We start from the raw sequence: 455,863 nt of genomic DNA on the forward strand, positions 1-455,863 counted from the left end.
GCGCGGACAAGGCGCCGACGGCGCATCCGTGGAGAAAGCCGCGGCGGGAAGAAGCACCAATTCGCGACATGCTGCGCCTCGCTGGTTTTTGCAAAGAGCTGTCGGACGCGCGCCGATAGCGGCCGCGCGAGCGATCAAATGATCTGCAGCGGAATTCACGGCGCGTCGTTCTCTCCCGGCGAGCGGGAAGAGGAGGATTGCGCGAGCCGATCAGCCCGAGCTCAAATAATCAAGTATTCGAACTATATGACGAAACGCCGTGGAGCAAGGCCACAGTTCGGGCAGGTCGCCGCTTTCCGCGCCAATCCGGCGCAGCGCCGATGCGCGTCATCGCCCACCGCGGCTATTCCGTCGTGAGGGCTGTTTCCACATCGCTCGGGTCGATGCGGCGCGACAGCCCGGCGGCGAGCTTGTCGTGATCGAGCTCGCCCTCCCACCAAGCGACGACGATGGCGGCGACGCCATTGCCGCAAATATTGGTGAGCGCGCGGCACTCGCTCATGAATTTATCGACGCCGATGACGATGGCCATGCCCGGCGCGAGGCGCGGATCGATGGAGGAGAGCGTCGCGCCGAGCGTGATGAAGCCCGCCCCGGTCACACCCGATGCGCCTTTCGAGGTCAGCATGGCGACAGTTAGAATGACGAATTGCTGCCCCGCCGTCAGATGCACGCCGAGCGCCTGAGCGATGAATAGGCTCGTCAGCGTCATATAGATATTGGTGCCGTCGAGATTGAAGGAATAGCCGGTCGGCACCACGAGGCCGACGACGGATTTCGAGCAGCCGAGGCGCTCCAGCTTCTCCATCAGCTGCGGCAGCGCGCTCTCCGAGGATGAGGTGCCGAGCACGATCAGCAATTCGTCGCGAATATAGGCGAGGAAGCGCAATATATCGAAGCCGACGATGCGGGCGACGAGGCCGAGCGCGACGACGACGAACAATATGGAGGTGAGATAGAAGGAGCCGACCAGCCATGCGAGGCTCATCAACGATTGCGAGCCATATTTGCCGACCGTGAAGCCCATGGCGCCGAAAGCGCCGATCGGCGCAGCCTTCATCACAATGGCGATAACGCCGAACATGGCGTGGCCGGCCTCGTCGATGAAGCCGCGCAGCGCCCTGCCCCGCTCGCCCAGCGCCATCAGCGCGAAGCCGAACAGGATGGAGAACAGCAGCACCTGTAGAATATCGCCCTTGGCGAAGGCGCCGATGACGCTGTCGGGAATAACGCCGAGCACGAATTCCACCGGCGTGCGCTGCGCGGCGGGCTCGAGATATTTGGCGACGGCGGCGGGGTCCGCCTTGCCGGAAAAGCCCTCGCCCGGCCGCAGCACATTGCCGACGAGGAGCCCGAGCGCCAGAGCGACGGTCGAGACCACCTCGAAATAAACGAGCGCCTTTATGCCGACGCGGCCGACCTTGGCGGCGCTCTCGAGATGCGCGATGCCGGAGACGATGGTGCAGAAGATGATCGGCGCGATCACCATTTTGATGAGATTGACGAAGCCCTTGCCCATCGCCTCCATCCAGGGGCTCTGGGCGATGTCGGGAAAATAGACGCCGAGCAGCGCGCCGAGCACAATCGCCGCGAGCACCTGGAGATAGAGGCTATGCGCGTTTTTGCGCGGCGCGGCCTCAGCCATTTCGACGGCTACGGTCAATTTCTGCCCCTTTTTCCAGCTCTTTCGGCATTCCTAGACCTGGAGCAGGAACCGGGCAATGGCAAGCAGGGGCGGTCGAGAGGGTGTGAAATGCCGAGTCTTTGCCATTGAACCCCACCCCGTCCGGCTAACGCCGGCCGACCCTCCCCGTAAAGGGGAGGGTAGACGCCCGCTTCACGCGCTCACCATGTCGAGCCGCATCAGCGTCCGCGCATCGAGCGTCAGCGTCAGCGCGCCGAAAATCTCTGTGAGCTGGGCGACGCTCGTCACGCTGACGATCGGCGCGGTGACGCCGGGCCGGGCCAGCAGCCAGGCGATGGCGACCTGCGCCGGCGTGGCGCGAAATTGCGCGGCGGCGCGGTCCAGCTCGCGTAGAATATCGAGGCTGCGCTCGTCGAGAATGCCCGCGACAACGGCGCCGCGCGCCGCGCCGACCGTATCCTCCATGGAGCGATATTTGCCGGTGAGGAAGCCCGCCTCCAGCGCCCGGAAGGGGATGACGCCAATGTCCCCCTCGAGGCACAGGCGGCGCAGATCGCCCTCGTAATAGGCGCGGGTGACGAGATTGTAGTGCGGCTGCAAGCAGGAAAAGAGCGGCAGCCCATGCGCTCGCGCGGCCGCCAGCGCCTCCGCGAGGCGCGGCGCCGAATAATTGGAGGCGCCGATGGCGCGCACCTTGCCGCTCTGAATGAGCGTCGCGAAGGCTTCCAGCGTCTCCTCGAAGGACGTCGCCGTATCGTCGAAATGCGCCTGATAGAGATCGATGCGATCGGTTCGCAGACGGCGCAGCGAGTCCTCGGCCGAGCGGATGATATGCGCGCGGGAGAGGCCCTTGCCCACATTGAGCATGGCGCCGCCGACCTTGGTGGCGATCAGCACGCGGTCGCGCTTGCCCGTCGCCTTCAGCCAATCGCCGATGATCGTCTCGGACTCGCCGCCGCTATGGCCGGGAACCCAAGTCGAATAGGTGTCCGCCGTGTCGAGCAGCGAGAAGCCGCGATCGACGAAAGCGTCCAGAATGGCGCAGGAGGCCGCCGCATCGGCCGTCCAGCCGAAGACGTGGCAGCCGAGCACGAGCGGCGCACAGGCGAGGCCCGAGCGACCGAGCCGACGATGCTCCATCGAAACGCTCCGCTTCCGGCTCGAATTAGCAGTTGCTGTAATCTTCCGGGGCGATGCGGACGTGCATGCCGTCGAGGCTCGAGTCGAATTTCATCTGGCAGGCGAGACGCGAATTGATCTCGCGGTTGGCGGCCTTGGCCAGCATGATGGCCTCGGCGGGCTCCATGGGGGGCATGGCGACGCCTTCGGGCAGATCGACATAGATTTGGCAGGTGGCGCAGGTGCAGCTGCCGCCGCATTCCGCGACCAGCTCCTCGACGCCGGATTTGCGGATCAGCTTCATCATCGTCGCGCGATCCTTGCCGGCGATCTCCGACAGCGTCCCGTCGCGCGTTTCGAGCGTGAATTTCGTCATCGTCACTGTCCGATGTTCAAGGAGAGCAAATCCACGCTCACGGGGTGGCGGCTCGCCACATTTCCATCACGCGCCATGCGGACCGTCGCGAGGCCCGCCGTCTGGGCGGCGTCCAGCTCCTCCTCATTCTCCGACAGCACGAGGACAGAACCGGCGGAGAGGCCCAGATTTTCGCAGAGGTCGCGATAGGAGCCGGGCTCGATCTTCTGGCCGAGGGTCGTGTCGAAAAAGCCCTCGAACAGGGCCGTCACCTGCTCGGAGGAGGAATGGCTCAGCAGCAGCTTCTGCGCCAATTCCGAATTGGACGAGTAGACGAAGAGGCGAAGCCCGGCCGCGGCCCAGGCCGAGAGGCAGCCGGCGACATCCGGATAGAGCTCCGCCGCGAGCGAGCCGGCCGCATAGGCCTCCTGCCAGATGAGGCCCTGAATGACCTTCAGCGGCGTCGCCTTGCGGCCCTGCTTCATCCAGCGCAGCAGCAGAGATTCCGCCTGAGTGGGATCGAGCTCATAGCCGCCCATGAGGCGGCCGGTCTCCTCCAGCGCCTCCTCCACCTCTTCGTCCTCGGCATGCTCGACGATATAGCCGCCGAGCCGCGTGGCGGCGAGCGGCAGCAGCGTGTCGTTCATGAAGGTCATGGGCAGGACCACGCCTTCGAGATCGATCAGGACGACGCGAATGGGCTCGCTCATCGCGCCGCCTCCCCCGCGCAGAATTGTCCGAATAACGCCATCGAAGCGCGCGCCTTTCCCGGTTGCTTGAGGAAAGACAGCATGATTTGTGCCGCGCCCTGCTCGAGGCTGTGGATTACCGCGCCGCAGCATGGCAAGAAGGGCGAGAGGGCGTAAGATCGCGCCGGCCCGGGGAAATGGGCGCATTCCACCCTCCCCTATAGGGGGAGGGTCGGACGGCGGAGCCGTCCGGGGTGGGGTGCGCCGCGAGACTCGGGGAGACACCCCACCCCGCGCCTTCGGCGCGACCCTCCCCCTCACAGGGGAGGGTGAGACCGCCCGCCGCTCCAGTTCTGGTCGTGCCCATGCGAAGCTCGAAAAAATCCGCCGCCCAAGCCTCTCTCGACGATCTCTTCGACGGCAAGGTGATCTCCATTCGCGGCGCGCGCGAGCACAATCTCAAAAACGTAGATCTCGTCATTCCGCGCGACAAATTCGTCGTCTTCACCGGCCTCTCGGGCTCGGGCAAATCCTCGCTCGCCTTCGACACGATTTATGCCGAGGGCCAGCGGCGCTACGTCGAGTCGCTCTCCGCCTATGCGCGGCAATTCCTCGAGATGATGCAGAAGCCGGACGTCGATCAGATCGACGGCCTCTCGCCCGCCATCTCCATCGAGCAGAAGACGACCTCGAAAAACCCGCGCTCCACCGTCGGCACGGTGACGGAGATTCACGATTACATGCGCCTGCTGTGGGCGCGCGCCGGCATTCCCTATTCGCCGGCGACCGGCCTGCCGATCGAGAGCCAGACCGTCTCGCAAATGGTCGATCGCGTGTTGGCGCTGCCGCAAGGCGCGCGGCTCTATCTGCTCGCGCCCGTCGTGCGCGGCCGCAAGGGCGAATATAAAAAAGAGATCGCGGACTATACCAAGCGCGGCTTTCAGCGTCTGAAGATCGACGGCGTCTATTACGAGATCGCCGACACGCCGCCGCTCGACAAGAAATTGAAGCACGATATCGACATTGTCGTCGATCGCATCGTGGTGCGCTCCGACATTGCCGCGCGCCTCGCCGATAGTTTCGAGACGGCGCTGGAATTGGCCAATGGCCTCGCCGTGGTGGAATTCGCCGACAGCAAGCGCGCGGACGGCGGCGACGCCCCTGCGGCGGCGACGCCCGCCGCCTACGCCTCCACGCATTATGCGGCGGATCACATCGTCTTCTCGTCGAAATTCGCCTGCCCCGTCTCCGGCTTCACCATTCCGGAGATCGAGCCGCGACTCTTCTCCTTCAACAATCCCTTCGGCGCCTGCCCGGTCTGCAGCGGCCTCGGCCAGGAGCAGGTGATCGATCCCGATCTCGTCGTTCCCGATCCCAAGCTCTCACTGCGCAAAGGCGCCATCGCGCCTTGGGCGAAATCATCCTCGCCCTATTATGGGCAAGCGCTGGAATCGCTCGGCCGTCACTATAAATTCCGCATGGACACGCCGTTCGAGAAGCTCGAGCAATCGGTGCGCGACGTGCTGCTGCATGGCTCCGGCAAGGAGGAGATCCGCTTCTCCTATGACGACGGCGCGCGCGCCTATGATGTGAAGAAGCCTTTCGAAGGCGTCGTCGCCAATCTGCAGCGCCGCTTCCTCGAGACGGACAGCGAATGGGCGCGCGAGGAAATCGGCCGCTATATGTCGGCCGAGCCTTGCAAGGCGTGCCTGGGCTATCGCCTGAAGCCGGAAGCGCTCGCCGTGAAGATCGACGGCTTTCATATCGGCGAAGTGTCGGACCTCTCCGTGCGCGCGGCGCTCGACTGGTTCCGCGCTCTGCCGGAGAAGCTCGACGCCAAGCGCAATGAGATCGCGCATCGCATATTGAAAGAGATACGCGATCGCTTGACCTTCCTCGTCGATGTCGGACTCGATTATCTCACGCTCTCGCGCGCCTCCGGCACTTTGTCCGGCGGCGAGAGCCAGCGCATTCGCCTCGCCTCGCAGATCGGCTCCGGCCTCACCGGCGTGCTCTATGTGCTGGACGAGCCCTCGATCGGCCTGCATCAGCGCGACAATGATCGTCTGCTCGACACGCTGCGCCGGCTGCGTGATCTCGGCAATAGCGTCATCGTCGTCGAGCATGACGAGGACGCCATTCTCTCCGCCGATTATGTGGTGGATGTCGGCCCGGGCGCCGGCGTGCATGGCGGCCATATCGTCTCCAAAGGCGCGCCGCAGGAGATCATGGACGACCCCAATTCGCTCACCGGCCAATATTTGACCGGCGCGAAGCAAGTGACCTTGCGCCATGCGCTGCGCAAGCCCGACCCCGGCCGCTGGCTGAAGATCAGCGGCGCGCGCGGAAACAATCTGAAAAATGTCGAGGCGAAGATTCCCTTGGGCCTCTTCACCGCCGTGACCGGCGTTTCCGGCGGCGGCAAATCCACGCTCGTCATCGAGACGCTGTATAAAGCAGTGGCGCGGCGCCTCAATGGCGCGCATGAGCATCCGGCGCCCTTCGACAAGATCGATGGGCTCGAGCATATCGACAAGATTATCGATATCGACCAATCGCCGATCGGCCGCACGCCGCGCTCGAACCCCGCGACCTACACGGGCGCCTTCACGCCGATCCGCGAATGGTTCGCCGGCCTTCCCGAGGCAAAAGCGCGCGGCTATGCGCCGGGGCGCTTCTCCTTCAATGTGAAAGGCGGCCGCTGCGAAGCCTGCCAGGGCGACGGCGTCATCAAGATCGAGATGCACTTCCTGCCCGACGTCTATGTCACTTGCGACGTCTGCAAGGGCAAGCGCTACGATCGCGAGACGCTGGAAGTGAAATATCGCGAGAAGTCCATCGCCGATGTGCTCGACATGACGGTCGAGGAAGCAGCCGTCTTATTCAAAGCCGTGCCGGCGATCCGCGACAAGATGGAGACGCTGAAGCGCGTCGGCCTCGATTACATTCGCGTCGGCCAGCAGGCGACGACGCTCTCCGGCGGCGAGGCGCAGCGTGTGAAGCTCGCCAAGGAATTGGCGCGCCGCTCCACGGGCCGCACGCTCTATATTCTCGACGAGCCGACGACGGGCCTGCATTTCCACGATGTCGCCAAGCTGCTCGAGGTGCTGCACGAGCTCGTCGATCAGGGCAATAGCGTCGTCGTCATCGAGCATAATCTCGAGGTCATCAAGACGGCCGATTGGATCATCGATCTCGGACCCGAGGGCGGCAATGGCGGCGGCGAGATCGTGGCGGCTGGTCCGCCCGCCGATATCGTCGCGGCGAAGCGCAGCCACACCGGCCGCTATCTCGACGAGGTGCTGAAGCGCCGTCCGCCGCGCGCGGAGAAAGCCAAAGCGACGAAAGAGGCGCCCGCGCCGAAACGCAAGCGCGCCGCGCAAGAGCAATAGGACCCGCCTTGCGAAGCTGAGGACTCACGTCCGATCGACGCCCTGGACAGCGAGCCTTCAGGCTCGCTCTTCCTCAGCGCTTCGCGTCGCGCGCAGCGAAATAAGAATCGATCTTCTCGCGCATCTCGCGCAAGAAGCGCTCCTCGCCGAAGCCGAGTGCGTGGGCGCGAATGCGCTCGGGCGAGAATTCCATGCGCTCGAAGCGCGCGATCGCCTCGCTCAGCGCTTCGATCGTCTGTGTATCGAAGAAGACGCCTGTCTCATTCTCGACAACGGTCTCGGTCGCCCCGCCGCGGCGGAAAGCGATCACCGGCCGTCCACTCGCCATCGCCTCGAGCGGCACGATGCCGAAATCTTCCTCACCCGGAAAGATCAGCGCGCGGCAGCGCGAATAATGCCGCATCAGAACGTCGAAAGGCTGCGGGCCGAGCACGGACACGGTCGGGCCGGCGCGCTTGGCGATCGCCTCCAGATTGGAGCCGCCGCCGATGACGACGAGCTTCTTGCCGCTCGCATTGAAGGCGTCGATGGCGAGATCCGGCCGCTTATAGCCGACAAGCTCGCCGACCATCAGATAGTAATCGCCGATCTCTTGCGGAGGCGCGATGGAGAAGGCGTCGGCGGCGACGGGCGGATGCACGATATCGGCGGAGCGGCGATAATAGCGCTCGACGCGATGCGCGACCGTCGTGGAATTGGCGATGAAATGATCGACGCGCGTCGCCGACAGCGCATCCCAATTGCGTAGATAATGGGCGAGCGGCGGCATCAATAGGCGCGTGAGCCGGCCGGATTCCTCGCGATATTCATGGTACATGTTCCACAAATAGCGCATGGGCGAATGGCAATAGCAGACATGCAGCGCCTCCGGCGGCGGGATGATCCCCTTAGCCGGACCGGACTCGCTCGAGATGACGAGATCATAGCCGCGCAGATCGAGCTGCTCGCAGGCGAGCGGCATGAGCGGCAGATATTGCCGGTAATATTTCGCCGCGCGCGGAAGCGACTGGATGAAGCTCGTCGTGATCGGGCGCGAGCGGATCGTCGGCGAGACAGCGGACGGATCGATGACATGGGCGAAGAGATCGGCCTGCGGATAGAGCCGGATCAGAGCTTCGACGACCTTCTCCCCGCCGCGCATGCCGACGAACCAATAGTGAACGATCGCCACGCGCATCTATGTTCTCACCTCGAGCTCGGACAGAAGCGCGGGAGCGCGCAAATGACGAAGCCGGGCATAGCCCGGCTTCGAGAATACGATCGAAGTGATTAACATCCCGTGAGGGATCGCGCGCTCAGCTCTTGAGCGGCGTCTCTGGAACACTGCGCGGACGCGCGCTGGCGCTGCGCGGAGCCGGCTCGGTCTTGCCCGAATCCTTGCCGCCGTCGCCGTCCTTCGCCTTGCGGCTTTTGCGCGGCTCGGCGCCGCTCTCCGCCGCCCGCTTCTTGCCGGCCTCGACGATATCGCGCTCGGGACGCGGCAGCACCGGTCCCTCTGGGAAGACGAAGCCCAGCGTCTTGGCGCCGCTGTCATCCGTCACCACCACCACGCGCACCGCGCCGCCATTCTTCAGCCGGCCGAAGAGAACCTCATCGGCGAGCGGCGTCTTGATATGCGTATGGATGACACGGCCCATCGGACGCGCGCCCATGGCCTGGTCATAGCCATGCTCGACGAGCCAGGACCGCGCCTCGTCGGAGAGCTCGATCGTGACATTGCGGTCGGCGAGCTGCGCCTCGAGCTGCAGGATGAATTTGTCGACGACGCGGGCGATCACCTCTTCCGGCAGATGGCCGAAATGGACGATCGAGTCGAGACGATTGCGGAACTCCGGGGCGAAGAGGTGATTGATCGCCTCATTGTCCTCGGCGCTATGCGTCTTGCCGCGCGTGAAGCCGATGGGCTTCTTGGCGAGATCGGCGGCGCCGGCGTTGGTCGTCATGATGAGGATCACGTTGCGGAAGTCGATCTGCTTGCCATTGTGATCCGTCAGCTTGCCGTGGTCCATCACCTGCAGAAGGATGTTGAACAGATCCGGATGCGCCTTCTCGATCTCGTCCAGCAGCAGCACGCAATGCGGATGCTGGTCGATGCCATCCGTCAGCAGGCCGCCCTGATCGAAGCCCACATAGCCGGGAGGCGCGCCGATGAGCCGGCTCACCGTATGGCGCTCCATATATTCCGACATGTCGAAGCGGATCAGCTCTATGCCCAGCGAGGTGGCGAGCTGGCGCGCCGCCTCCGTTTTGCCGACGCCGGTCGGGCCAGAGAACAGATAGCAGCCGATCGGCTTCTCGGGATCGCGCAGGCCGGCGCGGGCCAGCTTGATCGCCGAGGTGAGCGCCGTGACAGCCTTGTCCTGTCCATAGACGACGCGCTTCAAGGTCTCGTCGAGATGGGCAAGCACCTCGGCGTCGTCCTTGGAGACGGTCTTGGCGGGGATGCGCGCCATGGTCGAGATCGTGGTCTCGATCTCCTTGAGGCCGATCGTCTTCTTGCGCTTGGACTCCGGCACCAGCATTTGCGCGGCGCCGGTCTCGTCGATCACGTCGAGCGCCTTGTCCGGCAGCTTGCGGTCGTGAATGTAGCGTGCCGAAAGCTCCACCGCGGCCTTCAACGCCTCATTGGTGTAGCGGATCTTGTGGAACTCTTCGAAATAGGGCTTGAGGCCCTTGACGATCTCCACCGCATCCGGGATCGACGGCTCATTGACGTCGATCTTCTGGAAGCGCCGCACCAGAGCGCGGTCCTTCTCGAAATATTGGCGATATTCGCGATAGGTGGTCGAGCCGATGCAGCGCAGCGTGCCCTGGGCCAGCGCGGGCTTCAGCAGATTGGAGGCGTCCATCGCGCCGCCGGAGGTCGCGCCGGCGCCGATCACCGTATGGATCTCGTCGATGAAGAGGATCGCATTCTTATGCGCCTCAATCTCCTTGATGACCTGCTTCAACCGCTCCTCGAAATCGCCGCGATAGCGCGTGCCGGCGAGCAGCGTGCCCATGTCGAGCGCGAAGACCGTCGCGCCGGAGAGCACCTCGGGAACCTCGTTCTGAATGATCTTGCGAGCGAGACCTTCGGCGATGGCCGTCTTGCCGACGCCCGGATCGCCGACCAGCAGCGGATTGTTCTTCTGCCGGCGGCAGAGCACCTGCACGGTGCGCAGCACCTCGGACTCGCGGCCGATCAGCGGATCGATGCGGCCGTCGCGCGCCTTGCGGTTGAGGTTGACGCAATAGGCCTCGAGCGCGCCTTCCTTCTTGCGCTGCTCGCCCTCGCGCCCCTCGCGTCCCTCGCCCCGCTCCGCCTCGTCCTCGACGCCGCGCGGCGCGCGCGAGCCGTCCGAGAGGCCCGGCCGCTTGGCGATGCCGTGGCTGATGTAATTGACCGCGTCATAGCGCGTCATATCCTGCTCCTGCAGGAAATAGACGGCGTGGCTCTCGCGCTCGGCGAAGAGCGCGACCAGAACATTGGCGCCGCTCACATCCTCGCGACCGGAGGACTGCACGCTGATGATGGCGCGCTGCACGACGCGCTGGAAGCCGGCGGTCGGCTTGCAGTCGCCTGCCGATTCATTGACCAGATTGTCCAGCTCGTGATCGATGTATTCGCGCAAATTTTTGGCGAGCAGATCGAGATCGACCGAGCAGGCGCGCAGCACGGCCGCCGCGTCTTGGTCGTCTATGAGGCTGAGGAGCAGATGCTCCAAAGTCGCATATTCATGATGCCGCTCCCTCGCCGAGGCGAGCGCGCGGTCGAGTGACTGCTTCAGGTTGCGCGAGAATGTCGGCATCGATCGTCCGCCCTCACTTCTTTTCCATGATGCACTGAAGCGGATGCTGGTGCTTGCGCGCATAATCCATCACTTGCGTGACTTTCGTCTCCGCCACCTCATAGGTGTAGACGCCGCATTCGCCGACGCCGTGATTATGCACGTGCAGCATTATCCGAGTGGCTTCTTCCAGGCTCTTGTTGAAATATTTACGCAGAACGATGACCACGAACTCCTGGGTCGTGTAGTCGTCGTTGAGCAACAAGACGCGATACATGTTGGGCCGTCGCGTCTGCGTCCGCGTGCGGGTGATCAGCGCCGTTCCCGACCCCGGCCCACCGTCGCCGCCGCCTTTGCGAGGCTCTTTCCCGCCCGCGTGGGGAGGCGCGCCGTCAGCGTCCATGGCGGACGCAAACCGGCTGTCGAGCGTAAGATCATCATCGATCACGGTCACCTCGGCTTTCCTCATTCCCCTTTCCGATGTTTCGCCCGCGAAAGGCCCGGCTGACATCTGCGTAGCATTCTCTGTGCCGCGAGCCCCTGGTCGGCTTTCGCGGCGCGGTCGAAGCGGGGTAGCGCCGAGTTTTCTTTCTCGCGGGAGCATTGGCAAGACCCGAAAAGCTGAAATCGCCGAAAAAGTCCGAAGCGCGCCCCGGATGCGGCGCCTCGGGCGCGCCGCCTCCTTCAACAATACGCCTAGGACATAATGTGCCGCGGCGAGCGAACAAGTGAGCGCGCCGCGGCGGCGCATTCGGCGACCGACGCGGTTTCCAAAAGGCGCCGCCAATGTTTCGATTCCACCCCGCGGCGGCGCGCCGCATCCGTCTACTTATTGAAAACCATGAGCGTAAACGCGTCCTTTACTCCCGGCGCCTAATGTCGCCCCGCTCATACGCGAGGCGCGCGATTGAAAAGAGGCGCGAATGTCGATGCTCGATCGGTTTCGGCGGGACACGGCTGGTAGGCTCGTCGAAAAAGTTGCCTTGGGGTCGGCCGTGCTGGCGCTCGCCTGCGTGCTCGGGGCCAATCTGCTGTCGGCAAAGTTACAAAACGGCGAGCTGCCGCTCATCGCTTTTGTCCATAAGGAGGAGCGTGGCCGCGCGCAGCTCGCGGCGTCGCAGCCGAGCGTGGCGACTCAGGTCATGCATCGCATCGGCTTCGTCGGCGTCGATCACGCCGCCACCGGCTCGATCTCGCCCGCTCAAAAAGCCGTCGCGCCCGTCTCGCCCTGCGGGGCGGAGGCCAAATAAGGCGAAGCTTCAACGAAAACATCCGCAGCGGCGCGGCGCGGCGCCGCTCGCGATGGCCCGCGTCAAATTCATTGACATTCGGCGCGTTCGGCTTCAAGCATGGCGCGCGTCTTGCTCCCCGGATCGTCGAGCAGAACGCCAGCGGACATATCCGTCGATTTGCGACGGCCCCGCCTCTCGAGGACGACGCGCGCCCCCGCGGCATTCGCGCGCCCTTCCCTTGCCAGATGTCATGAAAGCCGCGACCAGGACCATTGATGAACTTCGACGAACTCGGCCTTTCCCAAAAGGTCCTCGCGGCCGTTGAGGCGTCCGGCTACACCCAGCCCACGCCCATTCAGGAACAGGCCATTCCCCCCGCGCTGCAGGGGCGCGACATTCTGGGCATCGCCCAGACGGGCACGGGCAAGACGGCGGCGTTCACGCTGCCCATGCTGTGCCGGCTCGAGCAAGGCCGCGCCCGCGCGCGAATGCCGCGCACGCTGATTCTCGAGCCGACGCGCGAGCTCGCCGCGCAGGTCGAGGCGAGCTTCGCCAAATATGGCGTAAATCATAAGCTCAATGTCTCGCTTCTGATCGGCGGCGTCTCCTTCGGAGATCAGGAAGCCAAGATCATGCGCGGCGCCGATGTGCTGATTGCGACGCCCGGCCGCCTGCTCGACTTCTTCGACCGCGGCAAGCTGCTGCTCACCAATATCGAGATCCTCGTCATCGACGAGGCCGACCGCATGCTCGACATGGGCTTCATCCCGGACATAGAGCGCGTCTGCAAGCTGGTGCCGTTCACGCGGCAGACATTATTCTTCTCCGCGACGATGCCGCCGGAGATCACGCGTCTCACCGAGGCTTTCTTGCACAATCCTGTGCGAGTCGAAGTGGCCCGCGCCTCGACGACCGCGGCGACGATCCGCCAGGCGCTCATCGCCACGCATGGCCATGCCGAGAAGCGCGAGACGCTGCGCCGAATCATCCGCGGCGCGGACAGCTTCAAGAACGCGATCATCTTCTGCAATCGCAAGCGCGACGTCGCAATACTGCATCGCTCGCTGGACAAGCACGGCTTCTCCGCCGGCGCCCTGCATGGCGACATGGACCAGCTCGCCCGCATGGCCTCGCTCGACGCCTTCAAGAATGGCGACGTCAATCTTCTCGTCTGCTCGGATGTCGCCGCGCGCGGCCTCGATATTCCCGACGTCAGCCATGTCTTCAATTTCGACGTGCCGACGCATAGCGAGGACTATGTCCATCGCATCGGCCGCACGGGCCGCGCCGGCCGTTCCGGCACGGCCTTCACCCTCGTCACCGATGACGACCGCAAATATCTCGATCAGATCGAGACGCTGATCGGCAATAAGATCGATTGGGAAGGCCCCGGCCTCGACGAGCTGCCGCCGCCGTCCGAGGCGCCGGCGCGCGAATCGCGCGGGCGTGGACGCAGCGCACGCAGCGGCGAGCGCGGAGGACGCCGTTCCACGGCGGAACGCGAGCCGCGCCGCGAGGCCCGGCAAGAGCGGGAGCCCAGACAAGAGCGCGAGCCCCGGCCAGAGCGGGAGCCGCGGCAAGAACGCGAGCCCCGGGCGGAACGCGAGCCGAGACAGGCGCGCGAGCCGAGGCAAGAGCGTGAGACACGCCCTGCTGCGCGACCCCGCCCCGAGCGGCCGCCGACCTATGGCGATCGCCGCGACCGCAGGCCGACGACGCGCCAGCATGAGGACGATGGGCCGCCGGTCATTGGCCTCGGCGACCATATTCCGTCCTTCCTGCTGCGCCCCGTGGTGCTGAAGCCGGCCAAGGTCGGCGACGAATAAAGCGTTTTCAGCAATTGGAAACGCGCCGAAGCGAAAGCGTAGAGGCGCCGCTCAGCCGATGAGCGCCTCCTCCACGAGATCGAGCATATGCTCGATGTCTGGATCGGCGTGAACGTCGCCGGACGGCTCTATGCGGACCATGGGGATTCCTCGCGAGCAATGGCGCAGGCAGCTGCGCCTCACACAGGCGATCTCGCCAGCGGCGATCCCTTTGCCGAAATCGATATCGAGCGCCTCGCTCAAGCGCTCATGCAGCGCGCTCCCGCGTCCATCGCGGTCGCAGACGTCGCCGACGCAGACGACGAAGCGTATCAGCGGCGGCTCGGTCATGTCGCTCCTCTCGCTCTGAACCCGGCCGACCGGCGGATGCAATCTTCATGTCGTCGTGGTGAATAAATCACAAGGACGAAGCGCGCCTCAGGCGCGATGATACGGGTGTCCGGAAAGAATGGTCGTCGCCCGATAGATCTGCTCGGCGACGAGGATTCGCACGATCTGATGCGGCAGCGTCATGCGCCCGAAGGAAAAGACGGCGCCGGCCTTGTCCCGCACGGCGGGCGCCAGCCCCTCAGAACCGCCGATCGCGAACCACAGCGATTTTACGCCTTTGTCTCTCTCGCTTTCGACCATGGCCGCGAAATCGACGCTGCTGGCCGGCTTTCCCCGCTCGTCGAAGACGACGAGCCGCGCGCCCGCCGGCAGGGCGGCGAGCAGGCTGTCGCCTTCCTGCGCCATGCGCTCGGCCGGATTGCGCGCCCGGCTCTCGTCGATTTCCAGGAGATCGAGCCCCGCGAGCCCGAGATTTCGCATCGCCGCGACGCGGGCGGCGTAACGTGCGTAGAGCTCGCGCTCCGGGCCGGCCTTTAGCCGACCGACACAGAGAATTCCGAGACGCATGTTCTCTTACGGACATTCGCGCTCGCGGCGAATGCCGTCCTGTCCCGTTTCGCCCTCAGGCGGTCAGACCGCGCGCAGCTCGCTCGGCCGCGCGCCGGCCCACATTTTCTCGAGGTTGTAGAACTGACGCACCTCAGGTCGGAAAATGTGGACGATGACGTCGCCCGCGTCGATCAGCACCCAGTCGCACTGCGGCAGCCCCTCGACGCGCGGAGCGACGAGACCGGCCTCCTTGCAGGCTTTGAGCACTCTGTCGGCGATGGCGCCGACGTGCGTGGTCGAACGGCCGGTCGCGATGACCATGTCATCGGCGATCGACGTCTTGCCGCGCAAATCGATGGAGATGACGTCCTCGGCCTTGGAGTCGTCGAGGCTGGTGAGGACTTTTTGGACGATGGAGCCGGTGATCTGGCCGATCGGCCCGGAAGCCGGCTGAGACGGCGCGCGCGCCGCCCCTGGGAGACTTGTCGTCAGCTTATGACCCTCATGCTTCGCGGCGCTGGCGCCGCGCGTGTCAACATGTGCCGTTTTGGCCCGGAATGCAACCGCGCAGATGCGAAAGCGCAGGGCGAAAACCGCGCTCGCGCCCGGCTCCATGATCTGGAGCGGCGAGATAAGGCCTTATTGCGCATAGAAAAAGGCGGAATAGGCGCCGCGGCGCGGCACAGCGCGGGCAGAAAAAAACCCGGCGAGAACGCCGGGTTTTGAGAGTGGGCCCCGGCCCATCGGGAGGTGGGAGGAACCTCAAAGCCGGAACGATTTTGGAGCCTATCCGATTCCTCGTCGTAGCGCCCGGCATAAAAGGTCGCATTTGTCCAGGCTCGGCCAGGAGAACCGGCCACACGGCCCCGTTCGAGCGCCGCCCGAGCGGGCGGGCCCGACCAGAGCGATTCGGCAGCGCCCACAAATTCAACCCCCTAAATTCTGCGACCGAAGCCGCTGCGGCGCGCCTGTGTTAAAAATATCACACAGATGAAGATTTTGCAGCGGCGGCCAGCCCGAGGCTCAGGGAATGAGCACGAGCGCGCCTGTCGTGCGCCGCGCCTCGAGGTCGGCATGGACGAGAGCAGCGTCCTCGAGCCGATAGAGCGCTGGCCGCTCGAGCCGCAGGACGCCCTTCTTGATCGCGCGCACCACTTGGCTCGTCATCTTCTCGAGGTCCTTGCGCCGCGCGATATGCGCGAAGAGCGAGGGACGCGTCGCGAAGAGCGAGCCCTTTTGCGACAGGAGATTTATGTCGAAAGCCTCGATCTTGCCCGAGGCGGAGCCATAGCTGACGAAAAGTCCGAAAGGCTTCAAGCAATCGAGCGAAGCCGGAAAAGTATCGCGGCCGACGCCGTCATAGACGACGTCGCAGAGCTTGCCGTTGGTGATCTCGCGCACGGCGGCGACAAAATCCGCGCTGCGATAGAGAATCGTATGCGCCGCCCCGGCTTCTTTGGCGATCTTCGCCTTCTCCTCGTCGCCGACGGTGGCGATCACATGCGCGCCGAGCGCGCTTCCCCATTGGCAGAGCAATTGGCCGACGCCGCCCGCGCCCGCATGGACGAGAATGCGGTCGCCCTCTTTCACCTTGAACGTGCGGCGCAGCAGATATTGCGCGGTGAGCCCTTTGAGCATCATCGAGGCGCCGGTCTCGAAGGAAAAGGATTTGGGCAGCCTCACCAGCGAGGCGGCGGGAATATTGCGCGCCTCCGCATAGCCGCCGAGCGGGCCGACATAGGCCACGCGCTCGCCGATTTCGACCTCGTCGACGCCCTCGCCGAGCGCGACCACCTCGCCGGCGCCCTCATAGCCCGGAATGAAGGGAAGATCGGCGGGATAGGCTCCGCTGCGCAGATAGACGTCGATATAATTGACGCCGATCGCCCTCTGGACGATCTGCGCCTCGCCAGGCCCCGGCGCAGGAAGCTCGACTTCCTCATAGCGCAGAACCTGCGGCCCGCCCGTCTCGTAAATGCGTATCGCCTTCACCATGATTTTCTCCGAATGACTTCGCGCCGCAAAATCCGCGTCGATTGCGACCATGGATTGACGCAGACGACAAAGCCAACAGATTTTCGGGCAGCGGCGGAAAGCCGCCGGTGGGCGGCTTCGCCTTCCCCTCCCCATGGTGTAGAAGGATTCCCGAAACGGAGACGCAGCACATGGCCGAGACATTGGCGGGCGCAAGCCCCGCGATCGACACGCAAATTCTCGTCGCCGGGGCCGGCTCCACGGGCATAGCCGCCGCCCTCGCCTTCGCCAACGCCGGCTGGCGCGTGACGCTCGCCGGGCGCTTCCCCCCGCCTCTGCCGGGCCGCACAATCGCGCTGTTCGAGGCCTCGGTGCGCTTTCTCGATTCGATCGGCGTGCTGGAGAAAGTCCGCGCCGCCGCCTGTCCGATCGAGACGATCCAAATGATCGACGACACGGACCAGCTTCTCCCCGTGCCCGATCTCATCATGCGGTCGGAGGAGATCGATCTTCCCGCCTTCGGCCTCAATGTCTCCAATGACGAGCTGACCGCCATTCTGCTCGATCATGCGCGCGCGGCGCAGAGCTTCGAGATCGTCGAGACCGACATCACCGACTATGAATTCGAGGAGGATGGCGCGACGGCGATCCTCGCGGACGGGCGCCGCATCGCCGCCGATTTCATCGTGGCTGCCGATGGGCGCGGCAGCAAGGCGCGCGCCGCCGCCGGCATAGACACGAAGGAATGGACCTATCCGCAAGTGGCGCTCACCGCTCTGCTGCGTCACGAGCTGCCGCACGACAATGTCTCGACCGAATTTCACACGCGCTCCGGCCCCTTCACTCTGGTGCCGCTGCCGCCGCGCGAGGGCGCGGAGCATCGCTCCAGCCTGGTCTGGCTGATGAGCCCGCGCGACGCCAAGCGCCGCCTCGCCAAGCCGCGCGACGAGCTGCAATACGAGATGGAGGATTATTCGCGCGAGAAGCTCGGCTCCATCACGATCGAGAGCGGCATCGGCGAGTTCCGCATGGGCGGGCTGCAAGTGTCGCGGCTGACGGCGCCGCGTCTCGCGCTGGTCGGCGAGACCTGCCATGTGTTTCCGCCGATCGGCGCGCAGGGCCTCAATCTCAGCCTGCGCGACGTCGCCGATCTCGAGGATTGCCTCGCCAGCGTCGATCTGCGCAATCCCAAGGAGCTCGCGCGCGCGCTGATGCGCTACGAGGTGCATCGGCGGGCCGATATCGGCTTCCGCACCCATGGCGTCGATCTGCTCAATCGCTCGCTGATCGTCCCCTATCTGCCGATCGACCTCCTTCGCGGCGCGGGCTTCATCGCCATGACGGCGCTCGGCCCGTTGCGCCGCGCCGTGATGCGCGAGGGCGTGGCGCCGCATCTCGCCCAGCCGCGGCTGATGCGCGACGAGGCGCCCAAGGAGCCCCGCATGCGCGGCAAGCGACCGCGCGGCCCGGAGGCGCTGGTCGACGCCGCCAAAGGCGCCTTCGCCCATTTGCGCGAGACGGCCTCACGCCTGGGCTGAGCGCGCGCGGGAGAAGGACTCACATGGACGGCGCGAATAGCGCCGGTATCGCGAGGCGGAACGCCGTCCCGTCGCCCGGCTGCGACTCGACCTCTATCTCCCAGCCGTGACGATCCGCGATGGATTTGCAGATCGCCAGCTCTATGCCAGTGCCGGCATATTCCACATCGCTCTCCGGGCGGCTGAAGGGCTCGAAAATTCGCTGCGCGAAGTCCTGCTCGAAGCCGACGCCCTTATCGACGATGGAGAGTCGAATGGCGCCCTGCTCCAGCGTCGCCGCGATCGTCACCTCGGCCGGCCGGCCGGGCTTTCGATATTTGACCGCATTGGCGACGATATTCTGCATCAGGCAGGCGAATTGCGCGCGGTCGCCGACGAAAGCGGCGGCGGGAATATCGACCTCGAGCCTGGTCGCGCCCGCTTCGATCGATTGCGCCAGCGCCGCGAGGGAAAATTGCACCTCCTCGCGCAGATCCAGCGCCTCCAATTGCTGATCGCCGTAGATAGTGCGCGCATAAATGAGCAGATCTCCGACGAGCTTGCGCCCGCGCACGGCCGCGCAGCGCATATGAGCGCTCGCCTGCGCGATCTCCTCGCAGCATCCCGCCGCCATGGCGGCATCGAGCCGCGTCGATTGCGCGGCGATCTCATTCAAGGGCTGCTGCAGATCGAGCGAGGCGACATAGGCGAATTGGCCGAGCCTCTCATTGGCGCGCTCCAGCTCCGCGACGCTGGCGGTGAGCGCGCGCTCCACCTCTCGCCGCCTGCTCATGTCGAGGATCGTGGCCGTCACCATCAGCTCGTGCGCGGTCGCCAGCGGCGCGAGCCCGATCTCGACCGGAAACTCGCCGCCGTCGCGACGCCGGGCCTTGATCTCACGGCCGACGCCCATCAAACGGCGGCTCGGATCGGCGTAAAAGAGCCGGCGGTAGGCGGCGTGGCGGCGTTGGACGACCGCCGGAGTCAGCAGATCGACAGAGCGGCCGATCAGCTCCTCGCGCGCGTAGCCGAACAAAAGCTCCGTCTCGCGATTGGCGTAGCGGACCAGCCCGTCGGAGCCGACGATGAGGATCGCCGCCGGCGAGGCCTCGACCATCACGCGATAGCGATCATATTCGACCGTCTCGGCGCTCATCCGCGTTCCCTCCGCGGCGTGATCTTCGCCCTCGCCCCCGAAAGCGGCGGATGTGATATGTGAACGACGGGGGGCGAAAAAAAGAGCCTGAGCGGCGACGATGAGGGAAGCGACGGTGACGCTCGACAAAGAGGAGCATCCGCTCGGCAGGCGCAAGATCGGCCTCGCGCTCAGCTCCGGCATGGCGCGCGGCTGGGCGCATATCGGCGCGGTGCGCGCGCTGACGCGCATGGGCGTCGTCTTCGATGTCGTCGCCGGAACCTCCGCGGGCGCGCTCGTCGGCGGCTGCTTCATCGCCGGCAAGCTCGACGAGCTGGAGGCCTGGGCCGCCTCGCTCGACAAGCGCAAGATCGTTTCCTATCTCGATCTCCAGCTCGGCTATGGCGGCCTCATCAAAGGCGATCGGCTGCTGATGGAGCTGCGCCGCGCGCTCGGGCCGCTGCGCGTCGAGACTCTGCCGACGCCTTTCGTCGCCGTCGCCACCGATCTGATCACCGGCCATGAGATCTGGCTGCAGAAGGGCGACCTCGCCGAGACGCTGCGCGCCTCCTTCTCGCTGCCGGGCCTGTTCCCGCCCATGGAGGTGGAGGGGCGCTGGCTCGCCGATGGCGCGCTGGTCGATCCTCTGCCGGTCGCCGCCTGCCGCGCGCTCGGCGCGGAGCTGGTGATCGCGGTCAATCTCAACACGGACATAATCGGGAAATCGCGCGACGCCGCGCGCATCCCTTCGACCATGGGCTTCGATCCGATCACGCTGCTCGAGCAAAAGCAGAAGCCATTCGTCGCCTCGCTCACCGAGTCGCTGACGCGCGGCGTCTTCCGCCGCGACCCCGACCGGCCGAGCATTTTCGGCGTGATGACGACCTCGCTCAGCATCATGCAGGACCGCTTGACGCGCTCGCGCCTCGCCGGCGATCCGCCCGACGTGCACATCACGCCGCGCGTCGGCCATATCGGTCTGCTCGAATTCGATCGCACGGAGGAAGCCGTACGCGAAGGCGAGGTAGCGGTGGAGAAACGACGCGAGGAGATTTCCGACGCGCTGCAGGTGATGGGGCTGATCTGATCGGGCCGATCCGACGGCGCCCCATCTTGCTCCACCGCGCGCGGCGGATTAAAAATCACGCGTCAGAAAAGGAGAGATCGGTGCGGTTGGCCCGATCCCCGCGCCAGCGGGTCCTGACCTTCGCTCGCCGCGATGTGTCCCATGGCCTTTAACGCCAGCGCAATCTCGCGCCGGCGGCCAATGAGGTCGTGGCATGCAACAGCAAATATCCGTCATCACGCTCGGCGTCTCCGATCTGGAGCGCTCACGTCGTTTCTATGTCGAGGGCTTCGGCTGGAAGCCGGTCTTCGAGAGCCCGCAAATCATCTTCTACCAGATGAACGGCTTTGTTCTCGGCGCATTCCTGAAAGACGCGCTCGAGGCGGACATGAGCCGCTCCGGACTCCATACGCCAGGAGCCTTCTCGCTCGCGCATAATGTCCCGAGCAAAGAGGATGTCGAGCCGGTCATGAAGCGTCTCATCGAGGCCGGCGGCGCGCTATTGCGGCCGGCCGGCCCGCCGCCGCACGGAGGCTTTCGCGGCTATGTCGCCGACCCCGACGACCATGCATGGGAGATCGCCTGGAATCCCTTGTGGCCGATCGACGCGAACGGCCATGTGACATTTGAAATGTGACGCTGCGATCAGAGAAGCGCCTGCGCTGGATCAGCTCGACGCCCGTCGGCGGATCGGCTCGCGCGGCGTTCGCCGTCTTCCTTCTCCCCGCTCGCGGGGAGAAGGGAAATTTTCAGCCGGAACCGCCTCACTCCTCGCGCGGCGCCGAGCGTCCGAAATCCGGCGCCGCCGTATCCTGCCCCTGCTCTATGATGCTGCGGCGGATGGCGCGCGTGCGCGTGAACAGCGCGAACAGCCCATCGCCGTCGCCGGTGCGGATCAGGCGGCGCAGCGCCGTCAAATCCTCGTCGAAACGGCCGAGCATCTCCAGCACGGCGTCCTTGTTGTTCAAGAAAATATCGCGCCACATGATCGGATCGGAGGCCGCGATGCGGGTGAAATCACGAAAGCCCGACGCCGAGAATTTGATCACCTCCGACTGCGTGACCTCCTCGAGATCGGCGGCCGTGCCGACGATGTTGTAAGCGATGAGATGCGGCAGATGGCTCGTCACCGCCAGCACCAGATCATGATGAGTCGCGCTCATCGTCTCGACATTGGCGCCGAGGCGCGTCCAAAAAGCCGAGAGCTTCCTCACCGCCTCGCCGTCGAAACCTTCTTGCGGCGTGAGAATGCACCAACGATTCTGAAACAGCGTCGCAAAGCCGGCGTCCGGCCCGGAATATTCCGTGCCGGCGATCGGATGCGCGGGAATGAAATGCGCGCTCGCGGGAACATGCGGCGCGACCTGCGCGACAATGGCGCCCTTCACCGAGCCGACGTCGGACAGAATGGCGCCCGGCGCAAGATGCGGCGCGATCGCGCGCGCGACCTCGCCGCAAGCGCCGACCGGCACGCAGAGAATAACGAGATCGGCGCCCGTGACGGCCTGCGCGAGATCGGCGGTCGTTTCATCGGCTATGCCGAGCTCGCGCACGCGCGCGCACACTTGTTCCGAGGCGTCGCTCGCGGCGATGCGAGTCGCGGCGCCATAGGCGCGAGCGCCGCGCGCGATCGACGAGCCGATGAGGCCGAGGCCGATCAGCGCGACCTTCTCGAAGATCGGCGCGCGCGCGTCAGCCATGCGCGGCCCGCGGCGCCGCGCGCCAAGATGCGGTGAATTCGCCGAGCGCCGCGACGACGAGACGATTGGCCTCCTCCGAGCCGATGGTCAGCCGCAGAAATTGCGGCATTCCATAAGCGCCGATCGCGCGCAGCACGAGGCCACGCGCGGTGAGGAAGCGATCGGCGTCCGCCGCCGTGCGCCCCGCCTCATCGGGAAAGCGAATGGCGATGAAATTGGCGACGCTCGGCAGAACCTCGAGCCCCAGCGCCTCGATCTCGCGCGTCAGAAACGGCAGCCAGCGCGCATTATGCGCGATCGCCGCCTCGAGATGCGCTTTGTCCTGCACGGCCTCTATGCCCGCCTCGATCGCCGCGCTGCTCACATTGAAAGGGCCGCGCAGACGGTTCAGCGCATCGACGATATGCGCCGAGCCATAGCCCCAGCCGAGACGCAGCCCCGCGAGGCCGTAGATTTTCGAGAAGGTGCGCGTCGTCACCACATTGTCGCGCGTCGAGGCGAGCTCCAGCGCCGCGGAGTAATCCTCGCACTGCGCATATTCCGCATAGGCCGCGTCGATGACGAGCACGACATGCGGCGGCAGCGCGTCGGCGAGCCGCAGTATTTCCGATTTCGGCAGATAGGTCCCAGTCGGATTATTGGGATTGGCGACGAAGACGATTTTCGTGCGCTCCGTCACCCTCTCCAAAATCGCGTCGACGCTCGCCTTGTAATTCGTCTCCGGCGCGATGACGGGAACGCCGCCCGCCGCGAGAATGACGATGCGATATTCGAGAAATCCATATTGCGTGTAGATTCCTTCGTCGCCCGGCTCGATGAAAGCGTGCGCGAGCAGAGCGAGAATATCGTCGGAGCCGGCGCCGCAGACGATGCGCTCGGGATCGAGCCCATGCGCCGCGCCGATCGCCTGCCGCAGCCGCGTCGCCGAGCCGTCGGGATAGGCGGCGATCTTGGGCGCCAGCGCGCGCAGCGCCTCCACGGCCTTGGGAGACGGCCCCAGCGGCGTCTCATTGGCGGAGAGCTTGAAGACGCGCGCGGCGCCGGGGGCGGCGCTCTTGCCGGGCACATAAGCGTCGATCGCCAGCACGCTTCGACGCACGACAGGTTTGGTCATCTCGTCAACTCCTCGGAGCAAAAACGCCGCTGCGGGCCGTATCCAATTCGAAGCGCGCCGCATGGCTGCCGACCGGCTCGGCGCTGGCGCGGCCGACGCCGGCGCGCGCCAGCTCTTCCGTAAATTGCGCGGCTTTCACATGGCCGGGCGCGGCGACGAGCAGCGACAGCTCGCCGCCATGCGGCGCGGTGGCGAGAATTTCGCCGGCGAGCGCGTCGATCGCCGCCGGAGCGGCCGCATGCCATTTCGGCAGCGTGAGCGCATAGAGGGCGATATCCTGCGAGGCGGCCTCGGCCAGGGGCTTGGCGACGATCAGCACCGGCAAGCCGGCCGGATGATTGGGCCGCTCGACGAAGGGCAGGCGCGCGATGATCTTGGGCGCATTCTCGCCGACGAGCCGCGTCCACCAGGCGCCCTCCTCCTGCGCGCCGGCGGAGCGCAGCATTCCGAGATCGCCCTTGGAGCCCGCCACCGCCGCGACCACGGCGCCGGCGCCGTGATGGGTGACGTAAGGCACGGTGAAGCCGAAGTGGAAGCGCGCGCTGTCACGCATGGCCGCGTCGCCGCCGGAATCATCGGCGTGGAGGGAATATTCCGCCTGCATATAGGTGAAGGTGGACACGATGATGCGCCAAATGCCCTCGACCGTATCGACCGGCAACAGGCCCGTATGCCGCGAGACCAGCGCGCGCATCATCCGCGCCTCGCGGTCGGGGCGAAAGGCGGAGGCGCCATTCGGCCCCTTCACCGCGATCAGCCGATCGATGATCTCGCCGCGCTGCATGAGCAGGCCATGCATCTCGCGATCGATGCGGTCGATCTCGTCGCGCAGATCCGCGAGCGTTTCGGTCTCGATCCTGGGCAAAGATTCGTCTCGCATCGGCGCGGGCTGGCTTCGAAAAGGGCGGAGGGCTGTCTTAGGCCAGCGCGGCGCGAGAGGCAATGCGAGGGGGCCGGGCTCCCGGGGATCTGAGGTCACGTTAGCAGGCAGAGGTGTTTCCAGCTTCATGGAGGCGCTTGTCGCGGCCATCCACACCCCGACGCCCAGGGAGTCGGAACATGAACAGAACAACACATCAGCAAATCCAACGAGCGCGCTCCTCGCCCGCGCTTGCCCAAACTCAGATTGGCGATAGGATGTGTACATGAAAACACAAAACGAAGCGCGAGCAAGCGAAACCTTCACTGTCCGCGTCGACGCCCCGACCAAGGCGCGGCTGGAGAAGCTCGCCGAGAGCACCGGCCGCAGCCGTTCTTTTCTCGCAGCGGAAGCGATCACTCAATTTCTCGACGCCAATGAATGGCAAGTCGAGGGAATTCGAGACGCGATACGCGCGATCGACGCGGGCGAAGCGATAGCGCACGAGGACGTGCGGAAATGGGTCGAATCATGGGACACGCCGGATGAAACGCCGGCTCCATGAAAATCGTCTGGTCGCGAAAAGCGCTCGGCGATTTGTCGGCGATCCGAGCCTATATCGCGCGCGATAATCCGGCCGCCGCCCGGCGGATGGTCCTGCATCTCGTCGAAACGCTCGAAACGACCCTTCCCGGCGCTCCACACATCGGACGTCCCGGCCGTATTTTCGGCACACGGGAATTCGTCGTCACAGGAACGCCCTACCTCGTTCCCTATCGCGTGCAGAACGAGACTATTCACCTATTGCGCCTCTATCACGGAGCGCGCCGCTGGCCGGACGCTTTGTGACGGGCGCCTCTACTGCTGCGCCGTCTGCTCCTCCAGCGCGACCGGGACCTGCGCTTCCGTGTACATCATGATCGGCGCCGGCGCCGGCTGGGCTTGCGCCTCGGCCGCCCCGACATGCTTGCCGGCGGGAATATCGATCGCCGCCAGCACGACCGGCTGCGCCTCGGCTTTCGCCACGGCGGGCGCCGCCGGCTCGCTCAGCTCATCCGTGGACGAGCGCCCGCTCGCCATCTGGCCGAGCAGCCCCTTGCGCTTTGCCTCGAAATAAAAGCCCTTGGCGTAGAGCTGAATGGCCCGCTGCGCGTCGCCGCCGGCGACGCGGAAGGCGTTGGCGAGATAGGCGCCGGCGTAGGCGAGATTGGTTTCCGCGTCCAGCAGGCCCTTGGCCGGACCGCTGTAGCCGACGCTGCGCGCCGTGTCGTAGCGGATCTGCATCAAGCCCCAATACGGCCCGTTCTTGGCGGCGGGATTGTAATTGCTCTCGCGGCGGACGGCGGTATGGATCAGCGATTCGGGGATGTCGTAAGTGCGAGCGCAGCGGGAAATGCTGTCTTCCAGCTTCTCGCGCTGCGAGAGCTTCGCCTTCGGCGGCGGCGGCTCTTCGACCGCCTTGGCGACGAATTGACGTTCGGGAGAAGAGGAATTGCAGCCCGCGAGCGCAAAGCCCAAGGCGGCGGTCGCCGCGCAAATCGCCAGTCTCATTCGTCCTCCCGAGCCGATTTGGTTAGCGCTTCTTAACCGAAGATCGAGCTTTCGCCAAATCGGCCCGAATCCGTACGGGCCTCGTGAGCGCCTCCGGCCCCGCGGACACGCTCTAGCCCGCCCCTTCCAGCAGCCGGCGGGCCGCCGCGCGGGCCTCGTCGGTGATGGCGGCGCCCGAGAGCATGCGGGCGATCTCCTCGCGCCGCTCCGCCTCTTCCAGCTCGGCGACGCGCGTCGCCACGCGGTCTTTCGCCTTGCCTTTCACGGCGCCTTTGGCGATGCGCAAATGCCGGCTGGCGCGCGCCGCCACTTGCGGCGCATGGGTGACGGTGAGCACTTGCGCGCGTTTCGCGAGCCGCGCCAAACGCTGACCGATGGCGTCCGCCACCGCGCCGCCGACGCCGGTGTCGATCTCGTCGAAGACGAGCGTCGGCGCCGAGCCGCGATCGGCGAGCACGACTTTCAGCGCCAGCATGAAGCGCGCGAGCTCGCCGCCGGAGGCGACCTTCACCAGCGGGCCGGGCCGCGAGCCCGGATTGGTCTGCACCCAGAACTCCACACGATCATAGCCGTCCGGCCCGCCGGTCGCAGGATCGCTGACGATCTCGGTGCGAAAGCGCGCGCCTTCCAGCTTCAGCGGCTTCAGCTCGCCCTCCACGAGAGCGTCGAGCGTCTCGGCCGCCGCGCGGCGCGCCGCCGAAAGGCTTTCCGCCGCCTTGGCGTAGGCGGCCTGCGCTTTGGCGACCGCCTCGCTCAGCGCGACGATGCGCGCCTCGCCGGCGTCCAGCGCGGCGAGATCGGCGGCGAAGCGCTCGGCGAGCGCCGGCAGCGCATCGACGCTGGTCTGATGCTTGCGCGCGGCGCCGCGCAGAGCGAATAGCCGCTCCTCTATGCGCTCCAATTCGCGCGGGTCGAAATCGGCGTCGCGGAGCGCCTGCTCCAGCGCCTGCTCGGCAAGGGAGAGCGCGTCCAGCGCCTGGGCGAGCGCCTTGGCCGGCGGCTCGATCAGCTGCGGCGCCTGGGTCGCGCGCCGCTCCAGCCGCCGGGCGGCGGAGGCGATCTCGCCGGCGGGCGAATGATCGCCGGAAAAAGCCTCGAGCGCGTCACGCAGATCGCCGGCCACTTTCTCGGAGCGCTGCATCGTCTGGCGCCGCTCGGCGAGCGCGGCCTCCTCGCCCGGCTGCGGCGCCAGCGCCTCCAGCTCCTCATTGGCGTGGCGCAGATAATCGGCGTCGGCGCGCGCCTTGGCGACGCGGGCCTCCTCCTCGGCCAGCTCGCGGCGCGCGCGCTGGAGGGCGCCATGCAGCTCCCGCACCTGCGCCGCCGCTTCGCCGAGCCCGCCATGGGCGTCGACGAGGGCGCGATGGGCGCTCGGGTCCACCAATGCGCGATCATCGTGCTGGCAATGGATCTCGACCAGCGAAGCGCCGATCACGCGCAGCGCCTGGGCGCTGGCCGGCTGGTCATTGACGAAGGCGCGGGTGCGGCCGTCGCCGGTCTGCACACGGCGCAAAACCAGCTCATCCTCGGCGTCGAGGCCGAACTCGCGCGCCGCGGCGAGGGCCGGATGGTCGCGCGGCAGATCGAAGGCCGCCGTCACCTGCCCCTGCTCCTCGCCGGCGCGCACCAGCGAGGCGTCGCCGCGCGCGCCCAGCGCCAGCAGGAAAGCGTCGAGAAGGATGGATTTGCCCGCGCCGGTCTCGCCGGTCAACGTGGTCAGGCCTGACGAGAACTCGAGATCGAGCCTGTCGATGAGGACGATATCGCGAATAGACAAACGGACGAGCATGCGCGCGCTCTACTCTTCCGGCCCCCTCGGCTCGCCCCTGCGAACGCTCAGCTGGAGCCGAGCGTCTTGCCGATCTTGGAGAGCCACGAGCCCTGATGTTCCTCGGGCGCGACGCCGCCCGTCGCGAGCAGCGAATGCGCATCCTTGTACCAGGACGAATCGGGGAAATTATGCCCCAGAATGGCCGCCGCCGTCTGCGCCTCATTGACGACGCCCATAGCGAAATAGGCCTCCGTCAACCGATACAGCGCCTCCTCGGCGTGGCGGGTCGTCTGATATTTGGCGAGCACGTCATGGAAGCGATTGACCGCGGCCGCGTAATTCTTGCGCGTCAGATAGAAGCGGCCGACCGTCATGTCCTTGGCGGCGAGCTGATCGCGCGCCACCTGGATCTTGTATTTGACGTCGGTCACATATTCCGACTTGGGGAACTTCTCGACGAGCTGGGTGAAGATGGCCAGGGCCTTCTCCGCGCTCTCCTGGTCCTGCATCACCGCAGGGACTTGATTATAATAAGACATTCCCGCGAGATAATACATATAGGGCGTGTCGGGAGAGGTCGGATAGAGGCCGATGTAGCGCTGCGCCGAGGCGACCGCATCGTCATAGGCGGGCTTCTGATATTGCGCGAAAGTCTGCATCAGCAGGCCTTTGCGCGCCCATTGCGAGAAGGGATATTGCTTCTCGAGCTCGCCGAACTTCTTGGCGGCGTTCTCGTAATCATGGGCGTCCATGCGGGCGAGGCCCTGATTATAGATATCCTCGGCCGGAATATCGGGCAGAATCTCGGTCTTGTATTTTTCGCCCGAGAAGAGGCCAAAGCCGCTCGTTATGCTGTCCATGATATCGGCGCGCGCCGGCGCCGCCGCGAGCAGCGTGCAGGCGAGAACCGCGACGCGATAGCGGGACGAGCGGAAAATCATCGGCATGTGATCGACCTCATCGGGCGTAGGCGGTTTACTTTCTGTAGACCAAATCTCCGGGACGCGCCACCCGGCCTGACCCACGAGAAAAACAAGCGCGCGGGCCGCGCTCACGAGACAGTTCGGCGGCGGCCGAGCCTCCCGCAATCGGGAACGCGGAATCGCTTCACCGCGACGGCCAGATGACGGGCGAGTTCGGGCGACATTATGGCGGGCATGGCGTTTCCCCAGACGGATGCGCGAAAGCCCCCCAGCGCTGCTTCGCCGCGCGGTCATGATCGCATTAATGCCTAGGTAACACCCGCCCCTCATGATGTGGGATAATTTCCCACGCAAGGGCGGAGCGCCACGATGGCCAAATTGGGAGCATGTGAGGGGCGCGCCGCCTTCTCCGAATGTCGAAGCGGCGCGACGGCGGTCGAATTCGCGTTCATCGCGCCGATTTTCATTTTGATCCTGGTCGTATGGATCGATCTCGGCATGACTTTGCTCGAGCAGAGCGTGCTGGACAGCGCGACATTGCGGGCGGCGCGCAGCGTCAAGATCGGCGCGACGACGACGTCGGCGGCCTTCAAGACGACGCTCTGCGCCTATCTCTATGGCGTCGTCCCCTGCGCTTCGATCAAATATACGGTCCAATCCGGGACGAGCTTCTCCGCCCTTTCGACAACCATCACGACCGACAGCGCCAATGCGCTGACCAATACGAGCTTTTCCATCGGCTCGGGCGGATCGGACGTGCTGGTGCAGGTCGGCTTCACGCGCACGCTGTTCGCGCCCTGGCTCTCCTCCCTCTTCGGCAAGAACGGCTATCTGCTGATTCTGTCGACGGTCGCCTTCCAGAACGAGCCCTATTCATGAGCCGCCCGCTTCGACAGGACGGCGGCGTCGCGCTCGTCGAATTCGCGCTGATCGCGCCAGTCGCTCTCATGCTCACTCTCGGCGCCTTCGAGGCGACGCGGCTCATTCGCGCGAGCTGGAAAGCGCGGCTGGCGGCGCAGACCTTGGCCGATCTCGTCTCCCAGCAGACGAACGTCTCCACGACGATCATGTCCAATCTCTGCTCGGGCGCGCAAATGGCGCTTTCGCCGCTGAAGAGCTCGGGCTTCAAAGCCGCGGTGACGAGCGTCGTCTATTCGAGCAGCGGCCGGGCGAAAGACTGGCAGGACACGAGCTGCGGCTCCGCCTCCGCGACGACCAATGCGCCGACGCTGGCGACGACCTACACGCCGACCTCCGGCGACAGCGCCATCGTGGTGCAGGCGACATACGCCTATGCGGCCCCCGTCTCCTACGTGCTGCCCTCGACATTCTCTTTCTCGGCGATCGCGGTCGCCAAGCCACGCAACGGATCGAAGGTGACTCATGATTGAGAAAAGATCGACATTCGCCCGCTTCCGCGCGGATCGTCGCGGCGCGGCGGTGCTCCTGTTCGCCGCCGTATTGCTGCCGCTCGCTCTGCTGATCGGAGCAGGCGTCAATCTGGCGAGCGCTTTCGCGATTCGCTCGCGATTGCAGAACGCCGTCGATCAGGCGGCCTTGGCCGGCGCGACCGCCTATGTCTCTTCCTCGACCAGCGCCGCCGCCGTCACCGCCGCCAAAGCCTATATGGCCGGCGCCGTTGCGCTTCTGCCCAGCGCCTCCGCCTCGATCAGCTATTCGGCGACGACATCGACGGCCAGCTCCAGCAGCTCGACCACCGCCTATATCGTCACGGTGACGGCCTCGGCCACGGCCAAAAGCCAGATGCTCGCGGCCATTATGGCGAATGCGCCGATATCGGTGACGGCCACGGCGAAAAATTTCGTCTACACGGCGAGCATCGCCCTATCGCAATTCAACTCCAGCGCCTTGGACGCCAACACGCTCTATTATTACATCGTGCCGAGCGACGGCTCGACGCCATCGACCTCCAGCCTCACCAAGCTGTTCAGCAACAGCGGCGGCTCCACCTCCGGCACGATCAAGGTGACGCTCACCGCCGGGCAGAAATTGGGACTGGCGCTCTACAATGTCACCGGCGGACGCGGCGGCTATGGCTCCAACGGCTATGGCGGCGCGCAGGGCTCGTCGCATTATTTCTATTCGCATTTGTCGCCCCCGAGCAAAACCGCCTATTCGAGCGTGACGAAGAATTGCAGCCTTCAGGTCGTCACCAGCCTATCGTCGCTGGTCAGCGGCTCCTGCCTCTCGTCATTGCCGACCTATGCGGCGCTCAATTGCGCCTCGGCCGCGGGCAAGACGCTCTATTACGCCTGGAACGACATGGGCGGAAACACCGACGACTATGACTATAATGACGCGGTCATGTCGGTGACATGCGCCGCCAATGATTCGACCGCCAAGGCGACCGGCGTCGTGCTGACCAATTGATGGAGCGCCGAAAAACCCGGAAGGCGAGCCGGCGACGGCTCCGCCGATCAGACGGAGGCCGCCACGCGCTCGCGTTGGCGCACGCGCTCCGGCACGAGGTCCCAGCGCGTCTTGAACAGAGTGTCGCAGAGGCCCGGCGTGCCGAAACCGTCGGAAAAGCTCACATTGCCACGCGTGTGGTGGAAGCCGTGGGCCGCGCTGGTGGTGAGATGATCGAGCGCGACATTGAGCCGTTTGCGCCAGCCCTTCGCCGCGGGATCGCGGAAGGCGAGGCCGAAATCATAGCCCGAATGCTCATAGAGGCCGCCGAGCGCGCCGAGGCTGGTCATCCCCAGATGAAAAGCGACGCTGGCGCCGCCGCCGCCGACGAGAACCAGCGGCAGCAGATAGGGCAGCACGATCTCGAAGAAGAAATCCGCGCCGGACTGATAGCAGGCGCTGATCGCCTTGCTGGCGCCGGTCTGGTGATGCAGCGCATGGCCGAGTCGATTCATCATCGCCGGATGATGCAGCAGATGGCGATGCGCGACATATTGCACGATGTCGTGGCCGATCAGCATGCCGATCATGGTCAGAACGAGCGCGGTCCAGGTCAGATGCGGCGCGCCGACGAAGCCGAGGCCGAAATATTCCACCGCCAGCATGGAAGGAAGGAGAATCGCCGTCTGATTGAACAAAACGCGCGGCAGCAGCTGGCGATAGCTCATGCGATCGAGATCGCGCACCTTGAAGCGCTTCAGCCGGCCGGTCGAATCACACCACTCGAACGCGAGACCGATCCCGTGGAACGCGACCATCTGCGCGGCCCAGGCGAGAAAGGAGAGAGGGATATATCCGAATGGCTCGAGCGACATAGACGGGCGGACTCCGATCGGGAGATCCGTTCGTCGCGCCGGCCGCAATCCCCGCGGCGAACGGAGGAGATTTTTTTGTCCTATAGCCGAGTTCATGGCGGAATTCTAGTGAGGCGGACCGAGGCGGAGATAAGCCCGCCCTCGCCATGCTGGACGCCAAATCTCGCCTCGAGCTATCACCGCTCCACTGAAACGCGCCGCCCTCGAGGAAGAGCCCTCCCGTGATCCCCTGGACCCTGCTCGATACTGCCCCCGTGCCCGGCGGCGCGGAGGAGCTGCGGCTCAAGCGGCGGGGCGCGGAATTCTCCATCATGCTCGGCAATAATGAGCTGATGAACAGCCGCCTCAGCGGCTCGGAGGAGGCGCTGGCCACGCTCGCTTGCGCGAAAATCGCAGGCCGGGCGCAGCCGCGCGCGCTCATCGGCGGGCTCGGCATGGGCTTCACCTTGCGCGCCGCGCTCGGCGCCCTCGGGGCGAAGGCGCAGATCACCGTCGCCGAACTCGTGCCCGCCGTCGTGGCCTGGGCGCGGGGTCCGATGGCGGAGGTTTTCGGCGACAGCCTGACCGATCCGCGCGTGCGCATAGAGGTGGAGGATGTCGGGCGGGCGATCCGCTCCGGCCGCGGCTTCTATGACGCCATTCTCCTGGATGTCGACAATGGCCCCGAAGGCCTCACGCGCGAAGCCAATGGCGGGCTCTATGGCGAGGGGGGACTGCGGGAGGCGCGCGCCGCGCTGCGTCCGGCCGGCGTGCTGGCCGTATGGTCCTGCGCGCCGGATCGGGCGTTTTCCGCGCGGCTGCGCAAGGCCGGCTTCCGCGTGGAGGAGGTGAAGGCGCGCGCCAATGGCAGAGGCGGCGGCGCGCGGCATGTGATCTGGCTCGCCACGCGCGTCGATTCGCGGACGCGAGGGGGCGATCCGTGACGCGCAAATCGACGGAGGCCGAGCCTTTTTTCTGGTGGGAAGGCGAAACTCTCGTGGTCAACATATTGGGACGGCCGGCCGCCAGTCGCGACGCCATCGGCAAGCCCAGAGGCCATCAGCTCGAGGTCAGCGTGACCACGGCGCCGCGCCGAGGCCGGGCGACCGATCACATGGTGCGCTTTCTCGCCGGCGAATTCGGCGTCGCTCCCTCGGCGATCGAGGTCGTGTTCGGACGCATGAACGTCAACAAGCAATTGCGGATCGCCGCGCCGCAGAAGCTTCCAGGCCCGTTCCGCCGAGCCTGAGCGAAGGCGTCGAAACCCTCCGCCCGAACAGGCCCCATGGCGGACGACGGCGAGGCGTGAAACGGGACTAATACATAATTCGATGGAGAATCGGACGGTTCTTCGGCGCGTCACGGCGCGGATTCAGGTGGGCGGTCTGGCCAATCCGCGCCGACTCTTCCCCAGTCGGCTTCCCAGCCCCTTTCCCTTCCGCAGATTCTCGTCTAACACACGGCCGACCGCCGGGCCGGGCCTCTCGCCCCGCTCGATCTCGTCTCTAGGGAGGGCGCGCTGGACCTTGGAAAGGCTGCAGCGCGGCCTTTTTTTGTGCGCGCCGGCGCCGCGACAGACGACAAGACGCGCGCTCTCCCCCATTCTGGGGAGCGTCCCGCGACGAAAGGATGACAGACGGACCGACATGCCGAAGCGAACAGACATCTCGACCATTCTGATCATCGGCGCCGGCCCCATCGTCATCGGCCAGGCCTGCGAATTCGACTATTCCGGCACTCAGGCCTGCAAGGCCCTGCGCGCCGAGGGCTATCGAATCGTCCTCGTCAATTCCAATCCCGCGACGATCATGACCGATCCCGACATGGCGGATCGGACCTATGTCGAGCCAATAACGCCCGAGATCGTCGCCAAGATCATCGAGAAGGAGCGCTACGCCATTCCCGGCGGCTTCGCGCTGCTGCCCACCATGGGCGGCCAGACGGCCTTGAATTGCGCGCTTTCGCTGAAGCGCATGGGCGTGCTGGAGAAATTCGACGTCGAGATGATCGGCGCCAACGCCCAGGCCATAGACAAGGCCGAGGATCGCGAATTGTTCCGCGAGGCCATGACCAAGATCGGCCTCGCCACGCCGCGCTCGCGCCTCGCCAACGCCACCGACGTCAAGACCTCCGACAAGGCCAAGCGCAACGCCGAGATCGCCGAGATCGAGGCCTCCGCCCTCTCCGCCGAGGAGAAGCAGAAGGCGATCGCCGATATTCGCCGCCGCTGGGAGACGGACGAGCCGGAGCGCAAGCGGCGCTACATTTCCAAGGGCCTGACCGAGGCGCTGGAGGCGCTGGAGGATATCGGCCTGCCGGCGATCATCCGCCCGTCATTCACGCTGGCCGGCACGGGCGGCGGCATCGCCTATAACAAGGCCGAGTTCATCGACATCATCGAGCGGGGCTTAGATGCCTCGCCGACCACCGAGGTGCTGATCGAAGAGAGCGTCATCGGCTGGAAAGAGTACGAGATGGAGGTCGTCCGCGACAAAGCGGACAATTGCATCATCGTCTGCTCGATCGAGAATATCGATCCGATGGGCGTGCATACGGGCGATTCGATCACCGTCGCCCCCGCCCTGACGTTGACCGACAAAGAATATCAGATCATGCGCGACGCCTCGCTCGCCGTGCTGCGCGAGATCGGCGTCGAGACCGGCGGCTCCAATGTGCAATTCGCCGTCGATCCCGCCACCGGCCGCATGATCGTCATCGAGATGAATCCGCGCGTGTCGCGCTCCTCGGCGCTGGCGTCGAAGGCGACGGGATTCCCCATCGCCAAGGTGGCCGCCAAGCTCGCCGTCGGCTACACGCTGGACGAGATCGCCAACGACATCACAGGCGGCGCGACGCCCGCCTCCTTCGAGCCGACGATCGATTATGTCGTCACCAAGATTCCGCGCTTCGCCTTCGAGAAATTCCCCGGCGCCGAGCCGATTCTGACGACGGCGATGAAATCCGTCGGCGAGGTCATGGCGATCGGACGCAATTTCGCCGAATCGCTGCAAAAGGCGCTGCGCTCGCTGGAGACCGGCCTCTCCGGCCTCGACGAGATCGAGATCGACGGAATGGGCCGCGGCGACGATATGAACGTCCTGCGCGCCGCGCTCGGCACGCCGACGCCGGATCGGCTGCTCGTCGTCGGCCAGGCGCTGCGGCTCGGCATGGATCCGCAGGAGATTCACGAGGCCTGCAAGATCGATCCCTGGTTCATCGCGCGGATTGAGGAGATCGTCGCGCTGGAGGCCAGAGTGCGCGCCTTCGGCCTGCCAAAGGACGCCGAGAATTTCCGCGCCTTGAAATTCGCCGGCTTCTCCGACGCGCGCCTCGCCACGCTCACCGGCGCCGGCGAGAAGGAGGTGCGCGCGGCGCGGCGGGCGCTCGGCGTGCGGCCGGTCTATAAGCGCATCGACACTTGCGCGGCGGAATTCGCCTCGCCCACCGCCTATATGTATTCGACCTATGAGACGCCTTTCCTCGGCGCGCCGGCCAATGAGGCGCGGCCGTCGAATCGGCGCAAGGTGGTCATTCTCGGCGGCGGGCCGAACCGCATCGGCCAGGGCATAGAGTTCGACTATTGTTGCTGCCACGCCTGCTTCGCGCTCGCCGACGCGGGCTATGAAACCATCATGATCAACTGCAATCCCGAGACTGTGTCGACGGATTACGACACCTCCGATCGTCTCTATTTCGAGCCGCTGACGGCCGAGGACGTGGAGGAGATTTTGGACGTCGAGCGCAGCAATGGGACATTGCACGGCGTCATCGTCCAATATGGCGGCCAAACGCCCTTGAAGCTCGCCCATGCGCTGAGCTCGGCGGGCCTGCCCATTCTCGGCACGCCGGTCGATTCGATCGACCTCGCCGAGGATCGCGACCGTTTCAAGCGGCTGCTCGACAAGCTCGGACTGAAGCAGCCGAAAAACGGCATCGCCTATTCGGTGGAGCAGTCGCGGCTCGTCGCCGGCGAGCTCGGCCTGCCTCTGGTGGTGCGGCCCTCCTATGTGCTGGGCGGACGCGCGATGGCCATCATCCGCGATCAGAACACGCTCGACGATTATCTGCTCGGCACGCTGCCGAGCCTCGTGCCTTCCGATGTGAAGGCGCGCTATCCCAATGACAAGACCGGGCAGATCAACACGGTTCTCGGCAAGAATCCGCTGCTCTTCGACCGCTATCTCACCGACGCCATAGAGGTGGACGTCGACTGTCTCGCCGATGGCGAGGAGGCGGCCATCGCCGGGGTGATGGAGCATATCGAGGAGGCGGGAATTCATTCCGGCGATTCGGCCTGCTCGCTGCCGCCGCGCTCGCTGTCGCCGGAGATGGTCGCCGAGCTCGAGCGGCAGACGATCCAGCTCGCCAAGGCGCTCGGCGTCATCGGGTTGATGAACGTCCAATACGCGCTGAAGGACGGCGAAATCTTCGTGCTCGAGGTCAATCCGCGCGCCTCGCGCACCGTGCCCTTCGTCGCCAAGGTGATCGGCGCGCCCATCGCCAAGATCGCGGCGCGGATCATGGCCGGGGAGAAGCTCTCGGCCTTCACTCTGCCCACCCGCGCGCCGAATCACGTCGGCGTGAAGGAATCGGTCTTCCCCTTCGCGCGGTTTCCCGGCGTCGACACCGTGCTCGGGCCGGAAATGCGCTCGACCGGCGAGGTGATCGGCCTCGACCGCAGCTTCGAGGCGGCCTTCGCCAAAAGCCAGCTCGGCGGCGGCACAAAGGTGCCGCGGCAGGGAACGGTCTTCGTCTCGGTGCGCGACGCCGACAAGCCGCGCGTCATACCGGCGGTCCAGCAGCTGGTGAGCCTCGGCTTCACCGTGGTGGCGACGGGAGGCACGGCGCGCTATCTGCAGGAGCAGGGCGTGCCGGCGCAAAAGCTCAACAAAGTGTCGGAAGGGCGCCCGCATATTGTGGACGCCATCAAGAACGGCTCGGTTCAGCTGGTGTTCAACACGACCGAAGGCGCTCAGGCGCTGGCGGATTCTCGTTCCTTGCGCCAAGCTGCGCTATTGCATAAAGTCCCCTATTATACGACTCTGGCCGGCGCGATCGCAGCAGTCCAGAGCATCAGGGCCTATGTATCGGGAGATCTCGAAGTCCGCGCCCTTCAGGACTATTTCGCGTCGAATGCGTGACCTCGCGCCGCGCGAATATAATTGAAGGCCGCCGCATCCGCGGCTCGTTCATGTCGAGGAAGTCCGACCGTCCGCCGCAGCTTTCGCTGGTCCGGGGGCGCCGGGAATTTTGTTGACCGGGTCAGGACCATCCAGGAGCGAAAGAGCAAGAGACATGGTGGACAAGGTGCCCATGACCGCCGCCGGCTACGCATCTCTCGACGAGGAGCTGCGTCAGCGCCAGCAGATCGAACGTCCGCGCATCATCCAGGCGATCGCCGAGGCGCGCGCCCATGGCGATCTCTCGGAAAACGCTGAATATCATGCCGCGAAAGAGGCCCAATCGCTGAACGAGGGCCGCATCGCCGAGCTCGAGGACAAGCTCTCCCGCGCCGAGGTCATAGACGTATCCAAGCTCACCGGCAATACGGTGAAATTCGGCGCGACGGTCACGGTCGTCGACGAGGACACCGAGGAAGAGAAGGCCTATCAGATCGTCGGCGAGCCCGAAGCCGATGTGAAGAGGGGCCGCGTCTCCATCGCCTCCCCCATCGCCCGCGCGCTGATCGGCAAGAAGGCCGGCGACACGGTCGAGGTGAAGACGCCGGGCGGCGGCAAGAGCTATGAGATTTTGAAGGTCGCTTTCGTCTGAGCGGCATGGGCGGCGAGGCCCCCTCCCCAGCCCTCCCCCGCTGCGCGGGAGAGGGAGCAGACTCGGGGACCCAAGCGGAATCTGAAAAAGCTCGCGTTATCCTTCTCCCACTTGTGGGAGAAGGCAGCCCTCGCGTCAGCGAGGGTCGGATGAGGGCGCCTCCCGCAGTCCAATATTCTGCCGATCGGTTTGGACACTCATCCGACCCGGCCATTAGCCCGGCGCTTGCGACGGGCGTCCTATCGGACACCCTATGGCCGGGCCACCTTCTCCCGCGCGCGGGAGAAGGGAGAGCCCAAACCGCCTGGGTCCTCTCCGACACCCGCGCCGGCCATGAGGTCCAGAGTCTCGGCATAGCGGACGCCCTCGGCCTCTCCCCCCGCCTCATTCGCCTCGCCCCGCGCGGCCTCATCGCCGCGCTCGCGCCCTTCGGCCCGATCGATCCGCGCGAAGCGAAGCTGCTCGCCCCGCCCTATCCCGATCTCGTCATCGCCTGCGGCAGGCGGACGATTCCCTATATGCGCCATGTGAAGCGCGCCTCCGGCGGCGCGGTCTTCACCGTCTATGTGAATCGCCCGGCCAGCGGGCTCGGGACGGCGGATGTCATCGTCGCGCCGCGCCATGACGGGCTCGTGGGAGAAAATGTCATCGCCCCGCTCGCGCCGGCGAATCGGCTGACGCCACAGCGCCTCGCCGAAGCGCGCGCCGCTCTCGACCCGCGCGTCGCGGCGCTGCCTGAGCCGAGAGTGGGGCTGCTGATCGGTGGGGATAGTCGGCATTTTCGGTTTTCGGAGAGGGATGCGGAGAGGCTTCTCGCCGACGTCGGCGCCATGCTGGACCAGGGGTGGAGCGTCGCGGCGACGGTCTCGCGGCGGACGCCGGCGCGGCTCGTCGAGGCTTTGCGCGAGCGGCTCGTGGGCCCTCATCCGACCCCGCTTCGCGGGGCCACCTTCTCCCACGAGTGGGAGAAGGAAGCGCGCGCCTTTCTTTGGGCGGGGGACGGCGAGAATCCCTATCTCTCCATTCTCGCCGGCTCGCAGGCGCTGCTGGTGACGGCCGATAGCGTCAATATGGTCGCCGAGGCGGCCACGACCGGCGCGCAGGTCCATGTCTTCGAGCCGGAGGGCGGCGCCGCCAAGATCGCCGCCTTTCTCGATGCGCTCAAGCAGCGCGGCGCTTTGCGCCGCTGGCGCGGCCGGCTCGAGCATTGGCGCTACGAGCCGCTGAACGAGACGCCGGCCATCGCCGAAGAGATCGCCCGCCGCTACGCCGCCTTCCGTGGGGCGGCCCCCGTATTGCTTCATGGCTCGTGCGCTTCGTAATAGATTCGCGAGTCGCCCGAAGATCACGAGCGGTTGCGGCGCAACGCATAATGGCTAGATTGCGCCCATCCGAACGCGCCGCGCCGTCCGCGCGGAGACATTCGCAAAGAGCCTCTTCATGTCCGCAGACGATAAAGGCCGCCTGCACGCCCGCGTCATCGTGCTGGGGTCCGGCCCCGCCGGCTATACGGCGGCGATCTACACCGCGCGCGCCATGCTCGAGCCCGTGGTCATCGCCGGCTTCGATCAGGGCGGCCAGCTCATGATCACCACAGATGTGGAGAATTACCCCGGCTTCGCCGAGCCGATCCAAGGCCCCTGGCTGATGGATCAGATGCGCGCCCAGGCCGAGCATGTCGGCGCCAAGCTCGTCTCCGACCATATCGTCGAGGCGCGGCTGGACAAGCGGCCCTTCGAGCTATTGGGCGATTCGGGAACGCTCTACACGGCGGACGCGCTCATCATCGCGACCGGCGCCAAGGCCAAATGGCTCGGCCTTCCGAGCGAGGAGGCGTTCAAGGGCTATGGCGTCTCCGCCTGCGCTACTTGCGACGGCTTTTTCTTCCGCGGCAAGAAGGTGCTGGTCGTCGGCGGCGGCAATACGGCGGTGGAGGAGGCGCTCTATCTCTCGCAGATCGCCGCCGAGGTGACGGTGGTGCATCGCCGCGACTCCTTCCGCGCCGAGCGTGTGCTGCAGGAGCGGCTCGCCGCGCGGCCGAATGTCAAAATCCTCTTCGATCACGCGATCGACGAGATCTTGGGCGGCAGCGCCCCGCCTTCGGTCACGCAGACGCGCGTGAAGAACGTCAAAACCGGCGCGACGCAGACGCTGGATGTGGACGGGGTCTTCATCGCCATCGGCCATCAGCCGGCCTCGGAGCTGTTCGTCGGCCAGCTGGAGCTGAAGCCCTCGGGCTATATCGCCGTGCAGCCGGGCACGACCAACACCAATATTCCGGGCGTGTTCGCGGCCGGCGATGTCGCGGACGAGACCTATCGCCAGGCGGTGACGGCCGCCGGCCTCGGCTGCATGGCGGCGCTGGATGTGGAGCGATATCTGCTGGAGACGCCAGCGCATGCGAGCGACGCGCTCGCCTCCGAGGAGCCTTTGTAACAGCAGCCGAGTCCCCACCCGCCCCTTCAGGGGGAGGGTCGCGCCGAAGGCGCGGGGTGGGGTCCCCGCGATAAAGATTCGGGATCACCCCACCCCGGCCTGCTCCGCAGGTCGACCCCTCGAAAGGGAGGGTGAGCAGGACGGCCGGCGATGCGCGACGAGGACAGGCTTCGACGATTTCGCCTCGGAACGGCGCGCCGCCTACGCGAGAACACGACAAGCGCAGAGCAGAGGCTCTGGCGCGAGCTGGATCGCGTGCCGCTGCTGCGCACGCATTTTCGGCGGCAGGCGCCGATCGGGCCTTACGTCGTCGATTTCGTCTGCTTGCGCGAGAGGCTCGTGATCGAAGTCGATGGCCCGTCACATACCGAAACCGCGGCGTCGCAGAGAGACACCGCACGGACGCTCTGGCTCGAACAGCAGGGCTATCGCGTTCTCCGTTTCTGGAACCAGGAAGTGTACGAGAATATCGACGGCGTTCTCGACACGATCCATGCGGCGCTGTACGGCTCTCTCGGCGCGCCGCCGGCCCCACCTTCGAGTGAAGAGCTCTGAGACTTCCGATGGTCATCTCCGAGATATCGCAGAACCCGCGCCCCCACCCTCCCCTTCAGGGGGAGGGTCGCGCCAAAGGCGCGGGGTGGGGTCCGCGCGATAGAGACTCGGGAGCACCCCACCCCGTCCTGCTTCGCAGGCCGACCCTCCCCCTGAAGGGGAGGGTGGAAAAACACCTCGTCTCCGCACGCACGAGAAACAGATAAATCGATGCCCGACCTTCTCCTCGAACTCTTCAGCGAAGAAATTCCCGCCCGCATGCAGCGTCAGGCGGCCGATGATCTGCAGCGGCTGGTCTGCGGCGCGCTCGCAGAAAAGGGGCTGACCTATGAGGGCGCGGCCGCCCATGCGACGCCGCGTCGGCTGGCGCTGCATATCGCCGGCCTGCCCGGCCGCCAGCCGGATACACGCGAGGAGAAGAAGGGGCCGCGCGTCGGCGCGCCCGAGGCCGCCATTCAGGGCTTTCTGAAGAGCGCCGGCCTCGCGTCGATCGACGAGGCCAGAATCGAGAAAGACGCCAAAAAGGGCGAGTTCTATGTCGCCGTCATCGAGCGCGCCGGGCGCGAGACGATCGAGGTGCTGGCGGATCTGCTGCCGGGTATTGTGAAGAGCTTCCCCTGGCCGAAATCCATGCGCTGGGGCAAAGCCTCGACGCGGCTCGATGCGCTGCGCTGGGTGCGGCCGCTGCAATCCATTCTCGCCACTTTCGGGACCGAGATGGAGACGCCGGATGTGGTGCGCTTCTCTGTCGATGGAATCGAGAGCGGCGATGTCTCCCACGGCCATCGCTTTCTGGCGCCGGCCCCCTTCGCAGTGAAGCGCTTCGACGATTACGTTCCCGCGCTGGAGAAGGCGAAGGTCGTGCTCGACGCCGCGCGCCGGCGCGACATCGTGCTGCATGATGCGCGCAATCTCGCTATGGCGCTGGGGCTGGAGCTGGTCGAGGACGCCGCGCTGCTCGAGGAGGTCGCCGGCCTCGTCGAATGGCCGGTCACGCTGATGGGCGCTTTCGACGAGAGCTTTCTCTCCATACCGCCGGAGGTCATTCGCGCGACCATTCGCGTCAATCAGAAATGCTTCGTGCTGAAGCGCCCGGACGGCGGCCTCGCCAATCGCTTCATCCTCGTCTCGAACATAGAGGCGAGCGATGGCGGCGAGACGATCATCGGCGGCAATCAGCGCGTCATCGCCGCGCGCCTGTCGGACGCCAAATTCTTCTATGAGACCGATCTGAAGACGCCGCTCGGCGAGCGTCTGCCCAAGCTCGACAATATCGTCTTCCATGAAAAGCTCGGCACGCAGGGCGAGCGCGTTAAGCGCATAGAGGCGCTGGCGCGCGAGCTGGCGCCCATCGTCGGCGCCGATGCGGACAAGGCCGCGCGGGCGGCGACGCTCGCCAAGGCCGACCTCGTCACCGAAATGGTCGGCGAGTTCCCCGAGCTTCAGGGACTCATGGGCCGCTATTACGCGGCGGCGCAGGGCGAGGACGCGGAGGTCGCCGCGGCGCTGGAGGAGCATTACAAGCCGCAGGGGCCGGCGGACCGTATTCCGACGAGCCCTGTTTCCATCGCCGTGGCGCTCGCCGACAAGCTCGACACGCTCGTCGGCTTTTGGGCGATCGACGAGAAGCCGACGGGCAGCAAAGACCCTTATGCGCTACGCCGCGCGGCGCTGGGCATCATCCGCCTCGCGCTCGAGAATGAGCTGCGGCTGCCGCTGCGCGAAGCCTTCGCCGCCGCGCAATGGCCGGTCTGGCTCGCGGCGCGCACGCCGCTGCGCGAGCTGGTGACGAGCGAGGTCAATCGCGTCGCCTCCGACCTCTCGCCCAATGGCGCAGCGGCCCTCTCGGTCGACGCCGAGGCGCATCTGCGCCGCGACATAGAGAAGCAGCTTCACGCCGTCGGCAGAGAGGCGGGCGCCGAGGCGCCCTCGCCTGCCGCCGAGATTTTCTTGCGCGAGACGCTGCCGCCTCTGCTGACCACCAATGCGGCCGATCTCCTCGCCTTCTTCATCGACCGACTGAAGGTCTACCTTCGCGATCGCGGCGCACGATATGACCTCATCGATGCGGCGCTCGGGGCCTCGGCCTCGGCGCAGTCTCGAGAAGGGAGCGCGCAAATGCCGGACGATCTGCTCACCATCACGCGCAAGGTGGAGGCTCTGGGGAAATTCCTCGACACCGACGACGGCAAGAATCTGCTCGCCGGCTTTCGCCGCGCCGCCAATATTCTCAAGATCGAGGAGAAAAAGGACGGCGCCGGGTCCTATGAGGAGCCGCATCATCCCAATCTGCGCATGGAGCAGCCCGAGCATAAGCTCGCCGCCGCCATCAAGCGCGCGCGGGAGGAGACATCGGAACGGCTCGACAAGGAGAATTTCGAGAGCGCCATGCAGGCGCTGTCAAAGCTACGCGAGCCGGTCGACAACTTCTTCGAGGCGGTGACGGTGAATTGCGACGATCCGAAAGTGCGCCTCAACCGTCTGCGCCTGCTCGCCGAGCTGCGCGAAGCCATGCTGCAAGTGGCGGATTTTTCGAAAGTGGCGTGAGGCGCGCGCCGATCGGGTGAAGGTTTCCTCATCCTGAGGAGCCTGCGCAGCAGGCGTCTCGAAGGACGAGGAAAGCTTCATACGCCGCCATCTGGAGCTCACCCTCGCGCTTCGAGACGGTCGCTGCGCGACCTCCTCAGCATGAGGGCGAGGGTGATTGCCCTTCCCCGACGCGCCTACGCCCCATTCCCCGTGAAAGTCCGCGGCGCGGGCGAGAGCACCTTTGCGGCGCCGCCGGAAATCTCCAGCACGGACAGGCCGCGCTCGTTCATGCCGTCGGCCTTGAAGCGGAACACGCCATCGGCGCCGTTGAAGCCCGATGGATTGACCAGCACATTCTCCGAATAGCGCTGCGAGCCCTGGCTGCGCGACAGAGCGATGGCCAGCGACACGGCGTCATAGGCGAGCGTCGCGATGCGGGCCGGATCGGTGTTGAACTTGGCGCGGTAGCGCTGCGCCAAGCTGTTGAAGCCGGCGTTCTCCGGCGCGACGAACCAGGCGCCTTGCAGCGCCGGAAGCTTCAGCACGCGCGCGTCGTTCCAAAGGCCGGTGCCGAGCACCTGAATGCGCTTGGTGTCGATATGCGCCGTCTGCAATTCCTGCGAGACAGCGGCCATGGCCTCGGCCTGCTCGGGGATGAACAGCGCGTCGATCTGCTCGGCCGCCTGGGCGATGCGCTGCACCGAGGCCTGCACGGCGCCGGGCTTGTAGCGCTCGATCGTCAGCACGCGCATTCCGTGATTGGCGGCGCTCTGCTGGAATTGCGCCAGCGCCACAGTGCCATAGTCGTTCTCGGGCACTAGCGCGGCGACCGATTTCTTGCCGCGCTGCGCGGCGAAATCGACGATGCGCTCGACATAGCCCTCCACCAGGAAGGACAGGAGATAGACGCCCTTGCCGGCGACGGAGGAGTCGGTCGAGAAGGCGATGATCGGCTTGCCCGCGCCGCGGGCGACGCGCGCCGCCTCCTTCACGCCGCTGGCGAAGACGGGGCCGATGACGATCTCCGCGCCCTCGTTTATGGCGTTTTGCGCGGCCTGGGCGGCGCCGGCGGGCGTGGAATGATCGTCCTTGACCAGAATGGTCACGTCATTGGCGCCGCTGTCGGCATAGGCGAGCTTGGCCGCGTTGAGCAGCGAGGCGCCCACCTGGCTCGGCCCGGAGGCCATGGAGAGCGGCACGATCAGCGCGATACGCGTCGCGCCGCTGCCGATCAGCTCGCCCTCATTGAGCTGGCCGACCTCCACCTTGCCGAGCGGCGCCGAGAGCCGCAGATCGGGAGCGCCGGGAACGCCCGGACCCGCCGTGGGATTGCAGGCGCCGAGAAAGGACGCCGCAGCCAAGGCGCAGAAGAGGCGCGCCGACGCCACAGCGCCGCCTCGCCGAAACCTGTTCCGCCTACCCATGACCAATGGAAGCCTCCCGCTCGAACGGCCCGATGAAATCGCCGTCTTATACGCGATTGCGGAAAGCGCACGGCAACCCCTAAATTGAAATAAAATGGAATTTTGCGGGGAAATTGCGGCCTTGAACGCGCTTTCCATGTTCTGTAAAAAGAACACGCGGACGATTCATCGAACATCCGCATCGGTGGAGAGGCGGGCCATGAGCGAAGGAAAAGTGACGACGCCGGCGGCTTATACCGCTTTCGGCTTGCGAGCGGAGGCGGAGAAGATCGCGCCCGGGCTGCATCTCGTCGCGACGCCGATCGGCAATCTGAAGGATATCTCCTTCCGCGCCTTGTCGACGCTGGCGGCGGCCGACGCCGTCGTGGCGGAAGACACGCGCGTCACCAAGACTTTGCTCGCCCATTATGGGATTTCGACGCCGCTCGTCGCCTATCACGAGCACAACGCCCATGTGATGCGGCCGCATCTCATCGCGCGGCTGGAGGCCGGGGCGGCGCTCGCGCTGGTCTCCGACGCCGGCACGCCGCTGGTCTCGGACCCGGGCTTCAAGCTCGTGGCCGAGTCGCTGGAGAAGGGAATCAAGGTCACATCGGTCCCCGGCCCTTCCGCCGTGCTGGCGGCGCTGGTCGTCGCCGGCCTGCCGACCGACCGTTTCTTTTTCGAGGGGTTTCTGCCGCATAAGGGCGGGCCGCGGCGGGCGCGGCTCGCCGAGCTGGCGCGCATTCCCGGCACTCTGGTGTTCTTCGAATCGCCCAAGCGCGTCGCCGAGACGCTGGAGGACGCCGCCGCCGTGCTCGGCCCGCGCGACGCCGCCATCGCCCGCGAGCTGACCAAATTCTACGAATCGGTGCGACGCGGCAGGCTCGACGAGCTCGCCGCCGCGCTGCGCGAGGAGGAGCCGCCGCGCGGCGAGATCGTGGTGCTGGTCGCCCCGCCCGGCGCGGACGCCGAGGCGACCAGCGAGGCCGATCTCGACGCCAAGCTCGAGGAGGCGCTCGCCGCCCATTCGCTGAAGGACGCCGCCAGCGTCGTCTCCGCCTCCACCGGCCGGCCGCGCCGCGAGGTCTATGCGCGGGCGATCAAGCTCGCCGCCGAGCGCGAGAGCGAGACGCGCGAGTGAACGAGACGGAAGAAAGGCGCGCGCGCCATCGCGGCGGGCTGCGCGCCGAGACGATCGCGGCGCTTTTCCTGAGAGCCAAATTCTACGCCATCCTCGACCGCCGCTATCGCATTCGCGGCGGCGAGATCGACATTGTGGCGCGACGTGGGCGGACCATCGCTTTCGTGGAAGTGAAGGCGCGCGCGAGCCTCGAGGAGGCGATGATCTCCATCACCGAGGAGAAGCGCCGGCGCATCTCCCGCGCGGCGTCGAAATGGCTGGCGTCCAATCCCTGGGCCGCGGATCATGTGCTGCGCGGCGATGCGGTCTATATCGCGCCGAAGCGCCTGCCGCTGCATGTGGAGGCGGCGGTGGAATTGGATTTGGGATGACGCAAGAGGCGAAGCGCTGAAACCGCGCCCCTTCTTCCACAAGTGGAAAAAGGTGTCGCGCGAAGCTATCCTCGCGCAGGTAAAACATCAGTCCCTCACCCTGAGGAGCCCGCGATGCGGGCGTCTCGAAGGGTCGCCGCCGCGTGGCTCTGGTTCGTCCTTCGAGGCTTTTTGCGCCGCAAAAAGCGCCTCAGGACGAGGGGGTTGTATTTGCCAGACCGAAGCGATCAGACGGACGCCGTCTCAGCTCGCCAAGCTCTGCGCCAGCTCTTCCGTATGCGCCTGGGTGCGGCGGGCCATATGGTCGATCTCGCGGGCGAGCGTGACGATCGACTCGGCGCCGGCGCCGGTCATGGCCATGGCGCTCGCCACTTGCGAGACATGCTGCGACATGGCCGAGGCGCTGTCGGCGGCCGAGCGCACGCTGCGGGTGATGTCCTTGGTGGCGGCGTCCTGCTCATGCACGGCGGAGGTGATGATCGCCGAAATATGCTCCACCTCGGCGATCTTGTTCTTGATCTTGTCGATCGAGGAGACGGAGAGATTGGTCGCCGCCTGAATCTCGGAAATCTGATCGGCGATCTCCTGCGTCGCCTTGCCGGTCTGGGTGGCGAGGCTCTTGACCTCCTGCGCCACCACGGCGAAGCCGCGGCCCGCCTCGCCGGCGCGCGCCGCCTCGATGGTGGCGTTGAGCGCCAGAAGATTGGTCTGCGCGGCGATGCGCGAGATGAGGCTCACCACATCGCCGACGCGATTGGCGGCGGCCGAGAGGCGCAGCATCTCGGCGCTGGAGCCATTGGTCTCCTGCACGGCCTGCCGCACGACTGTGGTCGATTCCACCGCCTGACGGCTGATCTCGCCGATCGCCTCCAGCAATTGCTCCGAGGCGGTGGCGACCGAGGCGACGTCGGCGGCCGCCTGCAGCGAGGCGGTGCGGGCGAAATCCGTATCCTCGCGGGCGCGACGTTCCTGCACGATCATTTCCTCCGATGCGCCGGCCATTTTCTTCGTCAGCTCGCCGAGCGCCGCGGTCGTCGCCGAAAGTTCGTGGGAATAATGCTCGACCTGATCGCGAATCACCGCCTCGCGGCGCAGCCGCTCCTCGCGATCGTCGCGGGCGCGGATCTCGGCCGCCATCTCATTATTGGCGCGCACTGCGTCGCGCAGCACGATCAAGGCCTTGGAGATCGCGCCGATCTCGTCGCCGCGCTCGGCGCCTTGCACCACAATGGTGGTGTCCCCGGCGGCGAGATCGGCCATTTGGCGGGCGATGGTCTTGATCGGCGAGGCGATGGTGCGGTGAATCGTGGGGATGGAGACGCCCACCACCAGAAAAGCGGCCGCCAGAGTGCCGAGCAGCAGCTCGAGCGACAGCGTCGCCGCCGCCTGATTGGCCGCAACCGCCAGCTGCGACGCCCGCGCCGCATTGGCCGGATCGGCCGCAGCCCCGGTCAAATCGCGGACATTGGCGACCGATACATAGGCGGTCGCGCCCATGAGCAGCAGCAGAGCCAGAAAAAGGAACTGCCTGAGGGCGAGGCCGGCGCCGATCGAGGTGAACCACATTGGGGGATGTATCCAGTTTGTTCCGGTCTTGACAGTTGTCCGTAGTTTTAGACCGATCTCCTTCAAGCGGAGTTAACGTCTATGTGGTCGGGCTGCCCGAAATAGAGGAAGCGCTTTCGCCCCGGGACGAAAAGCGTTACTTCCTCGGGTCCGGCCCGAGAGGCCGGCGCGGTGCGCCACGAAAGAGACATCGAGAGCATGATCGACGTCGCGGTCCAGATGGACCCCCTGGACAAAATCAATTTCGCCGGAGATTCCACCTTCGCGCTGATGCTCGAGGCGCAGAGGCGCGGCCATCGCCTGTGGCACTATACGCCCGACAAGCTGTCGCTCGGGGCCGGACGGCTGAGCGCGCCGGCGCGGGAGATCGCCGTCTATGACGATGCCGCGCGCTATTACGAGCTCGGCGAGGAGCGCGTGCTCGATCTCGCCGGCGTCGATGTCGTGCTGCTGCGCCAGGACCCGCCCTTCGACCTCGCCTATATTACCTCGACGCATTTTCTGGAGAAGATCCAGTCGCGCACGCTCGTCGTCAATGATCCGTCCGCCGTGCGCAACGCGCCGGAAAAAGTCTTCGTCATGGAATTCGCCGATCTGATGCCGCCGACGCTGCTGACACGCGACCGGGCGGCGATCGAGGCGTTCCGCGCCGAGCATGGCGAGATCGTCATGAAGCCGCTCTACGGCCATGGCGGCGCCAGCGTGTTCAAGGTGGAGCCGGTCGATCCCAATTTCGGCTCGCTCTTCGATCTCTTTTCCGTGACCTTCCGCGAGCCCTGGGTGGTGCAGCGGTTTCTGCCGGCCGTCAGCAAGGGCGACAAGCGCATATTGCTGGTCGACGGCGAGCCGCTCGGCGCGGTGAACCGCATTCCGGCGGAAAACGACATTCGCTCCAACATGGTGCGCGGCGGCGCGGCGGCCTCGACGGCGCTGACCGAGCGCGAGCGCGAGATTTGCGCGCGGCTCGGCCCGGCGCTCAGAGCGCGCGGCCTGCTGTTCGTCGGCATTGACGTCATCGACGGCAATCTCACCGAGATCAACGTCACCTCGCCCACCGGCCTGCGGGCGCTCGCCCGGCTCGGCGGCCCGGACCTCGCCGCGCCGATCTTCGACGCGATCGAGGCCAAGCTCGCGAAGCTGCGCGCGAATGGCTGACGCGCGCAAGGCCGCGCTACGCACGCGGGAAGAGCCTCCGAAACCCTTGCGGCAGCAGCCACCGAGCGCGAACGGCCTGCGCGCGACGCTCGGCGAGAAGATCGCCGCCGTGAGCAAAGGAGCCAAGCCCGGCGAGCCGCCGCGCGCGGCCGTGGTCGAGATTTTGCGCAATGTGCTGGCCGAGAGCCATGAGATCGCGCGCGCCTATCTCGAATCCGGCGGCAAGGGCCTCGTCTGCGCGCGCTACCTCTCCGATCTCGAAGATGAGATCATCGGCGCGATCTATGATTATGTCGTGCGCTTCGTCTATGCCGCCGACAATCCGACCTTCGGCGAGCGGCTGACCATCGTCGCCGTCGGCGGCTATGGGCGCGGCACTCTGGCGCCCGGCTCCGATATCGATCTTCTGTTCCTGCTTCCCTATAAGCAGACGCCCTGGGGCGAGAGCGTCGTCGAGGCGATCCTCTACATGCTCTGGGATCTGCGCCAGAAAGTCGGGCATTCGAGCCGCTCGGTCGCCGAATGCCTGCGCCAGGCGCGCGCCGACATCACCATACGCACGACAATATTGGAGGCGCGCTTCATCCTCGGCAGCTCGGAGCTCTTCCACGAGCTGCTCCATAGCTTCGATCACGAGATCATGCGCGTCGACGCGCGCGCCTTCGTCGCCGCCAAGCTCGCGGAGCGCGACCAGCGCGTCTCGCGCGCGGGCTCCTCGCGCTATCTCGTCGAGCCCAATGTCAAAGAGGGCAAGGGCGGCCTGCGCGATCTGCACACGCTGTTCTGGATCGCCAAATATGTCTATCGCGTGCGCGAGCCGGAGGAGCTCGTCGCCGCGGGCCTCTTCACGCGCAGCGAGCTGACGCTGTTCCAGCGCTGCGAGGAATTTTTGTGGCGCGTGCGCTGCCAGCTGCATTTTTCCACCGGACGCGCCGAGGAGCGCCTCTCCTTCGATCTGCAGCCCATGCTCGCCGCGAAATTCGGCTATCACGACCGCGCCGGCCTCTCGCGCACCGAGCGCTTCATGAAGCATTATTTCCTCGTCGCCAAAGACGTCGGCGATCTCACCGCCATCGTCTGCGCGGCGCTGGAGGCGCGCGAGGCCAAGCCGCCCGCCATGCTGGACCGCGTGCTCGGCCGGCTGCGGCGCCGCGCGCGCAAAATGCCGTCGGATGATTTCATCGTCGAGCATGATCGCGTCAATGTCTCCGCCGAGGATGTCTTCCGCCGCGATCCCGTCAATATCATCCGCCTGTTCTGGACCGCCGACCGCTATGGGCTCGCGATCCATCCGGACGCCGTGCGCGTCCTCACGCGCTCGCTGCGGCTGATCGATTCCGATCTGCGCGCGAGCAAAGAGGCGAACCGTCTGTTTCTCGAAATTCTGCTGTCGCACAATACGACGGAGACAGTGCTGCGGCGCATGAATGAAGTGGGCGTGCTCGGGCGTTTCATTCCCGAATTCGGCCGCATCGTCGCGATGATGCAATTCAACATGTATCATCACTATACGGTCGACGAGCATCTGCTGCGCGCAGTCGGCGCGCTGGCGGCGCTGGAATCGGGCCGCGGACCTCGCCAAGCCGCGCTCGCCACCGATATTCTGCCGACCATCTCCAATCGCAAGACGCTCTATCTCGGCCTGCTGCTGCACGATATCGCCAAGGGCCGCAAGGAGGATCATTCGCAGGCCGGCGCCGCCATAGCGCAATCGCTGTGTCCGCGGCTCGGCTTCGATCCCGGCGAGACGGATACGGTCGCCTGGCTGGTGCAGCATCATCTCCTGATGTCCAGCATAGCGCAGAGCCGCGATCTCTCCGATCGCCGCACGATCGAGAATTTCGCCGCCATCGTGCAGACGATGGAGCGGCTGAAAATGCTCCTCGTATTGACCATGTGCGACATACACGCCGTCGGCCCCGGCGTGCTCGACGCCTGGAAGGCGCAGCTGCTCAATGTGCTCTATTGGGAGACGGAAGTGGTGCTCGGCGGCGGCCATTCGGCGGCCGATCGCAAGAGCCGCGTCGCCCAAGCGAAAGAGGAGCTGCGCGCCGCGCTCGCCGATTGGAGCGAGAGCGATTTTGTCGCCTATTCGCAGCGGCACTATTCCGCCTATTGGCTGAAGGCCGATCTCTCCCGCAAGGTGCGCCATGCGCGCCTGCTCCGCGATTTGAAAGACGCCAAATCGCCGCTCGTCACCACTGTCGATCTCGACACCAAGAGCGGCGCGGTGGAGCTCACCGTCGTCGCGCAGGATCACCGGCGTCTGCTGTCGATCATCGCCGGCGCCTGCGCCGCGAGCGGCGCCAATATCGTCGATGCGCATATCTTCACCACGGCCGACGGGCTCGCGCTCGACACCATCTTCTTCTCGCGCGCCTTTCCGATGGACGACGACGAATTGCGCCGCGCGCGCCGCGTCGCCGATTTCATAGAAAAAGCGCTGCGCGGCGAGATCGCCATTTCCGAGGCGGTGGCCGCGCGCAGCGCGCAGCGCGACTCGACGACGGCCTTCGACATCGCGCCGGGCGTCGTCATCGACAATCGCTTCGCCAATATGGCGACCGTCATCGAGGTCTCCGGCCTCGACCGCGTCGGCCTGCTCTTCGATCTGACCAACGCCATCTCCAATCTCAATCTCAACATCGGCTCCGCTCATATCGTGACCTTCGGCGAGCGGGCCGTGGACGCCTTCTATGTGACCGATCTGACCGGCGGGAAAATCGTCTCGCCCTCGCGTCAGGCGGCGATAAAGCGCCAATTGCTGGATGTCTTCGCGCTCCGCGTGCGAAAGACCTCCGGCGGGGGCGCGGGCGCCGCCCCGACTTGATTTTGCGCGCTCCCGCACTGATATCGGGGGCGTTTCATCGCCAATGGAAGAGATCATGAGCGACGATAAGAAAAAGGACACGCAGGAAGAGGCTCGCGCCCGTCAGGCCGAGGACGCCGAGGCCTCCGCTCTGGCGCAGCCGGGCGCCGAATCCGACATCGCCGAGCCCGAGCCCTTCACCGAGCTCGAGAATCTCCACGCCGAGGTCGCGAGCTTGAAGGACAAGCTGCTGCGCACGCTCGCCGATATGGAGAATATGCGGCGGCGGGCCGATAAGGAGATCGCCGACGCCAAGATCTATGGCGTCACCAATTTCGCGCGCGAGATGCTGACCTTCGCCGATAATCTGCGCCGCGCGGTCGACAGCGTGCCGGCTCAGGCGCGCGAGGGCCTCGAGCAGAGCGTGGCCACCTTCATCGAAGGCGTCGAGCTCACCGAGCGCGATTTCGTCTCCCGCCTCGCCCGCTTCGGCGTCAAGAAGATCGAGGCGCAGGGCCAGCGTTTCGACCCCAATCAGCACGAGGCGCTGTTCGAGATACCGGACGAGAGCGTGCCGCATGGCACGGTCGCTCAGGTGGTCGAGCCCGGCTATACGATCGGCGAGCGCGTGCTGCGTCCCGCCAAGGTCGGAATCTCGCGCGGCGGGCCGAAGGGCTGACCCACGCTTTTTCGGACGACCGGGAGCGCGCGACGTGGATGACGCCGCGCGTCACAGCCAATCATTGCGGCGAAAGCGCCAATAGAGCGTCGCGCAGATCGCCGCCGTCGCGGCGAGAATGAAGAAATAGCCGTAGCGCCATTTCAGCTCCGGCATATGCTCGAAATTCATCCCGTAAATGCCGGCGATCGCCGTCGGCACGGCGAGGATTGCGGCCCAGGCCGCGAGGCGCCGCGTGATGTAGGTCTGCTGCATCTGGCCATTCATCAGGCTCGCCTCGAAGGCGAAGGCCAGCACCTCGCGCAATGTGGCGATCTGCTCGCGCACGCGCAGAATATGGTCGGTCACGTCGCGAAAATGCGGACGCATGGCGGCGTCGATCGCCATCACCTCCGTATGCTCCAGGCGTTGGCAGACGTCGACCAGCGGCGCGACCGCATTGCCGAGCCGCAACAGATCGCGGCGCAGCGCATAGAGCCGATCGACATGGGCCTTCTCTGGCGATTGCGCGAGAATATGGTCCTCGATCTCTTCGACTTCCGCATTGATCGTCGCCAGCACGGGAAAGTAATTGTCCACGATGAAATCGAGTATCGCGTAGACGATATAGTCCTCGCCCTCGGACAGGCCATGCGGCGCCGCCTCGCAACGCTCACGCACTTGCGCATAGGAGCTGGAGGCGCCGTGGCGGATCGACAGCACATAGCCCTTGCCGACGAAGAGATGCGTCTCGCCGAAGGCGATGCGGCCATTCTCCATCTGCGCCGTGCGCGCGACGATGAACAGACCGTCGCCATATTGCTCGAGCTTGGGATATTGATGCGCCTTGCCGGCGTCCTCTATCGCCAGATGATGCAGATCGAACTGCCGCTGCACGCGCGCCAGCAGGGCGAAGGACGGCTCATAGAGTCCGATCCACACGACATGGCCTGGACGCGCGGCGAAGGCGCCGGCCTCCTCTATCTCGATATCCTGGAGCCGGCGGCCATCCGCATAGACGGCGGCGGCGATCACGCCGGGCTCACGCCCGACGCTCGGGGCAGCGCTCGATGCACTCATGTTCGGGGCCTCGTCGGATGATAGACCGGCGACGATCTAAGCGCTGCCGCCGACGAAGGCAATCGGCCCTCCCCCGCCGATCGAGACCCGCGCTTCACAACAGCGCGCGAAAATCCTCCACGGTGATCGGCGCGACGACATTCTGCGCATCGTCCAAGATTTCGTAGAGAAGGCCCTTCCCATAGATGGTGAAGAACACGATCACGTCCTGATCGCCGCCGCCCTCCCGATGCGGGTCCTCCGTAGGCGGGCTGACCTTGTAGCTGCCCACCGGCCGCACTTCCTTTATCTCGTCATTGGCGTGATAGAGGCGATGCTCGCCTTGAATCACGAAGGTCTTGTTCACTGTCTTGTGACGATGCAGCAGGATTTTCTCATTGGCGGCGAATTTATACAAAACATGGACGATGCCGACGTCGTCGTCGATATTCAGCACGGAGAGCCAGAGGTGATCGATCCCTTCGAGGCGCTTCCAATCGGTGTTTTTGTCGTTGAAATTGTAATTCGTCATCGCGCTTTCCTCCCGGTCCGAGGCGACCTTGCGTAGCCTGGCGAAAGAGGCCGCGCCCCGCCATGGACGCCGTCCCTCGGCGCGCCGGGCGAATTGCCCGAGGCGCCGGCGCGCTCGAGCCCGCGCTTCCGCCATGCCGGCAGAAATTCTGCCTTACGAAAGTTTCATGCGGCCGCCACTGTGGCGTAAGCTCGCGAACACCATCTTCATCGTCGACAGGCGGACGCCCCGCCGCGCCACCGGCCGCAGCTCCCGAGTGAGAGCACGCCGATGGCAGATCGATGGAGAAGGTTTGATGACCTTGCCTATGCTGTTTCGTCGAGCTCTCGCCACCAGCCGCACGGCGCGCTGGCGTCGTCCAGAAGGACGCCCGTTCCGCCTCGCCCTGATGTCCGGCGCCGCGGCCCTCGCGCTCGGCGCGACGCTGCTGCCGGCGCAGACCTTCGCCTGGGGCCAGGCCCCCGCGACGCAGACCCAGACGCAGAGCCCCAGCCAGAGTGCGGCTCCGGCCATCGGACCGCAATCCTTTGCCGATGTCGTCGAGCGCGTGAAGCCCGCCGTGGTCGCGATCAAGACCAAGGCGCTGGAGGCCGGCGGCGGCCCCGAGGAAGGCTTTCCCGGCGCGCCGCCCGAGCTTTCGCCGGATGATCCGCTCTATCGCTTCTTCCGCCGTTTCGGCGAGCCTCCGGGAGGCGGACGCGGCCGGCAGAAGCATATGACGCAGGCGCAGGGCTCCGGCTTCGTCATCACCAATGACGGCTATGTCGTCACCAATAATCATGTCGTCGACAATGCGACGCAGGTGGAGGTGACTTTCGACGACGGCCGCACGCTGCCCGCCAAGATCATCGGAACCGACAAGCGCACCGATCTCGCGCTGCTGAAGATCAGCGACGGCAATAATCTGCCGCATGTCGATTGGGCGAGCTCCAGCCCGCGCGTCGGCGACTGGGTGATCGCCGTCGGCAATCCGTTCGGCCTCGGCGGCACGGTGACGGCGGGCATCGTCTCGGCGCGCGGCCGCGATATCGGCGCCGGCCCCTATGACGATTTTCTGCAGATCGATGCGCCGGTGAACCGCGGCAATTCGGGCGGCCCTTCCTTCGACGAGCGCGGGCAGGTCGTGGGCGTCAACACGGCGATCTATTCGCCCTCCGGCGGCTCGGTCGGCATCGGCTTCGCGATACCGTCCGAGGTCGCCAAGGACGTCATCGCCGCGCTGAAAGACAAAGGCCAGGTGGCGCGCGGCTGGATCGGCGTCTCCATTCAGCCGATCACGCCGGAGATCGCCGAGAGCCTGGGGCTCAAGACCAGCAAAGGCGCGCTGATCGCGCAGCCGCAGCGCGGCGGACCGGCCGAGGCGGCCGGGCTGAAGGCCGGCGATGTCGTCACCGCCGTCGACGGCCAGAAGGTGGACGGCCCGCGCGACCTCGCCCGCCGCATAGCGACGCTCGGCCCCGGCAAGAGCGCGGAGCTGACCTATCTGCGCAATGGCGCGGAGAAGAATGTGAAGCTGAAGCTCGGCAAGCTGCCGAGCGAGAAGGAGACCGCCGCCGCCGAATCCAATGACGACGGCGTCGAGCCCGGCGCGGCGCTGGCCGCCTATGGCATTGAGGTCGCCCCGGCGGCCGAGGTGCGCGGCGGCCGCGGCGGCGAGGGCCTCATCATCGTCGGCATAGACCCCAATGGCGCCGCCGCCCAGAAGGGCCTGCGCCAGGGCGATGTGATCGTCGAGGCCAATGGACAGACGCTCAAAGGGCGCGGCGATCTGCAGGCCGCCATCGACTCGGCCAAGAAGGAGGGCCGCAAATCCGTCCTGCTGCGCGTGAAATCCCCGGAGGGCGCCCGCTTCGTCGCCCTCTCGGTCAATCCGGCGTCGTGACGATCTCGCGTTTCCACCCACATCGAAAACGCGGAGCGAAGAGAGCTTCTTGCGCGATCGGCCCGTTTTGCCCGCCCCCCGTGTAGCGGGCCCGCGCAAAGGAGGCGGCGGGAGACGTTTCGTCTCCTCTCCCGCCGCGTCAGTCGCGGCAGGCCGGCGCGTATCGCCGGCCTGCCGTTTTTATTCGAGGCGCGCTATATGAGTGAAATGCGAATATTGGTCGTCGAGGACGATTCGGAAGCCGGCGCCTATCTCGTGAAGGCGTTTCGCGAGCAAGGCCATGTCGCCGATCATGCGGCGGACGGGCTCTCCGGCTATGCGGCCGCGGCGGAAGGCCATTACGACGTGCTCGTCATCGACCGCATGCTGCCCAAGCTGGACGGACTCTCGCTGATCTCGGGCCTGCGCGAGCAGAAGATCGACACTCCCGCCCTCATCCTCTCCGCGCTCGGCCAGGTGGACGATCGCGTGCGCGGCCTGCGCGCCGGCGGCGACGATTATGTGTCCAAGCCCTACGCTTTCTCCGAGCTGCTCGCCCGCGTCGAGGCGCTGGCGCGCCGCCGCGGCGGGCCGAAGCCGGAGGAGACCACCTATCGCGTCGGCGATCTCGAGCTCGATCGGCTCGCCCATAAGGTGGTGTCCGCCGGACAGGAGATCGTGCTGCAGCCTCGCGAGTTCCGCCTGCTCGAATATCTCATGAAGCACGCCGGCCAGGTGGTGACGCGCACCATGCTGCTCGAGAATGTCTGGGATTATCACTTCGATCCGCAGACCAATGTCATCGACGTCCACATCTCCAGACTGCGCTCCAAGATCGACAAGGGCCGCGAGACGCCGCTTTTGCACACGATCCGCGGCGCCGGATATATGATCCGTGAAGGCGCTCGTTAGACTCTTCCGCACGACGGCCTTCAAGCTGTCGCTCGCCTATCTGGTGCTCTTCGGCATCGGCGCCGCATTGGTGCTGACCCGCGTGCAGATCAATGTCGAGGACCTCTTCGACGAGCAGACCGCGCAGACGATCGACGCCGACATTCGCGGCCTCGCCGAGCAATATTCGGAAGGCGGCATTCGCCAGCTGGTGGAAGTGATCGAGCGCCGCGTGCGCACGCCCGGAGCCTCGCTCTATCTGGTGACGACCTTCTCCGGCGAGCTCGTCGTCGGCAATATCGCCGCTTTGCCGCCGGACCTGCCGGACGGCACCGAGCTGGTCGAGGCGCGCTATCAGCGGCGCGGCGAAACCGCCGCTCATCATCGCGCCATGATGCGGCTGTTCCAGCTCCCGGGCGGCTTTCGCCTGCTCGTCGGCCATGATCTGCAGGACAGAAAGCTGCTGCGCGGCATATTGCGCCGCGCGCTCGTCGCCTCGCTGTTCTGGCTCATCGCCATCGGCACGCTCGGCGGCCTCATCGTCGCGCGGCGCATTCTGGCGCGGCTCGACAAGCTCTCCGCCTCGGGCCGCCGCATCATGTCCGGCGATCTCGAGCAGCGCCTACCGCTGATGGGCGCGGACGACGAGTTGGACCGTCTCGCCGGAAATCTCAACGCCATGCTGGACCGCATCGGGCAGCTGATGGCGGGGCTACGCGAGGTCTCCGACAATATCGCGCATGATCTCAAAACGCCGCTGACGCGCTTGCGCAATCGCGCCGACGCCGCGCTGCGCGCCGATCTCAGCGCCGCGCAATATCGCGATGCGCTGACCGATATGATCGAGGAATCCGACTCGCTCATCCGCATCTTCGACGCGCTGCTGATGATCGCGCGCGCCGAGGCCGGCTATTGCAGCGATTTCTCCAGCGATTTCGACGCCGGCCGCGTCGCCGCCGACATCGCCGAAATGTACGAGCCCGTCGCCGAGGAGCATGGCGCGCGCATAGAGCTCGCTGCGGCCGACGGACTGACGCTGCGCGGCAATCGCGAGCTGCTCGGCCAGGCGCTGGTCAATCTCGTCGACAATGCGCTGAAATATGGCGCCACCGCGCCCGGCGCCGTCGTGCGCGTCGCGGCGCGGCGGGCGGGCGACAGCATAGAGATCGAGGTCTCCGATCGCGGCCCCGGCATAGCGGAGAAGGACCGCGACCGCGTGATCGGCCGTTTCGTGCGGCTCGAGAACTCGCGCTCGCGGCCGGGCTCCGGCCTCGGCCTGTCGCTCGCCGCCGCAGTGGCGCGCCTGCATGGCGGGACCTTGCGCATAGAGGACAATGCGCCGGGCCTACGCGTCGTGCTGGCGCTGCCGCGCGCGGCCCCGGCGACCCATGCGCCGAGCGCCGCGCCCTCTCCCGCCGTTCCGCTGGCGCCGCCGGCGGAGTGACTCCTCAGTCGAGTTCGAATCTGTCCTTGTAATCCTTGCGCAGCGCGGGGGCCTGATCCTCCTTGCGCAAATGGCAATTGCCGATGACGAGCGTTTCGATCTCCGTGCCCATGAAGCAGGCGAAGGCGTCCTCCGGCTTGCAGACGATCGGCTCGCCCCGCACATTGAAGCTGGTATTGACCAGCACGGGACAGCCCGTCAGCGCATGGAAGGCCGAGATCAGCGCGTGATAGCGCGGATTGGTCTCCTCATGCACCGTCTGCACGCGCGCCGAGCAATCGACATGCGTCACCGCCGGAATGACGCTGCGCGGCCGCTGCAAGCGCTCTATGCCGAACAGCGCCTCATCCTCCGCGCGCGTCGCGAGCCTGTGCTGCGTCGCGACATCGGCGACGAGCAGCATGTAGGGCGAATCCTCATCGAGATCGAACCAATCGGCGACATGCTCGCGTAGAACGGACGGCGCGAAAGGCCGGAAGGATTCGCGATATTTCACTTTGAGATTGAGCGTCCTCTGCATTTGCGGCGAGCGCGGATCGGCGAGAATGGAGCGCCCGCCGAGCGCGCGCGGGCCGAACTCCATGCGGCCCTGGAACCATCCCACCGCTCTGCCATCGGCGAGAGCGCGCGCCGTCGCTGCGATGGTCTCCTCATCCGAGAGCGTCGTGAAGCGCGCGCCGCAATCGGCGAGGCGGCGCTCTATATCGCTCTGCGAATAGGACGGCCCGAGATAGGCGCCCTGCATGGCGTCGCCCTCGCCGCACGCGGCGCGCGGACGTCCGTTGAAGTCATGATAGGCGAGCAGCGCGGCGCCGAGCGCGCCGCCGGCGTCTCCGGCCGCGGGCTGAATCCAAATGCGCTCGAAGCTCTTGTCGCGCAGCACTTTGCCATTGGCGACGCAATTGAGCGCGACGCCGCCGGCGAGGCAGAGATTGCGCGCGCCCGTCTCCGCCGCCAGCGCGCGCGTCAGGCGCAGCACGATCTCCTCCGTCACCGCCTGGATCGACGCGGCTATGTCCATATGACGCTGCGTCAGCTGCTCCTCCGGCGCGCGCGGCGGCCCGCCGAACAGGCGATGCAGCTTCTCGCTCGTCATGCGCAGCCCTGTGCAATAATCGAAATAGGATTGATCGAGACGGAATGTGCCGTCCTTCTTCAGATCGACGATGTGATCGAGAATGAGGCTCGCATATTTCGGCTCGCCATAGGGCGCGAGGCCCATCAGCTTATATTCGCCGCTATTGACCTTGAATCCCGTGTAATAGGTGAAGGCCGAGTAGAGCAGGCCGAGCGAATGCGGAAAGCGCAATTCGCGCTGCAGGGCGAGCGTCGCGCCCGCGCCGAAGGCGACCGATGTCGTCGCCCATTCGCCGACGCCGTCCATGGTCAGCACCACAGCCTCGTCGAAGGGCGATGGATAGAAGGCGCTCGCCGCATGGCTGAGATGATGCTCGGCGAAGAGGAGACGCGCGCGCCAATCGACATTGGGCGCGTGATGCTTCAGCTTTTGCACGAGCAGAGATTTTTGAAACAGCTTGTCGCGCAGCCACACCGGCAGAGCCGTCGCAAAGGACTGAAACCCGCGCGGCGCAAAGGACATATAGGTCTCGAGCAGGCGCTCGAACTTCACGAAAGGCTTGTCGTAGAAGGCGACGTGATCGATGTCCTTCGCCTCGACGCCAGCGGCGGCGAGGCAATAGTCGATGGCGTTGGCGGGGAAGCGCGCATCATGCTTGACGCGAGAGAAGCGCTCTTCCTGCGCGGCGGCGACGATGCGTCCATCCTCGATCAACGCGGCCGCGCTGTCGTGATAGAAGGCGGAAACGCCCAGAATTCGCACGAGCGATCAGAACAGCGTGTAGATGAAAGGAGCGACCGCCGTTCCCTGCAGCAGCATCAGCCCGCCGAGCAGCATCATCACGCCGAGCACCGGCGCCATCCAATATTTCTTGCGGCTCGCGACGAAATCCCACAGCTCGAGAACCATATCCATCGCATTCGTCTCCTGTCAGAAATTGCTTTTCCGGTCAGAATTGCTTGCGCATGTCGGAGGCGCCGTCCGCATCGCCGCGCCGCGTCCAATAGCTCTCCGCCGCATGGTCGAAGCGCAGCGCGAGCGGATCATGCCCGCGCAGCCGAAAGAGGATGGCGATCGGCGTCAGCACGCCGAAGAACATTACGGCCATGACGATCGGATTGACGATTTTGTGAAGCGTCGATCCGAAGGCGAGCCAGAGATCGTTGAGCGCTGCGAGCCGCTTCGGCGCGATGATGGCGAGCGCCGCGAAAACGGCGGCGGCGGCCAGCGCCCAAAGGTGCGGAGAGCCGTTTCGCCACATCGGCGCCAGCGCCAAAATGGTCAGCGCCGCGGCGATCACCAGTCCGAAGGAGCGATCGGAACCACGCTCGACCGGCCGATCCGAAGTGAGGGCTTCATGCGTCATCTTATGGCGCTATCCCCTGAAAAAAACCGTAGAAACGCGTCGTCACCGAAACTTTGCGAGGCTTAGGCGATGAAAAGTAGAGCGTCAATTACGGGGTATCCCCATCCGCGTCCGCAGATAGATGTAGAAGATTGAACGGCAAGACGTTTCGACAATCGCATGACTTTACGCTCTGGCCTCGCGGCGCGGGCGAGCCTGTGGATTACCTTCGAGCAACGGCCCGGCGCCGTGCGAATGAGCGGCCGCAGCGCGCTTTCGGCTTGCGCGCGACAAAAAAAAGGACCTTAATTCATGGGTTGTCGGAAAGGGGCCTGCAATGACCTCATCCCTTTATATCATCAATCCCGCTGCAGATTTTCCAACCTACTTCGGCGCAGAGATTCTCGTCGCGTCCGGCCGGCCTTCCGGCGTGATGATGGCCGATCTCTCATCGACGACCGTCGCTGCGATGGCGCCGCGCGACTTCGCGATCGAGATCGGCGACGAGGGCGTCGCGCCCGTGAATTTCGATCATGAGGCGGATTGGATTTGCGTCACCGGCAAAGTGAGCCAGCGTCGCCGCATGATCGCCATCGCCGACGAATTTCGTCGTCGCGGCAAGAAGGTCATCATCGGCGGGCCATACGCCAGCCTCAGCCCCGATCATCTCGCCGCGCATTGCGACGTGCTGGTGAGCGGGGAGATCGAGGAGATCGCCGAGGAGTTCTTCGCCGATCTGCGCCGCGGGCGTCCGCGTGATCGCTACATCGGCGACAAGCCTTCGCTGGCGACGAGCCCGATCCCACGTTGGGATCTCTATCCCAATCATCGCGCCATGCTCGGCGCCGTGCAGACCTCGCGCGGCTGTCCGTTCGAATGCGAATTCTGCGACGTCATCCAATATCTCGGCCGCAAGCAGCGCCATAAGCCGATCGCCAATGTGATCGCCGAACTCGACGCTCTATGGGCGCATGGCTTTCGCGCGACATTCTTGGCGGATGATAATTTCACCGCCTATCGCGCCCATTGCAAGGAGCTGCTGGAGGCGATGGCGCATTGGCGGCGCAATGGCCATGAGATGGATTTCGTCACGCAAATCTCTATCGACGCGACGCGCGACGCGGAGCTGATGGACATGCTGGTCGAGGCTGGCGTGCATCAAGTGTTCATCGGCATAGAGACGCCCAATCTCGACAGCCTGCGCGAGACCGGCAAGAAGCAGAATTTGAAGATCGATATTCCGAGCGAGGTGCAAAAGCTCATCGACCGCGGCATTTCGGTGATGGGCGGCATGATCGTCGGCTTCGATCACGACGGGCCGAATGTGTTTTCGCAACAATATGAATTCGCCATGTCGACGCCGATCCCTATCTTCAGCCTCGGCGCGCTGATGGCCTCGGAGGCGACGCCGCTCTTCGATCGCATCACGGCCGAGGGACGCCTGCTGCAAGGCACGGTGGAGACGCAGGCGGTGCCCTGGGGCTCCAATATTCGCCCGGTGACGATGAGCATGGACGAGCTGAATTCCGGCCTGCACAATCTCTGCAACGCGCTCTATTCGCCGGCGGCCTTCGGCGAGCGCATGCTGAATTTCATTCACAGCTTCGGCCGCGCGCGCGACACGAGCGGCGCGACGCTGCCGGAGTTCGAGAGCTTTCGCGAGGTTGAGCGACAGGCGATGGACATCGCCGGCGAGGTGCGCCGTCTCGGCGACGCCGAAGGGCGCATGTGGAACAAAGTCTGGGGCGCGGCGCTGCGCAAGCCGGCGACCGCGAAAATCGTCGGGCGCATCATGTTCCAATATGCGCAGGCGCGGCACATGTTCGACCGCGGCAATTATTGGGAGCCGCAGCTGGCCTATGCGCCGCCGCGGCGGGAGATGGCGGAGGCCGCGGCGGAGTGACTGCGGGGCCGCGTCTGTCGTCATTCGCGCGATTTCTCCGCGCTCCCTCTCCCCGCATTGCGGGGAGAGGGAGCGCGCCGAACCATTCAGCCGAAACCGTATGGCGCGCGAGCCTGAAGGCTCGCCTCGCGCAGCGTATCCTCAATGCAGCGACGTCCGCGCGCCTTGCGCCGAAATCGCGCGCGTCGTCGGCCGCACCGGAATGCGCAGCATCGCGATCGTGCCGATCCCGACATGCGAGCGAATGCGCAGCGCGCCGCCATGCAGCGCCATCAGCGAGCGCGCGATGGCGAGGCCGAGGCCGGAGCCTTTCATGCCATTCTCTATGACTGCGATCGGCTGCTCGAAGGGGCGGCCGAGCTTGGGGATGGCGGCCTTCTCTATGCCGCAGCCATCGTCCTCGACGAAAATGGCGACCGAGCGCGCGAGCCGACGCGCACGCACGCGCACGGCGCCGCCAGCCGAGGTGAATTTCAAACTGTTGGAGACGAGCACGCCGATCGACTTCACGATCGCGTCATGATCGCCATAGCAGCGCAGCCCGTCGCAGGCGTCGACGCTGATCTCGACGCGCTTCGTCTCGGCGCTGTGGCGGAAGCGCTCCACCGTCGCGCGCACGGCGCCGGAGACGTCGACCTCGCGCTGATCCAGCCGCACGCGGCCGGCCTCGAGACGCGACATGTCGAGAATATCGGTCAGCACATCGAGCAGATAGCGGCCGCCCTGATGGATATGGTTGCAATATTCGACATATTTGGTCGAGCCGAGCTGACCGAACACCTGCGCCTGCATCATCTCCGTAAAGCCGATGATGGCGTTGAGCGGCGTGCGCAGCTCATGGCTCATATTGGCGAGAAATTCGGATTTGGCCTGATAGGCGGCCTCGGCCTCGCCCTTCTGCAGATGATATTGCTCGGCCAGCGTCGCCAGCTGCTGCGCCTGCGCCTCCAGCGTCTGTCGCGATTTCAGCAGGTCGGCGACGCTCGCCGTCAGCCGGCGCTCGGAATCGATGAGCTTCTCCTGATTGCGCTTCAGCGCGGTGATATCGGCGCCGACCGAGACATAGCCGCCGTCCTTGGTGCGGCGCTCGCTGATCTGCAGCCAGCGGCCGTCCGCCAGCCGCGCCTCATAGGTGCGCTCGCTCGTCGTGGCGCCCTGGTCCGAGACGATCTGCGTCTCGGCCAGAGCGGCGGAAGCGCTCGCCATTATGCGCGCATAGCTCGCGCCCGGCGCGGCGGCCTCGGCGGCAAGACCATGCAGCGTCAAAAACTTCGAATTGCAGGCGACGAGCCGATTATGCGCGTCCCACAGCACGAAGGCTTCTGAGATCGTCTCTATGGCGTCGCGCAGCCGCATATCGGCCGTCGCCGCGCCTTCCACCAGCGCGCGCTGCTCGGAAATATCGACGGCGACGCCGACGAGACGCTTGCCGCCTTCTGGATCGTCGATCAATTCGGCGCAGGCGCGCAGCCATAGAAACTCGCCGCGCGCATTGCGGATGCGGAACTCATGATCCATGCCGCGCGAGCCGGAGGCGACGATCGTCTCGACAATGGCGACGAGATCGCCATCCTGCGGATGCAGCCGCATCTTCAGCTCGCCGAAGGAGAGCGAGCGCTGCTCCGGATCGAGGCCGAGCAGGCCGAACATGGAATCGGACCAATGGATGCGCCCGCGCGCAATGTCCCAATCCCACAGGCCGCAGCGGCCGGAGCCGAGCGCCGCGTCGACACGCCGGCGCAGGTCGATCTGCGCGCGCTCGGCGAGCGCGGCGCGGCGCGCCTCGCGGCGAAAGGCGAAGAGGCCGACAGCAGTGGCGGAAGCCGCAGCGGCGGACAGCGCCGCATAGAGGGCGAGGAGGCCGCGCCATTCGGCCAGCGCCGCGTCATAAGGGAGGATCGCCGCCAGCTGCCCGCCGCCCTGGCCCCCGCCCTGCCCTGGCGCCGGCGAAAGATTGCGCACAGTGGCGAGCGCCTTGCGCCCATCGGCGAGGGTGACGCGCATGACGCCGGCCTTCTCGCCGAATTCGGTCAGCAGCGGCTCGGCGCCGAGCAGGCCGGCGAGCGCGCCGGAGGCGACGAGCGGCGCCGTCGCGGCGACGATATGGCCAGACCCATCGGCGACGGCGACGCGGCGTCCGCGCGTCGCGGCATAGTCCGGCAGCGCAGCCGAGCCGGCGCGCAGCGTCGTCTCCACGTCGCGCGAGACCGCGCGCGCGAAAATCTCGAGCTCCTGCGCCGCCTCGGCCAGAGTGCGCTCATGCGCGGCCTCGGCCAGAAGGAGCAGCAAAGCGCCGAATGCTATGGCGCAGGTTCCGAGCGCGAGCGCCAGCTGGCGCGCGCTCGGCGTTTTTGCAATCAGCCGGCCGATGCTCGAGGAGGCCGTGGCGCTCCATGACGTATCGGCGCAAGTCGTTGTATTGGCCGCGCGCCCACGCGCCATTTTCGCTAATCCCCGCAGTTTGTCGAAGAGGGGGAAAAACGCGCCGCATCCCGCCCCGAATCAGCCCCATTCGAATCCGGCGGCGGGCTTTTGTCCAGACCTTAAAAGGACGTAAAGCCCCTCAGGCGAGCGCGCGCGTCGCTATGTCCGAGACATCGGCCGAGAGATCGGGCGTCGAAAGAATGCGACACAGCGTCGACTCGGCGAGCGCACGGCGGCGCCCCTCCAGCGAGCGCCAGGAGCGCAGCGCCGATAGCAGCCGCGCGGCGAGCTGCGGATTTTTGGGATCGAGCTCCAGCACCACACGCTCGAGCAGCACATAGCCGGAGCCGTCCAGCGCATGGAAGCGCGTCGGATTGCCGTTGGCGAAGGAGCCGACCACGGCGCGCACGCGATTGGGGTTGGTGAAAGAGAAATCCGCATGCTCCATCAGCCGGGCGATGCGGGCGGTCGTCTCCGCCTCCGGAATGGTCGATTGCAGCGAGAACCATTTGTCGAGGACGAGATGGTCCTTCTTGTAGCGCTCATAGAAGGCGGCGAAAGCCTCCTCCCGCGCCGCGCCCGGCACATGCGACAGGGTCGCCAGCGCCGAGATGCGGTCTGTCATATTGGTCGCCTCGGCGAATTGCCGCTCAGCCAGCAGACCGCCCGAGGCCGGATCGCCCGCCGCCAGAAGATCGAGCGCGACATTGCGCATGGCGCGCTGGCCGGCGCTGTCGGCGTCCGGCGAGAAGCCCTCCTGCGCGGCGAAGCGGGCGTGCGCCTCGGTGAGCGCCGCGCCCAAATGGCGGCCGAGATCGCGCTTCAGCCCGGAGCGCGCGGCGAAGATCACATCGGGATCGACGTCCTTGCCGATCTCGCGCGCAATGTCGATCTCGGAAGGCAGAGCCAGCGCCTGGGCGACGAGGCTGGGGTCGCCCTCTCCCGCCTCGACGAGGCGCTTCAGCGAGTCGAAAAAGGCGCGATCATCCGCCGGCGCGCCGCCGCGCGCGGCCTCTATGCGCGAGAAGATGGAGCGTAGCGCGAGGCTCTGCGCCGCCTGCCAGCGATTGAAGGAATCGCTGTCATGGGCGAGCAGACGCTCGAGGTCCTCCGCCGATTGCGGCGGCGCGAGGCGCACGGGCGCGGAGAAGCCGCGCAGCAGCGACACCACCGGGCGCGACGGCACATTCTCGAACACGATTTTGCGCGAGGGCGTCGAAAGCTCGACGACGCCGCGCGCGCATTCCTCCGCGCTGGCGCCGCTCTCGCCGGGCGAAGCGGCGAGCGTCAGCTCGTCGCCATTCTCGCCGATGAGGCCAAGCGCCAGCGGAATGACGAAGGGCTTTTTGTCGCTCTGCCCGGGCGTCGGCGGCGTCGATTGCTCGAGGCTGAGCGTCAGCGTTTTGGCATTGGCGTCATAGTCGCTCGCCACGGTCACGAGCGGCGTGCCGGCCTGCTCATACCAGAGCGAAAACTGCGTCAGATCGCGGCCCGAGGCCTCGGCGAAGCAGGAGAGGAAATCCTCGACCGTCGCGGCCGTCCCGTCGAAACGCGCGAAATAGAGGTCCATGCCGCGACGGAAATCGGCCTCGCCGATCAGCGTCTTCAGCATGCGGACGATCTCCGCGCCCTTCTCATAGACGGTCGCCGTGTAGAAATTATTGATCTCGTGATAGAGATTCGGCCGCACCGGATGGGCGAGCGGGCCGGCATCCTCGGGAAACTGCTGCAGCCGCAGGCCGCGCACGTCGGCGATGCGTTTTACCGCGCGCGAGCGCTGATCGGCCGAGAATTCCTGATCGCGATAGACGGTCAGGCCTTCCTTCAGGCACAGCTGGAACCAATCGCGGCAGGTGATGCGATTGCCGGTCCAATTGTGGAAATACTCATGGGCGATGACCGACTCTATGCCCGCATAGTCGGAGTCGGTCGCCGTCTCGGGCGAGGCCAGAACATATTTGTCGTTGAATATGTTGAGGCCCTTGTTCTCCATCGCGCCCATGTTGAAGTCGGAGACGGCGACGATATTGAACACATCGAGATCATATTCACGCCCGAAGGCCTGCTCGTCCCAGCGCATGGAGCGCACCAGCGAATCCATCGCATAGGAGGCGAAAGGCTCCTTGCCGCGCTCGACATAGATGGCGAGCGCGACGTCGCGGCCGGAGCCGGTGCGGTAGCTCTCTGAAATATGGCCGAGATCGCCGCCGACGAGGGCGAAGAGATAGCAGGGCTTGGGAAACGGATCGCGCCAGACCGCGAAATGTCTCCCGCCTTCGAGATCGCCGGAGGTGATCGGATTGCCATTGCCGAGCAGGACCGGAGCTTCGCTCTTCTCAGCCTCTATCCGCGTCGTGTAGACGCTGAGAACGTCCGGCCGGTCCAGAAAATAGGTGATGCGGCGGAAGCCCTCCGCCTCGCATTGCGTGCAATAGGCGGAGCCGGAGCGATAGAGCCCGCTCAATTGCGTGTTGGCGGAGGGATCGACCTCCGTCTCCAGCTCCAGCGTGAAAGGCCCCTCGGGCGGGGCGTGCAGCACGAAGGAATCGGGCGTCGCCTCATAGCCCTCGGGTGCGAGCGGCGCGCCGTCCAGCGCGGCGCGCCGCAAGACCAGCCCGTCGCCGTCGAGCGCGAGCGGCGCGCCCGCCCGGCCGGCGGGGTTACGCCTTATCGCGAGGCGCGCGACGACGCGCGTCTTGCTTCGATGCAGAGAAATATCGAGATCGACCGCGTCGATCAGATACGCGGGCGGGCGATAATCGGCGAGACGAACGGCCTGGGGGGGTGGGTTGCGCATGGGACCTCGATGCCCGTCACACCTACACGCGGCCGCGCGGCTTCGCAACGGAAACGGAACCGCCGCGGCCGATTCGCGTCACGCATTGCCGCGACGGCCGGCCTCGAACAGGAACCATATCCGCCTCTCGGCCTCGTCGATGTAATTTTCCAGTAGGCTCGCCGTGGCGACGTCGCCGCGCTCGTCGCAGAGGGAATGCGCCTCGCGCATGCGCGCCGCCAGCGCGCCATTGTCGTCGCGCAGCTCCGCCAGCATGTCCTGCGGATCGACATAATCGGCGTCATTGTCGAGGATGCGCTGCAGCCGGGCGATATGGCCGATCGAGCGCAAGCTGGTGCCGCCGACCTTGCGCACGCGCTCGGCGATTTCGTCCGTCGTCGCGAAAATCTGCGCGCCCTGCTCGTCGAGCAGCAGATGATAATCGCGAAAATGCGGGCCGGAGACGTGCCAGTGGAAATTCTTCGTCTTGAGATAAAGGGCGAAAACATCCGCCAGCACGGCGTTGAGCGCGCCGGTGAGATCGCGCGTCGCCTCGGGCGAGAAGCCGGTCGGAGTCTCGAGCGCGGCCTTTTGGCGGGAGCGAATTTCACGATTGGTCATGCGTCAAAACTCCTCGAGCGGAGGGCTGGATCGCTATGACCAGATATGCCGGCGCGCGCGCCTTCCCATGGCTGGGCGCGGATTTTTTGCAGAGCGCGGATTTTTTTTGCGCGCGCGCCTCAGCCGGCGGAGATGCTGGGAAGCTCCCGCGCGGGCTCGGCCGCAGCCGGCTCGGCCGCGGAGCGGCGCGTCGGCAGGCGGTGGATGGTCGCCGATTCATGGTCGTCGTCGCGGTCCATTCGCGACAGATCCTGACGCACCATCAGGACGAAGAGCGCGAAGGCGATGGCCGACATCGTTCCGATGGTCACGTCGAGGACGGAGAAGCGCCATAGCCGCGCCTCCACCACCTGCGGGCCGAGCCAGCAGGCGAAGAGGCTCCAGGCCGCGACCAGAATGCGGAACTCTGTCGCGCCCATGCCGCCATAGGACAGGCGATGCACGCCCGCCGTCGCCACGCGCAGATAAGTGTAGGAGCTCATCAGCAGATAGAGCGAGAGCACGAACAGCGCCGACGGAAGCGTGAAATAGGGTGAGACGCCGAGGCCGACCACGATCAGGCTCTGCGCGATCAGATCGCTCGAATGATCGAGCAGGAAGCCATAGCGCGGACGCTCGATCCCGCGGTAGCGGGCCAGAGTGCCGTCGAGCGAATCGCCGAACCAGTTCAGGAACAGGCCGGCCACCACCAGTGTGAGGAAACCGGCCGACCAATGGGTGAGCGCGAAGCCCGCCGCAGTCATCGCCGCGCCGACCAGTCCTGCCGCCGTCAGATGATCCGGCGTGGTCCAGGCGGGGAGTCGCGGGGCCAGCGCCTGCAGCACGCGCCGCTCGCCCCTCGCCAAAAGGCTCGTGTTCAATCGGTTCGCCAAGAAACCCCCTCGAAAACCAAGCCCGCTGTCGCGACTGCGACAATCTTGCCAGAATCACGACTCTTTTTTGCACTGCAATATCGGCGCCCGAGAGATTGCCCCGCGCCAAACCCCTCCGTCAACCGTTATTGCCACCCTTACGATTGAATTCGGAGAGGACAAGTCCGGCTGCGTCACTTCACCGCAGCGCCGACCGCCGCGCCCTGAATCGCCGGCTGCGTCAGCATGGAAACGAGCTGGAACGCCTTGGCGATCTCGGTCACAGGCGCATTGGACACATACAATATGTCCTTGTCCCGCATCGCGAATCGCCGCGCCGTGAACAAGGAGGCCGGATTGCGCATGTCGAGATGATAGGCGACCGGAATCAGCCGTTGCGAGGCCAGCAGCGGCGACACGGTCGGGTAATCGGCGATCACCGCCGTCGGCTCGTAACGCAGCACGAACAAGCCGCTCGGATCGGCGCGCTGATCGGCGAGGCCGCCGGCCTTGCCGATCGCCTCCTCCAGAGTGATTCCCCGCGCGTCGAAAGGCACCACGGCGTTCGCCCCCGTCGCGCCAGCCACAGTGAAGGTCTGCGGCGTGCGCTCCACCGTCAGCACATCGCCCGGACGCACGAAAATATTCTCGCGCGGATTGGCGAGCAGCGCCTGGATCGGCGCGCGCGCAGTGCGGTCGCCGCGCGTCAGGCTGATGAAGGTCTCATGCACCGGCGAGCGGAAGCCGCCGGCCTGGGCGATGACGTCCATCACGCGGTCGCCGCGCAAGGTCAGCGGCACGCGCGCGCCCTGCGTCACCTCGCCCGTCACCGTCGCCGTATTGCTGATGTTGCGCGACACATTGACCAGCGCCTGCGGCTCGATCGCCTTGCCGCGCAGCCGATCGATGATGACCGCCTCCACCTCCTGCTGGGTGCGGCCGGCGACCTGAATGCGCCCGGCGTAAGGAACGGTCACGGAGCCGTCGCGCCCGACCGTCTGGTCCGGAATCGCCGCCGAGCGCGAGCCCGGACTGGTTCGATCCGTCGCCGGCGAGGAGAACAGGCCGCCCGAGGCCGCCTCCCAAAGAGTGATCTGCAGCGTGTCGCCGACGCCGATCGGCTGCGAGGCCGGCGGACGATAGTCGCCGAAGGAGCCGCGCAGGCCGGGCGCGCCATGCTTGGCCAGCGCCGCCACTACCTGGCCGTCGATCTCGACGAGGGCGAAGGCCGTCTCCGGCTGCGATTCGCTCGGCACGCCCGCGGTCATCACCGCATCGCCCGAAGGGCCGCTGCCCGGAAGCAGGCTGCAGCCCGAAAGCGAAGCAGCCGCAAAAACCCCGAAAATACGAAGCGTCTTCAAAACCACGCCGCCCCCGACCAATGCTCCGAGCCGCTCCCGGAGCTTCGCCGCGCGCCCAAATGACCCCGTCTCTTTGGCGAAGACAAGGCCTCACGCGCCGCGCCGGCTCTTTATCGCGCAGCTGTGGCCCGTTCGCTACAGGGCATGGTTAACAAAATGCAGGCGCCTCGAGATCGGCTGTCTCAAAAGGAATTCGGATTTCGGGCGCGAATTCCGACCGATCGGAGGATTTTCGCTCGCGAGAGAGCGCTCAAGCGGCCGCGACGGCGGCGTCCGTGAAAATATCACCATATATATCGATGGTGCGCCGAAAGCCCTCGGCGATGCCGATGCGCGGACGCCATCCCAGCGTCTCCAGCCGCGTCGTGTCGGGGGCGGAACGCTGAACCACGCTCGGCAGATAGTCCGAGAGCGGAACGCTCAAGCGCAGCGACAGGCCGCGCTCCGGATAGAGACCCACCAAAGTCTCGGCGAGGCTGCGGACGGAAGTGACCGCCTCGCCATTGCCGACATTATAGGCATGGCCGGCCTCGCCATTCAGCAGCACCGCGAAGAAGGCGCGCGCGGCGTCGGCGAGATAGCAGAAGGCGCGCTCGGCCGATCCGTCGCTATTGAGGACGATGTCCCGCCCCGTCACAATGTCGCGCACGAAATCCGCGAAGACGCGGCCGTCGTCGAGCCGCATGCCCGGCCCATAAGTATGGAAGGGCCGCACGATGACGGCTTGCGTCCCATATTGCGCGCAATGGGCGACGCAGAGCGTCTCCCCCATGCGCTTCGACTCGGCGTAGCAGGCGCGCTGCGTCGCCGGATCGAGCCGGCCGAAGACCGTCTCCTCCACCGGCTGGGCCTGCGGCGGCAGCGCGCCATAGACCTCCGAGCTGGAGAAATAGAGGAAACGGGAGGCGTTCTTGCGCCGCGCCAGATCGAGCAGGCGCGAGGTCCCGATCACATTGGGCGCCGCCGTGCCGACCGGATCGACTCCATAATAGCGCGGGCTCGCCTGGCTGGCGGCGTGGACGATCATATCGACCGCGCCAGGCGGATCGAAGGGCTCGACCACATCGCCTTCGACGATCGTCAGAGCGCGATTGTCGAGATGCGCGCGAAAGCGGCGCTCGGCCTTTTCCCGCGAGCGGACCAGCGCCAGCACATTCGGGCTGATGTCGGGGCGGCTCTCGGCGAGGGCGAGCAGAGCGTCGACCATCATCGCCGGCAGAAAGCCATTGGCCCCAGTCACGAGAATGGTGCGCTCGGCGAGCTGCTCCCAGGGCAGATCGGCGGCGAGAATATCGGCGATATCCGCACCATAGAGCGGATGATTCAGCAGAAGCGCGCCATCGGGAGCCGCATTCATGCGCGCGCTCCGATCTTGCGGGCGCCGCGGCCGGCGATGAGCGCGCGCGCCTGCGCGGCGATGGCGGCGGGATCGAGCCCGGCGCGCCGGCGCAGCGTCTCCGTGTCGCCGACGAGGCTCGGAAACGCCTGCGGCGCGGTGAGATCGACGAAGGCCTCGCCCATCCCGCGCGCGAGAAGAGCCTCCATGACGCCGACCGACAGCGGATTGCCGCGATAGCCCTCGAAGACCGACACGACCGGCGCGCCGGTCAGCAGCGCGGCGAAAGCCTCCGTCGGGAACGGCTGGACGATCGGAACGCTGACGACAGCGGCCTCGACCCCCTCCCCCGCCAAAGCCTCCGCGGCGGCGAGACATTGCGTCACCGAGCCGCCGCTCGCCGCCAAGGTCACATCGCCGCCGTGACGGGCCGCGAAGGCCGCCGTCTGCGGCGAGAAGATCGGCGCGCCATAAGATGCGCCGCTCTCGCGGGCGATGCGGAAATAGGCGGGGCGCGGATCGTCGAGCAGCGCCGCGTAACAGCGATCGAGCTCGGCGGCATTGCCCGGATTGGCGACGACGAGATCGGGCAGCGCCGCCATGATCGTGGCGTCCTCGAGCGCGTGGTGAGACGGCCCCAGCGTCCCATAGGAGAAGCCGGCGCCGACGCCGATCAGCCGCACGGCGCGGCGCTGATAGCAGATGTCGTTGCGAATCTGCTCGAGGCAGCGCGCCGTCATGAAGGGCGCGATGGAATAGGCGAAAGGCCGGAAACCGCTGGCGGCCAGCGAGGCGGCGACCGAGACCATATTGGCCTCGGCGACGCCCATATTGACGAAGCGCTCGCCGAGCGCCTGCTCGAGCGGCTCAACAAAGGAGAAGCCGAGATCGCCGGTCAGAAACACGATTCTGGGATCGACGCTGGCGTCCGCCTCAATGAGCTCGATGATCCGCTTGCGCATCAGGCGAGCTCCAGATCCGCGGCGAGCGCCGGCTTGTAATGCGAGGCGACGGTGTTCTCTATACGAGCGACGCCCTTGCCCTTCACCGTATGGGCGAGGATGACGCGCGGACGCCCGCGCGAGGGCCGCTCGAGCGCCGCGACCAGCGCCGCCCAATCATGGCCGTCGAGCTCGATCGTCTCGAATCCGAAGCTGCGCCATTTGGCGCCGAAGGGCTCGAGGTCCATCACCTCGCGCGTCGGCGCCAGCGATTGAATGTGGTTGTAATCGACGATGGCAGTGAGCGAGGAGAGCTTGCGCGCGCCGGCGAAGAGCGCCGCCTCCCAGGTGGAGCCCTCGTCGCATTCGCCGTCGGAGAGAATGCAGAAGACGCGATGATCGCTTCCGCGCAGACGATGGCCGAGCGAAAAGCCCGTCGCCAGCGATAGGCCATGGCCGAGCGAGCCGCTGGTGGCGTCTATGGCGGGGACCGCCTCGGTGAGGCCGACATGTCCCCACAGCGCCGTGCCATTCTGCAGATAGGCGTCGAGCAGGCTCGGCGCGACGAGTCCATATTGCTCGAGCGCGGCGTAATAGGCCATGGCCGCATGGCCCTTGGAGAGAATGACGCGATCACGCTCCGTCGCGCGGGCGGTCGCCGGACGCAGATCGGAGACGGCGAGCACGGCGTCGAGGATTTCGACGACGCCGAGCGAGGAGCCGAGATGCGCGGAATTGGCGCTATAGGACATGGAAATGACGCGTCGCCGCGCTGCAGCGCAACGCGCGGCCGCCGCCGCGCCGTCCTGCGATAGGGGCGAATGTTTCCGGCCCCACGCCGAGCCTGCTCTCGCCATCGGTCATGTCCTCGCCATTTTCACGGCCACTATGCCTTTCGAAAGGTTAACGCTTGGCTTAAGGCCGGCGACTCTCGCTCGGGCTTGCGCGCCGACGCCGATATGCGACAATGGTAAAATCGTCCGAAGCGCAAACGATCGAGCGGAGACAACCGCGGAGTGCGTCGCACATGAAGATCGCCGATCATAAGGCCGGGCATTATCAGAGCTTTCTGGCTCCGGCCGAACAAAGGCTCGTGCGCGCGATCGTGATCGAGCTGCCGGAATCCGTGACGCCTCTGCAGCTGACCCGCATCGGATTGTTCGGCGCCTGCGTCGCCGCAGTGGCGCTCATCGGCTGCCGCTGGTCGGCGCTGTGGATGCCCTTGATTCCGCTCGGCGTCTTTCTCAACTGGTTCGGCGCGGCGCTGGACGGCCGGCTGGCGCTGCATCGCAAGACCGCCGATCCGCGGCTCGGCCTCGTCGAGCACACATTCGATCTCTTCTCGCAAATATTGCTGATCGTCGCCTTCGGCCTCTCGCCCTTCTTGTCGATCGAGTCGGCCTTCGTCGTCCTGATCTGCTATCTGCTCTTCTCGGCCTATACTTATATTCGCGCGATCGTCCGCCACGTTCAGCAAATGGCCTATATCGGCCTCGGCGCGACCGAATTCCGCCTGCTGATGGCGCTCTGGCCCTTCGCCGCCCACGCCATGGGAATAGACGAGACCAATGACGTCGGCGTGTCCCGGCTCGACGCAGCCATCATGATTTTGGCAGGCTTCGCCATTTGCGGGCTCGCGATCAAGGCGCTCTCCGACGCGCGCCGCGTCGCGATGGACGAGAGCGGCCGGGGCGTCTGAGCCCCGCCGCCCGCCGCGGCCATCTCCTCCAAAAAATCGGCTTTGGCTCGAAAGTCTTCGCGCGCCGGCGCGAACGTCGCTATGGACGCCTGCCGAGGAGAGAGGAAAATAGTTTCCGAGCATTTTCTGATTCGCGTCCCGTCGGCGTGCATGTTTTTCCCGCTGGCGAGACGATGCGGATAGAATTGTCTCGGCGGCCGAGACGGGAGAGACGGACCAAGATGAAACTCGATTCGAGAAGCTGGGCTTTGGTCGCGGGCTGCGCGCTCGTCGCGGCTGCAGGCGTGTTCGCTCTGAGCCAGGCCGGCTTTTTCTCGACGCCGGACCCCTCCTCGCTCTGGTCGTGGTCGCTCGACAATTGGGAGACGACGGCCGTCGGCGCCTCCGGTGAGCGCTTTCGCGTCGCCCATGAGCCGCTCGCCCTGGCGCGCAATCTGGCGCTGATCTCCGTCGCCTTCATCGGCGTCGTGCTGGGAACGCCGCGCGTGGTGGAGATCGTCACGCGCTCGGGGCGCGGCGGCGGCGCAGTCGCAGGAGGGGCGCCGGAGGATTTCGCCAAGACGCGGCGGCTGATCGACGGCGAGCTCGGCACGATTCTCACGCTGGTGCGCTCGCATCTCGACAGCAACAAGACCTATTCCGCGGCCCTTGTGAAAGGCCATAAGGAGCTCACCACGACGACGAGCCCGGATCAGATCCGCGCCGCAATCGTGCTGCTGATCGCCGAAAATCAGAAGATGCTGCGCGAGACCGAGGAGCATCAGCGCCGGCTGGAGGACTCGCAGCGGCAGATCACCGAATTGCGCGCCGAGCTGGCCGAGACGCAGGAGCTCAATGTCCGAGATTCGCTGACGCAAGTTTTCACGCGCCGCCATTTCGACGACACGCTGGCGCGCGAGGCGAAGATCGCGGCTTCGTCGGCGAGCTCCTTGAGCCTCATCATGGCCGATATCGATCATTTCAAGAAGATCAACGACGGTCACGGCCATCTCATCGGCGACGAGGTGCTGAAGAACTTCGCCAGGACGATGACCAAGCATGTCGAGGAGAAGGACACGGTCGCGCGCTATGGCGGCGAGGAATTCGCGATCATCATGCCCGCCGTCTCCTTCGCCGAGGCGAAAATGGCGGCCGAGCGCATTCGCACCGAATTCGAGAATAAGAAATGGGCGATCAAGGGCGGCGCGCCGATCGGCCGCATCACCGCCTCCTTCGGCGTCGCCCAGCTGGCCCCGCATGAGAACGCCGAGAGCCTGATCCAGCGCGCCGACGCCAAGCTCTATGTCTCCAAATCGCGCGGGCGCAATCTCGTCACTGTCGACGCCGATCTCTCGCCCCGTTGAATATTTCGACCAGACTGGTAGATTTATCCGGCGTGGCGCGCGAGGCGCTTTTTTCCACCGAAGGCGACGAGCATGGAGACGAGCCGTTCCGGCGCTCCGGCCGACAGCGCGGCGACGATCGCCGAGCTTTTCTATCTGAAGCCGACCGACACAAAGCCGGTCTCCTATACATTCGAGCCGCCGCCGGGCGCGGGCTGGCAGAGCGGCGAATATTTGCCGCAGCAGACCAAGATCGCCGATGCACGCCGCCACGCCGCGGACGCCGCCATCGATCGCGAAGGATTCCAGCTCCTCGAGGCGCCGACTCTGGTCGAGGATTTCTGGAGCGAGGCGCAATTGCGCGCGATCTATTATCCCGAGACCGAGGCGCTGCTGAAACGGGCGCTCGGCGCGCGCGACGTCCATATCTTCGACCATACGCTGCGCAGGCGCATGCGCCCCGGCCCAATGAGCTTTCGGCGCTCGGTCGACGGCTCGCCGCGTGAGCCCGTGGGCCGCGCCCATGTCGATCATACGCACCACTCCGCGCCCAAGCGCCTGCGCGAGATCATGGGGGATGCGGCCGAACGCTTCTCGCGCCCACGCTTCGCCATCATCAATGTGTGGCGGCCTTTGTTCGGCCCGGTGGAGGATGCGCCGCTCGCCGTCTGCGACGCGCGCAGCGTCGCGCCGGGCGATCTCGTCGCCTGCGATCTCGTCTTCCGCGACCGGCGCGGCGAGACCTACGCCCTCGCCTATTCGCCGCAGCAGCGCTGGTTCTATTATCCGCGCATGCGGCGCGGCGAGGTTCTGCTGCTCAAATGCTATGATTCCCGCGCCGATGTGGCGCGCTTTTCGCCTCACACGGCCTTCGACGATCCGGCGACGCCGCAGGGCGCCCGCCCGCGCGAGAGCATAGAGCTGCGCTGCTTCGTCGCTTTCGACGACTGACCCTCGCCGCGCATGCGGCCGAGCCTCGAGGACGAAAAATGAACGATATTCCCTATCGCGCCGCGCTCATCGTCGGCGCCGGCTCCGGCGTCGGCGCCTCGCTGGCGCAGCGCTTTTCCGCCGCCGGGCTGAAGGTGGGCGTCGTCGCCCGCGACGCGCAGCGGCTCGCTCCCATCGCGGCGGCGACCGGCGCCGAGGGCTTTTCCGCCGACGCCACCGATCCCGCTTCGGTCGAGGCGCTGTTCAAAGCGGCGGAGGGCAAGCTCGGCGAGATCGACGTCGTCGTCTACAATGCCGGCGCGCGCATCCGCGGATCGCTCGCCGAGCTCGATCCGGAGGCGGTGCGGCGCGCTTTCGACGTCAACGCTTTCGGCGGATTTCTCGTCGCGCGCGAGGCGGCCAAGCGCTTCGAGAAGCTCGGACGCGGCGCGCTCTTCTTCACCGGCGCGACCTCGAGCCTGAAGGCCTATGCGATCTCCGCCCCCTTCGCCATGGGCAAGTTCGCGCTGCGGGCGCTGGCGCAGAGCGCGGCGCGCGAATTGGGGCCGAAGGGCGTGCATGTCGCCCATGTCGTCATCGACGGCGTGATTCGCGACGCCGGCCGCGTCGATCCCGCCGACGCGACGCTCGAGCCCGCCGCCATCGCCGACGCCTATGTCGATCTCTTGCGCCAAAAGCGCAGCGCCTGGTCCTTCGAGGTCGAGCTTCGGCCCTGGTGCGAGAAATTTTGACAAAAGCTGAATCTGCAGCGCGACAAAATGTCGCAAAGTGGACCAAGGCGTGTTATCGTGAGCCGTCGACCCAGGGCGAGCGCCCGCTAGGCACGGCGCGCTCGTCCCCATAACGACGAATAAAACGGGGAAAGCGCTCATGAACACGATTACGGCTATCCTATCGATCGTCGCGACCTGCGCCGCCGTCACTGCCGCGATCACCGCTTTCGCGAATATGTGACCCGAGCAGTCGTTCGGAGGGCCTGCGAGCGTTCGTTTCTTGCGCAGCCCCGCCTCACTCAGGTCTCGCCGACGCAGATGCGCCGGCGAGGCGCACGGCCGTCGCGGATCACTGAAACGCATCATCCGTCGATGGAGGACGTCAGTGGCGGCTGCAGAAGCCGAGCGCCTCCCGACGCGCTTTCAGCGCATCCGGCATCCGCCATCGGCACGCCGGCACAGCAATCGCCCGCGCTTCGCGGTCGCGTAACCGCGACACGAGCAATTCCGCAAAAGTCAGTCGCGCCCGGCTCTCCATATCGGGAAAGCGATTATCGTCGAGACCGCCGTCGTCTCCGAGAAGAATATTCAGCTGCGCTTCGGCCGCTCCGGCGGCGCCGAGATCGATCAGCAGCGTGGCATAAGCAAAGCGCGCCCTCGGGTCATGCCGGAACTGCGCATATCCCGCCAGAAGCAGCACGGCCGCCAACGCGCCTGTGACCTTCGCCGGATGTTGTCGCACCGATCCGAAGGCCCGGCGCGACCAATTGGCCGCTTCGTCCCGAACAATGTCGGACCAGCTGCGAAAATCGCGCGCCTTTCCGTAGACGAGCGCCCCCTCCATCGCCGCGATCTTTCGCGTGACGGCGCCCTTCGGGTCCGCGATGGTCACGATCTTGAATCCGTCTTCCGGCATCGCATTCAAGATCGCGTTCAGCTGATCCTGCGTCGGCCGGAGCGACCGAGCGCAAGCGACGACGGCGACATAATTCGCAAGCCCGGGCGAAAGCTTCAGCCTCCGTCCGACGAGCCAGACGCTGGCGACGGGAAGATCGGCGAGCGTCGCTCGCAGACGCTCGAGCTCGGCGGCGCCGAGACCATGATCGATGAAATCATCGGTCGGCAGGACATTGGAACGCTCGGCTTCCGCCGCGCTCCGACGCTGGTCGGCCTCCTGCACCGTCTCGACATAGCGGAGGCCCGGCTCGATGTCGCGACGATCGAGGAAATAGGAGGCGAGAATGCGCGCCCCCGGCTCTCGCGCGTCGGGCGACAGCTCCATCGCACGTTCTATGTCCAGAACGCCGTCGTGGTCGCCATCGGCGAGACGCAGCCTTCCGCGCATGAACAACGACGGAGCATGATCCGGCTGGCGCGACAGAGCCGCCTCGACCAAAGGCCGCGCCTGTTCCCGCCCCTCGGCCTCCTCGATCAGCGCCGCATAGTCGAGCAATCCGCTCTCATCGAGCGCATCGACGCTGCCGCTATATTCGGAAACACGCTCCGCGAGCCTCTGATGACGCTCGCGCGCCTGCGACCATTGCTCCCTTATCGCGCTCGACCATTTCGAATTGGCCTCGGCGACGAGACGCTCGCGCAGCTCTCCGAGCAGGACCTCGCCTGCGGAGCGCTGAAGAAGCGCGGGCGGCCGCGGCGTCTCGCCGAGCGCTTGCAGCCGATCGGCGACGCAAGGATGAGTATCCGCCAGCGACGTCCGACGCGCGAGGACGCGCCGCATCGACGCCTCGATCTCGGCGGGCGAGATGCGCCGCAGCGCCAGCAGAGAGCGCGTGAAAGGATCGCTCGGCGGCTCGCTATCGGCCCTGGCCTCCCGGAACAAGGCGGGCCAAAATTCGTTCTGGAGATGGTCGTGGAACACGTCCGAAGCCAAAAGCGCATGCGCGCCCACGGCCGCTCCGACGACCGCCGCGCCGGCGCGGTCCGCGTCATATTCATTGGCGCGCGCCAGCACGAAACTATAGGCGTTGAAATAGGGCGCATACCAATTCAGAAAACGCGTGAAGACGCCGCTCATGAAATTGCCGCCGCCGGACAGCGCCTCGAGAATGCGCGGCCACGCTTGGCGAATGCGATAGATCCAATTTCGAAAACGCGTCTGCTTGCCAGAGAGATGACCGAGCTCGTGGCCCAGAACGAAATCGAGTTCTTCGGGGGTCACGGCTTCGAGGAACGGCAGGCCGATCACCAGATGATTGCGCGGGCGACCGAACACGCCGAAGCTCGGAACCTGCATCACCCCGACATTGAAACTGCCGACATCGACGACGACACGATGAATGGGCGACGCCATCAGCTTCGCGCGCGCTTCGTCTATTCGCGAGAAAAACCGCGGCGCGGATTCGCGCGTGATCTCGAAGCCCTGTGGCGGCTCGATCCGAACCAGCAGCGAGCGGCACAGCAGCCAGGCGATCACGGTCGGAAACAAGGCGAATTTGATTACCGGAAGGTGATTATGCGCGAAGGCGTCGTAGAACAGCAACAGGCCCGCGCCCGCCGAAAGCAGCAGGATCGAGGCGATGAAGGCGAAGCCGAGCGTCGCCAGCAGGAAGACGCGGATGCGATAGGCGCGCGGGTTGCGCTCGGCCAATCGCTCGCAAGCGAAGACGAGCTTCTCGAATTTGAGCAAATCATGCATGAAAAAACGCTTCGGAAAAATGGGTTGCCGCATGGGCGCGCGCGCCGGAATGGCCTCCGACATCGTCGCCCCGGCGCCGAGACTAGCCGAGCCTCGGCGATTTGCAACCTCGCTCTCCAGAGTGTTTTCGAACGAAGTGGAGAAGAGGTTCGCGTGAAGAGAACATGACTCTAGGGAATTTCTTCCACATCCACGAGCCAAGCCGCGGCGCTCGAATCGCTCGGCGCACGCCAGTCGCCGCGCGGCGATAGAGAGCCGCCGGAGCTGACCTTCGGCCCATTGGGCAGAGCCGAGCGCTTGAACTGGCTCGTCGCGAAGAAGCGCCGCGCGAAGACGCCGAGCCAATGCTTGATCTCCTCGACATCATAGGCGCGGCGTTCGTTAGCCGGAACATCGACGGGCCAGCGCCCGGCCGCGGCGTCGCTCCAGGCGTGAAAGGCGAGAAACGCCGTCTTCGACGGCGAGAAGCCGTAGCGCGTCGTGTAGAAGAGATTGAAGTCCTGCAGCGCATAAGGACCGACGACATCCTCCGTGCGCTGCACGCTCGCGCCCGGCACCAGCTCCGGCGAAATCTCCGTGCCGAGAATATCGCGCAGCACGGCGACCGTCTCGCCGCCGAAATGGGCGTCGCGCGCGCACCAGCGGATGAGGTGCTGGATCAGCGTCTTCGGCACCGAGGCGTTCACATTGTAATGCGACATTTGATCGCCGACGCCATAGGTGCACCAGCCGAGCGCGATCTCCGAGAGATCGCCGGTGCCGAGCACCAGCGCGTCATGTCGATTGGCGAGGCGGAACAGGAGAGAGGTGCGCGCGCCGGCCTGCACATTCTCGTAGGTCGTGTCATAGACGGGCTCGCCGTGGGCGGCGGGATGGCCGATGTCCTCGAGCATTTGCCGGCAGGCGGCCGTCACATCGATCTCCTGCGCGGAGACGCCGAGCGCGCGCATCAGCCGCCAGGCGTTGGCCTTGGTGCGATCGGTGGTGGCGAAGGCCGGCAGCGTATAGGCGAGAATATTCTCGCGCGGCAGGCCCAGCGCGTCGAAGGCGGTGACGGCGACCAGCAGCGCGTGAGTGGAATCGAGCCCGCCCGAGACGCCGATGACGAGGCGCTGAAAATTCGCCGCCGCGAGCCGCTGGCGCAGGCCGTGCGACTGAATATTGAAGGCCTCGAAGCACAATTCTGCGAGGCGCGCCTCGTCATCCGGCACGAAGGGAAAGCGCGCCACCTCGCGCAGCAGGCCGAGATTCTTGTCGCGCGGCGCGTGCAGCTCGAAGGCGATGCGGCGAAAGCTGGTCGCGCCCGCCTCTATGTCCGCGCAATCGCCGAAAGTGACCTGGCGCATGCGCTCGGCGGCGAGCGTCCCTAAGTCGATGTCGGCGAGAATCAGCTGCGGCTCATCGGCGAAACGCTTCGCTTTGGCGAGCAGCGCGCCATTCTCATAGATCATCGCCTCGCCGTCCCAAGCGAGATCGGTGGTCGACTCGCCCTGCCCCGCGGCCGAATAGAGATAGGCGGAAAGGCAGCGCGCCGAATGGGCAGAGCAGAGCGTCGCGCGATAATCGGATTTGCCGACGATCGCATTGCTGGCCGAGAGATTGAGCAGCACGGTCGCGCCGGCGAGCGCCGCCCGCGTCGAGGGCGGGATCGGAACCCAAACGTCCTCGCAAATTTCCGTATGGATCACGAGGCCGGGAAAATCGCTCGCCTCCAGCAGCACGTCGGAGCCGAAAGGCGCAGTCTGGCCGGCGATCTCCATGTCCTCGCCGGCGATAAAGGCGCCGGAAGCGAAATGGCGCTTCTCGTAGAACTCGCGATAATTGGGCAGATAGATTTTCGGCGTGACGGCGAGGATCTCGCCGCGCCGCAGGATCACCGCGCAATTATAGAGACGCCCGCGCCAGCGCAGCGGCGCGCCCACCGCGATCAGCGGCTGCAATGCCCGGCTCGCCTCCAGCAATCGCCCGATCGCCGCTTCCACGGCGTCCAGCAGCGCCGTCTGATGCAGGAGGTCGTCGATGGCGTAGGAGCTGAGCCCGAGCTCGGGGAAAAGAACCAGCGACGCGCCTTTCGCGTCCGCCTCGCGGGCCATGTCGATCGTGCGCGCGACATTGAAAGCGGGATCGGCGACGCGCGTGCGCGGGCCAGCCACGGCGACGCGAACGAAGCCATGCGAATGGAGCGAGAAGAAAGGATGCGTCATGCGCGCGATTATAGGGCCGCGGCGGCCATGACGTGAAGGCGCGGCGGCGCGCCTAATTCACTGAGATTAGTTTCGGTGAGATTATTTCGACCATGCGTCCAGCGCATCGGCGAAGACGCGCTCGCCGCCGGGGCCTTTCTCGAGCGAGATCGTCGCCGCACGGCCGTCCTCGAGCTGGAACGGCAGATCGAGCACCATGGGGGAGCGCAGCAGCACGACATTGCGCGCCTCGCGATTGCCGCGCAGCAGGCCGATGAGAAAGGCGTTGTCGGTGATCGGCACGGGAACGCCGGCGACCTGCTCGCCCGACTGCGCCTCCGGCCGGCGCATCTGAATCGGCCCGATCGCCTTTATGCGCTTCAGCTCATTGCCCGGTCCGAGATTGAAAGACAGATTCACCGTATGCGAGGCCGAGAGCGTCGGATCGAGATTCTTCTGAATGACGATCGTCGTCTTCAGCTTGGCGGTCGGGAAATCGATCTCGCCGCGGATCGCCGGCGAGACCGGCTGGCCCGGTCCGGCCGGCATGCTGTCCAGCCGCCAGACGACGGTGCCGGGGAATGTCTTGACCTTGGCGGCCTCCTCCGGCGCGGCGACCCAGAGCTCGGCCTTTTGCGCGACGGCGACCGGCTGGCTCCGCTGCTCCGAGGGCGCGCGCGACGGCGGCGGCGACGCGTCGCTCTCGCCGCCGATGCGATCGGCCAGCTTGCCGCCCTCGCCGCTCTCCACGGCGGAAGGCTCCGGCTGCAGCTTGGCGAGATCCTCCGGCCGCTCGCGGAATTGAAGCGCCAGAACGGCGACCAGCGCCACCACAGCGGCGAGCACGCCGCCGATGACGATGACGCGGCGCGAGACGCTGGTGGGCTCCGGCAGAGGCGGCAGCGGCGCGGGAGGCCGCTGCGGCTGCGTCGGCGCGTCCTCCAGCGGGGCGGGCTTTTCGGCCGGCGGCGCTTTCTCGGCGAGAGGCGCTTTGTCGACAGGGACAGGCTTTTCCGGCTTCGGCTCGGCGAAGGGCTCCGCCGCGACGGGCTCCGCGCTTTTGAGCGGCTCTTTCGTCTCCGGCTCGGGAGCGCGCTTCTCCTTGGGCGCCGGCGCGGCGACGGGCTCTCGCCCGGTCTGCTCGCGGACGACCTCGAGCTCGAGGCGCGCGATGGCCTCGTCCAAAGCGCGGCCTTCGGCCTCTATATCCTCCTCGGCGACGGGAGGCTGAATGCTGCGAAGCTGGTTGAACAGCGCCTTGCGGGCTCGTTCATAGACCGCTTGCCGCGATTCCGGCGCGGATTGCGGCAGAGCGGCGACCGCGCGGGCGAGCAGCGAATAATAGTCGGCCATGGGGCTTCTAAGACCACCTCGGGCGATTCTCGTCAATCCTCGAAAGGATTACGCACGAGAATCGTGTCATCGCGCTCGGGGCTTGTGGAGAGGAGCGCGACCGGAGCGCCGATCAATTCCTCGATGCGGCGCACATATTTGATGGCCTGCGCCGGGAGATCGGCCCAGGAGCGGGCGCCGCCCGTCGTTCCCTGCCATCCCTCGATCGTCTCATAGACGGGAACCACCCGCGCCTGCGCCGATTGCGAGGCCGGCAGGCGATCGATGCGGACGCCGTCCAAGAGATAATGGGTACACACTTCGATCGTCTCGAGACCGTCGAGAATATCGAGCTTGGTCAAAGCGATCCCGTCGATGCCGGAGGTCTTCACGGCCTGGCGCGTCAGCACGGCGTCGAACCAGCCGCAGCGCCGCCGGCGCCCGGTGTTGGTGCCGAACTCATGGCCGCGGTCGCCGATCAGCGTGCCGATCTCGTCGTGCAGCTCAGTGGGGAAAGGCCCGCCGCCGACGCGCGTCGTATAGGCTTTGGCGATGCCGAGCACATAGCCGATCGCCCCCGGTCCGAGGCCGGAGCCGCTGGCCGCCGAGGCGGAGACCGTGTTGGAGGAGGTCACATAAGGATAAGTGCCGTGGTCGACATCGAGCAGCACGCCCTGCGCGCCCTCGAACAAAATGCGCTTTCCGGCGCGGCGGAGATCCTCGAGCAGCTCCCACACCGCATCCATGTAAGGCAGCACCTGCGGCGCGACGGAGAGCAGCTCGTCGCGCACGCTCGCCGGCTCGATCTCCGGCAGACCGAGACCGCGGCGCAACGGATTGTGATGGGCGAGCAGGCGGGTGATCTTTTCGTCCAGCGTATCCGGCTCGGCGAGATCCATCAGGCGGACCGAGCGGCGGCCGACCTTGTCCTCATAGGCGGGGCCGATGCCGCGCTTGGTGGTGCCGATCTTCACGCCATTGCCGGACGCCTCCTCGCGATAGGCGTCGAGCTCGCGATGCAGCGAGAGGATGAGCGGGGCGTTCTCGGCGATCTTGAAATTCTCGGGGCCGATCTCGACGCCCTGCTCGCGCAGACGCTCGATCTCGCCGACGAGAAAATGCGGATCGACGACGACGCCATTGCCGATGACCGAGAGCTTGCCCGGCCGCACTATGCCGGATGGCAGCAGCGCGAGCTTATAGGTCACGCCATTGATGACGAGCGTATGGCCCGCATTGTGGCCGCCCTGGAAGCGCACCACCACATCTGCCTCGAGCGAGAGCCAATCGACGATCTTGCCCTTGCCTTCGTCGCCCCATTGGGCGCCGACCACGACTACATTCGCCATGGCGCTTCAGTCTGCTTTCTCGCGTGAGCCCAAGAAAAAACCCCGGCGGGTAACGCCGGGGCTCGTTACGGCAATCGTTTAGCGCAAATCGCGGAAAGGGTCAAAGGCGGCTCGCGCGTGGGGCCGGCCGGACGCAGAAAGCCTGAGCGCGAACGCCGGATCAGAAGCGGCCGCTCTCGCGCCCCGGCGGCTGTGGCTCTTCCCCTTTGATCGCCGTGCGAGTCATCAATCTCCCACTCTCTGGATCATAGGGGGTCACGCGATGCATAACGCCGGTATTGTCCCAGATCAGCAAATCGCCGACCTGCCACTGGTGCCGATAGACATAGCGAGGCCGCGTCGCCCATTCCATCAGCTCGCGCAGCAGCATGCGGCCTTCATCCGTGTCGGCGCCGTCCACATGCGAGGCGGTGCAGCCGAGCATGAGCGATTTGCGGCCCGATTTTTTGGTCCAGACCAGCGGATGGACCTTCGGCGCATGACTGCGCCAACGACGCAGCTCCTCATAGGAGGGCGTGGGATTGACCAGCCATTGCGCCGTCTCGACATTGTGGACCACATAAAGATCGCCGACAGATTTCTTCACCGAGTCCGGCATTTCCTCCCAGGCGACGCAGCTGTTGCAGAATTCCGTCTGCCCTCCCGTCGTGGACAGCCGCTTCGCATTGAGGACAGAGGCGGCGGTCGGCGCATCGTCGGTGGCGCCGTCTATATGCCAATGGAAGGAGCCCTTCAGATATTCGGCCGCGGCCGGGTTCGCCGCCTGGTCGAGCGTTATCCGCAACAGGCCGTCATCGCCCTGCGGCAAGAGCTCGCCGATCGTTCGGGTGAAGGCGCGCTGCTGCGCGTCGTCGAGATGGAGCCCCCGAAAGACGAGGATGCCGCGTCGCTCCAAAAGATCGCGAATCTCTGCCGCATGACGTCCGCTCATCAGAGCCGCGACATCGATCGCGACCTCGGAGCCGATATGCGGCGTAAGATCCAAAACCTCCAATTTCGCTTCGGCCGAGGGCGACCTCATGGGATGATTCTCCTGGCGGCTGCGAGCCAGAGGGTCGGATCGGCGAGCCTGCCCGGCTCGAGATAGGGCGCGGAGGCGAGCCGGCATCGGCCCCCTCCTCGTCCGAGGCGGGCGCTCGCCCTTCGCCTCACTGCGGCAGGATTAGCACCCATCTTAAAAACCGTCTAGATGGTTTGTTTTTGTGGCAGCCGCATTTCTGCGGGCTTTCTCACATAAAATCAGCAGGCTGCTACTCTCTCGGCCCGGACGGCGCCGGGGAGCCATCGGCATTTTCGGACAGCTCGTCCCAAGAGGCCTCGTCGAGCAGGCGCTCGAACAAGCGGTCGCGCTCCTCCTCGCTGAGCGGGCACATGCCCAGCAGGGCGCTCAACGCCAAGCCGCGCGCCGCCGCCCAGCGCAGCAGCGCCAAATCCGGATCTTTCGCCTCCGCCTTGATCGCCTCCAAAGATTCCGCATCATTCTCGCGCGTGATGGCGAGGAGGCTCGGATCCTGCCCGAGGGCGCCGAAAATGGCGAAAGCCACGGAACGCGGCTCGATCAGCGTTTGGCGCAGCGTCGCAATTTGCGCGGCGAGGCGGGGCGCGGCCTGCCCGGCGCCGTGCTCGGCCATATAGGCGCGCGAAAAATCCGCGAAATATTCGATCTGGTGCTCGAGCAGAGCCTTGAGCACGGCCTCCTTGGTGCGGAACTGATGCATCAGCCCGCCCTTGCTGACGCCGCTCTCACGGGCGATCGCGTCCAGCGTCAAGCGCCCCGGCCCGTCGCGCGCGATGATCGCCAGCGCGGCCTGGATGACCGCCCTGCGGGTTCGTTGCGACCTCGACGCATTATCCATGGCCCCTCGCGTGATCTGCGCCCGCGCCACAGAGTCGGCGCTCTCTCACATATAGCGCGCTACGCGATCCGATTGGACCGCAGAGCGCCAATATTGGAGCGGTTCCATTCGACCGAAAAGCGAAACATCACGGAAAACACTTACCGAAGGCCGCGAGCAGCCGTGGGTCGCCGCGCAGCCTGATCTCGAGTGTGACCAGCGCCCATAGCAGGCTCCGCTCCTTGCGCAGAAAGCGCAGCCAGCTCTGCGCATCGGCGCGGATCACGAGATCCGCCTTTCCGATCAGCCCCTCCCCGACCTCGAGCCGGCCATTGTCGATGCGCACGGTGAGGTCCTTGCGCTCCGCGCCGCTGAAGGCGAAGTGATAGACCGCCGAGAGGCCGGCCGCGCGCTTCTTCTGAAACCGCAGCGACAGGCCCCGCGCGAAGCTCGCTATGGAGGCGGCGCGCATGCCATTGGCGACGCGCTTCACCCTCTTGTGCGGAAAGCGGCGCTTCACATAATCCTCGGCGTCCGATAGCGGCGTCACATAGATTGTCTCCTTCTTCTTCTTCAGCGGATCGACGATGCTCTGCAGAAAACCGCTTCGATCGCCGCGATAAGCGCCGATCACATCCTCGCCCGCCGGACAGACCGCGAGACAATAGGCGGCCTTGTAATTCGGCCCATAGGCGAGGCTCTGCCACATGGAGACGCTCTCCGCATCCTCGACCTTCTCGCGATAGCCGGCGGCGCTTTTCGCATCGGCGATCGTCTCCACCCAATCCATGAAGCCGCCCATGAACTCGCGATAATTATGCGTGTAGCAGGCGGCAAAATCGAAGCCGCCGTCCGGCGCTATCGCGCCCGTCGGACAGACGGCGACGCAGAGCTTGCAGGAGAGACAGGGATTGTAATCGAGCGGGCGCGAATAGGAATCGAGCGCGACATCGACGACCACCGTCCCGAGCAGAATGAAATTGCCGAATTTCGGATGAATGACATTGCGATGCACGCCCATCTTGCCGAGCCCGGCGGCGACGGCGACGGGCTTATGCGAGACGACCCACATTTTGGCTGGCCAGCGCGCCGCCTCCATCGGAAATGCCATTGCAGGATAGGCGGCGCGCACGCCCATATCCTCGAGCATTCGCGTCAGCCGATGCGACACCGCATCGGTCTCGTCGCCGACGCGGTGAAACTCCACATTGGCCAGCGAGCGCGCCGGGCTGCGGATATTCTCGCGATTCATCCGCATCACGAAAGAGACGAGCGTTCGCGCATAGGGAAAGGCGGCGAGAATCTCCGCGCGCTCGAAAGCGATCGCCGGATCGTCGATGGAGACGAAGCCGACATCATCCGCGCCGGCGGAAAGCGCCATCTCGCGCAAGCGTCGCGCCTCGAACGGTTCTCGCGCCGGCGGCGAAGCGATCTCATGAGCCTGCATAGACATGTGCATATGCCCCTTTTTGCGCGTGAGCCGTGCGATGCGCGCGCCTCACGAAAACTGGACCGCGAGCCTTCAGGCACGCTCTCGTTCGCCAAAGATACGCGTCAATCGTCCTGAACCGCCGCGGCGAGCGCGCGCAACTCGCCGACGAGATGCGCCAATCTCTCGGCGCCGAATTTCTCTTCCGCCTTGGTTTGCGCCGCGCGCCAAAGCGGCAGCGCAATGGCGAGAATGGCGCGGCCCTGCTTGGTCAGCGTCACCTCGCGCGTGCGGCGATCCTCGCCGGCCTTCACGCGCAAGAGCCCCCGCTTTTCCATCACCGCCAGATTGCGCGCGAGCGCGCTGCGATCCAGAACGAAAACCTCCGCCAGCTTGCTGACTGTCCAACCTTCCGCCAGCGAGCAGGCGACGAGCAGCGAATATTGCGTCGGCTCGAGATCGAGCCCGGAAAGACTCTCCGCATAGAGCTTGCCGATAGCACGCGCCGCGCGTCGCACATTGGCGACCGCGCAGCTCGCGGCGCAGGCTCTGACTTCGGCCGGATCGGGCTCGTTCATAAGATAGATGCATATGCCCCTATCGTGCCGACGTCAAGCGCGAGCGTCCGCGCCATCGACGAGCGAAGGCTCAGAACGGCAATGGCGCGCGGTCCGGCTCCACCCAGGCCCGCCGGGCGGCGACGCTGAACAGAGTCTCGCGACTCCAATAGGACAAGAGCCAGTCTGGATGACCGAGCGGCGAGGCCATGAGCGATAGAAGCACCGCATGAAGCGGCGCATCCGGGGAGTGAGCGCGCAAATGTTCGGCGGCGGCCCGCATCGAAGCCAGCGTGATGGTGTGATGATAGCCGCTCGCATCCGTATTGGCCGTGTTCGTCGCCTCATTGTAGCGCGTTATGATTTCGCGGATTTCCAGGGGCGTCGCGAGGTCGGGCCGGTTCCGCAAAAGCCATAGCGCCGTCGCGAAATGCGCCGCATGGGTCCATTCCGCCTTCGGCAAGCTTCGATCGATCACTTTCGAAGCGAGCCGTTCGATCGCATCGTCCTCGGATAAAGCCATCGCATCTGGTCCTCTATGAGGAGCCGCCCGTCCATCGTCACGAGCGTCGCGACGAAATCACGTCACCACCGTCAGCTTGCGCGCGGCGCGCGTCACGCCCGTATAGAGCCAGCGCGCGCGATGCTCACGAAAGGCGAAGGACTCGTCGAACAGCGCGACATCGTCCCATTGCGAGCCCTGCGACTTGTGCACGGTGAGGCAATAGCCGAAGTCGAACTCATCCGAATCCTTGCGCTGCGCGTAAGGAATCTCGGCGTCGCCGCCTTCGAAGAATTGCGGCAGCACGCCGACGCGCTGGAATTTCCCCGCCGTCTCCTCCGGCTCGACCAGCAGCCGCACCTTGCCGCGCCGCACCGCGCCGGCGCTCTTCACCTTGAACAGCGCGCCATTGAGCAGGCCCTTCTTGCGATTATTGCGCAGGCAGACCAGCTTCTCGCCCGATTGCGGCAGCGAGCCCGTGAAGCCGCGCAATTGCCGCAGGCGATTATTATAGGCGCGGCGCGTGCGATTGAGGCCGACGAGCACCTGATCGGCATTGGTGATGAGCGCGGGATCGAGCGCGTCGCGCCGCACCACCTGCGTCTCGCCATAGACGCCGTAATCGAGCCGCCCGCCCTCGCGAATGATCATGGAGAGGCGCACGATCGGATTATCCGCCGCCTGGCGATGCACTTCCGTCAGCATCACATCCGGCTCGGCCTCGGTGAAATAGCCGCCCCCCTTCACCGGTGGCAATTGCGCCGGATCGCCCAGCACCAGCACTTTCTTGCCGAAGGAGAGAAGATCGCGGCCGAGCTCCTCATCGACCATGGAGCATTCGTCGATGATGATGAGCTTGGCTTTCGCCGCGTCGCTGTCCTCGTTCAGCTCGAAAGCCGGCTCCTCCGTCTCCGTATCGGTGGCGCGATAGATGAGGCTGTGAATGGTGCGCGCATCCTTGCAGCCCTTGGAGCGCATCACCAGCGCCGCCTTGCCGGTAAAAGCGCCGAAGGCGACATCGCCATCGACGCTCTCGGCGATATATTGCGCCAGCGTCGATTTGCCCGTGCCGGCATAGCCGAACAGACGAAACAGCTGCGCCTTTCCGTCCTTCAGCCATGCGGCGACGGCCGAGAGCGCGCGCTCTTGTTCGTTGGTCCAGACGGGCATGGGAAATTTTTCGACTCGATCGATTGTATCGCGGCCAGGATGGCGGAAGCGGCAGAGTGCGGCAAGTGTCAAAACAATTCACCGCGCCGAATGGACGCCCGCACCGCCCTTGACAAGCTGGTCCCGGGAAAATCAAATAGTTCAGGTTCAACAAAAATAGATTGAGAGCGGCCATGCGAAGTCTGTGGTGCGGAATAGCTATGCTTTTTGTGACTCCTCTACACGCCGACCCTGTCGATTTCGACGCGTTCTTCAACGAAGCAGCGAGCTGCCGTCAATCACAAGCTTTCACGACTCTCCATAAAAATATCGGAGATCGCTACGGCAATGACGCAGACTCCAAGAATACGAAAGTAAACCAGTCGGTTAGCGTAAAAATTCCTCCCGAGATAAGAGCCGGAATTGGCAAAGCGCGATCCGTCAACAAGGGAGAATATACGCAGGTCGTGGTGCCGCTGGACGGATTTTGGCGAGGACTCAAGTTGCAAGAGCTGGAGTTCGCAGTGGGAAATGAAAACGGCGTACAGCAATGGCGGATTCGATTCTCGGAACCGCGTTCCGCGGTGCTCCGCGTTTTCGGAACCGAAGTTTCGGCGGCAAACCGCGCTCTAAAGGCGGACCCGGATCGCGCTCCCTTTGGTCATTCCGCCAAAATTCCGAAGGGATCCAGCGGCGAAATCGTCTGTGACTTTTCGACCTGATCAATAACGGAGACGAACGAGAGATCGCCTATCTGGGCGTTCCCTTCACCAACTTCGCTATTTGTTCAGCTTCCCCTTCACGACCTTCGTCCCCGCCTTGCCCGCCATCGACCGCGGCGCGGGACGCGACAGCGGCCGCGCTTCGCCGCCGCCGAAATTATGCGGACCCATATCGGCGTCGGTCGGCTTGTGCGCGCGTGTGCCGGAGATCGCAGGCGCCTCCCCTCCCCTTCCGCGCGGACGCATCAGCGGATTGGCCTCGGCGAGAAGCTCGGCGCGTTGCAGGCGGGAAATCTCGTCGCGCAGCCTTGCCGCCTCCTCGAAGGCGAGATCGGCGGCGGCCGCCTTCATGCGCTTCTCGAGATCGGCGAGCGTCGCCTGCATATTGTGGCCCGGCGCCAGCTCGGAGAGGCCAGCGTCCACCGTCACATGATCCTGCTCGGCGAGCGAGCCGAGAATATCGGCGATGTCGCGCTTTATGCTCGCTGGCGTGATGCCATGCTCGGCATTATAGGCCTGCTGCTTGGCGCGGCGGCGGTCGGTCTCGTCCATGGCGCGCTGCATGGAGCCGGTGATGTGATCCGCATAGAGGATCACGCGTCCGTCGACATTGCGCGCAGCGCGGCCGATCGTCTGCACCAGCGAGGTCTCGGAGCGCAGGAAACCTTCCTTATCGGCGTCGAGAATAGCGACGAAGCCGCACTCTGGAATGTCCAATCCCTCGCGCAGAAGATTAATGCCGACCAGCACGTCGAAGGCGCCGAGCCTGAGATCGCGAATGATCTCGATACGCTCGATCGTGTCTATGTCCGAATGCATGTAGCGCACGCGCACGCCATTCTCATGCAGATATTCGGTCAAGTCCTCCGCCATGCGCTTGGTCAGCACGGTGACGAGCGAGCGATAGCCCGCGTCACTCACCGCCTTCACCTCGCCGAGAAGATCATCGACCTGCGAGCGCGCCGGACGTATCTCCACCGGCGGATCGATAAGGCCGGTCGGACGAATGACCTGCTCGACGAAGACGCCGCCCGTGCGCTCCATCTCCCAATTGCCCGGCGTCGCCGAGACGGCGACCGATTGCGGGCGCATCGCGTCCCATTCCTCGAAGCGCAGCGGACGATTGTCCATGCAGGACGGCAGGCGAAAGCCATATTCGGCGAGCGTCGCCTTGCGGCGAAAGTCGCCCTTATACATGGCGCCGATCTGCGGAATGCTCACATGGCTCTCGTCGGCGAAGACGATGGAATTGTCCGGCAGATATTCGAACAGAGTCGGCGGCGGCTCACCGGGCCTACGCCCGGTGAGATAGCGCGAATAATTCTCGATGCCGGCGCAAGAGCCGGTCGCCTCCATCATCTCGAGATCATAGCGCGTACGCTGCTCCAATCGCTGCGCCTCGACGAGACGTCCGGCGTTGTTCAGCTCGCCGAGCCGCCCGCGCAATTCGTCCTTGATCGCTTTGATCGATTGCAGCAGCGTCGGACGCGGCGTCACATAATGCGAATTGGCGTAGACCTTCACGAATTCCAGGTCCTGCGTCTTCTTGCCGGTGAGCGGATCGAACTCGCAGATCGACTCGACCTCATCGCCGAAGAAGGAGACGCGCCAGCCGCGGTCTTCATAATGGGCCGGGAAAATATCGACCGTATCGCCGCGCACGCGAAATGTGCCGCGCGTGAAATCGGAGCCGATACGGCGATATTGCAGAGCGACGAGATCAGTGACCAGCTGACGCTGCTCCAGCTTCTCGCCAATGCTGACGCCGAATGTCATCGCCGTATAGGTCTCGACCGAGCCTATGCCGTAGATGCAGGAGACAGAGGCGACGATGATGACGTCGTCGCGCTCGAGCAGCGCGCGCGTGGCGGCGTGGCGCATGCGGTCGATCTGCTCATTCACCGAGGATTCTTTCTCGATGTATGTGTCGGTGCGCGGCACATAGGCCTCGGGCTGATAATAATCGTAGTAGGACACGAAATATTCGACGGCGTTGTTGGGGAAGAAGCTTTTGAACTCGCCATAGAGCTGGGCCGCGAGCGTCTTATTGGGCGCCAGCACCAGCGCCGGCCGCTGCGTGCGCGCGATCACCTGCGCCATTGTGAATGTCTTGCCGGAGCCGGTGACGCCGAGCAGCACCTGATCGCGTTCATTCGCCTCTATGCCGGCGACCAGCTCCTCGATCGCCTGCGGCTGGTCGCCGCGCGGCTGATAATCGGAAACGAGATCGAATTTGACGCCGCCTTCGCTCTTTTGCGGCCGCTCCGGCCGATGCGGCGTCCAGGGCTTTTTCTCGCGCAGATTGGGATCGCCGAGCTTCAGCAGCTGCTCGAGACTCTCCATCGTCGCCGACACGCCGCCCGCGCCGCCGAGATCGAGCCGTTCGGCCAGCTCCCCATCGACCGAGCCGGCGTCATAGGCCGCCTGCGGCGCCTCCTCGAAGCCGGCCTGCCGCTCGGCGAGGCCGGGATTGAGCAGCGCCTGCAAATGCGGCGCGATCGGCGACACCTCGGGCTTGGCGGCCTTGGCGCGCGTCGGGCGAGCAGGGTTTTTCGGCTTTTTCGGAGCAGAGGCCATGGCCGCGAATATGGCCCCGGAATCACGAGGATGGAAGCGCGAAGAAACGCCCCGCGCCACCGCCGGCGCTACAGGCCGCCCAAAAGCTTGGCGAGCAGCCGGTCGAGAGTCTTCTGCTCGTCTTCCGTCAGCGCGGACAAGATCGTAGCTTCGGCCTTCACATGGCGGGGCAAGACCTCGTCGATCAGCGACCTCCCCTGCTCGGTCAGCCCCACCAACGCGGCGCGCCGATCCGTCGGATGCTTGACGCGCGCCACATGGCCGGCTTTTTCCAGCCGATCGATACGCGCCGTCATGCCGCCAGAGGAGATCATCGTCGCCTCATAGAGCGCCGTGGGCGTCAGCGCATAGGGCGGGCCGGCGCGGCGGAGCGTCGCCATTACGTCGAAATCCCCATTCTGCAAGCCGAAAGCGGCGAAGACGGGAGCGAGCCGGTCGCGAGAGATCCGCGACGCCAGCTCGAGCAGCCGACCCAGCGCCTCCATCGGAAAAGTGTCCAAATCGGGCCTTTCGCGGCTCCATTGCCGAGCGGCCAGCGCAGCGCGGTCCTGGTTCATTTTGTGAGTCCGTCCATATATCTTGACATAAAGATACTTATCATCGAGATATTATCCCCCGAATGAATTTGCCGCAAGCGCGCCTCGCCTCCCTTGAAATTGCGAGTGAACACATGACCGTCCCAGCCGATATCGCCGCCGCCGCCGCTTCCGAAACCCGCGCCCGAAACGAGGGGCATGGCTTCACCCTGATCGCGATCCTGTGCCTCGCGCTCAATCTCCGGCCGGTTATGGCCGGACTCGGGCCGATTCTCGACATTATCGAAAATTCCGCGGGGCTGTCTTCGGCGCAAGCCGGACTGCTCACGACCTTGCCGGTGTTTCTCATGGGCGTCGGCGCATTTGCAGGACGGCGTCTGACGCGGCTTCTCGGCGCGAAGACCGGCGTCGCGATCGGAATCGCGATCATTTCCCTCGCCTGCGCGAGCCGATCGGAATGGGCCGACGCCGCCGGAATGCTGATGACGGCGGCGGCGGCTGGCCTCGGCGTCGCCATCGTGCAAGCGCTTCTGCCCGGTTTCGTCAAAGGGCGCTTCGGAGCCGGCGCCGGCCGCGTCATGGCGCTCTACACGACCGGCATAATGGCCGGCGCGGCTTTGTCCGCCGCCACCGCCGCCGGGCTGGAGCGCGACTTCGGCCTGCCCGCCGCGCTGGCCGTCTGGGCGATCCCGGCTTTCGTCGCCGCGCTCGTCTGGCTGCTGCTCCCATTCCCCAGGAGAGGCGCCGGCGGCGGCGTGAGCCGAGCGACCGAGCCCCTGTGGCGTCACGGCCGCACCTGGACGCTGATGCTGTTTTTCGGCGTCGGCACCGGCGCCTTCACGCTGGTCCTCGCCTGGTTGCCGCCCTATTACACGAGCCTCGGCCAGAGCCGCGCCTATAGCGGCTATCTGCTCGCCGGCGTTACCCTCGCGGAAGTGGCCGCGAGCCTCGCTGTCTCCGCTTTCATTGCGCGCTTTCCCGATCGCCGCGGGCCGCTTTTCGTTGTGCTGACGAGCATAACGGCAGGCTTGATCGTCGTGGCCGTGGCGCCTCTGTCGCTCGCATGGCCGGCGGCGATTCTGCTAGGACTCGGCCTCGGCGCATTGTTTCCACTGTCCTTGATCGTCACGCTCGATCATGTCGACGATCCGTCCCGCGCCGGCGAGCTCGCAGCCTTCGTGCAGGGAGGCGGATATATCATCGCCAGCCTGACGCCTTTCGCCGCCGGCGCGATCCGAGACCGTTTCGCCGATCTCACCGGGGCTTGGGAAGCAATGGCGGTCGGCGTTTTTCTGACGATCGCCATCGCTATGCGCTTTTCTCCGCAAAGCCGCCTGAGCGATGATCGCGGCGCGACGCCCCGCTAGAGTGTTTTCGAGCGATGTGGGAACCGGTTCGCGTGAAGAAAATACGACCGAACAAGGAGATCCAGAGTCATTCCGGTTCAATCTGAACCGGAATGACTCTAGCGCTCACGCGGGCAATTCCACCGTCTCGCGTCGCTCGGCCTCGCCGCGCGGCGAGCCTTCCTCATCCGCCTGACGCTGGCGGCGCCACATGGCGGCATAGGCGCCGTTCTTCTCCAACAATTGCAGATGCGCGCCGCGCTCCACGATGCGGCCGTGATCGAGGAACAGAATTTCATCCGCATCCACCACGGTGGAGAGACGATGCGCGATCACGAGCGTCGTGCGGCCGCGCGAGACGCGCGCCAGCGCCTCTTGAATCTCATGCTCGGTGAAGCTGTCGAGCGCCGATGTCGCCTCGTCGAGAATGAGCAGCGGCGGGCCTTTCAAAATCGTGCGCGCTATGGCGACGCGCTGCTTCTCGCCGCCCGAGAGCTTCAGCCCGCGCTCGCCGACCTGGGCGTCATAGCCATCGGGAAGCGAGCGGATGAAGCTGTCGATCTGCGCGAGACGCGCCGCTTCGCGCACCTCCTCCATGCTCGCGTCCCAACGGCCATAGCGTATGTTGTAGGCGATGCTGTCGTTGAACAGCACCGTATCCTGCGGCACCATGCCGATCGCCTCGCGCAGCGAGCGCTGCGTGACCGCGGAAATATCCTGCCCATCTATGGTGATGCGGCCCGCCTGCGGCTCATAGAAGCGGAACATGAGCCGTGAGATCGTCGATTTTCCGGCGCCCGAGGGGCCGACGATGGCGATGGTCGCGCCGGGCTCCGCGGTGAAGCTCACGCCCTGCAGAATCGGCCGCTTGCTGTCATAGGCGAAGACCACATCGTCGAAGACGATGCGCCCTTCCCGCACATCGAGGTCCGCCGCGCCGGGACGATCGGCGATCTCCGGCTGCTGCGAGAGAATGGCGAACATTTTCTCGATATCGACGATCGCCTGCCGTGTTTCGCGATAGAGCGTGCCCATGAAATTCAGCGGCTGATAGAGCTGGATCATCATGGCGTTCACCAGCACGAAATCGCCGACGCTGTTGCGCCCGCTGCGCACGCCCTGCACGCACAGAATCATCATCACCGCGAGGCCGATCGTGTAGATCACCGCCTGGCCGGCGTTCAGCAGAGCGAGCGAGATGTACGAGCGTATGCTGGCGTTCTCGTAGATCGCCATGGATTTGTCATAGCGCTCGGCCTCGCGCCGCTCGGCGACGAAATATTTCACCGTCTCATAGTTCAGCAGGCTGTCGATCGCCTTCACATTGGCGTCGACGTCGCTCTCGTTCATCGAGCGGCGAATGGCGATGCGCCGATTGGTGGCGACGAGCGTGTAGAGCAGAAAAGCCACGATCGTCGCCATGGCGACCAGCGCATAATCCCAATCGAATTGCACAGTGAGCACGCCGACGACGAGCGCGAACTCGACGATGGTCGGGACCGCCGTCGACATGACGAGCCGGGTGAGCGTCTCTATGCCGTCGCGGCCGCGCTCCAGCACGCGCGTCAAGCCGCCGGTCTTGCGGCCGATGTGAAAACGCAGCGACAATTGATGCATATGCACGAAGACATGATTGGCGAGCCGCCGCACCGCATGCATGGCGACGGCCGCGAAAAGCGCGTCGCGCGCCTGCGTCAGCAGCGCATAGAGCGCGCGCAGCACGCCATAGAGAATGGTGAAGCCGACGGCGCCGCCGAGAATGCTCGGAACGGCGGCGTCCGCAGCGAGGCCATCCGCCGCCCATTTGAAGGCGAAAGGAACGGCCATATTCACCAATTTTCCGACGAGCAGCAGAGCGAGCGCGATCAGCACGCGTCGCTCGAGGTCGCGGCGGCCTTTCGGCCATATATAGGGCCACAGGTTGCGAATGGTCGCGACGATGGAATCGCGCCGAAGCGGCTGTTCCTGCGCCTCGACCGTCCCATGTAATGAAACTTGCGCCGAAACCTGTTCTTCTTCGCTATCGACCTGTCGCATCACCCTCTTCCGATCCTTCGCACGGAGGCGCCGCTATGACATCTGGCTTTCATATAAGGGGTTTGAAGAGCGAACGCACGAGCGCCACGCTCACGCCGGCGACATCCACCGGCCTTGACGCGGCCACACCGGCGGGCCATCAAGCAAAAATGAACGACATTCGAAAAATCGAACGTGTCTGCGTCTATTGCGGCTCCTCCACCGGCGATGATCCCGTCTACGCCCATGCCGCGGAAACGCTGGGCGCGGCGCTGGCGCACGAAGGCATGGAGCTCGTCTTCGGCGGCGGCTCCTGCGGCCTGATGGGCGCCGTCGCGAGAGCCACGCTGGCGCAGGGCGGCAAGGTCACTGGAATTATTCCGAGCTTTCTCGACGAGCGCGAAATCGCGCTCTCCTCCGTCACCGAGCTGGAAGTCGTGCCGGACATGCATACGCGCAAGCGTCTGATGTTCGAGAAGTCCGACGCTTTCGTGGCGCTGCCGGGCGGCATAGGCACGCTCGAGGAGCTGACCGAGCAATTGACCTGGATTCAGCTCGGCCGCCACAGCAAGCCGCTCGTCATCGCCGACATAGGCGGCTTCTGGAAGCCGCTGCTCTCGCTCTTCGCGCATATGCATAACGCCGGCTTCATCCGCCCTGGCTATGAGGTGCGCTATATGGTCGCCGAGCGCATAGAGGATGTGATCCCCATGCTGCGCGCGACGCGCGTCGCCAAGAGCGAAGGCGAAGAAACGGCGATAGAAAAGCATTTTTGATCGTAGCGCGCTCCCTTCTTCCACAAAGTGGGAGAAGGAAGAGCTGCTAGACCGCGCCAGACCTCACCAGCTTATAGACGATCGCGTCGACCAGCGCCTCGAAAGAAGCGTCGACGACATTGGGCGAGACGCCGACGGTGGACCATATCTCCCCCTTGGCGTCCGCGCATTCGACCAGCACGCGCGTCACCGCATCCGTGCCGCCCTGGAACACGCGCACGCGATAATCGACGAGCTTCACATCCTCGATGAAGGATTGATATTTGCCGAGATCCTTGCGCAGCGCGACATCGAGCGCATTGATCGGGCCATTGCCCTCGGCGGCGGAAATGGTCGAGCGCCCGTCGATGCGCAGCTTGACGATCGCCTCCGCGCCCGCCTCTTCCGCGCCGAGATTGGCGCCGAAGCGGCGATCCACGGCGACGCTGTAGCGCTCAATGTCGAAATAATGCGGAACATCGCCGAGCACGCGCTTGGCGAGCAGATAAAAAGAGGCGTCGGCGCCTTCATAGGCGTAGCCTTGCGCCTCCTTCTCCTTCACCTCGTCGAGCAGGCGCGTCAGGCGCGGATCGTCTTTCGACAAAGCGATCCCCAATCGCCCCAGCTCGGCGACGATATTGGACTTGCCCGCTTGATCCGACACCAGCACGCGGCGCTGATTGCCGACGCTCTCCGGCGGCACATGCTCGTAAGTGCGCGGATCGGTGAGCACGGCGGAAGCGTGAATGCCGGCCTTGGTGGCGAAGGCGCTTGCGCCGACGTAAGGCGCGTGACGATTGGGCGCGCGATTGAGCAATTCGTCGAGCGCATGGCTGGTGCGCGTCAAATGCGTCAGGCTCTCGCGCGTCACACCGATCTCGAAACGATCCGAGAATTCGCTTTTCAGCAGAAGATTGCCGATGATCGTCGTCAGATTGGCGTTGCCGCAGCGTTCGCCGAGCCCGTTGAGCGCGCCTTGGATCTGCCGCGCGCCGCCGCGCACTGCGGCGAGCGAGACTGCGACCGCCTGCCCCGTATCATCATGCGCGTGAATGCCGAGCTTGGCGCCCGGAATGACGCGCGCGACTTCGGCCACGATGCGCTCCACCTCATTGGGCTGCGAGCCGCCATTGGTGTCGCAGAGCACGATCCAGCGCGCGCCGGCCTCATGCGCGGCATTGGCGCAGGCCAGCGCATAATCGCGATTGTCCTTATAGCCGTCGAAGAAATGCTCGCAATCGACGAGAACTTCCTTGCCGCGCGCGACGGCGGCGGCGACGGATTGGCGAATGCCGTCGAGATTATCCTCGAGCGTGGAGCGCAGCGCGACGCGCACCTGATAATCCCAGGCCTTGGCGACAAAGGTCACGCAATCGCAATCGGCGTCCAGCAGGGCGGCGACGCCGGGATCATTGGAGGCGGAGCGGCCCTGTCGGCGCGTCATGCCGAAGGCGGCGAAATGCGCTCTCAAGGGCGGGCGCTTCGCGAAGAATTCCGTATCGAGCGGATTGGCGCCGGGATAGCCGCCCTCGATGTAATCGAGGCCGAGCTCGTCGAGCATTGCGGCGATCTGGCGCTTGTCGGCGAGCGAGAAATCGACGCCGGTCGTCTGCGCGCCATCGCGCAGCGTGGTGTCGAAGAGCGTCAGCCTCTCCCGTGTCATTGCGTTGCAGCCTTGCTCTCGAGTGTCTTCTTCATCGTGGTGTTGCCGAGCCATTCGCCGCGCAGCTCGCGCATGTTGCGTTGATGGGCGACATAGCCGCGCGCGGCGAAGAAATCGCGCGCTGCGTCGGAAGCGTCGACGCTGATCTCGCGCGTTCCACGCGCGGCCGCGAGCTTTTCCATCGCGTCGGCGAGCGCCGAGGCGACGCCGCGCCGAGCCGCGCGCGGATGCACATAGAGCATGTCGAAGAGCTTATTGTCGCGCAGCGCGGCGAAGCCAGCGATCTCGCCGTCGAGCGAGGCGACGAGTGTGAGCGCGCCGGCGAGCTTCTTGGCGAAAGCCTCTTCGTCATCGGCCGCGGCGGCCCAGGCGGAGAGCTGATCCTCGCCATAATCTTCGGCCGCCAGCGTCTCGACGCTCGCGCGAAACAATTGCGCGAGGCGCGGCGCATCGGTCGGCAAAAAGGGACGAAGCCCGGGAGCGGAAGCGGCGCGCGCCATGGCTAGATCAGCTCGAAGGCCGCGAGCACATGCCATGCGGCGATGGCTGCGAGCGCGAGAATGATGAGCTTGAACACGAGATAAGACGCCCAATGCCCCGGAAAGGGCAGAAATCTGCGCCAGTCGTTCTTAAGCATGGGCGTGGTCTCCTCTCACGAAAGACGGAATCTTCGTGCGCGTCTCCTTCTCCCACTCGGGGGAGAAGGTGGCCCTCGCGTCAGCGAGGGTCGGATGAGGGTCCGCGAACATAGCCAACGATTCCAGCCGCCGCAGCGAGCCCTCATCCGACCCGGCCAAAAGCCCGTCGCTTGCGACGGGCGTCCTCTCGGACGCCCTATGGCCGGGCCACCTTCTCCCCCAAAGCGGGAGAAGGAGTCGCGCGTCTTGATTATTGGATAATGCTCGAGCGCAGTGAAGCTTCATCGCTTCACCTCCCATGTCGTGGTGCCGTCCTTATTGTCCTTCAGCGCGACGCCCATCGCCGCGAGCTCGTCGCGAATGCGGTCGGACTCGGCCCAGTTTTTTGCCGCGCGGGCGGCGAGGCGACTCGAGATCAATGAGGAAACCTGCTCCGCATCGACCGCCTGTTTCGTCTCGCCTTCGACCCATTGCCGATAGGCGCAAATGTCTATGCCGAAGAGCTTCAACGCTCCGTCGAGCGCCGCGGCGTCCAGCTCATGCAGCGATGCGAGCGCGAGTGGCGTATTCAGATCATCGGCGAGCGCATTCAAAACCTCGCCCGCTGCCGCAGGCGCAGCGGAAACCGCGCCGATCTGCGCGCTCCATTTGCGCAGGCTCGCCTCCGCCTCCTCGAGCGCCTTCACGGTAAAATCGATCGGCTGGCGATAATGCGTGCGCAGCATGGCGAGGCGCAGCACCTCGCCGGGCCATTTCCGCCCGCCGAAATTCTCCGTGTGCAGCAGTTCGTTTATCGTCACGAAATTCCCCAGGCTCTTGGACATTTTCTCGCCCTCGACCTGCAGGAATCCATTGTGCATCCAGTAATTCGCCATCGCCTCGTGACCGAAGGCGCAGCGCGTCTGGGCGATCTCGTTCTCGTGATGCGGGAAGACGAGATCGATGCCGCCGCCGTGAATGTCGAACACCTCGCCCAAATGCTTCCACGACATGGCCGAGCATTCGAGATGCCAGCCGGGCCGGCCGCGCCCCCAGGGCGAGTCCCAGCCGGGCTCGCTCTCCTTTGACGGCTTCCACAGCACGAAATCCATGTCGCCGCGCTTATAGGGCGCGACATCGACGCGGGCGCCGGCGATCATCTCGTCGAGCGGACGACGCGACAAGCGGCCATATTCGGCCATGGACGGCACATCGAACAGCACATGACCATCCGCCGCATAGGCGTGGCCGGCGGCGATCATCTTCTCGATGAGCGCGATCATCTCGGCGATATGCTCTGTGGCGCGCGGCTGCACGCTCGGCTCGAGGCAGCCGAGCGCCTTCACATCCTCCTGGAAGATTTTATTGGTGCCCTCAGTCAGTTCGCGGATCGTGATTCCACGCTCGGCGGCGCGCGCGTTGATCTTGTCATCGACGTCGGTGATGTTGCGGACGTAAGTGACATGATCGGCGCCATAGAGATGGCGCAGCAGGCGAAACAGCACGTCGAAAACGATGATCGGCCGCGCATTGCCGATATGGGCGTAGTCATAGACCGTGGGGCCGCAGACATACATGCGCACATTCGCCGGATCGAGAGGACGGAACTCCTCCTTGGCGCGCGACAGCGTATTGTAGAGCTTCAGAACGGGAGCTTCGGACGACATGAATTTCCCTCGGCCTGCCGGCCCGGGGCGTCATTGCGTGTCATGAAGAGAGACGTGACGGCTCCGGCCAGCTTTTGCGCTAGCTGATAATGATCCGACAAAGGATGCAGGAGTGGAGCGTGCTCGTCATAGCGCTAACATGCGCGCTCCGGGGCCGTCCGTCAAGTCGCAGACTCCGCCCATTGGTCCCTGCCCCAGCCCCTCGCCAGAACGCGCCACGGCCGGGAGCGCGGGCTTGCCAGATACATCGTTACACGATATGAATTTGATCGTAGAACGATGCAATTGCGGACGCTCTCCCGCGTCGGCGATCGCGCCCGTTCGCATCCTGACGGCTCATCGCCGGCGGCCGCCCGTTATTCCCTCTCGAGGCGACCGGTCCGCGGAGAAAAGCGGGATGTGGCGCGCGCCGCCTTCGACCGCCCCGCAGGTCGAAGGCGGCGCGCCTGAAACGACCGAAGAAGGCCCGGACGCCCTCGCGATCGTCGCGAGCGACGTTTCGAGAGGCCCGCAATTGGAGGAAACGACAATGAAAATTCGCCTCGTCTTCACCCTCGTCCTCATTGCCGCAGCGGCCGGCGCCGGCCTCGCCCAGGCGACGCCCCATCGGGTCGGCGACCTCGGCTTCTCGCCGCGGCCGATCGAAAAAGTGAGCTGCGACAATCGCGGCGACGACAAGCAGGCGCACTGCATGGAGAGCTGCGACGAGGTCTGGATCAAGGCGTCGCAGGCCTATAATGGCAATATCGACAAAGCCAAGGTCGAGAAGAAGTCCTGCGAGGCCAAATGCGGCTGCTGAGCCGCTGAGCCGTCGTCGCCTCGGGGGAAGGCTTTCCTTGATCCCTTCGCCGGAATAAGTCACAACAGCGCGCGCTGCGGCCCTGCGCCGCGGCGCGAGTCCTTTTTCCGGAACAGGGTCAAATGGCGGAAATTTTGCGCGTCGGCGTCGCGGGCTTGGGCACGGTGGGCGCTTCGGTCGTGCGGCTGCTGCAGAGGCAGGCGCAAGCGCTGGCGGCGCGCACGGGGCGCGAGATCGTCGTCACGGCGGTTTCCGCCCGCGACAAGGGCAAGGACCGCGGCGTCGACCTCGCCGGCGCGACCTTCTATGACGATCCGATCGCCCTCGCCGCCTCCGACGGCATAGATCTTTTCGTCGAGCTGATCGGCGGGTCCGAAGGACCGGCGCGCGTCAGCGTCGAGACCGCGCTCGCCAAAGGCAAATCCGTCGTCACCGCCAATAAGGCGCTGCTCTCCGCCCATGGCTCGGCGCTGGCCGAGCTGGCCGAAAGCCGCCATGTCGCGCTCGCCTTCGAGGCTTCGGTGGCCGGCGGCATTCCGATCGTCAAGACGCTGCGCGAAGGCCTCGCCGGCAATTCGATCGAGCGCGTCTATGGCATTCTCAACGGCACCTGCAATTACATCCTCTCGCGCATGGAGGCGGAGCGCCTCTCCTTCGAGGAATGTCTGAAGGAGGCGCAGCGCTTGGGCTACGCCGAGGCGGACCCGACATTCGACATTGGCGGTTTCGACACGGCGCATAAGCTGTCGATTCTCGCCTCCCTCGCTTTCGGCGCGCGCATCGCGCCCGAGGCGGTCGAGATAGAAGGCATAGAGCGCGTCACCTTGGCCGATATTGACGCGGCCGGGGAGCTGGGCTTCCGCATCAAGCTGCTCGGCGTCGCCCAACGCACGGCCCAGGGCATAGAGCAGCGCGTGCATCCCACAATGGTGCGCAAGACCACCGCCATCGCCCAGGTGATGGGCGTCACCAACGCCGTCACCATAGACGCCGACGCCGTGCATGAGCTGACCTTGGTCGGTCCCGGCGCCGGCGGCGACGCCACCGCCTCCGCCGTCGTCGCCGATATCGCCGATATCGCCAAAGGCGTGCGCTCGGCTCCCTTCGGCCTGCCGAGCGCCTCGCTGCGCAAGCTCGAGCGCGCCCCGGCGGCGCTGCACGAGGGCGGCTATTACATCCGCCTCGCCGTGCCGGACGTGCCCGGCGCCTTCGCCGCCATCGCCACGGCCATGGCCGAGCGCAAAATCTCGCTCGAGAGCATCATGCAGCATGGCGCGCGCGCGGCGCGGCGCAGCGGCGGCGCCCAAGTCGGCGCGCAAGTCGGGGTGATTCTCATCACCCATGCGACGACGGAGCGTCTGGTGCGCGAGGCGCTCGACGCCATCTACGCCGACGGCGTCATCGCCGAGCCGGCGCAGGTCATCCGCATCGAGCGCGAATAGCGCATCGCCGGAGAAAAATGCATGGCGCGCCCCGCATCGGCCGCAGACAAGACCCTCGATCGCAATCTGACCCTCGAGCTCGTCCGTGTCACCGAAAGGGCGGCCGTGGCCGCGGCGCGCTGGCGCGGGCGCGGCGATGAGATGGCGGCTGACCAAGCCGCCGTCGACGCCATGCGCAGCGAGCTGGGTCGGCTGACGATTCGCGGCCGCATCGTCATCGGCGAGGGCGAGCGCGACTCGGCGCCCATGCTGTTCATCGGCGAGGAAGTGGGCGCCGGCGGCGGCCCGCGCGTCGATCTCGCCGTGGCGCCGCTCGAGGGCTCGACGCTCTGCGCCAAGGATATGGCGGGCGCGATCTCCATCGTCGCCATCGCCGCGGCCGGCTCGCTGCTCTATGCGCCGGATGTCTATATGGACAAGATCGCCATCGGCCCCGGCTATCCGCCGGGCGTCGTCGATCTCGACAATGAGCCGGGCGCCAATATCGCCGCCCTCGCCGCAGCCAAGGGCGTCGCGGCGCAGGACGTCACTATCTGCATTCTGGACCGGCCCCGCCATGCCGAGCTGATCGCGCGTTGCCGCGCGGCGGGCGCATGCGTGCGGCTCATCAGCGACGGCGATGTGGCGGGAATCATCTTCACCGCCCAGCCGGCGGAGACCGGCGTCGATATGTATCTCGGCGCTGGCGGCGCGCCGGAGGGCGTGCTGGCGGCCGGCGTGCTGCGCTGCGTCGGCGGCCAGATGCAGGGCCGCCTCGTGCTGGACAGCCCGGCCAAGACGGCGCGCGCGGCCGAAATGGGCGTGCGCGATCCGCGCAAGAAATATGAGCTGGAGGAGCTGGCCTCCGGCGATGTGGTGGTCTGCGCGACCGGCGTCACCGACGGGCCGCTGCTGTTCGGCGTGGTCTTCGGCAAGGATGCGATCGAGACAGAGACGCTGGTCTATCGCTCCTCCACCGGCACGGTGCGGCGCATCAGCGCCCAGCATCGCGTGAGCGGGAAATTCGAATCGGACTGAACGATCTTGTCCACGAAATTTGTTTTGCTCCCCGTATTCGCTCTCGTCGCTCTCGCTCTGGGGCTGCTGGTCGCTCTCGCGCTGTCGCGCATTCGCGCGCTGCGGGGCAAAGTGGTGAAGCCGGCGGATATAGCGCTCAATCGGAACTGGCCGGACCAAATCGCCCAGCTCGCCAATTCCTACGCCAGCCAATTCGAGCTGCCCGTGCTGTTCTACGCGCTGGTCGCGCTGACGCTGGTCACGGAGAAAGCGGACCTTTTATTCGTCGCGCTGGAATGGGCCTTTGTCGCGACGCGTTACGCGCACGCCTCTATTCACGTCACCAGCAATCATGTGCAGCGGCGATTTTTCGCCTTCGCGGCGGGCTTCGCGCTGCTCGCCCTCATGTGGGCGATCTTCGCCGCGCGGATCGTCTTTTCCTGACGATCCGCGGCCGCGAGCTCGAGGCCGAATGACATTCGCTGGCCGCATTATTCATGTTCGGCGGAACATGAATAATGCCTCGTCGCTATCGACTAGAGCGCTTTCCGATCGAACGGAATCGTTCGATCGATCAGAACCACGCGAGAATCTAGCGCTTTTCCTGCCGAAGTGGATGCCGGTTCGGCGTTGGAAAAGCGTCGATCAGGATCTTTCCGCGTTTCGATGAAACATGGAAAGATTCTTCTAGCCCCGACCGGCGGGAAAGGCGTTGCGCAGGCTCCGCTGGAGGGTGCGAACGGACACGCCCAGTTCCTCCGCCACCTCCTGTACCTGCGTCTTCTCCTGCCGTATGGCTTCGAAAGCGTCAGCGATCTGATCGGGGCTGAGCGATTTTGGCCGCCCGAGCGTGCAGCCGCGCGCCCGCGCAGCGGAGAGCCCCGCCCGCGTTCTTTCGCTGATGAGGGAACGCTCGAACTCGGCCAGCGCCGCCATCATATGGAACATCAGCCGGCCGCCCGATGAGGTCGTGTTGATGTTCTCGGTCAGGGACTGAAAATTAATCCCTCGCTTTCCGAGCTTATCCATCAACGCGACGAGACCTGGCAAAGACCGGCCGAGCCGATCCAGACGCCAGACGACCAAAGTGTCGCCGGACTTCAAATTCTGCATCGCTTTCTCCAGACCGGCGCGACTGAAATCAAGTCCTGATCGCCCATGATCCGTAAAAATTTCATCACATCCTACCTTTTCTAAGGCTTTGAGCTGCAGATCGAGTTTTTGCTCGTCTGTTGATACTCGCGCATAGCCGACGATCATTATTTGTTCTCGTGTCTCGATGCCAAAACGGCGCTGCAACGTCGTAAAGAATCGGTTTTTGTCTACCAAACTATCTCATTACGAGACAGAAAGGCTTGACAAAATCGGTCCTTTCTTGCCTGCGCCTTGAAATATGCGCTCGGTTAAAATAATCCTGTAATTACAATGCTAACATGCGCACGATGTCACAGGATTTTTACGCGCTAGTTATGGTCACAAAGGACCGTTTATGCCGCAGAATCGGGAGTTCGACGCTGCAGCCCTGCGCCGACGCGGGGATGAAAAAATGTCTTCTTTCCCTTCGAGCTTCGGCGGCGACGGGCTTGCAGTCCCGGACGAGCGCGCGGCCCACCGCGACCTCGAGGCCAGGGATATCCGCGTGTCTGACACTGTCACCGGAATGATGATCGCCGCAGTCTCCGGCGCGGTCGTCGGGTTTCTGACTGCCGGAGGGGTTGCTTGCGCGGCTCTGGTCTTCGTGTCGGCGATTGTCGGCGCCTATGCGGGCTGGCAGGCGCGAGGCGGCGAATGATGGCGGACCATTCCACACGCGCCTCCGGCGTGGCGCCTTTCGGACGGCGTGGCCTGCGCCGCGACGACGAGCCGGGCAGCCGGCGCCGATCCGGGGACGAGCAGAGCAAGTATCGACGCGTCAGACTGCGGACGCTCGGCGCGGAGCTGACGCTCGTCTATATCGCGGACTTTCAAGGCCTGGCGCCGCAGTTTCTGGTGCGGTTCGACGAAGACGGGCCATATCTTTCCGTCGGGGATCCAGTCGCGTTTTCACTGGCGTCGAAGGAAGAGCCGATCGGTCGTGAATCACCCCGCCGTCCTCGCGTCCTCTCCGACGCCGATTCCGAGCGGAACCGAATCCTGCTCATAGCCGGAGACGAAGACGCGATCGATCGCGCCGCCGCTCAGGCTCCGCAAAGTCGTGGACAAATTCCGCTCGACACAGCGGATATAGCCGTGGACATGCTCATCGGCTATTCGATCGAGGCCGTCGAACGGCGGCTCGTCCTGCGCACATTGCGCCGTTTCAACGGCGATTATCGACAGACCGCCTTCGCTCTGGGACTGTCCACGCAAGAATTGTCGGCAAAACTGCTGGCGCTGCTCTACGCGGACGCATCCTCGACCGCGGAATGACGCTGCGGAACGATCTTCGCCGCGCGGATCGTCTTTTCCTGACGATCCGCAGCGGCGAAGCGAAGCTCAGTATTTGCGGCCGGTCTCGAGCTGCGTCTTGGCGTCGAGCGGCTTCTTCGGCGGCGGGGTCAGGTCGGGCTGCGACTGAGCCGCGCAGGCGGCCAGCGAGAGAGCGAGCAGAATAGCGGCGAACGGACGAAGAGAGCGCATCTTTGGCTTCCGACGGTATGTGTGGAAAACGCCGTGGCTTTCGCGGCGCAGCATGACTTCAGCGAGGCTATTGAGGCCAGATTGTGGCCGTGAGCTCTACCATGGCGATTTTCTGAGACTTTTTGCTTTTCCATGCGCTATCTCACCTCTCGAGGCGCGCTGGCGCTGGCCTGCCGGCCCGCGAGGCCGTAAAGCAAAAGCGACATGACTCCCGCTGCACAAGTCTCCGCCGCCATTGAAATCCTCGCCGAGCTCGCCGAGCGCCGCCGTCCGGCCGCCGATGCGATCAAGGACTGGGGACTTTCGCACCGATTCGCCGGCTCCAAGGACCGCGCGTCCATATCGAGCCTCGTGTTCGACACGCTGCGCAAGCGCGCCTCGGCCGCTTTCCTGATGGGCGACGAATCGCCTCGCGCCGTCGTCATCGGCGCGCTGCGCGAATCGCACGGGCTTTCCGTCGATGAGATCGCGGCGCTGTTTTCCGGCGAGGGCCACGCCCCCGCCCCGCTCACGGCCGAGGAGCGCGAGCGCCTCGCCACAGCGACGCTCGAAGGCGCGCCGGCGCATATTCTCGGCGACTATCCCGAATGGCTGGCCGAGCGCTTCGCCGCCGCCTTCGGCGCGGCCGCCGCCGAGGAGGGCCGCGCTCTCGCCGCGCGCGCGCCGGTCGATCTGCGCGCCAATATTTTGAAGGCCTCGCGCGAGGACGCGCTGCGCCGTCTCGCGCATCTCTCGCCGGAGCCGACGCCTTTGTCGCCGCTCGGCCTGCGCATCGCGCCGCCGGCCAAGGGCCGCGGCCCGGCGCTGACGGCCGAGCCCGCCTATGTCAAAGGCCTGGTCGAGCCGCAGGACGAAGGCTCGCAGCTCGCCGCCCTGCTCTGCGCCGCCGAGCCGGGCGAGCAGGTTTTGGATCTCTGCGCCGGCGGCGGCGGCAAGACGCTGGCGCTGGCCGGGCAGATGCACAATCGCGGGCAGATCTACGCCTATGACGACGACGGCCGCCGCCTCACCCCCATCTATCCGCGGCTCGAGCGGGCCGGCGCGCGCAATGTGCAGGTCCGCGCCCCGCGCGGGAAGACGGATGTGCTCGCCGATCTCGAGGCGCGCTGCGGCCTCGTGCTGATCGACGCGCCCTGCACCGGAACCGGAACCTGGCGCCGCCATCCCGACGCCAAATGGCGCCTCGCCCCAGGCGCGATCGAGCAGCGCATCGCCGAGCAGCGGGAGCTGCTGGACAAGGCCCCGCGCTTCGTGAAGGCGGGCGGGCGCGTGGTCTATGTCACCTGCTCGCTGCTGATCGACGAGAATGAGGCGCAGATCGCGCGCTTTCTCGAGGGACATGCGGAATTTTCCGCCGTTCCGGCGGAGGAAGCGGCGGCCAAGGCCGGGCTGCCGGAGCTAGCGCAATTCGCCTCGCCGCATGGGGCGGGCATTCGCCTGACGCCGCACACGGCAGGGACGGATGGGTTCTATGTGTGCGTGCTGAAGCGCGGGTGAATAGCGAAATTTGTCAAAGCTCGTTATTGCGCTATCTTTGGCCGAAGAAACCTTTGTCCCCGAGCGAGCCCATTGGGAGCGACCCCATGAATGTGAGCCTCACCCCAGAGCTCGAGCAGCTGGTGCATCAGAAGGTGCAGACCGGCCGCTACACATCCGCGAGCGAAGTGGTGCGCGAAGCGCTGCGCCTGATGGAGGAGCGCGACCGGCTGGAGGCCTGGCGCAAGGATGAGATCCGCGCGCAGATCGCTGCGGGCCTCGAGTCGCTGCGGGCCGGAAAAGGCGAGGACGGCGAGGACGTGTTCGATCGGCTGGAAGCGGAGATCGACGCCGAGGAGCCGCGCGGCGCCGAGTGAGCCGCTTTCGCCTTTCGCCGGAAGCCCAGAGCGACCTCGACGCCATAAGGCGCTATCTGACTCGCCGAGGCGGGCCGACGCTCGCCCGGCATGTGCTGGGCGAAATTCGTCGCGCGCTGCGCGTCATCGCCGAGAGCCCGGGGATAGGGCACAAAAGAGAGGACCTCACCGACGAGAAGGTGAAGTTTTGGCCGGTCTTTTCCTATTTGATCGTCTATGAGCCGTCGATGCGTCCAATTGGAATCGTGCGCGTCATTCATGGGGCGCAGGACGCCGAGACGATGTTTTCGGAGAAACCTCCGCAAATGTGAGTGGTCCTCGGCGACAGTGCCTTCGCCTTTCGCAGGCCGGGTCCAACATCCCGGGCGCGCGCCGCGCTCTTGCGCATTGCCGACTGCGAGGGGTAGTCACTAGCTCTCGCGAGCCCCCACACACGAAAGACCAGCATGACCGCCACTGAGAGCTTCCACCACGACATCGCCGATCGCCACGACAAGCTGCTGATCGTCGATTTCGGCTCACAGGTGACGCAGCTCATCGCGCGGCGCGTGCGCGAGGCGGGCGTCTATTGCGAGATCGCGCCCTTCCAGAGCGCCGAGCGCGCCTTCGCCGAAATCCGCCCCAAGGCGGTGATCCTCTCCGGCGGCCCCTGCTCCGTCACCGAGGACGGCTCGCCGCGCGCGCCGCAGAGCATTTTCGACGCGAAAATCCCCGTGCTCGCCATTTGCTACGGCGAGCAATTGCTGGCCGCGCAATTGGGCGGCGCGGTGGAGGGCGGCCATCATCGCGAATTCGGCCGCGCCGAGATCGGCGTCGTCGAGGAGAGCCCGCTCTTTGCCGGCGTGTGGGAAAAGGGTTCCCGCTATCCCGTGTGGATGAGCCATGGCGACCGCGTCACCCGCCTGCCGGAAGGCTTTCGCGTTATCGCCGCCTCCGAGAACGCCCCCATGGGCGCGATCGCCGACGAAGCCCGCCGCTATTACGGCGTGCAATTCCATCTCGAAGTCGCGCATACGCCGGACGGCGCCAAGCTCATCTCCAATTTCGTCCATAATGTCGCCGGGCTGAAATCCGACTGGACCATGTCGGCCTTTCGCGGCGAGGCGATCGAAGCCGTGCGCCGCCAAGTGGGCGCCGGCCGCGTGCTCTGCGGGCTTTCGGGCGGCGTCGATTCCGCCGTCGCCGCCGTGCTGATCCATGAGGCGATCGGCGACGCGCTGACTTGCGTCTTCGTCGATCACGGCCTGCTGCGCGGCGGCGAGGCGGAGGAGGTCGTCACCCTCTTCCGCGATCACTACAACATCCCGCTCGTGCATGTGGAGGCGCAGGAGCTGTTCCTGCAAGCGCTGGAAGGCGTCGAGGACCCGGAGGTCAAGCGCAAGACGATCGGCCGCCTGTTCATCGAGACCTTCGAGGAAGAGGCGAAGAAGATCGCCGCCGACGGGCGCGGCGCGCCGCAATTTCTGGCGCAGGGCACGCTCTATCCAGATGTGATCGAGAGTGTGTCCTTCTCCGGCGGGCCTTCGGTTACGATCAAATCGCATCACAATGTCGGCGGCCTGCCCGAGCGCATGAACATGAAGCTGGTCGAGCCCTTGCGCGAATTGTTCAAGGACGAGGTGCGCGCGCTCGGCCGCGAGCTGGGCCTGCCGGAGGCTTTCGTCGGCCGCCACCCCTTCCCCGGCCCCGGCCTCGCGATCCGCTGCCCCGGCGGGATCAGCCGCGAGAAGCTGGAAATTCTGCGCAAGGCGGACGCCATCTATCTCGACGAGATCCGCAAGGCCGGGCTCTATGATGTGATCTGGCAGGCCTTCGCCGTGCTGCTGCCAGTGCGCACAGTGGGCGTGATGGGTGACGGCCGCAGCTACGACCATGTCTGCGCCCTGCGCGCGGTGACGAGCACCGACGGAATGACCGCGGATTTCTACCCCTTCGACATGAATTTTCTAGGCCGGGCGGCGACGCGCATCATCAATGAGGTGCGCGGGGTGAATCGCGTGGTGTACGACGTGACCAGCAAGCCGCCGGGGACGATCGAGTGGGAATGAATTAGGGTGGTTTCAGACCATCTCGCTCCGTGTCAAAAGTCGCACGAACTCTTTGACTGACAAGGATTATTTTTCCCACCCCGTATCGCTGCATGTCACCCCAACCCGGCCACTTTGTTGGTAGCGATGTTGGTATGGCGCAGGATGGTCGAGAAGCGGGCTTTCGCTACCAACAACTCCTCTTGTTGGTATCCGTTCGCCCCCGGACCGGATGCGGATTTATGGGCGATCTCACTGATAAAGAACTGAAAAATCTGAAGCCAAGGGCCAAGCTCTACAAGGTGACGGACCGCGACGGGATGCACGCGGCCGTCACGCCGACCGGGGTCATATCGTTCCGGTACCAGTACCGGGTGAACGGGCGGCAGGAGGTGTTGACCGTCGGCCGATATAGCGCCGAGGCGGCGCGCAAACTGACACGGGCGCCCGACGCGCTGGAATACGGAATGGAGGTGTCGCTTGCCGAGGCGAGGACGCTGCTGGCGCTCGCCCGGCGTCAGGTCGAGCGGGGCGAGTCGCCGTCGAAAGCCAAGGTGGAGAAGCGCACCGCGTCAGCCGAGGCGTTGACGTTCGGCGGCTGGGCGGAAGCCTACTTCAAGCACAAAGCCGACCCTAAGTCGGGGGCCGAGAAACTGGCCGACAGCACCTTGGCGATGCGCCGATCGGTCTATGATCGCGCCATTGCGGGAGAGTTGTCGAAGCTCAAGCTGGCGGAGGTGACGCCGCAGCGTCTCAAACGTCTGTGCGACGAGGTTAAGGAAAAGCGCGGGCCGGCCGTCGCCGTGCATGTCCGCGAGGTCGTGTTGCTGGTGTTCCGCCACGCCCAAGGATGCGGGCTGGACGTGAGCAACCCGGCCGAGTCGATCCGCACCAGCACTATCGCCACCTTCGAGCCGCGCGAGCGCGCCCTGTCTCCATCGGAGGTCCGCGCGGTCCTGGCGGCGTTGGATCATGTGACGGCGGCGCCTACGTTGCGCTCAGCGGTGAAGTTTGTCCTGCTGACCGGCGTCCGCAAGTCGGAGTTCATCGACGCCACATGGAAGGAAATCGACTTCGCCGCCGCGCGCTGGACGATCCCGGCCGAGCGCATGAAGGCAGGCAAGGCACATGTCGTCCCGCTGAGCGATCAGGCGCTCGACATTCTGACGGCGTTCCGCACCATGTTCGGCGTCAGCCGATACCTGCATCCCGGCCGATACGACGGCGATACGCCCATAAGCAACGCCACGCTCAACCGCGTGATCGACACGGTCGTGGAGCGTATCCGCGAGGATGACACGGACTTTCAGAGCTTCGGCGTTCACGACCTGCGCCGCACGTTTTCGACCGGCCTGAACCGCGCCAAGTTCGATGACCGCTGGATCGAAATGAGCTTGGCCCACGCGCCTCGGAACCGGATCGCGGCCGTCTACAACGTGAACCGCTACCTCGCCGAGCGGAAGATCATGCTTCAGTGCTGGGCTGATATGCTCGACGCTTGGGTGAAGGGCGAATCCGCCAAGGAGCTGATCGCCGAAGCGAAGCGACGTGCCGCCGAGGTCCACGACGACGAACTGGACGACGATCTCTGAACTACGTGCGGCTCGCGTCCATTCTGTCAGTCGTCGTCATTGGTGGCCGCCAGCCGGCGGGATCGGCGATCCAGCGGTCGATGTCGGACTCCTTCCAGCCGGCGCCGTTGGTGCTGATCTTGATCTGGGGTGGGAAAGTGCCCTCGGCGATCTTCCGGTAGATGGTGGACCGGGAAAGGCCAGTGCGTGAAAGAACGGTGTTCAGGCGGATGATACGATCTGATTGGCGCATGGCCGTGCTGCCTCCTCCTGGTCGGTTCTGACGATTACAGAGACCAGACAGAGCAACTATTTCTCGTTGTGCAATAATTATTTAGACATCGTAGTAGTTTGGCGTAGAAACGGCGGTAAATAGGATGGTTCTACAATCCGATTCCCCGGCCTCGTCCGAGGTGATACCGTGGGTGAAAGCCAGTTCGCGGCCAAGGCTGCGGCCTGATTCGATCCCGATACCGAGCCCGGCCTTGCGGCTGGTGAGCATTGCACGATCAACGTGTGAGCGCTGGCTCGGCGATGTAGGGTTGTTGTAGGTTTTGGGATTTTCGCGACATAATATTCGCCATAGATTTGTCCAAAGTTGACAGACGCTATAGTGCTTTGAACTAACCGAGGGCCAGATGCAGCACCGTAAATCACCGTTCCTAGCCGCCTGCCTCGTGGCAGTCTCTGCGTTGATGGCAGTTCCATCCGCGACAAGAGCAGCGGTGTCCGACGCAACGCAAAGCGTCTCCTTGGATCAGGCGACCGTCAGGCAACTGATCGACGGCGTCGCCATCAAGTTACGTGAAGATTACGTGTTTCCAGATAAGGGAGTGCAGGCGGCGGATGCGCTGGAGAAGTCGTTGGCGGAGAACGCCTATGCTGGCGTCACCGATCCGAGCAAGTTTGCGGTGCAACTGACCGAACAGCTCCGAGCGATGACCAAGGATAGCCATATGAGGGTTATCTTTGGCTCGCCGTTCCGCAACCAGCCCCTGCCTTCTGCCCCGCAGGATGCCGGCTTCGAGGTGAAACGGTTAGACGGCAATATCGGATACATCCACTTGGCGCGGTTCGTTCCGCCCGAGGTCTTCAACCCGGCCGCCGACGACGCCATGCGCCGCCTGTCGGATACCGCCGCGCTCATCATCGACATGCAGGACAATGGCGGCGGCCATCCGGCGTCTGTTGCCTACCTCGCCAGCTTCTTCCTCGATCCCGGCACGCGCGTTCATATCAATGATCTCATTTGGCGGAATCGCGGGACTTCGACTTTCAGAACGGAGTCGTTTTGGAGCTCACCGACGCCGGTGAGCTATCTCGGCAAGCCCGTTTATGTAATGGTTGGCCCCAAAACCTATTCGGCAGGCGAGGAGTTTGCCTACGACCTGCAAGTGCTCAAGCGCGTGACCGTGGTTGGTGAAAAGACACGCGGCGGCGCGAATCCGGGCGGTCTGAATGATCTCGGCTCCGACCTCTTTGTTGTTGTGCCGACAGGCAGGGCCGAAAATCCAATCACGCGCGGCAACTGGGGTGGCGTCGGCGTGCATCCTGACGTTCCGGCTACGCCGGAAGCCACTCAGGAGACCGCGATAGCTCTGGCGAAGGGGCAGCCAGTTACGCCGCTGGCAAGTCAGCAATAACTGGCCAATAAGGCTTAAGACCTACTGTCGCGGAAATCCTGAATTTCGGGCGCTGCAAAAGTCCGGTATAAAAATAGAGCAAATATTGGGAGTTTTGCGATGGCACCATTGGTAACAGAATGACGACAATCTACCTTGTAACGCATCCAGAAGTCATGATCGACCCGGCTATCCCCGTGCCTGACTGGCAGCTTTCGGAAAGAGGCTGGTCCCGCATCAAGTCGTTCTGCGCGCGTCCTGAACTTTCGACCGTGAGCGATGTGTTTACGAGCAGCGAGCGGAAGGCGACGGATTGCGCTGAAGCGCTGAAAGCAGAGCGGCGGCTTGAGTTTAAGATCGAGGCGCGCCTTGGTGAGAATGATCGTTCATCGACCGGATACGTAGAACCACCCCGCTTCTGGGAGATAGTGGCTCGCTTCTTTGACAGCCCGCACGAAAGCGTTCTTGGATGGGAGAGAGCGATTGATGCCCAGACGCGGATCAGGGAAGCCGTGGCGGATTGCGTCGCGAGCCGAGAGGGTGGAGGCGACATCTGCATTTTCTCTCACGGCGGGGTCGGCACGCTCCTTCTGTGCGATCTCATGGGCGAACCGATATCGAGGAAACGCGGACAACCTATATCGGGTGGTGGCTGCTACTTTGCATTCGAGGCGGAAAAAAGAACGTTGATTCACGGCTGGCAGGATATCGCGTCGTCTTAGCTTGTCGCGGAAACCCTAACTCCCGCAACAGACCAGCCATCTCTGAAAAACCAGAGCTTTCGTGTCGCATGTCTTTGTCACAGGTGGCGAAACGCCTGCAACATGATTTACGACAGGGCGAACGGCGTTGAACAGGATGGTCCTACAGTCCGATGCTCCGACCTCTGCCAAGGTCGAGACCGTGGGTAAAGGCCAATGCCCGACCGAGACTGCGGCCTGAGTCGAAGTCACCGCCGATTCCGAGGTCTCGCTTGCGGCCGGCGAGGATCGACTCGAGCTGCGGATCGCGTTCGAGGCTCTGCGCCATGTCACCCATCGCCGATCGCGTGGCCTTGTAGCCGGACATGTCCGCCGCCTGATACTGGCGCTGGCTGGTCTGGCCGAGCTCCCGCCAGCGTTCCACGAAGCGATCGGCGCGGCGCTGCGGATCGGTGCGCAGTTCGGTTTCGAGTTGTAGGGCGCGGATGGCGCGGGCGGTGCGCCCCGTGGCGGCTTCCGAGGCGAGTTCCGGGTTCTTCTTGTAGGCGGCTTCGGCATCGTGCGAGCCATAAGGCCGCACCTCCTCGAAGACCTTGCGGGCCTCCTGCAATTCCTTCACCTGCTCCGGGTTGGCCTTGCCGCCTCTCACCTGCATCTCGAAGATCGCATCCACGGCGCGGGCATGGCGGATGAGCGACTTGGTGCGGGCGCGGCGCAGCGCCATTTCCGGGTCTTCCGCTGCCTTCCTTTCCGGCGCTGCCCGTTCCGGCCCCTGTCCGCTATCGGCGGGCACGCGCAGGCCGTCGAACATGCCGCGCACCTTTTCAGGCACCTTGCGCACGATCTCGGCCACTTGGGCGCGGAAGGTGATGCCGCGCCGTTCGGCATAATCGCGCGCCGGCTTGAGCCGCTCGTAATCCGACGCCATATCCTTGGCCCGGTCGCGCGACAGGGCGCCGACAAGCCGATCCTGGCTGGCGAAGTCGTCATGGCCATAATGCAGCTCCATGCCGTCGCGGTGGCGCGACATGGCGACATAGGCGCCGTGGGCGTCCAGGCCCGGCGTGGCCAGAACATGGGTGCGGTCCACGGTCATGCCCTGCGCTTTGTGGATGGTTGCAGCATAGCCGTGGTCGATGCGGTCGTAATCCTTCAGGTCAAAGCGAACGGAACGACCGTCGTCGGTGCGCACGCTCATGCACTGCGTGCTGACCTCTTCGATGGCGCCGAGCGTGCCGTTCTTGACGCCGAGGCCGCGCTCGTTCTGAAGGAACATGACGCGATCTCCGCGCGCGAAGCTTCGCTCACCGCGTTCGACCACCAGGCGCACCTCGTCGCCGAGATTTCCGGCGTCCCGCATTCTGCCGCGCGCGGCCTCGTTCAAAGCGCGCACCTCGTCATTGGTATGGGTGAGGATGATACGGCTGCGGCCCGGCGACGCCTGACGGTCGCGATCCCAGCGGTCGATCAGATCGTCGCGCGCCTGTTCCCGTGTCGCAGCGGCATGGATCATGCCATGTTTGTCATAGGCATGGAGCGCATCGGCGGTTCGGCCGGTCGCCAGATCGCGCGTTGCGTCGCGCTGCCAGTCCTCCCGCTGGCGGCGCACCTCGCTGATCTCCGCTCCACCGTGACTTTGGTGGATAGACCGGAACGCCGCGCCGGCTTCGATGGATTGCAATTGTTGTGGATCGCCGACCAGCACCACCTTGGCGCCGGCCTCGGCGGCATGAGACAGCACGCGCTCCAACTGGCGCGTGCCGACCATGCCCGCCTCGTCGATCACCAGAACATCGCGCGCGGTGAGCACATCGCGGCCCTGTCCCCAACCGTGTTCCAGGCTGGCGATGGTGCGCGACGAGATGCCCGATCCGCTTTCGAGATTCTCGGCGGCGATGCCGGACAGCGCCACGCCTCGAACCTCGTAGCCCGCCGCTTCCCAAGCTTCGCGCGCCACACCCAGCATCGCGCTCTTCCCCGTTCCGGCATAACCAACGACGACGCCAAGATCGCGCCCGTCCGTGACATGCGCCAGCGCGTCGGCCTGCTCTCCCGAAAGGACGAGACCGCGTGCTTCCGCGCGCGCCAGCGCCGCTTCACGGTCCCTGTCACCGACCTCGTGGCGCTCCTTCGCAGCCATGAGGTCGGCAGCGCCGTGCAGGCGTTGCTCGGTCTCGATCATCTGGCGTGTGGTGAAGCGATCCTCGCCTCGTCCATCTTTGCCCAATTGGACGACATCGGGCGCCTCCTGTATCGCGCCCATCACCGCATTGAACTGGTCGCTCCCGTCGCTGTGCCGGTGGGCGAACATCGCCATGTCGCGCCGTGAGAAGGTCGATTGCTGATGCGTGATGGCGTCGAGCGCCAGGGCGGGATCGGCGATGATGCGCTCGCCGTTGCCACGCGCGATCTCGCGATGCATTTCCACGCGGTCGGAAGCCTCGATACCGGCGCCTTCGATGCGATGCGCGGGCGCGCCGATCTGGCTTTGCGGCTCCAGCACGATGCCCTGCGCTTCCAGGCTGCGATGGTCGATGCGGGCGTCGACGTCGAGTTCGGCCAGACGCTCGTTGGCAAGCTCTGCCCAACGCTCTCGCCAGCGTTCGAGCAACTCGGTGCGATTCCATTCCCGCACCTTCGGACCGAAGCCTTTCTCGTCGACCGAGCGCATGGTCAGCATGACATGCGCGTGAGGCTTCGGCATTCCGTCCTCGGCCATATCCCAATGCACATTGAGGTCGGCGATCATGCCCCGGTCTACGAATTCGGACCGCACGAAGTCGCGGGCGAGTTCGATGCCCTGGCGCTCCGTCATCTCGCGAGGAAGGGCGAATTCGACTTCGCGGGCGAGTTGCGCATCCTTCCTGACCTCGAGCGCCTCGACATCGTTCCAAAGTCGTTCGCGGTCCTTCCACGCCTCCGGCGCATTCTCCGGGAGCATCACCTCGGAATGGACGACGCCGCGCTTGGCCGAGAAATCATGACTGCGCCCGAGCCTGTCGTCGCGCAGCCGCGTGGCCGAGCGGTAGGCGGCGGACGCCACCGCGCTGGAGCCGCATTTGCGGCCGATGACCTTGACGTGAAGATGATAGATCGCCATCGCGATCCGAACATCATCACAGCGAAGCGCACGTCGGAACGACGTATAAGCGCGCCCTCCCTCGAAAAATTCTCGGGAGGGACCACGCCGTCCCCAACTGTCCCGGCAACCTTACATCATTTCGGTAGCCGCTCGGCTATCATCGTTCCATCGACAGCATGTGGAGGACATGATGCGCAAGCCACGGGACTTCGACGCGGAATTGAAGTCGCTCGAACACAAGGCGCGAGACCTCAGAAACCGCAAGGTGCAACAGCTTGGCGAGCTGGTCATTTCGACCGGAGCCGACGCACTCAGCGCCCACGAATTGGCGGGCGCTCTGATCATGCTGGCGGAAACCAAGGATGCCGGAAAGAGGGAGGCATGGGCGAAACGTGGGGCCGCGTACTTTCATGGCCGGTCGCGACGAACTGCATCGACGCCTGGCCGCGACAGTGGCGGCGCTTCGGCGCAACAGAGTGGCGCGCAACAGTCATCAGGCGGCGCAGGCGCGGCATGACATGCGCGCCTGGCAGGTCGAGCGCCGCAAGCGCACACGACATCTGATCGAACTCGGCGGCCTCGTCGTCAAAGCCGGAATCGTGGACCTGACCGGCGATGACCGCGCCATCATCTACGGCGCGCTGCTCTGGATGGCCGACAAGCTCCGAAGCGACGAGCGCGAGAAGGCGTTGGCGCTCTGGACTGTGAAAGGGAAAGAGGCGTTCGAGGACGGCCGAAGTGTTGGCATCGACACACATGCCTAGACTCCGAACCGTTCCCGCATTTCCCCGGCCTTCGCCCATTCGTCGCCGGGTATCCGGTCGATCAGTTCCTTCATCACTCGGACAAAGGTGGCCTTGAGCGCTTCGTCGGTCAGGGCCTTGGCGCGTTCCGTCGAAAGCAGCGGGCGCATGTCGGTGAAGAAGGTCGGATTGGCGAGTTTCTGGAACATGCGCTGTTGCGCCTCGGCCCTCGAAATCGCAATCTCCGCCTTTTCGAGGTAAAGGCGGAAACATTCGACGATCCGGGCGGTGTCTAGCCCCTCGAACACGGTGAGCGCGTGATCGAGGTCGAACAGATCGCGGCCCTTGTTGCGCTGAAGCAAGGCCCGCAGTTTGGTCGCCAGCATTTCCTCCCGCGAGAAGGTCGGGATCGCCGCCTCACTGGTGAACCACGGGTTTTCGACGCCGAACGGAATCTCGATGGGCGGATCGTAGGCTTCCCGCTCGCGCGTGTTGATTTCAACCTTTAGGTTGATACGAACGTCGGCGGGCTCGCCTTCTGCATCGACGCGGAAGCGAAGCTTCGGCGCGACGGGGCTTGGATCGGACTTTGCCTTGCCAAGCCACGGTTCCATGACAGCGCGAACGCCATCGAGGACTGGGCCGATCGGGCCGGCGCTCGTCCGCACGAGGTCGATGTCTTCCGAATAGCGCAGCGGCGCGGGGAAATGCAGCTTGTTGAGCGCCGTGCCGCCACGGAAGCGCAGTTCGCCGCGCAGGAACGGATCGGAGAAGATGGCGACAAGCGCGCGGCTGATGATGAGGTCTTGCTCGACCTGCCGCTGGCCGGCCCACGGTACGACGCGGCTCCAGGCGGTGATGTAGTCCTGCGGGATCATTCGTCGATCTCCGGCGGCCGGCGGACGATCACGCGCCAGCGTGCATCGCGTTCGGATGGAGGCGGCGACAAATCGGGATCGCCCACCTGTTTGGGATCGAGTTCGACCCACGGCAGCGGCCCGCGCGCCGACAGCGCCACGACCATCGGCTCCGCAATCTGCGGATGCCCCAGCCTTCCGAGCAGATGCCCAAGGCGTTGCACCACCGCCTTCTCGAAGGCACCCGACAGGGAGGCGAGCTTTTCCGGTTGCAGCCGTTCGGCAAGCTCGGAAAGCACCGTCGCAATATTGTCCAGGCCCGCGCCGGATTGCGGGTAGCGCGTCAGATCGAGCGCCGTGAGTTCCGGCGAGGACAGCTTCATATAGCCCGATTGCGTCTTGCGATCCTCGATCCCCGACGAAACCGCCCCCATGTCCTTGCGGTAGGAAAAGACGATCCGCGTCCGTCCGGCCTCAATGTCGGGCAGGAGTTTGTCCGTGACGACCTGAAACTCCATGACGGCCTGATGGGAGGCGCCGTGAGCCGCCGCCGCGGCCAGTAGCCCCACATAATAGGGCCGCTTTTCGTGCCGCATCAAGGCGTCGATGTACCATTCAGGCGGCGGCGCTCCCGTCGTGGAATGCTGGGGCGGCACGACCACGTAGAAGCCGCGCCGGGGCCGGATGAGATGGCCGCGCCGCTGCAATCGCTCGGCGGCGTCGAGGAATGCGCCCCGACTGATGCCGATCTCTTTCTGCGCTTCATCCGCAGAAAAGACCCCCCGGCCCTTGGCAAGCAGGCCGGAAGCGTAGGTGGACAAGGCTGATCGCTCGACTCGAATCATATCTTATTATCCGCTCTTAGCGCGGAGTTTTCAATATGATTGACCCAGAAAGCCATACGTGGAAATCCGCTTATAAGGCGGACTCTCCTATATGATGATCGTCCCTTGAGCTGACTCGCCTTCAAGAAACTCCGTGCAGAGTTACGCAAAAGTGCGCACCTATGTTGAGAGTTCAGCAGCTCTGAGGTATAGGAAAATTATGAAAACAGCCCGCCTCGGGAATGCCGGTCCGGCAAAAATCTCAGTGCTCCTAACGCCCGAGGAGTCTGCTCGCTTTGACGCGTTTTGTGAGCAGCGCGGTCATAAGAAGAGCACCCTGATTGCCCGCCTGATTCGCGAACACCTGGACCGGGAGCAATTCGCGGTACAGGCGGAAATGTTTGCCGGCGAACCGTCGTTGAGGAAAGGAAGATGAGCCGCCGGCAATCAAGCGCGCTGATCGCCGCTGGAAAACGGCGGTCTCCCAGTCTCCAGTCGGTGCGGCAGAAAATTGCTCGTATTCAGACTGGCGCAAAGCCGCGTGTGCTCGACCTGTTTGCGGGTTGTGGCGGACTCTCGCTCGGATTCCAGGCCGCTGGCTATGAAATAGCCGCTGCGATTGAGTTTGATGCTGATGCCGCCCGTTCACACGGCACCAATTTCCATCCGAAAGATGCCCGTCATGCCGAAGCACGGGATATTACGAAAACTCCGCCAAAAAAGCTGACGGAAGCACTGGCTCTCGGCAAACCGGAGACGGCCTTCGATATTGTCGTGGGAGGCCCACCTTGCCAAGCGTTTGCACGTGTCGGCCGATCCAAGCTGCGCGAAGTGGCCGACCATCCCGAAGCATTTCGCCACGACCCTCGGGCAAGACTCTATATTGAATATATCGAGTACGTGAAAGCCTGCGCGCCTCTGGCTGTTGTTCTTGAGAACGTGCCGGACATGCTGAACTTCGCCGGGCACAACATTGCGCATGAAATCTGCGAGGTGTTGTCGGGTATTGGTTATGCCTGCGGCTATACACTGTTGAATGCTGCGATGTATGGCGTTCCTCAAACGCGGGAGCGAGCCTTTCTGGTGGCAATTCACCGGGAGGTCACGGACACGGTCAGGCTACCAAAGCCGACGCACAAGATCATCCTGCCGCCCGGTTATGAAGGGACACGCGCGGTTGCGCTGAAACTGCTGGCTGACAGTGACACGCTTGGCCCTGACGGTTTCTGGAAACCGATCCCCGGAGCGGAAGCTGATGTGCCGCAAGCCATCACAGTGCGACAGGCGCTCGGAGATTTGCCTGTTATCAATGCTCCGATTGAATTGGAAAATGGTCGTTTGAAGCGCGGCGCAAGGCGCTTCGATATTCCCGTTCCTTACCGGCATACCGATGTCAGATCCGACTATGCCCGGCTAATGAGGGAGTGGCCCGGACTGTCCGCACCGGACACGCTCAAGGACCATGTGATCCGCTACTTGCCTCGGGACTACAAGCTATTCGCCCGCCTTTCGCCAGGGGACCAATATCCTGAAGCCTATCGGATGGCGATGCTCATGTTCGAGGAGAAGCTTACTCAGCATCGAGCTGCGGGCGACGCAATCGAGGAGGGGTCCGATGCCTGGTGGGCCCTGAAAGCCAATATCGTTCCTCCCTACGACCATACCAAATTCCCCAATAAATGGCGAAAAATGGAGCCTGACCGACCCGCCCGCACGTTGATGGCTCATCTCGGCAAAGACAGCTACAGCCACATTCACTACGACAGCGTGCAGGCGCGGACGATTTCGGTTCGGGAGGCTGCACGGCTTCAGTCATTCCCGGATGGCTTCGTGTTCTGTGGCACGATGAATCCCGCCTTCCGACAGATCGGCAATGCCGTCCCGCCGCTGCTGGCCAAGGCGATTGGTACTGAACTTCTTGCGCAAATCAGAACCGCTCTGGCAATCCCGGCCAGAAAGACCGCTGCGGCCGGGAGATGATGTATGGCAGGAGTTGACGCCGCTCCCGAGATCATTGTCGTCCGCTCTCTCGTGGAGTCGGACCTCGGATTGTTCGCGGCTCATCGTGCAGCAGCAACAAGCAAACAGCGTGCACTCAACGTCAATGCGAACATCGCACGCCGCCTTCTGTCCAAGGAAGCTTTCGATGCGGGTGGTGCGAACCTTAACTGCGTTTGCGCCTACGGCGATGTCGTAGTCCGTGAAGCGCGTCGGCTGGGCAAGAGTGGCAAGAATTGGCGGCTGGGTGGTCGCAAGATCGAAGGAAATGCCTTCGCAGAACTGGACTGCAAGGACCTGGCTCTGATCAGAACCACGGCGGGTAATGACGGAACGCAGCCTGTCACCATCGTCTTTATCTCCAAAGCGCGCGATCGCGTGGTGCATGCTGGACTGGCCGCTATCCTGGAAAGACAGCTTGACGGCAGCATGGCCGTTTTCGAGGAAGGCAATACCCAGTTCAATGACCTCGCCATACACTGCGCTGCGCTTCCCTGGGACGACCCGAGTCCTTCTGTGCCGCCGCCCCTATCCCCTGGATTTGGCCCAGGGGAATTGGAAGCCGGCCATTCTGAAAGGACCGGCTAATAAAATGGCTATGGGGGCCTCACAGCTTGCGCAGGAAATCGCCGCCGAGGTGCTCGCTTCCATCCGGGACGGCCGATGATGGCGGACTCCCTCACCAGCGAGCGGCGGAGCTGGAACATGTCGCGTATCAGAGGGCGCGACACAGAGCCGGAAGTGAAGCTCCGATCGCTGCTGCATCGCGCCGGCTATCGCTTCCGCCTTCACGGCAGGAAGCTACCTGGACGACCCGATATCGTGCTACCGAGGTACCGGACGACTATCTTCGTGCATGGATGCTTCTGGCACCGCCACGAAGGATGCAGCAACGCAACGACCCCATCGACGCGGCCGGAATTCTGGAAGGTCAAGTTCGAGCGGAATGTTGCTCGTGATCGCGCCAACGCCGAGCGCCTCTCAGACCTCGGCTGGCGGGTGATTGTCGTCTGGGAGTGCGATCTGAAGAAGGATCCTGGAGGGGTTCTTTCGTCGATCAACAGGTCTCTTTGCGGAGACCACTGATGGCCGAGGATCACCGTCTCCCACCAAGCGCCGCTTGTCTCTCCGCATCCATGCGGGACCTGGGCTATTCGCTGGAGACGGCGGTCGCCGACCTTATCGACAACAGCATTTCGGCAGAGGCCACAAAGGTCGATATCGTATCCGAGATCGCGGTGGCGTCGCCCTATCTCGTGATCGTCGACAACGGGCGGGGCATGTCGCACTCCGAGTTGATCGACGCGATGAAACACGGGAGCGCCAGCCCGAAGACGAAACGCGGGGCGCATGATCTTGGCCGGTTCGGACTCGGCCTGAAGACCGCATCATTCTCTCAGTGCCGGAGCCTCACCGTCATCAGCCTGAAGAAGGGCCAACTCAGCGGTGCAGAGTGGAATCTCGACCGCATCGACCGCGAGGACGACTGGATTCTGTCGATCCTCAACGAGCGGGACATCGCCGCCCTGCCGCATGTCGATCAGCTTGCGGATCACGGCACGGTGGTCATCTGGCGTGAACTCGATCGGCTGTTTGAAGATGAGAGCGGAGGCCGCCGCGATGAGATCGTCAACGAGAAGCTCGATGTTGTCGAACGGCACCTCGGGCTGGTGTTTCATCGCTTCCTGTCAGGTGAGGTGAAGGGCCGCAAACGCATCGCAATCACCCTCAACGGGCATGCCGTTCAAGCGTTCGACCCGCTCTGCCGGAAGAACACGGCGACCCGTCACCTCCCCGAGGACTACGTAATCGTCGACGGCGAGACGGTTACTTTGCAGCCGTACATCCTGCCCCATCACAGCAACCTCACGGCATCCGAGTACGACTTCTATCAGAGCCGCAGCGACTTCATCTCTAACCAGGGCGCCTACATCTACCGCAACGGGCGTCTGATGGCCTGGGGCGACTGGTTTGGCCTGATTCCCAAAGGCGAAGCGACCAAGCTGGCCCGCGTTCAGATCGACTTCCCGAACAGCCTCGATGAGTCATGGACCATCGACATCAAGAAGTCCCGAGCCCGCCCGCCGCTGGCTGTGCGCGAGCGTCTGAAGCAGATCATCGGCCGGGTGACCGGGGCGAGCACGAGGGTTCATCGCGGTCGTGGACAGAAGCTGTTCGATGAAGTCACCGCACCCATGTGGGAGCGCTACGCCGATCACGGCCGCATCCGCTATGCAGTCAACGCAGGTCATCCCCTTGTTGAGCGACTCCGGGCGCGGCTGGGCGCAGACGACACAAGCCTTCTGGGCCTTTTGATCGACGCCGTCGGGGCCTCCATCCCGGTCGAGATGATCTATTCGGACTACTCCCTCCATCCGCGGGAAGTGTCTCAGACCCCCGACGAAAAGGTTGTAGCGCTGGAGCGACTTCGCGCACTCAGGGAAGCATTCTCTGATAACACTACTATCGGGGCCGGGGGATTCCGCGAAATCGTGCGTTCGACGCACCTATTCGATTCCCACATGGACCTCGCCGAGAAATTCATCGCCGAGGAGTTTGTATGAGTGTCAGCCGAACCGATCAGGAAAAGAACTTCATCAGTTCCCTCATCTCCGGGCTAGCAAACCGCTCCGATCCTCCAACCCGCGCCGATGTCGAGAATACGGCGAAGCAATTGGCGGCCGTCTTCGGCTACGCAGGTGACCTCACCAACATTATCGAAGAGGCGCTGATCGCCATTGACACTCGCATGGGTGCAGGCGTTTCGCTGATCGACAACGAGGCTGATCACGATGACGAGTGGGTCTACAAGCGCGAGATCGCCTGGACCTATTCAGACGCCTACGAAGAGTTCCTAAAAAAAGAAAAGTGGCACCCGACCGTGGTGCGCTCACTCAGCGACGTCGGCACCAGGATTCTTGGCCATCTTCAGGATCCGACCAGCGAGGGTTCGTGGAACCGCCGCGGCTTGGTGATCGGGCACGTTCAATCCGGCAAGACCGCCAACTACACAGGCGTCATCGCGAAGGCGGCGGATGCCGGGTATAAGTTCATCATCGTCAGCGCAGGCATCCACAGCAACCTGCGCAGACAGACGCAGGAGCGGATCGACGAAGCCTTTATCGGCCGCTCCAGCGACCCTGGAAACCGGATCACCATCGGCGTGGGACTGGGTGGCAATTACCCCCACCCGGCGACGCTCACTAACATCAACGACGACTTCAATTCGACGACCGCCGCGAAGAGCGGATGGAAGATCAACGACTTCAGCAAGCCGATAATCATCGTCATCAAGAAAAATGTCCGCACGCTGGAATCTCTCTTCAAGTGGCTGAAGGAACTGAACGCTCAGGGTGACGGCCGCATCGGCGACGTTCCGATGCTCTTCATCGACGACGAAGCGGACAACGCTTCGATCAACACCAACAAGCCGGACATCAATCCGACCAGGACAAACGCCATGATCCGGCGTGTCCTCGGACTGTTCACGAAGTCCTGCTACGTCGGCTATACAGCAACCCCATTCGCAAACATCTTCATCAATCCGGATGTCTATGACGACGACGTCCGGGAGGAGCTGTTCCCGCGTCATTTCATCTACAGCCTTGATCCGCCGAACACATACTTCGGGCCCAACAAGGTGTTCCTTGATGACGTCAGCAGCGCGACCATCGTCGAGACTATCCGGGACTGCGAAAACTTCATCCCGATGGGCCACAAGAACGGCGATTCCATTCCGGAGCTTCCGCCCAGCCTCTATGGCGCTCTGAACGAGTTCATCGTCGCACGTGCAATCCGCAACCTGCGCGGCCAGACCGCCAAGCACTGCACGATGCTGATCAACGTCTCGCGCTTCGTTGTCACTCAGCGCGTCGTCCGCGACTTCATCAGCGAGCGGCAGAAGAAGATTTTCGCCGCAGTCAAAGCGAACTACGCGAAACCCCTGCCGGCTTCTGAGACCGATGAATATATGCGCGGCCTCAAGGCCGCGTATGACACCCAGTACGCGGCCTGCGGCTTCACCTGGGTCGAGGTCCGAAAGGAGCTTTTCAGCACCTTCGATCACCTCCGGCTCTATGTCGTGAACAGCAAGAGTGACGAGCAGCTCGACTACAAGAATTACGAGAAGGAAGGCGTCGGCCTCACAGCCATTGCCATCGGCGGCCTCAGCCTCTCTCGCGGTCTTACGCTCGACGGGCTGACCGTTAGCTACATGTACAGAAACACGCGGATGTACGACACGCTTCTCCAGATGGGCCGATGGTTCGGCTACCGGCCGAACTTCGAGGACGTCTGCCGGGTCCATCTCTCCCGCGACTCAATCAATTGGTACGGCCACATCTCGGAAGCGACGGAAGAGCTGCGCGAGCAGATCAAGCGGATGCGGCGAGCCAAGATGACCCCCGAGCAGTTCGGTCTCTATGTGCAGTCGCATCCCGACAGTCTGATGGTCACCGCGGCCAACAAGATGCGCATGGGTCAGAAGATCACGGTCAGTCAGAACCTGACCGGCAAGCTGATGGAGAGCTGGAAGGTCCCCACCGCGCGAGGTCCGAACGAGGACAATGAGAAGCTGATCTCGAAGTTCTGGAGCGACGGTTTCGGCAAGTCGGTCACGCCAACCACCAAAGGCTGGGTCGTCCATGACGTCGATCAGGAGATCATGCAGGACTTCATCGGCGCATTCAAAATCCACAAGGACTTCGCGCCGATCAAGGCGCTGATCATGAGCTATCTCGACCAGATCAAAGACGTGCATCCTGTCGCCGACGTCCTTCTGATCTCCGGCGACAAGGGCGGCGAAAGCGAGACAGATTTCACGCTAGGCGCCCAGGAACGTGTGGCGTCGACGAAGGGCGTGAAGGATGGCGGTTGGATTCTGAACAAGTATCGCGTCGCCAGTCGCGGAGACGAGAAACTTGGCCTGACGCCGACGCAGCTCGCAGCAGCGGTTGCCAATGCGGCGGCGGATGAGGCCAACGAGAGCAAGGACAAAGCGCCGTCCGACTACCACTATCGCGTGGTGCGCAAGAAGCCGCTGTTGATGATCCACGTCCTGGCACCCACCGGAAATCCGGACGTCACAGGCCGCATTCCGGCCTTCGGCGTCAGCTTCCCCGACGGGCTATTCGGCCGGACGGTTGAGATCGTCGCGAACAAGCTCTGGATCGAACAAATGTACGGCCCGATGGATGACGATCCGGATGAAGAGGAGGACTACGATGAGTAGCCGCCTCCCCTGGGATGAGATCGGAATACCAACGACAGACTACACCGTCCGCAAGGTCGCAGCGCCTGGCGTCACCCCCCTATTCTGGGGCCGGGATACGAGGGGGCGCTGCCTTCTCATCGTCGAACTCGAAGGCGATTTCGCGGAGGAGTTTCGACGCGGCGTCGTGGATCTTTACGGCATCAAAGTCGATCTCCGTGAGGGCGAATTACCCGGGCAGCAGCGTCTTGTCCTGACGCTTGATCGCAACGTTGATCAGGACCTATTTGCAGGCCTCTGCCAGACACTGATCAATGCCCTCGAACCCGCCACCGCGTCGCCGGAGGCTCTTGCCGTCAGTCTGACGCATATCCGCCGCTGGCGCGCGTTCCTCGCTGCGCGCAAATCGCGCCGGCTCTCCGACGAGGAGGTTCGCGGCCTCTGGGCCGAACTCCAGTATATGCGCGCGCTCTATGCCCGACGGCTGACATCGGCCGCGACCGTCGATGCCTGGACGGGCGACGACAAGATTCAGCAGGACTTCATCTTCGGCAACACCGCGGTCGAGGTGAAATCGCTCTTGGGTTGCGATCGGAACACGGTGCGGATTTCATCTGAAGATCAGCTCACGACCGTCCTCGACGACCTGTTTCTTGTGACGCACAAACTTACCGCCGCTGCCGACAATTCCGACGCACTTTCGCTGAACGCGCTGGTGGAGGTGATCGAAAGTGAACTTGGCGACGGCGATGCGCTAGAGCAATTTTCACAAAAGCTGGCGGACTTCGGCTATCTGCCGATCGCCGCCTACGATACGCCCGAATTTGTCGTAGCGGATCGTCAAACCTACCGTGTCGAGGGGGCGTTTCCGCGCCTAGTCCGGGCCGAGCTCCCCAATGGCGTGACGCGCGTCTCATATGAAATCGAACTCGAAGCGATCAAGGATTTCGAGACTGACGATGACGAGGTGCTGAAGGAGGGCTGAGTGGAACTGACGGCGGAGGAGTTCTTCCACGACTTCCGGCAGGAGATGCTCGCCGGTGCGGAGGCGAACAGCACCTTCCAACTCATTGCGTTCATGGAGGGGGTCGGCGACGAGCTGGTGGAGACCGGCTTCGTCGAAGGCTTTGAGTTCTGCCACTACCGCGCCCAGCGCGGCATGCGTGTCGATGGCTACTGGTTCGACGACGAGGGAGGCCTTGACCTTTTCGTGGCCGATTTCGAGTGTCGGCAGGAGCTTGCCTCGCTCACCCGCACCGACGTTGAGGCGGCCTTCAAACGTCTCACCTCCTTCTTTGAAGCCTCCCTCCGAAAGGATCTGGCCAAGGAGCTGGAAGTCACCTCGCCGGAATACGGCCTCGCCCGCCAGATAGCAGACCGAAAGGGGCAGCTCCGGCGGATCAATCTGATCCTCGTTTCGGAACGCACGCTCAGCGACCGGCTTCAGAGCATGCCCGATGGTGAAGTCTGCGGCGTGCCTGCCAGCTATCATATCTGGGACATCTCGAGGCTCTTCCGCCAGCGCAGCTCACGCAGCCACAAGGAGGCGCTCGATCTGGACTTCGAGGCGATGTTCAGTGCGGGCATCTCTTGTCTGCCGGCGCACCTGGGGTCAGACGCCTATCCGTCGTATCTCATCGTCATGCCGGCCGACGTTCTGGCGACGCTCTACGGAAAATTCGGCGCTCAGCTTCTTGAGCAGAATGTGCGCTGTTTTCTCCAGGCCAGGGGTAAGGTCAACCAGGGCATCCGGGCGACGATCATCGACGCGCCTTCGATGTTCTTCGCGTACAACAACGGCATCACTGCCACGGCGCAGAGCGTCGAGACGAAGAAGGGGCCGGAGGGCCTCGCCATCACCCGGATCGTTGATCTCCAGATCGTCAACGGCGGCCAGACGACGGCGTCTCTCTTCCACACGAAGCGGCGCGACAAGGCGAAGCTCAACGGTATTTTCGTGCAGATGAAGCTGTCGGTGATCGACACCGAGGAGAGCGACACGGTCGTCCCGCTCATCTCGGAATACGCCAACACCCAGAACCGGGTGAACGCGGCGGACTTCTTCTCCAACAGCCCGTTCCACGTGCGCATGCAGGACTTCTCGCGCCGTCTCTGGGCACCCGCGCAGCAGGGCGCGCAACGCGAGACGAAGTGGTTCTATGAACGTGCGCGCGGGCAATACGCCGACGCGCAGGCCAAGCTGACGCCGGCGGAGCAGCGACGCTTCAAGGCTGAAAATCCCAAGCCTCAGATGTTTACGAAGACCGACCTCGCGAAGTTCGAGAACGTCTGGGATGACCATCCGAAATGGGTGAACCTCGGCGCGCAGAAAAACTTCGCCCGCTACGCCGCGCGGATCGGGGCAGAGTGGAAAAAGTCGTCGGACGGATTCAACGAGTTCTACTTCAAGCGCATCGTTGCCCGCGCGCTCATCTTCCGAGCCTGCGAAAAGCTCGTCTCGGCTCAGCCTTGGTATAACGGCGGCTACCGCGCCAACATCGTCGCCTACACGCTGGCCGTCATAAGCGAGATCGTCCGTCGTCAGGGCAAGGCAGTCGACTGCGGCCGCGTCTGGAACGCTCAAGGCATCAACGGCACCTTTGAACAGGCGTTGGCTGATATCTCCAAGGCGGTGAACGAGGAAATCATCCGGCCGCCTGCGGGCATCTCCAACGTCTCCGAATGGTGCAAAAAGGACGCCTGCTGGGCGGGTCTACAGGGCAAGCTCGACAAATTCGAGCAGCTCCTGTCAGAGGAATTCATCGACGAGCTGTTGTCGGCTGAGGATCGCGCCTCGAAGTCTCAGAGCGCGAAGAAGACCCAGAAGATCGACAACGGCATCGAAGCCCAGCGGCGCGTTCTCGGGATTGCAGCGGATGAATGGGCCAAGGTTCACCAAGTGCTTTCAACCCGCAAACTGCTCTCGACTAAGGAGGCGGGAATCCTCGGCATCGCCATGCAGATGCCAGCGAAGATCCCGACCGAGAAGCAGTGCGCCGTGCTTATCGAGACGCTCGAGAAGGCGCGCCTTGAGGGAGTGTCGCTTTAAGAGCGCAACTCCGTCTCGTTTAGTCTGCATTTTCCCGACGCTCGTTTATGATGCGCGCATGTTTATGGCGGCAAGAACCGCCATATAGAATCCACGAATCCAGCGCCCTTACCTTGGTGGCATCGTGGTTGGTATGGGTTTGGAGCGTGGGTGGAAAGCTCAATAATTACAATGCGAACCAAAATCAGTTGACCATCGAGTGGGAGTGAGGGCTTCGACCGACGCTTCCGATCGATCGGGTTCCACAGGCGCCCGATGTTGAAGCCATATTGGATAACCACGACAGAGCCGATGTGCCTCGGTTACGGCGTCACCGCTCGGTCGGTCGACGACGCCGAGACGCAATTGAGGCGCGTGCTCGCAGACGATCATGCCATCACAAAGATTACACTGCTGCACGATATCCGATCGCTGGATCAGAACCACGTCGCGTGCAACATGGGAAACATGCTTCGCCGGGGCATCTGGTATCCGCTCGGATATGAAAATCCGATGGACTGACGCCGCGCCGCACGCCCTGCCCCATCACATCCCCGTGACCACCGGCTCCCCGGCCTTCTGCCAGCCGATGATGCCGCCGCCGAAATGCGTGCTCACGTCGCGGCGGCCGAAGAGGCGGGCCTGCTCCATGGCGTTCACCGAGCGCTTGCCGGAACGGCAATAGACCACGACCTTCTGGCCCTCGGCCGGAGCCGGAATCTTGCTCGGATCGAAGGCTGACAGCGGCACGAACAAAGCGCCGTCGATATGGCCCTGGGCGTATTCGTCCGCCTCGCGCACATCGACGAGAATGATCGATTTGTCGGCGATGCCGCTCTTCAGATCGTCGAGGCTGATCTCGCTATACCACTCGGCCATTTCGCTCTTCCCAAAATCTCTGCGCGGCCACGCGGGCTTTGGCCGCAGCCGCAAAGGCTCGGGCAGCGGCTTGAAGCGTCGCGCGGGCGCGTTAGGTGGCAAGCCCTCGGGGGCGTTGTTTCCGCCATTTGACACAGGAGCTCCACAAATGTCCAGGAATGCATCGCTCGCGCTCGCGGCCACTGTCGCGCTCGTCGTCGCGGCCTCGCCCGCCTTCGCCGAAGTGCAGATGTTCAAGGGCGATCTCTCCGGCGGCGCGGAAAATCCGCCGAGCGCGAGCAAGGGCGTCGGCTCCATCGCCGTCACGTTGGATCCCAAGACGCGGAAAATCAGCTGGAAGGGCTATTTTGTCGGCCTCGAGGGCCAGGAGCTGAAGGCGCATTTCCACGGTCCCGCCAAGGCCGGCGAGAAAGCCGCGCCGGTGCTGCCGGTCGAGGCCGTGGAGGAGACATTCCAGGGCTCGGCGACGCTCGACGCCAAGCAGGTCAAGCAGCTCGAGGACGGCCAATGGTATTTCAACATCCACTCGGCCAAGCATCCCGAGGGCGAGCTGCGCGGGCAGCTGAACCGCGTCCGGTGACGCCCTGCCCTATTGCGGATTCTCGAGGCTGAAGGTCTGCGCGCCTTCGTCATAGGCGAAAATCTCGCCATAGCGGCCCCAGGTGGTGACGCTACGCAGCGTCATCTCCGCATAGTCCTCGCTCATATAATCCTCGAGCTCCTCGCGGAAGCGGGTGGCCGGCGCGTAATGCGACGGCCGCTCGTCCAGCACGCGGCGGATGCGCTGCGCCAGCGGCACATAGGCGAGCAAATGGTCGCCGAACAGCTTCTTGCGCTGGTCGACGTCCATTTCCGCGAAGCGCTTGCCGGCCGTCGTGAGCTTTATGTCGCCTTCGGCGAGCTCGGCGAAACGCAAGAGCTGCAGCGTTTCGGCGACGGGGAAGAGATCGTCGATCTCGAGCTGCAGGCTGTCGGCGAGCGCAGGGAGATCGGCCTTGCCGTCATAGGGCGGCGCGGCGACCTCCTCGATCATGCCGGCGAGCGTGTTGGTGGAGACCGTCGGCAGCGCCATGCCGAGGCCGAGCCCGGGGAAAGTCCCCTCGCGCTTGGGCGGCTCGGCGCGGCGCGTCATCAGCGCGTAAATCTGGTCCACGAGCTGGCGGAACTCGGGATCGAGCCGATTGCGCGGATGCGCCAGCGTCACGCGAATTTCCGCGGCGATGCGGCCCGGATTGGAGGAGAGCACGACAATGCGGTCGCACATCAGCACCGCCTCCTCGATATTATGCGTCACCATCAATATCGATTTGATCGGCATGCGGCCTTCGACCCACAGATCGAGGAGATCGGTGCGCAAGGTCTCCGCGGTCAGTACGTCGAGCGCCGAGAAGGGCTCGTCCATCAAGAGAATATTGGGCGCGACGACGAGCGCGCGCGCAAAGCCGACGCGCTGGCGCATGCCGCCGGAAATCTCCTTGGGAAAAGCGTTCTCGAAGCCGTCGAGACCGATGATGTCGATCGCCTTCAGCGCGCGGCGGCGCGCGTCCGCCTCGCGCACGCCCTTGGCGCGCAGGCCCAGCTCCACATTGGCGAGCACGGAGAGCCAGGGAAACAGGGCGAAGCTCTGAAACACCATGGCGACGCCATCGACCGGGCCGGCCACCTTCTCGCCGCGATAGAGAACGTCGCCCCCCGTCGGCCGCGCCAGGCCGGAAACGATGCGCAGCAGCGAGGATTTGCCGCAGCCGGAACGCCCGAGCAGGCCGACGATCTCGCCATCGTCGAGCCGCAGCGAGATATCGTCGAGAACGAGCGGGCCTTTTTCGCCGGAAGAGCGGCCATAGGCCTGGAAGACATTGCGGAGCTCGAGCAGAGGCGCTTTCGTCGCGGACATGGCGGAACCCTTCAGGACAGGCGCAGGCGCCGTTCGACGAAGCCGAACAATTGGCGCCAGAAGAGACGGTTGAACAAAATGACGACGACGCTCATCAGCGAGACGCCGAGCACGATCTTCGGATAGTCGCCGGCCGCCGTCGCCGCGGCGATATAGGCGCCTATGCCCTGCGCCTCGATCGTGTCGTCGCCCCATTTCACATATTCGGCGACGATGGAGGCGTTCCAAGAGCCGCCCGAGGCGGTGAGCGCGCCGGTCACATAATAGGGGAAGATCGCCGGCAGAATGACATTCTTCCACCAGGTGAAGCCGCGAATGCGGAAATTCGCGGAGACCTCGCGCAGATCGTTCGGAAAGGCCGAGGCGCCGGCGATGACATTGAACAATATGTACCATTGCGTGCCGAAGATGATCAGCAGCGACAGCCATATGTCGGGATCGAGCCGGAAGGTGAGAATGCCGACCACCGCTATGGGGAAGAGCACATTCGCCGGAAAGGCCGCCAGAAATTGCGCCAGCGGCTGAATCTTCTCGGCGATGCGCGGACGCAGGCCCACCCAGACGCCGATCGGAACCCAGATCAGCGTGGCGAGCGCGATCAGCACGACGACACGGATCAACGTGTAGAAGGTCAGCAGCAGCGCATGGCGAAGCTCGTCCAGGCTGACGGCGCTGCGCACGAATTCGAACACGAGATAGAGCGAATAGAAGAACACCGCGCCGATCGCCGCGAACCAGACGATATCGAAGAGGACGGAGGCCCGCCGGCTCTGCGGCAGGCGCGGCGCCGCAAAGGGCAAGGCCATTTTCCAAAGCGAAGCGCGGCGCAGCAGCGAGGCCGGCCAGGAGGCCGCGACGCGCAGCCAGCGCGTGCGCACGAAGAGATCGCGCACCCAGCTCTCGGCTTCGTCCTGCGAGGCGGAGAGCTCGACGCGGAACTTGCCCGAGAAGGCGACGATGGGCCGAAACAGCAATTGGTCATAAGCGAGAATGATGAGCGCCACCGCGACCACCGCCGCCACGACGCAATCGATGCGCTTGCTCTCGATCGCGAGGGCGAGATAGGAGCCGACGCCCGGCAGACGCACATTCACGTCGCCGACGGTGATCGCCTCCGAGGCGACGACGAAGAACCAGCCGCCGGACATGGACATCATCATGTTCCAGATGAGGCCCGGCATGGCGAAGGGCGCCTCGAGCTGCCAGAATTTCTGCCAGGCTGTGAGACCGAAGCTCTTGGCCACCTCGTCGAGATCGCGCGGCACGGTGCGCAGCGACTGGTGGAAGGAGAAGGCCATGTTCCAGGCCTGACTGGTGAAGATGGCGAAAATCGCCGCGCCCTCCGCGCCCAAAGTCGAGCCGGGGAAGAGGCCGAGGAAGAAGGTCACGGTGAAGGAGAGAAAGCCGAGCACCGGCACCGACTGCAGCACATCGAGCAACGGCACGAGGATCATCTCGGCGCGCCGGCTCTTGGCGGCGAGAGTGGCGTAGACGAGCGTGAAGAGCAGCGAGAAGCCGATCGCCGCGAACATGCGCAGAGTGGTGCGCAGGCCGTAATAGGGCAGCGCCGAATAATCGAGCGACAATTGCGCCGTCTCGGGCGCCTCGAGCGGCAGCGCCATGCCGCTCCAGCCGAAAGCAGCGAGCGCGAAAACGCCGAGGACGAGCGCGAGGGCGACGATATCCCACAGATTGGGCAGAGTGCGGCGGCCGAGCGAGGTGAGCGCGACGAAATTATTGAGCATGAACGACCGGCTTTCGGCGAAGCGAGGCGCAGAGATGGCCGGCGGCTGGGGCTCCGGCGGGAGAGCATGTCGCACAGCCGGATATCGCCGTCACCTCCCGAAAGACGGGAATCGAGCGGCCCCTACGCTACGCGTCGCCGTCCAATGGCCAAGCCAGATGACAATTGCGTGTCGCCGCCGAGCGGGATCGCGGAAAAGCGGTTTCCGGCCGGCTCAGAAATGATTGGGAAATGAATTCCGAGCGCTCAGCGCGCCCCCATGGGCGCGGCGCGGGAGTCGCGGCGGGCCTCTCCCTTGGGCAGAGAGCCGGTCGGCGCGGGATCGATGCGCGCGCTGTCGAGCCGATCGAGCCTTTGCTCGAGCCGCTCCAGCCGCGAGGCGCCCGAATCGCGCGCCGTCTCCAGCGCGCGCAGCCGCGCCCCGGCGCGCAGCGCCTCCTCGTCATGGCGTAGCGATTCGATCAGCGCCCGCGTCGCCCGCGCCTCGTCCAGCAGGCGGGCGATCTCGCGACGCTGCTCGAGCCCGAAGGAGACTTCCGGCTTCCAGTCGAGCGCCTTGGCGAGAGTCTGGCCGTCTATGCTCTGCGCGGCCTGCAGCGCATTTTTGACGCCGGTGCGCGAGCCCAGAGAAAAGCCGGCCGCCGCGCCTGCGCCGATCGATACGGCGACGACGACGAGAAGCCGGGACATTCGGAGGCCATTGGGCCGCGAAGGGGGCGCTGCGCGGCGCGCTGCCATCGACATGAGAGACCTCCTGAGCGACGCCGAGGCGATGTCTCAGTGGTCCGAGTGTCCGCGCCCATGGTTAATGGCGCGTTAAGCGCGAATGGCCGCCGGCGCGAGACGCGTCCGACGGCCGGAACGATGCGTTTCGAAGAGCGCTTCGTCAGTGCGCGCGCTGCTTCATGGCGCGATGCGGAATGTCGCTATAGGGCGCGATGCCATGGCCGCCGACCGAGGAGCGCCACTGATTATTGTAGGAGCGGCCTTGGCTGGAGGAGGAGCGGCCTTGGCTGGAGGAGGAGCGGCCCTGGATCGCCGAACGGCCCTGCGAGCCGCTCTGGCCGGCGACGCGCGCCTTGCCGGGGGCCTTGCCATATTTGGAATATTTCTGAGACGACCAGCTTCCGCCCGCGGCGGAGGAGCGGCCTTTCGCCGCCTTGGAGGCGCGCGAGCCCGGATAGTCCTGATAACGAGCCTTGGCGATATCTGAGGCCGCGCCGGCGGCGAGCGCCGGAGCCGCCGAGGGCAAAGCAAGCGCCGGAGCCGTCATCGCCGGTAGAGAGATGGCCAGCAATCCGAGCGCGACCGCGCCCATTGTCAGATTCGTGAGGTTCATTTGCACACTCCCGTATCGCGAGCCCTGCGTGAGGTCCCGCGGCGGCCCCCCAGGGCGTCACAACGTGCGGGACGCGGGTCGGTTCCCTCGGCTCTCGCCGCGCCCCGCCGCGCTGGAGCCCACCCGAAGGGGCGGCGGAGCGCAAGATTGCAAGTGGAGGCGACGCTACCTATAGTCCGCGCCAATTCCGGCCGCGATCATCAGGTAAAGAGCCGGAGCCCCGCAAAGCCCAAGGGAAGCCCCAAATCATGCTGGAAGGCCTGCGCATCGCCTCGCAACATCGGATCGGCCGCATCATCCTCGGGCTCGTCATGGGCTTTATCGCGCTGAGCTTCGCGGTGTGGGGCATAGGCGACGTGTTCCGCGGCTTCACCTCCACGCGCCTCGCCAAGGTCGGCGCGGGCGAGATTTCGGTCGAAGCCTATCGCAGCGCCTATCAGAACGAGCTGCGCCGCCTGCAGCAGCGCGCCCGCCGCGCCATCACCAATGAGGAGGCCCGCCGCTTCGGCCTCGATCAGCAGGTGCTGCAGCGCATGATCACCGATCTCTCCCTCGACCAGAAGACGAAGGCGCTCGGCCTCGCCATCTCCGAGGACGAGACCTTGCGCCTCACCCGCGACGAGAATGTCTTCAAGGGGCCGACCGGCAAGTTCGACTCCGACCGCTTCAAGCAGCTCATTCGCGACGCCGGCTATACGGAGCGCAGCTTCCTCCTCGAGCAGAAGGGAAGCTATCTGCGCAAGGCGCTGACCGATTCCATCGTCTCCGGCCTGGAGCCGCCGCGCCTCGTGCTGGAGGCGCTGCATCGCTTCCGCAACGAGGTCCGCGAGATCGACTACTTCCTGCTCCCCGCCTCCGCCGTCGGCGAGATCGCCAAGCCGAGCGAGGAAGAGCTGAAGAAATATTTCGCCGATCGCGAGCAGAGCTTCCGCGCCCGCGAATATCGCAAGCTCGCGCTCCTCGCCGTGACGCCGGCCTCGCTCGCCAAGCCGCAGGAGGTCGCCGAGGCCGATGTCCGCAAGCTCTATGACGAGGTGAAGGCCAAGCGCTACGGCACGGCGGAGAAGCGCCATTTGCGCCAGATTCTCTTCGCCTCCAAAGACGAAGCCGAGAAGGCGCTGGAACGTCTGAAGGGCGGCCTCTCCTTCGACGCGCTGGCGGGCGAGCGCAAGCTTTCGCAAAAGGACATAGACCTCGGCCTGCTCGAGGCGCATGACCTCGGCGACAAGCAGATCGCCGAGAAAGTCTTCGCCCCGCGCGAGCCGGGCTTCGTCGGCCCCATTCAGACCGCCTTCGGCGCGGCGATCCTTCAGGTCGAGAAGATCATCCCCAGCGTTTTCACGCGCAGCTATGAGGAGGCCGCCGACGAGCTGCGCCGCGAGATCGCGCAGGAGCGCTCGGCGCCGTCCGTGCGCAAGCTGCATGACGCGATCGAGGATCAGCGCACCGGCGGCAAGACGCTGGCCGAGGCGGCCAAGGCCGCCGGCCTCGATGTCGCGACGATAGAGGCTGTGGATTCGACCGGCCTCGACCCCGCCGGCAAGAACGTTCCCGGCCTCTTCGGCTCCGAGGACATATTGAAGGCGGTGTTCGCCTCCGACGTCGGCGTCGACAATGACACTGTGCCGACGCGCGACGGCGGCTATGTCTGGTTCGAGATCGCCAAGGTGGAGCCGGCGCGCCAGCGCAGCTTCGACGAGGTGAAGGAAGCCGTCGAGACCGCTTTGCGCGGAGAGAAGCAGCAGAAGGCGCTGACCGAGCGCGCCGATGCGCTGACCGCGGAGCTGCGCGGCGGCAAGGCGATAGAGGATGTCGCCAAGGGCGCCGGCGCCGAGGTCCGGCATGTCAGCGATGTGAAGCGCGCGCCGCATCAGGAGCTGTCGACCGCGGCCATCGTCGCCATTTTCGACGTGGCGTCCAAGGGCGCCGGCTCCGCCGCCGTCGATGGCGGGCGCCTCGTCTTCGAGGTGAAGAGCGCGTCGACGCCGGCCTATGATCCCGCCTCCATCGAGGCGAAGGCGGCGGCGGACCAGCTGCGGCCGGCCTTCACCAATGATATTCTCGAGCAATATGTCGGCGCGCTCGAGAAGGTCTTCAACGTCTCGATCAACGAGCATGCGTTGCAGGCGGCGACCGGCGGAGCGGAACAGAACCAGTGAGCGCATTGTCCGAACCTTCGTTCGACGAATTCGCCGCCGCCCATGAGACCGGCCGCGCGTCGCTGGTGGCGACGCGGCTCGTCGCCGATCTGGAGACGCCGGTCGCGGCCTATCTGAAGCTGACGCGCGCGCGGACGGCCAATGTCTTCCTGCTCGAATCGGTGGAGGGCGGCGCCGCGCGCGGCCGCTACTCGATGATCGGGCTCGATCCAGACGTCGTGTTCCGCATCCATGGCGAGAAGGCCGAGATCAATCGCCGCGCGCTGCGTGACGCGAATGCTTTCGAGCCCTGCGCGAAACCGCCGCTCGATGCGCTACGCGAGCTGCTCGCCGAATCCGAGATCGACGAGGTCGCGCATCTGCCGCCCATGGCGGCGGGCGTGTTCGGCTATCTCGGCTATGACACTGTGCGGCTGATGGAGCGCCTCGCCCCGGCCAAGGACGATAAGATCGGCGTGCCCGACGCGATCTTGCTGCGGCCGACCGCCATGGTCGTCTTCGACAATGTGCGCGACGAGATCATCGTGGTGACGCCCGCCCGCCCGGCGGCCGGCGTTTCCGCCCAGGCCGCCTATGAGGCGGCGCTCGCGCGGCTCGATTTGGTGGTCGCGACCTTGGAGGCGCCGCTCGAGCAGCGCGAGGCGGAGGCCGATCCGCATCTTCTCGCCGAGGAGCCGGTCTCCAACACGGCGCCCGAGCGTTTCCTGGAAATGGTCGAGCGCGCCAAGGATTACATTCGCGCCGGCGACATCTTTCAGGTCGTGCTGTCGCAGCGCTTCACCGCGCCTTTCGCTCTGCCGGCCTTCGCGCTCTATCGCGCGCTGCGCCGCGTCAATCCGGCGCCCTTTCTGTGCTTTCTCAATTTCGGCGACTTCCAGATCGTCTGCTCATCGCCGGAGATTCTGGTGCGCGTCGCCGAGGGCAAGGTGACGATCCGCCCCATCGCCGGCACGCGCTGGCGCAGCGCCGTGAAGGCGGAGGACGAGCGCCTCGCCGCCGAGCTTCTCGCCGATGAGAAAGAGCGCGCCGAGCATTTGATGCTGCTCGATCTCGGACGCAATGACGTCGGCCGCGTCGCCGCGACGGGAAGCGTGCGGGTGACGGACAGCTTCACCATCGAGCGCTACAGCCATGTGATGCATATCGTCTCCAATGTGGAAGGCGCGCTCGATCCCGCGCGCGACTGCATAGACGCGCTCGCCGCCGGCTTTCCGGCCGGCACGGTCTCCGGCGCGCCCAAGGTGCGCGCCATGGAGATCATCGACGAATTGGAGACGGACAAGCGCGGCATTTATGGCGGCTGCATCGGCTATTTCGGCGCCGGCGGGCAGATGGACACTTGCATCGTGCTGCGCACGGCGATCGTGAAAGACGGAAAGATGCATGTGCAGGCGGGCGCCGGCGTCGTCTATGACAGCGATCCCGATTACGAGCATCGCGAGACGGTGAACAAATCCAAGGCGCTGTTCCGCGCCGCCGAGGAAGCCGTGCGCTTCGCAACGCGCGCGCGGCGCGGGCAGTAGAGCCGGAGCGAAAGAGGCGGCGCGTGACCGAGCATACGCTCTATGAGGAGGCGGACGACCCTCACCGGCCGATCCGCCTCGGCGACGCGGGCGCGGCCGGCCAATCGGCGCGCTGGGGCCATATGCTCACGCTGTTCATGCGCGTCATGGCGCTGTTCTGGCTGCTCCAAGGCGTGATGCAATGGGTCATCGTGCTCACCGCGAGCAAGCCCATATTCGACGAGACGCCGACCAACGCCGCGATCGCCGTCGTGTTCTTCGCCGTGCTCGATCTCGTCGCCGGCGTCGGCCTCTGGCTGGCGACGCCCTGGGGCGGCGTGCTGTGGCTGCTCATCGCCGGCGCGCAAATCTTCGTGACCTTGAGCGTGCCGGGGTTTTTCGCCGGCGGCTATTGGCTCATCGCCCTCGATCTCGCGCTCATCGGCCTCTATTTCTTCCTCACCTTCGAGGCCGGCCGCGATTATGAGGCCCAGCGCCTGCGCGAGAAGCGCCGCCGGCGGCGCGGTCCCGAGGCCGAGGCCGTCGACGGCCGCTTCAGCCGCCTGCAACGGCAGGCGCGCGCGCTTCTCGCCCGGCTCGGCCGGTGAGGCGCGCGGCCCACGCCGCGACACGGCTAATACAATTCTAACGATTTGATTCACCACCCATTTACCGCATCGACGGTAGTGGAAGTAAACGACGGATTCAGGCTGTTGTTTAAAGCGGTCTTCATTCGCGGCGGATAGGTTCTGGTCCATCGAGACACGGACCGGACTTTCGAATATCCGGCGCAAAAGACGAGACGGAGCTTGTTCATGAATACGGCGTCGAAGACCGAGGCGGCGCAGGTCCGCTCGGAGAAGATCAACGAAATTCGTCCGATCTATCTCGAATCCCTCACTCTGGTGGAGCGTCTGCACCGCCGGCTGCTCGATGTCATCAAAGACGAGTTCGACCGCCGCAATCGCGGCGACGTCAATTCCGTGCAGGCGCTCCTGCTCTACAATATCGGCGACAAGGAGCTCACCGCGAGCGAGCTGCGCACGCGCGGCTATTATCTCGGCTCCAACGTCTCCTACAATGTCAAGAAGCTCGTCGAGATGGGCTATCTCCACCACGCCCGCTCGCGCGTCGATCGTCGCTCCGTGCGCATCAGCCTCACGCCCAAGGGCAAGGAGGTTCATGATATCGTCGCAGCCCTCTACGAGAAGCATGCGACCACGGTGGAGCAGATCGGCGGCGTTTCCACCGCCGAGTTCCGCACCGTCAACACCGCCCTGACGCGCCTCGAGCGCTTCTGGACGGATCAGATTCGCTATCGCCTCTGACGCTTCCTCCTCCTAGACTTTCTCCGCTCCACTCGGGCGATCTTCGCTTCACGCGTCGATCGCCCTTTTTCTTGGCCGCATATCGCGGATTCCTGGCCGAATGTCGCGGATTTCTGCTATGAGGAACCGTCGCGGACGTCACGTCGATAGCGAGGCCTCTTCCATGCGCTGGTCGCTCACGCTCGGCTCGTTCAAGGGCACGGCCGTCCGCATTCACATCACTTTTCTGCTGCTGCTCGCCTGGATCGGCTTTTCCGCCTATCGCAGCGGCGGCGTGCAAGCAGCGCGCGACAGCGTGATCTTCATCACGCTCATTTTCGCCTGCGTCGTGCTGCATGAGTTCGGTCATATTCTGATGGCGCGGCGCTTCGGCATTCTCTCGACCGAGGTCACGCTGCTGCCGATCGGCGGCGTCGCCAATCTCGACCATATGCCGGAAAAACCCTCTCAGGAATTGCTCGTCGCGCTCGCGGGGCCTGCGGTGAACATCGTCATCGCCACGGTCCTATTCGTTGCGCTCGGCGCCTTCCAGCCGGAGACGCTGACGCAGCTCGACGATCCGCATCTCAATGTCCTCGCGCGTCTCGCCGCCGCAAATCTGTTTCTGGCGCTGTTCAACATGATCCCGGCCTTCCCCATGGACGGCGGCCGCGTGCTGCGCGCGGCGCTCGCAATGTGGCTGCCGCGCGGAAAGGCGACGCGCATCGCCGTCTCCATCGGCCAGGGCTTCGCCTTCGCGCTGGGCTTTTTGGGGCTGTTCGGCAACCCCATGCTCGTCTTCATCGCCATTTTCGTCTACATCGCCGCCAGCGGCGAGGCGCAGATGACCGTCGCGAGTGAGGCCGCGCGCGGCCTCACCGTCGCCGACGCGATGGAGACCCGCATCGCCGCTATTGCCTGGGGTGCCGACCTCGGCGAGGCGGTCGAGACTCTGCTCGCCACCTCGCAGGATCAGTTTCCGGTGGTCGCGGCGGACGGCCGCTTCATGGGTCTGCTCGACCGCTCGGACATAATCGAGGCGCTGAAGGCCGACGACCGCAGCGCGCCGATCGCCCCCCATGTGCAGCGCGACGCCCCCACCGTGAGCGCGGCCGCGCCGCTCGACGAGACGATCGAAAAATTCGCCGGCGCCTCGGCCATGGGCGTGCTGGGCGCCGATGGCGCGCTGGTCGGCCTGCTGACGCGCCAGAGCATCGGCGAGATCATGCTGATCGCCAATCTGCGGCCGGACTGGCGGCTGGGCCGGCGCGGCTAGAGGAGCCGGCTCCCCAGCCGAGCGGGCGCGAATGAATTGACTTGAGCGGCCGAAGAGCCGAAAAAATCGAGCCGCGGTGGGAGAGCAAGCCCACGCCGCCGAGAACCGGACCCAAGCGCGAATGACAAAAGTCACGCTCATCGACAATTACGACAGCTTCACCTTCAACCTCGTGCATTATTTCGGCTCGCTCGGGGCCGAGGTGACGGTCAAGCGAAACGATGCGGTCTCGGTCGCCGAAGTGCTCGCCGCCGGCCCGGAGGCCATCGTGCTCTCGCCCGGCCCCTGCACGCCCAAGGAGGCGGGCATCTGCCTCGATCTCATCGCGGCGGCCTGGGCGAAAATTCCGATCTTCGGCGTCTGCCTCGGCCATCAGTCCATCGGCCTGTCCTTCGGCGGCGATGTGATCCGCGCGCCTCTACCGGTGCACGGCAAGATGGCGACGATCCTCCACAAGGGCGAGACGATCTTCCGCGGCATAGAGGGGCCGTTCCAGGCGACGCGCTATCACTCGCTGATCGTCGCGCGCGAGACTTTGCCCTCCTGCCTGCGCGTCACCGCCGAGACGCCGGATGGGCTCATCATGGGCCTCTCGCATGAGAGCGCGCCCGTGCATGGCGTGCAATTCCATCCCGAGAGCATCACCTCGGAGCATGGGCACAAGATTTTGCGCAATTTCCTCGATCTCGCGCAGGAGTGGAACGCGACGCGACGCCCCGCCAAAGTCGCGTGAATCGCTGCGAGCCTGAAGGCTCGCGGTCCAGAGCCCGCCTTGGACCGCGAGCCTTCAGGCTCGCATCCTTCAACCGAGATCTTCGGCCGTGACCGACCTCAAGCCCTATCTCGCCGCCCTCGCCGCCGGCGCGACGCTCTCCCGCCAGGAGGCGCGCGCGGCGATCTCGACCGTGCTCGAAGGCGGCGCGACGCCGGCGCAGCTCGGCGCCTTTCTGATGGGCCTGCGCCAGCGCGGCGAGACGGTGGACGAAATCATCGGCGCGGCGGAGGCCATGCGCGCGGCGATGGCGCCGGTCGCGGGCGCGGAAGATGCGATCGACATTGTCGGGACCGGCGGCGACGGCGCCGGCACCTATAATGTCTCGACGCTCGCGGCGATCATTGTCGCCGGCTGCGGCGTGCGCGTCGCCAAGCATGGCGGAAGGGCCGCCTCCTCGCGCTCCGGCGCCAGCGATGTTCTGGCGGAACTCGGCGTCAAGGTCGGCGTCACGCCCGAGCATGCCGCAATTTGCCTCGCGGAAACAGGTATTTGCTTCATGGCGGCGGCGACGCATCACCGCGCCATGCGCCATGCCGCGCCAGTCCGCGGGGAACTCGGCCTGCGCACGATTTTCAACCTGCTCGGCCCGTTGTGCAATCCGGCGCGGGTGGAAAAGCAGCTGCTCGGCGTCTCCTCGCGCGCGCTGCTCGAGCCGCTGGCGCGCGTCTTGGCGGAGCTCGGCTCCAAGCGCGTCTGGCTCGTCCATGGCGAGGACGGGCTCGACGAATTGACGACGACCGCGCCCTCTCATGTCGTCGCGCTCGAGGACGGCGCCGTCCGAAGCTTCGCGGTGACGCCGGAGGAAGCAGGCTTGGCGCGGGCGGAGCCGCAGGCGCTCGTCGGCGGCGATCCCGCCCATAACGCCCGCGCGCTGCGGGCCGTGCTGGCGGGGGCGCGCGACGCCTATCGCGATATCGCCGTGCTCAACGCCGCGGCGGCGCTGACGGTGGCCGGGGCGGCGGCCGATCTTCGCGAAGGTGCAAATCTCGCTGCTGGGGCGCTGGACAGCGGCGCCGCGCAGGCGAAGCTCGAGGCGCTCATTCGCGTCTCCAATGCGTGAAGGCGCCGCGCCGCCCGAAAAGCCTGCCGCGCGGCCGCGCTGGCGGGAAATGCTTCGTGTCCCTCCTGTCTTCGTGGTAGAAAACCTTTCGAAAGGCGCGAAGGATCAAAAGCGGCATGACCGACATTCTGAGCAAGATCGAAGCCTATAAGCGGACCGAGATCAACGAGGCCAAGGTGCGCATGCCGCTGGCGACGCTCGAGCGCAATGTGCGCGACCACGATCCTCCGCGCGGCTTCGTCCATGCGATCGAGGCCAAGCTCGCGGAAGGGCGCATCGCGCTGATCGCGGAAATCAAGAAGGCGAGCCCGTCCAAAGGCGTGCTGCGCCATGATTTCGATCCGCCGGCGCTGGCGCGCGCCTATGAGGCCGGCGGCGCCGCCTGCCTCTCGGTGCTGACCGACGGCCCCTCCTTCCAGGGCAAGCTCGAGGATCTCGAGGCCGCGCGCAAGGCGGTAAATCTGCCGGCGATTCGCAAGGATTTCCTCTACGATCCCTATCAGGTGTTCGAGGCGCGCGCCCATGGCGCCGATTGCATTTTGATCATCATGGCCGCCGTCTCCGATGAGGAGGCCGCGCGCCTCAACACCACTGCGCATGATCTGCGCATGGATGTTCTCGTCGAAGTGCATAATGAGGAAGAGCTGGATCGCGCGCTGGCGCTGGAGACGCGGCTCATCGGCGTGAACAATCGCAATCTGCATACGTTCGACGTCACGCTGGAGACGACAGAGCGGCTCGTCGAGCGCATTCCCAAGGACAGGATCATCGTCGCGGAGAGCGGCATAACGAGCCATGAGGATTGTCTGCGGCTCGAGAAGGCCGGCGTCTTCACATTCCTCGTCGGCGAGAGCCTCATTCGCAAGGACGATGTGACGACAGCGACGCGCGAGCTGCTGCATGGCTCGGTCAAGGGCGATCACAGGCGGGCGCGCGCATAGATGCTGACGCATCTCTCGAACAAGGGCGAAGCGCATATCGTCGACGTCTCCGACAAGGCGGAGACGAAGCGCGTCGCCATCGCCCGCGGACAGATCGTGATGGACGCCGCGACGCTCGCTCTCGCGGTCGAGGGTCAGGCGAAGAAGGGCGACGTGTTCGGCGTCGCGCGCGTCGCCGGCATTATGGCGGCCAAGAAGACGCATGAGCTGATCCCGCTCTGCCATCCCCTGCCCGTCACCAAGATCGCGGTCGATCTCGAGCCGGACGCCAGCCTTCCCGGCGTGCGCGCGACGGCGGAAGTTTCGGTCACGGGCAAGACCGGCGTGGAAATGGAGGCGCTGACCGCGGTCGGCGTCGCTTTATTGACGATCTACGACATGCTGAAGGCCGTCGATCGCGGCATGCGCATCGAGGGAATCGAGCTGGTCGAGAAGCGCGGCGGACGCTCTGGCGAATGGCGCCGCGACGAAATGGACAAAAATGGCTGACGACAAATTGCTGTCCGTGGACGAGGCCCTCGCCCGCGTGCTCGCCGGCGTGACGCGGCTCTCGGGCGAGGAGGATGTTCCGCTCTTCAAAGCCCTCGGCCGCACTTTGGCGAAGGATCTCGTCTCGCGCCGCACGCAGCCGCCGGTCGCGGTCTCCGCCATGGACGGCTATGCGCTGCGCGCCGCCGATCTTTCAGCGCCCGGCGCGCGTCTGAAGCTCGTCGGCGAGAGCGCCGCGGGCCATGGCTATCACTTGGCCCTCGGCGCCGGCGAGACCGTGCGCATCTTCACCGGCGCGCCGGTTCCCGAGGGCGCGGATACGATCCTCCTGCAGGAGGACGCCACGATCGACGCCTCCGGCGTCGGCGCCGCCTCCCCGCCCCCGCCCGGCCGGCATATTCGCGAGCGCGGGCTCGATTTTCGCGAGGGCGATCCCGCCCTCTTCGCCGGAACGCGCATCGGCCCCAGCGAGCTGGCGCTCGCCGCCGCCATCAATCATCCGCTGCTTCCCGTCGCGCGACGCCCGCGCGTGGCGCTGATCGCCTCGGGCGACGAGCTGGTTCCGCCCGGCGCCGAGCCCGGCCCGGCGCAAATCATCGCCTGCAACGGCTATGCGGTGGCGGCCATCGCCGAAGCCGCTGGCGCCGAGGTGATCGATCTCGGCATTTTCCGCGACGACATCGCCGAGCTGGAAAAAGGCCTGGAGCAGGCGCGCGCGGCCAAGGCCGATATTGTGGTGACGCTGGGCGGCGCCTCGGTCGGCGATCACGATCTGCTGCGGCCGGCCCTCGCCCGCCAGGGCATGGCGCTCGATTTTTGGCGCATCGCCATGCGGCCGGGCAAGCCGCTGATCCATGGAACGCTGGGCGAAGCGCGCATTCTGGGCCTGCCGGGCAATCCGGTCGCGGCTTTCGTCTGCGCGCTGGTCTTCCTCGGCCCGCTCGTTCGCGCGCTGCAAGGCGATCCGCGAGCGGGGGCGGACGAGACGGAGGCCGCCGTCGCCGGCGCGCCGCTGAAGCCCAATAAGGGAAGGCGCGACTATATGCGCGCGACGCTGACGCGCGACGCCCAGGGGCGGCTCGTCGCCACGCCGCAGGCCTTGCAGGATTCCTCGCTGCTGACCGAGCTGGCGCGCTCGCAGGCGCTGCTCATCCGCGAGGCGGGCGATGGCGCTGTGGCGGCTGGCGGCGCGTGCCGGATTTTGAGGTTGCCGGGGGCGTTCGTCTCTTGGGACGCACGGACCTAAAATCCCCCTCATGCTGAGGAGGCGCCGCAGGCGCCGTCTCGAAGCGCGAGGGGCTCGAGAAGGCGGAACCGAATGGCTCCGCGTGCTTCGAGACGCCCGCTTCGTGGGCTCCTCAGCATGAGGGAGAGTCGGCCGCTATGTGAAGGGGCATCTACAGCCCAGTCTTTTACTGTCATTCACTCGGCACGGATATCGCGCAGGCGATAGTCGGTGGATGGCAGGCCGATTTTCCTGCTACAATCCAATCGCCATCGTCAGCAGCAATTGCGAGAAATTTCTTTTGGGAGCCGATTGGAGACCTCCGGTCGAGTTAGCGCAGCCAATCCCACGGGCGGTGAAAAAGAGCCCGTTTTATGTCGCTATGCTTCGTATGCAGATGTTGATCTGCTTCGGAGTAGCGATCGGAATGCCCGGGACCACTGCGTATACGAAGTGGCAAACATATCTTCTGCAAACACGCGGCCTTTCGGCCGAAGGGCATGTGATAGGAGTTTTAGATCACACCAAGCGACGTCAGGCATTACATTCGCTGTCTTATGAGTTTCAGATCGCGTCGGGCAAAATCGTCCAAGGTTGGGATGATGTCGGTCGGAATTATTTTGATCAATTGTCCACTGGATCGCTCGTCGAAATCATCTACGACCCGCAAAAGCCCGAGCGCTCGGCTATTCGTTATCCGGGAATGGAAAAAATTTTCGTCTTCTATCGTTCTTTCGAATTTACCCTTCCGATAGCCATCGGCGCTCTTGCCGTTTACGGCGCGACTGTCTGGCTGTGGCGACGTCAATATTCGCGAGAGGCGCGGCTACTGAGAAACGGCGAAGCGGTTCCTGCAATCGTTACAAACATTCGACGGCGGTCATTCAATGGCTCTTACTGGATTATTTTCGATTATCGCCTGCGAGACGACGGCCCCAATCATCCGGTAACGAAATATAGGATCGGCTCCCGCACAGCGTCTGAGCTGGAAGATTATGTTCGCTCGGCGACAGACCAACCTGTCGCACTGGTCGACCCCCTCGATCACAGCCGCAGCCAGTTGTATGTGCGGGGATATGGCATCGCGACGCTGATCTAAAATGTCTTGTTCGATTGCGAGCCTCGGGCTCGCATTCGTCGATCGGGCGCGCGCGGCCAGCCTTGCGGCAAAAATCGGACGCGCCGAGGTCAGCGCGCCCCGAAAAACCGGAACATGAGCGGAACATCGCCACCCATTCCCCCTTATCGCAATGTGTCGACATCGCGCCCACCGCGAGCGCGGCCGGGACGCGACCGTATGGGAATCGCCCGCCGGACGCGATATCCCGCCGCCGGCGCCGCCCTTCGGATTTTCTTCGCTTTTCCACTGCCTTTCGCGGTAAAAACAACATTCTCGAATCGAGCCCTGCCCGAGGAGCCCAAACCCGCATGACCGACACCGAAGACGGAGCCGCCACGCCGCCCGAATATGGCGCGGATTCCATCAAGGTCCTGCGCGGCCTCGACGCCGTCCGCAAGCGCCCGGGCATGTATATCGGCGACACCGATGACGGCACCGGCCTGCATCACATGGTCTATGAGGTCGTCGACAACGCCATCGACGAAGCGCTCGCCGGCCATGCGACTCTCGTCACCGTGACGCTGAACGCCGACGGCTCCTGCACCGTCACCGACAATGGCCGCGGCGTTCCGACCGGCATTCACAAGGAGGAAGGCGTCTCCGCGGCAGAGGTCATCATGACCCAGCTGCACGCCGGCGGTAAATTCGACCAGAACTCCTACAAGGTCTCGGGCGGCCTGCACGGCGTCGGCGTCTCGGTCGTCAATGCGCTGTCCGTGTGGCTGAAGCTGCGCGTCTGGCAGGAAGGGCGCGAGCATTTCATGGAATTCGCCAATGGCGATTCCGTCGCGCCGCTCGCCGTGGTCGGCGCCGCGCCGATCGAGGGCGGCAAGCCCAAGCGCGGAACGGAAGTCACCTTCCTGCCGTCGCTCGAGACATTCAAGACGGTCGTCGAGTTCGATTATGCGACCATAGAGCATCGCCTGCGCGAGCTCGCCTTTCTGAACTCGGGCGTGCATATCGTGCTCACCGACGCGCGCCATGCGGAGCAAAAGCGCGAGGACCTCTATTATGAGGGCGGGCTCGAGGCTTTCGTGCGCTATCTCGATCGCGCCAAATCGGCGCTGATCGGCGCGCCGATCCTCATCCACGGCCAGCGCGAGCACATCAATGTCGAAGTCGCGCTGTGGTGGAACGATTCCTATCACGAGAATATTCTGGCCTTCACCAACAACATCCCGCAGCGCGACGGCGGCACGCATCTGGCGGGCTTTCGCGCCGCGCTGACGCGGCAGATCACCGGCTATTCCGAGCGCTCCGGCCTCACCAAGCGCGAGAAGGTCGATCTGACCGGCGACGATTGCCGCGAGGGCCTCACCTGCGTCGTCTCCGTGAAGGTGCCGGACCCGAAATTCTCCTCGCAGACGAAGGACAAGCTGGTCTCGTCCGAGGTGCGTCCGGCGGTCGAGAATGTCGTCAATGAGCTGCTCGACCAATGGCTGGAGGAGCATCCGCAGGAGGCGAAGAGCGTCGTCTCCAAAGTCTGCGAGGCCGCCGCCGCGCGCGAGGCGGCGCGCAAGGCGCGCGAGCTGACGCGGCGCAAGGGCGCGCTCGATGTCGCCAACCTTCCCGGCAAGCTCGCCGATTGTCAGGAGCGCGATCCGGCGAAGGCCGAGCTCTTCATCGTCGAGGGCGATTCCGCCGGCGGCACGGCCAAGCAGGGCCGCAATCGTGAGTTTCAGGCCGTGCTGCCGCTACGCGGCAAGATTCTCAATGTGGAGCGCGCGCGCTTCGACAAAATGCTGTCGTCCGAGCAGATCGGCACGCTGATAACCGCGCTCGGCACCGGCATAGGCCGCGACGAGTTCAACGCCGACAAGCTGCGCTATCACAAGATCATCATCATGACCGACGCCGACGTCGACGGCGCCCATATTCGCACGCTGATCCTCACCTTCTTCTATCGGCAGATGCCCCAGCTGATCGATCGCGGCCATGTGTTCATCGCGCAGGCGCCGCTCTACAAGGTGACGAAGGGCAAATCGACGCAATATTTGAAGGACGAGCGCGCGCTCGAGGATTATCTCATCGACTCGCTGCTCGACGGCGCCGTGCTCCGCTGCGGCAATGGCGAGGAGCGCGCCGGCAAGGATTTGCGCGCCGCGCTCGAGGATGCGCGTTCGTTCCGCACCATCATGAGCAGCCTGCATTCGCGCTACGACCGCAATGTGGTGGAGCAGGCGACGATGGCGAATGCGCTGCAATCGCCGCCCGACGAAGCGAAAGCGACCGAGGTCGCCGAGCGCCTCAACGCCATAGCGGAGGAGACCGAGCGCGGCTGGACCGGCGAATTGCGCGAGGGCGGCTATGTCTTCCACCGCACTTTGCGCGGCGTCGCGCAAGCGGTGACGCTGGATGCGGCGCTGCTCGCCTCGAGCGAGGCGCGCAAGCTGCAGGAGCGCGCCGAGAGCCTGCGCGAAATTTTTGCCGGCCCGGCGGCGCTGGCGCGGCGCAGCGACGAGACCGCGCTCTCCGGCCCTCTGGCGCTCTATGACGCAATGGCGGCGCAGGGCCGCAAGGGCCTCACCATTCAGCGCTACAAAGGCCTCGGCGAGATGAACGCCGAGCAATTGTGGGAGACGACGCTCGACCGCGAGGTGCGCTCGCTCTTGCAGGTGAAGGTGAAAGAGGCGGCGGAGGCCGAGGATATTTTCGTGAAGCTGATGGGCGACATCGTCGAGCCGCGCCGTGAGTTCATCCAGGAGAATGCGCTGAACGTCGCGAATTTGGACGTGTGATGGCCGAAACGCCCTGCGTCAAAATCTGCAAGATCGACCAGCCGACCGGCTTTTGCATCGGCTGCGCGCGGACGATGGCCGAGATCGCCGGCTGGCGCGACGCTTCCGAGGCGGAGCGCGAGCGCATTCTCGCCGCCCTGCCGGCGCGACGCGCGCGCCTGCAGAAAGAGCACGCCTCGTCGCAGCCGAAGCGGTCATGAAGCGCCGACGGGGCCGGGGCGCCCACTTGCCAAGGGCGGAGCGTTCAGCCTATAGCTGATCCAATCGCCGGCGGACGGCCGCAGGAACGGGACCTGCGCGAAAAAGCGCTCGATCTTTTTGATTGTATTCCAGAAAACTTCTTCCCTCTCGCGACCTGCCGCCGCCAATTCATCCCTCGACCGAAAGGCGAGACATGACGAAAATTCTGCCGGTCATAATGTGCGGCGGGGCAGGCACGCGCGTATGGCCCGAATCGCGGGAGACGCTCCCGAAACAATTCATTCCGCTCGTCGGCGAGCTGTCGACCTTCCAGACGACCATTCAGACGCTGTCGGACGAGGCGTTCGACAAGCCCGTCATCATCTCCAACGCCGATTATCGCTTCCTCGTCACCGATCAGCTGCGCGCCATCGGCGCCTCGGCCGATGTCGTCCTCGAGCCCACCCGGCGTGATTCGGCCGCCGCGGTCGCCGTCGCCGCCGGCGTCGCCGCGCGCCGCTCGCCGCAGACCATCGTCGTCGTGCTCGCCGCCGATCATGTGGTGCGCGACCCCAAAGGCCTCGTCGCTCTGTGCAAGAAGGCGGCGGCCGCCGCCACGGACGGCTATATCGTCACGCTCGGCGTCAAGCCCGACAATCCGGCCACGGGCTATGGCTATATTCGCCCCGGCGAGCGCATCGCCGGCGACGTTTTCAACCTCGAGGCCTTCGTCGAGAAGCCCGATCGCGAGACCGCGCAGCGCTATATCGACGCCGGCTATTTGTGGAACAGCGGCAATTTCATCTTCCGCGCCGATGTGATGCAGGCGGAGATCGCGCAATTCGAGCCGGCGATCGCCGATGCGGCGGAGAAGGCGATCGACGCAGGCCGCAGCGATCTCGATTTTCTGGTGCTGGACGCCGAATCTTTCGCCCGCGCGCCCAAGACCTCCATCGATTACGCCGTGATGGAGAAGACGCGCAAGGCCGCGGTGATCGAGGCCGACATCGGCTGGTCGGACGTCGGCAATTGGCGCGCCGTGTGGGAGCTGACCGAGCGCGACGAACAGGGCAATTCGGTGCGCGGCAATGGCGTCGTGCGCGATTCGCGCAATGTGCATGTGCGCTCGGACGAGACGCTGACGACCGTCGTCGGCGTCGACGATGTCATTGTGGTGACGACGCCGGATGCGGTGCTGGTGCTGGGTCACGAGCATGGCGACAATGTCAAGCAGCTCGTCGATCAGCTGAAGCGCGAGAACCGCCGCGAGGCGGGCGAGCACAAGCGCATCTTCCGCCCCTGGGGCTTCTACCAGTCGGTCGATTCCGGCGATCGGCATCAGGTGAAGCGCATTGTGGTGAAGCCGGGCGCGCGCCTGTCGCTGCAGAAGCATTTTCACCGCGCCGAGCATTGGATCGTCGTCAAGGGCACGGCGGAGGTCGGCCGCGACGAGGAGACGCTGCTCGTGCATGAGAACGAGTCGGTCTATCTGCCGATCGGCTGCATTCATCGCCTGAGCAATCCGGGCAAGATCGACCTCGAGATCATCGAGGTGCAGACCGGCTCATACCTCGGCGAGGACGATATCGTGCGCCTCGCCGATTTGTATAGCCGCGCCTAGATCGTCTATAGACGGCCGCTCGGCCGATGATAAAAGCCGCGAAAGTGGATTTGAATTAAGAGGGGTGCATGACGAAACGCGCGCTGCTGACGGGCATTACCGGACAGGATGGGGCCTATCTCGCACAGCTTCTGCTCGGCAAAGGGTATGAAGTCTATGGCGTGATCCGCCGCTCCTCGCATCGCGGCGTCGAGGACCATCGCCTGCGCTGGCTCGGCGTCGCCAATGACGTGCAGCTGCTCGACGGCGATCTCGGCGATCTCTCCAGCCTGCTGCGCATCGTCCAGGAGGTGAAGCCCGACGAGGTCTACAATCTCGCCGCGCAATCCTTCGTCGCCTCCTCCTGGCGCCAGCCCATTCTCACCGCCAACATCACCGCCGTCGCCGTCGCCAATGTGCTCGAGGCGCTGCGGCTCGGCGCCCCCGGCGCGCGCTTCTATCAGGCCTCCTCCTCCGAGATGTACGGCCTCATTCAGGAGCCGATGCAGAGCGAGAAGACGCCCTTCTATCCGCGCTCGCCTTACGCCGTCGCCAAGCTCTACGGCCATTGGATCACGGTCAATTACCGCGAGAGCTTCGGCATGCACGCCTCCTCGGGCATTCTCTTCAACCATGAGAGCCCGCTGCGCGGCATAGAATTCGTCACCCGCAAGGTCACGGATAGCGTGGCGCGCATAAAGCTCGGCCTCGCCAAGGAGCTTCGCCTCGGCAACATAGACGCCAAGCGCGACTGGGGCCATGCGCGCGATTATGTGCGGGCCATGTGGCTGATGCTGCAGCAGGAGACGCCGGACGATTATGTGGTGGCGACGGGCGTCACCACCACAGTGCGCGACATGTGCCGCATCGCTTTCGCCCATGCCGGCCTCGACATGGAGGCGCATGTGGTGATCGATCCGAAATTCTACCGCCCGGCGGAGGTCGATATTCTGCTCGGCGACAGCTCCAAGGCGCGCAAGGCGCTGGGCTGGGCGCCCGAGACCTCGCTCGACCAGCTCATCCGCGAGATGGTGGACGCCGATCTCGAGCGGCTGAAGCAGGCGAAAGCCTGAGGGCGCACGTGACCGGGTCGAAAAGTGAGCAGCAAGACGGCGTGGCCTTGTCCTCGGACAGCCTCGCCGCTTTCATTTCTGTAAAAGGCGCGGAGCTGCAATCGCTGCGCACGCGCGATGGCGTGGATTATCTCTGGGCCGGCGAGCCGAGCTGGCCCAAGCATAGTCCGCTGCTGTTTCCGATCGTCGGCCGGCTGGCGCAGGACCGCTATGATTATCGCGGCCACAGCTATGCGATGACGAAGCACGGCTTCGCGCGCGACAGCCTGTTCTCCATCGTCGAGGCCTCTCCGCATTCGGCGCGTTTCGCGCTGCGCGCCAGCGACGCGACGCGCGCGGTTTTCCCTTTCGAGTTTCTGCTCGAGGTGGAATTCACCCTCGACGGTCCGCGTCTCGACATTCGCCACAGCGTGACCAATCTCGGCGACGCGGACATGCATTTTTCCATCGGCGCGCATCCGGCCTTTCGCTGGCCGCTCGGCGACGCCGCCAAGGCGAAGAGCCGCATAAATTTCGAGCGCCATGAGCCGGCGCCGATCCGCAAGCTCACCGGCGGGCTTCTCGGCCGCATGAAGGATTCGCCCGTCGAGGGGCGAACGCTGCCGCTGCGGGAGGAGCTGTTCGCCGATGACGCGATCATCTTCGACACTCTGGCGAGCAAAAGCCTCGTCTATTGCTGCGGCAGCGGACGATCCGTGCAAATCGCCTGGGAAGGCTTCCAGCATCTCGGCCTCTGGTCCAAGCCGGGCGCGGATTTCCTCTGCATAGAGCCGTGGCATGGCTATGATTCGCCGGTCGGCTTCGCCGGCCAGCTCGATGAGAAGCCCGGCATCGCGCATGCGCGCCCCGGCGAGACGCGCGATTTCACTCTGCGCATAGAGATAGACTGAGCATGGGCGTCGCCAAGCGCCATGCGATCAAGCTGCTGCGGCGCTCGCTCGGCCTTCCGACCGGCGATCTCGACATTGTCGGCCGGCTGGACGGCGCCGCCGATGGCGTCGTTCACGGCTGGGCCTATTGTCCCGCCCATTCGGGCCGGCGCGTGCTCGTCGATATTTTCGCCGATGGCGTCTTCGTCGCCCAACAATTGGCGGATCGGCCGCGCGACGATCTCGCCGCCCATGGTTTCGGCGACGGCCGCCACGGCTTCGACGTCAAAATTCCGTCCGCTCTCCTGCGCAGCGCCGAGACGCGAATTCGCGTCCTCGCCCTCGCCGAAACACCGCTCGAGCTGACCGCGACGGAAGAGCGCCCGCTCCTCGCGCGCCGCCTCGGCCGCGAGGATTATCTGCGCACGACTTTCGCAGGCGCCTTTCGCGCCGGAGTCCTCGCCGGCGACGACGCCGCGCGCGCCGAGCGCTCGCCTCTGCGCCGGACGGAGCTTCTGTTCGCGCCGACGCCCGTCCCCGCCCCGCCGCCCATTCTCGGCGAGACGCTCTGCGCCTATCTGGACCAAAATCGCTACAAATGGGACCTCGCCGATAAATTCGACGCGACGATCTCGATCGCCGATCGCGAGGCTTTTCTCGCGCATTATGTGGAATTCTACGGCCGCGCGCGCCGCCCTCTGCGCATACCGCTCTCCGCGCGCGACATAGACTTTCTCTGTGAGGGGCCGACGGCGCAGGATCGCCTCGCGCCGAGCCGGGCGATGCGCCTCTTCGCGCAGACGCCGCAGGATACGAGCGCGACCGCGCGGCTCGAGGCGATATTTCGCTGGGCCGCTTACGGCGCCGCCGCTTTCAATGTCGAGGATTGCCTCATCGCGCCGGCGCATGAGGCGCTGCTGCGCTCACATGAGGACACGGGCGCGCGCTTCCCGCTCTCTGTTTTCATGACGCGCTTTCTCGACGCGCATCCGATTCTGCGCGGCGCCGATCTCGCGCAGGAGAGCGAGCGGCGCGCGGCCTATTTCGCCGTGCTTCTCTTCGCCGCTCGCGCGCCGCATTATCTGCGCTTTATTCCGCCAGATTGGCTCGAGACGTTTTTGACGCCGCAGGCGGGCGCCGCGCCCTTCGATGAAGAGTCGCGACGCCTCTTCGGCGCCGGCGGCGTCGATATCGCGCATTGGCGCGCCGCGATCGAGACGCTGGGCTATGATTTCGGCGCGCGGAACTTTCGTTCGCGCACGCCCGCCGGCCATCGCGCGCATTCGGCGACGCTGCCGGCGCCGGGCGGCGAGAGCGTCGACATTCAGCTCATCGGCCCTTTCAGCCGACAGCTCGGCATAGCGGACAGCTGCCGCGCGCTCGCCGCCGCGCTCGAGCGCCTCGATTATTCGCTGCGGCTCTGCGACTTCACTCTCGATTATCCCAATCGCATTCGCGAAGACGCCGCGCCGCTGCCGACGACGCTGCGACGCGCGAAGATCAATATTCTCCATCTCAATCTCGAGGAGCTGCCGAGCGCCATCGCCTATCTGCCGGACATATGGTCCGAGGGCCGGCTCATCGGCTTTCCCTATCTCGAGATGGCGACGCCGCATCCGGCGCAAATGCTCGGCCTGACGCTCGTCGACGAGCTCTGGTCGGCCTCGGACTTCACAAAAGATACGCTGGCCGTCCATCGGCCGACTCGTACGGTCGGCACATCGGCGCGGCCCGTGCGCAAAAAGGGTCGCGCGGCGGCGCGCGCGCTCGCCTATGCAGACATTGCGCGCGCCGACGATTTCGTCTTTCTTACCTCCTGCGACGCGCTCTCCGGCGTCTATCGCAAGAATCCGCTCGGCGTGATGCGCGCCTTTCTCGCCGCCTTCCCGCATGAGCCGAAGGTCAAGCTCGTCATCAAGACGCATAGCGTCGATCGCGTGCGCGCGCCGCGCGAGATGGATGTGTGGCGCTCCATTCGCAATGTCGTCGCCGAATGCGAGCGCATCGCGCTCGTCGATCGCATTCTCGACGATGAGGAGCAGATGGCGCTGATCGAAGGCGCCGATTGCTATGTCTCGCTACATCGCGCCGAGGGCTTCGGCTATCATATGCTGGAGGCGATGGCGCTGGAGACGCCGGTGATCGCCACCGCCTATTCCGGCAATATGGAATTTTGCGACGATCGCACGGCGTTTCTCGCGCCCTATCGCCTCGTTCCGGTCGGTCCTGGCGAATATCCGCGCATGCGCGGCGATCAGCTCTGGGCGGAGCCCGATCACGCGGGAAGCGTCGCGGCGATGCGCGCCGTCTTCCATGACCGCGCGGCGCGCGAGGCCAAGGTCGCCGCGGCGCGCCTGCTCGCCGAGACGCGATTCTCGACCGACGCTTTCGCACAACGGCTCGACGCGCGCATAAAAGAGATCATGCGCCTCGGCGCGCTCCGCTGAACAGGCCGCGCGCGCTCTTCTCGAGCGCCATGCCGGCGAGCATGGCGACGACGAAGACGATGATCTGCGGATCGAGAAAGGCGAGATCGACAATCGCCGGTCCAGGGCAGACGCCGCCCAGCCCCCAGCCCACGCCGAATATGGCCGAGCCGAACAGCAGCGGCGCGTCTATGGCCTTGCTCGTCGGCAGGCGCATCTCATCGCCGAGCAGCGCGCGCGAGCGGGTGCGGGCGAAGCGAAAGGCGATCAGCCCGACACCTATGGCGCCGCCCATGACGAAGGCCAGCGACGGATCCCAAGCGCCGGCTATGTCGAGAAAGCCTTTCACCTTGCTCGGCAGATTCATGCCGGAGATGCAGAGGCCGAGGCCGAACAACAGGCCGATGGCGAAAGCGGTCATGGTCGATCTCGTCATGGCTCAACCCATTATGTGGCGCAGAATGAAAACAGTGAGCGCGCCGCTCGTCATGAAGGCGGCGGTCGCGGCGAGCGCGCGCGGCGACAGGCGCGACAGGCCGCAGACGCCATGCCCGCTGGTGCAGCCGCCGCCGAGACGCGCGCCGAAGCCGACGAGCAATCCGGCGAGGATGGTCGCGCCATAGCCTATGTCGAAGATCGGCGTTTGCACTGCGCCGAGAAGACGCAAAAACGCAGCAGAAGCGACGAGGCCGAGGACGAAGGCGAGGCGCCAGGCCGCATCGCCCTTTATGGGCTGCAGCAGGCCGGCGACAATGCCGCTGATCCCCGCTATGCGTCCGAGCAGCAGGATCATGAGGCCGGCGGCGAGCCCGATCGCAACGCCGCCCGCCGCCGCGCTCCACGGCGTGAAATTGGCCCAATCGATCTGCATCCTCGTCCCCCGTTCCCCGCCTCGGCTCAATAGCCGCGCGCCGATCCCGCCGCGGAGCGCGGATCATTGACGCCGGTCATCGCGCCCTCGCTGATCTCTATCGCCTCCGATGCGCCGAAGGGCGCGTGATCCTCTATCCTATGCCCCATCGCCTCGAGCCGGCGGCGCGTCTCCTCCGAGAGCGCGCCGGGCTCGGCCAGCACGACATCCGGCAGCCATTGGTGATGAAGGCGCGGCGCCGCCACCGCCTGCGCCAGCGACATGTGATGATCGATGACATTGAGCGCCGTCTGCAGCGTCACCGAGATGATGCGCGGCCCATTGGGGCTGCCGAGAACCAGCGCGACCTTGCCGTCCTTCATCACAATGGTCGGCGACATCGAGGAGAGCGGCCTCTTGCCCGGCGCTATGGCGTTGGCGCTTCCCTGCACGAGGCCGAAGCCATTGGCGGCGCCGAGCGCGGCGGAGAAATCATCCATCTCGTCATTGAGCAGCACGCCCGTCTCCGGCGCCATCACCTGCGCGCCGAAATAGCCGTTGAGCGTATAAGTGACGGAGACCGCGCCGCCCTCGCCGTCGACGATGGAATAATGCGTCGTCTGCAAACGCTCGCGCGGCGCGGCGCCTTGCGCGAGATCGACCGAGCGCGTCGCATGATCGGGAGAGATGCTCGCGCGCAGCTCCGCCGCATAAGATCGCGAGGTGAGACGCGCGACGGGATTGCTGACGAAATCGGGATCGCCGAGCGAACTGTTGCGATCGAAGAAGGCGCGCCGCTCCGCCTCGATGAGAAGATGCGAGGATTGCGGCGTGTGAAAGCCGAGCGCGGCGAGATCATAGCCTTCGAGAATATTCAATATTTCGCACAGCGCGACGCCGCCCGAGCTCGGCGGCGCAGCGGAATAGAAATCATAGCCGCGATAGACGCAATGAATCGGCGTGCGCTCCATGACCTCATAGATCGCGAAATCCTGTTCCGCGATCACGCCATTCTCGGCATGAGCGGCGCGCTCGATCGCCTGCGGAATGCGCCCCTCATAAAAAGCGCGCGGCCCCTGCGCCGCGATCTCGCGCAACAGACGCGCGAGATCGCTCTGAATCAGCCGATCGCCGATCTGCAGAGGCGAGCCGTCTGCGCGGGAGAAGATTTTCGCCGCCGCGGGACTGTACTTCAGCCGCGTCGCCGCGCGCAGCACGCGAATATCGGCCTCCTCGAGAACAAACCCCTGCTCGGCCAGCGCGATCGCCGGCGCGATGATTTTTTCATGCGGCAGGCGGCCGTATTTGGCGTGGGCGGTCTCGAGGCCCATCACCGTCCCCGGAACCGCCACGGCGCGATAGCCGTTGCGGCTCGCATCTTTGTCGACGGCGCCCTTTGCGTCGAGAAAGAGATCGGCGCCGGCGGCCGCGGGCGCGGTCTCGCGAAAATCGAGGAAGCGCGCGCCCTGCCCCGGCAGCTGCGCCAGCAGAAATCCGCCGCCGCCGAGATTGCCGCAGCAAGGATGCGCGACGGCCAGCGCATAGCCGACGGCGACAGCGGCGTCGATGGCGTTGCCGCCCGCCTTCAATATGTCGAGCCCTATGTCGCTGGCGAGATGATGCTCGCTCACCACCATTCCGCGCCGCCCAGTCGCGACCGGCTCGGCGGCGGCGACGAAGGCGAGAGCGGAAAAGCAGAGCGCAAGAATAGATCGCATTCGCGCGTCGCTCATTGTCCGCCGCCTATTCCCGCCGGCGGGCCGATGAGCACGAAGCCGCGGCTGCGTCCTTCATTGCCGGCGTCGATCGTGTTCATCGCGTCGAAAAGCTCTGCGGCCGCGATCCACACCGGCGGATATTTGTAGCGCGCGACATCGAGCAGCAGAAAGCGATCCGTCTTGGCGTCATAGGCGGCGAGCGGCGAGATATGCCCGCTGCGCGTCTGGCCGAGCGCGGCGCGCTGATAATTGACGACGACATGGCGCCGCTTGCGCGAGAGCTGCTCGATTGCGCTGGCGCGAAACGCCGCGAGCGAGCTCTGCACCGCATGCGTGACCTTCGCCTCGAGGCCGAAGCTGGCGACGAGGCCGCCGAACTCGTCCAGCGTCATGCCCCGGCGCAGAATGTTCTCCTGCTTCACCACCGCCTCGGTCTTCTCGCTGAACAGATTGTCCTGCGAGAAGCTCCCCTGCCCCTCGCCGCCGGCGGGCGCGGGAATGTCGAGCGCATTGAGCAGCATCGCCAGAGTGGCGACGCCGCAGAAGGAGCCGTTCTTCTGCGTGACGAATTCCGAGGAGAGCGGCCAATAGGCCTCGCGCGCCTCCGCCTCGAGAAACCATTCGCGCCCCTGCGCGCTGCGCAGATCGACGAGATTATCCGAAAGCGGCAGCCGCTCCGCCAGCGCCGGCGAGACTGCGGCGGCGATCGCGCAAAAGAGAAGCGCGAGAACAGCGGCCGAGCGCCGCCGCGAGATCGTTTCCGCGTGACCGCCCCGGCCGTCATTGCGAGCGAAGCGAAGCAAACCAGAGCCCTGGGGCGGCTCTGGATTGCTTCGTCGCTCCGCTCCTCGCAATGACGATCCCGCGGAATGCGAAGCATTCACACGGAAACCGTATGAGATCGACGTCTTCGTCATTTCGTCCTCGGAGAAACGGACCGTCGAGGTCGCGCCGACACAAGCTAGAGGCGCGACGAGCGCCATGCAATTTTTGACCCGCGAAGGCGGCTTTATTGCGCCTCGAGCGCGGCCAGAAGGCTCGCCTGATCCGGCGCCGCGGCGACGCGCACATTGGCGCAGCCGGCGGCGCGCAGCACGCGCGCGACATCTTCCGACAGAGCGAGATGCGTGACGCGCGCGCGAAGCGTGACCGGGACGCCGGCCGCATCCGCCAGAGCGAGGAAGATCGATGCGCTGCGCGCCGAATAATGCAGCGCGGCCTCCACCTCGCCGGCCGAAAGAGCGGCGCGGGCCTCTTGCCCGAGAGCGGCGACGGCGCGCGCCTCATAGGTCTCGACCACTGTCGCCACATGGCCGCGCGCGCACAAGAAACTTTCGAGATCGTCCTTGCGATCATGGCCGGCGAGATAGAGAAAACGCGCCGGCGCCGCAAAGCGCGCGCCGAGCAGAAGCGTCAGCGCCGCCACATCGGGCGCGCTCGCCTCCACCAGCGCGCCGCGCGCGGAAAGCGCCTGCGCCGTCTTGCCGCCGACGACGAAAAACGGCGCGCGCAAGGCCGCGAGCCCTTCGACGAATTGAATCGCGCGGGCGCTGGTCGCCAGAACCGCGTCGAAGCGCTCGGCCGGAATCGGCGCGCCCGTGGCGGCGATCTCCAGAACCGGCGCGATCAGCGGCGCAAAGCCCCGCCGCCGCAATTCTTCCGCCGTGCGCTCGGCGTCCTCTCTCGCCCGCGTGACGAGAACGCGCCTCATGTGAGACCCGCGACTCCATTGGGCAGGCGCAGCAAAATCTCATTGGCGGCGGCGTCGCCGATCAACGCCGCATCCATGGACGGCCCGCGCCGACGCGCCTCATAGACCTGCGAGCCATCCGCCCGCAGCGCCATGCCGTGGAATTCGATCTCCTCGCCTATGAGCTTGTCGCCGATGATCTTGGCATGGGCGGCGATCGGCGTGCGGCAGGAGCCGTCCAGCACGGTGAGAAAGGCGCGCTCGGCGGCGAGCGCGGCGGCGGTCGCCGGATCGAGAATAGCGGCCAGAGCCTCGCGGACGCTCACATCGCCGGCGCGCTTGGTGACGGCTATGGCGCCCTGTCCGGCGGCAGGAAGAAAATCCTCTATCGGCAGAATGGCGGTGGCGTGGCGCTCGAGGCCGAGCCGCTTGAGCCCGGCGAGCGCCAGCAGCGTGCCGTCCACCTCGCCGCTCTCCACCTTGCGCAGCCTGGTCTCGACATTGCCGCGCAGCAGCACGATGGAGACATCCGGCCGCAGCCGCTTCACCTGCGCGCCGCGCCGCAGCGAGGCCGTGCCCACCACCGCGCCCTTCGGCAGCGCGTCGAGCGTCGCGCCATTGCGGCCGATCCAGGCGTCGCGCACATCCTCGCGTGGGAGATAGCCGGCGATGGCGATCTGAGGCGGCAGATGCGTCGGCAAATCCTTGGAGGAATGCACGGCGAGATCGATGCGCCCCTCGATGAGGGCGACGTCCAGCTCCTTGGTGAACAGCCCTTTGCCGCCCGATTCCGAGAGCGGCCGGTCCTGGATCATGTCTCCCGTGGTGCGGATGACCTCGATCGGCAGCGTCTCCGCCTCGAGGCCGAGCGCCGCGGCCAGCAAGGCCCGCAGCTGCCGCGTCTGCGCCAGAGCGAGAGGGCTGCCGCGTGTGCCGATGCGCAATTGTGTGGTCGTCATAGCCTCGTCCGCCGTGGGAATTGTCGAGGCGGACTATAGGGAAAAGCGGGCGGGCTACAAGCGGGCGGGAGGGGGACGTGGGGCGTCATTGTGCCAGATCGGCCGTATTCCACCGCACTTCGTACGATACCAAACAGCAGAGCGAACAGGCTATTCTTCGCTACCCGGCTCGACAAATTCACTCGTCGTAGGCGTCACCGATGTTGAATCAATGTCAACCGGCACGCTTGCATCGAGCACGATCTCAGTATTATGCGTGTTGAATGAAATCGCTTATCTCGGAATTTTCCTTCGGCTTTGCGCTCTCTCATGAGTTCGTATTGGCGCTCGGCAGTCTTACGGCTGCACCAATATTTCCCTCTCTAATAGAGGAAGGGCGTGCGGGTGGCGGGTATGACGTGAAACTCGAGGCACCCGGAATTCCGCTCTTCCTTCAGTTTAAGCGCTCCGATTGCCTGACTCGGCGAAGCGCTCGCGAGATTCGTGCAGGCGCGCCGTTGGTGCCACCGTTCTATCGGATCGAAATCACTGGAAAGGCCGACTCCGAACAACATGAGATGTTGATAGAACTCGATCAAGCTCCCAACTTCGTCTTCTATGCAGCCCCGATGTTCCATCGTAAGGAAGAATTTGATACCGCCTTCCTCAAAGGCCTCGTCCGGCAACGGTCCTTTTTTGTCCGGCCTCGCATGATCGGAAGCTTCGCGGATGACAAAGCCCATCATCTTTCTTTCGACGGAAGTAGCGCCGTCATAATGTCCAAACCGAAGATGATCAAAGGATATGGAGCCGCCGAGTTGGAGGCACTGTTGAAAAAGCAACTGACCGATGACGCACAGCCGCTCAGGCAAACCATCGGCAAGGCAGTAGAGAAGGCCGAAGCCGCTCGTACTCGCTCCCGCAAGCGAGTCAGTGCCCGCGCTAAGGAAATGGGCGATGACGAAGCGGTTCCGACGGTCGAGGTTTCGCGCGAGAGTCCGAGTGAGCTCTTCCGTAAACGTCAGGAGAGCGCCATTCCACCTGCTACCGTGCCCCCCTCGAAGGCGCATTCGGAGCGTGAACCACTGCGACGACTCGCTGATATTGGATTGCGCGAGTTCAACGCACAGCTTTACGTCGTTCAATCGAAGCCAGAGCTTTAACCTTCTCTTCCAACTTTTCAAGACGGTCCAGCGAGCGAGCGAGTGACGCGACATTTCTCGCGGTTCCGACAAACGCATGATGGTGTTTGTCCGATGTGTGGCTCTCGGCGCTTCGGCTTCGCGCATACGATCACAGGGCAGGAAAAACGCACTTGCTGGTGATCGGGAACAAGAGCAGCACGTCGCCGGTCGGGCGCGGGACGCGGAATCCGACAGCGACGGGTCGCGGCTTGCGGCCCTCGGTCGCGGCCGCCTCGGCCTCATGCGACCACAAGAACGGATAGCGGATGACCGCGCCCGTCGCGAATTCGCGAAAGCTCATTGCTCGTCGGACTCGGCCTCATAGGCCGCGAGCGCCGCCTTGGCGTCGTCGAAAAGATCATCGGGCATGGTCTCGATCCGATGCGCTATTCGGCTATCGGCGCGCGTTCTGAGCCGCTGATAATCCTCATAGCTCAAGAGGACGAGGCGCGGCTTGTTGCGCTGCGTTATGGTGACCGGACGACGCAGCGCCTCGGCGATTATGTCGCCGGATTTGCGCGAGAGGTCGCTGGTCGAGAATGTGCCGAACTCGGACATTTCACCCTCCAACAATGCTGTAATATGCAGCAAATACAGCATTGCGGCACGCCCCCCCTCGTCATGCCTCCATGGCGATCGGGTGAAGGTTTCCTCATCCTGAGGAGCCGCGAAGCGGCGTCTCGAAGGACGAGGAAACCTTCGTGCGCGGCCATCTGGAACTCCCCCTCGTGCTTCGAGACGGCTCCTGCGGAGCCTCCTCAGCATGAGGGGGAGGACTATTGTCCTTCAGCCGATCTCCGTGCTCCTATCGTCATGGCAGCTCAACGCGGCCATGACGGAGACTCCGCCTTCCCCCTCCTTGACACACCTGAAAATATTCCTATGCCCCTCCCACTCCCGCCCACAAAGGGCGCGCTCCTCGGGTCGTGGGGTGCGGGCGGGGGGCGGCTCCATCCGGGATGGCGACCCCCGTCCATGGACAGGCAGCGCGTCGCCGGGCGGCGTTCTTCTCCCGTCCATAGGGAGAAAAAAGAACCGCTCCGTGATCCCAGGCCGTCGGACTCGATCGCGTCTTGATCGAGAAACCCCAGGATTCGCGGGTTCGACCAAGCCTCGGGATGTCGACGAGAACGACAACCGCGTTTCGGGACACTCTGGACCCGATCGAATTTTTTCGCGCAACGGCCGTAAGGGGCCGGAGCGTCCCGAAACGCCCTTTCCCACCCCCGCGCCGCACGGCGCCGGGGCGCGCTCGCGCGGGCGCATAAACACAGTCCCTCACCCTGAGGAGCCTGCGCAGCAGGCGTCTCGAAGGGTCGGCCACGGCGCGCGGAGCATCCTTCGAGGCTTTTTGCGTTCCGCAAAAAGCGCCTCAGGATGAGGGGATTGTTTTCCTAAATCACCAAAAGCTCTGCGGATCGACGTCCACAGCCACGCGCACGCCGCCGCGCTCCTTGGGCGCCGCCGCCAGCATGGCGCGCAGATAGGCCTGCAGATCGGCGCTCTTGGGCGCCTTCACCAGCAGGCGGAAACGATAGCGCCCGCGAATGAGCGAGATGGGCGCCTCGGCCGGGCCGAGCACCACGATCTCATCGGCCTCCGGCAGGCCGCCGGCCGGGGCGACGCGATAGCGATCGGTGGAGGGCAGCGAATGCCCCGCCCGCGCCAGAGCGCGCGCATGGGTCTCGGCGGCGCCGGCGTCCTTGGCCGAGACGATCAGCGCCGCGAGGCGTCCGAAGGGCGGCAGGCCGGCGCGCTCGCGCAATCGCGTCTCCTGCGCGTAGAACGCCTCCGCCTCGCCGGAGAGAATGGCGCGAATGACCGGATGGTCGGCCTGCCAGCTCTGAATCAGCGCGCTGCCCGGCTTGTCGCCGCGGCCGGCGCGGCCGGTCACTTGGTTCAGCAGCTGAAAAGTGCGCTCGGCGGCGCGGGGATCGCCGCTGCCGAGCCCGCTGTCGGCGTCCACCACGCCGACCAGAGTGAGAAAGGGGAAATTATGCCCCTTGGCCACCAATTGCGTGCCGATGACGATATCGAAAGCGCCGGCCGCGATCTCGGCGAGCTCGCGGCGCAAGCGCTCCTGCCCGCCTGGAAAATCCGAGGAGAGCACCAGAGTGCGGGCGTCCGGGAAGAGGATCGCCGCCTCCTCCGCCAGCCGTTCGACGCCCGGCCCGCAGGCGGTGAGCGAATCCTCCGCCTCGCATTCCGGGCATATGTGCGGGCGGCGCTCGACATGGCCGCAATGATGGCAGACCAGCGCGCGGCGAAAGCGATGCTCGACCAGCCAGGCGTCACAATTCTCGCAGCGGAAGCGATGGCCGCAGCTGCGGCACAGAGTGAGCGGCGCATAGCCGCGCCGATTGAGGAAGAAGAGAACCTGCTCGCCGCGCGCGATCGTCTCCTGCGCCTCCGCCACCAGCCGCGGCGCGAGCCAGCGTCCGCGCTCCGGCCCATTGGCGCGCATGTCGATCGCCTCTATCCGCGGCATGGGCCTCGCATTGGCGCGGGCGGTGAGGCGCAGATAGCCGTAGCGGCCGGTCTGCGCATTGACGCGCGTCTCGATGGAGGGCGTGGCCGAGGCGAGCACGATGGTCGCGCCCTCGAGCCTCGAGCGCACCACCGCCATGTCGCGGGCGTGATAGGCGACGCCATCCTCCTGCTTATAGGCGGCCTCATGCTCCTCATCGACGACGATGAGCCGCAAATTCGAGAAGGGCAGGAACAGCGCCGAGCGCGCGCCGGCGACGACCTTCACCTCGCCGAGCGCGACGCCGCGCCACAGCCGCGCGCGCTTGCGCTCGGAGACGCCGGAATGCCATTCGGCGGGCTTGGCCCCGAAACGCGCGGCAAAGCGCTCGAGGAATTGCGCGGTGAGCGCGATTTCCGGCATCAAGACCAGCGCCTGCCCGCCGGCGCGCAGAGCCGCCGCGACGGCCTCGAAATAGACCTCCGTCTTGCCGGCGCCGGTGACGCCCTCCAGCAGAAAGGGCCGATAGCCGCCCTGCTCCACAGCGCTCGTCAGCGCCTCGGCGCCCGCGAGCTGCTCGGCCTCCAGCGGCGCGCGCGCGAAATCGGGATCCAGCGCGCCGGCGACGGGCTCCGGCGGCAGAGCGACGGCCTCGAGCGCGCCGGCGTCGACCAGCGCATCGACGACACCATTGGAGCAGGCCGCCGCGCGGGCGAGCTCGCCCTTGGAGAAAGTGAGGCCGCCCTCCGCCGCCTCTATGACGCGCGCCCGCGCCGCCGTCATGCGCTCGGGCGGCGGACCGGCGAGCCGATAGCCGACGCGGGGCGTCTCCGGCGCCGCCTCCTCCACCGCGCGGGTGGCGAGGCGCAGCGCCATGCCGCGCGGCGCCAAGGTCCAGCGCGCCACCCAATCGACGAAGCTGCGCAACGTCTCGCCCAGCGGCGGCCGGTCATATTTGGCGATGACGGATTTGAGATTGCCCGGCCCGGCGGCGCCCGCCGGCGCGACCGACCAGACGACGCCGAAGGATTTGCGCGTCGCCAGCGGAACCTCGACGCAATCTCCCGGCGAAAGCCGCAGCGCCGGCGGCGCGTAATAGGAATAGGCCATATCGACGGCCACCGGCAGCAGGATCTCGACGATCTGCGCCCCTTCCCTCGTGTCCGCCTCGCCGCTCATGGGCGTTGTCTTAAAGTGTTTTCGAGCGAAGTGGGAATTGGTTCGCTTGAAGAAAACACGACCGAAGGACGAAGCTCCGATATTTTGGGCGGCGGGCGCTCAGCGGGCGGCGATCCGCTTCGCCGCGTCGCGGCGGGGCTGGGCGAATTTCGTCCGGCTCCGCTCGCTCACCGGCCTCTCGCTCGCCGGCTTGGCGCTCACGGGCTTGTCGCTCGCAGGCTTGTCGCTCGCGGGCTTGACGGCGGCCGGGGGCGCTCCCACATCCAGCTCGCTGGTGAAATAACGGGTCAATTCGGAGACGATCATCGACTTCACATCGGCGCCGAGCGCGGTGAGGACGACACGATAGCAAGCGCTCGGAGGACCATAGACCTCATGCGTCTTTTGATCGATCAGCTCGTCACGCCGCATGATCTCGACCAGCTTCTTCTCTTCCAGAGATTTGTCGATGACGGCAAAGAGGCGCGTTCGCGCATCGGCTCTGTCATAGTCGCATTTGACCGCATCGGCGCCGAGCCTGTCCATGCTCGCGGCGTCGAGCGGAAGAAGATGGATCAACCGCTCCACCTCGCGCGGCCCGAGGTTTCGCGCGCGGGCGATGAGATCGCCCATGGAGTTCTTTTTCGCGCCGAGATCGGGGTTGATCTCGAAAGCCTTTTGTCCGAGCGCAAGCTTGAAATCGCCGATCTCGACCGACTGAACCTTGGAGAGCAGCATCAGCGCCGAGTCGGGCCGCTCATAGACGAAGACCCCGGCTGCGGCGGTCGGCGCGCCGATCGCCGTCGCCAGGGTCACGCTCTTGATGAAATCAAAAAGGTTCTTGGCAAAATCGGTCATCGCAATGCTCCGTCCCAATGTCTCTTGCTCGTTTCGAACGCTGAGATATTGCGGGACGGGGCTCCGAGCTTCTGTGCTCGCGCGCACAAGCCGATGAACGAAGCGTTAAGAAATCTCCGGGGGCCGGCGGCCGAGAGCGCGCGAGGGCCGCGCGCGCAAAAGATCGATCTCCTTCGACAGCGGTCCGCCGCGATCGAAAGCGAGCTGCGCGAGCGGCGCGATGAGCGTGTGGCGCGCGCCTCCGCCGAATGCGAATTGCGTGACGCACATCACAGATTCGCCGGTCTCGAAAATAGAGGTGACGATGCAGTCGGGAGAGAGAGCGCCGGTGTGAACGAGGGATTGCGCCTTGCGCCGCAGAATGGGACGCATCCGCGCGCGGGCTGGAAGATAGAGCGACAGGTCGCGCCAGCCCCCCTGGGCGTCGCGCGAGACATGATCCATCTCGAAATCTCCTTTGGGCAAATCTCTCGTGATCCGAGCGTCGCCGATGACCGAATGGACGCCATCATAGATCAGCGCCCTGTCACCGTCCTGTCGGGAGAGCGTATCGTCAAAGGAATTTTTGGAATTTTCGGCTGAAAATCATGTTACGCGAAGGTTATGCGAGGTTCGTGTGAGCTTCGTGAAATATTCGCGTTACGTTATACGCGCTATTACGGAGACGGGCGGCGCGGCTGCTCGCGCGCCGCGCCCATCGACGGCCGCTCAGACGAGCATGGCCGCCGGATGCTCGATCAGCCGCTTGAACTCCGCGAGCAGCGTGGCGCCCAGCGCGCCATCGACGGCGCGATGATCGACGGAGAGGGTGACGCTCATGATCGTCGCCACGGCGGGCGCGCCATTTCTGGCGATGATGCGCTCCTCGCCGGCGCCGACGGCGAGAATCGTCGCATGCGGCGGATTGATCACGGCGGCGAAATTCTTGACGCCGAACATTCCGAGATTGGAGACGGCGGTCGCGCCGCCCTCATATTCATTGGGCTTCAATTTTCGTTCGCGCGCGCGCCGCGCCAAATCCTTCAGCTCGATCGCGATCTCGCGGAAATTCTTGGTCTCGGCGTTGCGCACGATGGGCGTCACCAGCCCGCCGGGGATGGAGACGGCGACGCCGACATCGGAAGATTTGTGCTTCAGCATCGCCGTCTGCGTGAAGGTGACATTGGCGTCGGGAACCTTCTGCAGCGCCAGCGCCATGGCCTTGACGATGATGTCGTTGACCGAGACCTTCCACTCGGGCTCGCCATTCGCGCCCTTGGGCGCGGCGCTGTTGTAATCCTCGCGCAGATGCAGCAGCGCGTCGATCTCGCAATCCGTCTGCAGCGCGAAATGCGGAATCGTGCGCACCGCCTCGACCATGCGCCGCGCGATCGCCTTGCGCATCGAATCATGAGGAACCTCGGTGAAGGAGCCGGGCGCGAAGAGCTGGCGCACCACGGCGTCCGACATTCCGACCGGCGCCTCGATCACCGGGGCGGAAGACGGCGCCGCCACGGGCCGCGCGCCGGAGCCGAGCGCCGATTTCACATCGCGCTCTATGATGCGGCCATGCGGGCCGGAGCCCTTCAGAGCGGAAAGATCGAGTCCGCCTTCCCTGGCCAGCCTGCGCGCCAAGGGGGAAGCGAAGATGCGTCCGTCGGCTCCGCCGGGGGCGAGCCGCTCGTCTCCAGAGAGAGCCATGAGGTCACCTATAGAGAACAGCCTTCGCCGCCGCGATCACATCGGCGACGGAAGGCAGAGCCAGCTTCTCGAGATTGGCGGCATAGGGCATGGGCACGTCCTTGCCGGTGACACGCAGAACGGGGGCGTCGAGATAATCGAAGGCCTCCTCCTGCACGCGGGCGGCGATCTCCGCGCCTATGCCGCATTGCGGCCAGCCCTCCTCCACCGCCACGCAGCGGCCGGTCTTCCTCACCGATTCGATGATGGCGGGAACATCCATCGGCCGCAGCGTGCGCAGATCGACGACCTCCGCCTCTATCCCCTCCTTGGCCAGCGCCTCGGCGGCCGAAAGACAATGGATGACGCCGATGGAGAAGGAAACGAGCGTCACATCCGTTCCCGGCCTCGCGATGCGCGCCTTGCCGATGGGAATGAGGAAATCCTCGAGCATGGGCGTGTCCCATTGCTTGCCGTAGAGAATCTCGTTCTCGAGGAAGACGACGGGATTGGGATCGCGAATGGCGCTCTTCAAGAGCCCCTTGGCGTCGGAGGCGTTGGAGGGTGCGACGACCTTCAGCCCCGGCACTTGCGAGAACCAGGCCGCGTAATCCTGGCTATGCTGCGCGGCGACACGGGCGGCGGCGCCATTGGGGCCGCGAAAGACGATGGGGCAATTGATCTGCCCGCCGGACATATAGAGCGTCTTGGCCGCGGAATTGACGATGTGGTCGATCGCCTGCATGGCGAAATTGAAGGTCATGAATTCGCAGATCGGCCGCAGCCCAGCGAAGGCGGCGCCGACGGCGAGGCCGGCGAAGCCATATTCGGTGATCGGCGTGTCGACGACGCGGCGCGGGCCGAATTCCTGCAGCAGGCCCTGCGTGACCTTATACGCCCCCTGATATTCCGCGACCTCCTCGCCGATGACGAAGACATTTTGGTCGCGGCGCATCTCCTCGGCCATGGCGTCGCGCAGAGCTTCGCGCATGGTCATGGGGAGGAGCGTCGTATCGGCCGGAATTTCGGGGACGGCGACTGCGGGCGAAGGAGCGGCGGGCTCGGCCGCAGTCGCGGCCGGCGCAGCGGGGACGGCGGCGGCGGCAGCCGCCTCCTGCGGAGCGGAGGCTGGAATATCCGGCGCCTTGGCGGGCGCAGGCGCGGCGTTCTCGGTGGGGGCGGCGGCCGGCGTCGAAGGCGGAGCCTCCGCGGGGCCGATCTCCTCGCCCTCCTCGGCGATGACGGCGATGGGCGTGTTGACGGCGACATTCTCGGCGCCGCCCGGCACGAGGATGCGGGCGAGCACGCCCTCGTCCACGGCCTCCACCTCCATCGTCGCCTTATCGGTCTCGATCTCGGCGATGACATCGCCGGCCTTGACCTTGTCGCCTTCGTTCTTGAGCCATTTGGCGAGCTTGCCCTGCTCCATCGTGGGCGACAGCGCGGGCATGAGGACATTCACGGTCATGGATTTATCCGCACAATAAAGAGGGCGCGCGCTCCCTTCTCCCACTTGTGGGAGAAGGTGGCCCGGCGAAGCCGGGTCGGATGAGGGCTATCGCTGCAACAACCGCCTCGGGCCGTAAGTCTCGAAGGAGCAGAAAAATCGCGGGCCCTCATCCGACCCTCGCTGACGCGAGGGCCACCTTCTCCCGCAAGCGGGAGAAGGAGAAGAGCGCGATGAGCCCGCCCTTCCCTCATAGAACCACATCCGTCCACAATTCGCTTGGATCTGGCTCTGGATCATTGGTCGCGAAATCCGCCGCCTCGGACACGATGCGGCGCACGGCGGCGTCGATCTGCTTCAACTCGTCCTCGCCGATCCCGCCGGCCAGCAGACGGGCGCGCACCTGCTCGATGGGATCATGCTCCTCGCGCACGCGCTGCACTTCTTCCTTGGAGCGATATTTGGCAGGATCGGACATGGAATGGCCGCGATAGCGATAGGTCTGCGCCTCGATGAGGAAAGGCCCCTTGCCGGCGCGGCACCAGTCGAGCGCCTCGCGCGCAGCGGCGGCGACGGCGCGCACATCCATGCCGTCGATCTGCCGGCCGGGAATGTTGAAAGCTGTGCCGCGCATGGAAAAATTCGCCTGCGCGGAAGAACGCTCCACCGACGTTCCCATAGCGTAGCGATTATTCTCGACGATGAAGACGATGGGCAGCTTCCAGAGCTCCGCCATATTGAAGCTCTCGTAGACCTGGCCCTGATTGGCGGCGCCGTCGCCGAAGAAGGTCAGCGAGACGGAGCCGTCGCCGCGATAGAGATCGGCGAAAGCGAGGCCGACGCCGAGCGGGGCCGGCGCGCCGACGATGCCATGGCCGCCATAAAAATTCTTCTCGCGCGAGAACATGTGCATGGAGCCGCCCTTCCCTTTGGAATAGCCGCCCCGCCGCCCGGTGAGCTCCGCCATCACCCGCCTCGGCTCCATGCCGCAGGCGAGCATATGGCCGTGGTCGCGATAGCCGGTGATGAATTGATCTGTGGATTTCGCCGACATTCGCGCGCCGACGACCACCGCCTCCTGGCCGATGTAGAGATGGCAGAAGCCGCCGATGAGGCCCATGCCATACATTTGGCCGGCCTTCTCCTCGAAGCGGCGGATCAGCAGCATCGCCCGATAGGCGGATAGCTCCTGCTCGCGCGTGAAGGCCAGAATGCCGCCCTCGGCCTGCGCGCCCTCGGCGGCGCTGGCTACATCGGCGATTTTCGCGTGTCTGTCCGCTGCCGGCATGGCCGCCCGTCCTCGTCGTCGTTTGACAATATCTGGGAGCGCGTGAGGCGAAGAGCGAGCCCTCGTCCCTCCCGCATCGCGGCGAGGGCTCCGCCTTCGGCAGAATAGCTCGAGCGCGCGCCGAAAACGAGCCGTCTCGCGGCGCTGTCCTCAGCGACGCGTCGGCGACGCAGGCGGCGTGAGGATTACAATGTCGTTGCGATGCGCGCGGCCGAGCACCAGGCGCGCCTCCTCGTCCAGAATATCGGCGTCGACGACATCGCCGCGCACCAGCGCCAGCTTACGCTCCCATTGGGAACGCTCGGCCTTCAGCCCGCCGAGCTCGGCGCGCAGCTCGGCGATGCGCTGCTCATATTCGACGCCGGTCTTGAGCCCGCGCTGGCCATTGACGCCGTGCCAGACGAAATAGCTCGCCACGAGCCCCGCCGCTCCGTAGAGCAGCAGGGGGATCACAAAGGAGCGCAGAACATGACGAGCGAACATGCCGCCACTTTGCGCGAACATTGTATAAGCGCCGTTAACGGCCTGGGTCTCGCCGAATCGGGCGGTCAGCGCCGCCCGCGCGCCACCCGCTCGATCTCCGCGCGCACGAGGCGCTCGACGAGATGCGGAAGATTGTCGTCGAGCCATTGCTTCAGCATGGGCCGTAGCATGTCCTGAGCATAGCGCTCGATGAGATCGGCCTCGCTGATGACGATGCTCGCCGCCAGCGCCTGGAAATGCGCGCCGATCGACATGGCCGCATCGGTCGAGACCAGCGGCGTCGGATCGTCATTGGCAGGCTCGAACGGGCTCGGCTCGATGCTCGCGATCATCTGCTCCTCGACCGGCTCATCCGCTATGTCCTGCACATAGGGCTCCTCGGCCGCCGCGACGACGGGCTCGTCGAGCGTTTCATCGACGACCTCCTCCGCCGTGTCCTCGGACCAGCGGCTCTGATCCGCCGATTCGGGAGCCGGCGCGGCTTCCTCTTCGGGAGCGGCGGACGGCCGCAGCCAGAAATCGGCGGGCTTGGCGGGCTCGACCGCGGGAACGGAGACGGGAGCCGGCGCGGCGACGACCGGCGCAGGGGCCGCGGGACGAGCGGCCACAGGCGCGCGCGCGGCGGGCGCAGGCGCGAGCGGCGCCTCCTCGCGCTGCGGCGGCTCGGCCGGGCGCTTCTCCTTGTCGCGCCTCGCGGCCGGCAAAGCGTCGTCGTCGGCGATGATGCGCCGGATCGATGCGAGGATCTCCTCCATCGACGGCTCGTGCGACCGGCGCTCGGCGTCGAGCGCCGGCGCGGTGATCGAAGCGTTCACTGCGCTCATGAGATGTGCTGCTTCCCGTCTCGCGGCGACGGCTCCGCAATATCATCGCCGCGCGCTATTCTTGTCCGCTCACTTCGAGCGTCGAGTCGCATCATCCGATGATTCCCCCCTTTGGTAAAACCACAGGGGTTGTGCGTAAGGGAGTTTGCACACGATTTTTTACGCAGCGCGGCCTTATCGCGCGGCGCTCAGCGCTCGGCGGGCGTGTCGACGCCGATCCACATGCCGCGCACCTGCTCGAAATGCGTCGTCGGATCATAAGCGACGACATCGAGCTTCAAGCTGTCGGCCGAGAGGCGCCCGATGGAGCCGAGCGCCGCGTAAGACGCGACGACGCGCTCGCGCTGCGCGATGATGAGCGAGACGCGCGCATTGAGCAGCGCATATTGCGCATTGAGCACATCGAGCGTGGTGCGCTGTCCGACCTGCGCCTCCTCGCGCACGCCGCGCAGAGCGATTTCCGCCGCCTTGACAGCAGCTTGACCGGAGAGAATCGAAGCGCGCGCAGTGTCGAGCTGCGCATAGCTGGAGACGACGCTGGCGCGCACGCTGTCGCGCTGCAGATCGGCGTTGAAGCGCGCCTGGCCCAATTGCTCCTTGGCTTGTCGAATCGATGCGTATTCGGAGCCGCCCTGATAGATCGGCACGTCGAGCCGTCCGCTCGCGCCGGCGGAGAATTGCCGAGTCGCGGGCGATCCCAGAAAGGAATCATATTGCTGCGATAGCTGCGCGGCGACCGAGAGAGTCGGCGCCAGCGCGCCTTCCGCCACCTTCACCGCAGAAGCGGCGACATCCACCTGATGCTGCGCGGCGACGACGCCCGGATGCTCGACGATGGCGACGGCGATCGCCTGATCGAGCGATTTCGGCAACAGCGATTCGACCGATTGCGCCGGCTGCAGATTTTTCGCCTCGGCGCCGATGATCTGGCGATAAGTGGCGACGCTGGTCTTCAATTGCCCCTGGGCGCCATAGAGCTCGGTGCGCGCCTGAGCGAGAGTCGATTCGGCCTGGGCGACATCGGTGCGCGTCACCTCGCCCACTGCGAATCGATCCCGCGTGCGCTCGAGCTGCTGCTCCAGCACGGCGACATTGTTCTTGCGCAGATCGAGCACCGCCGTGTCGCGCAGAACATTCATATAGGCGGTTGCGCCATTCTGCAGCGTCGCCTGCTCGGTGAGCCGCATCCCCTCGCGCGCGGCGTAGACGCCCGATTCGGCCTGACGCACGGAATTGCCGGTGCGGCCGCCGTCATAGAGAGTCTGCGACAGGCTCAGCGTGGCGCCGCGCGGATAGCCGACATATTCGTCATACATATAGGTGCGCTGGCCGGTCAGCTGGCTGCGGCCGGCCGGAATCTTGATGTTGGAGTTCTGCGGCCCGGCGCTCGCCGAAATGCTCGCTTTGGGACGCATTCCGGCGGCGGCCTTGGGCGCGTCCTCGTCCTTGGCGCGCACATTGGCGCGCTGCTGATTCATGTCTGGATTGCCGCGATAGGCGCGCGCCAGCGCCTCCTTCAGCGTCTCCGCGCCGGCGGCGGACGGAGCCGCGAGGCCGAGGGCCAAAAGCCAAAGCCCGAGCCAGGACGACGGACGCAATTCGACGATACGCATTCCACAAAGACCCGCTCTGGAACAAAGCGCGCCCGGCGCTCGACGAGAGCGCGGGGCGAGCCCTACGGCCTACTCACGGAACACGACGCTCGAAACAGGGTGAATCCAAGCCGAAACAACGAAGGCTTTGGACTGATCGCCCTCAGAACACGAAACCCGGCGCTTTTTCAAAGCCCTCCAGAACGGGAGCGGAAGCGTCGAACAAAGCGCGCGCGCCGGCCGGAGCGCCGCCGGAGCGGTCGAAGCGGGTGACGGCCCAGCCGGCGTCCGGCTCCGCCTTGGCGATGGCGAGCAGCCGGCCGTCAGGGGTGAGCTGCTCGAAGAGACGATCGAGCCCCTCCTCGACCGCGCCTTGCACGACGATGACGTCGAAGGGCGCGGCGGCGGGAACGCCGGCCGTGAGCGGGCCGGTCTCGACGCGCACATTGGTCGCGCCGATGAATTGCAGATAGGAGCGCGCCGTCGCCGTGAGGCGGGCGTCGTCCTCGAGGGCGACGATCTCGCGCGCCAGCGGCGACAGCAGCGCCGAGGAGTAGAAAGTGCCGCCGGCGATATCGAGCACGCGATCGGTCTCGCGAATGCCGGCGTCCTGCAGCAGGCGGGCGAGCACCAGCGGCGGCAGCAGCGCCCGGCCGGGACGGCCATTCTCGTCCTCGAGCGTCAGCGCGAGATCGGAATAGGCGAGCGGGGCGAGATCGTGCGGCAGGAAGAGCTCGCGCGGCACGGCGAGGAAGCGCCGCAGCAGCGGCAAATCCGTCACATCGAATGTGCGCAGCTGCCGCTCGACCATCGTCTGGCGCAGGGTCGCGGTCGCCGCGCCTTGTTGCGAATTCGTCTCTGCGTGGAGCTCAGCAGCTTCGGCCATCGACCTTCCGGCGTCGCGCCGGCCTCTCGCGGGGGGTCTCGACGACGGCCGCCGGTCCGCCGCGGGCGCCCCGCCTCATGAAAGACGCCAAAATTCCAAAGAAGGCGTTCGGACGGGCCGGCACCTCTCGCCGAACGCATTCGCTTCGCCGCGCTGCAAGAGCTCGGCCGTGCGCTTTATAGGTTCGCGCCGCGCCCATGTCCATGGCGGCCCGGCGCGTTCCCCCCTCAATTCCGCTCGAGCTCGCCGAGCAAAGCGCCGGCGGGATCGTCCTGGGCGAGGGCGCGCATCTGCGCCAGCGTGCGATTGTCCAGCACATTGGCGATGGCGTCGCGGGCTTCCAGCATCAGCAGCCGCACGGTGCAGCGGGCCTCGTCCTCGCAATCGTCGCAGCGGCGATAGACCGTGCGGCTGGCGCATTGGATCGGCGCCAGCGGCCCGTCCAGCACCCTTATGATGTTCCCGACGCGTATCTCCTGGGGCGCGCGCGCCAGCGTGTAGCCGCCGCCCTTCCCCTTCTTGGAATGGACGAAGCCGGCGTTGCGCAGCTCGCCGAGGATGGCGTCGAGAAATTTCTTGGGGATTTGATTCGCCGCGGCGATATCGGTGACGAGCGCCGTCCGCCCCGGCTCGAAGCCGGCCAGATAGACCATCGCCTTCAATCCGTATTTCGCTTTCTTCGTCAACATCGAGCGGCGTCTCCTCGCATCCGCCTCGCCGGCGTCAGGGGTTAATTTTTCTCCGGCGAACGGATTCTACAGCAAAATGGCGCCATTGCGCGCCCATTGTCCACTCGCGACCCACTCCCCGGCGCCCGCCGGCGCGCGGGGCCGAATGACATTTTTCTTCTACAGCCTATAAAATACATCGAAAAATCAGACCGAAAGCTCATTCGCCGGCGCGCCGACCGCCTCGCCGCCCTCGACGCGCGAATTCGGCGGCCAGGCCGAGGATGCGTAACGCTAGGGTCACAGCCGCGGCCGACCGGCTCGAGCGTCGCTTCTTACCTTGACATGTTATAGTATTTTTGTGGACTATAGGAAAATCATTCTCGAACGCCACGGACGAGCCAATGGACGCCATCGATCGGCACATTCTTTCGATTCTGCAGGAGGACGCCTCCCTCTCCATCGCCGACATAGCGGCGCAGGTCGGGCTGTCGCAAACGCCCTGCTGGAAGCGCATTCAGCGGCTGGAGGCGAGCGGCGTTCTGCAGGGCCGGGTCGCCCTGCTCTCGCCCGAGAAGCTCGGCCTCGGCCTCAGCGTCTATGTCTCCATCGTGGCCGGCGAGCATTCGGACGCCTGGCTCGACCGCTTCACCGGCGCCGTCGCGGCTATGCCGGAGGTGGTGGAGTTCTATCGCATGGCCGGCGACGTCGATTACATGCTGCGCGTGGTCGTGTCCGACATGGTCGCCTTCGACGAATTCTACAAGCGGCTGATCGCGGTCGCGCCTCTGCGCAATGTCGTGTCGCGCTTCGCCATGGAGCGGATCAAGGCGACGACCGCTCTGCCGCTGGAAACCGCCCCGCCCATCGCTTTTCCCCGCGCGCGCCGGGTGGCCGAAGAAGCCGTTGCAGGATAAGCTCTGCGACAAGCGCGTCAGCGACCAACACTATATTCGAGGAGCAACTCATGTCAGAGGCAGTATCGGCGCCGATTTACATCCCTTCGGAAAAACCGGGGCGCGGCCGCATTTATGATTCGATCACGCAGACCCTCGGCGATACTCCGCTGGTGCGTTTCGACCGTCTCGCCAAAGAGAAGGGCGTCAAAGCCAATCTTCTCGGCAAGCTCGAATTCTTCAATCCGCTCGCCAGCGTGAAAGACCGCATCGGCGTCAATCTCATCGACTCGCTGGAGAAGAGCGGCCGCATCGCGCCGGGCCGCAATCTGCTCATCGAGCCGACCTCCGGCAACACCGGCATAGCGCTCGCCTTCGTCGCCGCCGCGCGCGGCTACCGCCTCGTTCTGGTGATGCCGGAATCCATGTCGATCGAGCGTCGGCGCATTCTCGCCGTGCTCGGCGCCGAGCTGGTGCTGACGCCCGCCGCGCAGGGCATGAAGGGCGCCGTGGCCAAGGCCACCGAGCTCGCCGCCGAAAATCCCGACGCGGTCATTCCGCAGCAATTCGAGAATCCGGCCAATCCCGAGATCCACCGGATCACGACGGCCGAGGAAATCTGGAACGACACCAAAGGAGAGGTCGATTACTTCGTCTCCGGCGTCGGCACGGGCGGCACGATCACCGGCGTCGGCCAGGTGCTGAAGCCGCGCCGGCCCGGCCTCAAGGTCGTCGCCGTGGAGCCCGAGGATTCGGCGGTGCTCTCCGGCCGTCCGCCGGGACCGCATAAGATTCAGGGCATCGGCCCGGGCTTCGTGCCGCCGATCCTCGACCGCACGGTCATCGACGAGATCATCACCATCGGCAATCAGACGGCCTTCGACACAGCGCGCCAGCTCGCCAAATTCGAAGGCATTCCGGTCGGCATCTCGTCCGGCGCCGCCGTCGCGGCCGCGCTCGAAATCGCCGCGCGTCCGGAGGCCGAGGGCAAGAATATCGTGCTGATCATCCCCGACTTCGCGGAGCGCTATCTCTCGACCGCGCTGTTCGAAGGCGTCTGATCCCGGCGGGCGCGATCCGGACATCGGTTCGGGTCGCGCCGCTTCGAGGTCGAGGAGCTTCGAACATGCCGAACGCCGCTCGCAGTCGCGCGATCGCGTTTTTCGCCGCCTTATGCGCGATTCCGGTCATTCTTCACGCGGCGCTCGACGAGCCGAAAGGCGCGGCGCCCGGCGTGGCCGAAGACACGCTCCTCTTGCGTTACGAAAAAGTCGAATTCTTGAATATCCAGCAGTTGCACCCCGACACGACGGGACTTCCTCCGACGATCGACGCGTCGTCGATGATGGTCGAGTTTTATTTTTCGCGCGACGAGCTGTCGCGGATCGAGAAATTTTCGACCGATCACAAGCTGCGCCGAACGGATGTTACGATCGACGATATCGTCGTCGCCTCCGACCTGTTCAGCCCGTTCGCGGGATTGCGCGAAATCGTCGAGCAGGGCCACGCATATCTGGCCGTCGCCACAGGCTCCTTCGACCAGCAAAGGCTGATCGAAGGAAAGGCGCAGCTGCGAATTCGGGTTCGAAAGCCGTAATCCCGGCCGTTCACGTCACATGCGGCGGCGCCGCCTTGCCGCGTCGCTCCAAATGGCGACGACCGAAGCGGCCGCTCCAATAAGCGACGAAGACGATGAAGAAATAGATCAGCAGCATCCAGGGCCAGCGCTCGCTGGCGCTCTCCGCCTTGTCGGAGAATTTGATCCAGCCTTCGAAGAGATATTCGACGCCGAAGCCGAAGATGAAGGTGAGGATCAGCACGGTCTTCCACCAGGACAGGCGAAAAAAGCCGATCGTGAGCGCGACCATCAGGGCGACGACGCCGACGCCATTGATGAACTGCTGCAACAGGCCTTCGAAGAACAATGTGATCAGGCGAACGACCAAGACCATGCGGCGCCCCTCTGCGATCGACGAAACACGCGCATACTACACATTCGGCAGATGCTGCGCGAGCGCCTCCAGCACCGCCATGCGCACGGCGACGCCCATTTCCACCTGATCTCTGATGAGCGAGCGGGGGCCATCGGCCACGCTCGAGTCGATCTCGACGCCGCGATTCATCGGGCCTGGATGCATCACCAGCGCATCGGGCGCGGCATAGGCGAGCTTCTCCTCGTCGAGACCGAAGAAATGGAAATATTCGCGGCTGCTCGGCACGAAGGCGCCATTCATGCGCTCGCGTTGCAGCCTCAGCATCATCACTATGTCCGCGCCGGCGAGCCCCGTCCGCATGTCGTGGAACACTTCGACGCCGAGCCGCGACAGCGAATCGGGCGCGAGAGTGGAGGGGCCGACCGCGCGCAGCCGCGCGCCCAGCGCGCTCAGCAGAATGATGTTGGAACGCGCGACGCGCGAATGCAGCACATCGCCGCAGATCGCCACCGTCAGCCCCTCGATGCGGCCCTTGTGGCGGCGGATCGTCAGCGCGTCCAGCAGCGCCTGCGTCGGATGCTCATGGGCGCCGTCGCCAGCGTTGACCACGGCGCAATCGACCTTGCGCGCCAGCAGATGCACGGCGCCGGCGCGGGCGTGGCGCACCACCAGAATATCCGGCCGCATGGCGTTGAGCGTCATCGCCGTGTCGAGCAGCGTCTCGCCCTTCTTCTCCGAGGAATTGGCGACCGACATGTTCATGACGTCGGCGCCGAGCCTTTTGCCTGCGATCTCGAATGAAGCCTGCGTGCGGGTGGAAGATTCGTAGAAAAGATTGACCTGGGTGCGGCCGCGCAGAGTAGCGCGCTTCTTCTCCACCTGGCGGGAGACCTCGATCGCCTCCTCGGCCATGTCGAGCAGAGTGAGAATGTCGATGCGCGACAGCCCCTCTATGCCGAGCAGATGGCGGTGCGGAAAAGCGGGATGCGGTTTTTGCGGCATGCCGCCGTCTATAACAGTTTCCCACGCGCTGGCCAGCCTTCCCGCCGGACGCTCATGGTTGAGAAATCCTCGAGACGATCGCTCGAAAGCGACGGCGGAACCAAAGGGGATGAAAAAGAGTTCTCGTTTTTGCCCGTCTCAGAGACGCTCTTTCCCAGAATTCTTCGCGAAACAGGAGATCGCCATGCACATTCGGCTCGGCTCGCCGCTCCTCGCGGCGGCCCTCTCCCTCTGCGCCGCCACGGCCATGGCGGCGACCACCGTCGCCACGGACTTCTCCAACATGCGCTCCGGCCCCGGCGCGCGCTGGCCGGTCATCGCCCAAATCCCGGCCGGCGCCAAAATCCGGCTCGACAATTGCGGGCCGGGCTGGAAACACGATTGGTGCCAGATCCGCTACAAGGGCAAGCGCGGCTTCGTCGCCGCCAACACGCTCGAGCCGACGATGAAGAATGTCGTCGTCGCGCCGCTCGTCACCCGCGACACCACGGCCGTGCGCTCCGGCCCCGGCGGAAATTGGAAGGTGGTCGCCAAGATCCCGCCGGGCCAGAAGGTTGCGGCGTCCGCTTGCCAAAAGGGCTGGATGACCAGCTGGTGCAAAGTCACCTATGAGGGCAAGTCCGGCTATGTGGACCGCAATTATCTGAAGCGGAAGGGCGCGGTCTTCGCCCGCTAAAGAGATTTCCCCCCGCGACGAGACAGCCCGCGGCCGCGGGCTTTTTCTCGCGCTTATGCTCTCGCAAGACTATCTTAGACGATGCCCGCTCACGCGCCCTCGAGCCGATTGACATATGCTCAGTGCGAGCATATCTGTAGCGCGAAGAGTGGTTGGCGAGGGTTGCTCAATCCCGCCATGACACTTAAGCTACAAAATAAGCCTCCATCGGGCGGCGCCCGAAGGAGTTTTTGATCGACCGACTTATGCTCGAATTGAGCATAAGTGAGGATGGAGCAAGGTCCATGACCCTCACCTTCCCCGAGAAGAAGCGCCTCGATGCGCCCGCCATCGGCGCGCTCGTCGGAGCGGAGCAGCGCTTTCCGGTGCTGCCCATGCCCAATCTCGCCTGGAACAAGGAGGTCGAGACCGCGACCGCCCATCTCTATGAGCGGGTGGCGAAGGTCATGCCGGCGATCGAATGGGCCTTCCATGCGCCTTATGTGAAGGCGATCAACGAGCTGAAGCGGGAACGCAACGCCGTCATCCTCGCCCACAACTATCAGACGCCGGAGATCTATCACTGCGTCGCCGATTTCGTCGGCGACAGCCTGCAGCTCGCCAAGCTCGCCGCCTCCTCGGACGCCGAGATCATCGTGCAGGGAGGCGTGCATTTCATGGCCGAGACCTCCAAGATTCTGAGCCCCGAGAAAGTGGTGCTGATGCCCGATCTCGAGGCCGGCTGCTCGCTCGCCGCCTCCATCACCGCCGCCGACGTTCGCGCGCTGCGCGCCGAATATCCGGGCGTGCCGATCGTCGCCTATGTCAACACTTCCGCCGAAGTGAAGGCGGAGGTCGACATTTGCTGCACCTCCTCCAATGCGCTGAAGGTCGTCGAGAGCCTCGGCTCCGATCGCGTCATCATGCTGCCGGACCGCTATCTCGCGGAGAATGTCGCCGCGCAGACCAAGGTGAAGATCATCGCCTGGCGCGGCGCCTGCGAAGTGCATGAGCGCTTCACCGCGGAAGAGCTCGAGACCTATCGCGCCGATCATCCGGGCGTGAAGATCATCGCCCATCCCGAATGTCCGCGCGAGGTGGTGGAGATTTCCGATTTCGCCGGCTCGACCGCGGCGATGATCGATTATGTGCGCACGAAAAAGCCGGCGCGCGTGCTGCTCGTGACCGAATGCTCCATGGCCGACAATGTCGCCGCCGAGACGACGGGCACCGAGTTCATCCGCCCCTGCAATTTCTGCCCGCATATGAAGCGCATCACACTGCCGAAGATTCTCGACGCGCTGGTCCATATTCGCGAAGAGGTGACGGTCGATCCGCTGATCGCCGCGCGCGCGCGCGTCTCCGTGCAGCGGATGATCGATCTGGGTTGATGGACGCCCTTCTCCCGCTTGCGGGAGAGGGATACTTCAAGGAGCGCGGCCATGACGGCTCGATACGAGGCTTTGATCGCAGCGATCGACGCCGCCAACGCCGACGATCCGCGCAAGGTGACGATCGACGGCGCCGAGCGCGCTTTCGAGATCGTCTATGCCGAGCGCATGACGGCGCGCCTCTCCGCGCTCTATCCCGAGGCCTCGGAACTGCTGCAAATCGCGACGCGCGCGCAACATTTGCGCCGCTGGGACATTCCGCGCGAGAATTTTCCGCTCGGCCGCCACGGCTATAATGATTGGCGCAAGGAGTGCCGCGTGCATCACGCGCGCCTCGTCGGCGAGCTCATGCGCGCGCAGGGCTATGAGGAAGAAGAGATCGCTCACGTCGGCGCGATCATCCGCAAGGAGAAGCTGAAGAAGGACCGCGACTCCCAGGCGTTGGAGAATGTCGCGGCAATCGTCTTCCTCGAGCATTATTTCGACGATTTCCACGAGAAATACAAAGATTACGACGATGAGAAGATCGTCGACATCCTCGGCAAGACGCTGTGCAAAATGTCGCCCAAGGGCCATGGCGCGGCGCTCGCCCTGCCCTTGCCGGAGCGCACGCGCACGCTGGTGGCGGCGGCGATCGCCAAGGAGAGCGAGGCGCTCGCCAAGCTCGCAACCGTAGCGATCGACTAATGACCGCCGCGCCCCCTCCCCACTCCTCCCCCGCTTCGCGGGAGAGGGCGCAGATTCGGCGTGTCATCGAATTTTCGCGCAACGCGCCGCGCGCATGGGGCTCGCAGTGACGCAGTCTTCTCCCATCCTCATCGTCGGCGGCGGCCTCGCCGGCCTCTTCTGCGCATTGAAGCTCGCGCCGCGTCGCGTCGCTGTGCTGACGCCGGGCTCCATCGACGAAGGCGCGGCCTCCTTCTGGGCGCAGGGCGGCGTCGCGGCGGCGGTGCTCGACACGGATTCGCCAGAGCGCCACGCCGAGGACACGCTGAAGGCAGGCGCCGGCATCGTCGATGCAGAAGTCGCGCTCGGCATGGCGCGCGAAGCCCGCGCGCGCATCGAAGACCTGCTCTCCTATGGCGTGCCCTTCGATCGCGCCGACGGCAAATTCACGCCCTCGCGCGAGGCTGCCCATTCCGAGCGGCGCATCGTGCGCGTGAAGGGCGACACGGCCGGCCGCGCGATAATGGAGACGCTCGTCGCCGCCGTCCGCGCGACGCCCTCGATCGAATTATTGGAAGGCTTTTCCGCGCAGGAATTGCTGACCCATGACGGCCGCGTCATCGGCCTGCGCGCACGCGGCCGCGACGGCCTGCTGCGCGATTTTCTCTCGCCCGCCACAGTGATGGCGACGGGTGGAATCGGCCACCTCTATCGCGTCACCACCAATCCGAATGAGGCGCGCGGAATCGGCCTCGCAATGGCGGCGCGCGCCGGAGCGCTCGTCGCCGATGCGGAATTCGTGCAATTCCATCCGACCGCGATCGACATAGGCGTCGATCCGGCGCCTCTGGCGACGGAATCGCTGCGCGGCGAAGGCGCGATCATCGTCGATCGCTCTGGCCATCGCTTCATGGCCGAGATCGACCCCGCCGCCGAGCTCGCGCCGCGCGATATCGTCGCGCGTGGCGTCTTCGCTTCCATCGCGGCCGGAGGCGGCGCTTTTCTCGATGCGCGCGCCACGGTTGGCGCGGAGTTCCCCGCGCGCTTTCCAACCGTCTATGCGAGCTGCATGGCCGGCGGCGTCGATCCAGTGACGGCGCCGATCCCGATCGCGCCCGCCGCGCATTATCATATGGGCGGCGTCGCCACCGACGCGCGCGGGCGGACGTCGCTCGCCGGACTCTGGGCGGCCGGAGAAGTCGCCTCCACCGGCGTGCATGGAGCCAATCGCCTCGCCTCCAACTCCCTGCTCGAGGCGGTGGTGTTCGCGGCGCGCATCGCAAACGATATCGGCGAGCAGAATGTCGAGGCTGCGCACGCCCCTGCCCCGTCGCCGGACGCAACAGACGCGCCCGAGCAAGGGCTCGTCAACGAGCTGCGCGATGTGATGGCGCGCGATGTCGGCGTCATCCGAGATGCGATAGGGCTCACGCGCGCGGCGCGGGCGATTCTGCGCATAGAGGCGGAAACGCCTCACGCGCAATTGCGAAATATGGCGCTGACCGCGCTATTGGTGACGAGCGCGGCGCTGGCGCGGCGCGAGAGTCGCGGCGCGCATTTCCGCTCGGATTTTCCGCAGGCGGAGGACGCTCTCGCGCATCGCTCCTATATGACAATGGCGCAAGCGCGCGCCATCGCCGAGGAGGCGCTGCAATGACGGCCGCCCCCTGGACGCTCCCCGCTCCGCTCGTCGAAGATGTCGTGCGCGCCGCTCTCGCCGAGGATTTCGGCCGCGCCGGCGACATCACCACTCAGGCGACGATCCCCGAGACCGCCTGCGCCCGCGCTGTCATCGCCGCGCGCGAGGATGGAATCGTCGCGGGCCTCGGCGTAGCGGCTTGCGCCTTTCGCCTCGTCGATCCCGCCGTCACCTTCCGGCCCGCGATGCTGGATGGCGCGCGCGTCGGCAAGGGCGATGTGCTCGCCCATATCGAAGGCCCCGCCCGCGCCATTCTCTCGGCGGAACGCGTCGCTCTGAATTTTCTCGGCCGGCTCTGCGGCATCGCATCGCTCACGGCGCGCTACGCCGAAAAAATCGCGCATACGAAAGCCAGGGTCTGCGACACGCGCAAAACGACGCCGCTGCTGCGCGCTTTCGAGAAATATGCGGTGCGCTGCGGCGGCGGCGCCAATCACCGCTTCGGCCTCGACGATGCGCTGCTGATCAAAGACAATCACATCGCCGTCGCCGGCGGCGTGGGCCGGGCGCTGCGCGCCGCCAAAGCCTTCGCCAGCCATATGACGAAGATAGAGATAGAGGTCGATACGCTGGAGCAGCTCGAGGAGGTCCTCGCCGAAGGCGCGGATATCGTGCTGCTCGACAATATGGCGCCCGAGCTGCTGCGCGCCGCGGTCGCGCTGATCGGCGGACGCATGCTCGCCGAAGCTTCCGGCGGCGTCACGCTGGAGACGATCGCCGCTGTCGCGGAGACGGGCGTCGATCTCATCTCCGTCGGCGCGCTCACGCATTCAGCGAAAACGCTGGATCTCGGCCTCGACATAGAGATCGGCTGATCTTCGACACGAAGGGGATCACACCTCGCGTCTGAGGCGCGCAAGCGCGGCGCTGCGATTGATCATCACCTCCTCGAAGCGCGATGAGAGCAGAAAGGCGAGCTCCTGCTCGCGCGTCACCGTCACCGGGTCTTGCGCGCGCAAATCCTCGTCGACGCGGCCGGGATGGCACATCACGAGATGCCGCTCGCCCGGCGCGCGCAGATAGGTTTCGAATTGCGCGGCGTAATCGCTCTGCGGATCGAAATCGGAAAAACCGGCGAAGCCTTCGTTGAGCAGAAATCCGCGCGCCACCGCCTCGCGCCGATAGCCACGGCCGATGGCGCGCACCACCAGCGCCTTGCGCATGTCGGAGCCGCGAATCACGATGCGATGCATCCGATCGCCGGCGTCGCGCAGCCAGAGCTTCTCGCCCATGAGGCCGCGCTTCTCCAGCGCGTCGAACAGCGCCGTGCGCACGCCGGGCAGCGCATGAACATGCTGATGCCCGTCGAGATGGTCCGGCGCGCGGCCCATCACCGCATAGTAACGGTCGATCTGGCGGTCGATCTCGGCGCTGATCTCCTCCATCGGCAGCTTTCCGCGCATGGCGGCGCGGATCACCTCGCGCAGCGGCGGAAACACGCCTCCGGGCGCGAATTTCGGCATATTGGTGAGCGGACGCCCGAGCGTCAGATTGAAATGCACGCCAATGTCGGCGTCATGCCGGCGGCGCGCCAGCTCCCGCCCCATGGCCGGCCAGCGATCGACATTGGTGAGCGCGGAGACGGCCGTCAGCCTGCCGGCGTCCAGCGCCTCGAGAATGCCGAGGCTGACGCCCATAGAGAGGCCATAATCGTCCGCGCAGAGCGCGATCGAGCGTTGCGCCGCCATTCGTTGTTCCCTTCCCCGCCCCTCTGACGCGCTTGCGCATTTTCGCGCGCCCGCCTAGGTCTTGCCCGGTTCGAACCTATAAGGCGAGCGATGGACGATAAAGCCGAAAATCCGCCTCCGGAGATATCCGTAGCCATCCCTGTCTTCAATGAGGCGGCCAATCTTCGCCCGCTCATCGACAGGCTGAAGCCCGTGCTGGAGCGCTCCGCCGCCTCTTTCGAGATCGTCTTCGTCGACGACGGCTCCTCGGACGAAACGCTCGCGGGATTGCGCGAATTGCATAAAGAGGACGCCCGCGTGAAAGCGGTGTCCTTCAGCCGCAATTTCGGCAAGGAGATCGCCATAGCCGCCGCGCTGGACCATTCCCGCGGCGCGGCCGTGGTGCTAATGGACGCCGATCTGCAGCATCCGCCGGAGACGATCGCGCAATTCATCACCAAATGGCGCGAGGGATATAAAAACGTCTATGGCGTGCGCCGCGACCGCGCCGGCGAGCCGCTGCTGCGCACCCTCTTCGCCAATCTGTTCTACGGCCTGTTCGATCGTTTCGGCGAGACGCCGCTGCCGCGCGGCGCCGGCGATTTCCGCCTGCTCGACCGCCAGGCCATCGACGCGCTCTCGCGCATGCGCGAGCGGGCCCGCTTCTCCAAAGGGCTGTTCGCCTGGATCGGCTTCAAATCGATCGGCGTGCCATTCGAGGTGGAGGAGCGCGCCTCCGGCCGCTCCAAATTCAATTACGCCAAGCTCATCCGCTTCGCGCTCGACGGGCTCATGTCCTTCTCCTCCGTGCCGCTGAAGGTCTGGGCGGTGGTGGGGATCATCGTCTCCACCTTCGCGCTCGCCATGGCCGCTTATTATTTCTGGCGCACGGTGTTTTATGGCGTGGATGTCCCCGGCTACGCCTCGCTGATCGTCTCCATCGCCTTTCTCGGCGGAATGCAGCTGTTCTCGCTCGGCGTGCTCGGCGAGTATATCGCCCTCATTTTCGGCGAGGTGAAAGGACGCCCGCTCTATCTCGTCGCGGAGCGGGTGGGGGTGGAAGAACAATGACGATCCAGCACGCGCGCGCCACCTCCCTCTCGAGGGCCATTGAAAGCACACATCCTCGCCCCCGCGACGTCATGGCCGGGCTTGTCCCGGCCATCCACGCCAGGACGCCGAGGCGGCTTAAGAAGTTTGGCCTGACGCCGAAGCTCCGGCGGCGCCCGCCGTGGGATGAATCCGTCGATAGCGGGCGCTTTCCTTCGGTTTCTCAGCTGCTTGGCGTGGATGGCCGGGACGAGCCCGGCCATGACGGCCACAGCGTCTCGCAATGTGTGAATCTGTTAGCCCTCGAGGGGAGTGTGTATCGCGGGCGCCGCCGCCGATGATTCGCAATCTCCTCTCCGTCGGCGGCTTCACGCTGCTCTCGCGCATCACGGGCTTTCTGCGCGATGTGATGCTGTCCGGCATTCTCGGCGCCGGGCTCGCGGCGGATGCTTTCTTCGTCGCCTTCAAGCTGCCCAATCATTTCCGCGCCATTTTCGGCGAAGGCGCCTTCAACGCCGCTTACGTCCCCTGCTATTCCAAGGCGCTCGAGCAGCAGGGAAAAGACTCGGCGAAAGAATTTTCGAGCGAGGTGTTCACGCTTCTGCTCGCCTCGCAGATCGTGCTGCTCGTTCTGATCTACGCATTCATGCCGCAATTTGTGGCGCTGCTCGCGCCGGGCTTCGACGATCGGCCGGAGAAATTCGAGCTCACCGTTTCGCTGACGCGCATCACCTTTCCCTATCTGCTGTGCATGACTCTGGTGACGCTGCATCAGGGCACGCTCAACGCCAATGGCCGCTTCGCCGCGCCCGCCTTCGCGCCCAATCTGCTCAATCTCTCCATGATGGCGGCGCTCGCGGTCGCCTTTCTATTTCCGAGCGCGGCCTATGCCGCCGCCTGGGGCGTGACCATTTCGGGCGTCTTGCAGCTCGCGCTGCTGATGGCCAACGCGCGCATGATCGGCGTGATGGAGGGCCTCGCGCGGCCGCATTGGACGCGCGTGCGCGAATTCTTCCTGATGCTGGGGCCGGCGGTGATCGGCTCGGCGAGTGGGCAGATCGCCATTTTCGCCGATACGATCATCGCCTCTATGCTGCCCGATGGCGGCGTCTCCTCGATCACTTACGCCGATCGCATCTATCAGCTGCCCAATGGCGTCATCGGCCTCGCGGCCGGCACTGTGCTGCTGCCGGAGATGAGCCGCCGCATCGCCGCCGGCGACGAGGACGGCGCCCATGCCGCGCAAAATCGCGTGATGGCGCTGACCATCGCGCTGGCCGCGCCTTTCTTCATCGCTTTCGTGACGATCCCCGAGCTCATCATGAGCGGCGTCTTCCTGCGCGGCGCCTTCACCCATGCCGACGCCGCCGCGGCGGCGGATGTGCTCGCGGCCTATGGCGGCGGGCTGATGGCGCTGGTGCTGATCGCCTCGGCGCGCGCGAGCTTTCAGGCGCATGGCGACACCAAGACGCCCATGTATGTCGCGCTCGGCGCCGTCGTGGTGAATGTGGGGCTGAAGATCGCGCTCTATGAGCCGATGGGCGCGCCGGGCCTCGCGACGGCGACCTCCGTCGGCCTCTGGATCAATTTAGCGGCGCTGATCGGCCTCGCGCTGCATCGCGGGGCGATGCGCTTCGACGAGACGTTTTTGCGTGTTTCGATCGCGAGCCTTTGCGCCAGCTTACCGCTGCTGGCGACCGCGCTCTATGGCTATGGGCCGGCGATGGCGCTGGCTGGGCGCCTCGGTCCCTTACGCGACATCGCCGCGCTGCTGCTGCTCGGCGCGGCGGGAGCGCTCGTCTATGGAAGCGTTCTCGCCGTCTGCCTGCGCGCCTTCGGTCTGCGCCTGTCGCAGCTGCGACGCAGACAACGCTAACTCGCTTCTGTCCACCGGCTGGACGCTCGGACGAGAGCCGTCTCACAAAAACTGCGACAGCCCCGGCACCGAATCGGTAATTTCCTTCAGCTTCTCCTTGCCGACTAGCCCCTCGGCGTGAGCGAAGAACTCCTTGGCGAGCGCCTGGCTCTGATCCATGGAGAGGCCGACGCTGGAGAGCCGTCCGGCGAGCGCCATCAGATCGCCCTTGGAGCCGCCAACGAGGCCGCCGAGCCCGCCCAGCAAGCCGCCGAGCAGCCCGCCATCCGCAGCCGGAGCCGCCTCGGCCGCGGCGATCGCCTCCTCGGCGCCGGGCAGCTTGGCGATGAGATCGGCGGCCGGACCGTCCGGGAATTCCTTGCGGAAGAAGCCGAGCACATGGCCGGCGGCGAGGCGCGCCGTCTCGGGCTCGACGCCGAGCGCTGTGGAAATGCGGGCGATCAATTCTTCCATGCTCGGCTCCTATTTTTAAAAAGCTCAGTCTCGACAATTACGCGGCGATTGCGACGAATTCGCAGCCGGCCTCACTCGGCGTCGAGGCCGTAGAGCGAATGCAGCGTGCGGACGGCGAGTTCTGTATAAGCGGCGTCGATCAGCACGGAGAATTTGATCTCCGATGTGGTGATGGCGCGAATATTGACGCCCTTGTCGGCGAGCGCCTTGAAGGCGCGGGCGGCGACGCCGGCATGGCTGCGCATGCCGATGCCGATCGCCGAGACCTTCGCCACATCCTTGGCGCCGGTGAGCCCGGCATAGCCGATCGAGGGCTTGGCCTTCTCGAGAATGGAGAGGCAGCGCTCATATTCGGCGGCCGGCACGGTGAAGGTCATGTCGGTCATGGTCGCGTCGGAGGCGACCTGCACGATCATGTCGACATTGACGCCGGCCTCGGCCAGCGGCACGAAGACGGCGGCCGCCACGCCCGGCTTGTCGGCGACGCGGCGAAGCGTGATCTGCGCCTCGTCGCGCGAGAAGGCGATGCCTGTCACGACCTGGGCTTCCACTATATCCTCCTCTTTGCAGATCAGCGTGCCGCTGTTGGGACGGGCCGGATCGTCGAAGGACGAGCGGACGAAGGTGCGGACCCCATGCACCATGGCCACCTCGACCGAGCGCACCTGCAGCACCTTGGCGCCGAGCGAGGCCATCTCCAGCATCTCCTCGAAGGCGATGCGCTCCATGCGCCGCGCCTTGGGAACGACGCGCGGATCGGTGGTGTAAACGCCGTCGACATCCGTATAAATGTCGCAGCGATCCGCCTCTATGGCGGCGGCGACGGCGACGGCGCTGGTGTCCGAGCCGCCGCGGCCGAGCGTGGTGATGCGGCCGCTCGGCTGGTGAACTCCCTGGAAGCCCGCGATGACGGCGACCTCGCCCCGATCGAAGCCGGCGCGCAAAGCGGAGCCGTCGATAGATTGGATGCGCGCCGAGCCATGGGCGTCGCTGGTCAGGATCGGGATTTGCCAGCCGAGCCAGGAGCGCGCCGGAAGACCGAGATTCTGCAAGGCGATGGCGAGCAAGCCGGCAGTCACCTGCTCGCCCGAGGCGACGACGGAATCATATTCGCGCTGATCGTGCAGAGCGGCGGCGTCCTTGCACCAGGCGACCAGCTCATTGGTCTTGCCGGACATGGCCGAGACCACGACAGCGACCTTATATCCCGCCTCCACCTCGCGCTTCACATGGAGCGCGACATTGCGGATGCGCTCCACATTGGCGACCGAGGTGCCGCCGAATTTCATCACCAGACGAGCCATGACCGACCTAGATTGGAAACACGGGCCCGGCTCGGGCGAGCCGGATGGCCGCTCGCATCCGACCAAAAGCGGGCGTATATGTGACGCCCCCGCCGCCGGTGTCAACGCCGCGGCGGGGTTCCGCGTGCTTCGAGACGCCCGCTACGCGGGCTCCTCGGCATGAGGAGCGCCACTGGTGAAGGGAGCAATCCTCTCCCTCATGCTGAGGAGGCTCCGAAGGAGCCGTCTCGAAGCACGAGGGAGAGCTCCAGATCGCGAGAGCGGCCGCCGAGGCCGAACAAAAGAGGACAAGCGTGCCGCAGCATCATGACCGCCCCCATTCCGCCAGCATCGACCCGAAAGACGTCGACCGTTTCGACCGGCTCGGCGAGCTGTGGTGGGACGCCTCGGGCAAGATGGGCATTTTGCACGACATCAACCCGGTTCGCGTCGACTACATCCGCGACCACGCATGCCGCCATTTCCGCACGGATGGTGCGCCGCGCGACCGTCATGACGCGCAACCGCTCGAAGGGCTGCGGCTCGTCGATATCGGCTGCGGCGGCGGCATATTGAGCGAATCCCTGGCTGAGCTGGGCGCGAAGGTGACAGCCGTCGATCCCGCGCCCAATAATATAGAGGTGGCGCGCCGCCATGCGGAACGCTCCGGCCTCGACATCGCCTATCGCAACAGCACCGCCGAGGCGCTGGCCGCGGAAGGCGCGCGCTTCGATATCGTCGTCGCCATGGAGGTGCTGGAGCATGTCGAAGGACAGAGCGACTTCATCGCGACGCTCGCCTCGCTGGTCGAGCCCGGCGGAATGCTGTTTCTCGCCACGATAGACCGCACGCTGAAGAGCTATGCGCTGGCAATTCTCGGCGCCGAATATGTGCTGGGCTGGGTGCCGCGCGGCACGCACAACCACGACAAATTCGTCCGGCCCGACGAATTATCCGCCTGGCTGCGCCGCGCCGGACTGCGCGAGATCGACCGCTCCGGCATGAGCTTCCAGCCGCTGACGCGCAGCTGGCGCAAGAGCCACGACACCGATGTGAATTACATGATGGCGGCGAAAAAGGACGGCTGACGTTCCGCGTCCGAGCGAGCCTCGGCGCGGATGACGCGCCAGGCAAGCCTGACGACAGCTCCGCGCGGCAGACTATGTCCCGTTTGTTTCGGGAGCATAGCCGCATGAGTCTGCATATTTCTCCGCCGTCGCCGCCGGACCTCATCGACACGCTCGGCGTCTGGCGCGCGCGCTTTCCTCGTTTCGCTGAAATGATGGACGCCGGCGAATCACCGGTCAAAGCATTGCGCTATCTCGGCCTCGGCCTCTGGCAGGAGGGCGATGTGACCGGCGCCGTCGCCGCTCTGACGACGGCGGCCTCGCTGACGCCCGAGGACGCCCATCTCCTCGCCGATCTCGGCGCTGTGCTCTGGCTCGACGGCCGCAAGGCCGACGCGCTGCAATGCTTCATCGCCTCGCTCGAGCGCGATCCGAGCCGGGTGCAGGTCTGGCTCACCGTCGCCAGCCTCTGCAACGAGATCGGCGAGACCGCCACCGCCGAGCATTCCTATCTCGCAGCGCTCGATCTCGACCCCGCCTGCGCCGAGGCGGCGACAGGGCTCGGCCTCATCTGCCTCGAGAGCCGCCGCTATGACGAGGCCGTCACGCTGCTGCGCGGCGCGCTGGATCGCGGCGTCGCCACGCCCGGCCTCTACGCCTGCTACGGCCAGACGCTCTATCTGATCGGCGAGTTCGCCGCCGCGCGCGCCGCTCTGGAACAGGCCGCCGCCGCTCTACCGGAGGAAGCCGCGATCGTCCGCAAATATGCGCTCGCCGCTTGCGTGGAAACGGCTTTGGAAGCCTCGCCCGAAGAAGCCTTCGCCGCCTACCGGCGCGCCGCCGGGCTTCACGCGGAGGAGGATGCGCGCATCGGCCGCACCGTCTTCCGCGCTCTCTGCGGCTTCGGCCATAAGGAGGCGGCGATTCGCTTCGGCGAGGCGCTGCTGCGCGCGGCGCCTGAGGATCAGATCATCCCTTTCCATCTCGACGCGCTACGCGGGACGCCGCGCGAGCGCGCCTCGCCGGCCTATATCGCCGCCTGCTTCGATCTCTATGCGCCGGACTTCGACCGTCATCTCACAGAGACGCTCGGCTATCGGCTGCCGGAGACATTGCAGCCGCTGCTGGCGGAAACCGCACGCAGCTTTCCGCGCATTCTCGACCTCGGATGCGGCACCGGCCTCGCGGCGCCCATGCTCGCCGGCTTCGGCGCGCAGATCGTCGGCGTCGACCTCTCCCCGCGCATGCTGGAAAAAGCGCGCGAGCGCGGGCTCTATGCGCAGCTCGTGGAACAGGACGCGCAAGCGTTCCTGGCCGACTGCGACGAGCGCTTCGATCTCGTCGTCGCGCTGGATTTGCTGATCTATCTCGGCGATCTCTCGGCGCTGTTCGACGGCGTGGCGGCGCATCTTGCGCCGGGCGGCGTCTTCGCGTTCAGCTTCGAGACCGGCGCCGGCGCGGATTACACGCTCGACCCCGCAGGCCGCTTCGCGCATGATCCGGCCTATATCGAGACGCTCTCGCAGAAGGACTTCTCCCCGCTCGTCTCGCGGGCGACGACGATCCGCATAGAGGCCAACCAGCCGGTCGATGGCCGGCTGGTCCTGCTGCGGCGGCGCGAAACTCTATAATTCGTCGAGCGCCGCCTTCGCCTGCTTCAGCAGCGCGTCGGCGGCGACGATCTTGTCCTTCTCGGGATCATGGGCGATCGCGTCGAAATCCTTGGCGAGCGCGGCGCTGAAGGCCAGCGCCGCGATCTTCTCGCGGGGATCGCTGGACCATTTGATAGCGATCTGCGCATCGCGGCCGCCGATCGCCGCGGCCAGTTCCGGCGACAGCGCCGCAGCGGTGTCGCGCTCCGAGAAGCGAATGTCGAAGCCGGCGTCCTCGCCGTCGTATGTGCAGGGCAGATAGCCCTCGACGGCGAAGGGCGCGTAGTCGTGATCCAGCGCGACGCCGATCTTGGCGGCGTCGATCGCCTTTTGATGAGCGGCGCGGTCCGGCAATTTGCCGCGCTCGATATAGAGAATGTGCCGTCTGGCCATGGAAACATCCCGTTTCGCGCGCGTCTTTCGCGCGCCCGCGCCAAGCAGGAAACATTCCAGCGATCGGCTTTCATCTGCGACGCCGCCACTGGTTCGCCACAGGCTCGGACGATAGAATTCACGCTATGATTCGCCCTTCTGTCCTCCCCCTCCTTCTCGCCGCCGGCCTCGGCCTCACTGTCGCGGCGCCGGCGCTCGCCAAAGAAAAGCCGGCGGCCGAGGATGCGGCCGCCGAAACCAAGGCCGATAAGAAGAAACCCGCCAAGTCGGAGGCAAAAAAGCCGGAGGCGAAAAAGGCCGAGCCCGCCAAGCCGGGCGAAGCAAAAAAGCCGGACGCCGCCAAAAAGCCCGCGGACGCGAAAAAAGCCGCCGAGGCGAAGAAGCCTGCGGACGCGAAAAAGGCCGCGGCCGCGGATGATTCCGAGGAGCCTGACGCCAAGCCCGCCAAGGACAAGAACGGCAAGCCCGCCAAAGGCGGCAAGGACCAGGCGAGCAAGGACAAGGACGCCAAAGCCGGCAAGGACAAGCCGGCCGAGAAGGAGAAGGCCGGCGCCAAGACGCCGACCGCCATCGGCTCCTATGGCGATTGGAACGCCATGACCGCGCATGGGCAGGGCAAGGACAAGACCTGCTATGCGCTCGCCGAGCCGAAGGATCGCCAGCCGGCGAAGCTGCAGCGCGACAAGGCCTATGTCTTCATCTCGACGCGGCCGGCCGAAGGCGTTCGCAATGAGGTGGCGATCATTCTGGGCTTCGCGGCCAAGGACGGCGGCGCCGCCAGCGCCGACATAGACGGCGACAATTTCGAGCTCGTGACCAAAGGCGCCAACGCCTGGGTGAAGAATCCGGCGAAGGAGAAAGAATTCGTCGAGGCTCTGAAGAACGGCTCCAAGCTCATCGTCAAGGCGCCTTCGGCCAAGGGCAATGCCACGACCGATACTTACTCGCTGAAGGGCCTCTCGGACGCGCTCGGCCGCGTGCAGAAGGAATGCCCGTAGAGGCGCGGAACGTCCCCTCTCCCGCGCAGCGGGCTATCGGATTCGCGCATCGCGAGACACTGCCGCCGTCATGGCCGGGCTTGTCCCGGCCATCCACGCCAAGCAGCTGAGAAAACGAAGGAAAGCGCCCACCATCGACGATCTCACGTCGTGCGCCGCCGGAGCTTCTGCATCACGCCAAACTTCTAAGACGATTCGGCGCGTTGGCGTGGATGGCCGGGACAAGCCCGGCCATGACGTCGCGGCGGCGAAGGTCGGCGAGAATCGCGCGACTCACTTCACGCCGACGACCATCGAATCCGGCCCGAGCAAATGCTCGACGCGCGTCTCGAAGAAGCCGGCCTCGCGCATCCAGCCCTGACAATCCGCGCCGGTGTAATCGAAGCCGCCGGGCGTCTCGATCAGCATATTGAGGCTCATCAGCAGGCCGAAGGCGTTGGTCTTGCGCTCGTCGTCGATCAGCGCCTCATAGACGATGAGCGCCCCGCCCTTCGGCAGCGCCTCATAGGCCTTCGCCAGCAGCAGGCGCTTCTCCTCGAGATTCCAATCGTGGAGAATATGCCCCATGACGATGACGTCGACCTTGGGCAGCGCATCCTTGAAGAAATCGCCCGGATAGAAGCGCAGCCGATCCGATAGGCCGTTCTGCGCGACGAAATCGTCGAACACCGGCTGCGCCTGCGGCAGATCGAAACCGCCGCCGGAAAGATGCGGATGCGCGCGCGCGACCGTGACGGGAACCATGCCCTGCGCGCAGCCGACATCGACGAAGCTCGCATAATCCTTCCACGGGAATTTCGCGGCGATCGCCTGCGCCGGACCGGCGCTTATGCCGCTCATCGCGGTGAGGAAGCCGCGCAGCTTTTGCGGATCGGCGTAGAGCGCGCCGAAGAAATCCCCCTCGGCGGCGTTCTCGCTCTGCGCCGCGCCGGTGCGCAACGCATCGGTGAGGCGGTTCCAGCTCGAGAACAAACGCAGATTGGACATTTCCAATATTTGCCCGACATAGCTCGGCTTGGCGCGATCGAGAAAGAGGTCGGTCTCCGCCGTGTTGCGATAGAGGCCGTTTTCGCGCTCGAGCATTCCGAGCGCCACCAGCGCATCGAAGAAATCGCGCGCCGAACGCTGATGCAGGCCGAGGCGGGCGCGCAGCGTTTCGGCGTCGGCCGGGCCTTCCGCCAGAACGGTGAACAGGCCGAGCTCGACCGCCGAGAGCAAGACTTTCGAGTTCCAAAAGGCGAAGCCGAGACCGAGGATTTTTTCCGGTGAGAGCTGGCTCATCTTTGTCCTCACAAACGAATCTCGCCGCGCGCATCTAAAATAGCGGCTCGTCTTACCATTTCGCGCGACGGCGGTCGACCGCGCCCCTACTGTCCCGTTCGCGTGAACCATTCCTCTTCGCTGATGACCTCGACGCCGAGCTCCTTGGCCTTGGCCAGCTTGGAGCCCGCGCCCGGCCCCGCCACGACGAGATCGGTCTTTTTCGACACGGAGCCGGAGATTTTCGCGCCGAAACGTTCGGCCTGCGCCTTGGCCTCATCGCGCGTCAGCCGCTCCAGCGCGCCGGTGAAGACCACCGTCTTGCCGGCGACGGGCGAGGCGCTCTCGATCTGCGGCATGGGCTCTAGCGTCACATGCGCGAGAAGCGCTTCGATCTCGTCCTCATTGTGTTTCTCGGCGAAGAAGTCATAGAGCGCCTCGGCGACGACGCCGCCAATGCCTTCGATCGTTTCGATACGCTCGCGCGCTTCGCTTCCCGGCGCGGCCTCGCGCGCAGTATCGCGAAGGCTGGCGAAATCGGCGAAATGCCGCGCGAGGCGCTTGGCGTTGGTCTCGCCGACATGGCGAATGCCGAGCGCGAACAGAAAGCGATTGATCGGCACGCTGCGCCGCGCGTCGATCGCGACGAAGAGATTGCGCACCGAGGTCTCGCCATAGCCCTCGCGATTCTCGAGCTTGGTGAGGCTCGCTCGGTTTCGTTCGGCCAAAGTGAAGATTTCGGAGGCCGTGCGAATAAGGCCTTCCTCGAAGAAAGCCTCGATCTGCCTGTCGCCGAGCCCTTCTATGTCCATGGCGTTGCGCGAGGCGAAATGCTTCAGCCGCTCGATCGCCTGCGCCGGACAAACCAGCGAGCCGGTGCAGCGGCGCACGACATCTGCCTCGCCGGTCTTCTCATCGATCTCGCGCACCGCGGCCGAGCCACAGGCCGGGCAGACATGCGGAAACTCATAAGGCTTCGTCCCCTCCGGCCGCTTGTCGAGAACGACCTCCACGATCTGCGGAATGACGTCGCCGGCGCGCTGCACGACGACCGTGTCGCCGACGCGAATATCCTTGCGCGCGATCTCGTCCTCATTGTGCAGCGTGGCGTTGGAGACGACGACGCCGCCGACCGTCACCGGCTCCAGCCGCGCGATCGGCGTCAACGCGCCGGTGCGGCCGACATTTATGTCTATGCCGCGCACGATGGTCTTGGCCTGCTCGGCGGGAAATTTATGCGCCACCGCCCAGCGCGGCGCGCGCGAGACGAATCCGAGACGGATTTGCAGGCCAATGTCATCCACCTTGTAGACGACTCCGTCTATGTCATAGCCGAGCGTGGCGCGGCGCGCTTCTATGTCGCGGAAATGCGCGAGCATCTCCTCGGCGCTGACGCAAATTTTGGTGAGCGGATTGGTCGGCAGGCCGAAGCTCGCCAGCGCCTGCACCATGCCATATTGCGTGTCGGACGGCATGACGCTCACCTCGCCCCAACTATAGGCGAAGAAGCGCAAAGGCCGGCTCGCCGTCACTTTGGGATCGAGCTGGCGCAGCGAGCCCGCGGCGGAATTGCGCGGATTGGCGAAGAGCGGCTTATTCGCCGCCGCCTGCCGCTCATTGAGCGCGAAGAAATCCTCGCGCCGCATATAGACCTCGCCGCGCGCCTCCAGCACATCCGGCCAGCTCTCGCCATGCAGGCGCTGCGGAATTTCTTCGAGCGTGCGGATGTTGGCGGTGATGTCCTCGCCCTCATAGCCATCGCCGCGCGTCGCGGCATAGACGAGCGCGCCTTTCTCATAGCGCAGCGAGCAGGAGAGGCCGTCGATTTTCGGCTCGGCGGTAAAGAAGAGCGGCGCCTCGTCGGAAAAGCCCAGAAAGCGCCGCACGCGCGCGACGAATTCATGGACCTCCTCCTCCGCGAAGACGTTGCCGAGCGAGAGCATCGGCACGACATGTTTTATTTTCGCGAATTTCTCCGCCGGCGCCGAGCCGACCTTCTTGGTCAGCGAAACGTCGGACGAAAGCTCGGGAAAGGCTTTTTCCAAAGCCTCATAGCGCTGGCGCAGCGCGTCATAGTCGGCGTCGCTGACCGCGGGGGAGTCTTCCTGATAATAGCGGCGGTCATATTCGGCGAGCTCTTCCGCGAGCCGCGAATATTCGAGCTTCGCCCGCCGCGGCGAGAGATCTTCGATCGGCGTCAGCGGTCTTGGTCCGCGCTTGCGGGAAGGAGCGTCATCAGAGGCCATGACAACATCCGAGCATCAAAAACCAGCGCGCGCCCCTTCTCCCACTTGTGGGAGAAGGTGGCCCTCGCGTCAGCGAGGGTCGGATGAGGGCTCGCGCCGATCTCGCCGTTTACGATTATTTGCGCGATGACGCAAAGCGTATGGATATTCGAAAGGACCCTCATCCGACCCGACTTCGTCGGGCCACCTTCTCCCCGAGTGGGAGAAGGAGAGTCCCAGCCCTACGCCGCCTCGGGCGCCGCGCCCACCAGCCTTCGCGCCTCCATCGGGCTGATCGGGCGGCCGAAGGCATAGCCCTGCGCATAGGCGCAGCCGAGCTGATAGAGCTCGATAGCGTCCGATTCCGTCTCGGCGCCCTCGGCGACGACATCCATGCCGAGATCATGCGCCAGCGAGATGAGCGAGCGCAGAATCACCGCGCGCGAGCCCTTGCCGGTCTGGCGCGTGAAGGAGCGGCCGATCTTGATCGTGTCGAAGGGGAAGCTCTGCAGATAGGCGAGCGAGGAATAGCCGGAGCCGAAATCGCTCATCGCGAGGCCGGCGCCCAGCTCCTTGATGCGGCCCAGCATTTGCGCGGCATATTCGGGATTTTCCATCACCAGCCCCTCGCCGAGCGCGAGCTTGAGGCTGCCTTTGACGATGTCGTTGCGCATCAGCACGCTCTTCACATCGCGCAAGAGATCGTGCCGCAGCAATTGCCGCGAGCCGATATTGACGCAGGCGAAGATCGGCGGATCGACGGCGAGCGCGCGCTGCCAGGCGGCCAGCTCGCGGGCCGTGCGCTCCAGCGCCAAAAGGCCGAAATCGACGACGAGGCCGGTCTGCTCGGCGACCTGGCCGAACTCGCTCGGATCGAGCTGGCCGAGGCGCGGATGGTCCCAGCGCAGAAGCGCCTCGAAGCCGGCGATGGTGCGATCCTCGAGCCGCACCACGGGCTGGAAGAACACCTTGATCTCGCCGCGCTCCAGCGCGCGGCGCAGATCGGCCTCAAGGGTCAACCGATCGGAGCGTTGCGCGCGCATCGCCGGGCGGAACACCTCTATGCGATTGCCGCCGAGCTTTTTGGCGTGGCGCAGCGCGATCTCGGCGTCCTCCAGCATTTCGTGGCGGTCGGGATGCAATTCCTTGTCGAAGAGCGCCACGCCGATCGACACCGACAGCGAAATCTCGCGATCGGTGAAGCGCACCGGCGTCGCCAGCGTGCGCCGCACCGAATCGGCGAGCGTGATCACATGGTCGACGTCGGTCTCGGAGACGAGGATGATGGCGAAACGATCGCCGTCGAGCCGCGCCAGAGTGTCCTGCTGCTGCAAGAGCCGGGTCAGTCGATGGGCGATGGTGAGCAGGATCGAATCGCCGGTGGCGACGCCCACCTGCTCGTTGATCTGGCGGAAACGGTCGATATCGACGGCGAGCACGGTCGGACGCAGCCCAGCCTCAAGACCGGCGAAGACCAGCGCCACCTCCAGCCGGTCGAAAAACAGCTCGCGATTCGGCAGGCCGGTCAGATTGTCGTGGACGGCGTCATGCAGCAGCCGCTCACGGGCGTTGCGCTCGTCGGTGACGTCGATGAGCGTGCCGACGACGCGGATGACCTCGCCGTCCGGCCCGATGACCGGCCGCGCCCTCAGCCGGTAGCAGAAATAATGGCCGTCGGCGGCGCGCAGCCGGAATTCCTGATTAATGCGCCCGCGCCGCTGCTCGAGCAGCGCGTCCAGGCAGGCGCGATAGCGGTCGTGCTCGAAAGGATGCAGCAGAGCGAGCCAGGAGGAGGCCGCCCCCTCGAGCCCGCCACGGTCGAGGCCTAGCTGCTCCTCCACCTCCGGGCTCACATAGATGTAATCGGCCGGCACGTCCCAGTCGAAGACGATCTCATTGGCGCCGGTCAGCGCCAGCGCCTTGCGTTCCGTGTCGGAGATCGCGCCATGGGCGAGGCCGCCGCTGGCGAAGGCATTTTGCATAACGGTGAAGCCGATCAGCATGACGATCAGCACCAGGCCGCCGACCAGCGCCGGCGAGACCAGATCATTGGTCAGCCAGCCGGCCACGGTGAAGCCCGCCGCGCAGACCCAGAGCAGCAGCAGAAACCATGTCGGAATCAGCATGATGGCGCGGTCGAAGCCATGCGTCGCCAAATACAGGACCAGCACGAAGCCGACGGCCGAGACGGTTGCCAGCGAGATGCGGGCGACGCCCGCGGCCACTGGCGCGTCGAAAATGGCGAGGCCGACGAGATCGGCGAGAATCAGCAGCCAGAGCGCCGCCACATGCCAGGCGCGCACATGCCAGCGGTTGAGGTTGAGATAGGCGAAGAGAAACACCACCAAGGTCGCCGACAGCACCGTCTCGGCGCCGGCGCGCCAAATGCGGTCGGCGTTGGGATCGACGCCGAAAATCTTGGCCCAAAAGCCGAAATCGATGCAGACATAGGCCAGCACCGACCAGGCGAGCGCTGCCGCCGCCGGGAAGATCACCGCGCCTTTGACGACGAAGACGATGGTCAGGAACAGCGCCAGCAGGCCGGCGATGCCGATGACGATGCCCTTATAGAGGGTGAGGCTCGTCACCTTGTCCTTGTAGGAGTCCGGCTCCCACAGATAGAGCTGCGGCAGATTGGGCGTGCGCAGCTCGGCGACATAGGTGATCGTCGTGCCGGGATCGAGGGTCAGGCGAAAAACATCGGCGTCCCCGCTTTCCTCATGCTCCGGCGGGAACCCTTGGCTCGCGGTGATCGCCGAAATGCGCGTCGCGCCGAGATCCGGCCAGATCACTCCCGACCCCTGAAGGCGGAAATGCGGGGCGACGATCAGACGCTCCAGCTGCTCGTCCGTATCATTTGTGAGCGCAAAGACGATCCAGCTCGGGCGGGTGCCTGCTTCCTTGGCGCCCACTTCGATGCGTCGGATGATTCCATCGGAGCCGGGGGCGGTCGACACCTGCAGTCGGTCGCCCTCGGAGGAATATTTCTCGACCGCATGGGTGAGGTCGATGGCGGCGGCGTCCTGCGGCACGCGCACGGAATCGATGGCGAGCGCCCGCGACCCGCAAAGGACGAGAAACATTAGGGCGATCAGATATCTGGATAGCGGCACGAATCTCGTCTCTGGCGCGCAGGCCCAAAAAGTCCGATTGTCGCGGGGCGGACCGGTCGGCTTTCGGATTTCTTCTTGTCTGAATTTTGACTGGTACCGGCTAAGTCGTCGCTCTGCAAGCCGGTATGGTCTTTGCGTGTCGCGGGCGGCCGAGCGGCCGCGCTTGCGGAGGCCGGACGGGGCCAATATACGCTGAAACAGGAACAGGGCAGAAATTTAGAAGTTCTCTAGATTTGGGAGATGCGTCCGCGCAGAGCCCTCGTCTGGCGACTACAGCCTGTCGAAAACTAAGGAAACTGGATGCGTAGCGCTCTCGGCGGACCCCGCTTGCTGCTCCGCCGGCTTCGCGAGGTCATGGCGGAGCCGGTGAGCGCGCAGGCGCGGCTCGACAAGATCGTCGTGCTCATCGCGTCCAATATGGTGGCGGAAGTCTGCTCGGTCTATGTGCTGCGCGCCGATCAGCGGCTCGAGCTCTATGCGACCGAAGGCCTCAATCGCGAGGCGGTGCATCTCACCACAATGCACGCCGGCGAGGGCCTCGTCGGCCTCATCGCCAAAAGCGCCGAGCCTCTGAACCTCTCCGAGGCGCAAGAGCACCCCTCCTTCTCCTACAAGCCGGAGACGGGCGAGGAGATCTACCACTCCTTCCTCGGCGTGCCGATATTGCGCGGCGGCAACACGCTCGGCGTGCTCGTCGTGCAGAACCGCGTGCGGCGCATCTATTCCGAGGAGGAGATAGAGGCGCTGCAGACGACGGCGATGCTGGTCGCCGAGATGATCGCCTCGGGCGAGCTGCGCTCCATCGCCAAGACGCCGGAGAGCTTCGCGCTCGACCGCCCGGTGGCGGTGAAGGGCGCGCCCATGTGCGAGGGCGTCGGGCTCGGCTACGCCGTGCTGCACGAGCCCCGCGTCGTGGTGAAGCAGCTCATCGCCGAGGATATCGCCGCGGAGGTCCAGCGCGTCGATGCGGCGATAGAGGCGATGCGCCTCTCCATCGATGAATTGGTCGCCCATGGCGACCGCATGGGCGCCGGCGAGCATCGCGAGGTGCTGGAGGCGGTGCGCATCTTCGCCAATGACCGCGGCTGGGTGCGGCGCCTGCACGAGGCCGTGCTGAGCGGCCTGACGGCCGAGGCCGCGGTGGAGCGCGTGCAGAACGACGCCCGCGCCAAGCTGCAACGCCAGACCGACCCCTATCTGCGCGATCGGCTCCACGATCTCGACGATCTCGCCAATCGGCTGCTGCATCAGCTCACCGGGCAGAGCTATGTCGCCGAGCGCGAATCGATCCCCGAGAACGCCATTCTCATCGCCCGCAACATGGGGCCGGCCGCGCTGCTCGACTACGACCGCTCGCGGCTGCGCGGCCTCGTGCTCGAGGAAGGCGGCCCGGCGAGCCATGTCGGCATCGTCGCCCGCGCGCTCGGCATCGCCACGGTCGGCCTCGCCGCCAATGTGACCGATCTCGTCGAGGCGGGCGACGCCGTCATCGTGGACGGCGTGACCGGCGACGTCCACATCCGCCCGCCGCCGGATGTGCAGACCGCCTATGGCGAGAAGGCGCGGCTGCGCGCCCGCCGTATGGAGCAATACGCCAAGCTGCGCGACGTGCCCGCCGTCACCAAGGACGGCGTCGAGATCGCGCTGCATATGAATGCCGGGCTCATCGTCGACGTGCCGCATCTGCACGAGACCGGCGCGCGCTCCATCGGCCTGTTCCGCACCGAGCTGCAATTCATGCTGGCGCCACGCTTCCCGCGCATGAACGAGCAGTTCCTGCTCTATAAGGCGGTATTCGACGCCGTGCAGGACCGCCCCGTGACCTTCCGCACGCTCGACATCGGCAGCGATAAAATCCTGCCCTATATGGCGACGATCGAGGAGGAGAATCCCGCGCTCGGCTGGCGCGCCATCCGCATCGGCCTTGATCGGCCGGGCCTGTTGCGGATGCAGATCCGCGCCATGCTGAAAGCGGCCGGCGGACGCGACGTGCGCATCATGTTTCCGATGATCGCCAATGTCGCGGAATTCGAGGCGGCCAAAGCGATCGCGCATCGCGAGCTCGCGCATCTCCAGCGCCACGGCCATATGCCGCCGACCGATGTGCAGCTCGGCGCCATGGTCGAGGTGCCCTCGCTGCTGTGGGAGCTGGACAGCATCGCCGCGCGCGCCGATTTTCTGTCGGTCGGCTCCAATGATCTCGTGCAATATATGTATGCGGCCGATCGCGACAACACGCGCGTCTCCAAGCGCTACGACACGCTCTCCACCCCCGTGCTGCGCGCGTTGGAGCGCATCGCCGCCGCGGGCAAGCGCGCCGGCAAGACGGTGACGCTCTGCGGCGAGATGGGCGGCCGTCCGCTGGAGGCGCTGGCGCTGCTCGCGCTCGGCTATCGCTCGCTGTCCATGTCGCCGTCGTCGATCGGACCGGTGAAGGCGATGATTCTCGCCGTCAATCTCGACGAGGCGGAGGTTTTCCTGGCCTCGCTGCTCGCCAGGGAGGACGGCGCGCCGAGCCTGCGCGAGACTTTGCGCGAATTCGCCGCCGCACGCGATATTCCGGTTTGAGCATGCGCCAAAACGCGAAAGCTGGCCGGGAGAGGCGTTTCCACCTCCCCCTCGAGGGGGGAGGTCGAGCGCCGAAGGCGATCGGGAGGGGGTGTTTCCGCCGAGTCTTTCGCGGGGAACCCCACCCCGGATGGCTTCGCCATCCGACCCTCCCGAGGGTGAACGCGTCGATTTCGGCAATCGCCGCGAAAGACCGGGGCCGCTAGCGACGCTCGCGCCTCGCTCCACGCCATCCCCTACCCTCTCGCTCGGCAAGCCCCATGTTCGCCCAAGACAAGCTCGACCTCATTCTGCGTCGTCACGAGGAGATCGCCGACAGGCTCAGCTCGGGGCCGGACGCGGCGAGCTTCGTCGCGCTGTCTCGCGAGCTCGCCATGCTCGACGATGTCGTCGCCAAGATCAAAATCTATCGCGCGACGCAGGCCGAGATCGCCGGCGCGGGCGAGATGCTCGCCGATCCGGCGATCGATCCCGATATGCGCGCCTTCGTCGAAGGCGAGCTCGATGTCGCGCAGGAAGCGCTGACCAGCGCCGAGCAAGAGCTGAAGCTCGCTTTGCTGCCGAAAGACTCCGCCGACGAGAAGGGCGTCATTCTCGAGGTGCGCGCCGGAACCGGCGGCGACGAGGCCTCGCTCTTCGCCGGCGATCTCTTCCGCGCCTATCAGCGCTACGCCGCCGTCAAGGGCTGGAGCGTCGAGATTCTCTCCGCCAGCGACGGCGCGCTCGGCGGCTATAAGGAGATCGTGGCCGAGATCGCCGGCCGCGGCGTCTATGCGAAATTGAAGTTCGAATCCGGCGTGCATCGCGTGCAGCGCGTGCCGGCGACGGAGACGCAGGGGCGCATTCACACATCCGCAGCGACGGTCGCCGTGCTGCCGCAGGCGGAGGATGTCGATATCGCCATAGACGACAAGGATCTCAACATAGAGACGATGCGCTCGGGCGGCGCCGGCGGCCAGCATGTCAACAAGACCGAATCGGCGATCCGCATCACGCATATTCCATCCGGCATCGTCGTGATGATGCAGGAGGAGCGCTCGCAGCATCGCAACAAGGCCAAGGCGATGGAGGTGCTGCGCTCGCGCCTCTATGACGCCGAGCGCCACCGCCTCGACAGCGCGCGCTCCGCCGATCGCAAGGCGCAGGTCGGCTCGGGCGATCGTTCGGAGCGCATCCGCACCTATAATTTTCCGCAAGGCCGCGTCACCGACCATCGCATCAATCTCACACTCTACAAGCTCGATCGCGTGATGGAAGGCGAGATGGACGAGATTTTCGACGCGCTGACGACGGATCATCAGGCCAAGCTGCTCGCGCAGAGCGAGGAGTGAACCGCTCGGTGCGAAGGCGCACATCCATGGCGCTCGGCGCTTCGTAAGTTCGGGACGTTCACGAGACGCGTGAACGACACCGAGCCACGGAGCGCAAGATGACCAAAAAATTCCTCACCGCCGGCCTGCTGGCCGCCACCATCGCCGCCTCGAACTTCACCGCTTCCACCGCCCAGGCGGACCCCTATTGGCATCACGGTCATCACGGCCACTACTGGGGCGGCGTCGCCGCCGCGGGCGCGCTGACCGCTCTGACGCTCGGCGCCATCGCCGCCTCCGAGGCGCCCAGCAATTGCTACATCGCCCGCCGTCCGGTGACCGATGATTGGGGCAATGTCCTCTATTTTCGCCGCATGCGCGTCTGCGAGTGAGCCAGCGCGGATGAATGAGTCCGAAAAGGCGCGGCCCTTCGATCTCGAAGCGGCTGCGCCTATCGTTCGATCGGAGAGCGCTACCGCGCCCTCTCCCCCGCCCGCTCGTTCAAGCGGCGATAGAGCGTGCTGCGATGCACGCCGAGCACGCGAGCGGCCTTGCTGAAATTGCCGTCGCAGGCGTCGAGCGCCGCGCGCATCGCCGAAAGCTCGGCGTCGCGCAGCCTATGCTCCGCGAGCCGCGCCGAGGGCGGCTCGAAGCAGATGTCCTGCAGCTCCCAGGGACAATCGGTCGGCCGCGCGCGGCAGGCGCCGGGCGTGTTGGCGAGGCCGTAATAGCGCCTTCCGTCGGTCCCGATGATCTCCCCCATTTGCGGCCCGGATCGCAGCGGCTCGAACAGCTCCTCCAATCGCGCCACATCGAGCGCGCACCAATCGCGCTGCACGAAGGAGAGGCCGCGGCGATTGGCGGCGATGAGGCGCTTGTCGTCGTCGAAGGCGAGCAGCCCTTCGCGCGGCGCGCCGACGACGGCCGGGTCGGTGTGGAAGCGCAGCAAGGTGGCCGCCGCGAAAGCGCCGCCGCCGAAGAAGCGATGCTCGATCTGCTCCACGGCGAAGCGCACGAGCCCTAGCGCATGCACGCGATGCACGGCGGCGTGAGCGGCGAGCGCCAGCGCGCCGACGACGACGCCGCGCGGATCGACGATGGGCGCCGCCGCGCCGCTCAAAATATTATGGCTCTCGTAGAAATGCTCGCCGCCATGCACGGCCGTGGCCCGCCGCTCGGCCAGCGCCGCGCCTATGGCGTTGGTGCCGGCGGCGGCCTCGCTCCAATGCGCGCCGGGCTTGAGCGCGATTTGCGCCGCATAGCCGGCGAAGCCGATATCGCCTATGGCGTCGACCACCATGCCCTGCGCATCGGCGAGAATGACGATCGCGCCCGTCTCATGCGCCTCGGCGTTCAGCGCGTCGAGCTCGGGCCGACACAAGCGACGAAGCCGCTCGTGCCGCGCGAGAAACGTCTGCAGCTCGCTCCGCTCGAGCGGCGCGACGCGCGGCGGCCGGGCGGCGTCGAGGCCGAGCTCGGCGCAGCGCAGCCAGGAGCGCAGGATCGGCTGTTTCAGCTCGACTGTCGGCAGCTCGCCGCGGCCGAAGAATTTATCACGCGCCGCCTCCGTCAGGCTGGCGGAATAGAGGGGCATTTGAGACGCCTTTTCACGGCCGCCCGAACACGCGGCGGCGGCAGCCGAACCGTCGCCGGGCCGACCGCCGCTTTTTATTATGAGAGCACACTTACTTTGTGCACCGCACAAATTGTCGCAGGCCGATCCGCTATCCCTTCGATCAGAAAGAGAAAATCGTTCCGGCGACGAGCGCGTTGGTCCTCACCCCCTGCCCCAGCAGATTATGCGAGATCGAGCGCACGAACTCGCTCTGGAAGGTGACCCAATCGGTGAAGCGATATTTCACGAAGCCGATCGTCGAGGCGTTGGCGGAGACGAGCGCGCCATCGCCGAGCCGGCCCGGATAATCGGCGAGATTGGCGTCGAGATAGCTGACGCCATAGCTGCCGCCGAAAGTCAGGCGCTCGAAGATCGTATAGCCGGCCTGGGCGTAATAGCCGGAGGATTTGCGCCGCTCGCCATCATAGCCGACGCCATCGAAATAGAGCCCCGTCGTGCCGAGGCCGACGCCCTTATAGCCATAGCCGACCAGAGTCACAGGGCCGACGTCGAGCCGCCCGCCGGCGTCTATCGCCATGGACCGCACGCCCGCGCCGCGCGGCAGCAATATGGCGTCGCCGGATTCGACGCGATGCCGCTGGGTGAGGCCGGAGGTCCACAGCGTGAGCTTCATCCCCGGCGCGAGCTCGCCGATATATTTCACGCGCGCCTGAAAGCCCGGCTGGTCATGCCCGGTGATAACGCCCGAATAGGGAAGGACGCCGGCGGCCGACACATAGGAGCCGGCGTTGTCGAATTGCTGATAGGGCGAGAAGGCGCCGACCGAAACGGTGACGCCGTGGAAATCCGGCGTCGTATAGGTGAGCTGCGGAATCCAATCCGCATAGACATAGCCGAAGCCGATGCGGCCGAGGCTGGTGTTGGAGGGGCTGGCGTTGGCGGCGATGGTGCCGGCGCCGAACAGCGTGAAGTCGTTGAGAATGGCGTCCGCGGCGAAGAGGCCGAGATCGCGGCCGACCTTCAACGAGCCCAAGTCCGGCGAGCTGATTTCGCCGAACACTTGCCGCAGATCGACGCCCGGCGTGCCGAGCGCCACCGAGGCGCCGGAACTATTGCCATTGAGCAGGCCGACGCGAATATTATTGCCGCCGGCGTAGAGGCCGAGCGAGAAGGAGACCTTATAGCCCTCCTGCTCGGTCGAGAGATTGAGCGCCAAAGCGCTCGGCAGCAGGCCGGAGCGAATGGCGGAGGAGTTATTATAGAGGCTGCCGCCGCCGAGCCCGCCGGCGATGCTCGCCGTTCCCGCCTGCTTGAATTGCTCGGTCGCGAAAAAGGCGAGCTGCCCGGACAGACGCACGTCGACCGCGCCGACGCGCGCGCCGATCCCTTTGTCGAGGCGCGTGATGAAGCGATCCGAAGGCGTCGCGAGCGGCTGCGCAGCTTGGCTCGCCACAGCCGCGCGGGCCGGCGCGGCGGTCTCGGCCGCATGGCGCGCCTTGAGCTTGCGATATTCGCCCTTGGTGAGAATTCCCTTGGCCTTCAGCTGGTCGAGCAGCTGGTCGGTGGTGTCTGCGCGCGCCGGTCCGGCGAAAATAGAAATGAAGGCCAGTCCTGCCGCCATCACATTCGCCGCCTCGAGCCGCTGTGGACGCGGGGCGGCCACATCGCCGGTTCCTGTCATTGGCGTTTCCGTCTTTTTTTCGAAAAGTCCCGGCCGCCCTTCGAAGAGACGGCCGGGAAAGTTAGGGAGGATTGAGTGACCGCTCGTCATCGACCCAGCGGCGCGGGCCTCTTTCCCTGGGAAGGAAAGTGAGGTGACGGCGCGACCCAGCGACGCCGCTCGTGAGAGCAGCGCGACGAGATCTGACCGAAATTGCGGGAGAGCTGCGGCATGAGCGCCATTCGCGAAGGAAAGGCGCGTCAAAATGCGACAGACGGGCGATCGAAAGACTTTCGATCAGATTATTGTCGTCTCGATATCAAGCACAGCTCCCGATCTATGCTCGTCTCGAAAGAGGAGAGCGTCGTCATTGTCGGGATCATTAGGCGCCGTGCGTCGCACAATGGCAATTAGAACTGCCTGAAATCGCCTCGGAATTGTCACGCCATCGGCTGGTCGGCGGCAAAGACTGGCGCAGGCTGCGACAGTTCCCCGCGTTTCGCCGCAAAATGCGACAGCGCGACAATATGCGCAGCGCGGGGGACGCGGCACGATGTCGCGCACCCCGCGCTAAAACAATAGATTACGGAAACATATTGCGCCGCAGCGCAGGCCGGCTCAATGGCGGAAGTGACGCACGCCGGTCAGCACCATGGCGAGGCCGGCCTCATCGGCGGCGGCGATCACATCCTTGTCATTGACCGAGCCGCCCGGCTGAATCACCGCCGTCGCGCCGGCCGAGGCCGCCGCGAGCAGCCCGTCCGGGAAGGGGAAGAAGGCGTCGGACGCGACCACCGAGCCGACGGCGAAGCTCTCCCGCACGCCGGCCTCGCGCGCCGCCTCCTCCGCCTTGAAAGCCGCCGTGCGCGAAGAATCGACGCGCGACATCTGCCCCGCCCCGACGCCCACCGTCGCGAGATCGCGCGCATAGACGATGGCGTTGGACTTCACATGCTTGGCGACGCGAAAGGCGAATTTCAAATCCGCCAGCTCCCTCGAAGTCGGCGCGCGCTTCGTCACCACGGTGAGGGTGAGATCGTCGACGACGCTATTGTCGCGCGACTGCGCCAGAAAGCCGCCCGAGACGCTGCGGAAAGTGAGACCGCCCGCGCGCGGATCGGGCAGGCCGCCGGTGAGCAGCAGACGCAAATTCTTCTTCGCCGCAATAATGCCGATCGCCTCCTCATCCGCCTCCGGCGCGATGATGACCTCGGTGAAAATCTTCACGATCTCGCGCGCCGCCTCGGCGTCGAGCTTGCGATTGAGCGCGACGATGCCGCCAAAAGCCGAGACGGAATCGCAGCGCAGCGCCTTGCGATAGGCCTCGGCGAGGCTCGCGCCTTCGGCGACGCCGCAAGGATTGGAATGCTTGATGATCGCCACCGCCGCCGTGCGCGCGGGATCGAATTCCGCGACCAGCTCGAAGGCCGCGTCGGTGTCGTTGACATTGTTGTAGGAGAGCTGCTTGCCCTGCGCCTGCCTCGCCGTGGCGACGCCGAAGCGCTTCTCTCCCGTCAGATAGAATCCGGCGCTCTGATGCGGATTCTCGCCATAGCGCATGGGCTCGGACAAATGGCCGCCCATCGCGCGCCAGGGCGGGGTCGCCTCGCCGAGCGCGCCGGCCAGCCAATTGGAGATCGCCGCATCATAAGCCGCCGTGCGGGCATAGGCCTTTTGCGCGAGGCGCCGGCGCGTCGCCAGAGTGGCGGCGCCGCCATTGGCGGAAAGCTCGGCGAGAAACCCATCATAATCGGCCGGCTCGACCAGCACGGCGACATCGTCGTGATTCTTGGCGGCGGCGCGAATCATCGCCGGCCCGCCAATGTCGATATTCTCGACGCAGGTCTCGAAAGGCGCGCCTTTGGCCAGCGTCGCCTCGAAGGGGTAGAGATTGACGACGAGCAGATCGATCTGCGGAATGTCATGGGCGAGCATGGCCGCCTCATGCTCGGGATTCTCGCGGATCGCCAGCAGGCCGCCATGCACCTTTGGATGCAGCGTCTTCAGCCGCCCGTCCATCATCTCCGGAAAGCCGGTGACATCGGCGATATCGCGCACCGCAAGGCCCGCCTCGGCCAGCGCCTTGCGCGTGCCGCCGGTGGAGATCAGCTCGACGCCATGCGCGGCGAGAGCCTTCGCCAATTCGACGAGTCCGGTCTTGTCGGAGACGGACAGCAGAGCTCTCGTGATACGGCGCAGATCGACCGGCATTCAGGTCCCTCGTTATGGAGCGAAGATGTCGCGGGGAAAGGGTGTCGACCCGGCGCTTATCATAGATCGCCCGGGGGAGAAACCAAAGCGCGCCGACCGCGCCCTCTCGCAGGAGGCGCGCGCTTTCGCGCCCGGCGCCGAAATTCGGCGCGGGAGGATGGGAGGTCCGGGACGCAGCGGCTCCGTTCGGCCGCAGCGTTGAAAAAAGTCGCGCATCGAAGCCGGAAGCATCCCGGACCACGGCCGCCTTTTCTGTTCGCCGCCTGCGGGCTCAGGGTTGTTTTCCCCTTTCGGGTAGTCTATCCCCGCGCGAGCCTCGGAAATTCGGCCGACTTTCGCATGTGTTCCCACATGCCTCCGCACGAAGGAGAAGCCGTGCCGGCGGCGTGGCGTCGCTCGAGACGAGAGAGGGTCTGCCCCCGCCCTTGCGAACCGCGCCCCCGCCGACGCCGCCTACCCTTCAAGGCGACGCCCCACCGGCGGAGGCAGGAGGAAGATAGGAATTTAGTCCGCTAGCGTCAAGGGGCTTTCCTTCGCGCCCCCACGTGATAATCTAGTCAGAATGACTAGATCGGCCCGACCGACTCCACCAAAGCCGCCTCGCCCGCCGAGCCGTTGGGCGCTGCAGGACGCCAAGGCGCGCTTCAGCGAGCTGGTGCGGCGCGTTCGCAGCGAGGGGCCGCAGCACGTCACCATTCATGGACGCGACGAAGTGGTCGTCGTCGCCGCCGACGAGTTTCGCCGTCTCGAGGGCGAGCGAACCGGCGAGGCCCTGATCGCCGCTATGCAGTCCTCGCCCTACCGCGACATCGATATCGAGCCGAAGCGCGAGCAGGCGCCGGTGCGCGACGTCGAGCTGTGACGGGCTGGCTGCTCGACACGAATATTCTCTCGGAGCTGCGCCGCCCCAGACCCGAAGCGAAGGTCGTCGCCTTCATCGCCGCGCAGCCGCTCGATCTGCTCTATGTCAGCACCGTCACGCTCGCCGAAATTCGCTTTGGCATCGAGCTCGTCGAAGACGCGACACGACGCGCCGAGCTCGGCGACTGGCTGACGCACAGAGTGCGTCCGATGTTCGAGCGGCGCGTGCTGCCTGTGAGCGAGGATGTGATCCTCAAATGGCGGCTGCTCGTCGAGGACGGCCGCAAATCCAGACACACATTCTCGCAAGCGGACCTGTTCATCGCGGCGACGGCGCTGCATCACGGCTTGACAGTGGTGACGCGCGACGCCGCCGAATTCGCGCGGGCGCGGGCGCCCGTGCTCGACCCGTGGCGATGAGGCGGCCTTTTCGCGCCTGACTTTTGTAAAGTGCAAATTGTTGATTGGCCGGGGCTCGATGCAAGTGCCGAAAGTCTTGAGTCTTGCACAGCGATTACATCGGGTCGCGTTCACAGTAGCCGTCTGGTTTTGCCGCTCCCTCTGAAACCATATCGTTGAAAAGCGCACATGCTGCAACCCGAGCACGTTCGGACAAGTCACAAGCTCGCTCCATCGAACCACCTTTAATTTCCCTCTGAACCAATGTGTTAAGGTGGTTGATTCTCAGGCATGCATCCGCCCATGCGGACAATTTCTCGTCGTCAATCATCCTCGGAACCCGGCGGTGAGAGTTTGCGAAAGCCTCAAGTTTTGCACGATATTGGTTGGTCTCAAAAGAGCCTGACCCAACGCCCTGCAAAAAGCAGGGCCACGACCAATAGAAACGCCGCAATGCCTTTACGACCTTCCGCCTCGGCTTTGATACCGAAAACAGAAACCGAAATTCGTTCTCTGGGAGTCATAGGTCACCTTGTGTGTTGGTGACTCCCCATTAAGCACACGCTCAATCTGGGGACAAAAATGTATCTTTATCGTCCCCAAAAAGAGATTCCTCCATCGCGCGAACGAAAACGTCGTTGCCCTCGGCGGCGGCGACTCTGTCGAACATGGCAACAATCGGAGCGAAAACAGGCTTTGCATTTTTATACCGCTTCAGTAGGGTCTCTTCGCTGCCAGAAACTAGATACCGGTCGGCAATGCGTTTGACGGCCTTTCGCTCTGACAGCCCGTCGCGTCTCTTCAGCAATTCGACATGCATCACCAATGAAACGTCGTCGGCTCTCCGCGTGGCAGGCTTTCCACGTCCTCGCGGTGCGCCGATGAAGCCTGGGACATGAACGCGCGCCAGATGCCAGGCGAGGTTGGCCCAAGCGGACGCCATTCTGGGGCCGCCTTCAAATGCGTCGGCGGAATCGATTTCGTAGTGATCAAACAACGCCTTCAATTTCGTATCTATTATGAATGCCAGTTCTTCATCAGTTGGGGTAGTAAGTGTCGTAAATTTTGGCATGGGTTCGACCAAAATCCCCGTGTAAGGCTTCTTATCTGATTTGCGTGACGGCATGGCTAACCATCCAAAATTTCGGCGAAAGCAAAGGCCCGTAAACGACGCGCGGTGTTATAAAATCGCATAACCCGCCAATGTGGAACCGCCTCCTCCCGCCCCTTTCCCAAGGGCCGCCGTCATGGCCGCGCTTGTCGCGGCCATCCACGCCACGCCGCCGCGGCATGGATGAAGGATAAAACGCTCTACACGCGCCTGACGAGCGACCTCTCGCCAAGCGCATTGGCGGACTCGAATCCGCATCGGCCAATCGCCGATAAGGGGAAGCGGCGTGGCGTGGATGGCCGGGACGAGCCCGGCCAGGACGGCCTCCTGGAAAAATTAAGAGGATCGATGGGCGAAGCGGTCCGGTCTCACCCCTCCTCCACCCGCGAAAACGACCACCGCAAATGCGCGTCCTTCACGCCGCGGCCATCCACCACGATCTGCGCGCTTTTGCGCGCTGTGGCCGGGCCGGCGAAGAAGACGCTCTCCTCAACGCTCACATCGGCGTTGGCCTCGAAGACGAGATCGACGCCGAGGCTGCGCAGCAGCACCTTGCGCTTGCCGGCCGCGCTCGCCTGCACATTGGGATGCAGATGGAAGCGCAGCACGAAATTCTCGGCCCGCGCGCCATGGCGCAGCGCGATGAGCCTGTCGTCGCCGAGCAGCTGCGAGCCGTCATGCGCCAGCGCCAGCCTGCGCTCGTGCAATAGGCCGAGCTCGCGCGCATAGCCGTCGTGCGAAAGCTCGAGCTCATGGCTCGTGTCGGTGGAGCGGCGCGCCGCCTTCACTTGCACGGGGCCGGCGACGATGCGCTCCTCCGGCCGGCCGCGTCCCGGCCGCGCCTCTATGCGGCAGGAGGAGCGATCCTCGACGACGAGGGTGGAATGCGCCGCGGTCGAGCGCGCGACGCGGCGCAGCGCGTCGGAGCCGGTGGGCGGCGCGCCGCAATTGACGACGATGCGCTCGGCGCCGATCGAAAATTCGAAGGAGAGGCAGCCGGCGTGGGCCGCTGAGGAGAAGACCGGCGGCGGCGGCGCGCCGGCGTCGACGACGACCGCGGCCGCGCCCGCCTGCAGCCGCCGATAGCCCGAATGCGGGGCGTCGAGAATAGGCGCGCCCGAGGCGTCGGCATGGGCGAGGATCGTCGCCAGACGATCCGGCGGCGCCTGGCCCATTCCGTTGAACAAAGCCAGCGAGCCGTCGCCATGCTTCAGCACGCGCAGGAAGGAGATCATCGCGGCGATGGAGGCGGTGAGCCGTTCCGGCGGCCGGCGCCCGCGCGCGGCATAGGCTTGGCGCAGCGGCAATAGATCGAGCAGCAGATCCACCGGCGTCTCGGGATTGCGGCCGATATGGCCGCCGTCCGGCAGGATTTGGCGGAACAGCTCGGCGTCCAGCAGCGCGGTGGCGCGCATCTCGAATTTGCGGCCGGCGTCGGCGCAGACGCCGAAAGCGGCGAGCGCCACGGCGCAGAGCAGCCGGTCCGAGGCGCGCCGCTCCGAGCCCATGGCGCGCAGCAGAAAGCGAATGTTGCGCGCCAGCGCGCGCATGAAGCGCTCGTAGAAATCTTGATCGGCGCCCTCGAGCAGGATCGGCGATTGCGCCAGAAAGGACAGCGTGCGGCGCGCGACGATGCGCGGCTCATAGGCGGGATCGTCGATGAAATCGGTGCGCGTGCGCAAAAATTCGTCGACCAGCGCGCGGGCGTTGGCGCGCGCGAGGGCGCGATCGGCGGCGCGCAAATGCCGCAGCCAGGAGAAGCCGGCGAGCGAGCGCCGCCAAGCGACGGATGGCGGCGCGATGGAGAAGGGCGAACGCCCATTGGTCTCCACCACCTTGCCGTCGAAGGAAAAATAGCCGGCGTAGATTTCATCCGCGACGGTGGGATCGGCTGTGCGAATGTCCTGCGGCGCCACATAGAGCCGCTCCGGCGCGCGTACGCCCATGGCCTGCACGGCGTAATAAGGCCCGCGCACCGCGCGCGCGAATGAGGCGACGCCACGCGCGGCGGCATTCGCCAATCGCTGTCCAGAGCCTTTGGCCGTCTCGCTCAGAGCGTCCTCCTCGCGCTCCGCGATCTCGTGCGGAGCAAAGCGAATCATGATCGGGATGACACGAAACGCACAAGCGGAAAAGCGGCGGATGCGCGATCCTGCGCCTTCCGTCAGTCCCGCCGCACGAGCCGCGCGGCGAAGAAGCCATCGAGCCCGGCGAGGCGCGCGTCCTCATTCGGCCAATAGGATGGCAGCGTGCGCAAATCGCCGTCCGGCGTCACGAATTCCGCCGGAACGCGATCGGCGGCGGCGTCGATCGGCGCGCGGCGCATCTCGGGATGACGGCGCAGGAAGCTCGCGATTTGCGCCTCGCCCTCCTCCGGCTCCAGCGAGCAGGTGCAATAGACGAGGCGCCCGCCGGGCCGCAGCAGGGCGGCGGTGCGCTCCAAAATGCGCGATTGCAGCGCGACGAGGGAATCGAGATCGCCGGGCTTCTTGATCCAGGGCACGTCGGGATGACGGCGGATCGTCCCCGTCGCCGAGCAAGGCGCATCGAGCAGAATAGCGTCGAAGGGACGCGCGGCGGAATAAGAGGCGGCGTCGCCGACCGCTATGTCGGCGTGCAGGCGGACGCGCTGCAGATTGGCGGCGAGCAGCTTCAGCCGCTCGGCGGAGCGATCGAGCGCCGTCACCTGCGCGCGCGCGAGAGCGAGCTGCGCGGTCTTGCCGCCGGGCGCGGCGCACATGTCGAGCACGCGCTCGTCCGGCTCCACGGCGAGCAAGCGCGCCGGCAGAGCGGCGGCGGCGTCCTGCACCCACCATTCGCCCTCCGCATAAGCGTCGAGCTCGACGATCGGCGTGCGCGCGCGCAGCCGCACCGAGCCGGTCGGCAGAACGATTCCATCGAGACGCTGCGCCCAGCCTTCGGCGTCCGATTTCACCGTGAGGTCGATCGGCGGCTCTTGCATATGGATGGCGGCGATGGCGCGCGCCTGCGCCTCGCCATAGGATTTGATCCAGCGCTGCGCGAGCCAGGCGGGCGTGTCGAGATCGAGCGGATCGGCGCCGAGAAACTCCTCGCGGCGGCGGATGAGATTGCGCAGCACGCCATTCACCAGGCCGGCGAAGGGAGTGGTCTTCGGCTCGAGCCGGACCGCGCGCACGGCGAGATCGACGGCGGCGTGATCGGGAACGTCGAGAAAGAGGATTTGCGCCGCCGCGGCGACGAGCGGCCATTCGAGCCGCGCGGCCTGCTTGGGCAGGCCCTTCTCGAGCAGAAGCGCGAGCGCGTGGCGAATGGCGCCGAGACGGCGAACGCCGACATAGGCGATGGAGCGCGCGAGCCCGATGTCGCGCGGCTCCATTCCTGCGAGGCGGTACGGAACCGCCTGCGGAGAAAAACGTTCGTCCAGCCGGTGGCCGCCTTGCGCGACATCCGCGATCACATTGGCCGCGGCGATGCGCGCCTGCAGCCCCGGGACTTGAGCGGCCTCGGCCTCGCGCGCGGCGTCTGCCGGAAGGAAGCCGGCCCGCGCCTTGGCCTTGGCGGAGAAAGGTCTATTGTCGCGCATTCACACCTTCGACGGGGATCGAATCGTCGTTTATATCACATAAGGAGCTGACCCGAGGCGAGCGCCGATCGCGCGCCCGAGAACCAGCTCTTGTCGGGAGAGTTTCCCGGGACAATTTCCCGGGAGCGTCGCGTTCCGAGGAGGATGAATGGACGAAGCGGAGACACGCTCGGAACGAGCCGCGACCGAGCGGACCCTTCCGCCGGAAGCGCAACGCGCGCTGGCGGAAGCCGAGGAGCGCCGCGAGCGACAGAGGCGTGATCGCGTCTCGACGCAGCGCGAGCTCGGCGGCCGCGGAGGGCTCGATCCCGCTCGCTACGGCGATTGGGAGAGCAAAGGAATAGCCAGCGACTTCTGAACGCCCGGCCCGAGCCCATGCTCGAGACGGGCGCGACGAGCGCCGCCCACGGCGCTTTGAACAATTCGAGGACCCTTGATGTTGGAAAAGCTCGTGGCCTGGTGTCTGCGCCGGCCCTGGACGGTCGTCATCGTCACGCTCGCGCTCACCGTCGCCGGCGCCTATGTGACCGCCACGCGTTTCGCCATCGACACGGATACGGCGCATCTCTTCTCGCCCGAGGTTCCCTGGCGCGCCAATGAGACGCGCCTCTACAAAGCCTTTCCGCAGATCGACGACATCATCGTGGCGGTCGTCGACGCCAAGACCAGCGAGCAGGCGGAAAAAAGCGCCAATGAGCTGCGCGACGCGCTGACCGGCAAGCCGCTCATGTCCCGCGTCTGGCGCCCGGACGATAATAAATATTTTCGCGACAATGGCATTCTCTTCCTCGGCGTCGACGAGATTCGCCGCGACATGAATTCGCTCGTCGCGCAGCGCGAGTTTCTGCAGCCGCTGGCGGAAGACCCCAGCCTGCGCGGCCTGTCGGACGCTCTGCTGTTCGGCCTCAAGCAGGTGGCGACGAGCGAGCGCGGCCTCGCCTCCTTCGCCAAGGGGCTCGATAATTTCACCGACGCTTTCGACGCCGTGCTCGCCGGAAAGCCGGCCAAGGTCTCCTGGGAGAAGCTGCTTTCTGGCGGCCGCGAGCCGGAGGCGCCCTCGGTCGGCCCCAGCGCGGACCCGCGCCGCATCGTGCTCATCAAGCCGATCATCGACTATTCGGCGCTCGAGCCCGGCCATGAGGCGGTGCAGATCATTCGAGACACGGCGAAATCGCTCGGCCTCGTTCCCGACAAGGGCGTGACCGTGCGGCTGACCGGGCAAGTGCCGCTGGCGGATGAGGAATTCGCCACCGTCGCCGAGAACACCGGGCTGAATGTCTCGGCCACGCTGGCGGTGGTGACGCTCATTCTCTGGGCGGCGCTGCGCTCCAAGCGGCTCATCTTCGCCGTGCTGCTGACCATCATCGCCGGCCTCGCCATGACCTCGGGCCTCGGCATAGCGCTGATCGGCCGCTTCAACCTCATCTCGGTCGCCTTCGCGGTTCTGTTCATCGGCCTCGGCGTCGATTTCGGCATTCAGTTCGCGACGCGCTATCGCGAGGAGCGCCACAATGTCGACGATCTGCCGCAAGCTCTGCTGGCGGCGACGCGCGGCATAGGCTGGTCGCTGACGCTCGCCGCCGTCTCGCTGCTCGCCGGCTTCTTCTGCTTCCTGCCGACGGAGTTTCTCGGCGTGGCCGAGCTCGGCCTCATCGCCGGCCTCGGCATGATCATCGCCTATCTGGCGACGCTCACCTTCCTGCCGGCGCTGATCCGCATTCTCGGCCCCAAGGCGGAGACGGCGCCGGTGGAGACCGCCTCGCTGGCCGCCGTCGATCATTGGATCGCCCGCCATCGCGTGCTGGTGCTCGTCGCGACGGCGATCGTCGTGCTCGCCGGCGCGCCCTTCCTGCTACATCTGCGCTTCGACTCCAATCCGATGAATCTGCGCGATCAGACTGTCGAATCGGTCGCGACCTTCCTCGATCTCTCCAAAAACCCGCAGACGGCGCCCAATAAGATCGAGGCGCTCGCGCCCTCTCTGCCCGCCGCGCGCGAGCTGGCCAAAAAAATCGCGGCGCTGCCGGAGGTCGATCATGTGACGACGATCGACCAGCTGATTCCCGCCGATCAGGACGAGAAGCTGCCGCTGCTCGAAAACGCCGCCAATCAGCTGCGCAAGATTCTCGATCCGACGGTCAAGCCCGCGCCGAGCGACGAGGAGGTGAAGAAAGCCCTCGCCCGCGCCGCCAAGACGATCCGCAAGGCCGGCTCCGCGCCCAAGGCCCCGGCCGGCCTCATCCGCTTCGCCGATTCGCTGGATGCGCTGGTCAAGGCCAGCCCGGAGATTCGCAAGGAGGCGCAGACCGCCGCTCTCTCCGATCTCGAGCGCCTCTTCGGCGAGTTGCGCAGAGCGCTCGCCGCGCAGAAGATCACGCCCGACTCGCTGCCGGAGGATCTGCGCTCGGAATGGATCTCCGCCGATGGCGAGGTGCGCGTCGAGGTGACGCCCAAGGGCGACAGCAATGATCGCGAGGTGATGACGCGCTTCGCCGAAGCGGTGCAGACGCTCGCCCCGGACGCCGGCGGCCCGCCGGTGATCGTCGCCGAGGCCGGCAAGACGGTCGTCGACGCCTTTCTGCAGGCCGGCGTGCTGGCCTTCGTGGCCATATTCCTGATTCTCGTCGTCGCGCTGCGGCGGGCGAGCGACGTCGCGCTCACGCTCGGCCCGCTGGTGCTCGCGGGAATCATGAGCCTCGAGGCGGCCGATCTGCTCGGCTTATCGCTCAACTTCGCCAATATCATCGCGCTGCCGCTGATGTTCGGCGTCGGCGTCGCCTTCCACATCTATTACGTCATCGCCTGGCGCAAGGGCGTCTCGGACATGCTCGCCTCGAGCCTGACGCGCGCCATCTTCTTCAGCGCGCTCACCACGGGCACGGCCTTCGGCAGCCTGTTCCTGTCGAGCCATCCGGGCACGGCCAGCATGGGCGCGCTGCTCGCCATCTCGCTGTTCTTCACTTTGCTCGCCGCCTTCATCATCGTGCCGGCCTTCCTCGGCCCGCCGCGGATGGAGGAGGAGGCGGAGGCGATCGGCGATCCGCAGGAGGCCGCCCTCGGCGCGAGCGAAGCGACCGAGCGAACGGCTTCGCCTGTGCAGCCGCCGCGCGGCGTGTTAGGCTCGGAGCCATGATGAAGAAGGCGGCTTTTTCCCTGCTTCTCGCCCTCGTTTCCGCCGCTCCTGCGGCGGCGGCCCCCGCGGAGGCGGCGCCGGCCCCCGCCGCGCCGACCGAGCCGATCTATGGCGTATGGATGCGCGGCGGCCATCAGCAAAAGCTCGAATTCTTCGATTGCGACGGCAAGCTCTGCGCGCGCGGCGTGTTTCCGCCGCCCCCGCCCGGCCAGCAGCCGATGCTGATTCTGCGCCATGCGGCGCGGATCGAGGCCAATCGCTGGAAAGGCGATCTCTTCAATCCAGAGAACGGCAAAATCTATATCGGGATCATCACTTTGGACAGCCCGACCCAGCTCACGCTCACCGGCTGCCTGATCGCATTCTTGTGTCAGAGCGAAAGCTGGAACAAAATGCCCGGCGAGCCGACGCCTTCCCAAAAGACGCCGACGCCGCGGCGAAGAAATTAACAATCCGTAACTTGACCATAACGGCCTCGCCTCGCAGGGTCGAGCGGAGCCGCGGCGAAGGAATCGGTTTTCGGCGGCTCTTCCACGCGCCCTCGCGAGGCCATTTTTGCGGGGTCGAGTGGGATCGGCGCTCTCGATCGAGTCGCGCCGGTGGAAAATTCACGCGCCCGCTTTAACGGCGGCGCTCATTGGTCTAGGCCCTGTCACAGGGCCACGCGCCCGCCCGGGCGCAGATGCGGATAGAACGGAATTGTCCTTGTCTCCGAGACGACGACCACGGCCGCCCCTGTTCCTCGGTCGCGCCGCGGCGCTCGCCGCCGCGACGGCCCTCTCCGGCTGCGTGCTCGATTGGGAGAAGCCGGACGCCACGGTCGAGACCCCGCCCGCCTTCAAGGCCGCCAAGCCGGCCCGCTCGGCCGCGCCGATTCGCGCCGCCAAGGAATGGTCGCAGGGCTTCCGCTCGCCGGAGCTGACCCGCCTCGTCGAAAAGGCGCTCGAGCAAAATCTGGACATAGCCGCCGCGGTGGCGCGCATCCAGCAAGCCGACGCGACCGCGCGGATCAACAGCTCGCCGCTGTGGCCGTCGCTCACGATGAACGACATAGCGCGGCGCACCCAGACGCCGGCGACCATCACCAGCGCGACGAGCACCAGCGCCTCGACCAGCGCCACGACGACGACCGGCGCCGCCGGCTCGAGCGTGCTGCGCACGCGCCGCGCCAATTTCTTGCAGCTGCAGCTCGACGCCAGCTATGAGATCGACTTCTGGGGCAAGAATCAGGACGCCTCCAACGCCGCGCGGCTGCTCGCCGACGCCAGCCGCTTCGATCGCGACGTGGTCGAGATTTCCACCATCGCCTCGGTGGTGAACGCCTATTTTCAGGTGCTGACGGCGGAAGACCGGCTACGCATCGCCCACAACAACATCAAGATCGCCGAAACCGTGCTGAAGGCCATCAAGGCCCGGCTCGACGTCGGCACCGCCACGGCGCTCGACTTTTCGCAGCAGGATTCGGTCGTCGCGCAGCAGCGCGCCTCCGTGCCGCCGCTGGAGCAGACTTTGCGCCAGACGAAGAACACGCTGGCCGTGCTGCTCGGCGTCCCGCCGGAGAGCGCCGTCATCAAGGGCGGCTCGCTGACCCGGCTCAGCTTCCCGAAAGTCTCGCCCGGCCTGCCCTCCGAGCTGCTGCTGCGCCGCCCGGATATCGCAGAGGCCGAGGCCAAGCTCGAATCCGCCGAATTCTCGGTGCTGCAGGCGCGCGCCTCCTTCTTCCCGTCGATCAAGATCACCGGCTATTACGGCGTGCAGAGCATCGCGCTGCGCTCGCTGTTCCGCCCGGAGGCGATCGCCTGGCAGATCGCCGGCAATCTGACGCAGCCGGTCTTCGACGGCTATAATCTGCAGGGCCAATATCTGCTGCAGCAGGGCAAGTTCGCCGAGCTGGCGCAGGCTTACAAAAAACAAATTTTGACGGCCTTCTCGGACGTCGAGAATGCGCTCATCGCCATACAGGAGACCTCTCGCCAGCTGAAGCTGCAGGGCGAGGCGGCGGCCGCGGCGCGACGGGCCTATGAGGTGGCCGAAGCGCGGCTCCGTGAGGGAACGATCGATATCATCACCCTCTCGACCACGGAGACCACCTTGTTCCAGACCGAGGACGCGCTGGCCGTGGTTCGGCTCGCATATTTCCAGGCGGCCACCAGCCTCTATCAGGCGCTCGGCGGCGGCTGGTCCGGCGCGACGCGCGCGCTCGAGATCGCCGCCGAAGATGGCGCCTATGAGTCGGACAAGGGTCCCTGGCCGTGAAACCGCCGCTCTCCTGGCCGGCCGGCTGGCGCGCGAAGCGGCCGTCGCCGCTGGTCGCCCTGGGGGTCATCGCCGCGCTCGCGGCCGGCTATTACGTCGCCCGTCCCTGGATCTTCGGCGACGGGGCGCAAGAATCGGCCGCAGTGTCGGGCGGCAAGCGCGAGGGGCGCCGCCGCAGCCTGGATGGTCCCGTCTCCATAACGGCGACGCCGGTGCGGATCGCCGATGTGCCGGTGACGATCGACGCGGTCGGCACGGCGCAGGCGCTCAACACGGTCACTGTCCGCACGCAGGTCGATGGGCGGCTGATGAAGCTCGGCTTCGACGAGGGGCAGAGCGTCAAGAAGGGCGATATTGTCGCCCTCATCGATCCGACGCTCTATCAGGCCGCCTATGACCAGGCCGTCGCCAAAAAGGCGCAGGACGAAGCCAATCTCGCCAACGCCCGCGTCGATGTGACGCGCTATAAGAAGCTCGCGGCGAGCAATTTCGGCTCTCAGCAGCAATTTGCGACGCAGGAGTCGCTCGTCACCCAGCTCGAGGCGCAGATCCGCGCCGATCAAGGCGCGATCGACAACGCCAAGGCGACGCTGGATTACGCCACCATACGCTCGCCGATCGACGGCCGCACCGGCATAAGGCTCGTGGACGTCGGCAATATTCTGCACAGCTCGGACGCGACCGGCATCGTCGTCATCACCCAGCTGCAGCCGATCTATGTCGTCTTCACCGTGCCGCAGCAGTTTCTGCCCGCGGTGCAGAAGGCGCAGTCCCGCGCCCCGGCGCCGGCGGCCGCCCTCGGCCCGGACAATTCCAGCGTGCTGGACACGGGCGTGGTGACGGTGATCGACAATCAGATCGACCAGACCACCGGCACGGTGAAGATAAAGGCGACCTTCGAGAATAAGGGCCTCGCGCTGTGGCCGGGCCAGTTCGTCAACGTCCGGTTGACAGTCGATGTGCTACACGATGCGCGTGTGGTTCCGAGCTCGGCCATTCAACGCGGCCCCAATGGCGCCTTCGTCTATGCGCTGAACGAGGACGAGACCGTCTCGATGAAGGCGGTCTCCGTCGGACGGCAGGACGAGGTTCAGGCGGTGGTCGTCTCCGGCCTCGAGCCGGGCGAGAAGGTGGCGACGACCGGCTTCTCGCGGCTCGTCGACGGATCGCAGGTCAAGGTGATGGAGCCGACGGCCGATCGCGGCGCGGATGCTGCGAAGCGTCCGCGCAAGGAACAAAAGAGCGAGGCCGGCGGCGAGAAGCGCGGCGACGTCGGCGGCCCGCCGCAACAGAGGTGACGCTCCCGCGATGAGCGTGTCGACGCCCTTCATCGAACGGCCGGTGGCGACCTCGCTGCTGAGCTTCGCCGTGCTCTTGTTCGGCCTGCTCGGCTATGCGCGTCTGTCGATCTCGCCGCTGCCGCAGGTCGACTTCCCGACCATTCAGGTCACGACGCAATTGCCGGGCGCCAATCCCGACACGATGGCGGCGCTGGTGACGGCCTCGCTCGAGCGGCAGTTCGGGCAGATTCCGTCGCTGCAGACCATGTCGTCGCAGAGCTCCTTCGGCCTCTCGCAGATCACGCTGCAATTCGAGCTCGATCGCGACATAGACGCCGCCGCGCAGGATGTGCAATCGGCGATCAACGCCGCCGCCTCGACGCTGCCGCGCACGCTGCCCTATCCGCCCGTCTATTCGAAGGTCAATCCGGCCGACACGCCGGTGGTGACGCTCACCTTGCGCTCCAAGACCGCCAGCATGCGGCAGATGAGCGACGTCGCCGACACGCTGATCGCGCCGCGCCTCTCGGAAGTGCCGGGCGTCGGCCATGTGGCGGTGGAGGGCGGCGTGCGCCCGGCGGTGCGCATTCAGGCCGATCTCGCCCGGCTCGCCGCAAATCGCATGAGCATGGAGGATTTGCGCGCCGCCATCGCCGCCGCCAATGTCGCCGGCGCCAAGGGCTCGCTCGACGGGCTCCACCAATCCTACACGCTCGACGCCAATGACCAGCTGAAAGCGGCGCGGCAGTTCGAGACCGTCGTCGTCGCCTATCGCAATGGCGCGCCGATCATGCTGCGCGATGTGGCGACGGTGCTCGATGGGCTGGAGAACGCCAGGGTCGGCGGCTGGTATCGCGGCGAGCCGGCGATCATCCTCGACGTGCAGCGCCAGCCGGGCGCCAATATCATCAGCACGGTCGATCAGCTCCATAAGGAGCTGCCCAATGTCATGCGCGCGCTGCCCAAGGGCATGTCGCTCGAGGTGGTGAACGACCGCACCCAAACGATCCGCGCCTCGATCGAGGATGTGGAATTCACCCTGGTGCTGGCCACCGCGCTGGTGATTTTGGTGGTGCTGGTGTTTCTGCGCAGCTGGCGGGCGACGGTCATCGCCGGCGTCAGCCTGCCGCTCTCCATCATCGCCACTTTCGCGCTGATGTCGCTCGCCGGCTTCTCGCTCGACAATCTGTCGCTGATGGCGCTGACCATCGGCGCCGGCTTCGTCGTCGACGACGCCATCGTGATGATCGAGAACATCGTCCGCAACATAGAGCTCGGCAAGACGCCGCATCGCGCCGCGCTGGACGGCGCGCGGGAGATCGCCTTCACGGTGATCTCGCTCACCGTCTCGCTGATCGCCGTCTTCATCCCGCTTCTGTTCATGACCGGCCTCGTCGGCCGCATGTTCCGCGAGTTCGCGCTGACGCTCACCGCGCAGGTCGTCGTCTCGGCGATCATCTCGCTGACCTTGACGCCCATGCTCTGCGCCAAGCTGCTGAAGCCGGGCGCGGGCCACGCCTCCCATGCGCCGGAGAGCGGCTTTTCCGCCTGGCTCGACGAATTCTACGCCAAGACTCTCGCCATTGCGCTCGGCCGGCAAAAGCTGATGCTGGTCCTCACCTTCGGCACTCTGGCGCTCACCATCGCGCTCTACGCTTTCATCCCCAAGGGCTTCCTGCCGCGCCAGGACACGAGCCAGCTGAATGTCGTGCTGGAAGCCTCGCCCGATTCCTCCTTCGAGACGATGACGCGGCTGCAGGCCGAGGTCTCGAAAATCTTCGAGGCGGAGCCGGAGGCGACGGGGACCGCCTCGGTGCTCGGCGTCGGCCCGCTCAACGCCACCACCAATGTCGCCCATATGTCGGTGACGCTGCGCCCGCGCGATGTGCGCAGCGTCGGCGCGGACGAGATCGCCGAGCGGCTGAAGAAGGCGGCCGAGCGCATTCCCGGCGCGTCCGTCTACATAGAGCCGGTGCAGGACATACAGATCACGACGCGCGCCAGCCGCTCGCAATATCAATATACGCTCACCGCGCCCGATCAGGCCGAGCTGCAGGACTGGTCGCAGAAGCTGATCGACGCGATCCGCCGCGACGGCGTGTTCCGCAATGTCGCCGCCGAGACGCAGAACGGCGGGCTGCGCACCTTCCTGCACATAGACCGCGAGCTGATGGGGCGGCTCGGCGTCACCGCGCAAAATGTCGACGACACGCTGAACGACGCTTTCGGCCAGCGGCAAATCTCCACCATCTACGCCCAGTCTAACCAATATCGCGTGATATTGGAGGCGGCGCCGCAATATCAGCGCGACCCGACCGCGCTCGACAAGCTCTATGTCTCGCCCTCCAATGGCGGCCCGCAGACGCCGATCTCGACCTTCGTCTCGGTGGAGCAGACGACGGCGCCGCTCGCCGTCGCGCATCAGGAGCAGTTTCCGGCGGCGACGATCAGCTTCGACCTCGCTCCCGGCGCCGCGCTCGGCGATGCGGTGGAGGCGATCGCCCGCATAGAGCGTGAGATCGGCCTGCCCTCCTCCATCATCGGCATGTTCAGCGCCGATGCGGCGGAGTTCCGCAAATCGCTCGCCGGTCAGCCCTGGCTCATTCTGGCGGCGGCCATCGCCATCTATGTGGTGCTGGGCGTGCTCTATGAGAGCTATGCGCATCCCTTCACCGTGCTGACGACGCTGCCCTCGGCCGGCGTCGGCGCGCTGCTGGCGCTGATGGCGACCGGGCTCGACATGTCGCTGGTGGCGCTGATCGGCGTCGTGCTGCTGATGGGCATCGTCAAGAAGAACGCCATCATGATGATCGACTTCGCGCTGGAGGCGGAGAAGGCAGAGGCTCTGACGCCCTTCGACTCCATCGTGCGCGCCTGCCGGCTGCGCTTTCGGCCGATCATGATGACGACGCTGGCCGCGCTGCTCGGCGCGCTGCCGCTGGCGCTGGCGCATGGTCCGGGCAGCGAGCTGCGCATTCCGCTCGGCGTCTCGATCATCGGCGGGCTCATTCTGTCGCAGCTGCTGACGCTCTATACGACGCCGGTCATCTATCTCGCCGTCGATCGCCTGCGCGCGCGGCTGCGCGAATGGCTGCATGGATCGCCGGCGTCGCAGCCGCAGGCCGCCGCCCCGACAGCGCCGCCCTCCGAGCGCAAGGAGGCGGCGGAGTGATGGGGTTTCCCAGCGATTTCGCGCGATGCGAGCCTGAAGGCTCGCGGTCCAGGGCGCGCTTCGGACCGCGAGCCTTCAGGCTCGCCCACCCACGCGCCGATCGAGCCCCGACGCCATGAACATCTCCGAGCCTTTCATCCGCCGGCCGGTGGGCGCGAGCCTGCTCGCGGCGGCGCTGTTCATGGTCGGAGCCGTCGCCTATTTCTTCCTGCCCGTCGCCAGCCTGCCGGCGATCGACTTTCCGGCGATCGGCGTCATAGCGGCGCGGCCGGGCGCCGATCCGGCGACAATGGCGGCGTCCGTCGCCGCGCCGCTGGAGCGCCGCCTCGCCGGCATCTCCGGCGTCACCGAGCTCACCTCGGTCAGCTCGCTCGGCCAGACGCAGATCGTCGCGCAATTCGACATCGGCCGGAACATCGACGCCGCCGCGCGCGACGTGCAGGCGGCGATCAACGCCGCCGCCACGGATCTGCCCTCCGATCTGCCGCTCCTGCCGGTCTTCCGCAAGGCGAGCCAGGCGACGGTGCCCTCCATCGTCCTCGCTCTGACCTCGGAGACCTTGCCGACCAGCGCCATTTTCGACGCCGCCGATACGGTCATCGCCCAGCGCATCTCGCAAGTGCCCGGCGTCGCCGAGGTCCGCATCGCCGGCGCCGAGCAGCCGGCGATCCGCGTGCAGATGGATACGGCGCGCCTCGCCGCAATGGGCCTCGGCGTCGATGCGGTGGCGAACGCCATCGTCTCCGCCAATGTGCTCTCGCCGCTCGGCGCGCTGAATGGCGAGCAGCTCGGCCGCACCATCGGCGCCAGCGATCAGCTGGCGACGCCGCGCGACTTTCGCAATGTCGTCGTCTCGGCGAGCAATGGCGCCGTGGTCAAGCTCGGCGATATCGCCACTGTCGAGCGCGGCGTGCGCAATCGACTGGCGGCCGGCTGGTTCAACGGCAAGCCGGCGGTCATCATCATCGTGACGCGGCAGCCCAACGCCAATGTGATCGCCATGGTCGATCAGGTGAAGGCGCTGCTGCCCGAGCTGCGGACATGGATTCCGAGCGGCGTCGACGTCTCCATCCTCTCCGATCGGACGCAGACGATCCGCGCCAGCGTCTCGGAGATTCAGAACACGCTGCTCGTCTCCATCGCCCTCGTCATGGCGGTGGTGTTCGTCTTCCTGCGCCGGGCGACGCCGGTCTTCGCCGCGGCGGTGACAGTGCCGCTCTCCCTCGTCGGCTCCTGCGCGGCCATGTGGCTCGCCGGCTTCTCGATCAATAATCTGTCGCTGATGGCGCTCACCATCGCGGTCGGCTTCGTCATCGACGACGCCATCGTCATGATCGAGAACATAGAGACCAATGTCGAGCGCGGCATGGACCGGCTGGAGGCGGCGCTCACCGGCGCGAAGCAGATCGGCTTCACCGTCGTCTCGATCAGCCTGTCCTTGATCGCCGTGTTCATTCCGCTGCTGCTGATGGAAGGCATTTTCGGGCGGCTGCTGCGCGAATTCGCCTTCACACTCACCTTCGCCATCGTCATCTCGACCATCGTCTCGCTGACGGTGACGCCGACGATCTGCGCGCATCTGCCCTCGCCCAAGCGAGAGACGCCGTCCCGCTTCGACCGCCTGGTCGAGGGCGCTCTGGCGCGGCTCATCGGCCTCTATGCGCGCAGCTTGCGGCCGGTCGTCGACCATCCTTGGGCGACGCTCGGCGTGATCGTGCTGACGATCGGCTGGACCGTTCACCTCTACGCCTCGGTCCCCAAGGGCAATCTGCCGCAGGACGATATCGGCCTGCTCAACGGCACGACCGAAGCCTCGGCGGATATTTCCTTCGGCGATATGGTCGCGCTGCAGAAGAAGGCCGCCGCCATCGCCGCCGCCGACCCGGACGTCGTCAATGTCGGCTCCTTTATCGGCGGCTCCAATCAGAGCATGTCCGGCAATCAGGGCCGGCTGTTTCTGGCGCTGAAGCCCGCCACCGAACGCAAGGCGTCGAGCTTCGAGGTGCTGGCGCGCCTGCGCCAGGCGTTCGGCAAGATCGCCGGCCTCTCCGTCTATATGACGCCGTCGCAGGATTTGCGCTCCGGCGGGCGCCAGAGCAAAGCGCAATATCAGTTCACCATCACCGCCTCCACGGTCGACGATTTGGAAGAATGGACCCCCAAGCTGCTCGCGCGGCTGCAAAGGCTGCCCGATCTCGCCGACGTGACCACCGATCGGCAGCAGGGCGCGCTGAAGGCCAATGTCGTCATCGACCGCACCGCCGCCTCGCGCATGGGCGTGCCTATTCAGGCGATCGACGCGGCGCTCAACAGCTCCTTCGGCCAGCGTCAGGATTCGATCATCTACACGCAGCGCAATCAATATCGCGTCATCGTCGAGGCGCCGCTGTCGCGCCAGCGCGATCCGCGCGATCTCTCCGGCCTCTATGTCTCGGCCAGCGACGGAACCCAGGTTCCGCTCACCGCTGTCGCCCGCATAGAGCGCGGGACCATGCCGCTCGTCGTCAATCATCAGGGCGTGCTGCCGGCGGCGACCATCACCTTCAACATAGCGCCTGGCCATACGCTGGACGCGGCGGCGAAAGCCATTCTCACGGCGACCGAGGAAATGCAGCTCCCCAATGGGGTGCAGGCGGAATTCGCCGGCGACGCCAAGGATTTTCGCAAGCTCTCATCGGGGATGGCGTGGCTGATCCTGGCCGCGCTGCTCGCCGTCTACATCATCCTCGGCGTGCTCTATGAGAGCCTCGCCCATCCGGTGACGATCATCTCCACCCTGCCCTCGGCCGGGCTCGGCGCGCTGCTGGCGCTCGAGGCCTTCGACACGGAATTCACGATGATCGCCTTCATCGGCATTCTGCTGCTGATCGGCATAGTGAAGAAGAACGGCATCATGCTGGTCGACTTCGCCCTGCACGCCGAGCGCGACAAGGGCTATTCCGTGCGCGATGCGGCGCTGGAGGCGGCCGTGGAGCGCTTTCGGCCGATCTTGATGACGACGCTCGCCGCCATGCTCGGCGCCCTGCCGCTCGCCTTCGCCGGCGGAATCGGCGCGGAAATGCGGCGTCCGCTCGGCGTCACCATCGTCGGCGGGCTGCTGCTCAGCCAGATGCTGACGCTCTACACGACGCCGGTGATCTATCTATTGATGAGCAAGCTGGAGAGCCGGCGGCCGCGGCGGGCGCCCGAAACGCCGAGCCGCGAGGCTGCGATCCCAGAGCCGCAGACGGCAAAAGCGTCGTGAAGCGCGGTCGTCGCTCCACCGAAACATCGGACTTGCAGCGCGGCGGCGTCTGGTGTCCGATGGATCATCGCGACGTCCCCTTCTCCCCGCATGCGGGGAGAAGGAAGACTGCGAAGGTTGCGAGAAGCCCTTTTAAGATCAGTGCGTGAAGTCGCCCTGCGTCTCGAAGAACAGCCGCAGGACTGGATGCTCGCCACAATCCTCGACCGGAATGTGCCAGAATTTCGAGTCCATCTGCGGAAAGCGCGACATGGGAAGATGAATTTCCGTCAGTCGCGAATGATTGTCACGCCCCTCGATCATCGCCTCGCCGAGCAGATGCAGCAGATCTTCCAGTCGATCCGGCACTTCCGCGACAGTGAGCGTTGTCGTGTTCGAGAGAGGGCGGGCCTTATCGTAAACGAGCTCATAATCTGCTGGTTTCATAAATCCGACCCCACGATTGCCGGCCTAATGGCAAGCAAGACGCATACCGCAGGCGGAGCAGCTAGACCATGCTGCAGCGCATCCGCCCTGCGCCTTGCGCTCACTATAGACCCCTCAAGACGAAGGTCAAAAGGAGTGCGCGGCTTTCAGGGTCCAAAAAATCACAAAAGCGTGTCAATTTTGTAACCACCTCAACCCTCGGAATTATTTATGCGATTTCCCCAGCGGTCGGAGAAGATCAATTCCTCGAGCGGCAGGCGCTTGGCCCATTGCCGAATTTCGAGCTCCGGCTGCGCATAGGCCTTGGCGACGCGGCCGACGCAGAGATAGGCCACGATGGCGATTTCCGCAGGGATGTCGAAAATCGCACGTAAATCCTGCTCTCTCAATATGCTCACCCAGCCGACGCCGATTCCTTCCGCCCGCGCCGCCAGCCAGAAATTCTGCACCGCACAAGCGGTGGAGAGGAGATCGGCCTCCGGCTGCTGGGTGCGGCCGAGCCCGGTCTGGCCCTGCCGGGAGCGGTCGCAAGTGATGCAGATATTCAGCGGCGCTTTCAAAATCCCTTGCAGCTTCAAGCTTCGATATTGCGCGCGCCGCTCCGGCGGCAGCAACGCCTCCTCCGCCTCGGCGGCGCGCTCGAAGGCGGCATGCACCGCCTCTCGCAAGCCGCGGTCGCGGATGAGCAGGAAGTTCCAAGGCTGCATGAAGCCCACCGAGGGCGCGTGATGCGCGGCGTCCAGCAGGCGCATCACCTCCTCATGCGACAATTCATCGGGCAGGAATTCGTCGCGAACGTCGCGGCGCGTGTGAATGGCGCGATAGACGGCGGCGCGCTCCTCCTCCGAGAATGGCGCGCTGGCGACGAGCGACGGCTCTGGATCAAAGATCATTTTGTGCGCTCTCCAATGCGCGCTCCAGTCGTTCCCAGGCCGCGGGCGCAGCCGGCAGGCCGAAACGAAGCCGATCCGGCCGCTCGCCGAACCTACGCGTCAATATGCCGCGCCGGGCGAGATGGGCAAACCATCGATCCGCCGCCGCATGGCGAACGAGCCGAAAAAGCGACGTTCCGCTAATGATTTCGAAGCCTGCGGCGGCGAGCAGCCCGTCGAGCCGGACGGCCTCCTGCGCGAGCGCGACGCCGCGACCCGCGAGCCAGGGCGCATCGGCGAGCGCCGCCGCGCCGATCGCCAGCGCCGGGCCGGAGACGCTCCAGGGTCCGAGCGTCGCCCGCAACGGCTCGGCGAGCGCCGCGCCGCAGAGGGCGAAGCCGAGCCGGACGCCCGGCAATCCATAGGCCTTGCCGAAAGAACGCAAAAGCACGAGGCCATCCTCTCCCGCGTGCGGCGCGAGGCTCGCCTCGGCGGGAAGAAAATCGGCGAAAGCCTCATCGACGATGAGCAGCCCGCCCTTCGCCGCCATGGCCCGCGCCGTCTCGGCGAGACACGCGGCAGGCTCGAGGCGGCCGTCGGGATTATTGGGATTGACGACGACGCCGATCTCCGCCGCCGCGATCTCCTCCAGCGTTTCCACGCGCGCGACCTCGGCGCCGGCGGCGCGCCAGGCGGCCGCATGCTCCTCATAAGTGAGGCCGAGGACGGAGACCCGCGTCGCCGGCCTCGAGCGCGGCAGCCAATGCAAGCGCGGCAGGCTTTGAATGAAAGCCTGCGTCCCCGCCCCCGCGACGACCTGCGCCCCAGGCCCGGCGCGATAGGCGGCGGCGGCGATGCGCTCCAGCCCCGCCAGAGCGGCGACATCCGGCAGGCGGGTGAAGACTTCCGGCGCGAGCGGCGGAAACGGATAGGGATAGGGGCTGACGCCGGTCGAGAGATCGATCCAGGGCTCCGGCGCCTGCGGAAAATGCGCCCGCGCGAGATCGAGCCGGCCTCCATGCAGGATCGACGGCAGGATCGGCGGCGAAACGCTCATCGCGCCAGCTCCAACAGCGCGTCCACGTCCAAATGACGCTCGAAATGCTCGGCGAGACCGTCCAACGTCGCCTCGATCGACTGCTCATAGGAGAGGTCCGAGGCGCTCGCGCCATGATCGCGCAGGAAGGCGGCGCGCAGAGAATCATCGGCGAAAAAGCCATGCACATAGACGCCGGCGCAGCGACCATCCACTGAGGCCGCGCCGTCGCACCGCCCATCCTCGAAGCGCAGCAGCGGACGCGCGCAATCTGGCCCCTCGCTGCGGCCGGCATGCATCTCATAGCCGTAGAAGGGGATATTTTCGGCGATGGTCGCGCCTCTCACCTGCTTCAGCACTTTCTCGGTCTCGAAGACCGTCTCCATATCGAGGAGGCCGAGCCCCTCCACCGCGCCGGGCGGCCCCTCGAGCCCTTGCGGATCGGCGATGCGGCGGCCCATCATCTGATAGCCGCCGCAAATGCCGAAAACGCGCCCGCCGCGACGAATATGCGCGGCGAGGTCTATGTGCCAGCCGGCCTCGCGAAAGGCGGAAAGATCGGCGATCGTCGCCTTGGAGCCCGGCAGTATCACGAGCCGCGCCTCCGCCGGCAGCGGCTCGCCCGGCCGCACCAGAATGAAGCGCACGCCCTGCTCCGCCCGCAGCGGATCGAGATCGTCGAAATTGGCGATATTGGGCAGCAGCGGCGCGGCGATCGTCAGACCGCCCTCCCCGCTCGAGGCGCCGGCGCGCAGGCCGAAAGCGTCCTCCGCCGGCAGGCGCGCGGCGTCCGCGAAAAAGGGCGCGAGGCCGAGCGGCCGCCAACCGGTGCGCTCGGCGATGAAACGCATGCCTTCGTCGAAGAGCGAGGGATCGCCGCGGAATTTATTGACGATGAAGCCGCGGATCAGCGCTTCATCATCTGGATCGAGCACGGCCTTGCAGCCGACGAGCTGCGCGATGACGCCGCCGCGGTCTATATCGCCGACGAGCACGACCGGCGCATCGACGCGGCGCGCGAAGCCCATATTGGCGATGTCATTGGCGCGCAGATTGATCTCCGCCGCGCTGCCGGCGCCTTCGACCAGCACGATATCGCAGCTCGCGCGCAGGCGCTCATAGCTCTCCAGCACGGCGGACATGAGCCCCGCCTTCCATTGCTGATATTCGCGCGCGCGCGCCGAGCCGACGATTTTTCCGCGCAGCACGACTTGCGCGCCGGCGGCGCCCTGGGGCTTCAGCAGCACGGGATTCATATCGGCGGTCGGCGCGAGACGGGCGGCGCGCGCCTGCAACGCCTGGGCGCGGCCGATCTCGGCGCCGTCCGCCGTCACCGCGGCGTTGTTGGACATATTCTGCGGCTTGAAGGGCGCGACCCGCAAGCCGCGCCGCGTGAGCGCGCGCGCGAGGCCGGCGACGACCAGCGATTTGCCGACATCCGACCCCGTGCCTTGGAACATCAGAGTGACGCTCATCTAGGCCGCCTCGCAGAAGAGAAAATCGACGGCCGCCGCGACGTCATGAACGATGTGCGCCTCGCCGCCGCGCGGCGGCGTGACCATCACGACCGGCAGGCCGAGCATGCGCGCGGCTTCTATCTTCGCATAGGTCTCGCGGCCGCCGCTGTTCTTGGAGACGATGACATCGACCGCCGAGGCGCGCATCAGGGACAATTCGCTCTCGACTGTGAAAGGACCGCGCTCCAGGATCAATTGGCAGCGTGGCGGAAGGTCGTTCTCCTGCGGCTGATCGATCGTTCGGATCAGATAATAATGCTGCGGCGCACACAGAAAATCCGCGAGCCCCAGACGGCCGATGGTGAGAAAGACGCGCCGCGGCGCCTCGCCCAGCGCGGCCACGGCGCCGGCATTGTCCGCGACCTCGATCCAGCGATCCCCTTCCACGGAGCTCCAAGGCGCGCGCGTGTAGACCAGCAGCGGCAGGCCCAGCGCCGCGCAGGCCGCGCGCGCATTGGCGGAAATTCGCGCCGCAAAAGGATGGGTGGCGTCGATCACGCGCTCGATGCGCTCCTCGACGAGATAGCGCGTCAGCCCCTCGACGCCGCCGAAGCCGCCGATGCGGACCGGCAGCGGCGAGGCGAGCGGCGCGCTGGTGCGGCCCGCCAGCGAGACCACCGCGTCAAGGCGCGCGTCGCCGGCGAGACGGGCGGCGAGCGCGCGCGCCTCGCTGGTCCCGCCCAGAATGAGCGCCCGGATCGGCTCGGCCTTTTGCCGCAGCGCAGCGAGGGGCGCCGCGGCCGGCGTATTGGTCTGAGGCATGGCTTAGCCCTATACTCCCGCCCGTGATTATTCAAACGGAGGCTCGAGATGAAGCGGTCCTGGATGTGCGCGTCGATTTTTTCTGTCGTCGCGACCGCGGCGCTCGCCGATCCGATCGGCGAGTGGCGCGTCGCCGACGGCACCGCGCATATTCAGATCAGCCGCTGCGGGCAAGCGATCTGCGGCAAGATCGCCTGGCTCTCCGAGAAGGGCGTCGACGAGAACAATCCCGACCCCCGCCAGCGCAAGCGCTCGCTGCTCGGCCTGCCGATCCTGAATCTGAAGCTGACCGGCGACAATCAATGGACCGGCACAATCTACAACGCCAAGGACGGCCAGAGCTACGCCGCGAGCCTCGCGCTGCGCAGCGAGAAGGTGCTGCTCCTCGAGGGCTGCGTCAATGGCACCAATATCTGCGGCGGCGAGGAGTGGACGCGGGTGCGGTGAGCGGCTGGAGTGTTTTCGAGCGACGTGGGAACCGGTTCGCGTGAAGAAAACATGACATAAATAAAGGAATCGAGCGCTTTTCCGGTTCGATCTGAACCGGAAAAGCGCTCGGCGCCACTCTATTTTCCGCGCGCGAGATACTCCTCCTTCAGAATGCGTCGCAAAACCTTGCCGACATTGGTCTTGGGCAGGCTGTCGCGGAACTCGAAATGGCGCGGCGCCTTGTAATGCGTCAGCGTCTCGCGGCAGAAATCATGCAGCTCCTTGCCGGTGACGCTGGGATCGCGCGGCACGATGAAGGCGAGCGGCGCCTCGCCCGAATGCGGATCGGGAATGCCGATCACCGCCGCCTCGCTGACCTTGGGATGGCGCGTCAGCACATTCTCGACTTCATTGGGATAGACGTTGAAGCCGGAGACCAGGATCATCTCCTTGAGACGATCGACGATCTTCAATAGTCCGTCGGGCATCATCACAGCGACGTCGCCCGTGCGCAAGAAGCCGTCCTCCGTCGTCGCCGCGACCGTCTCTTCCGGCCTGTTCCAATAGCCGGCCATCACTTGCGGACCTTTGACGCAGAGCTCGCCGCGCTCGCCGAAAGGCGCGGGCTCGCCGGAAGGCAGGCGGATCGAAATTTGCGTCGAGGGATAGGGATAGCCGATGGCGCCGGAAAATTCGACGAGATCGGGGCGGTTGCAGGTGATGACCGGCGATGTCTCCGAAAGGCCATAGCCTTCGATGATGGGATGGCCGGTGATCTCCTTCCATTTGCGCGCGACGACGTCTTGCGTCGCCATGCCGCCGGAGATGCAGAAGATGAGATTGGAGAAATCGACGCGCGGAAAATCGCGATGATTGGCGAGCGCCGCATAGAGCGTGTTGACGCCGGAGATCATGGTGAAGCGCGATTTGCGCAGCGTCTTCACGAAGCCGGGGATATCGCGCGGATTGGCGATGAGCAGGCAGGAGCCGCCGATCTTCACGATCAGCAGGCAGCAGGCGGTGAGGCCGAAGATGTGATAGAGCGGCAGCGCCGTCACCATCACCTGATCGAGCGGCGTCGGCAGATAGGGGCAGAGCCAGGCGGCCGATTGCGTGACATTGGCCGCTATGTTGCGATGCCGCAGCATCGCGCCCTTGGCGACGCCGGTCGTGCCGCCCGTATATTGCAGAAAGGCGAGATCATCCGGGCCGACGTCGGCGTCGCGCAGCGGCGCCCGGGCGCCCGCGCGCAGCACGCGCGAAAAGGGCAGGCTCTGCGGCAGGCGATAGCGCCGCACCGCGCATTTCACATAGCGCGAGACGAAATTCACGATTGGGCCGCGCAGGCCGAGAAGATCGCCCGGAGCGATGACGACGGCTTTCTCGAGGTTCATCGACGGCCATGCGGCCTCGACCGTATGAGCGAAATTCTCCAGCACGAAGATCATGCGCGCGCCGGAATCGTCGATCTGATGCGCGAGCTCCTTGGGCGTGTAGAGCGGATTGACGTTGACGACGATCGCGCCCGTGAAAAGCACGCCGAAGATCAAGGGCGGATAGGCCATCACATTGGGCGCCATGATCGCGATGCGATCGCCCTTGGCGATTCCCTGCGATTGCAGCCAAGCCGCGATCGAGCGCGCGGCGTTGCCGAATTCGGCATAGGTGAGCTTGGCGCCGAAGCTCTCGAGAGCGGTGCGGCCGGAAAATTCGACGACGCTCTGGCGGAACATGTCCACGAGGGTCGAATAGCTCGCCGGGTCGATCTCGGCGGGCACGAAAGGCGGATAGGATGCGACCCAGGGGCGGGTGGCGTAAGGGTCCGACGCGAGAGTGGCGGCAGTCATTCGTGGCCTCCGGGCATGGGCGCGATCGACCGCGGCCCAGCGGTCCGCTCATTGGATTAGCGTTTGCTCGTGATAGCGACAACTCGGGATAGCGCCAATCCGCTCACGAAAATATAGCGCGCCGCGGGCGCGAGCGCAGCCCCGGGCGCGCGACGATCGTCGTCGCAGCGCAGCATCGCCGCGACTTTCGAAATTGGAAGCCTCAGGCGCCGACGGCTCCCGCGCGCATGCCGAGCAGCAGCGTGAGACCGAAGGCGAGCACGAGGAGAGCGGCGAGCAGCTCGCCCGCGCGCAGCAGCGTCTCCGCGCGCGACGATCTGCGCGCGGCGAGACGCGCGGCGAAATCCTTGGCGAAGACGGCCGTGGCCGCCAAGGCGCCGGTGGTGATCGCCGTGCCGGCGGACATCAGCAACGTCGCCCCGGCGCCCGCTATGAAGACGCCTTGTGACAGGGTGAAGACGAGCACGAGTATGGCGCCCGAGCAGGGACGAAGCCCCGCCGCGACGACCGTCCCTAGCGCGTCGCCCCAGCGAAAGCCGGCGCCGAGGCGGGCGGCGTCGATCGCATGCATATGGCCGCAGTCCGGCCCATGAACATGGGCGGGATCGTCGTCGATCGCCTCGCAGGCGAAGGCGCCGCGGCGCGCGACGGCGAGGACAGGCGCCGGCTCCCGCAGCGCGGCGAGCAGCGCGCGCCCTTTGACATAGGCGAGGCGCGCGCCCACGGCGGCGATGGCGGCGTAGCTCGCCGTCTCGATCCATGTCGCCGCCTCGGTCATGCGCTGCGCGGTGAAGCCGAAGACAATGGCCGCCACGCCGACGAGCGCTATGGCCACCACGCCCTGCAGCAGCGCCGCCAGAGCGGCGAGCGTCAGACCGCGCTTCAGCGCCGTTTCATTGGCGATCATATAGGAGGCGAGCACGGCCTTGCCATGACCCGGCCCGGCGGCGTGAAAAACGCCATAGGCAAAGCTCGCGGCCGCCAGAGTGAAGAAGGCGCCGTTGTCGGTCTTCAGCGCGCGCGCAGCGTTCTGCAGCTCCATATGGAATTTGCTCTGCCAGGCGAGCAGCAGCCCGGCGAGGCCGCTCGCCGCGCCGACCGGAGCTTCCGAAGGGCCGACGGCGAAAGGATGACGCGCCGCCTGCGCCAGCGCGGCGTCCTGCGACAGCGCGAGCGCGGCCAGCGCCAGAAGAAGCAGCGCGCGATCCCGCGGAGAAACCCTCACGGGCAGGCCACCACGATGCGCGCGGCGAGCTTCATGCCGAAATCGGCGCCGGGCGACATATTGGCGAAAAAGGCTTCGCTCAGCTTTTGCGTGTCGACGGCGAGCAGCGGCTTCGGCTCCACGACGCTGGTCGAGCAGCCCGCCGGAGCGCCGGCGAGAGTCACCGGATTTTGCTTCTCGAGATCGAAGGCGACAAAGTAGGTCGGATCATAGGTCTGGAAGGAGAAAGGCTTTTGCGCCGGCAGCGGCTTCTCCAGCGGCAGCGTGAAATGCATGGTGACGATGCGCTTGTCGTCGGCCTCGAGCCACACATCCTCCGGCGGGCCGAAGGCGGCCTTGGCGTTCTGATATTTCGCGAAGGTGAAATAATCGAATTCGGCGAGCGATTCGGCGTTGGTCTTGGCGAGCGGCGCGAGCTCCTCGCGGCTCGGCGGCTTGCCGTCCTTGCCGAGCCCTTGCAGCGCGAAGGCGGAATACATTTCGTCGAAGGTCCAGGCGTGGCGCACGCCCTTGATCTTACCGTCCGGCGTGAACACGATCTCGCTGCGCGTGGCGACCCAGACATGCGGATGCGCAGCGGCCGGGACGGCGGCGAGCGCCATGGCGAGGGTCAGCGAAGCGAATGTGAATCTTCTCGGCATAGGGGCTCTCGCCTCGATGGGGCCGCGGCGCTCGTCTCCGGTCCCGCGAATCGCTCCGGCTCCACGCGCGGACCCTCTAGTCGCGGAAGGCGGCGGAAACAGGGCCGGGCGCTCTGTTTCGACAGCTTTTTTGGCGCCCGCGAAGGCTCGCTTGCTGGCGTCGCGCGTCGTGACGTATAATGTCACGCCCGGCGCCGCAAGGACAAGCCGGGCGGGTCGCGCCGGGGGCGGCGGCGGCCGTCCCTCGCGGATGGGATACGGATTTTCACGGATGAGGAGGACGGGAGTCTTTCCGCCGACGCGCAAATCCGCAATATGACTCTTTCGGAAGCGCCTCGCGCGAGAGCTTTCGAGCGGCAACGCTTCATATGGGGAGCCGGCCTCGCGCCGCTCTCCGAGACGATGACGTCGCGCGGCCCTGCGCGAGCGGGGCGCCCCGCGAGGGCATCGCGCCGAGCGAGGAGAGAATACGTATGGCGGATGTAGTCGCCGGCGCCACGACAACCGGCCCCGCCTTCGGCGACGTGTCCCTCGCCGATCGTTTCGATCTTTCCAAGACGCATGTGCTCATCAACGGCACGCAGGCGATCGTGCGTCTTCTGCTGATGCAGAAGGAGATGGATCGTCGCGCCGGCCTGCGCACGGCGGGCCTCGTCTCCGGCTATCGCGGCTCGCCGCTCGGCGGCATGGACGCGCAGCTGCACAAGGCGAAGCCGCTCTTCGACAAGCACGACATTCTCTTCATGCCGGGCCTCAACGAGGATCTCGCCGCCACCGCCATATGGGGCGCGCAGCAGGCGGAGATGCGCGGCGACGGCAAATATGACGGCGTCTTCTCCGTCTGGTACGGCAAGGGTCCGGGCGTCGATCGCTCCGGCGACGCGCTGCGTCATGTCAATCTCGCCGGCTCCTCGCGCAATGGCGGCGTGCTGGCGCTGATGGGCGACGATCACACGGCGGAATCCTCCACCACGGCGCATCAATCCGAATTCGTCTTCGTCGATATGATGATGCCGATCCTCTCGCCGGCCGGCGTGCAGGAGATTCTCGATTACGGCCTCATGGGCTTCGCGCTGTCGCGCTACGCCGGCGTCTGGGTCGGCCTGAAGCTCATCAAGGACACGGTGGAGTCCACCGCCTCCATCGACGGCTCGCTCGATCGCGTGCGCCCGATCGCGCCGCTCGATTTTCTGCTGCCGCCGGGCGGCCTCAACATACGTCCGCGCGATCCGGTGCTGACGCAGGAAGCGCGCATGCAGGAGAGCAAGCGCGACGCCATGCTCGCCTTCATCCGCGCCAATCGCCTCAATCGCATCATCACCTCCGGCGGCCCCGCCGCCAAGATCGGCGTCATCACTGTCGGCAAATCCTATCTCGACGTGCGCCAGGCGATGGACGATCTCGGCATAGACGAGGTGAAGGCCAACGACTACGGCCTGCGCCTCTATAAGATCGCCTGCCCCTGGCCGCTGGAGCCGCAAGGCCTGCGCGAGTTCGTGCGCGGGCTCGATCTCGTCATCGTCGTCGAGGAGAAGCGCTCGCTGATCGAGGTGCAGCTGCGCGAGCAGCTCTATGGCTCCTCGCATCAGCCCATCTGCATCGGCAAGAAGGACGAGGTCGGCGAATGGCTCTTCCCGGTCAAAGGCTCGCTCGACGCCAATGATATCGCCATCGCCATCGGCCGGCGCCTGCTGAATTATGTCCGCTCCGATGATCTCGAAGGGCGCGTGCGCCGGCTCGAGCAAATGCAGGAGCGGCGCAAATCGCTGACCGACGTCGGCGTGCGCGTGCCGCATTTCTGCTCCGGCTGCCCGCATTCGACATCCACCCATGTGCCGGAGGGCATGCGCGCCTACACGGGCATCGGCTGCCATTATATGGCGCAATGGATGGACCGCTCGACCGAGGGCTACACGCATATGGGCGGCGAAGGCGCCAATTGGATCGGCGAGGCGCCCTTCTCGACGCGCAAGCATGTGTTCCAAAATCTCGGCGACGGCACTTACAATCATTCCGGCTCGCTGGCCATTCGCTTCGCCGTTGCGACGAAGACGAACATAACGTTCAAGATTCTCTTCAACGGCGTCGTCGCCATGACCGGCGGACAGGCGCATGAGGGCGATCTCACCGTCGAGGCCATAGCGCATCAGGTGGCGGCCGAAGGCGTCGCCAGAATCGCGCTCGTGTCCGACGAGCCGCATAAATACGCCTCCGATATCCAATGGCCGCCCGGCCTCGACATTTATCACCGCAACGTCATCAACAGCGTGCAGAGCGAGCTGGCCGCAACGGATGGCGTCACCGTTCTGATTTACGATCAGACCTGCGCCACGGAGAAGCGCCGCGGCCGCAAGCGCGGCGAATATCCAGACCCGGATGTGCGCGTCGTCATCAACGAGCTGGTCTGCGAAGGCTGCGGCGATTGCGGCCGCGCCTCCAATTGCGTGTCGGTGCAGCCGCTGGAGACGGAGTTCGGCCGCAAGCGCCGCATCGATCAGTCGAGCTGCAACAAGGATCTCTCCTGCCTCGAGGGCTTCTGCCCGAGCTTCGTCACCGTTCATGGCGCGCGCATGAAGAAAGCCGCGCCGACCAGCGAGACGCAATGTCCGCCGCCGCCGGAGCCCGCCGTTCCGCAGATCGGCGCGGCGCCTTATGGCGTGCTCGTCGCCGGCATAGGCGGGACGGGCGTCGTCACGGTGAGCGCCATTCTCGGCATGGCCGCGCATCTCGAGGGCAAGGGCGTCGGCGTCATCGATATGGCCGGCCTCGCGCAAAAAGGCGGCGCCGTCTATTGCCATGTGAAGATCGGCCGCACGCCCGACGAAGTTCACGCGATCCGCATCGCCGCGGGCGAGGCCGATCTCGTGCTCGGCTGCGATCTCGTCGTCGCCGGCGGCAAGCAGATTCTCGCGGCGATCGATCCCGCGCGCAGCCATGTCGTCGTCAACAGCGCCGAGGTGTTTCCCGGCGATATCGAGCGCGACCCCGATTTCGTGCTGCCGGCGCAGCTCATCGAGCGCGCAATACGCGAGGCCGCCGGCGAGCGCGTCGATTTCCTGAATGTGACGGAGCTGGCGCTGGCGCTGCTCGGCGATTCCATCGCCGCCAATATGTTCATGCTCGGCTACGCATGGCAGAAGGGATTGCTGCCGCTCTCCGAGGCCGCGCTCTTGCGCGCGATCGAGCTGAATGGCGAGGCGGTGGCGATGAATCATTCCGCTTTCGCCTGGGGCCGCCGCGCCGCGCATGATCTTCCGAGCGTGACGACCGTCGTCTCCTCATTGCGCGAGCGCAATCCCGCGCGGGATGTGTCACATTCATTGGAAGAGGCGATCGATCGCCGCGTCGCCTTCCTCACCGATTATCAGAACGCCGCTTACGCCGCCCGCTATCGCGCACGCGTCGACGCCGTCGCGCGCCTCGAGAAGGAGCGCGTTCCGGGAACGAAGGAGCTGACCGAGGCGGTGGCGCGCGGGCTGTTCAAGCTGATGTCGGCCAAGGACGAGTTCGAGGTGGCGCGGCTCTACACGGATGGCTCTTTCCAGCGCCAGCTCGCCGAAATCTTCGAGGGCGATCTGCGCATGGAGCTGCATCTCGCGCCCAATCTCGTCGCCTTCCAGCGCAAGAACGACATTGGCGGATCGCGCAAGATCACCTTCGGCCCGTGGATGTTCCATGTGCTGAAATGGCTGGCGCGCTTCAAGGGCCTGCGCGGCACCATCCTCGATCCCTTCCGTCCCGACAGCGACCGCATCGCCGAGCGCAAGATGCTCGCCGATTATCAATTGCTGCTGGACGATATTCTGCCGCGCCTGTCGCCGGCCAATCATGCGACAGCTGTGGCGCTGGCCCGCATACCGGAGAAGATTCGCGGCTTTGGCCATATACGCGCCCGCAGCGTGCTGGAGGCGCGCGCCGAAATCGCGCGGCTCTATGGCGAATATTACGCGATCAAGCCCGATCTGAAGATGGCGGCGGAGTGAGGGTGAAGAGACCGCAATGAACCCGCTCCACCCTCCCCTTCAGGGGGAGGGTCGGCCGGCGATAGCCCGGCGCTTGCGACGGGCGTTCTTCGCAGAACGCCCTATGGCCGGGACGGGGTGGGGTTCAATGGCAAAGACTCGGGGTTTCACCCCCTCCCGAGCGCCTTCGGCGCTTTCAGCAGAAGCGATCTCCCGCCTCGTCGATCGCCGCATAGAGCGCGTCGAGCTCGCTCGCCTCTATGCAATAGGGCGGCAGAATATAGATCGTGTTGCCGAGCGGTCGCAGCAGCAAGCCGCGCGAGATGAAGAATTCATAGAGCGCCGGCCCGATGGTCGCGAGATAGCCGGCGTCGCGGGCGCGCAGATCGAGCGCCGCTATCGTGCCGATGCGCCGCACATTGGTAAAACGCGCGTCATTCGCGAAGCGCAGCAGCCGCTCCTCCTGCATCGCCGCAAGACGCGCGATGCGGCCGCGCACATCCTCGCTCTCCCATATGTCGAGATTGGCCAGCGCCGCCGCGCAAGCGATGGGATTGGCGGTGAAGGAGCTCGAATGAAAGAAAGTGCGCGAGCGATCGGTGGAATAATGCGCCTCGAAAATCTCCGCCGAGCACATGGTCACGGCGAGCGGCAATGAGCCGCCGGTGATGCCCTTGGCGTAGCAGGCGATATCGGGAACGATTCCCGCCTGCTCGCAAGCGAAGAGCGTTCCGGTGCGGCCGAAGCCGGTCATCACCTCATCGGCGACGAAGAGCACGCCATGCGCGGCGCAGATGCGCCGCATCTCGCGCAGCGTATCGGCGCCATAGATGAGCATGCCGCCGGCGCCGAGCACGAGCGGCTCGACGACGAAAACGGCGGCGTCGGCGCCGCGGCAGGCCGCCTCCAGCGCGTCGAGCGTCTGCTGCTCGCATCCTGCGCTCGGAAACGGAATGCGCGTCACATCGAACAGCAGAGGCTCATAGGCCGCGTTGAAGACGGAGCGCGCGCCGGTGGACATGGCGCCGATCGTGTCGCCGTGATAGCCATGCTCGAGAGCGATGACGCGATTGCGCGCGACGCCGCGATTGCGGAAATAGCCGAGCGCCATTTTGATCGCGACCTCCACCGATGTGGAGCCGCTGTCGGAATAGAACACATAATCGAGCCCCGGCGCCGTCAGCGCGACGAGCCGATGCGCCAACGACTCGGCCGGCTCATGGGTGAAGCCGGCGAAGATGATCTGATCGAGCCGATCCGCCTGATCCTTGATCGCCTGCACGATCCTCGGATGGCGATGGCCATGGGTGATGACCCACCAGGAGGAAATGGCGTCGAGAATGCGGCGGCCATCCGCGCATTCGAGCCAAGCCCCCTCGCCGCGCGCGACGAGGATCGCGTCTTTCTGCAGCGCATGCTGTGTGAAAGGCCGCCAGACCGGCGATGTCATTACCGTCTCCTTTGGCTGTCGTCATTAGAATTCTGGCACCATAGCCTCGATTATATGCGTCCATCGCAAGAATAGCGAGAAAGAGATTATCGGAGACCGCCATGTCATTGGCCCCCTGATGATTTAAAATTGCCGCCATGAAGGATGTTCGACAGGGCCGGCCCACCCCCTGCGAACTGACCATCAAGGTAGCCGCCTTTGAGCGCGGCCAACCACCCCAGCTGTTTCTCAATACCTGTCGTTACTGGATCGCTGGTCATCTCGATCGTCGCACGTTTCAAGCGCACGCTGAGGCCGAAGCTCTCTGCGAGATCATTCGGATCGACCGCCTCCACCGTCTTCGGATCATCGATGTCGCGAAAGCGCACGAGAAACGGGATTTCGTTGTCGATCAGGTCGCCGCCGCCCGTCGAGGACAAGTTTTTCTGGAATGCCGGATCGGCGTCTTGCAGTTTTTCCCCGCGCAGCGCCACAAGCGCCGGCAGATAGGCTGTATGGTCCACTGAGCCGAGCCCGCCATTTTCGCCGCGCCCCGCGAGCAGCGCGAACAGTAGCCCGCGCGCGCCGAGATCGACGACGACCGCCTGGCCCGTCACCTTGTGATTGGTGCGTTTACCCTCGAAATGCGTTTCCCATGTCCGCACCTCGATGACGCTCGAACCTGTCTTCGCGCCTTCCGGCGTCTCGACGTCCAGCGTCAGGCGGTAGCGATACGCCGCGCCGGAACCCGGCTTGTCGCAGCCCGCGAGCGCCAACGCGCCGCCGAGCGACGCCGCAATGGAAAGGAACGAGCGCCGCGCCATCATGCCGCGCGCTCCTCGATGCGGCGCGCATTGTTGTTCGCCGCGACGTAGCCGGAGCGCCGAAGTTCGTCCGCGCGAGGAACGCAGCGACGAAGCAATCCAGGAGCCGCCTCATGGCTCTGGATTGAGTGGCTGCGCTCGCAATGACGAAGGGGCGTCATTGCGGAAGACTCGAATCGAGATCGGCGAGCCGGAAATGCGCGAGAAAAGCCTCGCGCAGCGTCCCGGCGTCGAGCTGCGCGACGAACGGCAGACGGCCGAGAGCGCGCGCGCCGGAGAATTTCGCGATTATTCGCTGCGTATCCTCATTCTCCTCGCCGATGAAGGCGACGCCGAGGATCGGAATGTCGCGCCGTCGCAGCGCCTCGAGCGACAATAGGCTGTGATTGATCGTTCCGAGCGTCGTGCGCGCGCAGAGCACGGCCGGAAGCCGCCAGCGCGCCAGCAGATCGATCGTCAGACACGCTTCCGTCAGCGGCGTCATCAGCCCGCCGGCCGTCTCGACGACGAGCGGCGCGCGATCCGGCGGCGAGAGACGCGCCGGATCGATCTCCACCCCGTCGAGGCGCGCGGAAAGATGCGGCGAGGCCGCCGTGCGGAGGCGATAGGCCTCGGGCAGAAGCCTCTCTTCGGAAAGCCCCGAGAGCCGCGCGACAGCCATTGTATCCGTCTCGCCCTCGAGGCCCGATTGCACGGGCTTCCAATAATAGGCTCCGAGCGCGCCGGCGAGCGCGGCGGCAAACACCGTCTTGCCGACATTGGTGTCGGTTCCCGCGACGACGAGGCGCGTCATGCCGGCAAATCCGCGAGCGCATGCGCCAGATCGTCGACCATAGTGGCGATCTGCGCCTCGCTCACATGCAGAGTGAGCGAGATGCGCAGACGCGCGGTTCCTTCCGCGACGGTCGGCGGGCGGATCGCGCGAATGTCATAGCCCAGCGCCTGCATCGCCGCGGCCAGCGCCAACGCGCGCGCATTGGAGCCGACGATGACGGGCGCGATCTGCGATTGCGGCGGCGCGAGCCCCGCCCCCTCCAATTTGCGCGCGGCGACCGCGACGCGCGAGCGCAATGCGACGCGGCGGCCTTCCGCCTGCTCCACGATCGGCAGCGCGGCGCGAACGCAAGCGGCGACGAGCGGCGACGGCGCCGTCGCGAAGATGAATTGCCGGCAGCGATTGATGAGGAATTCGCGCAGCGTCGCGGGCAGCAGCACGAGGCCGCCGGAGACGCCGAGCGCCTTGCCGCAAGTGTGCAGCGTGACGACGTTCTCGCGACCCTCGAGCGCGGCGGCGAGGCCGCGCCCGCCGGGGCCGTGGACGCCGGTCGCATGGGCCTCGTCGATGAGGAGAAAGCCGTCGTGACGCGCGGCGATCTCGGCGAGCGCGTCGAGCGGCGCAAAATCGCCGTCCATGCTGTAGAGGCTCTCGACGACGACCCAGGGCCGGCCCGTTCCGCCGCCGCGGCGCCATGCGACGATCTGATCCACGAAAGCGTCGGCGTCATTATGCGCGGCGGCGACGCTCTTCGCGCGCGAGAGCCGCATGCCCTCATGCGCGCTGGCGTGCACGAGCGCATCATGGACGATGAGATCGCCCTTTTGCGGCAAGGTCGAGAGCAGCGCCTCATTCGCCGTGAAGCCGGCGCCGAAAAAAAGCGCGCTCTCCGCATGGAAAAAGGCCGCAGCCTCGCGCTCCAGCGCCTGATGCTCCTCATGGTCGCCGCGCAGCAGCCGCGAGCCGCCGGCGCCGACGGGAACGCCGCGCGCCAGCGCCGCGGCGGCGGCGGCGCGCAGTTCCTGCGACTCGGCGAGCGCGAGAAAATCATTGGAGCTGAAGTCGAGCCCACGGCGCGGCGCGAGCGCGCGCAAGCGATCCTGCGCCGAGAGGCTCGCGAGGTCCGCGGCGTAGAAGTCGAGCATTGCGCCCGCGCGATCTGTCGTCACTCGATCCTTCCCGGCTCGCCCGGATGGCCATGCGACTTTCGTCGCGCCGGGGAGGCGGTTAAATAGCCGGGCGGCGACGGGACGGCAAGAAAGCCCGGCGCCCCGCTTTTCATCCGATCGAAACTTGAAAAACCTTCCCGCCAACGCGATCTGAGCAGAAAGAGGATTCCCATGTCCATCGACGACAGCCGAGCCGAGGCCGATCCGCCGTCGCGGATCGCATGGCCGCCTTTGCTGCTCCTCGCGGCGATCGCCGGCGGGGCGCTGCTCGATTTGCTTCTGCCGCTCTCCGAGGGCGCCTGGCCGCTCAGCGCGCGCATCGCCGGCGGCCTCATCGTCGCGCTCGCGCTCGCCAATGATCTCTGGTGCGCGTCGCTGATGCGGCGGCAAGGCACCACGATTCGGCCCGATCGCGCCGTCTCCAGCCTCGTCACCGCAGGGCCTTACCAATGGTCGCGCAACCCCATCTATGTGTCGCATGTAGCGCTGGTCGCGGGCCTCGGCCTCGCCCTCGGCTCGACATGGATGCTCTTGCTCACGCCCGTGGCGGCCTTTCTGCTGCAGCGGCTGGCGATAGAGCGGGAAGAGCGCCATTTGTCGCAACGGTTCGGCGCCGAGTTCGACGCCTATGTCGCGAGAACGCGCCGCTGGTTGTAGACTGAGGCGAGAGGAGCTGATCTGATGGCCGACGCCTCGACTCGCGCAGACTCGCCCGCAGACGCGCATATCTCCTTCGGCGTGCGCGGAATGACCTGCGCCTCCTGCGTTTCTCATGTCGAGAAGGCGCTGCGCGGCGCGCCGGGCGTGCTCTCGGCCTCCGTCAACCTCGCGACGGAGCGCGCCGATGTCACGCTCACGCCGGACGCAGACCTCGCGCAGCTCGCCCGCGCGGTGGACGAGGCCGGCTATGAGCCGGCGCTCGAGACGATCGAATTCGGCGTCGGCGGCATGACCTGCGCCTCCTGCGTCGCCCATGTCGAAAAAGCGCTGCGCGCCGTGCCGGGGGTGATCGCGGCCGAGGTCAATCTCGCGACGGAGCGGGCGCGCGTGCGCGCGCTCGGCGGCGGCGACATGGCCAAGGCGCTGGCCAAGGCGCTGCGCCGCGCCGTGGCGGAAGCCGGATATGAGCCGCGCGAGCTCGAGACCGGCGCGAAAGCCGCAGATCGCGAGAGGGCCGCGCGCGAGCAGGAGGCCGCGTCGCTACGCAAGCGCCTCATCGTCGCGGCGGCGCTCAGCGCGCCAGTCGTCTTCCTCGAGATGGGCGCGCATACGATTCCGGGGCTCGGCGATTGGCTCATGGCCGCCATCGGCCATCAGACCATTCGCTATCTCTCCTTCATTCTCGCGACGCTGGTGCTCGTCGGGCCGGGCCGGCCCTTCTATGAGAAGGGCTTTCCCTCGCTCTGGCGCGGCCATCCCGATATGAACTCGCTCGTCGCCATCGGCACGATGAGCGCCTATCTCTATTCCGTCGTCGCCACTTTTGCGCCGAGCCTGCTGCCGCATGGCGCCGCCGATGTCTATTACGAATCCGCAGTCGTCATCGTCACGCTGATCCTGTTCGGCCGCACGCTGGAGGCGCGCGCCAAGGGCCGCACATCGGAGGCGATCCGCGCGCTCGCCGCGCTGCAGCCCAAGACCGCGCGCGTGCTGCGCGGCGCCGAGCAGATCGAGCTGCCGATCGACGATGTCGTCGTCGGCGATCTCGTCGCCGTGCGGCCGGGCGAGCGCATAGCGACGGATGGAATCGTCATCGACGGCGCCTCTCATATCGATGAATCCATGATTACCGGCGAGCCGGCGCCCGTCGGCAAGCGCAAAGGCTCGGAAGTGACCGGCGCCACGGTGAACACGACCGGCGCCTTCACCTTTCGCGCGACGCGCGTCGGCGCGGATACTGTGCTCGCCGGCGTCATTCGCATGGTGGAGCAAGCGCAAGGCGCCAAGCTGCCGATTCAGGCGCTGGTCGATCGCGTGACCGGCGTCTTCGTGCCCGCCGTGCTCGCCATCGCCTTCATCACCTTCATCGTCTGGCTCGCCTTCGGCCCGCAGCGCGACGTCTCTTATGCTCTGGTCGCGGCGGTCGCTGTGCTCATCATCGCCTGCCCCTGCGCCATGGGCCTGGCGACGCCGGCCGCCATAATGACCGGCACGGGACGCGCGGCCGAGCTCGGCATTTTGTTTCGCAAGGGCGAGGCGTTGCAGAGCCTGCGCGATGTGACGCTGATCGCCTTCGACAAGACCGGCACGCTGACGCGCGGCAAGCCGGAGCTCACCGATCTCGAGGCCACCCCTGGCGTCTCGGCCGATGACGCGCTGCGGCTCGCCGCCAGCGTCGAGGCGCGCTCGGAGCATCCGATCGCCGGCGCTCTGGTCGCCGCTGCGAAAGCGCGGGGGCTTTCCATCGTCGAGGCGCGAGACTTTTCGGCGACGCCCGGAATGGGCGTCGAGGCGACGGCGGACGGGCGCAAGATCGCCGTCGGCGCCGACCGTTTCATGACGGCGCTCGGCCTCGATATTCAAGCATTCAACACAACCGCGGCGCGGCTCTCCGCGGAAGGCAAGACGCCGCTCTATGTCGCGATCGATGGAAAGCTCGCGGCCATTCTCTGCGTCGCCGATGCACTCGAGGAGACGAGCGTCGCCGCCGTCGCCGCCCTGCATGCGCAAGGCGTCGCCACGGCGATGATCACCGGCGACGACGAGCGCACGGCGCGCGCCATTGCGGCGAAGCTGGGCATAGACGAGGTGATCGCCGGCGTGCTGCCGGAGGGCAAGGTGGCCGCGTTGCAGCGCCTACGCGAAGGGCGGAGGATCGCCTTCGTCGGCGATGGCGTCAATGACGCGCCGGCGCTCGCCGCCGCCGATGTCGGGATCGCCATCGGCACGGGAACCGACATTGCGATCGAGGCCGCCGATGTCGTGCTAATGTCCGGCCATGTGTCGAAAGTGCCGGCCGCGCTCGCGCTCTCGCGCGCGACGATGCGCAATATCGCGCAGAATCTCTTCTGGGCCTTCGCCTATAATGTGATTCTGATTCCCGTCGCGGCGGGCGCGCTCTACCCCGTCAATGGAACGCTGCTCTCGCCCATGCTCGGCGCCGGCGCCATGGCGTTTTCCAGCGTCTTCGTGCTGACGAATGCGCTGCGGCTGCGGCGCTTCCAGCCGCCGGTGGGGGCGAGCGCGACGAGCTTTGAAACGCCGAGCGTGGAAGAGAGCGAGCCTGAAGGCGCGCGGTCCATAGCGGCGTCGGACCGCGAGCCTTCAGGCTCGCCGCTGCAAGTCAATGAGGAGGAAAACGATATGACGACGACATTCGACGTTCAGGAAATGTCTTGCGGCAAATGCGTGAAGCATGTGACCGAGGCGGTGCAGAAGGCCGAGCCGCAGGCGCAGGTGAAGATCGACCTCGCCACCGGCAAGGTGGAAGTGTCGCCCTCGCCCAAAGATCCGGAAGGCCTCGCCAAGATCATCACCGACGCCGGCTATCCGGCGCGGGTCGCGGCCTGAGCGCGCGCCCATGGCGGGATCGCTCGCAGGCAAGACTCTGCTCGTCACCGGCGCGAGCCGCGGCATCGGCCTCGCGATAGCGGAGCGCGCGGCGCGCGACGGCGCCAATGTGGCGATCGTCGCCAAAAGCGTCACGGAGCATCCCAAGCTGCCGGGGACCATCTACACCGCCGCCGCCGCAATCGAAAAAGCGGGGGGGCGGGCGCTCGCCCTGCCCTGCGACATTCGCTTCGACGCGCAGGTGGAGGAGGCCTTCGACAAGACGGCGGCGATCTTCGGCGGCGTCGATATTCTCGTCAATAATGCGAGCGCGATCGATCTGCGCGGCGTCGAAGCGATCGAGATGAAGCGCTTCGATCTGATGCATCAGATCAATGCGCGCGGAACCTTCCTCTGCGCCAAGCTCGCCCTGCCCTATCTTAAAAAATCCGCCAATCCGCACATTCTCACCCTGTCGCCGCCGCTCGATATGAGCCCGCGCTGGTTCGCGCCCAATCTCGCTTACACAATGGCGAAATATGGTATGAGCCTCGTCACTCTCGGCCTCGCGCGCGAGCTTTCCGGCAAGGTCGCAGTGAACTCGCTATGGCCGGAGACGGCGATCGCCACGGCCGCGGTGGGCAATCTGCTCGGCGGCGACGCCGTGCTGCGCCGCGCGCGCAAGCCGCAAATCGTGGCCGACGCCGCCCATGCGATATTGACGCGCGCGGCGAGCGCCTGCAGCGGCAATTTCTTCATCGATGTGAATGTGCTCGCCGAGGAAGGCGTGACCAATTTCTCGCCCTATGCGGTCGATCCGAGTCAGCCGGCGATATTGGATTTCTTCCTCGACGCGCCGATCACCGCCGGCGTGCAGAAATTCCCCTTCGGCGGCTGAGCGCGCGCGCTCAGCTCAGCGCTGCAAAGCCCGAATAGAGCGTGTACAGCCCCACGATGGAGATCAGCGCGCTCGAGAAATAGGGCGCCTTGCCGGCGATCTGCTCGAAGCCGGACCAGCGGTCCGAAGCATGACGCACGCCGAGCGCCGCGACGACGCCGACTGCGACCATTGTGAGCGCGAGGCCGATGCTGAAGCACAGCACCAAAGCCGCGCCCAGCGCCATCTGCCCGAGCTGAAGGCAGAGAAGGAGCACGGTGATCGAGGCCGGGCATGGGATGAGCCCGCCGGTGAGGCCGAACACGATGATCTGTCCCGTCGTCACATGGCGGGAGGCGAAGCGTCGCTTTATGTCCTGCGCATGGGCGCGCTCATGCGCGTCCATCGTCTCCTCGTCGAGAAGCAGCGAAGCGCTCTCCGCGGCGGCATGGTCGTGCGCGTGGCGATGCGAATGATCGTGATCGTGGTCGTGTCCATGCGCGTGGTCATGCGAATGATCGTGAGCATACGCGCGCGGACGGTCGCGCCAGATGCGCCATGTCATCCAGGCGGCGACGGAGAGGATCAGCGCGCCGGAGGCGATTTGCAGATAGGGCTCATTGGCCTCTGCGTTCCAATGCGCGCCGAGATAGAGCCCGGTGAGCGCGACGATCCACACGATCGTCGTATGCGAGAGCGTCGCCGAGAGGCCGAGAAGAATCGCCTGACCGACCGTGCCGCGCACCGCGACGATGAAGGCCGCCATCATCGTCTTGGAATGGCCGGGCTCGAGGCCGTGCAGCGCGCCGAGCGCGACCGCCGTCGGCGCGAACAGCCAGGCGTTGGCCGCGCCGTCCCGAAACAAATCCGCGAGATTCGCCATGCGCCCTCTATTCTCCGCCCGTGGCATATACTGACTTTCGGGCCGCCGGTTAAGTCCCTCTTCTGGGCGCGCGGCGCTTTTGCCGCGGTAAGCATGAATAGCGAAATCGCCGTCCGCGCCACATCTAATCCCTGTCCCGCCTCTTGACCGGCCCGTCGCGAGAGCCGAAACTCTCCGCATCGAGCCCGAAAGCCGCACGGTTTCATATGGATCGCCAACTCGCGTCGAGCGCAGCCGCCCAGGAGGCGGCGCGGCGCGCCTTGCGGAGCCGGCGCAGCGGCGGCGAAGGCCCGCGCATCCGTTTCGGAACCGATCGCGCCGGCATGACCGCCGCGGCGCGTAGCGAGAGCCTCACGATCGGCGCCGTCTCGCGGCCGACGCGACGCATTCGCTCGATCATTTTCGACACTGCCGTCAATGATCTGCGCAAGCAGAATATTCAGCTGCGCGGCTATGAGATGCACGGCGCCGCTTTCGTCGAGCTGAGCTGGTCGCGGCCTACGGCGCCGGGCGTGCGCGGCTCTATCGAGCTGCGCGTGCCGACGCTCGAGGTCGGCAAGATGCTCGGCTTCTCCGAGCCGCTGCGCCGCTCGATCGCCGATCGGCCGCTGGAGGCGCGCAGCGTCGCCGAGACGGAGCGACGCGAGCGCCTCGTCGAGCGCGCGCATACGCGCATCGCCGTCTACTTCGACGACGGCTTCGTCGAGTGCGGCGGACGCCGCGCCAATTTCCACGAGATCGAGCTGCAGCTCATCGAGGGCGCCGAGGAAGAATTCTGGAACGTCGCCGCCGAGCTCGCGCCGCGCATGAACGCGCGCTTTCTGCCGATGAGCGAGGCCGAGCTCGCGCTGGCGCGCGCGACCGGCGCCGGCGTCGCGCCGGTGAAAGCGCGGCGACCGACGCTCGCCGAGGACGCTTCGCTGGACGAAGCGATCGTCGCGGCGCTCTCCGCCTGTCTCGATCAATTCGTCGCCAATTGGCCGGCGCTGCAATTTCAGGCGCCGGAAGAAGCCATTCACCAGATGCGCGTCTCGCAGCGACGCTTGCGCGCCGGCGTCGGCATGCTGCGCCGCGGAGTCGTGAGCGAGGCGCTGGAAACCGCCGCCGCGCGCGCGAAGGAAATATCGGCGACGCTCGGCGCGGCGCGCAATCTCGATGTGCTCGTCGATATGCTGGTCTCCGGTCCGCTCGCCCAGGCCAATGGCGAGCCGAGCTTCTATGCGCTGCTCGATGCGGTCGAGCGGCGACGCATAGAGGCGCATGCCGCGGTCGCAGCGCTCGTCGCCGCGCCGCGGACGACGCAATTCGTCGTCGATCTGCGCGCCGCGCTCGCCGCCAGAAATTGGCGCCCGCAACCCGGCGACGACGGTCGCGCAGCGCTCGATACGAGCGCGCCCGGCTCGGCGAAGCAATTCGCCACGCGCTCGCTCGATCGGCTGCATCGCCGCGCGCTGAAGAAGAGCCGAGACCTCGCCGCGCTGACGCCCGAGCAGCGGCACCATGCGCGCATCGCCTTCAAGAAGGCGCGCTACGCCGCCGAGTTTTTCCAGTCCCTCTTCGATTCGCAAGCAAAAGCGCGCCGCTATCTGCGGCGCACGGCCGCGCTGCAGGACGAGCTCGGCGCCTTCAATGATCTCACGGTCGCGGCCGAGCTGCTGCGCGATCTCGGCGAATCCGACGTCGCTCTCGCGCCGGCGAGCGCCTTCGCCGTGGGCTGGTGCGCGCATGCGCGCGGGGGCGCCGCTGCGGACTGGAAGAAGACCGAGAAATCTTTGAAGAAGCTCGAGACCTTCTGGCGCTGAGGCGCGCGCCCGCGACGCGCGAGAGCACGCGCGAGGAACCAAGACGCGCGCGAAGCGTTGACTCTCCAAATGAACACATTGCACCAGCAGTGGCGCGCGCCGATCGAATGGACGCGGCCGCCGCCTCTCAAAATCGCCCAGATCGCGCCATTGATCGAAAGCGTGCCGCCGCGTCTCTATGGCGGAACGGAGCGCATCGTCTCCTTTCTCACCGAGGAGCTCGTCGCGCAGGGCCATGAGGTCACGCTCTTTTCGAGCGGCGGCTCCGTCACTTCCGCGCGACACATCCCCTGCAGCGACCTGCCGCTGCGCCAGATGCGCGCGAGCGATCCGACGCCGAGCTATCTGCTGATGCTCGATCGCGTGCGCCGCATGGCCTCGCGATTCGACATTTTGCATTTTCATATCGATCAGCTGCATTTTCCGCTGTTTCGCGACATTGCGGCGCATACGCTGACGACGCTGCACGGACGCCAGGACCTTCCCGATCTCGAGCGCCTCTACGCCGGCTTTCCGGAAATGCCGCTCGTATCCATATCGGACTCGCAACGCGAAGCGGTTCCGCACGCCAATTTCGTCGGGACTGTAATGAACGGCCTGCCGCTCGATCTGCTCACGCCGACGCTGCGTCCTGCGGGCGATTATCTTGCCTTTCTCGGCCGCGCCTCGCCGGAGAAAGGTCTCGATCACGCAATCGCCATCGCGCGCGCCGTCGGCCTGCCGCTCGAGATCGCGGCCAAGGTCGATCTGCCGGACAAGGCCTATTTCCACGAGCGCATCGAGCCGCTGCTGTCGCTTCCCGGAATCGAGTTCGTCGGCGAGATCGACGACCGTCGCAAGAGCCGCTTTCTCGGCGAGGCGCGCGCGCTGCTGTTTCCGATCGAATGGCCCGAGCCTTTCGGCCTCGTCATGATCGAGGCCATGGCCTGCGGCACGCCAGTGCTGGCCTTTCGTCGCGGCTCCGCGCCGGAGATCATCGAGGAGGGCGTCACCGGCGCGCTGGTGGACAATGTCGAGGAGGCGATCGCGCGCCTCGGACGCGTGCTCGCGCTCGACCGCGCGCAGATCCGGCGACGCTTCGAGATGCGCTTTTCCGCCGCGCGAATGGCGGCGGAATATGTGGCCATCTACCGCCGCCTGCTGCGCGCGCCGGCGCCGGCCGAGCTGCGCGCGCATCCCATTGTGCTGCCGCCGACCTATTTCAGCAGGAATGTCGAGGAACAAATCGAACCGGACGACTCATATCCCCCGCGCTAGCGAGAGCGCGCCAGCGCGCCACGCGCAAGATTCCGGCGCGCCGCCGGACGCCGGCGCCGATGCGCCGCAGGCGCATGAGCTGCAATTCTATATTCCGGCGACCGGCCCGCCCTCGCGGCCGCGCCGCACGCTCAAGCACGACGACACATTCGCCGTATTCGACAGCCATGGCGACATTGGCGCGACGGCGGGCGGGCCGGACGGGCTCTTCGATCACGACACGCGCTATCTCTCGCATCTCGAGCTCTTGATCGAAGGCGCGCAGCCCTTGCTGCTCGACTCCGCCATACGCGACGACAATCTGAGCTTTTATGTCGATCTCACCAATCCCGACATTTTCCGCGACGAGAAGATCGCGCTGCTGAAAGACTCGGTCTATGTCTCGCGCACGCTCTACCTCAAGGACGGCTCGCTGCGCGAACGGCTCGAGGTCTCCAATCAGAGCGCCGAGGAGGTTCGGCTCAATCTGTCGATCGGCTTCGGCAATGATTTCGCCGATATTTTCGAGGTGCGCGGCGTCAGGCGCGCGCAACGCGGACGCGCCTGGGCGCAGCTTCTGGCGGCGGGCGCTGTCGCGCTCTATTATCGCGGGCTCGACGGCGTGCTGCGTGAGACGGCGCTCTCCTTCGAGCCTGATCCTTCGCTGCTCGTCGACAGCGTCGCCACCTATTCGCTGCGCCTCGCGCCGCGCCAGGCGCAAACCATCTTCCTCACCGCCGCGAGCCGCGGACGTCTGCCGAAATCGACGCAATCCTTCTTCAACGGATTGACCGGCCTGCATCGCGAATTGAAAGCCGCCGCCGGCCAGAGCGCGCATGTCGAGACCGCCGATCCGACTTTGAATCAGATTCTCTGGCGCTCGACGGCGGATGTGCGCATGCTGCTCACCAAGACGGCGGACGGCAGCTATCCTTACGCCGGCATTCCCTGGTATTCGACCACGTTCGGACGCGACGGCATCATCACCGCATTGCAGATGCTGTGGTTCGATCCCAGCATCGCCATCGGCGTGCTGAAGCGTCTCGCCGCGCATCAGGCGGAGGATTTCGACGCGCGCGCGGACAGCGAGCCCGGCAAGATTCTGCACGAGATGCGCGACGGCGAGATGGCGGCGCTCGGCGAGGTGCCCTTCGGCCTCTATTACGGCTCAGTGGATTCGACGCCGCTCTTCGTCATTCTCGCCGGCTATTATGCGCGTCGCACGGGGGATTACGCGCTGGTGCGCGAGCTGTGGCCGGCGATCGAGCGCGCGCTCGCCTGGATCGACGGACCAGGCGATCCGGACGGCGACGGCTTCGTCGAATATGCGCGCCATACCGAGCAGGGACTACGCAATCAGGGCTGGAAGGATTCGCATGATTCCGTCTTCCACGCCGATGGACGTCTCGCGGATGGGCCGATCGCGCTGGTCGAGGCGCAGGCCTATGTCTACGCCGCGCGGCGCCTCGCAGCCCATTGCGCGCGCGAGCTCGGCCTGCCCGCGCGCGCCGAGGAGCTGGCGCGCGCCGCCGAAACGCTGCGCGTGCGTTTCGAGGAGGCCTTCTGGTGCGAGGAGATCGGCAGCTATGCGCTGGCGCTGGACGGCGAGAAAAAGCAGTGCAAGGTGCGCACCAGCAATGCGGGACATGCGCTCTATGCAGGCATTGCGCAGCCTGACCGCGCGCAGCGCGTCGCCGATGGGTTGCTCGACTCCAGGTTCTTTTCCGGCTGGGGCTTGCGCACTGTGGCGCGCGGCGAGAGCCGCTACAATCCCATGTCCTATCACAATGGCTCCATATGGCCGCATGACAATGCGCTGATCGCGCATGGGCTCGGCCGCTATGGCTTCAAGGAGGGCGTCGCGGCGATATTCGAGTCGCTGACGCGCGCGGCGAGCTACATGGAGGCGCGCCGCATTCCAGAGCTCTATTGCGGCTTTCGCCGACGCCACGGGCGCGGCCCGACGCTCTATCCCGCCGCCTGCTCGCCGCAAGCCTGGGCCGCGAGCGCGCCTTTCCTCTTCATCCAGACGATGCTCGGCCTCGAGTTCGACCATAAGGCGCGACAAATACGCTTGGTGAATCCGTCCGTGCCGCTCTCGGCGGGTGAGATCGTCATACGCAATCTCTCGCTCGGCGAGGCGCGCGTCGATCTGGCGCTGAAGCAGGATGCGCGCTCGGCCATCTCTCTGCATGTGCTGCGCACGATCGGCGACGTCCAAGTGTCGCTCGTCTTCGATCCCGATGTGCGCGAGCATCCGCTCACGACCAAGGGGTGACGGAGCGCGGAACCTTTCCACAACCGCCGCGTTGCTTCGGGACGATCGCGCCCACAGGAGGAACTGCCGATGGCGAGCGCCAATCCGGACTTCAATCTCGTCTCCAGCGAGGATGTCGAAGGCACGACCGTCTTCGATCGGCTCGGCAATCAGCTTGGAGAAATCGATCATCTGATGATCGACAAAGTCTCGGGCCGCGTGCGCTACGCCGTGATGAGCTTCGGCGGCTTTCTCGGCCTCGGCCACAGCCATTATCCGCTGCCGTGGAACTCACTCTCTTATGACAATGAGCGCGAGGGCTATATCGCCGACATCATCGAGCAGCAGCTGCAGGATGCGCCGGAATTCAGCGACGACAGCTGGACCGATCGCGACTGGGAGAAGCGCGTTCACGAGCATTATCACGCGCGTCCCTATTGGGACGAGCAGCAATCGCCGCAATGGCAGAACGAGCAGCAGCCGCGTCCGCGCGGCTGAGGCGCATCGCCGAGCGCCGCCCTGCGGCTAGCTCGAGGATCGACAGGCTTCGCCGCTATGCGTTAGAAATTTCAGATCGTCGATTCGCTCTGCGCTTTTTCTCGACTCGTGTTTTCGAATGGAGATTTTCACGTGACTCTTCGACGCTTCGCGGCGCGCGGCCTCATCGCCACGCTTCTCATCGCGCCATCGGCCTCCGCTTTCGCGCAGGCCGATGGTTTTTTCGTTCCCGATCTCACCGGGCCTGTGCCGGGAGCGGTTCCGGCGCTGACGCCGGGCGTCCTCACCGCCACGCCCTATTCCTACTATTACCGCTATCCGGCGCCCTATCCTTACGTCTACGCCCGCAATGGCTGTCTCGTGAATGCGGGCGTCTACGACAATTGGGGCGCCTTTCTCGGCTATCAGAGGCTGCGCGTCGCCTGCTGATCGGCCACGCGCTTGTCGAGCAGGACCTGATTGGCGTCCAGCGAAAACTCCTTCCACGCCGCCGCAATGTCGAGCAGCGTGACCTGGAGATAATCCTTGGACGGCTTGTGCTCCTCCGGAAAATTGGAGAGCGCGCAAGAGGTTCGGTTATAGTCGATGACGCCGTCGAGCAGCTCCTGAATGAAGCCGTCGAAGGCCTTTTGCGCCAGCGGCGTCAGATCGGAGCGACCCTTGTCGACGGAGACGACGGAATGATCGAAGGGCAGGCCCTCGAGCACGGCGAGCGCCTCCTTCAGCACCGCCTCCATCGCGCCGAGCATGGCGCGCTGGGTGATCTGCTCTTTCTGGCCGTTGGAGAGGCCGAAATTCAGCCGCTGGCGATAGCTGGCGAAAGTGGGCGCGCGCTTGGCGTTCACCCATTCGCGGAAACGCGCCATGCTGGCTTCGTTGAGCGCCTCGCCCGAGGCGCCTTCGCCGGATATCATCGTCGACGTCTCCTTCTGATCGAGAAGGCGCAGCCTTATGCGCTCGGCCGCGACCAGCGCGCCTTCGAGATAGCCGCCGCCCTCACGCGCGGTCTCGGCGCCGCCGAGATAGAGCTTGCCCTCCCAGAAGGCCTGCCGCAGCAGCGGATCGCCATAGTCGGGGTGCTCGGACGGGGGCGTCAGATCGATCGTCGCGCAGGTGAAGGGCTCGTGCGCCCAATCCTGCACATGCTGCTCGCCATCCTCGACCGACCTGCCGAACAATTGGACGAATTGACTTTCGATCAGCATGGACATGCCGCCGCTGAACGCGTCCCGCAGCTCTGCGGAGAGCGCGAAGAAGCCGCCGATCGCCGCGCGCTCGCCGCTGGCGTCGCAGGCGTCGAAAATCTCGCCGAGAACGGCCTGCTCATGCGTGGCGAAAGCATTGCCGGAATGCCCGTCCGCGCGCCAGGCCGGCGCGCCGGAAAAGCCGACCAGGGCCTTGGCCTGCGCCGCCATCCAGGTCGGCGCGCTGCGCATGGCGTTGCGGCTCAGCGCATCGAGCTCCGGCTGGAAGGCGAGATGCTCGGCCAGCAGGCGCGGCGGCAGCGCCAGCACGGCGCGCTTGGCGGTCACGGTCTCGGTCTTGCCGTCCGACTCGAAGGTCAGCTCCACATGATCGCCGCGATCGGCGATGGCCCGGAGCACGGAAGAGAGATGGATCGCCTCCGCCGGAACCTCGGCCGTCAGCGCCTCGATCAGCGAGGCCATGCCGCCCTCCAGCCGACGCGCGCCGGAATGGAGATTGGGCGTCATGCGCGTCTCGGGCTTTTTGTCGCCGAAGGCGAGCAGCAGCGCCGTGCCCGGATCATATTGCGGAAAATCCGTGAGGCCGAGCTCCTTCACCAGAGCGGTAATGGTCGGCTGCGTGTCCGGCCAGAACCAGGTCGGACCCATATCGACGCGCATTCCCGAGGCTTTGTCCTCGACCGACAACACGCGGCCGCCGAGCCGCGGACGCGCCTCATAGAGCGCAAAGCTCACCCCTGCCCCGGCGAGGCCGCGCGCCAGCGCCAAGCCGCAGGCCCCGCCCCCGACAATCACAACGTCCAGCATCGTTCAGCTCCTGAGCCGTCTGGCCTTTTGCTGAAAGCGACGCAAAGGGCGTGCCGGGATTTTGTCGCTTTTGCGCCCTTTCCGGGCTGGCGCCTCGCGTGCAATAGCGGCAAGCCTCCGATGGAGAGACCGCAGTGACGCAAGACCGCAACCGCCTCGGCGAGGAGACGAGCCCCTATCTCCTCCAGCACAAGGACAATCCCGTCCATTGGCGCGCGTGGTCGGCGGAGACGCTGGCGCTCGCCAAGGCGCAGGGCAAGCCCATACTGCTCTCCAGCGGCTACGCCGCCTGCCATTGGTGCCATGTGATGGCGGCCGAGAGCTTCGAGAGCGAGGCGATCGCCACGCTGATGAACGAGAATTTCGTCAATGTGAAGGTCGATCGCGAGGAGCGGCCGGACATAGACCATCTCTATCAGCAGGCGCTGCAGCTCACCGGAAGGCGCGGCGGCTGGCCTTTGACCATGTTTCTGACGCCGGACGGCGAGCCCTTTTGGGGCGGCACCTATTTCCCGCCGGAGCCGCGCTACGGAATGCCCGGCTTCGCCGATATTCTGAAAGCGATCTCCGAGCTCTGGCGCGAGAAGCCCGAGGTGGTCACGCGCAATGTGACGGCGATCGGCGACGGTCTCACGCGCCTCGCCGAGACCGCGCCAGCGGATCCGATCTCGCCCGATCTCGTCGAGACGATCGCCGAAAAGCTCGACAGCTATATTGACCGCGTCAATGGCGGCGTCGGCGGCGCGCCGAAATTCCCGCAGGCGGCGAGCCTCGAATTTCTATGGCGCGCCTTTAAGCGCACGGGCCGCGCCTCGTATCGCGAGGCCGTGCTGACAACGCTCGATCATATTTGCCAGGGCGGCATTTATGATCATCTCGCGGGCGGCTTCGCGCGCTATTCGACCGATGAGCGCTGGCTCGTCCCGCATTTCGAGAAAATGCTCTATGACAACGCCCAGCTCGTCGATCTGCTGACGCTGGTCTGGCAAGAAGAGAAAAAGCCGCTCTACGCCGCACGCATAGAGGAGACGATCGACTGGGCGCTGCGCGAGATGCGCCTTTCCGAAGGCGTCTTCGCCAGCAGCCTCGACGCCGACAGCGAGCATGAGGAAGGCAAATTCTATGTCTGGACCGCCGCCGAAGCAGACGCCCTTCTCGGCGCGCGCGCCCCGGCCCTCCGCGCCGTCTATGACATAGAAGACGGCGGCAATTGGGAAGGCAAATCCATTCCCAATCGCCTGCATTCGATGGAACTGCTGTCGGCGGAAGAAGAAGCCGCGCTCGCTCTGGATCGCGCGAAGCTATTGGAGGCCCGCGCGGCGCGCGTGCGGCCGGGCCGCGACGACAAGGCCCTCGCCGATTGGAACGGGCTGATGATCGCCGCCATAGCCAGCGCCGCGCAGGTCTTCGAGCGGAACGACTGGCTCGCTGCGGCGACCGCGGCCTTCGATTTCATCGCCGCGAAAATGACGACCGCCGACGGAAGGCTGCTGCACTCCTATGGCGCCGGCCGCGCGAAACATATGGCCGTGCTGGACGATTACGCCGATCTCACACGCGCCGCTCTGGCGCTCCATGAGGCGACCGGCGAAGCGCGCTTCCTCGAGCGCGGACGCGATTGGATCGAGATCGTCGAGACGCATTATCGCGACGCCAGCGCCGGCGGCTATTTCTTCACCGCCGACGACGCGGAAGCGCTGATCCGCCGCTCGAAAATCGCCGAGGACGCCCCCTTGCCGTCTGGCAATGGGACGATGACGCATGTTCTGGCGCAGCTCTATCATCTCACCGGCGACGATCGCTATCGCGCCCGCGCCGAATCCACGCTCGCGGCTTTCGCCAGCGCCGTGCGGCGCGGCATGCTCGGCTATTCCACTCTGCTGAACGGCGCCGAGACTTTGCGCGACGGATTGCAGATCGTCGTCATCGGCGCGCACGAGGCCAGCGATACAGCCGCGCTGCTGCGTATCGTTCATGGCGTGAGCCTGCCCGGCCGCACGCTCGCCATAATGGCGCCGGGCGCCGAGCTGCCTCCAGCGCATCCGGCCGCCGGCAAGACGCAGATCAATGGCCAGGCCGCGGCCTATGTCTGCCGCGGCGCGACCTGCTCGCTGCCCATTGTCGAGGCTGCGGAACTGGAAATGGCGCTACGCGCCCCGCGCTGAAGGCGTCTTCCAAGCGAGCGCCGCCGCATAGCCCGGCGGCGCCTCGAGACGCGCGACGCGAAGATCGCCCCAATCCGCCTCGGCATGGCGCAGATCATAGAGATCGTCCTGCCCCGGCCACACAGAGAAGGCCTGCAGCTTCTCCGTTATGCCGAGGCCGAGCGCCTTCAGCGCCGCCTCCTTGGCCACCCAACGCTCGAAAAAGCCGGCGGCGTCGATCCCTTCGCGCTCTTCTCGCGTCAAGGCGATGGAGGAGAGACCGGCGACATCCACCTTTCGATCCGCGCGCTCTATGTCGACGCCGACATCCCAATGACGCGAGACGGCGATGAGCGCGCATGCGCCGGAATGCGAGACATTGAAGAAGAGGCCCGCGCCGTCGAGCCCGAGCTTTCCGTAAACCCCGGAGTCGAAGCGCAGCGCCGACGGATCGGCGCCCAGCTTCTCGCCGATGAGACGCCGCAGAGCCGCGCGCGTCGAGATCATGCGCAGACGATCCTCATGTCGCAGAAAGCGCAGCGCCCGCGCGCGCTCTTCCGCGCTCAGCGCGTCCCAATCGGCCTCGGACCAAGGCGCGGCGAGATCGAAATCGAGACGCGTGATCTCGATGCGCCCTTCGCTCACCGCGGGAGCCCAAGAATGCGCCACTGCATGCGCTGATGGATGCGTCACGCGCCCTCCCTATCGCTGCGCCTCCGCCGCCGGCGCGGCGAGCGTCTCGATCGCTCTCTCGAAAGCCGAAGCGCTCGCGCTGCGCAATGGACAATAGGGAATGCCATGGCTCTCGCACAAGCTCTTCACTGCGCCGACAGCGCGATGGCTGACGCAATCGACGGGAAAGAACACTGCGTCGGCGCGCCGCACCAGCTCGCTCAGCATGGCGCGATTGTCCTCCACGCCGCCGTCATGATGGATGAGCGACCCATTGCGTTGCTCGACGAGACGCTGCAGCCGGCATACCGTGCGCGGCCGGCCGCCGACATAGAGCAGGCAGCGGCCGCACAGATCCGTCTCGCTCTCACGCGGCTCGTCGGCGACGGGCGCCGCCGCAACGGCGATCTCGGAAACGATCGGAGCCGGGGCGCGCGTCTCCTTCGCCTTCATCCGCTCGAGGCGGCGCTCGAGGCGCGCATGATCCTCGCGCAATTCGGCATGCGAGAGACGAAGCGCCGCGAGCTCGCGCAATGTCTCGTCGCTGCGCTCCGCCGCGCGCAAAATGTCGACCTCGCGGCGCAGACTCTCGCATTCGGCGGCGAGCGTGCGCGCCTCGCGAAGCTGCGCGCCGAGCCGGGCGATCTCGTCGCGCAGCACAGTCAGCTCGTCATTGCGCTCGGCGATGACGCTGGCGAGACGCCGCGCGATCTCGGCCTTCTCGCGTCGCGCTTCGGCCACCTCGCGAGCGTCGCCGCGATGCGCGGCGCCGCTCAGATGCGACATCATGTGAATATCGCCGAAAATGCGCGTCTCCACACCGGGCGTGAGCCGCGGATGGCCGATCAGCGCCCAATAGGCGCCGGGCACGAAGCCATTGTCGACCGCGCTCTCCCAATAGGCGAGCAGCGCCTCCTCGCCGTCGAGCGCCTTGGCCTTACGGATCGCGCCTTCATAGCGCGTGTCGAGATGCTTCTGCACGGCGCGCGAGACGATGTTCTCATCATGCATCTTCTCGACGAAGAGGCCATGCACCTGGTAATCATTGTAGCGCGCTTCCTCGCCGAGGAAGCCGGTGCGCCGCGCGATCTTGCGCAATTCCGCGATCGTCAGACAAGTGCCGACGATCGAGCAATGCGACGCGCCGATGATCTCCCATATGCGGCGGCGTGCGCCCGCCTCCCGCCGCGCGGCGGGCGCGAGCTCGAAGCCCTCGCTCGCCATGGCGGATTTCAGCACGCTCAATGAAACGAGAGGCCGCCGCTCGCTCATGGCGCCGTCTCCACCGCCAAATCGTCACGCGCATTGGTCTGCGCCAGCACGGCGTCGAAACCCTCGAATTCTGGATGGCCGACATAGAGCGGCTTGTTCTTGCCCGCGTCCTTATGCGAATCACGGAATTGCTGCGACGTCGTCCAGGCGAGGAAGCTCGCCTTGGTCTCCCACATCGTATGCGAGGCGTAGAGCGTGTGATCCTCGCGCTCCGGCCCGCGCAGCAGATGGAAGGAGAGGAAGCCCTCCATCTCCTCGAGGCGCGTGCGGCGCGACGCCCAAATCTGCTCGAACGCCTTTTCCTCGCCCTTGACCACCTTGAACCGATTCATTGCGATGAACATGCCGAGCTCCTTTTCGTCGGCCGCGCATGGCGGCCGGAATTGGAGGCCATCGTCGCCCGCCGCCGCGCTGCGATCAAGCCCCGCCTCGGCCGAGGAGGCTGCAAGATTTCCAAAATCCTACTCTGCAAGCTTTCCAGCCGCAGCTCCACGATATCGCCAGAAACGCCGCCATCATCGGCGCGGCGAACGCGAAAGGAGAAGGCCATGTGCGATATAGAAGGCGAGCGGAACAAGATCGACGCTCTGCTCGATGCGGCGGCGCGCGCCGCGCCCGCAGGCGCGCGAAGCGACGAGAGCGCGCTCGCGCGATTTTGTCTCGCCGCCCTCGGCGAGCATTACGCGACCGAATGTCCCGACGAGTGCCTGCGGCGACGCTGCGACGATTTCGCAGCGCGCGTCATGCGCGGCGACGCGATCGCTCAGGAGAACGCCTGAGCGATATCGGCGACGAGATCGTCTGGATGCTCTATGCCGATCGACATGCGCACCAGCGCCGGCGTGATGCCGATCTCGCGTCGCGCCTCCTCCGCCAATCCAGAATGCACGGTGGTCGCTGGATGACACACGAGCGACTCCGTGCCGCCGAGGCTCACCGCCAATTTGAAAATCTGCAGCCGGTTCAAAAAGGCGAAAGCTTCCCTTTCGCCGCCTTCGACATCGAAGGAGAAAGTGGAGCCCGCAGAGCTCGATTGACGCTGCATCAGCGCGCGCGCGGGATGGTCCGGCGGCAGCAGCGGCGGATAATGCACGCGCGCGACCTTCGGATGCGCGGAGAGATATTCGGCGACGATTGCCGCATTGCTGGCCGCGCGGCGCATGCGCAGCGACAATGTCTCCAGCGAGCGCGCCAGCATCCAGCAGGAATGCGGATCGAGCTGCGTGCCTATGGCGTTGCGCATCGTGCGGATCGGCGCCAGCGCCGCATGCGCGCCGATGACGGCGCCGCCGATGAGATCGCTGTGGCCGCCGACATATTTGGTCAGCGAATAGAGCGAGAGATCCGCGCCATGCTCGAGCGGCGATTGAAACACGGGACCGAGCAATGTGTTGTCGCAGCACAGAATCGGACGGCGCCCTTGGCGCGCGCCGATGTCCTGCGCGATGCGCGCCACCATGTCGATGTCGACGAGGCTGTTCATCGGATTGGACGGCGTCTCGACGAAGATCATGGCGACATTGCCCATCGCCATCGCGCGCTCGGCGGCGTTGCGCACGACAGTCTCGTCGAGCCCGTCGGCGAAGCCGACGCTTTTGATATCGAATGGCGCGAGCGTGCGGCCGATCAGCACCTCGGTTCCGCCATAGAGCGGGCGGCTGTGCAAAATCACCTCGCCCGGCTTCGCATAGGCGAGGATCGTCGTGACGATCGCGGACATGCCGGATGAGAAGACGAGGCCCGCCTCCGCATTCTCATGCACGGCGAGGCGATCCTCGAGGATCTCGAGATTGGGATGATTGAAGCGCGAGTAGACGAGCCCCGGCGCCTCATTGCGCGCATGCGCGCCGCGGCCGGCGATATGGTCGAAATAATCGCGTCCATCCTCCGCCGTGCGGAAAGCGAATGTCGATGTGAGAAACACCGGAGGCTTCACCGATCCTTCGGAGAGAGCCGGATCATAGCCATAGCCGAGCATCAGCGTCTCTGCGTGGAGACGATGATCGCCGATGCGGATCTTGTGATAGCGTTCGCTGCTCATGATCTCTCTCCTGTCATCGACGCACGCGCAAATTGCTTTCGATTCGCTATATGAATTCACGCTCGCGCGCGTCTCTTCGACATTCTCCACATAAATGAATACGTAGCTTTTATCGCTAAGGTCGCATGTGCGTCACAGTCACAGAAAATCGATGAAATGTCACGTCGTTGCGGCTCACCGTCGTTGACCGAATCTCGGCGCGCGACTTAGCATTTCAATAGCCGCATTACCCACGGCGAGCGGACAGCGACAGCGCGCGGCCCATGCGGTGACAAAACTTTGTTGAAAAGGATTCCTCGATGAAGAAGTTATTCTCAGCCACCGCGATTGCACTGGCTCTTTCCGCTGGAGCGGCGCTGGCCGCGGACCTGCCGGCCCTCAAGGCTCCGCTGCCGCCCCCGCTGCCGCCGCCGCCCCTGTGGACCGGATTCTATGTCGGTTTGAATGCCGGCTATTCCTGGGGCTCGACGAACAACGTCGAAGTCGGCACGGCCAATCTTTACGACACTTTCGGCAACAATGGCCTGCTTCCTTTCGTGATCGATCCGGGCGCCGGCGCGGCCGCCCTGGCCGCGAGCGGCAATGTGAACGCTCAACGCAACGGCTTCATCGGCGGCGGTCAGGTCGGCTATAATTATCAATTCGGCAACAGCTTCCTGGTCGGTCTCGAAGCCGATTTGCAGGGAACCGGCATCCGCAGCGAGAACAGCTTCACCGGCGGCACCAGCTGGAACGCGTTCAATGTCGCGGCCGGCCCCTTCGGCCTCTCTTTCGATCGCTCCGCCGCCGGCACGACGACGGTGACGACGCGCACTGATTGGCTCGGCACGGTTCGCGGCCGTTTGGGCTACATTTGGGGACCGTCTTTCCTGATCTACGCCACCGGCGGTCTCGCCTACGGCGGCGTGCAGGCGACGACGAACCAGTCGCTTTTGCTCAACAACACCCTCTCTGCGAGCGTCCTCGGCGCGCAGGTGGCCGCCCTCAGCGTGCCCTATGCCTCGATCGGCGGCATCGGACGCTACAACGAGTCGCGCATCGGCTGGACGGTCGGCGGCGGCATCGAATGGCTGTTCGCTCCGAACCTGAGCTTCAAGGCGGAATATCTCTACTATGATCTCGGCGAGGTCCGTTATCTCAATGGCCCGCTCGCCGCGGTCGGCCCGCAGCTGACGGTGCTCGGCTTCACCTCGCCGGCGCTCACCTCGATCAACCAAGGCATCACGCGCGTGAAATTCGACGGACACATCGCGCGCGTCGGCATCAACTATCACTTCGTGTCGGCGCCGCCGGTGGCGGTCGTCGCGAGATATTGATCCGACCTTCGCTTTGAAGTCGCGATAGCCCGGCCGTCACGGCCGGGCTTTTCGTTTGTCGCGCAGAGTTCGGCGTGGATATTTCGGAGCGGTTCGCGCTAGAAGACGGCGACGCAACGAAAGCTCCGCCGCAAATGATCTCCGCTCCCGTGATCTTCGCGCCCGTGATCTTCGCTCCCGCCTGGGCCTGGGTCGCATTCACTCTCTTCGCTGCGGGCGGACAGACGCTGCGCAACGCTCTGCAGCGCGATCTCACCGATAAGCTCGGCGCCGCATGCGCGACCTTCGTGCGCTTTCTTTTCGGCTGTCCCTTCGCCTTTCTCATTCTCGCCGGCGCCTGCGCCATCGCCAATGTCCCGCCGCCGGCGCCTCGAGCGCACACTCTGCTCGTCATCGCAGCGGCGGCCGCGCTGCAGATCGCGGCGACGGCGTTGATGCTCGTCTCGATGAAGGAGCGCTCCTTCGTCATCGTGACGGCGTTGCTGAAGACGGAAGCGGCGCAGCTCGTCGTCTTCGGACTATTGTTCCTCGGCGAGGCTGCGACGCCGGCGCTCGCGCTCGGCGCATTCTGCGCGACATTGGGCGTGCTCGCTCTGTCGCTGCCCGATCCCGCGGCGGCGCTGCGAGGCGCCCCTTGGCGGCCGATTTTCTACGGCCTCGCCGCGGCGGCGCTGTTCGGCGGCTCCACCGTTCTGTATCGCGAGGGCGTGCTGGCGCTCGGCGGCCCCTCCATCATGGTCGCGGCCGCGACCGAGCTGGTTCTCGGCCTCGTCTTGCAAACGGCTCTGATCTTGCTCTATCTGGGCGTCTTCGACCGCGGGGGCCTTTTCGCCATCGTCGCTCAATGGCGGGAATCGCTGTCGGCGGGACTGCTCGGCGCCTTTGCGACGCTGTTCTGGTTCCTGGCCTTCGCTCTCGAAACCGCGCCGCGCGTGCGCACGCTGGCGCTGATCGAAGTCTTGTTCGCGCAAATGGTCACGCGCCGCATGTTCGCGCAAAAGACCGGAGCGCGGGAATGGCTCGGCCTGGCGATGCTGGTCGCCGGCGTCGCGGCCGTGTTGAACGGCGGATAGCGGCCCCTTTGGCCCGCGTCCCCTCAGAATTGCGAGATCAAGAGATGGCGTCCCAGATCGACGGCCCCCGAATTCAGCCCAAGGCCGGCAAGGCCAAGCAGCTCGTCGTCTTCCTCCATGGCTATGGCGCGGACGGCAATGATCTCATCGAGATCGGCCGGCAATGGCGGTCCTTCCTGCCGGACGCCGCCTTCGTCTCCCCCCATGCGCCGGAGCGCTGCGCGCTGTCGCCCAATGGGCGGCAATGGTTTCCGCTGACCATGCGCGACCCCGGCGAGCGCTGGCGCGGCGTGGTGGCGACGCGGCCGCTGCTGGAGAGCTTCCTCGCTGAGGAGCTGGCCAAGAACGAGCTGGACGAGAGCAAGCTCGCTCTGGTCGGCTTCAGCCAGGGGACGATGCTGGCGCTGCATGTGGGCCTGCGGCTGCGCCGCGCGCCGGCAGCGATTCTCGGCTATTCCGGCGTTCTGGTGGCAGGCAGCGAGCCGCCGGATATCCCCCCGCAATTCGGAACCAAGCCGCCGTCGGTCCTGCTCGTCCATGGCGAGGAGGATTCGATGATCCCGGCCGATGCGCTGCTGCTCTCGGCCAATGCGCTGGCCAAGGCCGATGTGCCGACGCAATGGCATCTTTCCGCCGGGCTCGACCATGGCATAGACAATGCCGGCCTGCTGCATGGCGGCCTGTTTCTGGCCAGGAGCTTCGGCCTGTCGGTCGAGTTCGGCCGCCGCGGCGGCGGCGCGCCCCCCCGCTGAGCCTTCCTCAGAGCGCCGGGGCGTCGCGCCCGGCGCCGGCGCCCACCGGGGCCAGCACCTCGTCCAGCGGCGGCAGGGCGCGGCGCACGGCGCGACGCAGGCCGGCCGGCCGATAGAGCTGCTTGGTCGCCTCGACGATATGGACCCCGCCGCCCGGCAGCGAGAAGCGCCCGGCGATTCGCTCGAAGGCGGGAGCCGAGCGCAGCAGCGACGCGCGGGCGAAGGGCGGCACATAGAGCGCCTCGCCCCAGAAGACGGGAAGCAGCAGCGTCTCCTGCAGCAAGCTCTGCAGCTGGCCGCGCGAATAGGGATGGCCATGGCCGAAAGGCGTCGTGTCCACCCGCGCCCACAGGCCCGAGCGGCTGGGGACGACGACGATCACCCGACCGCCGGGCGCGAGAATGCGCCAAATCTCCTCCAATATGTCGCGCGGCGATTCGCCGACCTCGAGCGCATGGACGACGATAACGCGGTCGATGCTGGCGTCGGGCAGCGGCATCATCGTCGTCTCGACCAGCGCCGAGGCCGAGCGGCCGCCATTGGGCCAATGGACGACGCCCTGGGCCGCCGGCATGAAGGCGAGCACGCGCTGCGCCCGCTCCTGAAAATCGACGAGATAGGGCGTGGCGTAGCCGATTCCGAGCACGCGCAGCCCGGAGTGATCCTCCCAGCGGGTCCGCGCCAAGCGCCCGACGAGGCGCAGCGCCACCTGGCCGAGCGGCGAAGCGTAAAAATTCCGCAAGTCGACGACGTCGAGCGACATATCTGCTATTTCGCATTTATCTACGGCGCGACGCAAGCGCGTGAAACGGTCGCGGCCGCGATCGCCTCACTGACCCTAGACGTTTCGACAGGAGCAGCGCAATGAGCGTCGAAGTCGTTCAGTTCATTTGCCTCACCGATAATTTCGGCCTGCTGCTGCGGGACGAGGCGACCGGCGCCGTCGCCTCCATCGACGCGCCCGACGAGCGCGCCATAGCGGCGGAATTGTCGCGGCGCGGCTGGACGCTCACCGATATTCTCGTCACCCATCACCACGCCGACCACATCCAGGGCGTGGCGGGGCTGAAGGCGCTGTTTCCAAAGGCGCGCACCGTCGGCCCGCGCAAGGATCGCGCGCGTATCCCCGGCCTCGACCTCGAGGTCGGCGAGGGCGATTCGGTGATGGTCGGCTCCGCGACGGCTCGGGTGATAGAGGCGCCGGGACACACGACCGGCCATATTCTCTATCATTTCGAGGCGGAGGAGATTCTCTTCGTCGGCGACGTGCTGTTCTCGCTGGGCTGCGGCCGCGTCTTCGAGACGCCGATGGACGTCATGTACGCCTCGCTGGAGAAGATCGCCGAATTGCCGCCGGAGACGCGCGTCTATTGCGGCCATGAATATACGCAGGCCAATGCGCGATTCGCGCGCACCGTCGATCCGGACAATCCTCTGCTCGCCGAGCGCGCCCGCGAGGTCGATGCGTTGCGCGCCGCGGGCGAGCCCACTTTGCCGACGACCATCGCTCTCGAGCTCGCCACAAATCCCTTCCTGCGCGCCGAGGACCCGCAGCTGCGGCGCACGCTCGGCATGGAGACGGCCGATCCGGTCCATGTCTTCACGCAGATCCGCGAAAGAAAGAATGTGTTTCGATGACGATGGATACGAGCCTTTCGGCCGCCGATATCGCGCGGCTGCTCTCCCTCGCGCCGCATCCGGAAGGCGGCTTCTATCGCGAGACCTTTCGTGATTCCCGCGCGGTGGCGGACGGCCGCGCCGCCTCGACGGCCATCTATTATCTGCTCGGCGCGGGCGAGGTCTCCGCCTGGCATCGCGTCGACGCCGCCGAGATTTGGCATTATTACGCCGGCGCGCCGCTCGCCCTCGACATTTCCGCGACGGGCGAAACGAGCGCGCGGCATATACTCGGCGCGCAGGTGACGCAGGGCGAGCAGCCGCAGATCGTCGTGCCGGCCGATCAATGGCAGAGCGCGCGCAGCCTCGGCGCCTGGACGCTGGTCGGCTGCACGGTCGCGCCGGGCTTCGAGTTCTCCCGCTTCGAGCTGGCCTCCGCGGATTTTTCTCCGCTGCGCGACGAAAGCGTGGAATAGGCCGAATCACGCCGATTTTGGATCGCGAATGAGCGAAAACGGGCGATCCTCGCGCGCCGGCCGATGTGGCGCGCCGCGAGCCCGCGGGGCCGCGCCGACCCGCTAAACGACCCGTTTACTTTTGGCCCCCAATACTCGCTGCATCCGTATTCGTTCGATCAGGCCCAACCGATGCAATTGCGCCATCTCGCCGATAAGGCGGTTTCCACGGGATTGCAGGAGCCGGCCTCCTCCCCCACCGCGCCCGCTCCGACCGCGGAGCCGCGCCAGCCCGCGGGACCGGATGCGCTCGACATTCTCGCCTCGATCGGCATGCTCGCCTATACGTGGGACATTGCGACCGATCGGCTCGACTGGGGCGACAATCTCGCCGAGGTGCTGACCAGCTTCGCCGATGTCGATCTCTCGAGCGGGCGCGCCTATGGCGAGCGGCTCGGCGCGCAGAGCGCGACCTCGCGCTTCGACGCCATCGTCACCGCCACCGGCAGCGATGACGGCAATGGCGTGTTTTTCAACGCCATCTACGCGCTCGTGCCGCCACGCGAGACCGGCGGCGGCCCGCTGGTCTGGATCGAGGATTGCGGCAAATGGTTCGCCGGCCGCGACGGCCGCCCGAGCCGCGCCCATGGAGTCGTGCGCGTCATCACCGAGCGCCACGAGATGGAGCGCCGGATGACGCGCAGCGCGCAATTCGACGCGCTCACCGGCGCGATGAGCCGCGCTCTTTTGGCGGAACATTCGCTGCGCCTGCTCGGACAGCCCGAGAAGACGCGCAAGCCTTTCGCCATTCTGCTCGTCGCGCTGGAGAATCTCTTCGCGCTCAATCGCACCTACGGCTATGACGCCGGCGACGAGATCATCGTCGGCCTCGCCTCGCGGCTGCGGACCAATGTGCGCGTCAATGATCTCGTGGCGCGCTACGCCGGCAATAAATTCGCCGTTCTGCTCGAGAATTGCGACGTCGAGCAGGCCAAATCGACGGGCCAGCGGCTCATCGAGGTGATCGCCCAAACGCCTTTCGCGACCGAGGTCGGCGGGGTTTCCGTATCGGCGCGCATCGGCGCCGTCGTCGCGCCGCGCGACGGAAGATCGCCGGCCGTGCTGTTCCAGCACGCCGAGGAGGCGCTCGACGCCGCGCGCCAGCGCAATGCGCATCGGCTCGTCTGCTACGCCACCTCGCTGGCGCGCGACAATGGGCGGCTGCATGCGCTGCAGATTTCCGACAGCGTCGTTTCCGCGCTCAATGAGCGTCGCGTCGAGCTGGCCTTTCAGCCCATCGTGCAAGCGCAGACCGGCGATACGGCCTTTTACGAGGCGCTGCTGCGCGTGCGGCTCGCCGACGGCTCCATCGTCGTGCCCGGCGACATTCTGCCCATCGCCGAGAAATCCGGCCTAGTGCGCCTTCTCGATCAGCGCGTTCTGGAGCTGGCGCTCACGCAGCTGCGCGCCGATCCGTCGCTGCGCATCTCGGTCAACGCCTCGGTCGCCACGCTGCATGATCCCGAATGGCCGGAATGGCTCGCCAACGCCACGCGCGTCTATCCGGGCGTCGCGGATCGCCTCACCATAGAGATCACCGAGACGACGCTGATCGACGATTTCGACAAGACGCGGCAGCTGATCACCGACTGCAAGGGCCTCGGCATCAAATTCGCCATGGATGATTTCGGCGCCGGGCACACATCCTTCCGCAATCTGCGCCTGCTGGACTTCGATTTCGTCAAGATCGACGGCGTCTTCATCCAGAACATCATCAAATCGCAGGATGATCGATTCTTCGTGCGCACCCTCACCGATCTCGCGCGGCATCTCGGCCTGAAGATCGTCGCGGAATGGGTGGAGGACGAGGAGACGGCGCAGCTGCTGCAAGGCTGGGGCGTCGATTACTTCCAGGGCTCGCTGTTCGGCTCGGCGGTGGTGGTCGCGGCGCCGGGCGAGTCGCAGAACGTCTCCCGGCGCGCCTGAGCGGCGCCGGGCCTTTCGTGGGGCTCGCCCCGAGGGCAAAGTCGCCCCGAGCGGCGCCGAGCCTTTCGCGGCTCGCCCGTCGAGGGCGAGCCGACGCGCCGGAAACTCGGCTCAGCCGCTCTTCGTCGACAATTGATCGATGCGCTTGTTCAGCTCGTCGAGCTGACGCTTCATCTCGTCGAGATCGGAACGCGGCGGCTCGGCGGCGGCGGCGGCCGTTGCAGCCTCGGTGGAGGCGGCGGGCGGCTCGGCTGGCAGGCCGAAGGGGTTGAACATGGTCAGCGCATGGCGGAACACCGCCATATTCTTGCGCGCCTGCTCCTCGAGCGACTGAAACGCCTGACGAGTCGGCGCGCCGAAAGGCGCGCCTTCGAGCGCCTGCGACACCTGATCGCGGAATTTCTGCTGATCGCGCGTCAGCCGATCGATGCTGAACTCGAGATAGCTCGGCACCAGCATCTGCATCGAATCGCCATAGAAGCGGATGAGCTGGCGCAAGAAGGCGATCGGCAGCAGGCTCTGGCCATCCTTGCCCTCCTGCTCGAAGATGATCTGCGTCAGCACGGGGCGGGTGATGTCCTCCCCCGTCTTGGCGTCGCAGACGACGAAATCCTCGCCGCGCTTGACCATGGCCGCGAGATCCTCGAGCGTGACATAAGTGCTCGTGCCCGTGTCATAGAGACGCCGATTGGCGTATTTCTTGATCGTCGTCGGCTTTTTTTCGGTGGCCATGTTCCGCCCGCCGCCTCCGTCGTCCTGGCGCGCCGCCACGATCTTCTCGGCTCCGGCGGGCTGAGCGCCGGCTCCCTTCTCATATTTCGGCGTGCGTAGCAAAATTTCCTCGCTTCTCGTCCAGCGACGCGCAGAGCGACCGCGGCTTCTTTCCGAACGATAGCCGCAACCGCACGCATCCCGCAATAAATTCGTCGCGAAAAGGTTTTTTCCTCCCGCAAAGGTCGAATTCGGGGCGCGGGAGCCTCTCGATAAGAGCCGCGGCCTCGGCTATATTGCGAAAGACCATTCGCCGAACGCCCATAGGAGGACGACATGCCGATCACCAAGCTGCTGCTCGCGGCGGCCGCGGCGCTCCTCGTCGGGGCCTGCAACACCACGAGCCTGGCCGAGCAGCGCGCCGCCGATGACATCCGCTGCCGAAATTATGGTTTCCGGCCCGGGACCGACCCATTCTCCAAATGCCTGATGCAGGTGGACCTCGACCGCTCCGCCGATCGACGCGCCGCCCGCTACGACTATCCCTATGGCTATGGGCCGCGCGGCGGCTATTGGGGTCGAGGCTGGTGGTGACGGCGGAAATCTGACGGAAAAAGGGTGATTTTGCGATTTTTCGTCGCAATGCGGCATGCGGTTTCCCGCAGCGCAGCAATAGGCTATGAGAGGCGCAGCGCCGCCGGGAGCCCGAGCGCTTGAGACGCGCTCGACCATATGCGAAACAGCGCGCCGAGGCGGCGCGCGCGGCGGCCGATTCGCCGATCGGCGCCCCGCCCGAGACGGGCGCTAAAGGACGCCGGCGGGAACGAGACAGGCCGGAAACGGAATTGGGCTCATGTTGTTCAACATAGAAGCCGACCGTGGCGACCAGATCGTCGGCTATGTCGTTCCGGACGATTATACCGCCTCGCCGACGCTTCGCATCACTCAGAGCGGCATTCAGATCGCGGAGCTGCCCTGCCGCGAGGCGCGGCCGTCGCTGGTAGCCGCCGGCCGTCACGCCACCGGCCTGTGCGGCTTCACCGTCGACAGCTCGATCGTTCCCGACCTCGTGTCGAATCAGAGCCTCGAGATTCGCGACGCCGAATCCGGCATCATGATCTACCGCCGGCGCAATGGCTCGGAGGTCACGCATCGTCGCGTGTTTCGGCTGGAGACGCATCTCTTTCCGCTGTGGCGGCTGGACGAGAAGGTCGAGCATAGATTTCAGTTCTTCCACAAGGGCGTGGAGCGGCATGGACGTGAGACCGCGCTGCAAGTCTTCATGCTGGAGAACGTCAACTCGCTCTACGTCAGCGGCCGCCTGACCTTCTCGAGCTATTCCAACTATCTGCAAGACAAGTTCAATTCCATCATCCTGATGCACGACCCCTATCTCGAGCTCGCCGAGCGGCTGCTGACGCTCAAGCATGTCTCGCGCTTCGGCGAGGAGCTGCTGGGGCCACGCGACATGCTCACCTATCAGCGGGCGATCGAGTTCGCGCAGCAGATCGAGCCGGACGGCTCCGGCCTGCGGCGCGCTTTCGACTCGATGCCGCGCGACGTCATCGGCGCGCTCGCCAATCCGCTGACGCGGCAGCTCGCCTCCGAGGCGCTGGACGAACCGCCGCCCAAGAACGGCGTCGCCAAGGCGCTCGCCGCTCTCGCCAGCTTTTCCGTGGTCGGGCTGCGGGAGAGTCAGGACCGTTTTCTCGAGGAAGTGGAGGCCCTGCTCGACATAGAGCCCGGCGTTCTGCCGACGCTGCCGCATTTCGCGGCGGTCGGCGAGCTGGCGCGGGAGCTGCGCCGGCTGCCGGAGGTCGATCTGCTGCTGGAGCAGGACCTCGAAATCTACCAAACCGCCAAAGCGGCGATCGAGGAGGCCTTTTGACGAAGATTTCTGACGCGGCAAAGCACGCGCTGACGCAGGCGCGGATCGTCGGCGGGCGCCGATGATCGAGACCAGGCCGCCGCTCGACGACGAGCGCCTCCGCTCGCGCATGGATCCGAAGCTGGAGCCGAAGCTGGAGCCGAAGCCCGCGCGCGCGCTCGTTCCGGCCGCATGGCTGCGGCCGCTCGCCAATGCGCCGGAGACCGCGCGTCAGATCGTCGACCAAGTCGAGCGGATCGCGACGGAGGCCAATCGCGCGCTCGAGAGCCGCACGCGCATTCCGCCGCTCTGGCTGAGCTTCATCGCCTTCGTGATCATTCCGTCCTTCGTGGCGTCGGTCTATTTCGCCTTTTTCGCCGCCGACCAATTCGCGGTCGAGACGCGTTTCGCAGTGCGCGCGATCGAGCTGGAGGCCGTCGCGACGCCCAAGGGCGAATCGGCGGCCTTCACCTTCACGCCGTCCGGGCAGAACGCCTATATCGTCACGAGCTACATCCGCAGCCGGGCGATCGTCAGCGATGTGCTGGCCAAGCTCGATCTGCGCGCCCTCTACCGCCGGCCGGAGGCCGATTTCTGGGCGCGCCTGCGCCGCAACGCCACGATGGAGCAGCTGACCGATTATTGGCAGTCCATGGTCGAGACCACGGTCGACGCCAATTCCAGCCTCGTCACCGTCAATGTCCGCGCCTTCCGCAAGGAGGACGCCTACGCGCTCGCCAACGCCATCGTCGCGGCGAGCGAGGCGCTGGTCAATCGCATCTCCGAGCGCGCCCGCCGCGACGCCACCGCAATGGCGGAAAGAGACGTGCGCCGCGCCTTCGAGGCGGTGCAGGCGACGCTGTCCGATCTGCACAAGTTCCGCGACGAGTTCGGCGTCATCGACCCGACCCTGACCGGAACCGAGATCGGCAAGCTGCTGGCGCCGCTCGTCGCCCAGAAGATCAAGCTCGAGAGCGAGCTTTTCGTCGCCGGACATGAATTATCGCCGGATGCGCCGACAGTGCGCGTGCTGCGCGAGCAGCTCGCCTCCGCCGAGAAACAGATCAAGGAGCTGAAGAGCAAGCTCACCTCCAATGACGGCGCGCGCTCCTCCACCTCCACCGTGGCTGGAATTCTGGCGAAGTTCGAGGAGCTCGAGGTTCGCAAGGCGCTCGCCGAGCGCTTCTACGCCCTCTCCAAGGCCGATCTCGATCGCGCGCAATTGCGCGCCAATCGGCAGAGCATCTATTTGACCGTCTTCGTTCCCCCGGCGGCGCCGGAGATTTCCCGCTATCCGCACCGATTGAGTTACCCCTTGCTGATCTTCCTCGGCTTCGCCATCGTGTGGAGCATCGTCGTGCTGCTGCTGGCGACGATCGAGGATCACAGGCTGTGAGCCGCGCAGGCCCGGCGAAACGCGATAAGCGCTAGTGGGCGGCCGAATCGAAGGGAAAGCGCGAAAGGAGAGGCTTACGATCGATGGCGACGATGGACGGCGATTTCTGGGTCTTCGGCTATGGTTCCTTGATGTGGCGGCCGGGTTTCGAATTTCTCGAAAGCGCCCTCGCCTGGGTGCATGGCTACCACCGATCGCTCTGCGTCTTCTCCCATGTCCACCGCGGAACGCGGGAGCGCCCAGGCCTCGTGCTCGGCCTCGACTATGGCGGCTCCTGCCTCGGCGTCGCCTTTCGGGTCGCCGGAGCGGCGCGCGAGGAGACGATCGCCTATCTGCGCGCCCGCGAATTGGTGACCTCTGTCTATATCGAGCGCAATGTGGGGCTGCGCTTCGCCGAGGGCGGCTCGGCCCGCGCGCTCGCCTTCATCGTCGATCGCGCCCATGAGCAATATGCCGGGCGCCTGTCGATCGACGAGATGACTCGGCTCGTGGAGAGCGGCGTCGGCGCCTCGGGCGACAATCCCTCCTACGTCCGCAACACGCACGCGCATCTCCAGCAGCTCGACATTCACGATCCGGCCCTCGCCGAGATCGTGCGCCGACTTTCCACGCCGACGGCCTCCCTCGCCGAGAGCGCCTGAGAAAGCTCAGTTCAGCAAGGCTTTGGCGAGGTGGCGCGCGACCTCGACCGGCAGAGCGCAAAAGCGCACATGCCATTCGTTCACGCCGAGAGCGATGGCCGCCGCGCGCGCGAGACGGCCGCTCGGCGCATCGAATTCCTCGGTCGAGAGCACGCATACCGGCCGGCGTTCCGTGCCCTCGCGCGCCACGCCGATGACGACGGCGCGGGCGAAGCCCGCCACCAGCGCCTCCTCTTCCGCCGAAAATATCGTGCAGACATAGCGTTCGCCGCGACCGGCGCGCCAGGAATAGAAGCGCTCGCGCAGCGGCGTCGCATGTAGCGCGGCCAATCCGCCTCCGCGAATGACCGACGCTGCGGCAGCCGGCCTTCTGCCCCGGTCCTGGACTCGATCGACCACGAACATGACGCCCCTCACGAAAGGCCTCGAAGAAAGACGAGAACAAACTTAGAACATAAAAGGAACTTTTGTCAAACTGTTCGTGTTCGTCCAGATGGTCCTTTTGGTCTAGGCTGCCGCGGAGCCGCCCTCCGTGCGCAGCCAGGCGGCGCCGCAGGCGCGCGCCAATTCGCGCACGCGCAGAATATAGCTTTGCCGCTCAGTGACGGAGATCACGCCGCGCGCATCCAGCAGATTGAAGGCGTGACTGGCCTTTATGCATTGATCATAGGCGGGCAGCGCCATCAGATGGCGCTCGCCCTCGCCTCTGTCGCCGAAAGCGAGCAGCTTGCGGCATTCGGCCTCGGCGGCGCGGAAATCGGAGAACAGCTTCTCCGTGTCGGCGGCCTCGAAATTATGCCGTGAATATTCCTGCTCGGCCTGCAGGAAAACATCGGCGTAAGTGACCTTGTCCTCGTCGCCGCCGTTGAAATTCAGCTCCATGATCGAATCGACGCCCTGCAGATAGCAGGCGAGCCGCTCGAGCCCATAGGTCAGCTCGCCGGCGACAGGCGCGCAATCGAAGCCCGCCACCTGCTGAAAATAGGTGAATTGCGAGATCTCCATGCCGTCGCACCAGCATTCCCAGCCCAATCCCCAGGCGCCGAGCGTCGGGCTCTCCCAATCATCCTCGACGAAGCGGATGTCATGCAGTTTCGCGTCGACGCCGATCGCCGCCAGCGAGGCGAGATAGAGCGACTGCAGATCCGGCGGCGAGGGCTTCAGAATCACCTGATATTGATAAAAGTGCTGGAGCCGATTGGGGTTTTCGCCATAGCGGCCGTCCTTCGGGCGCCGGCTCGGCTGCACATAAGCGGCCTTCCAGGGCTTGGGGCCGAGCGCCCGCAGAGTGGTGGCGGGGTGAAACGTGCCTGCGCCCATCTCCATATCGTAAGGCTGCAAAATGACGCAGCCCTGCGCCGCCCAGAAATTCTGCAGGGTCAGAATGAGGCCCTGGAACGAGCGGGTGGGAGAAAGTCTGTCTGGCGCGGTCATTTGCATCGATCCTCATGCTGCGGCCGGCAGGCTAGTCGCGGCGCGCGCGCCGGTCAACGCGGCGGGGCGCCCGCAAAAAAGCCGCGCGCTGTCCAGCCGCCCGCGCTATTGTCCAGCCGCCGGCGATGACAAAGGAGCGCAGGGCTGGAATGAGGGGGCGTGATATCGTCTTGGCGATCGGCGGGGCGGCGGCGGCAATTTGGATCGAAGGAGCGAGGCCTGCGCAGGCGCATGCCGTCCTCTCGGAATCGACGCCGCGCGAAGCGCAGATCGTCTTCGGACCCGATCTCGATGTGGAGCTGAGATTCAACTGTCGGATAGACGCGCGCCGCTCGCGGCTGCTGCTGATCTCGCCGGACATGCATGGAACTGTGCTTCCGCTGCTGGAGGGCGCCGCCGCCGATGAGCTGCGCGCCGGGCTGCATGATCTTCGGCGCGGCGCCTATCGGCTGCATTGGCAGGTGCTGAGCGTCGACGGACACATCACCCGCGGCGACATCTCCTTTCGCGTCGGCCGCTGAGCCATGCAGCAATTCATCGAGATCTACGGCTTTCTCAGCGTCATTCTGCGCGGCTCCATCTCGGGGGCGCTGTCGCTCGCCGTCGGCGGCGTCGCCTTTCTCCTGCTCATCGCCGAACCGCTGGCGCCACGGCTCGGCGCGGCGGCGGAGCCCATAGCCGCGCGCGCCGGACGAATCGTTTTTTGGAGCGCGCTCGCCCTCGCCTGCCTCGTCTCTCTCGATGCGGCGGCGCTCGCGACCATGCTCGTCGGCGCGCTGGAGCTCTCCTTCGCGGATGCGCTCACCGCCGATGCGGTGAAGGCCGATGCGCTCGCGGCGGCGCCGGCCCTCGCGCTCGCCTTCACGATTCGCGGCGGCGCGGCGCGGCCCCTGCCCCTCGCCGCCTTCGCGGCGGCTTTGATCTGCGCCCGGCTCGGCGCCACGCACGCCATCAGCCGGCTCGACAATCCGCCGGGCCTCGTCGCCGCCGAGCTCGCACATCTCACCGGCGTCGCTCTGTGGATCGGCGGCATTCCCTATTTCCTCATGGCGCTGGCCCGCGCCCCGGACGGCGAGGCGCAACGCGCCATCGGCCTGCGCTTCTCGCATCTTTCCACGGTCGCCGTGGCGATGATCGCCGCCGGCGGCGTCGCCATGTCGATCGTCTATATCGGCGCGGTCGAGAATTTCTACGGCGCCGCCTATGGCGTGATGGTGGGCGCCAAAACCATCCTCTTCGCCGGCCTGCTGTCGCTCGGCGCGCTCAATTTCCTCGCCGTCCGCCGCTCCCCGGCCGATCGAGGCGCCTTCGCGCGGCTGCGCCGTTTCGCGGAGGTGGAGATCGGCGTCGGCTGGACGGTCGTTTTCGCGGCCGCCTCGCTCTCCTCGCTGCCGCCGGCCGTCGATCTGGCGCGCGACCGGGTGAGCTTCGCCGAGATCGTCGAGCGGCTGACGCCACAATGGCCGCCGCGCCTCGAGAGCCCGGATCACTCCACCCTCTCCGTCTCGCTGCCGCAGGTCCAGACCGCGCGCGCCGAAGATGCGACACAGACGAATGATGCGACCGCCGCCGCCATTGCGGCGCAGCGCAACGCCGAGGATATCGCCTGGTCGGAATATAATCACCACATCGCCGGGCTCTTCGTCGCCGCCATGGGGCTGCTGGCGCTGCTCGAGCATTGGCGCCGCCTTTCCCCCGTCGCGCGCCATTGGCCGATGCTGATGCTGGGCCTCGCCGGCTTCCTGTTTCTGCGCGCCGACGAAGCCGTCTGGCCGCTCGGCCAGCTCGGCCTCATCGAGAGCCTGCGCGACCCCGAGATCGCGCAGCATCGCATCTTCCTCGCGCTCATCATCGGCTTCGGAATCTTCGAGTGGCGCGTGCGGACGCGGCGCGTGAAGGCGCAATGGGCGCCGCTCGCCTTCCCCTTCATCACCGGCGTCGGCGGCGCGCTGCTGCTCGCCCATTCGCATGGGCTCTCCAACATAAGGGAAGAGTTTCTGATCGAGGTCACGCATACGCCGCTGGCGCTGGTCGGCCTGCTCGCCTCCTCGGCCCGCTGGCTGGAGATACGCCTCGAAGGCCGCGGCGCGCGCATCGCCGGCATCGTCTGGCCCATCGCCTTCACTCTGGCCGGCCTGATGCTGCTCGCCTATCGGGAAGCGTGATTTCACTCATGCAGAATGTTCATGCGCCCATGAAAATTCTGCATTTTGGACCCCGAAAGCTCACGACTTAGAAATTCCCGACGGCGAAAAGCCGAATGGCGAAAAGCCGCATGGGAGGAACAAATGACGATTCTCGCGGAAGTCTTGTCAGCGAACGACAAATATGTCGCGGATTTCGGAGACAAGGCGCAGCTCGCTCTGCCGCCGGCGCGGCGCTTCGCGATACTGACCTGCATGGACGCGCGGCTCGACCCGGCCAAATACGCCGGCCTCTCCGAAGGCGACGCGCATGTGATCCGCAACGCCGGCGGGCGCGCGTCCGACGATGCGATCCGCTCGCTGATCATCTCGCACAAGCTGCTCGGCACGCTCGAATGGTTCGTGATCCACCATTCCGATTGCGGCATGGAGCTGTTCTGCGATGAGGTGATGGCCGATCTTCTCGACGACAGCCTGGCGACGGCGGCCTTCGACGGGACCGCATGGTCCAATCCCCAGCATGGCGGCGGCTGCACGGCGGGCCATTTCGTGAAATGGCTCACCATCGAGTCTCAGGAGGAGAGCGTCTATCAGGATGTGAAGCGCATCCGCGAGAATCCGCTGACGCCGAAGAATATTCCGATCTACGGCTTCATCTATGATGTGAAGAGCGGCAAGCTGATCGAGGTCCCCAAGGCGACAGAGGCGGGCCGCGCCTGACGGTCCGAAAGAGCCGAAACCAAGAAGCCCGGCGCCGCACGCTGGGCTTTTATTTTGGGAGCCCCGTGGTATTTCGAGCTGTGTCTCGGCCTATCGGTTTCGTGTTATGGGTAAAAAGCCATTTTCGAAAAGCCCGCCCGATCTCATTCTCGGGCCTTTGCCCGTCAAGATCATAAACCGCGTCCTGGAACTCGAGCTGGAGCCCGGCGTCGTAATCTTGTCGCGTGGAGCGCAGAGGCATGCCTTTCGCCAGCACGGAGAAGATTACGCCAAATGCCAGCCGCACGTCTCGTCGATTGTCGCGGAGCCGCTCTACATTGGCGATGACTTCAAGAACCACGGAAAAATCGAGCTGGTGGGACGCGTGATCGCGGCGGAAATCATCGTGCTCGTGGCGGTCAATATCGAACGCGACCGGCATGGACGATATCATATCGCCAGCTTTTACCCGATCTCTGAGGAGAAGGTTCAGAATCGGAAACGAAAAGGTCATCTCAAATGCGCATTTTAGGCAATCCGCGCCGCGCAAAACGATAAAGGCTCCGCTTTTGGCGGAGCCTTTAGAGTGCGATGTTATCTCGCCGGACGCCCAGCTCCGGATCTCTTCGCCGATAAAACCCCGTCTCAGGACAGAATTTTAGCGCTACTTTGCCATGAGAGCGCTAGACCTCATGGCGCGTGAGGAGGCCGTTCTCACCTCGAAATCTCATCGATACGATATGTAACACTGCGGGACCACGAGTTCAATCCCACGTCGCGACTGGTCGCCGCCGCCACATCACATCTTGCAGTTGGCCGCGCTCGGCAGAATGGAGAGCTCGGTCATCTCGCCAGTGAGCGCGAAATCGCCGTAGTCGAGCTTGAGAGCGCGGGAGACGCCATTCTCATAGAGGTCGAAGGACAGCACATAGACAGGCTGCTCGTCGCGCTTGCCCGGCTCGAAATAGGAGATCGACACCGGCCAGCGCTTGAGCCCTTCGAGCTCCTTGATCTGCGCGGCCTTTTCGGTGACGACGCTGCTGGTCGGCCGGCCGATGACGCTCATCGTGTCGAAGACCTTCTCGCCGTCGCCGGAGCCGTCGAAGACCTTGGCCTCGAGAATGCGCTCATCGGTGAGCGCCGCGGCTAGGATATGGCGCAGATGCTCGGTCGGGAACAGCGCGCCGCCGTCCAGCGAGAGCTGGGACTGCTTGGGCCGGGCGAGATCGACCGAGAGCGCGGCGCCGGTCTTCTTTTTGGCCTTGCCGTCTATGTCCTCGGCCTGGACATTGTCCAGCTTGGTCTCGATGCGGAAACGGAAATCCTTGCCGTCGCCGGCCTCGAAAGTGGCGGAGCGCATGTCGGAGAGGCGCGGCGGGCCTTCGGCGGGCTGCAATTCAGTGATCTGGCGGAAATTCTGCACCCAGCCCTCGCAGGAGGAGCCGGTGAAATCGAAAGCGATGCGGCCGCGCGCCGAGGTCGGCGCCTTGCTGCCCGAGGCCTGCGCCAGCGTCAGATCATAGACGGCGCGATGCGGCGTCAGCTGCGGATGGCCGGCGACGGCCGCCACAGTGGCCGCGCTCTCGGCATGGGCGGCGAGCGCGAGGAAGGAGGCGCAGGCAAGCGTCGCGCCGATGAGATATTTTGGAGCCATTTGGGGTCTTTCTCCCTCTGTCGCGCTCTTGGTTGGTTACGGTCCGGCGTCTCCCGGCGCTTCGCGTCGACGACGACAGGGGCCGGAGGCTCTATCTTCGCTCCGGCGTGTCGTCGCGGCGCGGCGCACGCGCTGCCGACCACTCTATCTCGGGCGAGCAAGATGTCGAGGCGAAGTCTCGCTCGACGCATTGCCTCCCGACCTTGGCCAAATTACGGTCGGCGGCAAAGCTGCAAGTTTCTTCAGAGATTCGGAAAGGATGGCGCAATGTCCGACACAGCGAAGACGCCGCTCGAAAAGCTCGAGGCGCTGGGTCTAACCCTCCCCACCCCGGCGGCGCCGGTCGCCAATTACGTGCCCTGGACGCGCTCCGGCAATCTCGTCTTCGTCTCGGGACAATTGCCGGTCGGCCCCGGCGGCGCGATCGATCCCGCGCATAAGGGCAAGCTCGGCGCATCGGTAGCGCTCGAGGCCGGCCAGGCGGCGGCGCGCGTCTGCGCGCTCAATCTTCTCGCTCAAGCCTCCGTCGCGGCGGGCGGCGATCTCGCCAAGCTGCGCGTGCTGCGGCTCGGCGGCTTCATCAACAGCGCCGGCGATTACGGCCAGATTCCGCAAGTGCTGAACGGCGCCTCGGATCTCGTCGCCGCCGTGCTCGGCGAGAATGGACGCCATGCGCGCTTCGCCGTCGGCGTCGCACAGCTGCCGCTCGACGCCGCGGTGGAGGTGGACGCGACCTTCGAGATTTTGGAGTAGCCGATGAGCCCGGGCGGCGGCGGCCATTACCCTTGGCTCACGGAACACAAAATCGCGCATAGAGGCCTGCACGATCTCGCAAAAGGCGTGGTCGAGAATTCACTGTCGGCGGCGCGCGCCGCCGCCTGCGCCGGCTACGCGATAGAATGCGACGTGCAGGCGAGCGCCGATGGCGAGGTGGTCGTCTTCCACGACGAGACGTTGGAGCGCCTGACCGATGCGACCGGCCGTCTCGACGCGCTGACTCGTTTCGAGATCGCGCGGCTCACATTGCGCGGAACGCGCGAGGGCGCGCCGACGCTGCGCGATCTTCTCACGACGATCGGTGGAAATGTTCCTCTCTTCATCGAGATCAAGAGCCGTTTCGACGGCGATCTCGCTCTCGCGCGCAATGTCGCGGATATTGTCGCGCATTATCGCGGCGCAGCGGCGATCGAGAGCTTCGACCCCGCGCCGATCGCCGAATTGCGCGCGCATTTCGATAGGTTGGGCGTTTCCGGCGTTCCGCTCGGCATTGTCGCGCAGGCGTCTTATGTAGGGCCGGACTGGAGCTTTCTCACCGCCGCGCAGCGGGAGGAGCTCACGCAATTCTCCCATGTCGCGCGCACGCGGCCGGATTTTCTCTCCTGGAACGTCGCCGATCTGCCGCATGCGATTCCGCGCCGCTGCCGCGAGGAGCTCGGCATTCCGGTGACGACATGGACCGTGCGCAGCGCGGAACAGGCGAAGGCCGCGCTCGCCTTCGTCGATCAGATCGTCTTCGAGGGATTTGCGCCCTGAGCGGCCTCGTCCGACGTCGTTTTCCGTCATAAATCTATCGTCGAGTTCGAGCTACGATCGAGCGCTTTTTTTATTTGGAGCTCGAAAATGATTATCGAATCGAAGTTCGACGACGCCGAATTGCGCGACCAGATCCGGTCTGGACAGGCTGCCCCGCATCCGACGCCGGATCCCGCCCGTGTGGTCGACCAGATCGTGCATCGCGTGCGCGCCGGCGCGGGCGTCGATTTCGACGCCTATGAAGCGCTGATCGGCGCGAATGATCTCGTCGAGATCAATTATCTCGAACGCGGCCTCATGGCTGCGCGCGCCGTGTGCCGCATCAACGCCCCGGCCCTCGTCGGCAATGGGAGCGAATGGGGAACGGGCTTTCTGATCGGCCCGCGCCTGCTGCTGACCAATAATCACGTATTGCCCACGCCGGAGGACGCGCTGCGCGCGACGATCGAGTTCGGTTACGAGCTCGACGGCTCGGGCCGGCTGCGCCGCAGCACCCGCTTCGCCCTGTCGCCGCAGGACGGCTTCATCACCAGTCGGAGGGATCGTCTCGACTATACGATCGTCGTCGTCGCCGAGCGAAGCGAGGACGGCGCCGCGCTCGCCGATTTCGGCTATCTGCGTCTCGACGCGCGCACCGGCAAGATCGACACTGGCAATTACGTCACGATCATCCAGCATCCAGACGCGCGCACGAAGCGCATTTCGCTGCGAGAAAACAAGATCGTCAAATATGGCGACGAGAGAGATTCTTCGAAGGACGACTTCCTCTGGTATTCGTCGGACACCGCGCCCGGCTCCTCCGGCGCGCCCGTGTGCACGGACGCTTGGCAGGTCGTCTGCCTCCATCACGCCGGCGTGCCGGAGCGCCTGATCGTCGATGGCGTCGAGCATTGGACGCTCGCCGACGGATCGACCGCCCCGGCGACGGCGGCGCGGCGGCTCGCGGGCGAGAAGATCAAATGGATCGCCAATGAGGGCGTGCGCGTGTCCAAGCTGCTCGCCGACCTCGAGCAGCAGGTCAAATCCTCTGCGACGCCGCACTCGACGCTGATTGGAGACCTGCTCGCCGACGCATCCGGCGTTGCGCCCTTTCCGGGCGCGCAGCCCTTGCAGAGCATCGTCGGCCCGCCGATCATCGGCGCTCCGGCGATCCTCGTCGCGCAATCGGCCGCGCTGGAAGCTGCGCGCGCACCGAAACGGCGCACGCATCCGGCCAATTATTTCGACGGCCGAAAAGGCTATGATCCGAACTTCCTCCCCGCGGCGGTGCCCTTGCCAGCGCTCGGCCCCGACGCGCTGCGCTTCGGCAGCCCGGCCAAGATCGCCGGCGCGTCGGACGACGTTCTGCGCTATCTGCACTTCTCGGTCGTCTTCAATGGCGCTCCCAATCGTAAGCTGGCCTTCTTCACCGCCGTCAACATAGACGGCGCCAAATGGGTCAATCTCGATCGCGGCGCCGACGCCTGGTACTATGACCCGCGCCTGCCCGAGGAATTGCAGATCGGCGACGAGCTCTATGGCAACGAGCCCGTGCCGGGGAAGAACTACTTCGACCGCGGCCATCTGGTGCGCCGGCTGGACCCGGTCTGGGGCGCGATTCGCGAAGCCAAACAGGCGAACGACGACACCTTCCACTGGACCAATTGCTCGCCCCAATATTGGGGCTTCAATCAAGGCGCCGACCTCTGGCAGGGACTCGAGAATTTCATTCTCTACAATACCGACGAGGAAGATATCCGCGCCACCGTCTTCACCGGCCCCCTGTTCCGATCCGACGACGAAGAGCATCGCGGCGTGCTGATCCCGCAGTTCTTCTGGAAAATCGTCATTGTCGCCGACCGCAGGGGCGCGCTCTACTCGAGCGCCTATATCGTCAGCCAGCAGGACTATGCTCTGAACATTCCTTTCGAGCAGCTGCCGGTAGGCCCGAACAGCTCGGAGCCCGGCCAGAACTTTCAGGTTCCGGTGACGAAAATCGAAGCGGAGACGGGACTGCGTTTCCCGGATGTGGTGAGAAGCGCCGACGTCTTCACCGGCCCGGTCGCCGGACGACGGCTGCGCACGCTGGCCGACGTGCAGCATCCGAGACGCTGACCTCGTCTCGGATGCTGCGGAGCATTCAAGGCGTCGAAGGCGCGGCGACCGAGGTCGCGACATGCGCGGCGAGCGCGTCGCGCAGCGCCTGCTCCTTATTGTGATCGAGCGAGGTCTTGAGCACGATGCCGCCGGTGCCCTTCACCGCATCGAGCAGCTTGTCGGCCGTCAGCTTGCGGATCAGCACGAAGAGAGCGGCGTTGCCGGGCTGCAGCGTCTCCGAGAGCTGCTTCATGAAGGCGTCGTTGATGCCGTAGTCGGTGAGCGCGCCGCTGAGCGCGCCCGCGCCCGCGCCGATCGCCGCGCCGAGCAGCGGATTGAGGAAGATGAGCCCGATCAGCGCGCCCCAAAAGGTGCCGCTCACGGCGCCGGCCGCGGTGGTGTTGAGGAGCTGGTTCAGCTTCACATGGCCGCTCGGCTCCTTCACCGCGATGACGGCGTCGCTGATCTCGATGACATATTCCTTCTGCAGCTCGAACAGCTTCTGCCGAATGTCCTCGGCCTTGGCCTCGGTCGGATAGACGATGACAACGAGATCGGACATGAAAGCTCTCCTCTTGTGACACGCATCCTCATTGAAGCGCGTGAACGTGTCGTTGCGACGACCGCGCGAATGCGAGACGACGAACGTGCGCTCCGCCGTCCCCGGCGAAACGCGCGAATGCGCGCATCGTTTCCGCTTCTCTCTATCTAGGGAGCTAGGGCTGAATCGAAACCAGCCGGCGCCATGCTACAGGCAGGCGATCGATAATATCGTCGGCGATGAGGCCGGCGCCGAAGTCATCCGCCGCGGCGGCGTGCATCCACACCGCGCAGGAGGCTGCGGCGAAAGGCTCCATGCCTTGCGCCAGCAGGCCCGCGACAATGCCGGTGAGAACGTCGCCGGAGCCGGCGGTGGCGAGCCAAGGCGAAGCCTCCGCCAATATGGAGGCGCGCCCGTCCGGCGCGGCGACCACAGTGTCCGGCCCTTTGAAAATCACAATGGCGCCGATATCGCGCGCGGCGTCGCGCGTGCGCTCCAGCTTGGAGATGGGCGCGCCGCTGATCGTGCGCTCCCAGCGCTGGCCGTGAAAGAGCCGCGCGAACTCGCCGCCATGCGGCGTCAGCACGACCGGACCCGGCGCAGCGCGAATCGCCTCACGCAGACGATCCGGCGCGAGCGCGAAGCTGGTCAGCGCATCGGCGTCGAGCACCACGGCGCGGCGCTCCGACGATGGCGCGAGCGCGGTCTCGACCAGAGCGCAGCTCGCCTCGCCGACGCCGAGCCCCGGCCCCAGAGCGACGACATTCTTGCGCTTGTCCTCGAGCAGCGCCGAAAGCCCGGCAGGCCCGTCGGCGACGCGCAGCATCACCGCGGTCAGCGCCGGGGCGTTGACGGCGAAGGCCTCCTGCGGCGTCGCCAGAGTGACGAGCCCGGCGCCGCCGCGCAGCGCCGCCAGCGCGGAAAGCCGCGCCGCGCCCGTATGCGAGGCGCCGCCCGAGACCACCACTGCATGGCCGCGCGCATATTTATGACCCTCGACGCTCGGCAGGCGCAAAGCGTCGCGCCAGGCGGCGGGCTCGTTGACGAAGGTCTGCGGCTGGATCGTCTCCAGCACATTCGACCTTATGCCGATATGGGCGCAGGAGATCGTCCCGCAGCGCAGCCGGCCCGGCAACAGCAGATGCCCGCATTTCAGCCGGAAGAAAGTGACCGTCGAATCGGCCTGCACGGCGACGCCGCGAATGGCGCCGCTGGTGCCGTCGACGCCGGACGGAATGTCGATGGCGATGATCTTCTGCTTGGTCTCCTCGCGCCAAGCGTTGAGGCGCAAGATCAGTTCCGCCGTCGGCCCGTCCAGATCACGCGCGAGACCCGTGCCGAACAAAGCGTCGATGACGAGATCGACGCCTTTGAAATCGCAAGTGGCGGCGTCCTCGACGCGGCCGTCCCAGCTCGCCGCGGCCAAGCGCGCGTCGCCATTGAGCGTGTCCGGCGGCGTGAGCGCGGCGACGCGCACCTTGAAGCGCTGGCTGCGCAATATGCGCGCGGCGACATAGCCGTCGCCGCCATTATTGCCCGGCCCGCACAGCACCAGCACACGCCGCCCCGCCGTCTTCACCAGAAAGGCGGTGGCCGCCGCGGCTATGGCGGCGGCGGCCTTCTCCATCAGCGCCATGCCGGCGACGCCGCTCTCTATGGTGAGGCGGTCGGCGCGCGCCATTTGCGCTGTGGTCAAAAGTTCGGGCGGATAGGGTCCGAGCGGCATGGCGCGATGGTGGGCGAAACCGCCCCGCTCCGCAACGCCTTTTCCCCGCTACAGCCCAAACCCGCGCTTTTTTGACGCGTTTGCGCCAGCGGCGCGGCCGGGCGTCGCGCCTCGAGAGCGCGGCGCCGAATCGACGCCGCGCCGAATTGTGGCTCAGGGCGCGCCTTGAGGCTGCACGTCGAAATGCAGCATCATGCCCATGTCCTCATGCTCCACCAGATGGCAGTGATAGGGATAGACCCCCGTATAGCCGCGCGGGAAATGCACGAGCAGCTCGACCAGCTCGTTGGATTGGATCCGCACAGTGTCGTGACGGACGACGCTATCGAAATCGAGCCGCCGCTCTATGCGCGCGAAGACCGAGTTCTCGGAGGCGTCCTTGCGCAGGCGAAAACGCCGCAGCACGACGAAATTCACGAGATGCATATGGAACGGATGCATGTCGGGAAGGCCATCGGCGAGATGCTCCTGATCATTGCCGATATTGGCGACATACCAGCGCTCATAGCTGCCCTCGCGCGGACGGATGACGGCGCGCCCCGCCGCCGGATTGTGCCGATAGAGATGCGCGTAGCGAAAAATGGGCGGATAGCCGGCGGGATCGACATTGTCGGTGGCGAGCGGCCATAGCGGATCGGCATGGCGCGCCGCATGGGGCGGATTGGGATCGGCGGGCTCGAAGAAAAAGGCGCGCGAAACCTGATAGGCGACGCCCGCCGCGGGTTGGCCCTCCTCCCAAGGCGTCGCCAGCTTGGCGTCGAAGGGTACGGCGAAGGCGCTGGCGTCGCCGGCGGGCGCGGTGGAGGGCCGCAGCTCCCACATTTGCGTGTCGCGCCACGGCGCGCCGGTGATCGGATTGACCGGCTCGACATCGGCCTTGCCGGCGGTGTCATTCATCAGCAGCACGAAGCGATTGCGCACCACGGGCGCATCGGCGTTGGCGCGCGTCAATGCGGGCTTGCTGGCGTCCCAGCGGAAGCTCTCGTCGTCGGCGTAGCGCAACAAAATCTTGTCGAGCGTGACGCGATCGAGCGGCGACGCCGCAGCGGCGTGATGCGCCGCCGGCGCAGCAGCGCCCCCGGCCCCATGCGTATGCGCGGCGTCGACGATGCGGAACTCCATCACATTGGCGAGCGGCAGATCGGCATGCGGTCCGTCGCTCTTTTGCGTGAAGGCGATCGCCTTCAGCGCCTCCGGCGTTCCCGGCGCGAAGACGGAATTGGCGTCGTTCTGAAAGATCGGCTCCTGCTCCGGCTGCGCCGGGTCATAGCCGGCGATCGACAGATTGACGAGATGAAGAGAGCCGAGAACGTCATTGTCGATTTGCGTGAGATCGAGCAGGACGTCGAGACGCTCGCCCGGCGCCAGCAAGAGATAATCCAGCTCCTCGAGCTTCTCGCCGCGGCTGAACAGGCCGCCGTCATTGCCGATGGCGGTGAGAAGATCGCCATACCAGATCTTGCCGCCGATCTTGCCATCGGGATCGGCGAGCGTCAGCGCATAGCTGCGGGCGTTGGAGCCATTGAGGATGCGCAGGCGATAGATCTTGGGATTGACATGGGCGTGCGGCCACGGCCGGCCATTGACGAGGATTGTGTCGCCGAGAAATTCCGGCCGAATGAAAGAGCGCTTGCCGGTCGCCGGGTCCTTTTGCAGCGGCACGCCCTTCAAATAGCTCACCCCAGCGCCGTCGGCGTTCAGGCAGCGGTCCTGAATGACGAGCGGCAATTCCTGCGTCTCGTCGCCGATGAGATGGAACAGCTCAGCGTCCGAATTGTCGCGCACGAAATAGAGCCCCGCGAGGCCGGCGTGCACCTGCACCGCCGTATTGTCCATGCCATGATCGTGGAACCACAGCATGGCCGCGCGCTGGTCATTGGGATAGCAATAGGAGCGATAGGCCGGCATTCCATAGGGATTGCCCTCGAAGCTCGCCGGGCTCAGCGGCCAGCCGTCCGAATCTGGCCGCGCCTTGGCGCCGTGCAGATGGGCGACGACGCCGACCGGATAATTCATCGATTTATACTGGTCTATGTCCTCGGCGAGATCCATGGGCGGCGGATCGATCGGCGGCATAGCCAGCGAACGCGCGTCGCCGGGCTTTTCCGCCGGCATGGAGCCGATTCGGTTGATCCAGACCACCTCGAGCGGGCGCCCGCGCGTGACATTGACGATGGGGCCGAGATAATTCTCGAGGCTGACGGCGCGCTCCTGCGGCGAGCCCTGACGAATATAGCACCAGGCGTTGGGCGAAGCCGGCGCGGCGACCGCATCGGTAAATTTGACGCTGCGCGCCTCGACCGAAATGGCGATTTTCCCCCAGCCGCCGGTCTGGCCGGCGCCGATGACGTCGAGGGCGGCGAGCGGCAGGTGATTGTCGAATTTCATGAGCATGAAACGAAATCCTCGAGAGACAAAGAAATCGAACGCAAAACCGCGGACCGGGGAATGATCGCCTATATTATGGCGGACAATGTGGCGAGAATTGATCGCGCCGGCGAAGCTCGACGGATGTCCGACGCTCTGGATTGACGTTGGGCCGCGACTGCCGCAAGCTCCAATGCAATTTCGCGCTCGGTCTCGAATAGTCCCGACTATATCTCGATCGAATTTCGAGGAGATCGCTCCAATGGGAGATTTGACGCAGGATTTCTTCGCCGCTGTGCGCAGCGGCGTGCGTTGGAAGGACGCCTACGATCTCTGCAACGGCATGGACATGTTCGGCATGCTGCGCGCATTCGCTGGACTCGAGCCGCGCTACTTGCAGGAATTGCGCGCCCGCATGAACGAGTTCGACGTGTGGGGCGGTCCCAACATGCCGCGCATCCGTTTCGCCATGGACACGGTGCAGAAGCGCTCCCTGCCGACGCCGCCGCCCGGACTGCCCCAGGATCAGGTCCAGGCGGCGCGACTCTTTCTGGAATCGACGACCGCGCATCCGGTCGGCCCGGGCTCGCCCGCGCGAGCCGTGATCGAGAAATGGGCGAAACGCTTCACGACGGTCGGCATAGATCCCGGCGATCGATTTCTCTATCGCGGCGCGACCCCTTATCTCGCGTTGAAGCACAAGACTCAGGGCGGGATGACGCCGCTCGCGGACAAATGTCACGGGCCGGCGCTCGTCCGAGTGCATGGGCTGGCTGTTCATTGCACAGCGGGCGCGGCGGGACCCGACTGCTACACGGTGTCTCGTTATCGCTGCGTCGACACATGGAACAATAATGGCGCGAGCGCCCATTTCGCCATTTCCGGCAATGGCGACGTCGCGCAATTCATACCGACCAATTACATAGCCTGGGCGCAGGGTCCCGGCAACGACAATTGGATAAGCGTCGAAGTCGACAATGACGGACGCGCGCCGATGACGATCAATCAGCTCACCGCGACGAAACTGCTGTTTCAATGGGTGTGCAAGACATTCGCCACGCCGCGCACGGTGGCGACCGGCCATCTCGTGGGCGATCCGGGCTGGGACGACATCACGCGCGCGATCTGCGACGCTTCGGACGCTTCGGTCTCTATGTCACGCGCGGAAACGCTCGCTTCGCGCGGCCTCTCCTGTCATCGATGGCTGCAATTCGCAGGCGGCAAGCCCTGCCCCGGCAAAGGCATCCTCTCTCAGCTCGCGTCGATCGCCAAGCCCGGCGCCCTCTGCTGACGCGCCTCGACATTCACACCGAGGCGAGGCGGAACGGCGCGTGTGGCCGGCGCTATCGACCGGGCTGACGCCTCGCCCCTCGCGCCTCGGCCGCCGCCGTGCTACCTCCTCCCCATGCCCTCCCTCCCCCCGCAGGCGCGCGCGCTGCTCAAATCCGTGTTCGGCTATGAGGATTTCCGGCCCGGCCAGGCGGAGATCATCGCCGCCGTGCTGGCCGGCGAGCCCGTGCTCGCCATAATGCCCACGGGCAGCGGCAAATCCATGTGCTATCAGCTGCCCGCCCTCGTCGACGGCAAGCTCACCGTGGTCGTCTCGCCGCTCATCGCGCTGATGCGCGATCAGGTGCGGCAGATGCGCGCCTATGGCGTGCCGGCGGCGACGCTCAATTCCATGAACGACGCCGCCGAGAATGACGAGGCGCGCCGCGGCATTCGCTCCGGCGAATTGCGCCTCTTGTTCGTCTCGCCGGAGCGGCTGGTCATGCCCGGCCTCATCGCCGAGCTGCAGCGCGCCGGCGCAGCGCGCCTCGCTATCGACGAGGCGCATTGCGTCTCCGAATGGGGCCATGATTTCCGCCCGGAATATCGCGAGCTCGGCGCGACGGCGGCGACTCTCGGCGCGCAAGTCGTCGGCCTCACCGCCACCGCCGACAAGGCGACGCGCGCCGATATCGCCCAGCGCCTGTTCGCGACCAATCCGCACGTCTTTCTGCACAGCTTCGACCGGCCCAATCTGGCGCTCAATTTCGCCGCCAAGGACAGTCCGCGCCGCCAGCTGCAGCGCTTCCTGGACAAGCATCGCGGCGAGAGCGGCATCGTCTATTGCTCCTCGCGCGACGCGACGGAAAAGCTCGCCGCCTTCTTCGCCGAGCAGGGCCATGACACCATCGCCTATCACGCCGGGCTCGAGCAGACGCTGCGCAACCGCAATGGGGATCGCTTCCTGCAGGAGGACGGGATTATCGCCGTCGCGACCATCGCCTTCGGCATGGGCGTCAACAAGCCGGACGTGCGCTTCGTCGCCCATGCCGACATGCCGTCCAGCGTCGAATCCTATTATCAGGAGATCGGCCGCGCCGGTCGCGACGGATTGCCGGCCGACACGCTCACGCTCTACGGCCTCGACGATATGGCCTTCCGCCGCCGGCAGATCGATCAGAAAGAAGTGCCCGACGAGCGCAAGCGCATAGAGCATGATCGCTTCTCCGCGCTCGCCATGCTCTGTGAGACGCCCTCCTGCCGGCGCCAGACTCTGCTCGCCTATTTCGACGAGGAGAGCCCGCCCTGCGGACGCTGCGACGTCTGTCTCGGCCAAGTTCAGGTCTATGACGGCGCCATAGATGCGCAGAAAGCGCTGTCCGCCGCGATGCGAACGGGCCAGCGCTTCGGCGCCGGCTATCTCGCAGATATTCTCACTGGCGAGGCCAGCGAGGCGGTGCGTCGCAACGGCCATGACGGCATCAAGACCTTCGGCGTCGGCAAGGATCGCTCCAAGCAGGATTGGGGCGCGATCATTCGGCAATTATTCGCCGCGCGCGCTCTCGCGAGCACGGAGCATGGCGGCTTTCGCCTGACGCAAATGGGCGAGGATATTCTCTTCGGCCGCGCGCAGATTTCGCTGCGCCGCGATCCGCTGACAGCGAAGGCGCCGCGCGGCAAGCGCGGCGAGGCTCCGCGCGCGACGCCGCTGGACGAGCAGGAGGAGCGCGTGCTGGCGGCGCTGAAGAAAAAGCGCCTGGAGCTGGCGCGCGACGCCGGCCTGCCCGCCTATATGGTCTTCCCCGATCGCACTTTGATCGAGATGGCGTCGCGTCGTCCAGCGACGCTCGACGAGATGCGCCGCGTGCAAGGCGTCGGCGAGCACAAGCTCGCGCAATATGGCGACGCTTTCCTCGAGGCGCTGTCGGACGCGCTGCGCTGAGCCGGCCCTCTCGGCGACGGCGATATGCGCCGGGCTTCGTCCCGGCCGCCTGTTTCACATGACCTCCGGCAAATTTTCGCGACGCGCTGCGATGTTCCCGTGACATTTGCGCTTCGCCGAAAAGCGCGCGATCTTTTCGTTGCGGCGGAAACGAAACAGGAGGCCATTGATGAATCGCGCAATCTTCGTGTGGCTGCATCGCTGGGCGGGTCTCACGATGGCGGCTTTTCTGATCGTCGTCGGGCTGACCGGCAGCATGCTCGCTTTTCTTCCAGAGCTCGATCATTTCTTCGCGCCGGAAGTTCACCCCGGACGCCACGCCGGCGTCGAGCTCGAGCCAGCGACGCTGCTGCGCCGCGCCGAGGCGATCGCGCCGCAAGCGCGCGTGAACACCGTCTATCTCGGCGAGGAAGGCGTCGCGCAGATCGGCGTCGACGCCCGCCCCGGCGAGCCGCCGCTCTCTTTCGACAGTCTCTCGCTCGATCGCGTCACCGGAGAGGAGCTCGGCGACCGCTTCAAATGGAACGGCCTGCCGACGTCGCGCGCCGGCATAATGCCCTTCGTCTACAGCCTGCATTACGAGCTGGCGATGGGCCGCGTGGGCGCATGGATTCTCGGCATTGTCGCGCTCGTCTGGACGATCGATTGCTTCGTCGCCTTCTATCTCACCCTGCCGCCGCCGAGCCGCGCCAATGCGCGCTCCTATCTCGCACGCTGGAAGCCCGCCTGGCTCGTGAAGACCCGCAGCTCCGCCTATCGCCTCAATTTCGATCTGCATCGCGCCGGCGGCTTGTGGATGTGGGGCGCTCTGCTGATCTTCGCCTGGTCCAGCGTCTATATGGATCTCAATAGCGTCTACATGCGCGTGACGAGCTTGTTCTTCCATTATGAGCAGCCGATCTGGGCCGCGACGCCCGACGTCGCTCCGCCCGCAGACAAGACGCCGCTCGGCTGGGAAATCGCGCAGACGACAGGCGCCCGGCTGATGAACGAACGCGCCGCCGCCGATGGCTTTTCCGTCGGGCCGGTGACGGCCTTCTATCTGTTGCGCGAGAAAGGCGTGTTCGAATATCGCGCGCATTCGTCTCGCGACGTCGGCGACAGGCATGGCGCCACCTCCGTCTTCTTCGACGCCTATACGGGCGAGCTGCGCCGCCTCGATCTGCCGACCGGCCAGCACTCCGGCAATACGATCACCGCTTGGCTCGTCGCTCTGCATATGGCGAGCGTGTTCGGCCTTCCCTATCGCATCTTCGTCTGCGCGCTCGGCCTCGTCATCGCCATGCTGTCCGTCACCGGCGTCTATATTTGGTGGAAGAAGCGCGCGGCGCGCAAAGCGCATTCGGCCGCGCATGCATTTTCAGAAATGTCTCGCGAAAGTAACACGACAGGTTGGTGAAAGATTCGTCGATGAATTTGGTCGTTCGATTGCAGTCGAAAGCGAGTGCGTTATAAGAGAGCGGCATGCTGCGCCGGGGTGAGTTTTGCTCTGTTCAGCAGCGCGTTTCGCCGTGAGGTTCATGTGAGGTTTCATCCTGACGCATATTCTCGGGCGACGCACGCAGAGCGTCGCCCGACGAGCGTAGATCCCTTGTTTTTGCTTGATCGGAGCGAGAGGCGAGACACGCTGTCCAGCGTGCTTTCTTCCTATCGTCTGCGTCGAAGCCTACGCGACATAGCGATGATCTCTGTCTTCGCTCTGCCCGCGCCCGCTCTTTGCGAGGAGGCGACGGAGGAAGCGAGCGTCGGCGTCGCGCAAATGCGACCGGGAGAAAAAAAGGAGAAGGACGACGCTCCGAAGGCGAAGAGTCTCGGCAAGGATGTCGCCGGCGTCTTCGTCAATGCGTCGGTCGCCGATTCCGGCTATTCGCCGGGCTTCGTGATGCGCGGCTTTCCCGGCGGGCTCACCCTGTTCGACGGCGCCGCGCATGGCTTCAGCGCGCAGGACGTCAATCTCTCGACCATCGATCACGTCGAATTCTATAAAGGCCCCTCCGCCATGCTGTTCGGCAAGGCGCTCGGCGGCTATGGCGGCTCGGCGAATTACATTCGCAAGGCGCCGACGACGGACACTTTCGCGCGAGGAACGGCGACGATCGGCGCATATGACGTCTATCGCACGACCTTCGACGTGAATACGCCGCTGAACGACGCCAACACGCTGCTGTTTCGCATGACGGGCTTCGCGCAGAGCGCCGGCAGCTTCGTGGATTATGTGCGCTCGCGCGGCTTTCTCATCGCGCCGTCGGCGGCGCTCATCCTCGACAATGGCGACAAGGCGACATTGCGCGCGGAATATCACGCCGCGCGTTTCGTCTATCGCGACGGCGTCCCCGCCGCGCCGATCTTTCTGCACGCGCCGCGCTCCTTCTACGCCGGCGCGCCGGTCTATGAGCACGAAAATCCGAATTCGGCGGATTTCACCTTCACCTATGAGCACGCCTTCGACTCCGATTGGTCGCTCACATCGGTCGTCGATTATTCGCTGAACGGCAGCACATACGGCTGGTTTCTCGGTTGGGGCTATGACGGCCTCCATTCGGTGACGCTCGGGCGCCCGGTGCAAACGCATCAGGCGTCGCGAAATTTCGATGCGCAATTGCGGCTGAACGGACGCTTCACGACGGGCGATGTCGGGCACAGCGTCTTTCTCGGCCTCGAGCATTGGGATTATTTCTACGGCCATGACGAAAAATTCGCGCGCGATCCGCTGCCGGACATCGACATAGGCGCGCCCGCCTATCCGCTCGGCGTCGATTATTCCGGCGCGCAATGGGCCAATGGCGCAGCGCGCGCATGGAGCCGCTCCGTCTATGCGCAGGATCTCGTCGATCTCTCGCCGCAATGGCGCATTCTGCTCGGCGGCCGCTATGATCTCCTGGCGCAACGCGAGACCGTCTTCGATCCGTTCGGCGCGCTCTCTGGAACCTCCTCCTCCACGCTGGGCAAAGGAACGCGCGGCTATTTCAGCCCGCGCGGCGGCCTATTGTTTCGGCCAGACGAAAAAACGCATTTCTTCGTCGCATACGGCCGCTCGCTCATTCCCAACATATCCGTGCGCGTGAGAGGCGGCGATGCGCCGCCGCCGCAGCAGGACACGCAATATGAGATCGGCTTCGAGCGGCGCTTTCCCGAATATAAAGCGCGTTTCGAAGTCGGCCTGTTCGATGTGACGCGCGATCATGTCGCCATCACCGATCCGGCCGCTCCCAGCGGATTTTACGCCCTCGTCACCGGACGGCAGCACAGCCATGGCGTGGAATTCAACCTCTCGGGCGAAATTCTCCCCGGCCTTCAGGCGAGCGGCGCGGCCACATTTCTGCACGCCGTCGTCGCCAAGGACTCCAATGTCCCCTCGCAAGCGGGCAGCGATCTCCTCGGCGCCCCGCGCCGCGTCTTCAGCGTCAGCCTCGACTACAAGCCGGAATGGGATGCGCTGCGCGGATTGGAGCTGGGCGTGAGCTATTATTACGCCAGCGCGGCGGAGGCGACGCTGCCCAATGTCTATGGCTTCACCCTCGCGCCGCAGCAGATGCTCGGCGCCTCGCTCGGCTATCGTTTCGACGAGCATTGGAAGCTCGATGTGAGCGCCAGCAATCTCACCGATCGGCCGAATTTCACATCCAGCGGCGCGCTCTATCGCGGCGAGCCGCGCTCTATTTCGGCGACATTGTCGTTCAAATATTGAACGCTCACCCGCGCAGCGTCGCGCCGATCAGCACGAGGCAAGGCCCTTCGAGCGTCTCCTGCGCGACGCGCTGCGGCAGATCGCCGATCGTGCCGGCGATGATGCGCTGCTGCGGCGTGCTGGCGCGCTCGATGAGAAAGGCCGGCGTCCCAGGGTCCATGCCTTCCTCGAGCAGGCGCTTCGACAGAGCGGGAAGCGTGCGATTGCCCATATAGACCGCTGTCGTGGCGCGGCGGTCGGCGAGCGCGCGCCAATCTATGTCCTCGGGGAATTTGCCGTCGCTCGTATGCGCGGTGACGAATTGCACGCGGCGCGCCGTGTCGCGATTGGTGAGCGAGACTTCGAGCGCCGCCGCCGCGGCCAGCGCCGCCGTCACGCCGGGCACGATCTCCGCCTCGAGGCCGGCGGCGCGAATGGCGTGGATCTCCTCATTGGCGCGGCCGAAGATCATCGGATCGCCGCCCTTGAGGCGCACGACATTCTTGCCTTCCTTGGCGAGCTTCACCAAGAGAGCGGTGATCTCCTCCTGCTTCACCGAAGGCGCATAGCCGCGCTTGCCGACATTGATGCGCACCGCCTCGCGCCGCGCGAGATCGAGCACGGCGGCGGGCACCAGATCGTCGAAGAGAACGACATCGGCGCCGACGAGCGCGCGCAATCCTTTCAGCGTCAGCAGCTCCGGGTCGCCCGGCCCGGCGCCGACCAGAGTGACGCGGCCGCGCGTGGAAGCTTCATCGGCGCGGCGCGTCTCCTCGAGCAGTGCGTCGAGGTCGCTGTCCTGCGGCGCATGCTCGACGCGCGCAAAGGCTTCGCGGGTGAATCGGCGCCAGAAATCACGGCGCGCGAAAAAATCGAGGCCCGAGGCCATCACGCGCGGACGCCAGGCGCGCGCCGCTCTGGTCCAGGCGGAGAAGCTCGACGGAATCAGCGTCTCGACACGGGCGCGCACGGCCTGGGCGAAGGCCGGCGCCGCGCCGCTGGTGGAGACGCCGATGACCAGCGGCGAGCGATTGACGATGGCGCCCATCAGAAAATCGCTGAGCGCCGGCCGATCGGTGAGATTGACGGGAACGCCCTGCGCTTTCGCGGCGTCGCGAAAGGCCTGCGCCTCGGCGTCGTCCTCGATGACGGCGAGCGCCATGGCCGCGCCGGCGAGATCTTCCGCGCGCCAGCCGCGCTCATGCAGCGTGAGGCGCGCGCGCGCGGCGGCGACGGCCTGCAGGCGCGGCGATGGAGACGCTGCGAAGACATCGACCAAGGCCCCCGCCGCGGCGGCGAGGTCCGCCTTCCAGGCCGCGCCATCCGAGCCGCCGGCGACGACCACGCGCCGCCCCTCCAGCGCGTAGAACACCGGCAGGGTCGCGAGCTCCTGCATCAGCTCGGCTGGGACTTCGTCTGGCTTGCGCGTCAACTCGGCTCTCTCTCCATACGGTCACGAGGGGATTTAGCCCCTATCCGGCAAAAGAAAAAGCGGCCCGCGAGGGCCGCTTTCGCCAACCGAACGAAAGGTTCGGATTACTTCTTCTTGCCGTCGGCGCCGAACTGGCTGAGATAGGCCCAGACATTGTCCTGGTCCGCCTCGGACGGCAGGCCCGGGAACACCATCTTGGTGCCGGCGACCTTGGCCTTCGGATTCTTGACGAACTCCTTGAAGACGGCCTCGTCCCAGGTGATGCCGGCGCCCTTCAGCGCGTCGGAATAGGTGTAGCCCTCGACCGAGGCGGCCTTGCGGCCGTTGATGCCGTTGAGCTCGGGAGCCACGGCGTTCTTCGCCGTCTCGCCGACCTGATGGCAGGCCTTGCACTTGTTGAAGACCTTCTCGCCCGCCGCGGGATCGCCGGCGGCGATCGCCTGGCCGGCCATGGCGGTGAAAACGACGCCCGCAGCGAGCGCCAGTCTGGTCACAGATTTCATCCTCGTTCCTTTCCTCGAAGCGTCGTCCCCTGGGAACCGACTATCTTGGTTTTGCCGGCCCGGGCGTGACGCCAGCGCCGATCGTTCATCCCGCGGCCGGGAAACTATATCGGAGCGCTATTGGTGACAATATGCTCGCCCGCCTGAACGGGGCCTGAAATGTCGTTAGGTAACGCGGCGCAGCGTCAGATTGATGCGTCCGCCCTCGGCGAACAGCGGCGACGCGAGCTTGGGAGCGAACTCCGGCAGCAAGCGATCGACGCCATGAAAGCGCAGCCGCGCCGGGCCGCCCAGCGTCAGCACGTCGCCCGACGACAGAACGAAGCCGCGCGACGAATCGGAGCGCTTCACGCCACCGAGGCGAAATCGGCAATCGGCGCCGAGAGAAATGGAGAGAATCGGCGCCGAAAAATCAGCTTCGTCGCGATCCTGATGCGCGCCCATCTTCGCTTCGCGCCCATAGTAATTCACCAGGCAGGCCTGCGGCGGCTGCGGATGCTCGGCGAGCGCCGCCCAGGCGTCGAGCAGCATTTGCGGCATGGGCGGCCAGGGCTCGCCGGTTTCGGGATGGCGCGCCTCATAACGATAGCCGCGCGCCTGATCGCTGAGCCAGCCCAGCGGGCCGCAATTGGTCATACGCACGGAGAAGGGCTGTCCGGTGCGCGGCATGGTCGGCGTGAACAGAGGCGCGCAAGCGACGATCCGCTCCAGCTCGCGCAGCAGAACGAGCTGCGCCGCCTCGTCGAAATAGCCGCGATAGAGGCGAACGCCGGGCTCCATCTCGGACGTGATCGCTCCATCCGGCGCGGAGCGGCCGCGCATCACCGATCTAGCACTTCCTTGGTCGCGACGGTCGAATCGGAATTGAGCCGGTAAACGATCGGCATGCCGGTGGCGATCTCGAGCGAGGACACCGATTCGGGCGTCAGCCGGTCGAGCACCATAGCCAGAGCGCGCAGCGAATTGCCATGGGCGGCGACCAGCACACGCTCGCCCCGCAGGGCGCGCGGCAGGATCTCCTGGCAATAGAAGGGCAGCACACGCGCCACCGTATCCTTCAGGCTCTCGCCGCCGGGCGGCGCGACGTCATAGGAGCGCCGCCACAGCCGCACCTGCTCCTCACCCCATTGCTGGCGCGCCTCGTCCTTGTTGAGGCCGGAGAGGTCGCCGTAATGCCGCTCATTGAGCGCGCGGCTGCGGATGACGGGCACATCTCTCTGCCCGAGCTCATGAAAGGTGAGATCGAGCGTGTGCTGAGCGCGCAGCAACAGCGAGGTGAAGCCGATATTGAAGCGAAGATCGATGCGCTTCAGCTCCCGACCGGCTCGCCGCGCCTCTTCTATGCCCTTGGGCGTCAGATCGGGATTCTTCCAGCCCGTGAAGAGATTTTTGGCGTTCCACTCGCTTTCGCCATGGCGGAGGAGGACGAGTATACGGTCCATGCGGGCTATGTCCCTCGAATCGAACGATGCGGCGCGCGATCAGGCGCCGGCGAGGCCGAGCACATCGGCCATAGAATAGAGGCCGGCCGGCCGGCCTCGCGTCCAAACTGCAGCGGCGATCGCGCCGCGCGCGAAAATGCCGCGATCCTCGGCGCGATGCGCGAGCTCTATGCGCTCCCCCGCCCCGGCGAAAATAACCGAATGCTCGCCGACCACCGTGCCGCCGCGCAGCGAGGCGAAGCCTATGTCGCCCTCCCGGCGCGCGCCGGTGAGGCCGTCGCGGGCGCGGGCGCTATGCTCGGCGAGCGCGATCTCGCGCCCCCGCGCCGCCGCCTCGCCCAAAAGCAGCGCCGTGCCGGAGGGCGCGTCCACCTTCATGCGGTGGTGCATCTCGACGATCTCAATGTCCCAGGCGGAGCCGAGCGCCTTAGCGGCGCGCTCCACCAGAACGGCGAGAAGATTGACGCCGAGGCTCATATTGCCGGAGCGCACCACAGGAATGCGTTCGGCCGCAACGGCGAGAGTGGCGAGGTCCTCGTCCGAAAATCCGGTGGTGCCGATGACATGGGCGACGCCAGCCGCCGCCGCGAGCCCGGCCAGCGCCACAGTCGTCGCGGGCGTCGAAAAATCAATGGCCACATCGGCCGTCGCCAAAGTGGCCGCCGCATCTGCGGAAAGGCGCACGCCATTGGCGGGGCGCCCCGCCAGCAGGCCGGCGTCCTCTCCGAGGACTGGCGAATCGGCCGCTACGACCGCGCCGGTCAGCGCGACGCCTTTCGTCTCGCCGGCGGCGGCGATCAGCATCCGGCCCATGCGGCCGGCGGCGCCGACGACGACCAGCCGCACATCGCTCATGACGCTCGCCCCCTTTTGAATCCACGCGGCCTCACTCGAGCCGGCGGCCAGTCTATACAGCCCCGATGCGCGAATGAGAAGGGGAGCCGCCCCACCCGATCGGGCGGCTATTTGCCTTTCGGGCGGAAGGCGGCGACGCGCGCCGGATCGGTCTCTATATAGGCCGCTCCGATGAGGTCGAGACAATAGGGCACGGCCGGCATCACGGCGTCGAGACAGAGCTCGATTGCGGCCGGCTTTCCGGGCAGGTTGATGACGAGGCATTTGCCGCGATGCGCGGCCAATTGCCGCGACAATATCGCCGTCGGCGTCTGCGCCAGCGACACTTTGCGCATCAGCTCGCCGAAGCCCGGCAATTCGCGCGGCGCGGCGGCGAGCGTCGCCTCCGGCGTCAGATCGCGCGGCGACGGCCCCGTTCCGCCCGTGGTGACGACGAGATCGCAGCCGATATTGTCGGCGAGTTCGATGAGCGTGTCGCGCACGCTCTCGAAGCCGTCGGGGATGAGGCGCCGCTCTATGCGGAACGGCGTGGTCAGCACCTTCTCGAAATAGGCGGCGATGGCCGGTCCGCTGATGTCCTCATAGACGCCGGCGCTGGCGCGGTCGGAGGCGGTGACGACGCCGATGACGGCTTGCTGTCTCTCAGTCATGCGCTGCACAATAGCGGGTCCGAGGCGCGAGACAACCGAAAGCTCCGTCGGCGACGACGAAGCCGGTTCTCGCATCGAAAGTGATGAAATCGAAATAAGGAGCGCGCCGTCGCCTTGCGAACGCGCCGCTTCGTGGCTGACTTTTCGAGTGTCGAATGAGATCGTCGTCAGCGCATTGCGCGGCGCCGAAACGCGGCCACTGTCTGAAATTCATACACGTAGCGGCGCGAGATATTCGCGCGGCGCATTCGATCGAAAACCGACCGAACGCCATTCGGCGGACGCCTCCTGGGCGCGCGAAATATCGCGCGCCCGGCGGCGTCACGATCGCGAATGCGGGAGCTGCTCCCGGCAGGATTCGCGTCGATCCGGAAGGATCACTCCTTCACCGAAGCCGGCTCGCAGCCGCACTTCTGATAGCAGGCGTCCTTGTCGGACTTGGCCTTCTCGATCGACGCCGGGGTCGAGGAGAAGCGATTCTTGATGGAGATATATTCGAAGTAGCACTTGTCGACGCAGACGCCCTTCGCATCTTCATCCTTGGTGTCGCAGCCGGCGAAAACCGGGCCGACCATGCCGAGCGACAGAGCAGCAGCCGTCACAATGGCGCGAATGTTCATTTGCCGTTTCCCTCTTTTGGACGTTGGAACATTAGTCCCTTATTTTGTTACAGGGCGCATCGTCCCGCGGGGCAAATAGGCTGTTTTCGCTGCGCCTGTCAATGTAATTGACATTTCGGTGTCGCGTGGAAAGCGTCTCGGGAAAAGCCTTGCTGCAACGCAAAAGGAGCTTTTCCCGAGGGTCGCCGAAAAAATCGCCCGCTCGCCTCACTCGGCGACGTAGATTTGCGCGCCCTTCTCCAAGAACTCGGCGCTCTTTTCCGCAAAGCCCTTCTCCCGCTCGGCGATGGCGGCGGCCTCCTCGCGCAGATCGCGCGTGATCTGCATGGAGCAGAATTTCGGCCCGCACATGGAGCAGAAATGCGCGACCTTATGCGCCTCCTTGGGCAGCGTCTCGTCGTGATAGCGGCGCGCCGTGTCGGGATCGAGTCCAATGTCGAACTGATCCTCCCAACGGAAATCGAAACGCGCCCGGCTCATGGCGTTGTCGCGTTCCTGCGCCGCGGGATGGCCCTTGGCGAGATCGGCCGCATGCGCTGCAATGCGATAAGTGATGACGCCGGTCTTCACATCCTCGCGATCGGGCAGGCCGAGATGCTCCTTGGGCGTCACATAGCAGAGCATGGCCGTGCCGAACCAGCCGATCATCGCGGCGCCGATGGCGGAAGTGATGTGATCATAGCCGGGCGCTATGTCGGTGACGAGCGGCCCGAGCGTGTAGAAGGGCGCCTCGCCGCAATCGCGCAGCTGCTTTTCCATATTCACTTTGATCTTGTGCATCGGCACATGGCCGGGGCCTTCGATCATCACCTGACAGCCCTTGTCCCAGGCGATCTTGGTCAATTCGCCCAGCGTCTCCAGCTCGGCGAATTGCGCCGCGTCATTGGCGTCGGCGATGCAGCCCGGACGCAATCCGTCGCCGAGCGAGAAGGAGACGTCATAGCGGCGCATGATGTCGCAGATCTCGTCGAAGCGCTCATAGAGGAAGCTCTCCGAATGTCGCGAGAGGCACCAGCGCGCCATGATCGAGCCGCCGCGCGAGACGATGCCGGTGACGCGATCCGCTGTGAGCGGCACATGGGCGAGGCGCACGCCGGCGTGAATGGTGAAGTAATCGACGCCCTGCTCCGCCTGCTCGATCAGCGTGTCCTTGAACACTTCCCAATCGAGCTTGGTGGCGTCGCCGCCCACCTTCTCCAGCGCCTGATAGATCGGCACTGTGCCGATCGGCACGGGCGCGTTGCGAATGATCCAGTCGCGGATGTTATGGATATTGCGGCCGGTGGAGAGATCCATCACCGTATCGGCGCCCCAGCGGATCGCCCACACCATCTTCTCCACCTCCTCGGCGACCGAGGAGGTGATGGCCGAATTGCCGATATTGGCGTTGACCTTCACCAGGAAATTGCGGCCGATGATCATCGGCTCGGCTTCCGGATGATTGATATTGGCGGGAATGATGGCGCGCCCGCGGGCGATCTCCTCGCGCACGAACTCCGGCGTCACGAAAGCCGGAAGCGCGGCGCCGAAGCCCTCCCCCGCCTCGATCCGCTCCCCCGCCTGCGCGAAGGCGCGCTCGCGGCAGAGATTCTCGCGATGCGCGACATAGATCATCTCCTCGGTGACAATTCCGGCGCGCGCGAATTCGAGCTGCGTCACCGGCGCCGAGCCGGCGGCGCGGCGAATGGCGCGCGGCGCGGGACAGGGCGGAACCAGCCGATCCTCGCCGACGAAGCCATTGTCCTCCGGCTTCACCGCGCGGCCGTCATAGGCCTCGAGCCCGGCGCGGCCGTCGAGCCAGCGCCGCGCCGCCGGCAGGCCGGCCGAAAGATCGGGCGCGAAATCGCCACAGCTATAAGGGCCGGAGGGATCATAGACGCGCAGAGGCGCGTCGCCGGCGGAGGGGTGAAGCGCGATCTCGCGGACGGGAACGCGAATGTCCTCGCGGCCGCGCGGCGCGGAATAGAGCTTGCGCGAGGCGCCGATCGGTCCGGTGGTCACGCTCTGGGGCGTCGTCGGGCGCTTGTCCTGCACGTTCATCGTCGCGCTCCATTGGTTCGGATGGATGGGCAGCGGGCGATGAAGTCGGGCGCGCCGTCCCGAAAGATCGGGCGACGCGTCCTGCTGGCCTTCCCTCGCGCCGGCATTACCCGGATCAGGTTCGATGGGTGCTTCTCAGCCGCTCCTCTCGGAGAGGCGCCCCTCGCCATGCCGTGATTTTATCCGTGGCCTCGGATCGCGGCAAGCCCGGCCGGCCGGGCCGGTCCCGAAAAAGCGGGGACTGATTTTTCGAGCGAAACCTGGACTCGCCGCTCGGCAGAAACCGCTGTTGCAAAAACGTGACAGGATCGGAAATATCGACCAGAGCCCGGGCGACGACGCTGTCGCACGCCGCCCGCTCTGATAGATTCTCGGGCAATAGTGAGTCGTAAGGTGCGAACGCCGCCGGGTTGCCGAGTGCTTCTAAATGGCGTGTGAACGGCGACCGATCTGGGCGGGGCAATAGATAATGAACGGATTTTACTGGCGTAATCTGGCCTCGGCGGCTGCGCTCACCGTCGCTTTGACGGCTCCGTCGCTGGCGGCGGACGGCTATTTTCTGATCGGCTATGGCCCGCGTCAGAAGGCGCTGGGGGGCGCCGGCGTCGCCGATTCGCGGGACGCCATGTCGCTGTCGGTCAATCCGGCCGGCCTCGTCGATCTCGAGCGCCAGATGCAGCTCGGCCTGACCGCCCTTCTGCCGGAGCGCGGCTATTCGACCGACGGCCTGCCCAAGGTGCTCGCGCCGGGCGACGTCCGCAGCGGGCGGCCGATCTTCCCCGTGCCGCATGACGCCTATGCCTCGCCGCTCGACGCCGACTCGGCCTGGGGCACGGCGTCCTACGCCAATGGCGGCATCAACACCTCTTTCGACTTCGGCCATTACCATTCGCCGCTCGGCGGGCCATTCGGCGGCGGCTATGCGGGCGTCGATCTCGAGCAGGCCTTCACCAGCATCGGCTATGCGCGCAAGTTCGGCGCGCTGTCGCTCGGCGTCGCGCCGACGATCGCGGTGCAGACCATCAATCTGCAGGGGCTGAAGACCTTCGCGCCCTATTCCTCCGACATGTATCGCCTGTCCGACAATGGATATGACTGGTCGTTCGGCGGCGGCGTGCGGCTCGGCCTGCAGTGGCGGGTGACGGATCAGTTCCGCATCGGCGTCGCAGGCTCGACGCCCATGTTCATGACCCGCTTCGGCAAATATTCGGGCCTCTTCGCCGACCATGGCAGCTTCGATATTCCGGCCAATATCACCGCCGGCCTCGCCTATGATCTGACGCCCGATCTGACCGTCATGGCCGACTGGCGCCACATCTTCTATTCGGGCGTATCGACCGTGAGCAATGCGAGCTTCCCGGTGCTGCTCCGCTCGCTCGGTTCGTCCGGCGGCCCCGGCTTCGGCTGGAAGGACACTGATTCGGCCTCGTTCGGCGTCGAGTGGCGCATGCAGCCGGGCCTCGCGCTGCGCGCCGGCTATCATTATGTGACCAATCCGATCCCGACCAATTCGGTGACGCTCAACATTCTCGCGCCGATCATCAACGCGCATCACGTCAGCGGCGGTCTCAGCTACGCCGTCACCAAGAATTCGACGCTCGACCTCGCCGTCGTCTACGCTTTCAAGAACAATGTGCGCGGCCCCGAGGCGCTGCCGCAGACGGCGGCGACGCCATTCGGCGCCTATAACCCCGCCGCCAATGTCAATATCTGGCTGCGCGGACTCGAGATTACTGTGGGCTGGAGCTATAAATTCGACCTCGGCGACAATTCGCTGATCCCGACCCATCTCTGACGCCATTCGCGTGAGGCGAGCCTCCGGGCTCGCCCGCGAAAAGCAAAGGCCGCGGCCCGCCAGACGGCGGCCGCGGCCTTTTCGCTTTTTTCAGCCCGGCCTTTTCACATTTCTCAGCCGATGACGATCTTCGGCGGGGCGCGGAGCGATTGAGTCTCCAGCAGGGTCTTCACCTTGGCGGCGAGCTCCTTGTAGATCGCCGCATGCGGGCCTTCCGGCGCGGAGGCGACGACCGGCGTGCCGGCGTCCGAGGTCTGGCGAATGGTGAGATCGAGCGGCACCTCGCCGAGGAAGGGCACGCCCAGCGCCTCGGCGTCCTTCCGCGCGCCGCCATGGGAGAAGATGTCGGTGCGGCCGCCGCAATGCGGGCAGAGGAAATAGCTCATATTCTCGATGATGCCGAGAATGGGCGTCGAGACCTTCTGGAACATGGCCACGCCGCGGCGCGCGTCGATCAGCGCCAGATCCTGCGGCGTCGAGACGACGACCGCGCCGGCGAGCGGCACCTGCTGCGCCATGGTCAGCTGCGCGTCGCCGGTGCCGGGCGGCATGTCGACGACGAGCGCGTCCAGCTCGCCCCAGGCGACCTCGCCCAGCATCTGGCCGAGCGCCTGCGCCACCATCGGCCCGCGCCAGACCATGGGCACATCCTCCTCGACGAGAAAGCCGATGGACATGATCTTGATCCCATAGGCCTCGAGCGGGATCATCTTATTGCCGACGACCTCAGGCTTGCCGCTGAGGCCGAACAGGCGCGGCGCCGAAGGGCCGTAGATATCCGCGTCGAGCAGGCCGACGCGCCAGCCCTGCGCCGCGAGGCCGAGCGCCAGATTGGCGGAGGTTGTCGATTTTCCGACGCCGCCTTTGCCCGAGGAAACCGCGACGATATATTTGATCTTCTCGAGCGCGGCGATGGTCTTGCGCTGCGGCGCCTGACCCGGAGGCGGCGCGGCGGGCGCCGGCGCCCTCTCCGCGGTCAAAGTCACGATCGCCGCCTCTATCCCCGGCACGGTCTTCACGGCGCCCTCCACGGCGACGCGCAGCACCTCGAGCTCCTTGGCCCGCGCCGGATCGCCGGTGAGCGAGACGAAGGCCTTGGCCCCCGACACATTGACTCCGCTGACGAGGCCGGCCGCGACAATCGATTTGCCGTCCGGACCGGCGACGCTCTCCAGCGCTTTCAAGACTGATGCTTCATCGGCCACTGTCTTCGCCCTTTCGCACGAACCCGCATCCGACGCCCTCACGAGGAGGGCGTCTTTTTGGAAGCGTTCTACGCAATCGGTATGCCGATATTCGGCCGATGCGTCTACGGGCTCGCGCGAAGGAGCGTCACGCCCGCTGCTTCTGAACGAGAGCGTTGCGGATGAGGCCGACGATGGCCGTGACGATGGCGCCCGAAACGCCGCCGCCGACGAGCTGTCCGGCGAAAACGGCGATATCGAAGCCATTGCCCGCCGCCCCGGCCAGCGCCGGAATGAGCGAGGTGAGGATGGAGCCGCCGCCCGCGCCGCCGAGCGCGCCGATGATGGCGTTAGCGATGGGGCCGAGATCGAAACTCTTATTGGCCTTAGCGACGCCTGAGCCGCCGGCCGCGCCGGCAAAGAGCTGGATGATGAGATTGATGAGCGTCTCGGACATGGGCTGCGCCTTTCGCTGACGGTTTACGACCGTAACGAACTCGCGCGTGACGACGAATTATCAACCCTGCCGACGCTGAGAGCGACGCTTGCCCGCATCGCGGGCGCCCGAAAGCCGTGAGCGCGGGCGCCGGCTTGCGGCGCCGTAACGGAACTTCGAAAGAAGATTGGTCGGAGTGGCGGGATTCGAACCCACGACCCCTTGTCCCCCAGACAAGTGCGCTAACCGGGCTGCGCTACACTCCGATGGTCGCCCTTATAGAGGCCGGCGAAGCCGCTGGCAACGCATGACAGCGCAGAAGTAGCGAGGAATTCACCGCCGCGTCAGCTCCAGCATGCGCCGGCATTCGGCGAGATCGGCCAGAGCCTGCCGCAGCAGCCGCTCATCCTGCGGGCGCAGGCCGGCGGCCGGCGCCTCGGAAAGGCGCACGGCGGGCAGCGTCAGCATGGGCGGCGGCTCGCGCGCGGCCAGCGCGACCAGAGAGGTGGAGGCTCTCGGCGCTTCCTCCTCATCGATTTCCGACGCGTGAAAGGCGGATGGCGGCTTCGCCCGCGTCGGCGATTCGCCATAAGAGAAGAGCGGAGCCTCGGCCGCGTGCGGCTCGGGCTCGTCGAAATCGGCGCGCTCCGGCCCGGCGCCGCCGCGGGCGCTCTCGATCACCGCGCGCACGCCCTGCTCGCGCAACAGGCGCTGCACGCCTTTGATCGTATAGCCGCGGCCATAGAGCAAATGGCGAATCGCCGCGACCAGCTCGACGTCGCGCGGCCGATAGTAGCGCCGTCCGCCGGCGCGCTTGACGGGCTCGATCTCGGAAAATCGCGTCTCCCAAAAGCGCAGCACATGCGGCGGAAGGTCGAGGCTCTCCGCGACCTCGCCGATCGTGCGGAAGGCGCCATCGGTCTTGGCGGTCAAAATCTGCGCTCCGCTCCCTGCCCGCGCGACGATTCGCGCGCTTCTATTTTCCTCCCTGACGTGGCGTTTTTCAGCCGGAAAATTCTCGCCCTCGGCGTTTCGGTCCCGCGGCCCCGTGGACAAGGGCGCGCGGCTCCCCTTAATTGGCATGCGAGAGCCTCTCACATCGAGCCGCCCCATGACCGACTGGATCCAATTTCCCGCTCCCACGCCCGCCATCGTCGCGCCGCCGAGCGAGGAGAGCGCGACCGATGTGCGCCTGTGGCTGCTCGTCATAGCGGCGCTCGTCTTCGCCATGGTGGTGGTGGGCGGCGCGACGCGGCTCACCGAATCGGGCCTCTCCATTACCGAATGGAAGCCGATAACGGGCGTTCTTCCACCGCTCTCCGAGGCGCAATGGACAGCCGCCTTCGAGGATTACAAAAAAATCCCGCAGTATCGCGAGATGTTCCCCAACATGGACCTCGCGCAGTTCAAGACGATCTTCGCCTGGGAGTGGAGCCATCGTCTGCTCGGCCGTATCATCGGCTTCGCTTTCGCCGTTCCGCTCGCCTGGTTCTGGCTGCGTGGACGGCTGCCGAAAAGCGTGAAGCCGAAGCTCATCGGAATATTGGCGCTGGGCGCGCTGCAGGGCGGCGTCGGCTGGTGGATGGTGTCCTCCGGCCTCGTCAACCGCGTCGAGGTGGCGCAGGAGCGGCTCGCCATTCATCTGCTGCTCGCGGCCTTCATCTTCTCCGCATGTCTGTGGGTCGCGGGCGGGCTCGGCTATGGGACGCGCATCATCGTCGCGAGCGGGCGCCGACGGCTCTCGTTTTTCGCAACGCTGCTGCTCATTCTCGTGCTCGTGCAGATCGGCGCGGGCGCGCTGGTCGCCGGGCTGCGCGCCGGCTACGCCTACAACACTTGGCCGCTGATGGACGATAGCTTCGTTCCGCCCTCGGACGAGCTGCTGCGGCTCTCGCCCTGGTGGAGCAATCTCGTCGATAATGTCGCGCTGGTGCAATTCGATCATCGCATGATCGCGTATGTATTGCTCGCGCTGTCACTGTTTCATCTCATCGACGCGGCCGGCACGGCGGGCGGCCGCGCGGCGCGTGGCGCCGGGCTTTTGTTCGGCCATGTGAGCGCGCAAGTCGTGCTCGGCATAACGACGCTTCTGCTCGTCGTGCCGCTGTGGGCCGGCCTCGCGCATCAGGCGCTGGCGATGGGCGTGCTGGCTGTAGCGACGCTGCATGCGCGTCGTCTGCACACGGCCGAGGCCCCGGCAGACGACGACTGACGTCGAACATTCAAAACCGCGCCTATCGCTCGGCGCGGTCGAATGAAGTCAGCTCACGCTCTCCGACAGCATCAGCGACAGATTCTGCACGGCGGCGCCGGACGCGCCTTTGCCGAGATTGTCGAGCCGAGCGACGAGCAGCGCATGGCGGCTCTCCTCGCGCGCGAAGACGAAAATTTCGAGATCATTGGTTCCGCTCGAGGCGAGCGGATCGAGCCGGCCGGACTTCGGCGCCGGCATGACGCGCACATAAGTCGCGCCCGCATAGTGCCGCGCCAACGCCGCCTCGAGATCCACAGCGCGAGGCCTCGCAGCGAGAGACTCGAGCGCGAGCGGAATCGAGACCAGCATTCCTTGATGAAAATTGCCGACCGAGGGCACGAACAGAGGCGGCGCGGCGAGCCGCGAATAGGCGGCGATCTCCGGCAAATGCTTGTGCTCGAGCGTGAGGCCGTAGAGCTCGAAGGCCGGCGCCTCGCCTTTCTCATAGGCGGCGATCATCTGCTTGCCGCCGCCGGAATAGCCGGAGACGGCGTTGATCGTCAGCGCATCCTGCGCGGCGATCAGCCCTGCGTCGACGAGCGGGCGCAGCAGCGCGATCGCGCCCGTGGCGTAGCAGCCGGGATTGGCGACGCGACGCGCCTTGCGAATGGCCTCCGCCTGGCCGCGCGCGAGCTCGGGAAAACCATAGGTCCAGCCGGGCGCGACGCGATGCGCGGTGGAGGCGTCGAGAATGCGCGGGCCGGCCTCGCCCAATTCATCGGCGAGCGCCACCGTCTCCTTGGCCGCGGCGTCCGGCAGGCAGAGAATGGCGACATCGACGCGCGCGAGAATGTCGCGCTTGGCGGAGACTTCCTTGCGCAGCTCCGGCGCGATGGAGACGAGCTCCAGATTCTTCGCATCCGCGAGCTTCTCGCGGATCTCGAGGCCCGTGGTGCCGCTGTCGCCGTCGATGAAGATTTTCGCCATTGGTCTTGGTTCCGATTCCCGTGAGACAAATAAAAAGGGCGGCTCGCGCCGCCCTTTGTCGCCCGTATCGCCGATCGAGAGATAATCAGCGCTTCGAGAACTGGAAGCTGCGGCGGGCTTTGCGCTTGCCGTATTTCTTACGCTCGACCACGCGCGAGTCGCGGGTCAAGAAGCCCTCGCGCTTCAGCGCGCTGCGGAGCTCGGGCTCATAATGGGTGAGCGCCTTTGCAAGACCATGACGCACCGCGCCGGCCTGGCCGGAGAGGCCGCCGCCGGCAACCGTGACGACGAGATCGTATTGGTCGACGCGATTGGCGACGCCGAGCGGCTGCTGCAGGATCATGCGCAGCACCGGACGCGCGAAATAGACGGCGACGTCGCGGCCGTTGACGGTGATCTTGCCCGTGCCGGGCTTGATCCACACGCGGGCGACGGCGTTCTTGCGCTTGCCGGTGGCGTAGGCGCGGCCGTATTTGTCGAGCTTCTGCTCATATTTCGGCGCGTCGGAAGCTGCTGCGACCGTCGCCTGATTGAGCTCGGAGAGAGAGGAAAGCGTGGTCTCGGCCATGGTCAGGCGCTCTTAGCGTTCTTGCCGTTGCGGGCATTCTTGGGATTGAGGGCGGCGACGTCCAGCGGCTCGGGAGTCTGAGCGACATGCGGATGTTCCGGCCCCTTGTAGACGCGCAGATTGCCGAGCTGCTTGCGGCCGAGCGGGCCGCGCGGCAGCATGCGCTGCACCGCCTTCTCGACGATGCGCTCCGGGAAGCGGCCCTCGAGGATGAACTTGGCCGAGCGCTCCTTGATGCCGCCCGGGAAGCCCGTGTGGTGATAATAGACCTTCTGGTCGCGCTTGCGGCCGGTGAGGATCACCTTGTCGGCGTTCACGACGATAATGTTGTCGCCGTCGTCGACATGGGGGGTGAAGGTCGCCTTGTGCTTGCCGCGCAGACGCAGCGCGATGAGGCTGGCGAGGCGGCCGACGACGAGGCCCTTGGCGTCGATCAGCACCCATTTCTTCTGCACTTCGGCGGGCTTCGCCGAATAGGTCTTGCCAAACATGGGAGAGCTATTTCCGTTCTTTTCGGGTCCACGCCCGTGGGATCGCTGCGTGATAAGCGACCGCGCCGCCCCTGTCAAACGGAATCGGGCGCCCATGAGCGCCCAAAAGCCTGCATTTCCCGGCGATAGACCGCATAGGTATTATCATACCTGCGATCTCACGGCATGACGATGGGCTTGCCGCGCGGGAATTTGGCGATGGTCGCCTCGTCTATGTTGAGATGCTGGGCGACCATGGCCGGCGGCGTATGGGTGAGCCAGTCGGTGAGCGATACGTCGCGGAAATGCGCGGCGCGGAACACCTCGAGAAATTGCAGCTCCGTATCGCCGACATTCTGCACGTAATGCCCATGGGCGCGCTTCACATAGCCGATGTCGCCGGCGTGGAAATCCTGCGTCACCGCCTTCGGTCCGGCGTCGAAGAGCGTCATGCGGCCATGGCCTTTGATCCAATATTGCCATTCGTCGCCATTGGGATGCCAATGCATCTCGCGCAGCGCGCCCGGCGCGAGCGTGACCAGCGCCGCCGCTATGGTGGAGGAGACCTTGAAATTGTCGCTGTCGGCGACGCGCACCTCGCCGCCTTTGGTCTTCTTGGCGGCGGCGCTGCCTTTCAGCGAGAATGTATAGGGATAGGGCGGCGCCCCCTCCCCTTGCGCCGAGGAGGCCTGATCCGCGGCCAAGGGACCAGGGACCTCGCCCTGGAAAATATAGAGCTGATTGAGCGGGATATTGGCGAAGGTCTCGGCCGGGAGGCCGAAATTGGCGGCGAGAATCTCCGGCGGCGTGTGGGCGATCCAGTCGGTCACGAGCAAGGTGTTGTATTCGGTCGCCTTGCCGTCGTCGAAACAGAGCAGGAACTCGCAGCCGTCCGGCCCCAGCCCCTGCAGCGAATGCGGCTGGCCGGCGGGGAAATACCAAATGTCCCCTTCCTTCACATCGGAGACATAGGCGCGGCCCTGATCGTCGAGCACGGTGATGCGGCAGGAGCCATAGGAGACATAGCCCCATTCGGCGGCGAGGTGCCAATGCATCTCCCTTATCCCGCCGGCCGTCAGCCGCATATCGACGCCGGAAATCTCCTCGGCGATGGAGAAATCATATTGCGTCACCTGCCGCGCCCAGCCGCCGTTTTGCACGCGCTTCGGCGCATTGTTGAAGGAGGCCCAGAACATGGGCATGTCGCTGACGTCGGTGGGCGGCGGAAACTGAGCCGAAGGAAACTGCCCGCCGATCGCCTCGCTGCGCGGGCCGGGATCGGTGAGACTGGCCTTGTTCTGCGCATTGATCGCGCCCTGGGGCGGAAGATCGGGATTGCCGAAGGAGGGGATCGGGCGGCGCGCGGCGGTCTCGCGCTTCGATGCAGTGGCCATTTGCTTCTTTCTCCGGGGGAAAAGGGAAGGCGACCGCTTCTGTCAGATTGCGCCGACAGCGCGAGGGTCAACGGCGCGGTGAAAAACGCGGCGATCGCTAAAATCCGAGCGTTCAAATTGGCGGGCGGGCAAAAAGGCCTCGCGCATTCTCGGCCTCGATGGCGAGGGACGCCGCGGCGGCGGGCTGCGGCGCTCCACGCCGGCTTCGGGGGGTCGCGTGGCCTATTTCCTCATTCGCGTCTTGAGTCCGCTCGCTCTGGCGCTCATCGTCTTCAGCGCCTCGGCCGCGCGCGCGGAGGTTCCGCGCGCGAGCTTCGTCGTCACCGGCGAGCCGACCTCCATTCCCTATGGCTGGATGGATTTTTGCGGCCGCCAACCGCAGGAATGCCGACAGACGGTCCTGCCCGCCGCCGATCTCGATCTCTCGCGCGAAGCCTGGGCGCGGCTGAACGAGATCAATCGCGCGGTGAACGCCGCGATCCAGCCGCTCTCCAATCTCGAGCATTGGGGCACGATGGCCGATCATTGGGATTATCCCATCGACGGCAAGGGCGACTGCAAGATCTACGCGCTGCAAAAGCGCCGGCTGCTGATGGAGCTGGGCTTTCCGCGCCAGGCGCTGCTGATGACGATCGTGCGCGACAGGAACGACCAGGGCCATGCGATTCTGACAGCGCGCACCAATCGCGGCGATTTCATCCTCGACAATCTCACCGACGAGCTGAAGCCCTGGGACGCGACCGGCTATCGCTTCGTGAAGCGCCAGTCGCAGCAAGACCCGAATGTGTGGGTGACGATAGAGACGCGGCGGCGCATCGGCGCGCGATAACGACCGCAAATTCCCTCTCCCGCGAGTGGGAGAAGGAGACTCGCCTCTTTTTTCAAGGACTCTTATTTCGGCTACTGCTCCTAGCGTATAGTCCCCCTGCGCCTCTCAGCGCATCGACGCAATCGGAGCCCGATTCTTTGACCACCCCTCCCCGCCGACTGGTGACGCCCGAAAAACGCGACGACGATCCGGACGCCTCGCTGCGTCCGCTCTCGCTCGGCGATTTCACCGGCCAGGAGGCGGCGCGCAAGAATCTCAAAATCTTCATCGAGGCGGCCAAGACGCGCGGCGAGGCGCTCGATCATGTGCTGCTCGTCGGTCCGCCCGGCCTCGGCAAGACGACCATGGCGCAGATCGTCGCCCGCGAGCTGGGGGTCAATTTCCGCTCCACCTCCGGCCCGGTCATCGCCAAAGCCGGCGATCTCGCGGCGCAGCTCACCAATCTCGAGCCGCGCGACGTTCTCTTCATCGACGAGATCCATCGCCTCAATCCGGCGGTGGAGGAAATCCTCTATCCGGCCATGGAGGATTTCCAGCTCGATCTCATCATCGGCGAAGGCCCGGCGGCGCGCTCGGTGAAGATCGATCTCGCCAAATTCACCCTCGTCGGCGCGACGACGCGCGCCGGCCTGCTGACGACGCCGCTGCGCGATCGCTTCGGCATTCCGATCCGGCTCAATTTCTACACGGCGGAAGAATTGGAGCTGATCGTGCGGCGCGGCGCGCGCGTGCTCGGCGTCTCCATGAGCGAGGATGGCGCGCGCGAGATCGCGCGGCGCTCGCGCGGCACGCCGCGCATCGCCGGCCGGCTGCTGCGCCGCGTGCGCGATTTCGCCATCGTCGAGAATGCGGGACAAATCACGCGCGAGCTCGCCGACCGCTCGCTGGCTCTGCTCGAGGTCGACAGCATAGGGCTCGATGTGATGGACCGCCGCTATTTGGAAATGGTGGCCGTCAATTTCGGCGGCGGCCCGGTGGGGATAGAGACGATCGCCGCCGCCCTCTCCGAGCCGCGCGACGCGATCGAGGACATTATCGAGCCCTTCCTGCTGCAGCAGGGTTTCTTGCAGCGCACGCCGCGCGGCCGGCTGCTGACGCCGCACGCCTTCCGCCATCTCGGCCTCGCCGAGCCGTCGCGCCCGGCGGCGCAATTCGGAATGTTCGACGAAGAGGAAGATTGAGCGAGGGCCGCTTCCCCAAGCTCTCAATCACTCACTCACGCACGGCCGCCGCATCGAAATCCAACAGCTCGTTCGTATAAGTCTCGCGCACTTCCGAGACCGGCTTGCCGTCGCCGCCATGCACGATGGCGCGATGCTCGAACAGCGCGTGCGGCGGATCGAGGTCCGCCTTCTTCGGCCGCTCCCGCATGATCGCCTCGCGCGTCTCGCCTTCCCAGCCCGGAGGCAGCGGCGACCATCGCATCTCCGCCGAGAATGTGCGGCGGAACGGCCGCAGCGGCGCGATCACCTTGCCGAAGGGCGCGTCGCTCGTCTCCAGCGCGCGATTCATCTCCGGCGTCAGCCGCGAGGGCACATACCAATTGTCGGCCTCGGAAAGCGTATGCGCGCCGCAGCGAAGAGCGACGCGGCGATATTTCACGGGCTCGTCCGCGCCGACCGCCAGCCGCTCGCGCTGCTCGGCGCTCGGCTCGGCGACGGCGCCCGACGCGACGCGCGCGACGATCTTCGGCTCCGCGGCCATGTGATGGTCGGCGCACCATTTCTCCAGCACCAATGTGGCGCTGCGGCCGGCGAGCAACTCGGCGTTCAGCGTCTCGACCAGCGCCAGCGCCTCGAGACGGCCGACGAAATCATCCGGCCAGGGCGCGCGCGCCAATGCCGGCGCCGCCGACAGAAAAGCGAGCCCCGCGAAAGCCGCTCGTCTCATCCTCGCTCGCATCACAGCGCTCCTCCGCCCGGTCTCGATGTGAATAGCGCAAGCAGCCGCCCCTGTCCCGCGTCGCAGACGGCGGCGATTTCGCGGCGGCCGTGTCGCTGCGTGGCGACTCTGTGACGCTTCGAAGGTATTCCGGCGAAGTCCGTGTTTTTGCTTACTGCCAAGCTTGTGAACCGCAATGCCCTCGCATAGTCCTAGTCACGAACGAGACAAGAGGACGCGATGAAGAACGTCGAATATCGTCTTTTCGCGGCTGCCCTTTGCTTGGCGGCTGCGCCACTATCCTCCTCCACCGCGGAAGCCGGCGTCACCCAGCAGGCGAAATTCTCCGCCGCCGCGCGGCTCGAGCCGACGAAAGTGCTGGTGCTCGGCTCCGAGCGCCGCGCCAACGCCGACCAATACGCCGCGCGTCAAAAGCTCGACGCCGGCTCGCTGAAGCAGTCGCACGCAGCTTCCGGACTCATCCAATGCGGACGCGCGCATGGCGCCGGGCAGCTGACGCTCTCCAACAATGTCATCACCACTGCGGCGCATGTCTTCTTCGACGAGCGCGGCGCCAAGCGCGCGCGCGTCTGCCAATTCGTCACCGAGGTGGATGGCAAGAAGCGTCGCATAGCGGTTGATATGTCGTCGATCGTCGCCGGCTCCGCCAAGCCCTACGCCGTCAAGGCGATCAATGATTGGGCGGTGGCGCGGCTCGCGCAGCCGCTCGACGATGTGAAGCCCTATGAGCTCGCCGATCAGCTCGCCGTCGAGCAGACGGTGGAGTTCGTCTCGCGCGGCCATTCCGATTGGCGCGACGCCGAGACAATGTCCTTCGAGGCCTGCCGCCTGCGCGCGCAGACCAATCAGCTGAAGGGCGGCGCGCGCGAGTTCGCTTTCGATTGCGGCACTGGCGACGGCGCCTCCGGCGGCGCGGTTCTCGCGGGCGAGCAGCGCGCCAAGCTCGGCGCCATTCTGGTCGGCTGGCGCAGCAATGATCCCTCGCACATCGGGCCTTATTCGACGTCGAATTACAATTTCGTCGTCTCGGTCGAAGGCGCCTTCCGCGAGGCGGTGCTCGCCGCCGCCGGCAATGGAACGCCGCCCGCCACCGCCAGCGCGACGCCCGCCGGCGAGAAGGCCGAGGGCGACAAGGCTGCGGACAGCGAGCAGCGCCGCTCCGCCGGCCGCGACTGACAGCAAAGGGATTTGCGAGCCTGAAGGCTCGCGGTCCAGGGCGCGGGTCGGACCGCGAGCCTTCAGGCTCGCATCCCGGACCACGCATTCAAAACGCCCGGCGTCGCTCTCAGCGGCCGCCGGGCGTTTCGATTCCGCCCCCGATTCCGCCCCATGAGTCCTTCACCGCATCGAAATGCGCGGAAGCGTCATAGGCCGCGACGGAGAGGCCGAGCTGCTGCGCCGACAATCGGCCCATCGCCGCCAGCACGGCGTAGGAGGCGACGACCCGGTCCCGCTGCGCGACCACCAGCGCCAGACGCGCGCCGAGCAGCTCCTGCTGCGCGTTCAAAATCTCCAGCGTGGTGCGCTTGCCGGCCTTGGCCTCCTCGCGCACGCCCTCGAGCGCGCGCTCGGCCGCGGCGATCTGCGCGCTGGCGGCGGCGATCTGCGCCTTGGCGGCCTGCAGCCCGCCCCAATTGGCGCGGGTCAGCGCCATCAGCTCGGCGCGCGCGGCGTCGACGTCGAATTTCTTCTGCCCCGCCGTCTCTTTCGCCTGGCGCAGCCGCGCCGAGGTCCCGCCGCCGGAATAGATCGGCACGGATAATTTGCCGAGCACTTGCGCGCCGAGCGCGCGATTGCCGCGGCCGTCGATATCGGACTCGGTGTAGACCTTGCCGACCATGGAGAGGCTGGGCAGAAAATCGCTCTCGATCACCCTTATGTCGAGATCGGCGGCCTCGGCGTCATGCTGCGCCGCGCGCACCACCGGATGCTCGGCGAGCGCGATGCGCTCCGCCGCCTCGCGCGATTTCGGCAGCAGGCGATCGATCGGCTCGGCCGGCGCGAGGCGCCGCGCCTCTGCTCCCATGATTTGCGCATAACGCGCGAGGCCGGCGTCGAGCTCGGCGCGCGCCGTCGCGGCTTGCGAGCGGCCGGCGGAGAGGCGCGCCTCGGCTTGCGCAATGTCGGTCGGCGTGATCTCGCCGGCCGCATAGCGCTCCTTGGTCTGGCGCAGCTGCTCCTCGAGCACGGAAACATGGTTCTGCTGCAAGCGCAGCGCAGCGGTGTCGCGTAGCACGTTCATATAGACGGAGACGGCCTCGAACAGCAGGCGCTGCTCCATGAGCCGCAGCCGCTCGCGTCCCGCATGCACATTGGTCTGCGCGGAAAGCGCGGCGTTATGCGTGCGAAAGCCGTCGAACAATGGCTGCTCGACGCTGAGCACGGCGGAACGCGGCGGCCCGCCGCGATTGTTCTGAATGCTCTCGACCCAGAGCGGCTCGAGACGATTGCCATTGTCGTATTCGAAGGACTTCTGCACCGAACGCCGCCGCTCGACGCCGAGAAAGGCGTCGGTCCTCACGCTGGGGCGGAATTGCGCGAGCGCGCGCGGCACATTCTCGTCATTGGCGCGCTGGCCGGCGCGCGCGGAATTGATCGTCGGATTGAGCTCATAGGCGCGCGCCAGCGCGCCGGCGAGGGTTTCTCCCGAGGCGGCGGCCGGCGTCAGCAGAGCGAGCCCCAGAGCGAAGACTGAAACGCCTCTCATGCGTCGGCGCCTCGCGGCTCGGCGACGACATCCTCCTCCGGCGCAACAACCGCTTCATCGCGGCCGAACAGCGCATAGAGCGCCGGCAGCACGAAGAGCGTGAGCACCGTCGCGCTGACCAGCCCGCCGATCACCACTGTCGCAATGGGCTTTTGCACCTCCGCGCCCGTGCCGGTCGCAAAGGCCATGGGCAGAAAGCCGAGCGAGGCGACGAGCGCCGTCATGGCGACAGGACGCAAGCGCGTCATCGCGCCTTCGACAATGGCCTCGCGTGGCGCGCGCCCCTGCTGCACGAGCTGCAGAATATAGCTGCGCATGACGAGGCCATTGAGCACGGCGACGCCGGAGAGCGCGATAAAGCCGACCGCGGCGGAGACCGACATGGGCATGCCGCGCAGCCATAGCGCGGCGACGCCGCCGGAGAGCGCCAAAGGCACGGCGCTGAACACGATGAGCGCGTCGCGCGCCGAGCCGAGCGCCGAATAGAGCAAGAGGAAAATGAGGAAGAAGCACAGCGGCACGACGAGAACGAGCTTTTGCCGCGCGGCGGCGAGATTCTCGAACTGGCCGCCCCAGGAGAGCCAATCGCCGGCGGCGAGCGTGACTTTCGCTTTCACCTTATCCTGCGCCTCGGAGACGACGGAGGCGATATCGCGCCCGCGCACATTGGCGGTGACGACGACGCGGCGCTTGCCATTCTCGCGCGAAATCTGGTTCGGCCCCTCATGGAAGGAGAAGGAGGCGACCTGCTTCAGCGGCACGGTGCGCGTCTGCCCCGTGTCGTGTCCGCGCACGGAGACGGGCAGATTCTCGAGCGCGCGAATGTCTCGGCGCAATTCGTCCTTCAGACGCACGATGATCGGAAAGCGCCGATCGCCCTCGAAGACGACGCCGGCGCGCTGACCGCCGACAGCAGCGCCGATGACGTCCTGCACTTCCGCGACGCTGAGGCCGAGATGCGCGATCTCGGTCTTGTCGATCTTGATCTCGAGGAAGGGCAAGCCCGCGATCTGCTCGACCTTCACATCCTCGGCGCCGGAGACGCCGCGCAGCACGCCGGCGATCTGCTCGGCCTCCTTGACCATAGAGTCGAAATCCTCGCCGAACACCTTCACCGCCAGATCGCCGCGCACGCCGGCGAGCAGCTCGTTGAAGCGCAGCTGAATGGGCTGCGAAAACTCATAGAGATTGCCGGGCAGCTCGGAGACATGGCCGTCGATGCGGCGGATCAGCTCCTCCTTGGGGAGCTTGGGATCGGCCCATTCGTCGCGCGGCTTCAAGAAAATATAGGTGTCGGTGAGATTGGGCGGCATGGGGTCCGTCGCCGCCTCCGCCGTGCCGGTCTTGGAGAAGACATAGGCGACCTCGGGCGCGCGATGAATGGCGTTCTCGACGTCGTTCTGCATCGCCTGCGATTGGGTGAGCGAGGCGCTCGGAATGCGGCCCGCCTGCATCGCGAGATTCTTCTCGTCGAGCGTCGGGATGAACTCCTGGCCGAGACGCGCGGCGAGCAGCAGCGCCAGCAGAAAAGCGCCGGCGCCGATGGCGATGGGCCTGCGCGGCGACGCGATGGCGCTCTGCAAGCGCGGCAGATAGGCGCGCTTCAAGGCGGCGATGAATTTGTTCTCGCTCTCCTCGACGCGGCCGGAGACGAGAATGGCGATCATCGCCGGCACGAAGGTGAGCGAGAGAATGAAGGCGGCGGCGAGCGCCAATATCACCGTCAGCGCCATGGGGTGGAACATTTTGCCTTCGACGCCCGAAAAGGACAGCAGAGGCACATAGACGAGAATGATGATCGCCTGGCCATAGACGGTCGGTCGGATCATCTCCACGGCGGAGGCGATCACCGTCTGCAGCCGATCCTCGAGCGAGAGCGCGCGGCCGAGCGCATGGCGCCGCTCGAAGAGATGACGCAGGCTGTTCTCGGCGACGATCACCGCGCCATCGGCGATCAGGCCGAAATCCAGCGCGCCCATGCTCATGAGATTGGCGCTGATGCGGCCATAGACCATGCCGGTGGCGAGCAGCAGCATGGTGACGGGAATGACCAGCGCCGTAATCAGCGCCGCGCGGAAATTGCCGAGCAGCAGAAACAGCACGACGATGACCAGCAGCGCGCCCTCGGCGAGATTGGAGGCGACCGTGCGGATCGTCGCATCGACGAGCACGGTGCGGTCGAGAATCGTCTTCGCCTCTATCCCCGGCGGCAGCGACGCCCTTATGACGTCGAGCTTGGCGCCGACGGCGGCGGAGACCGAGCGGCTATTGCCGCCGATCAGCATCAGCGCCGTGCCGATGACGACCTCCTCGCCATCCATGCTGGCGCTGCCGACGCGCATCTCGCGGCCTATGCCGACCTCGGCGATGTCCTTCACGCGCAAAGGCACGCCATTGCGCGTCGAGACAACGACGCGTTCAATATCGTCGATCGTCTCCAGACGGCCGCCGCTGCGCACCACATAGCCTTCGCCATTGCGCTCTATATAGCCGGCGCCGCGGCTCTGATTGTTGCGCTCGAGCGCCGTCGCCACATCGCCGAAGGAGAGGCCGAGCGAATAGAGCTTCATCGCATCGGGCCGCACGTCGAACTGCTTCACAAAGCCGCCGAGGGAATCGATGCTCGCTATATTGGGCACGGTTTTGAGCTGCGGCTTGACGATCCAATCCTGCACCGTGCGCAGATAGGCGGCGCGCTCCAGCTCGTTGCGCAAGAGCTGCCCATCCGGCGTCAGATAGGAGCCGTCATTCTGCCAGCCCGGCTCACCGTCGAGATATTTGCGGCCCGGCGTCTTCGGCGCATAGCGGATCGCCCACATGTAGATTTCGCTGAGGCCGGTGGCGATCGGCCCCATGCGCGCCTCGACGCCGACGGGGAAATTCTCCTTGGCTTCCGCGAGCCGCTCATTCACCTGCTGGCGCGCGAAATAAATGTCGAGCTTCTCGGCGAAAACGGCCGTCACCTGCGAGAAGCCGTTGCGCGAGAGCGAGCGCGTATATTCGAGGCCGGGAATGCCGGCGATCGCGTTCTCTATCGGGAAGGTGATCTGCTTTTCGACCTCGGTCGGCGACAGCGCCGGCGCGATGGCGTTGATCTGCACCTGATTATTGGTGATGTCCGGCACGGCGTCGATCGGCAGGCGATCGAGCGATGAGGCGCCAATGAGGCAGGCGAGCAGAGTCAGCAGCGCGACGAGCCAACGCTGGCGAACCGAAAAGGCGATGCAACGCTCGATCATCTACTGTCACACATTCCCCGTCGCGCGCCGCCGTCATCGACGAGGCGGGCGGTCAGTCCAACCCTTCGAGCCGCGACTTGCCGAGCTCCGCCTTCAGCACGAAGACATTGGTCGCGGCCGCCTGCTCTCCCTCCTCGATCCCGGAGACGATCTCGATCGCCTCATTGTCGCTCGCCCCGGTCTCCACCTTGCGCTTCACGAAGCCTTCGGGCGTGCGCACGAAGATGACCGTCTCGCCCTCGAAAGTGAGCAGCGCCGAGCGCGGCAGGCGCAGCCGCACGTTCTTCTCCTCGAGGGTGATGCGCGCCGTCATCGCCGTGCCGGGACGAAGCGCGAAATCCGCATTGGCGAAAGAAGCGACGGCGCGGCCGGAATGCGTCTCGTGATCGAGCATGGGGCCGATGAAGACGATGCGGCCCGCGGCCTCCTCCTCGCCGTCATGCGAGAGGCGCACGCTCTGCCCCTCGCGGGCCGACGGCAAATCGGCGATGGCGACGGCGATATCGGCGAAGACGGTGGAAAGATCGGCGACGACATAGATCTGCGCATCACCGCCGACCGGCTGGCCGAGATCGGCGCGGCGCTCGATCACCTTGCCGGCGATGGGCGCGCGAATCTCCTTGCGGCGCAATTCGCCGACCGGCTGGCCGGCGAGAGCGGCGATCTCGCCTTCCGAGAGATCGAGCGCGGCGAGCTTCTGGCGCGCCAGCTCGACGCGGAGCCTCGCCTCCTCATAGGCGCCGCGGGCTTTCAGGAAATTCTGCTCGGCGGAGATCTTCTTGTCGAAGAGCCCCTTCTCGCGCTGGAACAGCGCCGATTGCAGATCGAGGCCCACTTTGGCGGCGAGATAGTCGCTCTTGGCGTCGGCGACCTCGCGGCTCTCGACAATGGCGATCACCTCGCCCTTCTCGACCGGATCGCCGAGCCTCTTGCGCAATTCGGCGACCGCGCCGACGACCTTGGCGGCGACGCGGCCGATGCGGTCGGGATCGACCGAGACGACGGCGGGAGCCGCTACATCGCGCGTCAGCACGCCGGGGGCCGCCGCGACCGTGGCGATCTTGGCGGCGGCGATCTGCTCGGCCGTCAGCTTGACGAGGCCCTCCGCGCCCTTGGCGGCAGCGCTCTCGGCGGCTTTCTCGCCAGCGGCGAGCAACGCGCGAATCGGCGCGGAGATTTGCGGAAACAGCGAGCCGAGCATGGCGCTCGCCAGCAGCGCGGCGACGAGCCGCAGAGCGCGCGAGCGCCCCGAATTAGAAGTGCTCCAAACGGGAATGACGCTCGGCCGTCGCGCTTCTGCGTCGGTCGGAACGACGTCGGATACCGCCAGTCGGCGGAGCAAGTGGGCCAAGTCTCGCGCGCGCATCTCAAGACTTCTTTAACCCGTACGGCCGGCTGCGTCCACGCCAGAGCGCCGGAAAAATGGGCGCCGCGCCTGCTTCTCGAACAGGAATCACGCGCAGGACTCACGCGAACGAAAAAAGCCCGGCGCGATGCGCCGGGCTCCTCTCCCCCAATCTCGGAAGAGATCAGTATTTCGCGACCACCGGAGCCGGCGCGCCGAACAGATTGCAGTGATAGTTCAGGCCGACGCGAACGGAGTGGAACGTGTTCTCCACGCCGCGCTGGCCGACGAACAGCACCGGCGGGAAGGTCGGGGTTCCGATCGCATTGCCGCGCTCGAGCTCCGTATAGAGATACTCGACCTTGGCCGACCAGCTCGGCAGGAAGGCCCATTCCACGCCGCCGCCGGCGGTCCAGCCGGTGCGCGTGCCGGACTCGGAGCCGAAGGCGGCGAAGCCGGCGCCATCCGCATAAGAGAAGGTCGTCGAGCCCTGGCCATAGGCGAAGCCGCCCGTGCCATAGACCAGCAGGGTCGGCAGAACGGCGTAGCCGACGCGGCCGCGCACCGTGCCGAACCAGTCGAGACGCTGATTCACGGTCACGCCGGACGGCAGCAGGCCGAAGCCGAAGCCGCCGGTGGAGCCCTTCAGATCGGCGCCCTGGAAATCGGCCTCGAGGCCGACCACGAAGCCCGTGCCGGCGAACTGATAATTATAGCCGAGCTGCACGCCGCCGAGCACGCCGTCGGCGTTGGAGGCGCCATAGGACCAGGCCGAAACCGGCAGCAGGCCGAAGGACGACAGGCCGCTGACATTGTTATTGTCGGTCCAGCCATAGCCGATGTTCACGCCGGCGTAGACGCCGGTCCAGCTGAAGGCCGGCGCGGCCGGAGCGACGAAGGCGGGCGCGCCCTTCTGCGACGGAAGGTCGGCCGCGAAAGCCGGAGCGGCGGCGATGGCCAGCGCGATAGCGCCAACGGCGGAAAGAGTCTTCATAGGTTCCCCTCACAGGATCAGTGCGACCGTCGCTCGTGTCCGTTGCGCCCCCCCGACGCCGGAACCGAGCGGCCGCTGGTGTTGCCGATCGAGCGTGATCTAGGCCCCGGTGCAAAGCCGCGTCAACGCTGGCAGCGCCAATTTGCTTCGTCGCTGCTCCGATTTCATTATGGTTGTGACAATTTCGTCACATTGAATACGCTCTATCGAAATCTATGCTTGACATCTTCGAATGCGCAGATTTCCACTTGCGCGAATCGTGATAGTGTCTAATTTATATAATATTATCAATTATATAATACAGAGGCCACGACGCGCCGCAGCAGCGGAGGCGCAGAGGCGGCCGCCGAAGACGACGAGCGCCATAGAGGCTCGAACAGCGAATGTGAACAAGCGCTTGAAGATAAGTCGCGGCGCGATGGAAGCATCGGAGATGAATATCTCGCCCCGTGCAGCGAGTTTCGCCATCCGAGAACGACTCTTCTTTCAATGATTTGCGCGCTGTCAGCCGCCGCGCCGCTCGCGCCGCAGCCGCTCCCAATAGTCGAGCCGCTTGGCGATCTCGCGCTCGAAGCCGCGCTCCACCGGGCGGTAGAGATTCTGCCGGCCGAGCGCCTCCGGCCAATAATCCTGGCCGGAGAAAGCATCCGGCTCGTCGTGATCGTAGCGATAGCCCTCGCCATAGCCTTCGCTCTTCATCAATTTGGTCGGCGCATTGAGGATGGTCTTGGGCGGCATGGGCGAGCCGCTCTCCTCGGCGAGGCGGCGAGCGGCCTTATAGGCGACATAGCCGGCGTTGGATTTGGGCGCGGTCGCCACATAGAGGACGGCCTGCGCGAGGGCCAGCTCGCCCTCCGGGCTGCCCAAAAAATCATAGGCGTCCTTGGCGGCGTTGGCGACGACCAGCGCCTGCGGATCGGCGAGGCCGATATCCTCCACCGCCATGCGGACGATTCGTCGGGCCAGGAACAGCGGGTCCTCGCCGGCGACCAGCATTCGCGCGAAATAATAGAGGGCGGCGTCCGGGTCCGAGCCGCGCACGCATTTGTGCAGCGCGCTGATGAGATTGTAATGGCCCTCCTGCGCCTTGTCGTAGATGGGCGCGCGCCGCTGCACGATCTCGGCGAGCCGGGCGCGATCGAAGACCTCGCCCTCCCCCGCCGCGCGCCAGACATCCTCGGCGAGGGTCAAAGATGCGCGGCCGTCGCCATCGGCCATGGCCACGAGAGCGGCGCGGGCGTCCTCATCGAGCGGCAGGGGCTTGCCCTCGGCCTGCTCGGCGCGCTGCAGCAGCTTCTCGATCGCCTCGGCGCCCAGCGACTTGAAGGTCAGAACGCGGGCGCGCGACAACAGCGCGGCGTTGAGCTCGAAGGAGGGATTTTCGGTCGTCGCGCCGATGAGCGTGACCGAGCCGTCCTCCATCACCGGCAGGAAGGAATCCTGCTGGCCGCGGTTGAACCGGTGAATCTCGTCGACGAAGAGCAGAGTCCCCTGCCCCATGCCGCGACGGGCGCGCGCCGCCTCGAAAGTCTTCTTCAAATCGGCGACGCCAGTGAAGATCGCCGAGATTTGCACGAAGGAGAGATCGGTCTCATGGGCGAGAAGGCGCGCCACCGTCGTCTTGCCGGTGCCGGGCGGCCCCCAGAAGATCAGCGAGCCGATCGAGCCGGAGCGGATCGCGCGCGTCAGCGCTCCGTCCGGGCCGACGAGATGGTCCTGGCCGGCGACTTCCTCCAGCCGCTGCGGACGCAGGCGGTCGGCCAGCGGATGCGGCGCATTGCGATCGAGCCCGGCGGCGGCGAACAAATCACTCATGGGACGCCTTTATAGACGATCGTCGGCGCCGACGCCCCGCCCGCGCGCCCGCGCCGGCTTAGTTCGTAGTTTCCGAACCTTTACCTTTGCCGGGGCCTATTTAACCGCCGGTTAACCATTCGGAGGCTATTACGATTCTGTAAAATTCTAGCGACCTTCCCCTGTTCTCTCGTGGCGTCCTGGCGGCGTAGGAGCCCTAAACTTTCAACCACAGGTCGATCAGCATGCGCACTATCGCATTCGTCACGCAGAAGGGCGGCGCCGGAAAGAGCACGCTCGCTAGCAGCATCGCCGTCGCCGCAAGTTGCGCGGGCGAACGTGTTTTCATTATCGATTTGGATCCGCTCCAATCATTGGTCAAATGGTCGAAGGCGCGTGAGGCGACCGACGTTCCGGTCGAGCATGTGCCGCCGGCCAAGCTCGGCAAAGCGCTCGCCGCGCTCGAGAAGAAGGGCGTCACCCTCGTCGTCATCGATGCGCCCGGCGCCGACAGCGAATATTCGGACGCCGCCATTCGCGTCGCCGATCTCTGCATCATTCCCGCGCGCCCCAATGTCTTCGATCTGTGGGCATGCGAGCTGACCCGCGCCAGCATCAAGGACAAGAAGAAGGATTACGCCTTTCTTCTCAACCAGTGCCCGCCCGCGCAGCAGAACGCCCGCGTCGATCAGGGCGCGCAAGCGCTGCAGTCGATCGGCGCGCTGCTCTCCCCCGTGGTCTCGGCGCGCGTCGATTATCAGGAGGCGGCCCGCCTCGGACTCGGCGTCTGCGAGCTCAATCCGGAGGGCGTCGCCGCCCAGGAGATGCGCGAATTGTGGCAGTCGGTGAAGCGCCGCCTCAAGAAGGGCTTCACGCCCGTGGCCGCCGCCAAGCCGGAGACGAAGGCGGAAGCTCCGGCCAAGGTCGAGGTGAAGCCTGCCGTCAAGGCGGAAGCCAAGGTCGAGGCCAAGGCGGAGGCGAAGCCTGCGGCCAAGGTCGCCGCCAAAGCGCCCGAGAAGGCCGCGCCCGCCAAGCCGGAGAAGGTCGCGGCCAAGGCGGAGCCGCAGCCCGCGGCGCGCAAGCAGACCGCCGCCGAGGCCGCTGCGGCCGAGAAAGCCGCCAAGCCGCAGGCCAAGCCCGCGGTCAAGAAAGCGGCCTGACGCAAAGACGAACCGCGCGGTCGCCGCGCGGTTCCTCGCCCAAAAGTCAGCCGATCTCGACGATTTTGGCGCTGTGGTGGATCACCTCGACGCCATCGCCGACGCTCTTGCCGAGCAGCGCCTTGGCGAGCGGCGCGACATAGGGGATGAGCCCTTTGGCGGGATCGGCCTCGTCCTCGCCGACCAGGCGAAAGCTCTGACGCTTGCCGGTCTCGTCCTCAATGACGATGCGATGGCCGAAGCGCGCCTGCTCGTGATCGGCGATCGGCCGCACGACCTCGGCGGTGGCGCGCCGCGCCGACCAATAGCGCAGATCGCGCGCCGCCCGCGCCACGGCGCCCTTGTCGTCCTTCGCCTGCGCCGCATCGAGCTCCCCATGCAGACGCGCGAGCTCCGCATCGATCATCGCGAGGCCCTCCGGCGTGACGAGATTGCGATACGGGCTGATGGGACGATCGGGCAGCTCCTGGCGGAGCTCGTCGTCGTCCTGCTCTTTGGTGAAGGCGCTGCTCATTTCATCACGTCCTGTTCGACGCCGCTGCGCGTCAACCGATCTCGATCACCAGCCGGCCTCTGATTTTGCCGGCGACGATCGATCGCGCGCGCTCGAGCGCCTGCGCGAAAGGCGCCGTCTCGGTCATTCTCGCGAGCAATCCTTTGTCGAGATCGCGCGCCAATCGTTCCCAGCCCATGCGTCGCAAGGGCAGACTGGGCCGAACGCTTTCGACGCCGATGAGCGAAACTCCGCGCAGGATGAACGGCGCGACAGTCGTCGGCAGCTCCATTCCCTGCGCATTGCCGCAGGCCGCGACGACGCCGTCGATCGAGGTCTGCGCCAGCACATTGGCGAGCGTCACCGAGCCCACCGTATCGACGCCGCCAGCGAAGCGCTGCTTTTGCAACGGCTTGCCGGGAACGGAAAGCTCGGCGCGATCGACGATCTCCGACGCGCCCAGACCTTTGAGATAGGATTCTTCCTCGGGACGTCCAGTGGATGCGACGACACGCCAGCCGAGCGCCGCCAGCAGCGCCACCGCCACGGAGCCGACGCCGCCCGCCGCGCCCGTCACCACCACCGGCCCGCGCGAGGGCTCGAGCCCCTGTCGCTCCAAGGCCATCACGCAGAGCATGGCCGTGTAGCCGGCGCTGCCGATCGCCATCGCCTGATGCGGCGTCAGCCCCTGCGGCAAATGCACCAGCCAATCGCCGCTGACGCGCGCGCGCTGCGAGAAGCCGCCGAAATGCTGCTCGCCGAGCCCGCAGCCGCCGGCGATCACTTGCTCGCCCGGCCGGAAATTCGGATGGCTCGAGCGCGTGACGACGCCCGCGAAATCGACTCCCGGAATCATCGGAAAGCGCCGCACCACCGGCGCCTTGCCGGTGACGGCGAGGCCGTCCTTGTAATTGACGGTGCTGTGCGTGACCGCGACATCGACGTCGCCCTCCATCAGCTCGCTGTCGGCGAGCTGCGCATAGGCGGCGCGATAGCCGGCCTCGTCCTTGTCGATGCGTATGGCGGTGAATGCGCTCACTGTTCCAAGTCTCCTCTCTCGCCGAGACGCGACGTGGCGCGCCGCCATCCGTGTCTATACGTAAAACTCTATGTAAACGAAAGGTTTCTAAAGCAGGACATTACCAAACATTAAGTTGCTTTTCGGCTGCCGAGAACGAATTGTCTAAGCGTCAAGTCCACCCATTCCCCCCAGGTGAACGCTCATGAAGAAACATCTCCTCGCCGCCGTCGCTGCGGTCGCTCTCACCCTTCCGCTCTCGGCTGGAGTCTTTGCAGAGCCGGCTCCCGGCGAGCATCATCATCCCCAATTCTCGGCGGAGGATCATGCCGCCTTCACCGACGCCAAGATCGCCGCTCTGAAGGCCGGCTTGAAGCTCACCCCCGCCCAGGAGAAGAACTGGCCGGCGGTGGAAGCCTCGCTGCGCGATATCGCCAAGGCGCGCGCCGCCCGCTTCGCCGAGGCCAAGGACAAGATGAAGGAAATCCACGAGCATCGCAGCGTGATCGAAGGCTTGCAGTGGCGCTCCAAGGCGCTCGCGGCGAAAGCCGCCGAGACGGAGAAGCTCGCCGAGGCGGCCAAGCCGCTCTTCGACAGCCTTGACGACGCCCAGAAGCGCCGCTTCGCCGTTCTGCTGCATACGATCGCCAAAGGCCCGCATCACGGCCATGAGTGGGGCGGCCCGCACGACGGCCCCGAGCACGACTGACGCTTCTCTAGAAACCTCGACGCCCCGCACGGCATTCGCCTGCGGGGCGTTTTCGCGTCAATAGGCGCGCTCGACGCAGAAATCGACGACCTCGAGCAGCGCCGACTTCCACGGCGAGGCCGGGAAAATCTCCAGCGCATCGCGCGCGATGGCGCCGTAGTGGCTCGCCCGCTCGACCGTGTCCTTGATGGCGTCGTGCTTTTTCATCAGCGCGCAGGCGGTCTCGACGTCGCCGTCGTTGATCTCGCCCTTCTCCAGCGTGCGGCGCCAGAACTCGCGCTCCGTCTCCGAGCCGCGGCGGAAGGCGAGCACGACCGGAAGCGTGATCTTGCCCTCGCGGAAATCATCGCCGACATTCTTGCCGAGCTTGGACGATTGTCCGCCATAGTCGAGCGCATCATCGATGAGCTGGAAGGCGATTCCGAGATTCATGCCATAGCTGCGGCAGGCCGCCTCGTCAGCCTTGGAGCGGCCGGTCAGCATGGGGCCGACCTCCGCCGCAGCGGCGAACAGCTCCGCCGTCTTGGAGCGGATGACCGCCATATAGGCGTCCTCGGTGGTCTGCGTGTCCTTGGCGGCGTTGAGCTGGAGAATCTCGCCCTCGGCGATGACAGCGGCGGCCTGCGACACGACGGAGAGGCAGGAGAGCACGCCGGGCTCGACCATCATCTTGAAGGCGTGGCCGAGCAGAAAATCGCCGACCAGCACGCAGGTCTCATTGCCCCACAGCATTCGCGCGGCGATCTTGCCGCGGCGCATGTCGCTCTCGTCGACGACATCATCGTGCAGCAGAGTGGCGGTATGCATGAACTCTATGCCGGCCGCGAATTTGATGTGACCGTCGCCTTGATAGCCGGACATGCCGGCAGTGGCGAGCACGAGCATCGGCCGCAGGCGCTTGCCGCCCGCAGAGATGAGATGATTCGCGACCTCGGGGATGGTCGTCACGTCCGAGCCGGTGCGCTGCAGGATCAGCTGGTTGACGCGCTGCAGATCGGGGCCGATCAGCGAAAGCAGATTATCGAGGCCGGCGGACTTTTTTTCCTTTTCCTCCAGCGGTATGACGATGCCCACGTAGACCCCTTTGGCTTGCCTCTGTCGAATGTGAAGGGAACTTAAGGCTTTGCAGGTCTCGCGGCAAGCCGGGATGCGCGCAGGCGCCTCCCGCGCCAAAAGCCTCGCCCGCTCCGCGGCTCGTCGCTGCGGAGGCGGCGTCTCCTCCGTGCGCAGACCAAATCGGCGCAGATCATGAGCGCGCCCGCCGCGCCGCGCGCCGACGGCTTTCTCGGCGGCAAATTGCGGCTGCTGCAGCCCTCGCGCGGCCATAGGGTGGGAACGGACGCCATTCTGCTCGCCGCCGCCGCGCCACGCGCGCTCGGCGGCCTTTTGCTCGACATAGGGGCCGGCGTCGGCGCCGTCGGCCTCATCGCCGCGCTGCGGGCGCCGCTGGCGACGATCGGCCTCGTCGAGATCGACGCTTTGTCCGCTTCGCTCGCGCGCGAGAATGTCGCGGCCAATAGGCTCGGCGAGCGCGCGCGCGTTTTCGAATGCGATGTCCTCTCCGCCGCCGCGCGCCGCGCCGCCGGGCTCGAGGGCGCGAACGCCGATCTGATCCTCACCAACCCGCCCTATCTCACGCCGGGCCGCGCGCGCGTCTCTCCCGATCCGCGACGCGCGCTCGCCCATATGAGCGCGGGCGGGCTGGAGCCCTGGCTGCGCGCCTGCGTCGCGCTGCTGCGCCCGGGCGGCGCGCTCGTGATGATCCATCGCGCCGACGCCCTGCCCGATTGCCTCGCCGGCGTCGGCGCACGGCTCGGCTCGCTCGCACTATTGCCGATCGCACCGCGCGAGGGCGAAGCGGCGACGCGCATGCTGCTGCGTGGCGTCAAAGGCTCGAAGGCGCCGCTGGCGCTCTACCCGCCGCTGATTCTGCATGGCGCCGACGGCGCCTTCACGCCAGAGGCCGAGGCGCTCCATCGCGGCGACGGCGAGCTGCCTTGGCCGTTCTAGGCTATCACATATGTATATACCACAGATGGACTAATTGTTGCGGCATAGCTGAGACTGTGGCTATATTCTAGGTATCTCTACGCAGTCGCGCTGCTCGGCAGGCGCTAAAATCACATTTTTCTAGTATGTTAGAGGCACTAATGCACCATAAGCGGCTCGTCGGACGCAATCCATCGCTCGAGGCTTCCAAGCTCGTTCTCGCTCTCATTCTCGCGGCTTCCGCCTCACGCGACGCTGCGCGCGCCCAAGCGGTGCCGGAAACTGCGCAAATCCAGGACGTGCGCGTCGGCGCCGACGTCAATGACGCAGGACTGACGCGCCAAGAGGAGAAGGTCCTCGTCAAGACGCCGCGCTCCGGCGATTTCGTCAGCGGCCAGAAGGCGCAGGTCGAGCATTTGGAGCGGCTGTCGGATTTCTCGCAGCTCGTTCCCAATTATCGTCCGAACGTCTCCAACCCGCAGACGTCCCGCCCCGCCATTCGCGGCGTCGGCCAGGGCGCCGGGACCGGCAATGGCTCGGAGAACGACACCGGCTTCATCATCGACAATGTGTTCTGGAAGGCCGTCGGCTTCCAATGGTCCGATTTCGTCGAGATCGAGAATTTCGAGCTCGGCCTCGGACCGCAGGGAACCGCCGGCGGCAAGAACACCACTGTCGGCAACATCATCGTGCGCACGCAGCTGCCATCCTTCGAGCGCAAGGCGACATTCGAGACCTCCTTCGGCAATCACACGCATCTCATCGAGAAGCTGAATGTGACCGGGCCGATCATCGACGAGAAGCTCGCCTATCGCGTCACCTTCTTCTACGACAAGGACAATGGCTTCGTGAAAGACCAGGTCACGGGCGCAGGCATTTCTAACGCCAATCGCTGGGGCGCGCGCGGGCAATTATATTACGTCGGCGAGGACGTGACGGACAGGCTCATCTTCAGCTATGCGCGATCGGCCGAATACAACAATAACAATAGCGGCCCCTTCTCCGACTCGCTGCAGATTTTCGCCAATGGCACAGTGGCGTCGAGCTATTCCTCGACGCTCTTCAGGCGGCTCGGCCGCATGGTCCTCACTTTCGATCGCTATCGCCCCTATTACACTCATCTCGGCACGCTGAGCTCGCGCACGATCACCGCCTCCAACGAGCTGAATTGGCAGATCGGCGAGAACACATTCACCTCGATCTCCGCCTGGGGCGAGTTCCGCCTGCTTCCCTACAATAATACCGGCAATCAGCTGATCGACATCAGCGACAGCCACACTAATCAATGGACCGATCAATTTTCGCAGGAGTTTCGCCTCACCTCGCCCAAGGATCAGCCGCTCGAATGGAGCGTCGGACTCTTCGGCCTCTATGAGAAGGTCTTCAACTACAGCGAAACGGAATATGGCTCGGACGCCGCGCAATGGTTCGGCACGCCGACGACCGACAAAGGTCTGCTGTGGGGCGTCGATTATCATACGAACGGCAAGGCGCTGACGATCAACGGCGCCGCCTATGGACAGGCCACCTATCACGTCGACGAGCAGCTCGCTCTGACCTTCGGTCTGCGCAACGGCTATGAGGTGAAGGGCGGATCGAATTTCGGCTGGATACAGCCCGGCTATCTCAGCGGCAATTTCACCTTACAGCAATTGGCCAACGCCGTGCGCGGCGCCAGCTCGACCCAGCAATTCTTCGACACCGGCGGAACGTCGAAGGGCGCCAATCTGCTGACCGGAATCTTCAATCCGTCCTATCGCTACAACGACAATATATTGGTCTATGGGCTCGTCGGGCGCGGCGAGAAGGCATCCGCCGTCAATTTCGCCGTTCCGATCTACGAATCGACCAACGCCTTCAAAGGATTTCAGCCGATCCTCACCAAGCGCGAAGTCTCCTGGGACTATGAGCTCGGCGCCAAGACCAATTGGTTCGACGGCAAGCTCATCGCCAATATCAATCTCTATTGGAACGATCTCTATAATTTCCAATCCAATCAGACCGACACCAGTTATGTCGACGCGACCGGCGCGCCCATCCGCTCCACCTATCTCGGCTCCGTCCCGCATGTGCGGCTGAAGGGCGCCGAATTCACCGGACGGTGGAATCCGATCGAGCGCTTGTGGATCAACGCCTCCGGCGCCTTCACAGAGGCGCGCTATGTGAGCTATCCCGACGCGGCGCCGCCGGCGGACTGGATTTGGACGACCAATATCAACGGGGTGAAGCCGCCGCTCACCATCTCGCGCTCGAACACGCGCTGGGAGAATCTGCCGATATGGGCCTTCAACATCGGCGCGAATTACGAGCATCCGCTCGGCGCCGCCTTCGCCGAATGGGGCGAATGGACCAAGCAGCCTGTGACGGCCTTCGGCTATGTCAATGCGAGCTGGTCGGACAAGATCCTCTTCACCAGCCCGGTCGCGACCAATACTTATTGGCAGGCGCCCTTCACCATTCTCAACACCGGCTTCGGACTGCGCAGCGACGACGAGCGCTGGAGCATCTCGTTCTGGGTGAAAAACCTGCTCGATCGCCGCGAGGTCACCAACGCCACGACCTCCACCAACACCAACGCCGCCAACAACAATAGCGGCTGGTCGCCCGGCTCCGCGACGACGCCCGCGACGATGGCCTTCACCAATCAGCCGCGCAGCTTCGGCGGCAGCCTGCTGGTGAAGCTCTACTGAAGCGCAGCTCTCACGCCGCGAGATCGGCCACCACCGCGTCGAGCACGGGAAACCCTTCCGAGCTCACGCGGATGCGATTGTCGCGGGTCAGCTCCACGAGCCCGTCGCCGATCAGCTCGGCGACGCGCGATTGCGACAGCTTCTTGCCGGTGAGGGCGAAGAAGCGCGCGGGATCTATCCCCTCGCGCAGGCGCAGGCCCATCAGCAGAAACTCGTCACCCTCCTGCTCCGCGGACAGCAGATCGTCCTCGACGAGGCCATGGCCCTCCGTCTCGACGCAGGTGAGCCACATTTCCGGATGCTTCTCGGTCGCTTGGGCGCGGCGGCCGCGCGGCGTGATGAGCCGCCCATGCGCGCCGGGGCCGACGCCGGCATATTCGCCATAGCGCCAATAGACGAGATTATGCCGGCATTCCGAGCCGGGCCGCGCATGGTTGGAGACCTCATAGGCCGGCAGGCCGGCGCGGGCGGTCACTTCCTGCGTCACGTCCCATAGCGCGCGCTGCGTGTCGACATCGGGCAGATCGAGCTTGCCGGCGTCCACCATGCGCTCGAACATCGTCTCCGGCTCAATGGTGAGCTGATAGAGCGAGACATGCTCCGTCACCCGCCCCAGAGCGAGTTCCAGCTCCTTGCGCCAGGCCGCCGGCGTCTGCTGCGGACGGGCGTAGATCAGATCGAACGAGGTGCGCTCGAAAATCTTATTGGCGACATCGAGCGCGGCGAGCGCCTCCGCCACCGAATGCTGGCGGCCGAGCGCGCGCAATTCTATGTCGTTGAGCGCCTGCACGCCGAGCGAGGCGCGATTGACGCCAGCCGCCTTGAAGCTGCGGAAGCGCGAGGCCTCGACGCTGGTGGGGTTCGCCTCGAGCGTGACCTCGCAATCGGCGGCCATGGGCCAATGATCGGCGATCGCTCGGAGGATCGCCTCCAGCGTGGATGGGAGCATCAGCGAGGGCGTGCCGCCGCCGAAGAACACCGAGCGCACCTCGCGTCCCGGCGCCAGCGCGGCGCGATGGGCGATCTCCGTGCGAAAGGCGTCCACAAAGCGATCTTCATCGACCTCGCCCTTGCGGACGTGGCTGTTGAAGTCGCAATAGGGGCACTTCGACAGGCAGAACGGCCAGTGCACATAGACGCCGAAGCCCGGGTCGAACGCGTTTCGAATCGTCGCAGCCATGGGGGCTTTATGCCACGGTAGGCCGAGAAGGTCACGCTGCTGAAACGCGGCCGGAAGCTTTGCCGGGACGAATGGTTTCGCATTGCCGCATTGAAAGGCGTGAAAGCGGCGTTAATTGCCGCTTCGCGGGACGTCCCGCTCGAGATGCCGCGCTGGACATGACCTATTTTCTCAGCTTTTACGGACTTTGGCTCGCCAGCGCTTTCCTCGTCGGCGCCCTCTCCGGCCTCGCCAGCCTGCGCCGTGCGGACGACGATCCCTCGTTGCTGCGCGAAGGAGACTTCTTCCTCGCGCTGACGCTGTGCCTCGTCGCCATTCTCGCCAAGGCCGCGCTCGGCCGCTTCGCGCTCTATCTCGAGGGCGTGTTCGCGCTCTACGCCGCCTTTCTGGCCGGGCTCGGCGCGGCGGCGCTGTGGTCGGGGCCGATCGCGCGCGATCATCTCGGCTGGCGCATCGGCGCCGGCATGGTCGCCGTCATCGCCATTCTCGCCAATAGCGAGGCGGCCAAGAGCCTCGAGGATGCGCTGGGGCATCGCCTCGGCTCGCTGGTGCAGCGGGAGGGCGGCGATCCTTTGAATTTCGAGGTCAGCGGCCGCGATGTCTTCCTGCCCGCCGACGCTTCCGGCCATAGGGCGCTGGCCGAGCGGCTGGCGAGCGCCGCCGGCGTGCGGACGGTCTGGTGGGTAGACTCCCTCTCGCCAGACGCCGCCTCCCAGCGCGAGGAGGCGCTCGCCGCCGTCTCAGCGGAGCAGGACGCCCATCGCGCCGCCGCGGCCGCCTGGGCGGAGCGCGAGCAGGAGCGTGTCGCCGCCGCCCTCGCCGCGCGGCCCCGGCTGGTCGAGGCGCCGTCTCCCCCCAAAAAAGGCCGCAAGGACAAGATCGCCGAAGGCCGCTCGGCCGAGCGGTCCGCGCCCCCCGCCGCGCCGCCGCCGCCGCCGCCGCCGGCCGCGCTCGTCTGGAACAGCCCCAATGACCCGACGCTGCCGGCGCCGGAAGGGCCGAGCCTGCCGCCGCCCGCGTCCGCCGAGGAAAGCTCGCCCTGCCGCACGGCGCTCGCGGCGCTCGCCGCATCGGACAAAATTCGCTTCTCGGCCAAGAGCGTCGCGCTCGGCGCGGGGGCGGAGAAATTCCTCGCGCGGCTCGCCGGCTCGCTGAAGCAATGCCCGGATGCGACGCTCGAGCTGCGCGGCCATTCGGACTCGGTCGGCTCGCCCGAGGACAAGCGCGATTTGTCACAGCGCCGCGCTCGCGCGGTGTTCGACTATCTGCGCCGCATCGGCGTCTCGCGCGAGCGGCTGACCAGCGCCGGCGTCGGCGACGAGCAGCCCATTGTCGCGGGCGATGATCCCGCGAGCCGGGCGGAGAATCGGCGGGTGGAGATTCTGCTGCGCTGAAGCGCCCGCTTTTGTCGGAGCTTCGGCGCGAGCGACGGCCTCGCCGCTTCGCTCGAATCTCCCCAAAATGCAATGGAGCCTTGGATCGAGGCCAGGGCGCTCGGGTGAAGGTTTCCTCATCCTGAGGAGCCGCGAAGCGGCGTCTCGAAGGACGAGGGAACCTTCATGCGCGGCCATCTGGAACTCCCCATCGCGCTTCGAGACGCGCCCTTCGGGCGCTCCTCAGCATGAGGGGGAGGATTATTGACCTTCACCCGATCGCCCTGGGATCGACGCCGTTGTTTTCGGCGACGGACGTCGAACGGAGGCTTCCATGCCCAGAACCAACTCACGGCAAGAGCAGCGGCGGCTCGCATCTGAAGCATTGACGCGCGCAAAGCTCGCGCGCGTCCTTCACGAAGCCCCTGCCCGCCGCAGCGCCCAGGGGCTTTCCTCATGTCAGGCGAGGCAGGCGCGCGCCAAAGCCTGAAAGGCGCGAGCCCGATGCGACAGCGCGCGCGAGCCGTCGCCCGGCAACGCATGCTTTTCGGCCGACATCATCTCGCCGAAGGTGCGATCCAATCCGTCCGGCAGGAAGATCGGATCATAGCCGAAACCCTTCTCGCCGCGTGGCGGAAACACCAGCACGCCATCGACGCGGCCCTCGAACTCTTCCACATGTCCGTCCGGCCAGACGATGGCGAGCGCGCAGATGAAATGCGCGGCGAAAGGCGCCGTCGCGCCGCGCTCATTCAGCTCGCGCTCGACACGGCGGATCGCGGAGGAAAAATCGCGATTATCGCCGCCCCAGCGCGCCGAATAGACACCCGGCGCGCCATCCAGCCCATCGACGCAGAGACCCGAGTCGTCGGCGAAAGCCGGCAGGCCGGTCGCCGCGCAGGAGGCGCGCGCTTTCAAAAGCGCATTGCCGGAGAAGGTCGTCTCCGTCTCCTCCGGCTCGGCGACGCCGAGTTCGCCGGCGGAGACAGCGTCGACGCCATGTGGCTCCAAGAGCTGGCGCAGCTCCCAGAGCTTGCCGGGATTATGCGTCGCGATGACGAGACGACCTTCGATTCTGCGCGTCACGCCAGCGCCGCCTTCTGCATTTGCACGAGCTTCTCGATGCCGCCACGCGCCAGCGTCAGCATGGAGCCGAGATTATCCTCGGAGAAAACGGCGACTTCCGCCGTCGCCTGCACCTCGACGAGCCCGCCCGAGCCGGTGATGACGAAATTGGCGTCGGTCTCGGCGGTCGAGTCCTCCGTGTAATCGAGGTCGATCACGGGAGCGCCATTGCACACGCCGCAGGAGATGGCGGCGACATGGTCGCGCAGCGGATTGTCCTTGATGATGGAGCGCGAGCGCATCCATTGGAAGCAATCATGCAGCGCCAGCCAGGCGCCGGTGATGGAGGCCGTGCGCGTGCCGCCGTCCGCCTGGATGACGTCGCAATCGACGACGATCTGACGCTCGCCCAGCGCCGGCAGATTGGTGACGGCGCGCAGCGAGCGGCCGATGAGACGCTGAATCTCCTGCGTGCGGCCGGACGGCTTGCCGGAGGTCGACTCGCGGCGCGTGCGCGTATGGGTGGCGCGCGGCAGCATGGCGTATTCGGCCGTCACCCAGCCCCGCCCCTGCCCGCGCAGCCACGGCGGCGGCTTGTCCTCGAGCGTCGCGGCGCAAAGGACATGCGTGTTGCCGAATTTGACGAGGCACGAGCCCTCGGCGTAGCGGGCGACGCCCCGTTCGAAACTGACGGGACGCATTTCGTCTGGCGCGCGTTTGCTCGGCCGCATGAAGGCTCCTTGCTAGAGAAGCGGCCTTAGTAACGCGGTTCGGCCGCCAGTGGAAGCCGGGCGGACGGGCAGCCCGCGCGCGCCGGCCCGCCGGTCAGGCTCTGCTGTATTTCTCGAAGAGACGATCGGCGTTGGACCAGCCGGCCGCCGCCATGACGACCTTGACGTAATCGGCCGCTTTCGCGCCGAAATCCATCTGATAGGCGTGCTCGAACATGTCGAGCACGAAGATCGGATCGCCGCCCGCCAGACATTGCGTATGATCATTCGCCCAGCTGTTGACCAGCCGCCCGCCATGCTTGTCATAGGACAGAACCACCCAGCCGGAGCCGCCGCCGAGCGCCTTTCCCATGGCGACGAATTCGGCGCGCCAGCGGTCGAAAGAGCCGAAATCTCGGTCGAACGCCGCGGCGAGCGCCGCCCCCGGCTTGCCGGAGGCGCCGAGCCCGGCGAAATAGACCTCGTGCAGGATCATCGAGTTGGCGGCGATCAGCTCTTCGCGCTTCAGCCCGTTGATCTGAAATCCGGGGGCTTTGTCGAAATCGACGCCAGAGAGCTGATCGAGGATCGCATTCAACCGCTTCACTGCGCCGATGTAATTATTTTCGTAATGCGAGACGAGGATCTTCTCCGACATTCCTTCGACGCGCTTTGGATCGAAGGCCATCGGCTTCGGCTGATGGACGACGGCGGCGCGCTTCACGACGGCGGCTTTCTCCTCGGCGCGCGCCGCGCCGGCGGCCAGTGCGGCCCCGGTCGTCGCCGCTGCGCCCAGAAATTGTCTGCGATGAAAATCCTGCGTCACGCTCTGCCTCCTCGAACCGACGATCTTTCATTCTCCGTGCGCCGGAGCGAATTTGCTCCGAATGACATTCGGCGGCTTCGCGAACGGAGGGGGAGATCGTCTCAAAGTGAATTATCGCATAATTGAGCACAGGAACGACCAATTTCTCGCCGCCACGCCGGATTACGAAAATCGCCTATGGAGGCCCGGGAGAAATGACGAAACGCCTGCCCGATGAGATCGCCGACGCCTTTTCCTTCCAAGCGAAGGCGTGCCGCGATCTCGCCTCGCCCTTCACCGCCGCGCTCTGCGAGACGCTCGTCGCGGGGCTCGACGAGAGCAGCGCCTTCGGCCGCAGGATTTGCGCCTGGGGTCCGCGCGCCAAGGCCGATGCGCTGGCGCTGCGCGCTTGCGGCGCGCTGCATTTTCTGGCGCGATCGGGAAAGGCGCGCGCGCTCGCCGCCGTTTACCCGCCCCATGCGCTCGACGAAGCGCGGCTCGCGAGCGAGATCGCGCGCGCGATAGAGGCGCATGATGATTTTCTCGCGGGCTTTCTCGATCGTCCGCCGCAGACCAATGAAGCGGGCCGCTCCAGCGTTATTCTGGGCGGCGCGCTGATCGTCGCCGCGGCGACCGGCCTGCCGCTGGAGACATTCGAGATCGGCGCCAGCGCCGGCCTCAATCTGCATTTCGATCGTTATGCCTATGATCTCGGCGTCGGCGCTTTCGGCGATCCTTCCGCGCGTCTTCGCCTCTCCTGCGACTGGCGCGGCGCGGCGCCTTCGCTCGATGCGCCGTTGCAGATCGTCGCGCGCGCCGGCTGCGATGTCGATCCGCTCGATCCCGGCGACGCCGCGCATCGCGCGCGGCTGCTCGCCTATGTCTGGCCGGATCAGAACGCACGTCTAACGCGCATGGAGACCGCGCTCGCTCTCGCCGCTCTGCATCGCGAGCGCGTCGAGCGCGCCGACGCCGGCGATTGGCTCGCCGCGCGACTCGCCGCTCCACCTCACCCCAATGTCGCGCGCTTCGTCTATCACTCGGTCGTCTGGCAATATTTGCCGCTCGAGACCAAGCGCCGCGCCACCGCCGGTCTCGAAGCCGCGGGCGCCGCAGCGAGCCGCGAGACGCCGCTCGCGCGGCTGCAAATGGAGGCCGACGGCGACACGCGCTCGGCCGCGCTCACGCTGACGCTCTGGCCGGGCGGCGAGAGCTTTGCGCTCGGCCGCGCGGATTTTCATGGGCGCTGGATCGAGTGGAGCGGCGCCGTCCCGCATCCCGCCGCATAGCTTTCGCCCAGCTCGCATCCATCCGGCGCCGCAGCGCTTTTCATCGCTTGCGCGCCGACCCATGTGGTGGGAGCATCAACCTCGACGGAGCCGACAAGGTTTCCACTCGCCGGCGCCGGGAACGGGAGCAGGACATGAGTGAAACGAGAACGTCCGGCGCGGCGCGAGCCGAAGGCGCGCGACTGATCGCGCTTGTCGGCCCTTTTCAGAGCGGCAAGACCAGCCTTTTCGAGTGCCTGCTCGCGCGCTGCGGAGCCGTGCAGCGGCAAGGGCTGGTGCGCGACGGCTCCACCGTCGGCGACGCCTCTCCAGAAGCGCGCGCCCATGCGATGAGCGTCGAATGCAACATCGGCCGCGCCGACTATCTCGGCGATCGCTACACTTTCGTCGATTGTCCCGGCTCGGTCGAATTCACCCATGAGCAACGCCGCGTCCTCGCCGTGGCCGACGCCGCGATCGTCGTCGCCGAATCCGATCCGCGCAAGCTGCCCGCCTTGCAGCTCGTGCTGCGCGCGGTGGAGGAGGCGCGCGTTCCGCATTTTCTGTTCCTCAACAAGATCGACTCCGCCACAGGCAATCTGCGCGACTCGCTCGCCCTGCTGCAATCAGCCTCGCGCACACCGCTGCTGTTGCGGCAAATCCCGCTTTGGAACAATGGCATTGCGGTCGGCTTCATCGATCTCGCGCTGGAGCGCGCCTATGTCTATCGCGAGCACGCGCCCTCCGAGGTCGTCGCAATGCCCGACGGCGACGCCGTGCTGGAGAAGGAGGCGCGCTATTCCATGTTGGAGCGGCTCGCCGATTACGACGACGCGCTAATGGAGGAATTGCTCAGCGACATAGAGCCGCCGCGCGACCAGATTTTCGACGATCTCGCCAAGGAGCTGCGCTTCGGCCATGTCGCGCCCGTGTTCATCGGCGCGGCGGAGCGCGGCGCCGGCGTCACGCGGCTGCTGAAAGCGTTGCGCCACGAGGCGCCGAGCGTCGCCGCGACACGAGCCCGGCTCGGCGTCGCCGATTCAGGCCCCGCCCTCGCCCATGTGTTCCGCTCCATCCATACGCCGCATGGCGGCAAGCTGTCGCTGGCGCGCGTGCTGCGCGGCTCCTTCTCGGACGGACAGACAGTGATCGGCTCATCCGGCGCGGAGGAGAAGATCAGCGGCGTCTCCTCCATGCTCGGCGCCACGGCGACGCGGCAGGCCAAAGCGGAAGCGGGCGAGACCGTGGCTTTCGGCCGGCTCGACGGCGTCGCAGCGGGCGAGGCTCTGCAGGAAGCGCGCGCCGGCGCGCCGCCCGCCCCGGCGCCGCTGGCCGCGCCGCGCCCCGTCTATGCGCTGGCGCTGTCGGTCGGCGATCGCAAGGACGAGATGCGCCTCGCCGCCGCTCTGGCCAAGCTCATCGACGAGGATCCGTCGCTCGTCTTCCTGCATGATCAGGCGCTCGGCGAGATGAAGCTGCTCGGCCAGGGCGAGATGCATATTCGTGTCGCTTTGGAACGCCTCGCGACGCGCTATGGCGTGACCGTCTCCACGCACGGTCCCGCCATCGGCTATAAGGAGACGATCCGCCATCCGGTGAGCGTGCGCGGCCGCCACAAGAAGCAGTCCGGCGGCCATGGGCAATTCGGCGATGTGGTGCTGGAGGTGGCGCCGCGCGCACGTGGCGAAGGCTTCGCTTTCGCCGAGCGCGTCCATGGCGGCACTGTGCCAAAACAATACTTTTCCTCGGTCGAATCCGGCTGCCGGGACGCGCTGGCGCGCGGGCCGCTCGGCTTTCCGGTCGTCGATGTGGAGGCGGTGCTGGTCGACGGCTCGTATCATAGCGTCGATTCCTCCGACATGGCCTTCCGCACGGCGGCGCGCATCGGCATGATCGAGGCGCTGGGCAGAGCCGAGCCGGTTCTGCTCGAGCCCATGCTCTCCGTGGCGATATTCGCGCCGAGCGAGGCGGTCTCACGCGCGACAGGCATTGTCTCGGCGCGGCGTGGGCAAATATTGGGCTTTGGCCCGCGCCCGGGATGGGAAGGCTGGGACGAGCTCGACGCGCTCATTCCGGAGGCGGAGATCGGCGATCTCATCGTCGAGCTGCGCTCGGCCACCTCGGGCGCCGGATTTTTCGAGGCCGCCTTCGATCATCTGACCGAGGTGGTCGGGCGACAAGCGCATGAGGTCGTGGCCGCGCGCAGCGCTGCGAGCCAATGAGAATGGCGCAGCTTCGACTCGTTTCGGGACGGGTCCTCTGTGGCGCGGTTCTTGATCGGCACAGGTGACGACGAAACATTGTCTCATTTTGACAATGTTCGCATTTGGTCCCATCCGATTGGCGGATCGAAGGCGAGCGGGCGCGCCCTGCAAACCGGAGATAGCGGCGGTCCATACTGGAATGAATAAATGCAGGCTGAGACCGCGACGGAATTCGTGACTCTTCGGTCGCGGAGCGAGCGGCTGTCGCGCCCTTCGGGAATAGAGGGCGCAGGAGATTTGCCGTGGGGCACGCATTTCTGCCAGTTCTTCGATGATGTCGACGATCTCCTCGACATTGTCGCGCCCTATTTCGCGGCCGGTCTCGCGGCCAATGAGCGCTGCATCTGGGTCGCCTCGCCGCCGCTGACTGTCGCCGCCGCCAAGACGCGCCTGGCGACGCTGGTTCCCGATCTCGAGGCCGATCTCACGCTGGGGCGCATCGACATCCTCTCCCCGGAAGAATGGTATCTTCGCGCCGGCCAGCTGGACGAGAACCGGCTGCTGGACGATTGGCGCTCGGCCCATGACTCGGCGCTGCGCGCCGGTTTCGACGGATTGCGCGCCAGCGGCAACGCCTTCGAGGTGGACGCCACGGACTGGTCGATCTTCATGACCTATGAGAACGGGCTCGCCGCCTTGCACGGCTCCGTGCGCATGCTGACGCTCTGCTCCTATTCGCTGCGGCTGATCGGCGCGCCGGAGATCGTCGAGGTGATCGCCCGGCACGAATTCGCGCTGATCCGCCGCGGCGGCCGCTGGAAGACGATCAAGAGCCTCGACTATGAGCGCGCGCGCAAGGCGCTGCGGCAGAGCGAAGAGCATTTCCGCCTGCTGGCCGAGGGCGCGCCGGCTTCGGCGATCTTCTCGCTGGACCGGCAAGAGCGCATCGTCGCCTGGAGCGAGGCGGCCGAACGCATTACCGGCTGGAGCCGCGATGAAATTTTGGGGCGCCGCCTGTCGATCCTTCATTCATCCGACACGCAGGAGGAGCTCGGCGCTCTCGTGGCGCGCAGCGTCGTCAAGCGCCAGGAGCCGCGCCGGCGCCGGGACGGCTCGATCTTTCCCGCCGAGGAGCTGATCGCCCCGCTGCGCGACGACTCCGACAATCTCTATGGCTATGCGGTGATGCTCAGCGATCTCAGCGAGAGATCGCGCGCCGAGCAGGAACGCCGCGCGAGCGAGGCGCGTCTGCGCGCGATCGTCGAAGGCGCGGTCGACGCGATCGTCATCATCGACGGCGAGGGCGTTATTCACGCCGTGAATTCCGCGGCGACGCGGCTCTTTGGCCATGAGGCGGCGGAGGCGATCGGACGCCCGGTCGATATTCTATTTCCGGAGCCGTTCCACGACCCTCGTTTCGCGACGCTGGGCGCCGACGGGGCCGCGCCCGCCGAGGCGGAGCCCGAGCGCATCGGCCGCCGCAAGGATGGCTCGCTGTTTCCGCTGGAGCTCTCCGTCAGCGAGGCGGCGCATGACGGCGAGCGGCTGCTCGTGCTGTTCCTGCGCGATCTCACCGACCGCCGCCGGGCGGAGGCGCAGATGCGCAAGCTGCGCGCCGACCGGCTCGATCTGATGGCGCAAATGGCGGCGAATGTCGCCCATGAGATCAATCAACCGCTCTCGGCGATCTCCACCTATCTCAGCGCCGCACGCCGCGTGCTGCGACGCGCCGAGACCGCGACCGCCGATCTCGAGCCGATTCTCGACAGCGCCGTCGCCCAAGTGACGCGCGCGGCGCAGATCATCAGCCATTTGCGCGGCTTCGTGACGCGCGCCGAGCCGGACAAGACGCTGCAGAGGCTGCACGACATCATCCGCGACGCCTGCGCCTTCACCGACATGGCGCGCAACCATGTCAAGGTCGTCACCACGCTCGATCTCGCGGCGGAGGATGACGCGGTGATCGTCGATCGCGTGCAGATTCGGCAGGTGCTGGTCAATCTGAAGCGCAATGCGCTGGAGGCCATGCAGGGCTCCGAGAAGCGCGAGCTCGTCATCTCGACCCGAATCGACGAGAGCGGCATGATCCGCGTCGATATCGTGGACACGGGCGCGGGCCTCGCCGATGAAGTGGCGGATGAGCTGTTCGAGCCCTTCACCTCGACGAAGAAGCACGCGCTCGGCGTCGGCCTCGCGGTCTCGCGCGCGATCGTGGAGGCGCATTACGGGAAGCTGTGGGCGGAGCAGAACCCCGGCGGCGGCGCGCGTCTGAGCTTCACTCTGCCGCTAGTCGATGATCGGCTGGAGGAGCCGGCCGAAGAGTGATCGGCGCTAGAGTGATTCCGGTTCAGATTGAACCGGGAGCGAATTCTGATCGATCGAACGATACCGTTCGATCGGAACGCGCTCTAGGGCGGCGATCCGCGGCTCTCACAGACGGAAAACGCCCCGAGCCCCTCATCCTCGCCTTCTCCCCGCGCGGGGAGAAGGAAGAAGACGAATATGGCGCGAGGCGATCTCGAGGCGCGCCCGAGCGCTCCCGTCAGGCCAGATACTGGCCGCCATTGATGGTCAGCGTCGAGCCGGTGATGAAGCCGGCGTCGTCCGAAGCGAGGAACACCACGGCGCGCGCGATCTCCTCCGGCTCGCCGAGGCGGCCGACGGCGATATAGGGGATGATGTGCTTGTCGAGCACGTCCTGCGGCACGGCCTTCACCATCTCCGTGGCGATATAGCCGGGCGCGATGGCGTTGACGGTGATGCCCTTGGAGGCGCTCTCCTGCGCCAGCGCCTTGACGAAGCCGATGTCGCCGGCCTTGGAGGCGGAATAGTTCGTCTGACCGGCCTGGCCCTTCTGGCCATTGATCGACGAGATGACGATGATGCGGCCGAAGCCACGGTCACGCATGCCGTTGATGACAGGGCGGGTGACGTTGAACAGCGAGTTGAGGTTGGTGTCGATCACCGCCTGCCACTGCGCCAGCTCCATCTTGTGGAACAGACGGTCCTTGGTGATGCCGGCGTTGTTCACGAGCACATCGACCCCGCCCAGATCCTTCTCGATCTGCGCAATGGCGGCGGCGCTGGCGTCATAGTCCGACACGTCGAACTTATAGACCGGAATGCCGGTCTCCGCCTTGAACTTGTTCGCCGCCTCGTCATTGCCGGCGTAGGTCGCGGCGACATTATAACCCGCAGCCTTCAACGCCTTGGAAATCGCTTCGCCGATGCCGCGCGTGCCGCCCGTCACAACCGCTGTTCTGCCCACCTCGTCCTCCTTCATCGAATTTTCAAAGAATTGGACCGCGAGCCTCTCAGGCGCGCGGTCCTTTTATATTTAGCGCTCGATCGTCAGGGCGACGCCCATGCCGCCGCCGATGCAGAGCGTGGCGAGGCCGCGCTTGCCGCCGCGGCGTCCGAGCTCATAGAGCAGCGTCGTCAGAATGCGCGCGCCCGAGGCGCCGATCGGATGGCCGATGGCGATGGCGCCGCCGTTGACGTTGACGATCGCCGGATCCCAGCCGAGATCCTTGTTCACGGCCAGAGCCTGCGCGGCGAAAGCCTCATTGGCCTCGATGAGATCGAGGTCGGAGATCTTCCAGCCGGCCTTCTCCAGCGCCTTGCGCGAGGCCGGGATCGGGCCGGAGCCCATGAGCGACGGATCGACGCCGGCGGTCGCCCAGGAGGCGATGCGGGCGAGCGGCGTGAGGCCGCGCTTGGCCGCTTCCGCCGCCGTCATGATGACGAGCGCCGCCGCGCCGTCATTGAGGCCGGAAGCGTTGGCCGCCGTCACCGTGCCGTCCTTGGTGAAGGCCGGCTTCAGCTTGGCGACGCCCTCGAGCGTCACGCCATGCTTGATGTATTCGTCCTGATCGACGATCACATCGCCCTTGCGGGAGGAGACGGTGAAGGGGACGATCTCGTCCTTGAACTTGCCGGCCTTCTGCGCCGCCTCGGCCTTGTTCTGCGAGGCGACGGCGAAAGCGTCCTGCTCGGCGCGGCTGATCTGCCACTTGGCCGCGACATTCTCCGCCGTGATGCCCATGTGGTAATTGTTGAAGGCGTCGGTGAGGCCGTCGACGATCATCGTGTCGACGAACTTCACATCGCCCATCTTGGTGCCGGCGCGCATGTGAGCGGAATGCTGCGACAGCGACATGGACTCCTGGCCGCCGGCGACGATGATGCTCGCGTCGCCCGCCTGAATCTGCTGAGCGGCGAGCGCCACGGCGCGCAGGCCCGAGCCGCACACCTGATTAATGCCGAAAGCGGTCTTGTCCTGCGGCACGCCCGCCTTGATGGCGGCCTGACGCGCGGGGTTCTGTCCCTGCGCCGCGCCGAGGACCTGACCCAGGATCACCTCGTCGACGTCGGCGGCCTCCAATTTGGCGCGCTCGATAGCGGCCTTGACAGCGACCGCGCCCAATTCATGGGCGGGCGTTGAACCGAAAGCTCCGTTGAACGATCCCACAGCAGTGCGCGCCGCGGAAACGATCACGATCTCCGTCGTCATATCGTTCTCCTGATTGGTCGGGCTGGCGCCGGCGGACGCCGCTCGCGCACGTTGAGCATTTTGAGTCGCGGCTCGTCAAGCGCCGGACGCGGGCATCGTTGACGCGGCGCGTCAATTCTTCGGGCGGCGGAGGCCGAATTCGGCGGCGAGCCGCTCCAATTCACCCGTCTCGATCTCTGCGAGGCCGGGCTCGAGCAGCGCCCGCAAGCCGAGACCACGCAGCCGATCGACGAAGCCGACCGCCGCAGGATCATCCGCCTCTCGCCCGAAATAGGCGGCGACGCGGCGCGTCAACCCCTGCGCATGGGCGGCGAGGACGGGTCGCAGCTCATCCTCCTCGCTCGCGCCCAGAACGATGGCGAGAAAGAAGCGCATCCGCCCGCGTCCGAGCATGAGATTGCGCAGCGTGTCGAAAAGCTCGTCGGCCTCCTCGGCGGCGCCCGCGCGCTCGGCGCGATCATGCGAGGCCTGCAGCAGAGCGACGAAGAGATCGGCCTTGCGCGGGAAATAATAAGTGAGATGCGACTGCCGCACGCCCGCGGCCTTGGCGACGCGCGGCTGGGTCAGCGCCTCGACGCCGTCCTTTTCGACGATATCGAGCGCGGCGTTCAATATCCGCTGTCTGACGCTGATTTCCGCCGTCACTGCCGATCTTTCCGAGCCCGATGCCGGCTCCCTACCAAAAACCTGCTCGTCTGGGCAATGCGGCGGCGCGCCCTCGCCATCCCTTTCGCATGGGGCCGAGCTTTCGTCGTGGGACGCTTGCCAAACTTGTATTGGTAACTTACCAATAATTTTCGACGATCGAAATGGGGGGGCGAGATGAGTTTTTTTCGGAGAGCCGGATGCGGCGCGGCGCTTTTTTCTCTCCTCCTCGGCGCGAACGTCGCCGTCGCGGCGGCCGGCGATGACGAAGCAGCCGTGAAACATCTCCTCATGCAGACCTTCGACCGTCCCGACTCGCCGCTCGCCGTCGAGCCGATCGTCATCGACGGCGACGTCGCCATCGCCGATTGGGCGCAGGGCGAGCAAGGCGGCCGCGCGCTGCTGCGCCGCAAGGACGGCAAATGGGAGATCTCGCTCTGCGCCGGCGACGCGCTGAAGCAGAGCGCCTCGCTCGAAAAGCTCGGCCTCGCGCGGCCCCGCGCCGAGGCGCTGGCCGCTTCGCTGGCGACGGCGGAGCGCCGTCTCTCCCCCGCCCTGCTCGAGCGCATGTCGCGATTCGACGGCGTGGTCGCTGTGGACGCCGCCGGCGGCCATACGCCGCTCGACCCGCATCATCGCCCGATTCCATGACCACGCTCAGCCGACGCGCGCTGCTCGCCGGAACGAGCCTTCTCGCCGCCGCGCCCGCTCTCGCCGGCGCCGAGACGCAATTCCGCACTCTCTCGGTCGAGCAGAGCGGCGCCGGCGAGCCTCTTGTGCTGATCCCAGGCCTCGCCTGCGGCGCCTGGGCGCTGGAGGAGATCGCCCGCCGGCTTTCCCCGCGCTTCTCGATTCACGCGCTGACGCTGCCGGGCTTCGACGGCCGCCCGCCGATCGAGGCGCCGATGATCCCGCGCATTTGCGCCGATATCGCGGCCTATGTGGCCGCTCTGAAGCGGCCGCTCCTCGTCGGCCATAGCCTCGGCGCCTTCATCGCGCTGAAGACCGCGGCGGCGCATCCCAAGCTGTTCGGCGGAATTGTCACTCTGGATGGCTATCCGGTCTTCCCCGCCCTCGCCGGCGCGACGGCCGAGGAGCGCGCAGGCACAGCGCAGCGCCTCGCCGCGCAATTTGCCGTCGGCGCCGGCGATCCTGCCCGCTTTCGAGAGACGCTGCGCGGCTTTCTCGCCGCGCGCATGAACGATTCGCGGCAGGCCGAGCGTTTCGCCGAGCGCGCCGCGCGCAGCGATCCCGCCGCGACCGCCGCTTATGTCATCGAGATGCTGTCGGCCGATCTGCGGCCGGAGCTCACGCGGCTCGACGCGCCTCTGCTCGCTCTGGCGGCGACCGATTCCTACCTCGCCGGCCGCAGCGAAGAAGAGATATCGGCCTTTTACGCCAATCTTCTCGCCAAGGCGCCGAAAGCCTCGGTCCTGCTCTTGCGCGAGGCCCGCCATTTCGTCGCCGTCGATCGGCCGGACGTCGTCGCCGCAGCGATCGAATCCTTCGCCGCCGGCCTGCGCCTCGGACGCGCCTGACTGTGTCCTCGCGGTCACAACCCTCGGAAATCTCCGTAACGAGCAGCCACAGGCGGCCGCTTCGGCTTGCCTCGCGACTATTGGTCAGTTACCAAGAAAACGAAAGCGGAACCGAGCGACGGTTCGCGCGGCGCGAGAGGCGAATGAACCAGGCGAAGCGGATGATCGAAGCAGGGCGAGGAGCGGCGCGCCGCTCGCACGCGCTCGCCACGATCCTCGCCGTTCTTCCGCTGCTGCTGCAATTGCTGTTCGCCGCGGCGCCTTTCGCCCACGCGACGAATGCGCGGGCGGAAATCGCGCTCGCCGCGCCCGATTGCGCGACGCAGGACCATCGCCAGGCGCCCGCCGGCGAAGGCGCGCATTCGCATTGCTGCCTGCTCTGCGAATGGAGCCTGCGCGACGGCGTCGCCGTCATCGGCTCCTTCATCGTCACGGCTCTGGGCGCCGACGCGCATGCGACGCCGATCCGCGCGACCGCAGATCGCCCGCGACCTGCGCCGATCGGCTGGACGACATCCTGGTCGTCACGGGCGCCGCCACTTTTCTCCTGACAGCAACGCCATGCGGCGAAAGCCGCGTTCCGACTTGGCTTCGAACGGCGCGACGCCGTCTCAGGAGAAACTCTATGTATCGCAGCCTTCTTTCGCGCGGCGTCGCCGCCGGCGCGCTTCTTCTCGCGGCTCCCGCAGCCTTTGCGCAATCGGCGCTGCCGCCGATCGACATCGGCTCCGATGCGCGCTCCGCCAATGCGGCGCCGCAGACGGGCTCGCTCACCGCTCCCTCGGTCGCGGAGCAAAAGCGCCGCATCGAGCAGACTGTCGGCTCGGTCGCTTTCGTCGACGCCGCCTCGCCGGAAATGCAGACGCGCCATATCGCCGATCTGCGCGACGCGCTGAAGGACGTTCCCGGCGTCTTCGTCGATACGCGCTACGGGCAAGAGCTGCGCCTCTCCATGCGCGGCTCCAATCTCACGCGCGATTATCATCTGCGCGGCTTCGAGCTGCTGCAGGACGGCATACCGATGAACTATGCCGACGGCGGCGGCGATTTCTACGAGATCGACCCCAAATATTTCCGCTCGATCGAGGTCTATAAGGGCGGCAACGCGCTCTCCTTCGGCTCCTCGACATTGGGCGGCGCGATCAATTTCGTCTCGCCCACCGCGCGCACGGCGCTCGCGCCCAACATGCTCGCGATCGACGGCGGCAGCTTCGGCTCCATTCGCGGACAGGCGCAGGTGTCGCGCGTCATCGGCGACTTTGATTTCCTCGTCAACGGAACCTTCTCGCATTCGGACGGGTTCCGCACCCATTCGCAATCCGATTATGTGCAGATCAACGGCAATATCGGCTATCGCTTCTCCAACAACATCGAGACGCGCTTCTACTTCGGCGTCTATGACACAAATCAGCAATTGCCCGGCACGCTGACGCTCAATAATGCGCGCAGCAATCCGACGCTCGCGACGCTGCCCTATATCGCCGGCTTCGGCGCGGATGGCTTCGGCGCCGATCAGGCGCGCAATGTCCGCAATCAGCGCATCTCCAACAAGACGACGTTCGAAACGGACATAGGCCGCATCGACGTCGATAGCTGGTTCATTCACAATTACCTCTATCATCCGATCTTCGTCGTCATCGAGCAGGAAGGCGAGAGCTGGGGCTTCGCGCCCAAGCTCACGACGAAATTCGAGATCGCCGGCCACAGAAACGAGCTGACCGTCGGCGGGCGCGTGTGGGGCGGCGGCTCCACCGATAATTGGTATTCCAATTACAATGGCGCGAAGTTCAATCCCTATGGCGCGATACCGGCGAATTTCGCCAATGCGGCCTATTCCTTCCCGCCCTATTCCTTCAACGGCCTCGCGCAATTCGGCGCCGCGGGCACCTGCTTCGGCTTTTGCGGAACCTTCATCAATCCGGGGCTGAGCGCGCAGATCCGCAACAATCGCATGGCGGCGCTCAATCTCGAGGCCTATTTCGAGGATCGCTTCTATATCGCGCCACAGCTCGCTCTGATGTTCGGCGCGAAGATCTTCAGCGACGATCGGCGCTATTCCGTGGTCGGCGGCATCCCCTATGAGCCGCTCGCCAATCACACGGAAAAGAATTATCGCGGCATCGTGCCCAAGGTCGGACTGATGTTCCAGCCGACGCCGGAGATTCAATTCTTCGCCGATATGACCGGCAGCCGCGACGTTCCCGATTTCATCGATCTGACGCAGGGCTTCTTTCCGCCGACGCCCGGCGCCTCCTTCACGCCGCTCGCCTCCCAAAAAGCCTGGACCGGCGAGATCGGCTCGCGCGGCAAATGGGACCGCTTCTCCTGGGACGTGACTTTCTACCACACTGAGCTGCAGGACGAGCTGCTGAAGTTCAGCGCCAATCCCGGCGCGGGCGTGCCGGCGACGACCTTCAACGCCAAGCGCACCATGCATCAGGGCGTCGAGCTCGCCGCCAGCGTCGATCTGTGGCGTAACATCACCGCGCCCGATGATGTGCTGAAGCTGAGCCAAGTCTGGACATGGAGCGACTTCCGTTTCGTTGGCGACGCCAATTACGGAAACAATCCGCTGGCCGGCGTTCCGCGCCATGTGCTGCGCACGACGCTCGCCTACAGCCGGCCCGACGGGCTCTATGTCGCGCCCTCGATCGATTGGGTTCCGGAAGGTTCTTACGTCGATTACATGCACACGCTGCAGACGCCCGGCTATGTGCTGCTCGGCGTTCAGGCGGGCATGAAGCTGCCCTATGGGCTCACCTTCTATATCGATGCGCGCAATCTCGCCGATCGCCACTACATCAGCGATGTGACGACGATCATCGACGCGCGTGCGTCGAACCCGGCCGCCTTTTATCCGGGCTATGGCCGCGCGGTCTACGCCGGGATGAAATGGGCGTTTTGAACGTCATTGCCGCGAAGCGATCCCGCGGGATCGCTTCGCGCATCCCTCTAATCGGCGCGAGCGCAACCGAGCGCATGCGACACGATCGGCGCCTCACTCCATTGCGCAGAAAGCTGTTCGATGGCGGAGGAAATCGTTGTCTTCACATCTTCGGTCACGCGCCACGACTCATTCACATCATCGAAATACGACAAAGCTTTCAAGGTAATCATCGCGGGAACAGCCGGACCGAACAAGGATTTGACGGCGGCGAGGCCATGCGCGAGGCTCTGACCTATCGCCAGCATAGCGGCAATGTCCTGATAGTCTTTTCCCTCTGCGCGATCGTGAATCACTTTCAGCTTATGGGCGAGCAGATCGTCGAGGGAAGCGACGCATAGGACGTCGTCGGCGGTCTTTTCGGGCTCGCCCACACGGCCGTTCGACATCCCGCCGAAGAAAGACAGTTTCACCGGCTCGTCGTCCCGTGAAACGCTCACGGTCAATGTATTCCTCTCGTTTTGCAGCACGGAAACCCTGCCGAGTTTCTGCAGCACTGCGAGAAGCGCGCCCTTGGCGTCATCGTCGAGCGGAACGTCGGAGAAAAAATCGAAATCGACCGACGTGCGATGCCCGAGACGAAGCGCGATCGCGGTGCCGCCGTAGAGCGCATAATGGCGTGGTATCCGTGCGAGCAGTGGCCAGAGACCACGTTGCGGCGCGGGCAGCGCGTCGAGCAGAGGCGTCAGCATTGGCGCTCCATCACGCGAATCTCTTGCGCGCTTTCGGCGGCGCGCCCGGCCGGCCCAATCGATAATGCCAGAACGCCAGCGATCGGCTGGAGATCGCGCCCGGCGGCGGCGATTCGAGCACATCGACGAACAGCTCTGGCCCGATCAGCTCGAGCAGCTCATTGGCGTCCTCCCAGACGCCGAGCTCCATCACATTCACGACGAGGCCTCGCAAGCCGCTCGAGACGACGATCTCCGGCGGCGTGCCCCAAACATATTTCGCCGCCAGACGAAGCGTCGCATCGACTCGCTCTGTCGCGCCCATTTTCGAAAATCCTTTCGGCGTCGCAGAAAAGCTAGCATCAGGACTGCGCGATGTCAGCATCGGCGGCGCCGCTGCTCGATGACAGACCGAGCGTCACGCCCTAGATTTGCGACAGGCTCGCCTCGGATCACGCCCCATGCCGCAGCAACGCTCCTGGCCGTTCTTCCCTTCGCTGCCGCAGGCCATGCTGCGCTACGACGTCGCAGCTGGGCTGACGCTGGCCGCCATCGCCATACCCGAGCAAATGGCGACGGCGCGGCTCGCGGGCTTTCCGCCGCAGATCGGCTTTTTCGCTTTTCTCGCCGGCTCGCTCGCCTTCGCGGCTTTCGGCTCCAACCGCTTCCTCTCCTCCGGCGCGGATTCGACGATCGCGCCGATCTTCGCCGGCGCTCTGGCGCTGCTGGCGACGCGCGGCTCGCCGCAATTCATGGCGCTCGCCTCCTTCCTCGCTCTGCTGGTCGGCGGCATTCTCATTCTCGGCTTTCTGCTGCGCGCCGGCTGGATCGCCGATCTCCTCTCCGTTCCGGTAACGACGGGCTTTCTCGCCGGCATCTCGATTCACATTTTGATCTCGCAGCTTCCCGCGCTGCTGGGCCTGCCGAGCGTCGAGGGCAGCGAATTCTATCGCGTCGCCGAAATGGCGAAGCATTGGCGTGAGGCGAATCCCGCGGCCATCGCCATCGGTCTCGGCTCGCTCGCGACCATTATCATCGGCGAGAAGATCAGCCCCAAGCTGCCGGCCGCGCTGATCGCTCTGGCGGGCGCCGCTTTCGCGGTGCGCTATTTTCATCTCGAGGAGCGCGGCGTCGCTGTGCTCGGCAAGGTCTCGACGGAATTTCCGCATCCGCGCTTTCCCGAGATCGCACCCGCAGATATTCCGCAAATCGTCGGTCTCGCCATCATCATCGCCATGGTGATCATGGTGCAGACGGCGGCGACCTCGCGCTCATTTCCAAATGAGGAAGGCCGCGCGCCGGATGTCGATCGCGACTATCTCGGCGTCGGCGCCGGCTGTGTAATGGCAGGCCTCGTCGGCGCTTTCGCCGTCGACGCCTCGCCGCCGCGCACGGCGATCGTTACGGCGACGGGCGGGCGCTCGCAGCTCTCGTCGATCGTCGCGGCGCTGGTCATCTCGGCTCTGCTGCTGTTCGGCGCCTCGCTACTCGAGCATGTGCCCAACGCCGCGCTCGCCGGCGTATTGATGTTCATCGCGGCGCGCATTTTCCGGCTGCATGTGATGCGCGACATTTTTGCGAAGACGCGCGGCGAATTCGCGCTCGTCGCGCTGACCATGGCGGCCGTCGTCGCGCTGCCGGTGCAGAATGGCGTGTCGCTCTCCATTCTCGCCTCGCTGCTGCATGGCGTCTGGACGACGACGCGCTCGCGCCTCATCACTTTCGCGCGCCTGCCGGGAAGCTCGGTGTGGTGGCCTTGCGCATCCAGCGGAGCTGAGCCTTATGGCGAGCGCCTCGAGGGCGTGCTGGTCACGGCCTTTCAGGCGCCGCTGTCTTTTCTCAACGCCTATGGTTTCCAGAGCGATTTGCGCGAGGCGATAGAGGAAAAGCCGAAGCTCGTCGTGCTGGAGGCGAGCAATATCGTCGAGATCGATTATACGGCGGCGCGCATATTGCGGCAGGCGATCGAGGATTGCCGCGCGGCGGGCGCGGATTTCGCCATAGCGCGACTCGAATCGGTGCGCGCGCATGAGGCGCTGACGCGCTTCGGCGTGATGAAAACGCTCGGCGAAGGGCGCTTGTTTCGCAGCGTCGACGAGGCGACGCGGACGCTCGCGCCCGACGCCGTCGCCTCGAAGATCACGGCTCCCACTCTCGTCGCGCGCAAGAGCCGCGCCTTCAGGCCGCCTTCTGCTTCGGCGTGATGAGCTTGCGGTTCACCAGCACTTCCGCGATCTGCACCGCATTCAGCGCCGCGCCCTTGCGCAGATTGTCCGAGACACACCACAGAACGAGGCCGTTCTCGACGGTCGGATCGTCGCGAATGCGCGAGATATAGGTCGCGTCTTCCCCCGCCGCCTCGTGCGGCGTGATGTAGCCGCCGGGCTCGTGCTTATCGATGACGAGCACGCCAGGCGCCTCGCGCAGAATGTCGCGCGCCTCGTCCGGCGACAGCGGATTCTCGAACTCGATATTGATCGCCTCGCTATGGCCGATGAACACCGGCACGCGCACGCAAGTGGCGACGAGCTTGATCTTTGGGTCCAAAATCTTCTTCGTCTCCACCACCATCTTCCACTCTTCCTTGGTGAAGCCGTCCTCCATGAAGACGTCGATCTGCGGAATGAGGTTGAAGGCGATGCGCTTGGGGAATTTCTTCGATTCCATCGGATCGGAGACGAAGACGGAGCGCGTCTGCGAGAACAGCTCGTCCATGCCCTCCTTGCCCGCGCCCGAGACGGATTGATAGGTCGAGACGACGACGCGCTTGATCTTGGCAGCGTCGTGCAGCGGCTTCAGCGCGACGACGAGCTGCGCCGTGGAGCAATTGGGATTGGCGATGATGTGCTTTTTCGTGAAGCCAGCCGCGGCGTCGGCGTTGACCTCCGGCACCACCAGCGGCACATCCGGGTCCATGCGCCAGGCGGAGCTATTGTCGATGACGACGCAGCCCTTGGCGCCGATGCGCGGCGCCCATTCGCGCGCGACGTCTCCGCCCGCCGACATGAGGCAGATGTCGGTGTCGGAGAAATCATAAGTGTCGAGATGGCGGCATTTGAGAATCTTGTCGCCGAACGACACTTCCGTCCCAATGGACCGGGACGAAGCCAGCGCGACCACTTCCGAGACCGGAAAGCGGCGCTCCGCCAGAATGTCGAGCATCTCGCGGCCCACATTGCCCGTGGCGCCCGCGACGGCGACCTTGTAACCCATGGATGCGCACTCCTTTTGCCCGCTTATGGCGACGGGCGCGCCTTTTGTCGAGGGTATGGACGAGAATAGCGAAGCGACCCCGTAGGCCGTCTGGGCCACGGAGCGGCTTCGCATCGATCTCACAGCATGGCCACGGCGATCACGCCGAGGCCGACGGGCTCAGAAGGGCATACCGACCGACATATTGCCATTATTGCCCATGCTCACCGGCGCCTTGCCGAAACGCGAGCCTTCGTCCTCTTTGTCTTTTTTCTTGGGCGGGGATTTGCCCGGCGACCAGCCCTCGAGCTCGCCGAATTGGCGGTTCTCGACCTTGGCCGGCGGCTTGCCGGGCGCGGCTGGCTGACCAGCCGTCGTCTGCTGCTGCTGTTTGTTTTTCTTCGGCTTCGCCTTGACGGCCCCGGCGGCGGACGTGTCCAGCCGGCTGGGGTCGAGCGCATCCTCCGCTCCCGCGGACAGCGGCAACGCGGACGAAAAGGCGAAAATAGCGGCGACCAAAAGAAGTGGGCGCGATCGCATGGCGGCTACTCCTCGAGCATCGGGCTCCAAAATGCTCCCAGGCCGGAAAAAAGACAAGTTCCGGCGATCCCGTGGCGAAGATTGCGCACAGAAGCAGGCGCCATTACGGCGCCTGCTCCGCTTCCCACGACTTTCGTCATTCGCCGGTCGTCTGCGCGATCGCCAGATTTTTCAGCTCGGCGATCGCCGTCCCCGGCAGCAGGCTCTTCGGACAGGCGTTGGAGCAGTTCAGAATCGTGTGGCAGCGATAGAGGCGGAAAGCGTCATCGACATAGGCGACGCGCTCGGCTGTCGACTCGTCGCGGCTGTCCACCACCCAGCGATAGGCCTGCAGCAGCGCCGCCGGGCCGAGAAAGCGATCGGAATTCCACCAATAGCTGGGGCAGGAGGTGGAGCAGCAGGCGCAGAGGATGCACTCATAGAGCCCGTCCAGCTTGCGGCGATCGTCCGGCGCCTGCAGCCATTCCTTCTCCGGCTCCGGCGTCACCGTCTGCAGCCAGGGCTCGATAGCGGCGTGCTGGGCGTAGAAATCGCTGAGATCGGGCACGAGATCCTTCACCACCGGCATATGCGGCAGCGGATAGAGCTTTATCGTCCCCTCGATCTCATCCATGCCCTTGGTGCAGGCGAGCGTGTTGAGCCCATCGATATTCATCGCGCAGGAGCCGCAAATGCCCTCGCGGCAGGAGCGGCGGAAGGTCAGCGTCGGATCGATCTTGTTCTTGATCCAGATGATCGCGTCCAGAACCATCGGCCCGCAATCGTCGAGATCGACGTAATAGGTGTCCACGCGCGGGTTCGACGCCTCGTCCGGGTCGAAGCGATAGATGCGGAACTCCCTCACCCGGCTCGCGCCCTCGGGTTTCGGCCAGACCTTGCCCTCGACGGGGCGGGAGGATTTGGGAAGGACGAATTCGACCATTGTCTTCAGCTCGCATTCTCGCCGCCGGCCATTCGCGGTTTCCAATCCGCGAGGAGGACGATACGGCTCTTGTGCCCGTTTGCGGCGGCCTTTTCCAGAAATTTGCGGTCGTCGGTCACCAATCTCGCATCGTTCATAGTGGCGCAGGCGAGATACACGCAATCAGGAAAGGGATGACCGAGATTTAGGGCCAAATCAAAAGCGGCGCGCCAACTTGCGCGGGACGGCACGAGCAGAGAAAAGCAGCGCGGAAGGTCTTCCAATGCTTCGAACGCCTGCTCTCTCGTAACTGTTCCTTCCGTGACTTTTCGCCGAAGCGTGTTCGCGACCTCGGTGAGAATCAAATCCGGCGCAGCGAGCAGCTCATTGTCCGCCGCTAAAATCTCGCGCGCCTGCGCGTGCTGAGTTTCGACGACATACCATTTTACCGCCACGCTCGCGTCGATGATCACCACTGGTCGCGCGCCTCCCGGATGATAGTGGTGCTGTCGCTCTGGGCTACGCCTTTCGGAGTCATGGCGGCGATACGATCGATCGCCGCGAGGCGCGCCGCGCGATCCGAGACCGCCGTCTCGAGAATTGCCGCAGCCTCCTCTTCGACGGTGCGATGATGGAGCACGGCGAGCTCCTCGATACGGGCGATCGTTTCAGCCCTGATGGTTTGGATGGTGATCGCGCTCATGCAGCTCTTCCTCGACCAAGCCCTACCCCGCCCTCAATAAACCCGCGCCTTCGGCTCTATATAAGCCACCTCATTGGACAGCGTGTAGCTGTGCACCGGGCGATAATCGATCGCGACGCTCTTGCCCGCCTCGTCGACCGTGGAGAGCGTGTGCTTCATCCAATCGGCGTCGTCGCGGTTCGGAAAATCCTCGCGGGCGTGAGCGCCGCGGGATTCGGTGCGGTTCTTCGCCGAATCCATCGTCACCACCGCCTGCACGATGAGATTGTCATATTCCAGCGTCTCGACGAGATCGGAGTTCCAGATCAGCGAGCGGTCCGAAACCTTGACGTCGTCGCTCTTCTTCCACACCGCATGGATCGCTTGCGATCCCTCCTCCAGCACCTCGCCGGCGCGATAGACGGCGCAATGCGATTGCATCACGCGCTGCATCTCGAGCCGCAGATCGGCGGTCGCGATCGAGCCGGAGGCGAAGCGACGCGCGTCGAGACGCGACAGAGCGAGCTCGGCGGAATCGGCGGGCAGCTCCGGCTGCGTCTGGCCGGGCTTCACCAACTCGGCGGCGCGCTGGCCGGCGGCGCGGCCGAAGACCACGAGATCGACCAGCGAATTGGAGCCGAGGCGATTGGCGCCATGCACGGAGACGCAAGCCGCCTCGCCGATCGCCATCAGGCCCGGCACCACCACATCCGGATTGTCGCCGACGCGGCGCAGCGCCTCGCCGTGAAAATTCGTCGGTATGCCGCCCATGTTGTAATGCACGGTCGGCAGCACCGGAATCGGCTCGCGCGTCACATCGACGCCAGCGAAAATCTTCGCGCTCTCGGAAATGCCCGGCAGGCGCTCGTGCAGGATCGCAGGGTCCAAATGCTCGAGATGCAGATGGATGTGATCCTTCAATTTGCCGACGCCGCGGCCCTCGCGAATCTCCACCGTCATCGCGCGCGAGACCATGTCGCGCGGCGCGAGATCCTTCACCGAAGGCGCATAGCGCTCCATGAAACGCTCGCCTTCGCTATTGGTGAGATATCCGCCCTCGCCGCGCGCGCCCTCGGTGATGAGACAGCCCGCGCCGTAAATGCCGGTCGGATGGAATTGCACGAATTCCATATCCTGCAACGGCAGGCCGGCGCGCAGCGCCATGCCGCCGCCATCGCCCGTGCATGTGTGCGCAGACGTCGCGGAGAGATAAGTGCGGCCATAACCGCCCGTCGCCAGCACGGTCAGCGCGGCGCGGAACCGATGGATCGTTCCGTCATCGAGCTTGAGGCACACGACCCCGCGCACGGCGCCTTCCGCATCGACGATGAGGTCGATGGCGAAATATTCGACGAAGAACTCTGTGTCGTGACGCAGCGCCTGGCCGTAGAGCGTATGCAGCATCGCATGGCCGGTGCGGTCGGCGGCCGCGCAAGTGCGCTGTGCAGGCGGGCCTCTGCCGTAATCCGTGGTCATGCCGCCGAAGGGCCGCTGATAGATGCGTCCATCGTCCGTGCGCGAGAAAGGCACGCCCCAATGCTCGAGCTCATAGACGGCTTGCGGAGCGTTGCGGCAGAGATATTCGATCGCGTCCTGGTCTCCGAGCCAGTCGGAGCCCTTGACGGTGTCGTACATGTGCCATTTCCAATCGTCCGGCCCCATATTGGCCAGCGCCGCGGCGACGCCGCCCTGCGCTGCGACCGTATGCGAACGCGTCGGAAACACTTTGGTGATGCAAGCGGCCTTCAGCCCCGCCTTGGCGCAGCCGACGACGGCGCGCAGTCCCGCGCCGCCTGCGCCGACGACGACGACGTCGAATGTATGATCGACGATCGGATAGGCCCTGCCCCCGATATTCACCGTCGTCTTGCCGTTCGCAGCCATTCCCAATCCTCGTCGATAAAGAGCGCCCGAGCGCGAACGCGCGTCAGCGCGGCGCGGCGATGATCATTATGGCGAGCGTCCAGATCGCCGCGATCGCGATCACCAGCCATTTGTTGACGATGAGCGCCTTCGCCTTCAGCGCTTCGTCGTGAACATAATCCTCGATGATGTTCTCCACGCCGAGCCGCGCGTGATAGGCGACGACGACGATGAAGGCGATGAGCGCTATCGCCGGCAGCGGCTTTCCGATTTCGGCGCGCGCGGCCTCATAGGGCTTGCCGACGAGGCCGACGAGATACCAGATCGAGAGCACAGCGAGCGGCGCCAGCGCGCGCGCGCTGTGACGCATGGCGAGCGCATGCAGCGAACCGGAGCGATCGGAGACGAAAGCGTCTCCCTTGCCGCTGCGGCCGCTCTCAAATCTCGACATATCCGTTTCTCCATCAATCGAGTTCGATATCGGCGAGCCGTCGTGACAGGACGAGCGGCCGCAGGCTCAGCCGAAGAGCGAGGATGCGATCCACAAGAGCGCCGTCAGCGCCACGCCGCCGCCCAAGCTCGCCTTGGTCAGCAGCTCGCGGCCATCGCGATCGAGATAGAGGCCGCGGTCCCATATCGCATGACGCACGCCGCCGAGCAGATGATGAAACAGCGCCCAGCTGAACAGCAGCACGAAGACTCGCCCGACGAGGGAATTGACGATCCAGGACACGGCGTCGAAGGCCGACGGCCCGAGCGCCAATCCGAAGAGATAGAGCGCGAGCAGAAGCACGCCGACATAAAGCGATGCGCCGGTGATGCGATGCGCGATCGACATCGCCATTGTGAGGATCGGCTTGTAGATCGTCAGATGTGGAGAGAGCGGCCGCGCGGCGGCGAGGCTCTCGCTCACGGGATCGGCGTCGGCCATTTTAGGTTTCTCTCCGCTCGAGGCTCGGCTAGGACTGATAATTCAATCGCGTCGCTGCTGCAACACACGTACCCGACATAAGGTTCTGAGCATTTCGCGACTCGTGCAGAGCGGCGAAAGGACGCATGACTTACGTAACGCGTCGCGACGCCCGACGCAATCGATGCGCCGATGCGTAGGATTCGAGTCGAAAAACGTGGCGCGTGCGTTACGATCTGTTAACATGCGCCTGCCGACGTTGCCCGGGACCAGCCGGCGCATCGTCGTTCGCAGCCGGCTTTTTTCTCCACCGGCTGCGGACGTGTCGAGTAGCGTTGAGCGTCATGGTTGGTCTGCGTGCTCGAGAGTTCGTAATGTTGCGTCGGCGCCCCGAGTAAGCGTCGTGTTGCCGTGACGTCGGACTGCCGACTATTTTGTCGGCGGCTTGAGTTCGCTGGTCTCGTCGAATGACTTTTTCGTCAACTCATCTCGCGAGCGATTCATGAATTACAGTGAAACCATCCATATCTTGAACGTCGATCCGATCATCCGCTCGTCTCTGACGAGCGCCTTGGACAAGGCGGATTTCCACATTCGCCTCCATGAGGACGCGGGACGCTTCTTCGAAGCCGTCGAGACCGACAGCCGCGGCTGCGTCATCATCTATGTGGATATGCCCGATATGATCGGGATCGAACTATTGAGAGACGCCAAGGCGCGGCGGATCGAATTGCCGATCATCGTCATCACCGCGCAAGCCAATGTTCGCGGCGCGATCCAAGTGATGAAGGAAGGCGCTTTCGATCTGCTCGAATTGCCTGTCAATGAGGCGAAGCTGCTCACCTCCGTGCAGCAGGCGCTGACCCGCCGGATCGACCACCGCGCCTATCGCGGCCGTGCGCGGACCACGCCCGGCCGGCTCGCCACGCTCACCAACCGCGAGAACGACGTGCTCGCCGGCTTGGTCGAGGGCAAGCTCAACAAGGTCATCGCCCATGAGCTCGGCATCAGCGCCCGCACGGTGGAGACGCATCGCTCGCACATCATGACCAAGATGCGCGTCAAGAGCGTCGCCGATCTCGTGCGAATCTCGCTGGGCGCGCCCCGGCCCGATCCGGCCGTCCGCCTCGGCGCGCCGCGGTCCTCGGCCGATCCGACTGCCCGCCTCGGGACGCCGGCGCCGCGGCCGATGGTCGATTCGAGCGCGGTTTTGCCCCGTCGCTGACGCGATCGACGCGGCAAATCGCCAAAATTAACGACGCCGGGGCATGGCGCATGCTATTGGCCATGCGAACGCCATGCTCCGGCGCTAGAATATTGCCTCATGAGATTCGACCGTTCGGCCCGAGCGCCCCTGAATGAGACCGCCCCCGCCGAGGCGCGCGCGGGGGCGACGCTCACCATCGACCTTGCCGCCCTCGTCGCCAATTGGCGTCGGCTCGCCGCTTGCGCGAGCGAGAGCGAATGCGCGGCCGTGGTCAAGGCCGACGCCTATGGCCTCGGCGCCGAGCCCGCCGTGCGGGCGCTCGCCGCCTCCGGCTGCCGCACTTTTTTCGTCGCCACCGCCGGAGAAGGCGAGCGCATTCGCGCTGTCGCCCCGCGGGCCATCGTCTATGTGCTGGAGGGACTGCCGCCCGGCGGCGCCCGCGCGCTCGCCGCCGGGCGGCTGCGCCCGGTTCTGGCCTCGCTCGAGGAAATCCGTGATTGGGCGGCGTTCGGCCGCTCCATCGGCCGCCGCCTGCCGGCCGCGCTGCAATTCGACACCGGCATGAATCGGCTGGGACTCTCGCTGCGCGACGCCGAAGCCGCGGCCGTGGCGACGCAGGATATCGACCTCACTCTGACGATGAGCCATTTCGTCTGCGCGCAATGGGCCGAGGACCCGCGCAACGCGGGGCAGATCGCCGCTTTCGAGACGGCGCGGCGCGCCTTCCCCGGCGTGCCGGCCTCGCTCAGCAATTCCTCGGGAATTTTCCTGGAGCAGAAGCCCCATTACGATCTGCTGCGCCCCGGCTATGCGCTCTACGGCGGCAATCCGACTCCGGCGGCGCCCAATCCGATGCGAGCCGTCGCCCGGCTCGAGGCGCCGATTCTGGCGACGCGCTGGATCGAGGCCTGCGAGAGCGTCGGCTATGACGGCGTGTGGACGGCGTCGCGGCCGACGCGGCTGGCGACGCTCGGCCTCGGCTATGGCGACGGCTTTCCGGCCGCCATCGGCGGGGCGGGCCGGCCCGTTCCGGAGGCGATCGTTGCCGGGCGGCGCTGCCCGATCGTCGGCCGCGTGTCGATGGATTTCGTCATGCTAGATGTGACCGACGTCCCCGAAGGCGCCGTCTATCGCGGCCAGACGGCGGAGCTTTTGGGCGAGACGATCGGCGTCGACGAGCTGGCGCTGCGCTGCGGGACCATCGGCTATGAGATTTTGACCCGGCTCGGGCGACGCTATGAGAGGGTCTATATCGGCGGGTGAGCGCTCACGCCCGCTCGAACCAGGGCGTCAGCACAGGATAGCCCTCGCCGGCCAGCAACGCGGCGGTCTCATAGAGCGGCAGGCCGACGACGGCCGAATAAGAGCCGATGAGCCGCACCGCGAAAGCGCCCGCGAGTCCCTGAATCGCATAGCCGCCCGCCTTGCCGCGCCATTCGCCGGAAGCGAGATAGGCGTCGATCTCGGTCGACGAGAGGCGCTTGAAGCGCAAGCGCGATTCGACCAGGCGGCGGCGCTCGGCCCCGCGTGGGGTGATCAGCGTGACGCCGGTAAAAACCCGGTGCTGGCGGCCCGAGAGCAGGCGCAGGCAGTCCTCGGCCTGCTCTATGTCCTCGCATTTGGGCAGGATTCGCCGGCCGACCGCCACCACAGTGTCGGCCGCGAGCACATAGCTGCCCTCGAGCTGGGGCTGATAGGCCCTTATCTTTATGGCCGCCGCGGCCTTCTCGCCGGCGAGACGCTGGGCGAGGCTGCGCGGCAGCTCGTTGCGCTGCGGAGTCTCGTCTATGTCGGTCGGCAACAGCGCGTCGGCGTCGAGGCCGATCTGCTGGAGCAGCTCGAGCCTGCGGGGCGAGGCCGAGGCCAGCACCAGCTTGGGCCGCGTATCGGTCGGGTGGGACGTCAAGACGATCGGCTCCGCCATAAATCGAAATTATTTGAAACGATAGGTAATCCGCCCTTTGGTGAGGTCATAGGGCGTCATCTCCACGAGAACCTTGTCCCCGGTGAGCACGCGGATGCGGTTTTTACGCATCTTTCCGGCCGTATGGGCGATGATCTCGTGCTCGTTCTCGAGCTTGACCCGAAACATCGCGCTGGGCAGCAGCTCGGTGACGACTCCGGGAAACTCCAAAAGTTCTTCCTTGGCCATGTGGTTCCTTCTTCAGAGGCCGCGGCGGACCTCGGATAGCGAAAGGCCCGCTTGCGAAGCGGGCGCTCATCAATATGGGATCGAAGCCGGGACGCGCAAATCCGCGCCGGACCCTAATCGAGTACGGCTGATTTGTGAACCTTGCCTTTCGCTCCGTCGCGCGCTTCAGCGCTCCGGGGCGTGGACGATCGAGCCGGCGGCGGGCGGCTCGATCACGCGCGGCTCGGGAGCGGCCTCCGCCGGCGTCGCGACGAGGGCGCCGCCCTTGCCGTCCCCCGCCCAGGCGCTGAGCAGCTCCCAGGCGACCGCGAGTACCACCGGGCCGACGAAAAGGCCAATGATTCCATGCACCAGCACGCCGCCGATGACGCCGACGATAATGACCAGCAGCGGCGTCGTGAGCCCGCGCGCGATGACGATGGGCTTCAGCACATTGTCGACCAGCGTCACCGTCAACATGCAGCAGGAGAAGAGTAGAGCCGGCAAGGTCCGCATCTCCGTCCACGCCCAGATGATGGTGGGCACCACCACCATCAGCGGCCCGATCTGGACGATGGCGAGCACCAATATGCACAGGGTCAGCAGGCTCGCGCCCGGCGCGCCGGCCAGCTGCAGGCCGAGGCCGCCGATCGCCGCCTGCAGCAGCGACACGCCGATGACGCCGCGCGAGACGGTGCGGATCGTCGAGCCGGCGAGCTCGACGAAATGCTCGGCGCGTTTCGAATCGATGCGCGTCACCGCGGTCTTGATCGCGCGCACCAGCGCCGGTCCAGGCGCGAATAGAAAGCCGGCGATGATGACCGAGATCAGGAATTTGAACACGCCGGCGCCGGCGTTCTTGGTCGCGTCCAGCGCGATCTCGCCATAGGGCTTGAGCTGCGGCAACGCCTGGGCGAGCGCGCTGCGCAGATTGGTGGAGGCGAGCTCCCAGAATTCGTACGCCGATTCGCCGATGAAGGGCCAGCTGCGCAAGGTCTCGGGCGGCGGCGGCACCCAGACGCCGCCGGCGTCGATTCGGTCGGCGAGCGCGCGCAGCCCATCGACGACGCCGAGGCCGAGCCAGGTCGCCGGCCCGATGACGAAGAGCAGGCCGAGAAAAGTGATGATCGTCGCCGCCAGCCGCCGGCGTCCGCCGAGCCAGACGGTCATCCATTCGAAGATGGGATAGAGCGCCACGGCGAGAATGGCGCTCCAGGTCACGATGGTGACGAAGGGCCGCACCAGCAGGAAAGACCAATAGGCGAGCGCGCCGAGCGCGCCGAGCCGGATGATCAAGTCGATGAGTGTCGCGTTCAGCCGCCGCCGGCCGGACGCTTCGCGCTGGTCCTCGATCACCGATCTATCCCCAATTTTTTTTGCGCCCCGCCGCTACGGCGCGCCTTCCCCCGGACAACATAGCGCGGATCGGCAATGGTTTCACGCCCGCGGCTGCGTTTCCGCCTACCGCCCGAGCGCCATGGCGAGCCGCGCCGCGACCAGCCGGCCGATGAGCCGCAGCGGAAAGCCGCGAAAGCTCGGCGCGTCCTGCGGCAGCGGCAATCGCGAGCGCCGGCGCGCGACCTTTGTCCGCATCTCGATCGGCGGCAGATCGCCCGTATAGCGCAGCCGATAGGTGGAGACCCAGAAGCCGGGGTCGAATTTCAGGAACATGCCCGTGCTGCAGCAGGAGGCGACCACCCGGCGCGTATGCGATTCGGGCTTCAGCCGGTGATCCTCGAGCAGCTCCTCACCCGCGACGCAACGAAAACGGTCGTCGCGAAAGGTAAGATAAGGCGTGCCTCCGTCGGGATCGCGCAGGATATGGGCATGGGGAAGCGCCTCGATCCTGCGGCCGCCCTCCTGGCAATCGGAGCAATAGCAGACGGCGCTGACGATCGGCTCGCCGACCGCCTCGCAGCGCACGCGCCCGCAGGCGCAGGTGAAGCTTCTGGATGCGTGAGGCACGATCCACATCCTCCGGCGACCCTCTCGCGGCGGGCTCGCCGCGCTTTCCGCATACGATCACCTCATCACAGAAACTTGATGAACTCGCAATCGAGACATTTGCCGAGCTCCGCATAGGCCGCGATCAAAGCCCCGCAAGACGCCAGAATGCCCTTCACCAGATCCTCCAGCCTGAACCCTCTCGACCCGACGAAGGTCAGCTGGCCGAGCTTGTGGATGAGGTTTTGCGTCGCCACGGCGACCGCCATGCTCTCCTTCGAGCATTTCGTCATTTTCTCGGGGGTCGGGTCGCATTTGGCGCGCTCCTGCGCGAGCCGCTTGATGAACTCCATCACCATCTCACGTATATTTTCGATAACGCGCTGCAGCACTTGCCCGGGTGACGGAAGATTCAGCGCCTCGCGCAATTCGTCGACCTTACGGTTCATGAAACGATCGAAGTCTTGCCGCGCGCGTGGGTTGGCGTTCAGCATCGCGACCAGCGCCACATACATCAGAATGATCAATATGAGGATAACAGGGATCGCCACCACCGCGCCGCCTGTGACGGGAACCAGATCACCGACATATTTCGTGATTCTGCGATCGAACTCGTTCAATTGGCGATTTTCGACGCCGGCCAGCTCCAACATCTTCCGCACGTCTTTGATCGCCTCGTCGATCTCTCCCAGGGTCAGCGCCAGCGCCGGAGCGGTATGCGGTCCAATGACGCCATCGGCGATCAGGCCCCTGCTCCGCTGAAATTCGATGACGCGGCCCTTGGTCAGCGGCCCGAAAACTCCATCGACCGCGAGACCGTCGAGCGACGAGGGGGGCGCGGCGTTGAGATAATGCTGGGCTCGCGAGACCTCGGAGCCTCGGCATCCCAAACTCAGCGCCTGCCCGGGCCGCAACCATGTCTGGGCCATGATGATTCCTCTTCGAAAAGCGACGATGGTCGAATTTCCTCGCGGCGCGGCTTCCGCGCATGCATCGAGGCCCATCGGCGAACGATTAAAAACGTCTCCGAGTATTACGCAATTCGTGTCGACTGCAAGGCTTCCGGCGTCGCGCGGAGCTGGGTCTTCCGCCATTCGATCGAGCGCCGCGCATGGTCGATGGCGAGCGAGGACACGGGATATTGATCCGCCGCGGCCTCGCCATCCGCGAGCTTGTTGACGCAATCGGCGACGAGCTCGCGAAACTCGGTCTCGATTCGCTCCAGGCCGGCGCTGTCGGCGGTCAGCGCCTCGTCTGCGAGCGTCAGCAGGCGGAAGATGCGATTTTGGTCCTGCACGAGCCGCCGATTGTTCCATAGGCCGAGCAGCACGGCGACGAGCGAGCCCAAAAGGCTCAGCGGAATGCCGATGATGTAGAAATATTGCTGGAACGAATCGAAAAAGCTCTGATCGCCGCTCGCGAGATAGGCGGCGACGCCAGGGTGGACGGGGAGCAGAGGATTCTGCGCGTCGAGATCGGGCGCCTCGATCTGTGCGCCGCCCGGCGAGAGGGCGGCGAGCTTGGCCTTGGTCTTGAAAATGGAGCGGCCGATCGCCCCCGCCACCACATTGAGCATGGAGAAAGGCGCCACCAGCCGATAGGTGACGGCGAGGCCCTTCACCGTATCGTCGGGCACGGGCGGATGCGCCTTGAAGGCGCCTTCGGGGATATCCACAGACTCGAAGCCGGGAAAGCGCTTCACCAGCGCGTCGGCCTGGTCCATCGGCAGGAGCTGGGGCGGGCTCTTCATGGCCTTCGCGATGGAAGAGACGACATCGACCGCCTGCCCCGGTCCGATCGGCCCGACCGCCAGCGCCGCCGCCGCACGACCCACGCGCAGGGCCGGCCCGATCTCGCCGATCGGCAGGACGAGACGCTTCACGCTCGCCGCGGGGACGTCGAAATAGGCGAGAATATCATCCAGCGCATGCTGATTTTCCGTCTGCAGCGCGCCCTCCGGCACGGCGATGGTCTTGCGGGCGAGGCCGGCGGCGTCCTTGATCGGCGAGCCATGCGGCAGCACGATCGCCACCACGTCGCGGCGCAGAATGGCGATGGTCTGGCCATTGGAGGGCGGCGCGACATCGGTGCGCACGATGGCGAGATTGACCTTGCGGTCCTCGAGCGCCTTGGAGCTGGCCGAAAGATCGGCGACCGGGACCTCCTCCACGCGAAGGAACGGATGCGTCCCGGACACGACATGAATGAAAGTCGAGATGGTGCGCTGGGCCGGCGACATCGCCGGGCCGGTGGTGATGCGCAAGGTCGCCCGCGGCGACAGGTAATAAAAGAGCGATAGCGCCGCCGCGAGAGCGAACAGCAGAACCGCCACCCAGAAGATCAGGCGCGGCGCATGGCCTTTGGGCATTGGGCCTCCTCCCTATGCGAGGAGAAATAGGCCGCCGCGCGCCACAGCCCACGGCCTCCAGGGCGATCCGGTGAACGCCGAATTGGGCGCCTCACCCTCCACTTTAGGGGGAGGGTCGGCCGGCGAAGCCGGACGGGGTGGGGTTCCACGAAGAAGACTCGGCGGAAACACCCCCTCCCGATCGCCTTCGGCGCTCGACCTCCCCCCTCGAGGGGGAGGTGGAAACGCCTCTCCGGGGAGCCTCTTCTCGTTCCCTCCGCGCTCTTCCCATTCGCGCGCGCCGGGCATAAATCTCGGCGCATGAGCGATACGCCCGACCTCCCCGAAACCCTCGACGAGGAAGAGGACCTCACGGAAGAGGCCGAAGGCGCCGCCGCGCCCGAGCTCGCCGCCGATACGCCCGAGAGCGTCAAGCGCGGCGTCGGCGTCATCAAATCCTATTGGAGGAACGCGCCCAACGGGCCGGGCGTCTATCGCATGATCGCCGAGAATGGCGAGGTTCTCTATGTCGGCAAGGCCAAGAATGTCCGCAAGCGCATAGCCAGCTACACGCGCCTCGCCGGCCATGTGAATCGCATCGCGCGGATGATCTCGGCGACCGCCTCGATGATGTTCATCTCGGTCGAGACCGAGACCGAGGCGCTACTGCTCGAGACCAATCTCATCAAGCAGATGAAGCCGCGCTTCAACGTGCTGATGCGCGACGACAAGAGCTTTCCCTATATTCTCATCGCGCGCGACCATGATGCGCCGCAGATCGCCAAGCATCGCGGCGCGCGCTCACGCAAGGGCGATTATTTCGGCCCCTTCGCCAACGCCGGCGCGGTGGGGCGCGCGCTCAATGCGTTGCAGCGGGCGTTTCTGCTGCGCTCCTGCACCGATTCTTTCTACGAGAATCGCACGCGGCCCTGCCTGCTCTATCAGATCAAGCGCTGCGCCGGCCCCTGCACGGGCGAGATATCCATCGCGGATTATTCCGTGCTGGTGCAGGAGGCGCATGACTTCCTCACCGGCAAGAGCCGCTCCGTGCGCGAGCAGCTCGCCACGGAGATGACCGCGGCGGCGGAGCGGCTGGAATTCGAGCGCGCCGCGCGGCTGCGCGACCGCATATCGGCGCTGTCGCTGATCCAGGGAACGCAGGGCGTCAATCCGCACAGCGTCGAGGAGGCCGACGTCTTCGCCATCGCCAAGGAGGCCGGGCGCTTCTGCATCGAGGCGTTTTTCTTTCGCGCCTATCAGAATTGGGGTGATCGCGCCTATTTCCCGCGCGCCGACCAGAGCCTCTCCGAAGAGGAAGTGCTCGGCTCCTTCCTCGCGCAATTCTACGGCGAGCATCCGCCGGCGCCTTTGGTGCTGCTCTCCCATGTGATCGAAGATCGCGAGCTGTTGACGGAAGCGCTGTCGGACAAGCTCGGCCGCAAGGTGGAGATCGCGACGCCGCAGCGCGGCGAGAAGCGCGAGCTGGTCGAGCATGCGCAGACCAACGCCAAGCAGACGCTGACGCGCAAGCTCACCGAGGACGCCAGCCAGGAGAAGCTGCTCATCGCCCTCGGCGAGATGTTCGGCATGGAGAAGCCCCCGCGCCGCGTCGAGGTCTATGACAATTCCCATACGGGCGGCCAACAGGCCATAGGCGCGATGATCGTCGCCGGGCCGACCGGCTTCATGAAGACGCATTATCGCACCTTCAACATAAAGAGCGCCGAGATCACGCCCGGCGACGATTACGCCATGATGCGGGAAGTGCTGACGCGCCGCTTCGCCCGTATCGCGAAAGACGCAGAAAAGCCGGAGGATGAGGCGCCGGACGCTTTTCCGTCCAAGCCCGATCTCGTGATCATCGACGGCGGCCGCGGGCAATTCGACGCAGCGCGCTCCGTCGCGGCGGAGATCGGCCTCGAGGGCGTGACCATCGCCTCCATCGCCAAGGGCGCCGATCGCAACGCCGGCCGCGAGATGTTTTTCGTCGAGGGGCGCGAGCCCTTCCGCCTGCCGCCGCATGATCCGGCGCTCTATTTCGTCCAGCGCCTGCGCGACGAGGCGCATCGATTCGCCATCGGCACGCATCGGGCGCGGCGCAAGAAGGAATTCGCCAAGAACCCGCTGGACGAGATCGCGGGCGTCGGACCGGCCCGCAAAAGGGCGCTGCTGCTCGCCTTCGGCACCGCCAAGGCGGTGGCCGGCGCCGCGCTCTGCGACCTCGAGAATGTGCCGGGCGTGAACAAGGCGACGGCGCGGCTCGTCTTCGACCATTTCCAGCGCGGCTGAAACGGCGAACGGCGAAAATTTGTGCGCGGCTCGGCGACGGTCTCGCCGGCGCGCGCCGAGCGGCAAAATGCCGGTTTTGCCGAAGCTTCCCGCCGCTGCGCGGGAGACCGGACCGGCGGCGGAGGAGCGCGGCGCCGGCGAAGAGTCCGTCTCTTCTATTGACAAGGGAGGCGCTCGCCATGTTCCTTCGCGGCATGACATCGACGGCCATTCCGCCGCGCCGCGGGCGCGCGCTCTCCCTGCCCAATATTCTGACCTATGGCCGGCTCGTCGCCGTGCCCGTGGTCGCGGGCCTGCTGCAATGGCCGGACGAGCATTGGATGCGCTGGACGGCGCTCGGCGTCTTCACCGCCGCCGCCATCACCGACTTCTTCGACGGCTATCTCGCCCGCGCCTGGGCGCAGCAGTCGACGCTCGGCGCCATGCTCGACCCCATAGCCGACAAGCTGCTCGTCGCCGCCACTCTGCTGATGGTGGTCGCCGATCAGACGATCTCCGGCCCGACGATCTGGGCGGCGCTCATCATCCTCTGCCGCGAGATTCTCGTCTCCGGCCTGCGCGAATATCTCGCCGAGCTGAAAGTGCCGCTTCCGGTGAGCGCCATCGCCAAATGGAAGACGACGCTGCAGCTCTTCGCGCTCGGCTTCTTCATCGCCGGCCCGGCCGGCGAGCTGGTGCTGCCGGGCACGGTGAACATCGGCAGCGTGCTGCTGTGGATCGCCGCGCTGCTGACGCTCTACACCGGCTATGACTATATGAGAGCCGGCTGGGCGCATTTCGGATCGGACGAGGCGCAATGAAGGCTCTCTATTTCGCCTGGGTGCGCGAGCGAATCGGCCGCGCCGAGGAGGAGCTCTCCCCTCCCCCGGAGGTGGCGACCGTCGGCGAGCTGATCGCCTGGCTGAAGTCGCGCGACGAGGCCTATGCTCTGGCTTTCGAGAACGCCGCCGTCATTCGCACGGCGATCGACAAGGCCCATGTGCGCCATGAGACGCCGATCGCCGGAGCGCGCGAGATCGCCTTTTTCCCGCCGATGACCGGAGGATAGGGGGCGAGTAGCGAGTAGCGAGTAGCGAATAGTTCTACTCGCTACTCGCTACTCGCTACTCGCTACTCGCTCATGACCCCCACCATCCGCATCCAATCCGCCCCCTTCGATCCCGGCCATGAGGCCGCGCTGATCGAGGACGGCCGCCGCGACATTGGCGCGATCGTCTCCTTCACCGGCCTCTGCCGCGACGAGGATGGGACGCTCGCGGCGCTGGAGCTCGAGCATTATCCCGGCATGGCCGAGGCGGAGATCGCCCGCGTCGCCGAGGAGGCGCTCGCCCGCTGGCCGCTATCGGCGCTCACTGTCATCCATCGCCACGGGCGCATTCTGCCGGGCGAGAGAATCGTGCTCGTCATCACGGCCGCGCGCCATCGCGGCGATGCCTTCGCCGCGGCGGAATTTCTGATGGATTATCTGAAGACGCGCGCCCCCTTCTGGAAGAAGGAGCATCGCGCCGACGGCAGCGTCGGCGACTGGGTCGAGGCCAAGGCCAAGGACGACGCCGCCGCCGAACGCTGGAACAAGTAGCTAGAGCCTCGTCACCGCCCCATCCGCCGTCGTGACGCGAATGTCGGCATAACGGCAGGCGCCGCGACGGCGCTGGAAGGGCGTGACCGCCAGCAGCCAAATATGGCTGATCGCCTTGGCCGGCCCGCCGATATGGGCGGCGTAATCGGCGGCGACGTCGCGCTCCAGCGCCCGCCACTCGCCGAGCCCCGCTGCGCCCGAATCGACGACCATATGAGTCTCGACCGCGCTCCAGCCGGCGAGCGGGCAGCGGAAGACTTTTCCGGTCGGCAGCCCGGCGCTCCAGAAATAGGTGAGGTCCTGCCCGTCCTCGAATTTCACGCCGATCGACAGATAGTCGTGAAAGGGCGGCGCATCCTCCGGCTTCGCAGAAGGAAGCTGGTCGATCTTCCAGCGCCAGCCGAGCTTGGGCCGCGTGCCGAAGGCGAGCGGCAGCGGACGCTCTATGATGGAGGCGCTCCCAGCGCTCTCGCAGACGATCTCGCCATTCGCCTCGCGGCCGAACACTTCGGCGCCGCCGCCGAGACTGAAGAGATCGTTCCAGCCTTGCGGCAATTTGCGGCCGCGTTTCAGCCTGGCGATCTCCGCCGCTATGCGGCCGTCCACATCGCCCGATGCGGCGAGGCTCTCTAGTCCGGCGAGCGCCTCACCCTTCCAGACCAGCGCGACGCCGACGATCTTCACCTCCTGCTTGCGATACTCCGCTTCGGGCGTCCACAGCCTGCCGTCCGCGTCGGCGAATTGCGCGGCGGAGCGGGCGATCTCCAGCGGGCCGTCATGGGCGGCGATCATCGTGCCGGTGTCGACGCCGGGGCTGTAGATCGGCCTTTTGCCGCGCGTGCGGGCATGAAAGACGAGGCCCGGTGAGAACCAGAGGTCATAGGGCCGAGCGATCCACATGCGGCCGGTGACGAGAAAGCTGACCTGCTGACCCTTGGACGCCGTGAGGCCGAGGTCGATCCAGGGCAGATCATCGCCATCGATCTCGAACACACGATAGGAAACGAGCTCGCCCGAATGGGCGCGCGCGATCAGCCCCTCCATGTCGCGTTTGAAAGCGTCGCGCTCGAGAGCGGCGCTCTCGGCCATTGCGGCCGGAGCGATGAAAGGCAGAGCGGCGCCCAGCGCGCCCATCTGCAACATCTCGCGCCGAGACAATCCGGCCGACGCGCGTCCGAGACAATAGAGGCACATATCCAAAAATCCTCCCCGAACTCGGGCAAATCCCCCGATGGATCGGCCTTTGTGAGCCGATAGGGAATGCTATCGTCCGGCCGCTGGCGACGCTTGCCAGCACATGCCGAAAACGCCGTTCGATGGCGCGCGAGGGCAGATGCGACAAACCGGCTACACACGCGCGAGCACGCTGGGGCCGATCGCCGAGGTCGTCGGCGCCACCGGCGGCTCGATCGAGCGCGTGTTTCGCCGCGCTGAGCTCCCGCTCGGCCTGCTCGAATCGCCGGACACGCTGCTGCCGCTGCGCGATCATTTCCGCCTGCTCGCCGCCTCCTCCCGAGAGCTGGCCGACGAGGCCTTCGCCGCCCGTCTCGGCCGCAGGACGTCGATCGCCGGCCTCGGCGTCTATGGCAAATGGGTGACGCTGGCGCCGACGCTGCTCGAAGCCATCCATCGCGCCGGAACGAGCCTGCCGCATATGCTGCAGAGCGCGACGCGGCTGGTCCTGCGACGACAAAGCGAGGAGGTCGTCTGGTCCTATGAGCTGGACGACCCTGCGACGGAGGGCCGGCCGCAGAATGAGATGCTGGCCGTCTGGTATATGATCGCCCTCGTGCGGCATTTCGCCGGCGCGCGCTGGCTGCCGCGCCGCGTGATGTTCGGCGGCCTTCCGGCGAGCGCGCGACGATCGATCGGCGAGCAGATGGGCGCCGACATCGTGCTCTGCGACGGCCCGGGCTCGATCGTCTTTGATCAGCGGCTGCTGATGACGGTCAATCCGCGACTGGGCGAAGGCGATGGACTGGACGCCGAGGAGATCGCCCGCATCTTCGACATTCCGGCGCCGGACGATCTTCCCGGCAGGATCGGCGTGCTCATCGAGCTGGAGCTGCTCGGCGGCCGTCCTACGCTCGAGACCGTCGTGCGGCGGGCCGGGCTGTCGAAGCGCACGCTCCAGCGACGGCTCGGCGATCTCGGGCTCAGCTACGCCGATCTCCTGCGCGACACGCTCCAGCGCAGCGCGATTCGTCTGCTGCGCCGATCGGAGCTATCGATCACCGAGATCGCCGCCCGGCTCGGCTATAGCGATCCAGCGCATTTCACCCGCGCCTTCGAGAAATGGAGCGGCCTCGCGCCCAGCCGCTGGCGCGAATTGGCGAGAACGGCGGATCGATAGGCGAGAGACGAAAAAAGGCGGCCGCTGGGGCCGCCTTTCTCATTTTCTGCGAAAGAAGCTCATTCCGTAAAGGCGAGCGCCCCGCCCGGCAGCTGCTGCTCCACGCCCTTGTAGCGGTTGGAGCGCTGTCCCATCATCGCCTCGAAGGCCTCGTGGACCTCGCTCACCGACTTCGGCTTCATCTTCTTGCCCTGGCGGGCGAAGAAGATCGGCTTATTGGCGCGGGCGGGCCGCGGCAGCAGCTTGGCGGCCGGCGTGTTCGGCGCCTCCTCCACCTTCGCCATGAAGCGGGCGGCGTCGTCCGGCCCCAGGAAGTGGATGAGATAGGTCTCGCCCACGGTCAGCGGACGGCCGATTCGCTCGGCGATGCGCTCGCCGTCGTGCTTCAGCATCTCGGCGGCGAAGACCGCGGAGAGATAGGGGTCGTTGCGCATGGCCAGAATCTCGGAGCGCTTCTGCGGCGCGACGCGATAGGCGCCGTCGATCGCCTCGGCCGCGGCCTCCTGGCCATAGCTACGGCCGAACATGCGCACGGCCTTCAGCCAGGTCGAATCGATGAACTGGAACAGGCCGCTCGCCGAGGAGGTGCTGGCCTTGGCCTTGGGCGCGAAGCTCGACTCCTTGTCGGCGATCGCCATCAGCATGACCGGATCGGAGCCGGTGGTCTTGGCCGCCTGCACCACATGCTCGACAATGGCGCGGGCGACGCGCACCGGGCCGAATTGCAGCACCGCCGGGGCGGCGCCGGAGAGGCTCGCCTGCGCCTCATTGGCGACGTCGGCGGCGCCGGACCAGGCCTTCACCGCCTCGCCCATCGCTTCGGCCGCATCGGCGTCGAGCGGCTGATCGGTGAGGCCGCGATTGGTCAGAAAGAACAAGGGCGGCGGCGCGCGGCGGCTCTGCGCGCCGCCTCGCGACGCCTCCGACAGTCTGAACCGGCCCCAGCCGTCTGGCATAGACAGCAGCGCGGCCACCAGGGCGAAGGCGAGAGCCGTCGCTATGGCGAAAGCGCGAAGGAGCATGTGAACGGATCCGTCGGCCCCCGCGAGGGGGCGGTCCGCGTCTGCGCGGTCGAACACGGGCAGAAAGCGCGACCATTTCGGCGCCGACGCTTCGCCGCGAACGGCAGGAGCTATCGCTTCGAAAGACACTCTGTTTCATTCCTCGCTGTTGTTTGGACGAGACAGAGGCTAGCAACCGCGAGGGGCGAAAAATCGACTGCGCGCGTCACGCGCGCGTCACATTCGGGCGGGGCTCCGTAGTTCCCACAAACCCTTAAAAATGAAGCGATCGGCTACGTACGGAGCCGGCCGGCCGATTCGCCCGCCACATTTGCGCCGAATCGACACAGCCACGCTTGCGATTGAAAAAGCTGGGATTTTTTTCGAATCGTCAGAAGCTGGTCAGCTTCGACAGCATATTGCGGATGAAATTGAACTCGGCCCCGGCCGTGGGCGTCGTGCGGCTGATGAAATCGACGACCTTGCCGTCCTTCAGCCCATAGTCCGCGATGCGCTGGACCTTTTTCGTCTTGTCGAAATAGACGGAGAGAATGTGCTGGTCGGCGACCTCGGGCGGCAGGAAGGCGAGCTCGCGCTCGATGCGCTGGCTGACATAGTACCAGGCGTCGCCGCCGATCGTCGATGTCGTCGAGGGCGTGCCGAGCAGAGCCAGCACTTGCGGAGCCGCCATGCCCACCTTCACCTGCGCGACCTTGCGCTCCTCGATGATGGCGCCGCGATTGATGACGCCGTCATAGCCGAGGCACCCGGCGAGCGGCGCGGCGACCAAAGCGAGCGCGGCGAGGCGGCGGGCCTGCCGCGAGACGACGACGAGCGAAACCCGAGACCGCATTTTTCTCTCCGCGCTACGCCTCTCCCGAGGCCGACCTCTATCGCGACAATGTTCGAGCTTGCCTAACTCTCGCTCTGCGCGAAAGCAAGCAGCGACGCCTCCGGCGCAACCCTCGGGCTGGCGTCCGCGCCTCTTCGACCGTATCAATGGCCGGAAAATGGCGAAGCTTCGACCAATGGGCGCGGCGCCCATCTATATTTCATATTGTCGGCCGAGGCGGCGACGTCCGAGGAGAAGGAGCGGCGAATGAGCGACGATCTGCAATTGCCCGAAACCCCGTTCTCGCGCCCTCTCGCCGCCGTCGACATTCCCGAGGATGGGCTGGAGCTGACCATTTCCGCCGACGCCTCCGAGCGCGCGGCCCTCGCCGAGGCGGATGATCTCGTCGCGCTGAGCCGCCTCGAGGCGAAGCTGAAAGTGACGCGCGCGGGCCGCGGCGGCTTGCGCGTCGCCGGCGAGCTCATCGCCGATGTTCGCCAAACCTGCGTGGTGACGCTCGAGGAGTTCGACTCCCGCGTCGTCGAGCCCATCGACGTGTCCTTTGCGCCGGAGGCCGCCCCCGCCGCCCCGCCCCCGACGGAACGTATGTCCCGGCGCCGGCGCGAAGCGGAGCCCGAGGAGCCGAAAGAGCCGAGAGCGAGCCGGCACATCGCCGATCTCGACGAGGATGCGCCCGATCCGCTCGTCGATGGGCGAATCGATCTCGGCGCCATCGTCGCGGAATTTCTGGCGCTGGCGCTCGATCCCTATCCTCGCAAGCCCGGGGCGCTCTTTGCTCCGCCTGAAGAGAAGGTGGAGGAAGAGAAGCCGCCGGCGAAAGTCTCGCCCTTCGCCGGCCTGCGCGACGCGCTCGGCAAGGGGCGCAGAAACTGAGCCCGGCTTTGCAAAAGCGTGATGGAGAGCCTGTAGATTCGGCGGCATGCGACGATGCGTCGAGACCGGCTCGCTCGTGGGAAGCTGGAGCGACGGCAGGAATTGCTCTTGCGCTGGCGCCGCGCAAATGGCAATTCGTCAGCCGCTGGCGCCTTGGGCCGGCGGCGAGCCCGGTCCGTGACGAGAAATCGCGAGGAACCGAGGGCAAAAGCGGGCCATAGCGGCTCCGCTTCGCCGCATCTTTCGCGCGTCCGGCGGCCCCGTGGGGCGGAGCGTTGCGGGCCGCGCGGACATTCGCAATTCGTATTCAGTTCGGGAGACGAGGCAGAATGGCGCAGCCCATTCGCATAGCGTTGGACGCCATGGGCGGCGATCATGGTCCGAAAGTCACCATAGCCGGCGCCGCCATCGCTCACGATCGTCATCCAGACAGCAGCTTCCTGCTGTTCGGCGACGAAGGGCAGATTCGCGCCGAGCTGGCCGCGCATCCGCGCCTCGCCCATGTCGCGACCGTCCGTCACTGCGACGTCGCCGTGCGCATGGACGACAAGCCCAGCCAGGCGCTGCGCTCCGGCCGCCGCGTCTCCTCCATGTGGCAGGCGATCGAGGCGGTGAAGAAAGGCGAGGCCGATGTCGCCATCTCCGCCGGCAACACCGGCGCGCTGATGGCGATGGCGAAGGTCTGCCTGCGCACAATGGCCAAGATCGAGCGTCCGGCGCTGGCCTGCCTATGGCCTGCCCCGACGGCGCGCGGCTACTCCATCGTGCTCGACGTCGGCGCCTCCATCGGCGCGGACGCGCGCCATCTCGTCGATCTCGCCGTCATGGGCGCGGCGATGGCGCGCTCGCTCTTCGACCTCGAGCGGCCGAGCGTCGGCCTGCTCAATGTCGGCGTCGAGGAGATCAAGGGCGTCGAGGAGGTCAAGACCGCCTCGCGTCTGCTGAAGGAGGCCGAGCTTCCCGATCTCGACTATCACGGCTTCGTCGAGGGCGACGAGATCGGCAAGGGCGTCGTCGATGTCGTCGTCGTCGAGGGCTTCTCCGGCAATATCGCGCTGAAGACCGCCGAGGGCACGGCGACTCAGATCACCAATTATCTGCGCGAGGCGATCGGGCGGAGCTGGCTCGCCAAGCTCGGCTATCTGCTGGCGCGCGGCGCCTTTCGCGAGCTGCGCGACAAGATCGACGTTCGCAACATCAATGGCGGCGTGTTTCTCGGCCTCGAGGGGATCGTCATCAAGAGCCATGGCGGCGCCGATGCGCTGGCCTTCGCCCGCGCGGTCGAGATCGGCTATGAGATGGCGCATCAAGGCCTGCTCTCCAAGATCCGCGACATGCTGGCCTCGAGCCGCCGCGACGACCAGGAAGCCGCTCAGTGACTCTTATCCAGCGCCCTCTGCGCTCTGTCGTCGTCGGCCTCGGCAGCTATCTGCCGAGCCGCATCCTCACCAATGAGGAGCTCGCCGCCACGGTCGACACCAGCGACGAATGGATCACGCAGCGCACCGGCATAAAGGAGCGTCACATCGCCGCGCCCGGCGAGACCACCTCTATGCTCGGCGAGAAAGCGGCGCGCGCCGCGCTGGCCGACGCCGGTCTCGGCCCGGAGGATATCGATCTCGTCATCGTCGGCACATCGACGCCCGACTATACTTTTCCCTCCACGGCGACGCAGATTCAGGCCGCGCTCGGCATGACGCACGGCGCCGCCTTCGATCTTCAGGCGGTGTGCTCGGGTTTCGTCTACGCGCTGACGACGGCGGAGAAGTTTCTTCGCTCCGGCTCGCACAAGCGCGCGCTCGTGATCGGCGCTGAGACATTCTCTCGCATTCTCGACTGGAAAGACCGCACGACCTGCGTGCTGTTCGGCGATGGCGCCGGCGCCATAGTGCTCGAGGCGCGCGAGAGCGAAGGCTCGCTCGCAGAGCGCGGCATATTGACGACGCATTTGCGCTCGGACGGACGCCATCGCGCGAAATTGCATGTCGATGGCGGCCCCTCCTCGACCGGAACGGTCGGCCATTTGCGCATGGAAGGTAAGGAAGTGTTCCGCTTCGCCGTCGGCATGGTGACGGATGTCGTGACGGACGCCTTCGCAGCGACCGGCTTCACGGCGGCCGATCTCTCCTGGTTCGTGCCGCATCAGGCCAATCGCCGCATCATCGACATGTCGGCGACGAAGCTCGGCATCGCGCCGGAAAAAGTCGTCGCCACAGTGCATTTGCACGGCAACACCTCGGCCGCCTCCATTCCCCTCGCATTGTCGGTCGCGCGCGACGACGGACGCATCAAGCGTGACGATCTCGTGATGCTCGAGGCGGTCGGCGGCGGTTTTACATGGGGTTCGGCGCTCATCCGCTGGTGAGGCGCCACGAAATCCCGGTCGTGAAACTGCAACCTGTGCTTGATTTCCTCCGTAGTTTCTGAAAAATAATCAAATTGAGTTTTTCGCTCCTCGCGATCGGGGTCTGCGGCGGCCTGTTGCGATCGTCCGCGACGAACCCTTCTCGCGCGAGAGTTGTCACAAGGCAGAAAAAAAAGTCGAGCTCGACGATGCTAGTTTCGTTTTGAATCGATAAGGCCGATCATGTCGCAAAATGTTTCAGAAAAAGCCCCGCCGGCAGTCGAAGACCTTTCCCGGGACGAAAACGTCATTTCCGAGACGCCAACCTCACAGGGACATCACACGGTGACGCGCGCCGATCTCGCAGACGCCGTGCATCGCCGCATCGGTCTCTCGCGCGCCGAGTCCGGCGAGTTCGTCGAAGCTGTGCTGTCCGAGATTTTCAACGCCATCGTCTCCGGCGATGATGTGAAGCTCTCCTCCTTCGGCTCCTTTCATATTCGCTCCAAAGGCGAGCGCGTCGGACGCAATCCCAAGACAGGCGCCTCGGCGCCGATCACCGCGCGCCGCGTCGTGATGTTCAAAGCGTCCAATGTGCTGCGAGGACGCATCAACGGACATCACGAGACAGAGGATTAGCGCTTTCCGATCGAGCGGCGCCGTTCGATCGGAATTTGCGTCCCCGGATCGTTTCGCTTGCCGAAGCCTCGATCCGCGACGTAGAAGCGCGCCATGAGCGAGCGAGCCAGAGACTCTGCGCAGACGTTCGGACGAGCGTCCATGCCCACCGCCGTCTGGGCGCTGGGCGTCACCTCGCTGTTCATGGATTTCTCCTCCGAGATGATCCATGCGCTGCTGCCGGTCTATCTCGCCGGAACGCTCGGCGTCGCCATCGCCGAAATCGGCTGGATCGAAGGCGCGGCGGAAGCGACGGCGCTCGCCGTGAAGGTGGTCTCGGGCCGCATCTCGGACATGATCGGCCGGCGCAAAGGGCTGGCGCTGTTCGGCTACGGCCTCGCCGCGGCGACCAAGCCGATCTTTCCGCTCGCCGGCGGCGCGGCGGAGGTGATCGCCGCGCGCGTGCTCGACCGTGTGGGCAAAGGATTGCGCGGCGCGCCGCGCGATGCGCTGATCGCCGACGTCACAACGCCAGAGCAGCGCGGGGCCGCCTATGGCCTGCGCCAGACGCTCGATACGGTTGGCGCGGTCATCGGCCCGCTGGCGGCGATCGGCCTGATGCTGGCGACGCATGACGACACGCGCTTCGTCTTTTGGATCGCCTGCCTGCCGGCGCTGATCTGCGTGCTGGTTCTCGCAGTCTTCGTTCACGAGCCGGAGGAGACACGCCCGCCCGCTACGGGCCGCAAGGCGCTGCTCGCCGGATTTTCTGATTTGCCGCGCGCCTTTTGGCTCCTGCTCTCCTTCGGCGCCCTGCTCGCCGCGGCGCGAGTGGGCGAAGCGTTTCTCGTGCTGCGGGCGACGGGCGCCGGCTTGCGCATCGCCTTCGCGCCGCTGACGCTGGTCGCAATGTCCTTCGTCGCCATGCTCGCCGCCTATCCGGCCGGCAAGCTCGTCGATCGCTGGAGCGAGCGCCGGCTGCTCATCGCCGCGAGCGTGACGCTGGCGATCTCCGAGGCCGTGCTCGCGGCGTCGCAGGACCTCGCTTTCATCTTTGTCGGGATCGCGCTCTGGGGCCTACATATAGCGCTGGCGCAAGTGGCCTTCTCGGCTCTGGTCGCCCGCGCCGCGCCGGCGCATTTGCGCGCCACCGGCTTCGGCGTTTTTGGCCTCGCCAACGCCGTGGCGGTGATCGCCGGCAATGTCGCCTTCGGCGCGCTGGCCGAGGCGAGCGGCCAAGGCTTCGCCTATGGCTGCGCCGCCATCGCCGCGCTGGCGCCGCTGGCGCTTCTGCCGGCCATGTCGGGAGAGGACGAAGCGCGCCATGGCTAAAGCACGCCAGAGCTTCGTCTGCCAGAGCTGCGGGGCGGTGACGAACCGCTGGCAGGGCCGCTGCGAATCCTGCAACGAGTGGAACACGATCGTCGAGGAGAATGGCGGCGCCGGCGGCGGCTTCGGTCCGACGGCGCGCGTCGGGCGCGGCCGGCCTTTCGCGCTCGAGGCGCTGGCCGGCGACGCAAGCCCTGCCCCGCGCATCGCCACGGGCATAGAAGAATTCGACCGCGTGACCGGCGGCGGCTTCGTGCCCGGCTCGGTGGCGCTGCTCGGCGGCGAGCCGGGCATCGGCAAATCGACGCTGCTGATCCAGGCCTGCGCGGCCCTCGCGCGGCGGGGCGAGCGCGTCATCTACATTTCCGGCGAGGAGGCTGCGGCGCAGGTGCGGCTGCGCGCCGAGCGGCTCGGCCTTTCCGACGCCCCGGTCGAGCTCGCCGGCGCCACGCAGGTCGAGGATATTCTCGCCACCTGTTCCGCCGGCAAGCGCGCGGCGCTGATCGTCATCGATTCGATTCAGACCATGCATACGGAGGCGGCCGATTCGGCGCCCGGCACGGTGACGCAAGTGCGCGCCAGCGCCCAGGCGCTGCTGCGCCACGCCAAGCTCAGCGGCTCCACCGTGATTCTCGTCGGCCATGTCACCAAGGACGGCCAGGTCGCCGGCCCGCGCGTCGTCGAGCATATGGTCGACGCTGTGCTCTCCTTCGAGGGCGACAGCGCGCATCACTTCCGCATGCTGCGCGCCTCCAAGAACCGATTCGGCGCGACCGGTGAGATCGGCGTCTTCGAGATGACCGGCGCCGGCCTCGCCGAGGTCGCCAACCCCTCCGCCCTGTTTCTCGCCGGCCGCGACGCCGCTGCGCCGGGCGCCGCCGTGCTCGCCGGCATGGAGGGCCAGCGCCCCATGCTGGTGGAGATTCAGGCCCTGGTCGCGCCCACCTCGCTCGGCACGCCGCGCCGCGCCGTCGTCGGCTTCGATTCGAATCGGCTTTCGATGATACTCGCCGTGCTGGAAGCCCATGCCGGGCTGAAGCTCGGCATGCATGATGTCTATCTCAATGTCGCTGGCGGCCTGCGCGCCGATGAGCCGGCCGCCGATCTCGCCGCCGCAGCGGCGCTCGTCTCCTCGCTGACCGGCGCCACTCTGCCCGCCGAGCTGCTGTTTTTCGGCGAGATCGCGCTCTCCGGCGCGGTGCGGCCGGTCATTCACGCCGGCGCACGGCTGAAGGAGGCCGGCAAGCTCGGCTTTCGCCGCGCCGTGCTGCCGCAGGCGCAGCAGACGAGCGAAGACGACAAAGCGTCGGGTGTCGCTTTGTCGCATTGCGGCCATGTCGCCGCGCTGGTCGCCGACATTGCGAAAGATTCGGTCGGCGCGCGCGAGCGTGGACGTCCGCAGCGGCAGAGCTGACGCCGCCGGAAGGCTTTTTCGCGCGCCTGAACGACCGGCGCGGCTGCGCGAACCTCTTTCCACTCCACTCAGAATACGTAGTCACGGCCCTGACAAATAGGTGTTTTTACTTGTCTCCCTCAACAAACATCACAGGAATGACGACGTAGACGCAGAATAATCGGTGCAGCGCCCGGCGGGGATGGTTGCAGAAAATTAACCACGCGCAATAATGATTTCATTCAGCGAATCACGCGTTTTTCAAGTTTCCACGAGGCCGACCAATGCAATCTCGGGAATTTGCGGAGACGAGCAGAGAAATCGCCCGCTGGAGTGAACCATTAGTCGCGGATCGAATATTCAGTGTCTACGAGGCCTGGTTTCGAGGACGTCGACAGATGTGGGACGCTCTGGGACGGCAGCATTGCCGCATGTGGCGCAGCCTGCTCGAGGGCGAGCCGCTCATGGCGCGCGACGCCCGCAACGATCTCGTTCTGCTCGCGCGCCGCGCCAATATAGAAGAGCGCTCGCTCGAGGCCATAGACGAGACGGTGATGGACGAGCTCTTCCGCGTTATCTTGCGCCGCTGGCAGGGCCGCGACGAGGCCCGCCTGCACGGCATGGCGCTGATGATCGCCGCCTCCACCCTGGGAGAGATTCGCCGCGCCGCCTGAGCGCCCATGCGGCAGCCCCGCTTCCTCCGCACGCCGCCTGCGCCGCGCCTCTCGCGGCCATGCCGCCCGCGCGCGCTTCTCGCAAATGCCGCAATCGCGGGGTTTGTAGCGCCTGTTCGCGCGCGCTTGTGGACAAACAGCGCCGCCCGCGCCGGGACGTGACGAATTTGGGCCGCTCCCTTATACTCTGCGCCGAGATTCCGACGGCGATGACGAACGCGCCGGCCTCGAGCTTCAGCTGCGCCTTTCGGAGCGCGGCCCGAGCGCCGAGCGCGACCCAAGGGATTCACGTTAGAGCGCCCGACCGCGCTCTAGAGCAGACGAAACACGAGAGGCCTTGCACATGCCGTCCTATCTCGATCTCGCCGTCACCATAGTGGTGCTGGTCTCGGGCCTGCTCGCGCTGCTGCGCGGCTTCACGCGCGAGGTGCTGGCCATTTTGTCCTGGGTGGCGGCCGCAGCGGCGGCCTACTACTTGCATCCGTTGCTCGTGCCTTATGTGAAACCCTATGTGCCGAAGGATAATATCGCCCTGCTGGCGGCGGCGGCGGTCGTGTTCTTCGCAACGCTGGTGGTCGTGTCCTTGTTCACCGTGAAGCTCTCGGACGTCATTCTCGACTCCAAGATCGGCGCGCTGGACCGCACGCTGGGCTTCCTCTTCGGCGCGGCGCGCGGCTTGCTGCTCGCCGTGGTGGCCTTCCTGTTCTATGCTTGGCTGGTGCCGGACGCGAGCCAGCCGGAGTGGATCAAGAACGCCCGCACCAAGCCGGTGCTGCAGGCCTCCGGCGACAAGCTGCGGGAATATCTGCCCGACGACATCGAGGGGTTGGTCGCCAAGATCAAGACGAAGAAGGGCGTCGGCGCGGAAGAGCCGCCGGCCGAGTCCGACGGCGACGCCGGCAAGAGCGACGCCGAGACTGCGCCCGAAAAGCGCGGCGATCTTACAAATCATCCGTCCGTCGCCACATATGGCGCGAACGAGCAACAGAAACTGGACGCCCTCGTCTCCGGGCGAAAAGCACGCTGAGCGTGGGCGAGTGGGCGAGACGCCCGAGGAGAGAAGCGAATGAGCGGTTCGGACTTGGACGGCGGCGGCGGGCGTCCTTCCATGTCGGACGATGATCTCGACGGCGACCGGCTCCGCGAATATTGCGGGGTCTTCGGCATATTCGATCATCCCGAGGCGACGGTTCTGACCGCGCTCGGACTGCATGCGCTGCAGCATCGCGGACAGGAGGCGGCGGGCATCGTCGCCTTCGATGGCAAGCGCTTCAACTCGGAGCGCCGCCTCGGCCTCGTCGGCGATCATTTCTCGCATGAGAGCACGATCAAGCGCCTGCCAGGCAATTCGGCGATCGGCCATGTCCGCTACGCCACGACCGGCGAGACGATCCTGCGCAATGTGCAGCCGCTGTTCGCCGAGCTCAACACGGGCGGCTTCGCCATCGGCCACAATGGCAATCTCACCAACGCCCATACGCTGCGCCGCGATCTGATCGAGGAAGGCGCGATCTTCCAATCGACCTCCGACACAGAGGTGATTCTCCATCTCGTGGCGCGCAGCCGCAAGACGCGGCTGGTCGAGCGTTTCATCGAGGCGCTGCGCTCCATAGAGGGCGCCTATGCGCTGGTGGTGCTGTCCAACAAGAAGCTGATCGGCGCGCGCGATCCGCTCGGCATTCGCCCGCTCGTCATCGGCGAGCTGGACGGCAAATATATTCTCGCCTCGGAGACCTGCGCGCTGGACATCATCGGCGCGCGCTTCGTCCGCGACGTCGAGAATGGCGAGGTCGTCATCATCTCGGAGGAAGGGCTGGAGAGCGTCAAGCCTTTCCCGCCGCAGGCGATGCGTCCCTGCATCTTCGAATACATTTATTTCGCGCGTCCCGATTCCATCGTCCACGGCCGGCCCGTCTATGAGGTGCGCAAGGCTATGGGCGCGGAGCTCGCCCGCGAGCGGAGGATCGAGGCGGATGTCGTCGTGCCCGTGCCGGATTCCGGCGTGCCGGCGGCGCTCGGCTATGCGCGCGAGTCGGGCATTCCCTTCGAGCTCGGCATCATCCGCAATCATTATGTCGGCCGCACATTCATTCAGCCGACGCAGACCGTGCGCGAGATCGGCGTGCGCCTGAAGCACAGCGCCAATCGCTCCGTCGTCTCCGGCAAGCGCGTGATCCTGATCGACGATTCGATCGTGCGCGGCACCACCTCGGTGAAGATCGTGCAGATGATGCGCGACGCCGGCGCGCGTGAGGTGCATTTCCTCATCTCCTCGCCGCCGATCACCAATCCCGATTATTACGGGATCGACACGCCGCAGAAGGAGAAGCTGCTCGCCGCGACGCATACGCTCGAGGAGATGCGGCAATATATCGGCTCGGACAGCCTGGCCTTTCTGTCGATCAACGGCATCTACCGCGCCATGGGCGAGGAGAAGCGCGATCCCGTGCGGCCGCAATTCACCGACCATTGCTTCACGGGCGACTATCCGACGACGCTCACCGATGTGACGGAGGAGCGCGTGAGGACGCAGCTGTCGCTGCTGGCGGAGGCGAGCTGAGCGCATAGATTGCCGGAATTGCGCTGGCGACGAGCGCGCGGCTCGTCACGCGCGATTTCGCGGATCTCGACTCAGAGATGACGAATCCTCGGAGCGAATGCGCGCCTGCGGCGGCGCAAATCGCCGCCCCCGAAATTCGGGGGCGGCGCAGCCGATTATTCACCAGCTGTATTTCAGCCCGCCCTTGCCGCCATAGCTGCGCGTCAGATCCGAAAACTCGCCCTGGAAATCCACGAAGAGCGCGAGCCGATCTTCGAGATAGAGCTGCGCGCCGGCCTTGATCTGCGCGAGATTATAGGCCTCCCGCGGACCGAAGACGGAAAAGCTCGCCCCCGGCAGCGCGACCAGCGTATTGGTCATGCGTCGCTGCGGGAAGAACTCATGCACCCAAGCGACGCTGCCCGTGGGCGTGACGCGCCAGCCATTGTCGAGGCGGAAGCTGTCGGAGAAACGCAGGCCGAGGAAGGTCGGCAGCGAGGTCGTCGATTGGCCTCTATTCGTCAGCGCCAGCGGGCTCGCCGGATTGAGGCCCTTCTCGGTGAAGGCGTCGGATTCGTAGAAGGCGACCTCCGCCGCGGCGAAGGGCGTCAGCTTCATGCGGCCTATGTCATAGCCATGGCCGATCTCGCCACGCGTGCGATATTCGCGCGAGGAGAAATCCGCCGTGAGCTTGTCATAGGGCAGGAAGCCGAAGCCGCCGGCCGTGCGCGTCGTCGAATTCTGGAAGACGCTGAAAGTCTCGCTCAATTCGACATAGGAACGGCCGAAGAGACGGCTCGTATAGACGCCGCCGTGGAAAGCGGTGATCTCGCCGCTGCTCTGCTGCGACGCGACGGAGAAGTTCGATGAGCTGCCGCCCGCCGCGACGCCGATGAGCCAATCGGGATCGATCTGATAATCGAGGCCGATGATTCCGCCATAATAATTGGCCTTGGCGGAAGGCGCGCCGAGGCCGGCGTCCGCCGAGGTGTCCACCGCGCCGCCGAAGAAGGAGCCCCAGGCGCGCCAGGTGCGGGTGAAGGCCGGCGGGCTCTTCACGACGATGGGGCCTTTGCGCGATTCGAGCTTCGTATAGTTGAGCGCGCCGGCGACGCTCTCGCGCGAGGTGATTCCGGTGACGTCGCTCATCTCGCCGGAGCGCCAGAAGGCGGCCTGATCGGCGATCGCCGAGCTCGCCAGCGCGCCGACATGGATCGCGGTCGATTGCGCGCCCGCGAGGCCGGCGCCGCTCAGCGTGTCGAAGCTCGCTTGCGCGCCCTGCGCCGTCTGCAGATAGAGCGTGTTGAACAGGCTCGCGCCCGCTGCGCCATAGGGGCCAATGCTCGCCGCCGTCAGCGCATTGGCCACGGCGCGCTGATTGGCGCTCGCCGCCACCGCGCCGAAGGCGAGATCATTGCGGTTCAAGCTCAGATAGACATTATTCGCGTCATAGCCGAGCCGCGGCGTCAGAAAGGCGAGATTGGTTCCGACGCTCGAGAAGCTCCCCGACACGCCGCCCTGGGCGTTGAGGATGGTGTAGGACGTGCTCGGCAGATAGAGGCCAGAGCCGGCGAGAACATTCACCGAGCCGTTGAGCGCGGCCGTCCCCGTGACATTGGTCCGATCCGCGAGCAGAGGCGTCGCGCGCACCGAATAGATCGAGCCCGGCTGGAAGGCGAGAGCGCCTTTGACGGTCAGCGTCCCGATCGTGTCCACAGCGCCGGGCGCGAGCGTTCCGCCCGCATTCACCGTCACATTGCCGACCGTGCCGGCGCCGGCCAGCGTGCCGCCCGCATTCACCGTGCTTGCCGAGACGATAGAGCCGGCGACTTCCAGCGTGCCGCCATTGACGATGGTCGGACCCGTGTAAGTGTCCGATCCGGTGAGCGTCAGACGGCCGGTTCCATTCAATGTGAGGCCGCCCACGCCGGAAATGTCGTTGTTCCAGGAATCGCTCGCATTGAAGCCGCCGAGCGCCGCATTCATCGTCACGGAGACCTGCGAGCCGAAGGAGCCATAGCCATCTGCGGCGGCGAAAAGATTGAGCCGCGCATAGCCCGAGCCGTCGTCGAGCGGCTGGCCGGAGGCGAGCTCCGTCGTCGCCAGCACGTCGCGCAGCTGCGCAGAGGTGAGATAAGGAAAGCGGCTGGCGATCAGCACTTCCGCGCCGACGGGCACGACCGGCGCGAGATTGGTGGCGCCGACCGGCGAGAGGCCATAGGTCAGCCAATAGGTGAAATTGGCCTTGTCGGTCGAAATGCTGCTGAAGCGATCCGTCGCCGATGTCGTCGCGCAAGCGGCGACGCCGCCCGAGCATGTGCTCAGCAGCGCGCGAAGATCGCTCTGCGCCGCAGAGAACAGCGCGGGAAAATTGCTGGTCGTGGTGATGGTCCCGCCGAGCAGGCCCGGCACGGTCCGATTGGCGTAATCGGAATTGCCGTTCAATATCTGCACCAGATCATAATAGGTCTGGATGCGCGCGCCGATCACGTCGAGCGGATAATGCGCGCCGAGCACGATGCGGCTGTTGCCGAATTCGGCGCCGCGCGTGATGAGCTGCTGATAGCGCTCGGGAACCATGATTGCGAGCAGAAGGCTGGAGGTGAAGCCATAGGTGGAGTGGCCACTCGGGAAGGAGGCGTTGCTCTTCAGCGTCGGAATGATCGCGGTGGCGGAATTGGTCGAGACGCCGAAATAGTCATTGGCGACGAAGGTCTGAATCTGCGTCGGCGCCACCTGCGCCGGACGGCTGTCGCCCACGGTGTTGGCGTTGGCGGGCAGCGGATTATAGGCCTTGTCATAGACATTGAACTGGCCGCCGGCCGGCAGCGAGACGCCGACCGCCTGATGCGCCGGATTGCCATCCGTGCTGCCATTGGCGAAATAATTCTTGGTGAAGGCCGAGTCGCCCGCCGTGATCAGCGTGTTGATCTGGGTGAAGAGGCTGGAGAAATTCGTCGACAGGCTCGTCGCGGTGAAATTGGCCGCGACGGAGTCCTTGGTCGCGAAAACGGCGAAAAGCTTGGAGCCGAGGCCGTCCGCCACCGACATGCCATTCTGCATGGAGCCGACGAGCGAGGCGATCGTATTGTCGGAAATCGCCTGCGCCCGCACTGCCGCGGAAGAATTATTGTTGATGCTGATCGCGGTGGCGAGATTTTGATTCAGAACAGTGACGCCCGCCGGCGTGTTGCCGAGAAGGCTGAAGCCGGAGAGCAGATTGGCATTGGCGATATTGGTCGCCGATTGCGCCATGGCGGCATTAGGCGCAATGCCGAAGGCGCCGGCGAAGGCCGCCGAGGCCAAGAGACGTCGTTTCATTTTTGCGGCTCTCCTCATGAACTTAGCTGGAACTTTGCTGTTCGCTTGCCCCTATTGCTCCTTCGTGTATGCCTGATGACATCGCGGCCGAGACAACGCGGCCCCGCTCTTGCTTCGCACGCGATCGGAAAGGCCCTCGATGACGCCCGAAGCAGACGACAAACGCCTCTACGCCCCCGCCGCCGCGCGCAATCGCGGACCGATCCTCGACGTGCTGCGCGAGGAGCTGCCGGCGGAAGGGCTCGTGCTGGAGATCGCCAGTGGCACGGGCGAGCATTCCGCGCATTTCGCGGCGCATCTGCCGGGCCTCGTGTTTCAGCCCACGGACCGCGACGAAAGAGCGCGGGAGAGCGTCGCCGCCTGGGTCGCAGCGATGGGGCTTCCCAATCTCCGCGCGCCGCTCGCGCTGGATGCGACTCAGCAGCCTTGGCCGGTCACGCAGGCGGATGCGATCGTCTGCATCAACATGATCCATATCTCGCCTTGGGCGTCGACGGAGAGCCTCTTCGCCACGGCGGCGGCGATGCTGCCGGAGGGCGCGCCTGTCTGCCTCTACGGCCCCTATAAGCGCGGCGGCGCCCATACCGCGCCCAGCAATGAGGAGTTCGACGCCAGCCTGCGCGCCAACAATCCCGCCTGGGGCGTGCGCGACATAGAGACGGTGATCGCCTGCGCGCAGAAAAACGGGTTTTCCGAGCCGCGCATCGTGGAGATGCCGGCCAATAATCTGACCCTCGTGTTTCGCCTGCTCCGTGCTAGATAGGCGCTCATGACAGCGCCCGCCCGCGAGCCGATGACGATAGCGGACTTCCTCGCCTGGTCGGAACGGCATGAGGAAGGCCGTTATGAGCTCGTCGATGGCGAGATCGTCCCCATGCCGCGCGAGCCGTCGGAGCATGTGGCGGCCAAGGGCAAGATCTGGCGCGTGATCGCCGAGGCTCTGGCCCGCGCCGGCGCGCCTTGCGAGGCCTATGTCGGCGGCCTGGGCGTCGCGGTGGATGCGCATAATGTCTATGAGCCCGACATTCTGGTGAATTGCGGCGCTCCCGTCGCCACGGAAGACATGCTGGCCCCTGCCCCCGTCGTCGTCGTCACTGTTCTCGGCCCCTCCTCCGACACGAACGACGAGAGCGTGAAGCGGGAGGGCTATTTCCGTGTGGCGAGCCTCGCCCATTATCTCATCGTCGATCTCGCCCGCCGCGCCGTGACGCATTGCCGCCGTGACGGCGCGGCGGCAATGCGGGAAGAGACCGTGACCGAAGGGTCGATCCGGCTCGACCCGCCGGGCCTCGACCTCGCGCTGAAGGATATTTTCGCATGACTCTGGAAGGCCGCGTCGCCCTCGTCACCGGCGCCTCGCGCGGCATAGGCCGCGCGCTCGCCGTCGCTCTCGCGCGCGAGGGCGCGCATGTCGTCGCGCTGGCGCGCGGGCAAGGCGCGCTGGAATTCCTCTATGACGAGATCGTCGGCTTCGGCGGCCAGGCCACGATCGTCCCGCTCGACGTCACCGAATTCGACAATCTCGACCGGCTCGGCGCCTGCATTCACGAGCGCTGGAAGAAGCTCGACATTCTGGTCGGCAACGCCGGCCTGCTCGGCCCGGTGACGCCGCTTCCGCATGTCGATCCGCCGCAATGGAGCCGTCTCTTCGACGTGAATGTCACCGCCAATTGGCGGCTCATTCGCGCGATGGATGTTCTCTTGCGCTCGTCCGATGCGGGACGCGCGGTGTTCGTCACCTCCGGCGCGGCGCATCGCATCAAGCCCTATTGGGGGCCTTACGCCGTCACCAAAGCGGCGCTGAACGCGCTCGGCCGCACTTACGCCGCCGAGACGCAGAACACCTCACAAGTGAAGGTGATGCTGGCCAACCCCGGCCCGCTGCGCACGCAGATGCGCGCCGCCGCAATGCCGGGCGAAGATCCGATGACGCTGCGCACGCCCGAGGAATTGGCGCCCAAGCTCGTCGCTCTGTGCCGCCCGGATTGGACCGAGACAGGCAAGCTCTACGACTTTCCGACCGACAGCATCATCGATTTCGCGTGAGCGCCCGAAAGGCGCCCACGCCACTCCGCCTCACCCTCAGCGGTGATGGTGATGATGATGGTGGTGGTGATGATGGCGGTGGCAGAAATGGCCGTGATGGCGGCCGTGGCGACCGACCGGCTCCGGCGCGTAGCGCAGGCTGAGATGGCCGACGCCAGCCGAGAGAATGAGACCCGTATTCGCCTCGACCGAAATCGGCTGCAGCGTCACAGTGTCATTGGAGCCGCCGACGAGAACCGAGCCGCCGCCGCCGACGCCGAGCGCGAAAGAGCCATGCGCGCCGACATAATCGCCGGCGAGAGCGCCCGGACCCGAGGCGCCGCTCGCCGCCACCACGCCCCAAGCGAGCTCGCCCGGACCGCCGACGCCGATCACCGCGCCAACATTGGTGACGCTGCCGACATAATGGACCGGCGGCGCGCCGCTCTCATCCTCGAAAAGACAATCGACCGTGCGCTCCTCGACGACGATGGCGACCTTGTCGCCGGAGAGCTTGCACTCCAGCACGCCGGCGCGGCCATGCGCCGAGGCGGAAACCGGCGCGAGCGTCGCCAACAGAGCCGCGACGCCGACCGGCGCGGCCGCCAAACGAAACAGAGACTTGAGATAAGCCGTCATAGTCACCTCCCCTTTGTCGCCGCGCCCCCCGCCCTCTGCGGGAAAACATGCGCGGCGCTTTCGAAAGCCCGTCTTGTGCTTCGCCGTCACATAAGGACAGAGAAGGCCCTCTGAAAGTGCGTCCCCGCACAGGGCCGCGCTCGCCCTTGCAGCGCGGGCTTTTTCATCCGATCTTAGCGGCCGGGGCGGGAGCGATCGGAGAGGAAAAACAAGCGTGTCGCAGGCACTTCCCGTCGTGATCGAGCGGCCGATGACGGAGGCCGACCGCGCCGCTCTGCAAGCGGCGGTCGAAATTCTGGAGCGCGAGAGCTTCGCCGAGCGGCTCACCGCGCTGGCCGGACGGCAGATCGGCTTCGCCGGCCGCATCATTCCGACGGCGCTGCAGGAAGTGGCCGCGAGCGCGACCCGCCGCGGCATCAAATCGGCCCTACGCGTCGCGATCTCGAGCCTCGATCCCGCCGCCCCGGCGCGCGACGCCTCGCGGCTGCATCTGCGCCTCGCCGCGGCGAGCGGCGCGATCGGCGGCGCCATCGGCCTCGCCAGCCTGCCGATCGAGCTGCCGGTCTCCACCGTGATCATGCTGCGCTCGATCGCCGACATCGCCCGCAGCGAGGGCGAGAACCTCGCCGATCCAGAATCGACGATCGCCTGCCTGCAGGTCTTCGCGCTCGGCGGCCATGCGGAGGAAGGCAATATCCTAGAGGGCGGCTATCTCGCCATTCGCGGCCTGCTCGCCAAAACGGTGAGCGACGCCGCGCATTATGTCGCCGCGACCGCGGTCGCCGACGAGACGGCGCCGGTGCTGGCGCGGCTCATCGCGCAAATTTCGACGCGCTTCGGCGTCGTCGTCTCGCAAAAGGCCGCGGCGCAAGCGGCGCCCATACTCGGCGCTCTCGGCGGCGCGGCGGTCAATATCGCCTTCACACGGCATTTCCAATCACTGGCGCGCGGCCATTTCACCGTGCGGCGATTGGAGCGCGCGTATGGCCGCGAAATCGTCTTCGGCGAATATGCGCGAATGGCCGGACGCGCGGCGTCCGCTTGATCGGCGAGTAGCGAATAGCGAGTAGAGCTTCTTACTATTCGCTATTCGCTATTCGCTACTTCGCCACCTCGACCGGATGCAGCGCGCGCCAGAGATTTTCCACCTGGCTCAACGTGCCGATATTGGCCTCGTTCTCCTCGAGCAAAATAGCGTCGGCTTCTTCCGCGCTGGCGCGCAGCTCGGCGAGATCGGCCGGCCGCCGCTCGCCATTGCCGGTCTCGCCGGGCGCGGTGTGATAGCGGACGAGATCGAAGTCATCATTGGCGAGCCGCATGGAGAACCAATAATCGATCTGCGGCGGACAAGGCGCCGCGGCGAGCGAGACGATGATCTCGCGCACGAAGCTGCCGCCGAGCGCGAGCAGCTTTGGCGCGCGCGCGCATTGCGCCTTCGCGTCGGGCGCGCGCAGAATGGTCGCGACGGGATAATGCGGATCCGGCCAGAGAAGATTGAGCAGATCGAGCAGATCGCGATCCGTTCCCAAAGCGACATTGTCGCGACGCCAGTCGAAATCGAAGCGGCCGAGGCCTGCGTCCGCGCCGATGAGTTGCGTCGCCTCGCGCGTCGCCAGCGCCGCGCCGAGCAGATTCCAATGCGTGCCGCCACGCGGGAAAAAGTCGATGTCGAAATCCTTTTTGCGCGCATCGAGCAGCGCCGACGAATCGACGAAGCGCAGCCCGCGCGCCTCTAGCGCCGCGCGATAGGGCGCGAGCTTGTCGATGGTTCCACGCGCCTGCGCAGGACATTTCATTCCGGCGGGAAAATATTGCGGATATTGCGAAGCCTTGGACGGCGAGATCACATAGGCGAAGCCTTTTCCGCGCGCATGGGCGGCGGCCTCGTTCTCGGCGACGCGCTGCGCCCAGCGCGTCAGCGTCGCCTCGCTCGGCGGCGCGCCGCGGCGGCAGAATTCGTCGATATAGAAACGCTCGAACAATTGCGCGTCGCGCCCGATGACGAGGCCCGGCGCCCCCGAGGCGCCGAACAGCGAATAGAGCAGCTGATTGCGCGCGCGCACGGCGAAGGGAAACACCGGCAGCGATTGCGCGAGATTGTCCGAGAAGCTCTTCTGCGTCTCGCCGGAGAGGATTTTCGCGAGCGAAACCTCCGTCGGCGCCGGCTTGGCGACGCCGGCGAGCGGATTTGCGCTGCGCAGCCGCAATTTCGGATAGTCGCGCTCGACCGCGTAATTCCAAAGGCTCGCGAGAAAGAAGAATAGGACGGCGCCGGCGGCGGCGTAGATGGGCGAGCGATGCAGAAGCGTGCGGCGCATCGTCAGAACCGGAAATAGATGAAGGGCTTGAACGGATCGGCGAGCCCCTTGCCAACGGCGCAGACAAAGAGCAGCGCGAGAAAAGCGTTGAGCGCAAAGGCGTGACGCTGCGCCAGCAGGCTCGAGGAGAGCCTGTCGCCGAAGGAGAGATAGAGCCGCTGCGAAACACAGATCGCCGCCGCCATGGCGAGCACGACGAAATGATAGGCGGGAATAGCGATCGGCTCGGCGCCGCCCGCGAAAGGCCGCGCCATTGCGAGGTAGAAGGCGCCCGCCTGCTCGAGGGAAGAAGCGCGAAACACGGTCCAGCCGATCGTCACCACGACGAAAGTCAGAAGATTGGCGAGGAAGACCGGGCGGCGCTTCAGCCAATCGAGCAGGAACAGCCGATCGAGCACCAGGAAGAGACCGTTATAGGCGCCCCAGGCGACATAGGTCCAAGCCGCGCCGTGCCACAGGCCCGAGGCGAGGAAGCAGAGCCAGAGATTGACCTGCGTGCGCGTTTCGCCGCGCCGATTGCCGCCGAGCGGAATGTAGAGATAGTCGCGAATCCAGGAGGTGAGCGACATGTGCCATCGGCGCCAGAATTCGCTGACGCTCGCCGCCACATAGGGCATTTCGAAATTCTCCTGCAGCCGAAAGCCGAACATGCGCGCGAGGCCGATCGCCATGTCGGAATAGCCGGAGAAATCGAAATAGATCTGGAAGGTGAAGAACAGCACGCCAGCCCATGCGTCGAGAAAGCCGATGCGCGACGCGTCTTGCGAGAAGACGAGATCGGCGCCGCCGGCGAGCGTGTCGGCGATGAGCAGCTTCTTGCCGACGCCGAGCATGAAGCGCGAGAAGCCCTCAGTGAAATCCTCGCTCGTCGCATGGCGGAATCGCGCCAATTGCTCGGCGATATCGTGATATTTCACGATCGGCCCGGCGAGGAGCTTCGGAAAGAAGAACACATAGAAAGCGTAGAGCGAGAGGCTCTGCGCCGGTTTGGTCACGCCGCGATGCACGTCGACGAGAAAGGTGATCTTCTCGAAGACGATGAAGGAGACGCCGATCGGCAGAGCGACCGACGCGAAGGCGAGCCCCGGCATGGTGAGCGCGCGTAAGATCACGTCGAGATTGGCGACGAGAAAGCCCGCATATTTGAAATAGACGAGCAGGCCGAGATTGGCGGAGACGCCGAGCGCGAGCCAGAGCTTGCGCGATTTCTGCTCGGGCGGAAGCGCTGCTATGCGGCGCGCGATGAAGACATCGGCGAAAGCGGAGCCGAGCACGACGAAGACGAAGAGCGGCTCGCTCCACGCGTAGAAGAAAAGGCTCGCCGCGAGCAGAATGGCGAGGCGCGCGCCGCGATTGCCGCCGACGAGCAGATAGAGGCCATAGACCGCGGGAGCGAAGAGAAACAGGAACAGCGGTTCGTAAAAGAGCATCCTCTCGTCCGCGGCCCTTTCCCTCGATGACGACTGCGTCTTAGCAGAGTGGCGGGGCGCGAACAATCCATCGCGCCAATGCCGAGCTCACGCTCGCTTCGTGACTTAAGCCACATCGGCGTCGCGCCCCCTCCTCCTAGGATCGAAACGGCTCGGCGAGATCGGCCGAGGATTTCGAAGGAGAGGACCATGCCGCGGGGGATTGCCGACGTCGTTTCAGAACATTCGCTCACCAACAAGGGTCTGGCGACGATGATGCACATCGTCTTCGCAATGTGGCAGTCCGGCTACGAGCCCGAAGATTATAAGACGCTGCTCGACCGGCAGGATCGCGAGATGCAGAGCCGCCTGCGGCGCGCCATTGCCGGCGGCCTCGTGGAGCTGAATGCGGCGATCGAGCTATTGGACGGCGCGGAAGGGCTGGTCGCCCTATTCGCCAAGCATTCCTCCGGCACGATCTACAGCGCTCTGCTGAATGATCTGCAGCAGGAAAAGGCGAAGCGAGAACAGGCGGCGGTGACGATACAGCGCGCCTTCCGCAGCCACCAGGTCGCGCAGCGCCAGCAGAGCCTCGGCGTCAGCGGGGTCATGGCTTGCACGGCGCGGCAGATTCCGATCGCCGAGCTGACCGCCGTCGAGAAGCAGCTCGTGGGAATCCTGCAGCAGCTGCATCAGGAGGCGAATGAGGCCGTGACAAATGCGGCCGACAAGAAAATCGGCGAGAGAAGCCGCGCCGCGAAGGCTGCGGTGAGAGCGGAAAAGGACGTCGAAACCTATTTCAAAACGCTCGAGCAGCGCGTCCAGCGCCGCATCCTCGAGAAAAATGCCGTCGCCCTGTTTCCGGCGGCGCTGCCGCAGACGAAAACTCATCAGATCGCCCTTTTCAACGCCGCGCATGCGGAGCCGTTCAACGCATCGAGCTTCCTCCTCGCAGTCGACAGCTTCTTCTCCTATCGAACGACCGGCGTCGATGCGCTCGCCTGCAAGGCCTATGCGGATCATTGGCTCGCTATGCTGCCGAAATGGAAGATGTTGGAAGACACCGCCAAGCGCAAAGCCTATGCGAAGCTCTGGTGCTGCGAGGCCCACAAAGCGGCGAAGCTCGTCAAGATTCCCTCCGCCCATTTGGACGTGCTGTTCAAGCAGACGACTATTCCGGCTTCCACGATTTTGACGGCCTGCGAGCCGTTCTGGGAAAATCTGCACCGGCTCAAGGTCGAGAAAATCATCGGCATCGTCTCGAGGTGCCAATCGAACGGCGTCGGCGTTGCGCCGCTGCAGGTCTTTCAGTTCATGGCGGATCATTGGAGCGAGAGCGAGCTTCCGAAATTCATCGCCCGCAACAGCGAGTTCGCCGTTTGGGCCGTCAAATATCAGACGAGCTGGCCCTGGACGTTTCTGAAAAAGTTCAAATTCGAGACTCTATCGACCGCCAATGATGGCAAGCAGTTTCCCAATGGATTTCATCCGCGCTTCAGGACCTACGCCCTCCACCACTTTATGACGCGCCACACCTACGCTTGTTTCGACCCGAAAAAATACAAGGAGGCGCCGCTCGCCGAGCGCACTGGGTTCTTCGACGAGGGAGCCACGCTACAAAGTGTCGGCCTGCTGTTGCAGAACGTCATCGGAACCGTCGATGTCGGCAGTCAGCCCGGCGGACGACGCTACATAAACTTAAATCAAGAGCGCTATTGCTTCGGTTACAGCGGCGCGCATGTGAACCAATTCTACCGATGCACCGAAGGCGAAACGACTTGGACGAGAGAGCAGCTGCTCCAGCTCTGCAGCATTCTCGATCCGCCGGCGGAGATGGCGGTGAGCATCGGCTGAGCGGTCTCGACAGGCGCGAGCGGTCACGCGCGGCTGGCGCTTCGCCCGCGGGGCGCTATCTGGCTCCGCGACGCTCGCCCACCGGAGGCCGGGATGGATCTCGACTATCTCGTCTCGGCCTTTGTGACGCTGCTCGTCGTCGTCGAGCCGCTCGGCCTCGCGCCCGTCTTCGTCGCCGCGACCTCCGGCCTCGAAGCGCGGACCAAACGCGCAATCGCCTTTCGCGCCAGTGTTTATGCGCTCGCGATTCTGGCGGGCTCGGCGCTGATCGGCCAGCGGCTGCTCGGGGCCATGGGCATTTCCATTCCGGCCTTCCGCATCGCCGGCGGATTTCTTTTGTTTTCGATCGCCTCCGAAATGGTCTTCGGCGTGCGCATACAGCGCGACTCCAAGGCGGCGGAAAAAGCGCTCGCCGAGCATGTGCACAATATCGCCGCCTATCCGCTGGCCATTCCGCTGATGGCCGGCCCCGGCGCGATCACCGCGACCGTGCTGCTGGCCAGCGACGCGCATGGCAGCGTGACGCTGATCGCGACGCTGATCGCGGTCATCGCCGCCATAATGGCGATTTGCCTAGTCTTCTGCCTGATCGCGGGAGAGGTGGCGCAATTCTTCGGCACGGCGGCCAATGTCGTGCTCACGCGCTTGCTGGGCGTGCTGCTCGCCGCCCTCGCCGTGCAATTCGTCGCCGATGGCGTGCGGGCGTTTCTGCAAGGGTGAACGGCGACGCGATCTCTCGGGATCGCGTCGCCGTGTCGCGTCAATGGTGGACGTTCGCCCAGATCTTGCGCTTGGTGAAATACACCAGGAAGGACAGGACGATCAGGAAGCCGACCACCTTCAGGCCGATCGACTTGCGCTCCTCGAGATGCGGCTCGGCGGCCCACATCAGGAAAGCGCTGACATCCTTCGCATATTGGGCCGTCGTCTGCGGCGTTCCATCGTCATAGGTAACGACGCCGTCCGAGAGTGGCGGCGGCATGCCGGTGCGGCGGCCGGGCATGTAGAGGTTGTAATATTGGCCGGGCGCCAGCTCGACGCCCTGCGGCGCATCCACATAGCCGGTGAGCAGAGCGACGATATAATCGACGCCATGCTCCTGATAGGAGAAGCCGGGCAAAGCGTCGGCGAGGAACAGCGGGAAGCCGCGCGAATAGCCGCGCGCCTTGGCGAGAACCGACATGTCCGGCGGATAGGCGCCGTTGAGCGCCGCCCGCGCCGCCTGCTCATTGGGGAAAGGCGGCGGGACGCGGTCGCTGAGCCGGCCGGGGCGCTCGTAATAATCGCCGGCGTCGTTGGGGCCGTCCTTGATCTTATAGCTCTCGGCCAGCGCCTTGGCCTCCGCCTCGGAGATCTCCGGCCCGCCCTTCTCGGCGAAATTGCGGAAGGCGAGGCGCGAGATCGAGTGGCAGCTCGAGCAGACCTCCCTATAGACCTTGTAGCCGCGGCGCAGCTGCGCATTTTCGTAATGGCCGAAGGCGCCGGCGAAGCTCCATTCCTGCCGCGGCGGCTTGGGCTGCGAATGCGCGCCGCCCTCCTCGGCCAGAGCGGCGCCCGCCGCGCCGGCGAGGGCCGCCGCCATGATGATCGATTTCATGATCGATGCTCTCTGTCGCGCGTCACGCATGGGGCTTCTCCTCCGTAGCGGCCTCGCCGAGCGAGGCGGCGATCGACCGCGGCTCCGGCAGGGTCTGCTCATATTTGCCGAGCAGCGGCAGCACGACGAGGAAGTGCAGGAAGTAATAGGCCATCAATATGCGGGCGGCGATGAGATAGACGCCCTCCGCCGGCTGCGCGCCGAGATAGCCGAGGCCGACCGACACGAAGACGAAGACCCAGTAGAACTTCTTGAAGGCCGGACGATAGACGCCCGAGCGCACTTTGGAAGTGTCGAGCCAGGGCAGCGCCGCCACGATGAGGATAGAGGCGAAGAGCGCGATGACGCCGACGAGCTTGTTGGGGATGGCGCGCAGGATCGCGTAGAAGGGTAGGAAATACCATTCCGGCACGATATGCGGCGGCGTCACCAGCGGATTGGCCTCGATGTAATTATCGGGATGGCCCGTATAATTCGGCACGAAGAAGGTGAGCCAAGCGAAGAGCCCGATGAAGACCACGAGGCCGACAGCGTCCTTCAGCGTCGCATAGGGCGTGAAGGGCACGGTCTCTTTCTTTATGTCCTTCACCTCGACGCCCGTCGGATTGTTCTGCCCCGTCACATGCAGCGCCCAGACATGCAGGCCGACAATGGCCACGATGACGAAGGGCAGGAGATAATGCAGCGCGAAGAAGCGGTTGAGCGTGGCGTTGTCGACCGAATAGCCGCCGAGCAGCCAGATGGTGATGGTATTGCCCACATAGGGAATGGCGGTGAAGAGATTGGTGATCACCGTCGCCGCCCAGAAGGACATCTGGCCCCAGGGCAGCACATAGCCCAGGAAGCCGGTCGCCATCATCAGCATGAAGATCACGACGCCGAGAATCCACAGCACCTCGCGCGGCTCCTTGTAGGAGCCGTAATACATGCCGCGAAAGATGTGGATATAGACGGCGAGGAAGAACATGGAGGCGCCATTGGCGTGCGCATAGCGCAGCGCCCAGCCCCAATTCACATCGCGCATGATGTGCTCGATCGAATCGAAGGCGAGCGTCGTCTCCGGCGTATAATGCATCGCCAGAACAATGCCGGTCACGATCTGCGCGACCAGCATAAAGGAGAGGATCGCGCCGAAGGTCCAAAGATAGTTGAGATTCTTCGGAACGGGATAGGCGACGAAGGATTCGTGGATGAAGCCGAGGATCGGCAGGCGCCGCTCGAGCCAGCGCGCAAAGCCGCTCTTCGGCGTGTAAGTCGAATGTCCGGTCATGAATGTCGTCTCGGAGGTTGGGACGGCGACGGGGCCGCGATCAGCCGATCTTGATCTTGGTGTCGCTCAGGAAGGCGTAATCGGGCACTTCGAGATTGCTCGGAGCCGGACCGCTGCGAATGCGGCCGGAGGTGTCGTAGGTGGAGCCGTGGCAGGGGCAGAACCATCCGTGGAACTCGCCCTCATGGCCGGTGGGGATGCAGCCCAAATGGGTGCAGACGCCGACGACGACCAGCCACTCCGCCTTCTTCACGCGCGCCGAATCGGCCTGCGGATCGGGAAGCTCGGCGAGCGGGACGTTCTGCGCGGCCTCGATCTCCTGCTTGGTGCGGTGCCGCACGAAGACCGGCTTGCCGCGCCATTTGACGGTGACGATCTGCCCCTCGGGAATGGCCGAGATGTCGAGCTCCGTCGAGGCCAGCGCCAGCGTCGAAGCATCCGGATTCATCTGCGCGATCAACGGCCATACGGCGGCGCCCGCTGCGACCGTCGCCGCAGCTCCCGTGGCGAGGAACAAAATATCCCGGCGGCTCGGCTCCGCCTTTGTCGCATTGCTCACTTTCTGGAACCTCTCTCGCGAGTTCGACCCTGACCCCTGCCTCGGCAACGCGAATAGAAACAAATCCATCCGCAAAGGGCGCGCTTGTTTTGAGCAGTTTGGCGTGAGACCGCAAGCGGCCTTCGCGTCGCTGCGACAAATTGCGCGCTTGCCGCCGCCTCGAGGATCAGTGACCCAGCACGCCGCTCTTGTCCACAAACGGCCCTTAGGAAATTTTGTCAACCGCCGGAAGCGTCGCGCCGGCGTCGTCCCTTGACGCGAGCGCCAGCGGCGGGGCTCATGCAGGGAACTCTGAGGAGGCGCGTGAGGACGTGAGCGGCCGTTATCTGGTTTTCGTGGCGACGGTGGTCAGCCTCATCGCGGTTCCGGGGCCGGACATGCTCTATGTGCTCGGCCGCGCCCTGGCCTCGGGAGCGCGAGCGGGACGCTTCTCCGCCGCCGGCATAGCCTTCGGCTATGCGCTGCTCACTCTATTGGTGGCGGCCGGCTTTCAGCTCGTCTTCGCGGCCTTTCCGGCGCTGTTTCTCGCCCTCAAATATATCGGCGTCGCCTATCTCTCCTGGCTGGCCTTTCGGCTCATCCGCTCGGACGGCGGCTTCGAGGCGCTGAGCCGCGGCCCCGGACGCACGGATTGGGCGGCTTTTTCGGCCGGCGTCGGCACCAGCCTGCTCAATCCCAAAGGGCTCTTGTTCTATTTCGCGATACTGCCGCAGTTTTTCGACGCCGCCGACGGGCCGTTCTGGCGGCATGCGCTCGTCTATGGCTGGACGACGAGCTTTCTGTGCCTGACGCTCTATTCCGCGCTCGCCCATGCGGCGAGCTATGGCGCCCGGCGCTGGACGCCAGAGCCGGCGGCGAGCCGCAATCTCTCGCGTCTCGCCGGCGTTCTGCTGCTGATGTCGGTGCTGGCCATGCTCGGCGCCGAATGGAGCAGCGCCATAGACTCTCGCTGACGCGCCCACGGCCGCAAACGCCGCGGGCTCGACGAGAATGGGCTCATTCGGTCACGATCGGCGCGGCCGTGGGAGCGGCCGGCGTCGTGAAGTGATAATTGAGGCCGCCGCGCACGATATGGCCGGCGCTCTTCACATTGATCGGCACGGCGCCGAAATTGGTGGAATAGCTGACGCCCGAATCGGCGAGTTCTGTGTAGAGATATTCGCCCTTCACCGAGATCTTGTCCGACCAAGCGTATTCGAAGCCCGCGCCCGCGGTCCAGCCGGCGCGCACCGTCGTTCCCGTGCTCAGCTGGCCGATGGTCAGCGGAAGGACCGAGGTGAAGCCGGTCGGCGCGAAATCCGTCCCGTAGGCGAAGCCCGCCGTTCCATAAACGAGCCATTTCGGCGTGAAGGCGTAGCCGACGCGGCCGCGGAATGTGCCGAACACGCCCGTATCGGTCGGGCTCGGCGTGTTCCAGCCGCCCGTCTCGGCGTTGATCGCGCCGCGATAGCCGAAATCGGCCTCGAGGCCGAGGACGATGGTCGGCGACCATTGCCAATTATAGCCGAGCGTGCCGCCGCCGACGAAGCCCGAGCCGCGCTGAGGCGTGTCGCGGAAATAGGTGAAGGTCCCCTCGCCCAGAAGGGCGCCGGCATAGGCGCCGATATAGGCGCCCTGCCAGCTGAAGACCGGCGCCGGCGGCGGGGCCGGCGCGGCCTTGGTCGACGGGAGGTCCGCCGCAGCGGCCCCGCCCGCCGTGATCGCCGCCGCGAGGGCGACGATCGCGCGGAAGCTTTTCGTCCAATTCGACATGATACAACTCCTCATACTTTCTGCTTGTCAGTAGAGCTTGACTTTCAACGTCGCCCCGTAAGCGCGGAAAGCGTTGTCGCCGAACGTCACCGTCTGCGCCGCCGTGCTCGTGCCGATGGTCTGCGCGACGACATATCGCTGGTCGAAGAGATTCTTCGCCCAGAAATGCAGGCTGTAACGATCGTCGTCGGTCCGCAGGCCGATGCCGAAATTGACGACGGAATAGGAAGGCTGGAACACCGAATAGAGCGAGCCCGGCTGCGAGAGCTGCGTCTTGTATTTCCAGGCGAGGTTTCCATAGACGAATGCGGTGACGGGGACATCCGCGACGCCGCCGAGCCCTTCGAAGATCCGGCCGAGCGGATGTTCGTAATTCGCGCCTATGTTGAACGAATAAGGCGCGACGGGGCTGTTGCCGGAGACGCCGCCGGTGATGCGCTGACCGGAGAGATCGACGGAGAGCGGCGCCGCCACGCCATTGACGTTGGCGGATGTCGGCCAAGTCCAATCCGGAGCCGGAGCGGCGTTCTTATAGTTGATATAGCGAGCTTCCGTCAGCGCGCCGGACAGGGTGATCGACAGCCGCTCGAGCGGACTCCAACGGCCGTCGAACTCGAAGCCGCGCAGACGCACATGGCCGATATTGCCGAGATAAGTCTTGCGCAGCGGAATGCCGGTCACGTCGACGATGCTGGTGTTCACCAGGATCGACTGGAAGTCGTAGATGTCGTTCCAATAGAGATTGCCGTTCAAGGTGAGCTTGTTGTCGAACCAATTGGTCTTGATTCCGAGCTCATAGTCCCATGACACCTCCGGCTTGGTGACGACCGGCTGCCATTCCTTGAAATTACCCTTGCTGTCGGTGATCGGCAGCGCGCCGGTATTGATGGCGCCCGACTTCTCGCCACGCGCGGCGGAGCCGTAGACGAGAATGTTCTCGCTATATTTGTAGGACGGATTGATGAGGCCCGAAAGCGAGTTGCGCGTCGCCTTCTGTCCGCCGGTGTCGAAGAAGGTCGCGCCATAAGCGGTCTGCATCGCCGCCGCCTGCGCCGCCGTGTAGACGCCGCTCGCCCAGCCGAAATCCGAGCCGCCCCTGATCTCGAACGTGTCGCGCAGACCCGCGGTCAGCGACCATTGCTCATCTATGTGCCAGGTCGCCTGACCGAATTCCGCGAGGCTGAAGGTGCGCGCCTTGCCGTCCGTATGCTCCGACGTGCCGTTGAGCAGCGCCGGATTCGCGTTGAAATTATTGAGCAGCCATTGCGACGCTTGATAGCCATAGTCGGTGTGCTGATAGGACGACACCGTCTCGTATAGACTATAGACGCCCACTTGCCATTCGAGCGTCTGATCCTTGGGCGAGGCGAGGCGAACCTCCTGCGAATATTGATCGACCTTCACGTCATAGGCGTTGCCGCTGATCTGGGTGTAATTATTGCCGAGCGAGTTGCGCGGATGCAGGATGAACTCGCGCCAGGCGGAGATCGCCGTGAGCGTGTGCTCGCCGAGCTGCACATTGATCTCGTTGGAGACGCCCGTCGTGCGCTGGTCGAGATTGCCTAGGCGCGACATGACCGGCGAATAAGGGCTATTGACGAGCATCGGATAATGCAGACGCGACGCGAGATTTTGCGCATAGGTCGTGTTGGCCGCGCCATTGGCCCATACGGGGAAACTATTGCCGATGACGCCGCTGTAATTGTTGTACTCGTCCGAGCGCAGGCGATCGAAGATCAGACGGTCGGTGAAATTGTCGCCGACATAATAGAGCTGGCCGCGCACGCCCCAACGATTATTGTTGAGCAGATCGGCGCCGGTGAGCGCGTCATTGATCGCGCCGTCGCCCTTGTCCAGGAAGAAGGTGACGCGATAGGCGAGCTTATCGTCGATGATCGGCCCGCTGATATTCGTCTTCTCGATGATGCGGCTGCGATTGGCGAAGGAGGTCTCGAAGCTCGCCTCCGGCGTGAAGGACGGCAGCTGTGTGTGAATGACGACGGCGCCGACCGTCGTGTTCTTGCCGAGCAGCGTGCCCTGCGGGCCGCGCGCCACCTCGAGGCTCTGCAGATCGACGAAATCGGCCCATTGGAAGCCGACATGCGTGTAGAACACATTGTCGACGATGAGGCCGACCGCCGATTCCGAGCCATCGGCGCCGCCGGAAATGCCCGAAATGCCGCGGATCGCCATGGCGGAGGTGCGCGGATTGGTGACATAGGGAACGAAGTTCGGCACCTTCTGCGCGAAATCGCCCAGACGCTCGATATGCTCGCGCTCGGCGGTCTTTCTGCCGACGACGCTGACCGGCAGCGGCACGTCCTGGGCTTTCTCCTCGCGCAGTCGCGCGGTCACGGTCACATCGTCGACCTGCGCATTGGCGGCCGCGGCGGCGTCGGCCTGGGCGACCGCAGCGTCGGCGGCCGGCGCAGGCGCCGATTGCGCAGTCGAAGGGCCGGCCGAAACCACTCCGTAGGCCAGAACGCCCGCCGCGGCCAATGAGGCGAAACCGACGCTGCGCAACAAATTCGCACGCGACTCTCTCTTTGCTCCACTCGCTCTCGACATCACCACAGTTTCCCCATGTCCCGTCGCACGCGGCCCCTTGCGGAGCCGCGGCGACGGTCTACGCAGCGCTCCCCCATGGCGCGCTTACGTATAATATCTATAGACTACGTAGATTTAGTAGGGGACGTCAACAGCTTCGCTCGCCCTTCCCGGCGAGCGGCGGCCTTTCGCGCATCGCCTGTGGCGCCACTGCAACAGGGAGATTGCGCGCGCGCAAAAAAAATGCCCCGCCTCCTCACGGAGACGGGGTATTTTTCTCTCAACCCTATGATGAAAATAGAGAGTTCCGGCCGGAGCGGACGCCTGTCAGGCGGTTTGCGCAGCGCGTCTGGCGCGCCTTTCGCCGCTCGCCGCCTGGGGGACGGGAATGGAGCGCCGCAGGCGCCGCCATGCCAGCACCACGGCGCTGGCGCTCAGCGCGACGCCGAAGGAGACCCAGACGCCCATCCAGCCCCACCAGAGCCAATGATTGCGGAACCAGCCGAAATCCCAATGATGCACGGCCGAATAGACCCAGCGATAGACGCGCCGGCTCGTGTCGAATTTCGCGAGCAGGCGGCCGTCTGTCGGATCGACATAGAGAGACGTATGCTCGGCGTCGGCGAAATCGACGCGCAGCACGGGCAAGGGCTTGTCGAGCGCCGTCTGCCGATGATTGGCGAAATAATAGGAATCGTAATCGGCGAGCGTCTCGGCGCCGGCGATGGCGACGCCCTCCTTCAGCCGAGTCGCGGCGGCGAGAAGCGATTGCTCGCCGAGGCCGGCGACGGCGCCCGGAACGGCGACGGCGCGGCGCGCGCCGTCACGCGATTGCGCGAGCAGCAGCGCCTCCTCGCCGAGGCGGCTCCAGGACAGCTCGACGACATCGGCGGCGAGGCCGAGCGCGGCTGTGGGCCGCCAATCGGCGAAAGCCTGCGGAAGCGCGGCGCCGCGATAGCGCGCCAGCTCCTCCCGGCTCGCGGTCGCCTGCGAGAAGATCTGCCCGGGATTGGTGGAGAGAAAGCCGCTCGCCGCCCAGAAGAAAGCGAAAGTCCCGCCGATGAGTCCGGCCCAGAAATGATATTTCAGCCAGGTCTCGCGATAGGGCTGCGTGCGTCCGCGCGCATAGGTCGGACGGCCGAAAAATCCCGGCTTCCATTTGATCCAGCCGATGACGATGCCGCTGAAGGCGCCGATGGCGGCGAAAAATCCGACATAGGTCAGCGCGTCGCGGCGATAATCGCCGGCGCCGAGCACATCCAGCCAGCGGAAGAGATGCAGCCAATTGCCGGCGTAGATGAAAGCGCGCTCGACTCGCGTCGATACTTGCGCGACCTCGCCCGTGCGCGCCGAGACGATGATCTGCGTGCCCGCGGCGTCGCCCGTCGCGAATCGATGCAGCGGCTTCAGCGACTCGGCGTTGCGCACGCCGACGGCCGCATCCACCGTGTCGAGATAGAGCAGCGAGGGCGCGCCGAGCCAGTCGCGGGCGATTCGTTCCGCCGCCTGCAGGTCGACCTCGACCAGCGCGCCATTCGTCGCCGACAGGGCGAAGCGCCGGCCGGCGCCGTCCTCGATGAGCCAGATCGGCTCCTCGCCCAGCCGCAGCAGCCGCGCGTCGGCGAGGCCACTCTCGGCCTTGGCGCCACCGCCATGCGCGTGACGGCCTCCGCCTCCCGTTCCACCGCCATGCCCCATTCCGCCGCCGGCAGCCTCGCCACCGGCCTTGACGGCCTGCGCGCGGGCCGCAGCGCTGGCGCTCAGCGCCTCGCCCAGCGAGAGCCAGCCGTCCTGCGGAAGAAGCGCCGGCGCATGCGCCAGCCGCTGCGCGCGATCGATTGTCGGCGAGCCGATGAAGGCGATGGAAAATCCGGTCGAGAACCAGACGAGCATGAACAGCGCCAATACGACGCCCACCCATCGGTGCAGAAAGAGCAAGATCGACATTCGTGACGCTCCGCCTCGCGCTGAATGGCCGCGGCGGCGGTTCCGCCCACGGCGAAATCAGGAAAAAATCGCCGCGAAATTTAATTGATAAACACGACTAGGTAAATAGGAATATATCCGCTTTTCCCCGCCTTCGCAGGGCGATGGACGCCGAGCGCCGCCGCGCCGGCAGCCCCCTCCCCGCGCAGGATTGCGTGTTCGCCACAGGGGGAATCTCCACAATCGCGAAGCCGTCGTCTTCGGCGCTAGCGTTTCTCCTGCGCCTCGGACGCTCGCGACATTTCATGAGATCGCGATCGATGAGCCGAGCGCTCTGCGGAGGAGCGGCGTGGGCACCTATATTGCGCATACGCGACGCAAGACGAAGCCGAGCAAGGCGGAGACGTCGACGATCGACGCGGAGGCGATGGCGGCGCGCGAGCAGGCGCTCGCAGCGCTGCGCGAGCAGCAGCGCATAGAGGCGGAGCGCCAGCGCGCCGAGAAGGCCGCGCGCGCCCTGCGCCGCGCCGTGAGCAAGCGCATGGCCCCCACCGATCCAGACACATCGGGACGGCGCCGCACGGCGACGCGCGCCGCCGGCATCATGCTGATCTCGGCGACCGGCGGCTTGCGCACACACAGCGTCTCGCTGTTTCGCGGCTCTGGACGCGCCGGCTCCGATCTCTGGCTCGCCGATGTGCAATTCGAGCAGGAGAAAGGCGTCGCCCATTTCATCAATGATCTCGCGACGCCGGCCGACAAGGATGCGCTGCATGCGATGCGCGCGCTCGCGCCGCGAATCGCCGAGCACATTTTCCTCGGCGCGCCGCCGCAGGACGGCGTCGATGACCGCAATATGAACACCGCCTTTCGTCTGGCGCAGTCCTTCATGCACAAGACGCATTACACCGCCTCGCTCTCAGAAGAGGAGAAGCAGCGGCTGAGCTTCTCCATCTTCGAGGAGCTGCAATCGGTCACAGCGATGCGGCTGCGGCATTTGCAAAAGGAGCTGGAGCGCACCGTCGAGATTCTCATGCACAAGACGAAATTGTCGCGCTCGGAATGCAACGGCCTGCTCGCGCCGATCTACGAGGGATATGAGGAATTCCGCCGCGCCGAACAGGAAGGCGGGCCGCGGCGCGCGCCGCAGCACGAGGCGCCGGCGCCGATCGAGCCGCTCGAGGAAGACCTCCCCGCGACGGGCACGCATGGTCGGTGAAGCGGTCGCGACAAGCGCGATCGTCGCGCCGCGTCAGCCGATCGCGAGATAGACGACGAATCCCGAGCCGAGCAGCAGCAGAGCGGCGAGAACGACAAGCTCGAACACGCCAGCGTCGAAACCATGCTGCGCCTCGTCGGCGATGAGACGCCGCGTGCGGATGAAACGCACGGTTGCGACGACGATCAGCGCGACTCCTCCGAGCACCAGCAGGCCGCCGCCTCCACCGCTCGTCAATGGTCCCGACAATTTTTCGAAACGCTGCAAGATCGGACCGCGCTCTACCTCCGGTAGCGTGATGCTGATCGTATGCACGAAAAGGTCGAATTTTTCGATCACGAAGCCGAGCGCCATGATCGCAATGCCGGTGCGAACCCATGCGAGAAACGTCCGCTCATTGGCGGCGTGGCTGACATAATCGCGAATCATGGCGTCTCCTCTCTCGCGGCCGGGGAACGCGATTCGCGCGGTCGCGGGCGCGACGAGTCGACGCGTATTGAACCCCTTCGACGACGCGATAGATAGCCCGGGGTCGATCCGCAGACATCTTCGGAGCATCCGTCATGATTTATCCGATGCGAAGCCTCACGGCCGCCATTGTGATCGCCGCGAGCGCCGCCGCCGCCCAGGATTGTCGATCGACGAACGACTCCGGCGCCACGCGATGCGTGGCGGGCGTGCTCTACCGATGCACATGCACGCGCGGAATCGGCGCGACCACCTGCACATGGGACAATGCGGCGGCGCTGTGCTCGGCGCTCTCCGCCAATCGCGCGCCGACGGGCGACATAGAAGCGAAGGAGGAGCCGGCGGCGAGCGCCCCCGAGCTGGCGCCGTGACGCTCGACCGTGACGATCAGATGCCGGCGCCGAAGGTGAAGGATTCGCTCAGCGGCTTCGCCTGCGTGACATTGCTGCCCGCCGGCACGCCATGCGTCAGCCAGACATTGCCGCCGATCACCGAGCCGCGGCCGATAGTGATGCGGCCGAGCACTGTGGCGCCGGCGTAGATCACCACATCGTCCTCTATGATCGGGTGACGCGCGCCGCCCTTCACCAGCGCGCCGTCCGCATCGACCTCGAATCGCTTGGCGCCCAGCGTCACCGCCTGATAGAGCCGCACATTCTTGCCGATGACGGCGGTCTCGCCGATGACGACGCCGGTGCCGTGATCGATGAAGAAGGCTTCGCCGATCTCCGCGCCGGGATGAATGTCGATTCCCGTCGCCGAATGCGCGATCTCCGAGACGAGCCGCGCGAGCATGGGCGCGCCGAGCAGATAGAGACGATGCGCGAGCCTGTGGCGAATGATCGCCGAAAGGCCGGGATAGGAGAACACCACCTCGTCGAGGCTCTTGGCCGCAGGATCGCCCTCATAGGCGGCGCGAATATCGGTGTCGAGCAGCGCGCGTATCCGCGGCAGCGCCTGCGCGAATGCATCGACGATCTCATGCGCGTGCGAGCGATGGTCGATGGTTCCGTCGTCGGAGCCATTGGCCAGCAATTGCAGCTCGCGCCGCACCTGCTCGCGCAAGGCGCGCAGGCTCTTGTCCAGCGTGTAGAGCACGAAGCCGTCGGCGCCGTCGGTGGTCAGCTCCGGCGGACCGAAATGGCGCGGATAGAGGCTCGCCGCGAGCCCATCGATGATTTCCATCGTCGCCTCGCGCGAGGGCAGCTCGGGCAGGCGCCCGTCGCGATAGCGGCGCTTCTGCGCGGCGCGGCGCAATTCGCCGAGCTCCGCGACGATGCGGCCGAGCTGCGGAAAGCCGCTGAGCTCGGACCCATTTCCTGCATGCGGCCCATGCTTTGCTTCCGTCACCGCGCCGCTCCTTCGACAGGCGGCGGAAACCGTCGCCTCATTATATTCAGTCTATAAATCTACTACACTACTAAAGGATCGACAACAACCGCCGAGTCGGCTGGCGCGTCGGCCTCCGAGCCCTTAAATCTCCCGCGAAGTCCGAGGGATCCGATGACGACCGAAAATCCGCTGCTCTCCGCCTCGACCAAAGCTTTCGGCCTGCCGGCCTTCGGCGCGCTGAAGGCCGAGCACTACCGTCCCGCCTTCGAGGCCGCCATGGCGGAAAATCTGGCCGAGATCGCGCGCATCGCCGATGATCCTTCGCCGCCCGATTTCGAGAACACGATCGCCGCTCTCGAGCGCTCCGGCCGCCTCCTCGCGCGCGTCGGCGGCGTCTTCTGGAATGTCGCCGCGACCGACACCACGCCCGAGCTGCAGGAGATCGAGCGCGACATATCCGGCGCGCTGGCGCGGCACGAGAATGAAATATTGCTGAATGCCGCGCTGTTTTCCCGCGTCGATGCGCTCTATGCCCGCCGCGACGCGCTGGCGCTGACCGACGAGCAGGCGCGCGTGCTGGAGCTGACGCATAAGCGCTTCCTGCGCGCCGGCGCGAAGCTCGACGAGACGGCGAAGCGCCGCATGGCCGAAATATCCGAGCGCCTCGCCAATCTCACCACCGCTTTCGCGCAGAATGTTCTCGCCGACGAGGCCGATTATCTTCTGCTGCTCGACGAGACCGATCTCAACGGCCTCTCCGAGGATTTTCGCGCCGCCGCCGCCAATGTCGCGCGCGAGCGCGGCGTGCCGGGCAAATTTGGCGTCACTCTGGCGCGCTCGAGCGTCGAGATTTTTCTGCAGAGCTCGACGCGCCGCGATCTGCGCGAGACCGCCTTCCGCGCCTGGGCCAGCCGCGGCGAGAATGGCGGCGCGACCGATAATCGCGCGCTGATCGCCGAGATTTTGCGCCTGCGCGAGGAGCGCGCGCAGCTCAACGGCTTTGCGAATTTCGCCGCCTATAAGCTCGACGACACGATGGCGAAGACGCCGACAGCGGTGCGCGAACTCTTGGATCGCGTCTGGGCGCCGGCGCTGGCGGCGGCGAAGGCGGAGCGCGACGATCTGCAGGCGCTCGCCGAACGCGACGGCGCCAATGTCGCGATCGGCGCCTCCGACTGGCGCCATTACGCCGAGCGCGTGCGCAAGGAGCGCTATGATCTCGACCAGGCGGAGCTGCGTCCCTATTTCCAGCTCGATCAGATGATCGCTGCGGCATTTCATGTCGCAACACGTTTGTTCGGCCTCTCCTTCGTCGAGGTGGAAGGCCTCGATCTCTATCACCCGAGCGTGCGCGCCTTCGATGTCCGCGATGCGAAGGGCGAGCATGTCGCGCTCTTCCTCGGCGATTATTTCGCGCGCCCCTCCAAGCGCGGCGGCGCCTGGATGTCGGAATTCCGTAGCCAGGAAAATCTCAGCGGACGCATTCGTCCCATCGTCGTCAATGTGCTGAACTTCTCACGCGCGCCCGATGGCGCGCCGACGCTGCTCAGCCTCGACGACGCGCACACTTTGTTCCATGAGTTCGGCCATGCGCTGCACGGCATGTTGTCGGACGTCACCTATCCGCTCGTCGCCGGCACCAATGTCGCGCGCGATTTCGTCGAGCTGCCCTCGCAGCTCTACGAGCATTGGCTGCTGGAGCCGGAAATTCTCCGTAGCTTCGCGCGCCACGCCGAGACCGGCGCGCCCATGCCGGAGGAATTGCTCGAGCGCATCCAAAAGTCGCGGCACTTCAACCAGGGCTTCGCCAGCGTCGAATTCTGCGCCTCCGCCTATGTCGATCTCGATCTGCACGAAAGCGCCATAGACGAGAGCTTCGACGCGCCTCGCTTCGAGCGCGAGAGCCTCGCGCGCATATCGATGCCGGAAGAGATCGTGATGCGCCACAGGACGCCGCATTTCACCCATGTCTTCGCCGGCGACGGCTATTCGGCCGGCTATTACTCCTATCTCTGGGCGGAGACGCTCGACGCCGACGCCTATGAGGCTTTCCTCGAGGCCGGCGATCCTTTCGCGCCCGACATTGCCGAACGCTTGCGCCGTCACATCTACGCCGCCGGCGGAACGCAGGACCCGGCCGAGGCCTATGTCGCCTTCCGCGGCCGCATGCCGAATGTCGATGCGCTGCTGCGCCAGCGCGGCTTCGCCCGTTAGCCGAACGAGAGCGCAGCGGCGCGCCCCACGAATGTCATATTCGTCGCCGCTATGCTGATCGCATGACGACGCCTCCCTCCCCTTCCAAACGCAGCGCCATCGCGCCCTTCATCGCGATGGATGTGCTGAGCGAAACGCGCGAGCTCGAGCGGCAGGGCCGCCGCATCGTCCATATGGAGCTGGGCGAGCCCGGCGCGCCGGCGCCGCTCGCCGTGCGCGAGGCCGCGGCGCGCGCGCTCGCCGAAGGCGCCATCGGCTATGCGGAAGCGCTCGGCCGGCCAGCGCTACGCCAGCGCATCGCGCGCCATTATGGCGAGGCCTATGGCGTCGAAGTCTCGCCGGAGCGCGTCATCGTCACCACCGGATCGTCGGGCGCTTTTCTGCTGGCCTTTCTCGCTGGTTTCGATCCGGGCGCGCGCATCGCCATGACGGCGCCGGGCTATCCGGCCTACGCCAATATCCTCGCCTCGCTCGGCCTCGAGCCCGTGCTGATCGATGTCGGCGCCGACACGCGCTATTCGCCGACCGCCGCTCTGCTCGAGGCGGCGCATCGCGCAAAGCGCCTCGACGGCGCGCTGCTGGCGAGCCCGGCCAATCCGACCGGAGCGATGATTCCGAGCGACGAATTTGAAAAAATCTGCGCCTTTTGCGAGGACGCCGGAATTCTTTTCGTCTCCGACGAGATCTATCACGGCCTCTCCTATGAGCGCGCTTGCGAGACGGCGCTGGCGCATTCGCGCAACGCCATCGTCGTGAACAGTTTCTCCAAATATTACGCGATGACCGGCTGGAGGCTCGGCTGGCTGGTCGCGCCAGAATCCTTGGTGCGGCCGATGGAGCGGCTGCAACAATCGCTCGCCATCTCCGCGCCGACGCTGGCGCAGATCGCCGCGCTCGAGGCTTTCGACGCGAAGGCGGAGCTCGAGGCGGTGAAGGCCGGCTATGCGCGCAGCCGCGCGCTCTTGCTGGAACGGCTGCCACAATTGGGCTTCGCCGATTTCGCGCCGCCGGACGGCGCCTTTTACATCTACGCCGATATCTCGCGCTTTTCCGCGGATTCGGCCGCCTTCTGCAAGCGCATGCTGGAGGAGGCCGGCGTCGCCGTCACACCCGGAATCGATTTCGATCGCGCGCGCGGCAAGCGCATGCTGCGCTTCTCCTACGCCGGGCCGGAGAGCGAGGTGCGTCTCGGCCTCGAGCGTCTCGCAGCCTGGCTCGGAAAGTGAACCGACCTTTTAAAACAAAGGCAGCGTAACGGCGACGCGCGCGCCGCCTTTCGAGGCACGGCCGATCGTCACCTCGCCGCCATGCGCCTCGACGAGCGCGCGCACAATGGCGAGGCCGAGGCCGGCGCCGCCCGCGCCGCGACTGCGCGATGTCTCCAGCCGGCTGAACGGCTCCAGCATCAGCGCGCGCTGCGCCTCCGGGATTCCCGGCCCTTCGTCCTCGACGGCGATCTCGACGCAGGCGCCGCGCAATGTGAGAGAAGCGTGCGCGGCATGGCCATATTTCAGCGCATTGTCGATAAGATTGGCGAAGACGCGACGTAGCGCCAATCGATCTCCGAGAACGATCGCATCGGCGACGCCGCCCAAATCTATATCGACAGCTGCGCTCTGCGCGCGATCCTCGATCTCGGCGCGAAGCAGCGCCGCGACATCGATCATCTCGCGCGCGAGCTCACCCGCGCCGGCGCGGCTCGAGAGAAGCGCATCGTCGAGCAGCCGGATCATATCGTCTATATCCGCAATGGCGCGGCTCCGCTCGCCATCGTCGGCGATCGCTTCGACGCGCAGCCGCAGGCGCGTCGCGAATGTGCGCACGTCATGCGAAATGCCGCCGATCAGCGCCATGCGCGCGCGCAGGAGACCGAAGAGCCGCGCCTGCAATCGCTCGAAGGCGGCGACGAGCGCGCGCACTTCCGGCGCATTGCCGCGCTGGCGCGGCAGCGGCGCCGGCTCGCCGGAAAGATCGATCGCGTCGACCGCGGCGGCGAGACGCGCGATCGGCTTCGTCTCGCGATGCATGACGAGCAGCGCGGCGAGCGCCACGAGCGTGCCGAAAAGGCCGGCGAGCAGCCCGACCGGAACGCCCGAACGCGCCACCATCATCGCGCCGCGCGTGTCGATGAGCAGAGTCTCGCCGCCGCTCAATGAGATGCGGAACTCGAGCGCATTAGAGAGCGCGCCCGCGAGACGCGGAAATCGGCGGCCGATCGGCAAAGTGGGGCGCCATTCCAAAACCAGCGCGCGGCCGTCCAGCGCGGCGGCATAGTCGCGGCGAATGTCTTCCGCGACGAGCGGACCGGACGGCGTCGCGACCACGCCGGCCGGCAGAAGCCGCGGCGCGAATAGCGGCGACGCCACCGCCTCCAGCGCCAGCGCGCGCATTTGCGGCGGCGTGCGCTCGATCAGCTCGACGACGGCGGCGACATGTTCGGGGGTCGGCCGTGCGCGCGCGCTCTCATCCGCGGTGAAGCGATAGAGAGCGGCGATGGCGGCGACCCAAACGGCGGTCAGGCTCACGATGACGATGAGCGTGAGGCGCGCGGCTATGGTCCAGCGCGACATCATGAGAGGCGCCGAACCTCGGCTTTGAACAAATAGCCGCCATTGCGCACAGTGGCGATGAGATCGCCGCTCGCGCCCGCCGCATCGAGCTTCTTGCGCAGGCGCGAGACCAGCATGTCGATCGCGCGATCGAAAGGATCGGCGTTGCGGCCATGCGTCCAATCGAGCAATTGATCGCGCGTCAGCACGCGGCGCGGATGCTGGGCGAAACAGGCGAGCAAATCGAATTCCGCGCTGGTCAGCGCGATCGGCGCGCCGGCGGATTCGAAGTTGCGCGCGTCGAGATCGAGCACGAAGCGATCGAAAGAATAGCGCCGGCTCGCCGGCCGGCTCGGCTCCGCCTGCGCACGGCGCAGCAGCGCGCGCACGCGGGCGAGCAATTCGCGCGGCCCGAAAGGCTTCGTCAGATAATCATCGGCGCCCATTTCGAGGCCGACGACGCGATCGATCTCGTCGCTTTTCGCCGTCAGCATCAGGATCGGCAGAGAATCGCTCGCGCGCAAGCGCCGGCAGATGGAGAGGCCGTCCTCGCCCGGCAGCATCAGATCGAGGATCAACAAATCCGGCCGCGCGAGAGAGAGCGATTCGTCCATCGCTCGCGCGTCCTGCGCGAGAATGAGCTCGAAGCCCTCGCGGCGCAAAAAATCGCCGACCAGCCGGCCGATCTCTGGATCGTCCTCCACCATCAGAATTCGGGCCGCGGGCGCGCTCATGAGGCAAATGTCGATCCACCGCGCCTTTCAGGCAAGAGCGCGAGAGGCGCTGTTACACGATGTTACGAAAGCGCGACAAAAGGAGACGAAAAGTCGCGCGGCGGTGATCGGCGCAGGACGAAGCGCGCGCATCCTCATCCTCACGTCGAAGCATCGACGGCAAGAGGAAGAGGAGATTTCACATGTTTCGATCCATCGCCGCTCCGGCTCTGGCCGCGCTGATGACATTCGCCGCCGTGTCCGAGGCCGACGCCTGGACGCGCAGCGGCTCTTTCACCGGTCCGCGCGGGACGAGCAATTGGGGCTCCTCGCGAAGCTGCGCCGGCGGCTCGTGCTCCTGGAGCGGCGGCGGTTCCGGCCCTCGCGGAGCCTGGAGCCGTTCCGGCTCGGCGAATTGCGGCGGCGGCTCCTGCAATGTCAGCAGCCAAGGCTCTGGTCCGCGCGGCCGCTCCTATGACTACACGCGCTCCGTCTCGCGTTGAGAGCAGGAGACCCATCATGCCGCAACTCACCAATTCCCCGATCGACCTCCATGCGAGGCTGATCATTCTCGCCGCCGCCATCGGCTTCATGGCGCTCGAATATGCATTCGCGCGTTTTACCGCGCACGAGCGTCACGATCTGCGCGAGAGCGCCGCTTCGCTGGGCGTAGCGCTCGGGCGCTCGCTGCTGCGCGGGGCCGAGGCGCTGATCATGGCCGGGCCTTACGCCTTCGCCTATGAGCATCGCCTCCTCGATTTCGATCCGACCAGCGCGCTCGCTCTCGTCGCGCTCTTCATCGGCGTCGAATTCTTCTATTATTGGGACCATCGCGCCTCGCATCGCGTGCGCTGGCTGTGGGCGACGCATAGCGTTCATCATTCACCGACGCGCATGAATTATACGGCGGCGGTGCGGCTCGGATGGACGGCGGGGCTCTCGGGCAATTTCCTGTTCTTCCTGCCGCTCGCCTTCATCGGCTTCCACCCCATCGCCATAGCGCTGATGCTGACCGGCAATCTGCTCTACCAGTTCTTCATCCATACGGAGTTCTGCCCGCGCTTGGGCGCGCTGGAATATGTGCTGAACACGCCGGCGCATCATCGCGTGCATCACGCCTCCAACGAATCCTGTCTCGACAGGAATTACGGCGGCGTGCTGATCGTCTTCGATCGCCTGTTCGGCACATTCGCCGAGGCGCCGAAGCAGGAAGCGCTGCGCTACGGGCTCGTCGGCGGAACGCCGAGCTTCAATCCGCTGAAGATCGCGCTCGGTGAATGGGCCGCAATGTTCCGCGACGCCGCCGCCGCCGCCGATTGGCGCGCTGCGCTGCGGGCATTGTTCGCGCCGCCCGGCGCATCCGAGGAAACGCCCCGCCACAGAGAGGCGAAGGCCATCACAGCCTGAGTTTTTTCAAAAAGAGGAGAATGACGATGAATAAAACGACGCTTTACGCCCTCGCCGCAGTGGCGCTCGCCCTGGCCGCGGGTCCGGCCGCAGCGCAGACGGCGCCCGCCGGCGCCAAGGCCGATGCGATGAAGAAAGCCTGCAAGGAGGATTATCAGCGCTTCTGCAGCGGCGTCATGCCGGGCGGCGGCCGCATCATGGCCTGCCTGCAGAACCATGCGTCGGAACTCGGGCCGGATTGCGCGAAGGCGCTCGGCAAGTAACTCGGCACGTAAGCTCGCGGAAAAGATAGGCGCGACGGCGAGGCCGTCGCGCTTTTTTCGTCATTCGCCGCCGAGCGAGGCCTTGGCCCGCTGCCACCAGCCGCCCTTCTTGGGGCGATTGGGGTCGGCCTCGGTGATGATCGTCTCGGTCGGCTTGCGCGGCGGAGCCGGCGGAGCGTCGGCCTCATGCACGATCGGAGACGGCGGAGCCGCAGGCTCCGGCGCAGGGGCCGCGGGAGCCTCGGGCGCAGGCGCGCTAGGGGCGGCGGCCGCGACAGGCGGAGCCGAATCGGCAGGGGCTTCCGAGGCCGAGGCTTCCGGGACCGGAGCCTCCGGGACCAACGCCTCGACGATCGGAGCAGCCTCCGTCACGACGGGAGCCGGAGGCGCCTCGGTCGCCTCATAAGGCGGGATATGCGCCTCGGCCGGGGAAACAGCCGCGTCGGCGGCGCCCTCGTCGAGCGGGAAAGCGCCCTGCTCGCGAAATTCGGGCGGCAGCGGCGAGGAGCGCGTCCAACGGCCGGCGCGGCGACCGCGTCCGCCGCGGCTGCCGCGTTCGGCAGGACGCGGAACCTCATTGGAGGGCGCTGTGGGAACGCCATCGATCTCCGCGACAATGGCGAGGCCTTCATCCGACGGCTGCTCGGCGCCCGGCGCCGGCGCTTCTCCGCCGGAGAGTCCGCCGCCGCGTCCGCGACGACGGCGCCGACGGCGCGCCCGCGGCTGGTCCTCGCCCTCGCCCTCTTCCTCGGCGAAGGGCGGACGCGCCGAGCGTTCCTCGCGACGCGCGACCTCGGGCCGGCGCTCGACGATCTCATCATCCTCGGCGCCCGCATCGGCCTCGGCCTCGACCTCGATCTCGTCCTCGAGATCGGCGAGCGAATCGACGCGCAGCGCGTTCTGGGCCGGAAGCTCGCGCACGCCGGTGGCCGGCTCGCCGCGCTCCAGCGCATGATAAGAGGTGCCGGTCAGGCTGTCGTCGGCGGAGACGGTGATGGCGACGCCGAAGCGGCGCTCCAGAGCCTGCAGATGGTTGCGCTTCTGATTGAGAATATAGAGCGCCACCACAGTGCGCGTGCGCAGGCTGATGTCATGCGCTGCGCTCTTGATGAGCGCATCCTCGAGCACGCGCAGCACATGCAGCGCGATCGAGGCGGTGGAGCGCACCGTGCCGGCGCCGGCGCAATGCGGGCAAGGCACGGTCGAGCCCTCGAGCACGCCGGCGCGAATGCGCTGGCGCGACATTTCGAGCAGGCCGAAATGCGAGATGCGGCCGACCTGAATGCGGGCGCGGTCGTTCTTCAGCGCATCCTTCAAGCGGCGCTCGACGGCGCGATTGTTGCGGCTCTCCTCCATGTCGATGAAATCGACGACGATGAGGCCGGCGAGATCGCGCAGGCGCAACTGGCGGGCGACCTCGTCGGCCGCCTCCAGATTGGTGCGCAGCGCCGTGTCCTCGATATTATGCTCGCGGGTGGAGCGGCCCGAGTTCACGTCTATGGCGACCAGCGCCTCGGTCTGATTGATGACCAGATAGCCGCCCGACTTCAGCGTCACCTGATTGGAGAATAGCGCGTCGAGCTGCGCCTCCGCGCCGGCCGAGGCGAAGATCGGATTGGGATCGCGATAGAGGCGGACATTCTTGGCGTGGCTCGGAATGAGCATGCGCATGAAGTCCTTCGCCTCGCGATAGGACTCCTCGCCAGAGACGATGACCTCCTCGACGTCGCGGCCGTAGAGGTCGCGGATGGCGCGCTTGATGAGCGAGCCTTCCTCATAGACCAGCGTCGGCGCGCTGGAGCGCAGGGTCAATTCGCGCACGCTCTCCCACATGCGCAGGAGATATTCGAAGTCGCGCTTGACCTCGGCCTTGGTGCGGGTGGCGCCGGCGGTGCGCAGAATGACGCCCATGCCCTCCGGAACCTCGAGCTCCTGCACGATCTCCTTCAGGCGCTTGCGATCGGCGCCGTCGGTGATCTTGCGGGAGATGCCGCCGCCGCGCGCGGTGTTGGGCATCAGCACGGAATAGCGGCCGGCGAGCGAGAGATAGGTGGTCAGCGCCGCGCCCTTGTTGCCGCGCTCCTCCTTGACGACCTGCACGAGCAGAACCTGGCGGCGCTTGATGACCTCCTGGATCTTATATTGACGGCGCGAGCGCGAGGGCCGGTGCGGCACCTCTTCCATAGCGTCGCCGCCGATATGCTCGACGTGCTCTTCCTCGTCCTCGTGCTCTTCCTCGTCGTCATGGTCGTCGTCGCGGCGGCGGCGGGCCTCGGCCTCCTCGCGCTCGACCTCATGCTCCACATAGCGCTCGCTCTGGTCCCGCTCGTCCTGACGACGGGCCTTGACCTCGTGATCGGCCTCGGCCGGCTCGGCCGGCGTTTCCTCGACATGGCCGACCTCGACGACGCCGAAGCCCTGCGGATCGATGGCGATCGGCTCGGCCTCGTCGGCCTCCTGCGGGCTCGCCTCGGCAGAAGGGCTCTCGGCGAGCGATTCGGGCTCCGCGCTCTCGGCGCGGATCTCTTCCGCCGGCGCCTCGGCCGACACAGCCTCCTCGGCGGCGTCGGTCTCCTCGCTCTCGGAAGCGCTCTCGGAAATCACCTCGTCGGAATTGGCGCGCTTCTCGGCGCCGTCCGAATGGCGGCGGCGCGAGCGGCGACGACCTCCGCCACCGCCATGGGAGCGCGGCTCCTCGTCCTCCTGCTGATGGACGCGGCTCTCCTCCTCGAGCAGAGCGATCCGATCGGCGACGGGAATCTGATAATAATCAGGATGAATTTCGGCGAAGGCCAGAAAGCCGTGGCGATTGCCGCCGTAATCCACGAAGGCGGCCTGGAGCGAAGGCTCCACACGCGTGACCTTGGCGAGATAGATATTGCCGCGCAGAGGCCTTTTGTCGGCGGCTTCGAAGTCGAATTCCTGAACGCGATTGCCACGTAGCACGACTACGCGGGTTTCCTCCGGGTGGGAGGCGTCGATGAGCATTTTGTTGGCCATGAGAAACTCTTTGCGGCGCGACGCGAGGCGACGCCGGCGGTCTCGAGCGAACGTCCCGTGAGGGACGATGCGACCGCGGTCCGGCGAAGCGTCGGAGCGTCGACGCGTGTCTTCTGGGAGTTGGTGTCGATCGCGAAACATCGGATACGCGAACCGGCGCGACCGCCGGCGAACTGGGCGAGAGGCCCGACCGGCCGCCGAAGCGGGACCGACCAGGAGCCGAAGTGACGACGGCTCGGCGCGACAGCGCGAATCGATACGCCCCCCGGCGCGCGATACTCTCGCGCGGAGCGGGGCCTCGATTGGCGGCATGTCATGGACTTCGCCATGAGCTCGTCACAAAAACCTTATGTCACAGCGCCTTACGGCGGCGCCCGCCCGTCCGGAACCCGCGCGCGAGGCGTGCATTCGAACGTAATTCGTTCCGCGGAAAAAACGCCGTCCGTCCCGAGACGGTTCCCGGCGCCGTAAAATGCCGAAATTGCGCGAGGCGTATTTCGAACCCTTCCACGGAACGTTTCCATACATAATGTCTCGAAGGCGACACCGCAAGTTGGCCGAAGGCTCCGCCCACAGGCTGGCGCCCGAAATGGCCGAAAAAGCGCGCAATTCTCTTTTTTTCGAAGCGAATTCCGAGCGATCGGACGATTCCGCGCCATTGATCGCTTTTGGGGCGCGAGTTCCGATCTATCGAACGAACCCGTTCGATCGGAACGCGCCATCATTCTCTTTTGTCGAGCGAATTCTGATCGATCGAACGAATTCCTTTCGATCGGAACGCGCTCTAACGTCGCGTTAACCAGTTATCCTCAGAAAGATTTCGGGGTCGCGCGCATGCGCGAGCCGCGCCATATTATCAACGGGCGAACGCGCAAGCGGGGCGATTCAGAACATGGACGAGAAGCGACCGACGGGGGCCGGGCCTTCGCGGAGAGGCGGGCGACGTGCGCCTGCGCTGCGATTTGCGGCGGCGGCCCTCTGTCTCGCCCTCGCCGGCTCGCCCGCAGCGGCCGGGCCGGCCGCGCCCGAGCCGCTCTCGGCCATCGCCGTCCGCATGGAGCAGCAGAAGGACCACGCCCGTCTGGTCTTCGAGACGACGGCGGAGGTGAATCCGACGGTATTTCCGGTCGCCGATCCCTATCGAATCGTCGTCGATCTCCCGGAGATGGCCTTCCGCCTCGACCCGGAGATCGGCCGCCCGGCCAAGGACAAGCGCGGCGGCGACGATCTCGTGACCTCCTTCCGATTCGGTCATTTCGCGCCCGGACGCTCGCGAATCGTCATCGACCTCGCGCGGCCGGCCAAGATCATTCGCGCCGCGAGCGATTCGAAGCTCGGGACCCCGCGCCTCGTCATCGAGCTCGAGCCCACCGATGCGGCGAGCTTCGCCGCCGAGGCGTCCCGGCTCGCCCCTGCCCCCGCCGCCAGAACCGCGGCCGAGGCGCCGCCCCCCGCGGCCGACGCCAAGCCGCTGCTGGTCATCGATCCCGGCCATGGCGGAGTCGATGTCGGCGCCGCCGGCCCGCATGGCGAGCAGGAGAAGACCATCGTCCTCGAATTCGCCCGCGCGCTGAAGGGCAAGCTCGAGGCGGACGGCAAGATGCGCGTGCTGCTCACCCGCAATGAGGACGCCTTCATGGCGCTCGACGAGCGCGTGCGCGTCGCGCGCCAGGCCGGGGCGGAGCTGTTCCTTTCGATCCACGCCGACACGCTGGGCGAGACCAGCGTGGAGGGGGCGACGGTCTATACCGTCTCCGCCCGCGCCTCCGACGCCGAGGCGGCCAAGATCGCCGAGAAGGAAAATTTCGCCGATCGCGCCGCCGGGCTCGAGCGCAAATCCGAGGAAGCGGGCGAGGTCGGCGACATTCTCTATGATCTCACCCGCCGCGAGACGCGCGCCTATAGCCATGTCTTCGCCCGCACGCTGATCGCCTATTGGCAGACCGTCGGCCATCTCAACAAGAATCCGAGCCGCTCGGCCGGCTTCGTCGTGCTGAAAGCCTTCGATATTCCGTCCGTTCTGCTGGAGCTCGGCTATTTGTCCAGCAACCGCGATCTCTCGCGACTGCTGTCGCCGGAATGGCGCGAGCGCGCCGCGGACGCCACGGCGCAGGCGATCGAGCGCTATTTCGACGAACGCCGGGAACCGGCGCAGCTTCAGGCCAGCGCGCCCTCTCAGGCCGTGGCCACGACACAGCGCCCACAATAAAACATAAAAATTGGGATAAGGATGGGGATGGTGGGAGGCCGATTCGGGTTTCCGTCACGACAAAATATGCTCTAAACGGGACGCCGTCGGCGCGACGCGCTCCAGATTTGAAGCAACGCGTCTCCCTCGAGGATCATCCTTCATGCGTCTGCTCGTCCGGTTCTTCGGCTTCCTCTTCGCGACCGGCGCCATCGTGTTCCTGATCGCCGTGACCGGGGCGGCCGGCGTCGTCTACGTGTTCTCGAAGGATCTGCCGGACACGGCGCAATTGCGCAATTACGAGCCGCCGGTCACGACGCGCATCCACGCCAATGACGGCTCCATCCTCGCCGAATATTCGCGCGAGCGCCGGCTGTTCCTACCGACCTCGGCGATTCCGCCGCTCGTCAAGCAGGCCTTCATCTCGGCCGAGGACAAGAATTTCTACACGCATAATGGCGTCGATTTCGAGGGCATCGCCCGCGCAGCCTCGATCCTCGCCCAGGGCGGCCGGCACATGCAAGGCGCCTCCACCATCACCCAGCAGGTGGCCAAGAACTTCCTCGTCGGCAATGAGCGCAGCTTCGAGCGCAAGATTCGCGAGGCGCTGATTTCCTTCCGCATAGAGGCGGCCTATCCCAAGGACCGCATCCTCGAGCTCTATCTCAACGAGATCTATCTCGGCCTCGGCAATTATGGCGTCGCCGCCGCGGCGCTGAATTATTTCAACAAATCGGTCTATGAGCTGACGATACCGGAGGCGGCCTATCTCGCCGCCCTGCCCAAGGCGCCGAACAACTACCATCCGTTCCAGCATCGCGACCGCGCGCTCGAGCGCCGCAATTACGTCATCGACCGCATGGTCGCCGACGGCTTCGTCTCGCAGAAGGACGGCGACAAGGCCAAGACCGAGCCGCTCGGCGTCAATCCGCGCGTGACCTCGCCCAACACCTATGTCGCCGGCTATTTCGCCGAGGAGGTGCGCCGCGAGCTGCTCGACAAATATGGGGATAAGAAGCTCTATGAGGGCGGCCTCTCGGTACGCTCGACGCTCGACCCCAAGATGCAGGCCATCACCCGCAAGGCGCTGGCAGACGGTCTGGTGCGCTTCGACGAGGCGCATGGCTTCCGCGGGCCGATGCGCCATATCGACATCTCCTATGATTGGGGCCTGCCGCTCGCCGATATTCCCGCGCTCGGCGATGTGAAGCCCTGGCGTCTCGCCGTGGTGCTGGAGACGAATGACAGCTTCGCCCGCATCGGCCTGCAGCCCGGACGCGAGAAATCCGGCGAGGTGGCGCGCGAGCGCGAGACCGGCCAGCTCTCGCAAGAGGGCATGCGCTGGGCCGGCCGCAGCGTTCGCGCCGCAGTGACGCCGGGCGACGTCATCTATGTCGAGCCGCTCTCCGGCCGGCCGGGGCAGTATCGGCTGCGCCAAATCCCGGAAATCTCCGGCGCCATGGTGGCGATGGACCCGTATACGGGCCGCGTCTTCGCCATGGTCGGCGGCTTTTCCTATGATCAGTCGGAGTTCAACCGCGCGACGCAGGCGCTGCGCCAGCCGGGCTCCTCCTTCAAGCCCTTCGTCTACGCCACCGCGCTCGACAATGGCTACACGCCCTCCTCCTCCATCCTCGACGAGCCGATCACCATCGTGCAGGCCAATGGCGAGAGCTGGACGCCGGAGAATTTCGAGGGCGCCCACGGCACTGGCGCGCATCCGCTGCGCTATGGCGTCGAGCACTCCAAGAATATGATGACCGTGCGCCTCGCCAAGGATGTCGGCATGCCGCTGATCGCCGAATACGCCAAGCGCTTCGGCATTTACGACGACATGCCGCTCTATCTGCCCATGGCGCTCGGCGCCGGCGAGACGACGGTGATGCGCATGGTGACCGCCTATTCCATGCTCTGCAATGGCGGCAAACGCGTGAAGGCGACGCTGATCGACCGCATTCAGGACCGCTGGGGCAAGACGATCTATCGCCATGACGAGCGCCAGTGCCTGGGCTGCGACGCCCCCAAATGGGAGAGCCAGAACGAGCCCAAGCTGATCGACAAGCGCGAGCAGGTGCTCGATCCGCTGACCGCCTATCAGATCACCTCCATCATGGAAGGCGTCATCGAGCGCGGCACCGGCCAGTCGATCAAAGCTGTGGGCAAGCATCTCGCCGGCAAGACGGGCACGACCAACGAGGCCAAGGACCTGTGGTTCGTCGGCTTCTCGCCCGATCTCGCCGTCGGCGTCTATATCGGCTACGACCGCCCCCGCCCGGTCGGCGAGGGCAAGAGCGCCCAGGCGGCGACCTATGCCGCGCCGATCTTCCGCGACTTCATGACGGTGGCGCTGAAGGACAAGCCCGACGTGCCTTTCCGCGTGCCGCCGGGCATCAAGCTGATCTCGGTCGATCCGCATTCGGGCCTGCGCTCGAAGGGCTCCGGCTCCATCCTCGAGGCCTTCAAGCCCGGCACCGCGCCGCCGGACTCCTATTCCCCGGCCGGCAGCGACGGCGGATTGCAGTCCGGCGCCGCGCAGGATGTGGACAAGCAGGTCGGCAGCGGGACGGGCGGGTTGTACTGAAGCGGGGCGGGAGTTCGGATCAGGATACCAGCCGCCCGATCTCGCTTATGAGCTTTTCCTCCCGGCCGTGAAAACTTTCGATCATGGCGGCGAGGAAGGACTCCGCTTTCAGTCTGTGCAGCTTCGGCGTGCGCCCCGCGTGATCGGCGAGGAGCGCAAAAAAACGCGCGTTGCGCCCGGCCGTTGCCGTCTCGAAACGGATGAACGGCGTTGAGCTCCGATAAGAAGCGAGCGGATCGCGCGGCAAAGAGATCGACGGGCAAGTCCCTGAGACAGCCGTCGTTTCGAAGGCCGTCGAATATCCGCGCCATTTCGGCGGCGATATGCTCCAGGTAGCAGAACATGCTCGCGCCCTTGGCGATTCTCACGGAAAGGAAACAGCCGGCCCAGCGATAGACGTCTCCGAAAATATGGCGATGGACGGCGCGATAATGTCGAACGCCGAAGCGCCCCGTCGGCAGCGGTTCGGAAAACCGTTGCGCCGTCGCATCCGCTTCGAATGCGTCGAGATCGGCCTGCGCGCGAAGTCCAAGACGATTTTTCAGAACCCTCGTTCCGCTATAGCAATAGGGATCGACGACGGCGCGATACACTGCGCCTTAAGCTTTTTTCGCGTGCTTTTCGTAGATCGCGCAGCGACGCTCCGCATCGGTCAAGCCACGACGCTCGAAATTGGCGAACATTCTCTTGCTGTCGGCGTCGAGACGCACGCCCTCGACAGCGCTGATGCGCGAAAAGCCCACCAGCCCCAAGGTAAGGGACCGCCGCCGGGCAATAGGATTGTCTCGCTTCGTCATTTGCGAAGACTATCACGAAGTCGCCCAGCAGAAACAGCTATCGCCGTTCCCGCCTCTACTCCCCCGCGCTCCGCAGCGCCGCCGCCGCGGCGAAAGGGCACAGCGCCAGCGCGCCGAGGCTGATCGCGCATAAAATGGCGAAAGGCGCGGCGAAGGACACGGTGCCGCCTGTCGCCGCCTCCGCCGCCGAGACGCCGAAAATCAGCACCGGAATCGTCAGCGGCAGCACCAGCAGCGCCATCAGCAGGCCGCCGCGGCGCAGCGTCACCGTCGCCGCCGCGCCAATGGCGCCGATCAGCGTCAGCGCCGGCGTGCCGGCCAGAAGCGTCAGCGTCACGGCGGCGAGCGCCGTCTCCTCCTGCTGGAGCATCAGGCCGAGAAAGGGCGCGGCGAGCGTCAACGGCAGGCCGGTCGTCACCCAATGGGCGGCGCATTTCACCAGAACCGCCAGCTCGAGCGGCGCGCGGCCGAGGTGAAAGAGATCGAGAGAGCCGTCCTCGAGATCGGCCTGAAACAGCCGATCGAGGCAGAGAAGGCTCGCCAGCAGCGCCGCGATCCACAAGATCGCCGGGCCGATGCGGGCGAGGAGATTGGGGTCCGGGCCGATGGCGAAGGGCGCGATCGACACCATCACCAGAAAAAACACGACGCCCATGGTCGCCGAGCCGCCGATGCGGCGGGCGACGCGCAAATCGCGCAGGAAGAGAGCGAGAAGCGGAGAATTCACGAATTCGCTCCCAGCGCCAGCTCGCGCGCATCCTCGAAGCCGAGCGGCTCGTGAGTGGCGGCGATGATCATTCCGCCGAGCGCCCGGTGCTCCGTCATCAGCCGCGCGAGCCGCACCCGCGAGGCGGCGTCGAGCGCGCTGGTCGGCTCGTCGAGCAGCCATAGCGGCCGGAAAACCACCAGCAGACGGGCGAGCGCGATGCGGCGCTTCTGCCCGGCGGAGAGCATGGCGACCGGCGTCTCCGAAAGATGCGCGAGCCCGACCCGCTCCAGCGCCTCCGCCGGTGGGAGGCTGCGCCGATCCGGCTCCTCCCCCAGAAATTGCGCCCAGAACTCCAGATTCTCGCGGGAGGTGAGCGGCGCCTTCAGCCCATCGGCATGGGCGAGATAATGCAGCAGCATCGCCGGCTCTTCCGCCTCCGCGGCGCCCTCGATCGCGATGCGGCCGGAAAGGCGCGGCAAGAGCCCGGCGAGCGCGCGCAAAAGCGTCGATTTGCCGGCGCCATTGCGGCCGGTGACGATCAGCGCCTCGCCGCTCGCGAGCGAGAAGCCGAGGCCCGCGAGCACGCGTCGCCCGCCACGGGCGACGGCGAGATCCTCCACCCGCAGGCGCAGGGCGGAGGCGCGCTCGGCATGGGGACGGGACGGAGGATGCGGAATGTCGGTCATCGGCAGAGCCAATAGAGCAACTCCGCCGCAGGGGAAATCCCCGCCTCTGGCGCGCCGGCGGAGGAGGACTTCCCCCGCGCCACGATGCTTTCGCTGGCGCTATGGCGCCGAAGGGTGCTAAGCCTGCGGGCCGACCGCGGACGTTCCGAGGAATCGGGCGTCCTCTTCCAATGCGGCGCCGCGAGACGCGCGCGCGGCCGCAGACTCGAGGGATGACGCACTAAGTGGCGAAGCATAACAGCCTTTCGGATTACGCATCGAGACGATTTCGTTTCGCCGGCAATGCGCTCCTCCAATATCACGATCCCTTCTTCGCGCAGATCGATCGGCTTCGCGCCGATTTCGAGGCGAAGGGGACGCATTTCGTCAGCTTCGCCAATTACGACTATCTCGGCCTCGCCAATCACCCCAAGATTCTGGAGGAGGCCGATCACGAGCTGCATCGGCTCGGCGTCGGCGCGCTGGCCTCGCGCCTCGTCGGCGGCGAGCGCTCGACGCACAAGCCCTTCGAGGCGGAGATCGCCGAATTTCTCGGCATGGAGGCGGCGCTGACGCTGGTCTCCGGCTATCTCGCCAATGTGACGACCATCTCCTGGCTGCTCGGCAAGCGCGACGCTCTGTTCATCGACGAGCTCGCCCACAACAGCATCGTCGCCGGCTGCGAAGCCTCTTCGGCGGAGGTGATCAAATTCCGCCACAACGACTTCGAGCATCTGGACCATCTTCTCGCCAAGAAGCGCGAAGACTTCCGCCATGTGCTCATTGTCGTCGAGGGCATATACAGCATGGACGGCGACACCGCCGATCTGCCGCGCCTCGTGGAGCTGAAAGAGCGCCATGACGCCTGGCTGATGGTCGATGAGGCGCATTCGCTCGGCGTGCTGGGCGAGACGGGCCGCGGCCTCGCCGAGCTGCAGGGCGTCGATCCCGGCCGGCTCGATCTCGTCGTCGGCACCATGTCCAAGACGCTCGCCTCCTGCGGCGGCTTCGTCTGCGCGAAGAAGCCGGTCATCGACTGGTTCCGCTATACTCTGCCGGGCTTCGTCTATAGCGTCGGCCTGTCGCCTGTTATCCTCGCCGCCGCACGCACCGCCCTGCGGCTGATGCAGGAGGAGAGCTGGCGCGTGGGCAAGCTCGCGCGCAATGCGGAGCTGTTCCGCGACTACGCCCACGCCAATGGGCTGAGCACCGGGCCGGCGATCGGCCGCGGCGTGGTGCCGATTCTGTTCCAGGACAGCGTCGAGACCATGTGGGCTTCGCAGCATCTGCTCGGCCTCGGCTTCTATGTGCCGCCGATCGTGCAGATCGGCGTGCCCAAGGACCAGCCGCGTCTGCGTTTCTTCCTCTCCGCCAATCATTCCGAGGATGAGATTCGCGCCGTGCTCGACGCGCTGCGCGATCTGCCGCCGGTGGCCGCAGAGGCGCATGAATTGGTGAAAAAGGCGATGGCGGGCGCGAGCCTGTGAGGGAAATGAGGGAGTGAGCGGGGAATAGAGAAAACGCAGGCCGCCGCTCGCGACTGCCTGCCGCCTGCCCCCACTCGCTCCGCTCTCCCGCGTCGATATGCCAGCTTTCGCTCGCTTCTCTAGCTCGATAGGTGTTCGCCATGGCCGGCATCGAGATTGTTCCTGTCGATAATCTTTCGCGATTCCTGACCTTCTGCAAGCTGCCGCGTCTCATCTATAAGGGCCAGAAAGGCTTCGCGCCTTCGCTCGACGTCGAGCGCTGGAATCTCTACAGCCACAAGCTCAATCCGCATTTCAAGCATGTGGAGGCGCAGGAATTTCTGGCGCGCAAGGACGGCAAATGGGTCGGCCGCATCGGCGCGCAGGTCTATAAGCCCGAGATTCAGCCCGTCTCCACCTCGCGCTGGCAATTCGGCTCGCTCGACGCCATCGACGACATAGAGGTGGTGCGCGCATTGACGCAGGCCGCAGAGGAATGGCTGCGCGCGCGCGGCGCGGAGACCATCGTCGGCCCCTTCGCACCGGACATCAATGGCGAAAGCGGCATGCTGATCGACGGCTTCGAAGCGACGCCGATGTTTCTGATGCCCTGGCATCCGCCCTATCTGTCGCGGCTCATCGAGGCGCTGGGCTATGACAAGGCGAAGGATCTGATCTCCTACCGGCATCTCTCCGCGGAGCAGGATCTCAGCAAGGAACGCCGCATCGCGGATCGCCCCGAATGGCGCAACCGCTTGAAGATTCGCCAGCTCGATCGCGATCATCTGAAGCAGGGCGAAACCGCGCTGATGTCCGATCTCTTCAACGACGCCTGGCGCGGCAATTGGGGCTTCGTGCCGCTCGGCAAGGACGAGCTCGACGGCTTCGCGGACCTCATGAAATATGTGATGCCGCCGGAATTCGGCATTGTGCTCGAATTCGACGGCGAGCCGGTCTCCTTCGCGGTGGCGCTGCCCAATCTGCACGAGATCACCGCCGATTTCGACGGCAAGCTCCTGCCCTTCAATCTGTTCAAGCTGATCTCGCGCATCCGCAAGCACAAATTCTCGACCGCGCGCCTGCTGCTGCTCGGCACGCGCAAGACGCTGCAGAACAGCGCGACGGGCGGCGCGATCCTGCTGTCGCTGATCGAGGACATGCGGCGGCGCAGCTGCGTCGACGCCAGCATCGTCGCCCTCGAGGCCGGCTGGGTGCTCGAGGACAATATGGGCATGCGCAAGCCGATCGAAATGTTCGGCGGCAAGATCGACAAGATTCACCGCGTCTATGAAAAGCGCGTGGCGGGCGCGCCGCCCGCTGCAACCGAGGCTGTGAGAGAAGAGGCGACGCCATGAATGTCATCTCGATTTCTTCGACGTCCTCCGCCGATCGCTCGCATGTCGAGCGTCGCCGCCTCATTCTCGAGGCGCATCCGGAAGTGAGGACGCTGTTCGGCAAGGACGATCTCACCTTCAAGATCACCGCCGGCATATTCGCCGGCCAGCTGACGATCGCCGCCATTCTCGGCTGGCTCGGCCCCTCCTATTGGCCGCTCGCCCTGCTGCTGGCCATTTGCGTCGGCGCCTTCGCCAATCATGCGGCTTTCGTCGCCATTCACGACGCGATCCACAATTGCGTGTTCGAGAACACGCTCTACAACAAGCTCACCGCTCTGCTCGCCGATCTCCCCAACGCCTTTCCGACGGCGATGGGCTTTCGCTGCTATCACATCAAGCATCACTCGCATCTGTCGGCCTATGATTACGACGCCGACATTCCTAGCCATTGGGAGGTGGAGTGGGTGGGCAACAGCACATGGCGCAAGGCGCTGTGGCTGTTCTTCTTCCCGGCGATCCAGCTGGCGCGCCTCTCGCGGCTGAAGGGCACTGTGCCGATCATGGGCCTGTGGACCTATATCAACACGGCCGTCATCCTGCTCTTCGACGTCTTCGTGCTCTGGGCCTTCGGCCCCAATGCGCTGCTCTATCTCGTGCTGTCCTTCTGGTTCTCGGTCGGCGGGCTGCATCCTCTGAGCGCGCGCTGGGTGCAGGAGCATTTCGCCTTCGGCCCCAATCAGGGCACGTTCGACTATTACGGCCCGCTCAACAAGGTCGCGCTCAATATCGGCTATCACAACGAGCATCACGACTTTCACGAGATTCCGTGGCGACGTCTGCCGGAGCTCACCGAAATGGCGCCCGAGTTCTACAAGCCGCTCGGCGCCCATTATTCGTGGTTCGCCCTGCTCGTCACCTTTGTCTTCGACCCGCGCTATTCGCTGCAGACGCGCTCCGCCAATGTGGAGACCGCCAGCGCCGCGCAGCTCGTTCCCGTCCCGGCGGAGTAGAGTTTCCCATGACTGCCACTGAACACGAGACGCTCGACGCATCGCCGCGCCTCTTCGAGAGCGACCTTCTCGACAAATATTCGCGCGTCCATCATCTGACCCCGCCGCTCGTCTATGGGCCGATCATTCTCTGGCTCATCGCCTATGCGAGCAATTATGCGAGCGCGGGCTATATCCTCCTCGCCTTCGTCGCCGGCTATGTGGCCTGGACGCTGACCGAATATTTCGGCCATCGCTTCCTGTTCCACACGGTGTTTCCGCTGCCCTTCGGGCTCGGGCCGCGCTTCCAATTCCTCATCCACGGCGTGCATCACATCTATCCGAGCGATCCGCTGCGGCTCGTCATGCCGCCGCTGCTGTCGACGCCGATCATGCTGATCGCGCTCTCGCTCATCCGCCTCGTCTTCGGCGGCGATTTCGCCTGGCCCATGCTGGCGGGCTTCATCGCCGGCTATGTGCTCTATGACTGCGTGCATTATTGGACGCATCACGGCCAGCCCAAATCCAAGCTCGGCCATCTGGTGCGCCGGCTGCATATGCTGCACCATTTCCGTGATCCGGAGCGCGGCTTCGGCGTCCATGCGATCTGGTGGGATTACGTCTTCGGCACCAATTACGAGCAGGGCCAGACGCCCGGAAACCGCGCGGTGTGACGCACTTATCGTCGCAGGACCTTCCATGCGCCGCTTTCGGTCATAAATGAGCCGGAGAGCGCGCGCATAGGGCGCGAAGGCCCGGCGCCCGCCGCGTCTCGAGCGAGCCGAACCATGTCGAGCCTCAAAGGTCCGCCTTCGCCTGCGGCGAGTTCCGATCTGCCTCGCGCCGAGCATGGCCGTATCCGCACGATCTTCGCCACGCTCGCGCCGCAGCTCGTACGCTGGTATCGCTCCCCGCTGCCCTGGCGCATCGCCATCGGCGTGCTCGCCGCGGCCGCGGGAGTCGTCTGGCGGCTGCTGATCGCCGGCGAGAGCGGCGGCCACACCTATGTCACCTTCTATCTTCCCGTCCTCGTCGCTTCCTTCACCGGCGGCGCGGTCTCCGGCGCGCTGACGCTGGTCATCAGCGCCGCCGTCGCCCAGCTCTGGCTCGCGCGGATCGAGGGCCTCGAGGATGCGCTCGCCTTCGCGACATTCCTCACGACCAACAGCCTCATCGTCGTTGTCGGCGAAGCCTTCCAGCGCACGCTGACGCATGTCGACAATCTGGAGACGCGCCATGCGATGGAGCGGCTCGCGGCGCAGAATGCGCGGCTCGTCGAGCAGTTCGGCAATGTCGCGCTGGCGGCGCCCGGCGTCGTCTTCTCCTTCCGGCTCGACACCGGCGGCTTCAGCTCCTGCCCTTATCTCGCGGAGAATGTGCGCAATGTCTTCGGCGTCGCGCCGGAGGAGATTTGCGACAACGCCGCGCCAATGCTCCGCCGCATAGACGGCGCCGACAATGAGCGCATGCGCGCGAGCTTCGCGCGCTCGGCGGCGCAGATGACGCTTCTGCGCGAGCAGTTCCGCTACGACCACCCCTCCAAGGGGACGATCTGGCTGGAAACGCAAGCGCAGCCTGTGCGCCAGGCCGACGGCTCCACCATCTGGCACGGCTATGCGCAGGATGTGACCGAGCGCCGGCGCGAGGAGGCGGCCCGGCTCGCGGCCGAGCGCGCGCTAGAGCAGCGCATCGTCGAGCTCGAGCGCGTCAATGAACGGCTCGCCCGCTTCGCCTATGTCGCCTCGCATGATCTGCAGGAGCCGCTGCGCAAGATCGTCGCCTTCTCGCAAATGCTCGACGCCGCCGTCTCCTCCTCCGATCAGAAGGACATTTCCTATGCGAGCGAGGTGATGCGCGGCTCGGCGCTGCGCGCGCGGGAGCTGGTCGAGGATCTGCTCGTCTATTCGCGCGTCGTCGAGGCGCCGCTCAAAGTGCAGCGGCGCGATCTGCGCGTCGAGATCCAATCGGCGCTGACCGATCTCTCCGAGCTGATCGAGGAATCGGGCGCCGATGTCAGCCTCGACGCGCCCTGCGTGGAGTTCGAGGCGGACCCGCCGCAATTCGCACGTCTCATGCATAATCTCGTCAGCAATGCGATAAAATTTCGCCGGCCGGGCGAGACGCCCCGCATCGCCATCCACGCGAATGTCGAGGACTCTCTGCTGCGCCTCTCCGTCTCCGATGACGGCGTCGGCTTCGAGGCGAAATATGCGAGCGCCATTTTCGAGCCGTTCAAGCGCCTGCATAGCAAGGCGGAATATCCGGGCACCGGAATCGGCCTCGCCATTTGCAAAACGATCGCCGATCGCCATGGCTGGACGCTGGCCGCACGGTCGCAGCCGCTACAGGGCGCTACATTCGAATTGACGATGCGGCTGCCGAGCTGACGGCCGCGCTCACGAATGAGACGAGCATCCATGCATGAGCTTTTTGCGCTGGCCGCGCGCTCGCGGGCTCTGCCCATTTGGGCGCGCTTTCTCGGAGCGTCCGGCCTCTCCCTGGGCGCGTTCGCGCTGCAGACATTGCTGCATGAGAGATTGCCGCCGGGACAGCTGCTCCTTTTCATTCCCGCCGTGATGTTCTCGGCGCTGCTCTTCGGCGGCGAGGCGGGCGGCTGGTCGATGGCCTTCGGCGCGGCGCTCGCCGCTTATTTTTTGTTTCCGGGCGAAGGCTTCGCCGTTTCTGACCCGGCGGAAGCCCTCGCTCTGGTTCTGTTCATCGCCGTCGCTCTCGCCATCGTCTTCGTGATGCAGGAGCTCTCGGGCGTGATCGATCGCAGCGACAACGAGGCCGCCGCCGCCCAGACGCTGGCGACCAAGACCGAGCGATTGAAGAAGCTCTATCTCCAGGAAATGGCGCATCGCACGAAGAACGATCTGCAATTCGTCTGCTCAATGCTGCAGACCGAGGCGCGCGCGCTCGAGGACGACAATGCGCGCGCCTCATTGCTCGCGGCGTCGAGCCGCGTCGCCGTGGTGAGCCGCGTCTATGCGCTGCTCCAGCATGACGGGGGGCGCGATGTTTGGATGCGGCCGCTCATCGACGATCTCTGCGCCAATCTTCGGCTGGCGCTCATCGGCGAGCGGCCGATCGCGCTGCGGACCGAGGTCGCCGATTGCGCGCTCGAGGTGGACGAGGCGCGCGCGGTCGCGCTGATCGTCAACGAGCTCGTCGTCAATGCGCTGAAATACGCCTTTCCCGATGAGCGCGCGGGTACGGTGAAGGTGCGGCTGACGCGCGAGGGCGACGATCTCGCCCTCACCGTGGAAGACGATGGCGTCGGCCCCGCCTCGATGGAAGCGATGGGCCTCGGCTCGGGTCACAAGCTGGTGCGCTCGCTCGGTCAGCAGCTCGGCGGCGCCGCCATCATAGAGCCCGGCGCCGACAGCGGCCTGCGCTGCGAGCTCCGCTTCCCGGCGCCGCCGGAGTGAGCTTTCACCCCGCCTTTTGCTCTATCTCCTCCATATCCTCGTCGGAGAGGCCGAAGTGATGGCCGATCTCATGCACGAGGACATGGGTGATGATCTCTTGCAGCGTGTCCTCGCCATCCGCCCAATAATCGATGATCGGACGGCGGTAGAGCCAGATCATATTGGGCGGCTCGCCGGTTTGCGCCGCGGCTTCGCGCTGGGCGAGGCCCTGGCCACGGAAAAGCCCCAGGAGATCGAATTCGGTCTCGCATTCCATCTCCTCGAGGATTTCCTCGTCCGGGAAATCCTCGACATGAATCACGAGACCTTCGCAGAGCCGCGTGAAGCGCGACGGCAGCGAGGCGAAAGCCGCATCGGCCAGCACCTCGAGGTCCTCGAGCGAAGGGGCGCGGAGCTGGGCGAGAGCGCTATCGTCGAGAGGCGAGGCCATGCGAGACTTACCTCCAGCTGCGAACGTCCACGAAATGGCCGGCGATGGCCGCCGCCGCCGCCATGGCGGGCGACACGAGATGGGTGCGGCCCTTGAAGCCCTGGCGGCCCTCGAAATTGCGGTTCGAGGTCGAGGCGCAGCGCTCGCCCGGCTCGAGACGATCCGGATTCATCGCGAGGCACATCGAGCAGCCCGGCTCGCGCCATTCGAAGCCGGCCGCAGTGAACACCTTGTCCAGCCCCTCCGCCTCGGCCTGCGCCTTCACGAGGCCGGAGCCCGGCACAACGATGGCGTTGACCTTGGCGTTGATCTGCTTGCCGGCGATGACCGCCGCGGCGGCGCGAAGATCCTCGATGCGGCCATTGGTGCAGGAGCCGATGAAGACGCGATCGATGGCGATGTCGCTGGCCTTCTCGCCGCCCTTGAGCCCCATATACTCGAGCGCGCGGGCGATGGCCTGACGCTTGGCCGGATTGGCGACGCTGTCCGGCGTCGGCACCAAGCCGGAGATCGGCATCACATCCTCGGGCGAGGTGCCCCAGGTGAGGGTCGGCGGCAGAGCGGCGGCGTCGAGCACGATCACGCGGTCGTAATGCGCGCCCTCGTCGGAGCGCAGCGTCTCCCAATAGCGGACGGCGGCGTCGAAGATCTCGCCCTGCGGGGCCTTGGGCCGGCCGCGGAGATATTCGTATGTCTTCTCGTCCGGCGCGACGAGGCCGGCGCGGGCGCCGCCTTCGATCGACATGTTGCAGACGGTCATGCGGCCCTCGACCGAAAGATCGCGGATCGCCTCGCCCGCATATTCGATCACATGGCCGGTGCCGCCGGCGGTGCCGATCTCGCCGATGATGGCCAGAATAATATCCTTGGCGGTCGCGCCCTCGGCCAGCTTGCCGTCGACGCGCACCAGCATGTTGGCGGCCTTTTTCTGGATCAGCGTCTGCGTCGCCAGAACATGCTCGACCTCCGACGTGCCGATGCCATGGGCGAGCGCGCCGAAGGCGCCATGCGTGGAGGTGTGGCTGTCGCCGCAGACGATCGTCGTGCCGGGCAGGGTGAAGCCCTGCTCCGGGCCGACGATATGCACGACGCCCTGACGCGAATCATGCTCATTATAATATTCGACGCCGAATTCCGCGGCGTTGATGGCGAGCTGCTCGACCTGCGCCTTGCTCTCAGGATCGGTGATCGGCAGAGAGCGGTCGGTCGTCGGCACATTATGGTCGACGACGGCCAGCGTCTTGCCCGGCGCGCGGACCTTCCGGCCGGAGGTGCGCAGCCCCTCGAAGGCCTGCGGGCTCGTCACCTCATGAATCAAATGGCGATCGATGTAGATGAGGGACGCGCCGTCCTCCTGCTCGTGAACCACATGATCGTCCCAGATCTTGTCGTAGAGCGTGCGCGGGCGTCCTGCCATTTGTCTCGTTCCTGCTCCGAGCCGTAAAAAGAACCGTAATTCGGCCTCGACCGAACCGGGTAGGCTGTTCTACTCGCAACATGGGCGGCTTGGAAGCATGTAATCTCGCCGACGCCCCAGCGGGAGGTCCCTTCGACGTGACGCGAATATCGACGGCGCCGCCACAAGCGCTGACGGCGGCGCTGGAGCGCCTGTTGGACGAGCGCTCGCGCCGGGCTCTGGCGGAGCGGGCGGCGCGCATTTCCGCCCTCTATCGCTCCGGCGGAACGACGGCGCAGGCGATCCTCTGCGAGGACGACGCTCTCGCCTACGCCCTTTATCGGCTCCCGGCGACCTATGCGGCGACCATCCATGTTCTCGGCCGGCTCGCCGAACGGGCGCCGGATTTTTCGCCGCGGCGCATGCTGGACCTCGGCGCAGGGCTCGGGACCGCGAGCCTCGCCGCGCGCGCGCTCTGGCCGCAAATCGACGAGAATGTGCTGCTCGACCGCAGCGAGCCATTTCTCGCGCTCGCCCGCCGGCTCGCCGGCGAAGCGCTAGAGAAGGCGCGAATCGTCGCCGGCGATCTTTCCGCGCCGCCCGATCTCGGCGCGCCATTCGATCTCGTCGTCGCCAGCTATGCATCGACGGAAATCGCCGAGGACCGTCTCGATCGCGCCATGGACGCCGCCTGGCGCCTTTGCGCGGGGACGCTGATTCTCGTCGAGCCCGGCACGCCGCGCGATTATGCGCGGCTGATGCGGATGCGGGCGCGGCTCATCGCGTCGGGCGCGCGCGTCTCCCTGCCCTGCCCGCATTCGGCGCCCTGCCCGCTGGAGCCGCCGGACTGGTGTCATTTCTCGGTGCGGCTCGCCCGCTCGCGTGACCATAAGCTGCTCAAAGGCGCCGACGCGCCCTTCGAGGACGAGAAATTCGCCTATCTGGCAGCGACGAGAGAGGAAGCGGCGATCGCTCCGGCCCCGGCTCGGATGCTGGCGCGGCCGGAGGTCCTAAAGCATGGATTAAGGATAAAGCTTTGCACCATGGCGGGAATCGAAGAAGTTACGGTGGCGAAGCGCGATAAAGCGGTTTTCGCGCCTATAAAAAAGAAAGACTGGGGCGACGAAGTCGTCCAAGGGGAAACACCGGCGAGGGAATGACATGCAGCGCCCGAGGGTCGCGCCCTATCTCACCGTCTCGCCGGCCGCCGGCGCGATCGCTTTCTACACCGCCGCCTTCGGCGCGCAGCAACGGGCGCTGATGCCTTCCGTCGACGGAATGCGCATCGCCCATTGCGAGCTGACCATCAATGGCGGCTCGGTCATGCTCGCCGACGTCTTTCCGGAATTGGGCCACGCCCGCATGCCGCTGCCCGGCGAGCAGGTCACCGCCTCGGTGAGCCTGGAATATGACAAAGCGCATGAGGTGGACGAGATCGTCACCCGCGCGACCCAGCTCGGCGCAAAGGTCGAGACGCAGCCGACTAATACTTTTTGGGGCACGCGCTACGCCGCGCTGCGCGATCCATTCGGCCACAGATGGATATTGAACGCGCCGCTCGATTCCTCGGGCGGCTGATCCTCGGCGAAAGCCAGAGTCAAGGCTCGACGAAGAAAGACCGCCGCATCGAGGTCCAGGTTTCGAGCGCCAGCTCGATCTCCGACGGCGATTCGCAGCAGAATTGCGCGAGCGGCGAGGCGTCGCCGACCAGAATGGACGGCACCACCGCCGCCCGCGCCGGCAGCACGGCGCCGGACACGCTGGCGGCGATGACGAAAGCCTGATCGAAAGGCCGCGCGGCCTCGATCGCCCGCGTCAACGGCTCCGCGCCCTCGCCGGCGTCATGGAGCCCGGCGAAGCGACCGGCGAGGCCCAGCCCTTCCGCCACAGCGGCGAGGTCCTGCGTCCCTGCCGCAAATGCGATATGGGTCCAGCCCTTGGCGGCCAGCGCCTCGAGCGTCTCCCCCGCGCCCTCCACGAGCCGCCAATCCGGATCGCGGCGCGCGACGACGCCCTCGAAATCCCAAAACAGGATTTTGCTCATCGATTCTCTCACATAGAGACAACAAAGCGATCCTGCGGCCTACCGCCGGATCGCTCCGCCACGCTCGCGATATTGGGACAGGCTCCGGGAGCCTTACTCGGCCGCGGGGGCCGGCTTGTCCTTGGCCTTCGCCTTATTGTCGATGCGCTCGGCGATGCGGGCGGATTTGCCGCGACGGTCGCGCAGATAATAGAGCTTGGCGCGGCGGACCTTGCCGCGGCGGACCAGCTTGATCGAGTCGATGAGCGGCGAATGGAGGGGGAACACGCGCTCTACGCCCTCGCCATAGGAAATCTTGCGGACGGTGAAGGCCTCGTTGATGCCGCCGCCCTGGCGGGAGATCACCACGCCCTCATAGGCCTGAATGCGGGAGCGCTCGCCTTCCTTCACCTTCACATTGACGATGACGGTGTCGCCGGGGCGGAATTCCGGGATCGACTTGCCTTCGAGAAGGCGGGCCGATTGCTCGGCGTCGAGTTGCTCGATGATGGAGGGCATGAAAAAAACTCCTGCCGTTTCGCCTGTTGCCGCCGCGGCGGCTCTGGCGAGCGTTTCGGGACGCTGTTTTGATTTGGACGCGTCGCCATACACGAGGCGGCGCCGATTGTCGAGAGACGGGGGACGCGTTCTAGGGCGATCGAGTGAAGGCCAGCAAACCTCCCCCTCATGCTGAGGAGCGCCCGAAGGGCGCGTCTCGAAGCGCGAGGGGGAGCTCCAGATGGCCGCGCATGAAGGTTTCCTCGTCCTTCGAGACGCCGCTTCGCGGCTCCTCAGGATGAGGAAATCTTCACCCGAGCGCCCTGGACCGCGTTCACCCTCCCTCCCGATCGCCTACGGCGCTCGGGAGGGAGGTAAAACCGCCCTCTTCTCTCAGCTCTTCTCGTTCGGTCGGTTGGCCCCGTCTTCGCATGGCGCGGCCGGAGCGGCGCCGAGGGCGCCTTTGAAAGCGCGAGACCGAACAATGGCGCAAGACTTTCGCAGGATCGACGTCGCCGCCGCGCGCGACGTGATGAGCCGCGGCGAGACGCTCGTCCTCGACGTGCGCGACCCGCAATCCTTCGCGCGCGGCCACATAGAGGGCGCGGAGAACGCCTCCCAGGACGACATGACCTATTATCTCTTCGAGACGCCGAAGGACAAGCCGGTCATCGTCTGCTGCTATCACGGCAATTCCAGCCAGTCCTACGCCCGCATCTTCGCCGATATGGGCTTTGCCGAGGTCTACAGCCTGGACGGCGGCTATGAAGCCTGGGCGGCGGCCGAGCGGGCTTGAGGCGGGATAGTTGCGCTCGGGTTCTTGCGCTCGGGCGCCCGCATTGTCATAAGGACCGCCGGCCTCAACCACTCGGCGCTCCTCATGACCAGCTTTCCGCAGCGCGTCTTCTCCGGCGTGCAGTCCACCGGCAATCTGCATCTCGGCAATTATCTCGGCGCGATCGTCAAATTCGTCGAGCTGCAGCAAAGCTTCGACTGCCTTTATTGCGTCGTGGACTTGCACGCCATCACCGTGCCGCAGGACCCGATCGCGCTGCGCAACAACACGCGCGAGATCGCCGCGGCCTTCATCGCCTGCGGAATCGATCCGAAGAAGAACATCGTCTTCAATCAGAGCCAGGTGGCCGAGCACGCCGAGCTCGCCTGGGTCTTGAATTGCGTCGCCCGCATCGGCTGGCTGAACCGCATGACGCAGTTCAAGGACAAGGCCGGCAAGGATCGCGAGAACGCCTCCATGGGCCTGCTCGACTATCCGGTGCTGATGGCCGCCGACATTCTGCTCTATCGCGCCACCCATGTGCCGGTCGGCGAGGATCAGAAGCAGCATTTGGAGCTTTCCCGCGACATTGCGCAGAAGTTCAACAACGACTTCGCCGAATCGATCGCCCGCAACGGCTTCAACGACGCTTTCTTCCCGCTGCCGGAGCCGCTGATCTCCGGCCCGGCGACGCGCGTGATGAGCCTGCGCGACGGCACGAAGAAAATGTCGAAATCCGACGCTTCCGATTATTCGCGCATAAATCTCTCCGACGACGCCGACCAGATCGCGCAAAAAGTGCGCAAGGCCAAGACCGATCCCGACGCGCTTCCTTCGGAAGAAAAGGGCCTCGAGGGACGCCCCGAGGCGGATAATCTCGTCGGCATTTTCGCGGCGCTGTCGCAGCGCACGAAAGCCGATGTCCTCGGCGAATTCGGCGGCTCCAATTTCTCGACCTTCAAAGTCGCTCTCGTCGACCTCGCCGTGACGAAGCTCTCGCCGATCACCGCCGAGATGCGCAAGCTGATGGCGGACGCAGCCTATATCGACGATGTGCTGCGCGACGGCTCCGCGCGGGCGCGGGAACTGGCGCGCGCCAATATGGATGCGGTGAAGGATATCGTCGGTTTTCTGCGCTGAGGCGCGAAAACCCGGCCGTCATTGCAAGGAGCGCAGCAACGAAGCGATCCAGAGCAGCGAGGCGGCCCCTGGATCGCTTCGCTACGCTCGCGATGACGGAAACGGCGACGGCCCGCCGCTCGCCCAATCGAGCAATTGCACAGTGTGCACGATCGGGATTTCCGTCCCCTGCCCGATCTGAATCATGCAGCCGAGATTGCCCGCGGCAATCGCTCGAGGCGCGACCAATTGGATATTGGCCACTTTGCGCTCTCGCAGCGCGCTCGCCAGCTCGCCCTGCAAGAGATTGTAAGTCCCGGCCGAGCCGCAGCAGATATGGCTCTCGGGCACGGGAACGACGTCGAAGCCCGCTCGACGCAGCAGCTCCATCGGCAGATCGGCGATCTTCTGCCCGTGCTGCAACGAGCAGGCCGAATGATAGGCGACGCGCAGCCGTCCGACATCGACCGACGGCGCGAAATCGAGCGCGGCGATCACCTCTGTCACGTCGCGCGCCATAGCGGCGATGCGCGCGGCTTTTTCCGCGAGCGCAGGATCGTCGCGGAACATATGGCCATAATCTTTGACCGTCGTTCCGCAGCCGGATGTGTCGATCACAATATGATCGAGCCCGCCGCGCTCGATCTCGCGCGTCCAGGCCTCGATATTGCGGCGCGCGAGCGCATGTGAGTCCGCGCTCTTCCCGAGATGATGCGGCAGCGCGCCGCAACAGCCAGCGCCCTCCGCCACCACTATTTCCGCGCCGAGACGCGTCAGCAGACGCGCGGTCGCTTCATGAATTTTCGTGTCGAGCACGGTCTGCGCGCAGCCGCTCAGCAGAGCGACGCGCATTTTGCGCGCGCCCTGCGCGGCGACGATTTGCGGGCGATCGATCGGCGAAGGCGCAGGCAAATGCGCCGGCGCCATTGCGATCATGTCTCGCATGCGTCGCGGCAGCAGGCCGGCGAAAGGACGCGCCAACGCCGCGGCGCGCATCGACTGGCGGAACAGCGCCGGCCGCGTCAGCACAAAAGCGAGCGTCGCGCGCAACATGCAATCGAGGAGCGGACGCCGATAGGTCTTCTCTATATGCGCGCGCGCATGATCGACGAGATGCATATAATGCACGCTCGACGGGCATGTCGTCATGCAGGAGAGGCAGGAGAGGCAGCGGTCGACATGGCGCACGGTGCGCTCGTCTGCGGCGCGGCCGTTCTCCAGCATCTCCTTCATGAGATAGATGCGCCCGCGCGGCGAATCGAGCTCATCGCCTGTCAGCAGATAGGTCGGGCATGTCGCCGTGCAGAAGCCGCAATGCACGCAGGCGCGCAGAATCTTCTCCGACTGCGACATGTCGGAATCGGCGAGAAGCTCAGGAGAGAATTGCGTCAGCATCGTCGCTTCAGAACTCCGCGCGCAAGCGGCCGCGCTCCAGAATGAAGCGCGGATCGAAAGCCTCCTTCACGCGCCGTGTGAGCGACGCCAACGCAGAAGGCTGCGGATGGAACACATCGACGCGCGCGCGCGTCGCCGCATCGGCGCGAATGAGCGTCGCATGGCCGCCGAGCGCATCGACAATGGCGCGTATGGCCGTCGCATGCGCGTCGGCCGCCGTCTCGAGGCGCAGCCAGACGAGGCCGCCGGCCCAATCATAGAAATGCGCGATCAGCGGCGCGCCGGCGCTGCGCAGCCGCTCGACGAAAGCGAAACCATTGGTCGGCGCGAGCGAGATGCGCCATATGACGCCCTCCCCCGCGATCGGCTCGGCGTCCCGAATGCGCGTCCAGAATGCGCGGCTTTCGTCTGCCGCGAGAACGCTCGTCGCGCCGCCGAAATCACCAAGAAAGCGCATGAGATCGTCGCGGCGCGTCGTGACGGAAATCTGTGGCCCCTCGAGCCGCAGCGCAGCGGCGTCGGCCTGCGGATCATAGGCGAGGCTCGACACTTCATAAGGCGAGCCCGACGCCTTGCGCAGCGCCGCGAGGCCCTTCTCCTCGCCGAGGCCGGAGAGCAGCAAGGTCTCTTCCGTCTCCGCCTTGGGCAGAACCTTCAGCGTCAGCTCGGTGAGCGCGGCGAGCGTGCCATAGGAGCCGGCGACGAGCTTGGAGAGATCATAGCCGGTGACATTCTTCATCACGCGGCCGCCGGATTTGACGATCTCGCCACGGCCGGTGACGCTGCGAAAGCCGAGCAGATGATCGCGCGCCGCGCCCGCCTTTATCCGTCGCGGGCCGGAGGCGTTGGTCGCGATCACGCCGCCGATGGTGGCGTGATCGCGCGCGCCGCCGAGCAGCGCCGCATGATCCATCGGCTCGAAGGCCAATTGCTGATTTTGCGCATCGAGCAAAGCGACGATCTCGCGCAAGGGCGTGCCGGCGCGGGCCGTCAGCACCAGCTCCTGCGGCTCATAGAGCGTGACGCCCGTGAGCGCGGCGAGCGAGAGCACGCGCTCGCGCTGCGTCGCGCGGCCGAGCGCGGCTTTGGAGCCATGCCCTTCGATCGACAAAGGCGCATCTTGCGCGAGCGCGGCGCGGATGGCTTCGGCGACATCGGCTTCGTCTCTCGGAGTCAGCGGCATATGACGCTGTTCCCATCACAGGACGCGCGACTCCTTCTCCCGCCTGCGGGAGAAGGTGGCCCCGCAAAGCGGGGTCGGATGAGGGTCCTCGACCGTTTGTGAAAAAATATCGTCTTCCCTTTCGAGCGCGCGAATTTTGCGCGGACCCTCATCCGACCCGGCTGCGCCGGGCCACCTTCTCCCACGAGTGGGAGAAGGAGTGCACACGGAGATTGTGGGAAATCGGCATTCATCGCGCTCAAAACCTCGGCAGCTCTGGAAACGGCAGCTTGCCGCTCTGCACATGCATCATGCCGAGCTCGGCGCAGCGATGCAGAGTCGGAAACACTTTTCCCGGATTGAGCCTGTGCTGTGGATCGAAGGCGCATTTGACGCGCTGCTGTTGCTCCAGATCGGTCTCGTCGAACATTTCGCCCATCAGATCGCGCTTCTCGACGCCGACGCCATGCTCGCCGGTCAGCACGCCGCCGACCTCGACGCACAGGCGCAGAATATCGGCGCCGAGCTTTTCGGCGCGTTCTATATCGCCCTCCTTGGAGGCGTCATAGAGAATGAGCGGATGCAGATTGCCGTCGCCGGCGTGGAACACATTGGCGACGCGAAGGCCGTGAAACTTCGCCAGTCCGTCCATGCGCGTGAGCACCTCCGGAAGGCGGCCGCGCGGTATGGTTCCGTCCATGCAGAGATAATCCGGCCCGATGCAGCTCACCGCCGGAAAAGCGTTCTTGCGCCCCGCCCAGAAGCGCAGCCGCTCGGCCTCGCTCTGCGAGGCGCGCGTCTCTGTCGCGCCTTCTTCGCGGGCGATGCTCTCGACGACGGCGACGAGATGATCGACCTCGGCCGGCGTGCCGTCCAGCTCCACGATGACGATGGCGCCGGCGTCGAGCGGATAGCCGCAGGGCTGGAAATTTTCGACAGCGCCAATGGTGGCGGCGTCCATCATCTCGAGCCCGCCCGGAATAATGCCATGCGCGATAATGGCGCCGACGCAGCGCGCGCCGGCCTCCACAGTCGGAAAAGCGAGCAGCAGGCCGCGGGCGGATACGGGCTTTTGCAGCAGCCGCACCGTCACTTCCGTCACCACGCCGAGCAGACCTTCGGAGCCCGTCATCAGCCCCATGAGATCATAGAGCTCGCTGTCCAGATGCTTGCCGCCGAGGCGCAGCACCTCGCCGCCCATCAGCACCATCTCGAGGCCGAGTATGTTGTTGGTGGTGAGGCCATATTTGAGGCAATGCACGCCGCCGGCGTTCTCGCCGACATTGCCGCCTATGGTGCAGGCGATCTGTGAGGAGGGATCGGGCGCATAATAGAAGCCCGCAAATTCGACCGCTTTCGAGATGGCGAGATTTTGCACGCCGGGCTGCACGCGCGCGCAGCGATTCTCGAAATCCACCTCCAATATGCGGTTGAACTTGGCCATTCCGAGCAGAATGCCGTCCTCGAGCGGCAGCGCGCCGCCGGAGAGCGAGGTGCCGGCGCCGCGCGGCACCACTTTCACATTCATCTCCTGCGCCAGCGCCATGATCGCGCTCACCTGCGCCACCGTCTCCGGCAGCGCCACGACCAGCGGCAAAGCGCGATACATGACCAGCGCGTCGCATTCATAGGCGCGGCGCGCGGTCTCGTCCGCAATGACATTGGCGGCGGGCAGAATGGCGCGCAGGCGCGCGAGAAGCTCCTCGCGGCGCGCCATTATCGCCTGCTCGGGTAGCGGCATGAGGAGGGACATGCGGTCTCACTGACAATGCCGAAACTGTGGCTCGGCGCTGCAGCCGGCTTGCGCGCGCCGGCCGTTTCGTGCTCGTAACCTCCCTATTCGAGCGGGCGCCGGCGCGCAAGCCCGCCGCTCGCCGCGGCCGCGAAGGTGAGGACCCGTAACGATGAAAACCAGATTTGCGCTCACTCTCGCCGACGCTCGGCGCGTCGCCGCCGCGGCGGAGGCCGAAGCGGTGAGGAATGACTGGAGCGTCGTCGTCGCCATCGTCGACGAGGGCGGGCATCTCGTGCTCTTGCAGCGTCTGGACGGCACGCAGACGGCCTCCGCCGAGATCGCAACGCAGAAAGCGCGCACAGCGGCTTTGTTCAATCGTCCGAGCAAGGCGCTCGAGGACATCGTCGCCGGCGGACGCGTCGCCATGCTCAGCCTGCCCGGGATCACGGCCGTGGAAGGCGGACTGCCGCTCGTCTATCGCGGCGATATTGTGGGAGCGATCGGCGTCTCCGGCGTGCAATCCTTCCAGGACGGAATCATCGCGAAAGCGGGGGCGGATAGCCTGGATGATGGGCAATCATGACGAAAAACGGCGGCGATTCGGCGCTTCGACTTTGTTGCGCCGCTTTCGCGCCTCAATCCATTATGGGACCGGATAGCGCCGCCAGCGCCGCGACGACGCTCTCGGGCGAAATATTTTCTCCGCTGGCGAAATCGATGAGCAGCGGCTCGTCGCCGCAAATATGCGCGAGCAGAGCGATCTGAAAGCCTTCCTCGCCCATCAGCGCGCGAATATCGCCAGGATCGACGCCGGTGAGCGCCAGAAAACGACCCATGCGATCATCATCCGCAGCCAGAAAGACCAATGATCGCAAGGCTATAGATCGCGCATCCGATTTCGATGGCGCAGCCGCCCGCTTTTCGCCACCGAGACGGTGTCTAGTCTTTTCGATTTTCATTTCATCAATCTTCATCTGCTAACCCGAAGGCGAGATCGTCTTCGAATGCACCGGCTTTCGATTTCGAGACGAGACGGAACCTTCCGCCGCCGCCTTCGGGAACGAGACGCCAATGGGCGCGAGCCGCGCCGAAACGAGAGCAGAATCGCGAGAGCGGAGCCAATGCCCAAAACCGTCCTCATCGTAGAGGATAACGAGCTCAACATGAAGCTCTTCAACGATCTCCTCGAGGCCAATGGGCATTCGACGCTGCAGACCAAGAGCGGCGTCGAGGCGATCGCGCTGGCGCGCAGCCACTCGCCGGACCTCATATTGATGGACATTCAGCTGCCGGAGATCTCGGGTCTCGAGGTCACGCGCTGGCTCAAGGACGACGAGCAGCTGCGCTCCATCCCCATCATCGCGATCACCGCCTTCGCGATGAAGGGGGACGAGGAGAAAATTCGCCAGGGCGGCTGCGAGGCCTATCTCTCGAAGCCGATCTCCGTGGCCCGCTTTCTGGAAACCGTGAACGCATTTTTGGCGGACAGGTGAGAGGCCGAGCGTCATGACCGCACGCATTCTGATCGTCGACGATCTTCTGCCCAATATCAAATTGCTCGAGGCGCGTCTGACGGCCGAATATTTCGACGTCCTCTCGACGACCAACGGGCCGGAGGCGATCGCGCTCTGCCGCGAGGAACGTTGCGACATCGTGCTGCTGGATGTGATGATGCCGGGCATGGATGGCTTCGAGGTGTGCAGGCGCCTGAAGGCCGACCCCATCACCGCGCATATTCCGGTCGTGATGGTCACGGCGCTCGATCAGCCGGCCGACCGGCTGCGCGGCCTCGAGGCCGGCGCCGACGATTTCCTCACCAAGCCCGTCGACGAGATCGCCCTCATCGCGCGCGTTCGGTCGCTCGCCCGCCTCAAGGTGATGCTCGACGAATTGCGCGCCCGCGCAGACACTTCCGCCAGCCTCGGCCTCGGCGACAAGGGCGCGCGCGCAATGGCCGACGCCGGCAAGAACGGCCGCATTCTCGTGCTCGAGGATCGCGGCGGCTCGGCCGAGCGAATCACCATGGCGCTGCGCGATCAGCATGAGGTGACGATCGTCTCCGATCCGCAGGACGCGCTGTTCCGCGCCGCGGAAGGGAATTTCGACCTCATCGCCGTCAGCCTCGACCTCAAGGGATTCGACGCGCTGCGCTTCTGTAGCCAGATTCGCTCGCTCGAGCGCACGCGCGCGCTGCCCATTCTCGTCATGGCCGATATGGACGATCGCAGCCGCATATTGCGCGGCCTCGATCTCGGCGTGAACGACTACATCGTGCGGCCGGTCGATCGCAACGAGCTGGTCGCCCGCGTGCGCAGCCAGCTGCGCCGCAAGCGCTACGCCGATAGCCTGCGTTCCGATCTGCAGGCCGCCATTGAGCTCGCCGCCGTCGATTCGCTGACCGGCCTCAACAACAGGCGCTATCTCGAGACGCATCTCGCCGCTCTGCTCGATCAGTCCGCGCACAAAGGCCGCGCGCTGACGCTGATGATGCTCGACATCGACCATTTCAAAGCGGTCAACGACACCCATGGCCATGACGCCGGCGACGAGGTGCTGAAGCATTTCGCGCAGCGCATGCGTCGCGTGGTGCGCAGCGCCGATCTCATCTGCCGGCTCGGCGGCGAGGAATTCGTCATCGTGATGCCGGACACGCCGCTGGTCGTCGCCGCCAAAGTGGCGGAGCGCGTGCGCGCCGCCATACAGTCCGAGCCCTTCTGCATCGATCGCAACGGCGGCGCCATTCCCGTCACCACCTCGATCGGCATCGCCGAGCGCGGCAAGGACGCCAACGCCGAGGCGCTGCTGCGGCGCGCCGACAAGGCGCTCTATGAGTCGAAGAGCGGCGGCCGCAATCGCGTCACCGCCGCCGCGGCCTGACTTCCCGCTCCCCCGCCAAAAAAAGACCCGCCCGAGACCATCGTCATCGGGCGGGGTTGAAAGTTGGGAGCCCCACTCGGAGGAGAGCTTCCGAGTGAAGAGGAGAGGCGCGCGCCATTCTAGAGGCGCTGCGCCGATGGGATCGCCTGATGAGCCAGCGAGCCCACGCGTTCGAGACGCGCGATCGCTCAGCGAGACACAGGCGGAAATTCATCGATTGAAGGACGGGTAAGAGCCGATCGCTCTCTAAACCCGCTTTCAGGCGTCGCGATCGGCGGCGAGAAGCGCTTCGATCGTCAGACGCGGCCTGTTCCCGGCTCGGGGACGGCGAAATGCGCCCCCCGATGTCACAATGGGATCAGGCGAGGGCGGCGGGTGGAGCGCGTGGCGAGAGGGGCCGCAATTCCGGCGGCGCAGCGGCGGCCACGGCCGTCCGATCGTCGAAGATCGGGGGAGAGGCCGCGGGGAAGTCGAAAGCGAGGACGATGACCACCGCATCGGAGCCATCGACCTCGGCCGCCGAGCTGCAATGGAGCATGCAGCAAGGGCCGACATGCTTCTCGACAGGCGCGGTGTCGGAGGAGGGAGAACCCGGCTGAGCGGTGACGCAGACGACGCCGAAAGCGCCGTCCTGGGCCATGGCCCCGGTGGCGAAGCCGACCGCCACGATCTGCAGCAGAAGGACAGCAGCCGCCAGCATGCCGACGACGGCTCTCTCCATTCTGAAGATCTTGCGAGTCTCGACTTGCACGGGCCGCCTTCTCCGAGCTGCGAGCCTCAACGCTAGGGGAGCGGCGGCGAAGGGTCAAGGCGCCCGCCGAGGCTCTCCTGCGGCAAGTTGTCGCGTGGAAAAGCAAAATCTCAGCGATAGCCTTCCTCGGCCAGCACCTGCCGCACAGTGGGACGCGTCTTCATCAGCTCGTAATGCGCGCGGCAATTGACCGGCAGCTCCATGCCGATCTTGTCGGCCCAGAACTCCACATAGAACAGGCCGGCGTCGGCGATAGAGAAGGCGCCCGCCGCATAGCTCTTGCCGTCGAGCTCGCCGCTCACTTTCGCGAGCGCCTCGGCGACGATCTCACGACCCTGCGCCTTCACCGCCTCAATATCGCCGGCGACGGCGTAGCGCTCCGGCGTGAACACGCGGCGGAAGCCCTCGCCGTGAATGTAGCGCGTCGCGAAATTCAGCACTTCCATCGCCCGCTCCTTGCCGGCGAGATCCTCGGGCAGCAGCTTGCGGCGCGGATAGGTCTCGGCGAGCCATGTCGCGATCGAGACAAAATCGCAGAGCGCCGTGCCGTCGTCGCGCACCAGCGTCGGAATCGTGCCATGCGGATTAATGGCGAGATATTCGGGCTTGAGATGATCGCCCCGCGGCAGATTGAGGATATAAGCCTCGAAGACGAGGCCGATCTCCTCGAGCAGAATGTGAATTCCGGTCGAGCAGGACCCCGGCGTCATATAGAATTTCATTGCGCGCCTCCGGCTCGCGAGAAGCAAGTTGCGCGCCGAAGGACCCTCATCCGTCGCGCCTTCGCGCGACACCTTCTCCCACGAGTGGGAGAAGGAGACCGCCCCTTTTTGAAAGACGACAGGAATTTAAAGACGCGGCGCGTCCTTCTCCCGCTTGCGGGAGAAGGCAGCCTCGCGAAGCGAGGTCGGATGAGGGCGCATGCCGCGCCCCCATCTCACGCCGCCTTTTCGGCCCCGAAGCTCCGCCGTCCGATCGGCCGTCCATCCAGCGTCAGCCCCTGGCTGTCGGTGGAGACCCACACGGTGGAGCCGTCGACGATCTCGCCGCCGAGCAGCGCCTCGGCGAGCGGGTCCTGCAGCTCCTTCTGGATCACGCGCTTCAGCGGACGCGCGCCATAGGCGGGGTCGTAGCCCTTGGCGGCGAGCAGCGCCCGCGCCTTCTCGTCGAGCTTCAGCGTGATCTTGCGATCGTCCAGCAGCTTTTGCAGCCGCAGGATCTGAATATCGACGATCGCGCCTATATCCTCGCGCCGCAGGCGGTGGAACAGGACGATCTCATCGACGCGGTTCAAGAACTCTGGCCTAAAATGCGCGCGCACCACCTGCATCACCTCGGCATGCACGGCGGAGGAATCCTCGCCCTCCTGCTGCATCACCAGGAATTCGGAGCCGAGATTCGACGTCATGATGATGAGCGTGTTCTTGAAATCGACGGTGCGGCCTTGGCCGTCGGTGAGACGGCCATCGTCCAGCACCTGCAGCAGGACGTTGAACACATCCGGATGCGCCTTCTCGATCTCGTCGAACAGCACGACCTGATAGGGCCGACGCCGCACCGCCTCGGTGAGCGCCCCGCCCTCCTCATAGCCGACATAGCCGGGAGGCGCGCCGATGAGGCGCGCGACCGAATGCTTCTCCATATATTCCGACATGTCGAGACGCACCAAAGCGGTCTCGTCGTCGAAGAGAAAATTGGCGAGCGCCTTGGTCAGCTCCGTCTTGCCGACGCCGGTCGGCCCCAAGAAGATGAAGGAGCCGATCGGACGGTTGGGGTCCTGCAGTCCGGCGCGGGCGCGGCGCACGGCGGTGGAGACGGCGGCGACCGCCTCCCTCTGCCCGACGACGCGGCGCGCCAGCTCGTCTTCCATATGCAGCAGCTTCTCGCGCTCGCCCTCGAGCATCTTATCGACCGGAATTCCAGTCCAGCGCGAGACGACCTGCGCGACATGCTCGGGCGTCACCTCCTCCTCGAGCATTTTCTGCGCGCCTTCCTTCTCGCTCGAGGCGAGCTTGCGCTCGAGATCGGGGATCAGGCCATAGGCGAGCTCGCCGGCGCGCTGAAACTCGCCGCGGCGCTGCGCCTGCGCCAGCTCGTTGCGGGCGTTCTCGAGCTGCTCCTTCAATTTCTGGGCGACGCCGAGCTTGTCCTTCTCGGACTTCCAGCGCTGCGTGAGCGCCGATGATTTCTCTGTCAGCTCGGCGAGCTCGGTCTCCAATTTGGTGAGACGATCTTTCGAGGCCGGATCGGTCTCCTTGCGCAGAGCCTCCTGCTCTATGCGCAGCTGAATGATGCGCCGGTCGAGCTCGTCCAATTCCTCGGGCTTGGAGTCGATCTGCATGCGCAGGCGCGAGCCCGCCTCATCGACGAGATCGATCGCCTTGTCCGGCAGAAAACGATCGGAGATGTAACGATTGGAGAGCGTCGCCGCCGCCACGATCGCAGCGTCGGTGATACGCACGCCATGGTGCATCTCGTATTTTTCTTTCAGCCCGCGCAGAATGGAGATGGTGTCCTCCACGGTCGGCTCGTCGACGAACACCGGCTGGAAGCGCCGCGCCAGCGCCGCGTCTTTCTCCACATGCTTGCGATATTCGTCGAGCGTGGTCGCGCCGACGCAATGCAGCTCGCCGCGCGCCAATGCGGGCTTCAGCAGATTGGAGGCGTCCATCGCGCCATCCGCCTTGCCGGCGCCGACCAGCGTGTGCATCTCGTCGATGAACAATATGATCCCGCCCTGCGCGGCGGTGATCTCGTTCAGCACGGCTTTCAAGCGCTCCTCGAACTCGCCGCGATATTTCGCGCCGGCGATCAGCGAGCCCATGTCGAGCGCGAG

At 65.5% G+C, this 455,863-nt stretch carries 402 protein-coding genes, 1 tRNA gene, 1 pseudogene and 1 riboswitch (2 of these 405 running past the window's edge); of the genes and pseudogenes, 198 read left to right on the top strand and 206 right to left on the bottom strand.

All coding sequences use genetic code 11. From position 1 onward, the window contains the following. The 5 genes from METLW3_RS25535 to mtnC all read right to left on the bottom strand — a co-directional run. Positions 1 to 70, bottom strand: partial view of an ABC transporter substrate-binding protein gene (locus METLW3_RS25535; protein WP_024880294.1) — the 5' portion only. The gene continues 1,343 nt to the left of window position 1, outside the view; 70 of the gene's 1,413 nt are visible here — the first part of the coding sequence; it begins with the start codon at positions 68 to 70; its stop codon lies off the left edge, out of view. A 273-nt stretch (positions 71 to 343) separates the two neighbouring features. Beyond that, positions 344 to 1,645 (bottom strand): C4-dicarboxylate transporter DctA, encoded by a 1,302-nt coding sequence (dctA, locus tag METLW3_RS0112795; protein ID WP_024880295.1) that lies wholly within the window; start codon positions 1,643 to 1,645, stop codon positions 344 to 346. A gap of 192 nt (positions 1,646 to 1,837) precedes the next feature. Next, positions 1,838 to 2,785 carry an aldo/keto reductase gene (locus METLW3_RS0112800; protein ID WP_024880296.1) on the bottom strand — a complete coding sequence of 316 codons (948 nt, stop codon included), beginning with the start codon at positions 2,783 to 2,785 and terminating at the stop codon, positions 1,838 to 1,840. 25 nt (positions 2,786 to 2,810) lie between these two features. After that, positions 2,811 to 3,140, bottom strand: coding sequence for a ferredoxin (locus METLW3_RS0112805; protein WP_024880297.1), 330 nt, complete (start codon positions 3,138 to 3,140; stop codon positions 2,811 to 2,813). Positions 3,141 to 3,142: 2 nt separating this feature from the next. Continuing rightward, on the bottom strand, positions 3,143 to 3,829 hold the full coding sequence (mtnC, locus tag METLW3_RS0112810) for an acireductone synthase (protein ID WP_024880298.1): 687 nt from the start codon (positions 3,827 to 3,829) through the stop codon (positions 3,143 to 3,145). Between the two features lie 344 nt (positions 3,830 to 4,173). Here mtnC and uvrA point away from each other — a divergent pair, with 344 nt between their 5' ends. Continuing rightward, positions 4,174 to 7,200, top strand: a complete 3,027-nt coding sequence (uvrA, locus tag METLW3_RS0112815) for an excinuclease ABC subunit UvrA (protein WP_024880299.1) — start codon at positions 4,174 to 4,176, stop codon at positions 7,198 to 7,200. A gap of 73 nt (positions 7,201 to 7,273) precedes the next feature. On the opposite strand, the gene METLW3_RS0112820 is transcribed toward uvrA, so the two are convergent. The 3 genes from METLW3_RS0112820 to clpS all read right to left on the bottom strand — a co-directional run bounded on the left by METLW3_RS0112820 (position 7,274) and on the right by clpS (position 11,373). Beyond that, the gene (locus tag METLW3_RS0112820) at positions 7,274 to 8,377 is read right to left on the bottom strand and encodes a glycosyltransferase (protein ID WP_024880300.1); all 1,104 of its coding nucleotides are present in this window, start codon (positions 8,375 to 8,377) and stop codon (positions 7,274 to 7,276) included. A 118-nt stretch (positions 8,378 to 8,495) separates the two neighbouring features. Beyond that, positions 8,496 to 10,991: an ATP-dependent Clp protease ATP-binding subunit ClpA gene (clpA, locus tag METLW3_RS0112825; protein ID WP_024880301.1), complete on the bottom strand. Its 2,496-nt coding sequence runs from the start codon at positions 10,989 to 10,991 to the stop codon at positions 8,496 to 8,498. A gap of 13 nt (positions 10,992 to 11,004) precedes the next feature. Continuing rightward, on the bottom strand, positions 11,005 to 11,373 hold the full coding sequence (gene clpS, locus METLW3_RS0112830; RefSeq protein ID WP_024880302.1) for an ATP-dependent Clp protease adapter ClpS: 369 nt from the start codon (positions 11,371 to 11,373) through the stop codon (positions 11,005 to 11,007). A gap of 520 nt (positions 11,374 to 11,893) precedes the next feature. Here clpS and METLW3_RS25540 point away from each other — a divergent pair. Both METLW3_RS25540 and METLW3_RS0112845 read left to right on the top strand, forming a co-directional pair. After that, on the top strand, positions 11,894 to 12,220 hold the full coding sequence (locus METLW3_RS25540) for a hypothetical protein (RefSeq protein WP_036308901.1): 327 nt from the start codon (positions 11,894 to 11,896) through the stop codon (positions 12,218 to 12,220). 257 nt (positions 12,221 to 12,477) lie between these two features. After that, entirely contained in the window at positions 12,478 to 14,028 is a 1,551-nt protein-coding gene (locus METLW3_RS0112845) for a DEAD/DEAH box helicase (RefSeq protein WP_024880304.1), read from the top strand. 51 nt (positions 14,029 to 14,079) lie between these two features. On the opposite strand, the gene METLW3_RS0112850 is transcribed toward METLW3_RS0112845, so the two are convergent. The 4 genes from METLW3_RS0112850 to METLW3_RS0112865 all read right to left on the bottom strand — a co-directional run bounded on the left by METLW3_RS0112850 (position 14,080) and on the right by METLW3_RS0112865 (position 16,902). Beyond that, entirely contained in the window at positions 14,080 to 14,358 is a 279-nt protein-coding gene (locus tag METLW3_RS0112850) for a (2Fe-2S) ferredoxin domain-containing protein (protein WP_026598877.1), read from the bottom strand. An 87-nt stretch (positions 14,359 to 14,445) separates the two neighbouring features. After that, complete coding sequence (gene rlmH, locus METLW3_RS0112855) at positions 14,446 to 14,925, bottom strand: 23S rRNA (pseudouridine(1915)-N(3))-methyltransferase RlmH (protein ID WP_024880306.1); 480 nt, start codon at positions 14,923 to 14,925, stop codon at positions 14,446 to 14,448. A 63-nt stretch (positions 14,926 to 14,988) separates the two neighbouring features. After that, entirely contained in the window at positions 14,989 to 15,333 is a 345-nt protein-coding gene (gene rsfS / locus METLW3_RS28225; protein ID WP_024880307.1) for a ribosome silencing factor, read from the bottom strand. A 597-nt stretch (positions 15,334 to 15,930) separates the two neighbouring features. Further along, positions 15,931 to 16,902: a quinone oxidoreductase gene (locus METLW3_RS0112865; RefSeq protein WP_024880308.1), complete on the bottom strand. Its 972-nt coding sequence runs from the start codon at positions 16,900 to 16,902 to the stop codon at positions 15,931 to 15,933. Between the two features lie 170 nt (positions 16,903 to 17,072). Between METLW3_RS0112865 and METLW3_RS0112870 the strand changes: the two genes are divergently transcribed. After that, the gene (locus METLW3_RS0112870) at positions 17,073 to 18,419 is read left to right on the top strand and encodes an FAD-dependent monooxygenase (RefSeq protein WP_024880309.1); all 1,347 of its coding nucleotides are present in this window, start codon (positions 17,073 to 17,075) and stop codon (positions 18,417 to 18,419) included. Positions 18,420 to 18,438: 19 nt separating this feature from the next. Here METLW3_RS0112870 and METLW3_RS0112875 read toward each other — a convergent pair whose 3' ends face one another. Beyond that, complete coding sequence (locus tag METLW3_RS0112875) at positions 18,439 to 19,554, bottom strand: ATP-binding protein (protein WP_024880310.1); 1,116 nt, start codon at positions 19,552 to 19,554, stop codon at positions 18,439 to 18,441. Between the two features lie 115 nt (positions 19,555 to 19,669). On the opposite strand from METLW3_RS0112875, the gene METLW3_RS0112880 reads away from it, so the two are divergent. Further along, positions 19,670 to 20,620: a patatin-like phospholipase family protein gene (locus METLW3_RS0112880; protein WP_024880311.1), complete on the top strand. Its 951-nt coding sequence runs from the start codon at positions 19,670 to 19,672 to the stop codon at positions 20,618 to 20,620. A 193-nt stretch (positions 20,621 to 20,813) separates the two neighbouring features. Then, complete coding sequence (locus METLW3_RS0112885) at positions 20,814 to 21,236, top strand: VOC family protein (RefSeq protein ID WP_024880312.1); 423 nt, start codon at positions 20,814 to 20,816, stop codon at positions 21,234 to 21,236. A gap of 127 nt (positions 21,237 to 21,363) precedes the next feature. On the opposite strand, the gene METLW3_RS0112890 is transcribed toward METLW3_RS0112885, so the two are convergent. From METLW3_RS0112890 to METLW3_RS0112900, 3 genes are read right to left on the bottom strand one after another with little or no spacing between them, the layout of a single operon-like run. Beyond that, a complete protein-coding gene (locus METLW3_RS0112890) occupies positions 21,364 to 22,299 on the bottom strand; it encodes a prephenate/arogenate dehydrogenase family protein (protein WP_024880313.1) in 936 nt (311 codons plus the stop codon). After that, complete coding sequence (hisC, locus tag METLW3_RS0112895; protein ID WP_024880314.1) at positions 22,292 to 23,413, bottom strand: histidinol-phosphate transaminase; 1,122 nt, start codon at positions 23,411 to 23,413, stop codon at positions 22,292 to 22,294. Before hisC ends, METLW3_RS0112890 begins: the two co-directional genes overlap by 8 nt. A gap of 4 nt (positions 23,414 to 23,417) precedes the next feature. Then, the gene (locus tag METLW3_RS0112900; protein ID WP_024880315.1) at positions 23,418 to 24,293 is read right to left on the bottom strand and encodes a chorismate mutase; all 876 of its coding nucleotides are present in this window, start codon (positions 24,291 to 24,293) and stop codon (positions 23,418 to 23,420) included. 265 nt (positions 24,294 to 24,558) lie between these two features. On the opposite strand from METLW3_RS0112900, the gene METLW3_RS0112905 reads away from it, so the two are divergent. Together METLW3_RS0112905 and METLW3_RS0112910 are read left to right on the top strand one after the other, a co-directional pair. Then, positions 24,559 to 24,837, top strand: a complete 279-nt coding sequence (locus tag METLW3_RS0112905; RefSeq protein ID WP_024880316.1) for a CopG family ribbon-helix-helix protein — start codon at positions 24,559 to 24,561, stop codon at positions 24,835 to 24,837. Next, complete coding sequence (locus METLW3_RS0112910) at positions 24,834 to 25,121, top strand: type II toxin-antitoxin system RelE/ParE family toxin (protein ID WP_024880317.1); 288 nt, start codon at positions 24,834 to 24,836, stop codon at positions 25,119 to 25,121. Before METLW3_RS0112905 ends, METLW3_RS0112910 begins: the two co-directional genes overlap by 4 nt. Positions 25,122 to 25,130: 9 nt before the next feature. On the opposite strand, the gene METLW3_RS0112915 is transcribed toward METLW3_RS0112910, so the two are convergent. From METLW3_RS0112915 to METLW3_RS0112925, 3 genes are all read right to left on the bottom strand, one after another. Continuing rightward, positions 25,131 to 25,823, bottom strand: coding sequence for a lytic transglycosylase domain-containing protein (locus METLW3_RS0112915; protein ID WP_024880318.1), 693 nt, complete (start codon positions 25,821 to 25,823; stop codon positions 25,131 to 25,133). Between the two features lie 112 nt (positions 25,824 to 25,935). Next, the gene (recN, locus tag METLW3_RS0112920) at positions 25,936 to 27,612 is read right to left on the bottom strand and encodes a DNA repair protein RecN (RefSeq protein ID WP_024880319.1); all 1,677 of its coding nucleotides are present in this window, start codon (positions 27,610 to 27,612) and stop codon (positions 25,936 to 25,938) included. A 47-nt stretch (positions 27,613 to 27,659) separates the two neighbouring features. Beyond that, complete coding sequence (locus tag METLW3_RS0112925; protein WP_024880320.1) at positions 27,660 to 28,541, bottom strand: outer membrane protein assembly factor BamD; 882 nt, start codon at positions 28,539 to 28,541, stop codon at positions 27,660 to 27,662. 345 nt (positions 28,542 to 28,886) lie between these two features. On the opposite strand from METLW3_RS0112925, the gene METLW3_RS28815 reads away from it, so the two are divergent. The 3 genes from METLW3_RS28815 to METLW3_RS0112940 are packed head-to-tail and all read left to right on the top strand — an operon-like array spanning position 28,887 to position 30,908. Continuing rightward, complete coding sequence (locus METLW3_RS28815) at positions 28,887 to 29,396, top strand: TadE/TadG family type IV pilus assembly protein (protein WP_051465421.1); 510 nt, start codon at positions 28,887 to 28,889, stop codon at positions 29,394 to 29,396. After that, positions 29,393 to 29,908: a TadE/TadG family type IV pilus assembly protein gene (locus METLW3_RS28820; RefSeq protein WP_051465422.1), complete on the top strand. Its 516-nt coding sequence runs from the start codon at positions 29,393 to 29,395 to the stop codon at positions 29,906 to 29,908. The genes METLW3_RS28815 and METLW3_RS28820 overlap by 4 nt, the downstream gene beginning before the upstream one ends. Further along, positions 29,901 to 30,908, top strand: coding sequence for a pilus assembly protein TadG-related protein (locus tag METLW3_RS0112940; protein ID WP_024880322.1), 1,008 nt, complete (start codon positions 29,901 to 29,903; stop codon positions 30,906 to 30,908). The genes METLW3_RS28820 and METLW3_RS0112940 overlap by 8 nt, the downstream gene beginning before the upstream one ends. Before the next feature lie 47 nt (positions 30,909 to 30,955). Here METLW3_RS0112940 and METLW3_RS0112945 read toward each other — a convergent pair whose 3' ends face one another. Next, positions 30,956 to 31,762, bottom strand: coding sequence for a sterol desaturase family protein (locus METLW3_RS0112945; protein WP_024880323.1), 807 nt, complete (start codon positions 31,760 to 31,762; stop codon positions 30,956 to 30,958). Between the two features lie 221 nt (positions 31,763 to 31,983). Here METLW3_RS0112945 and METLW3_RS0112950 point away from each other — a divergent pair, with 221 nt between their 5' ends. The 8 genes from METLW3_RS0112950 to glyS all read left to right on the top strand — a co-directional run bounded on the left by METLW3_RS0112950 (position 31,984) and on the right by glyS (position 43,051). Then, positions 31,984 to 32,685: a spermidine synthase gene (locus tag METLW3_RS0112950; RefSeq protein ID WP_024880324.1), complete on the top strand. Its 702-nt coding sequence runs from the start codon at positions 31,984 to 31,986 to the stop codon at positions 32,683 to 32,685. After that, positions 32,682 to 32,990 (top strand): DUF167 family protein, encoded by a 309-nt coding sequence (locus METLW3_RS0112955; protein WP_024880325.1) that lies wholly within the window; start codon positions 32,682 to 32,684, stop codon positions 32,988 to 32,990. Before METLW3_RS0112950 ends, METLW3_RS0112955 begins: the two co-directional genes overlap by 4 nt. A gap of 397 nt (positions 32,991 to 33,387) precedes the next feature. After that, positions 33,388 to 36,882 carry a carbamoyl-phosphate synthase large subunit gene (gene carB / locus METLW3_RS0112960; RefSeq protein WP_024880326.1) on the top strand — a complete coding sequence of 1,165 codons (3,495 nt, stop codon included), beginning with the start codon at positions 33,388 to 33,390 and terminating at the stop codon, positions 36,880 to 36,882. Between the two features lie 157 nt (positions 36,883 to 37,039). Then, on the top strand, positions 37,040 to 37,513 hold the full coding sequence (gene greA / locus METLW3_RS0112965; RefSeq protein ID WP_024880327.1) for a transcription elongation factor GreA: 474 nt from the start codon (positions 37,040 to 37,042) through the stop codon (positions 37,511 to 37,513). Positions 37,514 to 37,662: 149 nt separating this feature from the next. Further along, a complete protein-coding gene (locus METLW3_RS25550) occupies positions 37,663 to 38,835 on the top strand; it encodes a mitochondrial fission ELM1 family protein (RefSeq protein WP_036308905.1) in 1,173 nt (390 codons plus the stop codon). Between the two features lie 118 nt (positions 38,836 to 38,953). Further along, positions 38,954 to 39,949: a thioredoxin-disulfide reductase gene (gene trxB / locus METLW3_RS0112975; RefSeq protein WP_024880328.1), complete on the top strand. Its 996-nt coding sequence runs from the start codon at positions 38,954 to 38,956 to the stop codon at positions 39,947 to 39,949. 150 nt (positions 39,950 to 40,099) lie between these two features. Continuing rightward, a complete protein-coding gene (locus METLW3_RS0112980; protein WP_024880329.1) occupies positions 40,100 to 40,504 on the top strand; it encodes an endonuclease domain-containing protein in 405 nt (134 codons plus the stop codon). 210 nt (positions 40,505 to 40,714) lie between these two features. Further along, positions 40,715 to 43,051, top strand: a complete 2,337-nt coding sequence (gene glyS, locus METLW3_RS0112985; RefSeq protein WP_024880330.1) for a glycine--tRNA ligase subunit beta — start codon at positions 40,715 to 40,717, stop codon at positions 43,049 to 43,051. 176 nt (positions 43,052 to 43,227) lie between these two features. Here the strand turns inward: glyS and METLW3_RS0112990 are convergent, their stop codons facing one another. Then, entirely contained in the window at positions 43,228 to 44,394 is a 1,167-nt protein-coding gene (locus METLW3_RS0112990) for a penicillin-binding protein activator (protein WP_036291627.1), read from the bottom strand. A gap of 262 nt (positions 44,395 to 44,656) precedes the next feature. Here METLW3_RS0112990 and rsmI point away from each other — a divergent pair, with 262 nt between their 5' ends. Together rsmI and METLW3_RS0113000 are read left to right on the top strand one after the other, a co-directional pair. Beyond that, complete coding sequence (gene rsmI, locus METLW3_RS0112995) at positions 44,657 to 45,580, top strand: 16S rRNA (cytidine(1402)-2'-O)-methyltransferase (protein WP_024880332.1); 924 nt, start codon at positions 44,657 to 44,659, stop codon at positions 45,578 to 45,580. Beyond that, on the top strand, positions 45,577 to 45,951 hold the full coding sequence (locus METLW3_RS0113000; protein ID WP_024880333.1) for a YraN family protein: 375 nt from the start codon (positions 45,577 to 45,579) through the stop codon (positions 45,949 to 45,951). Before rsmI ends, METLW3_RS0113000 begins: the two co-directional genes overlap by 4 nt. Positions 45,952 to 46,194: 243 nt before the next feature. Here the strand turns inward: METLW3_RS0113000 and METLW3_RS0113005 are convergent, their stop codons facing one another. Further along, complete coding sequence (locus tag METLW3_RS0113005) at positions 46,195 to 47,517, bottom strand: HAMP domain-containing methyl-accepting chemotaxis protein (protein WP_024880334.1); 1,323 nt, start codon at positions 47,515 to 47,517, stop codon at positions 46,195 to 46,197. 198 nt (positions 47,518 to 47,715) lie between these two features. On the opposite strand from METLW3_RS0113005, the gene gshB reads away from it, so the two are divergent. From gshB to grpE, 3 genes are read left to right on the top strand one after another with little or no spacing between them, the layout of a single operon-like run. Next, on the top strand, positions 47,716 to 48,672 hold the full coding sequence (gshB, locus tag METLW3_RS0113010) for a glutathione synthase (protein WP_024880335.1): 957 nt from the start codon (positions 47,716 to 47,718) through the stop codon (positions 48,670 to 48,672). After that, the gene (locus METLW3_RS0113015; protein WP_024880336.1) at positions 48,665 to 51,502 is read left to right on the top strand and encodes a [protein-PII] uridylyltransferase; all 2,838 of its coding nucleotides are present in this window, start codon (positions 48,665 to 48,667) and stop codon (positions 51,500 to 51,502) included. Before gshB ends, METLW3_RS0113015 begins: the two co-directional genes overlap by 8 nt. 55 nt (positions 51,503 to 51,557) lie before the next feature. Continuing rightward, entirely contained in the window at positions 51,558 to 52,160 is a 603-nt protein-coding gene (grpE, locus tag METLW3_RS0113020) for a nucleotide exchange factor GrpE (RefSeq protein ID WP_245267332.1), read from the top strand. 51 nt (positions 52,161 to 52,211) lie between these two features. Here the strand turns inward: grpE and corA are convergent, their stop codons facing one another. Both corA and METLW3_RS0113030 read right to left on the bottom strand, forming a co-directional pair. Then, on the bottom strand, positions 52,212 to 53,219 hold the full coding sequence (corA, locus tag METLW3_RS0113025; RefSeq protein WP_024880338.1) for a magnesium/cobalt transporter CorA: 1,008 nt from the start codon (positions 53,217 to 53,219) through the stop codon (positions 52,212 to 52,214). 94 nt (positions 53,220 to 53,313) lie between these two features. Further along, positions 53,314 to 53,730: a hypothetical protein gene (locus METLW3_RS0113030; RefSeq protein WP_024880339.1), complete on the bottom strand. Its 417-nt coding sequence runs from the start codon at positions 53,728 to 53,730 to the stop codon at positions 53,314 to 53,316. A 295-nt stretch (positions 53,731 to 54,025) separates the two neighbouring features. On the opposite strand from METLW3_RS0113030, the gene METLW3_RS0113035 reads away from it, so the two are divergent. The 3 genes from METLW3_RS0113035 to METLW3_RS0113045 all read left to right on the top strand — a co-directional run bounded on the left by METLW3_RS0113035 (position 54,026) and on the right by METLW3_RS0113045 (position 57,926). Then, positions 54,026 to 55,612, top strand: coding sequence for a Do family serine endopeptidase (locus METLW3_RS0113035; protein WP_024880340.1), 1,587 nt, complete (start codon positions 54,026 to 54,028; stop codon positions 55,610 to 55,612). A 207-nt stretch (positions 55,613 to 55,819) separates the two neighbouring features. Continuing rightward, a complete protein-coding gene (locus METLW3_RS0113040; RefSeq protein WP_024880341.1) occupies positions 55,820 to 56,503 on the top strand; it encodes a response regulator transcription factor in 684 nt (227 codons plus the stop codon). Further along, positions 56,487 to 57,926 carry an ATP-binding protein gene (locus tag METLW3_RS0113045; protein WP_024880342.1) on the top strand — a complete coding sequence of 480 codons (1,440 nt, stop codon included), beginning with the start codon at positions 56,487 to 56,489 and terminating at the stop codon, positions 57,924 to 57,926. The genes METLW3_RS0113040 and METLW3_RS0113045 overlap by 17 nt, the downstream gene beginning before the upstream one ends. Before the next feature lie 4 nt (positions 57,927 to 57,930). Here METLW3_RS0113045 and METLW3_RS0113050 read toward each other — a convergent pair whose 3' ends face one another. Genes METLW3_RS0113050 through METLW3_RS0113060 form a run of 3 tightly spaced genes read right to left on the bottom strand, consistent with a single transcriptional unit; the run spans position 57,931 to position 60,370 of the window. Continuing rightward, positions 57,931 to 59,766 carry a carbamoyltransferase gene (locus METLW3_RS0113050; RefSeq protein ID WP_024880343.1) on the bottom strand — a complete coding sequence of 612 codons (1,836 nt, stop codon included), beginning with the start codon at positions 59,764 to 59,766 and terminating at the stop codon, positions 57,931 to 57,933. Between the two features lie 6 nt (positions 59,767 to 59,772). Next, complete coding sequence (locus METLW3_RS28825) at positions 59,773 to 59,919, bottom strand: DUF5989 family protein (protein WP_166141878.1); 147 nt, start codon at positions 59,917 to 59,919, stop codon at positions 59,773 to 59,775. Between the two features lie 34 nt (positions 59,920 to 59,953). Beyond that, positions 59,954 to 60,370, bottom strand: a complete 417-nt coding sequence (locus METLW3_RS0113060; RefSeq protein ID WP_024880344.1) for an SxtJ family membrane protein — start codon at positions 60,368 to 60,370, stop codon at positions 59,954 to 59,956. 316 nt (positions 60,371 to 60,686) lie between these two features. Between METLW3_RS0113060 and METLW3_RS0113065 the strand changes: the two genes are divergently transcribed. Further along, the gene (locus METLW3_RS0113065; RefSeq protein WP_024880345.1) at positions 60,687 to 62,252 is read left to right on the top strand and encodes a radical SAM protein; all 1,566 of its coding nucleotides are present in this window, start codon (positions 60,687 to 60,689) and stop codon (positions 62,250 to 62,252) included. Positions 62,253 to 62,393: 141 nt separating this feature from the next. Here the strand turns inward: METLW3_RS0113065 and METLW3_RS0113070 are convergent, their stop codons facing one another. The 8 genes from METLW3_RS0113070 to METLW3_RS0113105 form a co-directional block, all read right to left on the bottom strand. Continuing rightward, positions 62,394 to 64,694 (bottom strand): PAS domain-containing sensor histidine kinase, encoded by a 2,301-nt coding sequence (locus METLW3_RS0113070; protein WP_024880346.1) that lies wholly within the window; start codon positions 64,692 to 64,694, stop codon positions 62,394 to 62,396. 121 nt (positions 64,695 to 64,815) lie between these two features. Further along, positions 64,816 to 67,473, bottom strand: coding sequence for an aminopeptidase N (gene pepN, locus METLW3_RS0113075; RefSeq protein WP_024880347.1), 2,658 nt, complete (start codon positions 67,471 to 67,473; stop codon positions 64,816 to 64,818). A 78-nt stretch (positions 67,474 to 67,551) separates the two neighbouring features. Beyond that, on the bottom strand, positions 67,552 to 68,073 hold the full coding sequence (locus METLW3_RS0113080) for a DNA starvation/stationary phase protection protein (RefSeq protein ID WP_024880348.1): 522 nt from the start codon (positions 68,071 to 68,073) through the stop codon (positions 67,552 to 67,554). Positions 68,074 to 68,192: 119 nt separating this feature from the next. Further along, positions 68,193 to 68,945 carry a CDP-alcohol phosphatidyltransferase family protein gene (locus METLW3_RS0113085; RefSeq protein WP_036290983.1) on the bottom strand — a complete coding sequence of 251 codons (753 nt, stop codon included), beginning with the start codon at positions 68,943 to 68,945 and terminating at the stop codon, positions 68,193 to 68,195. A gap of 173 nt (positions 68,946 to 69,118) precedes the next feature. Further along, positions 69,119 to 70,192: a polysaccharide biosynthesis/export family protein gene (locus tag METLW3_RS0113090; RefSeq protein ID WP_348625815.1), complete on the bottom strand. Its 1,074-nt coding sequence runs from the start codon at positions 70,190 to 70,192 to the stop codon at positions 69,119 to 69,121. A 343-nt stretch (positions 70,193 to 70,535) separates the two neighbouring features. After that, the gene (locus METLW3_RS0113095; RefSeq protein ID WP_051465424.1) at positions 70,536 to 71,642 is read right to left on the bottom strand and encodes an NAD-dependent epimerase/dehydratase family protein; all 1,107 of its coding nucleotides are present in this window, start codon (positions 71,640 to 71,642) and stop codon (positions 70,536 to 70,538) included. Further along, positions 71,639 to 72,583 (bottom strand): transketolase C-terminal domain-containing protein, encoded by a 945-nt coding sequence (locus METLW3_RS25555; RefSeq protein ID WP_024880351.1) that lies wholly within the window; start codon positions 72,581 to 72,583, stop codon positions 71,639 to 71,641. The genes METLW3_RS0113095 and METLW3_RS25555 overlap by 4 nt, the downstream gene beginning before the upstream one ends. Beyond that, a complete protein-coding gene (locus tag METLW3_RS0113105; protein ID WP_084484834.1) occupies positions 72,583 to 73,419 on the bottom strand; it encodes a transketolase in 837 nt (278 codons plus the stop codon). Before METLW3_RS0113105 ends, METLW3_RS25555 begins: the two co-directional genes overlap by 1 nt. A 170-nt stretch (positions 73,420 to 73,589) precedes the next feature. Between METLW3_RS0113105 and METLW3_RS0113115 the strand changes: the two genes are divergently transcribed. The 4 genes from METLW3_RS0113115 (at position 73,590) to METLW3_RS0113130 (ending at position 77,265) form a co-directional block, all read left to right on the top strand. After that, positions 73,590 to 74,261, top strand: coding sequence for a CDP-alcohol phosphatidyltransferase (locus METLW3_RS0113115; protein ID WP_024880353.1), 672 nt, complete (start codon positions 73,590 to 73,592; stop codon positions 74,259 to 74,261). A gap of 221 nt (positions 74,262 to 74,482) precedes the next feature. Beyond that, complete coding sequence (locus tag METLW3_RS0113120; protein WP_024880354.1) at positions 74,483 to 75,604, top strand: GGDEF domain-containing protein; 1,122 nt, start codon at positions 74,483 to 74,485, stop codon at positions 75,602 to 75,604. Between the two features lie 72 nt (positions 75,605 to 75,676). Then, positions 75,677 to 76,534 carry a CmcJ/NvfI family oxidoreductase gene (locus METLW3_RS0113125; RefSeq protein WP_024880355.1) on the top strand — a complete coding sequence of 286 codons (858 nt, stop codon included), beginning with the start codon at positions 75,677 to 75,679 and terminating at the stop codon, positions 76,532 to 76,534. A 38-nt stretch (positions 76,535 to 76,572) separates the two neighbouring features. Continuing rightward, positions 76,573 to 77,265 (top strand): SDR family NAD(P)-dependent oxidoreductase, encoded by a 693-nt coding sequence (locus METLW3_RS0113130; RefSeq protein ID WP_024880356.1) that lies wholly within the window; start codon positions 76,573 to 76,575, stop codon positions 77,263 to 77,265. 364 nt (positions 77,266 to 77,629) lie between these two features. On the opposite strand, the gene METLW3_RS0113140 is transcribed toward METLW3_RS0113130, so the two are convergent. The 10 genes from METLW3_RS0113140 to METLW3_RS0113185 all read right to left on the bottom strand — a co-directional run bounded on the left by METLW3_RS0113140 (position 77,630) and on the right by METLW3_RS0113185 (position 90,260). Next, the gene (locus METLW3_RS0113140) at positions 77,630 to 79,903 is read right to left on the bottom strand and encodes a M48 family metallopeptidase (RefSeq protein WP_198022769.1); all 2,274 of its coding nucleotides are present in this window, start codon (positions 79,901 to 79,903) and stop codon (positions 77,630 to 77,632) included. Positions 79,904 to 80,073: 170 nt separating this feature from the next. Next, positions 80,074 to 82,107: an NAD(+) synthase gene (locus tag METLW3_RS0113145; RefSeq protein ID WP_024880358.1), complete on the bottom strand. Its 2,034-nt coding sequence runs from the start codon at positions 82,105 to 82,107 to the stop codon at positions 80,074 to 80,076. Positions 82,108 to 82,188: 81 nt separating this feature from the next. Then, a complete protein-coding gene (locus tag METLW3_RS0113150) occupies positions 82,189 to 83,439 on the bottom strand; it encodes a hypothetical protein (RefSeq protein WP_024880359.1) in 1,251 nt (416 codons plus the stop codon). 32 nt (positions 83,440 to 83,471) lie between these two features. Next, positions 83,472 to 84,767 carry an adenylosuccinate synthase gene (locus tag METLW3_RS0113155; RefSeq protein ID WP_024880360.1) on the bottom strand — a complete coding sequence of 432 codons (1,296 nt, stop codon included), beginning with the start codon at positions 84,765 to 84,767 and terminating at the stop codon, positions 83,472 to 83,474. 160 nt (positions 84,768 to 84,927) lie between these two features. Beyond that, a complete protein-coding gene (locus METLW3_RS0113160) occupies positions 84,928 to 85,788 on the bottom strand; it encodes a TauD/TfdA family dioxygenase (protein WP_024880361.1) in 861 nt (286 codons plus the stop codon). A 229-nt stretch (positions 85,789 to 86,017) separates the two neighbouring features. Then, entirely contained in the window at positions 86,018 to 86,623 is a 606-nt protein-coding gene (locus METLW3_RS0113165; protein ID WP_024880362.1) for a TetR/AcrR family transcriptional regulator, read from the bottom strand. A gap of 127 nt (positions 86,624 to 86,750) precedes the next feature. Beyond that, positions 86,751 to 88,055, bottom strand: a complete 1,305-nt coding sequence (locus METLW3_RS0113170) for an SCP2 sterol-binding domain-containing protein (protein WP_024880363.1) — start codon at positions 88,053 to 88,055, stop codon at positions 86,751 to 86,753. Between the two features lie 101 nt (positions 88,056 to 88,156). Beyond that, on the bottom strand, positions 88,157 to 88,609 hold the full coding sequence (locus METLW3_RS0113175) for a MarR family winged helix-turn-helix transcriptional regulator (protein ID WP_024880364.1): 453 nt from the start codon (positions 88,607 to 88,609) through the stop codon (positions 88,157 to 88,159). A gap of 70 nt (positions 88,610 to 88,679) precedes the next feature. Next, the gene (locus tag METLW3_RS0113180) at positions 88,680 to 89,111 is read right to left on the bottom strand and encodes a hypothetical protein (protein WP_024880365.1); all 432 of its coding nucleotides are present in this window, start codon (positions 89,109 to 89,111) and stop codon (positions 88,680 to 88,682) included. A gap of 57 nt (positions 89,112 to 89,168) precedes the next feature. Then, positions 89,169 to 90,260: an AAA family ATPase gene (locus METLW3_RS0113185; RefSeq protein WP_024880366.1), complete on the bottom strand. Its 1,092-nt coding sequence runs from the start codon at positions 90,258 to 90,260 to the stop codon at positions 89,169 to 89,171. 200 nt (positions 90,261 to 90,460) lie between these two features. On the opposite strand from METLW3_RS0113185, the gene METLW3_RS28235 reads away from it, so the two are divergent. Further along, positions 90,461 to 90,961 (top strand): hypothetical protein, encoded by a 501-nt coding sequence (locus METLW3_RS28235; RefSeq protein ID WP_157516563.1) that lies wholly within the window; start codon positions 90,461 to 90,463, stop codon positions 90,959 to 90,961. Between the two features lie 57 nt (positions 90,962 to 91,018). Here METLW3_RS28235 and uvrB read toward each other — a convergent pair whose 3' ends face one another. Then, complete coding sequence (gene uvrB, locus METLW3_RS0113195) at positions 91,019 to 93,538, bottom strand: excinuclease ABC subunit UvrB (protein ID WP_024880368.1); 2,520 nt, start codon at positions 93,536 to 93,538, stop codon at positions 91,019 to 91,021. A gap of 68 nt (positions 93,539 to 93,606) precedes the next feature. Then, the gene (locus METLW3_RS0113200; RefSeq protein ID WP_024880369.1) at positions 93,607 to 94,095 is read right to left on the bottom strand and encodes a MarR family transcriptional regulator; all 489 of its coding nucleotides are present in this window, start codon (positions 94,093 to 94,095) and stop codon (positions 93,607 to 93,609) included. Between the two features lie 113 nt (positions 94,096 to 94,208). On the opposite strand from METLW3_RS0113200, the gene METLW3_RS0113205 reads away from it, so the two are divergent. Beyond that, positions 94,209 to 95,441 carry an MFS transporter gene (locus METLW3_RS0113205; RefSeq protein ID WP_198022770.1) on the top strand — a complete coding sequence of 411 codons (1,233 nt, stop codon included), beginning with the start codon at positions 94,209 to 94,211 and terminating at the stop codon, positions 95,439 to 95,441. A gap of 105 nt (positions 95,442 to 95,546) precedes the next feature. Here the strand turns inward: METLW3_RS0113205 and METLW3_RS0113210 are convergent, their stop codons facing one another. Continuing rightward, positions 95,547 to 97,457 (bottom strand): ABC transporter ATP-binding protein/permease, encoded by a 1,911-nt coding sequence (locus tag METLW3_RS0113210; protein ID WP_024880371.1) that lies wholly within the window; start codon positions 97,455 to 97,457, stop codon positions 95,547 to 95,549. 149 nt (positions 97,458 to 97,606) lie between these two features. Here METLW3_RS0113210 and METLW3_RS0113215 point away from each other — a divergent pair, with 149 nt between their 5' ends. After that, positions 97,607 to 98,212 (top strand): TIGR00730 family Rossman fold protein, encoded by a 606-nt coding sequence (locus tag METLW3_RS0113215; protein ID WP_036291640.1) that lies wholly within the window; start codon positions 97,607 to 97,609, stop codon positions 98,210 to 98,212. A gap of 46 nt (positions 98,213 to 98,258) precedes the next feature. Here METLW3_RS0113215 and cimA read toward each other — a convergent pair whose 3' ends face one another. The 4 genes from cimA to cysS all read right to left on the bottom strand — a co-directional run bounded on the left by cimA (position 98,259) and on the right by cysS (position 102,138). Continuing rightward, complete coding sequence (gene cimA, locus METLW3_RS0113220; protein WP_024880373.1) at positions 98,259 to 99,854, bottom strand: citramalate synthase; 1,596 nt, start codon at positions 99,852 to 99,854, stop codon at positions 98,259 to 98,261. Then, positions 99,851 to 100,354, bottom strand: coding sequence for a GNAT family N-acetyltransferase (locus METLW3_RS0113225; RefSeq protein WP_024880374.1), 504 nt, complete (start codon positions 100,352 to 100,354; stop codon positions 99,851 to 99,853). The genes cimA and METLW3_RS0113225 overlap by 4 nt, the downstream gene beginning before the upstream one ends. A gap of 2 nt (positions 100,355 to 100,356) precedes the next feature. Further along, a complete protein-coding gene (locus tag METLW3_RS29285; protein WP_256380986.1) occupies positions 100,357 to 100,491 on the bottom strand; it encodes a hypothetical protein in 135 nt (44 codons plus the stop codon). A 282-nt stretch (positions 100,492 to 100,773) separates the two neighbouring features. Further along, positions 100,774 to 102,138: a cysteine--tRNA ligase gene (cysS, locus tag METLW3_RS0113240; protein WP_024880375.1), complete on the bottom strand. Its 1,365-nt coding sequence runs from the start codon at positions 102,136 to 102,138 to the stop codon at positions 100,774 to 100,776. 529 nt (positions 102,139 to 102,667) lie between these two features. Between cysS and METLW3_RS0113245 the strand changes: the two genes are divergently transcribed. The 4 genes from METLW3_RS0113245 (at position 102,668) to METLW3_RS0113260 (ending at position 105,819) form a co-directional block, all read left to right on the top strand. Beyond that, positions 102,668 to 102,937 carry a hypothetical protein gene (locus tag METLW3_RS0113245; protein WP_024880376.1) on the top strand — a complete coding sequence of 90 codons (270 nt, stop codon included), beginning with the start codon at positions 102,668 to 102,670 and terminating at the stop codon, positions 102,935 to 102,937. 122 nt (positions 102,938 to 103,059) lie between these two features. Beyond that, complete coding sequence (locus METLW3_RS0113250) at positions 103,060 to 104,379, top strand: homoserine dehydrogenase (protein ID WP_024880377.1); 1,320 nt, start codon at positions 103,060 to 103,062, stop codon at positions 104,377 to 104,379. Between the two features lie 21 nt (positions 104,380 to 104,400). Continuing rightward, entirely contained in the window at positions 104,401 to 105,396 is a 996-nt protein-coding gene (gene glpX, locus METLW3_RS0113255; RefSeq protein ID WP_024880378.1) for a class II fructose-bisphosphatase, read from the top strand. A gap of 6 nt (positions 105,397 to 105,402) precedes the next feature. Continuing rightward, a complete protein-coding gene (locus METLW3_RS0113260; RefSeq protein ID WP_024880379.1) occupies positions 105,403 to 105,819 on the top strand; it encodes an MAPEG family protein in 417 nt (138 codons plus the stop codon). 243 nt (positions 105,820 to 106,062) lie between these two features. On the opposite strand, the gene METLW3_RS0113265 is transcribed toward METLW3_RS0113260, so the two are convergent. Further along, positions 106,063 to 106,635, bottom strand: coding sequence for a recombinase family protein (locus METLW3_RS0113265; RefSeq protein ID WP_024880380.1), 573 nt, complete (start codon positions 106,633 to 106,635; stop codon positions 106,063 to 106,065). Between the two features lie 229 nt (positions 106,636 to 106,864). Here METLW3_RS0113265 and METLW3_RS0113270 point away from each other — a divergent pair, with 229 nt between their 5' ends. Together METLW3_RS0113270 and METLW3_RS26895 are read left to right on the top strand one after the other, a co-directional pair. Continuing rightward, positions 106,865 to 107,167, top strand: a complete 303-nt coding sequence (locus METLW3_RS0113270) for a hypothetical protein (RefSeq protein ID WP_026598922.1) — start codon at positions 106,865 to 106,867, stop codon at positions 107,165 to 107,167. Further along, positions 107,164 to 107,784, top strand: a complete 621-nt coding sequence (locus tag METLW3_RS26895; protein ID WP_024880382.1) for a hypothetical protein — start codon at positions 107,164 to 107,166, stop codon at positions 107,782 to 107,784. Before METLW3_RS0113270 ends, METLW3_RS26895 begins: the two co-directional genes overlap by 4 nt. Positions 107,785 to 107,850: 66 nt before the next feature. On the opposite strand, the gene METLW3_RS28830 is transcribed toward METLW3_RS26895, so the two are convergent. Further along, on the bottom strand, positions 107,851 to 107,994 hold the full coding sequence (locus tag METLW3_RS28830) for a hypothetical protein (RefSeq protein WP_018266023.1): 144 nt from the start codon (positions 107,992 to 107,994) through the stop codon (positions 107,851 to 107,853). Positions 107,995 to 108,198: 204 nt separating this feature from the next. Between METLW3_RS28830 and METLW3_RS0113285 the strand changes: the two genes are divergently transcribed. The 5 genes from METLW3_RS0113285 to METLW3_RS0113305 all read left to right on the top strand — a co-directional run bounded on the left by METLW3_RS0113285 (position 108,199) and on the right by METLW3_RS0113305 (position 113,466). Next, the gene (locus tag METLW3_RS0113285) at positions 108,199 to 109,491 is read left to right on the top strand and encodes an RsmB/NOP family class I SAM-dependent RNA methyltransferase (protein ID WP_024880383.1); all 1,293 of its coding nucleotides are present in this window, start codon (positions 108,199 to 108,201) and stop codon (positions 109,489 to 109,491) included. 86 nt (positions 109,492 to 109,577) lie between these two features. Beyond that, the gene (locus METLW3_RS0113290; RefSeq protein ID WP_024880384.1) at positions 109,578 to 109,847 is read left to right on the top strand and encodes a type II toxin-antitoxin system ParD family antitoxin; all 270 of its coding nucleotides are present in this window, start codon (positions 109,578 to 109,580) and stop codon (positions 109,845 to 109,847) included. Continuing rightward, positions 109,844 to 110,158, top strand: a complete 315-nt coding sequence (locus tag METLW3_RS0113295; RefSeq protein ID WP_024880385.1) for a type II toxin-antitoxin system RelE/ParE family toxin — start codon at positions 109,844 to 109,846, stop codon at positions 110,156 to 110,158. The genes METLW3_RS0113290 and METLW3_RS0113295 overlap by 4 nt, the downstream gene beginning before the upstream one ends. A 135-nt stretch (positions 110,159 to 110,293) precedes the next feature. Next, positions 110,294 to 111,895 carry a glutamine-hydrolyzing GMP synthase gene (gene guaA / locus METLW3_RS0113300; RefSeq protein ID WP_024880386.1) on the top strand — a complete coding sequence of 534 codons (1,602 nt, stop codon included), beginning with the start codon at positions 110,294 to 110,296 and terminating at the stop codon, positions 111,893 to 111,895. A 221-nt stretch (positions 111,896 to 112,116) separates the two neighbouring features. After that, a complete protein-coding gene (locus METLW3_RS0113305) occupies positions 112,117 to 113,466 on the top strand; it encodes a site-specific integrase (RefSeq protein ID WP_024880387.1) in 1,350 nt (449 codons plus the stop codon). 1 nt (position 113,467) lies between these two features. Here the strand turns inward: METLW3_RS0113305 and METLW3_RS0113310 are convergent, their stop codons facing one another. Both METLW3_RS0113310 and METLW3_RS28240 read right to left on the bottom strand, forming a co-directional pair. Further along, the gene (locus tag METLW3_RS0113310) at positions 113,468 to 113,698 is read right to left on the bottom strand and encodes an AlpA family transcriptional regulator (protein ID WP_024880388.1); all 231 of its coding nucleotides are present in this window, start codon (positions 113,696 to 113,698) and stop codon (positions 113,468 to 113,470) included. An 81-nt stretch (positions 113,699 to 113,779) separates the two neighbouring features. Then, complete coding sequence (locus METLW3_RS28240; protein ID WP_157516564.1) at positions 113,780 to 113,947, bottom strand: hypothetical protein; 168 nt, start codon at positions 113,945 to 113,947, stop codon at positions 113,780 to 113,782. A gap of 193 nt (positions 113,948 to 114,140) precedes the next feature. Between METLW3_RS28240 and METLW3_RS0113320 the strand changes: the two genes are divergently transcribed. Then, positions 114,141 to 115,088: a S41 family peptidase gene (locus tag METLW3_RS0113320; protein ID WP_280949444.1), complete on the top strand. Its 948-nt coding sequence runs from the start codon at positions 114,141 to 114,143 to the stop codon at positions 115,086 to 115,088. 119 nt (positions 115,089 to 115,207) lie between these two features. Further along, positions 115,208 to 115,789, top strand: coding sequence for a histidine phosphatase family protein (locus METLW3_RS0113325; protein WP_024880390.1), 582 nt, complete (start codon positions 115,208 to 115,210; stop codon positions 115,787 to 115,789). 142 nt (positions 115,790 to 115,931) lie between these two features. Here METLW3_RS0113325 and traA read toward each other — a convergent pair whose 3' ends face one another. Beyond that, entirely contained in the window at positions 115,932 to 118,868 is a 2,937-nt protein-coding gene (traA, locus tag METLW3_RS0113330; protein ID WP_024880391.1) for a Ti-type conjugative transfer relaxase TraA, read from the bottom strand. 172 nt (positions 118,869 to 119,040) lie between these two features. Here traA and METLW3_RS27540 point away from each other — a divergent pair, with 172 nt between their 5' ends. Continuing rightward, a complete protein-coding gene (locus tag METLW3_RS27540) occupies positions 119,041 to 119,367 on the top strand; it encodes a conjugal transfer protein TraD (RefSeq protein WP_198022798.1) in 327 nt (108 codons plus the stop codon). A 1-nt stretch (position 119,368) separates the two neighbouring features. After that, on the top strand, positions 119,369 to 119,614 hold the full coding sequence (locus METLW3_RS0113340; RefSeq protein WP_024880393.1) for a conjugal transfer protein TraD: 246 nt from the start codon (positions 119,369 to 119,371) through the stop codon (positions 119,612 to 119,614). Here METLW3_RS0113340 and METLW3_RS0113345 read toward each other — a convergent pair. Together METLW3_RS0113345 and METLW3_RS0113350 are read right to left on the bottom strand one after the other, a co-directional pair. Further along, complete coding sequence (locus tag METLW3_RS0113345; protein WP_024880394.1) at positions 119,611 to 120,471, bottom strand: nucleotidyl transferase AbiEii/AbiGii toxin family protein; 861 nt, start codon at positions 120,469 to 120,471, stop codon at positions 119,611 to 119,613. The genes METLW3_RS0113340 and METLW3_RS0113345 overlap by 4 nt on opposite strands. After that, on the bottom strand, positions 120,468 to 121,295 hold the full coding sequence (locus METLW3_RS0113350) for a type IV toxin-antitoxin system AbiEi family antitoxin (protein WP_024880395.1): 828 nt from the start codon (positions 121,293 to 121,295) through the stop codon (positions 120,468 to 120,470). The genes METLW3_RS0113345 and METLW3_RS0113350 overlap by 4 nt, the downstream gene beginning before the upstream one ends. Positions 121,296 to 121,494: 199 nt before the next feature. Between METLW3_RS0113350 and METLW3_RS25565 the strand changes: the two genes are divergently transcribed. The 9 genes from METLW3_RS25565 (at position 121,495) to METLW3_RS0113390 (ending at position 132,031) form a co-directional block, all read left to right on the top strand. After that, positions 121,495 to 121,710: a hypothetical protein gene (locus METLW3_RS25565; RefSeq protein ID WP_036308910.1), complete on the top strand. Its 216-nt coding sequence runs from the start codon at positions 121,495 to 121,497 to the stop codon at positions 121,708 to 121,710. Continuing rightward, the gene (locus METLW3_RS0113355) at positions 121,707 to 123,254 is read left to right on the top strand and encodes a DNA cytosine methyltransferase (protein WP_084484836.1); all 1,548 of its coding nucleotides are present in this window, start codon (positions 121,707 to 121,709) and stop codon (positions 123,252 to 123,254) included. Before METLW3_RS25565 ends, METLW3_RS0113355 begins: the two co-directional genes overlap by 4 nt. A gap of 3 nt (positions 123,255 to 123,257) precedes the next feature. After that, a complete protein-coding gene (locus tag METLW3_RS25570) occupies positions 123,258 to 123,860 on the top strand; it encodes a hypothetical protein (RefSeq protein WP_051465425.1) in 603 nt (200 codons plus the stop codon). 78 nt (positions 123,861 to 123,938) lie between these two features. Beyond that, positions 123,939 to 124,358, top strand: a complete 420-nt coding sequence (locus METLW3_RS0113365) for a very short patch repair endonuclease (RefSeq protein ID WP_024880398.1) — start codon at positions 123,939 to 123,941, stop codon at positions 124,356 to 124,358. Beyond that, entirely contained in the window at positions 124,358 to 125,836 is a 1,479-nt protein-coding gene (locus METLW3_RS0113370; protein WP_024880399.1) for an ATP-binding protein, read from the top strand. Before METLW3_RS0113365 ends, METLW3_RS0113370 begins: the two co-directional genes overlap by 1 nt. Beyond that, positions 125,833 to 128,502, top strand: coding sequence for a Z1 domain-containing protein (locus METLW3_RS0113375; RefSeq protein WP_024880400.1), 2,670 nt, complete (start codon positions 125,833 to 125,835; stop codon positions 128,500 to 128,502). Before METLW3_RS0113370 ends, METLW3_RS0113375 begins: the two co-directional genes overlap by 4 nt. Beyond that, complete coding sequence (locus tag METLW3_RS0113380; protein ID WP_024880401.1) at positions 128,495 to 129,466, top strand: PD-(D/E)XK motif protein; 972 nt, start codon at positions 128,495 to 128,497, stop codon at positions 129,464 to 129,466. The genes METLW3_RS0113375 and METLW3_RS0113380 overlap by 8 nt, the downstream gene beginning before the upstream one ends. After that, on the top strand, positions 129,467 to 131,530 hold the full coding sequence (locus tag METLW3_RS0113385; protein ID WP_024880402.1) for an AIPR family protein: 2,064 nt from the start codon (positions 129,467 to 129,469) through the stop codon (positions 131,528 to 131,530). Positions 131,531 to 131,785: 255 nt separating this feature from the next. Continuing rightward, positions 131,786 to 132,031 (top strand): hypothetical protein, encoded by a 246-nt coding sequence (locus tag METLW3_RS0113390; RefSeq protein WP_024880403.1) that lies wholly within the window; start codon positions 131,786 to 131,788, stop codon positions 132,029 to 132,031. Positions 132,032 to 132,055: 24 nt separating this feature from the next. Here METLW3_RS0113390 and METLW3_RS0113395 read toward each other — a convergent pair whose 3' ends face one another. Further along, positions 132,056 to 132,388 (bottom strand): rhodanese-like domain-containing protein, encoded by a 333-nt coding sequence (locus tag METLW3_RS0113395; RefSeq protein ID WP_024880404.1) that lies wholly within the window; start codon positions 132,386 to 132,388, stop codon positions 132,056 to 132,058. Between the two features lie 148 nt (positions 132,389 to 132,536). On the opposite strand from METLW3_RS0113395, the gene METLW3_RS0113400 reads away from it, so the two are divergent. Beyond that, positions 132,537 to 132,968, top strand: coding sequence for a CHRD domain-containing protein (locus METLW3_RS0113400; protein ID WP_024880405.1), 432 nt, complete (start codon positions 132,537 to 132,539; stop codon positions 132,966 to 132,968). A gap of 9 nt (positions 132,969 to 132,977) precedes the next feature. Here the strand turns inward: METLW3_RS0113400 and METLW3_RS0113405 are convergent, their stop codons facing one another. From METLW3_RS0113405 to METLW3_RS0113425, 4 genes are all read right to left on the bottom strand, one after another. Continuing rightward, positions 132,978 to 134,282 carry a nitrate/sulfonate/bicarbonate ABC transporter ATP-binding protein gene (locus tag METLW3_RS0113405; protein ID WP_024880406.1) on the bottom strand — a complete coding sequence of 435 codons (1,305 nt, stop codon included), beginning with the start codon at positions 134,280 to 134,282 and terminating at the stop codon, positions 132,978 to 132,980. Positions 134,283 to 134,293: 11 nt separating this feature from the next. Next, the gene (locus METLW3_RS0113410) at positions 134,294 to 136,027 is read right to left on the bottom strand and encodes an ABC transporter permease subunit (protein ID WP_024880407.1); all 1,734 of its coding nucleotides are present in this window, start codon (positions 136,025 to 136,027) and stop codon (positions 134,294 to 134,296) included. Positions 136,028 to 136,272: 245 nt separating this feature from the next. Further along, complete coding sequence (locus METLW3_RS0113420) at positions 136,273 to 136,770, bottom strand: hypothetical protein (RefSeq protein WP_024880408.1); 498 nt, start codon at positions 136,768 to 136,770, stop codon at positions 136,273 to 136,275. 142 nt (positions 136,771 to 136,912) lie between these two features. Then, positions 136,913 to 137,365 (bottom strand): hypothetical protein, encoded by a 453-nt coding sequence (locus METLW3_RS0113425; protein WP_024880409.1) that lies wholly within the window; start codon positions 137,363 to 137,365, stop codon positions 136,913 to 136,915. A 248-nt stretch (positions 137,366 to 137,613) separates the two neighbouring features. Here METLW3_RS0113425 and METLW3_RS0113430 point away from each other — a divergent pair, with 248 nt between their 5' ends. From METLW3_RS0113430 to METLW3_RS0113510, 17 genes are all read left to right on the top strand, one after another. Then, positions 137,614 to 139,524, top strand: coding sequence for a SurA N-terminal domain-containing protein (locus METLW3_RS0113430; protein WP_024880410.1), 1,911 nt, complete (start codon positions 137,614 to 137,616; stop codon positions 139,522 to 139,524). 5 nt (positions 139,525 to 139,529) lie between these two features. After that, a complete protein-coding gene (trpE, locus tag METLW3_RS0113435; RefSeq protein ID WP_024880411.1) occupies positions 139,530 to 141,047 on the top strand; it encodes an anthranilate synthase component I in 1,518 nt (505 codons plus the stop codon). Positions 141,048 to 141,070: 23 nt separating this feature from the next. Next, positions 141,071 to 141,634: a DUF6163 family protein gene (locus METLW3_RS0113440; protein WP_024880412.1), complete on the top strand. Its 564-nt coding sequence runs from the start codon at positions 141,071 to 141,073 to the stop codon at positions 141,632 to 141,634. Positions 141,635 to 141,841: 207 nt separating this feature from the next. Then, the gene (locus METLW3_RS0113445; RefSeq protein ID WP_018266040.1) at positions 141,842 to 142,354 is read left to right on the top strand and encodes a MarR family transcriptional regulator; all 513 of its coding nucleotides are present in this window, start codon (positions 141,842 to 141,844) and stop codon (positions 142,352 to 142,354) included. A 163-nt stretch (positions 142,355 to 142,517) separates the two neighbouring features. Continuing rightward, positions 142,518 to 143,609: a site-2 protease family protein gene (locus tag METLW3_RS0113450; protein WP_024880413.1), complete on the top strand. Its 1,092-nt coding sequence runs from the start codon at positions 142,518 to 142,520 to the stop codon at positions 143,607 to 143,609. A 121-nt stretch (positions 143,610 to 143,730) separates the two neighbouring features. Further along, entirely contained in the window at positions 143,731 to 144,342 is a 612-nt protein-coding gene (locus METLW3_RS0113455; protein WP_024880414.1) for an aminodeoxychorismate/anthranilate synthase component II, read from the top strand. Positions 144,343 to 144,430: 88 nt separating this feature from the next. Beyond that, a complete protein-coding gene (gene trpD, locus METLW3_RS0113460) occupies positions 144,431 to 145,444 on the top strand; it encodes an anthranilate phosphoribosyltransferase (protein WP_024880415.1) in 1,014 nt (337 codons plus the stop codon). Positions 145,445 to 145,560: 116 nt separating this feature from the next. Further along, the gene (trpC, locus tag METLW3_RS25575; protein ID WP_036308914.1) at positions 145,561 to 146,385 is read left to right on the top strand and encodes an indole-3-glycerol phosphate synthase TrpC; all 825 of its coding nucleotides are present in this window, start codon (positions 145,561 to 145,563) and stop codon (positions 146,383 to 146,385) included. After that, on the top strand, positions 146,386 to 146,874 hold the full coding sequence (gene moaC / locus METLW3_RS25580) for a cyclic pyranopterin monophosphate synthase MoaC (protein ID WP_026598935.1): 489 nt from the start codon (positions 146,386 to 146,388) through the stop codon (positions 146,872 to 146,874). Beyond that, entirely contained in the window at positions 146,867 to 148,120 is a 1,254-nt protein-coding gene (glp, locus tag METLW3_RS0113475) for a gephyrin-like molybdotransferase Glp (protein WP_024880416.1), read from the top strand. Before moaC ends, glp begins: the two co-directional genes overlap by 8 nt. A 214-nt stretch (positions 148,121 to 148,334) precedes the next feature. Next, a complete protein-coding gene (locus tag METLW3_RS28245; RefSeq protein WP_157516565.1) occupies positions 148,335 to 149,198 on the top strand; it encodes a DUF3592 domain-containing protein in 864 nt (287 codons plus the stop codon). A gap of 329 nt (positions 149,199 to 149,527) precedes the next feature. Continuing rightward, complete coding sequence (gyrB, locus tag METLW3_RS0113485) at positions 149,528 to 151,957, top strand: DNA topoisomerase (ATP-hydrolyzing) subunit B (RefSeq protein ID WP_024880418.1); 2,430 nt, start codon at positions 149,528 to 149,530, stop codon at positions 151,955 to 151,957. Next, positions 151,957 to 152,157: a DUF1289 domain-containing protein gene (locus METLW3_RS0113490; RefSeq protein WP_024880419.1), complete on the top strand. Its 201-nt coding sequence runs from the start codon at positions 151,957 to 151,959 to the stop codon at positions 152,155 to 152,157. Before gyrB ends, METLW3_RS0113490 begins: the two co-directional genes overlap by 1 nt. Before the next feature lie 194 nt (positions 152,158 to 152,351). Beyond that, a complete protein-coding gene (locus METLW3_RS0113495) occupies positions 152,352 to 153,758 on the top strand; it encodes a mannose-1-phosphate guanylyltransferase/mannose-6-phosphate isomerase (RefSeq protein WP_024880420.1) in 1,407 nt (468 codons plus the stop codon). Positions 153,759 to 153,826: 68 nt separating this feature from the next. Continuing rightward, entirely contained in the window at positions 153,827 to 154,810 is a 984-nt protein-coding gene (gmd, locus tag METLW3_RS0113500; RefSeq protein WP_024880421.1) for a GDP-mannose 4,6-dehydratase, read from the top strand. 8 nt (positions 154,811 to 154,818) lie between these two features. Next, the gene (locus METLW3_RS0113505; protein ID WP_198022771.1) at positions 154,819 to 155,700 is read left to right on the top strand and encodes an aldose 1-epimerase family protein; all 882 of its coding nucleotides are present in this window, start codon (positions 154,819 to 154,821) and stop codon (positions 155,698 to 155,700) included. A gap of 2 nt (positions 155,701 to 155,702) precedes the next feature. Further along, a complete protein-coding gene (locus tag METLW3_RS0113510; RefSeq protein WP_024880423.1) occupies positions 155,703 to 158,126 on the top strand; it encodes a glycosyltransferase in 2,424 nt (807 codons plus the stop codon). On the opposite strand, the gene METLW3_RS0113515 is transcribed toward METLW3_RS0113510, so the two are convergent. The 6 genes from METLW3_RS0113515 to hemC form a co-directional block, all read right to left on the bottom strand. Continuing rightward, positions 158,101 to 158,526, bottom strand: a complete 426-nt coding sequence (locus METLW3_RS0113515; RefSeq protein ID WP_245267335.1) for a DUF6691 family protein — start codon at positions 158,524 to 158,526, stop codon at positions 158,101 to 158,103. The genes METLW3_RS0113510 and METLW3_RS0113515 overlap by 26 nt on opposite strands. A gap of 18 nt (positions 158,527 to 158,544) precedes the next feature. Next, on the bottom strand, positions 158,545 to 158,976 hold the full coding sequence (locus METLW3_RS0113520; protein ID WP_024880425.1) for a YeeE/YedE thiosulfate transporter family protein: 432 nt from the start codon (positions 158,974 to 158,976) through the stop codon (positions 158,545 to 158,547). A gap of 26 nt (positions 158,977 to 159,002) precedes the next feature. Next, a complete protein-coding gene (ggt, locus tag METLW3_RS0113525) occupies positions 159,003 to 160,673 on the bottom strand; it encodes a gamma-glutamyltransferase (RefSeq protein ID WP_024880426.1) in 1,671 nt (556 codons plus the stop codon). An 11-nt stretch (positions 160,674 to 160,684) separates the two neighbouring features. After that, positions 160,685 to 161,476 carry a phytochelatin synthase family protein gene (locus tag METLW3_RS0113530; RefSeq protein WP_084484891.1) on the bottom strand — a complete coding sequence of 264 codons (792 nt, stop codon included), beginning with the start codon at positions 161,474 to 161,476 and terminating at the stop codon, positions 160,685 to 160,687. Positions 161,477 to 161,682: 206 nt separating this feature from the next. After that, the gene (locus METLW3_RS0113535) at positions 161,683 to 162,384 is read right to left on the bottom strand and encodes a uroporphyrinogen-III synthase (RefSeq protein ID WP_024880428.1); all 702 of its coding nucleotides are present in this window, start codon (positions 162,382 to 162,384) and stop codon (positions 161,683 to 161,685) included. Then, positions 162,381 to 163,322, bottom strand: coding sequence for a hydroxymethylbilane synthase (hemC, locus tag METLW3_RS0113540; RefSeq protein ID WP_024880429.1), 942 nt, complete (start codon positions 163,320 to 163,322; stop codon positions 162,381 to 162,383). Before hemC ends, METLW3_RS0113535 begins: the two co-directional genes overlap by 4 nt. A gap of 263 nt (positions 163,323 to 163,585) precedes the next feature. On the opposite strand from hemC, the gene METLW3_RS28250 reads away from it, so the two are divergent. Beyond that, positions 163,586 to 164,464 carry a hypothetical protein gene (locus METLW3_RS28250; protein WP_157096216.1) on the top strand — a complete coding sequence of 293 codons (879 nt, stop codon included), beginning with the start codon at positions 163,586 to 163,588 and terminating at the stop codon, positions 164,462 to 164,464. 130 nt (positions 164,465 to 164,594) lie between these two features. On the opposite strand, the gene METLW3_RS0113550 is transcribed toward METLW3_RS28250, so the two are convergent. The 13 genes and pseudogenes from METLW3_RS0113550 to METLW3_RS0113615 all read right to left on the bottom strand — a co-directional run bounded on the left by METLW3_RS0113550 (position 164,595) and on the right by METLW3_RS0113615 (position 177,836). Then, complete coding sequence (locus tag METLW3_RS0113550) at positions 164,595 to 164,786, bottom strand: hypothetical protein (RefSeq protein ID WP_024880431.1); 192 nt, start codon at positions 164,784 to 164,786, stop codon at positions 164,595 to 164,597. Continuing rightward, positions 164,783 to 165,043 carry a type II toxin-antitoxin system prevent-host-death family antitoxin gene (locus METLW3_RS0113555; protein WP_024880432.1) on the bottom strand — a complete coding sequence of 87 codons (261 nt, stop codon included), beginning with the start codon at positions 165,041 to 165,043 and terminating at the stop codon, positions 164,783 to 164,785. Before METLW3_RS0113555 ends, METLW3_RS0113550 begins: the two co-directional genes overlap by 4 nt. A gap of 841 nt (positions 165,044 to 165,884) precedes the next feature. Beyond that, positions 165,885 to 168,131: a primosomal protein N' gene (locus METLW3_RS0113560; RefSeq protein ID WP_024880433.1), complete on the bottom strand. Its 2,247-nt coding sequence runs from the start codon at positions 168,129 to 168,131 to the stop codon at positions 165,885 to 165,887. A gap of 99 nt (positions 168,132 to 168,230) precedes the next feature. After that, positions 168,231 to 168,968, bottom strand: coding sequence for a hypothetical protein (locus tag METLW3_RS0113565; protein WP_024880434.1), 738 nt, complete (start codon positions 168,966 to 168,968; stop codon positions 168,231 to 168,233). Positions 168,969 to 169,073: 105 nt separating this feature from the next. Then, positions 169,074 to 169,412, bottom strand: coding sequence for a hypothetical protein (locus tag METLW3_RS0113570; RefSeq protein WP_024880435.1), 339 nt, complete (start codon positions 169,410 to 169,412; stop codon positions 169,074 to 169,076). A 264-nt stretch (positions 169,413 to 169,676) separates the two neighbouring features. Next, positions 169,677 to 170,609: pseudogene (locus tag METLW3_RS0113580) on the bottom strand (2-oxo acid dehydrogenase subunit E2); the annotation flags it as partial. Positions 170,610 to 170,652: 43 nt separating this feature from the next. Further along, positions 170,653 to 172,095, bottom strand: coding sequence for a pyruvate dehydrogenase complex E1 component subunit beta (locus METLW3_RS0113585; RefSeq protein ID WP_024880437.1), 1,443 nt, complete (start codon positions 172,093 to 172,095; stop codon positions 170,653 to 170,655). 229 nt (positions 172,096 to 172,324) lie between these two features. Continuing rightward, positions 172,325 to 173,362 (bottom strand): pyruvate dehydrogenase (acetyl-transferring) E1 component subunit alpha, encoded by a 1,038-nt coding sequence (gene pdhA, locus METLW3_RS0113590; protein WP_024880438.1) that lies wholly within the window; start codon positions 173,360 to 173,362, stop codon positions 172,325 to 172,327. Between the two features lie 150 nt (positions 173,363 to 173,512). After that, positions 173,513 to 173,866, bottom strand: a complete 354-nt coding sequence (locus METLW3_RS0113595) for a septum formation initiator family protein (RefSeq protein WP_083967243.1) — start codon at positions 173,864 to 173,866, stop codon at positions 173,513 to 173,515. Between the two features lie 44 nt (positions 173,867 to 173,910). Next, positions 173,911 to 174,669 (bottom strand): DUF2497 domain-containing protein, encoded by a 759-nt coding sequence (locus tag METLW3_RS0113600; RefSeq protein ID WP_024880440.1) that lies wholly within the window; start codon positions 174,667 to 174,669, stop codon positions 173,911 to 173,913. Positions 174,670 to 174,857: 188 nt separating this feature from the next. Then, a complete protein-coding gene (locus METLW3_RS0113605; protein ID WP_024880441.1) occupies positions 174,858 to 176,282 on the bottom strand; it encodes a TolC family outer membrane protein in 1,425 nt (474 codons plus the stop codon). A 142-nt stretch (positions 176,283 to 176,424) separates the two neighbouring features. Next, complete coding sequence (locus METLW3_RS0113610) at positions 176,425 to 177,147, bottom strand: protein-L-isoaspartate O-methyltransferase (protein ID WP_024880442.1); 723 nt, start codon at positions 177,145 to 177,147, stop codon at positions 176,425 to 176,427. A 227-nt stretch (positions 177,148 to 177,374) separates the two neighbouring features. Further along, positions 177,375 to 177,836 (bottom strand): Rrf2 family transcriptional regulator, encoded by a 462-nt coding sequence (locus METLW3_RS0113615; RefSeq protein ID WP_024880443.1) that lies wholly within the window; start codon positions 177,834 to 177,836, stop codon positions 177,375 to 177,377. Positions 177,837 to 178,219: 383 nt separating this feature from the next. Between METLW3_RS0113615 and METLW3_RS0113620 the strand changes: the two genes are divergently transcribed. Continuing rightward, on the top strand, positions 178,220 to 178,732 hold the full coding sequence (locus METLW3_RS0113620; RefSeq protein WP_024880444.1) for an Lrp/AsnC family transcriptional regulator: 513 nt from the start codon (positions 178,220 to 178,222) through the stop codon (positions 178,730 to 178,732). Between the two features lie 50 nt (positions 178,733 to 178,782). After that, the gene (gene cysK, locus METLW3_RS0113625; RefSeq protein WP_024880445.1) at positions 178,783 to 179,772 is read left to right on the top strand and encodes a cysteine synthase A; all 990 of its coding nucleotides are present in this window, start codon (positions 178,783 to 178,785) and stop codon (positions 179,770 to 179,772) included. 110 nt (positions 179,773 to 179,882) lie between these two features. Here the strand turns inward: cysK and METLW3_RS28255 are convergent, their stop codons facing one another. The 3 genes from METLW3_RS28255 to METLW3_RS0113640 all read right to left on the bottom strand — a co-directional run bounded on the left by METLW3_RS28255 (position 179,883) and on the right by METLW3_RS0113640 (position 181,647). After that, positions 179,883 to 180,257 carry a hypothetical protein gene (locus METLW3_RS28255; RefSeq protein WP_134188075.1) on the bottom strand — a complete coding sequence of 125 codons (375 nt, stop codon included), beginning with the start codon at positions 180,255 to 180,257 and terminating at the stop codon, positions 179,883 to 179,885. Positions 180,258 to 180,318: 61 nt separating this feature from the next. Then, positions 180,319 to 180,663, bottom strand: coding sequence for a hypothetical protein (locus tag METLW3_RS0113635; protein ID WP_024880447.1), 345 nt, complete (start codon positions 180,661 to 180,663; stop codon positions 180,319 to 180,321). A gap of 36 nt (positions 180,664 to 180,699) precedes the next feature. Continuing rightward, positions 180,700 to 181,647 (bottom strand): aspartate carbamoyltransferase catalytic subunit, encoded by a 948-nt coding sequence (locus METLW3_RS0113640; RefSeq protein ID WP_024880448.1) that lies wholly within the window; start codon positions 181,645 to 181,647, stop codon positions 180,700 to 180,702. 184 nt (positions 181,648 to 181,831) lie between these two features. Here METLW3_RS0113640 and METLW3_RS0113645 point away from each other — a divergent pair, with 184 nt between their 5' ends. The 5 genes from METLW3_RS0113645 to nadC all read left to right on the top strand — a co-directional run bounded on the left by METLW3_RS0113645 (position 181,832) and on the right by nadC (position 186,873). Beyond that, complete coding sequence (locus METLW3_RS0113645; RefSeq protein ID WP_024880449.1) at positions 181,832 to 182,323, top strand: SH3 domain-containing protein; 492 nt, start codon at positions 181,832 to 181,834, stop codon at positions 182,321 to 182,323. A 284-nt stretch (positions 182,324 to 182,607) separates the two neighbouring features. Further along, positions 182,608 to 183,693 carry a quinolinate synthase NadA gene (gene nadA, locus METLW3_RS0113650; RefSeq protein WP_024880450.1) on the top strand — a complete coding sequence of 362 codons (1,086 nt, stop codon included), beginning with the start codon at positions 182,608 to 182,610 and terminating at the stop codon, positions 183,691 to 183,693. A 51-nt stretch (positions 183,694 to 183,744) separates the two neighbouring features. Further along, positions 183,745 to 184,380 carry a DUF4202 domain-containing protein gene (locus METLW3_RS0113655; RefSeq protein ID WP_024880451.1) on the top strand — a complete coding sequence of 212 codons (636 nt, stop codon included), beginning with the start codon at positions 183,745 to 183,747 and terminating at the stop codon, positions 184,378 to 184,380. 94 nt (positions 184,381 to 184,474) lie between these two features. Further along, positions 184,475 to 186,016, top strand: a complete 1,542-nt coding sequence (locus METLW3_RS0113660; protein ID WP_036308926.1) for an L-aspartate oxidase — start codon at positions 184,475 to 184,477, stop codon at positions 186,014 to 186,016. Beyond that, on the top strand, positions 186,013 to 186,873 hold the full coding sequence (gene nadC / locus METLW3_RS0113665) for a carboxylating nicotinate-nucleotide diphosphorylase (protein WP_024880453.1): 861 nt from the start codon (positions 186,013 to 186,015) through the stop codon (positions 186,871 to 186,873). Before METLW3_RS0113660 ends, nadC begins: the two co-directional genes overlap by 4 nt. An 18-nt stretch (positions 186,874 to 186,891) precedes the next feature. Here nadC and METLW3_RS0113670 read toward each other — a convergent pair whose 3' ends face one another. Continuing rightward, positions 186,892 to 187,746 carry a ChbG/HpnK family deacetylase gene (locus tag METLW3_RS0113670; protein ID WP_024880454.1) on the bottom strand — a complete coding sequence of 285 codons (855 nt, stop codon included), beginning with the start codon at positions 187,744 to 187,746 and terminating at the stop codon, positions 186,892 to 186,894. A gap of 90 nt (positions 187,747 to 187,836) precedes the next feature. Between METLW3_RS0113670 and METLW3_RS0113675 the strand changes: the two genes are divergently transcribed. Both METLW3_RS0113675 and murJ read left to right on the top strand, forming a co-directional pair. After that, complete coding sequence (locus tag METLW3_RS0113675; protein ID WP_024880455.1) at positions 187,837 to 188,796, top strand: glycosyltransferase family 2 protein; 960 nt, start codon at positions 187,837 to 187,839, stop codon at positions 188,794 to 188,796. 316 nt (positions 188,797 to 189,112) lie between these two features. Further along, entirely contained in the window at positions 189,113 to 190,651 is a 1,539-nt protein-coding gene (gene murJ / locus METLW3_RS0113685) for a murein biosynthesis integral membrane protein MurJ (protein WP_024880457.1), read from the top strand. Positions 190,652 to 190,693: 42 nt separating this feature from the next. On the opposite strand, the gene METLW3_RS0113690 is transcribed toward murJ, so the two are convergent. Beyond that, entirely contained in the window at positions 190,694 to 191,104 is a 411-nt protein-coding gene (locus METLW3_RS0113690) for a DUF2267 domain-containing protein (RefSeq protein WP_024880458.1), read from the bottom strand. Positions 191,105 to 191,175: 71 nt separating this feature from the next. Next, complete coding sequence (locus METLW3_RS0113695; RefSeq protein WP_024880459.1) at positions 191,176 to 192,408, bottom strand: aspartate kinase; 1,233 nt, start codon at positions 192,406 to 192,408, stop codon at positions 191,176 to 191,178. A gap of 293 nt (positions 192,409 to 192,701) precedes the next feature. Between METLW3_RS0113695 and ubiG the strand changes: the two genes are divergently transcribed. Both ubiG and METLW3_RS0113705 read left to right on the top strand, forming a co-directional pair. After that, positions 192,702 to 193,475 carry a bifunctional 2-polyprenyl-6-hydroxyphenol methylase/3-demethylubiquinol 3-O-methyltransferase UbiG gene (gene ubiG / locus METLW3_RS0113700; protein WP_024880460.1) on the top strand — a complete coding sequence of 258 codons (774 nt, stop codon included), beginning with the start codon at positions 192,702 to 192,704 and terminating at the stop codon, positions 193,473 to 193,475. A 104-nt stretch (positions 193,476 to 193,579) separates the two neighbouring features. Further along, positions 193,580 to 195,085, top strand: a complete 1,506-nt coding sequence (locus tag METLW3_RS0113705) for a methyltransferase domain-containing protein (RefSeq protein ID WP_024880461.1) — start codon at positions 193,580 to 193,582, stop codon at positions 195,083 to 195,085. On the opposite strand, the gene METLW3_RS0113710 is transcribed toward METLW3_RS0113705, so the two are convergent. Further along, positions 195,080 to 195,499, bottom strand: a complete 420-nt coding sequence (locus METLW3_RS0113710) for a hypothetical protein (RefSeq protein WP_024880462.1) — start codon at positions 195,497 to 195,499, stop codon at positions 195,080 to 195,082. The genes METLW3_RS0113705 and METLW3_RS0113710 overlap by 6 nt on opposite strands. 125 nt (positions 195,500 to 195,624) lie before the next feature. Between METLW3_RS0113710 and METLW3_RS0113715 the strand changes: the two genes are divergently transcribed. After that, positions 195,625 to 196,497: an invasion associated locus B family protein gene (locus tag METLW3_RS0113715; RefSeq protein WP_024880463.1), complete on the top strand. Its 873-nt coding sequence runs from the start codon at positions 195,625 to 195,627 to the stop codon at positions 196,495 to 196,497. A gap of 273 nt (positions 196,498 to 196,770) precedes the next feature. On the opposite strand, the gene METLW3_RS0113720 is transcribed toward METLW3_RS0113715, so the two are convergent. The 3 genes from METLW3_RS0113720 to METLW3_RS0113730 form a co-directional block, all read right to left on the bottom strand. Next, positions 196,771 to 197,778: a methyltransferase gene (locus METLW3_RS0113720; RefSeq protein WP_024880464.1), complete on the bottom strand. Its 1,008-nt coding sequence runs from the start codon at positions 197,776 to 197,778 to the stop codon at positions 196,771 to 196,773. Between the two features lie 86 nt (positions 197,779 to 197,864). Further along, complete coding sequence (ligA, locus tag METLW3_RS0113725; protein WP_051465427.1) at positions 197,865 to 200,003, bottom strand: NAD-dependent DNA ligase LigA; 2,139 nt, start codon at positions 200,001 to 200,003, stop codon at positions 197,865 to 197,867. Between the two features lie 221 nt (positions 200,004 to 200,224). Further along, a complete protein-coding gene (locus METLW3_RS0113730) occupies positions 200,225 to 203,065 on the bottom strand; it encodes a sensor domain-containing phosphodiesterase (protein WP_051465428.1) in 2,841 nt (946 codons plus the stop codon). A 330-nt stretch (positions 203,066 to 203,395) separates the two neighbouring features. Between METLW3_RS0113730 and ptsP the strand changes: the two genes are divergently transcribed. From ptsP to METLW3_RS0113745, 3 genes are all read left to right on the top strand, one after another. Next, complete coding sequence (gene ptsP / locus METLW3_RS0113735) at positions 203,396 to 205,663, top strand: phosphoenolpyruvate--protein phosphotransferase (protein WP_024880467.1); 2,268 nt, start codon at positions 203,396 to 203,398, stop codon at positions 205,661 to 205,663. 260 nt (positions 205,664 to 205,923) lie between these two features. Then, a complete protein-coding gene (gene prfA, locus METLW3_RS0113740; protein WP_024880468.1) occupies positions 205,924 to 206,994 on the top strand; it encodes a peptide chain release factor 1 in 1,071 nt (356 codons plus the stop codon). 98 nt (positions 206,995 to 207,092) lie between these two features. Continuing rightward, positions 207,093 to 207,365 (top strand): hypothetical protein, encoded by a 273-nt coding sequence (locus tag METLW3_RS0113745; RefSeq protein ID WP_024880469.1) that lies wholly within the window; start codon positions 207,093 to 207,095, stop codon positions 207,363 to 207,365. An 80-nt stretch (positions 207,366 to 207,445) separates the two neighbouring features. On the opposite strand, the gene METLW3_RS0113750 is transcribed toward METLW3_RS0113745, so the two are convergent. The 3 genes from METLW3_RS0113750 to purH form a co-directional block, all read right to left on the bottom strand. Next, on the bottom strand, positions 207,446 to 208,567 hold the full coding sequence (locus tag METLW3_RS0113750) for a helix-turn-helix domain-containing protein (protein WP_024880470.1): 1,122 nt from the start codon (positions 208,565 to 208,567) through the stop codon (positions 207,446 to 207,448). A 142-nt stretch (positions 208,568 to 208,709) separates the two neighbouring features. Continuing rightward, positions 208,710 to 210,230 carry a hypothetical protein gene (locus METLW3_RS0113755; protein WP_024880471.1) on the bottom strand — a complete coding sequence of 507 codons (1,521 nt, stop codon included), beginning with the start codon at positions 210,228 to 210,230 and terminating at the stop codon, positions 208,710 to 208,712. 597 nt (positions 210,231 to 210,827) lie between these two features. Beyond that, positions 210,828 to 212,420: a bifunctional phosphoribosylaminoimidazolecarboxamide formyltransferase/IMP cyclohydrolase gene (gene purH, locus METLW3_RS0113765; RefSeq protein ID WP_024880473.1), complete on the bottom strand. Its 1,593-nt coding sequence runs from the start codon at positions 212,418 to 212,420 to the stop codon at positions 210,828 to 210,830. Positions 212,421 to 212,982: 562 nt separating this feature from the next. Here purH and METLW3_RS25590 point away from each other — a divergent pair. Both METLW3_RS25590 and METLW3_RS0113775 read left to right on the top strand, forming a co-directional pair. After that, a complete protein-coding gene (locus METLW3_RS25590; RefSeq protein WP_024880474.1) occupies positions 212,983 to 213,282 on the top strand; it encodes a type II toxin-antitoxin system Phd/YefM family antitoxin in 300 nt (99 codons plus the stop codon). Beyond that, positions 213,279 to 213,701, top strand: coding sequence for a type II toxin-antitoxin system VapC family toxin (locus METLW3_RS0113775; protein WP_024880475.1), 423 nt, complete (start codon positions 213,279 to 213,281; stop codon positions 213,699 to 213,701). Before METLW3_RS25590 ends, METLW3_RS0113775 begins: the two co-directional genes overlap by 4 nt. 544 nt (positions 213,702 to 214,245) lie before the next feature. Here METLW3_RS0113775 and METLW3_RS0113780 read toward each other — a convergent pair. The 3 genes from METLW3_RS0113780 to METLW3_RS0113790 form a co-directional block, all read right to left on the bottom strand. After that, positions 214,246 to 214,806: a hypothetical protein gene (locus METLW3_RS0113780; RefSeq protein ID WP_024880476.1), complete on the bottom strand. Its 561-nt coding sequence runs from the start codon at positions 214,804 to 214,806 to the stop codon at positions 214,246 to 214,248. A 353-nt stretch (positions 214,807 to 215,159) separates the two neighbouring features. Next, complete coding sequence (locus tag METLW3_RS0113785; protein ID WP_024880477.1) at positions 215,160 to 216,893, bottom strand: heparinase II/III family protein; 1,734 nt, start codon at positions 216,891 to 216,893, stop codon at positions 215,160 to 215,162. A gap of 62 nt (positions 216,894 to 216,955) precedes the next feature. Beyond that, entirely contained in the window at positions 216,956 to 218,356 is a 1,401-nt protein-coding gene (locus METLW3_RS0113790; RefSeq protein ID WP_024880478.1) for a transcription antitermination factor NusB, read from the bottom strand. Between the two features lie 148 nt (positions 218,357 to 218,504). On the opposite strand from METLW3_RS0113790, the gene METLW3_RS0113795 reads away from it, so the two are divergent. The 7 genes from METLW3_RS0113795 to METLW3_RS0113825 all read left to right on the top strand — a co-directional run bounded on the left by METLW3_RS0113795 (position 218,505) and on the right by METLW3_RS0113825 (position 231,441). Then, a complete protein-coding gene (locus METLW3_RS0113795) occupies positions 218,505 to 218,714 on the top strand; it encodes a DUF1674 domain-containing protein (protein WP_024880479.1) in 210 nt (69 codons plus the stop codon). A gap of 78 nt (positions 218,715 to 218,792) precedes the next feature. After that, on the top strand, positions 218,793 to 221,489 hold the full coding sequence (locus tag METLW3_RS0113800; RefSeq protein ID WP_024880480.1) for an MMPL family transporter: 2,697 nt from the start codon (positions 218,793 to 218,795) through the stop codon (positions 221,487 to 221,489). Then, positions 221,486 to 221,938 carry a DUF2147 domain-containing protein gene (locus METLW3_RS0113805; RefSeq protein ID WP_245267336.1) on the top strand — a complete coding sequence of 151 codons (453 nt, stop codon included), beginning with the start codon at positions 221,486 to 221,488 and terminating at the stop codon, positions 221,936 to 221,938. The genes METLW3_RS0113800 and METLW3_RS0113805 overlap by 4 nt, the downstream gene beginning before the upstream one ends. 250 nt (positions 221,939 to 222,188) lie before the next feature. Then, on the top strand, positions 222,189 to 223,745 hold the full coding sequence (locus tag METLW3_RS0113810; RefSeq protein ID WP_024880482.1) for an efflux transporter outer membrane subunit: 1,557 nt from the start codon (positions 222,189 to 222,191) through the stop codon (positions 223,743 to 223,745). Then, on the top strand, positions 223,742 to 225,043 hold the full coding sequence (locus METLW3_RS0113815; protein WP_024880483.1) for an efflux RND transporter periplasmic adaptor subunit: 1,302 nt from the start codon (positions 223,742 to 223,744) through the stop codon (positions 225,041 to 225,043). Before METLW3_RS0113810 ends, METLW3_RS0113815 begins: the two co-directional genes overlap by 4 nt. A gap of 10 nt (positions 225,044 to 225,053) precedes the next feature. Continuing rightward, a complete protein-coding gene (locus tag METLW3_RS0113820) occupies positions 225,054 to 228,197 on the top strand; it encodes an efflux RND transporter permease subunit (RefSeq protein WP_024880484.1) in 3,144 nt (1,047 codons plus the stop codon). 115 nt (positions 228,198 to 228,312) lie between these two features. Further along, on the top strand, positions 228,313 to 231,441 hold the full coding sequence (locus METLW3_RS0113825) for an efflux RND transporter permease subunit (protein ID WP_024880485.1): 3,129 nt from the start codon (positions 228,313 to 228,315) through the stop codon (positions 231,439 to 231,441). A 138-nt stretch (positions 231,442 to 231,579) separates the two neighbouring features. Here the strand turns inward: METLW3_RS0113825 and METLW3_RS0113830 are convergent, their stop codons facing one another. From METLW3_RS0113830 to METLW3_RS0113850, 5 genes are all read right to left on the bottom strand, one after another. After that, complete coding sequence (locus METLW3_RS0113830; protein WP_024880486.1) at positions 231,580 to 231,867, bottom strand: hypothetical protein; 288 nt, start codon at positions 231,865 to 231,867, stop codon at positions 231,580 to 231,582. A 191-nt stretch (positions 231,868 to 232,058) separates the two neighbouring features. Next, positions 232,059 to 232,760: a 5,6-dimethylbenzimidazole synthase gene (gene bluB, locus METLW3_RS0113835; protein WP_024880487.1), complete on the bottom strand. Its 702-nt coding sequence runs from the start codon at positions 232,758 to 232,760 to the stop codon at positions 232,059 to 232,061. After that, positions 232,750 to 233,796 (bottom strand): threonine-phosphate decarboxylase CobD, encoded by a 1,047-nt coding sequence (gene cobD / locus METLW3_RS0113840; protein WP_024880488.1) that lies wholly within the window; start codon positions 233,794 to 233,796, stop codon positions 232,750 to 232,752. Before cobD ends, bluB begins: the two co-directional genes overlap by 11 nt. Beyond that, positions 233,793 to 235,250: a cobyric acid synthase gene (locus tag METLW3_RS0113845; RefSeq protein ID WP_024880489.1), complete on the bottom strand. Its 1,458-nt coding sequence runs from the start codon at positions 235,248 to 235,250 to the stop codon at positions 233,793 to 233,795. The genes cobD and METLW3_RS0113845 overlap by 4 nt, the downstream gene beginning before the upstream one ends. Continuing rightward, positions 235,251 to 236,054, bottom strand: coding sequence for a cobalt-precorrin-6A reductase (locus METLW3_RS0113850; protein WP_084484838.1), 804 nt, complete (start codon positions 236,052 to 236,054; stop codon positions 235,251 to 235,253). A gap of 48 nt (positions 236,055 to 236,102) precedes the next feature. Between METLW3_RS0113850 and METLW3_RS0113855 the strand changes: the two genes are divergently transcribed. Next, entirely contained in the window at positions 236,103 to 236,501 is a 399-nt protein-coding gene (locus METLW3_RS0113855; protein WP_024880491.1) for a DUF2147 domain-containing protein, read from the top strand. Between the two features lie 119 nt (positions 236,502 to 236,620). Here METLW3_RS0113855 and METLW3_RS0113860 read toward each other — a convergent pair whose 3' ends face one another. The 3 genes from METLW3_RS0113860 to METLW3_RS0113875 all read right to left on the bottom strand — a co-directional run bounded on the left by METLW3_RS0113860 (position 236,621) and on the right by METLW3_RS0113875 (position 240,196). Further along, the gene (locus tag METLW3_RS0113860; RefSeq protein WP_024880492.1) at positions 236,621 to 238,330 is read right to left on the bottom strand and encodes an AMP-binding protein; all 1,710 of its coding nucleotides are present in this window, start codon (positions 238,328 to 238,330) and stop codon (positions 236,621 to 236,623) included. A gap of 202 nt (positions 238,331 to 238,532) precedes the next feature. Next, positions 238,533 to 239,555 carry a nickel/cobalt transporter gene (locus METLW3_RS0113870; RefSeq protein WP_024880493.1) on the bottom strand — a complete coding sequence of 341 codons (1,023 nt, stop codon included), beginning with the start codon at positions 239,553 to 239,555 and terminating at the stop codon, positions 238,533 to 238,535. After that, positions 239,552 to 240,196 (bottom strand): DUF1007 family protein, encoded by a 645-nt coding sequence (locus METLW3_RS0113875; protein ID WP_024880494.1) that lies wholly within the window; start codon positions 240,194 to 240,196, stop codon positions 239,552 to 239,554. The genes METLW3_RS0113870 and METLW3_RS0113875 overlap by 4 nt, the downstream gene beginning before the upstream one ends. 473 nt (positions 240,197 to 240,669) lie before the next feature. On the opposite strand from METLW3_RS0113875, the gene METLW3_RS0113880 reads away from it, so the two are divergent. Beyond that, on the top strand, positions 240,670 to 244,179 hold the full coding sequence (locus tag METLW3_RS0113880; protein ID WP_024880495.1) for an indolepyruvate ferredoxin oxidoreductase family protein: 3,510 nt from the start codon (positions 240,670 to 240,672) through the stop codon (positions 244,177 to 244,179). A gap of 175 nt (positions 244,180 to 244,354) precedes the next feature. Here METLW3_RS0113880 and METLW3_RS0113885 read toward each other — a convergent pair whose 3' ends face one another. From METLW3_RS0113885 to METLW3_RS0113905, 4 genes are all read right to left on the bottom strand, one after another. Then, entirely contained in the window at positions 244,355 to 245,608 is a 1,254-nt protein-coding gene (locus METLW3_RS0113885) for an adenosylmethionine--8-amino-7-oxononanoate transaminase (protein WP_024880496.1), read from the bottom strand. 104 nt (positions 245,609 to 245,712) lie between these two features. Next, on the bottom strand, positions 245,713 to 246,414 hold the full coding sequence (locus METLW3_RS26900; RefSeq protein ID WP_157516567.1) for a hypothetical protein: 702 nt from the start codon (positions 246,412 to 246,414) through the stop codon (positions 245,713 to 245,715). Between the two features lie 154 nt (positions 246,415 to 246,568). Next, positions 246,569 to 247,204, bottom strand: a complete 636-nt coding sequence (bioD, locus tag METLW3_RS0113900) for a dethiobiotin synthase (RefSeq protein WP_024880498.1) — start codon at positions 247,202 to 247,204, stop codon at positions 246,569 to 246,571. Continuing rightward, entirely contained in the window at positions 247,201 to 248,331 is a 1,131-nt protein-coding gene (locus METLW3_RS0113905; RefSeq protein WP_024880499.1) for an 8-amino-7-oxononanoate synthase, read from the bottom strand. The genes bioD and METLW3_RS0113905 overlap by 4 nt, the downstream gene beginning before the upstream one ends. Before the next feature lie 195 nt (positions 248,332 to 248,526). On the opposite strand from METLW3_RS0113905, the gene METLW3_RS0113910 reads away from it, so the two are divergent. Genes METLW3_RS0113910 through METLW3_RS0113920 form a run of 3 tightly spaced genes read left to right on the top strand, consistent with a single transcriptional unit; the run spans position 248,527 to position 252,742 of the window. Then, positions 248,527 to 249,012, top strand: coding sequence for an isoprenylcysteine carboxylmethyltransferase family protein (locus METLW3_RS0113910; RefSeq protein WP_024880500.1), 486 nt, complete (start codon positions 248,527 to 248,529; stop codon positions 249,010 to 249,012). A gap of 24 nt (positions 249,013 to 249,036) precedes the next feature. Next, on the top strand, positions 249,037 to 251,865 hold the full coding sequence (locus tag METLW3_RS0113915) for a heavy metal translocating P-type ATPase (protein ID WP_024880501.1): 2,829 nt from the start codon (positions 249,037 to 249,039) through the stop codon (positions 251,863 to 251,865). 10 nt (positions 251,866 to 251,875) lie between these two features. Continuing rightward, a complete protein-coding gene (locus tag METLW3_RS0113920; protein ID WP_024880502.1) occupies positions 251,876 to 252,742 on the top strand; it encodes an NAD(P)-dependent oxidoreductase in 867 nt (288 codons plus the stop codon). A gap of 10 nt (positions 252,743 to 252,752) precedes the next feature. Here the strand turns inward: METLW3_RS0113920 and METLW3_RS0113925 are convergent, their stop codons facing one another. Next, positions 252,753 to 253,604: a nickel/cobalt efflux transporter gene (locus METLW3_RS0113925; RefSeq protein WP_024880503.1), complete on the bottom strand. Its 852-nt coding sequence runs from the start codon at positions 253,602 to 253,604 to the stop codon at positions 252,753 to 252,755. A gap of 206 nt (positions 253,605 to 253,810) precedes the next feature. Between METLW3_RS0113925 and METLW3_RS0113930 the strand changes: the two genes are divergently transcribed. From METLW3_RS0113930 to METLW3_RS0113950, 5 genes are all read left to right on the top strand, one after another. Then, positions 253,811 to 255,406: a CHAD domain-containing protein gene (locus METLW3_RS0113930; protein ID WP_024880504.1), complete on the top strand. Its 1,596-nt coding sequence runs from the start codon at positions 253,811 to 253,813 to the stop codon at positions 255,404 to 255,406. A gap of 69 nt (positions 255,407 to 255,475) precedes the next feature. Further along, entirely contained in the window at positions 255,476 to 256,663 is a 1,188-nt protein-coding gene (locus METLW3_RS0113935; RefSeq protein WP_024880505.1) for a glycosyltransferase family 4 protein, read from the top strand. Next, positions 256,617 to 258,920 carry an amylo-alpha-1,6-glucosidase gene (locus METLW3_RS0113940; protein WP_024880506.1) on the top strand — a complete coding sequence of 768 codons (2,304 nt, stop codon included), beginning with the start codon at positions 256,617 to 256,619 and terminating at the stop codon, positions 258,918 to 258,920. The genes METLW3_RS0113935 and METLW3_RS0113940 overlap by 47 nt, the downstream gene beginning before the upstream one ends. Before the next feature lie 69 nt (positions 258,921 to 258,989). Further along, complete coding sequence (locus METLW3_RS0113945) at positions 258,990 to 259,397, top strand: PRC-barrel domain-containing protein (RefSeq protein WP_024880507.1); 408 nt, start codon at positions 258,990 to 258,992, stop codon at positions 259,395 to 259,397. 132 nt (positions 259,398 to 259,529) lie between these two features. Then, positions 259,530 to 259,826: a hypothetical protein gene (locus METLW3_RS0113950; RefSeq protein ID WP_036309618.1), complete on the top strand. Its 297-nt coding sequence runs from the start codon at positions 259,530 to 259,532 to the stop codon at positions 259,824 to 259,826. On the opposite strand, the gene METLW3_RS0113955 is transcribed toward METLW3_RS0113950, so the two are convergent. Continuing rightward, a complete protein-coding gene (locus tag METLW3_RS0113955) occupies positions 259,802 to 261,409 on the bottom strand; it encodes an FAD-dependent oxidoreductase (protein ID WP_024880509.1) in 1,608 nt (535 codons plus the stop codon). The genes METLW3_RS0113950 and METLW3_RS0113955 overlap by 25 nt on opposite strands. Before the next feature lie 134 nt (positions 261,410 to 261,543). Between METLW3_RS0113955 and METLW3_RS0113960 the strand changes: the two genes are divergently transcribed. Beyond that, complete coding sequence (locus tag METLW3_RS0113960; RefSeq protein WP_024880510.1) at positions 261,544 to 263,574, top strand: thioredoxin domain-containing protein; 2,031 nt, start codon at positions 261,544 to 261,546, stop codon at positions 263,572 to 263,574. Here METLW3_RS0113960 and METLW3_RS0113965 read toward each other — a convergent pair. From METLW3_RS0113965 to METLW3_RS0113975, 3 genes are read right to left on the bottom strand one after another with little or no spacing between them, the layout of a single operon-like run. Further along, complete coding sequence (locus METLW3_RS0113965) at positions 263,557 to 264,246, bottom strand: 4'-phosphopantetheinyl transferase superfamily protein (protein WP_157516568.1); 690 nt, start codon at positions 264,244 to 264,246, stop codon at positions 263,557 to 263,559. The two genes, METLW3_RS0113960 and METLW3_RS0113965, sit on opposite strands and share 18 nt — an antisense overlap. Positions 264,247 to 264,255: 9 nt before the next feature. Next, a complete protein-coding gene (locus tag METLW3_RS0113970) occupies positions 264,256 to 265,497 on the bottom strand; it encodes a DUF2325 domain-containing protein (RefSeq protein ID WP_024880512.1) in 1,242 nt (413 codons plus the stop codon). Then, entirely contained in the window at positions 265,494 to 265,841 is a 348-nt protein-coding gene (locus tag METLW3_RS0113975) for an antibiotic biosynthesis monooxygenase (RefSeq protein WP_024880513.1), read from the bottom strand. The genes METLW3_RS0113970 and METLW3_RS0113975 overlap by 4 nt, the downstream gene beginning before the upstream one ends. Before the next feature lie 204 nt (positions 265,842 to 266,045). Here METLW3_RS0113975 and METLW3_RS0113980 point away from each other — a divergent pair, with 204 nt between their 5' ends. Beyond that, complete coding sequence (locus METLW3_RS0113980; RefSeq protein ID WP_024880514.1) at positions 266,046 to 266,276, top strand: hypothetical protein; 231 nt, start codon at positions 266,046 to 266,048, stop codon at positions 266,274 to 266,276. On the opposite strand, the gene METLW3_RS0113985 is transcribed toward METLW3_RS0113980, so the two are convergent. Beyond that, positions 266,261 to 267,538, bottom strand: coding sequence for a cystathionine gamma-synthase family protein (locus METLW3_RS0113985; RefSeq protein WP_024880515.1), 1,278 nt, complete (start codon positions 267,536 to 267,538; stop codon positions 266,261 to 266,263). The genes METLW3_RS0113980 and METLW3_RS0113985 overlap by 16 nt on opposite strands. 299 nt (positions 267,539 to 267,837) lie before the next feature. Between METLW3_RS0113985 and METLW3_RS0113995 the strand changes: the two genes are divergently transcribed. The 3 genes from METLW3_RS0113995 (at position 267,838) to METLW3_RS0114005 (ending at position 270,679) form a co-directional block, all read left to right on the top strand. Next, positions 267,838 to 268,854 carry an outer membrane beta-barrel protein gene (locus METLW3_RS0113995; protein ID WP_024880516.1) on the top strand — a complete coding sequence of 339 codons (1,017 nt, stop codon included), beginning with the start codon at positions 267,838 to 267,840 and terminating at the stop codon, positions 268,852 to 268,854. A 134-nt stretch (positions 268,855 to 268,988) separates the two neighbouring features. Further along, positions 268,989 to 269,927, top strand: a complete 939-nt coding sequence (locus tag METLW3_RS0114000; protein WP_051465528.1) for a hypothetical protein — start codon at positions 268,989 to 268,991, stop codon at positions 269,925 to 269,927. 44 nt (positions 269,928 to 269,971) lie between these two features. Next, positions 269,972 to 270,679 carry a dienelactone hydrolase family protein gene (locus METLW3_RS0114005; RefSeq protein ID WP_024880518.1) on the top strand — a complete coding sequence of 236 codons (708 nt, stop codon included), beginning with the start codon at positions 269,972 to 269,974 and terminating at the stop codon, positions 270,677 to 270,679. 7 nt (positions 270,680 to 270,686) lie between these two features. Here METLW3_RS0114005 and METLW3_RS0114010 read toward each other — a convergent pair whose 3' ends face one another. Beyond that, on the bottom strand, positions 270,687 to 271,442 hold the full coding sequence (locus METLW3_RS0114010; protein ID WP_024880519.1) for a class I SAM-dependent methyltransferase: 756 nt from the start codon (positions 271,440 to 271,442) through the stop codon (positions 270,687 to 270,689). Positions 271,443 to 271,543: 101 nt separating this feature from the next. Here METLW3_RS0114010 and gloB point away from each other — a divergent pair, with 101 nt between their 5' ends. From gloB to METLW3_RS0114025, 3 genes are all read left to right on the top strand, one after another. Next, the gene (gloB, locus tag METLW3_RS0114015; RefSeq protein ID WP_024880520.1) at positions 271,544 to 272,317 is read left to right on the top strand and encodes a hydroxyacylglutathione hydrolase; all 774 of its coding nucleotides are present in this window, start codon (positions 271,544 to 271,546) and stop codon (positions 272,315 to 272,317) included. 2 nt (positions 272,318 to 272,319) lie between these two features. After that, complete coding sequence (locus METLW3_RS0114020; RefSeq protein ID WP_024880521.1) at positions 272,320 to 272,772, top strand: cupin domain-containing protein; 453 nt, start codon at positions 272,320 to 272,322, stop codon at positions 272,770 to 272,772. A 171-nt stretch (positions 272,773 to 272,943) separates the two neighbouring features. After that, entirely contained in the window at positions 272,944 to 274,737 is a 1,794-nt protein-coding gene (locus METLW3_RS0114025; RefSeq protein ID WP_024880522.1) for a bifunctional diguanylate cyclase/phosphodiesterase, read from the top strand. Positions 274,738 to 274,848: 111 nt separating this feature from the next. On the opposite strand, the gene phaR is transcribed toward METLW3_RS0114025, so the two are convergent. Next, positions 274,849 to 275,469: a polyhydroxyalkanoate synthesis repressor PhaR gene (phaR, locus tag METLW3_RS0114030; RefSeq protein ID WP_024880523.1), complete on the bottom strand. Its 621-nt coding sequence runs from the start codon at positions 275,467 to 275,469 to the stop codon at positions 274,849 to 274,851. Positions 275,470 to 275,784: 315 nt separating this feature from the next. On the opposite strand from phaR, the gene METLW3_RS0114035 reads away from it, so the two are divergent. From METLW3_RS0114035 to METLW3_RS0114050, 4 genes are all read left to right on the top strand, one after another. After that, on the top strand, positions 275,785 to 276,042 hold the full coding sequence (locus METLW3_RS0114035) for a hypothetical protein (RefSeq protein ID WP_024880524.1): 258 nt from the start codon (positions 275,785 to 275,787) through the stop codon (positions 276,040 to 276,042). Between the two features lie 259 nt (positions 276,043 to 276,301). Next, positions 276,302 to 277,336, top strand: a complete 1,035-nt coding sequence (locus METLW3_RS0114040) for a hypothetical protein (protein WP_024880525.1) — start codon at positions 276,302 to 276,304, stop codon at positions 277,334 to 277,336. A 61-nt stretch (positions 277,337 to 277,397) separates the two neighbouring features. After that, complete coding sequence (locus tag METLW3_RS0114045; protein WP_024880526.1) at positions 277,398 to 278,711, top strand: capsule biosynthesis protein; 1,314 nt, start codon at positions 277,398 to 277,400, stop codon at positions 278,709 to 278,711. 83 nt (positions 278,712 to 278,794) lie between these two features. Further along, positions 278,795 to 279,352, top strand: a complete 558-nt coding sequence (locus METLW3_RS0114050) for a gamma-glutamylcyclotransferase (RefSeq protein WP_024880527.1) — start codon at positions 278,795 to 278,797, stop codon at positions 279,350 to 279,352. A 6-nt stretch (positions 279,353 to 279,358) separates the two neighbouring features. On the opposite strand, the gene METLW3_RS0114055 is transcribed toward METLW3_RS0114050, so the two are convergent. Both METLW3_RS0114055 and METLW3_RS0114060 read right to left on the bottom strand, forming a co-directional pair. After that, complete coding sequence (locus tag METLW3_RS0114055; RefSeq protein ID WP_051465429.1) at positions 279,359 to 279,682, bottom strand: hypothetical protein; 324 nt, start codon at positions 279,680 to 279,682, stop codon at positions 279,359 to 279,361. A gap of 177 nt (positions 279,683 to 279,859) precedes the next feature. Continuing rightward, on the bottom strand, positions 279,860 to 280,786 hold the full coding sequence (locus METLW3_RS0114060) for a glycine--tRNA ligase subunit alpha (protein WP_024880529.1): 927 nt from the start codon (positions 280,784 to 280,786) through the stop codon (positions 279,860 to 279,862). Positions 280,787 to 280,935: 149 nt separating this feature from the next. Between METLW3_RS0114060 and METLW3_RS0114065 the strand changes: the two genes are divergently transcribed. The 4 genes from METLW3_RS0114065 (at position 280,936) to METLW3_RS0114080 (ending at position 284,161) form a co-directional block, all read left to right on the top strand. Then, positions 280,936 to 281,307, top strand: coding sequence for a copper resistance CopC family protein (locus tag METLW3_RS0114065; RefSeq protein WP_024880530.1), 372 nt, complete (start codon positions 280,936 to 280,938; stop codon positions 281,305 to 281,307). A gap of 3 nt (positions 281,308 to 281,310) precedes the next feature. Then, positions 281,311 to 282,951 (top strand): CopD family protein, encoded by a 1,641-nt coding sequence (locus tag METLW3_RS0114070; protein ID WP_024880531.1) that lies wholly within the window; start codon positions 281,311 to 281,313, stop codon positions 282,949 to 282,951. 123 nt (positions 282,952 to 283,074) lie between these two features. Next, the gene (locus tag METLW3_RS0114075; protein ID WP_024880532.1) at positions 283,075 to 283,650 is read left to right on the top strand and encodes a carbonic anhydrase; all 576 of its coding nucleotides are present in this window, start codon (positions 283,075 to 283,077) and stop codon (positions 283,648 to 283,650) included. A 106-nt stretch (positions 283,651 to 283,756) separates the two neighbouring features. Continuing rightward, entirely contained in the window at positions 283,757 to 284,161 is a 405-nt protein-coding gene (locus tag METLW3_RS0114080; protein WP_024880533.1) for a hypothetical protein, read from the top strand. Positions 284,162 to 284,428: 267 nt separating this feature from the next. On the opposite strand, the gene METLW3_RS0114085 is transcribed toward METLW3_RS0114080, so the two are convergent. Further along, complete coding sequence (locus METLW3_RS0114085; RefSeq protein WP_024880534.1) at positions 284,429 to 285,283, bottom strand: cell envelope integrity EipB family protein; 855 nt, start codon at positions 285,281 to 285,283, stop codon at positions 284,429 to 284,431. 267 nt (positions 285,284 to 285,550) lie between these two features. On the opposite strand from METLW3_RS0114085, the gene METLW3_RS0114090 reads away from it, so the two are divergent. The 3 genes from METLW3_RS0114090 (at position 285,551) to METLW3_RS0114100 (ending at position 288,910) form a co-directional block, all read left to right on the top strand. Continuing rightward, a complete protein-coding gene (locus METLW3_RS0114090; protein ID WP_024880535.1) occupies positions 285,551 to 286,036 on the top strand; it encodes a RidA family protein in 486 nt (161 codons plus the stop codon). Positions 286,037 to 286,039: 3 nt separating this feature from the next. After that, positions 286,040 to 286,816: a glycerophosphodiester phosphodiesterase family protein gene (locus METLW3_RS0114095; protein ID WP_024880536.1), complete on the top strand. Its 777-nt coding sequence runs from the start codon at positions 286,040 to 286,042 to the stop codon at positions 286,814 to 286,816. 87 nt (positions 286,817 to 286,903) lie between these two features. Further along, entirely contained in the window at positions 286,904 to 288,910 is a 2,007-nt protein-coding gene (locus METLW3_RS0114100; protein WP_024880537.1) for a DNA/RNA non-specific endonuclease, read from the top strand. Positions 288,911 to 288,935: 25 nt separating this feature from the next. Here the strand turns inward: METLW3_RS0114100 and METLW3_RS0114105 are convergent, their stop codons facing one another. From METLW3_RS0114105 to METLW3_RS0114115, 3 genes are all read right to left on the bottom strand, one after another. Next, positions 288,936 to 289,454, bottom strand: coding sequence for a DUF1269 domain-containing protein (locus tag METLW3_RS0114105; RefSeq protein ID WP_024880538.1), 519 nt, complete (start codon positions 289,452 to 289,454; stop codon positions 288,936 to 288,938). 154 nt (positions 289,455 to 289,608) lie between these two features. Continuing rightward, positions 289,609 to 291,159 (bottom strand): bifunctional ADP-dependent NAD(P)H-hydrate dehydratase/NAD(P)H-hydrate epimerase, encoded by a 1,551-nt coding sequence (locus METLW3_RS0114110; protein ID WP_024880539.1) that lies wholly within the window; start codon positions 291,157 to 291,159, stop codon positions 289,609 to 289,611. A gap of 153 nt (positions 291,160 to 291,312) precedes the next feature. Continuing rightward, complete coding sequence (locus tag METLW3_RS0114115; protein WP_024880540.1) at positions 291,313 to 293,553, bottom strand: multicopper oxidase domain-containing protein; 2,241 nt, start codon at positions 293,551 to 293,553, stop codon at positions 291,313 to 291,315. Between the two features lie 235 nt (positions 293,554 to 293,788). Between METLW3_RS0114115 and METLW3_RS0114125 the strand changes: the two genes are divergently transcribed. The 4 genes from METLW3_RS0114125 (at position 293,789) to METLW3_RS0114140 (ending at position 300,425) form a co-directional block, all read left to right on the top strand. Continuing rightward, positions 293,789 to 294,817, top strand: a complete 1,029-nt coding sequence (locus METLW3_RS0114125; RefSeq protein WP_024880541.1) for a peptidoglycan recognition family protein — start codon at positions 293,789 to 293,791, stop codon at positions 294,815 to 294,817. 114 nt (positions 294,818 to 294,931) lie between these two features. Continuing rightward, complete coding sequence (gene recQ / locus METLW3_RS0114130) at positions 294,932 to 296,737, top strand: DNA helicase RecQ (RefSeq protein WP_024880542.1); 1,806 nt, start codon at positions 294,932 to 294,934, stop codon at positions 296,735 to 296,737. Between the two features lie 169 nt (positions 296,738 to 296,906). Continuing rightward, complete coding sequence (locus METLW3_RS0114135) at positions 296,907 to 298,136, top strand: PepSY-associated TM helix domain-containing protein (RefSeq protein ID WP_024880543.1); 1,230 nt, start codon at positions 296,907 to 296,909, stop codon at positions 298,134 to 298,136. A 282-nt stretch (positions 298,137 to 298,418) separates the two neighbouring features. Then, positions 298,419 to 300,425, top strand: coding sequence for a TonB-dependent receptor (locus METLW3_RS0114140; protein WP_024880544.1), 2,007 nt, complete (start codon positions 298,419 to 298,421; stop codon positions 300,423 to 300,425). Between the two features lie 4 nt (positions 300,426 to 300,429). Here the strand turns inward: METLW3_RS0114140 and cysG are convergent, their stop codons facing one another. The 8 genes from cysG to thiC all read right to left on the bottom strand — a co-directional run bounded on the left by cysG (position 300,430) and on the right by thiC (position 307,946). Continuing rightward, positions 300,430 to 301,836 carry a siroheme synthase CysG gene (gene cysG, locus METLW3_RS0114145; RefSeq protein WP_024880545.1) on the bottom strand — a complete coding sequence of 469 codons (1,407 nt, stop codon included), beginning with the start codon at positions 301,834 to 301,836 and terminating at the stop codon, positions 300,430 to 300,432. Between the two features lie 104 nt (positions 301,837 to 301,940). After that, a complete protein-coding gene (locus METLW3_RS0114150) occupies positions 301,941 to 302,339 on the bottom strand; it encodes a cytochrome c-554 (protein ID WP_024880546.1) in 399 nt (132 codons plus the stop codon). Positions 302,340 to 302,504: 165 nt separating this feature from the next. Next, positions 302,505 to 303,161 (bottom strand): alpha-ketoglutarate-dependent dioxygenase AlkB, encoded by a 657-nt coding sequence (locus tag METLW3_RS0114155; RefSeq protein WP_051465430.1) that lies wholly within the window; start codon positions 303,159 to 303,161, stop codon positions 302,505 to 302,507. Further along, positions 303,161 to 303,781: a 2,3-bisphosphoglycerate-dependent phosphoglycerate mutase gene (locus tag METLW3_RS0114160; protein WP_024880548.1), complete on the bottom strand. Its 621-nt coding sequence runs from the start codon at positions 303,779 to 303,781 to the stop codon at positions 303,161 to 303,163. The genes METLW3_RS0114155 and METLW3_RS0114160 overlap by 1 nt, the downstream gene beginning before the upstream one ends. A 39-nt stretch (positions 303,782 to 303,820) precedes the next feature. Further along, positions 303,821 to 304,636: a 4-hydroxy-tetrahydrodipicolinate reductase gene (gene dapB / locus METLW3_RS0114165; protein ID WP_024880549.1), complete on the bottom strand. Its 816-nt coding sequence runs from the start codon at positions 304,634 to 304,636 to the stop codon at positions 303,821 to 303,823. Between the two features lie 107 nt (positions 304,637 to 304,743). Beyond that, positions 304,744 to 305,286, bottom strand: a complete 543-nt coding sequence (gene mog, locus METLW3_RS0114170; RefSeq protein ID WP_024880550.1) for a molybdopterin adenylyltransferase — start codon at positions 305,284 to 305,286, stop codon at positions 304,744 to 304,746. A 377-nt stretch (positions 305,287 to 305,663) separates the two neighbouring features. Further along, positions 305,664 to 305,906, bottom strand: coding sequence for a hypothetical protein (locus tag METLW3_RS0114180; protein ID WP_036308939.1), 243 nt, complete (start codon positions 305,904 to 305,906; stop codon positions 305,664 to 305,666). A gap of 207 nt (positions 305,907 to 306,113) precedes the next feature. After that, positions 306,114 to 307,946: a phosphomethylpyrimidine synthase ThiC gene (gene thiC, locus METLW3_RS0114185; RefSeq protein ID WP_024880553.1), complete on the bottom strand. Its 1,833-nt coding sequence runs from the start codon at positions 307,944 to 307,946 to the stop codon at positions 306,114 to 306,116. A gap of 73 nt (positions 307,947 to 308,019) precedes the next feature. Then, a riboswitch (TPP riboswitch) is annotated at positions 308,020 to 308,120 on the bottom strand. Positions 308,121 to 308,415: 295 nt separating this feature from the next. Between thiC and METLW3_RS0114195 the strand changes: the two genes are divergently transcribed. Next, positions 308,416 to 309,741, top strand: a complete 1,326-nt coding sequence (locus METLW3_RS0114195) for an outer membrane protein transport protein (RefSeq protein ID WP_024880554.1) — start codon at positions 308,416 to 308,418, stop codon at positions 309,739 to 309,741. 113 nt (positions 309,742 to 309,854) lie between these two features. Here METLW3_RS0114195 and METLW3_RS0114200 read toward each other — a convergent pair whose 3' ends face one another. The 4 genes from METLW3_RS0114200 to METLW3_RS0114215 form a co-directional block, all read right to left on the bottom strand. After that, complete coding sequence (locus METLW3_RS0114200) at positions 309,855 to 310,946, bottom strand: Mrp/NBP35 family ATP-binding protein (protein WP_024880555.1); 1,092 nt, start codon at positions 310,944 to 310,946, stop codon at positions 309,855 to 309,857. 127 nt (positions 310,947 to 311,073) lie between these two features. Further along, positions 311,074 to 311,382: a hypothetical protein gene (locus tag METLW3_RS0114205; protein ID WP_024880556.1), complete on the bottom strand. Its 309-nt coding sequence runs from the start codon at positions 311,380 to 311,382 to the stop codon at positions 311,074 to 311,076. A gap of 167 nt (positions 311,383 to 311,549) precedes the next feature. Beyond that, positions 311,550 to 311,627: transfer RNA gene (locus METLW3_RS0114210), tRNA-Pro, on the bottom strand. A 67-nt stretch (positions 311,628 to 311,694) separates the two neighbouring features. Beyond that, positions 311,695 to 312,294, bottom strand: coding sequence for a MerR family transcriptional regulator (locus METLW3_RS0114215; protein WP_024880557.1), 600 nt, complete (start codon positions 312,292 to 312,294; stop codon positions 311,695 to 311,697). Between the two features lie 178 nt (positions 312,295 to 312,472). Between METLW3_RS0114215 and METLW3_RS0114220 the strand changes: the two genes are divergently transcribed. Further along, a complete protein-coding gene (locus tag METLW3_RS0114220; RefSeq protein WP_024880558.1) occupies positions 312,473 to 313,573 on the top strand; it encodes a COX15/CtaA family protein in 1,101 nt (366 codons plus the stop codon). A gap of 48 nt (positions 313,574 to 313,621) precedes the next feature. Here the strand turns inward: METLW3_RS0114220 and argC are convergent, their stop codons facing one another. From argC to METLW3_RS0114240, 4 genes are all read right to left on the bottom strand, one after another. Continuing rightward, positions 313,622 to 314,542, bottom strand: coding sequence for an N-acetyl-gamma-glutamyl-phosphate reductase (argC, locus tag METLW3_RS0114225; protein ID WP_024880559.1), 921 nt, complete (start codon positions 314,540 to 314,542; stop codon positions 313,622 to 313,624). 85 nt (positions 314,543 to 314,627) lie between these two features. Then, positions 314,628 to 315,110, bottom strand: a complete 483-nt coding sequence (rpsI, locus tag METLW3_RS0114230) for a 30S ribosomal protein S9 (RefSeq protein ID WP_024880560.1) — start codon at positions 315,108 to 315,110, stop codon at positions 314,628 to 314,630. A 2-nt stretch (positions 315,111 to 315,112) separates the two neighbouring features. Next, on the bottom strand, positions 315,113 to 315,601 hold the full coding sequence (rplM, locus tag METLW3_RS0114235; RefSeq protein ID WP_024880561.1) for a 50S ribosomal protein L13: 489 nt from the start codon (positions 315,599 to 315,601) through the stop codon (positions 315,113 to 315,115). Positions 315,602 to 315,759: 158 nt separating this feature from the next. Next, positions 315,760 to 316,974, bottom strand: a complete 1,215-nt coding sequence (locus tag METLW3_RS0114240) for a cupin domain-containing protein (protein WP_024880562.1) — start codon at positions 316,972 to 316,974, stop codon at positions 315,760 to 315,762. A gap of 217 nt (positions 316,975 to 317,191) precedes the next feature. On the opposite strand from METLW3_RS0114240, the gene METLW3_RS0114245 reads away from it, so the two are divergent. Then, positions 317,192 to 317,803, top strand: coding sequence for a transglutaminase-like cysteine peptidase (locus tag METLW3_RS0114245; RefSeq protein ID WP_024880563.1), 612 nt, complete (start codon positions 317,192 to 317,194; stop codon positions 317,801 to 317,803). Between the two features lie 137 nt (positions 317,804 to 317,940). Then, on the top strand, positions 317,941 to 318,984 hold the full coding sequence (gene ruvB, locus METLW3_RS0114250; RefSeq protein ID WP_026599026.1) for a Holliday junction branch migration DNA helicase RuvB: 1,044 nt from the start codon (positions 317,941 to 317,943) through the stop codon (positions 318,982 to 318,984). 31 nt (positions 318,985 to 319,015) lie between these two features. Here the strand turns inward: ruvB and METLW3_RS0114255 are convergent, their stop codons facing one another. Next, positions 319,016 to 319,693 carry a hypothetical protein gene (locus METLW3_RS0114255; RefSeq protein WP_245267338.1) on the bottom strand — a complete coding sequence of 226 codons (678 nt, stop codon included), beginning with the start codon at positions 319,691 to 319,693 and terminating at the stop codon, positions 319,016 to 319,018. 231 nt (positions 319,694 to 319,924) lie between these two features. Here METLW3_RS0114255 and METLW3_RS0114260 point away from each other — a divergent pair, with 231 nt between their 5' ends. Then, a complete protein-coding gene (locus tag METLW3_RS0114260; RefSeq protein ID WP_024880566.1) occupies positions 319,925 to 320,881 on the top strand; it encodes a trypsin-like peptidase domain-containing protein in 957 nt (318 codons plus the stop codon). Between the two features lie 109 nt (positions 320,882 to 320,990). On the opposite strand, the gene METLW3_RS0114265 is transcribed toward METLW3_RS0114260, so the two are convergent. From METLW3_RS0114265 to METLW3_RS0114290, 5 genes are all read right to left on the bottom strand, one after another. After that, positions 320,991 to 322,412: a TolC family outer membrane protein gene (locus tag METLW3_RS0114265; RefSeq protein WP_024880567.1), complete on the bottom strand. Its 1,422-nt coding sequence runs from the start codon at positions 322,410 to 322,412 to the stop codon at positions 320,991 to 320,993. Then, positions 322,409 to 325,651: a CusA/CzcA family heavy metal efflux RND transporter gene (locus METLW3_RS0114270; RefSeq protein WP_024880568.1), complete on the bottom strand. Its 3,243-nt coding sequence runs from the start codon at positions 325,649 to 325,651 to the stop codon at positions 322,409 to 322,411. The genes METLW3_RS0114265 and METLW3_RS0114270 overlap by 4 nt, the downstream gene beginning before the upstream one ends. Before the next feature lie 52 nt (positions 325,652 to 325,703). Further along, a complete protein-coding gene (locus tag METLW3_RS0114275; RefSeq protein WP_245267342.1) occupies positions 325,704 to 327,002 on the bottom strand; it encodes an efflux RND transporter periplasmic adaptor subunit in 1,299 nt (432 codons plus the stop codon). A gap of 178 nt (positions 327,003 to 327,180) precedes the next feature. Continuing rightward, positions 327,181 to 327,990: an outer membrane protein gene (locus METLW3_RS0114280; protein WP_024880570.1), complete on the bottom strand. Its 810-nt coding sequence runs from the start codon at positions 327,988 to 327,990 to the stop codon at positions 327,181 to 327,183. A 504-nt stretch (positions 327,991 to 328,494) separates the two neighbouring features. After that, positions 328,495 to 329,805 carry a replication-associated recombination protein A gene (locus METLW3_RS0114290; RefSeq protein ID WP_024880571.1) on the bottom strand — a complete coding sequence of 437 codons (1,311 nt, stop codon included), beginning with the start codon at positions 329,803 to 329,805 and terminating at the stop codon, positions 328,495 to 328,497. A 224-nt stretch (positions 329,806 to 330,029) separates the two neighbouring features. On the opposite strand from METLW3_RS0114290, the gene METLW3_RS0114295 reads away from it, so the two are divergent. Beyond that, complete coding sequence (locus tag METLW3_RS0114295; protein WP_024880572.1) at positions 330,030 to 330,944, top strand: division plane positioning ATPase MipZ; 915 nt, start codon at positions 330,030 to 330,032, stop codon at positions 330,942 to 330,944. Positions 330,945 to 330,990: 46 nt separating this feature from the next. Here the strand turns inward: METLW3_RS0114295 and greA (METLW3_RS0114300) are convergent, their stop codons facing one another. Further along, positions 330,991 to 331,458, bottom strand: a complete 468-nt coding sequence (greA, locus tag METLW3_RS0114300) for a transcription elongation factor GreA (RefSeq protein WP_024880573.1) — start codon at positions 331,456 to 331,458, stop codon at positions 330,991 to 330,993. Between the two features lie 31 nt (positions 331,459 to 331,489). Continuing rightward, positions 331,490 to 332,476: an MDR family oxidoreductase gene (locus tag METLW3_RS0114305; protein ID WP_024880574.1), complete on the bottom strand. Its 987-nt coding sequence runs from the start codon at positions 332,474 to 332,476 to the stop codon at positions 331,490 to 331,492. Between the two features lie 184 nt (positions 332,477 to 332,660). On the opposite strand from METLW3_RS0114305, the gene METLW3_RS0114310 reads away from it, so the two are divergent. Further along, a complete protein-coding gene (locus tag METLW3_RS0114310) occupies positions 332,661 to 333,164 on the top strand; it encodes a Spy/CpxP family protein refolding chaperone (protein ID WP_024880575.1) in 504 nt (167 codons plus the stop codon). Between the two features lie 57 nt (positions 333,165 to 333,221). Here the strand turns inward: METLW3_RS0114310 and METLW3_RS0114315 are convergent, their stop codons facing one another. After that, positions 333,222 to 334,238, bottom strand: coding sequence for a polyprenyl synthetase family protein (locus METLW3_RS0114315; protein WP_024880576.1), 1,017 nt, complete (start codon positions 334,236 to 334,238; stop codon positions 333,222 to 333,224). Positions 334,239 to 334,412: 174 nt separating this feature from the next. Between METLW3_RS0114315 and METLW3_RS0114320 the strand changes: the two genes are divergently transcribed. After that, the gene (locus tag METLW3_RS0114320) at positions 334,413 to 335,174 is read left to right on the top strand and encodes a methyltransferase (protein WP_024880577.1); all 762 of its coding nucleotides are present in this window, start codon (positions 334,413 to 334,415) and stop codon (positions 335,172 to 335,174) included. Positions 335,175 to 335,314: 140 nt separating this feature from the next. Then, positions 335,315 to 337,843, top strand: coding sequence for a TonB-dependent receptor (locus METLW3_RS0114325; RefSeq protein WP_024880578.1), 2,529 nt, complete (start codon positions 335,315 to 335,317; stop codon positions 337,841 to 337,843). A 10-nt stretch (positions 337,844 to 337,853) separates the two neighbouring features. Here METLW3_RS0114325 and hemW read toward each other — a convergent pair whose 3' ends face one another. Next, the gene (gene hemW / locus METLW3_RS0114330; RefSeq protein ID WP_024880579.1) at positions 337,854 to 339,023 is read right to left on the bottom strand and encodes a radical SAM family heme chaperone HemW; all 1,170 of its coding nucleotides are present in this window, start codon (positions 339,021 to 339,023) and stop codon (positions 337,854 to 337,856) included. A 158-nt stretch (positions 339,024 to 339,181) separates the two neighbouring features. Here hemW and METLW3_RS0114335 point away from each other — a divergent pair, with 158 nt between their 5' ends. Then, the gene (locus METLW3_RS0114335) at positions 339,182 to 340,417 is read left to right on the top strand and encodes an OmpA family protein (protein WP_024880580.1); all 1,236 of its coding nucleotides are present in this window, start codon (positions 339,182 to 339,184) and stop codon (positions 340,415 to 340,417) included. 438 nt (positions 340,418 to 340,855) lie between these two features. Here METLW3_RS0114335 and rdgB read toward each other — a convergent pair whose 3' ends face one another. The 3 genes from rdgB to METLW3_RS0114350 all read right to left on the bottom strand — a co-directional run bounded on the left by rdgB (position 340,856) and on the right by METLW3_RS0114350 (position 342,997). Beyond that, a complete protein-coding gene (rdgB, locus tag METLW3_RS0114340; RefSeq protein WP_024880581.1) occupies positions 340,856 to 341,482 on the bottom strand; it encodes an RdgB/HAM1 family non-canonical purine NTP pyrophosphatase in 627 nt (208 codons plus the stop codon). Further along, positions 341,479 to 342,192 (bottom strand): ribonuclease PH, encoded by a 714-nt coding sequence (rph, locus tag METLW3_RS0114345; RefSeq protein WP_024880582.1) that lies wholly within the window; start codon positions 342,190 to 342,192, stop codon positions 341,479 to 341,481. Before rph ends, rdgB begins: the two co-directional genes overlap by 4 nt. Positions 342,193 to 342,286: 94 nt before the next feature. After that, entirely contained in the window at positions 342,287 to 342,997 is a 711-nt protein-coding gene (locus METLW3_RS0114350; RefSeq protein WP_024880583.1) for a Fe-Mn family superoxide dismutase, read from the bottom strand. 194 nt (positions 342,998 to 343,191) lie between these two features. Here METLW3_RS0114350 and METLW3_RS0114355 point away from each other — a divergent pair, with 194 nt between their 5' ends. The 3 genes from METLW3_RS0114355 (at position 343,192) to METLW3_RS0114365 (ending at position 348,773) form a co-directional block, all read left to right on the top strand. Further along, positions 343,192 to 344,265, top strand: coding sequence for a DUF2332 family protein (locus METLW3_RS0114355; protein WP_024880584.1), 1,074 nt, complete (start codon positions 343,192 to 343,194; stop codon positions 344,263 to 344,265). A 134-nt stretch (positions 344,266 to 344,399) separates the two neighbouring features. Continuing rightward, on the top strand, positions 344,400 to 346,466 hold the full coding sequence (locus METLW3_RS0114360; RefSeq protein WP_024880585.1) for an elongation factor G: 2,067 nt from the start codon (positions 344,400 to 344,402) through the stop codon (positions 346,464 to 346,466). 189 nt (positions 346,467 to 346,655) lie between these two features. Further along, the gene (locus tag METLW3_RS0114365; RefSeq protein ID WP_024880586.1) at positions 346,656 to 348,773 is read left to right on the top strand and encodes a PAS domain S-box protein; all 2,118 of its coding nucleotides are present in this window, start codon (positions 346,656 to 346,658) and stop codon (positions 348,771 to 348,773) included. Between the two features lie 217 nt (positions 348,774 to 348,990). Here METLW3_RS0114365 and phbB read toward each other — a convergent pair whose 3' ends face one another. The 3 genes from phbB to METLW3_RS0114380 form a co-directional block, all read right to left on the bottom strand. Next, complete coding sequence (gene phbB, locus METLW3_RS0114370) at positions 348,991 to 349,716, bottom strand: acetoacetyl-CoA reductase (protein ID WP_024880587.1); 726 nt, start codon at positions 349,714 to 349,716, stop codon at positions 348,991 to 348,993. Positions 349,717 to 349,785: 69 nt separating this feature from the next. Continuing rightward, positions 349,786 to 350,961 carry an acetyl-CoA C-acetyltransferase gene (locus METLW3_RS0114375; RefSeq protein WP_024880588.1) on the bottom strand — a complete coding sequence of 392 codons (1,176 nt, stop codon included), beginning with the start codon at positions 350,959 to 350,961 and terminating at the stop codon, positions 349,786 to 349,788. A 111-nt stretch (positions 350,962 to 351,072) separates the two neighbouring features. Continuing rightward, entirely contained in the window at positions 351,073 to 351,606 is a 534-nt protein-coding gene (locus METLW3_RS0114380) for a TetR/AcrR family transcriptional regulator (RefSeq protein ID WP_024880589.1), read from the bottom strand. A 276-nt stretch (positions 351,607 to 351,882) separates the two neighbouring features. On the opposite strand from METLW3_RS0114380, the gene METLW3_RS0114385 reads away from it, so the two are divergent. The 4 genes from METLW3_RS0114385 (at position 351,883) to METLW3_RS0114400 (ending at position 356,049) form a co-directional block, all read left to right on the top strand. After that, positions 351,883 to 352,257, top strand: coding sequence for a copper uptake system-associated protein (locus METLW3_RS0114385; RefSeq protein WP_245267345.1), 375 nt, complete (start codon positions 351,883 to 351,885; stop codon positions 352,255 to 352,257). Then, on the top strand, positions 352,254 to 353,144 hold the full coding sequence (locus METLW3_RS0114390; RefSeq protein ID WP_024880591.1) for an alpha/beta hydrolase: 891 nt from the start codon (positions 352,254 to 352,256) through the stop codon (positions 353,142 to 353,144). Before METLW3_RS0114385 ends, METLW3_RS0114390 begins: the two co-directional genes overlap by 4 nt. 143 nt (positions 353,145 to 353,287) lie before the next feature. Next, positions 353,288 to 353,695 (top strand): hypothetical protein, encoded by a 408-nt coding sequence (locus tag METLW3_RS0114395; protein ID WP_024880592.1) that lies wholly within the window; start codon positions 353,288 to 353,290, stop codon positions 353,693 to 353,695. Positions 353,696 to 353,769: 74 nt separating this feature from the next. Beyond that, positions 353,770 to 356,049: a TonB-dependent receptor gene (locus METLW3_RS0114400; RefSeq protein ID WP_024880593.1), complete on the top strand. Its 2,280-nt coding sequence runs from the start codon at positions 353,770 to 353,772 to the stop codon at positions 356,047 to 356,049. A gap of 47 nt (positions 356,050 to 356,096) precedes the next feature. Here METLW3_RS0114400 and METLW3_RS0114405 read toward each other — a convergent pair whose 3' ends face one another. Then, complete coding sequence (locus tag METLW3_RS0114405; RefSeq protein ID WP_083966988.1) at positions 356,097 to 356,903, bottom strand: nucleotidyl transferase AbiEii/AbiGii toxin family protein; 807 nt, start codon at positions 356,901 to 356,903, stop codon at positions 356,097 to 356,099. Then, on the bottom strand, positions 356,791 to 357,084 hold the full coding sequence (locus METLW3_RS0114410) for a hypothetical protein (RefSeq protein WP_024880595.1): 294 nt from the start codon (positions 357,082 to 357,084) through the stop codon (positions 356,791 to 356,793). The genes METLW3_RS0114405 and METLW3_RS0114410 overlap by 113 nt, the downstream gene beginning before the upstream one ends. A 136-nt stretch (positions 357,085 to 357,220) precedes the next feature. On the opposite strand from METLW3_RS0114410, the gene METLW3_RS0114415 reads away from it, so the two are divergent. Then, entirely contained in the window at positions 357,221 to 358,963 is a 1,743-nt protein-coding gene (locus METLW3_RS0114415) for a SulP family inorganic anion transporter (protein ID WP_024880596.1), read from the top strand. On the opposite strand, the gene METLW3_RS0114420 is transcribed toward METLW3_RS0114415, so the two are convergent. The 8 genes from METLW3_RS0114420 to sdhC all read right to left on the bottom strand — a co-directional run bounded on the left by METLW3_RS0114420 (position 358,938) and on the right by sdhC (position 364,868). Next, entirely contained in the window at positions 358,938 to 359,972 is a 1,035-nt protein-coding gene (locus METLW3_RS0114420) for an aspartate-semialdehyde dehydrogenase (RefSeq protein ID WP_024880597.1), read from the bottom strand. The two genes, METLW3_RS0114415 and METLW3_RS0114420, sit on opposite strands and share 26 nt — an antisense overlap. A gap of 159 nt (positions 359,973 to 360,131) precedes the next feature. Then, complete coding sequence (locus METLW3_RS0114425; RefSeq protein ID WP_024880598.1) at positions 360,132 to 360,491, bottom strand: hypothetical protein; 360 nt, start codon at positions 360,489 to 360,491, stop codon at positions 360,132 to 360,134. Between the two features lie 136 nt (positions 360,492 to 360,627). Further along, complete coding sequence (locus METLW3_RS0114430; protein ID WP_024880599.1) at positions 360,628 to 361,413, bottom strand: succinate dehydrogenase iron-sulfur subunit; 786 nt, start codon at positions 361,411 to 361,413, stop codon at positions 360,628 to 360,630. A 5-nt stretch (positions 361,414 to 361,418) separates the two neighbouring features. Beyond that, the gene (locus METLW3_RS0114435; RefSeq protein ID WP_198022772.1) at positions 361,419 to 361,865 is read right to left on the bottom strand and encodes a type II toxin-antitoxin system VapC family toxin; all 447 of its coding nucleotides are present in this window, start codon (positions 361,863 to 361,865) and stop codon (positions 361,419 to 361,421) included. After that, the gene (locus METLW3_RS0114440) at positions 361,862 to 362,095 is read right to left on the bottom strand and encodes a hypothetical protein (protein WP_024880601.1); all 234 of its coding nucleotides are present in this window, start codon (positions 362,093 to 362,095) and stop codon (positions 361,862 to 361,864) included. Before METLW3_RS0114440 ends, METLW3_RS0114435 begins: the two co-directional genes overlap by 4 nt. A 33-nt stretch (positions 362,096 to 362,128) precedes the next feature. Then, positions 362,129 to 363,958, bottom strand: a complete 1,830-nt coding sequence (gene sdhA / locus METLW3_RS0114445) for a succinate dehydrogenase flavoprotein subunit (RefSeq protein ID WP_024880602.1) — start codon at positions 363,956 to 363,958, stop codon at positions 362,129 to 362,131. 43 nt (positions 363,959 to 364,001) lie between these two features. After that, a complete protein-coding gene (sdhD, locus tag METLW3_RS0114450; RefSeq protein ID WP_024880603.1) occupies positions 364,002 to 364,388 on the bottom strand; it encodes a succinate dehydrogenase, hydrophobic membrane anchor protein in 387 nt (128 codons plus the stop codon). 66 nt (positions 364,389 to 364,454) lie between these two features. Next, positions 364,455 to 364,868 carry a succinate dehydrogenase, cytochrome b556 subunit gene (sdhC, locus tag METLW3_RS0114455; RefSeq protein WP_024880604.1) on the bottom strand — a complete coding sequence of 138 codons (414 nt, stop codon included), beginning with the start codon at positions 364,866 to 364,868 and terminating at the stop codon, positions 364,455 to 364,457. A gap of 481 nt (positions 364,869 to 365,349) precedes the next feature. Here sdhC and METLW3_RS0114460 point away from each other — a divergent pair, with 481 nt between their 5' ends. Beyond that, positions 365,350 to 366,072: a LuxR C-terminal-related transcriptional regulator gene (locus tag METLW3_RS0114460; RefSeq protein ID WP_024880605.1), complete on the top strand. Its 723-nt coding sequence runs from the start codon at positions 365,350 to 365,352 to the stop codon at positions 366,070 to 366,072. Between the two features lie 99 nt (positions 366,073 to 366,171). Next, entirely contained in the window at positions 366,172 to 367,317 is a 1,146-nt protein-coding gene (alr, locus tag METLW3_RS0114465) for an alanine racemase (protein WP_024880606.1), read from the top strand. Positions 367,318 to 367,321: 4 nt separating this feature from the next. On the opposite strand, the gene METLW3_RS0114470 is transcribed toward alr, so the two are convergent. From METLW3_RS0114470 to METLW3_RS0114495, 6 genes are all read right to left on the bottom strand, one after another. Beyond that, a complete protein-coding gene (locus METLW3_RS0114470; protein WP_026599049.1) occupies positions 367,322 to 367,978 on the bottom strand; it encodes a Maf-like protein in 657 nt (218 codons plus the stop codon). 9 nt (positions 367,979 to 367,987) lie between these two features. Beyond that, positions 367,988 to 368,206 (bottom strand): translation initiation factor IF-1, encoded by a 219-nt coding sequence (infA, locus tag METLW3_RS0114475; RefSeq protein WP_018266249.1) that lies wholly within the window; start codon positions 368,204 to 368,206, stop codon positions 367,988 to 367,990. Positions 368,207 to 368,371: 165 nt separating this feature from the next. Beyond that, positions 368,372 to 369,541, bottom strand: a complete 1,170-nt coding sequence (locus METLW3_RS0114480) for an AI-2E family transporter (protein ID WP_024880608.1) — start codon at positions 369,539 to 369,541, stop codon at positions 368,372 to 368,374. Between the two features lie 105 nt (positions 369,542 to 369,646). Further along, a complete protein-coding gene (locus METLW3_RS0114485) occupies positions 369,647 to 370,159 on the bottom strand; it encodes a hypothetical protein (RefSeq protein ID WP_024880609.1) in 513 nt (170 codons plus the stop codon). A 56-nt stretch (positions 370,160 to 370,215) separates the two neighbouring features. Beyond that, a complete protein-coding gene (locus tag METLW3_RS26905) occupies positions 370,216 to 371,058 on the bottom strand; it encodes a peptidoglycan-binding domain-containing protein (protein WP_198022773.1) in 843 nt (280 codons plus the stop codon). Between the two features lie 104 nt (positions 371,059 to 371,162). Next, the gene (locus tag METLW3_RS0114495) at positions 371,163 to 372,497 is read right to left on the bottom strand and encodes a TAXI family TRAP transporter solute-binding subunit (protein ID WP_024880611.1); all 1,335 of its coding nucleotides are present in this window, start codon (positions 372,495 to 372,497) and stop codon (positions 371,163 to 371,165) included. A 300-nt stretch (positions 372,498 to 372,797) separates the two neighbouring features. On the opposite strand from METLW3_RS0114495, the gene uvrC reads away from it, so the two are divergent. The 4 genes from uvrC to METLW3_RS0114515 all read left to right on the top strand — a co-directional run bounded on the left by uvrC (position 372,798) and on the right by METLW3_RS0114515 (position 376,344). Beyond that, positions 372,798 to 374,765: an excinuclease ABC subunit UvrC gene (gene uvrC, locus METLW3_RS0114500; protein ID WP_024880612.1), complete on the top strand. Its 1,968-nt coding sequence runs from the start codon at positions 372,798 to 372,800 to the stop codon at positions 374,763 to 374,765. Positions 374,766 to 374,944: 179 nt separating this feature from the next. After that, positions 374,945 to 375,565, top strand: a complete 621-nt coding sequence (pgsA, locus tag METLW3_RS0114505) for a CDP-diacylglycerol--glycerol-3-phosphate 3-phosphatidyltransferase (RefSeq protein WP_245267348.1) — start codon at positions 374,945 to 374,947, stop codon at positions 375,563 to 375,565. Further along, positions 375,562 to 375,813 carry a molybdopterin converting factor subunit 1 gene (gene moaD, locus METLW3_RS0114510; RefSeq protein WP_024880614.1) on the top strand — a complete coding sequence of 84 codons (252 nt, stop codon included), beginning with the start codon at positions 375,562 to 375,564 and terminating at the stop codon, positions 375,811 to 375,813. The genes pgsA and moaD overlap by 4 nt, the downstream gene beginning before the upstream one ends. Positions 375,814 to 375,885: 72 nt before the next feature. Beyond that, positions 375,886 to 376,344: a molybdenum cofactor biosynthesis protein MoaE gene (locus tag METLW3_RS0114515; RefSeq protein WP_024880615.1), complete on the top strand. Its 459-nt coding sequence runs from the start codon at positions 375,886 to 375,888 to the stop codon at positions 376,342 to 376,344. Here METLW3_RS0114515 and METLW3_RS0114520 read toward each other — a convergent pair whose 3' ends face one another. After that, a complete protein-coding gene (locus tag METLW3_RS0114520; RefSeq protein ID WP_024880616.1) occupies positions 376,345 to 377,538 on the bottom strand; it encodes a DUF3047 domain-containing protein in 1,194 nt (397 codons plus the stop codon). Between the two features lie 139 nt (positions 377,539 to 377,677). Here METLW3_RS0114520 and METLW3_RS0114525 point away from each other — a divergent pair, with 139 nt between their 5' ends. Further along, the gene (locus METLW3_RS0114525; protein ID WP_024880617.1) at positions 377,678 to 378,697 is read left to right on the top strand and encodes an AraC family transcriptional regulator; all 1,020 of its coding nucleotides are present in this window, start codon (positions 377,678 to 377,680) and stop codon (positions 378,695 to 378,697) included. A 59-nt stretch (positions 378,698 to 378,756) separates the two neighbouring features. Here the strand turns inward: METLW3_RS0114525 and METLW3_RS0114530 are convergent, their stop codons facing one another. Further along, positions 378,757 to 379,719 (bottom strand): transglycosylase SLT domain-containing protein, encoded by a 963-nt coding sequence (locus METLW3_RS0114530; protein ID WP_245267349.1) that lies wholly within the window; start codon positions 379,717 to 379,719, stop codon positions 378,757 to 378,759. Positions 379,720 to 380,089: 370 nt separating this feature from the next. After that, positions 380,090 to 380,551 (bottom strand): outer membrane protein assembly factor BamE, encoded by a 462-nt coding sequence (locus METLW3_RS25605; RefSeq protein WP_036308942.1) that lies wholly within the window; start codon positions 380,549 to 380,551, stop codon positions 380,090 to 380,092. Positions 380,552 to 380,797: 246 nt separating this feature from the next. Here METLW3_RS25605 and METLW3_RS0114550 point away from each other — a divergent pair, with 246 nt between their 5' ends. The 9 genes from METLW3_RS0114550 to purF all read left to right on the top strand — a co-directional run bounded on the left by METLW3_RS0114550 (position 380,798) and on the right by purF (position 390,342). Then, entirely contained in the window at positions 380,798 to 381,424 is a 627-nt protein-coding gene (locus tag METLW3_RS0114550) for a YceD family protein (protein WP_024880620.1), read from the top strand. A gap of 329 nt (positions 381,425 to 381,753) precedes the next feature. Then, positions 381,754 to 382,803: a phosphate acyltransferase PlsX gene (plsX, locus tag METLW3_RS0114555; protein WP_024880621.1), complete on the top strand. Its 1,050-nt coding sequence runs from the start codon at positions 381,754 to 381,756 to the stop codon at positions 382,801 to 382,803. Further along, a complete protein-coding gene (locus tag METLW3_RS0114560) occupies positions 382,800 to 383,789 on the top strand; it encodes a beta-ketoacyl-ACP synthase III (protein ID WP_024880622.1) in 990 nt (329 codons plus the stop codon). The genes plsX and METLW3_RS0114560 overlap by 4 nt, the downstream gene beginning before the upstream one ends. Before the next feature lie 222 nt (positions 383,790 to 384,011). Further along, the gene (locus tag METLW3_RS0114565) at positions 384,012 to 384,407 is read left to right on the top strand and encodes an integration host factor subunit alpha (RefSeq protein ID WP_024880623.1); all 396 of its coding nucleotides are present in this window, start codon (positions 384,012 to 384,014) and stop codon (positions 384,405 to 384,407) included. Between the two features lie 141 nt (positions 384,408 to 384,548). Continuing rightward, positions 384,549 to 385,718, top strand: coding sequence for an MFS transporter (locus METLW3_RS0114575; RefSeq protein WP_024880624.1), 1,170 nt, complete (start codon positions 384,549 to 384,551; stop codon positions 385,716 to 385,718). Then, positions 385,711 to 387,129 (top strand): DNA repair protein RadA, encoded by a 1,419-nt coding sequence (gene radA / locus METLW3_RS0114580; protein WP_024880625.1) that lies wholly within the window; start codon positions 385,711 to 385,713, stop codon positions 387,127 to 387,129. The genes METLW3_RS0114575 and radA overlap by 8 nt, the downstream gene beginning before the upstream one ends. 377 nt (positions 387,130 to 387,506) lie before the next feature. Continuing rightward, positions 387,507 to 387,782 carry a hypothetical protein gene (locus METLW3_RS0114585; RefSeq protein WP_024880626.1) on the top strand — a complete coding sequence of 92 codons (276 nt, stop codon included), beginning with the start codon at positions 387,507 to 387,509 and terminating at the stop codon, positions 387,780 to 387,782. A 343-nt stretch (positions 387,783 to 388,125) separates the two neighbouring features. Further along, a complete protein-coding gene (locus METLW3_RS0114590) occupies positions 388,126 to 388,809 on the top strand; it encodes a CvpA family protein (protein ID WP_024880627.1) in 684 nt (227 codons plus the stop codon). 39 nt (positions 388,810 to 388,848) lie between these two features. Beyond that, complete coding sequence (purF, locus tag METLW3_RS0114595) at positions 388,849 to 390,342, top strand: amidophosphoribosyltransferase (protein ID WP_024880628.1); 1,494 nt, start codon at positions 388,849 to 388,851, stop codon at positions 390,340 to 390,342. A 159-nt stretch (positions 390,343 to 390,501) separates the two neighbouring features. Here the strand turns inward: purF and METLW3_RS26910 are convergent, their stop codons facing one another. Continuing rightward, entirely contained in the window at positions 390,502 to 393,642 is a 3,141-nt protein-coding gene (locus METLW3_RS26910; protein WP_024880629.1) for an autotransporter domain-containing protein, read from the bottom strand. A 139-nt stretch (positions 393,643 to 393,781) separates the two neighbouring features. Between METLW3_RS26910 and METLW3_RS0114605 the strand changes: the two genes are divergently transcribed. The 3 genes from METLW3_RS0114605 to METLW3_RS0114615 are packed head-to-tail and all read left to right on the top strand — an operon-like array spanning position 393,782 to position 395,688. Beyond that, positions 393,782 to 394,405 carry a DUF938 domain-containing protein gene (locus METLW3_RS0114605; RefSeq protein WP_024880630.1) on the top strand — a complete coding sequence of 208 codons (624 nt, stop codon included), beginning with the start codon at positions 393,782 to 393,784 and terminating at the stop codon, positions 394,403 to 394,405. 6 nt (positions 394,406 to 394,411) lie between these two features. After that, a complete protein-coding gene (locus METLW3_RS0114610) occupies positions 394,412 to 394,963 on the top strand; it encodes a Uma2 family endonuclease (RefSeq protein WP_024880631.1) in 552 nt (183 codons plus the stop codon). Continuing rightward, a complete protein-coding gene (locus tag METLW3_RS0114615; RefSeq protein ID WP_024880632.1) occupies positions 394,960 to 395,688 on the top strand; it encodes an SDR family NAD(P)-dependent oxidoreductase in 729 nt (242 codons plus the stop codon). The genes METLW3_RS0114610 and METLW3_RS0114615 overlap by 4 nt, the downstream gene beginning before the upstream one ends. Before the next feature lie 36 nt (positions 395,689 to 395,724). Here the strand turns inward: METLW3_RS0114615 and METLW3_RS0114620 are convergent, their stop codons facing one another. Beyond that, positions 395,725 to 396,306 carry a DUF992 domain-containing protein gene (locus tag METLW3_RS0114620; RefSeq protein WP_024880633.1) on the bottom strand — a complete coding sequence of 194 codons (582 nt, stop codon included), beginning with the start codon at positions 396,304 to 396,306 and terminating at the stop codon, positions 395,725 to 395,727. Positions 396,307 to 396,556: 250 nt separating this feature from the next. On the opposite strand from METLW3_RS0114620, the gene METLW3_RS0114625 reads away from it, so the two are divergent. After that, entirely contained in the window at positions 396,557 to 397,351 is a 795-nt protein-coding gene (locus METLW3_RS0114625; protein WP_051465529.1) for an EcsC family protein, read from the top strand. 55 nt (positions 397,352 to 397,406) lie between these two features. On the opposite strand, the gene METLW3_RS0114630 is transcribed toward METLW3_RS0114625, so the two are convergent. Both METLW3_RS0114630 and METLW3_RS0114635 read right to left on the bottom strand, forming a co-directional pair. Next, on the bottom strand, positions 397,407 to 398,624 hold the full coding sequence (locus METLW3_RS0114630) for an alginate O-acetyltransferase (protein WP_024880635.1): 1,218 nt from the start codon (positions 398,622 to 398,624) through the stop codon (positions 397,407 to 397,409). A gap of 2 nt (positions 398,625 to 398,626) precedes the next feature. Beyond that, positions 398,627 to 400,054: an MBOAT family O-acyltransferase gene (locus tag METLW3_RS0114635; protein WP_024880636.1), complete on the bottom strand. Its 1,428-nt coding sequence runs from the start codon at positions 400,052 to 400,054 to the stop codon at positions 398,627 to 398,629. A 189-nt stretch (positions 400,055 to 400,243) separates the two neighbouring features. Between METLW3_RS0114635 and METLW3_RS0114640 the strand changes: the two genes are divergently transcribed. Continuing rightward, positions 400,244 to 401,887 carry a hypothetical protein gene (locus METLW3_RS0114640; protein WP_024880637.1) on the top strand — a complete coding sequence of 548 codons (1,644 nt, stop codon included), beginning with the start codon at positions 400,244 to 400,246 and terminating at the stop codon, positions 401,885 to 401,887. A 93-nt stretch (positions 401,888 to 401,980) separates the two neighbouring features. Next, entirely contained in the window at positions 401,981 to 402,607 is a 627-nt protein-coding gene (locus METLW3_RS0114645; protein WP_024880638.1) for a MarC family protein, read from the top strand. A gap of 40 nt (positions 402,608 to 402,647) precedes the next feature. Here METLW3_RS0114645 and METLW3_RS0114650 read toward each other — a convergent pair whose 3' ends face one another. From METLW3_RS0114650 to petA, 3 genes are read right to left on the bottom strand one after another with little or no spacing between them, the layout of a single operon-like run. Further along, on the bottom strand, positions 402,648 to 403,484 hold the full coding sequence (locus METLW3_RS0114650) for a cytochrome c1 (RefSeq protein WP_245267350.1): 837 nt from the start codon (positions 403,482 to 403,484) through the stop codon (positions 402,648 to 402,650). Between the two features lie 22 nt (positions 403,485 to 403,506). Continuing rightward, positions 403,507 to 404,754, bottom strand: a complete 1,248-nt coding sequence (locus tag METLW3_RS0114655; protein ID WP_024880640.1) for a cytochrome b/b6 — start codon at positions 404,752 to 404,754, stop codon at positions 403,507 to 403,509. 40 nt (positions 404,755 to 404,794) lie between these two features. Beyond that, a complete protein-coding gene (petA, locus tag METLW3_RS0114660; RefSeq protein ID WP_024880641.1) occupies positions 404,795 to 405,313 on the bottom strand; it encodes a ubiquinol-cytochrome c reductase iron-sulfur subunit in 519 nt (172 codons plus the stop codon). A 311-nt stretch (positions 405,314 to 405,624) separates the two neighbouring features. On the opposite strand from petA, the gene METLW3_RS0114665 reads away from it, so the two are divergent. After that, positions 405,625 to 406,266 (top strand): LysE family translocator, encoded by a 642-nt coding sequence (locus METLW3_RS0114665; protein WP_024880642.1) that lies wholly within the window; start codon positions 405,625 to 405,627, stop codon positions 406,264 to 406,266. A gap of 43 nt (positions 406,267 to 406,309) precedes the next feature. On the opposite strand, the gene METLW3_RS0114670 is transcribed toward METLW3_RS0114665, so the two are convergent. The 3 genes from METLW3_RS0114670 to METLW3_RS0114680 form a co-directional block, all read right to left on the bottom strand. After that, positions 406,310 to 407,065, bottom strand: a complete 756-nt coding sequence (locus tag METLW3_RS0114670; RefSeq protein WP_024880643.1) for an outer membrane beta-barrel protein — start codon at positions 407,063 to 407,065, stop codon at positions 406,310 to 406,312. Positions 407,066 to 407,092: 27 nt separating this feature from the next. Further along, entirely contained in the window at positions 407,093 to 409,591 is a 2,499-nt protein-coding gene (locus tag METLW3_RS0114675; protein ID WP_036308952.1) for a TonB-dependent receptor, read from the bottom strand. A gap of 348 nt (positions 409,592 to 409,939) precedes the next feature. Then, positions 409,940 to 411,559 carry a PepSY domain-containing protein gene (locus tag METLW3_RS0114680; protein WP_024880645.1) on the bottom strand — a complete coding sequence of 540 codons (1,620 nt, stop codon included), beginning with the start codon at positions 411,557 to 411,559 and terminating at the stop codon, positions 409,940 to 409,942. Positions 411,560 to 411,887: 328 nt separating this feature from the next. Here METLW3_RS0114680 and METLW3_RS0114685 point away from each other — a divergent pair, with 328 nt between their 5' ends. Further along, positions 411,888 to 412,757, top strand: a complete 870-nt coding sequence (locus METLW3_RS0114685) for a hypothetical protein (protein WP_024880646.1) — start codon at positions 411,888 to 411,890, stop codon at positions 412,755 to 412,757. Positions 412,758 to 412,790: 33 nt separating this feature from the next. Here the strand turns inward: METLW3_RS0114685 and METLW3_RS0114690 are convergent, their stop codons facing one another. Further along, positions 412,791 to 413,186 carry a DUF202 domain-containing protein gene (locus tag METLW3_RS0114690; protein ID WP_024880647.1) on the bottom strand — a complete coding sequence of 132 codons (396 nt, stop codon included), beginning with the start codon at positions 413,184 to 413,186 and terminating at the stop codon, positions 412,791 to 412,793. A gap of 134 nt (positions 413,187 to 413,320) precedes the next feature. Here METLW3_RS0114690 and METLW3_RS0114695 point away from each other — a divergent pair, with 134 nt between their 5' ends. After that, positions 413,321 to 413,596: a hypothetical protein gene (locus METLW3_RS0114695; protein WP_024880648.1), complete on the top strand. Its 276-nt coding sequence runs from the start codon at positions 413,321 to 413,323 to the stop codon at positions 413,594 to 413,596. Positions 413,597 to 413,612: 16 nt separating this feature from the next. Here METLW3_RS0114695 and epsC read toward each other — a convergent pair whose 3' ends face one another. After that, complete coding sequence (gene epsC, locus METLW3_RS0114700; RefSeq protein ID WP_051465530.1) at positions 413,613 to 414,503, bottom strand: serine O-acetyltransferase EpsC; 891 nt, start codon at positions 414,501 to 414,503, stop codon at positions 413,613 to 413,615. A gap of 225 nt (positions 414,504 to 414,728) precedes the next feature. Between epsC and METLW3_RS0114705 the strand changes: the two genes are divergently transcribed. Together METLW3_RS0114705 and METLW3_RS25615 are read left to right on the top strand one after the other, a co-directional pair. Further along, entirely contained in the window at positions 414,729 to 416,771 is a 2,043-nt protein-coding gene (locus METLW3_RS0114705; protein ID WP_024880650.1) for a M3 family metallopeptidase, read from the top strand. A gap of 62 nt (positions 416,772 to 416,833) precedes the next feature. Beyond that, positions 416,834 to 417,997 carry an aminotransferase class I/II-fold pyridoxal phosphate-dependent enzyme gene (locus METLW3_RS25615; protein ID WP_026599079.1) on the top strand — a complete coding sequence of 388 codons (1,164 nt, stop codon included), beginning with the start codon at positions 416,834 to 416,836 and terminating at the stop codon, positions 417,995 to 417,997. A gap of 9 nt (positions 417,998 to 418,006) precedes the next feature. On the opposite strand, the gene METLW3_RS25620 is transcribed toward METLW3_RS25615, so the two are convergent. Beyond that, the gene (locus METLW3_RS25620) at positions 418,007 to 419,344 is read right to left on the bottom strand and encodes an ATP-binding protein (RefSeq protein WP_245267355.1); all 1,338 of its coding nucleotides are present in this window, start codon (positions 419,342 to 419,344) and stop codon (positions 418,007 to 418,009) included. Then, a complete protein-coding gene (locus METLW3_RS0114720; RefSeq protein WP_024880651.1) occupies positions 419,341 to 420,054 on the bottom strand; it encodes a response regulator transcription factor in 714 nt (237 codons plus the stop codon). The genes METLW3_RS25620 and METLW3_RS0114720 overlap by 4 nt, the downstream gene beginning before the upstream one ends. A 182-nt stretch (positions 420,055 to 420,236) precedes the next feature. Here METLW3_RS0114720 and METLW3_RS0114730 point away from each other — a divergent pair, with 182 nt between their 5' ends. From METLW3_RS0114730 to METLW3_RS0114740, 3 genes are read left to right on the top strand one after another with little or no spacing between them, the layout of a single operon-like run. Further along, positions 420,237 to 420,536 carry a hypothetical protein gene (locus METLW3_RS0114730; protein ID WP_051465433.1) on the top strand — a complete coding sequence of 100 codons (300 nt, stop codon included), beginning with the start codon at positions 420,237 to 420,239 and terminating at the stop codon, positions 420,534 to 420,536. Between the two features lie 16 nt (positions 420,537 to 420,552). Next, positions 420,553 to 421,440, top strand: a complete 888-nt coding sequence (locus METLW3_RS0114735) for a sterol desaturase family protein (RefSeq protein WP_024880653.1) — start codon at positions 420,553 to 420,555, stop codon at positions 421,438 to 421,440. A gap of 26 nt (positions 421,441 to 421,466) precedes the next feature. Then, entirely contained in the window at positions 421,467 to 421,703 is a 237-nt protein-coding gene (locus METLW3_RS0114740; protein WP_024880654.1) for a cysteine rich repeat-containing protein, read from the top strand. A gap of 60 nt (positions 421,704 to 421,763) precedes the next feature. Here the strand turns inward: METLW3_RS0114740 and METLW3_RS0114745 are convergent, their stop codons facing one another. Next, on the bottom strand, positions 421,764 to 424,703 hold the full coding sequence (locus tag METLW3_RS0114745; protein WP_024880655.1) for an Rne/Rng family ribonuclease: 2,940 nt from the start codon (positions 424,701 to 424,703) through the stop codon (positions 421,764 to 421,766). A gap of 892 nt (positions 424,704 to 425,595) precedes the next feature. Between METLW3_RS0114745 and METLW3_RS0114755 the strand changes: the two genes are divergently transcribed. After that, positions 425,596 to 426,912, top strand: a complete 1,317-nt coding sequence (locus METLW3_RS0114755; protein ID WP_024880657.1) for an N-acetylmuramoyl-L-alanine amidase — start codon at positions 425,596 to 425,598, stop codon at positions 426,910 to 426,912. Between the two features lie 142 nt (positions 426,913 to 427,054). Continuing rightward, complete coding sequence (locus tag METLW3_RS0114760) at positions 427,055 to 429,472, top strand: penicillin-binding protein 1A (RefSeq protein ID WP_024880658.1); 2,418 nt, start codon at positions 427,055 to 427,057, stop codon at positions 429,470 to 429,472. Here the strand turns inward: METLW3_RS0114760 and METLW3_RS27545 are convergent. The 4 genes from METLW3_RS27545 to ccmA are packed head-to-tail and all read right to left on the bottom strand — an operon-like array spanning position 429,379 to position 431,664. Next, positions 429,379 to 430,065: a Fic family protein gene (locus tag METLW3_RS27545; RefSeq protein ID WP_348625817.1), complete on the bottom strand. Its 687-nt coding sequence runs from the start codon at positions 430,063 to 430,065 to the stop codon at positions 429,379 to 429,381. The two genes, METLW3_RS0114760 and METLW3_RS27545, sit on opposite strands and share 94 nt — an antisense overlap. Before the next feature lie 6 nt (positions 430,066 to 430,071). Beyond that, complete coding sequence (locus METLW3_RS28260) at positions 430,072 to 430,269, bottom strand: hypothetical protein (RefSeq protein WP_134188148.1); 198 nt, start codon at positions 430,267 to 430,269, stop codon at positions 430,072 to 430,074. 55 nt (positions 430,270 to 430,324) lie between these two features. Then, positions 430,325 to 430,996, bottom strand: coding sequence for a heme exporter protein CcmB (gene ccmB, locus METLW3_RS0114775; RefSeq protein WP_024880660.1), 672 nt, complete (start codon positions 430,994 to 430,996; stop codon positions 430,325 to 430,327). Beyond that, positions 430,993 to 431,664 carry a heme ABC exporter ATP-binding protein CcmA gene (gene ccmA / locus METLW3_RS0114780; RefSeq protein WP_198022800.1) on the bottom strand — a complete coding sequence of 224 codons (672 nt, stop codon included), beginning with the start codon at positions 431,662 to 431,664 and terminating at the stop codon, positions 430,993 to 430,995. The genes ccmB and ccmA overlap by 4 nt, the downstream gene beginning before the upstream one ends. Before the next feature lie 224 nt (positions 431,665 to 431,888). Between ccmA and METLW3_RS0114785 the strand changes: the two genes are divergently transcribed. The 6 genes from METLW3_RS0114785 to METLW3_RS0114810 all read left to right on the top strand — a co-directional run bounded on the left by METLW3_RS0114785 (position 431,889) and on the right by METLW3_RS0114810 (position 438,866). Further along, entirely contained in the window at positions 431,889 to 433,130 is a 1,242-nt protein-coding gene (locus METLW3_RS0114785; RefSeq protein WP_024880662.1) for an aminotransferase class I/II-fold pyridoxal phosphate-dependent enzyme, read from the top strand. Positions 433,131 to 433,270: 140 nt separating this feature from the next. Beyond that, the gene (locus METLW3_RS0114790) at positions 433,271 to 434,464 is read left to right on the top strand and encodes a hypothetical protein (protein ID WP_024880663.1); all 1,194 of its coding nucleotides are present in this window, start codon (positions 433,271 to 433,273) and stop codon (positions 434,462 to 434,464) included. After that, positions 434,461 to 435,456, top strand: coding sequence for a fatty acid desaturase (locus tag METLW3_RS0114795; RefSeq protein WP_024880664.1), 996 nt, complete (start codon positions 434,461 to 434,463; stop codon positions 435,454 to 435,456). The genes METLW3_RS0114790 and METLW3_RS0114795 overlap by 4 nt, the downstream gene beginning before the upstream one ends. 8 nt (positions 435,457 to 435,464) lie before the next feature. Then, positions 435,465 to 436,109, top strand: coding sequence for a sterol desaturase family protein (locus METLW3_RS0114800; protein WP_024880665.1), 645 nt, complete (start codon positions 435,465 to 435,467; stop codon positions 436,107 to 436,109). A gap of 114 nt (positions 436,110 to 436,223) precedes the next feature. Further along, positions 436,224 to 437,822 carry an ATP-binding protein gene (locus METLW3_RS0114805; protein WP_024880666.1) on the top strand — a complete coding sequence of 533 codons (1,599 nt, stop codon included), beginning with the start codon at positions 436,224 to 436,226 and terminating at the stop codon, positions 437,820 to 437,822. A gap of 30 nt (positions 437,823 to 437,852) precedes the next feature. After that, complete coding sequence (locus METLW3_RS0114810) at positions 437,853 to 438,866, top strand: histidine kinase dimerization/phosphoacceptor domain -containing protein (RefSeq protein WP_024880667.1); 1,014 nt, start codon at positions 437,853 to 437,855, stop codon at positions 438,864 to 438,866. 4 nt (positions 438,867 to 438,870) lie between these two features. Here METLW3_RS0114810 and METLW3_RS0114815 read toward each other — a convergent pair whose 3' ends face one another. Beyond that, complete coding sequence (locus METLW3_RS0114815) at positions 438,871 to 439,296, bottom strand: metallopeptidase family protein (protein WP_024880668.1); 426 nt, start codon at positions 439,294 to 439,296, stop codon at positions 438,871 to 438,873. A gap of 7 nt (positions 439,297 to 439,303) precedes the next feature. Next, on the bottom strand, positions 439,304 to 440,713 hold the full coding sequence (gene leuC, locus METLW3_RS0114820) for a 3-isopropylmalate dehydratase large subunit (RefSeq protein ID WP_024880669.1): 1,410 nt from the start codon (positions 440,711 to 440,713) through the stop codon (positions 439,304 to 439,306). Positions 440,714 to 440,850: 137 nt separating this feature from the next. Here leuC and METLW3_RS0114825 point away from each other — a divergent pair, with 137 nt between their 5' ends. Together METLW3_RS0114825 and METLW3_RS0114830 are read left to right on the top strand one after the other, a co-directional pair. Next, positions 440,851 to 441,852 (top strand): small ribosomal subunit Rsm22 family protein, encoded by a 1,002-nt coding sequence (locus METLW3_RS0114825; protein WP_024880670.1) that lies wholly within the window; start codon positions 440,851 to 440,853, stop codon positions 441,850 to 441,852. Between the two features lies 1 nt (position 441,853). Then, the gene (locus METLW3_RS0114830) at positions 441,854 to 442,270 is read left to right on the top strand and encodes a VOC family protein (RefSeq protein ID WP_024880671.1); all 417 of its coding nucleotides are present in this window, start codon (positions 441,854 to 441,856) and stop codon (positions 442,268 to 442,270) included. A gap of 19 nt (positions 442,271 to 442,289) precedes the next feature. On the opposite strand, the gene METLW3_RS0114835 is transcribed toward METLW3_RS0114830, so the two are convergent. Both METLW3_RS0114835 and rplS read right to left on the bottom strand, forming a co-directional pair. After that, positions 442,290 to 442,736, bottom strand: a complete 447-nt coding sequence (locus METLW3_RS0114835; RefSeq protein ID WP_024880672.1) for a hypothetical protein — start codon at positions 442,734 to 442,736, stop codon at positions 442,290 to 442,292. 93 nt (positions 442,737 to 442,829) lie between these two features. Further along, on the bottom strand, positions 442,830 to 443,234 hold the full coding sequence (gene rplS / locus METLW3_RS0114840) for a 50S ribosomal protein L19 (RefSeq protein ID WP_024880673.1): 405 nt from the start codon (positions 443,232 to 443,234) through the stop codon (positions 442,830 to 442,832). A 463-nt stretch (positions 443,235 to 443,697) separates the two neighbouring features. On the opposite strand from rplS, the gene glpE reads away from it, so the two are divergent. Continuing rightward, a complete protein-coding gene (glpE, locus tag METLW3_RS0114845; RefSeq protein WP_024880674.1) occupies positions 443,698 to 444,009 on the top strand; it encodes a thiosulfate sulfurtransferase GlpE in 312 nt (103 codons plus the stop codon). An 84-nt stretch (positions 444,010 to 444,093) separates the two neighbouring features. Continuing rightward, a complete protein-coding gene (gene trpS, locus METLW3_RS0114850; RefSeq protein WP_024880675.1) occupies positions 444,094 to 445,128 on the top strand; it encodes a tryptophan--tRNA ligase in 1,035 nt (344 codons plus the stop codon). Between the two features lie 81 nt (positions 445,129 to 445,209). Here the strand turns inward: trpS and glcF are convergent, their stop codons facing one another. From glcF to METLW3_RS0114865, 3 genes are all read right to left on the bottom strand, one after another. Then, positions 445,210 to 446,502, bottom strand: coding sequence for a glycolate oxidase subunit GlcF (gene glcF, locus METLW3_RS0114855; protein ID WP_024880676.1), 1,293 nt, complete (start codon positions 446,500 to 446,502; stop codon positions 445,210 to 445,212). A 7-nt stretch (positions 446,503 to 446,509) separates the two neighbouring features. After that, a complete protein-coding gene (gene glcE, locus METLW3_RS0114860; RefSeq protein ID WP_024880677.1) occupies positions 446,510 to 447,685 on the bottom strand; it encodes a glycolate oxidase subunit GlcE in 1,176 nt (391 codons plus the stop codon). Positions 447,686 to 447,923: 238 nt separating this feature from the next. Further along, positions 447,924 to 449,417, bottom strand: a complete 1,494-nt coding sequence (locus METLW3_RS0114865; protein ID WP_024880678.1) for an FAD-linked oxidase C-terminal domain-containing protein — start codon at positions 449,415 to 449,417, stop codon at positions 447,924 to 447,926. Between the two features lie 151 nt (positions 449,418 to 449,568). On the opposite strand from METLW3_RS0114865, the gene METLW3_RS0114870 reads away from it, so the two are divergent. Beyond that, positions 449,569 to 449,982: a heme-binding protein gene (locus METLW3_RS0114870; protein WP_024880679.1), complete on the top strand. Its 414-nt coding sequence runs from the start codon at positions 449,569 to 449,571 to the stop codon at positions 449,980 to 449,982. A 52-nt stretch (positions 449,983 to 450,034) separates the two neighbouring features. Here METLW3_RS0114870 and METLW3_RS29290 read toward each other — a convergent pair whose 3' ends face one another. Then, the gene (locus tag METLW3_RS29290) at positions 450,035 to 450,373 is read right to left on the bottom strand and encodes a DUF3572 domain-containing protein (protein ID WP_024880680.1); all 339 of its coding nucleotides are present in this window, start codon (positions 450,371 to 450,373) and stop codon (positions 450,035 to 450,037) included. Positions 450,374 to 450,520: 147 nt separating this feature from the next. Here METLW3_RS29290 and METLW3_RS0114880 point away from each other — a divergent pair, with 147 nt between their 5' ends. Together METLW3_RS0114880 and METLW3_RS0114885 are read left to right on the top strand one after the other, a co-directional pair. Continuing rightward, complete coding sequence (locus METLW3_RS0114880; protein ID WP_024880681.1) at positions 450,521 to 450,892, top strand: response regulator; 372 nt, start codon at positions 450,521 to 450,523, stop codon at positions 450,890 to 450,892. A gap of 13 nt (positions 450,893 to 450,905) precedes the next feature. Beyond that, complete coding sequence (locus METLW3_RS0114885; protein ID WP_024880682.1) at positions 450,906 to 452,276, top strand: PleD family two-component system response regulator; 1,371 nt, start codon at positions 450,906 to 450,908, stop codon at positions 452,274 to 452,276. A 358-nt stretch (positions 452,277 to 452,634) separates the two neighbouring features. Here METLW3_RS0114885 and METLW3_RS0114890 read toward each other — a convergent pair whose 3' ends face one another. The 3 genes from METLW3_RS0114890 to clpB form a co-directional block, all read right to left on the bottom strand. Continuing rightward, the gene (locus METLW3_RS0114890) at positions 452,635 to 452,997 is read right to left on the bottom strand and encodes a hypothetical protein (RefSeq protein ID WP_024880683.1); all 363 of its coding nucleotides are present in this window, start codon (positions 452,995 to 452,997) and stop codon (positions 452,635 to 452,637) included. 140 nt (positions 452,998 to 453,137) lie between these two features. After that, positions 453,138 to 453,749: a glutathione S-transferase N-terminal domain-containing protein gene (locus METLW3_RS0114895; protein WP_024880684.1), complete on the bottom strand. Its 612-nt coding sequence runs from the start codon at positions 453,747 to 453,749 to the stop codon at positions 453,138 to 453,140. Between the two features lie 215 nt (positions 453,750 to 453,964). Next, positions 453,965 to 455,863, bottom strand: partial view of an ATP-dependent chaperone ClpB gene (gene clpB / locus METLW3_RS0114900; RefSeq protein WP_024880685.1) — the 3' portion only. Its footprint extends 717 nt past the window's final position; only the last 1,899 of its 2,616 coding nucleotides appear in the window; the start codon falls outside the window, past its right edge — the gene reads right to left on this strand; its stop codon occupies positions 453,965 to 453,967.

Source organism: Methylosinus sp. LW3 (genome assembly GCF_000527115.1).
In the GTDB taxonomy this organism is placed as follows: domain Bacteria; phylum Pseudomonadota; class Alphaproteobacteria; order Rhizobiales; family Beijerinckiaceae; genus Methylosinus.

Coding starts and splice junctions, on each gene's coding strand:
- METLW3_RS0114805 (WP_024880666.1), top strand. CDS start 436,224: ATGTCGAGCCTCAAAGGTCCGCCTTCGCCTGCGGCGAGTTCCGATCTG.
- METLW3_RS0114585 (WP_024880626.1), top strand. CDS start 387,507: ATGTGGGACGCTCTGGGACGGCAGCATTGCCGCATGTGGCGCAGCCTG.
- METLW3_RS0113705 (WP_024880461.1), top strand. CDS start 193,580: ATGAGTCTGCATATTTCTCCGCCGTCGCCGCCGGACCTCATCGACACG.
- moaD (WP_024880614.1), top strand. CDS start 375,562: ATGAAGGCTCTCTATTTCGCCTGGGTGCGCGAGCGAATCGGCCGCGCC.
- METLW3_RS0112910 (WP_024880317.1), top strand. CDS start 24,834: ATGAAAATCGTCTGGTCGCGAAAAGCGCTCGGCGATTTGTCGGCGATC.
- METLW3_RS29285 (WP_256380986.1), bottom strand. CDS start 100,491: ATGCTTAAGAACGACTGGCGCAGATTTCTGCCCTTTCCGGGGCATTGG.
- METLW3_RS0113310 (WP_024880388.1), bottom strand. CDS start 113,698: ATGCGCCAATCAGATCGTATCATCCGCCTGAACACCGTTCTTTCACGC.
- METLW3_RS0113945 (WP_024880507.1), top strand. CDS start 258,990: ATGGCGAGCGCCAATCCGGACTTCAATCTCGTCTCCAGCGAGGATGTC.
- METLW3_RS0113595 (WP_083967243.1), bottom strand. CDS start 173,866: ATGTTCGCGCAAAGTGGCGGCATGTTCGCTCGTCATGTTCTGCGCTCC.
- METLW3_RS0113675 (WP_024880455.1), top strand. CDS start 187,837: ATGGACGATAAAGCCGAAAATCCGCCTCCGGAGATATCCGTAGCCATC.
- METLW3_RS28240 (WP_157516564.1), bottom strand. CDS start 113,947: ATGCTCACCAGCCGCAAGGCCGGGCTCGGTATCGGGATCGAATCAGGC.
- METLW3_RS0114280 (WP_024880570.1), bottom strand. CDS start 327,990: ATGAAGACTCTTTCCGCCGTTGGCGCTATCGCGCTGGCCATCGCCGCC.
- pepN (WP_024880347.1), bottom strand. CDS start 67,473: ATGCGCAACCCACCCCCCCAGGCCGTTCGTCTCGCCGATTATCGCCCG.
- METLW3_RS0113610 (WP_024880442.1), bottom strand. CDS start 177,147: ATGGCCGAAGCTGCTGAGCTCCACGCAGAGACGAATTCGCAACAAGGC.
- METLW3_RS0114310 (WP_024880575.1), top strand. CDS start 332,661: ATGAAGAAACATCTCCTCGCCGCCGTCGCTGCGGTCGCTCTCACCCTT.
- METLW3_RS0114810 (WP_024880667.1), top strand. CDS start 437,853: ATGCATGAGCTTTTTGCGCTGGCCGCGCGCTCGCGGGCTCTGCCCATT.
- guaA (WP_024880386.1), top strand. CDS start 110,294: ATGACCGCCACTGAGAGCTTCCACCACGACATCGCCGATCGCCACGAC.
- METLW3_RS0114880 (WP_024880681.1), top strand. CDS start 450,521: ATGCCCAAAACCGTCCTCATCGTAGAGGATAACGAGCTCAACATGAAG.
- METLW3_RS0113585 (WP_024880437.1), bottom strand. CDS start 172,095: ATGACCGTGAATGTCCTCATGCCCGCGCTGTCGCCCACGATGGAGCAG.
- glpX (WP_024880378.1), top strand. CDS start 104,401: ATGGCGCGCCCCGCATCGGCCGCAGACAAGACCCTCGATCGCAATCTG.
- METLW3_RS0113875 (WP_024880494.1), bottom strand. CDS start 240,196: ATGCCGAGAAGATTCACATTCGCTTCGCTGACCCTCGCCATGGCGCTC.
- METLW3_RS0113325 (WP_024880390.1), top strand. CDS start 115,208: ATGACGACAATCTACCTTGTAACGCATCCAGAAGTCATGATCGACCCG.
- phaR (WP_024880523.1), bottom strand. CDS start 275,469: ATGGCCACCGAAAAAAAGCCGACGACGATCAAGAAATACGCCAATCGG.
- METLW3_RS0114430 (WP_024880599.1), bottom strand. CDS start 361,413: ATGGTCGAATTCGTCCTTCCCAAATCCTCCCGCCCCGTCGAGGGCAAG.
- METLW3_RS0114640 (WP_024880637.1), top strand. CDS start 400,244: ATGCCGCGGGGGATTGCCGACGTCGTTTCAGAACATTCGCTCACCAAC.
- METLW3_RS0113455 (WP_024880414.1), top strand. CDS start 143,731: ATGACAAAAGTCACGCTCATCGACAATTACGACAGCTTCACCTTCAAC.
- METLW3_RS0114620 (WP_024880633.1), bottom strand. CDS start 396,306: ATGACGGCTTATCTCAAGTCTCTGTTTCGTTTGGCGGCCGCGCCGGTC.
- pdhA (WP_024880438.1), bottom strand. CDS start 173,362: ATGCCGGCAGCGGACAGACACGCGAAAATCGCCGATGTAGCCAGCGCC.
- METLW3_RS0114610 (WP_024880631.1), top strand. CDS start 394,412: ATGACAGCGCCCGCCCGCGAGCCGATGACGATAGCGGACTTCCTCGCC.
- METLW3_RS0114270 (WP_024880568.1), bottom strand. CDS start 325,651: ATGATCGAGCGTTGCATCGCCTTTTCGGTTCGCCAGCGTTGGCTCGTC.
- METLW3_RS0114745 (WP_024880655.1), bottom strand. CDS start 424,703: ATGGCCAACAAAATGCTCATCGACGCCTCCCACCCGGAGGAAACCCGC.
- METLW3_RS0113560 (WP_024880433.1), bottom strand. CDS start 168,131: ATGAGCGGCGAGGCGGACACGAGGGAAGGGGCGCAGATCGTCGAGATC.
- METLW3_RS0114690 (WP_024880647.1), bottom strand. CDS start 413,186: ATGATTCGCGATTATGTCAGCCACGCCGCCAATGAGCGGACGTTTCTC.
- METLW3_RS0114420 (WP_024880597.1), bottom strand. CDS start 359,972: ATGGGTTACAAGGTCGCCGTCGCGGGCGCCACGGGCAATGTGGGCCGC.
- METLW3_RS0114410 (WP_024880595.1), bottom strand. CDS start 357,084: ATGGGCGCGACAGAGCGAGTCGATGCGACGCTTCGTCTGGCGGCGAAA.
- METLW3_RS0113555 (WP_024880432.1), bottom strand. CDS start 165,043: ATGTCCGAGTTCGGCACATTCTCGACCAGCGACCTCTCGCGCAAATCC.
- METLW3_RS0113205 (WP_198022770.1), top strand. CDS start 94,209: ATGACCGTCCCAGCCGATATCGCCGCCGCCGCCGCTTCCGAAACCCGC.
- METLW3_RS0113565 (WP_024880434.1), bottom strand. CDS start 168,968: ATGACCGATTTTGCCAAGAACCTTTTTGATTTCATCAAGAGCGTGACC.
- purF (WP_024880628.1), top strand. CDS start 388,849: ATGAGCGGTTCGGACTTGGACGGCGGCGGCGGGCGTCCTTCCATGTCG.
- METLW3_RS0114140 (WP_024880544.1), top strand. CDS start 298,419: ATGATCTCTGTCTTCGCTCTGCCCGCGCCCGCTCTTTGCGAGGAGGCG.
- cysS (WP_024880375.1), bottom strand. CDS start 102,138: ATGTCGTCCGAAGCTCCCGTTCTGAAGCTCTACAATACGCTGTCGCGC.
- METLW3_RS0113340 (WP_024880393.1), top strand. CDS start 119,369: ATGCGCGCCTGGCAGGTCGAGCGCCGCAAGCGCACACGACATCTGATC.
- METLW3_RS26910 (WP_024880629.1), bottom strand. CDS start 393,642: ATGAAACGACGTCTCTTGGCCTCGGCGGCCTTCGCCGGCGCCTTCGGC.
- METLW3_RS0114005 (WP_024880518.1), top strand. CDS start 269,972: ATGGCGTCCCAGATCGACGGCCCCCGAATTCAGCCCAAGGCCGGCAAG.
- METLW3_RS0113210 (WP_024880371.1), bottom strand. CDS start 97,457: ATGCGACAGGTCGATAGCGAAGAAGAACAGGTTTCGGCGCAAGTTTCA.
- METLW3_RS0114735 (WP_024880653.1), top strand. CDS start 420,553: ATGCCGCAACTCACCAATTCCCCGATCGACCTCCATGCGAGGCTGATC.
- carB (WP_024880326.1), top strand. CDS start 33,388: ATGCCGAAGCGAACAGACATCTCGACCATTCTGATCATCGGCGCCGGC.
- METLW3_RS0113090 (WP_348625815.1), bottom strand. CDS start 70,192: ATGACCGCGGGCGTGCCGAGCGAATCGCAGCCGGAGACGGCCTTCGCC.
- METLW3_RS0113885 (WP_024880496.1), bottom strand. CDS start 245,608: ATGACATCGCCGGTCTGGCGGCCTTTCACACAGCATGCGCTGCAGAAA.
- METLW3_RS0114790 (WP_024880663.1), top strand. CDS start 433,271: ATGGCCGGCATCGAGATTGTTCCTGTCGATAATCTTTCGCGATTCCTG.
- METLW3_RS0114220 (WP_024880558.1), top strand. CDS start 312,473: ATGACCGACTGGATCCAATTTCCCGCTCCCACGCCCGCCATCGTCGCG.
- METLW3_RS0113605 (WP_024880441.1), bottom strand. CDS start 176,282: ATGCGTATCGTCGAATTGCGTCCGTCGTCCTGGCTCGGGCTTTGGCTT.
- METLW3_RS0114075 (WP_024880532.1), top strand. CDS start 283,075: ATGACGATTCTCGCGGAAGTCTTGTCAGCGAACGACAAATATGTCGCG.
- METLW3_RS0113125 (WP_024880355.1), top strand. CDS start 75,677: ATGGAGACGAGCCGTTCCGGCGCTCCGGCCGACAGCGCGGCGACGATC.
- METLW3_RS0114870 (WP_024880679.1), top strand. CDS start 449,569: ATGAAAACCAGATTTGCGCTCACTCTCGCCGACGCTCGGCGCGTCGCC.
- METLW3_RS0114125 (WP_024880541.1), top strand. CDS start 293,789: ATGGGAGATTTGACGCAGGATTTCTTCGCCGCTGTGCGCAGCGGCGTG.
- METLW3_RS0113400 (WP_024880405.1), top strand. CDS start 132,537: ATGTCCAGGAATGCATCGCTCGCGCTCGCGGCCACTGTCGCGCTCGTC.
- METLW3_RS0113820 (WP_024880484.1), top strand. CDS start 225,054: ATGAGCGTGTCGACGCCCTTCATCGAACGGCCGGTGGCGACCTCGCTG.
- glcF (WP_024880676.1), bottom strand. CDS start 446,502: ATGCTGACGCAATTCTCTCCTGAGCTTCTCGCCGATTCCGACATGTCG.
- METLW3_RS0113355 (WP_084484836.1), top strand. CDS start 121,707: ATGAGCCGCCGGCAATCAAGCGCGCTGATCGCCGCTGGAAAACGGCGG.
- METLW3_RS26900 (WP_157516567.1), bottom strand. CDS start 246,414: ATGATGGCGCGGCGCTCGTTCCTTTCCATTGCGGCGTCGCTCGGCGGC.
- gmd (WP_024880421.1), top strand. CDS start 153,827: ATGACGAAACGCGCGCTGCTGACGGGCATTACCGGACAGGATGGGGCC.
- rpsI (WP_024880560.1), bottom strand. CDS start 315,110: ATGGCCGAGACCACGCTTTCCTCTCTCTCCGAGCTCAATCAGGCGACG.
- METLW3_RS0113695 (WP_024880459.1), bottom strand. CDS start 192,408: ATGGCTCGTCTGGTGATGAAATTCGGCGGCACCTCGGTCGCCAATGTG.
- METLW3_RS28245 (WP_157516565.1), top strand. CDS start 148,335: ATGGCAGGCCGATTTTCCTGCTACAATCCAATCGCCATCGTCAGCAGC.
- METLW3_RS0114000 (WP_051465528.1), top strand. CDS start 268,989: ATGATCTCCGCTCCCGTGATCTTCGCGCCCGTGATCTTCGCTCCCGCC.
- METLW3_RS0114080 (WP_024880533.1), top strand. CDS start 283,757: ATGGGTAAAAAGCCATTTTCGAAAAGCCCGCCCGATCTCATTCTCGGG.
- METLW3_RS0113940 (WP_024880506.1), top strand. CDS start 256,617: ATGTCGAGGAACAAATCGAACCGGACGACTCATATCCCCCGCGCTAGC.
- METLW3_RS0114460 (WP_024880605.1), top strand. CDS start 365,350: ATGAATTACAGTGAAACCATCCATATCTTGAACGTCGATCCGATCATC.
- METLW3_RS0113520 (WP_024880425.1), bottom strand. CDS start 158,976: ATGCAGATCGATTGGGCCAATTTCACGCCGTGGAGCGCGGCGGCGGGC.
- METLW3_RS0113365 (WP_024880398.1), top strand. CDS start 123,939: ATGGCGGACTCCCTCACCAGCGAGCGGCGGAGCTGGAACATGTCGCGT.
- METLW3_RS0114090 (WP_024880535.1), top strand. CDS start 285,551: ATGTCCGACACAGCGAAGACGCCGCTCGAAAAGCTCGAGGCGCTGGGT.
- METLW3_RS0113825 (WP_024880485.1), top strand. CDS start 228,313: ATGAACATCTCCGAGCCTTTCATCCGCCGGCCGGTGGGCGCGAGCCTG.
- METLW3_RS0114695 (WP_024880648.1), top strand. CDS start 413,321: ATGATTTATCCGATGCGAAGCCTCACGGCCGCCATTGTGATCGCCGCG.
- METLW3_RS0114065 (WP_024880530.1), top strand. CDS start 280,936: ATGAGGGGGCGTGATATCGTCTTGGCGATCGGCGGGGCGGCGGCGGCA.
- hemC (WP_024880429.1), bottom strand. CDS start 163,322: ATGACGACCACACAATTGCGCATCGGCACACGCGGCAGCCCTCTCGCT.
- METLW3_RS0114740 (WP_024880654.1), top strand. CDS start 421,467: ATGAATAAAACGACGCTTTACGCCCTCGCCGCAGTGGCGCTCGCCCTG.
- murJ (WP_024880457.1), top strand. CDS start 189,113: ATGATTCGCAATCTCCTCTCCGTCGGCGGCTTCACGCTGCTCTCGCGC.
- trxB (WP_024880328.1), top strand. CDS start 38,954: ATGTCCGCAGACGATAAAGGCCGCCTGCACGCCCGCGTCATCGTGCTG.
- METLW3_RS0113920 (WP_024880502.1), top strand. CDS start 251,876: ATGGCGGGATCGCTCGCAGGCAAGACTCTGCTCGTCACCGGCGCGAGC.
- leuC (WP_024880669.1), bottom strand. CDS start 440,713: ATGGCAGGACGCCCGCGCACGCTCTACGACAAGATCTGGGACGATCAT.
- dctA (WP_024880295.1), bottom strand. CDS start 1,645: ATGGCTGAGGCCGCGCCGCGCAAAAACGCGCATAGCCTCTATCTCCAG.
- METLW3_RS0113005 (WP_024880334.1), bottom strand. CDS start 47,517: ATGTGGTTCACCTCGATCGGCGCCGGCCTCGCCCTCAGGCAGTTCCTT.
- clpA (WP_024880301.1), bottom strand. CDS start 10,991: ATGCCGACATTCTCGCGCAACCTGAAGCAGTCACTCGACCGCGCGCTC.
- METLW3_RS25615 (WP_026599079.1), top strand. CDS start 416,834: ATGACGACGCCTCCCTCCCCTTCCAAACGCAGCGCCATCGCGCCCTTC.
- METLW3_RS0113080 (WP_024880348.1), bottom strand. CDS start 68,073: ATGACCAATCGTGAAATTCGCTCCCGCCAAAAGGCCGCGCTCGAGACT.
- METLW3_RS0113405 (WP_024880406.1), bottom strand. CDS start 134,282: ATGTCCGCGACGAAAGCGCCTCTGCTCGAGCTCCGCAATGTCTTCCAG.
- METLW3_RS0114615 (WP_024880632.1), top strand. CDS start 394,960: ATGACTCTGGAAGGCCGCGTCGCCCTCGTCACCGGCGCCTCGCGCGGC.
- METLW3_RS0112885 (WP_024880312.1), top strand. CDS start 20,814: ATGCAACAGCAAATATCCGTCATCACGCTCGGCGTCTCCGATCTGGAG.
- METLW3_RS0113800 (WP_024880480.1), top strand. CDS start 218,793: ATGTTGGAAAAGCTCGTGGCCTGGTGTCTGCGCCGGCCCTGGACGGTC.
- METLW3_RS0114035 (WP_024880524.1), top strand. CDS start 275,785: ATGCCGATCACCAAGCTGCTGCTCGCGGCGGCCGCGGCGCTCCTCGTC.
- METLW3_RS25590 (WP_024880474.1), top strand. CDS start 212,983: ATGACTAGATCGGCCCGACCGACTCCACCAAAGCCGCCTCGCCCGCCG.
- METLW3_RS0114895 (WP_024880684.1), bottom strand. CDS start 453,749: ATGAAATTCTATATGACGCCGGGGTCCTGCTCGACCGGAATTCACATT.
- METLW3_RS0112800 (WP_024880296.1), bottom strand. CDS start 2,785: ATGGAGCATCGTCGGCTCGGTCGCTCGGGCCTCGCCTGTGCGCCGCTC.
- METLW3_RS0114530 (WP_245267349.1), bottom strand. CDS start 379,719: ATGCTCCTTCGCGCTTTCGCCATAGCGACGGCTCTCGCCTTCGCCCTG.
- METLW3_RS0113430 (WP_024880410.1), top strand. CDS start 137,614: ATGCTGGAAGGCCTGCGCATCGCCTCGCAACATCGGATCGGCCGCATC.
- bluB (WP_024880487.1), bottom strand. CDS start 232,760: ATGATCTTTGATCCAGAGCCGTCGCTCGTCGCCAGCGCGCCATTCTCG.
- METLW3_RS0113160 (WP_024880361.1), bottom strand. CDS start 85,788: ATGAGGTCGCCCTCGGCCGAAGCGAAATTGGAGGTTTTGGATCTTACG.
- METLW3_RS0114355 (WP_024880584.1), top strand. CDS start 343,192: ATGACGAAACGCCTGCCCGATGAGATCGCCGACGCCTTTTCCTTCCAA.
- METLW3_RS0114325 (WP_024880578.1), top strand. CDS start 335,315: ATGCACCATAAGCGGCTCGTCGGACGCAATCCATCGCTCGAGGCTTCC.
- METLW3_RS27540 (WP_198022798.1), top strand. CDS start 119,041: ATGCGCAAGCCACGGGACTTCGACGCGGAATTGAAGTCGCTCGAACAC.
- METLW3_RS0113750 (WP_024880470.1), bottom strand. CDS start 208,567: ATGCCCCTCTATTCCGCCAGCCTGACGGAGGCGGCGCGTGATAAATTC.
- METLW3_RS0112870 (WP_024880309.1), top strand. CDS start 17,073: ATGGCCGAGACATTGGCGGGCGCAAGCCCCGCGATCGACACGCAAATT.
- METLW3_RS0113490 (WP_024880419.1), top strand. CDS start 151,957: ATGGCCGAAACGCCCTGCGTCAAAATCTGCAAGATCGACCAGCCGACC.
- METLW3_RS0113140 (WP_198022769.1), bottom strand. CDS start 79,903: ATGCATGATTTGCTCAAATTCGAGAAGCTCGTCTTCGCTTGCGAGCGA.
- METLW3_RS29290 (WP_024880680.1), bottom strand. CDS start 450,373: ATGAAGATTGATGAAATGAAAATCGAAAAGACTAGACACCGTCTCGGT.
- METLW3_RS0113305 (WP_024880387.1), top strand. CDS start 112,117: ATGGGCGATCTCACTGATAAAGAACTGAAAAATCTGAAGCCAAGGGCC.
- METLW3_RS0113145 (WP_024880358.1), bottom strand. CDS start 82,107: ATGACGCATCCTTTCTTCTCGCTCCATTCGCATGGCTTCGTTCGCGTC.
- METLW3_RS0113040 (WP_024880341.1), top strand. CDS start 55,820: ATGCGAATATTGGTCGTCGAGGACGATTCGGAAGCCGGCGCCTATCTC.
- METLW3_RS0114760 (WP_024880658.1), top strand. CDS start 427,055: ATGCGTCTGCTCGTCCGGTTCTTCGGCTTCCTCTTCGCGACCGGCGCC.
- METLW3_RS0113535 (WP_024880428.1), bottom strand. CDS start 162,384: ATGAGGCGCGTTCTCGTCACGCGGGCGAGAGAGGACGCCGAGCGCACG.
- METLW3_RS0113345 (WP_024880394.1), bottom strand. CDS start 120,471: ATGATCCCGCAGGACTACATCACCGCCTGGAGCCGCGTCGTACCGTGG.
- cysK (WP_024880445.1), top strand. CDS start 178,783: ATGTCAGAGGCAGTATCGGCGCCGATTTACATCCCTTCGGAAAAACCG.
- grpE (WP_245267332.1), top strand. CDS start 51,558: ATGAGCGACGATAAGAAAAAGGACACGCAGGAAGAGGCTCGCGCCCGT.
- trpC (WP_036308914.1), top strand. CDS start 145,561: ATGACCGACATTCTGAGCAAGATCGAAGCCTATAAGCGGACCGAGATC.
- METLW3_RS0113660 (WP_036308926.1), top strand. CDS start 184,475: ATGGGGCTCGCAGTGACGCAGTCTTCTCCCATCCTCATCGTCGGCGGC.
- METLW3_RS0113445 (WP_018266040.1), top strand. CDS start 141,842: ATGAATACGGCGTCGAAGACCGAGGCGGCGCAGGTCCGCTCGGAGAAG.
- alr (WP_024880606.1), top strand. CDS start 366,172: ATGAGATTCGACCGTTCGGCCCGAGCGCCCCTGAATGAGACCGCCCCC.
- METLW3_RS0114010 (WP_024880519.1), bottom strand. CDS start 271,442: ATGTCGCTCGACGTCGTCGACTTGCGGAATTTTTACGCTTCGCCGCTC.
- METLW3_RS0114020 (WP_024880521.1), top strand. CDS start 272,320: ATGGATACGAGCCTTTCGGCCGCCGATATCGCGCGGCTGCTCTCCCTC.
- corA (WP_024880338.1), bottom strand. CDS start 53,219: ATGAGTGCATCGAGCGCTGCCCCGAGCGTCGGGCGTGAGCCCGGCGTG.
- METLW3_RS0112875 (WP_024880310.1), bottom strand. CDS start 19,554: ATGAGCGCCGAGACGGTCGAATATGATCGCTATCGCGTGATGGTCGAG.
- mog (WP_024880550.1), bottom strand. CDS start 305,286: ATGACTGAGAGACAGCAAGCCGTCATCGGCGTCGTCACCGCCTCCGAC.
- METLW3_RS0114415 (WP_024880596.1), top strand. CDS start 357,221: ATGCCGCAGCAACGCTCCTGGCCGTTCTTCCCTTCGCTGCCGCAGGCC.
- METLW3_RS0113175 (WP_024880364.1), bottom strand. CDS start 88,609: ATGAACGAGCCCGATCCGGCCGAAGTCAGAGCCTGCGCCGCGAGCTGC.
- METLW3_RS0113745 (WP_024880469.1), top strand. CDS start 207,093: ATGACCAAAAAATTCCTCACCGCCGGCCTGCTGGCCGCCACCATCGCC.
- METLW3_RS0114070 (WP_024880531.1), top strand. CDS start 281,311: ATGCAGCAATTCATCGAGATCTACGGCTTTCTCAGCGTCATTCTGCGC.
- METLW3_RS0114670 (WP_024880643.1), bottom strand. CDS start 407,065: ATGTCGAATTGGACGAAAAGCTTCCGCGCGATCGTCGCCCTCGCGGCG.
- METLW3_RS0114885 (WP_024880682.1), top strand. CDS start 450,906: ATGACCGCACGCATTCTGATCGTCGACGATCTTCTGCCCAATATCAAA.
- METLW3_RS0114045 (WP_024880526.1), top strand. CDS start 277,398: ATGATCGAGACCAGGCCGCCGCTCGACGACGAGCGCCTCCGCTCGCGC.
- radA (WP_024880625.1), top strand. CDS start 385,711: ATGGCTAAAGCACGCCAGAGCTTCGTCTGCCAGAGCTGCGGGGCGGTG.
- METLW3_RS0113995 (WP_024880516.1), top strand. CDS start 267,838: ATGAAGAAGTTATTCTCAGCCACCGCGATTGCACTGGCTCTTTCCGCT.
- traA (WP_024880391.1), bottom strand. CDS start 118,868: ATGGCGATCTATCATCTTCACGTCAAGGTCATCGGCCGCAAATGCGGC.
- METLW3_RS0113215 (WP_036291640.1), top strand. CDS start 97,607: ATGAACGACATTCGAAAAATCGAACGTGTCTGCGTCTATTGCGGCTCC.
- METLW3_RS0114400 (WP_024880593.1), top strand. CDS start 353,770: ATGTATCGCAGCCTTCTTTCGCGCGGCGTCGCCGCCGGCGCGCTTCTT.
- METLW3_RS0113495 (WP_024880420.1), top strand. CDS start 152,352: ATGACGAAAATTCTGCCGGTCATAATGTGCGGCGGGGCAGGCACGCGC.
- METLW3_RS0113380 (WP_024880401.1), top strand. CDS start 128,495: ATGAGTAGCCGCCTCCCCTGGGATGAGATCGGAATACCAACGACAGAC.
- METLW3_RS0114550 (WP_024880620.1), top strand. CDS start 380,798: ATGAGCGACGATCTGCAATTGCCCGAAACCCCGTTCTCGCGCCCTCTC.
- METLW3_RS0112980 (WP_024880329.1), top strand. CDS start 40,100: ATGCGCGACGAGGACAGGCTTCGACGATTTCGCCTCGGAACGGCGCGC.
- METLW3_RS0114195 (WP_024880554.1), top strand. CDS start 308,416: ATGAACGGATTTTACTGGCGTAATCTGGCCTCGGCGGCTGCGCTCACC.
- METLW3_RS0113860 (WP_024880492.1), bottom strand. CDS start 238,330: ATGACTGCCGCCACTCTCGCGTCGGACCCTTACGCCACCCGCCCCTGG.
- METLW3_RS25550 (WP_036308905.1), top strand. CDS start 37,663: ATGAGGGCGCCTCCCGCAGTCCAATATTCTGCCGATCGGTTTGGACAC.
- METLW3_RS0113420 (WP_024880408.1), bottom strand. CDS start 136,770: ATGTCGATGGCAGCGCGCCGCGCAGCGCCCCCTTCGCGGCCCAATGGC.
- METLW3_RS0113070 (WP_024880346.1), bottom strand. CDS start 64,694: ATGGCGCGTGGGCGCGCGGCCAATACAACGACTTGCGCCGATACGTCA.
- METLW3_RS0114320 (WP_024880577.1), top strand. CDS start 334,413: ATGAGCGCGCCCGCCGCGCCGCGCGCCGACGGCTTTCTCGGCGGCAAA.
- METLW3_RS26895 (WP_024880382.1), top strand. CDS start 107,164: ATGATGGCGGACCATTCCACACGCGCCTCCGGCGTGGCGCCTTTCGGA.
- METLW3_RS0113150 (WP_024880359.1), bottom strand. CDS start 83,439: ATGGCCGACTATTATTCGCTGCTCGCCCGCGCGGTCGCCGCTCTGCCG.
- mtnC (WP_024880298.1), bottom strand. CDS start 3,829: ATGAGCGAGCCCATTCGCGTCGTCCTGATCGATCTCGAAGGCGTGGTC.
- cimA (WP_024880373.1), bottom strand. CDS start 99,854: ATGACACGGGAGAGGCTGACGCTCTTCGACACCACGCTGCGCGATGGC.
- ggt (WP_024880426.1), bottom strand. CDS start 160,673: ATGCGATCTATTCTTGCGCTCTGCTTTTCCGCTCTCGCCTTCGTCGCC.
- METLW3_RS25605 (WP_036308942.1), bottom strand. CDS start 380,551: ATGCGGTCTCGGGTTTCGCTCGTCGTCGTCTCGCGGCAGGCCCGCCGC.
- METLW3_RS0113785 (WP_024880477.1), bottom strand. CDS start 216,893: ATGATTCGCTTTGCTCCGCACGAGATCGCGGAGCGCGAGGAGGACGCT.
- METLW3_RS0113790 (WP_024880478.1), bottom strand. CDS start 218,356: ATGCGCGACAATAGACCTTTCTCCGCCAAGGCCAAGGCGCGGGCCGGC.
- METLW3_RS0113185 (WP_024880366.1), bottom strand. CDS start 90,260: ATGCCCGTCTGGACCAACGAACAAGAGCGCGCGCTCTCGGCCGTCGCC.
- uvrC (WP_024880612.1), top strand. CDS start 372,798: ATGAGCGATACGCCCGACCTCCCCGAAACCCTCGACGAGGAAGAGGAC.
- METLW3_RS0113115 (WP_024880353.1), top strand. CDS start 73,590: ATGAAGATCGCCGATCATAAGGCCGGGCATTATCAGAGCTTTCTGGCT.
- METLW3_RS0113270 (WP_026598922.1), top strand. CDS start 106,865: ATGCCGCAGAATCGGGAGTTCGACGCTGCAGCCCTGCGCCGACGCGGG.
- METLW3_RS0113510 (WP_024880423.1), top strand. CDS start 155,703: ATGGGCGTCGCCAAGCGCCATGCGATCAAGCTGCTGCGGCGCTCGCTC.
- METLW3_RS0113450 (WP_024880413.1), top strand. CDS start 142,518: ATGCGCTGGTCGCTCACGCTCGGCTCGTTCAAGGGCACGGCCGTCCGC.
- METLW3_RS0113720 (WP_024880464.1), bottom strand. CDS start 197,778: ATGAGCCAGCTCTCACCGGAAAAAATCCTCGGTCTCGGCTTCGCCTTT.
- METLW3_RS0113955 (WP_024880509.1), bottom strand. CDS start 261,409: ATGCTGGACGTTGTGATTGTCGGGGGCGGGGCCTGCGGCTTGGCGCTG.
- METLW3_RS0113640 (WP_024880448.1), bottom strand. CDS start 181,647: ATGCCGCAAAAACCGCATCCCGCTTTTCCGCACCGCCATCTGCTCGGC.
- METLW3_RS0114470 (WP_026599049.1), bottom strand. CDS start 367,978: ATGGCGGAGCCGATCGTCTTGACGTCCCACCCGACCGATACGCGGCCC.
- purH (WP_024880473.1), bottom strand. CDS start 212,420: ATGCCGGTCGATCTGCGCCGTATCACGAGAGCTCTGCTGTCCGTCTCC.
- METLW3_RS0112850 (WP_026598877.1), bottom strand. CDS start 14,358: ATGACCGAGCCGCCGCTGATACGCTTCGTCGTCTGCGTCGGCGACGTC.
- METLW3_RS0114720 (WP_024880651.1), bottom strand. CDS start 420,054: ATGAGCGCGCCCGCGGCCCGAATTCTGATGGTGGAGGACGATCCAGAG.
- METLW3_RS0113120 (WP_024880354.1), top strand. CDS start 74,483: ATGAAACTCGATTCGAGAAGCTGGGCTTTGGTCGCGGGCTGCGCGCTC.
- METLW3_RS0114890 (WP_024880683.1), bottom strand. CDS start 452,997: ATGGAGAGAGCCGTCGTCGGCATGCTGGCGGCTGCTGTCCTTCTGCTG.
- hisC (WP_024880314.1), bottom strand. CDS start 23,413: ATGACCAAACCTGTCGTGCGTCGAAGCGTGCTGGCGATCGACGCTTAT.
- METLW3_RS28235 (WP_157516563.1), top strand. CDS start 90,461: ATGCTTTTTGTGACTCCTCTACACGCCGACCCTGTCGATTTCGACGCG.
- glcE (WP_024880677.1), bottom strand. CDS start 447,685: ATGCCGCTGACTCCGAGAGACGAAGCCGATGTCGCCGAAGCCATCCGC.
- METLW3_RS0112845 (WP_024880304.1), top strand. CDS start 12,478: ATGAACTTCGACGAACTCGGCCTTTCCCAAAAGGTCCTCGCGGCCGTT.
- METLW3_RS0113930 (WP_024880504.1), top strand. CDS start 253,811: ATGGATCGCCAACTCGCGTCGAGCGCAGCCGCCCAGGAGGCGGCGCGG.
- METLW3_RS0113350 (WP_024880395.1), bottom strand. CDS start 121,295: ATGATTCGAGTCGAGCGATCAGCCTTGTCCACCTACGCTTCCGGCCTG.
- METLW3_RS0112820 (WP_024880300.1), bottom strand. CDS start 8,377: ATGCGCGTGGCGATCGTTCACTATTGGTTCGTCGGCATGCGCGGCGGG.
- METLW3_RS0113035 (WP_024880340.1), top strand. CDS start 54,026: ATGACCTTGCCTATGCTGTTTCGTCGAGCTCTCGCCACCAGCCGCACG.
- METLW3_RS0114295 (WP_024880572.1), top strand. CDS start 330,030: ATGCGCACTATCGCATTCGTCACGCAGAAGGGCGGCGCCGGAAAGAGC.
- METLW3_RS0113715 (WP_024880463.1), top strand. CDS start 195,625: ATGATTCGCCCTTCTGTCCTCCCCCTCCTTCTCGCCGCCGGCCTCGGC.
- rsmI (WP_024880332.1), top strand. CDS start 44,657: ATGAGCGAAGGAAAAGTGACGACGCCGGCGGCTTATACCGCTTTCGGC.
- METLW3_RS0113155 (WP_024880360.1), bottom strand. CDS start 84,767: ATGGCGAATGTAGTCGTGGTCGGCGCCCAATGGGGCGACGAAGGCAAG.
- METLW3_RS0114405 (WP_083966988.1), bottom strand. CDS start 356,903: ATGTGCTCGAATCGCCGCCGCCGGGCGCGATCTCCAGCCGATCGCTGG.
- rplM (WP_024880561.1), bottom strand. CDS start 315,601: ATGTTTGGCAAGACCTATTCGGCGAAGCCCGCCGAAGTGCAGAAGAAA.
- METLW3_RS0112900 (WP_024880315.1), bottom strand. CDS start 24,293: ATGCGAGACGAATCTTTGCCCAGGATCGAGACCGAAACGCTCGCGGAT.
- recQ (WP_024880542.1), top strand. CDS start 294,932: ATGCCCTCCCTCCCCCCGCAGGCGCGCGCGCTGCTCAAATCCGTGTTC.
- METLW3_RS0114655 (WP_024880640.1), bottom strand. CDS start 404,754: ATGACCGGACATTCGACTTACACGCCGAAGAGCGGCTTTGCGCGCTGG.
- METLW3_RS0113250 (WP_024880377.1), top strand. CDS start 103,060: ATGGCGGAAATTTTGCGCGTCGGCGTCGCGGGCTTGGGCACGGTGGGC.
- METLW3_RS0114730 (WP_051465433.1), top strand. CDS start 420,237: ATGTTTCGATCCATCGCCGCTCCGGCTCTGGCCGCGCTGATGACATTC.
- METLW3_RS0113925 (WP_024880503.1), bottom strand. CDS start 253,604: ATGGCGAATCTCGCGGATTTGTTTCGGGACGGCGCGGCCAACGCCTGG.
- METLW3_RS0114835 (WP_024880672.1), bottom strand. CDS start 442,736: ATGAGCAAAATCCTGTTTTGGGATTTCGAGGGCGTCGTCGCGCGCCGC.
- infA (WP_018266249.1), bottom strand. CDS start 368,206: ATGGCCAAGGAAGAACTTTTGGAGTTTCCCGGAGTCGTCACCGAGCTG.
- METLW3_RS0113165 (WP_024880362.1), bottom strand. CDS start 86,623: ATGGATAATGCGTCGAGGTCGCAACGAACCCGCAGGGCGGTCATCCAG.
- METLW3_RS0113265 (WP_024880380.1), bottom strand. CDS start 106,635: ATGATCGTCGGCTATGCGCGAGTATCAACAGACGAGCAAAAACTCGAT.
- rlmH (WP_024880306.1), bottom strand. CDS start 14,925: ATGCGTCTCGGAATTCTCTGTGTCGGTCGGCTAAAGGCCGGCCCGGAG.
- METLW3_RS0113620 (WP_024880444.1), top strand. CDS start 178,220: ATGGACGCCATCGATCGGCACATTCTTTCGATTCTGCAGGAGGACGCC.
- METLW3_RS0113410 (WP_024880407.1), bottom strand. CDS start 136,027: ATGCTCAATAATTTCGTCGCGCTCACCTCGCTCGGCCGCCGCACTCTG.
- glyS (WP_024880330.1), top strand. CDS start 40,715: ATGCCCGACCTTCTCCTCGAACTCTTCAGCGAAGAAATTCCCGCCCGC.
- sdhA (WP_024880602.1), bottom strand. CDS start 363,958: ATGGCTGCGAACGGCAAGACGACGGTGAATATCGGGGGCAGGGCCTAT.
- METLW3_RS0114255 (WP_245267338.1), bottom strand. CDS start 319,693: ATGAGACGAGCGGCTTTCGCGGGGCTCGCTTTTCTGTCGGCGGCGCCG.
- METLW3_RS0113390 (WP_024880403.1), top strand. CDS start 131,786: ATGTTGAAGCCATATTGGATAACCACGACAGAGCCGATGTGCCTCGGT.
- METLW3_RS0113880 (WP_024880495.1), top strand. CDS start 240,670: ATGGCGGATGTAGTCGCCGGCGCCACGACAACCGGCCCCGCCTTCGGC.
- METLW3_RS0114135 (WP_024880543.1), top strand. CDS start 296,907: ATGAATCGCGCAATCTTCGTGTGGCTGCATCGCTGGGCGGGTCTCACG.
- uvrA (WP_024880299.1), top strand. CDS start 4,174: ATGCGAAGCTCGAAAAAATCCGCCGCCCAAGCCTCTCTCGACGATCTC.
- gyrB (WP_024880418.1), top strand. CDS start 149,528: ATGACCGACACCGAAGACGGAGCCGCCACGCCGCCCGAATATGGCGCG.
- METLW3_RS0113670 (WP_024880454.1), bottom strand. CDS start 187,746: ATGGCGGCGCAACGCTCGATCGCGCTCTGCGCGGACGATTATGGCCTC.
- METLW3_RS0112940 (WP_024880322.1), top strand. CDS start 29,901: ATGATTGAGAAAAGATCGACATTCGCCCGCTTCCGCGCGGATCGTCGC.
- METLW3_RS0113130 (WP_024880356.1), top strand. CDS start 76,573: ATGAACGATATTCCCTATCGCGCCGCGCTCATCGTCGGCGCCGGCTCC.
- METLW3_RS0113320 (WP_280949444.1), top strand. CDS start 114,141: ATGGCAGTTCCATCCGCGACAAGAGCAGCGGTGTCCGACGCAACGCAA.
- METLW3_RS0114085 (WP_024880534.1), bottom strand. CDS start 285,283: ATGGCTCCAAAATATCTCATCGGCGCGACGCTTGCCTGCGCCTCCTTC.
- thiC (WP_024880553.1), bottom strand. CDS start 307,946: ATGAACGTGCAGGACAAGCGCCCGACGACGCCCCAGAGCGTGACCACC.
- METLW3_RS0113550 (WP_024880431.1), bottom strand. CDS start 164,786: ATGAGCTTTCGCGAATTCGCGACGGGCGCGGTCATCCGCTATCCGTTC.
- METLW3_RS0114495 (WP_024880611.1), bottom strand. CDS start 372,497: ATGCCCAAAGGCCATGCGCCGCGCCTGATCTTCTGGGTGGCGGTTCTG.
- hemW (WP_024880579.1), bottom strand. CDS start 339,023: ATGGCTGCGACGATTCGAAACGCGTTCGACCCGGGCTTCGGCGTCTAT.
- METLW3_RS28815 (WP_051465421.1), top strand. CDS start 28,887: ATGGCCAAATTGGGAGCATGTGAGGGGCGCGCCGCCTTCTCCGAATGT.
- METLW3_RS0114625 (WP_051465529.1), top strand. CDS start 396,557: ATGACGGAGGCCGACCGCGCCGCTCTGCAAGCGGCGGTCGAAATTCTG.
- METLW3_RS0113905 (WP_024880499.1), bottom strand. CDS start 248,331: ATGCTCGACTTCTACGCCGCGGACCTCGCGAGCCTCTCGGCGCAGGAT.
- METLW3_RS0114800 (WP_024880665.1), top strand. CDS start 435,465: ATGACTGCCACTGAACACGAGACGCTCGACGCATCGCCGCGCCTCTTC.
- glpE (WP_024880674.1), top strand. CDS start 443,698: ATGGCGCAAGACTTTCGCAGGATCGACGTCGCCGCCGCGCGCGACGTG.
- METLW3_RS0113915 (WP_024880501.1), top strand. CDS start 249,037: ATGGCCGACGCCTCGACTCGCGCAGACTCGCCCGCAGACGCGCATATC.
- METLW3_RS0114240 (WP_024880562.1), bottom strand. CDS start 316,974: ATGGCCACTGCATCGAAGCGCGAGACCGCCGCGCGCCGCCCGATCCCC.
- METLW3_RS0112915 (WP_024880318.1), bottom strand. CDS start 25,823: ATGAGACTGGCGATTTGCGCGGCGACCGCCGCCTTGGGCTTTGCGCTC.
- METLW3_RS28260 (WP_134188148.1), bottom strand. CDS start 430,269: ATGACGAAGCGAGACAATCCTATTGCCCGGCGGCGGTCCCTTACCTTG.
- METLW3_RS0113690 (WP_024880458.1), bottom strand. CDS start 191,104: ATGGAAGAATTGATCGCCCGCATTTCCACAGCGCTCGGCGTCGAGCCC.
- METLW3_RS0114575 (WP_024880624.1), top strand. CDS start 384,549: ATGCCCACCGCCGTCTGGGCGCTGGGCGTCACCTCGCTGTTCATGGAT.
- METLW3_RS0113830 (WP_024880486.1), bottom strand. CDS start 231,867: ATGAAACCAGCAGATTATGAGCTCGTTTACGATAAGGCCCGCCCTCTC.
- METLW3_RS0114205 (WP_024880556.1), bottom strand. CDS start 311,382: ATGTCCGAGACGCTCATCAATCTCATCATCCAGCTCTTTGCCGGCGCG.
- METLW3_RS0114645 (WP_024880638.1), top strand. CDS start 401,981: ATGGATCTCGACTATCTCGTCTCGGCCTTTGTGACGCTGCTCGTCGTC.
- METLW3_RS0114395 (WP_024880592.1), top strand. CDS start 353,288: ATGAACCAGGCGAAGCGGATGATCGAAGCAGGGCGAGGAGCGGCGCGC.
- METLW3_RS0113910 (WP_024880500.1), top strand. CDS start 248,527: ATGTCCATCGACGACAGCCGAGCCGAGGCCGATCCGCCGTCGCGGATC.
- METLW3_RS0114360 (WP_024880585.1), top strand. CDS start 344,400: ATGAGTGAAACGAGAACGTCCGGCGCGGCGCGAGCCGAAGGCGCGCGA.
- METLW3_RS0114180 (WP_036308939.1), bottom strand. CDS start 305,906: ATGAACATTCGCGCCATTGTGACGGCTGCTGCTCTGTCGCTCGGCATG.
- METLW3_RS0114100 (WP_024880537.1), top strand. CDS start 286,904: ATGATTATCGAATCGAAGTTCGACGACGCCGAATTGCGCGACCAGATC.
- argC (WP_024880559.1), bottom strand. CDS start 314,542: ATGGCGAAAATCTTCATCGACGGCGACAGCGGCACCACGGGCCTCGAG.
- METLW3_RS25555 (WP_024880351.1), bottom strand. CDS start 72,583: ATGCGCAAGCGGATCATCGAGCTCATTGAGGCGGACGCCAGCGTCGAT.
- METLW3_RS0112905 (WP_024880316.1), top strand. CDS start 24,559: ATGAAAACACAAAACGAAGCGCGAGCAAGCGAAACCTTCACTGTCCGC.
- METLW3_RS0114050 (WP_024880527.1), top strand. CDS start 278,795: ATGGCGACGATGGACGGCGATTTCTGGGTCTTCGGCTATGGTTCCTTG.
- METLW3_RS0114265 (WP_024880567.1), bottom strand. CDS start 322,412: ATGAGAGGCGTTTCAGTCTTCGCTCTGGGGCTCGCTCTGCTGACGCCG.
- METLW3_RS0114390 (WP_024880591.1), top strand. CDS start 352,254: ATGACCACGCTCAGCCGACGCGCGCTGCTCGCCGGAACGAGCCTTCTC.
- METLW3_RS0114635 (WP_024880636.1), bottom strand. CDS start 400,054: ATGCTCTTTTACGAACCGCTGTTCCTGTTTCTCTTCGCTCCCGCGGTC.
- METLW3_RS0113370 (WP_024880399.1), top strand. CDS start 124,358: ATGGCCGAGGATCACCGTCTCCCACCAAGCGCCGCTTGTCTCTCCGCA.
- METLW3_RS0113980 (WP_024880514.1), top strand. CDS start 266,046: ATGTGCGATATAGAAGGCGAGCGGAACAAGATCGACGCTCTGCTCGAT.
- bioD (WP_024880498.1), bottom strand. CDS start 247,204: ATGACGCGCCTCGTCGTCGCGGGAACCGACACCAATGTCGGCAAGACG.
- METLW3_RS0113600 (WP_024880440.1), bottom strand. CDS start 174,669: ATGAGCGCAGTGAACGCTTCGATCACCGCGCCGGCGCTCGACGCCGAG.
- METLW3_RS0114040 (WP_024880525.1), top strand. CDS start 276,302: ATGTTGTTCAACATAGAAGCCGACCGTGGCGACCAGATCGTCGGCTAT.
- METLW3_RS0113015 (WP_024880336.1), top strand. CDS start 48,665: ATGGCTGACGCGCGCAAGGCCGCGCTACGCACGCGGGAAGAGCCTCCG.
- METLW3_RS0113795 (WP_024880479.1), top strand. CDS start 218,505: ATGGACGAAGCGGAGACACGCTCGGAACGAGCCGCGACCGAGCGGACC.
- prfA (WP_024880468.1), top strand. CDS start 205,924: ATGTTCGCCCAAGACAAGCTCGACCTCATTCTGCGTCGTCACGAGGAG.
- METLW3_RS0113970 (WP_024880512.1), bottom strand. CDS start 265,497: ATGAGCGAGCGGCGGCCTCTCGTTTCATTGAGCGTGCTGAAATCCGCC.
- METLW3_RS0113095 (WP_051465424.1), bottom strand. CDS start 71,642: ATGAATGCGGCTCCCGATGGCGCGCTTCTGCTGAATCATCCGCTCTAT.
- greA (WP_024880573.1), bottom strand. CDS start 331,458: ATGAGCAGCGCCTTCACCAAAGAGCAGGACGACGACGAGCTCCGCCAG.
- METLW3_RS0114365 (WP_024880586.1), top strand. CDS start 346,656: ATGCAGGCTGAGACCGCGACGGAATTCGTGACTCTTCGGTCGCGGAGC.
- METLW3_RS0113805 (WP_245267336.1), top strand. CDS start 221,486: ATGATGAAGAAGGCGGCTTTTTCCCTGCTTCTCGCCCTCGTTTCCGCC.
- METLW3_RS0113245 (WP_024880376.1), top strand. CDS start 102,668: ATGAAAATTCGCCTCGTCTTCACCCTCGTCCTCATTGCCGCAGCGGCC.
- gloB (WP_024880520.1), top strand. CDS start 271,544: ATGAGCGTCGAAGTCGTTCAGTTCATTTGCCTCACCGATAATTTCGGC.
- uvrB (WP_024880368.1), bottom strand. CDS start 93,538: ATGGCCTCTGCTCCGAAAAAGCCGAAAAACCCTGCTCGCCCGACGCGC.
- METLW3_RS0114260 (WP_024880566.1), top strand. CDS start 319,925: ATGAAGAACGTCGAATATCGTCTTTTCGCGGCTGCCCTTTGCTTGGCG.
- METLW3_RS28820 (WP_051465422.1), top strand. CDS start 29,393: ATGAGCCGCCCGCTTCGACAGGACGGCGGCGTCGCGCTCGTCGAATTC.
- METLW3_RS0113975 (WP_024880513.1), bottom strand. CDS start 265,841: ATGTTCATCGCAATGAATCGGTTCAAGGTGGTCAAGGGCGAGGAAAAG.
- sdhC (WP_024880604.1), bottom strand. CDS start 364,868: ATGGCCGACGCCGATCCCGTGAGCGAGAGCCTCGCCGCCGCGCGGCCG.
- METLW3_RS0113850 (WP_084484838.1), bottom strand. CDS start 236,054: ATGCCTCAGACCAATACGCCGGCCGCGGCGCCCCTCGCTGCGCTGCGG.
- METLW3_RS0114815 (WP_024880668.1), bottom strand. CDS start 439,296: ATGGCCTCGCCTCTCGACGATAGCGCTCTCGCCCAGCTCCGCGCCCCT.
- nadC (WP_024880453.1), top strand. CDS start 186,013: ATGACGGCCGCCCCCTGGACGCTCCCCGCTCCGCTCGTCGAAGATGTC.
- METLW3_RS0113730 (WP_051465428.1), bottom strand. CDS start 203,065: ATGTTTCTCGTCCTTTGCGGGTCGCGGGCGCTCGCCATCGATTCCGTG.
- trpS (WP_024880675.1), top strand. CDS start 444,094: ATGACCAGCTTTCCGCAGCGCGTCTTCTCCGGCGTGCAGTCCACCGGC.
- METLW3_RS0114515 (WP_024880615.1), top strand. CDS start 375,886: ATGACCCCCACCATCCGCATCCAATCCGCCCCCTTCGATCCCGGCCAT.
- sdhD (WP_024880603.1), bottom strand. CDS start 364,388: ATGTCGAGATTTGAGAGCGGCCGCAGCGGCAAGGGAGACGCTTTCGTC.
- METLW3_RS0113845 (WP_024880489.1), bottom strand. CDS start 235,250: ATGAGCGTCACTCTGATGTTCCAAGGCACGGGGTCGGATGTCGGCAAA.
- METLW3_RS0114440 (WP_024880601.1), bottom strand. CDS start 362,095: ATGAGCGCGATCACCATCCAAACCATCAGGGCTGAAACGATCGCCCGT.
- METLW3_RS28250 (WP_157096216.1), top strand. CDS start 163,586: ATGAAATCGCTTATCTCGGAATTTTCCTTCGGCTTTGCGCTCTCTCAT.
- gshB (WP_024880335.1), top strand. CDS start 47,716: ATGATCGACGTCGCGGTCCAGATGGACCCCCTGGACAAAATCAATTTC.
- METLW3_RS0114150 (WP_024880546.1), bottom strand. CDS start 302,339: ATGAAATCTGTGACCAGACTGGCGCTCGCTGCGGGCGTCGTTTTCACC.
- METLW3_RS0113170 (WP_024880363.1), bottom strand. CDS start 88,055: ATGTCTATGCAGGCTCATGAGATCGCTTCGCCGCCGGCGCGAGAACCG.
- METLW3_RS0114565 (WP_024880623.1), top strand. CDS start 384,012: ATGTCGCAAAATGTTTCAGAAAAAGCCCCGCCGGCAGTCGAAGACCTT.
- METLW3_RS0113425 (WP_024880409.1), bottom strand. CDS start 137,365: ATGAACCTCACGAATCTGACAATGGGCGCGGTCGCGCTCGGATTGCTG.
- METLW3_RS0112925 (WP_024880320.1), bottom strand. CDS start 28,541: ATGCCGATGATTTTCCGCTCGTCCCGCTATCGCGTCGCGGTTCTCGCC.
- METLW3_RS0113060 (WP_024880344.1), bottom strand. CDS start 60,370: ATGACGCATGAAGCCCTCACTTCGGATCGGCCGGTCGAGCGTGGTTCC.
- rplS (WP_024880673.1), bottom strand. CDS start 443,234: ATGCCCTCCATCATCGAGCAACTCGACGCCGAGCAATCGGCCCGCCTT.
- METLW3_RS0114425 (WP_024880598.1), bottom strand. CDS start 360,491: ATGCGATCGCGCCCACTTCTTTTGGTCGCCGCTATTTTCGCCTTTTCG.
- plsX (WP_024880621.1), top strand. CDS start 381,754: ATGGCGCAGCCCATTCGCATAGCGTTGGACGCCATGGGCGGCGATCAT.
- METLW3_RS0114110 (WP_024880539.1), bottom strand. CDS start 291,159: ATGCCGCTCGGACCCTATCCGCCCGAACTTTTGACCACAGCGCAAATG.
- METLW3_RS0114865 (WP_024880678.1), bottom strand. CDS start 449,417: ATGTCCCTCCTCATGCCGCTACCCGAGCAGGCGATAATGGCGCGCCGC.
- METLW3_RS0113655 (WP_024880451.1), top strand. CDS start 183,745: ATGACGGCTCGATACGAGGCTTTGATCGCAGCGATCGACGCCGCCAAC.
- METLW3_RS0114650 (WP_245267350.1), bottom strand. CDS start 403,484: ATGAAATCGATCATCATGGCGGCGGCCCTCGCCGGCGCGGCGGGCGCC.
- METLW3_RS0114590 (WP_024880627.1), top strand. CDS start 388,126: ATGCCGTCCTATCTCGATCTCGCCGTCACCATAGTGGTGCTGGTCTCG.
- ccmA (WP_198022800.1), bottom strand. CDS start 431,664: ATGACCGACATTCCGCATCCTCCGTCCCGTCCCCATGCCGAGCGCGCC.
- METLW3_RS0114680 (WP_024880645.1), bottom strand. CDS start 411,559: ATGTCGATCTTGCTCTTTCTGCACCGATGGGTGGGCGTCGTATTGGCG.
- METLW3_RS28830 (WP_018266023.1), bottom strand. CDS start 107,994: ATGCGCTCTCTTCGTCCGTTCGCCGCTATTCTGCTCGCTCTCTCGCTG.
- METLW3_RS0112805 (WP_024880297.1), bottom strand. CDS start 3,140: ATGACGAAATTCACGCTCGAAACGCGCGACGGGACGCTGTCGGAGATC.
- METLW3_RS0113395 (WP_024880404.1), bottom strand. CDS start 132,388: ATGGCCGAGTGGTATAGCGAGATCAGCCTCGACGATCTGAAGAGCGGC.
- METLW3_RS0114335 (WP_024880580.1), top strand. CDS start 339,182: ATGACCTATTTTCTCAGCTTTTACGGACTTTGGCTCGCCAGCGCTTTC.
- METLW3_RS0114830 (WP_024880671.1), top strand. CDS start 441,854: ATGCAGCGCCCGAGGGTCGCGCCCTATCTCACCGTCTCGCCGGCCGCC.
- METLW3_RS0114025 (WP_024880522.1), top strand. CDS start 272,944: ATGCAATTGCGCCATCTCGCCGATAAGGCGGTTTCCACGGGATTGCAG.
- METLW3_RS0113755 (WP_024880471.1), bottom strand. CDS start 210,230: ATGACAGGAACCGGCGATGTGGCCGCCCCGCGTCCACAGCGGCTCGAG.
- METLW3_RS0114705 (WP_024880650.1), top strand. CDS start 414,729: ATGACGACCGAAAATCCGCTGCTCTCCGCCTCGACCAAAGCTTTCGGC.
- METLW3_RS26905 (WP_198022773.1), bottom strand. CDS start 371,058: ATGGCCCAGACATGGTTGCGGCCCGGGCAGGCGCTGAGTTTGGGATGC.
- METLW3_RS0113375 (WP_024880400.1), top strand. CDS start 125,833: ATGAGTGTCAGCCGAACCGATCAGGAAAAGAACTTCATCAGTTCCCTC.
- glp (WP_024880416.1), top strand. CDS start 146,867: ATGGCTGACGACAAATTGCTGTCCGTGGACGAGGCCCTCGCCCGCGTG.
- METLW3_RS0113225 (WP_024880374.1), bottom strand. CDS start 100,354: ATGGCGCGCGCCGCTTCCGCTCCCGGGCTTCGTCCCTTTTTGCCGACC.
- METLW3_RS0113285 (WP_024880383.1), top strand. CDS start 108,199: ATGACTCCCGCTGCACAAGTCTCCGCCGCCATTGAAATCCTCGCCGAG.
- METLW3_RS0114520 (WP_024880616.1), bottom strand. CDS start 377,538: ATGTGCCTCTATTGTCTCGGACGCGCGTCGGCCGGATTGTCTCGGCGC.
- METLW3_RS25540 (WP_036308901.1), top strand. CDS start 11,894: ATGTCGATGCTCGATCGGTTTCGGCGGGACACGGCTGGTAGGCTCGTC.
- cobD (WP_024880488.1), bottom strand. CDS start 233,796: ATGAGCGTTTCGCCGCCGATCCTGCCGTCGATCCTGCATGGAGGCCGG.
- ligA (WP_051465427.1), bottom strand. CDS start 200,003: ATGGCCTCTGATGACGCTCCTTCCCGCAAGCGCGGACCAAGACCGCTG.
- METLW3_RS0113200 (WP_024880369.1), bottom strand. CDS start 94,095: ATGAACCAGGACCGCGCTGCGCTGGCCGCTCGGCAATGGAGCCGCGAA.
- METLW3_RS25620 (WP_245267355.1), bottom strand. CDS start 419,344: ATGATGTCGCGCTGGACCATAGCCGCGCGCCTCACGCTCATCGTCATC.
- METLW3_RS0114375 (WP_024880588.1), bottom strand. CDS start 350,961: ATGACGACGGAGATCGTGATCGTTTCCGCGGCGCGCACTGCTGTGGGA.
- METLW3_RS0112890 (WP_024880313.1), bottom strand. CDS start 22,299: ATGGCTGACGCGCGCGCGCCGATCTTCGAGAAGGTCGCGCTGATCGGC.
- METLW3_RS0112865 (WP_024880308.1), bottom strand. CDS start 16,902: ATGGTGAAGGCGATACGCATTTACGAGACGGGCGGGCCGCAGGTTCTG.
- METLW3_RS0114485 (WP_024880609.1), bottom strand. CDS start 370,159: ATGTGGATCGTGCCTCACGCATCCAGAAGCTTCACCTGCGCCTGCGGG.
- METLW3_RS0114290 (WP_024880571.1), bottom strand. CDS start 329,805: ATGAGTGATTTGTTCGCCGCCGCCGGGCTCGATCGCAATGCGCCGCAT.
- METLW3_RS0113615 (WP_024880443.1), bottom strand. CDS start 177,836: ATGTTGACGAAGAAAGCGAAATACGGATTGAAGGCGATGGTCTATCTG.
- METLW3_RS0114795 (WP_024880664.1), top strand. CDS start 434,461: ATGAATGTCATCTCGATTTCTTCGACGTCCTCCGCCGATCGCTCGCAT.
- METLW3_RS0113515 (WP_245267335.1), bottom strand. CDS start 158,526: ATGACCGCTTTCGCCATCGGCCTGTTGTTCGGCCTCGGCCTCTGCATC.
- METLW3_RS0114115 (WP_024880540.1), bottom strand. CDS start 293,553: ATGCTCATGAAATTCGACAATCACCTGCCGCTCGCCGCCCTCGACGTC.
- METLW3_RS0114525 (WP_024880617.1), top strand. CDS start 377,678: ATGCGACAAACCGGCTACACACGCGCGAGCACGCTGGGGCCGATCGCC.
- METLW3_RS0113935 (WP_024880505.1), top strand. CDS start 255,476: ATGAACACATTGCACCAGCAGTGGCGCGCGCCGATCGAATGGACGCGG.
- METLW3_RS0112945 (WP_024880323.1), bottom strand. CDS start 31,762: ATGTCGCTCGAGCCATTCGGATATATCCCTCTCTCCTTTCTCGCCTGG.
- ptsP (WP_024880467.1), top strand. CDS start 203,396: ATGCGTAGCGCTCTCGGCGGACCCCGCTTGCTGCTCCGCCGGCTTCGC.
- pgsA (WP_245267348.1), top strand. CDS start 374,945: ATGTTCCTTCGCGGCATGACATCGACGGCCATTCCGCCGCGCCGCGGG.
- METLW3_RS0114095 (WP_024880536.1), top strand. CDS start 286,040: ATGAGCCCGGGCGGCGGCGGCCATTACCCTTGGCTCACGGAACACAAA.
- nadA (WP_024880450.1), top strand. CDS start 182,608: ATGACCCTCACCTTCCCCGAGAAGAAGCGCCTCGATGCGCCCGCCATC.
- moaC (WP_026598935.1), top strand. CDS start 146,386: ATGCTGACGCATCTCTCGAACAAGGGCGAAGCGCATATCGTCGACGTC.
- METLW3_RS0113105 (WP_084484834.1), bottom strand. CDS start 73,419: ATGGCGAGAGCAGGCTCGGCGTGGGGCCGGAAACATTCGCCCCTATCG.
- rph (WP_024880582.1), bottom strand. CDS start 342,192: ATGCGGCCGAGCAAACGCGCGCCAGACGAAATGCGTCCCGTCAGTTTC.
- METLW3_RS0113780 (WP_024880476.1), bottom strand. CDS start 214,806: ATGCCGTCACGCAAATCAGATAAGAAGCCTTACACGGGGATTTTGGTC.
- METLW3_RS0113635 (WP_024880447.1), bottom strand. CDS start 180,663: ATGGTCTTGGTCGTTCGCCTGATCACATTGTTCTTCGAAGGCCTGTTG.
- METLW3_RS0113180 (WP_024880365.1), bottom strand. CDS start 89,111: ATGGCTTTATCCGAGGACGATGCGATCGAACGGCTCGCTTCGAAAGTG.
- METLW3_RS25565 (WP_036308910.1), top strand. CDS start 121,495: ATGAAAACAGCCCGCCTCGGGAATGCCGGTCCGGCAAAAATCTCAGTG.
- METLW3_RS0114105 (WP_024880538.1), bottom strand. CDS start 289,454: ATGTCCGATCTCGTTGTCATCGTCTATCCGACCGAGGCCAAGGCCGAG.
- METLW3_RS0114630 (WP_024880635.1), bottom strand. CDS start 398,624: ATGCGCCGCACGCTTCTGCATCGCTCGCCCATCTACGCCGCCGCCGGC.
- METLW3_RS0113645 (WP_024880449.1), top strand. CDS start 181,832: ATGCACATTCGGCTCGGCTCGCCGCTCCTCGCGGCGGCCCTCTCCCTC.
- dapB (WP_024880549.1), bottom strand. CDS start 304,636: ATGAGCGATGTGCGGCTGGTCGTCGTCGGCGCCGCCGGCCGCATGGGC.
- METLW3_RS0113030 (WP_024880339.1), bottom strand. CDS start 53,730: ATGACGAATTACAATTTCAACGACAAAAACACCGATTGGAAGCGCCTC.
- METLW3_RS0114160 (WP_024880548.1), bottom strand. CDS start 303,781: ATGGACCGTATACTCGTCCTCCTCCGCCATGGCGAAAGCGAGTGGAAC.
- METLW3_RS0114605 (WP_024880630.1), top strand. CDS start 393,782: ATGACGCCCGAAGCAGACGACAAACGCCTCTACGCCCCCGCCGCCGCG.
- METLW3_RS0113985 (WP_024880515.1), bottom strand. CDS start 267,538: ATGAGCAGCGAACGCTATCACAAGATCCGCATCGGCGATCATCGTCTC.
- METLW3_RS0113290 (WP_024880384.1), top strand. CDS start 109,578: ATGAATGTGAGCCTCACCCCAGAGCTCGAGCAGCTGGTGCATCAGAAG.
- METLW3_RS0113710 (WP_024880462.1), bottom strand. CDS start 195,499: ATGGCCAGACGGCACATTCTCTATATCGAGCGCGGCAAATTGCCGGAC.
- METLW3_RS0113570 (WP_024880435.1), bottom strand. CDS start 169,412: ATGGATCATGTCTCGCGCGACGCCCAGGGGGGCTGGCGCGACCTGTCG.
- METLW3_RS0113065 (WP_024880345.1), top strand. CDS start 60,687: ATGACCTCATCCCTTTATATCATCAATCCCGCTGCAGATTTTCCAACC.
- METLW3_RS0114755 (WP_024880657.1), top strand. CDS start 425,596: ATGGACGAGAAGCGACCGACGGGGGCCGGGCCTTCGCGGAGAGGCGGG.
- METLW3_RS0114060 (WP_024880529.1), bottom strand. CDS start 280,786: ATGACCGCGCCAGACAGACTTTCTCCCACCCGCTCGTTCCAGGGCCTC.
- METLW3_RS25570 (WP_051465425.1), top strand. CDS start 123,258: ATGGCAGGAGTTGACGCCGCTCCCGAGATCATTGTCGTCCGCTCTCTC.
- METLW3_RS0113855 (WP_024880491.1), top strand. CDS start 236,103: ATGAAGCGGTCCTGGATGTGCGCGTCGATTTTTTCTGTCGTCGCGACC.
- recN (WP_024880319.1), bottom strand. CDS start 27,612: ATGCTCGTCCGTTTGTCTATTCGCGATATCGTCCTCATCGACAGGCTC.
- METLW3_RS28825 (WP_166141878.1), bottom strand. CDS start 59,919: ATGGATATGGTTCTCGAGCTGTGGGATTTCGTCGCGAGCCGCAAGAAA.
- METLW3_RS0114155 (WP_051465430.1), bottom strand. CDS start 303,161: ATGCGCGGCCGCTCCGCGCCGGATGGAGCGATCACGTCCGAGATGGAG.
- clpS (WP_024880302.1), bottom strand. CDS start 11,373: ATGGACGCTGACGGCGCGCCTCCCCACGCGGGCGGGAAAGAGCCTCGC.